Origin of the sequence: Clostridium sp. CM027, assembly GCF_024730565.1 — a bacterium.
Classification (GTDB): domain Bacteria; phylum Bacillota; class Clostridia; order Clostridiales; family Clostridiaceae; genus Clostridium_AD; species Clostridium_AD estertheticum_B.
This window is the reverse complement of sequence record NZ_CP077725.1, coordinates 1-461373: the sequence shown is the minus strand read 5'-3', so window position 1 is coordinate 461373 and position 461373 is coordinate 1. Positions and strand designations below refer to the sequence as shown.

Sequence of the window (461373 nt, the reverse complement as noted above, 5' to 3'; positions counted from 1 at the left end):
AAGTTGTTTAAAATAATTGTAATGATTTTTTCTTTCCCAATTTTCCATGTCTATAAACTTCACCTGTATACCACTCCCCCTAAAAATTTTCCTAACCTAAACTTAGTCTTATTATACAAGTTAGACATATCCGCCGTTATTCTTTAACGGAGGGATAGCTTTGTATAACCATGATCTTTCGGATGCTTCTTATATTACCTACCCTAATCAATTAAGTATTCATCTTGCCATTATAGACACAACCTGCCCAAATAATCTATCTCTTTAATAATTCTTACATTTGGTTATGAGGAACTATTTTTGTATTACGTTCTAACCTTTTTATTAAAATTACGCCTACTATACCGGGTATTATTTGAACTATACAAAGGCTAATGGCTAATGCGAAATATGGTATATGTAATAGATATGAAAGCCATATAGGTACTAATAAGCCTGGAATAAATACTATTGGAACAACAATCAGCCACTTATTTAAATTAAATCTTTTGATAAGATATATTAATGTTGTTGTTATGATCCCCACCATTGTTCCACCTATCATATCGAATACTCCTAATCCACCCATTAATGTATTGCTTAATAAATTTGCAGCTCCCATAGGAACTATTAAGAATGGATATATATACCCTAAAGCATATAAACTTGTTGCCATCCTTATTTGATAAGGTCCGAATGAAAACCCTTGTGTTAAATACATTATTACTATATACATCGCCATGACTAAGGCTGCTATAGTTAATTCCTTAGTTTTTATAATAAACACTCCTCGCTAAACTGTAACTTCAATTTTACCTTTTATTAAATATTATATTATTCAGCACCTTTCATACGCCACCAAATTCCCTCGTCTGTTTCCTTATATTTTTCCATTCCACATTTTTGCAAAACTCTGTGTGAAGCAATATTGTCTTTTTCTGTTTCTGCAATGATAATAGAAACATCATGTTGACTAATAGCCCACTCACAAATAGCTTGTGCTGCCTCAGTCATATACCCATTATTTTGATAAGTACTATTGATACCATATCCTATTTCAACCTCACCATTTTCATCTGGACATTTCATAAAACAAGCACTACCAATAGCCTTATTTTCTGATTTTAAAATAATCTGCCAATTTGTATACCAAAAATACCTATCTCTATTTTTTACAGCTTCTTGATATAATCCCTCCATTGCTTCTTGCGTATGTCCATCTAAACATTCATTTGAAGCACTTAACTTTAACTCCTTCTCCATTTTATCAATTCCATCAAGCAATAATTTAAACTGATTAAGTGTCAAAGGTATAATTTTTAAACGTTCTGTACTTAACTCCATTTAATTTTCTCCTTTTCTTTCTATATGAATAAAATATTCTATTAATAAATATATTAGCTTCGTTATAAATAAACATTGTGATGCAGTTAAAAAAATTGCGTATTTATTATTCTGCGAACTGCTTTTGCTCTTCAATGTGAATTTCTATTTCATCATTGTTTAATTTACAATTGTTTGGCGAAAAGCCCACTCCTTTAGGTATGGGAATTTCAGATATCATAATACATACCTACTTTCTTCAGATTTATTTACAACTATTCATGTCACCATGTACACACGCTACACATTTCTCATAATCCCACTTATGTTTTCTAAATCTACTGAATTGCAACATACAAATAGCAATGTGCTTTGCCATCTTTCGTATATTCACTTGGAACAGTGCTCTCAAAATCTGCTGTAAAGGTTCTATGTATATCGCCCGATTTATGCTCAGACCATACCTTTTCCCACGCCTTTCTCGTACAAACACTTATTTCTCCGTTTTCATCTTTTTCATCATATTTTTTATAAAAGCCTTTACTTACTTCTGCACCCATCTTTTGAAAAAAGTCCGCTGTTACAGCCATTATCGTTAGGTTCAAAACCTTTGTCCACTTTATTTTCCCTTGACATATTGTGCCCCCTTTTTATTTATAGTATAGATTCTATAGTAGTAACTAATTTATACACCTTCGACCTAACTCTATAGAAATTATAGCATATTATACATATTTCTACATTCCTATAATAGTAAATATTTTCATTTTTTAATACCGGATTATTCAATTTCCAAATTCAATAGTTATGTTGCCTTATATCTTATCTTCCTCAACATTTAGTATTCAAAAAGTAGCAGACCCTTAGAGCAACTTCTCTTAAAATATTCTATTTAACACAATATATTATTAGCCAAAAAACTAAATTGTCTAAGCCATTTCTATGTGGTGTAGTATAGATAATCCGACAAAACCAACGTTAAGGAATTATATGGATAAAAGAGACCATAAACGACCATTTTAGATACTCTCAAATAAAATAAAACTAGAGTGTTTTTTACTCTAGTTAGTTAACACTATAAAAAAAGTATGAATTAACTATAATTACGGATTATACTTATTAACTTTATTGTTGTTTCTTATTTTTGTTCGCTATTTTCGCATCTATTGCTGCTCCACTAGCAACCCCTATAGCAATACCAATAGCCAGATTATTAATTAATAATCCAAATACAACACCGAGACTAATCCCAATAGCAAGGTAAGACCCATTTTTAGAGTTCTTTTTGTTTTCATTGATGTTTTTTCTATCGTTACTCTTTTTTAAATCAGCCATAATGAACTCCTCCTCATAAAATATAAATTAACCTTACTTCGCATAACTCTACAAATTCGACGTATCGCCGTTATTCTTTTTCCCTACACTCATCAATTAAGTGTTCATTTTTCCAGCTTCACATTATTGCTCATAATCTTATAGTTCAACTGTGGTTCCCGTACTAAAATATTGCAACCGTTCTCCCAGTTTCTCTTTCAATACCTTATAAGCAGGATTACCAGTACAATGACCAGTATATATATGCTTTACATTCAAATCAAATAGTCGTTTTCCTAATGCTCTAACCTCTTCCGGTTTTCCACTCATAGACTTGGTGCCTATAATCCCCATTAAATGAAAACCACCGATTATAGCCAGAACTTCCTTTCCGTTGAACGTTTCCATTACCTCTTCAATAATGTTATCAACGCCCCCGTGACAGCAACTATTTAGAATAACTAAACCGTTCTCTACTTCAAACACCAAACTTTGTTCATGCTGAAAATCATCGGTAACAAATCCTTTTTCTGTTTTTCGATACATATGTGCTTTCTTCCCCCGTGCTGCTAGCCCAATCGTTTTATGAGAAATTAACCATACACCTTCATCAATTTCATAATCTCCATCTACAAAGACAAATCGGTCACTATATGTATCTAAAATGCCTCGTGGAATACCATTATATATTTTAATCAATCCTAGTTTGGCATAATACAGTTCCCTTGCTGCGCTTTGGAGATATACTTTTGCTTTACTGTTTTCAGAAAAAAATCCAACATATCCACCAGAGTGGTCATAATGACAATGTGATAACGCAGCAGTATCAATATTTTTTAAATCTATGCCTAGTTTATTGGCATTATTCTGGAACTTATTTGATGCACCAGTATCTAAAAGATACTGTTTTCCATTGTATTCGATATGAACAGCAAGTCCATGTTCCCCACTCAAATTACCAGTAGCTTTATTTTCAATAAGTGCCGTTAGTTTCATTACACACCTCCATATACACTTAATAAAGTAAACCCATATCATTAGGTATGGGTTTACTTGTGACTACTTAGAAGCATATTGCGACCTAATTCTGCCTATTATTTACAATTTCTATAGCTGCTTTACCTGTTATATGTTCGATTTTGATTTCAAGTAAACATACTCTATTCCATTCACTTTCAATTTCTCGCTGTCCTTCTTCAATATAGTCAGGTGAATACTTTTCAACTAAACTTTCAATGGCATATCTCCTCTCGTCATCTTCTGTAAGAATCCTTGCTCTACCAAAAACAGACACACTACGAAAATGGGTAGTAAAAGTTTTTTGTATTACTTCGTCTTTTTCTATGACACAAAATGTCACCTTATCATTCCTTTTTATGCTGTCAATCTTATGCCCTTCTTTTGCACCATGAAAAAAGAGTTTTCCGTCTTTATAAGCATAACTTACGGGAACGGTATATGGGTAATCATCATCGCCTGTTACACCTAAAACTCCAGATGTGCACTCTTGTAGAATTTCAATTGTTTCTTCTTTGGACAATAACTGCTTTTTTCTTCTCATTTCTCTGAACATAATTACACCCCTCTATAATTCTTTCATTATTATTAAGCCCTTGTTTTTATTACGTTTCCTCAATAAATATTATCATTAATTCATAAATTTTCATAGCACCGCAATATTTTATAAATTTATCATAAAATATATATTTAATCATATCATAATTATTAAAGCTAATAGACTGTATTTTGCTTGAACCTGATATTGAAATACTCCTATTAACCTCTTTTCAAATGTAATGACTAACAAAACTTATTAGAAATATAACCGTCCTATGATATATATCGACTTAAAAAATTAAAAAACAAGGTTATTTTAGAAATTGTATTGCTATATTTTTGTAAGATGTAACTGTGAAAGCAAAAACCCTACGTAAATGTATACGGGGTACGGCAACGATTCGTGCAAAAAACAGCCACAAGACAGCATTTTCGATGAACTATAAATCAAAAATGGAACTACTATTTTGTGGCTGTTATGACGTACTATAAGAAGAATATGACACATGGTTTAATAGAAATAATACTTATCTTCCATAGTGAATTAAATATTTTTTTCCTTAATGGCTTTCGATATTTTTTCTATCAACAATTTAAGTTCTCGTGATTGGTAGTGAGTATTTGCATTGCTAATAATATAATAGAATTTTTCTTGATATTACTTGATTTATAGTCGTTTTTTGTTCCTGTTGGTGTGAATAAGAGAAATGTTGGCTCTACCCCTTATAGCGTTCTTTTAACCTTTGAAGAATCATAGATATATTTGGTTCATAAGCTTTCAGAGTAGTATTAACTTCTTTCCATGAAAAAACTCCATGACTTATATTTATTCTATATCAATCCTGGAAGTTTACATAAACTTTGAAACAGACTCACTTGCAAATCTATAATAATCTCCAACTCCGCATTTGGCTTTATACTTTTATATTTATATAAATAACTTTGATTCACTCAATTTTCTACTATTGAATCGAGCTCATCAACTCAAAGAAATATTTTGCATCTTGAGTTTTATAAAGATTGTACCAAGAATCTAAGGTTTGTGGTGAAAACACCTCTAGAATTTTCAATATGTGCAAAGTAAATTCAAGAGGAGCTATTCCAGAGGCAGTAATCAAACTTCTATCAGTTACTGCGTATTCTTGCTTATAATATTTTTCTCCTGCATAGCTTGGACAGACCATTTTAAGATATCCCAGGTCATTGCTTGTATGGGCTCGCTTATTTAATACTCCTTCCATAGCAAGTCCTATTGTAGCACCACAAATTGCCCCTACAACAATACCTTTCTCTAAACATTCTTCAGCCATTCTTATAATGGGAGCATGAATTGCTTCTGTCCATGTATTCCCACCAGGTAGAATCAAAGCAACTGTCTCTTCAATACTACACTCCTTAAGTTCAATTTCTGGCAATATTTCTAGACCTCCCATTGTAGTAATAGGGTTCTTGTTAATTCCTACAGTTACTATTTTTAGAGGCATTAATCCCTTTTTGTAGTACCTTCCCGAATTGATTTCAGTACTTAAATAACCTATTTCCCAGTCTGCCATTGTATCAAATACATAAAGATATACTTTGTTTTTCATTTTCTATTCCTCCACTTTCATTTCATTAGTACTATTTATCACAGGATGGTTTCAAGCTCCATCTTAATCAATTATATATTATCTTTACTGACAAATTCAGTCAGTGGAGATAATAGTCCAGCAAATCTTTAAGAATTGATGCCATAGCAGCTTTAAAACTATTTGGTTCAAGCACCTTTATTGATTTACCATATGGAAGTAGAATATGAGGAACATAGGTATGGATTGAGTATTCATCCATTAAAAAATTCGCTCTGCATTCAGTTCGTTCTATCAGATGATATCCTAAAAACCAATGTGCACAAAGGTCATTCAATGCTTCTGACTTGCCCTCAATTACTAAAGTGCAAAGTCCTACTTTACTTTCTATATTCGATAATAAGCTTTCTGTAAAAAACTCACGTGCCGAAAAAGCTTCAGGACGCTTAAACGTATTTTTAGTGCTTATAATATTTATTATTCTATCTACCCTAAAGCTGCGAATTTCATTCCTAAGATGGCAAAATGCAATAGCGTACCATTTATTGTTCCAGTAAAGCATCCCATAGGGGTCAACAACCCTATGCTTGGGATGCCCTTCATAACCTGTACAGTATTCAATTTCCATAGAGCATTCATTTGCAACAGCTTGCTCGAGTTCCATTAATATAGGTTTGACAGCTGGATCGCAAATACGGCTCACTACTTCAAATCCAACTAAATGACGATTGAGAACTTTTTCTTGTTCTTGATTCGAAAACATCTTTAACTTTGATGTTGCACTATTTAATGATTCCATAAAAGGATATCCTGATTCCATTGCAAAAACAGCAGCATGCAAAAGTGATTTTTTCTCTTCAAGATCAAAAAACAGGGGTGCTCGGATAAAATTGTTAAGCAAACTATATCCGCCGTTATGACCAGGCTCCGATATTATTGGCACTCCACTAACGCACAGTGCATCCATATAACGATAAACTGATCGTATGTTTATTTCTAACCTTTCGGATATTTGCTTTGCAGTTATTTTTGTACCTGAATTCAGCATCCATAAAATTGCTAGCATATTGTCATTTTTTGGCATAACGCACCCCCTAATCTGGTTAACTATTAAATTTTATTGTTTAGGAATATAATATCATTAAATATTGTTTTTAAAAATTTATAACATTTTTTATTATTAAATCAACTGTGACGCATTTTTTAACAAGTTTGACATAACTCTTTAACTGAGAAATGTCTTCAGATATCGTTGATACCCAGTACACATATAAAGTGTTACACATTTTTTCGACTGCCCATTATTAGCCTAATGGGTATTTGAGTAATAAGAAATAATTTAATTACTTTACTGTAAAACTCTACAATTAGCATTTCTATTTTAAAAAAATCCAAATTTTTTCTTTTTATAGAATGGTTCAATATTATTTGCGTACTACTTCCAAACTCAGAATCATAGGGTACCAAGTCAATAAAAATACCTTTTAAGTGACTCATTGCAACATTACTTATTCCATCAAATATTTCTCTCCTATAACCCATAAAATCTACTACTAAATAACTCTGTTCACTTTCCTTTACCATTAGTTGCAAATAGGCTGCCTGTACATTTTTTTGCTTCTTCAAATATTCAATTAGATTATTACACCTTCAAAATGATCCATTTCATGTTGAACTATTTGTGCTGTAAACCCATTAAACACTTGCTTTTGCTTGTTAAAATTTCTATCAAGATACTCCACCTCTATCATTTCATATCTCTTCATTTTTCTAAAGCCAATTAAAGATAAACAACTTTCTTCTGTTTCATAAAGCTTTTCTTTTTTTAATATAACTGGATTTATCATAGGCACAATAAGGTTGTCTACAGTAAATACCAATATACGCTTTTTTGCTCCAATCATATTACCAGCCAATCCAACACAATGCTCTAAGTTTGCACTTAATGTATCTATTAAATCATCAATTACTACTATATCATTTTTAGTTGCCTCTTCTGATTTTTGTCCTAAAAACAATATATCTTTTACAATTGGTTTTATCATAATTTATACCTCTTTTTCAGTTATATTTTTTATAAAAAATAAGATATGATTTTAAAATATATCGTATAACCTAAGCATATTAAATAAATTTGCTTGACTATATCCTTTCCCATAATTAGCTATAAGTTCTTCACTTAATACACATCCTTAACTCAAAAAAATTATAACATAAACCAATGACACTTTTAATATCATTGGCTTATTTCTTAAGAACATAAGCACGAATGGTAATAGATCCAATCTTAGAGATATACCTTACTATCTTCTACTCTGTACCCGATAAATCGCATAGTTGTTCAGCGCAATTCTGGTTAGATCCTTGTGTTGAATCTGTTGAAGAAGGTGTGGTATTTTAAATATCCCTATGTTCCAAAGTTTTGATTTTCGATCCTCTAGGTAGAGCCCTCATAACCACCTTTTCCCATGGGGTTCCTATTACTTGGTCCATGACAGCTATTGCTCCACGGTCATCCTTAGTTCTAATTAATCTGCCACAACCTTGTTTTAACTTCAATCCCATTTCAGGGTAATCAACGGTTATAAGTGGATTCATCCCCTCTTCTTCTGCTTCTTTGCGCCTCATTTCAATCAAAGGGTCTAAGGAAGGAAAGGGAAGCTGCCAAACTACAACGAGAGATAAAGACTCCCCGGGCACATCAATTCCCTCCCAAAAAGTAGAACCTACTAATACAGATGTAACTTCCGCACGAAACTTTTGGACAAGATGTCCTCGCTCACCTTTATCCTCCCATAAAACTTCAAAAGGTAACTCATAGCCACTAATTTCATTTCTTATTTTCCTGACTTCCTTCAAAGAGTTAACAAGTATCAGCGCTCTTCCTCCATTTTCTTTCAGCAAACATAGTAATTGTTTGATTTTGCGTGAAAACTTGGCACTGGAAGTAGCCTCAAAGGATGGCTGATGTAAATAAACCACCACCTGTTCCTCAATATCAAAGGGACTTCCAACCGTTGATATTGCTGGATCTTTTAAGCCAAGAGTCCTCATAAGGTAACCAAAATCCCCCTTATCACTTAAAGTTCCTGAAGTAAACACCACAGGCAATTTTTTCAAAAATAAGTGTTTATCTAGCATATTGCTCAAATTCCGCGGAACTACCCAAAAGCTGCCGTCTGCCCTATCTACCCAAGTAATAACCTCTCTACCTTTATTCCTACCAAACCTAGCTAAGGCTGTAATTGATAGTTCTATTTGAATTTCAAAGGTATGTAACGTGCTTTCCGGTAGCGCGTCTATGTATAGCTCTTCCTCAATTTGTATATCTAAAAGCAACCGATCTAGTGCCTTATGAAAAGTATCAGCTGCTTTCAGAAGTATATCATCGGTGCGAACCCCCAGACGCTCTGATTGCTCATCATCTATTACGTTTTGATTAAGTTTTTCGAAAAAGTTAGAATTGGCCTGGTCCAAGGCAATTGCACTTACAACCAGTGAAGTTCTTGCTCCCTGGATTTCCTCTATCGAAAGGATAATATTATCAATATCCTCTTTATGAATTTGTCTTCCAGCACCCATGGCTGCCGGCAGTATGACTTTATGCCCTTCATCAAAAATCACCAGCGAGTAATCTGGAAGCATAGGCATTTTACCGTCTGCAATTCTTTCATCCCTTGTCCAGAGGTCCTGAAAAAAGATATTATGATCAGCGATAATTAAATCCTTGGAAGATCTGTAATGTTCCCTTACCTTAACAAGCTTACAAAAGCCTCTTCTGGGACAGGCATCACAGGGCATAGTCTCATCCCATCCAATCTGTCTCCATACACTATCGGATATATGCGGCATTTCTGAGCGTTCACCTTTTGTAGTCCTGGCTAACCATTGATTAATCTCATCAGAGGCTGTCGCATCGCCAAACATTCCCCCTATTCCACTAACTCTCTCATCACAAACATACTGACGAGGATCCTTTGCCATTGGCGCATCTATTTCTAATCCCAGTATTCGGGAAAGTGTTTGAATATCTCCCTTTGGCCCTGCCAGCTGTTCCTGAAGTGCTGTTGAGGCACATGCAATTACTACAGGTTTTCCGCTAAAACCAGCGTAGGCAATTGCAGTGAGTAAGTAGGCGAATGTCTTTCCGGTACCGACCTCAGCCTCAGCCAGATGAACTTTTTTATTACAAACTGCATCAGCAAGCTGAAAAGCAGTATATATTTGCTCATCACGTATCTCATATCCGTGTTCCGGAAGAATATCGTAAAAAACATCGCCAATCCAATCCATCAACTTACTTGGAAACTCTTTTTTTGTTTTATAATCAAAGGTGGGTCCTATTTTCTTATACAAAATTTTATCCTGGTTAATTAAATCTGAACATAATTATACATTTGACTTAATTAACCAGTTCACCTCCTTATTTTTAATATTATATCCACCGTATACATTTTGGTCTCGATAATAGTTTCAAGCTTTTTAGACCATATCTTTTTAATATCTCACCATTTGTTCGTGTCATGTTAAATTGATTTTTACTTGGGTATAATGCTGTAATATATCCAATATACTCGGTTCCATTTTTCTTGGTATACTTTACATAATCTCTATGCTTAAATCCTTTTACAATTAGCTCTGCGTCACCCTTAGATTTTTTACGTAAAGGTGATATTTGCCAGTCTTTGATATCAATATTATTTTTTTTGATATCTACGTTACATATAACTAAAGCATCATTTGAGTGTGTTTTTTCTATATCCCAATCATTTCTATGGTTTGCAGTATCGCCACCCGTAGTTAAATATAATGGGGCTATTTTTTTAAGTTCAGTCTGTAAGTTTTTTTTACCTTGCATAACATGCAATGCATCACTAAGATTTAATTTTCTACCTTTTATTATAGCTAAATATTGATCTATTAACTCGATTTCTCTGCCAAAGGTTTTTGTGTGACAGGACTTGCATAATGTTACAACATTATGTATGCTGTCGGCTCCTTTAGCACGTCTTGGTTTAATGTGGTGTTCTTGTAAATTTTCTTTAGAACCACAATCAACACAAGTAAAGTTATCTCTCATGAGTGCCGCTATCCTAATGTTATTATCCAGTCTATTAGATTTTTGATATTGCCATTTGTATAGACTTCTACCTTCAGTTAGAACTCGTATGTCTATTAACACATTTTCTAAATATATCGAATCTATCTTAATCCATTTGGTTATTTTGTTTACAACTCGTAAAATGGATTGTTTCTTTTGCATTATCGTTGGAGCAAGTCTACCTTTTCTTTTAGATGATTGCCTATTATTAAATCTCTTTTCTCTATACCTTTTATGATATCTATGATATGTCCTATACCCTTTTCTTATAGCCATTTTTTTAGAAACGTCATCTCTAAGTTCTATAGTCCCCTTGAAAATTGGTTTTACTTTGTTATTACAATCTTGAATTATTCCTAGCCCAACATGTTTACTCCCATCGTCAATTCCAAGATAGGTTTTAGTTTTATTATTGTTATTCTCCTTAACTATTTTAAACAATTGTATTACCATCGGAAATTTATTAAGCATTTTGGCTTTTTTATTTCTAATAAGGTAATAAGCTTTATTTTTGTTGCATGGGCTTAGTCTGTTGCCAGCTAAGTCCAGTACAAATGAATATTCGACCATTTCTAGTCAACCTCCTTACGGGAAATTTTTCTTCTTGCCAATGTAAAATGATGGTGCACTGAATTTCGGTGTGTCTAATCGTAATTAAGCCGTAGCAAAACCTTCGATTATTTCCCTCCTCATTATCGTAGAGCATCAGACTGAAGTACATCTAAAGGTACGTCTTTAACCTGTCATTTCACGTAGTTCATCGTGCTACGATCTTTTCAGATGCTACACTCACTTAAGCTTGAAAGCAACGTTCACTGCATGAACAACTAAATATGTTCACTTTTGTTTAAAATTGTTTAGATTTTTTTAAGCAGTTTAGTAGCTCCTGTTAACCTATGGAATACCATAGAAAATATTATGCGAAAATTTACTGTCAGTTATGTACATGCACATAGTTTTTCTTTATATACTAAACATAAACACCCTTACATTCTAAACTTTTTCAATAAGTATTATAACATTAACAATGGAGAAAAAATTACATCTTTTAATGATTCTAATTTATATCACATAAAATCTAGTCACTTTCCTGGATATATACTTACTTTCACCTCAAAGTCGATCCTAATACCAGATAGTAAATTTAATCGCACCATAATTACATTCATTATTTGACTTTACTGTTATAATATTCTTAGAAGCTAAATATTTTATAAATTATAATTTTAGGGGGTATTTTTTATGAATAAACCAGTAATATCGGAACATTTTAAGAAAAGGATGCCATCAGCCGTAAGAATTGGACAAATGAAATTTAATGAGCGTAAAGCTAAACCTGAGTTGGTCAACGTAGCGATTGGAAACGTTTCCCTACCAACAAATCCTGCTATGCAGAAAAGAATGTTTGCATTGGATTCACCTGAAAGCCCATTTGCAAAGGGTACTGTAAGATATTCAGGTACTGCCGGTGTAGCCGAGGCTCAGGATGCATTTAAAAACATTCTCAATTGCCAAGGGTTTGATACTAGCAAATTATTTGTTCAGGTAACCGATGGTGGATCCACTGGTATTGAGATGTTATTACTTGGTGTTTGCGGAGCTTCCGGCACTGATGATAAACCTCTTATGATGATTGACCCAGCCTATACAAATTATATTTCTTTTGCAGAAAGAATTGGCCGTAAAACTGTTACAGTAAAGCGTCATTTAGACGATGATGGCAAGTTCAGCCTTCCAGAACTAGACAAAATTGAAGAATCTATTAAAAAGAATAATCCCGGAGCACTTCTTGTAATCCCTTACGACAATCCTACAGGGCAGCTCTACGACTATGCAACTCTTAAAGAACTTGCTAAAATATGCGTAAAATATAATATGTGGATGATTAGCGATGAAGCTTATCGTGAACTATATTATGTCAACAGTGACCTCATAAGTATCTGGGGAATCACTGATGCAGATGTACCTGGCATAGAGGGCAGAAGAATAAGTCTCGATACCGCATCAAAGATATGGAGTGCCTGTGGTTTAAGAATAGGGGCTTTAATCACTGATAATGAAGAGTTCCATACTCAATCAGTAGCTGAATATACTGCTAACCTTTGCGCCAATGTAATAGGTCAGTATATCTTCGGAGCACTAGCTCATGAAAGCAAAGAACAGCTTGATGAATGGTGTATAGGACTCCGTGAGTATTACAAAAAACTCTTGTTTAAATTCTATAGTTGTATGAAGAAACTGGACCCAGGTCTTATTGTTTCTAGCCCTGATGCAGCTATATACTCAGTAGTTGACGTTAGAAATGTTGTAAAACCAGGATTTGATTCAATCGAATTTGTTATGTATTGTGCCCAAGAAGGCTCAGTGGATTTCCACGGAGTGGAAACAACTCTTCTGGTAGCACCTATGAAAGGTTTCTATGACATTAAACCAGGCGAATCTAATCCAGGAAGCACTCAGATGCGTATCGCATTCGTAGAAACTCCAGAAAACATGGCAAAAGTTCCTGAGTTATTCGTTAAGCTTCTAAGAAAATATGAGGGTATACGTTAATCATACTTAAATTATACACCAAAAGAAAAAAGAGCCATCTCGCAATAGAAATTACTTTCTATTTTGAGATGGCCCTTTTTATCTATTTTCCTTATATCAGTTTTAAATAGATAATTCCCCTATTTTCATAGCACTTTCCAAGCTTTTAGCAGATGCTATAAACCCTGCTTTGTGACAAAAAATAGCATCATCTATTTTAAGTATAGAATTTATTTCCTCACTTGATTTTCCTCTAATCGATTCTAATAAATCTTTTCTTGCTTCAAAAGTATCAACGGCTTTCTTTACAGTTTGAATCTTATACTCTGCATTATTATCATTTGGAGAAATAACAAACAATATTTCATTATTTATATCTATTTTAAGTAACTGTTTAAGCCAAGGGCAACCGGTTTTTAAAACCATTATTTCGTTAGTCTTTCTATTTTGAAAGGCTTCATCTACTATTACCCTTGCTTTTATAACAGAAACTTGTCTGCTTATTATTCTTTTTATAACCTCAGTAGCATACCGGACGGCTTCTTCGAATGCCTCCTCTTTTGAATCATCAGAATCCCATGCAGGATTAAAACTTTGGATTATATCACTTATTGTAGTTACATTAATTTCTGATTTTATATCTATTCCATTATCTGTAGCATCAATACCCTGAACTAAATTTTTATCAACACAATCAAAAATGGATCTTATGTCCTCTTCATCAAATTCAGAATTAAACTTTTGTATTACTCTTGACCCAAACTCTCTCCAAACCAAACCACAAGCAGCATATGGAACATCGTTTTCTCTTATTTCTTTGTCTAATTGGTGATGGTCGAACTCTCCAAAGCCTATGTCATATACAAAATCTAAAGTTCTAAGTATATTCTCATCTCTTGTTCTTGTTACCTTTATATCCCCTAGTAGTAGACTAAGTATAGCTGTAGCCATAACATCGTCTGCATGAAATTTTCCATTATGTGTTCCTAAAGTTTTAATATTCTTTTCATTAATCATTATTTACCTCTTTTATATTTATTATAATTTACTCATATCCGCAATATATTCTACAATTTCATCATCACTGCTAAAATCATCTTTATTAATCCAAGTTACTCTTGGATCTTTTCTAAACCAGGTAAGCTGCCTTTTAGCATAATTCCTACTTCCTTGTTTAATCATTTCTATAGCTTCATTTAAAGATATTTCACCATTTAAATAGTATAGCACTTCTTTATATCCTATACCCTTCATTGACTGCATATCTGAATTGTAGCCCATATCTTTTAATTTTATAACTTCATCTATTAAATTATTTTCAAACATTATATCTACGCGTTGGTTAATTCTATTATACAATTTTTGTCTATCCATGTTTAGTACAAAATAATGTACATTATAAGGAATATCCAAAATATTTTGCTCTGATTTAAACTCACTCATGGGTTTACCACTTACTTTGTACACTTCTAAAGCTCTAATAACCCTTTTTAAATCATTAGGATATAGTTTATTGTAAGATTCCTCATCAATATCTTTAAGTAAGCTATGTACATATTCGTTTCCTTTTTCATCTGAAAGTTTTGTAAGATACTCTCTATACTCTTCATCTTTGTTGGTACGCGCAAAGCTATAGTTGTATATTAACGAATTTATGTAAAACCCAGTTCCACCAACTAGCATTGGGAGTTTATTTTTATTACTTATATCTTCAATAGCACTTTCAGCTCTTTCTTTAAACTCAGACACACTAAACTCTTCACTAGGCTCTATTATATCTATTAGATGATGAGGAACTCCCCTCATCTCCTCGAATGAAATCTTAGCAGAACCAACATCCATACATTTGTATATTTGCATTGAATCTGCTGATATGATCTCTCCCTTTAGCTTTTGCGCAAGTTTTATAGAGATTTCTGTTTTACCTACAGCTGTAGGGCCTGCTAAAATAAATAAATCTTTCATGTTTCCACCTTTTTTCTATTGTATTCTTTTAAATCTTTTTTCAAGTTCATTAAGTGTAACTTTTATTATTGTAGGTCTTCCATGGGGACAAGTAAAAGGTTCATCAATATATCTTAAATCATCAATTAATTTGTTCATTTCAAGCTCCGTTAGCTGATTATTTGCTTTTACAGCTGCTTTACATGCCATAGATGCTATACGATTATATTTAACTTCTACAGTTTTACCACTGCCCATGTTTTTTAAATTATCTAATATTTCATTAAAGAGATTTTTAATATCCGGTTTACCAAGTATTATTGGAACTTCCCTAATACTTATTGTGTTTTCACCAAATTCAATAATGTCAAAACCAGAATTTTTAAACACTGCTTCATTTTCAATATAATAAGTGTAATCATCTTGATTAAGCTCTATTACTATTGACGTAAGTAAAATTTGGGATAGCACCTCGGAATTTGTAATTTCTTTTTTATATTTTTCAAATAATACTTTTTCATGAGCTGCATGTTGGTCAATTAGGTAAAGCTCATTATATACCTCACCTAAAATATAGGTTTTATTGAATTGTCCTATAATTCGAAGCTCTGGAAACTTTGAAATTTTAGAAACTTCATTTGGTGATGTGATTTCACCCGTCTCATAATTAATTATATTACTATCTTTAACATTCTCACTTACCCGCGCGATTTGTAACTCATTAGTAGCTTCACTACCATAATTACTTGTAACTTTTAGATCACTCACATTTGTATAAGATGATTCTTTAAAATTATCCGTTTCATTGTTTAATGTTTTATAATTAAAATCTATTGGGATTTGAACACTCTTTTCTAGTTCTTCCCTATCCTTTTCATCTATTACCGTCCTGTTAAAATCATAAATTTCTTTTCTTAAGGTGTTTTCTTCAATTTCTTTCTCACTGCTATTTGCTTTATCGCCTTCTGGTATATCAAAATTGCCTCTTAAACTATCAGCAATTGCTGTATGCACTGCGTCAAAAACAATTTTAAATACAGCTTTATCCTCCTGAAATTTAATTTCAGTTTTTTGTGGATGAACATTTATATCTATATACTCAGGGAAAATATCTAAAAATATAACAAAGAAAGGAAATTTATGAACAGTCAAAAAAGATTTAAATGCATTTTCGACGGCCGCTGTAATTAGACCACTTTTAATATACCTTTTATTAACAAAAATACTTTGTCTATTTCGGCTTCCACGACTTATCTGTGCATTACCGATATATCCATGAACAGACATTATATCGTTATACCTTTCAAAACTAGTAATATTATCTACAACTTCTTTACCATATATATATCTAATAGTATCACAAAGATTTGTAGAACTATATGTAGACAAAACCTTTTTACTATTGTTTAGTAGTTTAAAAGAAATCTCATTGTTAGCTAATGCAAGCCTGCCTATAATATCTGATATTAAAGCCGATTCTCTTTGAGGCGTTTTTAAAAATTTTTGCCTTGCAGGAACATTAAAAAACAGATCCTTAACTTCTATTGTTGTACCAACATTACATCCTACTTCTTTAACGTAGAGTATATCTCCTGATGACTGAGATATCTCTTTGCCAAATGAGGATTCTTCAGTTCTACTATTTAATGTAGTACGGGATACAGACGCAATACTCGGTAATGCCTCTCCTCTAAACCCTAACGTATGTATTTTATAAATATCTTCAACATATTTTATTTTACTAGTAGCATGAGGCAAAAAAGCCTTTTCTATATCATCTATATGTATTCCAGTGCCATCGTCAGTTATCTTTATGGTTTTTTGACCACCATCAACGATTTCTATGCTAATATTTTTAGCACCAGCATCTATACTGTTTTCCACGAGCTCCTTGACTACAGACGACGGCCGCTCTACAACCTCACCTGCAGCAATTTTATTGGAAGTTTCAACTTCTAACATATTAATTCTCATGACAACTCACATCCTTAGCTATTTTTATAGCCCCCGCCTATCACTATAGCAACTTAGCCCTATTAACTAGATCGTATAGCTTATTAAACCCATCCATAGGTGTTAGATTAAGGATATTTATATTTTTAATTTCCTTTAACATATTATCCTTTTCTATGTCTGTAAAATTAATTTGAGTAATTTCATCGTTTTCTATCTTCGGTACATAAGTTACAGCCGCTTCTTTCGCCACAATATTTTCAATATCTTTTTTATTATTAGCTTTATTAGGTCGTTTAATTTCCGAAAATTCATTGCTTCTTAAGTCAATTTCCGTAGTATTGTTAAGATTCTCTAGTGACGCTAGAATTTCATTTGCCCTATTTATTACATCCTCTGGTAGACCTGCAAGCTTTGCAACCTCTATTCCATAGGATTCATCAGCTCCACCGGGAACAATTTTCCGAAGGAATACAATTTCATTTTCAATCTTTTTTACAGCTACAGAATAATTTTTAACACCCTTAATCATACCTTCAAGTTTTGTTAACTCGTGATAATGGGTAGCAAACAAAGTTTTACTCCTTAAATTAGAATTCTTACAAATATACTCAATTACTGACCAGGCAATACTTAGTCCATCATAAGTACTAGTACCACGTCCTACCTCATCAAGTAAAACTAAACTTTTATTGGTTGCATTTTCTAATATATTGGATACTTCCCACATCTCAACCATAAAGGTACTTTTACCCGCAGCAAGATCGTCTGAAGCTCCTATTCTCGTAAATATCTTATCACATATGGATATATCTGCATCTATGCAGGGAACAAAACTTCCTATTTGAGCCATAATAGTTATTAATGCGACTTGACGCATATAGGTGGATTTACCCGCCATATTGGGTCCAGTTATTAGTAGTAATTGATTATCCACAGCATCCATGCATGTATCATTTTCAATGAAAGTATTTGTAGGCATCATTTTTTCAACTACAGGATGTCTCCCACCTTTTATATTAAAAATACCCTTAGTATTTATTTTAGGTTTGGTATAATTATTTTCAAGGGCAATTGTAGCTAGGGCACTTAAACAATCAATTTCTGATATTAACTTTGCAGTATTTTTCATTCTTTCTATGTGTTTTTCAATTTCTTCTCGAATACCTGTAAATACCTCATATTCGATATTGACTAATTTTTCTTGTGCTCCTAAAATTTTCTCTTCCATTTCCTTAAGTTCAGGAGTAATGTATCTCTCCGCGTTAGACAAGGTTTGTTTTCTTATGTACCTTCCCTCCGGAATTGACCCAATATTTAATTTGGTTACTTCAATAAAATAACCAAACACTCTGTTATACCCTACTTTTAATGACTTTATTCCAGTTATTCTTTTTTCATCATTTTCTAATGTAGCAATCCATTCTTTGCCATGGGCCTTAGCTTGCCTTAGCTCATCTATTTCACTATTAAAGCCTTCCTTAATAATATTTCCCTCTTTAATAGAAATAGATGGATTTACAATAATAGAATTATCTAAAGTATTGTATATATCTTGCAAATCATCTAAGTTTAAATATATTTTTTTCGTTAATTTACTATTAAGTCCTGCTAAAATGGATTTAACCCTTGGTATTTTCCCTATAGAATTTTTAAGAGAAATCAATTCTTTTGCATTAACATTCTTTGAAGAAATTTTCCCTACAAGTCTTTCTATATCATAAATATCCACGAGCACATCTTTTAAATCTTCGTGGAAGGTAGTATTACCTTTTAGTTCTTCTACGGCCTCTAATCTTTCATCTATTAAGCTCTTGCTTATTAAAGGTTGATCTAACCATTTACGGAGCCTTCTAGCTCCCATGGCAGTATTAGTTCTATCTAATACCCAAAGCAAAGAGCCCTTCTTTGTCTTATCTCTTAAAGTTTCCGTGAGTTCTAAGTTTCTCCTAGAATTTGCATCTAAACTTACATAATCTAAAATATCATAATATTCTATAGTATCTATGTGAGAAAGTGATTTTTTTTGTGTATCCATAATATAACTAAGCAATCCTGAAATGCTGCTAATTAAAGTTTGTGTGAATGTATTCTCACAAAAGTTATGAAACTGATTTGTAATTAAACTTTCGTCTTTCAGGGTAAAATACTCATTTGGGTAAGACGAATACAAAACATTAAATCTTTCTTTTATAGCGCGCAGTATCTCCTCAGATATATCCTCTGACACAATAATTTCTTTTGGGTTAAACTTTGAAATTTCATCTAATATAGTAACAATGTTAAATTTAGTATCTGTGCAAGTAAATTCACCAGTTGATACATCACAAAAACACACTCCACAGAAGTTAATTTTTCTGTCAATGTAAATGCTCATAATATAGTTATTTTTAGTTTCTTCTAAAAAACCGGAATCAGTGTAAGTTCCCGGCGTAATTATTTTAATAATATCTCTTTTAACTATGCCCTTTGTAAGTGCTGGATCTTCCACTTGCTCACATATGGCAACCTTATATCCTTTTGCAATTAGCCTTCCTACATAGGTGTTAGCAGCATGGTACGGTATTCCGCACATAGGTGCTCTTTTCTCAAGGCCACAGTCCCGTCCTGTTAGGACTAATTCTAATTCTTTTGATGCAACCTGCGCATCGTCAAAAAACATTTCATAAAAGTCACCTAATCTAAAAAACAATATACAGTCCTTGCACTTTTCTTTTATTTCAAAATATTGTATCATCATTGGAGTTAATGCCATTGTCATACCACCTTGCTTTCATCTGTAAGTAAATAATAATTGTTAATTTTTATATAAGGGACATTCAAGTAAATAACAAGTCAGTATCCTAGTGACTTGTTATTTACTTTCATGCCCCTAATGTGCATTTATTCTCATGCACCTTATATTTCTTCACCTAAAAGTGAAAAAGAGTGTGCCTCAGTTATTTGAACTGATACGAGCTCTCCAATAGCTTTATCGTTTCCCTCGAAGTTCACTAATTTCCCATTTCTAGTTCTTCCACTTAATTTATTTTTATCATTTTTGCTATACCCTTCTACCAATACTTCTACTATTTTACCTACACATTCTTTGTTTCTTTCTGCACAATTTCTGTTAACAACTTCAATTAATCTATTAAATCTTTCATGCTTAACATCATCTGGCACTTGGTCTAGCATTTCATCAGCTGGAGTTCCTTTTCTTTTAGAATAAAGGTACGTAAATGCTAAATTAAATTTCACCTCTTCCATAAGGCTTAGAGTCTCTGCAAAATCTTCATCTGTTTCTCCAGGAAATCCAACGATAATATCTGTACTTATTCCTACATTAGGTATTGTGGTTCTAATATCTTTAACCAAATCCAAATATTCCTGCCTATCGTAATGTCTATTCATTTTATTTAGAAGATTAGATGAACCTGATTGTACTGGTAAATGAACATGTTCACAAATCTTATCCCCCGCAGCAATCACTTGCATTACTTCATTTGATAAATCCTTTGGATGAGATGTCATAAATCTTAATCTCTCTAAATTTTCAATATTGTTAATTCTTCTAAGTAACTGTGCAAAATTTATTTCAGGAGTTAATCCCTTACCGTAGGAGTTAACGTTTTGACCAAGTAAGGTTATCTCTTTGTACCCTTGTGCAACCATAGCTGTTATTTCATTAATAATTTCTTCAGGCTTTCGACTTCGCTCGCGTCCTCTTACATAAGGCACTATACAATAAGTGCAAAAATTGTTGCAACCATACATAATTGTAACAAAACCTTTTAGATTATTTCCCCTATCTATTTTAATTCCCTCTATAATATTTTCTTCTTTATCCCAAATTTCAACGATAGATGATTCTCCGCCTTGTATTCTCTTTAAGTACTCTGGGAATTTATGAGCATTGTGTGTCCCGATAATAATGTCTACAAATGGAAACTTAGTAATTATATGTTTCGCCATGCCGTCTTGTTGCATCATACATCCAATAATCGCAATTATAAGCTTTGGATTATTTTTTTTCATTGTTTTTAAAGCACCTATATTTCCATCAACCTTTTGCTCTGCGTTCTCTCTAACACAACAAGTGTTGAATATAATTATATCAGCAGTTCCCTTATCCAAAGTTCTTTTATATCCCACAGGTATTAGCATACCAGATAATTTTTCAGAGTCCTCCTCATTCATTTGGCATCCCCATGTTTCTATGTAATAATTAAGTGTTTTATTCATTAGTGCATTCTCCTTTATAAAAAAAAGTATTAATACATACCATTATATATAATATGAAAGCTTTTTTAAAGTCATTTTTAATAATTGATTATATAATTAATCTATTCTAAATATATATACGAATCAGATTATACTCTTACTGGTTGATTTTCTATTTTAATATAGAAAAAATTACATATTATGATTCTTTAATTAGCACTTATATTTGCTTTTGATTTCTAGATTAAATTTCTGTTTTTAGGATAACCTACCTAAAAGGAGTGATTTTATATGTATGATGCAAAAAAAGAAGAGACTATAAAAGATACGAGTTTACAATACAATTGCATAGGTGATAGAAGTTATTATTGTATGTGTAACCATAGTAATATGCTAAATATAAAAGCATCCTATGTTCCTGTTGAAATTGTACTAAACCAGTATAACGACATTTCAGAAGGAATATCCACCACTTCCATTAGTGAGAATTCCTTATTATAACAAAAATAAAAATGCTTTCTGATATTGAGGATAAAATATAAAAAGAGATAGAATCCTCTATCACTTTTTATATGCATTCTTAAGCTTTGGTTTTTTTCCAAGTATAAACTTCCTTTTTAATATTAAAACCTAATGAAATATATAATTTTAAAGCGAAAACATTATTAGAATCCACCTTAAGTGAGACTTTAGAAAAATCATTATCCATAGCTATATTAAGCAAATGCCTTAAAAGCACTTTCCCATATCCTTCTTTTCTGTATTTCTCTACTATTCCGAAATTTACTATGATTGCTGCCTTATCTTCAACTATAATTTGACCATATCCAACGGGTATATTATCTAGTTTAATAAATATTGCGCCCTCATTAAAATAATATTCCTGTGCTTCATCATAATAGATATCTTCTACATTTATCGGAATTCTATCATCATTTTTAAATATTTCATTTTGTAATAAACAACGTTCTTTTTCATTTTTGCCCTTTTTTACTATAGAAAAAGTAATATTACTAGGAACAAGGGCATTAAAATATTCTTTACACTCTAGTTCTAGTTCCATAACTCCCTTTAATCTAGTAAACCCTAGCTTATTTAAAATATCTATGTTTATTCCATTATCTTCACATTCATAAGTTATCAAACTATTACTTACCAGTGAACTAATTAAAATTTTATAGCAGTAGACTAAATTATTATCCTCTATTACATTTATTGAATTAATGGAACTATGATATTTAGTATGTTTTTCAAACCATATATAACCTATATAATTATTTTCTTCTAATAATAAGTTTACAGTTTTTCTTAAAAACAATTTTTGAATAATGTTACTATTATCATACTGTTCAAAGAAATCTTTATTCGATAAACTAAAGTTAGTATTAATTTTACTAATTTTTCTAAAACTTTCAATATTTTTCAAAGTTAGACTTATTAATTTATACATTTAACTTTACTCCACTAATATTTATTTTTAAATAAATTTGATTATTTATAAAATTTTAATACATTTATAATTATAAATCTATTATTAATAGTTTTACAATGAATTTTTATAATTTATGAATATTCTTCTAAAAAATTTAAATATTCATTAAAAAATTTCTCTTGAGCTTCATTGTGACATGTTATCTTATTAAGTTTATTCAAATATTTAGTCTCAGACCATTTTTTTTGTTTCATATATCTTTTCTTCGCTAACTTCCAAAACTTATGAGGGAATATTATTAAGGCAAGCATTATCTCTAAATCTTCTTTGCTTAATTTATTAGTAGAATTATATGCTTCAATCAGAACTTTAGCAAAATTAAAATTCCACCCATAAGCTTTTTCGAACATCAATCTCCGAAGAAGCTTTCCTAAATCACTTATTTGTAAATCACTCATAATACTATCAAGGTTAATTATGAAGTACTCTCCATCCTTTTTAATTATGTTGTGATAACGAAAGTTATTATGACATATTATTTTCTTATCATTTGCTATTTTTGATGATTTATAATACTGTGACTTATTTAGAATATTAACGGAAGACATACCTCTATTATAAAAGTTATCAATATTTTCTAGAAAATGAATATCAAATTCATTTTTTATCCTTTTGTTAGTAATTATTCTTTCGAATCTTTTAAAATCATTTAAATCGTTAGTGAAAATTTTCGGCCAATCCTTTAAATTGTTTGGTATATGGATTTTATTATGGTCAATTTTATTTGATACGTTATGAAATTGTGCTAAGAGTTTTGTACAACTCACAGCTTCATCAATATCAGTTAAATCACATTCACAGCCTTCTAACCATTCTGTTAAGTAATATATATTTTTTTTATAGCTTACGGAAAAAGCTCCGTCTTTTGTTCTAAAATATTTAGGTGTATTGGTAAAGTTATTAAGTAGTAGTTCTTCTGTTAAAATACAACCATTTTTAACCTTACTTCTTCCATGCCTCATTTTCTTTAAACAGAAATCACCATTATCTGTTGTAATCTTATATGCACTTCTAACTTTTTCAGCAGTTATTAACTCTAATTTATACTTCCTAACTACATTTATTAATATTTGCATCTTTTTATTAGTAATTATATTTAAGTGCTCAATTGTTCTTGCATTACCTTTCAATTTTCTCTCTCCCATAATAGTGCTATTAAATTATATTAGCTAATTTAATTTAGTATTCAATAATTCGTAAAAATTATAAAAAAACGTGCTTGCATAATTTTATGCTACACGTTTTTTACGAGAAATTTTCTTAAAGAAAATGTTATGCTTCAATAATCTATTATTTCATTTTTAAAATTGCCTCTTTAATAACCCAATCCGGTGTTGAGGCTCCAGCTGTGACCCCTATACTCTTAACATTTTTATCTTTTATAAATTCATCAGTAATACCTAATAAATTTTCTACATGTATTGTATTTTCACAATTTTTCTCACATATTTCATACAGCTTTGTAGTATTGGAACTATTAAAACCACCAATAACAACCATAGCATCAACTTTAATTGAAAGTTCTTCTGCGGATTTTTGGCGTACTTCAGTTGCACTGCATATAGTGTTGAACGCAACTATTTCCTTACAGGTTTTTATTACCTTGGTTAATACATCCTCCCAAGTAGCCTGCCTCTCTGTTGTCTGAGATACCACGCATACTTTATTTGATATATTACCGAGCTCCGTACCACTCTTAAGTATTACTGCAGAATCATTACACCATCCATTAATTCCAATAACTTCGGGATGATTTTTATCTCCAACTATAATTATATGATATCCTAAATCGTAATATTTTTTCACCTTTTTATGAATATTGGTTACATAAGGACATGTTGCATCTATTACATTAAGGCTGGTTTTTTTTAAAATATTTAATGTTTTTTCAGATACTCCATGCGATCTTATAATAATCGTATCATTTTCTTTTAATCTTGAAATATTATCAAGTTCTATAGGAAATATTGAATTTTCTTTCAAAAAATCCACAACATCAGTATTATGAATAAGTGGCCCTAGTGTATAGATTTCATTATTGTATTTTTCTTTCATATTTAAAGCCGTATCTACAGCTCGTTTAACTCCAAAACAAAAACCAGCTGAATCTGCTAGTGTTATTTTTCTCATACTGCCACCTCCATATATAAGGCATTATAAAAAATATTGAATTAACTATTCTTAATTTTCAAATTAATATATTCCACAATTGTTTCAACTACTCCATTAATGCTTAAATCAGAAGAATCGATTTCTATAGCATCTTCCGCTTTTATAAGTGGACTAGTCTCTCTATGTGTATCAACATAATCTCTTTTTATAATATCCTTTAAAATAGTATTGTAATCAACTTCTATATCCTTAGAAATTAATTCTTCGTATCTTCTTTTCGCTCTCTCTTCGCTACTCGCAGTTAAATAAAATTTAAAAGAAGCATCCTTAAGTACAACTGTACCAATATCGCGTCCATCCATAATAACATTAAATTTTTTGGCTATATTTTGTTGTAGCTTAACAAGTATTTCTCTGATTTCAGGAATAGCTGCATATTTTGAAACATTGTTGCTTATAATAGGCATATTTATCATATATGTCAGATCTTCCTTATTAACAAATAGACGTTCTTCTTCAAAATGAATTTCTAAAGATTCCACCATTTTAAGTAAATCATCTACATTATTTTCTGATATGTTTGCATTCATCGCCTTTAAAGTAACTGCTCTATACATTGCTCCCGTGTTAATATACATAAGACCAAATTTTTCACCTATCATTTTAGCTATAGTACTTTTACCTGCACCTGCAGGTCCATCTATGGCAACGGAAATTCCCATACTCTTCACCCCTCGTTTATAAAACTGCTAGTTTTAATAGCATTAATTTGCTACTGGAAGTAGCATTAATTTTCCCCTACATTACTCCCAGCTAAATTCCCTGTTGATAATGCTATTTGAAGGTTATAACCTCCTGTATATGCATCTACATCTATCATTTCACCTGCAAAATAAAGATTATCAATTTTTTTTGATTTCATGGTAGAAGCATCTATCTCTAAAGTATCTACTCCACCACTAGTTATAATTGCTTCTTCTATTGGGCGAAGGCCCTTAATATTAAACGTTAAATTTTGAAGCAAATTTACTACGGTTTTTCTTTCTTCTTTAGTAATAGAATTCACTTTTTTATCTTCATCAATATTAGATAGTTGAATTATCGTATTAATCATTTTTCTAGGAAGTAAATCATCTAATGAATTTTTAAAAGCTTTGTTTGCATATTTCAAGAAATCACTTTGAACTCGCTTATCAAGTTCAACTTCACTTAATGCTGGCTTAAGATTTATCACAGCCTTAAATTTTTCTCCTTCTTTTATAAAACTACTTGCACTTAATACAATAGGTCCTGAAGCACCATAATGGGTAAAAAGCATTTCCCCAAACTCTTTATATAGACTCTTATTCTTACTATTAGTAATTTTTAATTCTACATTTTTTAGAGAGAGACCCTGTAAATCCGAAACCCACGTTTCATCAAATTCTATTGGTACAAGTGATGCTTTAGGTTTAATTATATTGTGTCCTAAAGAACGAGTATAAGATAAACCTTCACCAGATGATCCCGTTTGTGGATATGATAAACCACCGGTACATAATATAAAGTAATCTCCATAAACATAACTTCCATCAGCAAGCTGTACTCCGACAATCTTCTGATTATCCCTAACTAACTTTTTAACTTTTGAGTTTAATTGCACTTTAACATTTTTATTTTTTAATTCCATATTAAACGCTTTTATTATATCCGAAGACTTATCTGACTGCGGAAATACTCTATCTCCTCTTTCAACCTTAAGGTTAACTCCTAATTCTTTAAAAAAATTCATTGTATCTTCATTAGTAAAGGAATATAAAGAACTATATAAAAAATGAGGATTACATGGTATATGTTCAAAAAAATCACCAATATCCTTCGCATTTGTAATATTGCATCTACCTTTCCCAGTTATATAAAGTTTTCTTCCTAATTTTTCATTTTTTTCAATGAGTACCACATCATGTTTTGATGAAGCTGTAACAGCTGCCATCATACCTGCTGGTCCTCCTCCAATAATAACTACTTTTGCCACCTAATCACTCCCTTATAATACTTACAATTATAAATTAATATAATACATTAATTTATTCAACCTCATTTAAAAATAAACACCGTATTTCAAATAAATATATGCATTCTATTATATCACACTCTTTTATATAACTAAAAAATAAAAAAATAAAAAAGGGAATCCCCCTAAAAGGATTCTCTTTGAAATATATACGTAAGAATTAATAATTTCCTTGTGCGTGCATTGCTTCTGCAACTTTAACAAATCCTGCGATGTTAGCTCCTGAAACTAGATTATAACCAAATCCAAATTCTTCTGAAGCATCTTTACAATTTTTGTATATATTAATCATAATTTCATGTAATTTTTCATCAACTTCTTCAGCCGTCCATGATAGTCTCATGCTATTTTGACTCATTTCAAGTGCTGATGTAGCAACTCCGCCTGCATTTGCAGCCTTAGATGGTCCTACATTAACGCCCTTTTCTAAGAAGTAGTCAACTGCTTCGTTAGTACATGGCATGTTAGCACCTTCACAAACAAATTTTATTCCATTTGCGACTATTTGTTTAGCATGCTCTATATTGATATCGTTTTGTGTAGCACACGGTATTACTATATCAACTTTTACATTCCATGGTTTTTCTCCAGCATGGAATTCAACATCATACTTGTCAGCATAGTCCTTAACTCTCGAGCCTTTATTTACCCTTAACATTTCAACTAAGTAATCTATTTTCTCTCCTGTTATTCCATTTGGATCGTATATATATCCGTCTGGACCTGAAAGTGTAACTACTTTACCACCTAAATCAGCAACTTTTGTGCAAACACCCCAAGCAACGTTTCCGAAACCCGAAGTAGCTACTGTTTTACCTTTAAAATCTAGCCCTTCATGTTTAAGCATTTCTTCACAGAAATAAGCTATCCCAAAACCTGTAGCTTGTGGTCTTATTAAACTTCCGCCATACGCTAACCCTTTTCCTGTAATAACTCCATTTTGAAAAGTTCCTTTAATCCTTCTGTATTGTCCATATAAATAGCCAATTTCTCGTCCTCCAACACCAATGTCTCCAGCTGGAACGTCAACATCTGGCCCTATATATCTGTAAAGTTCAGTCATAAAGCTTTGGCAGAATCGCATTATCTCAGCATCTGATTTCCCTTTTGGATCGAAATCAGAACCACCTTTACCTCCACCTATTGGAAGTCCAGTTAATGAATTCTTTAACACTTGTTCAAATCCTAGAAATTTAATGATTCCAATATAAACTGAAGGATGAAATCTTAAACCGCCTTTAAATGGTCCTATACATCCATTAAATTGCACTCTAAAACCACGGTTAACCTGTGTAACGCCTGCATCATCTATCCATGGAACCCTAAACATCATTTGTCTTTCAGGTTCACAGAATCTTTCTAAAAGGTTTGCTTCAATATACTCTGGATGTTTTTCTAAAACTGGTCCTAAAGATCCTAAAACTTCTTCAACTGTTTGTAAAAATTCAGGTTCATTAGGATTTCTCTTTTTAACATTTTCTAATACTTGCTCTATATATTCTTTTACTTCCATAATTTATTTCCTCCTTAAATTAATGTTTTATTTGAATTTAATATATATATGTATGTATATATATATTAGATTGCTACTACTTTGCACATAATTTATAGTATGCACTATTTCTTCCTCATTTAAAGAATTATAATTATATTTTAAAATAAAAAGCAAATATTTATATCCACTTATCTCATACTAATCATCCTAATCTTTATCTTTATAAGAATAAACTTGATATTCTTCCCATACGGTCTCCAAATTAGAAAATGTCCTTGAAATTTTTTCTTTTTCTCTTAATCCCACAGCAATAATTAATGCGTTTATTACACTGAGTGGCGCTACTAAAGAATCAACAAATGAAGCCATATTACTTTGAGCTATTAATGTATAGTCGGCTTTAGCAGCTAGTGGAGATAATAAACCATCTGTAATTGCTACAACATTAGCATTTCTACTTTTAGCAAAAGCCAAAGCTTCAACTGTTCTTGTTGCGTACCTTGGAAACCCTATTCCAATTACTACGTCTTTTTCATTAACATTAAGCATCTGCTCAAATATATCGCTGACACCATATGCTACAACCTTAACATTATCTAAAATAAGATTTAAATAAAAACCCAAAAATTCTGCTAATGCAGATGAACTTCTAAGCCCGATTATGTATATTCTTTCAGCCTTAAATAGTGAATTTACTATCTCCTCAAAAGTTTTATAATTAATCTTCTCCAGAGTAGCTCTAATATTTTCCATATCAGCTTTTAATACACCTTTTAATGCATTTTCTTGCGTAATGAAGTCGTTAGACAACTCAATTCTTTGAACGGTAGTTAGTTTGTTTTTAATTAATTCTTGAAGAGCTTTCTGTAGTTTTGGATAACCAGTGAAATCTAACTCATTAGCAAATCTTACAACAGTAGATTCACTTACTCCTACACTAGTACCTAATTTGGCTGCGGTCATAAATGCTGCCTTATCATAGTGTTTTAAAATATATTCTGCTATTAATTTTTGCCCCTTGCTTAACCGTGGAAACTTGATTTGAATAGACCTCATTAAATCTTGTTTGCTGTTTTCCATAACTAACTCAATCCTTTCTATGTTAATTCCAACCAAATAAAATGAAAAACTCCTTCATGTCCCACATAAAATGCATCATTTAATTATAGATTTTTCAAATATTTTATTTCATCTTCAGTCAAGTTTCTCCATGAACCCTTTTCCATATCGCCTAATAAAATATTGCCCACAGAAACTCTTTTTAATGCAATAACTGGATGTCCTATTGCATCACACATTTTTCTGATTTGGCGATTTTTTCCTTCATGTATAGTAATTGTAACCCTGCAGTTGAATCCAACCCTCTTATTTATTTGAAGATCCGCTTTCGCTGTAATGTATCCTTCAATATCTATCCCATTACAGAACTTAGATATTTCTTCTTCATTTGGACATCCTTCTAGTATTGCTAAATAAACTTTGTTGATTGCTTGTCTTGGGTGAATAACCTTATTATAGATATCTCCATCATTCGTTAATATAATTAAACCGCATGTATCATAGTCTAACCGTCCTATGGGATATATTCTTTCTTTTACCTTCACCAAATCTAGAATAGTTTTTCTTTCTTTTTCGTCCTTTACAGTAGATACTATCCCTTCTGGTTTATTTAGTGCAATGTAAACTTTGTTTTCTTCCATATTGATAATTTTATTATCCACATGTACCCTATCTTTTTCAGGGTCAACTTTATGACCAAGTTCTGTAACCATTAAATCATTTACTTTTACCCTTCCTGCTGTAATTATTTCCTCACATTTTCTTCGTGAAGCAACACCACAGCTCGCCATGAATTTTTGCAATCGTTCTTCCACTATATCACTTCCTAATATTATTTTAGTCACTGTATAAATATATATCTCCTATTAAAAAAATTTCATAAGCTAAATTCCACTTAATAAATGAATATCACTATAAATGTATTTTTCACCAAATATTTCTAACCACATTTCATAATCTATTATGAAATAAAATTGATTTAAAATTAAAATTAATATATATATAAATAAGTCTTCACGGATAATTATATAGTATATTAATAAAAAATCAATTGTTGAAAAATTATTTTTCATTTTAAAACACAAACACCGTTAATAATGCAATATATTTCCAAGAAAATATATTGCATTATTAACAACTTCAATTACTAATAGATTTGACTTGTTTTTATTTTGATGTATCTAATGCTATAATATACACAAAATATATTATTATAAAAGGAGGATATACTATGAACTTTACTAATTACTACATGCCAACAAAAATATTACTAGATGAAGACGTAGTACTAAAAAATAGCAATTTATTTTGTAATTATGGAGAAAAAGCTTTAATTGTTACTGGTAAAACCTCTTCAATCACTAATGGTTCATTAAAAGATGTTACTAATGCGCTGAAAAAAGAGGGAATTAAATATGATGTTTTTAATAATGTAGAAGAAAATCCCTCTTTAGAAACTGTAGAAGCCATTGCAAAACTTGGAATATTACAAAAATCTAATTTCATTATTGGAATCGGAGGGGGATCTCCCATTGATGCCGCAAAGGCAGCCGGTGTGCTCATAAATAACCCAAATGATACAATATGTAATTTATTTGAAAGCCCAAATTTAAAATCTATACCTATAATTGCCGTGCCAACAACAGCTGGAACAGGAACTGAAACAACTCCTTATTCTATAGTTACAGATAATGAACTACAAACAAAGCATGGTATATGTCAAAGAATATTTCCTGAATATGCTCTGCTGGATGTAAAATATCTAATGTTTTTACCAGAAAAAATAACTATTAATACTTCAGTAGACGCTTTATCACATTTAATAGAAGGATATTTGTCAACAAACGCAAGTATATTAAGTGATGCTTTAGCAGAAAAGGGATTAAAATTATTTGGTGAATGTCTAAATATGATAAAAGAAAAGGATTTCACCTACACTATAAGAAAAAAACTAATGGTAGCTTCTACTTTAGCTGGTATGGTTATAGCGCAATCTGGAACATCTCTTCCACATGGAATGGGTTATGCTCTTACATATTTTCATAATATACCTCATGGGAAAGCAAATGGAATACTTTTAAAGTCATATTTAGAATTTTGCGATGATAAAAGTAAAGTTAAAAAGATTTTATATCTATTAACCCTAGAGAATTTAGATGAACTTGGCTATTTTCTAAACTCTATGCTTGGTGATGTAAATAGTGTAACTTATGAAGACGTATGTTCTTATAGTGACAAAATGGCCTTAAACAATAATAAGTTAAAAAATCATCCCACACCTGTAAAGCGAGAAGATATACTAAATATTTATAAGAATAGTTTCAAATTATAAATATTTTAAAAAAAAGCAAATTAACATTTGCTTTTTTTAGGACATTAAAAATAACAAACACACTACGAGTAATATACCAAATATAAATAGTGAGTAAGTTAAACTATTCATGTTATACCCTATTTCTTCTATTTTTGATTTTACATTTATAATTTCTGACTTTTCCTCTGCCATCTCAATTTTGCAATTATTAATATCTTGAGTATTAAATAAATTGATGAATACGCTTCTCATCCTTCTTATAATAGCTTTTCCATAATCGATTTCCCTTTTATTAATTGAATCAATACTTCTCCCTATAAAAGTAACACTGTTAACTACTAAGCGATCAATTATATGAAAAATAAAGCAACTAATAAAAATAATACCTTTTCCTAGAGGCTTATATATATGTTTTTCTAAACTTATCCAATTTAAAGTTGGGTTCACATAATACCAATTAGTACCTTCCCCTTTTTTTAACACTTTTCTTATAAATCCCATATAAATTACGATACCAATTAATATTATTATAAAGGAGCTTTTAATATTATTTAAAGTGTAGAAATCCACGGCTATTGGCTCAGCATTTCCAAATGGCTTTAAAGCTTTATCTAGCACATGTAAGATTACACTTGGATTAAGTCCAATATAAATACTCATTAAACTAAATATAACCATTGGTAAAAGTGTCATTTTAGTTATCTTTGCCTTTACCTTTTCAATATTTTGATTGCTTTTTTCTATAAATACAGCTACAAATATTTTCAGTAAATAGGCTACAGTAAAGCTACTACTTATTATAAACACAATTTCACATGTTTTAAAAAACACCCCCCCATACATATGCTCCGCTTCGATAAGTGCCTCATGCAGCATTGTTTTACTAGTGAATCCATTAAAACCAGGCATCCCTATTACCGATAGAACGCCTATAAAAAACATTATCTTTAATGCATGTTTATTAATTCCAAAGCCACCAATTTTATTTATGCTAACCTCATTTAGCACCAAATATATGGTTCCTGTGCCCATAAATAATAAGGCTTTAAAAATTCCATGATTTATAACATGATACATTGTACCATAAATAGCTATAGTTCTATGCTCTTTCAAAACCCCTATTAATCCTATTCCAACAAGAATATAGCCAATTTGACTCATGCTACTATATGCAAGAATTCTTTTTATGTTTCTCTGCATCATGGCTAGAAAACCACCAATGAACATATTTAGAAGACCTATCACTAGAATAATAATTGAAATCATAAAATCTCCACTCATAATTACTTCAATAGTTAATATAATTCCAAATATACCGGTCTTCGCTAAAACTGCAGATAAAACAATAGTTGCAGGCGTTGGCGCTGCAGGATATGCCTTCGGTAACCATATGTGTAATGGTACCATTCCTGCTTTTACACCAAACCCTATAATAATTAGAGTTACGATAAGATACTTTACATCACCTAACTTGCTTACGCAAGCTCTAAGTTCACTAATATCTAATGTTTGAGTATAATTATACAGCAAAAATAATCCCATAAGCAAAATAAGACCACCAGTTACTGCCATTATAATGTAAGTATTTCCTGCATCATGCGAATAATCATCTTCATCGTTAATTATTAAAGCATATGATGTAAACGACATAATTTCGAAGAAAGTAAACAAATTTAAGAAGTTTTCTGATATGAAAATTCCAATAGTACTCGCTAGAGTTAACATAAAAAACAGATAATATCTATTCCTATTTTTAGGATTTTTTAAATACTGTGTTGAATATATTGTAGTTAAAAACCATATCATAGCTGTAAGCCAGACAAAAACATACCTAAACATATCCAATTTTAAATGAAGGCCTGTACCCATAATATAAGGTATAGATAGCTCTATTGGCTGTACTACAACATATTTATATAATATAGTAGTAACCACAAATACAATGGCAGTCATTACAATATTAAAGATATCTCTATATTTTTCATTTTTCATGCCTATAATGTAGCCTATTAAAGAACTAATAAGTGGGAACAGCAGAATAAACAGTAAATACGTAGTGGATTTCAATATAATACCCTCCTTTCTTAAATTACCTCACTAGCAATTTTCTGAATAAATGAGATAAGCATATTAGGAAATAATCCAAGTAAAACAATTATAATGGTTATCATAACTATGGGTAGTAACATTTTTATTGGTGCTTCCTTAACTATAGTGTTCTCCCCTTTTTTGAAAAAGGCTTCTTTTATAACTGGAAGAAGGTATAAAGCAGTTAATAATGCACTAATAAGCAATATTGCAGGAAAAACCATTTTCCCTTCTGTAAGTCCGCCTTGAGCTAGAAACCACTTACTAACAAAACCATTTGTTGGTGGAATTCCGATAAGTGATATTGCAGCTACACTAAAACACCCCATTGTTATTGGCATCTGTTTGCCAATACCTCTAATCTGACTAATCTCTGTTTTCCCCGTAGTGTACATTATCGCTCCAACACAGAAAAAAAGAACAATCTTAATTACTGCATGATTAATTAAATGAAGCAGACCTCCAACAAATGCATCTTCATTTAAAAGAACCACGCCTAATAATACATATCCTAATTGACTAATGGTTGAGTAAGCTAACCTCTTTTTTAAATTTTCTTGATGTAATGCTAAGAATGAACCCATTAAAATTGAAATTACTATCAGAATACTTAAAAATATATTTATATGGAGCTGCCTAATTATTTCTGTCCCAAAGATAAAATAACTCATCCGTATAATAGCAAAAATTCCCGATTTTACAACAGCGACTGCATGAAGCAGTGCACTAACGGGAGTTGGAGCAACCATTGCTGCAGGTAGCCATGAATGGAATGGCACAAGGGCCGCTTTAACTCCAAAACCTAAAAACATGGAAACGTAACTTACCAAATATAGGTTTTTATTATCATTTGTTAGTGCTGGCAAAATACCATGAGCATCAAATGTTGTATCCTTCGTAATGCTGAATAATAAAATCATTCCAAGCAAAACCAATGTGGCTCCTACAAATGAATATATCAGATATTTTTTCCCGCTTTTTAACGCTTCTTTTGAATCAGTGTGAATTACAAGCGGGAAGGTTGACAATGTAAGAAATTCATAAAAAGCGTAAAGTGTTATAAGATTTCCCGAAAAGGCAATTCCTATGGTTACACCGAGTGTTGCAAGAAAAAAAGTATAAAATTTTCTCTCTTTGCCTTCGTGTTTCATATATTCTATGGCATAGAAAGCAGTGAAAATCCATAAAATTGCAACTAATAAAGAAAACAATATACTTAACTTATCTATTTTAAAATAAATATCTAGAAATTCATTTATTTTGAATAGATGAGTTCTACTTTCTCCAAACACATAAAATATAGTAACTAGAAAAATAAAATTTAATATAACGCCCATACTAACAAAAATATTTCTTTTCTTTTCATCTAATTTTATTGTTGCCATAATTATTGCTAATATAAATGGGAATAAAATTGGTATTATTATTGTGATATTATTCAACTGCGAAGCATCTCCTCTACTTAAGTCCTAGGCTAATTAAATCTATAATACCACTAGATGTTAATCCCACGTAAACCATTGAAATCACTAGAAAAATTACAGGCATCAATTCTTTTACAGGTTTGCTTTTAGATTTATATACTTTATCTTGTAAATTTTCTTCTCCAAAAAATCCATTTATTATGATTGGAAAATAATATACTGCATTTAATAAGCTGCTAAGCAATATAACCGCTACTAAAATTGTATCTCCAGATGCTATAGATGCTAAAGATAAGTGCCACTTGCTTACAAATCCAGGCAATATCGGAATTCCTATCATAGATAGTGCACCCATAGAAAATAATCCTAAGGTTAGTGGCATTTCTCTCCCTATTCCCTTTAAATGTTCTAATGTTTTATGTCCTGTTTGTTCTATCATTCCACCAACTAATAAAAACAAAGCTGATTTAGTTACCGAATGCCCAATAATATGGAATATAGCAATGGAAACTCCTAAATCAGTTCCAAGACCTATACCAAGAAATATATACCCCATTTGTGCCACAGTAGAATATGCTATAACTCTTTTTATATTTTTTTGAAAGATAGCAAAAACTGAGCCCATTATCATTCCTAAACTACCTAATATCAGTATAATATTCAAAACAGAATAATACTTAATTATTTCTATTCCATAAAGTCTATATAATATTTTAATTAAAAGTAAAATAAATGCCTTTAAAACTAAAGAAGATAAAAGTGCACTTGAGGAGGTAGGTGCACTTGAATGGGCATCTGGTAGCCAATTGTGAAGTGGGAACATAGCACTTTTTACTCCAAGACCAACAATAAATAAAACTATAGAAATCAGTACTGCATTTGGATAATTTAAGTGGCTTTTAATTAATATTTCATGAATGTAGTCTATATTCAAATGCCCAGTCATTGAATACAAATAAGCAATTCCCATAAGTACAAGGCCGGATCCGATGCAACTCATAATTAAATATTTCATAGTGGCTTTTATGTTTTCTTTTTTGTCTTTAACAATAATAGTGCCACAAGACGCAAGTGTTCCTACTTCTATAAATACAAAACAGTTAAACAAATCATTAGAATATACTACGCCGAGTAAGGAACCTATTAAAATGTTTATAAGTAAATAATATAAAGCTACCTTTGATTCTTTGATTTCCTTTTCTATACTATAAATTGAATACCAAATTATCATAAGTGAAACAAATGTAAAAACCAAACCCATTATAGCCTCAATTATTCCAATGCGGAATTCAATTCCATAAGGTGCATTAAAATGTCCAATTCTATATAAATATCCTCCCTTGTTAATAACAAAGATTAAATTTATCACTGCTAAAATCATTACTATTGTCATTGATATTAAACTAATACCCTTAACAATCTTTGTGTTTTTAATTAAAGGCATTATAAATGCCGAAATGAACAATATCAATATAATTGTAAGTGGAAAACTCTCGATTAGGCTCATTTTAATCACTCCTCATCTTAATAATTTCATCTAGTTCAATGGTACCGTATCCTTCATACAACCTCACTGTTAGTGCAAGGGCAAATGCTGTTGTACTGACTGCTACAACTATCCCAGTAAGCATAAGCGCAGATGGAACAGGATTGATGTAACCTTGAATTCCTTTATGCGCCCCTATAATAATGGGAGCATCTTTACCTAAAATATATCCTTTTGCAATAAAAAATAAAAAAATTGCTGTATCCATTATATTCATACCAATTATTTTTTTTATTAAATTATTATGCAATAATAATATTGCAAAACCAATTCCAAACAGTATGATTGCGCCAGTCTCATAATAATTATTTATTAATCCTTCCATAATTAAATTTCCCCTCTGTCAAATAAATTGAAAAAAAAGTATATAGTAATCGCTACAATACTTCCTACTAATATGTTAAGTGGCAATAAAAATCCACCACTGAGTATATTGCCTGGTGTTCCTAAACTAGGCTGCGGAAGCCCTAAATGATTTCCACCAGTTATAAAACTATACCCTTTTAATAACCCATAAAACATAATTGCTCCACATAGATAGGTTATTAATCTTGCGTATGGTAATTTTTTATCTGTAAACTTTTTACCATAAATTATTCTATATAAGATGAAACTTGTGCCTATAATTGTTCCACCTGCAAATCCCCCACCTGGGCTTAGATGTCCATAAAAAATTATATAAATCCCAAAAATCTGAATGCAAGGTATTAGCACTTTACTTACTTCTTTTAAAATAGTACTTTTTATAATGATTTCGTAAGTACCTGTATCCTTAGGGTTCCTTTCTTTCTTTAGAAGTAACAAAACTATAATTGAAGCAGTAAACAATACACTTGACTCAACAAAAGTGTCAAAGGCACGGTAATCTAAAATAATACCTGTAACAATGTTCATTGCACCAGTTTCTTTTGTTGTTTTCTCTATATAATAATGTGCAACTTCATTATTGGCGGGATTATCATATTGTCCAAATTTGGGGAGTTCATTAACTCCCAAAAGTAAAATCATAATTAGAGTTGCTGTAATCCCAATAGATAAAAATTTTCTCATTTTCTTACTCCTTTAACTCTTTTTAGTGTAAGTATAAATAAAATTGTAGTAATACCTGCTCCAACTGCGGCTTCAGTTATTGCTAAATCGGGAGCATTTAGCTGTTGCCATAGAATTGTCATGATAAGGCTATAAACCATAAATACTATTATTGCACCAAGCAAACTTTTTATAGTAGAAACGACTACAGCAGAGCCTATTAAGAACATCAGCATTATCAAACTAAATATCTTCATGTTTTTTCACCCCATTTATTTTCGCAAGAGACGCTTGCCGGGTATACTCAGCCTTAGCAATTAAGTGTGTAGCTGTTGGATTCGCAATCCATACAAATACAATAATTAATACAATTTTCAAACTAACCATATTTAATCCATTTAATACTACCAATGCAGATAGGCATAATATAGCCCCTAAGGTATCACATTTAGCCGCGCTATGGGCTCTTGTAAACACATCTGGAAATCTTATAATTCCTAGTGTTCCAACCATGAAAAAGAATAACCCTCCAAAAAGAAAAATAGCAACAATCAACTCTCTCATATATTTCTCCCTTCTGAATTTCCAATAAATTTAGCTATTACAATAGAAGATAAAAAACTAATCAAAGCATATACTATTGCTACATCCACAAAATAAGTTTCATTAAGTAAAAATGAAACTATAAGAATAAGTACAATAGTTTTAGTGCCTATAACATTAATAGCAATAAGCCTATCTGCTGCACTTGGCCCCTTAATCGCTCGCAACATACATAAAAAAATTGTAGCCGCTAAAAATAAAATAGAAAAAATCAATAGTTTACTCATAAATGTCTTCCTCAACTTCTAAAATTATTTTTTCAAAATCTGAATCAATTAGCCCATTTACAAATTCATTTTTCAAACAATGCACAGTAATTTTATCTCTATCCATTGAAATGGTTAAGGTTCCCGGCGTTAATGTTATAGAATTAGTAAAAATTGTTTTAAGAAACCCAGATTTTATTTTTGTGTTAATTGTTACTATCTGTGGCGATATTACTATTCGAGGGCTCAAAACTATTTTTGCCACACTAAAATTGGACACTATTATTTCTTTTATCAATATAATAGTGTAAGATAACCATTTTCCAGTGCTTTTCTTGAAATTTACTCGTCTATTACTACACATCAAATCTTTATTTAAATTTCTAACTAATAAACTTATTATTATACCAATGCAAATAGTTTCAACTTTCACATTTGCTGATAGAATGATCCAAAATAATAAATATACAATTCCAAAATACATTTTAAAAATCCCCCTATAAATTTTCACTTAGTTTCTTTATATATTCAATTAGCAATAAACATGCCAAATTTTCTTTGACAAAAAAATGAAGTTTATAATCCATTGATTTTCAACGGTTTATAAACTTCATTTTTTTATTTTAAATAAAATTTTTGTTTTTCATAAAAGCACCTTATTTAAAATCGTACCAATACGATACACTATATTATTATAGCTAACGATTACATGCACCATTTTGAAACACTTGTGCCACATTGATACGATTTTTATAATTATATTAACTGGTAATGGTTACTCTATTCTACACTAATCATTATTGGTGTAGAAATTCAACTTATTACAGAACCGCAGGTGATTATTTAACTAATCTTATATTTTTCCATCTTTCTATACAATGTGGTTCTCCCTATACCTAATATTCTGGAAGCTGCTGCCATATTATCATTTACATTAATCAATGTTTGCATAATAGCATCTTTTTCAATTTGTTCTAATGTAAGTAGTTGCTTTGCGCCACTTACTTCTCCAACATTTTCTTTTTCATTTATATAACTTGGCAAACTCTTATTTGTAATTACACTATTATTTTCAGCTACATTTAATACAAGTTGCATAACATTTTGTAATTCCCGAACGTTTCCGGGCCAATTATAATTAATCATACTTTTATAAAAGCTTTCACTTATTCCTTTTATATTCTTTTCATTAGATTCACTGAATTTTTCATAAAAATAATCAATAAATATCTTAATATCCTCTTTTCGGTCTCTAATGGAAGCAATATAAATTGGCATAACATTTATCCTATAAAACAAATCACTTCGGAATTTTCCTAGTTCAACTTCTTTTTTTAAATCTTTGTTAGTAGCTGCTATAACCCTAACATTTATTGGTATAACATCATGTCCTCCAACTCTTACTACCATGTGGTCTTCTAAAACCCTAAGTAAACTTATCTGAGCGTCTAAGGGCATATCGCCTATTTCATCAAGAAATATTGTTCCGCCATTTGCGAGCTCAAATTTCCCTGGATGTCCACCTCTTTTAGCTCCAGTAAAAGCCCCCTCTACATACCCAAAGAGTTCACTAGAAACTAGATCACGAGGAATAGCACCACAATTTAAAAATACAAAGGGCCTATCTTTCCTTCTACTAGCATTATGTATAGCTTGTGTAAACATTTCTTTGCCTGTGCCACTCTCGCCTTGTAAAAGTATAGTATCATCAGTCTTAGCCGCAATTGATGCTAATTTAATAGAATGGGTTATACTTTGACTTTTTCCAAATATATCATCAAAGGTATATCTTGCATTAGCTCCAACAATTTTATTAATCATACTTAGAACTGCTTTATTCTCTTTAAAAGTAATTAGCACCCCACCTAAGTCACTAGAGCTAAAAATCTTTATGGGGGTAACGTTAACTATACAAGTTTTATTTCTACCCATTTTTGTAGTAAAATCTATTTCTTCCTCCTGATACTCTTTTCCATTATTCATAACATTTATAATATCCTTACCACTATTAGTATATAAAACATTACTTATGTGAATATTATGTACATCTTTCCCACTATATCCCAAGAGTTTTCTTGCAAACCTATTCATACTAATTATATCACCTTGATTATCTATTCTAATAATGCCCTCGGAAATTGATTCTGTAATTTGGTAAAATTGTTCATTTACTATTCTCAATTTTTTATTGTAATACTCTAACTTCATTTCTTTTTCTATAGCCTTTGCTGCGGCTACTACCATACCTAACGTATGTGGATGTACAAATTCATAATTACCTGTAATACTTAATACCCCTAAAACTTTTCCCTTTTCATTTTTTATAGGACATGCAGATGAAGTCCAATTATGATACTCATGTAAATAATGTTCGCCACCAAGTACTTGTATTGGCTCACCAGTTATTAATGAAAGACCAATTGCATTAGTGCCTATTACTTCTTCTTTTACATTATATCCGTCTTGTAATACCAGAAATTTATTTTGCCGCATTAAGCTATCCTCTCCAATATGATCTAATACATATCCATCTCTATCTGTTAAACGAATCATAAAATCAGAATTTTGTAGTAGATTGTACAGTGTTTGCATAAATGGTTTAGCTGTCTGTAATAGAGGCATAAATTCCTTATACTTATTTTTTAGATCATCCTGCGTAAGTTCAATTGTAAAATCCTTTTTAAATGGATCTATATCATTCAATTTGCTTCGTTCCCAAGACTTTGAGATAATATCTCGAAGTCCATTTTTATTTAAAATACCCTTTGAAACAAATAATTGCCGCTTTTTTATAATATCTTCAGAATTACCAAGCAATCTTTTATTTGGCAAATAAATCCTCCCTCTCATAGCATTTTAATATCATTATATGTCTAATTATATAAAATGGCTATTGAAAATATCAAATAAGCAAAAAAAATCCCCTGAAAAAACAAGGAATTTTTAAGAATCAATTAATTTAACTTAATCATCATTTAAATTGATATGACAGTAACCACCTGGATTTTTTTGTAGATATTTTTGGTGATAATCTTCAGCATCATAAAAACAAGAAAGAGGTTGTATCTCTGTAACTATCGGCTTATCCAATCTACTTTGGACCTCATCCTTTGTTCTTAATATAATGTCTAAATCTTTCTTATCAGTATAATAAATACCACTTCTGTATTGATGACCGATATCAGCTCCTTGTCTATTATAAACAGTAGGATCTATTATTCCCCAAAATTTATTCAATATTTTTTCTAGAGATATCACACCTTCATCATAGCTTATCAAACAGGCTTCTGTATGTCCAGTATTTGCCTTACAAACCTCTTCGTATGTAGGTTCCTTCTTTGTACCATTAGCATATCCAACCTTAGTTTGGGCGATACCATTTATTTTTGACATATAAGCTTCTACACCCCAAAAACATCCTCCCGCTACAACAATGCTTTCCATTAAATCATCCCCTTTTGAATTGCAACCTCTTCATAGAAGATGCAATAACGACCTCAGAAGTATATTTATACTATTTGCTGTTTGTTATCCAAAAATTTAAAATCTTCTGCGACAACTTCTATGCTATATCTTTTATTTCCATCTTTATCTGTGTAGCTATTACTAGATAGTCTACCTGTTATAGCAATTTGACTTCCTTTTTTCAAATATTTACACAGCGTCTCTGCCATTCCATTCCATGCCACAATGTTTATAAAATCAGCTTCAGGTTGTATATCTTTATGTGATACTTTATTAATTGCCAATGTGAATCTAGTATAAAACCCTTTACCCTCATTAAAACTCTTAAGTTCCAGTTCTCTTGTTATTCTTCCAATTATTGATACATTATTCATATAATATCTCTCCTTTTTATTTAGTAACTTTTTAAAATTATTGACAATAAGAAGAGGTTTTATACAAACAAATGTTTGTTATTCTTTTAAATATTAGTGTGCTTATACTTCAACCATTTCCTTTAATGATTTTGATCCTGCTGTGAAAAAGACAAGTGCAAACAGAATTAAGATCCCTAACTTTGGAAGGATATCTATAACACCACTATTTTTTAATGCCACATCACTAAGTGCAGACAGTGCCCAGTTTTGCGGAGTAAAATAAGATATTTTCTTAAATACTGCTGGAAGAAATTCAAGTGGCATAAATGTTCCACTAATAAGACATGTTGGGGTTACTACTAAATTAACAATACCAACAGCCTGAGATTGATTTTTAGCATACCTTGATATTAATAATCCAAGACTTAAAACAACCACTATAAAGATAGTAAATATCAGAAAAACTGCAAGCATTGATTTCCCCCAATATATATGAAAAATATATTTTGTTACTGTTACCATAAGTCCTATTTGAATCCAACATAAGAACAGCATAGCTAAAAGCACAGAGCCTATTATGCTACCATTTTTATTTGGCGTAGAAATACTTCTTCTTAGGGTTTTATTATTTCTAAGTTCAACCATTTCTATGACAATGTATATCATTGAGAACATAAGAAAATTAATTATAAGACTTGTAGATAATGAACCTGATAAAGTACGCGTTCCATCCTTTTTAATCTCTTCTAGCTCCACTTTTACCGGATTATTACTTAAAGACGTATCTATTTTCCTTGAAATTTCACCATAGCTTTTATTTATCACAATATCATTCTGTTTTATAACGGATATAACTTTATTTGAAAGAAGTCTTTGAGTTACAAAATTATTTACCTTTTTAGAAATAATAATATCCATATTACTATCTGACAATTTCATTATGTCTAATTTCTTTAAATTACCACTTTCTAAATTTTCCGTGAAGATTTCAGGTATAACCAAAGTTACTCCTGTCTTATTCTGTTTTATTCTTATTTGCGCCTCTGCAAGGTCTGATTCTTTAATTTTAAAATTTTTATCTGTTTTTAATTCCTCTATAAGTTTATTGCCTAAGCTTCCCTTGTCTTTATTAACTATTGTAATATCAACAGTCTCATTAAATGAATCTTTAGAATCTCTTGTAAAGTATACAATTGCACCTACTACTAAAACCGGTATTAAAATCATTGAAAATATGGGTGTTTTCTGTTTTAACATTCTTTTTAAATGTAAAAATGCCATATGAATAACCTGCATTCTTGTCGCCTCCTTAATCATAACAATAAATTCACTTAAATTTTTTTACTATATCTGAACCTTTTCTCCCTTGTTTAATGTTTTAAATAGATTATTCCCTTCTTTTTTTCTCATGAAAAATGCACCAAAAGCTATTCCTAAAATTCCAACACCTAAGAGTACTATAATATTTACCGTTAGCTCTTTTATGCTTCCTCCAAGCACTACTTTATTATAGCTATCCTGAATCCAGTAATTCGGAGTGATTTTAGCAATTTTCCTCATGATTTCCCCAGTATATTCAAGTGGATAAAAACTTCCACCAAGCATAGCAAATACCATAATTACTGCTGTAAAGCTTGCATTTAAATTTTTCTGGCTTTTATATAGGTTCATTATGAAAGCGCTAATACCTGTTATAGCAAAGGCGTGTAGAATACTAATTAAAATCAGCTTCACATAACTGTCCCCAACGCTTATTCCAATGACCTTGCAAATGCCCATGTATAATGTAATATCCACTAGAGTTATAAAAAATACAAAACATATTTTAGCTACATACAAATTTTTCATACTTAAAGTAGTAGATCTTAATCTTGCAAATGTGCCATCTTCTTTTTCCCTTACCATATTTTGTCCTCCTATTACTGATAGATAAAGACTAATGAATGCTAACATTGAGATTGTAAAAATTTGTTTTCCACTAAGCTTTTTATCTTTAGTTATATTAACTGTATTTATAAATTTTTCACTATTTAAAGTGATTGTCTGAGTTATAACTGCTTCTTTCAACATGTCTATAGAAGTTTTATCATTAACACTCCCGTCTATTGCAGAAAATATATTTACATTATTATTAAGTACTTGCACATAAGAATTTACTATATCAAAAATAATCTGTGATTCAACACCAGAGGAGGAGGCCTTTAAAACCTTTATATTAACAGTTTCACCTTTTTCAACCTTTTCTGAAAAACCCTTTGGTATCACTATGGCAGTCTTAAGCTTTCCTTTTTGAAGATTAGCTTTTACTTCATCTATATCAGGTGTCTGGCTAAGTTCTACAAATTTTTTCATATCATCATTTGTAAGAATATCCTTTAAAGGAGCTGTGTATGAGCTTTTGTCCATATCTATTAAGGCTACATTTACTATAGGAATATGCCTATCTGGATTAAGTTGTTTTTCATACATCATACCGTAAAGAACTCCTAATAAAAGAGGCATAATCAAATATATAAGTACATAGAATTTTATATTTCCTAAAAATACCTTGATGTCTTTTATAAATATCCTAAATATTTTCACTTATCCCACCTCCACATTTTTTAGTCTCTTAAGTTCTTTCCAGTTAAACTTAAAAATACAGTTTCTAAGTTTGGTGAATCAACACTTATATTATTTATTCTTACGGATGAAGACATAAGGATTATAATAATATCCTGAAGATTCCTCTGCGAATTTTCAACAGTGAAAATTAGCAACGGATCACTATATTTTATTCTCTTAACCCCCTCTATCCTCTTCAATTTTAATATGATTTCTTCTTTAAAATTCTCTACAATAATTTCTAATTTCTCTTCATTTGTTACCATTCTCTTAATTTCATCTTTAGTACCACTAGCAACAACCCTGCCTTCATCTATTATTGCAATCCTATTACACAAACTCTCTACTTCTTCCATGTAATGACTTGTATATATAACAGTTGTCCCATATTCACTATTTAAGTTTTTAGTAAACTCCAGTATATGATTTCTTGATTGGGGGTCAATCCCCACTGTTGGTTCATCCATAATGATAATATCTGGATGGTGCATTATTGCCGCTGCAATATTAAGACGTCTTTTCATACCTCCCGAATATTTTTTTACTTTGTCCTTTGATCTTTCAGTAAGTCCTGTAGCTTCAAGAACCTCCTTAATTCTATTTTTAAGCGTGCTTCCCTTTAATCCATACATGCTACCCCAAAATACAAGATTGTCATATGCATTTAAATTCTCATATAGTGCCACTTCCTGAGGTATAAATCCTATGTGTCTTTTAGCTTCTACAGGTTTTTTATTTATGCAATTATCAAAAATTTTTATATCACCTCTATCGGCTTTTAATAATCCACAAATCATTGAAATAAGAGTGGATTTTCCAGCACCATTAGGTCCAACCAATCCAAACAATTCCCCTTTTTCTATATTAAGATTTATACTATCAACAGCTAATTTATCCTCATATCTTTTTGTTACATTGTTTATCTCAATTATTGACAAATTCAACACTCCTTTAAATAATTTGCTTATAATTATATTATATAAATTTCCAGTATCTATAGCAATTGAGTTAAGTAATGACTATAAAAAATTGACCATTACTTAAGTCATGTTCTTAAGTAATGGTCATAAAATTAAAAATCCACTAAAGAATTCTTAAGTGCGAAAATTGCTATTTGAGTTCTATCTCTTAATTCAAGCTTTGAGAGTATTTCTGTAATGTGATTTTTTACTGTTCCCTCTGTAACAAAAAGATTGCTAGCAATTTCTTTGTTTGTAAGCCCTGTTCCTATCCCAATTATAAATTCTACTTGTCTTAACGTTAGCTTATATTTATCCATAATATTACTTAGTGTATTTTTGGAATTGGACTTAGTATTATTTATAATTTTGGCTGCTACCTCAGGGTGCATAACTACATTGCCTCTATACACACTTTTAATGCCATCCATAATAATATCATAGGATGTATCTTTTAGAAGATAGCCACTTGCACCATGCTTCATAGCATCATATATATACTCATCATCTTTAAATGTAGTTAGTATTAGAATTTTTATATCCTTAAACTCACTTTTTATAAGTTTAGTACCCATAACTCCATCGCACAAAGGCATTCTTATATCCATTAGGACTACATCTACTTTTTCATTTCTACATAATTTTAGAGCTTCTTCTCCATTACCACATAACCCCACTACATTTATTTCTAAATTAGAGCTTAAAATAATCTTTAATCCTTCTCTTATAAGTACTTCATCATCTGCAATTGCTATATTAATCTTTTCCAAATTCCTGCCCCCTGTTATTCTATAAAGCTTTCAATTTTTGGTATGGACATACTAATTTCAAAGCCTTTATCACCATGAACATTAACTTCTCCCCCAAGACTTTTAACTCTCTGTTCTATACCCTTTAATCCAAAACCACTTTTAATTTTAAGACAGCCTTTTCCGTCATCTTTTATATGTAAATATAACCTATCTTCTAAAAACTGAAGTGATATAATCACACTAGATGCATTACCATGATTAAGTGAATTATTAAGTGCTTCCTGAACTATTCTATATAAAGTGAAGCTCTGATCTCCATTCAATGTCCATTTTTCATTAGAAACAATAAAACTTACCTTAACTCCACTAAGTTTTTCAAAATTAGAAGTAAGTTCTTGAAGGGCAAAAACCCCTTGATAACTGTCAAAATCTGTTGGTTTAAGCTCTTTTACTGCCCTTCTAACATTTTCAATTCCATTTTTAGTGAAATGGATTAAATTACTCACCATTTTTTCACCTTCATTTTGGTCATTTTTCATTACATAAGGAATTGCTTGAAGCTGAATAAGCAGTGTAGATAAGGTATGACCAACAGAATCATGGATTTCTCTCGATATTCTATTTCTTTCTCTCAAAATAGTTAGTTCTTCCACAGTATTTGAATACTGCTGTAATTTTTCGTAGGTCTCTTTTAAATTTTCCTCTGATATTCGTAGCTTATCATATAAGTGCTGTGCTTCACTTTTCCTCTCGCTTTCTTCTGCAATATATCTTCCCAAGACTCCAAATATAACTACAATTACCGTATTAAAAATCACATTAACTAAAATATAATTCTGCATCTTACCATAAACTGGTTTACTACTTTGAAATACTACCGCTGCATATAAAAATGAAATAACTACGTATGCATATGCTTTAGGAAGCATCAAAGCAGCATCCAAAACTGAAATGAAATAATATATAAAAATAAACCCACCAAAACTATAATAGATTATAGAAATTAATACTAAATCTATAAAAAGAGAAATTATCACTGCATATTTTTTCTTATATAAAAAATACATTCTTATCTGAGTATTCAATATATATAGCAGCATACAAATAATGAATTTAGTCATAATATTCATAGAATATTCACCGGTCATAACAACTGAAAGCGCTACTAAAAAATATACTATATATTTAATTAATTCTAAAAACGGATAGTTATTTTTCTTCAATTTACCACATCCAATTTATATATATATTAATTTTAAAATTATTCACAATAAAATATAGAAGCTCTTATAATTTTAGATTCTTCCTGACTGCTACTATAAACCTTAAGTTCTAAATTGTTTTCTTTCTCTGTTGTAGTTACTAATGCTAAATCACCTTTGTTAAGATTTATTTTTTCCTTTGTTTCTGTAGCTATTTCTACATCACCTTTCACTATATAAAATGCTTCTGTGATTTGATGAGATTTTTCAGCATCATTGATATTATTGTGTAACAATATATCTTTAAACTCCCCTTTATTAACTGAAATTGATTCTAATCTCCCCGTGTAGCCTTGTGCCATCATTAAATTAAAATCTACAACTTTACCAAAACTTGTTGTTTTCCACTCTCCACTAAAGCTATCCTGCTCGAATGCTTTTAACACAGCATTATGATGACCTTCATGGCCAAGAAGTAGTTTTCCTTCAATAATCATAATAATCCTTGATATTCCGGGTAAAGATGTAAATGTAGATTGTTCTACTCCAACCTTTGCAGAACTCAGCCTCCATTTAAAATTACGATTACCATATAGTGAATCATTAGGATAAATATAAAGCTCTGTTGTTGTACCACCAGACCATTCACTTGTTTTATGTTGATTTTTTCTAATTATTTCAATATTGTAAGACATTTATAATTCCCCCCTATTACTTATCATATTTACATTCTATTTTTATATGTATTTTCCTTTTATTTCGAAAGTAGAAGTCATAATTTTTAGTTTGTACTTTAATCTGGGACTTAATTAAAAATATTTAGGATTAACAATTTCTAAATCTGAACTTGATATCGTGTAAACTATCCGATATTATTATATCTTAAGTGATATAATAATAAAGTAAAACAACAGTTAAAGTTATTTGCAGTATGTTTGATATTTCAAAGCCAACTTTATACAAATCAATAGAGGAAATAAGTAAAACTAATAATTTATAAATACTTTGGAGAGATTAAACCTAATAATTCTAATAATATATTCATATCAGTTAATTCAGGATTGTATTTTATCATTCATTAATATAAATTCCAAAATAATATTTATTTGGTAAGGAGTTAAAAATGAAAAAAAAAAATTGAGGTTATTGAATTTTATACCGTTATTGATGGCAGTACCATCAATAACTATTGGAGGGATAGCAATGTACACCACTAAAGTACCAATTGCTATTTTTGTTCAAAACATTTTTTATTTAGTATTAGCTGGAATAATTTCATACTTTATACTATTAAAAAAATCTAAAGTTAAAAATAATGCAAGCACTAATACCACTACTATTATAGTTGCAGTTATTCTTTTATTTCTAACTTTTATTAGTTCAGGAATAGAAGGCGTTCATAGATGGGTATCTGTTGGGCCAATTAAGTTTTACGTTGCAGTTATTGTCCTACCTATTATAATTATAAATCTATGGGAATTGTTACAAATAAGAGATTGGTGGTTTTCAGCTGCTATTACAATAGTTATATCAGTTTTGCTTGCTTTACAACCTGATGCTTCTATGCTAACTGCATTTGCTATTCCAATGATAATGTTGTTATGGAATAAGATTAATAACAATATTTTTCGTTCTTGTATTGTAGTGTTACTTTCTGCGTTGATTATTATTTCATGGGTGTTTTTAGATGGATTACAACCTGTATCTTATGTTGAAAATATAGTTAGTTTGGTAGCGAGTATGGGAATAATATGGCTTAGTTTAGGGGTTATTTCTCTTGTAATATTGCCATTGCCATTTATATTTTTTTCACCAAAAAAATATAAATTGTTATCACTAAGCATTGGTATGTATTTTATAATTATTTTAATTTCTACTCTATTTGGAAATTTTCCAGTTCCATTGATGGGATACGGAGTTTCCCCGATAATAGGATATTTTATATCTATAACTTGGTTCGCAAAATCCAAAATTAATTCATAATATTCTTAACGTTCGGCCCCCCTTTTGGAGTATCAAAATCAAGAAATTTGCGAGCAATACCCCTAGTTATTTAGTACTAACAAGGATTATTAAAGGATATACTTCTGAAGTCGTTAATATGCAGCTCCGCAGGAGATGATTTAATCCAGAAATTTTATATTCATAGTTTATTCAAACAAATTCTTGATATAAAAAATTGCAAATAAAAAACACCATATGGCGTTTTTTATTTGCAACAATCTTTATTAATAATAAAAATAATAGGAATTAAGTATATATTCAGCATTATATCTAACACTTAATTTTTTCAAATAAAGCTTAACCTTTTCTTTATGTTCCATATCTAAAAGGATTTTTTTAAAATGAGTTAGTTCTTTATCCGAAGCAGCATTTTTAACATATCCCCAAACATGCTCTGCAGTACTTACAAAACTTCCATTCTCTACATCAAAATTTATTATTTCATCCGTATACTCATAGAATTCCTCAATACTGCAATTCTCTTTTATCAATTTACTACACTCTTTATAATATTTATAATTTCTTTCCATTAATACATATTTATATTTAGCCCACTGTTTTTCTATAATTCCAGCCTTTGATTTCTTATCCCTGTTGTTAATTATAATATTGCATTTTATAGCCGAAATATCTTTGTCTTTTACCTCTAGCATAATATCAATATTAAATTCTTTAACTTCATCATAGTATTCTAGAAAGGTTTTAACTATTATCGTATTTGAATGAGCCCCTATCTGTTTATGCAAATTTTGCTGACTATAGTGGGCTTTTATATTACCATCTTTTTTCTGCCATGTTTTAGCTACCTTCCTCATTATTTCTTTTATAGGCACCTCTATTTCATGATTACACTGATGGTGAAGGTTATCAAATATTACTGGTATATTAATTTCCTTACTTACTAAAAGTACATCATCAATATTAAATATTTTTCCATCATTTTCAATTACGAGCCTATCCTTTACCGAAGATGATAATCTTTTAAAATTTTCAATAAACCTATTCATAGCAGCACTTTTATCACCATAACCGCCACCAATATGAAGTATTATCTTATTGCTTGAATCCACACCTAATGAATCAAGGAATCTAGCATGGTATTCCAAATCTTTAATTGCTTTTGCTACAATCTCTTCTTTTTCTGCATTGAGTACTGTGTACTGACCTGGATGCATAGACACTCTCATGCCATATTCTTTTATATACTCGCCTATTTCATTTAATTCGTTTTGAAAATGTTTATGCCATGGAATTTCATTAATACTGTGACTTCCTAATGGAACTATATCTGAACTTATTCTAAATAACTTTATGTTATACTTCTCATTATTCTCTAATATTCCTCTTAGATCTATTAAGTTTTGCTCTAATATTTCTAAAAACATTTCTTCCGAAAAGTTTTTGAGCGTTAATCTTCTATTTGTTCTTGCATTTGTTGTAAGTGGTATGCATGCATATCCGATTTTCATATTTACCTCCTATTTTTTCCTCCCATGAGTGTATCCAACAACCTCAAATTCCTTTGAAAGTCCTTTAACAAATTCATTATAATAAGGACATGTTGCTCTAATGCATGTTGATAAATGTATACTGCTTACACCCTGTTTTTTTAATTCCTCTGAGGAATTAAGCATTTCTTTTAATGAATCTGCGTTACATCCGCTACATGGTATTTGCATTACCATGTCTAAACTAGCATCATAATCATTGAATGAGGCTGTCTTATTGTTAAATGCCTTTATACAACCAGAACCTGAGCATTTACTAGAAACTTTAAAACATCTTAATACAGCAATCTTTTTCATATTTATAACCACCTTAATAATTTATATACTATATTATATCTAAATACAAAAGTATAAGATGTGATTTATATAACATATTTAATTAATGTTTTATAACAAAATTGCCTTCCTTATTTAAAACCCCTACTTATTACATGTTTAAACCAACCTTATGCCTTCTTAGAGGTACAAAACCAAGTTAAAGGTATAATTGCATCCTAATGCTTTCGGCTATCCATATAGCCATATTTATCATTATTTTCAATATACGCTAACCCTTTCCGATACTTCAATTTAAAATACATCAATTAAATCTCCAGCATTATTTTTCAGCTTATCTACGGAGTGAATGTACCTATTAGTAGTAGCTAGATTTTTATGTGCAGCAAAATCCCTAACTTTCTCTACTGTAGCCCCTGCTAAAATTGCTAGTGTAATAGCTGTATGCCTGGTAGAATGAACTCGTAAATCTTTATCTATACCTGCATTTTTGCATACTCTTTTTATCATGTAATTTAAAGTGCTTGCATCTAATTTTTCTTTATTATTCCCATTAGTTGAATGTCCAATAAATAAATACTCCTCGCCACTAGATAACTTATTTCTTTTAGTCAACCTAATATATTCATTTATCATAGTAAGAACGTTCCCTTGAATTTTTACTATATCCTCTTTACCGCCTTTTCTTATTACTTTTACTACATCATAACCTGTATGCGTTGTAATATGCTTTATCTTAATATTTATAATCTCAGATTTTCTTAAAGCAGTTGTTAAAGCAAGTACTAATATAGTTTTATTTCTATGTCCTAATATAGTGGATGTATCTATACTATTTAATAAGACTTTACACTCTTCTTTTGTTAAAAACTCAGTTTCCTTATTATTTATCACTGGTTTTTCTTCTTTTAAATTTCCAAAAGGATTATATTTAATTATATGAATGCCTGTAGAATTATCTTGATATTTTAATAACCACTTATAGAGAGCACTCAATGATGATATTTTCCTGTTTATAGTAGCAGAGGACATATTTTTATTCATTAAATTCATTATAAAATTTTGCGAATGTAGTATAGATACCTTTTTAATATCTTCTATAGTTATGTCATAAATAGAACTTACGCAAAAAAAATCTTTTATATCTCGTTCATAGCTTTTAGCAGTATATTTACTTTTTCTAGACTTGATTTCAAGAAAATACCATATAAAATTTTTGTTATCTAAAGTCAAATCTGAATTATAGTTGAATTGTGTAATATTGTTTATCATATGTATTCCCCTTTAATATTTTTTAAATTTCTATACATTTTAAAAAGCTGCAAACAGTAAGTTAGCAGCTTTTTAAAATATACAGGCTATAATTATTCTTCTAAATCATTAATTAAGTTTACTATTTCTTCTAAAGCTAATTTTTCATCATCACCATTAGCTATAACGTTTACAGTTGTATTAGGACCGACTCCTAGAGATAAAATGCCTATTAAACTCTTAATATTAGCTTTTTTGCCCATATATTCTATACCTATATCTGATTTAAAAGACGCGGCTTTTCTTACTAATAATGTAGCTGGTCTAGCATGCAATCCTTTAGAATTACTAACGAGAACTTCCTTTGTTACCAATTAACTTCACCTCGATACTTTATTTATTATTGCATGCGATAATATAAAATATCTTATCTATTAACGCATGCTATTATAATATCATTAAAAATCATGTAAATCAATTTTAAATATTTTCAACAAACCTCGCTATTCTATCAAGTCCAATTTTTATATTTTCCATAGAAGTAGCATAAGACAATCTTATAAAATTATCTACTCCAAATGCTATACCTGGTATAACAGCAACTTTTTCTTTTTCAAGTAAAATATCTGAAAAAGCAATCGAATCTTTTATAACTTTTCCGTCGATTGATTTATTTAAAACATCCCCTATATTCACCATAACATAAAAAGCGCCTTCAGGTTTTATGCAAGATAAATTATTAATGCTATTAATTTTTTCCACCATATAATCTCTTCTTAGCTTAAATTGTCCAATCATTTTAGCTATATCATCTTGATTTCCATTTAAAGCTTCAACTGACGCATATTGCGCAATTGAATTGGGATTTGATGTAGTATGACTTTGAATATTAGACATTAACGATACTATTTCCGTGCTGCCAGCAGCATATCCTATTCTCCATCCTGTCATAGCGTAAGCCTTAGAAAGGCCGTTGATTACGATAGTTCTTCTGTAAGCATCCTCTGAAAGACTTGCTATACTAATATGGTCATTACTACCATACAACAATTTTTCATAAATTTCATCCGATATTATGATTAAGTTATTTATTTTTGCAAAATCAGCAATTTCCATAAGTTCTTCCTTTGAATATACGGTACCTGTAGGATTATTGGGACTATTTAATATTATTGCTTTAGATTTAGGCGTTAATGCTCTATTAAGGCTCGCTATTGTTAATTTAAATTCATTAATTTCTTCTGTTTCTATATAGATAGGTTCTCCATCTGCTAATTTAACCAATTCTGGATAACTTACCCAATATGGAACTCCAATTAAAACTTCATCTCCTGGATTTAAAATAGCTTGAAATACATTAGCTAAGCATTGTTTTGCTCCAGCTGAAACTATAATTTGAGCTGGTGTGTAAGTTAAGTTGTTTTCTCTCTTTAACTTTCCAATTATTGCCTGTTTTAGTTCAATAATACCTGAAGCCGCTGTATATCTTGTCCTGCCTTCTTTAATTGCTTTTATAGCTGCTTCTTGAATGTTTTTGGGTGTATCAAAATCAGGTTCACCAGCACCAAATCCTATGACATCTATGCCCTCAGCCTTCATTTTTTTAGCCTTTGCAGTTATATCTAGTGTTAAAGATGTTGTTATTTGCTTTGCTTTTTTAGATAATACCATTTTTCTTACCCCCAATACTTATATTAATTTAATTCTTATGATACTAATATATCACTTTTTTTTTGTGATGTAAATGAAGCAACCTGATTCCACATTACATATTTTTCCAAATAATATGTAATATGAAATAAAAAAACCCTCTTAGGGTTTAGAAATATTCTAAATCTCAAGAGGATTTAATCTTACATTTAATTATTTAGCATAGTCAATAGCTCGTGTTTCTCTAATTACATTTACTTTAATTTGACCAGGATATTCTAGTTCATTTTCAATCCTTTTAACTAGATTTCTTGCCATTTCAACAGCACCTGCATCATCAATTATTTCTGGTTTAATCATAATTCTAACTTCTCTTCCAGCTTGAATAGCATATGACTTTTCTACACCTTCATAAGAATTTGCAATTTCTTCTAATTTTTCCAATCTTTTAATATAAGCTTCTAAAGTTTCTCTTCTTGCACCTGGTCTTGCCGCTGATATAGCATCTGCCGCTTGAACTAGTATTGCTTCAAGGGATTCTAACTCAACGTCACCGTGATGCGCTGCAATTGCATTTACTACAATAGAGGACTCATGGTGTTTTTTAGCTATTTCTGAACCTATAAGCGCATGTGGACCTTCAACTTCATGATCTACAGCTTTACCTATATCATGAAGTAGACCGCATCTTTTAGCGAGTGTTGGGTCAATTCCAAGTTCAGATGCCATAAGTCCAGCTAAATATGAAACTTCTATAGAATGCTTTAATACATTTTGACCATAACTGGTTCTGTATTTAAGCCTTCCAAGCAGCCTGATAATTTCCGAATGAAGTCCATGCACTCCTGTTTCAAAAGTTGCTTGTTCTCCTTCTTCTTTTATGTCACTATCAACTTCTTTTTTAGCTTTTTCTACCATTTCCTCAATTCTAGCAGGGTGAATTCTTCCATCCACTATTAGTTTCTCAAGTGCTATTCTAGCAACTTCGCGCCTTATAGGATCAAATGCTGAAAGAATTACTGCTTCAGGTGTATCATCTATTATTAAATCTACTCCTGTAAGCGTTTCTAGAGTTCGAATATTTCTACCCTCTCTACCTATTATTCTTCCTTTCATCTCATCATTAGGAAGCGAAACCACATGAACTGTTGTTTCTGCTACATGATCGGCTGCACATCTTTGAATAGCATAAGTAATAATTTCTCTTGCTTTTTTATCAGCTTCTTCTTTTGCCTTAGTTTCAATTTCTTTAATCATAATTGCAGCATCGTGTTTAATTTCTTTTCTAATTTCATCTAATAAAACTTGTTTTGCCTCATCAGATGTCAACCCTGATAATCTTTCTAATTCTCCTCTTTGCTTTGTGTATAAATCTTGTACACTTGCTTCTAGCATTTCACTTTCTTGTTGTTTTTTATTAAGATTTTCTTCTTTTCTCTCCAGCACATCACTTTTTTTATCTAATGATTCTTCTCTTTGGATGTTTCTTCTTTCTAACCTTTGAACTTCATTACGTCTTTCTCTTGATTCTTTTTCTAAATCAGTTCTAAGTCTGTGAACTTCTTCTTTGGCTTCTAAAATAGCCTCTTTCTTTTTTGATTCAGCATCTTTTACACTTTCATCAATAATTTTTTTAGCTTCTTTTTCGGCCTTGAAAATATTTGCTTGAGATATATTTTTTCTAATATAAATTATAACAAAAATACATGCTAAAACAACAACCAAAATAGCACAAACTACTATGAGCATTGTTTGACTTTTAGTATCCATTGATTATCAACACCTCCTTTGCTTATTTCAAATCTATTTAAGAGTAAATATGAAAGCTAGAAAAGGTGCTATATTTAATTGGTAACAATTTAAATATACTAAACCAGTATTTGTATTTATTTTATATTACTTTTCAGTTAATGTCAAGATTTTAACGTTTAAATAAGTCTTTATTCTTACTATTATATAGTAGTTATGATAAACTTTAGCATATTGCATCATAGAATGCATATGCCTGATACCATAATAATATTCCTTAATTATAAGTTAAAGAAAAAAAGCAAGTAAAAACTTGCTTTTATGCTTCTTTTTTACTTGCTTCTTTTTTGCTAACTTCTTTTTTACTAGTCTCTGCGTTCTTGTATAATGGTAGGTTATGTTTTGCTCTAATTTTGTTTTCTATCTCTAACATAACCAAAGGGTTTTCTTTAAAATATTGTTTTGAATTTTCTCTTCCCTGTCCAAGTCGTATATCTCCATATGAGAACCATGCTCCACTTTTTTGTACAATCTCTTCTACAACTCCTATATCTAGAACATCGCCCTCTCGAGATATGCCGTGACCATACATAATATCAAATTCAGTTTTCTTAAATGGAGGAGCTACTTTGTTTTTAACTATTTTTATTCTTGTTCGATTACCCATAAATTCATCGCCTTGTTTAATTGTATCTATTTTTCTAATATCTAGTCTAACAGATGCATAAAATTTCAACGCTCTACCACCAGGGGTTACTTCTGGGTTACCAAACATTACTCCTACTTTTTCTCTTAATTGATTTATAAATACAAGAACACATTGGGATTTATTTATAGAACCCGCAAGTTTTCTTAAAGCTTGCGACATAAGTCTTGCTTGGAGTCCTACATGGGAGTCTCCCATTTCGCCTTCAATTTCAGCTTTAGGCACTAAAGCTGCTACCGAATCCACTACGATAACATCTATAGCCCCAGAGCGAACTAAAGCCTCTGTAATCTCTAACGCCTGTTCACCAGTATCTGGTTGTGATACTATTAAATTTTCTATATCTATTCCTAGTGCTTTAGCATATTCAGGGTCTAAAGCATTCTCTGCATCTATAAATGCAGCTGTACCACCATTTTTTTGAGCTTCTGCAACTATATGAAGTGCAACTGTAGTTTTACCTGAAGATTCTGGTCCAAAAACTTCTATTATTCTTCCTCTAGGTACACCACCTATGCCTAGGCCTATGTCAAGTCCTAAACAACCAGTGGAAATAGCCTCTATATTTAACTTACTATTTTCTCCAAGTTTCATTACAGAGCCTTTTCCGAATTGTTTTTCTATTTGACCCATAGCTACTTCTAGCGCTTTTAATTTTTCATTATTCATAAATTTCCCCTGCGGGTTCACCATCCTTTTTCGACGAACGTTTGTTCTGAATTTAAGTATACACCATTTATTTTATATGGTCAACATACAAAGCAATATCTGCCATTTTCATTTACTAAAGAAATCCTTTTATTTGTATTATTAACAAACTCTAATAATTTAATCACTTATCGACTCTAATTGTACCTTTGTTTTTTACAAAATAGTCAACACCAGATATTATTGTAATAATTACTGCGGCAGCCATGAAAATATTGGTTAACGCATTTAATAACGTATTTGCGTAAGATAAATTTATCAATGCTGTAATTATAGCTACTATTTGAATAACGGTTTTAAGTTTCCCCCATTTACTAGCCGCAATTACTTTTCCCTCTGAAGCAGCTATTGTTCGAAGTCCTGAAACTGCAAATTCTCTAGCAATTATAATCATAGCTACCCAACTAGACACAATCTGAAGCTCCACTAATGAAACAAGTGCAGCAGTTACTAAAAGTTTATCTGCTAGAGGATCCATGAATTTTCCGAAATTAGTTATTTGATTTCTGCTTCTAGCTACATAGCCATCCAACTTATCAGTGAGAGATGCTACTATAAAAACAATTGTCGCCAGTTCTCTTCCATAAGGTATTCCTTTAACCGCCATAAACACTAAAAATATAGGTACTAAAAAAATTCGAATCATTGTAAGTTTATTTGCAAGATTCATAGCACACAACTCCTATTAAATCATATTCTAACGCTTTGGTAACCCTTACTGTTACGAATTCTCCCTTATTATAATCTTTGTCAGATTCAAAGAAAATAGTTCCATCAACTTCTGGTGCCATTTCATAACTTCTACCAAAATAAGTTTTACCATTAAATCCTTCTACTAAAACTTTGTAAATTTTGTCTATTTTTTTACTATTTATCTCTTTTGATATATTTTGTTGCACAATCATTAATTCTTCTTCACGTTTTTCCTTTATTTCTTCTGGAATTTGATTTTTCATCTCTGCAGCTGCAGTACCATCTTCCATTGAGTACTTGAACACTCCCAATTTATCAAATTTAGTTTCATTAATAAACTGTTTCAATTCTTCAAAATTTTCTTCCGTTTCTCCTGGAAATCCAACGATTAATGTAGTTCTAAGGGTTAATCCCTTAATACCCTTCCTCATCTTATTTATGTTTTCTGTTATGATATTTTTTCTTCCTTTCCTTTTCATGGATTTAAGAAGATCATCGCTTATATGTTGAATTGGTATATCTACATATTTGCAAACTTTATCATTTAAAGAAATTTCATTAATAATATCATCCGTCATTTCTTCTGCATAACAGTAAAGTACTCTAATCCATTCAATCCCACTTATTTGAGAAATTTTTCTTATTAATTTATGTAGGTTTTTTTCACCATATAAATCTATCCCGTATCTAGTGGTATCTTGAGCAACTAAAATAATTTCCTTGCAACCATGTTCACTTAAATCCTTAGCCTCTTGTATTATGTTCTCCATTTTTCTGCTTCTATATTTTCCTCTAATATTTGGTATTGCACAATATGCACAAGCATTATCACAGCCCTCGGAAATTCTAATATAAGCAGAGTATGTTTCTGTAGTTAATACTCTTTGTCCTTCATTAATATTATCATCACTATAAGTGCAATGTTGTACTTTAATATTTTTTAAAAGAACCTCTTCTATACTACTTACTAACTTGTCATAATCATTAACACCGAGGATTATATCAAGTTCTGGCATCAATTCAATCAGATCCGACCCATAACGCTGAGTAAGGCAACCCGTCGCAATCAATACTGTGCAATTATATTTCTTTTTGTATTCTGACATTTCTAGAATAGTGTCTATTGATTCTTGTTTTGACGATTCTATGAATCCACAAGTATTCACTAAAATTATATCTGCTAGTTTAGGATCATTTGTCATATCATATTTCCCACTTAAACTGCTTATTACAATCTCACTATCAATTCTATTTTTATCACAGCCTAAATTTATAACTCCAACTTTTAATTTTTCCACCAGTCATCCTCCTTGTTTATCAACCTGAGTAACTCCTATTTACCAAATATCATACTACTTGTTTGACTCTTTATGTAAATAATAGCTAATTATTTTTATCTTCCTACATTTGTACCCATAAATTATTGTAAATGTGATTTGCAAATTAAACAAGGGTATTTACAATTATTCTTACATTTTTTTTTTATTGTTCCTTTAACTCACTATCACTTAATAATATTTCCCTAGGTTTGCTTCCATTTCTACCTGATATAATCCCTCGTTCCTCCATTTGTTCAATAATTCTTGCTGCTCTATTATACCCTATTTTTAGCTTACGTTGCAATAAGGAAGTAGATGCTTGTCCATTTTCAACTACTATTCTTATTGCTTCATTTAATAATTCATCAATATCATCATCAATACTTTTATTATTTGAACTACTCTCTATTTCATCTATTATTTCTTTTTCATAGTTTACTTCTGTCGTCTGATTCTTTATAAAATCAACAACTCGTTCAACTTCTTCTTCTGACACAAAAGCTCCTTGTATTCTAAATGGTTTAGCCTCTCCAACCGGATAAAAAAGCATATCACCTTTCCCAAGTAATTTCTCTGCACCAGAGGAATCCAAAATTGTTCTTGAATCTATTTGACTCGAAACTGCAAAAGATATTCTTGAAGGTATATTGGCTTTTATTACACCCGTAATAACGTCAACTGATGGTCTCTGCGTCGCAATTACTAAATGCATTCCTGCCGCTCTTGCCATTTGCGCAAGTCTTCCAATATATTCCTCTACATCATTAGCACAGACCGTCATTAAATCTGCTAACTCATCAATTATAATAACAATCCACGGCAATTTATTTTCAACAATGCCTTTATTTACTAATTCATTATATCCTTCTATACTTCGCACATTGTTTTCAGCAAAACTCTTGTATCTTCTTGACATTTCGTTTACAGCCCAATTTAAAGCACCTGCAGACTTTTTGGGATCTGTTACAACTGGTATTAATAGATGAGGTACCCCATTATAAATATTTAATTCGACAACTTTAGGGTCAATTAATAATAGCTTAACCTCCTCTGGAGAATACTTATAAAGTATGCTTATTATTAATGAATTTATACAAACACTTTTTCCAGAGCCTGTAGCCCCTGCTACCAGCAAATGTGGCATTTTTGTTAAATCCGAAACAACACAGTTACCGCCTATATCTTTTCCTAAACTAAAGGATAAATTTTTGTTTGAAGCTGAAAATTCATTAGATTCTATTACTTCTCTTAAGTATACTGCGCTTAACTCTTTATTTGGTACTTCAATGCCTACAGCTGCCTTACCAGGTATCGGTGCCTCGATTCTTACCCCGGAAGAAGCTAAATTCAGTGCAATATCATCTGCTAGATTTACAATTTTACTCACCTTAACACCAGCATTTGGTTGAAGTTCAAACCTTGTCACTGAGGGTCCTTTTGTAACTTGAATAACCTTTGCTTCAACTCCAAAGCTACTTAGTGTCTCTTGTAGCTTATTGGCACTATTAAGCAATTCTTTTTTATCGTTTTTATTCATTTTGGAAGTATTATTTTCATTTAATAAATCTACAGTGGGGTATTCATATTTATAGTTTGGCTTTGAATTTACACTATTTAATTGAATTTCTTTCTCCAACTCTTGGTTGATAGAATTATCTATATGCCTTTCTTTTAAAGTACGTGCATTGTCATTCCTAACACCACTAACAGTTTCTTCTTTATTTAATCCTTCCGCATCTGTAGCAATTTCATTTGATTTTATAAAATCGATTATTTTAATTTTATTGCTGCTAATATCTTTAATAAATTTATTTTTTTCTCCATTTGGAACTACTAATTCTTCTTGCTTATCATTATTTTCTATATATAAATCCTTACTATCATTTTTACTCGCAGTCTTTTTAATAATAAATTTATCCTTTAAATAAAAAAAGACATCATTAAGCGATACGTTTAATATTATAATAAAGCATATAACATAAATAGCAATAAAAATTATATAGCTACCCGCAGCTCCAAATAGTGTATGTAATAGTACATCAATTGAATAACTAATAATCCCACCATGTAGTACACTTTCTGAATTGTATATCTTATTTATTCCGAGCAAAAAATCTCCTTTAGTGTAATACTTATTTAAAGATAACATTTGTATAAATAATAGTGTATTTATTATAAAAAGTATTATTCCACAAAACTTCTTACTAAAATTTATCTTACCTTTCTTAACGATTTTGCAAATACCAATAAATACTATAAGGAACGGCGAAAGATATGCACCCACTCCTAATATTGCAAAAAGCACATGATTAATCAGATTACCTATCATACCTGATATGGAATTAGAATTTGAACCCCTAGTTGAGAAGATACTTAATAAAATTAATATGCCTATTGTTATTAAAATAATTCCATAAATTTCACTATTAGCATCTACATTACTTGCAACTTTAGATTTAGTTTTAGTTTTTTTTCTAGCCAAAGTATCACCTCTATCCTTATTATTTCTACAAAGTTTAGAAATCTCCTCTAACTTTCAATAGATTTATAAATCAATTTTAAACTAGTTATATAAAAAAATTATTAGATTATATTTGTCATAGTAACAAATCATTAAAAATAGACATAAATAGGCTATTTTAACCTGTTTATATCTAATTTATTTTTAACCTATCATTTCGTTTAATTTTGATAATGCCTCACTAATGCCACCAACCTCATCTATTAACCCATTATCAACTGCTTGTTTTCCTATAAGTATAGTACCCATATCATTTAAAAGCTCATCAGTTTGAAGCATTAATCTATTTACCGTTTCCTTATCAATCTTAGAGGTTCTAATAATAAATTCTGTTATTCTTTCTTGCATTTTATTGAAGTATTCAAAAGTTTGAGGTACCCCTATTATTAGACCATTCATTCTTATAGGATGAATTATCATAGTTGCAGATGGGGAAATGAATGAGTACTTAGCTGCTGTTGCCAGTGGTATACCTATTGAATGGCCTCCACCTACTACAAGTGATACAGTTGGTTTGCTAAGGCTTCTAATCATCTCTGCTATTGCAAGACCCGCTTCCACATCTCCTCCTACAGTATTTAAAACTATAAGAATACCTTTTACTTTATCATCCCTCTCCATAGCAATTAGCTCTGGAATAACATGTTCATACTTAGTAGTTTTTGTTTGAGGGGACAACATCATGTGTCCTTCTATTTGACCTATAATAGACAAAACCTGAATTTTAGTATCCTGAGTTGGGATGTTAGTTGTTCCCAGTTCTTTAATATTTTCAACCTGTTCATTTACGTTTTTTTCAGTTTTCAACATTTTCATTCCTCCTAATCCATTTTATTTTGTGCATTAAGAGAAACTATATACATTTTTTATCCTAATTTAAATTCCCTGTGTAGAGCGTTAATTGCTTTTTCAACATATCCTGTTTCTACAAGGCACCATATAGTCATATTAGAATCTGCTGTTTGCAGTACTTCAACATTTTCTCTAGTTAACGCCTTAAGTATTCTCGCCATAACGCCAGGCATACCTCTCATTTTTGAACCTATAATTGAAAGTTTACTACAATCCTTCACAAATGAATAGGACATATTAAGGTCTCTTATTAAATCAGCAAATTTAGTAAAGTCTTTTTCATCAATAGTAAATATTTTTTCCTTAGGAAAAATATTTATAAGATCTATACTTATAAGATTCTCAGCTAAAATATCAAATATATCATCATAACTAGAACCTGAATTTTCACATATTTTTATTTGAATTCTATTATTCATATGCGTAATACCTGTAATTATATTTTCATAACCTTCATTTCCCAAATTACTAATTACTGTTCCATCACAATCATTCATAGTATTTTTTATTACTAATGGTATATTATACTTTCTAGATATTTCAACTGCCCTTGGGTGTATAACATTTGCTCCTTGATCTGCAAATTGAAAGATTTCATCATAACTTATTTTTTTTATTAAAGTCGCTTCAGAAACTATTCTTGGATCCGCTGTCATAATCCCATCTACATCAGTGTATATTTGAGTCTGAGAGGCCTTAAGTGCTGCCCCTAGTATTGCAGCAGTAACGTCACTCCCACCTCTCCCAATAGTCGTAACATAGGCATTTTCATCCATGCCTTGAAATCCTGCTACTACTGGGGTTTTCCCTTTTTGTAAAATATCCAATATTTTTTTTGTGTCCACATTAAGTATTGCTGCATTGTTATAATTAGAATCTGTGATTATACCTGCTTGTCCACCAGTTAAAGGCACAGCATCAATTCCACTATTATTTAGTTCGCTACACATTATTACAGTGCTTATAGTTTCACCACAACTCATTAGCAAATCTATTGCTAATGGATTTGCTACTTTGAAATTATCATCTACCAAAGATAGCAATGTGTCTGTAGCGTAAGGCTCACCTTTTCTTCCCATTGCAGATACTACTACCACAGGAAAATATCCTTGAACCTTTGCATTTAAAACTTTGTTTACTACAAGCTTCCGCTTTTCCTCTGTTGAAACAGATGTACCTCCAAACTTTTGCACTAATATCTTCATTTCTGTCCTCCAAAATTATATATGAGATTTTTTTAAAAATTCATTATCAACATCAATTATTATAGTTCTGGAACCAATTTTTTTAACATATTCCCAAGGTACTTCAATAATATCATTATTTTTTAAAAAACTAAATTTAGAGCTTCCTTCATTTATAATTAAAAATTTTAAAAGCCCATTCTCATCAATAACTACATCATTATTACCTAAATTGCTATATTTGTCACCATCATTGATATTGATAATTTCATATCTTTCCATTTCACTATACAGTTTTATATTATCTTCCATATTATCATCTCCTTAACAACTCTCATAAAATACTATGAAATCTGTTAAGGATTTATGCATAATTTCTACATTTTTATAGATAAATTTACTTATCCATAGAAATAATATTACCTTTAAAAACTTTTTTAAGCATCTCTTTTTCTTTTCCTACATATGCAGAATTTATTATACCTTTTTCAAAAGTTTTTTGCATGACAGAATTTACCCTTTCCATGTCTATTTCATTGATTTTTCGCAATACGTCTTCTGGCGTATTAATTTTGTTCATAAACATTACTGATCTCCCATTACTAAACATTCTACTGCTTGTGCTTTCAAGCCCTAGGATATAACTACCCTTTAACTGCTCTTTAGCTTTACTTAACGTTTCATTGTCAATTCCGAGTTTAGCGAATTTACTAACCTCTTCTTTTATTGCATTAATAGCAACTTCCACGTTCATTGGACTGAGTCCCGCATAAACGCTTACAACTCCTGTGTTTTTAAACGTAGATATATAACAGTAGATTGAATAGCACAAACCTAGCTCTTCACGGATTTTTTGGAATAGCCTTGAGGATGCTCCTCCGCCTAATATATTGCTTAGTAAGATTAACGTGTATGTATCATCATTTCCAAGACCTACACCAGGTATTCCAAGACTCACATGGAATTGCTCAATATCTTTTTTTCTGAAATAATGTTGATTTAATATTTCAGGGCTACTATATTTAGTAATATTTTTGTCTTTACAACGCCATTTACCAAAATACTTTTCAACAAGACTTTCTATCATTTTCATGTCAAATTTACCTGAAATAGATATTACTGAGTTTTCGGGTATATAATGCGAGTCAATATAATCTGCTATCATTTTTCTACTAAAAGATTTTACAGTATCAATCGTTCCTAAAATCGGTAACGAAATAGAATCTGCACCCCAGATTGCTTTTGTGTGTAAATCTGCTAAAACATCTTCTGGCGAATCTTCACTCATATTTATTTCTTCAACAATTACGCCTTTTTCCTTCTCAATATCATCTTCTGATAAATTACTATTGAAAATCATATCTGAAAGAATATCTAAGGATAGTTCTAAATGAGTGTCTAATGCTTTTATATAAAAACATGTAGCTTCCCTACCTGTAAAGGCATTTATTTGACCACCAACATCTTCAATCGCTTCAGCAATTTGTTTTGCAGTTCTATCACACGTTCCTTTAAAGAGCATATGCTCAATAAAATGTGATATCCCACTGCTAGTTATATTTTCATTTCTTGACCCATTTTCTACCCATAAGCCTACACTAACCGAATTTACATACTCAATATTTTCCACTACAACTCTTAACCCATTATTTAACTTAAACAAATTATACATATGCGCCTCTCCTTAATGAGAATTTATATTTACTATGTGCATATTAAGGCAATATTATTAAAAAAAATAAAAAGGCATCTAAGCCCTTCTATTATTATTCTTTATCTTTGTTTTCATTTTCATTTTCGCTATCTTTCATAGCATCTCTTCTCGAAAGATTTACTCTTCCTTGATTATCTATTTCCATTACTTTTACTAATATTTCATCACCAACTGAAACTATATCTTCTACTTTATTTACTCTTGTAAAATCAAGTTTAGAAATATGCACTAGGCCTTCTTTATTAGGAAGTATTTCAACAAAAGCTCCAAAAGCAGCAATTTTTGTTACTTTTCCTAAATATATTTCTCCTACTTTAACAGATTTAGTTAGTTCTTCGATAATTTTTACTGCTTTATTGGCACTAACGCTGTCGCTCGACATAATTACAATTTGTCCATCGTCATTAGTATCTATTTTAACGCCGGTTTCTGCTATAATTTTCTTTATAGTTGCTCCGCCTTTACCTATTACGTCCCTAATCTTGTCTGGTGCTACATTTAGCACATACATTCTAGGAGCATAAAGTGACATTTCACTTCTTGGTTGCGGTATACATTCGTTCATTTTTTCTATTATATGAAGTCTAGCTTTTTTTGCATCTATAATTGCAGTTTTAATGCAATAATTAGATAATCCATGAAGCTTTGTATCAACTTGTATAGCTGTAATACCTTTAACAGTTCCAGCTACTTTAAAGTCCATATCTCCAAAGAAATCTTCTATGCCTTGAATATCCGTTAATACTTTTTCTTTAGATAAGTCAGCGTTTGTAATTAGCCCCATTGCGATACCCGCAGCAGGTCTTTTAATAGGAACCCCTGCATCTAATAGTGCTAAAATACTTGCACTTACACTAGCTTGAGATGTTGAACCATTAGAACTTAATACTTCTGACACTACACGAATAGCATATGGGAATTCTTCTATAGATGGTAAAAGTGGTTCTACTGCTTTTTCTGCTAGTGCTCCATGACCAATTTCACGTCTTCCAGGTCCACGCATTGGCTTAGTTTCTCCTACGCTATAGGCTGGAAAATTGTAATGATGCATATATCTTTTAGTATCTTCAGTACTTATTCCATCTAGTATCTGGGCTTCTTTTAATGCTCCGAGTGTTGCAACTCCCATTACTTGAGTAAGTCCTCTTGTAAATAAACCAGTACCATGAGTTCTTGGAAGTATTCCTACTTCACAACTTATTTGTCTAACTTCATCAAAAGCTCTTCCATCTGGTCTTCTATTTTCATTTAACATCATATTTCTAACTATTTCTTTTTGAATATTATAGAAAACTTCACCGATATCTGATTTTTTATCTGCGTATTTTTCATTAAATTCAACACTTATTTTTTCTTTAATTTCGTCCACTTTTTTGTTTCTCTCATCTTTATCCATTATGTACATTGCTGTTTTTGTCATATCAACTGAAAATTCTCTTACTTCACTTTCGAGAGTTTCATCTATTTTATTTAATAAAGGTATAACTTTTTTCTTTCCAAACTTAGCTACAGCTTCTTCTTGGAAAGCTACAATTTTTTTACATGCTTCAAAAGCAAAGTCAATTGCATCTATCATTACATCTTCAGGTATTTCGTCTCCATTTGCTTCTATCATTGTTACATTATCTTTTGTTGCACAAACTGTAAGTTTCATAGAACTAGCACTTCGCTCTTCTACAGTAGGACTCAATATAAATTTACCATTAATTAAACCCACTGAAACAGTTGCAACAGCATCCGTATAAGGTATACTTGATAAACATAATGCCAGTGACGCTCCGTTCATAGCAAGTATCTCAGGTGAATTATCTTGTTCAACTGACATTACTGTACAAACAATTTGGACATCATTTTTATAGCCTTTAGGGAATAATGGTCTTAATGGCCTATCAATACCTCTTGCTGTTAAAATTGCTCTTTCTGATGGTCTTGCTTCCCTCTTTATGAATCCCCCTGGAATTTTACCAACAGCATAAAGTCTTTCTTCATATTCTACACTTAGTGGGAAGAAATCAATACCATCCCTTGGTTTTTCTGATGCATTTGCATTAATTAAAACTACTGTTTCTCCATAACTCATGACTATTGCACAGTTTGATAGCATTCCAACTTTACCATATTCAACTTTAAGATTTCTGCCTGCTACAGTAGTTTCTATAATATGAATCATATATTTGCCTCCCTTCAATTTGCACTAATATTATTAGCTAATTGTATATATTTCCCCTAATCTAAAATAATAGAGCGGCTAAGCCGCTCTGAATTATTTTCTTAGTCCGAGTTCTGCAAGAATTGCACGATATCTTTCGATATCTTGGTTCTTTAAGTAACCGATCATACCTTTTCTTTGTCCAACCATCATTAATAGACCTCTTCTTGAATGGTGATCTTTTTTATGGATTTTCAAATGTTCATTTAACTCTTGAATTCTTTCAGTAAGTAGTGCGATTTGCACTTCTGGAGAACCTGTATCTCCTTCATGTCTTGCATGTTTTAACATTACTTCTTGTTTTTTAGCTTTTTGCATTTTACAACACCTCCGAATATAATCCCCATATTCCAAGTACACCGTTGGTGATTCGGTGAACTTAGCATAAGGTTCAAATCAATTATAACAAACTAAGATTAAATTGTAAATTAATTTTTACATCTTAGCACTTATTTTTCTATTTTTTGATTTATTGCATATTCCTTATCCTTTAAAAGTTGCTTTTTTAATTCATCAATAGAATTAAATTTAACTTCATCTCTTATTCTGTTTATAAAATAAATTTTAACTATTTCATTATAAATTTTTTTATCAAAGTTCAAAATATGCGTTTCTACTGATAGCTTGCCACCTTCTACAGTAGGATTGTAACCTATGTTGGTTATAGCTCTGTAAAAGTTATTATCATACTCCGCTAAAGTATAGTACACCCCTCCCTTAGGAATGATATACTCTTTATTGTAATTTAAATTTACAGTTGGAAACCCAATAGTTCTCCCAAATTGTTTTCCCTTAATTACTTTCCCACTAATAGTGTGTGGTCGTCCTAAAAGCTCATCTGCTTTAGTGATATTACCCTCCGCTATTAGATGGCGTATTTTTGAACTACTTACAATTTCATGGTTAATACTAACGGCTTCACAAACATATAGTTTATATCCTAAAATACTACTATATGTTTTAAGCATTTCTACATCACCTAAATTTTTATATCCAAATCTATAATTAAAACCAACAACTATTCCCTTTGCATTATAAAACTTCACCATATTTTTTATGAACTCTTCCGGAGTTATCTTCATAAAATCTTTATTAAAATTAACTAAGTTAACAATATCAATACCAGTGTTTTTTAACAAATTTATTTTGGTGTCATTATCCATTATCAACTTTGGACAAATTTCCTTGTTAATAACAGACAATGGATGATTTTTAAAGGTACAAATCATACTTTTAGCATTATTTTCTTTTGCTAATACTACTGTTCTATTTACAAGAGACATATGCCCTAAATGGATGCCGTCAAAACTTCCTAAAGCAATGTACGTTGGTTCTTTAAGTTTTGTTTTAAAATTATCTTTTATAACTAACATTTTAATATACTCCTATATAAATGATTTTATTAGCTTAACACTATCATTACTTCTATGTGCAATTCCAACAAAGTCATTATCTTTATTATATATATTATATATTATATCAACTTCAAATTTGCGAGTTAGTGCTCTATCTTTTACTACAACACCATTTAATAAGAATTTAACAAATCTATCTTCTATGGTAATTTTACTATTGTTTTGAAAAATCTTTTCTATAGGCATAACATGTTTGTTTATGTTTTCCTCGTTTAAATCTTCAATATTTATAGCATCTTCAATATGAAATGGCCCTGTAGCAATTCTTTGTAAATTCCACATCATACCACCGCATTTTAATAATTGCCCAATATCATAACATAGACTTCTAATATATGTACCCTTAGAGCATTTAACCCTAAACTTTACGTAAGGTGTTTTAATATCAATAATATCTATATCATAAATTACTAAAGTCCTTGCTTCTCTCTCTATTTCTATTCCAGACCTTGCCAATTCATAAAGTTTTTTCCCATTAACCTTTAGAGCTGAGTACATAGGAGGAATTTGTTTTATTTCACCTATAAATGAATTAATAGCGCGAATAATTTCTTGTTCGGTTGCATTAACTTCACTTTCACTAAGAATCTTACCTTCTCTATCATATGTATCTGTAATAACTCCCAACTTTAATTCAGCTTCATAAATTTTAAAGTCACCCATTATATAGTCAATAGCCTTCGTTGCTTTTCCTATACAAACAGGTAAAACCCCGCTAGCCTCAGGATCTAGAGTGCCAGCGTGGCCTACTTTTTTTACATTGCTGATTTTTCTTATTTTACGTACTACATCAAAAGAAGTAATTCCGGTAGGTTTAAATACATTTAATATACCGTTCATTTCATCAACTCTTTTTCTAAAATTTCTATTAATTTAACTTTAATATCATCAAAATTTGCTTCTGCATAAAAACCTGAAGCTCTAATATGACCTCCACCACTAAAACCTTCTGCAATTTTACTAACATCTACTAAAGACTTAGATCTTAAACTTACTTTAACACCATTCTCAGCTTCTTTTATAAGAATAGTAACTTCAACGGTATCTATTGAATCACCAAAAGTAATAACATCTGATGTATCCGAGGACGCCAAATTGAATTTTCCAAGTACATTTTTAGATATATGCATAATACAGACTTTACCATTGAGTTCTACTGTCATATCACTAATAATTTCTCCATAAAATTTTATCTTTTCAAATTTCTTATTTTCAAAAATTTTTCTATGGATGTTACTGAAATCTATACCTGTATTTATAAGTTCACCAGCGATACCATGAGTTACTGCTGTGGTATTCGAATGTCTAAAGCAGCCTGTATCTGTAATTAAGGAAGTATACAAACATGTAGCTATTCCTTTGTCTAATTCTACATGGAGAAGTCTAAGAACTTCGTATGCAATTTCTCCCACTGCAGAAGATTTTGTATCGACAAAATTTAAATCTCCATATAAATCATTAGATAAATGATGATCTATATTTATTAATTCAAACTTTTTGTTTTGCATACATAAATTAGCATTAATTCTTTTAAAATCACCACAATCTAACACTATTACACATTCCGTATCCTTTAACGGCTGACTTGTTTCACCATTAATTTCATCAGAGCAAGGCAAAAATAAAAAAGTTTGCGGAATAACTTCTTTTGAAATTATATATACTTCCTTGTTTAATTTTCTAAGACCAATAAGCAGCGCTAATGCGCTACCAATTGAATCACCATCTGGTGAAGTATGAAAAGTTATAGCAATTTTTTTGAATAACTTAATTCTGGTAACAATATCATTAATCTTCATTGTTATCTTTTTCGTTGCCATCTTCCTCATTTATATCTTCATCATTCTTAGTTTTTTCTTTTATTTGATTAAAAATGCCTTCTAAATGTATTGCACGTTCTATAGTTTCATCTACCTCTATAATAACCTGAGGAACATGTCTTAACTTAACATGACTCCCTATTTCTTTTCTAATGAGACTAGTTGAACTTTTAAGTGCTTGAAGTGTTTCTTTCTTAGCATTTTTGTCACCAAATATACTAACATAAATTTTTGTATAGCTTAGGTCTTTTGTTGTGTCTACTTTTGTTACACTTACCATAGCACTTAATCTTGGATCCTTTATTTTGTTTTGAATTGTATTGCTTACATCTTTTTTAATTTCTTCATTTATTCTACCATTTCTATAACTAACCATACAATTCACTACTCCTTATACTTATATTAATTTTGGTTTTACTTCTTCCATTATGAATGCTTCAATAATGTCGCCTTCTTTAATATCATTGAATTTTTCTACACTTAATCCACATTCAAATCCAGCAGCGACCTCTTTTGCATCATCTTTAAATCTTTTTAAGGAAGCTAAAGTTGATTCAGTAATTACTATTCCATTTCTAAGTACTCGTACGCTACTGTTTCTCGTGATTTTACCGTTCAATACATAAGACCCTGCTATTGTTCCTACACTTGAAACTTTATATATTTGTCTTATTTCAACTCTACCTAAGACAACTTCTTTATATACAGGATCGAGCATTCCAACCATTGCATCTTTTATATCATCAAGAGCGTCATAAATTATTCTATAGGTTTTAATTTCTACATTTTCTTTCTCACCAATTAAAGAAGCATTATTATCTGGTCTTACATTAAACCCTATAATTATTGCGTTTGAAGCTGCTGCAAGTACAACATCTGTTTCTGTAATAGCGCCAACTCCAGAATGGATAACCCTTACTTTAACATTATCAGTAGATAATTTTTCGAGAGATTGTCTTACAGCTTCTACAGATCCTTGAACATCAGCTTTAACAATTACACCAAGTTCTTTAACAGATCCTTCTTGTATTTGGCTATATAGGTTTTCCATGGAAACTCTATTACTAGATTCAAAATGTTCTTCTCTTAAATTTGTTTTTCTAGTTTCTGCCATATTTCTTGCAGTTTTCTCATCTTTAACTACATTAAATCTATCTCCAGCTGCTGGAACTTCAGATAATCCAAGTATTTCTACTGGTATAGAAGGTCCTGCTGTCTTTATTTTGTTACCCTTATCATCAAACATTGCTCTTATTCTTCCATAAGTTGAACCAACAATTATAGAATCTCCAGCTTTTAGTGTACCATTTTGCACGAGTAAAGTAGCAAGTGGTCCGCGACCTTTGTCAAGTTTAGCTTCTACTACAGTTCCTTTTGCAAGTCTACTAGGGTTTGCTTTTAGCTCTAACATTTCTGCTGTAATCACTACCATTTCAAGCAAAGTATCTATACCCTCTTTAGTATGAGCTGATACTGGAACACAAATTGTGTCTCCGCCCCAATCTTCTGCTACAAGTCCATGTTCTGTTAATTCTTGCTTAACTTTATCAACATTAGCTCCTGGCCTATCTATCTTGTTTATAGCTACTATCATTGGTACCTTAGCCGCTTTACAGTGATTTATAGCTTCTTCAGTTTGTGGCATAATACCATCATCTGCAGCTACAACAAGTATAACTATATCAGTTATTTGGGCACCTCTTGCTCTCATTGCTGTGAAAGCTTCGTGACCAGGTGTATCTAAAAATGTAATTTTTTCACCATTAATATCGACAGTATATGCACCTATATGTTGTGTTATTCCGCCCGCTTCTGTTTCTGTAACTTTAGCTTTCCTAATACAGTCAAGTAGCGATGTCTTGCCGTGATCAACATGACCCATAACTGTAACAACTGCTGGTTTTTTGTCTGTATCTATTTCAACTTCAACATTTCCGAAGTCTTCTTCATCAGCAATTTTTCCTTCTTCTTCATCTTTTAGTACAGCAAGTGCACCATATTTTTCTATTACTTTTTCAGCTGTAGCGAAATCAATTTCTTGATTCATCCCAGCCATAACACCTATAAAAATAAGTTGTTTTATTACTTCTACATAAGGTCTCTTTAACGTATCAGCTAAGTCTTTAACTGTAATAGTACTTTTGATTACTACAACTTCATCATCTATTGCTTCAACCGCATTGTTTCCGCTTCCTAATTCATCTCTACCTTTTCTACCTCTTTTTCTAATAACAACTTTATTAGCATCTTCATTAGCTAAGTTTTCATAGTGTTCCACTGTTTCATTTTTATTATCCTTAAGTCCTGAATTTTCATCACTATAAAGTTCCTTTATTAACTCAGCATCTTCTTCCTCAATCACACTCATATGATTTTTGGCCTTTATACTAAACTCTTCTAATAGTACATTAATTAATTCTTTACTTGACACTTCTAACTCTTTTGCTAATTCATATATTCTGACTTTTGCCAAATCATTCACCCCCGAAATTTAATTTATTCATCATTTTCATTCCATAAGCTTAATAGCTTATTACTCATTTTTTTGTCATTTACGCACAAAACATTGATTTCTGCTCTACCTAAGCACTTGCCTAAAGTCTCATTGGATATTCCTTCTATAAGAGGTATAACCCTTTTGATAGCTAATCTTCTAAATTTATCTTTAGTATTGGTAGCGCTCTCCTCTGACAAAATTATGAGGGTCCCTCTCCCGTGTGATAGTGCATCTTCACATTGATTGTACCCTTCAATAAGTTTGCCTGCCTTTTTAGTTAAACCCAAAAATTGAAAAAATTTATTGTTCATGATTTACCTCATCCTCGTAATTTATCTTATCCCTTAGTTTACCATAAATTTCTTCACTTATTTTTCCACCTAAGTTTCGCTCTAATCTTTTTGTTTTAAAAGATTTTTCAAAGCATTCCATATTCTTACAAACATATGCGCCTCTACCTGGTTTTTTTCCTGTTAAGTCTATAGAAATTTCGCCTTCTTTGCTATGAACTATGCGTAATAATTCTTTTTTGCATTTCATTTCCATACAACCTGTGCACATGCGCTGAGGTATTTTTTTCACTTTCATAAAGCTATCACCTACTCTTCAGTAATGGTTTCAATTACTTTATTTTCATTTTCAATAACTTGAATATCTTCAATATCTTCAATATCTTCCATGTTATATTGGGCTTGTGTTCTACTTTTTATGTCAATTTTCCAACCTGTTAATCTCGCTGCCAATCTAACATTTTGACCTTCTTTTCCAATAGCTAATGATAATTGATTATCTTCCACTATAACTTTTGCAGATTTAGAAACTTCTTCAACTACTACATTCAATACTTTTGCAGGGCTTAGCGCATTTGAAATGTACTCTTCAGATTTCTTACTCCATTTAATAATATCAATTTTTTCATTTCTTAATTCATTAACTATATTTTGAACTCTGATACCTTTTGGCCCAACACAAGCTCCCATAGCATCAACATTCTCATCGTTTGAATATACCGCAATCTTAGTTCTTGATCCTGCTTCTCTTGAAATACTTTTTATTTCAACCACTCCACCAAAAACTTCTGGCACCTCTAATTCAAATAATCGTTTTACAAGACCTGGATGCGTTCTTGATACTCCTACTTGAGCACCTTTAGTAGTATTTTTAACTTCAACAATATATAGTTTCAACTTTTCATTAAAATTATATTCCTCGCCAGGCATTTGTTCATTAGCTCCAAGCACAGCTTCAATTTTACCTAAATCTATAAATACATTTCCTCTATCTTTCCTTATAACACTTCCTGTAATAATATCAAATTCTTTGGTTATAAATTCATTGTAAATTATATTTCTTTCAGCCTCTTTAATTCTTTGAATAACCACTTGTTTTGCAGCTTGTGCAGCTATTCTTCCAAATTTTCTTGGAGTAACTTCAATATCAACAGTATCATCAATTTGATATTTAGGGCTATATTCTTTAGCTCCTTCTAGTGATATTTCATTGGCATCCTCAAATACTTCTTCTACAACTGTTTTTTGACCATAAATATGTATTTCACCTGTTTCTCTATTCATTGACACTTTTACACTTTGGTTACTATTAGATAGAGTAGCAAAATTCTTCTTATATGCTGCAACTAATGCATCCTCAATAGTTTCAAAAAGTAAATCTTCACTGATTCCCTTTTGTTCTACAATTTCTCTCAATGCTTCAATAAATTCCTGATTCATTTTAACTTCCTCCTTACAGCACCGGTTTCAAACTCACAATGGAAATCTTTTCTTTCGGAATAGATATATTATTCCCATCATATTCAATTTCTATTTGCACATCCGAAAATCCTAATAAATTGCCTTCAATTTTTTTTGTTCCCTCATATAGACTATTTAAATTAATTAATACGTTTTGGCCTATATATTTTTTCAGATGATTGTCATCATATAAAATTCTCTCAATTCCTGGAGAGGAGACTTCTAAACAGTAACTATCAGTTATTAGATCTTCTACATCTAATATTTCACTTACAGCTCTACTTGTTTTTTCACAATCTTCTAACGATATCCCATTAGAACTATCTATATAAATCCTCAAGAAATTTTCTCCTGATTCTTTTACATACTCCAAATAATATAATTCGCAATTATTTTTTTCTGCTATTGGTTGAATTATTTTTCTAAGTTTTTGCAACAAGGCATTTTTCATTTTAACACCCTCCTTTTATAAAAATTTTCTACAATTATTACATAATTAATCGTAATATTATAATTAAAACGCAACCATGAGTTGCGTTTCAATAAATAGAGAGTAGGACGAGCCTACTCTCTTGAAATAAAATTACCAACGGTAACTAATATATATTATTCTATCATATAAAATTTGCTATTTCAAGGGTTAATTGCATTTAGCTAAAAAAACGACAACTGATTTGTATCAGGTAGTTCTTTTAAACACCCATGATTATCTAAGGACTCAATAACTGTTTTGGAAACCTTGCAGCGAATTCTCAAATCTTCTTTAGATATAAACTCCCCTTCAGGTCTTTCCAAAACTATGCTTTTAGCGGCATTTTCACCTACACCTTCAAGCCCGCTTAGTGGAGGCCTTATCGCGTCATCTTCAATTGTAAATTTAACTGCCTCAGACTTATAAAGATCTACATTTAATAATTTTATCCCTCTTTTATACATTTCAAAAGATAACTCCAGCGCTGTAAGAAGTCCTTTTTCTTTCATACCTATGTCCTTACCTAGAGCTGTTAGTTCATCCATTTTAGCACTTATAGCACTCTCACCTTTTACAATCAAATTAGCATCAAAGTCATCTGCTCTTATAGTAAAGAAAGTAGCATAGTATTCCTTTGGGTAATAAACCTTATAATATGCTATTCTTACCGCCATCATTACATATGCAACTGCATGTCCTTTAGGAAACATGTACTTTATCTTTTTACATGACCCTATATACCAATCTGGCACGTCATGCTCTCTCATTACTTTCTCATCGTCTTCCGTAAGCCCTTTACCTTTTCGTACCTTCTCCATGATAGTAAAAGCAGTCTTAGGTTCAAGATTTTTCTGCATTAGATAAACCATTATATCATCTCTTGTAGAAATACAATCTTTAAGTGTAGTAAATCCTTCTTTAATATAATATTGTGCATTATTAATCCATACGTCAGTACCATGAGAGAGTCCAGAAATTCTAACCAAGTCTGAAAAAGATTTAGGCTGTGTATCTAAAAGCATTTGTCTAACAAATTTCGTACCAAATTCTGGAACACCGTAACTTCCTACTTCACAGCCCAACTCTTTAATGGTGAGCCCCAGTGCCGCAGGAGATGTAAATAAACTTATTACACTCGGATCTGATAGTGGAATAGTTATAGGGTCGAGTCCAGTTAAATCTTGAAGCATTTTAAGCATTGTAGGATCATCATGTCCAAGAATATCCAGTTTCAATAGCCTTCCACTTATGGAATGATAATCAAAATGAGTTGTAATAATATCTGAATTTGGATCGTCAGCAGGGTGTTGTACTGGGCAAAAATTATGTATATCATTGTCACTTGGAACAACCATTATTCCACCTGGATGTTGCCCTGAGGTTCTCTTAACGCCAGTACACCCTAGCACAAGTCGTTCTATTTCAGCTTGAGGGACCATAACGTTTTTTTCTCCTAAATATTTTTTCACATAACCATAAGCAGTTTTGTCAGCAATTGTTCCAATTGTTCCAGCCTTAAAGGTATGCCCCTTTCCAAACAACACCTCTGTATACCTATGTATATCTGCTTGATTTTCACCTGAGAAATTCAAATCTATATCCGGTTCTTTATCTCCTTCAAACCCTAAAAAAGTTTCAAATGGAATATCATGACCATCTTTTTTATATAGTGCACCACAATTTGGGCACTCTTTATCAGGTAAATCAGCACCCGAACCAATAGATCCATCTAAAAAAAATTCGCTCTTTTTACAATCAGGACATACATAATGAGGTGGAAGCCCATTTACTTCTGTTATATTAGACATATTAGCTGCAAAAGAAGATCCAACTGAGCCTCTCGACCCTACTAAATAACCGTCAGCAATTGATTTTGCTACTAATTTTTCAGCTATTAAGTAAAGTACAGCATATCCATTATTTATAATAGAATTTAATTCCTTCTCCAATCTTTTTTCAACTACCTCTGGTAAGGAATCTCCATATATTGAATGAACTTTATCTGATGTCATCTTGCGGATGTCCTCTTCTGCACCTTCTATTTTAGGGGTATAAGTTCCATCTGGTATTGGTTTTATAACTTCTACCATTTCAGCAATTTTATTAGGATTACCAATTACAACTTCTCTGCATTTTTTTTCACCTAGATATGAAAATTCTTTTAACATTTCATTAGTAGTTTTAAAATATAGTGGCGGTTGATCATCTGCATCTGAAAAACCTTTGCCAGCCATTAAAATTTTTCTAAAAACTTCATCAGAAGCTTCTAAAAAATGTACATCACCTGTAGCAACTACAGGCAAATTATTTTTTTCTCCTATAGCACATATTTTTCTATTAATATCCATTAATTCACTTTCATCTTTTACTGTGCCATTTTTAATCATGAATTTATTATTTAGTAGAGGTTGTATTTCTAAATAATCATAGAACTTCACAATCTTCCTAATATCTTCTTCCGATTTTCCATGTAGAACTTCCTTATACACTTGCCCAGCTTCGCAGGCTGATCCTACTATAAGACCATCTCTATACTTCTCAATTAAGGTTTTAGGAAGCCTAGGTCTTCTATGAAAATGTTCTAAATTGGAAGCTGAAATAAGCTTGTAAAGATTTTTAAGACCTACTTGATTTTTTGCCAAAATAATCACATGATAAGTATTTGCCTTTTTTATATTAAAGTCACCTAAAAACTCTTTGTTTAAAGTATCTAAGTCAAAAATGTTATTTTCTTTAAGTAAACCAAAACAATGTAATAATATTTGCGCTGTGGCTTTAGCATCATCTACAGCTCTATGATGGTTCTCCAGGGTGATGCCCAAATGCTTAGCTACTACATTCAGCTTAAATGTTTTAAGGTCTGGAAGTAAATATTTAGCTAAAGGAATTGTATCCATAATTGCATTTTCAAACTTCAAATTCAACCTCTCTGAATTTTTTTTGATAAAAGATGTATCGAAGTCAGCATTATGGGCTACCACTACGCTACCACGTGCAAACTGTAAAAAATTAGGAAGCACTTCTTCAATAGAAGCAGAGCCTGCAACCATATCATTTGTAATTCCAGTTAGTTCAGTAATTTTATAAGGTATGTCTATCCCCGGATTTACAAATTCATTAAATCTATCTACTATTTTCCCATTTTCAACTTTAACTGCACCAATTTCAGTAATTCTATCATTTTCACTAGAAAGCCCTGTTGTTTCTAAATCAAAAACTACAAAACAATCATCTATATTTTCATTTTTACTATTAATAACAATTGGTACTCCATCGTCTACTAAATAGCCCTCTACACCATATATAACCTTTATTTTATTCTTTTTAGCTGCATCCATAGCTTCTGGAAAAGCTTGTACCACGCCATGGTCAGTTATCGCTACTGCGCAGTGCCCCCATTTAGCCGCTCTTTCTACAAGTTTAGCCGCAGGGCTTATCCCATCCATTGCACTCATTTGTGTATGCAAATGAAGTTCAACTCTTTTCTCCTGCGCAGTATCCATTCTTTCTATTTTCTTAAGTTTAATTATATCCCTAGCCATTACAACAACTTCTTTTGCGTAGGTATCATAACTTGCTTCTCCTCGCACCTTACAGAAAAGTCCCACTTTAATTTCGTCCATTATCTTTTCTACATCTTTAGGCTTTGGAAAACATTTCACTGTAATTGAACTTGAATAATCTGTAATATAGAATGTAATGATTATTCTACCCGTTTTTGTTTCAATTATTTTAATTTTAAAGATATCTCCACAGACACAGACTATTCCTGAAGCTTCATCTATCTCTCCTATCGCTATGGTCTCACTTTTTATATTTCTTCCCATTATAGTGTTTGCATCCGCTGCTTCATCTTTTCTGTAGCCCGGTTTGCTAAATTTATTTGTTTTATCATTATTTTGATTATTACTTTGAGGTTTGTCCTTCTTTTCTATATTAATATTTTTAATAATTTCTTTTATAATAACTTCATTTTCTTTTTCCTTTTTACCAAAATAATCTTCTTTAGAAAGTTTACTGTTATGTTCCAATTTCACTAATGAACTAACTCCAAACATATCATTTATAGTATCTTTTATAAGAATTTCTATGTTCTTATCTCTTAAAATTTTGCACATAAAATCATTTCCACACTGGATTTTTAGAGTGCCGTTTTCAATTATTCTAGAAGATTTAAGTAAACTATCCTTACTTGACGGCTGTGAGGTAGCTATTACATTTACAACATCTACCCAAAACTTATCTTTTATATCTTCTATAGTGGCATTTGACACATCTTTGTAGCAAATTAACTGTATATCCTCAAAACTACCTACTCGTTTTGAAATAATATTTTTGATTAGTAGCTTTTTATTATCATCTATATCCTCTAAAGATTTGATTAACACCCTTAATTTATTGCTTTTTTTAAGGTATTGAACTCTCAATACCTTAATATCAGCTGCTAATGTTTCTTCATTTAAGTTAAAATCATTTTTCAGCATTTCAGCTAAATTTACATTCATTAATATTCCTCCTGATAAGACATTTTAGGCACATGAAATCATCTCCTGGGTCGCTGCAACATCTTCGTAGAAGATGCATTAACGACTTCACAAGGAAATTTATACTCCAACTTAAGTTTTCTATTTGTTAGGGTAAGTAACTCCTACTTATAGAAGTAGGAGACTTTCCTTCTGAAATGTCGTTAAAATAACTTTGAATGTGCCTATAATTTATCTATCTCGCGAATAAGTTCTTCCACTAAATCTTCTTCTTTAACGGTTTTAATTATTTCACCTTTTTTAAATATGAGACCAACTCCGTTACCTCCGGCTATGCCAATATCAGCTTCTCTTGCTTCACCGGGGCCATTAACGATACATCCCATTATTGCAATCTTTATGTTCTTATTGCAACATTCTAATCTTTTTTCTACTTCATTTGCAATTTTAATAAGATTAATTTGAGTTCTACCACATGTTGGGCATGATACAAATTTAATTCCATCATCTATATACCCTAAGGATTTCAGGATTTCTATGCCGACTTTAACCTCGTCTACTACATCCCCCGTTAGTGACACCCTTATAGTATCTCCAATCCCCTCAGCTAAAAGCGCCCCAATACCTATACTTGATTTTATTGTCCCTCTCCATGTAGTTCCAGCCTCAGTAACACCGAGGTGTAGCGGATAATCTACTTTACCTGATAATAATTTGTAACTTTCAATCATCATGACCACATCTGACGATTTTATAGAAATAACTATGTCATAAAAATTAAAACTTTCAAGTATTTTAACATGTCTTAACGCACTTTCAACTAGTGCCTGCGCGCATACATGACCATACTTTTCAAGAATATCTTTTTCTAGTGATCCTGAATTCACACCAATTCTAATGGGAATGCCATTCTCTTTAGCTGCTTCTGCGACTAATTTTATTTTATCGCGGCTTCCAATATTACCTGGATTAATTCTTAATTTGGATATCCCGTTCTCAATAGATTTTAAAGCTAGCCTATAGTCAAAATGAATATCTGCCACAAGTGGTATGTGAATTCTTTTCACTATGTTCTTAACAGCCTCAGCCGCTTGCATATCTGGGACTGCGCATCTTACAATGTCACACCCTACCTTTTCTAGCTGAAGAATTTGATTTACTGTAGCTTCTACATCCCTTGTGTCTGTATTGGTCATCGACTGTACTGCTATCTTTGAATCTCCACCTATATACACATTTCCAACTCTAATCTTCTTCGTTTTGCGCTCCCTCATAGTCTTCATCTCCTAGAATTTTAGCGGACTAACTATATCCTTAATAACTACTAACACCATAAATGCCATTAAAAACATAAATCCAATGTAATTTATAGTTGCAACTTTATTATCATCTAATTTTTTACCTGATATTATTTCAAATAACAACATAAAAATCCATCCTCCATCTAGTGCTGGGAAAGGTATTATATTGAATATTCCTAATTGCACACTCATTAATGCAGTAAAATACATTAAGGTTGTAATTCCAGCTTGTGCCGCTTTTCCAGAAAATCTTATTATGCTTATTGGTCCTCCGACATCATTTGCTGAAACCTTCCCGTGGAATACGTTACCGAAAAATTCAAAAATTTGTTTTACAGTATTACCAATTTGATCAAATCCATAAATCACAGCTTTGCCAGGGTTCATTTTTTTCTCAACCATAGAAGGAGAGACTCCTACAAAAAATAATTTTTCTTTCACGTTCTTAATGGGTTTAAGGGTGATTTTTTCTACTTTTGAATTTCTTACTATTTCAATATCCATACTTTCACCTTTAGAAACAAAAATCTCATTTTGAACTTGATCCCATCTATCTATTTTAGTCTTATTAATCTTAGTAATTTCATCTCCAACTTGTATCCCAGCTTTCATGGCTGGACTATTAGGTACCAACTCCCCAATTATTGGTAATATGTATCCTTTAGACGCACCTACCATAGCAAATAAAACTACTGCCAATATTAAATTCATAATTGCTCCAGCAGAAACTATGCTTAGTTTTTGACCCGGGGTTTTATTTGTGAAAGATCTCGGATCATTACTTTCTCCATCTTCCCCTTCCATTTTAACATATCCTCCAATAGGAAATGCCTTAATCAAATACTCCGTTTCTTTTCCTTTAATTCCAAAGATTTTAGGTCCCATCCCTAAAGAAAATTCACTTACTTTTACTCCATTTAGCTTACATAGAATAAAATGACCTAATTCATGTATTATAATCAGAAGACTAAATGCTAACATAGCCATAATAAAGTATGGTATGTTTGCTATAATATTACTCATAATAATTTTCCTCCCTACTCTTTATCATAATTATTTCTTACATATTCTCTTACCTTTAAGTCAATTTCTAAAATTTCTTCTAAATCTGGATTAATATTATGCTCAAATTTATTCATGCATTTTTCTATAATATCTTCTATTATAAGATACTTAATTTTATAATCCAAAAATAATTCAACAGCTACTTCATTAGCAGCATTCATAATAGCAGGCATATTTCCGCTCATTTCACCTGCTTTATAGGCTAATTTAAGACATTTGAACGTATCCATATCCGGTTTTTCAAAAGTTAAATTACCCATATTATAAAAGTCCAATTTATCGATAACAGCATTATTTCTTTCAGGATAGTTTATAGCATATTGAATAGGAAGTCTCATGTCAGCAGAACTCATTTGTGCTATTACACTTGCATCCATGTATTCTACCATAGAATGTATTATACTTTGAGGATGAACTACCACTTGTATATTTTCGTAATCTACCCCAAATAACCAGTGTGCCTCTATAACCTCTAGGCCTTTATTCATAAGTGTTGAGGAGTCAATAGATATTTTTCTACCCATTTCCCATTTAGGATGTTTAAGCGCCTCTTCCGGTTTTATTTCTATTAATTGTTGCTTATTTTTGCCTCTAAACGGACCACCTGATGCGGTTATTATTATTTTGTTAACAGATTCCGACTTATTACCCTGTAGACATTGAAAAATAGCACCATGTTCTGAATCAACCGGTAAAATATTTACATGATTTTTTTTAGCAGCATCCATTACTAGTCCACCTGCTGCAACTAGTGTCTCTTTATTAGCTAAAGCAATATCCTTACCAGCATTAATTGCTTTCATAGTGGGAACTAAGCCTATCATACCCACAACTGCGGTTACTACAATATTAACTTCAGGTAGTGTACTTATATAATTTAGTCCCTCCAGTCCCTGCAATATTTTTGTTGAATATTTTTTTAGCATGCAATGTTTTTTAAGTTTTAATGAAGCCGCCTCGTCCATCATGGTAACATATTTAGGCTTAAATTCTTCTATGATGGGTATAATCTTCTCATAATTGGTGTTAGCAGAAATTCCCACAATAGTGAAATTTTCAATATCATTTCGAATAACATCTAAAGTTTGAGTTCCTATCGACCCAGTAACTCCTAAAATAGTAATCTTCTTCATGTACTCTCTCCATTCACGTAATTCTGTTATTTATACTTCAAAATCTTGTTTTTTCCTTTAATTTCACACTTATAAATTTACCTGTTTTTTTTAGTAAGCAATTCTTCTACAGCATATAATATAACATATTTATGTTCTAAAATAAAGTAACTAGTAATATTTACAAATATATGGGTAATTATTTCACATATATTATATAGTGCTCCTTTTGATTATATTCATTAATCAACGCAGATATTAATATAAAATATAACCCAATTATTATTTTAAAATTTTACGTAATAATAAAATCATATATTGCCAGTAATGCTAATTTACAACTAATTGTTTATCTGCATTCTGTTCAATATATGATTTTATTAATCACTAAAGTATATTAGATCATCTCCTGCGGAGGTGCACTATTAATTTCTTGTACCTTTAGTATATATGAATTTAAATTACTAATATAAATGTAATATAATAAAATGCTACCACAGACACAAATAGAATACTATCAAACCGATCTAAAACTCCACCATGTCCTGGAATAAGGCTACTGTAATCTTTGGCTCCTACAAATCTTTTTATAGATGACGCAATTAAATCTCCAAGTTGTCCGAAACTGCCACAAAGAACGCCAATTATAGCGTAATGATATAATTGAATAGGTACACCATATTTTGAAATAACATAGCCATAAATTGTACACCCTATAGTGCTGCCTAAAAGGCCTCCTATTGAGCCCTCAATTGTTTTATTAGGGCTAACTTTAGGGCAGAGCTTATGTTTGCCACCTTTACCTAAAAATCTTCCACAATAATAGGCTGACGTATCACAGACCCACGAGCAAATAAATATAATCCAAACTAAATATTGACCGTAGGTTTTATTGTTTATAAACACTATAAAACTAAAAAATACTGCCACATATAAAAATCCGAATATAGTGAGGGCCACATCAACAAAATTATATTTTGTATAAATCACCGGAATACATAATAGTAAAAGAATTGTTACTATTAAAATGTATACATTAAAACTTGCTGAAAAATCCTTGCTCATATTCAAGTAATATACTATACATAAAATATATCCTATAATTCCAATTGGCTTATAGTGTTTTTTTCTAGAAACTTTATAGAACTCATACATTCCAAAAAGCGAAAGTACCATTACACTATATTTTAAGTACTCTCCACCTAAAATTAAAAATATTATTAACGGAGCTAACATCAGTGCTCCTATATATCTATTATTCATAATTTTCTCCTCTATTTAACCTTTCCAAATCTTCTGTCTCTTTTTTGATAATTTAATATTGCACATTTCAATTGCTTCTCATGAAAATCCGGCCAATTAATATCTGAAAACCAAAGTTCTGAGTATGCACTCTGCCATAGTAAAAAATTACTTAATCTTAACTCCCCACTAGGTCTTATTATAAGGTCTGGGTCGGGCATTTCTTTTGTATACAAATACTTTGAAAATAAACCCTCAGTTATTTCATCTTCATATATTTTTTTATTCTTCAAATCTAAACAAATTTCTTTTACAGCATCTACTATTTCGTTTCTTCCTCCATAATTTAAAGCTAGATTTAAAATTAACCCCTTATTATTCTTTGTCCTTTCATAAGCAGAGTTTAATTCCGTTATGCAAATCTGTGGTAATTTTGATATGTTACCAATAGAATTGATAACAACATCATTGGCGTTCAATTCCTCGAACTCATTTTTTAAATATTCTACTAATAATTTCATTAGAGCGTCTACTTCTTGTAAAGGTCTATTCCAATTTTCAGTTGAAAATGCGTATAATGTTAAATATTTAACCCCTAATTTGTTGCACTCTTTTACAATTCTTCTTATTGCTTCTACTCCAGCCTTATGTCCAAGTGCTCTCGGCAAATTACGCTCCTTAGCCCATCTACCATTCCCATCCATTATAATTGCAATATGTTCAGGTATTCTCGACATATCTAACTCAATATTATTACTTGTACTTTTATTTTTTTTAAAAAAAGCGAATAATGTTTTCAATAAAATTCCCTCCTTTTTATTAGTTATATTATAATCTTAAATAGAACCTGCATAACTGCAGGTTCTATTTAAAATTATATATTAAACGGCCATTACTTCTTTTTCTTTAACCTCTATTAATGTATCTATTTCTTTAATAAATTTATCTGTTTCTTTTTGGATGATATCTTCTGATTTTTTAGCTTCATCCTCAGTAATTTCGGTGTTTTTTTTCAAAGCCTTAATTTTATCATTAGCATCTCGCCTAATAGATCTTATAGCTACCTTAGCATCTTCTCCTGTTTTCTTTACAGTTTTAATTAAAACTTTTCTTGTTTCTTCTGTAAGTTCAGGAATAATTAATCTAATTGCTGATCCATCACTTGATGGGTTTAATCCTAAATCGGATTTCAATATAGCTCTTTCTATATCTTTCATAGAAGATTTATCCCATGGCTGGATAAGTAATACTCTAGGTTCCGGTGCTGAAATGTTTGCTATTTGATTTAATGGCATAAGACTTCCATAACATTCAACATGAACCCTATCTAGCATTGTAGCATTTGCTCTCCCTGCTTTCATACCTGAAATCTCATGTTTAAAAACAGCAATAGTTTTATTCATTTTTTCATCAGCAATACTAATAATTTGTTTAATCATAGAATTCCCTCCATTTTATATTGATTCTTTAGTACAATCTGATACTAAAGTACCAATTTCTTCTCCTAAAATTGCTCTTTTTATATTTTCAGGATTATCTAGTCCAAAAACTAATATAGGTATATTATTGTCCATACATAATGATGTAGCCGTAGAATCCATAACTTGTAGACCTCTTTCAAGAACATTAAGATATGTAAGATTATCAAACTTCTTCGCATCATTATATTTATGAGGATCCTTATCGTAAACTCCATCTACTTTTTTAGCAAGCAAAATTACTTCAGCTTCTATTTCTGCCGCCCTAAGTGCCGCTGTTGTATCTGTTGAAAAATATGGATTGCCTGTACCAGCTGCGAATATAACAACCCTACCTTTTTCTAAATGCCTCATAGCTCTTCTTCTTATAAATGGTTCTGCTACCGCCTTCATTTCAATGGCAGTTTGTACTCTAGTATTTACGCCTATATTCTCCAAAGAGTCTTGAAGCGCTAATGCATTAATGCAAGTTGCCATCATTCCCATATAATCCGCAGTAGTCCTGTCCATGCCTTCACCACTTCTACCACGCCATATGTTTCCGCCTCCAACAACTATGCCTATCTCAACACCTAACTCAACCAATTCTTTTATTTGAAGTGCTATCTCATTTGTAATTTCAAAGTCTATTCCAAATCCTTTTTCACCAGCTAAAGCTTCTCCTGAAATCTTTAACATAACTCTTTTATATTTAGCAACCTCCATAAACATTATACCTCCAATTTATAGTATTACTTATTTTAAAAAAGAGAACACGTAGTGTTCTCTTTAATTGTTATTTACCCTGTACTTGTCTTTGAACTTCTTCAGCAAAGTTTTCTTCCTTCTTTTCTATGCCTTCTCCTCTTTCAAATCTCACATATCTTGTTATAGTTATGTCAGCACCAAGTTTTTTAGATTCTTCTTGAAGATATTTTTTAATAGTATAGTCAGCATTTTTAACCCAAACTTGTTCAAGCAAGCAAACTTCTTTATAATACTTATTTACTCTACCCATAACCATTTTTTCAATGATTTTTTCTGGTTTTCCTTCGTTTATTGCTTGTACTCTGTATATTTCTTTTTCTTTTTCTAAAGTTTCACTATCAACACAAGTGTTATCTAAGAATAAAGGACTAGTAGCTGCAATTTGCATTGCAACATCTTTAGCAATCGTAATTAATACATCATCTTGTTTTGCGCAAGCGAGTTCTACTAAAACACCTATTCTTCCGCCACCGTGAATATAGCTTTGAACTATACCATTTTCAATAGAAAACTTTTGAAATCTTCTTACAGACATGTTCTCGCCCAATTTTGCTATTAAAGCTGTTACGGCATCCGTAACAGTAATTGCTTCATCAGCTATGTATTTTTCAGAAACTAATTCATCAATAGTAGTTGAAGTAGTTTGTACTGCTTGCATTGTTATGTTTTTCGCTAAAGTAACAAAATCTTCATTATCAGCTACAAAATCCGTTTCGCAATTAACCTCTACAACAGATCCAACTTTCATGTCATCTGAAATATATGAGTTTACTAATCCTTCTGCAGCTATTCTTCCAGATTTTTTTGCAGCTGCTGCTAAACCTTTTTCTCTTAAAAGTTCAACCGCTTTTTCTATGTCACCCTCTGTTTCACTTAGAGCCCTTTTACAATCCATCATACCGGCTCCAGTTTTTTCTCTTAACTCTTTAACCATACTTGCACTAATCATTATTATTTCCTCCTATTCCTATCTAATTTAAAAGGTAAATGAAAGAATTAACTTTCACCTACCCCCCAACTGTTATATCAATAATTATATTATTAGATAAATATAGTTACTATTATTCAGCTAATTGTTCACCTTGTCTGCCTTCTATAATAGCATCAGCTAATCTTTCAGTTATTAATTTAACTGCTCTTATAGCATCATCATTACCTGGAATTACATAATCAACTTCATCTGGATCACAGTTTGTGTCAACTATTGCAACTACAGGAATTCCAAGAATTTTAGCTTCAGAAATCGCATTCTTTTCTTTTCTTGGATCTACAACAAATAGAGCTCCAATTTTATTTGCATCCATGCTTCTTATTCCGCCTAAATTCTTTTCTAGTTTTTCTCTTTCATTTAGAAGGTGACTAACTTCTTTTTTTGGAAGAACTTCAAATATTCCGTCTTCTTCCATTTTAAATAACTCTTCTAATCTTTGTATTCTTGTTTTAATTGTTTTAAAGTTTGTTAACATTCCACCTAACCATCTATTGTTTACAAAATGCATTCCTGCTCTTACTGATTCAAATTTAATAGCTTCTTGAGCTTGTTTTTTTGTTCCTACAAATAGAACATCCTTACCTTCTTCAGATACAGATTTTATGAAATCATATGCCTCATCTATTTTTCTAACTGTTTTTTGTAAATCGATAATGTATATACCATTTCTTTCTGTAAATATGTATGGTGCCATTTTAGGATTCCATCTTCTAGTTTGATGTCCGAAGTGAACACCTGCCTCTAATAATTGTTTCATTGAAATAACTGCCATTAATAATAACCTCCTTGGTTTTTACCTCCATCACCATCATCTTATTGAAGTCCAAATATCGGAACCCTTCCATAATCAAGCAATGTGTGTATTTTCTTACCTACATAGTATATCACAATGTGATAATGTATTCAATATTTTTTTTAATAAAATTGAAATACTTGTTTCATCTATATTTATATTTTAATAATTAAAAACAATTTAAGGCAGAACAAAATTGCTCTGCCTCAAATTATTTTATTTTTTTAAGCTCGTCAATTAGCTTCTCATTTAATATTTTGATATGAGTACCCTTCATTCCAAGTGATCTTGATTCTATTACTCCTGCACTTTCAAATTTTCTAAGTGCATTAACAATAACAGATCTAGTTATTCCAACTTTGTCTGCTATTCTAGATGCTACTAACAAGCCTTCAATTCCGTCTAATTCATTGAAAATATGTTGTACAGCTTCTAGTTCAGAATAAGATAGTGTTCCAATAGCAAGTTGCACTACTGCTTTTTTCCTTTCTTCTTCTTCTATCAAATCATTTTTAGCTCTCAAAATCTCAAGTCCAACTATAGTAGCACTATATTCAACTAAGACTAAATCATCATCTGTAAACTCTTTATCAAATCTAGCAAGTAAAAGAGTACCTAATCTCTCTCTGTTACCATTTATCGGTACTATGGTGGATAATTTATTTTCTATTGAGCATTCCCTATCATCTTGGAATACACAAATATTTTTATTCGTAAGATTAGCCCTTGTTTCGTTGACATTAAGCAAACTATTATTGTAATTTTCCGGAAATCTCATATTTTTTATAATTTCATCCTTTACGATTTCACATTCAAATCCGCTTGATAAATTATAACCCAATATTTTTCCTTTTCTGCTAATAATATATACATTACATTGCAATACATCGCTTAGCAAATTACAAATATCATCAAAAACTACTGGCTCCGTTCCTGATTTTTGCAATATTTTATTTAGCATTCTTGTTTTAGCTAATAGTGACACAATATTCCTCCTCATTTATGTTATAAAACACAATCTATATTATTTAATCCAATTCATAAATCTATCTTGCTTTAGCATAAGCAAAATTCAAAATATTTCAAATTTTTAGAATCGTTCCTTGTCCACTTAATACTATCACAACATTCATGCTATATCAACAGTGTTTTTTAAATTTCGACATTATATTTATTAAATTCTAGTAAATTTTTGACTTATTGTATAAATTTTACTTTTCCTCACTACTCTCTTCCCTATTTTCTTCGACTTTGTATTCCTTATGTTTACATTCTTTATTAGAACATTCCATATAATCGCCTTTAGTTTTACTATATCTTTTTAACATATATGTACCACACTCAGAACATTTTATTTCGGTAGGCTCAAACCAGCTTACAAAATCACATTCTGGATAATTACTGCATCCAAAAAATCTAGTTCCTTTCTTACTTCTTCTTTCTAAAATTTTCCCGCCACATTTAGGGCATGGAAGTTCTAGTTCTTTAGTAATTGCTTTTGTATTTTTGCATTCTGGGTAACCAGGGCATGCCATGAAATCACCAAATCTTCCATGTTTTATTACCATTAACTTGCCACATTTATCACATTCTACGTCTGTAACTTCATCTTCTATTGTGATTTTAGCTATCTCTTTTTCAGCAATTTCAATATCTTCTTTTAATGGTGTAAAAAATTCACTAACTATATTTTGCCACTTTTCCTGTCCTTGTTCTATATAATCTAAATTATTCTCCATTTGTGCTGTAAATTCAATATCCACTATCTGTTTAAAGTATTCACTTAAAATGTCATTCACAATATTTCCTATTTCTGTAACTTCTAAAATCTTTTGGTCTTTTTCTACATACTTTCTATTTAGAAGAGTTGTAATAATAGGTGCATAAGTACTAGGTCTTCCTATGCCATTTTCTTCTAATGTTTTTACAAGAGATGCCTCAGAAAATTTAGCAGGTGGCTGAGTAAAATGCTGCTTTCCTTCGGTTTTTTCACATTGCAGAATGTCTCCTTCATTCAATTCTGGAATTTTCAAAGTATTTTCTTCTTCATCTGGCTCTTCATCATAAATTTTTCTGAATCCATCGAAGGATACTTTAGACCCCGATGCCTTAAACACATAGTCTCCATTTACTATATCAATAGATATGGTATTTAGTAAACATGATTCCATTTGACTTGCTACATATCTATTCCAAATTAATTTATATAGTTTGTATTGTGGAGCTTTAAGAGTTTTTTTTGCTATCTCTGGCGTTATTTCAACATAAGAAGGTCTAACAGCTTCATGAGCATCTTGTATGTTTTTTTTACTTTTGTATATTCTAGGGGTACTCGGATAGTACTTCTCCCCATATTTACTCTCAATAAATTCTTTCGCATTTATTTGAGCTTCTTCAGCTATTCTAGTAGAATCAGTTCTCATATATGTAATTAATCCCACTGTTCCATGTCCTTCTATCTCCATACCTTCATATAATTGTTGCGCAATAGACATAGTTCTTTTAGTTGCAAAATTAAGTTTTCTATATGCATCTTGCTGCAATGTACTTGTTATGAATGGTGGTAATGGTTTTCTAGTCTTCGATGATTTCTTTATTTTGCTTATAATGAATTCTTTTTCCTTAAGTTCATTAATGACATTATCACTTTCTTCTTTAGAATTCATTTCAACTTTTTCTTTACCCTTAGAAGCTAATTTAACATTTAATTTCTGAGAATCTCCTTCTTTGTACAACTCGCATTCTATAGTCCAATACTCTTTGCTTATAAATTTTTCTATTTCCTTTTGTCTGTCACAGATTATTTTAAGTGTAACTGATTGAACTCGACCTGCACTAAGTCCCCATTTAACTTTTCTCCAAAGTATAGGACTAATTTCATATCCAACCAATCTATCAAGTATACGCCTTGCTTGTTGGGCATCCACAAGCGTCGCATTTATTACCCTTGGCGACTTTATAGCGTTTTTAACCGCTGTTTTGGTTATCTCATTGAATTCTATCCGACACTTATCTTTTTCATCTATTTTTAAGGCTTTTGCTAAATGCCAAGCTATAGCTTCACCCTCCCTATCAGGATCTGTTGCCAAATAAATCTTGTCGCTTTTTTTTGCTTCTTTTCTTAGTTTCGAAAGAAGTTCTCCCTTACCACGGATAGTTATATATTTAGGTTCATAATTATTTTCTATGTCAACCCCCAATTGGCTTTTTGGCAAATCTCTAACATGCCCCATGGACGCCTCAACTACATAACTACTTCCTAAATATTTTTTTATAGTTTTAGCTTTAGCCGGCGACTCAACTATAACAAGTTTTTGTCCCATCTTATCCCCTCCATCAATGTATTCTAATATAGTTAATATATATTTACTTATATTTTGTCATTTACTTTTACATAATAGTTTCCTGATAGACATAATATTTCATTTTTAATCTGCATTTCAAATAATACCTCATATAATTGTTTTATGTCAATGTTAGTTATTCTAATAATATCGTTTATATGTAGTGGACTATCATTTATAATGCTATATATCTTTTTGTTAATTTGACTATTAAAAGACCGCACAGTGGTTTTTTTTTGATTCTTCATCTCTATCCCCATTAAATTAAATATATCATCAGAACAAGTCATAGGGTATGCTCCATCCTTAATTAATTTATTGGTTCCTTTGCTTTCATATGAAAATATAGAGCCTGGCACAGCCATAACATCTTTGCCTTGTTCGAGTGCTAAATTTGCAGTAATTAAAGATCCACTTTTTTCACCAGCCTCTATTACAATAATAATATCACCGAGAGCGCTTATTATTCTATTCCTTTGGGGAAAGTTGTAAGCATGTGGTGGTGTTCCTGGTAAAAACTCTGAAATAACAGCACCTTTTTCAATTATCTCATTGAAAATTTTAAGATTTTCTTTTGGGTATACTATATCTAACCCTGAACCTAAAACTGCACAAGTATAGCCTTCGCCTTCTAAACAACTTTCATGGGCAAAAGTGTCAATGCCCTTAGCCATTCCGCTAATAATGTTAATATTATTAGCACATAAATCCGAGCATATAATTTTAGTAACATCCTTACCATAATTTGAATACTTCCTCGAACCAACTATAGAAATATTGAATCCATCCTCTAATGGCAATATGTTTCCTTTATAAAATAACGCAAATGGTGCATCATCATAATTTTTTAATTTTTTAGGATATTCCTCTTCTAAATAAGTAACTGATTTTATTTCATTAACCTCTAATTTTTTTTTTACATTATCAATTTCACCCTCATTCCAAGCATCTGTAAGTACGTCAATTAAATTATTTTTAAAATATTCTGTTTTTTTATTATGTACACCATAATACCATATTTTTTCTGTATTATGAAAATCATTTATTAATTTCAGTTTATTTTTAGGGGATAATTTAATTAAAGAAAACCATATATCATAGTCATTCATTTTTTTCACTCTACCTCCACTAACTTAAATTTATTTTTTTATATTACCAATTAAATCATCTCCTGCGGAGCTGAAACATCTTCACAGAAGATGCATTGACGACTTCAGAAGGAGATTTACACTCCCACTGAAGTTTTCTCTTTGTTATAGTATGGAACTCCCACTTATAGAAGTGGGAGACTTCCCTTCTGAAATGTCGTTAAACTATCTTTTCATCTATAAATTTTCTATATTGCATAGCTTCAATTATATGTTTATCTAAGATATTCTCACTTTCATCTAAATCTGCAATAGTCCTTGCTACCTTAAGAATTCTAGAATAAGCTCTTGTGCTTAGAGTAAATTTATTATACATTAATTCCATGATTTTACTAGCTTTATTATCTAAATGGCAGTACCTTTTAATTAGCTTTTGGCTCATCTCTGCATTACAGTGAATTTCTTCCGTTCTAAATCTTTTTTCTTGAATATCTCTTGCTACCTCTACTCTTTTTTTAATAACATTAGATTTTTCACTACTTTTCCCACTAGCTATTTTATTATAAGGCAGAGCATTTACTGCTGTAAATATATCAATGCGGTCTAGAAGTGGGCCTGATAGTTTACTCAAATACCTTCTTCTTTCATAATCACTACAACTACATCGCTTCTCATAAGATCCGTAATATCCACAAGGACATGGATTTAAGGCACTTACAAACATAAAGTTTGATGGATATTCTACAGTTCCATTTATTCTTGAAATATTAATTTTTCTATCCTCTAAAGGTTGCCTTAGTATTTCTATTACATTTTTTTTAAATTCTAATATTTCATCTAAAAACAATACTCCTTTATGCGCTAAAGAGATTTCTCCAGGTATTAACTTATTTCCACCACCAACCAAAGCAATTCGTGATATAGTATGATGCGGACTCCTAAAAGGTCTTTGCAGAATAATCCCTCCATTATCACCAAGATTTCCAGAAACACTATAAATTTTAGTAACCTCAAGTGATTCCTCTTGACTTAAAGATGGTAGTATAGTAGGAATTCTCTTAGCCATCATGGATTTACCTGAACCAGGTGGACCATACATAAGTAAATTATGATTTCCTGCAGCTGCTACTTCAATAGCACGTTTTGAGCTTTCTTGTCCCATAACGTCTTCATAATCTAACTCTTCATTTATTAATATTTCTAAATCATTGCACTGCTTATAAGGCAACAAGTCCTTATAAGTTAAAAAACTCACTACTTGATTTAAATTATCTAAAGGAAATATCTTTGCAGATTTAACAAGACTACATTCTTTTGCGTTGTTACTAGGAACAATAAATTTTTCAATTCCGTTTTCTATTCCTTCCATAACCACAGGTAATGAGCCTCTTACTTTTCTTAACTTTCCAGACAAAGATAATTCTCCTATAAAAAGATAATCGTTAATATCATTAACAATAATTTGTTTAGTTGCCAGAAGTATCCCTATAGCTATAGGCAAATCAAATAGAGACCCTTCTTTTTTTAAATCTGCTGGTGCTAAATTTATAGTTATTCTATTTACTGGAAAATCAAACCCTGAGTTTAGTATTGCAGAACGTACTCGCTCTTTTGATTCTTTAACTGCAATATCTGCAAGTCCAACAATGTTTAAAGCAGGCAACCCTCGAGTGATATCAATTTCAACAGTAACTATAACCCCTTTAATTCCTGTAAAAGCAGCAGACATAATTTGTATTGCCATATTATCACCTTAACCTTTATTATTACTTCTATTTCATAATTATTGACAAAATAATTTTCTGTAGACTCATTATTCATATAATTTAGTTCATTAAAGCTTTTTATTTTAAACAAAAAACAAAAAACACAGGCATAATAACTTTACCTGTGCTATAAGTTGGGTTAAATCTGACCTAATACAATGCATCCAAACTTAGATACCATGCTACTTATTCCGTTAATTTTTACATAACCCTCATTTTTTATTTAAGAGTAATACTGATTTTACAGCTTCTCTAATCTCTTCATATGATGTGCATCTGCAAATATTGGATTGAAGCCATTCCTCAATAGTTTCGTCATCTGCATCCGGGTGAATGGTTATAAGTCCATAACAGTTCATTATGAAACCTGGAGTACAATATCCACATTGAAAACTCCATTTATCTATAAAAGCTTTTTGAATTGGCTCTTCTTTTAAGCCCTCAATAGTGGTCACTTTATGTCCAATAGCTTCAACAGCTAGCATAATACATGATTTAACAGGCAATCCATCTAAGAGTACAGTACATGTACCACAATCTCCATTTTCGCACCCAGCCTTTGCTCCAGTTAGTCCCAATTGTTCTCTAAGCACCCTAAGTAGGGTATCCGCAGGCCTAATAACTAACTTTCTCTTTTCGCCATTAATATTGAGTTCTATTTTTGATGTCTCAATATATGATATCATTTCCCTTCACCATCCAGTATTTCCAAAGTATAATCTAGCAAATTTCTTAATACGAACTTCTTATATCCAGAGGAACCTTGCATATTGCCCAATATAGGAGCAGGCAAATGACTTATCGCCTGTTCTATCCTTTTCTCCTTTGAAACATTTTTGTTATTTATATACCCTTCCATTTCTATAGACCTAAATGGAAAAGCACAGACCCCGCTAAATGCCATTTGAATATTATTGTGTTTCCTAAGTGCAGCCATACTAATTAAAGGGTACCCTATCTTTTCTTGTTTGGTCTTCTTTATACATATATTAGGCAAATCGGAATAACTCACATCTGTTGTCAATTGAAAAAGCAATTCTCCTTTTTCCAGTTGAAGACTTTGATTAAAAGCACGATTTATTGGAACTATCCTTTTACCTTTTTCTCCATATATAACTGCATTGCTATCTGCAATTAAATAGCCTAAAATCGCTTCCTTATATATGATTTTACCACAAATATTCCCTCCTACAGTTATCAAATTACGCGATGTATGATCTGCCGGAAAGTTTGCTGTCTTACTCAAGAATGGGATTAATTTATTCTCGGCAATGCGAGCAAGCGTAACTGCAGCTCCTATTACTAGCTGGTCGCCTCTTTTTTCAAATACATTGCACTCAGAAATTCCTTTAGTGTCTATTACTGCCTTTGTAGATATATCATTTCTCCTTGCCATAGTGATTATTTCTGTACCACCCGAATAATATAAAGGCTCCTTACCGCTCTGGCGAAGATTGTGATACAGTTCTACTGCCTCATCTAATGAATCAGGTTTATAATACTCAAAATCCAATGCAATCATTATTGTCCTCCCTCTTTTGCTTTCCATATGAACTCAGGAGTTAACGGCAATTGGTTAAGGGGGACCTTTGCCGCATAAGATAAGCTGTTTGCAAGCGCTGCTGGCATTCCAATTACACCATGTTCTCCAATTCCTCTTGCACCATATGGGGCGTCTATTTGTGGAGTTTCTATAAAGTCTACAAGATACTCTGGAGTTTCTCCAAATCTCGTAATTTCATATGTTCTTAGCTGCTTATTCTGAATAATGCCTTTATCCGTAAACAAAAATGCTTCTCTACTAGCAAAACTCAATCCCTGGTTCATACCACCAGAAATTTGACCTTTTGCAATCGCTGGATTAATAACCTTCCCTGCATCTATAACACAAGCTGCCTTTGTAATTTTGTAGGTATATTCCTTTTTATCAAATTCTACTTCTACAGCTGTTGCACCAACAGTCCACTCTGGACCTGGATTACCTTTGCCAGTTTCAGGATCTAATCCTGTTAGATGTTTTAAAACAAAACTTCCTCTTCCAATAACCTGTCCTCCAACTGAATTTCCATTGGGATAGGTATAGCCAAATGCTATTTTACTTATTTTTATTCCTATTTGGGGATTGTCTTTTAAAAATACTCTTCCCCAACCAACTTCCAGTTCATCGGTGGAACACCTTAAAGGAATAGCTGCTGTTATACATAGTTGATCAATGGCATCCTCAGCTGCTCTAAGTATTGCTCTACCAATCAGCAAAATAGTCCTGCTTGCAGCTGTTTTCCAGTGATCTGGAGATGTCTGAGTATTAACATCCATCACTACATGGATTTGATCTACATCCATTTTCATTTTTTCTGCTAATATCTGTGCCAAAGCTGTTTTAGTTCCCTGCCCCATTTCAACTGCACCACAAATAAGATTAATGCTTCCATCCGGATTAAAGGTAAGAATTGCTCCTCCTCCTGCATTTAAAGCTGTATTTGAATTCTTCCAGAAGAAGCTTATACCTTTAGCCTTCACTTTACCATCCTCGGTTTCAGCTATTCTTCCCTCTTCCCAATGTATTAGTTCAGATAACCTTCCAATACACTTCGGTAAATTTCCCAAATTACTTCTAGTGAGTAAAGTTTGAGTAGGGCTAGTATCCCCTGGTAATATTGCATTTCTTAATCTTAATTCTAAAGGATCCATCCCAATCTTATCCGCTAGTATATCGATTATTCTCTCTATTGGGAATGTAAGCTCCGCATGACCGAAGCCTCTGAAAGCTGCAGCATAAGGATGATTTGTATACATACACAATGAATCACACCATACATTTTCAATATTGTATGGCCCTGTACAGTCTATAGCAGCTGCCCTGCTTATAATTACCGCTCTATCTGAGTATGCACCTCCATCAAATAAATATGTTATCTTTACAGCAGTTAGCCTCCCATATTTTGTGCATCCTAGCTTAACTTTTGCATCAAGACCTATATGAACTGGAGATGTAATCATATCTTCTTCTCTTGTATTTGTAAGTTTAACTTGTCTTCCTCCAACCGCCTTTGAACACAAATAAGCAATGAATTCTAGCTGTACAGCTGTTTTACCTCCATAAGCCCCACCTACTAAAGGTACATTAACAATAACCTTACCAGGGTCAATTTTAAAGAAATCACTTATAAGCTTTTTTATTACAAAGGGTGCCTGAGAAGCAGAGTATATAATAACCCTACCATCCGGTAATATTTCTGCCCGTACACACCTGGTTTCCATAGCAGCATGATCTGAGGGTGGAAAATAAAAGCTAGCTTCGACAGTTACCTCACTTTTATCCAAAGCCTTTCTAATATCACCTTTTCTTATTTTAGTTCTGTTAGCAATATTTGTATTAGCTTCTGGCAGCGTATCATCTATAATTGTATATTGACCAAGATTTTCATGAACCAATGGGGCATCTTTTTTAAGAGCCTCGCCAGGAGAATTCACAACTTGCAAAGGTTTATACTGTATTTTTATAAGCAAAGCCGCTTTTTCAGCCTCGATTTCGCTATCAGCCACCACCACCGCCACGGGTTCACCATTGTATCTTACTTTATCTATTGCAATAGGAGGTCTATCAATAATAGTTGATCCTATAAGCTGCGGAAAGTACTTGCCTGTTATTACCGCCCTAACTCCTGGAGATTTTAATGAATCTGCATATTCAATAGATTTTATTTTTGCATGAGCATGAGGACTTGTTATCATTCTTGCATATAAAAGTCCTGGAATTTGATAATCATTGGTATATTTAGCCATACCTGTTACTTTATCTAAAGACTCTTTTCTAGGCACACTTTTACCTATATTATTTATTTTATGCATAGACTCTCCTTTAAATAATATTCATATACTTTTATAATGTATTTATTATTGTTAATCATTATGAATTTATTTCAGGCTGAGGTGCTCAAATGAATTATCAAAGAAATAGTAGCATATGATCCTGATATCTTATGGATACAGTGTAATTGACTAAAGCAAATTGACATTCAGTTAAGTTTTAATTATTTATATGCTGATATCTCTAAAAGCTTATCTACAGTAACGAAGCTGTATCCCATTTCTTTAAGCTTTGAAATAATTTGTGGCAGTGCCTCGGTAGTGACTTTTTTATCTTCATTACAATGCATTAAGATTATTTCTCCAGGACGTACGTTTTCAACTGCATTTTTAACAATATTATCAACTTCGCGTTGCTCCCAATCTAAGGTATCGGTGGACCAAATTATGTTTTTGTAATTTAATGTTGTTAAAGAATTCTGAACAGCATCATTTGTATCACCATAGGGTACTCTTATTAATGCAGGCGTTTTTCCTATTACCTTATTGATTTCATTTTCAGTTAAAGTTACTTCATTCCTAATTTCAGATGCATTAATAGTGGCGAAGTCTTTATGAGCCCAACTATGATTTGATATTACATTTCCATCTTCATAGGCCTCTTTAATTATGGATTTGCATGCTTCGATTTGTTTACCAATACAGAAAAAAGTGCCTTGAATATTATTCTCGCGTAATACTTTAATAATTTTAGGAGTATTTGTGGGGTCTGGACCATCATCAAATGTAAGTGCTACTACCTTGTTTACATTTTGGCCATTAATATATAAGTCAGAAGGATATTTTTTAGCTAAGTTCACTACATTTTTTCTCCATTTTGTCATTGCTGCATCGGGATAGATTGTAGGTCTACTACTTGTACCTAAAATATCATAAATGACTTGAGCTTTTTTCGTAGTTGTGTCCGAGGAAGTTTGAGGTAGCGTGAGTTCACTGGCAGTAGGTTGAATTATGTTTTCTTTATCTGTAGTCTTATCTACAGAAGATTGCGTCTCTGTTATTTTAATCGGAGCATGTATTTTATAAGTAATAAATACTGAACCTATAAGTAATACTAAGAGGCCAAATACGTTAAATAATTTTTTCATAAAATAATCAAACCTTTCTTAAATTATTAAGTTTTCATAATTTTGCTATTATATAAAATGAGTTAGAGTGCCAGTAATACAATACATAGAATTCTTTATATCCCTCAAAGCATTTACATCCACACCCTCACCTCCCACTCTTTTAACTTCTATAAAAGAATGTAAAACCCTTTAATTACTATAAAAGCAGCAGGCATAATTTGAAAATAAATAAGAGTTATATTATAGAAATATAATATAACTCTTATTTTACTTTTTATATATTATTTAGTCACAAGCATAGTGTACTTGTTGCGTTTAAGAAATATTTGATTTATAGTGGCAAAGGGAAAACAGTGGGGAAAGGTCATTTATGGAATTAATTTCTCGTATTCCTGGCTATCCATGTGGTTCAATACAATTATGACAAAAATACCCTACAAAGTAGAGTCAGTTAACTTTGAGACAATTATGCCTCTTTTTTTAACTGTATCCCTTATAGGGTCCATTTTATACTTGTATAATATGATTCTTATTTTATTTTTTATGTCCTATTTAATAATAAGTACTATCAAAATTTAACTTGTTTATCCATTATTTTTATACTCATAGAAAAACTTTATTTCCCATGTAATCCTTCTTTACTTTAACATATTAAATGTCCTACTTGTCACGGAATAACTCTAAAAGGTTTATATAATGATTGGCTTCTCTAAGGACATGATCTGCCAAAAGCGGAACAATTATTGACTTGATTTTACAATTTAAGAGTCCTTCAGTAGCCTGAGTCTTAAATTCTCTAATCTTAATAGTTTGTCTTAAAGTGTTATCCGTAAGGCCAGATAACTCTAATGAAGATTTATTCACAGCAGATGCTTCTTTTCTTAGTGTTTCAAATTCTTTCCCAAAATTATTTGATATATCGAATAGTTCCACTTCAATAGGATCTAATAACCCTCTAATAAAGTAAGAATGCTCTGACATTATTCTGTTCCAAAAGGTTTCCTGTTCAACTATATCTCTTTGCACATCAATCTCAATACCATTTTGTAATCTTGTTAATAACGTTGCAAAGAATATTGCCTCCCTAAGTATATGATCTATTAACAATGGATAAGCGGTAGTAAATACCTTGCAGGATAAAACATCGCTTTTAAGTTTGGCTTTGAATTTAGCAATCATATTAGTCGCTGCTATAGAATTGTAATTCAGCGCATAAACATGTTCAGTTAACATGGATAGGTTCATATTATTCATTCCAGGTACTAATGAGTTCTCCATAGCAGTTACGCTTGAGTCTATAAAAATTCCAGTAGCAAATTGAGTCGCCCTCTCAGCATCCATTGTATATTTAGTCGAAATTTCATTTGCCTTTAACACTCTAACAGGAATTACTCCGTCAGACAAGGATATTGCATGTGAAAGCAATCTAGTAAATTCATTTTTAAAGGCATCCGCTTGATTGATTAAATTTCTATCCTTTATAACAAATGCTGCCTCCAAAAATATGGAGTGCTCCTTCATTATTCTTAGAAAGAATAGATTTAACTCTAAAGATTGATTTATAAATTTTTGATTTGATATCATAACATACTCCTAAATTATTATTTCATCATTAATAATATATTCAGAATAAATGTATTAAATGATTATAAAAATAATATTTTACAACAACTTTTATTTCAATCATAATACTCTTGATGAAACTGTGACGTCCAAAGGTCTGATGGACAATAAATCACCGAAGGCTTTCACCGTAAAATAACCCCATACTATTATTGTATGGAGTATACTAATTTTATAGATGAAGCTTATTGAATTTTGACGTAGATCTTTCACTCCATATTATCACTTTCTTTGTAGTGATTTAACCTGTTAACGGCTGGGCCTTCTATAATATCGCCTTCAAAAGTAAATCTTGATCCATGACAAGGGCAATCCCAGGATTTTTCCGCACTATTCCATTTCAGTTCACAACCTATGTGCGTACATGTTATATCAACTATATGCAGTTTTCCATTTTTGTCCCTATATGCTCCATACCTTTCTCCATCAATCTCTACCATCTTTCCCTCATCATTTTTTAATTCAATATTATATTGTCCAACTTGAAGTTTTCCCTTTATTAATTGCTTTGCAACATCAAAATTCTCCTTAGCAAAATTCTTAATCCCATCAGTTGAAATATTACGCGATGGATTATATACGTCTTGATAAGGACTTACCTTATTAACTATAATATCCCTTAGTATATTCGCAGCCGCTGTTCCATTTGTCATTCCCCATTCACCATAACCTGTAGCAACATAAATATTTTCTGATGAAGAAGTAAGATTACCTACATATGGCACACCATCTATTGTTATATAGTCTTGAGTCGACCATCTATACAAAAATTTTTCAATACTAAAGTTTTTTTCAGCATACTTTTCTAAATTAACATAATGTTTTATCATATCACCACCATGAGCAGTTTTATGATCTTGGCCCCCGATAATTATCATCTGGACATCCTTATACTTTTGTGAACGAAAATACCAACCTTTCTCCCCTGCATCTACAAATGTACCTTTTGGCAATTCATCCTTTATTTTTGCAGTTATTACATATGACCTTTGTGGTCGAAGCCTTGCAAAATACAGCCCTAACCCATCATAAAAAGGAAAATGTGAAGCTAAAACAACTATTGGAGCTATTACTTTAAAGCCTGTGTCTGTTATTACAGTGTATAAATCATCATGTTCAATATCTACAGCTCTGGTATTTTCATATATGTTACAATCATTGCTAGAAATGTTTTTAGCAATTTCAAGGAGGTATTTTCTAGGGTGAAATTGAGCTTGATTTTCAAAACATAATGCACCCTTTATTGAAAATGGCAAATCCAACTTTTCAACATATTTTGCTTTTATACCTAGCCTTTTAGCAGCTTCTGCTTCTTCCTTAATAGTATCTATATAGTTTTCATCCGTTGTATAGATGTATGCTGGTAGCCTACAAAAATCGCAATCAATATTATATTTTTTTACCATACATTCTATAAAATCTATTGCCCCTTCATTAGCATCTGCATACTGCTTAGCTTTTTCAATTCCCACACTTCTAATTAAATTACTATATATTATATCATGTTGTGAAGTAATATAAGCTGTGGTGTGCCCTGTAGCTCCCTTGGCTATTTTATCTGCTTCAATTAACGCAACTTTGAACCCTTCATTTTTTAAAAGGAGAGCAGTTGTTATGCCTGTAATACCTCCCCCTATTATTGCTATATCAACTTTAACATCTTTTTCTAAAGCTTTATAGTTTGTTTCATTAGTTGAATCAATCCAATAAGATTTTGATTTTAATTGTTTATTAATACATACATAATTTTTTTCATCCATAAAATTACTTCCTCCCTTTAATAATAAAAGAACAATTTTATTTTGTGTTTACAAATTAAAAATATGTACATTAAAAATTATGTCACAAATTTTCAAAAAAAGATTGATAGAAAATATAGAAGTAGTTTGTGCATGTCACGGGTGAATAATATTGTATCTGTATTGATTTAATGTGATGAAAATGGTTAAGAGGAGCATAAGCTCCTCCTAACCATTTTAAAAATATTCAATATTCAAATATAATTTATTATTTGCTGTTTATTACAAAAATGTACTAACTATAAATTTTAATTTTTAATGCTCTCACTCCAGCGATTATATTGCTCTTCCTGGTAGTATAGCATCTAGTATTCCAATGACTATTGAAGCAAATATTGCACCTATCATAGATACTCTCATCCCAGGTACTAGGAATTGCGCTATATATAATATTATAGCCGCTATTACAAACCCTTTTATTCCCTTCCCAAAAGGCGATGCATCGACGCGCATAAGTTTTTCCACTAAATAATCTATTAAAGATATAACTACCGCCGCTAATATAATTGACCGTAGACCCACAAGTACAAAACCTGGTGTTAAAAATGACGTTATAGCTAATATAATTGAAGTTACTACAAATCTTATTATCATACCTGTTAAGCTATTAAAAGCACCTTTTTTCTCTTTATTTTCCATAATTAAATTACCTCCTTATTTAAATTTTTTTATACTTATATGTTTACCAAGAAGCTGAAATTTTATTATGAAAAATAAACAAACATTATTTCACTAACTATTACCATAAAATAAAAATTATAAATTAATAAAAGCTGTTAATAATATAAGTAGTAATTAATAAGAAAGTGTTACCGTGAATGACCATTTAATAACCAGTTACAGCTATCTTACTTCTACCTTCCATTAAAACTACATTTTAAAAATTCTTTTATACTTGATACTCAATTAACTTTATAAAGTGAACACAGAAATCATGCTTACTTATATTTGACAAAAAATATTAATCACCGTATAATTATGCATATTTCCCATTTTAAATATAGCAAATGTTACAACCATTTTAATTATTATGTTATATAAGCCTAAGAACAAAGGAGTATACAAGATGAAAAATCAAATCATTAATGAAATTGAAAATATAAAAGAAGATCTATTGGAAATAAATGATTATATATATAATAACCCAGAATTAGGTTGTGAGGAATTTAAAGCGGTTGAAAAATTAACATCTTTTCTTGAAGAACATTCTTTCAAAGTCGATATTAATATAGCAAACAGGGAAACTGCATTCAAAGCTATATATGACAGTAACCTAAAAGGTCCAACCATTGCATTTTTGTGTGAATATGATTCATTACCAGGAATAGGACATGGCTGTGGTCACGACATGATAGGAACAATTAGTGCCGGAGCAGCTGTTGCTTTAAGCAAAGTAATAAGCCAAGTTGGTGGGAAAATAGAAGTATATGGAACCCCTGCCGAGGAAACATTTGGTGCGAAAGTTGATATGGTTGAACAAGGAGTATTTGACAATGTTGATGTTGCTATGATGATGCATCCGTATGGCAAGACATGTTCAAGTGGATCATCCTTGGCTATGGAAGCACTAGAGTTTGATTTTACAGGAAAGTCAAGCCACTCTGCAAGCACACCTGAAAATGGAATTAACGCACTGGATGCTGTGCTATTAATGTTTAATGGTATAAATGCAATGAGACAACATGTGACCTCAGATGTAAGAATACATGGCATTATCAGCGAAGGTGGTGTAGCTGCCAATATAGTGCCCGATAAGGCTGTTGCAAAATTCTACATAAGAGCCCAGAAAAAGGCCTATCTTAAAGAAGTGATACAAAAGGTGAAAAACATTGCAAATGGAGCCGCACTCATGACTGGGGCGAGTGTAAAAATCAGCTTATATGAGCCCTCTTTTGATGATATGAATACTAATAAAAATTTATCTGATGCATTTAATGAAAACTTGAGAATGTGCGGTATAACAGATATCAACCCACCAGAAAATATCGGCTCACTAGATATGGGAAATGTAAGTTACATTGTACCATCAATACATCCTCTGCTTGGAATAGGAAACCCAAAATTGAACTTACATACCGATGAAATGGCTAAAGCAACAATAACGCATCAGGCCCATAATTCTTTGATTATAGGGGCTACGGCACTCGCTTGTACTGGGTACGATGTTATTACTGATAACAACCTGCTTTCCATGATAAGAAAAGAGTTTGATGACAGTTTAAAGTAATCATTCCTAATAAAAAGCAAGAGCATTAACTTACTGTATAAATATGCACAAAAACATATAATAAATGTATGTCTCATGAAAATAAAAAAAGAACAAAAATTGATATCGTAACAACGAATCAATATATAACTTCATTTTTCCCTATTTAACCCTTTAATTTTTGTGATATTTTGATAATACGATAATAAAGGTATACTCAAGCCATATGCTTTAATTTCGTATTTTCTATTAATTGTCAATCCCCAGTACACATCTTCAGAATGAATTTTAAATTCTAATAAACTATTAGCATCCTCAAATACCTTTATATCGCCATTCTCCATTTGTGCATAAATTAAATACCTATCAATATTATCATGTCTTATTATTCGTTTATTTGCAATGGTTACTGTATAAGTATTTCTAAAAAAATGCGGAAAGAATATACCTACGCCTACCATTACAATAATGATAATTATTATTTTTCCAATCTTAAATTTCGAAAAAAATCTATCCCTAAATTTATAAGAAATGTTTTTTATCATAAAATCTCCTTTATTTTAATAAATTCATTTACTTTAATTGTTACTCCTTTTTCTAGATATTAGAACATAATATATATAAATTTTTTCTAAACTAATTTTGTTTTAATACATAGCATAAATAAATGGATTGAGGTAAACTAGAACATTATCCAATCTACAGACTTTTTGAATTTATAAACATTATATTGATTTTTAATCTATTTTAATTTATTATTAGTATATATAGAAATTTATGGAAGGATGTTTGCAATGAAAACTTTCAATAAAGATATCGGAGCACTTGGTGAAGATATATCAGAAAATTATTTAGAAAATTTAGGATACAGAATATTAGATAAAAATTTTAGATGCAAATGTGGTGAAATTGACCTAATAGCAATAAATAAAGGCTATATTTGCTTTGTCGAGGTGAAAACTAGATATGGAATACATTATGGAACACCCGCTGAATCGGTTACCTCCTCTAAACAGAAGAAGATTTGTAAAACAGCTCAAGTATATATTTCTAGAAAAAATATTATTGACTACAATTTCAGATTTGATGTTGTAGAAGTTATGTTGAATAATGATAATAATAATTTTTTAATTAATCATATTGAGGACGCTTTTCAATTATAATTTTAGATAAAAAATAAAAATAAAAATTAAAATATATTTTAATTTTTATTTTCGTCTAAAATATTTTTCAAAAAACTTTTTCTATGTATTGGAATAGTTCCGTATTTTTTTATTGCAAGCACATGTTCTTCTGTGCCGTAACCAACATTTCTATCAAATCCGTAATTTGGGTATTCATTATGATACTGTGCCATCAGTTCATCTCTATATACTTTTGCAATTATAGAAGCACACGCTATGCTTATACTTAATGCATCTCCCTTTATTACAAACTCATTTAAATCTGAAAAGTTTTTTATTTTATAACCATCTGATAATACTAATTCTGGTTTAATAGTTAGCCCCGCACAGCATTCTATAAATACTTGATTATTGCACCAACCAATGCCTTTTTCATCAATCTCTTTATTGTCAATAGCAATAATTTTATAGGCTAAGGCTCTTTCTTTAATAATATGAGCTAGCTCTTTTCTGCTAGATATTGATAATTTTTTAGAATCGTTAGCTCTTAAGATTAAATCTCTATCCTCGTTTGATTTTAAATCTAATACTACTGCCGCTGCAACTATAGGTCCAGCTAAAGGGCCTCTTCCAACTTCATCTACTCCAGCAACATATTTATAGTCCCCAAAGCTTCTATCAAATTCGTACATTTTTTTTACTCTCTGAATTTCCTTTTCTTTTAGCTCAATCATTCTAGATATTTTAATACCTAATTTTTGAACGGTTTTCCTCTTGTCTTGTAATAGCATATTAGATATGATTTGCTTATCACCATCAGAGAAATCGTTTTCAGCATTCTCTAAACTCAACATATATGTAGATATTTCCTTGTAACTCATGTCTGAAAATTTAATATTAAATTCCATGGTATTGTCTCCTTACTATTTCTTAATAGTGTTATTTAGGCATCTTAAAAAACAAGTATAGCACTAACGTTTTTTTAAGATGCTCTATTTATTTTTTAAAATGCCTACCTGTTTTCAGATAGGAATTGCATATGATTTTTTTATATAAAAATTTAAACTTTATCTAGTCTTTCTAATGATATAGGTCCTAATTTTCCACCTCTAAATTCATCTAAAAGCATAACTGCGACTCTATTATAGTCAATATTACCTCTAGAAATTACTGACCCTCTTTTTTTAGCAATATTATCTAGATTGTCTAAAGGATTCTCCATAATCTCATCAAGTTTATATCTTTCCATTAGCCTTTCTCCATTATTAACTTGTAGTCTTTCTACTAATCTAAGTGCTAATTCCTCTATATCTATGACTTCATCTTTTACAGCACCTGTAAATGCCAAATTAAGTCCAACTGTCTCGTCTTCAAATCTAGGCCATAATACACCTGGAGTATCCATTAATTCTATACCTAAGCTAGTTTTTATCCATTGCTTGCTTTTAGTAACTCCCGGTCTATCACCAGTTTTAGCAATATTATTTTTTCCTAATTTATTTATAAAAGAAGATTTACCAACATTAGGTATACCAACTACCATAACCCTCGTAACTATGTTAACTAATCCTTTTTTTCTTTGTCTATCATGTTTTTCTTTTAATAACTCATCAAGCGTAATCTTTATACTTTTTAGACCTTGACCTGTAATACAATTTACAGCCAATGGCTTTATAGTATCAGTTGTAAGCTTTTTTATCCAGTCTTTGGTTACTTTGTCTTCAGCTAGATCACTTTTGTTTAGTAAAATGACTCTAGGCTTATCTTTACATATCTCATCAATTTGTGGATTGGCGCTTGATTTAACTATCCTTGCATCTCTAATTTCTATTACAGCATCAACAAGTTTTAAACTCTCTCCAATTTGTCTTCTTGTCTTAGCCATATGACCTGGAAACCAATTTATTGTCATTGCCATACTATTTAATCCCTCCCATTTTATTGAATGGATAAAGCCTTATAACCGCTTTTCCTTCCAACAGATTGAGTTTTACAAACCCAACATCACTACTACGACTATCTTTACTGAAATTTCTATTATCTCCGAGGACAAAAATTGAATCTTGTGGCACCAAAACTTCATTATAGTCTTCCATAAAATTTTCATTTTTATAGTGCTCATTAATAATTTCATCATTTATGTACAATATATTGTTGTTAATTTTAACTTTATCTCCAGCAACTGCTATAACTCTTTTTATTATTCTTTGACTTATATCAGCAGGGTACTTTATTACTACAATATCATTTCTCTTAGCCGATGTTATTCTATATGATACTTTTTCAATTATTAATTTATCATTATTTTGCACCGTAGGAACCATAGATTCGCCATTCACTGTAACTATTTGGAATAAGAAATTTATAATAAATACAGCGATTAAAAGTGAAATTGCTATAGATTTTACTACTGCAAAAACTTCTTTTGTCAATATATTCACCTACTTAATAAACTACTTAAATTACTTAATTGAAAACTTATGAAGAATATTTACACCTAAGTTTAATTATCTTTAAAAGTAAAAAGGGACTTTTCAGCCCCAATTTTATTTTCTCATTCTTTCTTTAACTTTTGCAGCCTTACCAACTCTATCTCTTAAGTAGAATAGTTTAGCTCTTCTAACTTTACCTAGTCTTACAATTTCAATTTTCTCGATTACTGGAGCGTTTACTGGGAATGTTTTTTCAACACCAACACCAGATGCTACTCTTCTTACTGTGAAAGTTTCTCTTAAACCGCCGTGTTGTCTTTTAAGAACGGTTCCTTCGAATACTTGGATTCTCTCCTTGTTACCTTCACTAATTTTGATGTGAACCTTAACAGTATCACCTACACTAAATTCTGGTAAGTCAGTTCTGATTTGTTCTAATTCTATTGCTCTTATAATTTCTAACATGTGCATTCCCTCCTAAAATTTTATTGTGACGTTCATGCTTATTATAATATAACAGAGGACCGTCCGTACTAGCACAAACTATATTTTATCATAAAAAAATATATATATCAACATAAAAACACTTTTTATACTTATATATAAGATATTTTTAATTTTAAATAACTCTCCGGAAATTAATTAACCACCTGTAAAAAATAACTAGTCAGTATACTAGTACATTTATACTTATTGCTTTCTTTCAAAAGCCTTACTTAATAGTTTTTTATCTTCCTTCGTAAGATTAAGTTTTTGAAATAAATCTGGTCTTTTTTCTTTAGTTATTAAGAGTGACTGCACTCTTCTCCATTTTCGTATGTTTTCATGGTGTCCTGATGTCAATACCTCTGGAACCTTTTTACCCTCAAAGCATTCTGGTCTTGTATACTGAGGATATTCTAGTACGCCATCATAAAAGGATTCTTCTGTGAAACTCTCCGGGCAAGATAATACCCCTGGAATTAATCTACAAATACTATCGACTATAGGAATACATGCCATTTCTCCGCCTGTCAAAACATAATCACCTAAAGAAATCTCCATATCTATATAGTCATAGGTTCTCTCATCAATACCTTCGTAATGTCCACATACAAATATTAATTCTTTTTCCGTGCTGAGCTTTTTTGCAATATCTTGGGTAAAAGTAATACCCCGTGGCCCCAAAAATATTACCTTTCCACCATTATGCAATTTAACATCATTAATACAGTGAACTAGCGGTTGAGTTTGCATTACCATACCTGCTCCTCCACCATAAGGAGTATCATCTACCTTTTTATGTTTGTTTATTGCATAGTCCCGAATATTACGAGGAGAAATCTCCAGTATATTTTTCTCTATGGCTCTTCCAATGATACTATAATTAAAAATATCAAACATTTCAGGGAATAGAGTTAGAATGTCTATTTTCATTCTTGCCATTCTTTTATTGGCTTAATTATTATTTCGCGTTTATTAATGTCTATACTAACTATAATATCCTTAAGCACTGGAATTAGCACTTCTTTATTTCCCTTAACCCAATATACATCATTACCCGGAGTATGAAGAACATCATATACTTTTCCAAGTTCTTCTCCGCCCTGCTCGAAAACATTGCAATTTAATAAATCAGCCACATAGTAACTATCCTCAGTCAGTTCAACTGCATCTTCTCTTTTAACCATCAAGTACTTATTTCTATACAATTCTGCTTGCTCTATGCTGTCTATACCTTCAATTTTAAGTATTGCGTTAGCTGCTTGAAGTTTGCAACCTTCAATTTTTCTAATTTCACCATCAATATACACACTTTTTAATTTTTTAAATCTTTCAAGACTATCCGTTAGCGAAAAGACTTTAACTTCACCCTTTAAGCCATGTGTCTTGCCTATCTTACCTACGCTCATAAAATCTTCCATTTAAAATCCTCCTTTCAAAATCACTTATATAAATAACTAAAACTCAAAATTTAATTAAAATAAGAGTTAGGCAGAACCTAACTCTTACTTTATTTCAACAACTACTTTTTTATTTTCTTTAACAGCAGCTGCCTTAACAACCGTTCTAATAGCTTTAGCTATTCTACCTTGTTTACCTATAACTTTTCCCATATCCTCATGAGCTACAGATAATTCAAGAAGTACTGCATGCTCATGTGCTACTTCGTTTACTACTACCATTTCTGGTTTATCAACTAAATACTTTGCCAATACTTCAAGTAACTGTTTCATGGAAAACTCCTCCATTCATTACTTACAAACTTTTCTAGTTGACTGCTATTTTGCTAAGTAACCTTTTAACTGTATCAGATGGTTGTGCACCATTTTTCATCCACTTAGTTGCTTTTTCAACATCAATTTTAATAGTAGTTGGCTCTGTTGTTGGGTTATAGTATCCTATTTCTTCTATAAATCTTCCATCTCTAGGAGCTCTTGAATCTGCAACTACTACTCTATAAAATGGAGCATGTTTAGCACCCATTCTTTTTAATCTTATTTTAACTGCCATGTATAATCACCTCCTTAAATTTAATCATTGCTCAAGTAGTTTTATTAAAAAGGCATTTTACCAAACAGACCTTTTTTACCAGGTTTTTGGAATCCTTTTGCTTGCTTCATAAATTTCTTTGCCATTTCAAAATCTTTTAACAGCTTATTTACTTGCTGTACCAATGTGCCTGACCCATTAGCAATTCTCTTTTTTCTAGAAGAAGAACCACTAATTAAACTAGGATGCGTTCTTTCTGATATAGTCATTGATTTTATGATAGCTTCAACTTTTCCCATTTCTTTTTCGCTTTGAGACAAATCTACACCCTGTAATTCTTTTTTATTTACACCTGGCATCATTTCAACCAATTTATTCAATGGTCCAAGCTTTTTCATCTGTTGCATCATTGCTAAAAAATCATTTAGATTGAATTCTTGAGATAGCATTCTGCTTCCAAGTTCTTTTGCTTCATCTTCATTTATAGCTTCCTGAGCTTTTTCTATTAATGAAAGCACATCCCCCATACCAAGTATTCTTGATGCCATTCTATCTGGATAGAAAACTTCCAAATCATTCATTTTTTCGCCAACACCAACGAATTTTATAGATTTACCAGTTATTGCTTTAATTGATAAAGCTGCACCACCTCTTGTATCACCATCTAACTTAGTCAAAATTATTCCAGTTATATCCAGCTGCGAATTAAAACTATCTGCTACATTAACTGCATCCTGACCAGTCATAGAATCTACAACAAGCATTATTTCGCTTGGCTTAACACTTGATTTTATATTTTGAAGTTCCTCCATTAAAGTTTCATCTATATGAAGTCTTCCTGCTGTATCTATTATAACTACATTATTACCATTATCTTTAGCAAAGTCTAATGATGCTTTTGCTATATCTACAGGGCTCACATTCTCTCCCATGGTAAAAACCGGAACATCAATTTGTTTTCCTACTACCTGTAATTGTTTAATTGCAGCTGGCCTATATACATCACAAGCAACCAATAGTGGTTTTTTGTTTTTTCGTTTCAGTGAAAGGGCAAGTTTCCCACCCATTGTGGTTTTACCGGCACCTTGAAGACCAACAAGCATTATAACTGTTATCCCATTTATAGAAAACTCTAACTTACTTTCTGAATTACCCATTAAATCAGTTAACTCATCATTAACAATTTTGATGACCTGTTGCCCTGGTGTTAAGCTTTCTAATACTCCATTACCTAAACACTTTTCGCTAACATTTTTCACAAAATCTTTAACCACTTTATAGTTAACATCTGCTTCAAGCAATGCTAATTTTACTTCTCTCATAGCATTTTTAATATCTTTTTCGGAAAGCTTACCCTTACCTTTTAATTTTTTTATGGTATCCTGTAACTTAGAAGATAACCCTTCAAAAGCCATAATAAACCTCCTAAATGTTTTCAATAATCTGGGTTTTTATATCACATATAATCTTATTTATATTTTCATCTTTTATATTAACTTGTAAGTTATCTAATTTTGATATAATGTCTTTTAAAGTTTCTTTTAGTTCATGATTTTTATTTAATAACTTTAATTTTTCTTCATATACTAAAAGCACATTATCAGATCTTTTAATGGTATCATGAATAGCTTGCCTGCTAGTATTATTTATCTCTGCTATTTCTGATAAAGAGAGGTCATTATTAAAATACATATCCATTATGTTTCTCTGCTTTTCAGTAAGCAATTCACCATAAAAATCTAATAATAAAGAAATTTCAAATCTTTTTTCCATTTCATCACCTTGCTCACAAGTCATATATTATCAGATTTTAAATGCAGTGTCAAGTAGTTTTACTTAACAGGTCAATATTTTTATATGAACCAGTGTCTTAGATCTACATTTTAAAATAAAGCCTCTACGAAATCCTTTGAATTAAACTCTTGTAAATCATCTACACCTTCACCAACGCCTATATATTTAACCGGTATATCAAGTTGATTTTTTATTGATATTACAACGCCACCTTTAGCCGTGCCATCTAATTTAGTTAGTATTATACCATCTATAGGACATATCTTCATAAATTGTTTAGCTTGCTCAACTCCATTTTGTCCTGTTGTACCATCAATTACTAATAAAGTTTCCATATGGGCCTCACTATACTCTCGCTTAATCACCCTATTTATTTTTGCTAATTCATCCATAAGATTCTTTTTATTATGTAGCCTACCTGCCGTATCACAAATTAGAACATCAACTTTCCTTGCTTTGGCTGCTTGAACAGCATCAAAAACCACAGCCGCAGGATCAGACCCCTCTTGATGTTTTATTAATTCCACGCCTGCTCTACTGCTCCAAATCTCTAACTGATCAATTGCTGCCGCTCTGAACGTATCCGCTGCAGCAATGAGAACTTTATATTTCTTGTCTTTTAGCGATGCAGCGATTTTACCAATGGAAGTGGTTTTACCAACACCATTAACCCCAATTATCAAAAGTACCTCCGGTAGATTTGCATGTTGTATTGGGTTTTCATTTTCACCTAATATGTCAATCAAAACTTCTTTTAAACATGGCCAGATTTCTTCTGGTTCTTTTATTTTGTCTTCCTTCACCTTTTTTTTAAGCTTTTCAATGACATGAATAGAAGTCTCTACCCCTATATCTGATGTGATTAATATTTCTTCTAGTTCCTCATATAATTCATCGTCAATTGTAATGGCTAAGTTTAGTACTTCACTGACTTTTTCTGTGATGCTATTTCTTGTTTTTGCTAGTCCGTCTTTTAATTTTCCAAAAAAATTTCCAAACATTTCTACTCCTCCTTGTTTATTTTTTGTAACAAAGTAATTATTATAAATAATTTTACTTATTCAAATGCACAGATACTATTTTTGACACTCCCTTTTCCTCCATGGTAACCCCATATAATACATCTCCAGCTTCCATAGTTCCCTTCCTGTGAGTTATTATAATAAACTGAACATTATCCGAAAATCTCTTTAAAAATTCAGCATACCTAACTACATTCGCATCATCAAGTGCTGCTTCAATTTCATCTAAAATGCAAAAAGGTGTTGGCTTCATCTTTAATATTGCAAATAATAATGCTATTGCGGATAAAACTTTTTCTCCACCAGACATTAAACTTATGTTTTGAAGTTTTTTCCCTGGTGGTTGAACATTAATATCAATTTTGGCAGTAAGTTCGTCGCCTTCTGTAAGTATTAAATCTGCACTTCCACCCTTAAATAATTCCGTGAAGGTTTCATTAAAATTTTGTCTTAATATAATAAAATTTTCTGCAAATATTTGTTTCATTTTTTCAGTCATTTCACCTATTACAGTTAATAATTCGTTTTTCGCTAAAACCAAATCTTCTTTTTGACCATTCATAAAAGTGAATTTATCTTTAACTTCTTTATATTCTTCAATCGCACTAACATTAATTTTACCAAGCATTGATATTGCCGCTTTTAGTGCTATTATTTCCTTTTTAAGCTTATCAATGTCTTCAATTTCATTTTTAAATTGCAATGCTTCCGCATATGTTAATTCAAAGTCATCGTTCAGTTTCTGATAGTAAGTATCCTTTTCCATTTTAACTTTCGCAAGGGCTAATTCACATTTGTGCATTTCTTTTTCGGTTTTTTCTAGCACTTGCGAAACATTTTCTAAATGCTCCACACTTATTTTTATATGCTCTTTAATTTTAATTCTTTTAATTTCATTGTCTTCAAATTTTTTTTCCGTTTTTTCTAGTATACTCATTATTTCTTTTACTTTTACTTCGGCACTTTGAATTGAAAATAAATTTTTGTTTTTATTTTTCATGGATTCTTCTATTTCTCTAGAAAATACAATTATTTTTTCATTATATACCGATATTTCATCATTTAATCTTTGAATTTCAGATCGCTTATTATGTATTGTTTCATCAATTTGAGCTTTTTTTATCTTAGCATCAATAATTGATTCTTTTATATTTTCAATTTCTTGCAATTTATCTTTTAATTTAAAATCAACCTTGTTAAGACTTTGTTGTATTTCATCTTTCGCATGAATAAATTTAGCAACAGATTCATTTTTTTCATCAATTTCTTTATTTCCCTTTTCAAGTTTACCCTCTTCTAATGACTTTTCAGTGTTTAGAGCCATTATATTGTTTTTTAATCTGTTTGTTTCATTAATTATTGAGCTTACTTTAGCTTCCACCTTCGTTACTTCAATATTTTCAAAGTGAACCTTATCCTTTAAATTTAAGTTTTCTTCGTTTAACCCTAAAATTTCAGATTTGCTTTGTTTTATTTTTTCCAAGTAAATAATTGATTCATCTTTTAACACATCTAAATCCTTAGCCAACTCTTTTATTTCTCTTTTTCTACCAATTATGCTTGAAGTCTTTGAATATACGCTTCCACCAGTTAACGAACCGCCAACGTTTATAATTTCTCCTGATAATGTAACGATTTTATATCTAAAATTATTTTTTTTAGATATTTGGAGGGCCGAATTCATATCTTTACATATAATTGTCCTACCTAAAATAAATGCAATAACTTCACTAAATTTCTCATCATAACTTATTAATTCATTTGCCATTCCAACAAATCCAGGATTGTTTTTAGTTTCATTATCAATTGTAAGTCTTTTACCCTTAATAATGTTTAAAGGTAAAAATGTTGCTCTTCCGAGATTGTTTACCTTCAAAAAATCTATTAATAATTTTGCCACGGTTTCATCTTTAGTTATTATATGTGATATAGATCCCCCCAAGGCAATTTCTATAGCTACTTCTAAATTTTTTTCCACCTTTATAATTTCTCCAAGTACAAAACACTCACGAATATTTCCTACTTTACCTTCATTCACGTGTTGCATTAAATTTTTTACCGATTTATTATAACCTTCATGCTTTTTTTCCAAAGTTGTAAGTACATTAAAATTAGCTTCTGTTTTATTAATTTTAAAATTACAATTTTTCATAGTTCTTTCATTAAACGTTAGAATGTTTTGTAATTTATCACTTTCTTTTTTATTATCCCTAACCTTACTTTCATAGCGAACTATTTTATCTTTAAATTCTTCCATTTGACTTTCAAATACTGTTTTTGTATTCGCATTGATTTTTATTGAATTGTCGAAATTTTCAATGTTATTTTTCAAAGTATCAATTCTTTTTTTAGAGATATCCATGTTATTTTTTAAAATTAATAGATTATTGGTAAATTCAATAGTTTTATCAATGCTGCTTTGCTCTTTTTCCTTAAGAGTTTTAGCTTCATCACTTTCAATCGCTATATTTCCCTCAATACCCTTAATTTTTATTTCTTCATATTGAATTTTTTCTACTATTTCCATTTGAGTATTTTTTATAATATTCAAAGAATCTTCTGATACATCCTTATTGCGTTTAAATTTCAATAAATTTTTACGAATAATATCGCTCTCATTTGATGTTTTATCAATTGCTTTTGCTAAATTATCTATTCTTTCATTTAGTATCTTTATTTCAGAGACATTATTTTGGTAAATCAACTTATTGTTGTAATATATTTGTTTTTCTTCTCGGTTTTTATTTTCAAATGTTTCAAATTCACTGTTCCAGTATTCAACATCTTTCTTAAATTGGGTTTTTCCCTTTGTGCTTTGTATTACTTCGCCATCTAATTCAGTACCTTCATCGTGTAATCTTTTAATTTTTTCTTCAACCTTATTAATGGAGTCAATAATTATGCTAACCTCTTTGCTTTTTAATTCTTCAAAAAGTTTTAAAAATTTCTTTGCCTTTTCGCTTTCATTCATTAATGGTTCTAGTCTTTCTTCATAAGTGCTTAAAATATCTTCTATTCTAATCAAATTTTGATCTGTACTATCTAATCTCTTTTCTGCTTCTTCTTTTCTTGTTTTAAACTTAACAATTCCTGCAGCCTCTTCAAACAATTTTCGTCTTTCCTCAGTTTTACCACTTAAAATAGCATCAATTTTACCTTGACCAATAATTGAGTATCCTTCTTTTCCTATACCAGTATCCATAAAAAGCTGTTGAACATCTTTTAATCTACAAGATGTATTGTTTATTAAATATTCGCTTTCTCCTGAACGATATAATCTTCTCGAGATTGTAACATTAGAATAATCAATGTCCAGTCCAGAATCGCTATTATCCAAAATCAAGGAAACTTGCGCCAGGCCAACCGGTTTCCTAAACTGTGTGCCAGCGAATATAATATCCTCCATTTTATCTCCTCTTAAGTTTCGTGCACTTTGTTCTCCGAGGACCCACCTAACAGCATCAGATATATTGCTTTTACCACTTCCATTTGGCCCAACTACTGCCGTAATTCCCTTCGTGAATGTTAACTCTGTTTTATCTGCAAAGGATTTAAATCCTCTTATTTCAATAGATTTTAAGAACATTAAAACACTCTCCTATTTTACCTAAATAGCATTGGCGATATAAATCCTATAATAAAAATTACAACTATACTATAAATAAATACCTTTGTATATTTATCTCTTGTTTTCTTTTTCATAATTCACCTCATATTTTTATTTTTTTCTTTAATATAAATAAAGTATATATTACTACAAATAATTTAACGTAATATATACTTTATTTAACGTGCAAGGATAGACACTATATTCTATACACCAAATTAAAATCCTTCTTTATACTTTGAGGACACATACTCATGTATGGTCATAATAATGCATTTTTCTTCTTTAGATATACTAATACTTCCACGGCTAATGGTAATATCTTGGGATATTTCTATTGAAACTGTTTTTATTTGTTTTTTTATGCCATAAAAAAAACTTTTGCCATTAGCGTAAAGTTTTGAAATGTCTTTTGGATTTATTTTCACTAAAACTTTATTAACGCCCGTGTCACTTTTAAAATTATTCACTATAACATCATATAATAAATCATTATATATACTGCCTTCAACTAATTCTCTAAATGCAGGATGAAATGGTCCTGCAACTAAATCATTGCCTTCTGAGATTTCAACAGTTGGCTGTAATCCTATCCTGATCACATTTATTTGGTTTGCTACCATCATAATGTAAATAATCTTACTTATGTTTACTGCTTCACTTAATGAATAAGGTTTGAATTCTTGCTTTATATACATGCTCTCCATAGGTGTATCTTTAATCACAAGTGCCGGATATATCCGACAAATATCTGGCTTAAGATCAATCGCTCTTTTGGCTGTCTCTATATCTTTATTTATATTATCTCCTGGAAGGCCTATCATTATTTGGTGTCCTAAAACAAAACCATACTGCTTTATAAGTTTTGAAGCATTCACTACATCACTTGCAGTGTGACCTCTTCCAGACTTTAATAACACTTCTTCATCAAGGGATTGTACTCCGAGTTCTATAATATCTACAGAGTATTTTTTTAGATTGCTCAATATTTTATCATTAATATAATCTGGCCTTGTAGATAATCTAATGAATTTTATTTTATTATCATCTTTTAATTTCTTAGCAACAGTTAAAAGTTCTATTTGCTTTTCCATTTTTATAGCTGTGAAAGTTCCTCCAAAAAATGATACCTCAATAATAGCATCATCATTATTTATTGTTTTCAAATATTCATTTACCGTTTGCTCCACATACATTGCATCAACTTTTGTTGATGTTCCTGTTATGCTATTTTGATTACAAAATACACAATCATGTGGGCAACCCTCATGTGGAACGAAAATAGGAATAATGTAATGCAAATTACTCATGTACATCCTCCTGATTCATCATAACCTGTTTTGCTGCATTTTGCTCTGCTTCTTTTTTACTATAACCTTGCCCTGAGCCTTTTACACAATCATTTATTAATAGGCTTACAAAAAATTTTCTCTTGTGTGGTGGCCCTTCAAATTTCACAAGTTCATAGCAAATATTTACTTCCCCATTCTGCTGAAATATTTCCTGAAGCTTAGTCTTATAATCCAAAACTATCTCGTTGCTAATTGCTTTCTCAATGATTTCTTTAAAGTTGTTAAGTATAAATGAATTAGAATATTCTATTCCTTTATCCAAATATACAGCAGCAATTATTGCTTCAACACAATCAGCCAATATTGAAACTCTATTTCTACCACCAGTAATTTCTTCACCTTTGCTCATGTTCATGTACTTTCCAAGTTCCCATACGTTTGCAATATCGCACAGCGAATTTTCGCAAACAATTAGGGACCTAATTTTAGTTAAGTATCCTTCAGGTTTTTCCGTAAAGCGACTGTATAAGTATTCGGATATTACAAGTTGTAATACAGAATCGCCCAAGAACTCAAGCCTTTCATTAAATTCAACCTTCTTTTTCTGATTTGCATAGGAACTGTGGGTTATTGCTGTTTTCAATAACTCTTTATCACTAAAATTCAATTTCAGTTCCTTCTCAAGTTCCTGTAATTTTATATCGTACTTCATAATCATTCCTCCTTTTCGGAAGTTTATTTAAATAATGTTTTCTTCATTCGCAAGATTCTTCAAGTTTATTATTCAATTTACTTAGCCTGACAAATAAAACAATACATTTACTGGTTATCTTAGAAAGATAACTTTTATAGTAAATTCAAAAATAAGTTTGAAAAAGCTAAAGGCCCGCAATACTGCGGGACCTCATGTTACTCTTCTGAGTGAATTTTAATATATTCCACTATATCGCCAACAGTCGCAATTTTCTCAACATCTTCATCCGGAATTTCTATATCGTACTCTTCTTCGAGTGCCATAATTAATTCTACGATATCAAGAGAATCAGCGCCTAAATTATTCATAAAAGATGATTCCATTTTTATTTCTTCTTCATCTATGCTTAATTGCGATGCTATACACGCTCTAATTTTTTCAAACATAATATACTCACCTCCTTACCTTTCTATATTATACCTAACAATTATTACAAGTTCTCATTTATGTTCTTTTCCTGCTGAGATAATTTTTCAATTTCTAATTTTAATTTATCTACAACATTATTTTCATAAAATATTGTAGCTTGTCTAATTGCATTTTTAAAAGCTTTAGAATCTGAACTACCATGAGCTTTTATGCAAATCCCATTTACTCCGAGAAATGCAGCTCCGCCATATTCTTTATAGTCGAAATCCTTTTTAAAGCTTTTAAAAATTGGTTTTAATAGCATTCCTCCAAATTTAGTTCTGAAGGATCCCATTATTCTTGTTTTTAATAAATCAAATACACTAGCAACAACACCTTCATATAGCTTTAAAATTACATTTCCTGTAAACCCATCACAAACTATAACATTGACGTCTCCAGTTGGAATTTCTCTAGCTTCCACATTGCCTACAAAATTTAAATCTGCTTCTTTTAATAGTTTATGAGCTGATTTTGAAAGTTCATTACCCTTTTCTTCTTCAGTTCCTATATTCACAAGACCTACTGATGGATTAGCTATTTTTAAAATGTTTTCAAAATATGTTTTCCCCATAAGTCCAAATTGCACTAAATAATGAGGTTTACATTCTGCATTTGCTCCACAGTCAATTATCATAAAGGGGCCTTTTTTACCTGGCACTATTGGTGCTAGAGCCGGTCTATCTATACCTTTTATTCTTCCTACTATAAGTGTACATCCAGCTAAAAAAGCACCTGTACTTCCAGCTGAAATAATAGCATCTGCCTCTCCATTTTTCACAAGATTCAATGCTTTTACGAGGCTTGAATTCTTTTTGCGTTTAACCGCCATTACAGGATGTTCATTTGTACTAATAACTTCTATAGCATCAACAATTTTTATTTTGTTACAATCATAAGTATACTTCTTTAGTTCTTCGCGAATTAATTGTTCAGGACCAGTTATTACTATATCTATATCATATTCTTTTATAGCTGCGATGCAACCTTCAACCACAGCATTTGGAGAAAAATCTCCACCCATTCCATCTACAACAACTACCATTTTAAACCCTCACTTTAAATGTGCATTATAACAAACAAATAAATACAAATAAATATTTATTTATATTTATTTGTTTGTTTATATTATATACCATAGTGCGCAAATAATTCTAGTATTAATAATACCAGAATACAAATATAATTGTATTTAAAAAATAAAAAGAAAGTCTTTCGACTTTCCTTTTTATTTTTGCTCCATTGAAACAACTTCTCTATTTTTGTAATATCCACAGTTTTTACATACTCTGTGCGAAAGTTTCATATCGTGGCACTGAGGACACTCAACTATTCCTGGTAAACCAAGTTTAAATGTTTGCGCTCTTCGAGAATCTCTTCTACCTTTAGAAAATTTTCTAGCAGGATTTCCCATTGTAACACCTCCTTAATCAGTTAAAAACAGTTCTTTTAGTTTTGCCAACCTTGGATCAACATCGTCAATTGCACATTTACATGCACTATGATTTAGATTGATTCCACAATGATGGCATAACCCTTTGCAATCTTTATTACAAAGTTTTTTTATAGGCAGCATAGAAATGATATTATTTTCCATAATTTCATTTAAATCTAATCTATCATTTTCAATAAAAATAATATCCTCATCTTCACTCTTTAGAGTTTTTGACAATCTTTCATTTAATTCAATATGTATTGAATAAGAAAAAGTCTCAAGACACCTAGAACAAGCAAGTAATAGTTCTGTCTCCATACTTCCAGTTAAATCTATTTCATCATCGATAGATTTTAAAATTAAATGCGTTTTAACTGGTTTAGAAAATTGTACAAATTCATTATCATAGAAAAACTTATCTTTTTCCAAATCTAAATGAAGTTCTTTTCTTTTGTTTTTATTACTAAATAATTCTGAAACGTCTATTACCATATTATCCACTCTGAAAAACTAAATACTATTTAGTTCTAGTTCTTCTCATATAAAGAAAATCTTTATACCTTGTATAAAAAAATATACAGCTCGAGCAAAGCTTCCGCGTCCCTCCTAACTAAATAGTTTTTTACTTACATCAAACACAGTTAATTATATAAACAATACAGTAAAAAGTCAAGAATTATTTATTATAGACATTAGCAATAATTTTATTTTATTAAAGCCTTCGTGTCTCTTGCTATTACTAATTCTTCATTTGTTGGTATAACAAGTATTTTAGTTTTAGAATCTTCTGTACTTATTTCTGCCTCTTTTCCGCGAATCTTATTCTTTGCCTTATCTAAGACTGCTCCCAAGAACTCTAGTCCCTTGCATATATCTTCTCTTGTTTCTGGAGAGTTTTCACCAAGTCCGGCAGTGAATATAATTGCATCTACTCCGCCCATTACTGCAGCATAAGATCCTATAAATTTCTTAACTTTATAGACAAATATATCAAGCGCTAACTGTGCTCTATGATTTCCATCTTTCCATGCAGCATCTTCTATATCTCTAAAGTCACTGCTTACCCCTGATATTCCTAAAACGCCTGATTTTTTATTCATTAAATCATTAGCTTCATCAATTGTTAATTTTAATTCTTGCATTATATATATTATTATAGCTGGGTCTATATTTCCGCATCTAGTTCCCATAGCTATTCCTTCAAGTGGAGTAAATCCCATACTTGTTTCTACTGATTTACCATTTTGCACTGCAGAAATACTTGCTCCATTTCCTAAGTGACAAGTAATTAATTTTAGATCTTTTATGTCTTTACCCATCATTTTTGCAGCTTTATCTGAAACATATTTGTGAGATGTTCCGTGGAATCCATATTTTCTAATACCATGTTTAGTATAAAGGTCATACGGAAGTGGGTATATGTATGCAACTTCTGGCATTGTCTGATGAAACGCGGTATCAAATGTAGCTACCATAGGCGTACTAGACATTAATGCTTTACAAGCATTAATCCCGATTATATTAGCTGGATTATGAAGTGGTGCAAGTTTTGCACATTCTTCTAAGTTCTTCATCACTTCATCATTAATTATAACTGATTCTGCATATTTTTCTCCACCATGAACAATTCTATGTCCCACTGCATCTATTTCTGATAAATCTTTAATAACACCATGATCACAATCTACAAGTGCGCCAATTACTAATCTAATAGCATCTGTATGATCTTTCATAGTCTCTTCAATAATATATTTTTCCCCATTAACCTTTTGCGTTAATTTTGAACCTTCCATTCCTATTCTTTCTATTAATCCGAGTGCTAAACATTCTTCATTTTCCATGTTTATTAATTGATACTTAAGTGATGAACTTCCACAGTTTATGACTAATACTTTCATTAAATTTTCCTCCTAATAATATATATTTAAATTATATGTTTTATATAAGTTTATTTTGAATTTGAGCTTGAACCGCAGTAACTGCAACAACATTAACTATGTCATCCACACTGCATCCTCTTGATAAATCATTTATAGGCTTTGCAAATCCTTGACAAACCGGTCCGATAGCTTTTGCTTTAGCAAATCTTTGCACTAATTTATATCCAATATTTCCAGATTGTATGTCTGGAAATATTAAAACGTTTGCGTTTCCAGCTACAGTACTATTTGGTGCTTTTTGTTTTGCTACACTAGCAACAATCGCTGCATCTAACTGAAGTTCTCCGTCAATTTGTAAATCAGGTCTAGCCTTCTTTGCAATTTCAGTAGCATTTACTACTTTATCAACTAATTCATGCTTTGCACTTCCTCTAGTTGAAAAAGACAACATTGCAACCTTAGGTTCAAAATCGCATAACAATCTTGCATTATCTGCAGTGCTAATAGCTATAGCTGCTAGGTCCTCCGCATTAGGGTTTATATTAACAGCGGAATCTGCAAATAAAAGCAGTCCATCTTCTCCATATTCATCGTGAGGCAATTCCATTATAAAGAAACTTGAAATAATCTTAATTCCTGGTGCAGTTTTAATAATTTGCATTCCAGGCCTAAGTAAATCTCCTGTATAATGTACAGCTCCGGAAACCATTCCATCAGCTTCTCCCATCTTAAGCATCATAGTTCCAAAATACACACAATCTTGCATTGTTTCAGACGCTTTTTCTAGAGTCATTCCTTTATTTTTTCTTATCTCATAAAATTCCTTTGCATAAAAATCAGTTCTTTCAGAAGTTTTTGGGTCTACAATTTCTATACCTTCAATGCTAACTGATAACTTAGCTGCTTTTGCTTGTATTACACTTTTATCTCCTATTAATATTACCTCGGCTAGTGAATTATTTTTGATGATTTCACTAGCTTTTATAGTCCTCTCTTCTTCTCCCTCTGGAAGTACTATTCTTTTTTTATCTGCCTGTGCCAATTTACACATTCTAGCTATAAATGCCATTCTTATTGCCCCTCTCGTTTATTATCAACTTAATATACAATAATAATATACACCCTTTGCCCTATACATTTCAACATAAAACTACAAAATCATTTACATATATTATATTTTAAATATTCTTAATTTTCATCCTTTTTGTCTTTTTTGAAATATATGTACTTTAATTAATTCATTTTATATTATATAATATGTATAAGTTTTAACGACATTTCAGAATATAATTATTGCATTATTTTTAGTGGTTTCTCTTTAGACATAAATTATTAGCTTATATTTATATGAGCTTTCATGAGGTGATTTAATGAATATTTCAGGTATAATTGTTGAATATAATCCATTACATAACGGTCACGTATATCATATTAATAAAACCAAGGAGCTCACAAACTGTGATGCCTTAATTTGTGTTATGAGTGGGAATTTTACTCAACGTGGTATTCCATCAAGTATAGACAAATGGACAAAAACTAAAATGGCATTAAATAACGGAGTAGATTTAGTAATAGAGCTACCAACTATCTACAGCGTATCATCAGCAGATTTTTTTTCCTTTGGCGCTGTAAGTCTTCTAAACAGCCTAGGAGTAGTGGATAATATTTGCTTTGGTAGTGAACATGGAAATATTAATGATTTATATAATATTTCCAATATATTACTTCAAGAACCTATTGAATTTAAATCACTGTTAAAAACTTATTTATCAAAAGGTATCACTTACCCTTTAGCAAGATCTAATGCACTTTATGATTATTTGATGAATTCAAAATTGGACATATCAGACTTATTATTAGATAACTGTTTAAATTCACCTAATAATATACTAGGTATAGAGTATTGCAAAAGCTTAATCAAGTTAAAAAGTTCTATTACACCTTACACATTAAAAAGAGAAGGTGCATCTTATAACAGTGATCTTTTACATAATGAATTTTCAAGCGCGACAGCTATAAGAAAATTTTTGAAAGAAAATGGTTCTTTAATAAAACTTGCAGGTCATATCCCAAGTTCAGTATTAACTGAACTTCAAAACTTATACTCGAAAAATTATGAATTTACATTTGAAGATTCCATGTTCCCGTATATTAAACATAAATCTGCTACATCAAAAAATTCTTTAGTAAATTTACCAGACGTATCTGAGGGTCTTGATAATAGGATTATTAGCTCCTTACAAAATAGTTTAAGTTACTCTAGTGCACTGGCCAATATAAAAAGCAAACGCTACACTTACACTCGCATTAGTAGAATATTATGTCAATATTTTATAGGATTTGATAGCTTTGATACTAAAAAATTAAGATCAATGCCTTGCCCTTATGCTCGAATTTTAGGATTTAACTCAAATGGAAAGTCAATTCTAAAATCTATAAAATCAAACAGTAGCATTCCGCTTTATACTAAAATTCCTAAAAAGTGCAATGACACCATGCAACTAGATACTCAGTCTACAAGGGCTTATAGCATTATAAATAGTAGTATAAGTCATAATAGCGATTATTTGATATCGCCTATAATTATAAAGTAAAAATAAATGCTGCTATCATAAATAGATAGTAGCATTTATTATATTTAAAATTAGTGTTTCCAACACATAAATTTATGAAAATTTAAATATATTTAATACAGTAATACTTAAAAAGGGGTCTAACATTGAAATTACTATTAATTATATTATTAATTTTCATAATATTATTATTATTTGAACTATTTAAAGCTTTGAAGATAAATCTATCAATAACATTAATTTGTTCTCTTTTTATTCTACAAATAATAATAGCTCCTAATATTTGTATCCAGTACACTATCTCTGGTGCAAAATTGTTTTTCAATTCAATTTTTCCTTCTCTTTTTCCATTTTTAGTTGTAATAAATATTATAATAAGCTACGACGGCATTCATATTTATTCTAAATTGTTAGGCAATCTAATTTGTAAACCCTTAAAGCTACCAAAAGAATGTAACTTTGCTCTTTTAGTTAGTTTACTATGTGGTTATCCCCTTGGTGCGAGATACACTTGCGATTTGTACGAAAAAAATATAATTGATTTAAATACCTGTGAACGATTGCTAAATATAGCTTCTAATGCAAGCCCACTTTTTATTATAGGCGCAGTGGGCGCTTCTATGATGTCAAATGCTAAAATTGGTTATATGTTAATACTCTCTAATATTCTCTCTTGCATGTTTATGGGATTTATTATTCCCTCAAAAGATTCTTATTTTAAAATTAAAAATAGAGGTGACAATTTTTCAAGAAACCATCCACCCACCACGAATATTGGCATGATATTGAAAAACAGTATTGAAGATGCCATGAAGAATGCCTTAAATATCGGTGGTTTTATTGTAATATTCTCCGTAATAACAGGATTAATTAAAGACAATGTAATATTTCACATTGCCCTTAATAAGTTTTCTTTAATTATTGGCTGTTCTGGGAATTTTATAGAAGGGTTATTATTAGGAATGTTAGAGATGACTAACGGATGCTATTTAATATCCTCTAGTAATTCAAATCTGTATGTAAAACTTCCAGTTTTGAGTTTTTTAATTGCTTTTAGTGGTTTGTCTATAATTTCTCAAGTTTATAGCTATACCTATAAATATGATGTCTCAATAAAAAAATACATTGCTCGAAAGTTTATTCAAGGCATAATTTCCTCAATTTTAACGCTGATTCTATATTGTATTTTTCTACATACTACATCGGTTTTTACTTTTAATAATGTAAGTATATATAAAGTTAGTAATTTATATTTTTTAATATTAATCATTTTATTTATCCCGATATTACTTATAAATATAGTTAAACTATTTCATACTTCTTAGCTCTTTTACATTATCTCTTATTGAAGTTGTGGTATCCGTAACTTCTCCTTGTAGAGATATTAAAAAATCTTGAACATCGCCCTTAATCTTATGAAGCATTTTCTGACCTTTTAATTCAATCTCTTTATCTAATTGGGATAATATTTCATCCGCATAATCTTTAGCCCCAAGCCTCATAATTTTAGCATCTCTCTGAGCTGATGCTATAATTTCTTCAGCTCGAGTTTGTGCTTCTTTAACTAAGTCTTGCTTTTCAACTCTTCTTCTTATTTTATCAATGGTCTCTTCTTCAAAAATTTCAGCTTGTTTTTTTGAATCAACAAGAATTCTTTCTTTTTCATCACAAATCCACTGAGCCTTTTTAAACTCATCTGGCAAATGACTCATAATTTGATCAATTATATCTAATATTTCTCTTTTATTTACAACCACCTTACCTGTAACAGGTATTTTAGAAGAACTTTCAACAATTTCTTGAAGGTATTCTAAAAGTTTTATAACATCCATATTTCCCCCCTATTTAGAATTAATTTTCCTAATAATATCTGGAATAATTTCCTCAGGTACTAATTCTTCAATACATCCTCCAAGCATTGCAACCTGTTTAACTGAAGAGGAACTTATATAGCTATATTCTGTCTTTGTCATCATGAACACAGTTTCCTTACTTGGATCCAATTTGTTATTCATTGATGCCATTTGAAACTCATATTCAAAATCTAAAACACTTCTGAGTCCCTTCACAATGACACTAGCACCCTCTTGATTCATTAGTTGAACAAGTAAACCACTAAACTTCTTCACGCGTACATTGGGTAAATTTTTAACTACATTTTTTATTTGTTCTATTCTCTCATCTACAGAGAAGAGACATTTTTTCTCAGGGTTAACAAGCACTCCTACGATTAATTCATCATAAACTCTAGACGCCCTCTTAATAATATCCAAATGTCCGTTAGTTATTGGATCAAAACTTCCAGGGCAAATTGCTTTTTTCATCTTATTCCTCCACGTTTTCCTCTGAGGTAGGTAACAATTATAAATTGTTACCCTCATGTATTTTCTTAAGGAACTAATAATTCTTAACTATTAGTTCCTTATATTTGTAAAGCAATACAGTAGTATTACCATATTTTCTTAAATCGGAAAGCTGAATAATAGAATTTCCTTCATATATTTCTTCTGAAGAATCTATTTTACAAACAATCAACCCATCTTCCCTTAAAAGGCTATTTGATGCAATAATCTCAATAGCAGGTGGAATCATGTCTTTAGCATATGGTGGATCTATAAAAATCAAATCAAACACAATCTTTTCATCTGCAAATTGTTGCATGTATTTATATGTGTCACCTTTTAAGCACTTGCATTTATCGTTAAACTTTAAATTATCTACATTCTTTTGTAACATATCAAATGTAGTATCACCCATATCAATTAGATAACATTTCTCAGCTCCCCTACTTGCGGCCTCTAGACCTAAGCTACCAGTACCTGAAAACATATCCACGACTACAGCATTTCGTGTTCTATCCTGGATTATATTAAATATAGCTTCTTTTATTCTATCTAATGTGGGCCTCGTTCCCATCCCTACAGGGGACAACAATTTTCTTCCTCTTGCACTTCCTGAAATAATTCTCATATGTTTATTCCTCCATTTAAGCCAGTTTCGATAATATTTTAACATATATATATAATTTATACAAAGAAATTTTTTCTTTAGTTAAAACAAATGTAGTTAGAACTTTGCTCGATTTTTTCTATTATTGCATCCTTTATTTTAACGTCTTCAACATTCCTACTTTGCATTAACTTTTTTGCTTCACTATTTGCAAGTTTTAAAATATCTATATCTTCAATTAAATCTGATAAAATCAACCCTGATTCACCATGCTGCTTGATGCCAAATAATTCTCCTGCGCCTCTATTTTTTAAATCTTCTTCAGCAATAAAAAAACCGTCATTACTTTTTATAAGTATTTCTAATCTTCTTTTCACTATATTATTTGTAATATTCGCCAGTAGTATACAATATGACTTATGCTTTCCTCTTCCTACTCGTCCCCTAAGTTGATGGAGTTGTGCAAGTCCAAATCTTTCTGAGTTTTCAATTATCATAACTGTAGCGTTTGGTACATTTACTCCAACCTCAATTACTGTAGTTGCAATCAGCGCTTTAATTTCTCCAAGTTTAAATTTATCCATGATTTCATTTTTTTGTTTACTTGGCATTTTACCATATATCATCCCTATTTCTATAGAGTCAAAATATTCTTCTTTTAATTTTTCGTAAAGCTTCTCGACTGAACTTAACTTCATCTCCTCATTTTCTTCCACTAATGGACAAACTATGTAAACTTGCCTCCCCATATTAATCTCGTTTAAAGCAAATTCATACACCTTTTTACTATAGGACATACTTTCATAGCTTGTATCAATTTTCTGCCTGCCTGGAGGCAATTCATCTATAATAGATACGTCTAAATCACCATATAAATATAAAGAGAGTGTCCGGGGAATAGGGGTAGCTGTCATTACAAGAATATCAATGTTTTTACCTTTATTAGAAAATCTATTTCTTTGTGATACTCCAAAACGATGCTGCTCATCAGTAACAATCATTCCTAAGTTTTTAAACTCTACATCATCTTCAATAAGTGCATGAGTTCCAACAATAATATCAATGGTTCCATCTTTTAACTCCTGTTTAATTAATTGTTTATTTTTTGCTGTAACACTTCCGCTTAGTAGTTGTATTTTTAGTGAAAAATTTTTTAATACATTTTGAATTTCTTCATAATGTTGCTTTGCTAAGATTTCAGTTGGTGCCATCATAGATGCCTGATACCCATTTTTCACAACATTAAACATAGTAATTATAGCCACTATAGTTTTACCACTTCCAACATCTCCCTGCACCATTCGATTCATTCCTATATCCTTCTTTTGATCTATTAGAATTTCTCTTACAACTTTACTTTGTGCCTTAGTAAGCTGAAATGGAAGTTGCTCCTTTAAGATTATAAGCTCTGGTGCTATTTTAAATTGAATACCATTATTATGATATTTTATAAACTCTTTTAGCATTAATATTTTTAATGAATAAGTGAATAATTCTTGAAATTTAAGCCTTCTCTTTGATTTATTAAGGAGTTCTAAGCTTTTAGGGCTATGTATATTTCGAGCAGCATTATCTAAAGAACAAAAATCATATTTTTCCACAAGCCATTTAGGCAAATTCTCCGTTATTTCAACATCACATAATACGTCAGATATAATTTTATTAAAAAAATTATTTGTAACATTATTTTTAAGTGGATACTTGGCAATAATGTTATTTGTAGCCATAGACGTATTTTTTACTATCTTAGGATTCATAATTGTGATTTCTTCCCTGAATTTATTAACTTTGCCTGTGATAATATATTTATTTGAAATTTTAAAACTATTTTTTGCATAGGTTTGATTAAACCATTTACCTTTGAATCTATTATCCCCTTGGCAAAAAACTATGGTAGAAAGAGTTTTATTATTTTTTAACCTAACATCTTTTAATATATTTAGCACAGTACACTCTACAATGAGTTTTTCACTTTCCGCGCATTTCAGAATGCTTTTATTCGCAGATACATTCTCATAATCTCGTGGAAAATATAATATCAGATCTAATACGTTAAAAATTCCACACTTATTCAAATTTTCTGCCATTTTAGGTCCAACACCCTTTATATATTTTATATCGCTATGAATATCCACCTATACCACTCCAAAAATAAGATTTTAACGAGATTTTAGAAGGAAAGACTCCCACTTCTATAAGTGGGAGTCGCATACCCTAACAGATAGCAAACTTCAGTGGTGGGAATAACAATTGAGAATTGTTATCTACTCCAGAGGTTTACAAAGGGGTAACTCTCCTTTCGAAGTCGTCAATGCATCTTCTGCGAAGATGTTGCAGCTCCGCAGGAGATGATTTAATATTAGTTTTGTTCGTTACTAATCTTTAAGGTACATTAAATACCTAAGAAAAAAAGCCCTAAGGCTTTTATTCAACTGACGCAATAAAATAATAAAGTGGTTGTTTTCCATTATAATGTTGAATATCTAAATTCGGATATTTGTGTTCTAGGGCAGAAATAAATTCTTCCACTTCGCTTATTATACAATCTTCACCATAGAAAATTGTAATAAGCTCACTATCCTCTGTAACCATACTGTCTATAGTATCTTCGCAAACTTTATAAATATCTGTTCCAACTTCTTTAATTTTTTGCTCAATTAAACCTAGAATGTTTCCTTCTTTTATTAGATTACCATCAGATTCAGTGTCTTTAACTGCATATGTTACAGAAGCTGTTGCAACATTTTTTATTGCTTCTTTTAATATATTTTCATTTTCTTCTACACTAACTTCTGGATTAAACATTGTTACAGCAGTTATTCCTTGTGGGATAGTTTTCGACGGAATAACAATTACATTTTTATCTGACAGTTCGACCGCTTGCAGCGCTGCCATAAGTATATTCTTATTATTAGGTAATACAAATACATTTTCCGCATTAACTTTATTAATACTCTCTAATATATCTTGTGTACTTGGATTCATGGTTTGGCCGCCTTCTATTACAACGTCCACACCTAAATCCTCAAAAATATTCTTAATTCCTTCTCCAAGCGCAACAGATATAAATCCATATTTTTTATTCTCAATAATGTTTTCTTTCACTGGTCCTTCAACTTTCTCATCCGCAATGCCTAATAAATTTCTATGTTGTTCTCTCATATTTTCAATTTTCACCTTAGACAGTTCCCCTAGTGTTACTGCTTTTGAAAGCACTACCCCTGGATCATTTGTGTGTATATGGATTTTAACAAATTCATCTTGCGAAACCACAACCATTGAGTCTCCAAACTTTTCTAAATATCTCTTTAATTCATTAGCATCAACATTTTCAGCGATAACTAACAATTCAGTACAGTATCCAAACTTTATGTCTACAGGCATATCTAAAGCTGCAGGTGTTTTTGTTTGTGATTTTGTACTTTTCTTTTCCGATTTGCTAATTAGAGATTCCATATTATTACTTAGAGCTTCATGCATTCCTTTAAACAATATTAAAAGTCCCATTCCACCTGCATCAACTACTTTTGCTTGTTTTAATGCTGGAAGCATATCTGGAGTTTTATCTAGCATAATTTCACTACACTTGCAAACTTCTTGCATGAGCGCAACTACTTCAGTTGCTCCGCTATTAACTGCACTTTCACCCGCAGCTTTAATAATAGTTAAAATCGTACCTTCAGTGGGTCTCATAACCGCCTTATACGCAAAATGGGCACCTTCTAAAATGCTTTTAGCCAATTCTTCAGAAGTAGCTTCATCTACGCCTTCTAGCCCTTTTGCAATGCCTCTAAATATTTGTGATAATATAACACCTGAATTACCCCTTGCGCCCATCAGCGCGCCCCTAGCTAGTTTTTGAGATATCTCAGCAATAGACTTAGTTGACATACTTTCAATTTCTTGCACTGCGGCTTTAAAAGTCATTGACATATTAGTACCTGTATCTCCATCCGGAACAGGAAATACATTTAACGAATTTACATATTCTTTTTCTTCTTCTAACCTATTAGATGCGTTTATTACCATATTACGAAAATTTTGTCCGTTAATTTTTAAGTATTCCATTGCTACCTCCCTAGACCCTTACACCTTGGACGTTTACGGTTATTGCTGCAACTTTCAGTCCTGTATAATTTTCAACATTATATCTTGTTTTTTGAATTATATTATTTGCTATTACAGATATTTTCGTGCCATATTCAACTATTATAAATAATTCAATAAATAGTTGGTTTTCCTTAGAATTAATTTTAACTCCTTTATTTAAAGCGTCGCTCTTAATCAATTGCCAAAATCCATCCTTGGCATCTTTGAGTGCCATCCCAACAACTCCATAACACTCTGTTGTAGAAATACCAACTATGTTTGCTAACGCTTCCTCTGAATAATATATATTACCATTCTCTCTTGCAATGTTACCTTTCATTTTAATTCCTCCTTATACCGCTATATAGATTATTTTATAGTATAATACTAATTTATTCAACAAAATTAATTTTATAATTGCTTTAGTTACGAATAATTTCTTATTTAACTTGCAAGAGTAGTAATATTCATGTTACAATTATGCGTGTTTCAATTGAGAAGATTTTTTTCTTCGTAGTCAAGGAGGTGTTTTCATTGTCAAGAAAATGCGAAATATGCAATAAAGGTGTAATTTCAGGTAGCCAATATAGTCACTCACACCGTGAATCAAAAAGAAAATGGGCTCCAAATATTCAAAAAGTTAAAGCTATAGTTAGCGGAACGCCTAAATCTATACATGTATGTACTAGATGTCTTCGTTCAGGTAAAGTCCAACGTGCTATATAATTAAAAAATAAAAATGCAGCTTTTAAAGCTGCATTTTTTATTTAAATCCAGCTTTAAAAGCTACATCGCTTATTTAAATCCAGCTTTAAAAGCTGTTTTTTTTAAACCCACCTCTAAAAACTGATTTTTTTTGTAATAACTGAGTTTTTCTATGTTATTTTTTTAAAAAAAATCTAATTATTCGAGATATAAATCTCGGTAACTTAATAGCCATAATTTTCATCTCTCTTACCTCCCAAACATGAAATCCGTAAAATTTCTTCTAACTTTCACTATCTATCTGAACCTCACTAACAATGATGGTTATGATCCATTATAGTAAAGCCATAATAAACAATTCCTCCTCCTACAACAATTATCCACCACCAAAATGGGACTATTACTACTGTTATGATTCCTATGCCTAAACATGCAATGATTACTCCAAGCTGCTTTTCTAAACACTTATAAAACCTTTTCGTAAGTTAATCCCCTCTCAAAGTATTCCAATATTATTATATGAATTACTTTCAATAATATTGCCAAAAATAAAAAATAAAAAAGTATATATTACTATTAATGCATTCACTTCGCTAATAACTACTAATTTTATTTTTAATTAATCTGTTAAAAACATAAACTCGATTTCTACTCAACCATATGTTTTCCTTAACGCATCTTAATTAAAAATAAAATAAGAAGTTCTAAAGCTCGCTTCAATGCATTATACGTAATATATACTTTTTTTGCGCATAAAAATATTTATTAATTGAAGTATTAATCTGATGATAATATTATCATCAGCGTTCCAGATTTAAATTTAAGCTGAACCTGAGGTCCTGCAAACTCATTTGAAATAGTTATACTCTGTCCAATTTTCAAATTGTAATTATTTAAAGGATATTTTGCGCCTTTAATAGTTAATCCTATTATTTCATCGCCATAAGATTGTACCGAGAATATATCGCCTACGGTGCCACTTAATGAAGTCCCGGCATCAATCAACCTAATATTATTGTTTTCATCCTTAATGCATGCACTAACGCCATTTTCTAAGCAACTTTTTAGCATTCCAATATTTCCAAGCAGATGATCAACTCTACTTCCAGTGCACCCCAATAATACTATTTCATTTGGTTTCATTTTCAAAGCCTTTTTAACTGCAATTTCAGTATCAGTAAAATCTTTTTCTGTAGGATAAATATCTATTATAGAATTATTTTTTTTAAAATAATCCAAGGCCTCTTTATCAATAGAATCAAAATCTCCTACAAGTAAGTGAGGATTTATATTATAGTCATATAGGCAATTGGCACCACTATCTGCTCCAATTAAAAATGCATCCTCAGTAATTTCATTCATGAGTAATTGTTGTGATGGTGGATTTCCTCCTGAGATTATTATGACTTTCATGTTAAATACCTAATCTTAATGCTTTTATGTTTTTCTCAATTTCATCATTCTTAAATACTGCCGACCCAGCCACAATAACATTAGCACCACTATTAACAACTTCTTGAATATTACCTACATCAATGCCACCATCTACTTGAATCATAATGTCTTTATTATAAATATCTGCAAGATCTCTAACTTCTTTAATTTTATCCGAGCAGTATTCAATATACTTTTGCCCACCAAATCCAGGGTTTACTGACATAATAAGTACCATATCAAGATTACTCATTAAATGTTTTATGCATTCTACAGGTGTAGCAGGATTTAATGCAACACCCGCTTTAATCCCAAAACTTTTTATGTAATTAATAGTTCTATCAATATGCCTATCGGTTTCATAATGGACAGTTATAATGTCAGCTCCCGAATTTACAAAGTCTTCTACATATCTAGACGGTTCTTCTATCATAAGGTGCACATCAAATGGTAATTTTGTTAGTTTTCTAATGCTCTTAATAACTGGAATACCGAAAGAAATATTAGGTACAAACATACCATCCATTACATCAATATGAATCATATCAGCACCGCACGCTTCTAGCTGCTTAATATGTTCCCCTAGCCTTGAAAAATCCGCTGACAGTATAGATGGTGATATTTTTATCATTTTTTATTCCCCCTAGCAATAATTTCTTCTAATGTCTTTATATAAAATTTATATCTATCCCTGTAAATTTCATTATCTTCTACAGCTTGCTTAACTCTACAGTTAGGTTCTTTATAATGCATGCAATTAGAAAACCTACATTCACATCTATGTTTTTCAAATTCCGGGAAACAATCTTGTAATTGTTCTTTCTCAATGAAATCTAAACTTAAGGCTGAAAATCCTGGAGTATCTAACAAAAATCCTTCTTCATATTCAATAAGTTCACTGTGCCTTGTAGTATGCTTACCCTTTTGCGATTTTTTACTTATATCTCCAGTTTTCATAGCTTCTCTTCCAAGTATACTATTAAGTATAGTTGACTTTCCAACTCCAGACGGTCCACAAAAAACGGTAATGTTATCTTTTATTCTAGTCTTAAGTTCAGAAAGTCCATCACCCTCTTTTGCTTTTAAAAATACTATGTCACATCCTACGCTTTTTAATTCTTTTATAAGGCCCTCATCAACTTGCTCAACTAAATCCAACTTATTTAAACAAAGAACTATCTTTAACTTGTAATGTTCACAAAGCACTAGAAATTTATTGAGCAAATCCATATTTAAGTCAGGTTGTTTAAAGGCAAAAACTACAAAAGCTTGAGTAACATTAGCAACCACTGGACGTATCATCTCAGTCTCTCTTGGAAAAATCTTTTCAATTACACCTTTGCTCTCATCTGTCTCAAGCATTATTTCCACTTTATCACCAATAACAGGGGAAAGCCCAGTATACCTGAACTTCCCTCTTGCCTTACATTCTATGACTTTGTCTTGAACTTTTACAAAATATAGCCCGCCTACACCTTTTATGATTACTCCTTGCATATATCCCTCACCATTTACCTTCTATTTAATATTTTTGAATATATTTCATATATCTTGTAATTACTTATTCTTATTGAGGAGTCGCTGGGGGTGTTTCAGTTGTTGCTGGGGGTGTTTCAGTTGTTGCTGGAGGTGTTTCAGGAGTTACTGGAACTTCCGCAGCCTTAGATGTTAAAGTTATAGTATCCCCAACATTTGCCTTAGTCCCTGGCTCCTTGTCTTGCGACTCAATGATATCTTCATCATTACCAGAAACTACTATGTTTATATTCGATTGTGCAGCTGACTCACGTGCTGCTTTAACAGTTTTCCCCTTAAAGTCTGGAACATCAAATTGTTCTTTTTTAGGTTCTTCATACTTGTAATAATTAACTCCTACAGAATTACCTTCCGTAACTTCCGTATTTGCAGCAATACTTTGATTGAATATTTTACCATCAAGTGACTTATCATGAGTTACCACCGGGTGTCGCTCACCTAATTTTAAATTTGCATTTTGCAATACTCTCTCTGCATCATTTAAAGATACGTCATTTAGATTTGGAACCTTTGTTAATTTAATCTCTACACCCTTACTTATTACTAAATCTACTTTATCGCCTTTTTGAACTAAACTACCCGGATCTGGGTTTTGGCTTATTACTAAACCACTAGCAATGGAATCATTGAATTCAGATGTTACATTTCCTAGCACCAATCCATTTTGTTCAATAATAGCAGTAGCCGAAGCTTTATCAGTCCCCTTGACAGAAGGAATTTTGAAACTTGCAGGCCCTTTACTCACCGTAACTCTTACTTCACCCTTAGCCTTTAATTCTGTTCCCTCATCAGGAAAACATAACAGTACCTCGCCTTCGGGTTTTTCGCTATTTTCTTCTCCAGCCACTACAAAATTCAAGCCTTTTTCTACAACTAATTTTTCTGCCTCTACCTTATCTAAGCCAATAATTTTAGGCACCAATATCTTATCTGCCACATTAACTTGCTTGTCAGTAAGATAGTTCTTTAATGTGACTCCCGCAACACTACCTAAAACAATCAATAAAATTACTGCAACAAAAGCCATTATTATCGTTTTATTTTTTTTGTTATTTTTAGACTTCGGTTTTTTAATTACTTGTTCTTTTTCTACTACTTCTTCTTTTTCTTCTTCATGATCATCTTCTTTTTCATAGTCATCTACATTTACAGCTGCCATAACCCTAGTGTATTCATTTTCCATGCTATTTGTTGCGATAGTATATGAACTATTCTTTTGTATTCTCTGCAGATCTAAAAACATCTCATTCGCAGTTTGATACCTCTTTATAGGTTCTTTTTCTATAGCCTTTAATATTAATTTGTTCAAATTTTCAGGAACATTACCATTTATTTTCTTAGGTGGCACAACTTGTTCCTGTATATGTTTTAATGCTACTGATACAGGACTTTCTGCATCATAAGGCACTTGCCCTGTAGACATCTCATAAAGTACTATTCCAAAAGAATAAATATCTGTTCTACAATCTACAAAACTTGCTTTAGCTTGTTCTGGTGAAAAATAATGAGCTGATCCCATCACTGTGCTGGTATTAGTTATAGTTACAGAACTAGCAGCTTTTGCTATACCGAAATCTGTAACTTTAACCGTTCCATCTTCAGTCACTAAAATATTATGAGGTTTTATATCTCTATGTATAATGTTATTCTTATGAGCACACTCAAGTGCTTTTGCAATTTGCATTCCATAGTCTATTATTTGATCATAATTCATACTACCATTTTCAAGTATAATTTCCTTTAAAGTCTTTCCTTTTATATATTCCATTACAATGTAGTTAATATCTCGCTCTTGTCCAACATCATAAATATTAACTATATTATTTGATGAGAGACTAGCTACGGATGAAGCCTCTTTTTTAAATTTATCCATAAAATCTATATTATTTGAAAATTCTTCTTTTAATATTTTTACAGCAACATAACGATTGAGCAAACGACATTTAGCTTTATAAACTATCGCCATTCCACCCTCTCCAATTTTTTCAAGGAGTTCATATCTACTCCCTAATATGGTTCCTATCATCTCTGCACTCTCCTTCAAATACGATAACCGATATGTTATCGCGTCCACCCTTAGATTTACTTAAATCCACCAACATTTTACAGCTAGAAATATTGTCATTTTCATTTTTAATAATAATATCATACATTTCAGAATAAGTCACATCGTTAGTAAGGCCATCTGTGCATAAAATACATTTGAATATATTGGTCAAATTAACATCAAATAAATCAACTTCTACTAACTCATTTGTTCCAAGTGCCCTTGTAATAATATTTTTATTCGGATGAGTTCTAGCTTTTTCTTCAGTTATAGTACCATTATCTAAAAGCTGTTGTACCAAAGAATGATCTCTTGTAATTTTTAATAATTTTTTGTTATTATCAATAATATAACAACTACTGTCACCTACATTTGCAACAACCATTTCATTTTGTTTTTTAAAGCAGATTGTTATAGTTGTCCCCATCCCTTTAAGCGAATCATTACCACTTGCCATGTCATAAATTTTCTTGTTTGCAGATTTTATTCCTTCAGAAAGCACTTCTTTGAGATCTAAACCATGATGATTCTTCTTTATATATTCTATTATAACCTTAATAGCTAGCTGACTTGCAACTTCTCCTGCATTATGACCACCCATACCATCTGCTATAGCATAAATACCAAAATCAGTATCTTCAAAATAGCCTACCGAGTCTTCATTTGTTTTTCTAACATTTCCAACATCAGATAAAACCCCAAGCATTTTTACACCCCCTCATTTAAGTTTTCACTTTTAATATAGCTTCTCCGAAGTTGACCACAAGCCGCATTAATATCCAGGCCCATTTCGCGCCTTATTGTTGTCTGGATATTATTAGTTTCAAGTACCCTCTTAAACTCAGCAACGTCATCATTTGAAGATCTTTTTAATTCATTCTCTTCTATTTCATTAACTGGAATTAAATTAACATGGCATAACATATCCTTTAACAATACACTTAATTTTTCTGCATCTTGCGTGCTATCATTAAGACCCTTTACAAGAGCATATTCAAAAGTTATGCGTCTATTAGTCTTATTTATATAGTATTTAGATGCATCAATAATTTCTGCAATAGAATACTTATTTGCAATTGGCATACTCTTCATTCTAATCTCATCCGTAGATGCGTGAAGTGAAATAGCCAGTGTCGTTTGCAAGTTAATATCAGCAAACTCTTTAATCTTTGGTACGATACCACAGGTAGAAATAGTTATATGTCTTTGACCAATATTTAACCCATTTTCTGAATTCACAATTTCAAGAAATTTTATTACATTATGAAAATTATCAAATGGCTCCCCACTTCCCATTAATACAACATTAGAAATTCGCTCATTAATTAGATGCTGTGATTTCATTATTTGAGCTAGCATTTCCCCTGGAGTTAGATTTCTAATCATTCCTCCAATGGTAGATGCGCAAAATTTACATCCCATCCTACATCCAACTTGAGTCGATATGCATATAGAGTTCCCATGTTTATATTTCATAACAACGCATTCAATTAAATTACCATCGTTTAAAGCGAAAAGATATTTTCTTGTATCATTTTGTTTTGAAGTATATTCCTCTACGAGCTCAGGTATTCCTATGTAAAAATTATTTTTTAACTTTTCTTTTATACTGAGCGGAATATTATTCATATTTTCGAATTCCCATATTCCCTTATAAATCCAGTCTAATACTTGCTTAGCTCTAAATTCACTTTCCCCATTACTTTTCATCCATTGCTTTAACTCTACTAAATTCATATCTAATATATTTATCATTTTATACACCTACTATGATTTTATAATTTTGGCTATGAAAAATCCATCCATGTATTCATTCGGTAATATAGTAACATACCCTTTATCACTATAGTTTATATTATCAAATTCACCGTAAAATACTGGTTCAATCTTAAATTCTGAATGAGACTCTAGGAACCATTCAATATTGCTTTCATTTTCTTCCTTATTAAGGGTACATGTTGAATATACAAGTACTCCACCTTTTTTTATGTATTTTGAAGCATTCTCCATTATTTTTCTTTGTGTGTGAATTATATTTTCTATGTCTTTTATATGTTTACTCCACTTTATCTCAGGTTTTTTTCTAATAATTCCAAGACCAGAGCAAGGTACATCAATAAGTACCCTATCTGCAGATTGAAGTAAACTTGGATCATAAATTGTAGCGTCCATAACATCACAAGTTGTATTTACAATTCCTATTCTATTTAAATTTTGTTTTATTAATGATAACTTATTTTCATGTAAATCAAATGCAAAAATATGTCCTGTGTTTTTCATAATTTCTGCAATGTGTGTTGTCTTTCCACCTGGTGCACTACAAAGATCTAATACTTCTAGATTTGGCAAAAGGTCCATAGAAAGAGCTGTAAGCATTGCGCTTTCATCCTGGACTGTTATACTTCCTTCATTAAATAAAAGGTTATTCTCTATATTTTTCCCTTTAATAATTCGTATTGCCTCAGAACACGCATAGCCTTTTTCTATATTATACCCATTTTCTATAAGTTTTTCCCATATTTCCTCATAAGTTAATTTCAGAGTATTAACTCTAACTGTAACATCAGGTTTTTGATTTAAGCCACTTAGAATTTTCTCAGCGCTTTCAATCCCATATTGCTTTATAAAGAGTTTAGCTAAAGCCTTAGTGAAGGAATACTCAAAGCATAATCTTTCAATATCATTTTTTTCATTATAATACACCGCGGTGTCGCCCCTTAGATAGTTTCTAAGTACTCCATTAACAAATTGTGCCGCTCCTACATTACTCATCTTTTTTGTTAAGTTTACAGCCTCATTAACCACAGCAAAACTTGGTATTTTATCCAAAAACCTAATTTGATATATTGATATTCTTAATATGTTTAAAACAAAACTATCTACCTTTTCAAAGCCTTTTTTTAAAAAACTGCTCAATATTTTATCTATTGTGTATTTATATTTTAAAGTACCGTAAACTATTTCTGTAACTAACGCTTTATCCTTATCATTTAAATCGGATTTATTAAGTTCCAGACCCAAAACTATATTAGAATAAGCGTTTTCATTTATTACTTTTTCTATAACTACAATTGCTACTAACCTACTATTGTTCATGTTATTACCTCAATTTTCTATTTGATTTTATCTATCGCGACTTAAAAGAACAAGACGTATAAGCTGAGAAACTGCCATAAGTGTTGCCGCCACGTATGTCATAGCAGCTGCACTCAATACTGCTTTAGCTCCTTTTATTTCATCTCCATAAAGTATACTTTTGGATTCTAAAATTGTAAGTGCTCTACTAGATGCATTAAATTCAACTGGCAAGGTAATTAACTGGAATACTACCACTGCTGAAAATAATATAATTCCAATATTCACTAGAGAAGGTACACTTAAAATTATTCCTATTAAAAATAGTAACCAGGATACATTAGAACTAAAATTAACTGCTGGCACTATAGCGTTCCTTATTTTTAAAGGCGCATATTTTTCTTTGTCTTGAAGCGCATGCCCAGTTTCATGAGCCGCAACCCCTATAGCTGCAACTGTTGTCCCATTATAAACCTCCTTGGAGAGCCTCATAACTCGTTTAGAAGGGTCGTAATGGTCAGTAAGCTTTCCACCTACTATTTCCACTGGTATATCAAAAAGCCCTCCATCATCAAGTAGCATTCTAGCTACCTTCTCCCCTGTATATCCATTTGCACTATTCACCTTTGAGTATTTACTAAATGAAGACTTAATTTTAAGTTGTGCTAAGCCTGATATAATTATAGCTGGCAATAATACAACCATAGTATTATCATAAAAAAGCATATTATTCACCCCTTCTTATTTCAAAATCGAACCTTCATTTATCTTATTTCCTATTATATAATCCCTTACTTTTAAAGGCTTCTTACCCGGAAATTGTATCTCTTCAATAAGTAAAACACCACTACCAGTCGCTACCTTTAATCCTTCTTTTGAAACCTCTATAATACTCCCAATCATTTTATTTGATTGTTCGTTTATTACTTTTGACTTATATATTTTCATTACTATATTCTCATAATGAGTATATGCAATTGGCCATGGATTTAATCCTCTTATAAAATTATGAATATTAACATTACTACATTCCCAATTTATCTTTGCCATTTCTTTGCCTAACTTAGAAGCATATGAACTAAATTCATTTTCCTGTTTAACTGGCTCTATTTCGTTACTTACTATACCATTTATTGTTTTAACTAAAAGTTGTGCTCCGCTATTCATAAGAATATCGTGCAATTCTCCCGCAGACATAACACCTGGCAGTTCCATTTCCTCTGTTAAAAGTATATCACCTGTATCAAGACCAACATCCATAAGCATTGTTGTATTTCCACTTTTACTCTCACCATTAATAACACACCAATTTATAGGAGCCGCGCCTCTATATTTGGGTAATAAAGATGCATGTAGATTTATACATCCATATTTAGGAATACTAAGCACTTCCTTTGGAAGGATTTGTCCAAACGCTACTACTACAATAAAATCCGGTTTTAAGTTTTTAATCATTTCTATCATTTCTTCATTATTTCTGAGTCTTAAAGGCTGATATACCGGTATATTATAAGTCACAGCTAACTGTTTAACAGCGGACATTGCTAAATTTTTACCTCTTCCTTTTGGTCTATCAGGCTGAGTAAAAACAGCAGAAACTTCAAATTCATTTATAAGTTGCGAAAGGGATGGCACTGAAAATTCTGGCGTACCCATAAAAATTATCTTCATATTATTTTTCCTCACCCTCTATTGCTTTGTCTATAAATAATATCCCATCTAAATGATCAATTTCATGGCAGAGTGCTCTTGCAAGAAGACCTTCTCCATCTATTATTATCTCTTCTCCATTTTCACTTAATGCCTTCACTTTTACTGTTTCTGGCCTATCTACATTTTTTTGTACTCCTGGTATGCTTAAACAACCTTCATTGTCTATTTGTGAACCTTGTATTTCTACAATCTGTGGGTTAATAATTGCCATAGGTCCATTACCAACATCAATAACTACTATCCTCTTTAAAATGCCAACCTGCGGTGCAGCAAGCCCTACTCCCTTAGACTTATACATAGTTTCTTTCATATCTTTAACTAATAATAGAATCCTAGGGTTAATTTCATCTACCACTCTACTTTTTCTCCTTAATATGTCGTCGCCATAGGTTCTAATCGTTCTTATAGCCATACGAAAACCTCCTTGTCATTAATTATCACCAAAGGTGCTGTTAGATCATGTTACTTGGATTAATATCTATACTAACTCGTATACTAGTATAAACATTCTTAAGCAATTCATAAACCGATTTTTTTATTTCCTCTGCAATTGTTTGTTCAATATTTCCTTTAATTATAATTTGCCATCTATAGAAATTTTTAATTTTTGAAACTCCACAAGGGCATGGACCTAGCAATGTAATTTTATCATTGTTTTTAATCTTATATTTTAAATTTTCACCAACATTTTGTGTACTTTTTATTAACAAATTTTCATCCTCAGAACTCATAGTTATGACTAGAATACTTGTAAAAGGTGGATAGTCCATAACTTTTCTCATCATGATTTCATTTTTATAGAAACTATCATAGTCATTCTCCGCTGCATACTGTATGGTCAAATTGTCAGCATTATATGTTTGGATAACTACCTTGCCTTCTTTCTTACCTCTACCTGCTCTTCCTGAGACTTGAGTAAGTAGTTGAAACGTCCGCTCAAAAGCCCTGAAATCCGGTAAATTCAATGATAAATCCGCAGCTATTACTCCTACTAAAGTAACATTTTTAAAATCTAATCCTTTAGCAACCATCTGAGTTCCAATTAAAATATCTGCCTGTTTATTTTTAAAGGTATTATATATATATTCATAAGAATTTTTTTTCCGAGTTGTGTCAAAATCCATTCTTAGAGTTTTTGCACTTGGAAAAATCCTATTAATTTCTTGCTCAATTTTTTCTGTTCCAACTCCAAAATATTTAACATAACTACTTCCACAATTAGGACATGTTTTACTTATTTTTTCTTTTTCTCCACAATAATGGCAAGTTAGGTATTCACTTGAATTATGGTAGGTTAATGATATATCACATTTTTTGCATTTGAAAACATAACCACATTTCCTACAGGATACGAAGGTCGAAAAACCTCTTCTATTTAAAAACAAAATCACCTGCTCGTTTCTGCTTAGAGATTCAATAATACCCTCATGCAGTGGCTTACTAAATATTGAACGATTGTTATTCATTAACTCTTCGCGCATGTCAACGATTTCTACTTTTGGCATGGCAGCACCATCTGCCCTCTCATTAATAGTAATTAATTCTAATTCCTTTATGGTAGACCTATAATAACTTTCAATAGATGGAGTAGCTGACCCCAATATTAATTTGCAATTTTCTAGTTCACATTTCATATAAGCTATTTCACGAGCATCAAATTTTGGATTACTGTCGGATTTATAACTCGCTTCATGTTCCTCATCTATAACAATTAATCCTAAGTTTTCAAAAGGTAAAAATATAGCTGACCTTGCCCCAATAGCAATTTTAACATTTCCGAGCTTTACTCTCATCCATTCGTCATATCTCTCACCATCTGATAGCCTACTATGAAAAACTGCTATATCACGTCCAAATCTACCTTTGAACCTTTCAACCATTTGTGGGGTTAACGATATTTCTGGTATAAGTATTATAGACTGCTTATTCTCTTTTAACATATAACTAACTAAATTCATGTATATCTCAGTCTTTCCACTACCTGTAACTCCATGTATCAAGAATTTTTTCGCCTTAGAATTTATTATAAAATCAACTGACTGCTGTTGTCTTTCATTTAGTGTTTTTTCTTCATACCTAGAATAGTTTTTTTCGCTATACCTATTAATTATAACCTCTTGCGTGGTTAAGAATCCATGCTTAATCATTGTATTTATTGATGACAGTGATTTATTAAAATTTTTACTGAACTCAGTCTTATTATATTTCATATTATTTAATTGTATTATCTCATAAATATTTTTGTAAGGTTCATTTAAAAATTTGCCTTCTAGTTCCTTGCTCGCAGTTAATACTTGCATCGTCTTATTCTTTATACCTTTTGTTATACCTCTTGGAATAATAACTTTTATGCATTCCAAATATGTACAAAGGTATTTTTTTTTCATAATCTTTACAAGTTCAATATCAGTTATTTTAAGGAGTGGCATTTCATCACATATAGTTGTTATCTCCTTAATATTCTTCACATTCTCACATTGCTTATAAAGTTCCAATACAAAAGCGTCCACTGTCCTGTTTCCTCTACCAAATGGCACTTTAACTCTAAATCCTAAATGGACACTGCCTATTAATCTAATAGGTATTTTATATGTAAAAACCTTATCCACTTGAACCGAATCATTATTCACCACAACTCCAGCATACTGATACACTTAATCACCCTTTTAATTTTATGATTTTATATAACATAAAAAAGCGCATTAGCGCTTTTTATTTATTAAATCAAACAATTCCCTAGCAACTTCTTTTTTTGGCATTTTGTCTATTGTTATTGGACTATTGTCTTTGCTTAAAATAATCACTTTATTATCTTCAGTTCCAAACCCAATATCTGTTCCCGTTATATCATTGGCAATTATGTAATCTAAATTTTTCTTAAGAAGTTTTGATTGCGCATTTTGTAGCAAATCATTACTCTCAGCTGCAAAACCCACTAATACTTGATTCTTCTTAAGCGATCCTAATTCTTTTAAAATATCATTATCACGCACAAATTCTAAGTTTAATCCATTTCCACTTTTCTTAATTTTGCTACTACAGTATGTTTTAGGCTTAAAGTCAGATACAGCTGCTGCTTTTATAACTATATCACTATCGTAAAAATTATCTATTACAGCAGTTCTCATCTCTTCATTAGTATTAACCTTTATGGCATTTATACCAAAAGGTGTTTTTTCACCAGATGGTCCAGATACTAAAGTTACAACCGCCCCTCTATCTCTAGCTTCTCTCGCAATTGCATATCCCATTTTGCCTGTTGACCTATTTGTTATAAATCTTACAGGATCAATAGGCGCAATTGTAGGCCCAGCTGTAACTAAAACTTTAGTGCCTTTCATATCTTTTATAGGATACAACTTGCTCATGATTTCTTCAAAAATATCTTCAGTTTGTGCTAACTTTCCTTCTCCTATGTCCCCACAGGCGAGTCTTCCTGATGTTGGCGCAATAAAATCATATCCAAAAGCCTTAAGCTTTTGAATATTACCTTGCAGTATTGGATTATTGTACATATTGACATTCATTGCTGGAGCAAAAATCACTGGTGCCTTTGTTGCCATAATAGTAGTAGTTAACATATCATCTGCAATCCCATTTGCAACTTTACCAATTATATTGGACGTTGCTGGAATTACAGCAAATAGATCTGCTTTTTTAGCAAGAGATATATGTTGTAGTTCCCATGCTTTAGGCTCATCAAACATATCATGAATGACAATGTTCTGACTCATAGATTGAAAACTTAGAGGGGTTACAAACTCCGACGCCGCTTTAGTCATGATAACATGTACGCAAACATTTTCTTTTCTTAATCTACTAATAACATCTAAAGCCTTATATACTGCTATCCCACCTGTTACACCAATAACTACTGTCTTTTTGTTTTCCATACTATTTTATTCCTTCTTTTGTTGTCATCGCCACAATAGCTCCTTCATAAATTTCATGTATAGATATAGTAACTGGCTTTGTGGAATCTACCTGTACAAGTGGGCTTTGACCTTCTATTATTTGTCTTGCTCTTTTTGATGTTGCTACAACTAACGAATACCTATTATCTACTTTTTCTAATAAATTTACTATTGATGGGTTAATCATTGAATTATTCATTACTAATTTCCTCCTTTAGAAAATCTCCATTCATTCTATCGACTCTACATCTTTCTGCAATTACAATGCTTTGAATTTTTTCACAAGCATTATCTACAGTGTCATTTACAACTGCATAATCATATTTTGATACAAAACTAATTTCTTCATGCGCCGATGTAAATCTAGTAATTAAGGACTCTGGCGTTTCACTGCCCCTATTTGTAATTCTATTTTTCAATTCCTCCATAGACGGTGGAAGAATGAAAATAAATAAACCGCTTGGATAAGCCCTTTTCACCTTAAGTGCGCCTTGAATATCTATTTCTAGTATTACATCCCTACCGCCATCTAATATTTTTAGAACTTCAGATTTAGGAGTACCATAACAATTTCCATAAACCTCTGCGTATTCAAGAAAATCTTCTAATGCGATTTTTTCTAGGAATTTCTCTTTAGTTATGAAATAATAGTTTATTCCTTCTATTTCATCGCTTCTTGGGCTTCTTGTAGTCGCAGAGACCGAAATCCAAAAATTGTTTTTTTCGAGAAGCGCCTTGCATACAGTCCCTTTACCAGCACCAGAAGGGCCTGAAATAACAATTAGCTGTCCTTTACTCCTCATTATTCATCAACCTCGTCTAACCTTTCATCATCTTTAACAGATAACCTATGCGCAACAGTTTCAGGTTGAACAGCTGATAGAATAACATGATCACTATCAGTTATAATAACTGCTCTGGTTCTTCTTCCATAAGTGGCGTCAATTAGCATACCTCTATCTCTCGCTTCCTGAATTATTCTTTTAATTGGAGCCGATTCAGGACTAACTATGGCTACTAATCTGTTTGCTGAAACAATGTTCCCAAAACCTATGTTTATCAATTTTATACTCATCGTGTGCCTCCTGTTTATTCTATGTTTTGTATTTGTTCTCTAATTTTTTCTATTTCGCTTTTCATATTAATTACTGTATTTAAAATTTCTAAATCATTTGCTTTTGATGCTATAGTGTTAGTTTCTCTATTCATTTCTTGAATAATGAAATCAAGCTTTCTGCCAATTGGTTCGTCTAAAATTAAAGTTTCCTTCATTTGCTCTATATGACTATTTAATCTTACAATTTCTTCATCAATTCCAGCTTTGTCAGCAAAAATCGCAACTTCCATGGCAACTCTATTCTCATCAAACCCTACTTCTTTATGCAAAGCATTTAGTTTTTGAACTAGTTTTTCTTTATACTCACAAACAATAAACGGTGCTCTTTCCTTGACTTTTTCAACTAACCCATTGATTAAATCACATTTAATGATAACATCCGCTAATAATTTTTGGCCTTCTCTTTCTCTCATAAAAAGAAGAGCTTCAAGAGCTTTTTTTAGTGATTGTTCAATCTGATCAAAAGTTTCTGAACCCTCTTCTTCCTTTTGTTTAAGAGTTATTACCTCCGGCAATCTAGCTATTGTGTCAACTAGAATGTCGCCATCCAGATTATATTTATCTTTTAATGTTCGAAAGCAGTTTATATAGCTTTCAGCTAATTTTTCATTCAAATAAGCCTCAACATCTTCCTTATCATAATTCCCTTGAGTTACAAAAACATCAAGCTTTCCCCTTTTTACTTTTTCACCAATTATCTTCCGAATTTTATCCTCAAACGCTATTAATACTCTAGGCATTCTTATATTAGTTTCGAAATATCTATGATTGACACTTTTAATCTCTATGGTAAAGCTTTTACCATCTTTTTCACAACTTCCTCTTCCAAACCCAGTCATACTCCTAATCATAACAACGCATCCTTCCAATGTTCATTGTGAATCTTTATAATTATACATAAACTATCACCTAAGTTTCAAGCTAAAATTATAAGTTCTCACTTTATTACGATTTTCATATAAAAAAATACTTTTAAATTCTCACTTAAGTGATTCAATATTAACGAATTCAGAAGGGAATTTATACTTCTACTGAAGTTTTCTCTTTGTTATAGTATGTACCTCCCACTTATATAAGTAGGATATTTCCCTTCTGAAATGTTATCAAATTATAAATCGACTTATTTTAAAAACAGCTCATCCTTATATTAAAATATTTCCTATATAATTTATATTATACCAATAATAATATTAATCACCACATTTTTTTAGAGATTTTAAAGCTTTTTCAATAATAAGCTTATCTTTAGTCAATGCTATACGGAAATAATCGTATCCAAGTTTTCCAAATACATTTCCAGGCGTAACCACAATCCCGTAATTCTCCAATAATTCTTCACAATACTCATTTGTTGTATAATTTTTAGGTGTTTTGCACCACAAATAAAAAGTGCCCTCTGCATCAAAAAAATCAACATTCTTTTGTAGCAAAACACTTTTAGCAACTTCACGTCTTTCATCATATATTTTTCTTGTATTATGAATATAATCACGTTCTAAATTAAGAGCAGCAATAGCAGCCTTTTGAATTGGAATAAATTGACCAGAGTCACAATTGCTTTTTATCTTTAAAAGAGAGTTTATTACCTTAGCATTACCTACAGCATACCCTATTCTATACCCTGTCATATTGTAAGTTTTAGATAAAGTTCCAAACTCTACGCATTTCCTTTTTAAATCATATTGCATAAGACTTATATTTTTTTTATTTACTTGAATTATTTCATTATATGCTGAATCATTGCATAAAACAATATTATTATCATAAGAAAACTTTATAATCCTCTTATAGAACTCAGAACCCGCTACTGCACCTGTTGGATTATTGGGATAATTTATAAAAATAAGCTTACATTTTTTAACAATTTCTTCGGGGATGACCTCAAGATTCATCATATATCCATTGTTTTGTGTTAGGGCTACAGTATATGGCACGCAACCCCAGAGTTTTGAACAAGTACTGTAAACAGGATATGCAGGCTCAGGCACTATTACACAATCCCCTATATCACATACAGCTGGTATTATATTGCTTATACCTTCTTTTGATCCTATAAGAATTATTACTTCATCCAAACTTAGACTTACGCTGTAAACCTGATTATAGTACCTTATAACTGCTTTTTTAAGTTCCATTAACCCATCGTAGGGAGGGTAATTATTATATCTATCATCCTTTAATCCCTCTATTAAGGCATCGGTAATTTTTGAATGAACTGTTAAATCTGGATCCCCTATACTAAGGTCAATAATTTTTTTCCCATTCAGCAAAGCTTCATTTTTTTTATCGTTAATCTTTTTAAAATGATATTCATAAACATTGGATAGTCTATTATTTATTTTCATAATATCACCCTTTATATATTTCTTTTATTATGTTATTCGGGCGGCACTAACCTTGTTACAGTTATTTTACTTATCCGCGTTAAATCACTGTCGAAGTTATTTATTATATTCAAAACTACAATATTAATGACTTCTAAATTTTCGTTAAAAAATATACTAAAGCACGATAAGTTATACTATCATGCTCTAGTATATTCATAATACACATATTATTACTGCTTTACAGATAATTTAACCAGTTACAATTAATTTGATAATAAACAATACTGCTAAGATATAAATTACAACTGAAACCTTCTTCTTTTTACTAGCATCCCTAGTAAATATATTGTTTACTAGGTTTAACACCGCATAAGAAAGAATACCTATAGTTAAACCATCTCCAATACTATAAGTCAAAGGCATTAATGCGATTGTTAGGAAAGCAGGAACTCCCTCTGTAAAATCACTGAAATCTATTTTAACTATATTCTCCATCATAAAGAATCCTACAATTATCAAAGCAGGTGCAGTTGCACATGATGGTATTGCAATGAACAAAGGTGAAAAGAACATTGCTATTAAAAATAATATTCCTGTTACAACGGAAGCGAGTCCAGTCCTAGCACCTTCTGCAACTCCCGCTGAGCTTTCTACAAAAGTGGTTACAGTTGATGTACCAAGAAAAGCTCCCACAGTAGTACCAACGGCATCTACTAGTAACGCACGTCCAGCATTTTTTACCTTACCATCTTTATCAAGCATTCCAACCTTTGAAGCAACTCCTACTAAAGTTCCTACAGTATCAAAAAAGTCAACAAATAAAAACGTTAAGACTATTGTCAAAAATCCCAATATTCTAGTTGTATCAGTTAAGTATGAAAAATCTAGTTTACCTGCAATTGGTTTTATTGATTCAAATTTAAATATACCTTGTGGTGTACCTATTTTATAAGTTGCTGCAGCTTCTGGTAATATTATTGCAAATAACCAAGCCAATACTGTACTTGCAACTATTCCCCATAATATAGCCCCTTTAACTTTCTTTTTAGACAACACCACTATTATAATTACTCCTATTACAGTTATTAATACTGTAGGACTTCTAAAACTACCCATAGAAACCTTTGTTGCTTTATTAGTAACTACAATACCAGCATCTACAAAACCAATAAATGCAATGAAAAGTCCAATACCTGCGGTAACTGCCAATTTTAAAGTTGTTGGTATAGCATTAACTACAGCTTCGCGAACATTAGTTAATGATAATATAATAAAAATAATTCCTTCTACAAAGACAGCTGCTAATGCTACTTGCCACGGAACTTTCATTCCTATTACTACAGTATATGCAAAGAATGCATTTAATCCCATTCCTGGTGCTAAAGCAAAGGGCAAGTTAGCATATAACCCCATAAATATAGTAGCGAAAGCCGCTGTTAAACAAGTTACAGTTACTATAGCGGGTACAGGCATTCCTACACCAGGATTACCTAATGTGTTTGCATTAACCGCAATAATGTATGCCATGGTTAAAAATGTAGTTATCCCTCCAATAACTTCCTTTTTTACGTCACTTCCGTTTTCTTTCAATTTAAAATATTCCATTTAGTTTCCCTCCATGTGTTTGCAATACAAAATAAAACCACTATGGTTATTAATAAACCATAGTGGTTATTTTACTTTTATACAAACATAATAACAAAAATAGGCATGTACGTCAATACCATCACGAATATTTAAGCTTAATTTGTTTTTTAAATTCGGCTTTTGTACCGACCGCTTTCAAATATGCATTTAATTTCTTCTCTCCTAGTTGTACTTGCAAGTGCAAGCATAAGTTTAATTCTAGCTTTTTGGCCTGGCAGGCTATCTCCAAAAATCACACCATCATTTCTAAGTTCTTTTCCACCACCTGGATATCCATAAGAATCTAATACTCGTCCTTTAAAACATCTAGATACCATAACTACTGTCACTCCATTTTCTATAGCTGACTTTACTCCGTCCGCCATTTTAGGTGGAATATTTCCTCTTCCCATAGCTTCAATAACAATCCCTCTTGCCCCTTGCTGCACACAAAAGTCAATTAATTTCGAATCCATCCCAGCACAAGCTTTTATTAAATCTACTCTAGTTTCTATTTTTTCTGTTATAATATGTTCTTTTTTTAAACTTTCCCTATAGAATATTGCTTCATTATTATCTATAATCCCTATTGGTCCAAACTCTGGGCTCTGAAAAGTATTTAAGTGCATTGAATGTGATTTAGTAACCTCTCCAGCACAATTAAGTTCGTCATTTAAACATACTAATACGCCCCTATTACGTGCATCTTCCGAAATAGCGGTACAGATGGAAGCTGATAAATTTGCTGGGCCATCATATCCAAGCTCCGAACTATTTCTCATTGATCCTGTAACAATTACAGGCTTTGGATTATCAATAGTTAGGTGTAACAGATACGCTGTTTCCTCAAGTGAATCTGTACCATGAGTAACTACAACCCCACATATATCGTCTCTACATAAAAAACTTTGTATATATTTAGATAAATCCATCATTAGTTCCGGTGTCACATGAGGTCCCGGTAAATTTGAAAAAGTATGTGATTCTATTTCTGCATAATTTTCAATTCCCGTAACCATAGACATTATTTCTTCTCCACTTAGCGTTGGAACCGCAGCCTTTATTCTTTGGTCAACCGTCATAGAGATTGTTCCTCCATTAAAAATAACCACAACTTTTTTCAATTAAAATTCCTCCTACCCTTATTAAAAACAGATATTTTTTTGTTTATTTTTAAACTGTAAAATAATTATAACCTTAAATAGCTTATCACACAAATATTAGCAAATGAATTTTTCGTGTATTTGCATACTCACCTGCCGGTCTAACAAAAAAATAAGATATGCTTATAGTTATAAGCATATCTTATTAACATCATTTTCATTATACATAATTTATTACTACATAATCGTTTATGGATTTGGTAGCTAGAGAACCATACTATTTACTTTTTAAATATTCAAATAATTTTTTTTCTATTTCATCGGCACAATTATCATCTAAGGTTATATACTGCCTATATCCGTCTAACGCCTTAACTTCAATCTTCCCTACCTCTTGACCAGTAACTTTATCAATATCACGTTCAAACTTCATTATTTTATAACCTTCACTTATAAAATCCTCTATTTTACTTATCATTAAATCACACTCCTTTTCTTTTTATAGTTAAGACTTTAAACTAAAAAAAACTGTAGCTTTTAGTATGAAAATTTATTTTAATTTCTTTTTTCTTTCTTCACACCTTTCTGCTTATCGCTAGCATCTGTTCTTTTAGTCCCAATATTAACTTCTTGACCATTAACTCCACTTTTTTTGCCCTTTTGCATATTACTAACCTCCTTCATATATCTCATATAATCTAATCCACATGTTTTATAATCTAATCAAGGGTTTTTCCATTGAAATTTTCATACAAAGGTGGTTTTTTCTTATCCCCTTTGCTTTTCTTAGGTCTATTGATATCGTCACGTTTAACATCAATATTACTATTTTTACTACCTCCAACATGTTGATGATCAGGCATCGTTAAAACTCCCTTCAAATTTAATTATGTTCCACTTTTAAATAAAGTCTGAAACTTTTACCTCAATAACTTGATTTGTTTTAAAATTCTTTACATTCACTTTATTATTTTCCTCAATATAATATTTATTATACCCAGCATCTTTACTTAGAATTTATTTTCATATATGTTAAAGTTTTAGTTTTACAATCAATTATTTTAGTTTATTTCCACAATTGAATGGTAAAATTTATAATAATCATAGAATTATTCGCAAATGGAATATTAATTTATATGTAGATAATATATATAAATAAGTAATTGATTAATGAGGTGTATTAAATGGGCAATGACTTAAAAAAAATTATACATGAAGAAATTAATAAACCACTTAATAATATTGTTGATGTTTTCACTCCAAAGGTAAAAAAAAACGATTATAAACTAGCTGTTTTTTGGATTATAGTGGGTATTCTAGCTATGTTATTACTTTACTATACTTATAAAATGCTATACATTTATTTTTAAATTACAATCTCAAATTATATTAACAGTAAAATCGTAATAAAAAAGAAAAAAGCAAATATTTCTATTAATGCATCATTTCAGTTCCGCAAGCTGTTTCCTATATAATAAACAAAAACTTGATGAAGTAAGTTTAATGTACTTGTTACATTAAACCTACGTCATCAAGTTTTTATAATTTTTAAGACCTAATCTAAACCTAATTAGCATTACCACTGAGACTATTTTCAATGCGTACTATAACATCATGTGTTTTTTCAAACATAATTCCGTAGGCCATCCATACCGGTGCATAACCTAATGTAATTATCCCACATATTGAATTTTTTTTATTTACATAGTTCCATGGACACTCACCTAAAAACGCCCTAAGCAGTAGTCCGCTAATTAATTCTACTGCAAATATAAGGACCATATATATGCCTCCCCTCACAATAAGCGGAAGATGTTTTATCCTATAATGCACAGGTTCAAGAAATACAGCAAGCCCATATATAGGAAACATCCAGATACAGGTAGTGCCCCTAAGTAATACATCGCCCTTAATCATTGCTCCAAACCCATTCCACAAAATCTCTGCTAAAAGCCCTAAAAATCCGTATATAATAAATCTTTTCCACATGAGAATATTGTGTGTATTACCTTGTAAAATATACTACTAACCCTCTTTTATATAAGTTTTTCATTAAATATATTAGTTAAATTTAGTTTTTCTACTTTCCCCTTAATTTCATCTATATCTAAAGTATAAAGTCCAAGTTCTTGCATTCTCTTAAAATACCCCGCTCCCGCAAAAGTATATCTGTTTCTTCTTCCTTCTTTAGATTTCATTTTTTCATTCGCATAGGCCATTATGTCTCCAACGGCAAGGGACCTTGGCAACATCAAAAGAGGCATTCCTATATAATTTCTTATGGCATTGTGTCCGGCTAAAGCCCCTGTTATCATTGCTTCTGTGTGACCTACAAATAATCCAGACTTCTCGCCTGCACAGAACAAATTATCCAGGCCTATAACCTTCATACTATTTGTCCTTGGAGCTACTGATAGATACCTTATAGAGTTTCCCTTTCCCCCTGCATATGGATCTATATATTTTGCATTTTCAAGTCCTTTAATTTTTCTTAACTTATCTAATGGATAATATGAAGTCATAAGCTTTACATGACCTGTATCTAATAAAATTACATTTTCTGCAAATTCTTTAAGGGCATACTGCTGACATACCTTTAATTTAAGTTTTTCTAAATTTATATCTTCTTCTGGAATCTTCAAAACAACCACTCCTGCTTCATCTAGTTGTTTTACAACGTCATCGGCTAAAGAATCCTTAGCTAGTTTACACGAGCCGCTAAAAGCTCCATATACGTCTTCTTGTCTTTCTCCTTTTAAGTCTTCAACTCCTGCTCTGTAGCTTATGCTTACCCTTGGCCCAAAAGCTGGACATCTTAAAATACACATTGAACATCCATTTCCATATTTTAAGCAGTTACCCATTGGCCCTGTTGAACCTGTAGTTTCTATAAATACATCTGCCTCAACATATTCCCCGTCTGATAGATATATTCCTTTTATTCTATTGCCTTCTTTTTCAACATCTACCACTCTTGTTATCATGTTTAATTCTATATCCATAGCTTTTAAATATTTTACTACTGCTGGTTCGATCTTGTTTACATCGTAAAGCCAGGCATGTTTATGCCCCGGAAAATCAATATTTTTATGTCTAGTGTTTTCATCAGTCAAATGTATTAAATCTCCTGCCCCAAGCGCTATCATTTCTTCTGCCGCAGTATACCTTCCATTATTTCTCATTATACCGCCTACATTGCCAAGTCCTAAGAGCATATCTGTTTTTTCATATAACGCAACCGTAGCTCCTGCTTTTTTTGCTATTATTGCCGCGCTGCAACCAGACCACCCACCACCAATTACGATAACCTTCAAAATATTCTCCTCCCTTCTAATACATATTTAGGTTCTGTCTGCATTTTGCAGAGCCGCCTTAATTTAAGGTCGTTATTTATTCTTGTGCAACAGCCACACACACCTTCTCCACAGCACATTTTGGCATTATTACAACAAGAATATTTAATGTTTTTGTCCATATCTTCTACGACCTTCATCAATTCATAATTTAAAACATCTGCAGCATCACAGTGAACTAAACTAATGTTATTATTACTAATTAAATCATTTAATATATTATTAAATTCATCTGTTACTCTTCCATTCTCTATAGTATTGCACTGTATAACTTTTGAAGCATACTTTTCTAAATACTCACTCACAAAACTATTTTTATAAGGGGAATTATCAAGCACAACTATATTTTCATTATTATTTGCATGCAAATATTTAAGTACTGGTATCATAGGTGCCTGCCCTATACCTCGTGCTACAATTAAGCATATACTATTTTTAACTTTATATATGTTTTTTAGTCCTAAAGTACCATTCCAAAATGGCCCTTTTACAAGCAACTCTTCCCCTAGCTTTAACAAATCTAATGCTTTGGTTTTAGTCCCCTTAAGTTCTATAGCAATAGTTATAGTATTATTTCTGGTATCAGTATCCAATATTGATATTGGCGTATCAAACCTCGTTTCTGTATCTGGTCTTCGTGCAAAAATATAACTTCCCGCATAAACTAATTCACTTACCAATTTATCACTTGCACCTACTGTAAGTATAATAACATTGTCCTCTAATTTATTTTTTTCTAATATTTTACAATGATAATATTTCCTACCCTCTTTAGCTTTAAAATTGTTTGAAACATATTCTTGATATATACATACCCCATTAAAGTTGCAGCAGTCGCAGAAATCTTTACCTGCTAGCTGTGAACATAATATGCAGTCCCCTGTTTCTGCCAGATGGCAAGGACATGGTTGAGACGCCAAACTACGATATTCTTTTAATCAAGTCTATACTTATATACATACAATCACTTAATTTTCATATTAATTACATAATATTCATAAAAACTTTTTACAAAAATCATTGAAATTATTGTTATTTTCCGTTAAAATGGTCATTGAAGAAAGGACTGATTATTTGAAAGCTCTTTTAAAAAAATTATTGCCATTATTACTTATTGGTTCTGTTCCTTTTTCCAATTTATTCTATTGGACATTAAATAATACTCAAAGAGGAGTTTATGATCTAACTACTGATTTAGATAGATCTTTACCACTTATAAAAATTTTTATAATACCTTATATGACTTTGTGGTTTTTCTTAGCATTTTGTTTTATTTATTTATGCTTTAAGAACAGAAAAGTTTATTATAGGATTATGCTTACTTTAGTCCTATGTTATGTTGTTGCTTTTGTCACTTATTACTTTTTTCAAACAACTGTTCCAAGGCCTATTGTTACAGGGGATGATATATTCTCGAAGCTGATTTTATTTACCTATAATTCTGATGGACCATATAATTGTTTTCCAAGCATCCATGTAATTACTGCATACCTAGCTGTTAAAGGGATTAACGCTGCTAATGCTAGAAAACGTATTAAAATTCCAGTTAATATCTTAGGATTTCTCATTATTATATCCACTGAATTTGTTAAACAACACGTAATAATGGATATTTTTTTCGCAATATTCTTATGTAATGTGATATTCACTTCAATCATTTATGTAGAAGAACATTACAACCTTTATAATTCCAAAAAAGTTTATACCTTCACAAAACAAGATATTGAACAATAATACTGCTAAATCAAAAGCTGCTGAATAATTTTCAGCAGCTTTTTAACTTTATATTATAACAATTTTGTCATCTTTTAATTCTATGGATATATTTGATCCTTCACTAAATTTATTCTCAAGATAATGCTCTGCAATTTCATCTTCAATGTATTTTTGAATAGTTCTTCGAAGTGGCCTTGCACCGTATTTATCATCGTATCCTTTTTCTAATATAAAGTCCTTTACATCTTCTGAAACATGCACTGTAATTTTCTTTTCCTTTACCTCTCCTATTACTTCCATCATCATTAAATCTACTATTTTACGTAGCTCTTCCTTTTTAAGAGTGGTAAATACAATAATCTCATCTACTCTATTTAAAAATTCTGGTCTAAATGTTTCTTTTAAAGCGTCCTTTACACGTGATTCTAAGATATCATAATCACCTTGAACAAAACCAATATTACCTGAATTAAACTTAGTACCTGCATTAGACGTCATTATTATTACAGTGTTTTCAAAGGAAACAGTTCTGCCTTGACTATCTGTTAGTATTCCATCTTCAAGAATTTGAAGCAGCATATTAAATACATCCGGATGAGCCTTTTCAATTTCATCTAAAAGAATCACTGAATATGGCTTTCTTCTGACTTTTTCAGTTAATTGTCCACCCTGATCATATCCTATATACCCTGGTGGTGCACCAATTAGCTTCGAAACTGTATGTTTTTCCATGTATTCAGACATATCTATACGAATTAATGACTCCTCACTTCCAAAAAGCTCACAAGATAGTGCTTTAACTAGCTCTGTTTTTCCAACTCCTGTTGGTCCTACAAAAATAAAAGAAGATGGCTTTTTCTTTTTTCTAAATCCGGAACGATTCCGCCTAATTGCTCTAGATAAGCTTATAATAGCTTCATTTTGACCTATAACTCGTTTGTGTAGCCTACCTTCCAAATTTAATAGCTTTTTCGCTTCTTTTTCTGTAATTTTTTTAATTGGAATTCTAGTCCATGACTCAATCACAAAAGCAATATCCTCTAGAGTAATTTGAACATCACTATATTTTTCTTGAGTTTCGTTAATATCTTCTTTTACTTTGCATAGCTTCATCCTATATTCTGCAGCCTTTTCAAAATTTCCGGCAACCTCAGCTTCCTTCTTTCCATTTTGAATTTTTTCTGATTCCTCTTTTAATTCTGCAAGTTCGACAAGACCTTTATTTTTTAAATTAGCTCTAGAACCGGCCTCATCAATAACATCAATGGCTTTATCTGGCAGAAATCTTTCTGTTATGTATCTTTCAGATAAATTTACAACTTCTTCAATTACTTCATCAGATATTTTAACTTTATGGTATTCTTCATAGTAGCCTCTTATTCCTTTTAAAATTTCTATTGTCTCAGCTATACTAGGTTCCTCAACTAGGACTGGCTGAAATCTTCTCGCGAGTGCTGCGTCTTTTTCTATATATTTTCTATATTCCTCCAATGTAGTAACTCCAATAACTTGTATTTCCCCCTTGGCCAAAGCTGGCTTCAAAATATTTGCTGCATTCATTGCACCCCCCTGAACCTCACCAGCACCCATAATATTGTGCACCTCATCAATAACTAATATTATATTTCCATTTTCCTTAGCTTCTTCAATAATTGACTTCATGCGGCTTTCAAATTGCCCTCTAAATTGTGTACCTGCAACCACCGCAGTTAAATCAAGCAGGTAAACTTCCGCATTAAATAATTTTTCTGGAACTTGTTTTTCTACAATTCTTACAGCTAACCCTTCTGCAATAGCTGTTTTACCAACACCTGCTTCTCCAATTAATATTGGATTATTTTTGCTTCTCCTATTTAAAATCTGTACCACTCTATCGATTTCTTTATCCCGTCCAACAACCTTGTCGACGCCATTTTGATTTGCTTTGTTAGTTAGATTTATACCATATGTATCTAAATTCTTTCGCTTCTTTTTAAACCAATTCTTTTTTGATTTATCTTCAGCTGTTTCTTTAATCTTTGATGAGATTTGACCTTCATCCTCTATAAAATCACTATTTTCATCAACAGGTGAAAATAATCCATTAAAAATATTACCAATGGTCTTTTTTTTATCACCATTCTCAATATCCATATTGGGAGCATTTAAATCCTCAAGATCTATATCCTCTAAATTCATATTTTTGAACATATTACCCATTTGTTCATTTAAGTTTTCAATATCCTCTGAGGATAATCCAGCTTGTTGCACTAATTGATCCATAACTGGAATACCCCTTTTTTTAGCACACTCTATGCATAATCCTATAGTTTCGGTTTTTCCATTCTCAATTCTTGATGTTAATATCATTGCAATATTTTTTTTACATATTTCACATAACTTCATATAAATCATCTCCATATTTTATGTTGTATACAATATTATAACAGTATATCATCTTTCAATAGAATTTGTTCGATATATTCTGATTGTTTATTTCTCATTAATAGAATAACTGCTCCTTATTATTTTAACTCTTTTACTTTTCTATTTTATTCTACTATTATACATATATTCCTTTTTATTGTAGTGCTGTTTTTCCTGCAATTTGAAATATCTTAGCTAATCATTAACTTTTCTATTAATTCGTTCATTTCTTGTAACGTAAGCTCTGAAGCTATTATTTTCGCAACAGTCCTTGTATACTGCTCATCCAAGAGTTCTACTTCTTTTTTATTTAATTCTAAAACAATTGTAGAATTAACTTTCATTTATAATCCTCCAAATAAACTATTATATTATAGTATGCATCTTTAACCTTAGTGTTACGTAATCATGTATATACCTATATATATTTAATTATATACATGATTACGTAATATTATTTTTCTAAAATACATATCTTTATTTTGTGAAGAAATTATAGTTTATAGAATATATCATAATTATTTATAATGCTTATATAAGCTTTTATAAATTTTATAAATCAATTATTAAGGAGTAATAAATTGAAAATTGCCGCTATATACTCCAGAAAATCAAAAATCACAGGAAAAGGCGAATCGATAATTAACCAAATTGAATTATGTAAACATGAATGCAATCATTTAGAAATCGAAAAATTTATAATATATGAGGACGAAGGTTTTTCAGGAAAAAATATCAAAAGGCCTCAGTTTCAAAAAATGCTCATTGATGCAAGGGAAAAAAAATTTCATGTACTAATTTGTTATAGACTGGATAGAATTAGTAGGAATATCTCTGATTTTACTACTCTTATAAATGAATTAGATAGTTTACACATTAGCTTTATAAGTGTTAATGAACAGTTTGATACATCAACCCCTATGGGCCGTGCCATGATGTATATTGCATCTGTTTTTGCGCAGCTAGAACGTGAAACTATTGGTGAAAGGGTTCGTGACAATATGTTAGAACTCGCTAAAAGTGGAAGATGGTTAGGAGGTCAAACCCCTTTGGGGTATGAAAGTAGAAAACTATCCTATTTGGATGGTGACTTTAGAGAAAAATCTATGTATACATTATCACCCATAAAAAAGGAATTAGATGTAGTAAAAATTATTTATGATAAATATCTACAGTATAAATCTATTAGCCAGGTTTTTATTTTCATCTTTAAAAAGAATATTAAAACAAAAAACGGCGCTGACTTTAATAAGAAAAGGATTCAACTTATATTAAGAAACCCCCTTTACGTTAGAGCAAATGAAGCTGTTATGAATCACCTTCAGCTTATTGGCATGAATGTAATGGGAAAAGCTAATGATAAACAAGGTATTATAACTTATAATAAGAGTAAAGGTGCTAGGATTAAACGAGATATAACTGAATGGATAGCTGCTATTTCTAAACACGAAGGAATTATTGATGCTTTCAATTGGCTTAAGGTTCAACAAATATTAGATGATAATAAAAACAAGGCACCACGGCTCGGAACCTCTGCAGCAGCATTACTTACCGGAATTTTAAAATGTTCTAAATGTGGTAAAAGTATGATTGTTAAACATGGTCATATTAGTGCAACAACTAATAAAAAAATCCAGTATTATGTTTGTAGTACTAAAGATTATTCAAAAGGCGAGCGATGTAATAATCCTAATGTACGCGTAGATGAACTCGAAAAGGTAGTTATAGATAATTTAAAAAATATCACAATTTCAAGAAATATTTTATTAGAGGAGTTAAATAAAATAAAATGCGAACTATCAAAAACTAATTTGGTACAATCTGAAATAGAGAGTTTATCATCACAAATAAATATAAAACAAGATCAAATAGATATTCTAGTAAATCAATTATCTTTGGACAATGAAATATCCAAATATATAAGGCCTCAAATTTACAAATTAGGAATTGAATTAGAAAAATTAAGTGTTAAATATAAAGACTTAGCCTCTACTTCCTATAAATTTAAAAATAATAATCCGATTGTAGATAAATTTTTAAATTCTTCAAATAGCTTTTCATCAATAATGGATATCTTAGATTTTAATAACAAACGCTTATTAATTAATAATATTGTAAACTCAATATACTGGGATGGCGCTAGAGGCATTGTAAAAATTAAAACACTAAACTGATTATCGCAGTTTAGTGTGGCAAGGACAAAATTCACTTCCTACATCAATGCAATCGTAGGGTTCATAACTCATCATTCTAACCTCCTAAAGTACTATACTATTAAAATATTTGAAATTGTGAAATTTGTTACAACTTAAATTTAATATTCATAATTAATCATTCCCACATATTAGAAAAATCTAAATTATATAAATCATTATTATCAATGAATCACCTTGAAAAATAACCAGAAATTGTATTTGTACACTGTTAAAGTTTTCTAACAAATAAGAGAGAGACTTATATTCTCTCTTATTTGTTAGGTATAATTAAATCTTTAATTTTATCAAATTCTTGTCTAACCTTATTTTTCTTTTTTATAGAATTTTTAGCCACTAAGGCTTCTGTAAATAAGAGTTTATTATTTGCATATACATCTATCCTACCAACCTCTTCCCCTTCATGTATTGGGGCATAAATCTCATTTAGTGGCTTTCTAATTTTAACTTCTATTTTTTGATTGTTTTTTACTGGAATTATAATATCTCTTTTACTTACTATTTCAACATTACCCACTCCGTCTTTTATGCTTAGATGTTCTAAAATGTCATTTTTACTGATTATTTTTTTGTATTCATAATTTTTTTCAACAAACTTACTTATTTTCTCAGTTTCCTTCCATCTAGGTGTACAATTTAGTGTAATTATAATAACATCTCTATTTTGAATTTTAACAGAAGTTACTAAACATTTACCTGCCTTTCCAGTAGATCCTGTTTTTACTCCTGTTGAATTTGGTAAAAGATATAAAATTTTATTTATATTGTGGTAACTTCTAGTAAAGTTATTCTGTTTACCATCCACATCTTTAGATCCTACTATATCATTAAAAAATTTAATTTCTTTTGCCTTTGCAGTAACTAAAGCTAAATCATACGCTGTAGAATAGTGATTTGCACTGTCTAACCCGTGAGGAGACTCAAAGTTGCTATTCAATAATCCAATTTCTAAAGCATACTCATTCATAAGCTTTGAAAACTCATCAACACTTCCACTAATTCCTTCAGCAATTGCAATTGCGGCGTCATTTCCAGATCTCAACAAGAGTCCATACAACAATTCTTTTAAGGTTACTTCCTCGCCTTTTTTTAATCCTATTTCTGAACCGCGTATAGATGCTGCTTTCTCTGATACAATTATTTTCTTGTTTAAATCTCCACATTTTATTGCTACAAGCGCCGTTAGTATTTTTGTAGTACTTGCAATTTCAATTGGTGTATATGCATTTTTTTCATATAAAACAATTTTCGAATCAGCATCTATTGCTATAGCACTTATAGCATTAACATATAAATCCTCTGCAAAAACATTTTCAACAAATGACGAAAATAGAAAAAACAAACTTAAACATAATGATAAATATACTTTAAAATTTTTTCTCATTATTTCACCTCTCTTAAATTTGAATATTATATACACAAGTTGATATTTTTATAAATTATTGGACATAATACCAGTTATTAGATAGATTGGGAGGTTAAGATGTTTAAATGTATAATAGTATTTCTTTTAACTATAATAATTATATTATTTCCAATCCATTTAAAAATAACCCTTAAGTACTCAAACAAAATTTTGGGAATTTACATTTATAATAAGAAATTAAAGGTTAAAAAAGTTTTAAAAAATGGTAATAAAAATGATTTAAAAGGTAGCCTAAAAGAAAATTTCTTTAAGTCTTTAATTTTAAGCGATATAAAATTAATTACCTATAAAATTAAGAAATTAAAATTCAAACCAACATTAACTTTAAATACTAAACTAGAATATGGATTTGATGATGCTGCATTGGTCGCTATTTTATTTGGCTTAATTCATTCAACTTATAGTTTTTTGTATTTAATATTAACAGATTTTGTAAAAGTTAAAAATATTGATCTTAAAGTTAACCCTCATTTTAAAAAAAATGATTTTGTTATGGAAATTTCGAGTATAATTTACGTCAATTTAGCAAAAATTACTTATATAGCATTTATTATGTTAATTTGCCTTATAACCATAAAACATAACAAAATGAATATAAAAAAATATAAAGGAGGAAATATACATGGATAATCATCCAATTGAAAATTTGATGAGGAGCACGATGGAAAGCATAAAAGATATGATAGATGTGAATACCATTGTAGGAGAACCTATCCAATCATTAGATGGGACTACAATTATCCCTATTTCAAGAGTATGTTTTGGTTTTGCATCTGGAGGTAGTGAATTCAATAGTGTTACGTCTTCTGACTCAAGTAATAACTATCCTTTTGGTGGTGGTTCTGGAGCTGGAGTCACTGTTAAGCCCGTTGCATTTTTAGTTGTTAAAAACGATTCAGTAAGACTATTGCCTGTAGATCAGCAAAATACATATGATAAAATCGTTGATACTGTACCACAGGTTATCGATATTATTAAGGGTATGTTTAAAGATAGTTGTGATAAGAATACAGAATGCGAAGATAGCGATAAGTATTCTGAATAACTTCTCTTAATTGTTCAAATTATATATTAAAAATATTAACCCCACCATAATAAGAATTTTCCACTGGAAATTTTATTATAGTGGGGTTAATAAGTGTATACATCAGTTGCCTTCAAAAAATATCTACTCAGTTTGATTGCTATCAATATTTTGTTGTACTTTTTCTTTGTTAATCTCCTCTAAAGAAGGCATTTCATTTAGACTCTGAAAATCAAAATGTTTAAGAAATTCATCCGTGGTTGCATAAATAATTGGTCTTCCCGGAACATTTTTTCGTCCAGTTTCTTTAATTAATTTTTTATCTGACAATGTATAAATTGCTCTATCGCTCTTAACTCCTCTTATCTCCTCGATTTCCACTCTGGTTATGGGTTGCTTGTACGCAATTATTGCTAAAGTTTCAATAGACGCTTGAGATAAAGATTGTCTAATACTTGTCTTTAATAGCTTTTGTACATATTCACTATTGCAAGATTTTGTAACAAATTGGTATTCATCATTAGTTACTATAATTTTAATTCCTCTTTGCTCTTCTTCATATTTTGCTCTTAATTCATTTGTTAATTCTCTTGTGAAACCAATGCTACATTCTAATATATTCGCTATTTCAGTTAGCTTTAATGATTCACCGGCAACAAACAGCAATGATTCTATAATAGAAAAATATATATTTTTAGTAGAAACCTCTTCAATCTCTAATTGTTTAGTGTTAAATTCGTTCATATTCATTTACCCTTTCTAAATATATATCTTTAAAATTACTTTCTTGAATTACTATCACACTTCTAATCTTTATAAGCTCAAGTAATGCTAGAAACGTAACAATAATTTCTAACTTTGATGAATATCCATATATTAACTTTGTAAAATGAATTTTTCCAAAACATTCAAGCTCTCTTTTTAATTCCTCCATTTTATCTTCTATTTTATATTCATCTAATAGGATTTTTTTATTTATAATATTATCAGTATTCATTTTATTTATATATACTTGCATTAAATTATTGTATGAATTGTACAAATCAAGCATTGTAATATTTTTCAAAAAATCCATTTCCTTAGTGTTTTCATTATCCTCTTCAATTATTTCTGGTTTTTTACTAATCATTATACCTGTACCCTGTTCCAACACCTTTAAATTTTCAGCTATAGTTTTATATTTTCTATATTCTATCAATTTATTTAGCAATTCCTTTTCTACATCAATTTCTTCTTCTTCGCTATGATCCTCTTTATTTTTAGGCAACAAATATTTCGATTTAATTTCAATTAAAGTTGCGGCTATAACTATGAATTCTGATGTCACCTCTAAATCCATTTCCTTCATACTTTTAAGACACCCCAAATACTGATTTGTGATTTCAACAATATTGATATCATATATGTTCATCTCATTTTTCTTAATAAGATGTAATAACAAGTCAAATGGGCCTTCAAAATTAGTTACCTTTATACTTAATGGCATGTACACTCTCTCCTAAATAAATAATTTTAAAGAAATATAAGTTTTACTTTGATTTCTTTATATCAAGTCTATTCTAAGTATAATTCATCTTTGGAAAAATAACTAGTCAATTTACTAGCTTGTTTTATTTCATATTACACTTTTCAAGTCCTTTAATATTTGTAATATTCCCAATTAAGTCTGACATTTTAATTCCTAAAGTATATTATTTTATAAAAACTTAGCTTCTAAGCAAATAATTTATTGCCCAGAAGCTATATTTTTATATCTACATAAATCTGTAAACACTACTATAAAGTTTTGTTAAATCGCCTTATCAAATAAGTCTGTAAAGTTATTTTTAATATTATCCCACACTCTAGATTTTTTTATATCCCTATCGCTGTAAATAACAATCTTACCACTTAACTTATTATCGACATATATTTCACAAAATCCAATTGCGACATCCTTTTTATACTCTTTCAAACCTTCCTTCATAACAAATTTTTTAGTTATTTTATTTTTATTACCTTTTTCAAGGGTTATAAGGAAATCTTTATGTGCTTTAGCTATTAGGAACTTATCACCTTTCTTATTTAAAATTACTTTTTCTAATCCTTGATCTTTTGCTATTACTTTTTTCGTCTCAAATTTTGTAAATCCGTAATTCATTAACATGCTAGCATCTCTATTTCTTTTTGTGTAAGTTGGCGCACCCATAATTATTGCAAGCATCCTTACATTGCTTCGTGTTGCAGTCGCAGACATACAATACATTGCCTCATTTGTAAATCCAGTCTTGAGTCCATCACATCCAGCAAAGAATCTAACAAGCTTATTATGATTTACAAGACCTATAGGTGACTTTCTGCCCTCTGAAATAGTTTCCATGTAGGTTCCTGAATATTTTAATATTTTAGGATGTTTTAATAGCGCTCTAGACATAATTGAAATATCATAGGCAGTTGTAAAATGCCCTACTGCACTTAGACCAGTGCAGTTTTTGAAAGCAGTATCTTTCATATTAAGACTTTTTGCTCTTTCATTCATCATATTTACAAAAGCACCTTCACTGCCACCTAGATATTCTGCCATTGCCACTGCTGCATCATTTCCTGATGCAATGGCAATCCCTTTTAAAATTTCTTCCACGGTTCTAATTTCACCAGTTTCAAGAATCATACTACTTCCACCCATTTTTTTCGAGTTTTCACTTACGGTTATCTTATCTTGTAATTTAATCTTACCAGAATCTATGGCCTCCATAGCTAATAACATAGTCATTATTTTAGTTACTGATGCTGGTGCAAATCTCTCATGAGAATTTTTTTCATATATTATTTTGCCAGTGGATGGTTCCATTAGTAGTGCTGACTTTGCTTCTACTACAATTCCTTTATCATCCTTATTTTCTCCTTCTGCCTTAGCTGGCAGACAGAAAAACTGTGTTGTAAAAATCAACGTTAAAATTAAACATAATACGTTCCTAAAGTTCCTTTTCATATGTATCCTCCTCTTATTACTTTTCGCTAGACAAAAATGTCTGCGTTGATTAAAATTCATAACATTATTTTTACCAATTTGCATTAATATTATCACTATTTATTTATAATAAAATAAAAAAATTATTATAGTTAAAAACAAAAATAAAAACCCGCCTTCATAATTAGTGAAAGCGGATTTTTCTATATTCTATTTAAATTCTACATTGTAGTTAAATCATTTATCTTATGCTCTAGGATGAGTATTCTTATAAATTTCAGCAATTTTGCTCTTTTTAACTATAGTTGAGTAAATTTGAGTTGTAGACATACTATTATGACCTAATAGTTCTTGAACTGAGGCTATACCAGCGCCATTTTGCAATAAATGCACAGCAAATGAATGTCTTATTGTATAAGAATTTATAGCTTTTTTAATATTAGTCTTTTTAGCATACTCTTTAATAATTTTCCAATAGCCTTGCCTTGTCATTTTATCCCCTTTTATATTTAAAAAGAGTAAACTTAAATTATTTAAGTTTATAATAGATCTTGTCTTTAAATACTGCGATAGACATCTAACCGCCTGGGTACCAATAGGAATTATTCTTTCATTTTTCTTACCATTATTGCACCTTATGTATAGCAATTCTAAATTAATATCATATGTTGTTAAACTTAAAAGTTCTGAAACCTTTATGCCTGTAGCATACATTAATTCTAGCATTGCTTTATCTCTACATCCTTTAATCGTTGACTCTTCTGGTTGATTTAATAATTCATCTATCTCCTCGATAGATAGAATTTGAGGTATATTTCGTTTAATTTTTGCAATTGAAAAATAGGCTGTTGGGTCATGTTCTGCAAAATCGTTTTTAATAAGATATTTATAGTAATTTCTGATGGAAACTATACTTCTTGCTATGGAACTATTTGCACGACCTTCTTTTCTAAGATACTCAGAATATGCCATTATTGTTATGCAATCAACCGTTTTTATACTTTCATTTTTATATTCTATAAATTCAATAAAACGTTTAACATCTCGAGTGTAAGCTTCAATAGTATTTCTCGTTAGTTTATTGTTTTTTAAATTATCGCTATAGATTTTTAATAAATCATTCATAATGTATCTCCCATATTATAGAGAATATTAATATATACATACATTATACTCTAAAGAATAAATAAAATGTAAGAATATAATTATAAATTAATTTATAATTATTATCAACTAATTTGTAAACTACAACACTATTTTTGTAGATTTTTGTATTATTAATTAAATTTTGAAGCAAGTAATCCACAGCTTTAGGCAAGTAAATTCCAATTACTAGTAAAATCACAAAACATTTTATTGTTAACATTATAAAGTGCAATACATCCTTATGCTTCATTTGCTTACTGCTCCCAAATTATTAATAAGATTTTTAACAAAATGCGGTGCAATATAAGATTCTATAATTATCCCTATAAACAAGAAAATTATTATTACAATGAATATTGCACTATAATATATTATTCTGCTAGATAAACTACTTGTCCATTGTTTATTGAACTTACTCTTAAGTAGCATTATAGAAAATTCCATTGATACTACAGATGCAAAAATAATGCATGGAATATAAATTAAATTCTGAGGTATCACCCCTAGTATTGCTATACCAATGCCATTCTTTCCTAGGCCGCTAATCATAAAGCTAAAGGTAAATCCAACTGTAAATCCTTTCAATAAATCAATAATTATAATTATTGGTATCCCGACAATAGTTAAACCTAAAAACCAAAGAAAAATAATCACAGGCAGATTATTTTTAATCGATTGTAAAAATATTAATTTATAACTAATCCCACTTGTATTTGAAGGATCAATAAAATTCATCAAGTAATTTACTAAATCATTTCGTTCAAAATCCCCCATGTACTTCACACTGTAGATTCCTAAAATTATACCTGTAAATACGCAAAGAATACTTATAATATATAGCCAAAAATTTTCTTGTATATGTTTGTTTATGTTTCCCATTAAAGTATTAGATGACATAATTTTTCCCCCTTTTGTTGATCATTCTGCTTGTTTTTTAGCTATTCATAATATATTGTTAAAATTCACTTACGTTATATGTATGCTAAAATCCCCCTTATATGAATTAAATTATCACCTGCGGTGCTGCAATATTATAACTTAATTCATATTTATGATATCAAAGATGGTTATATGCATATTTAATTTACTTTACTACATAAGTGAATATTTTTTTGCCATGTCCCAGAAATCGCTAGCATTAAAATTTATGATTATAAACATACTATAAAATAAAAGGTAGGTGTTATTAAATTGAAAACTTATAGAAGATACTTATGCGTGTGTGCCTTGGCCTTATCTATTAATACTTTCGATAATAATTTAACATTTGCTATTAAAAATGACAGAATATCTCCGAATAATAAAACAGAAAAATTTCAATATGAATTACTATTTCGTATTCCATCCACTAAAAATTTTCAAGGATTAACATTTTTTGATGGACATTTTTATTGTGGCTTTGATTTAGGAGCTGGAAACGGGAAAATAATTAAATATGATATGTCAGGAAAGAAAATATGTGAAACAGCATCTATGTCTCTAGGCCATTGTGCTGAACTTGGATATAGAACCAAAACAAACAAAATTTATATTGCTAATGGTGGAGGAACTAATTTAACTCATATTTATGTTGTTGATTATACTACAAGTACAATATTAAGTAATTTAAGCTATGAACGTTTGGGAACATCAGCCTTACTTGCTATAGATAATGTCCATGATTATTTAATACTCCATACCATTTCAAGTGGAGCTGATATTGGTAATCCAACATTTACTATTATAAATTTAGCCAACATGAATGTAATAAATACTTTTAATATTGCTACGCAAGGTGTTCCACAAGGCTTAGAAACAGATGGCAAATACATTTATTTATATACAAATAATAAGATTACAATATTAAATTATGAAGGTATAATAATTGCAACTTATCATTTTAATAACCCAGGAGAAAGTGAGGGTTTAACTTTTGCTTTAGAATATGGAAAGTCCTATTTAGCTATGGGATACGCTTCTCCGAATAGAATTTATATAATAAGAAGTATGATTTTCAAAAAATAAACTCATATTTCTATATCAAAATCCCCTATGAAACTATTGGCTAATCTACTACATTTTATGAGTATCAATTATTTCCATAAAAATAAACTTATTCATTTACTTAATAAATGAATAAGTCTATTAGTTTTTGGTTTATAACTCAATATTAACTAAATAATTAACTTCGATAAAAAACAAACCGGTCTGAAACCGTCGTTATATAAGGCTAAGAAACCCTGTTTTGTAATCTTAACTTATCGGCTACCATAGCTATAAATTCACTATTGGTTGGTTTACCTTTAGCATTATGTATGGTATAACCAAATATTTTATTTATTGTTTCAACTTGACCACGTCCCCATGCTACTTCTATAGCATGCCTTATTGCTCTTTCTACCCTACTAGCAGTTGTGTTGAATTTTTTAGCAATAGATGGGTATAATTCCTTCGTCACTGCGGATAGAAGTTCAATATCATTAACTACCATAGTGATTGCTTCTCTTAGATACATGTATCCCTTAATATGAGCTGGAACGCCAATTTCATGAATTATATTTGTAATTTCAGCTTCTAAATCCATTGGTTCGTTATGATTACTTTTTCTAGTTTCAGATGTATCAATAAAAGATATTGATTTTTTGCTGTTATCACTTGAAATTGTATTATTAAACATTTGTCTTATTCTCTTTGTAAAAACTTCCATATCAAATGGTTTTACTACATAATAATCTGCTCCCAATGCAATAGCTCTTTGTGTAATCTTATCTTGCCCAACTGCAGATAATACTATTATTTTTGGTATTGGTTCAAGGTCCATACTACCCAATCTTTCTAGTACCCCAAGACCATCTAAATGTGGCATTATTATGTCTAATACTACCAAATCAGGCTTTCTCTCTTTTATTAACTTAAGAGCTTCTATTCCATCTTTTGCAATACCTGTAACCATAATATCTCTTTGGCTTAATAAATAATCATTTAAAATATTGCAAAATTCTTTATTATCATCTGCAATAAGCACACTAATTCTAGCTTCTTCCATATTATAACTCCCCTTTATAAATAAATTCCCATATCTTAACAAATATTAATTCGACAAAAGAATTACAATTCCTTCTTATATTAAGAAAATTTACAAATAAATAATTATTTATCATTATTTATCATTTTTTATAAAATAAAGGATAGCATCCGCTATCCTTTATTGCTTAATATCTATTTTAACCCCTTTTTTTAAATAATGCTAGTTAATTTGATAAAATACCTGCATCTTTCAACATCCATTCTATATATATTCCATATCCTAAATCAGGTTTATTAATTAAAACATGGGTTACCGCACCAATAATCTTATCATTCTGAATTATTGGACTACCACTCATACCTTGCACTATGCCGCCAGTTTTTTCTAGAAGCCTAGGATCTGTAATTTTAATGACCATACTTTTCGATCCGGATTTATTTTGAGGTAATAGTTTCTGAATTTCTATTTGAAACAATTGTGGTTCACTACCATTTATAGTGGTTAAAATTTGAGCTTTTCCTTCTTTAATTTCATTTCTTAGTCCTATTTTCATAGGTTTACTAAATTTATTATTTATAAGACTTTTAGTTCCTTCTCCAAATATACCACATTCAGTATTTTTGGTTATTTGACCTTTTATTTTGCTTTCATCTATGAAAAGTCCTCTTAACTCTCCTGGAGTTCCTCTTGTTCCTTTTTTTACTGATACAATATTAGATGATATAATCACACCATTATTAACATTCAATATTGTTCCGGCATCAGCATCTGTAATAGGATGACCTAACGCAGCAAATTTTTTAGTTTTATCATCATATAACGTTAATGTTCCTACACCAGCAGTTGAGTCGCGTACCCATAAACCAATTTTTTGTTTTCCATCTTCTGAATCAATAGTTGGTTTAATTTTAACTTGAAAAAATGTTAAATCATTTTTACGTTGTAATTTAAGAGTGAGTTCTGTATTTTTTTCTTTATTTATAAATCTTATTACATCTTCTGCATGATTTATTTCAACATTATTTATACTTATTATACTATCACCTATTTGTACACCTGCATTTGCGGCAGGACTTGGTGTTTTACCATTTATACCTTGAATATCAGATAAAGCTACTACTAAAACACCTTTAGTATTCAATTTAACACCAATTGGTTGTCCTCCTGGATAAACCATTAAATCTGATTTGTCTTTTATAAATGTTGATTCAACTTCTAAGCTATTTTCTAAATTAACTTTTTTCTCATTTTTCTTTTTATTATTTATATCTGGTTTATTAAGAATAATGTCTTTATCGTCTTTTACTTTTACAAGTTTGTTAGAATATAATGTTTCCATTGGTCTATCATATGCTGCAACAATTTTATTTTGGACTTTAAGATACGCACTTAAAGCAATTATTACTACTAAAGGTGTTATAATCCAACATATTATATTTAACCTTTTCTTCATAAGCTTTACCTCCTTTTCTCTTATATTTATAACTTTAAGTTACCCTCGAATTCTCCATATTATGCTATAACATTAATTCAAAAATAGTCAAAGACATAGATTCAAAACTAATTTATACTAAATTAAAAAAATTACCCTCTATTGCAATTATTTTTACATTTTTATTAATTATACAAACTTAGAGGCTTTATACTTTAGGTTAAAAAAAACGAAAAAAATAAAGCCATAAAATTATGACTTTACTTTTCCCTATTAACCTATTTTTATAACTATGCTAACCTAAATAACAAAATTAATATTTTTTTTGTTTCTTTGCCATATTTATCATTTCTTTAGAATTTTCCAAGGTTAATTTAGTAACCTGTGTACCACCAATCATTCTAGCTATTTCTTGTTGCTTTTCTTCATCATTCATTTTTATAACATTGGTATAAGTTTTATTTTTTAAAACATTTTTAGATATTAAATAATTTGTATCTGCCATACTAGCTATTTGGGGCAAATGTGTTACACAAAGGATTTGATGGTTTAATGATATTGAATACATCTTTTCTGCAACACATTGCGCGATTCTACCACTAATACCAGTGTCTATTTCATCAAATATAACAGTAGGTATTTCATCCTTATTAACGAATACAGTTTTGAGTGCAAGCATTATACGTGATAATTCCCCACCAGACACAATATTTTCTAATGGATTTAGTGGTTCTCCAGGATTAGTAGATATACAAAATTGAACTTTATCACAGCCATTTTCATAAAATTCATTTACGAGTTTTACTTCTATGTAGAACTCACTTTTTTCAAGGCCAATATAATTTAATTCATCTTTTATTTTACCTTGGAGTTTTTTTGCTGTATCAGATCTAATTTCATGAATCTGATCTGCTATAATTTTCATTTCACGCTCAAGAGCTATTTTTTCTTTTTTAAGAACAATGATTATATCACTACTATTAATTAATTCTTCATATTCAATTTGGATTTTTTCTTTATATTCATAAATTTCCTCAATGGTAGGTGCATACTTCTTCTTACAAGTGTTAATCAGGCTTATTCGACTATTCATATACTCTAATTCTTTTTCATCATAATAAATTGTCTCTTTTAAGTTTCTTAAATCCGTAATATTTTCCTCTATATTAAAATAGCTTTCTTCTATAGAGTCTGCAATTAATTTTATTTTTTCCATGTGCTTTTCTATACTTCTTAATTCCCTAATAGCCATAGCTAAATTATAAAAAACCGAAGTATTTTCCTCATCACTGGTATCTAATAATGCATAACTTTTTGATAAATGTTTTTCCAAATTTTCTGCATTGCTAATGATTGCATATTTTTCTAAAAGATCCTGGTCTTCACCAATTTTGAGATTGGCGCTTTTAATTTCTTCTAACTGGTAATTCAAGAAATCGATTCTTTTTTCTCGCTGTCCTTCATTTCCTTCAAGTTTATTAATTCTATTTTTGATTGTAGTCATTCTTACATATTTCTCATTATATCCCACAAGAACCTTATGAATTTTATCAGTTCCAAAGGAATCCACATAAAATATATGATTGACTTTATCTAATAAATTATGATTATCATGTTGACCATGAATATCCAATAAATTTTTACTAATATACTTAACCTTTGAGAGTAGCAATGATTTACCATTAACTTTTGCAATACTTTTCCCAGATTGAAAAGTTTCGCGACTTATAAATACCATGTCCTCATAATCAATATCCATCTCATCTAAAGCATTTTTGTTATTTTTAGTATCAATGCTAAATATTGCCTCAACATAAGTTTTGTTTTCACCTGTCCTGATTAAGTTCTTATTGAATTTACCCCCTAATACATAATTTATAGCATCAATTAAAATTGATTTTCCCGCTCCTGTTTCACCAGAAAGGACATTAAATCCTTTTTCAAAATTAATACTTAACTTTTCAATTAGGGCAAAATTCATAATATTTAATTGTAGGAGCATACTACCTCCTCCTATTCACTAATCATTTTTTTAATTTTTTGGATTATCTCTTTTGTCTCTTCTTCTTTTCTAACTAAAATAAATATAGTATTATCTCCAGCTATAGTACCTACAATACCATTGAACTTTAAAGAATCTAAAGCTTCAGCAGCAGCAGCTCCAGCTCCAGAAATCGTTTTTAATACTATAAAATTATCTACATGGTCAACATAAAGAACTGTTTGAGAAAAAATATTAACCAATTTATTTGATAAAAAGGTATCTGCCGGAGAACTAGTTGCATACTTGTGACTTCCATGTGCATTCATAACCTTAATTAATTTCAATTCCTTTATGTCTCTCGATACAGTTGCTTGAGTAATATCAAATCCATTGTTTTTTAGTTCTTCTGCTAACTGCTCCTGAGTTTCAATCTCATTAGCTTGGATAATCTCAATTACTTTTGCATGACGTGAAATCTTCATTTTTTTCTCCCTCACAATCCATTGTTCTAGAAATTATTTTTTTTCTCAAAATTTCAAAATAATTATAATCATTAAATTTAACCAATCTACACTTCTTATTTGAAACACTTACTAATATTTTCTCATAGTTATTTAGCTTTATTGCCCGTTGTCCATCTAATGTCAAAAATATGCTTTCATGTTCACTTTTTATATTTATAGATATTTCACTTTTACAGTCCAGCACTATAGTTCTCATATATAAAGATAATGGGCAAATAGGAGTTACAGCTATAACATCTAAGTTAGGATAAATTATAGGCCCTCCTGCAGATAATGAATATGCTGTAGACCCTGTTGGCGTAGATATTATAAGCCCATCCCCTGTAAACTCAATGTAAAACTTATTATCTATGTGTAATTCATATTTAACAACTCTCGCTAGTGTTCCCTTTGATACAATTATATCATTTAAAGCAGTATATTCTTCAGTTTTATCTCGATATGGCAAAGTGCAATTAAGCATCATTCTGTCTTCTACATAATAATCATCTTCACTAAATCTTTTCATAGCATTTTCAAACTCTAGTAACTCCACACTAGAAAGAAATCCCAAATTGCCTATATTCACACCTAAAATTGGGATATTAGAGTTGTTTAAATTTCGCGATGTTCTTAAAATAGTTCCATCTCCACCTAAAGCAATAATAATATCTAAATCGTTATATTTTATATTTTCAAGGCCAATGGAATCTTTAAATACAAATATGTTAGTATCATCTATATACTTACTAATAATATTTTTTACATACTTACTTATTTTCCCATCTTCATCCTTAGTTGTATTTATATTAATGCCAATTTTTTTCATATTCCCTCCTTGCCGCCTTCTATATCATATATCAACTATTATTTTTATCCTCGCTTACCCTATTTAAATCTTTATGAGCTTCACTAACTATGTGAGTTATATTATCTTCAATATAATTCACATAGTTCTCTTTAGATTTTGTAAAATAAATTAAATATTCAATATTCCCATTAGGTCCTTTTATCGATGAGTAATTAACATTAATAACCTTTACATCTAGACATCTCAGAAAGTTTAAAACTCTAACTATTACCTTTACATGTTCACTAGGTTTTTTAACCACACCTTTTTTATTTACGATGCCTACCCCTACTTCAAATTGTGGCTTTAATAGTGCTACAACGCTACCATCATTTTTTAATAGGTTAAGTAAATTGGGAATAACTTTTTCCAGGGATATAAATGATACATCAATACTTGCAAAATCGGCAAGTTCTCCTATACTATCTACATTTAAATATCTTATGTTTGTATTTTCCATGGATACTACTCGCACGTCGCCTCTCAATTTATCACCTAACTGATTTGTTCCAACATCTATAGCGTATACCTTGCATGCTCCATGTTGAAGCATGCAATCTGTAAACCCGCCTGTAGATGCGCCTATATCTAGGCAAACTTTATCTTTAAGTTCAATATCGAAAGAATTTATAGCCTTTTGAAGCTTTAATCCACCCCTGCTTACATAAGGAATATCTTCTCCTATGAATTCAATACTAGATGATATATCTACTTTTTTCCCACATTTAGTAGTCATAATACCATCCACAAATATATTTCCGGAAATTATATTTTCCTTTGCTCTTTCTCTTGAAAATAGAACTCCCCTTTTAACTACAAGAACATCTAATCTTTGTTTATCTTCTAACATAAAAAACTCCTTAAGACTCCACTAAAGTGCATTATTTAAACTAACCCTAAAATACTTTCAAAAATTCCATCTACATCTAGTTTATGTAATTTATACAGTATGTCAACTGTTCCGTGAGGAATAAACTCATCTTTAAATCCTAAATTAATGACCCTTGTTTTTGTCGTAAGTGAATTCACATATTCTAGTACTAAAGAACCTAATCCCCCATGCACAAGATTATCCTCTATAGTTACTAAAGAATATTTTTTATTCACTAGCTCTAAAAGTAGTTCTTTATCAATAGGTTTAATAAAACACGCATTAATTACAGTAGCTTCTATTCCCATATTGTTTAATTTTTCTCTAACCAATATAGCATTTTGAACCATTTTACCTGTAGCTATAAAGGCTATTTTTCCTCCGCCTAAAAGGGTTTCCCATTTCCCCCTCTTAAAGTTTTCAATAGGAGACATTTTAACATTGCAATTATCCCCACCCCTTGGGTATCTTATAGCAATTGGGTAATCTTGTTTAACTGCAAAAGTTAACATTGACTTCAATTCACTTATACATTTTGGAGCCATAATTGTCATATTGGGAATATGAGATAAATATGATAAATCAAATACTCCTTGATGTGTTTCTCCATCGGCTCCAACAATGCCCGCTCTATCTATAGCAAAAATAACAGGTAACTTTTGAATGCATACATCATGTACAATTTGGTCATAAGCTCTCTGAAGAAAAGTTGAGTAAACCGCAAAAATAGGTTTTAAACCTTGCGATGCCATTCCTGCTGCCATAGTAACTGCATGTTGCTCCGCAATTCCTACATCAAAAAATCTATTAGGAAACTGTTTTGAAAACATTTCTAGGCCAGTACCCTCAGGCATGGCAGCTGTTATTGCCACTATATTTTTGTTCTCCTTTGCAAGGCTTACAATCTGCTCCCCAAATCCATCAGAGTAACTTTTCTTAGAACTACCACATAGCTCTCCAATTAAGGGGTTAAATGGACCTACGCTATGGTATTTACGTGGCTGGTTTTCAGCAAATTTATAACCCTTGCCCTTTTTAGTTATAACATGAATAATCACTGGTCCGTCTATTTCTTTAGCTAGCTTCAATACCTTGCTTACCTCTTTAATATCATGTCCATCTATAGGTCCTAAATATTTAATACCCATATGCTCAAAGAGCATCCCTGGCACAATAACCTGCTTAATTCCATTTTTAATCTTTTGAATTGAACTAACCATACCGTCTCCTACGCTAGGAATTTTTCTAAGCGTAGAATTTATTTCTTTTTTTATTCTATTATAAGTTGGGTCAATTCTAAATTGGCTTAGGTACTTAGACATGCCTCCAACATTTTTAGAAATAGACATTTGATTATCATTAAGCACAATAATCATTTTAGTTTTCCTAAAGCCTATATCATTTAATGCCTCAAAAGACATACCTCCTGTAAGTGCACCATCACCTATTACCGAAATAACGTTATAATCTTCCTTTTGTAAATCTCTAGCCCTTGCAATGCCCAGCCCTGCAGAAATAGAAGTACTACTATGTCCTGATTCAAATATATCATATTTGCTTTCTTCTTTTTTAGGAAAACCACTTAATCCACCGAAATTTCTAAGTGCATCAAATTTATCTTTTCTTCCTGTAAGAATTTTATGTACATAAGATTGGTGACCCACATCCCATATTAATTTGTCTTTATCCAAATTAAAAACATTGTATAAACTTAATGTTAATTCTACTACACCTAAATTAGAAGCTAAATGTCCTCCAGTTTTAGATACTTTTTCAATTAGAAAACTTCTAATTTCTCCTGCAAAAACATTCAACTCTTGTATAGACATTTTTTTCACTGAATTTATGTCATTAAAATCATCTAAAATTTTACTCATATACATCTATCCTCTTTTATTAATTATATTATCATACCCACATTTATGGAGATATTATATCATATAATAATATTTAATTCAAAAGCTGTTTCGACTTAAAATACAATTTAATGACATTTAAGGTGTAGTTCATTAATCAAAGAATATTAGTAAATTTTCAATATTCCCTTTTTAATAAAAATTCCGTCATTTCTTCTAAATACTTTGTATTCACCTTAAGATTTTTTAATATCTCAAAACACTCTTCGCTTAAATCATTACACTTTTCCTTACATTTTTCCAAACCATACATGGTTATAAAAGTAGTTTTATTATTACACTCGTCGCTTTTTACATTTTTACCTAAAACACTAACATCTCCAATTACATCTAATATATCATCCTTAATTTGAAATGCCAAACCTAATTTGTCACCATACTCTTTTAATTCACTTAACTCTTCTTCACTGGCATTGCCTAAGATAGCACCACATATTATTGCTACTTTAATTAGTTCTCCAGTTTTATTTCTATGCATATACAGAAGTTCTTCCTCTGATATTGCGATGCCTTCACTTAAAATATCACAGATTTGTCCAGCTATCATCCCCTGAGCTCCAGAAGCTTTTGCTATGAAGGCACTTGCCTTAATTTTATTTAAACTTCCATCTAAACATTGATTTAGCATTATAATCATAGCTTCATTTAATAATCCATCTCCTGCGAGTATTGCAATTGCCTCTCCATAAATTTTGTGATTTGTAGGCTTCCCTCTGCGCAAATCATCGTTATCCATACTGGGCAGATCGTCATGAATAAGGGAATATGTATGAATCATTTCAAGGGCCGCTGCAAAAGGTAAAATATCTCTATAATCTTCCTTGTACATATTGTATGTAAGAATCATTAAAATCGGTCTGACTCTTTTCCCACCGACTTTTATACTATAAATCATCGATTCGAAATTTCTATTGTCAATTTCTGGTTTATTATCAAAATAATCATTTATCCAGTGTTCTACTACATCTTTTAGCAATTTTATATTCATTATATCCCTTCTTTTCATGATAGGTTGTAAAAATAATATAGTGTAATCTAATCTTTAACGACCTCCGCAAGAGTCATAAAATCCCTTTCACCTTCAGCTGTTAATATCTTTATTTTACCTTCTGTATCATTTAAAATTTTGTATAAACTGTTGCAGATTTTTATACCTTCTTCATAATTAATCATAGTTTGTTCTAACGTAACTTCATTCCCATTCATCAGGTCTACAATTTCTTCAAGACGAACCATCATATTTTCGTAAGATTCTTTTTTCTTTGCCATTAGAACTCCTCCAAATTTCTTACATTAAATCTACCACTACCGTCCTTTAATGTAATTTTCACCTCTTTTATATTTTTCAAATCACTAATTTCACTAATAACTTCATTTTCATTGTTTTGAAGTACCGCATATCCCTTATTCAATACATTTAAGGGGTTATGAGCATGCAAAAGAGCATTGCACTTGGAAAGTTTCTGCTTTTCTAGTGAAATTTTCGCATTAAACCTGTAACTTAGATTTTCTTTTAAATTATCTATATGGATATATTGATTAACTATAAAATTTAAAGGACTATTTATTTTCAAAGTTTTATTTAATAAATTAACTTTATTATATTCTTTGTTAACCTTAAATTCCACAGATTTTAGTAAGAGTTCTCTAAGTGATTTAATTTCATTATTTAACTCTTTTAAATTTCTCACAGCAATTTCTGCTGCGGACGATGGAGTCGGCGCCCTAAGGTCGCATGCGAAATCTGCTATAGTAAAATCCGTTTCGTGACCAATTCCAGTAATTATAGGTATTTTAGAATTATAGATAGTGACTGCTAAATTTTCTTCATTGAATGCCCATAACTCCTCAATTGAGCCTCCTCCTCTTGCAATAATGATTAAATCAACATTTTTTAGTTCATTAAAATATTTTACACCTTGCGCAACACTCTCGCTAGCATTTACACCTTGAACAATTGTTGGGTATATAAGCATGTTAACCTTTAAGTTACGTCTTGTTGCAACATTAATAATATCTTTAACTGCAGCTCCTGTTGGGGATGTAATTATTCCTATTCTAGTAGGAAATGAAGGTATACTTTTCTTGTGTTCTTTATCAAATAATCCTTTTTTCTCTAATTTCTCTTTTAGATTTTGAAAAGTCAAATATAACTGGCCTTCTCCATCCTGCTCCATGGAGTCACAATAAAGCTGATAAGACCCCTCTTTTTCATAAACAGAAACCCTACCACTGATGATAACATTCATGCCATCTCTAGGTGCAATTTTAAGTTTAAAAGCCTGCGATTTAAACATTACACAATTTATCTTTCCAAATGCATCTTTTAATGAAAAATATATGTGCCCGCTAGAATGCAATTTTACATTAGATAGTTCGCCTTTAACATTTGAGTTTTTTAATATAAAGTCACTGTCTATTATTTTCTTAATATATCCATTAAGATCTGTTACTGTTAATACTTTAATAAACATTATCCCTCCATGCCATGCAAGCATTTTTTATAAGCATTGTCGTAGTCATTAGTCCCGTTCCACCTGGTACTGGTGTAACATAACTTGCATGATTAATAACATCATCAAAAGATACATCCCCAGTTACTTTATTATTCACCATTGTTGTCCCAACATCTATAACAACTGCTCCTTCTTTAATAAAATCACTTGTTACAAAACCTGGTTTACCTATTGCGGCAACTATTATATCTGCTGTTTTGCAAACTTCCTTTAAGTTTGTTGTTTTAGAATGACATATTGTTACTGTTGCATCTTCATTAAGTAGCAATTGTGCTCCTGGTTTTCCAACAATATTACTTCTACCAATAACAACAGCATGTTTCCCTTTAATAACGCATCCAGTACTTTTAATCATTTCAATGACTCCTAAAGCAGTGCAAGGAATAAAACTTTTCTCTCCCTTATAAAATCTGCCCATATTTACATCACTTAATCCATCAATATCCTTTTTATATGAAATTTTAGAAGTGATTTCCTTCTCATTAAACTTTTTCGGTAAAGGCAATTGAATGATTACACCATCCACAGTATTATCTTCATTCAATTTTTCTATAATATCTACAATATCTTTTTGATCAACGTCTTTATCCAAGTGAATACAAGTATAAGATATACCTAATTTATTGCAGAGGTTATTCTGACTTTTTACATATGACGTGCTACCTCCATCGTCACCTACTAATATGGTTTTAATTGATGGCACCCTAAGTCCCTTACTAATACCGCCTTTTATAACTGATTTAATTTCATCTCTGTACTTTTCAACTATCACCTTGCCATTAACTTTAATTCCCATATTATCCTCTCCTTGTTATGTGTTTTTTAAATACTAGTTATTATAATACAGTTCTAACATGCTTTCAAAATTCCTCTTTTATTAAAAAAAATAACTAGTCAAAGATGCCCTAGTTATTTTATTGTTATTTAATTATCTTGCCTTTTTTAAATCATCTTCGCTAAGATACCATTTATAAAAGCTGGGGAACTATCTTCCCCATATTTCTTAGCAAGTTCTATTGCCTCATTTACAGAAACCTTACCTGGTATTTCTTCCTCGAATAATATTTCATATGCACCTACTCTTAAGATAGCTAGATTCATTTTTGATAATCTAGCCAACTTCCACTTAATTAAGTGCTTTTCAATATTTTCATCAATCTCCTTGCTATTTTCATGAATCCCGGCTAGCATCTTGGTAATATACGACATATCAATTTCATTTAAATCAACATCTGTGTTCTCTTTAAAATTTTCAATTATATCCTCATAGTTTTCTTTATTTATTGACATTTCAAAAAGTAATTTCATTGCTATTTCTCTTGACTTTCTTCTATTCATTAGTAATCCTCCTAATTTTCTCATCCTAAATTATACTTTTAATATAAAAATAACAAGCATAGTAATAAACACCCTCTGATTACAGAGGGTGTTTATTACTATGCTTCTATTTCCTCTAGCTTTTCTGTTTTAGATAATACAACATTTTGTACATACACATTTACGGCTGTTACTGTAAGGCCTGTCATAAGCTCTACAGATTTTTTCACATTTATTTGTGCTTTTTCAGTTACTTCCGGAATTTTAATACCATATTCAACTACAACGTGTAAATCAATTACTGCACTACTTTCTCCTACATTGACTTTAACGCCCTTAGATAAATTCTTCTTTCCGCTTAATATTTGAGTTATTCCACCAACGAGACTAGCACTCATACCAACGATTCCCTGTATTTCAGCAACAGCGAGTCCTGCTATTACACTAACCACATCCTCGGATATCTTAACAGTGCCCATTTCTGTTTCATTTAAAATTTTATCTTCCATATTAGTACCCCCTTATTTAGCTTAGGTAAAACATGACAATGCTATATTTATTATATCAGATAAATATAGCATTTACAATTATTATTGTTTGATTTTAACTTCAATTTTTTCTAATTTTGTTTTGTTCATTACAACATCATTAATGCTACGAAGTTCTTCCTCTGAAAGTTGTTTTTTATCACTTTTAACTAATATTTGTACCTTATCATCTACTATACTGCACATTGCTTCTTCAAACCCTAGAGCTTTTAGTGCAAGTTCTATGTCTGATTCATTCTGTGAAGCCATTGATATGTTTAGATATTGCTCAGACGCAGTTGCCTTTTGTGCTTTTGGAGTATTAGTATCATCAATTAAAGCTTTAATCGATTGAAGAGTGCTTACACTTTCTTGATCTCTTGATAATTTTGCTTCTTCAAAATAGGATGAATTACTTTTACTTTCCTTTAGAGATATTGCGCTCTTCTCACTGCTAAAATCACCATCATTTACATATAATGGTCCATTCACCTTTGCCGCAAGATACCCTGCAAACACAATAAGTACTACCAACGCAACAATTATACCAGACTGTTTTTTATTCATAATATTCCCCCCCATCTACCTTTCTTTGAAATTATATGCTACTTATTCATAGGATATACATTAACTTTGTTTTTAGGTAAATTAAATAAATCAATTACCGCCTGCCTAATTCTAAGTTCAGTGACTTTTTCATTAGATCCTTCTGCCACTACGCATACACCAGTAATAATAGGCTTAATTTTTTTCACAATTAATGGTGCATTTTCATTTCCATTATTGGACATAACAACAGCACTTCCGTTATTTTCTTGAGTGATGTTTCTTTTTCCGCCTGTTGTATCATTTTCTTGTGTAAGACTTTTAGAATCATTAACATTTACCGCTGGAACACTCTCCTCTCCACTCTCAAAATAGATCATAAGCTGCACCTTTCCAACTCCTTGAATCCCTTCAAGTGTTGATTTAAGTTTGCTTTCTAATTGTGCTTCATAATCATTTAATTGTAGTGCTTTATTTTCCTTAACAATTTTATCATTTTGTGCATCGCCTGCGACAGCTGAAGTTTGCTTTGGAGATTTAAAAAAACTACTTGCTAAAATTATTACAACTGCCACTAAAATCACTAATACCAAGTTTCCCAATAACTTGTCAGATTTTTTGATTTTATTGTTTTTATTGTTGCCTTGACCACTATTTAATAATTCTGTTTTAATATACTCAGTAAATTTACTAAGCAAATTATCATTGTTCATAGAATCCCCCCCCTCCTTTCTTGTTTTTATATACTGATTAACAATTATAGGTTTTATGAATTTAATTTATAAACAGTAATAGCATCACCAGATATCTTGAATTTACTACTTAGGAGCCTCTTTATTTTGTTTCCTTGTTCGCCTTGCATAATATTTTTTTTAGATGCATTTACACTTTTTGTATTAATTTCTATGTTTTCTATCTTTTTAACCCCTTTTTCCACAATTCCAATTTCAACCGTATTAATCTTAAATATTAGATTTTTACTATCGTAAACAATCTCTATATCAGCATTATACTTATTCTCTGGATATTCCTCTTCTAAGTTTATAATGCATTCATTCTCTAAATTCTTTTTAAAATTTTCCGTTGTATTAAGTATGTTAATATCTTTATACTTTTTAATATCTTTTTCGGTATTACTACCCTCCATGTAAGTTGTTGCTTTATTTGAATAAGAATTAAAATCAAAGTCCTTATCAAAAATCTTCATTATGGGATTTATAATTACCACAATTAACATCAGTCCTAATACAAATTTAGCATATTTTCTCATGCTATTGTCTGGCAAAATCATCTCCACTGCAGTAATAAAAAATATAGCAATGGTAATGTTTGTTACCCAGACTTTTAATCCTTCTATCAAATTATCACCACCTCCTTTATGAATAAATTTATATAGGATAGTAACCACTTTCTAGATTATTAGCTTATTATGCCTTTGCCAGTTGAAGCTACTATTGCAACCATTATGAAAAACATTACACTTACTGATATTACACAGGACATTAAAAGAAGAATAGAATCACCTACTGAATTCATACAATCTACTGTACGGCTGTCACTTATTGGTTCAATTAATGCAGCTGCTACTTTATATAAAAAAGCCATAATTAACAGTTTTATAATAGGGAATAAAACAATTACTATAATAATAACTAATCCTAACCCACTTATAGCATTTTTTAAAAGAAGTGAGTATCCGGCTACTGTTGAAATCGCATCAGATAAACATTTTCCGACTACAGGTATAAAATTATCTACTGCAAACTTTGCTGTTTTTATAGTAACTTGATCTATTGTTTTTGCTGCTATGCTTCTTAAAGTAATTACCGCAATAAATACTGTCATCACTATTCCTTGTGACCAAATAGCAATTTGCTTAAAAAGCTTTGTTAAATTATTTATCTTATAATCACTGGATATATTCTTAACAAATTGAAGTACGAAGCTCATAAATATTATAGGAATGATCATATCTACATAAATTCTAGAACTTAGAGTAGCAAAACCCATTATTATAGGGTCTAGTAAGGTCGCTTCTGCAAATCCTCCCACACTAGCTAGGAGCATCATTAGTACTGGCATAAGTGCCGCCATAAAATCTGTCATATTAAGAATAGTACTTTTAGCAAGTTCTGCTACTATATAAAAGCTTTTAGTTATCATCACGATCATTACACCGTAACACGCAAAATAAGCGATGTTAGATAAACCCTCTTTATTAAAGGCACTTTGAAGATTATTAAGTAACGCGCAAATAACCGCAATAATCATAAGACTACCTATTAACTCCATTGATGCAACTACTTCTTTAAATGTGAATCTAATAACGTAATTAGAGGTTTCTTTAAAACTAAAACCATTTTCACCAGTTTTTATAAATTGTTCTACAAAAGTTCGTGGGTCCATATCATTAAATATTTCATATTTTGTTTTTATGTTAGTAATATAATCATATAAATTGCTTATTTCTTTTTCTTCTTTTTCTCCTAGTTTACCTGGTTGTGTGGCTTGTACACTAATAGGCAAACATATTAAAAATAGTAAAATTATTATTATTTTTTTCATATTATACCTCTGTATTAAAATTAGTAATATTTTTTTCATACTATACCTCTACATTATTTTCAAAATAGATTGCATTACTGCCATCAAAATAGGAATTGCCAAAACTAAAATTAGTATTTTTCCAGAAAATTCCACTTTAGTTGCAATGCTATTCTCACCAGCATCCCTGCAAATTTCACTACAAAAGGAAGCTAAATAGGCAATGCCAAGTATTTTAAAAACTGTGTTTAAATACACAACATCAATATTGGCCTTATTTGCTAATGTTTGCAAAAAACCCATTATTATTGTAAGTTTGTTTATCATAAATAAAAAAATTAATATTCCGGCTGCAATGCTAACTTGAATAGCTAAATCATCCCTTCTACCTTTAAATATAAGTACGATAAATAATGCTGTGAAAGCAAATGCAACAATTTTAATTATTTCCATTATATCCTCCTAAAACTGAAACAAAGTTTTTACAGAATCAAATAGCTTGTTTACTAAATTTATCACCATTATAAGAAGTAGTATTACTCCTGCTAAATTTGCAACTACAGCAATGTCCTCCTTGCCGCCACTTTTTAAAACCTTATCAATAATAATGATCAGAATACCTGTTGCCCCTATTTTGAACAGCAAACTAACATCTAACACTTAAAAACCTCCTCCCTATATTAGTACTATTACCAGCATCGCTCCAAAAGAAAATCCTAAATATCTGTACATTTTTATATTTTTGTTCATAAACTCTTCTGATATTTTAATTTGTTTTTTTAAATTTGCTATAGTCAAAGAAAAAATATTATTTTGCCCTTCAATATCAGATTCCCCTAAGGTTTTTGTTAAATCTAAAATAACATTTATGTCATCAGAGTTTAAATATAATCTGTTTTTCATTAAGTTTACTGCACTATTCGTGGCCTCATATACATTCTCATATTCATTGTCAGATAGTAATTCACTGGTTTTATTAAAAAGTTCCCTTATAGGCTCTTTACTTTTATGTGCTATATTTTTAAAAGCATCCGGCAAAAGAGCATGTACATAAGTTATTTCATTTTGAAGTTGATAAACTGCCCTTTGAACTTCATTTAACTGAAAAACTCTATACTTTAATCTTTCACTGTATATAAATCCTGCCATAGTTGAAGCACATAATATTACAGCACATCCAATTATTTTAATCATATTATGACCTCCATATATCTTTACCTTTAGTAAAATCATAAATACACTCTATTGTTCCAATTCCTTTTTTATTACTAAGAACTATAGCTCTTGAAAATACGTAATTTTCCACAATCTCTTTAAACACTAATCTTTTATACAAATCCTCAATTCCAAAACCATGAATAGTTGTAATTAAACTAATTCCAGAATTTAATGCCATTAAAATGCTCTCCATATCATTTTGGGTGCCAATTTCATCACAAACTATAACATCAGGTGACATGCTTCTAATTGCCATCATAATTCCTTGGCTCTTTGGACAATTATCTAACACATCCGAACGCACTCCCACGTCCATTTGCGGTATTCCTTTAAACGAACCAGCTATTTCTGATCGTTCATCAATTATAGAAACATTTTTACCGTTAAAGTTTTTGTTTTTATCCCCCTTTGATATTTGCCTCGAAATATCTCTAAGTAGGGTTGTTTTACCACATTTAGGAGGAGATATAATAATTGTATTGTGCACTGAATTATTATAAGTAATATAAGGCATCACTTTATCAGCACAACCGATAATTTCTTTACATGCTCTTATGTTTATAGATGAAATGTCTTTAATAGTTTTAATGCTATTGTTTTCAATAACACAAATCCCACATAGTCCAACTCTATGTCCACCTTTTATAGTTATATATCCTTGTCTAATCTCATCTTCAAAAGCATATATTGAGTAATTGCTTATCCTCTGCATTATGTATTTTATATCTTCTGGAGTTGCGATATAATTCCAGATTTCTTCTTTACTGCCAATGTGAATAAACAGAGGCTTGTTTACTTTTATTCTAATTTCTTCAAGTTGCTGCAAATTATCAATCTGTTCCAATTTACTTCTAATAGTCTTAGGTAATATTTCAAATAAATCTTTTGTAGCCAACATTTTTCTCACCCTCTCATATATAATTTGTATTTTACCACCTCGTAAAATATTCCATATAATCGAATTTTTTTAATGACATTCCAGAAGGAAAGTCTCCCACTTCTATAAGTTTGAGTATAAATCACCTTCTGAGGTTCATCAATTCATCTTTTGCGAAGCTGTGCATCACCCAGGAGATGATTTAATGTGATTTAAATTAATTTAATCATCTGAAAAAAATATATGTCTTCCCTCTCAAAAAAAGAACAAAAAAAAAGAACCAAATTGGTTCTTTTTAAATATATAATTTAAACTCTTAGCATGTAGTCGCCATTTCTAGTGTCTATTCTAATAGTTTCACCTTCATTAACGAACATTGGAACTTGAATTATTGCTCCTGTTTCCACAGTAGCGGGTTTTGTTACACTTGAAGATGTGTTACCTCTAACCCCAGGTTCAGTACTAGTTATAACTAGTTCTACAAAGTTTGGAGCTTCTACTGAAAAAGCATCATCTTTATAAAATTTTATTATAGCAAACATATTTTCTTTTAAGTATTTTATGGCATCTTCTACTTTTTCATAATTAAGTGGTATTTGTTCAAATGTTTCTTGATCCATAAAGTAGTATAATCCTTCTGATGCATATAAATATTGCATTTCTTTTCTTTCTATAACTGCTTCTTGTAATTTTGTAGTTGGGTTAAATGTTTTTTCTGTAACCCCTTGATTAATAACGTTTCTTAATTTAGTTCTAACAAATGCAGCTCCCTTACCTGGTTTTACATGTAAAAAATCTATTACGGTGTAAACTTGTCCACCTTCATCAAATGTAGTTCCTTTTCTTATGTCTCCCGCTGATATCATTGTGTATCCCTCCAAAATTCATTAGTAATTCAATTAACCATTTATATTATAACCTTACTCGATAAATTAATACCAATTTCTATAACCACTCTAGATAAAAACATTACAGTGGAACAATGTTATTTTATCAAAACTTAATGACATTTGCAAATATAATTATATATTATTTGAAAATGTTGCATCTTTTTTATAAAAACACCATTTTAAGTCCATATAGCTTCATAAAAACAAACATATCCAATTCTTTTTATAAAAAAATTAGATATGTTTATAACTTACTTATTCTTTTTAAAGTCGATACTTATATTTGTAGTATTAGTATCTTTATTAATACTAATACTCTTAACCCCTAAAAAATTTTCACTTTCATTTAAAGCAGATAAAGAACTTCTCAATAATTTTATATCTCCGTTGTAATTCACTTCAACATTACATTTCTCATTTTCCATCATATTAATAGATTTCATCTCAAAATCTTTGTTTTCTATTAGACATTCCAAAATATCACTGTATCCATATTTCTCTTCATTATTATCATTTTCGTCCTTTGTAACATTTGCTTTTTTTGTAACATTAAATACGACCTGTTTTTTATATGCAATAAATTTATCCTTCACAAACATAAGTTTAAAAGATAACATTGCCATTAACATTAATAATATAGCTAATGTTCCCTTGAATTTTCTAGTTTTACACATTTTTATACCTCTAATATAACTTTAAAGTTAAAAGTCCCTTCCTCTTTATTATTTGGAGTTAAATTTTTTATTGAATACTTATTTTCTATATATCTTATCACATTAACATATTCCTCATAACTCTTAACTTCAATGTCTATTTCCAAACCAGCTTTAGTTATAATAATATTTTTGTAACTAAACTTGTTTTCCCCAAAAAAATCACTGAGCTCTTTATATTTTTCTCTAGTAATTATATCAGTCTCAGCAGCTTCTACCACACTAATATTATTTTTATTTTCTTTAACTTGCTCTTGCTCTATAATTTTTATTTTATTGGAAATATTTAGTATAAGAAATAATAAAAAAATGTTTGCTATTAAAGTTACTATAATACATACTTTTATTTTTTTATTCCTTATTTTATCTTTTTTATCTATGTACCAATTTGGAATGAATGTTCTTTTTACCATACATTTCTACCCTCTTATTACTATATATTTCAGCAATTCTTCTCGATTTAACTCACCTAATATTTGATGATTTAATCCTAAATATTTAAATTCATCAATATTCAATTCCTCAATATTTGCATAATATATCTTCTCACATAGTTTTGCATAGTCATTGTACTTTTCTAAAAATTTGTTCATTACATTTGAAAATTTAAATAATAGTAAGTCCTTAACCCCTATAATATTATTAACCACGATTTCATCATTATGACATATTAAAAAATACAAATTGGAATTATAATAGAAAACTAGAACATAGTTTTCCATATTCATTTGGTTAGAATAATAGTTTTTAAAGCAAAACTGAATTAAGTTTACTTTTTTCAGATTAATATTATTATTAATGCTGTCTTCTAAAATATCTAATCTATTTCCATTTAGGCAAAAAACTAATATTTCCATATTGAATTTGTCTTGTTTAATCAACTTATAGGTATATGCAATATGATCTATGTCCTTATAATAATATCTTAATTCATTTTTAATCATATCATTAATTAGATATTTTTTAACTAAAGGCAATTTTACCAGCTTAATATATACTGTCTCTCCTTCAACAAGAACATATAAATTTTTATCTTTTATATCAATTTTGAAATCTTTTATATTTAGCGTATCCTTATAATATGTATTTTCACAAGCAATCTTTACAGCTTTATTTAATATAGATCTTTTAGAAAATTCTATGCCTGATACTCTTTGCTTTGAAACTTCTAAAATCATATTTTTTCTAAATTTCATTTTTTACCTCCTTTATTTACAAAATAATCAGATTTTATAAATATATTCAGTTTCTATAAATATAATCTGAAATTTTTCATCAATAATTTCTAATTTAAAATAATCATTTCTAGTTGTTCTATATTGGTCAACTGTTTTAATAATTAATTCATTTGTTTTTTTAGAGTAAATCGCCTTAGCTGTATCATACTCTATTATTTTATACTCTGGTATGTCGCCTGTAGAATCATTAAAAACCTTAGTTGTTCCATCTGTTTTCATTTTCTCCTTATTTTCATTAATATAAGTAAAAAATAAAGTCATTAAATATTCTTTGTCTCTTTGATAATTATCCTCTTTTAATATATGTTTTTTATTACTTGCAGAATACTCCACTTCTGACATTTGAATATCAAATATATACATCATGATAGTTAAGCAGATAATCCCTAACAAAATCGTATAAATCAATATAAACCCCTTTTTAGTTTGCATTTTCTATCGCTAAACACCTCTCAATACTTTGCCCGTTGTACCAAACCACTTTAATATAAAGAATTTCCCCGGATTTTATAGCCACAAATTCTTTCACATCATCAATAATTGTATTATTGCCCAAATTACTCGTTTTGTTAGAAGAAACAACAAGTTTCTCATTAAGCAGTTTTATATATTTGGGACTACTTCCTTTGTAATAATTTATCGTAATAATATTTCCAGATGTTTCTACTTCTCTGGCATTCTGATTCACTCCTTTTTCTATTATACATATGGCATCATTCAAGTAATTAAACCCCCTGTTTTGTAATATACTGCTTTTATAGCTTTTCACATAAGATATAAGCAAACTACCTACCACCCCTATCATTAGAAATGCCAATGCCATAACAACTACTATTTCTATAAGTGTAAATCCCTTTTTCTTCATTTATGGTCACCTTTATAGAAACTGCACTGTAATTCTGAAACATTGTTTAGCTTTCCAGAGTATAATGAAAGATTTAGCTTATAAACCTTCTTATCTGGACCTGAAAATGTTAATTCCATATACGGACTCGAAACAGGCCGCTGATTTGAAAACACATTCCTCACATCAGTTTCACTCTTATCAAAACTTAGATTTTCTTTGTTTACAAAAAATTTTTTATCTGTTTTTAACTGTTCTAATTCTTCATATGTCATAGAGTATATAATATTGTTTTTTAAACTTTCCATTAGAAGCACATTATTATTCATAGTTTTAATATCCTTTTTTATATTTAAAGAAGCTATTTCATAGGACATCATGCAAATGAAAACGATGGAGAATACTGCGAGGCTACACAATACCTCCACTAATGTAAATCCCCTTTTACTCAATAATTTTAATATATTCCGTACCTACTCTCACTGTAATTTTATGTTTCACTAAATTATTTTCCTTTAAGGTTATTGTGTACGCCTCCTTAATATAGCCCTCATTATCTATACCCATTTTACTTTGGTCCACATTTACATTATCTAATACTATCTTATTTGATAATGCTAGATTGTTTATCGGCACACCATCAGCATGTAACATCATTTGATTTCCTGGTATATCAAAAGTTATAACGGCACTACAAGAATTTTCTTTGCAATACATTTTTGAATTATTAATAAAACCTACTACAGCATTACAATAATAATCCGCATCTATTTTGTTTCTTATTGTTTTATAATACCTAACAGAAATAGCGCTACATCCACCAATTATACTCATAATCGATATAACTATTATCGTCTCAATTAATGTAAATCCACTCTTTTTCATCATTAAAATTTACCCGCAGAGTCCATAGCATTAAGCATAGGTAGCATAACCGCTAATATAATTGTGCCAATCATAATTCCTAAAAATATTATTAGAATTGGCTCTAATAGTACTGTGGCTTTCTCTACATTTTCCTGAGCATCTTCATAGAATATATCTGCAGCTGTTAAAAACATTTCATCTAAATTCCCCGTTTCTTCGCCTATTTTTATCATAGCCACAAAAAATTGTGGGAATAGGTTCATTGCATCTAATGAATTCGATAAACTTTCTCCTTTTTTTATATCATTAAAAACTGTTTTAAGCTTTAACTTAAAATATCTATCACCAATAACATCATCAATTATTTCAAACGCTTTAAGTAGCCCCACTCCACTGCTTAATAAAATATTAAGCCCTCTAGAAAACCTTGTATAAATAATCCTTTTATGCACCGGACCTACTATAGGACACATAAATTTAAATTTGTCAAAAATAACCTTTCCACTTTCAGTTTTAAGACATTCGATAAAAACAAAAATAAGAATTAAAAAAGTTATTAAAATCCATAATGAATTGCTACGCACAAAATTACTGAATTCTAAAACAAGCCTAGTTATTAGTGGAATATCTGCATCAAGAGAATTTAAGTTTGATATAAATACTGGGATTATCTTTATAATCAAAAACAATGATACAACCATTAATGTTAGAAATACTGTGCAGGGATAAATCATAGAATTAGTAAACTTTTTTAAGAGCTTATACTCTTTTTCATAATACTTAGACAATTCCCCTAGAATTATATCCAGTTTTCCACTCTCTTCACCCAAATAAATCATATTTAACATAAACTCAGGGTATACATTTACAGTCTTCTTCATACTTACAAATAGTGAATTACCTTTTTGTACATTTTCTCTAATGCTAATAAGACTCTTTTTTATGGATTTATGAATCATTTGCTCGTAAAGCAAATTAAGAATATCACATATTGGTATACCCGATTTAATACATATTGAGAATTGCTTGCAAAATATAGATATCATTTTTAAATTAGGTTTACTTGAAATACTAGTTATTTTTTTTATCCGCTTACTTTTTATTAAAAATATTTCTTTTTCACGTAAGCTTAATGCTAGTTCGTAAGTACTGTCGCTTTCTGTACTGCCCTTTATTAAAGTTCCATTTGATGTTTTAGCTGTGTATTTATATCTCATATTATATTTCACCTATCACTTGTCATACTTGACTTGTTATTATTTTCAGCTACATTATTTTAAATTGTAGCTATAAGTAGCATTTACAAATTCTTCTATTGAGGTTACACCATTAATCACTAGCTCTTTACAACTCTCCATAAACGAACTTGACTTTTTTTCATTGCAATATTTCCAAAGCTCATCACTTATTCCACTTTTTGCTATAATAGATTTATGATTACTATCTAATTTTAATAATTCATATATCACAGTTCTCCCTTTATATCCAGTCTCATTGCACTTATTACATCCTAAAGCACTATATGTTTTTTCTCCGCCCTTAAATCCTAAACGCTTAGATTGCTCATAAGTAATCTCATATTCAATTTTACAATAAGGGCATAATTTTCTTACTAATCTCTGAGCTACTACCACGACTAATGAATCTGCAACCAAATATGATGGAATACCCATATCTATCAGCCTAGATATTGAAGTATTTGCATTATTCGTGTGTAGCGTTGATAAAACTAAATGTCCCGTTATTGATGCCCTCACAGCTATTTGTGCTGTTTCTTCATCTCGTATTTCTCCAATCATTATTACATCTGGATCTTGCCTTAATACACTTCTGAGCCCATTTGAGAAAGTAAGACCCGCTTTATTATTTACATTTACTTGATTAATTCTAGGCATATTATATTCTATAGGATCCTCTATAGTAATAATATTTTTGCTTTTACTATTGATTTCATTTAGTAGCGCATATAATGTTGTTGATTTCCCGCTTCCTGTAGGTCCCGCTACCACTATCATTCCATGAGAAAGTTTTAATGTATCCCTTAAGATCATAACTTTATCGGGGCTAAATCCTAATGAGTCCAAATCAATGAATCTTTCCGCTTTGTATAAAACCCTTATAACTAGTTTTTCTCCATACATTGTTGGCAACGAGGACACTCTGAAATCGTAGTCTACTCCATCTATATTTTCAGTTATCTTGCCATCTAACGGGATTAACTTAGTGGCTATATCCATATTTGCCATTATTTTTACCCTTGTGCATAAGGATTTATATACATTACTAGGAATTTGGTTTATTTCATTTAGTATGCCATCTACTCTCATGCGAATTATAGTGAAATTCTTAAAAGGCTCCAGATGAATATCACTAGCTTCTTCATTTACAGCCTGTTTTAGTAAGGATTTTGTTATCCTTATAACAGGTGCGTTTTCAATAGAAAATGTTGAATTACCATCTTCATTTTTTTGCTTGGCTTCTAGCATATATTCTTGTTTCATTTCTTCAACTGCAACATCGACAATTTGTTTTCCATAACAATTTTCGATAGCATCCGAGATTTGGCTAGCTCGGGCAAAGAATATTTTAATCTTTTTATTCGTTATAAATTTTAGTTCATCAAGAACTTTTATTTCGAAGGGATTTGAAAAAGCCACATATACTTCATTGTTCTTATCATAAAAAGGTATTAAACAATATCTTTTTGCTATTTCTTTTGAAACTAGATTAAATGCTTTATTCCTTGTACAAATAGATTCTATATCAACATATGGTATGCTAAAATCATTCTCTACTATTGAAATAAGAGCATTTAAATCTATCTTTATGTCATACAGTATTATTTGTTCTTCACTACAATTTTTCTTAAGTGAAATCTCCTTTACCTCTTTATAACTCTCTGTGGTAATTAGGTTTTTGTCTAATAATAACTTTAGTAAATTTTTTTTCATGTTATTTTACCTTTCCTTAATGTGTAAAATTTATAAAGCGCATCATGTTTGTAATCATTGTCACTTTTGGAAATTATATTCACTTTTTAAAAAACAAATACAATAAAAAAACAACTGCGCTATTAGTAAATAGACAGTTGTATGCAAATTAATTTAGAAAAAATTTTCCGTCGAATGTAATTTCTGCAGGCCCTTCCATTAGAACCTCTTCTTTAACAATCTCTATATTAAGTAATCCACCTGGAACCTGTACCGATACTTTTTTCTCTATATACCCTAATCTATTGGCTGCTACCACTGATGCACAACTACCCGTGCCACAGGCGAGAGTTGGCCCTGCACCTCTTTCCCAAGTTTTAACCTTTATCATGTTTTTAGCTACTATTTCACAAAAGTTTACATTTGTTTTTTCAGGAAATAAACCGTAATTCTCAATTAATTTCCCTTCCTCTACCTTATAATCTTCATGTTTCCCAAAAACAATAGTATGTGGTACACCCATAAGCAATGACGTAATATAGTACTCCTTATTGTTAATCTCTAACTTTTTATTAACTATTTCTCCCTCTTCTAAAGCTGGAATACTTTTAGTGTTAAAATTATATTTTCCCATATTTATAATTACACTTTCAGCAACTCCATCTTTAATGCGTATACTTGCGAGCTTTACACCATCACCAGTTTCAATTTTTATATTCTCGCCTTGCACATATTTTTTTTCCCAAATATATTTGGCAAAGCATCTTATGCCATTACCACACATAGACGCATATGAACCATCAGCATTAATAATTATCATTTGTATATCTGCAATATTACTTTTTCTAACCATTAAAATACCATCAGCACCTATTCCAAAATGCCTATCACAAAGTTTACTAGCTAACTGCTCTAAATTGTCATATTTACCCTCAAAATCTTCAATAACAATAAAATCATTTCCCGTTCCTTGCATTTTTGTAAACTTTATAATTTCCATATAACTCCTCCTCTTTGCTATCCGCATACCATGACTTTTCAATAATTTTCTTTAATGGTATACTATTAATAATAATACATCTTAATAATAGTATATTATATAATATATTATTTACAAAGCATAAATATAAATTTATGCTGATTTAACTACATTTCAGAAGGAAAGGATGATATATATGGCATTAGATGGAATTTATTTATCTAGCCTCGTTGAGGAAATAAAAGATATAATCATAGATTGTAGAGTTGATAAAGTAACCCAACCAGAAAAAGATGAAATTATATTAAGTTTCAAAAAAAATAGAAAAGTCTATAAGTTATTAATAAGTTCAAGTTCCAATTATCCTAGAATTCATTTTACAGACTTTAATAAGCAAAACCCAATACAGGCGCCTAAATTTTGCATGGTTCTAAGAAAATATTTAAATACTGCCACAGTTTTAGATGTAAGACAACTAAATTCAGATAGATTACTAGTTATTGACTTTAAAAGCAGCGATGAATTAGGATTTGATAGTGTATACTCATTAATAGTTGAAATAATGGGCAGGCACAGTAATATTAGCCTAGTTCGTACCCGTGATAATTTAATTATGGATAGCATTAAGCATGTTAGTTCAGACGTCAACAGTTATCGTGTTTTATACACTGGTGTAGAATATATATACCCTCCCGCTTCCACAAAACTAAATCCTTTTAATTTTGAGTATGATGAATTCTATAAATATCTAATAGATAAAAACATACCATTCGCCGAAAAGTTTTTCACTGGTGCTTTTACAGGAATAAGCTCCAACTTATCATCAGAACTTGTTTATAGGTACTACGAGGAAAATATTGTTTTTGATTTAGATCACGCTAAAAACATTTATGATTTCACTATAAGCATCTTTAAAAACATGCATGATAATATTTTTTTAGCGGCCTATGCTATGAATGATAAACTAAAAGATTTCCATTGTATAAAACTTACTTCATTAAAAGATTGTGATTTTGAAGAATTTGAATCACCATCTATGTTAATAGAGACTTTTTATTTTAGAAAAGATAAACATGATAGATTAAATTCTAAAAGCTCAAACCTTCAAAAAATAGTTAATAACAATATTAATCGTTGTGATAAAAAAGTGAAAATACTAAACGCGACCTTAAATGACTGTAAAACTAAGGGCACCTATAAATTACATGGTGAACTCTTAACTGCAAATATACACTCCCTTAAAAAGGGTGACAAAGTTGCTAATCTTTTAAATTATTACAGTGAAGATGGTGAGTACATTAAAATAAAACTTGATGAAAACAAAACTCCATCGCAGAATGTTCAATACTATTATAAAAAATATAATAAATTTAAGATAGCAGAAGAAATGGGCCTAATTCAAATGACTCTCACTGAAAACGAGTTAAAATATCTTCATTCTGTACTCACCAACATACTAAATGTAGAAAATTATAATGGAATTGAAGATATTAAAAATGAATTAATAGAAACTGACTATATTACATTAAAAAAACACAGTAAAGGTAAAAATAAAAAGGCAAAGCCGACCAAACCTATGCACTTCATCTCAAGTGAAGGCATTGATATTTATGTTGGTAGAAATAATATTCAAAATGATTTTTTAACTTTAAAACTTGCCAACAAAAACGATATGTGGCTTCACACAAAGGATATACCTGGTTCTCATGTTATTATTAAAAACATTGGTGATATACCTGAAACCACCCTACTCGAGGCTGGAAACTTATCAGCATTTTATAGTAAATCCCAAAATTCCTCTAGTGTACCTGTTGATTATACCCAGGTGAGAAATGTAAAGAAACCTTCTGGTTCAAAACCTGGTATGGTTATTTACTCAACAAATAAAACTATGTATATAACCCCTATAGAAAGTACTTTAGAAAGAGTTGAATAAATAAATAAAGTATATATTACGCGTATTGCAATACGATTAATGCATTCGCTTCTCTAAGAACTACTAATTTTAGTTGTACTGAAAATCCAACCCCTTATATTGGTAAAACAGAATATATATCGTGGGGTTTTCTGCTTTTCTGACCTGAATATTTTTGTATCATAGTATCCTTTTATTTAAACTAAATTTTTATAAAATAACTTACTTTTAAAAAGGTTCCTATAATGTCCAGTGTAGGAACTTTTTTGAGCTCAGTTTACTATATCGATCTAAAATACTCAACAAAATGCTTTTAATATACCTAGGTTCACTTTCCAAAATAAAAACCGGAACTTCTAATTTAAAGATTGCTTTAGCTATTACCATATTTAGAAATTGAGTTTTCAGTACAGGACAGTCATGTTTTTCATCTCCCTATTGAGGATTAGTTTGTAACTGTGCTTGTATAGGTAAATTTTCTTTTAGAATAGTAATAACTTTATCGTAATCACTCTTTTTAAAATGAAATGTCTGCTCCATAAACTCACCTGCTAACTTAACCTTTATATCCTTTGAACTAATTACCATAACTTTTTCAATTTCATTCCATGAAATACTCTCTTTACATCTATTCATTGATATGAAGCCTTTTGAGTTAATTCCTTCTTTAATCCACATGCTTACAAACATAAAAATAGCTAGTACCCCTGTTACATAATGAACCCAGGTATTAGCATAAAAATATATAATACCAATGAAAATAATCACACCAAATAATACAGTAATAATTTCTACATACCCTTTTCTTGTTGGCACCATTAATGCTTTCATATCTCTTAACTGTTTTAAAATAATCACAATAAAAAATAATGGAATAATAATATTAATAATACTCATAAAAACTCTCTCCTTCGCAAATAATTTTAGTTGTTAATACTTGATATATTTTTTTATTTAAGTCTAATACCATAAAATAACATTTTATGGTGTGTTTTGTTCCGTATTCAACATTAAATCATCGTTAAATCCAGCATTTTTTTGAAATTATATAACTACTTTTCTGATCCATTCAACGAACTTTAAGTCAAAAGATAAGACAAGTGATATATGTATATATCACTTGTCTTATCTTCATTTAGAAATTCTTCTTTCGCTAATATAAAATTCTCGTGAACCTGACAATAAATGGAGTGCGAACGTCAGAAAATTTTATATTCGCAAAAGATTAGAATTTATTGATTGAATTTCACGTTTTGAGTCTTATTTCAAGGCACGTAGGAGAATTTCCATACGGCTACACTCTTAGTCTTCCTTTTTTTTCCTAGGTATCTCTTTTATATATTGATAATAATAACATAGTAATCTTCCATTATATAATTTCCTATTTTTATCTGCTTTCTTTCCAAAGTCCCTCTGAAACTCACGGTTAGCTGTTATAACAAAGCAAGACCATTCATTTAAGCTTGAATACATTTCTCCAAGATCAACATGCAGTCTTTTTACCTCTTCTGCTTCACCTAATCTTTCTCCATATGGTGGGTTTGTTATTATAACTCCATATTTCTGCCTAGACGCAAAACTTTGCATTGGTATTTTTTGAAATTTTATAAAATCCTTGACTCCTGCTTTCTCTGCATTGTCAATTGCTGTCTTTAATAGTCTTCCATCAATATCAGAAGCTAGTATTTCAACTTCATTAGGACTTACAGTTTTTCTTGCACCTTCCCTAACTTGCGTCCAAATATCACTCTCTATATTAGGCCAAGTTTCACTTACAAATTTTCTATTTATCCCTGGGGCAATATTTTTAGCTATAAGAGCTGCTTCTATTGCAATTGTTCCCGAACCACAAAGCGGGTCAGCTAAAACTCTTGAGCTATCCCATTTACTTATTAACACAAGGGCTGCAGCTAAAGTTTCTTTTAGTGGTGCGTCACCAGCATATTCTCTATATCCTCTCTTATGTAATCCCGCACCCGAAGTATCTACTGATAAAGTTACTACGTCTCTTAAGATTGCAACCTCTATCTTATACTCAGGTCCTTCTTCTGAAAACCACTCTTTATCATATTTTTTCTTCATAGACTCAACTACCGCTTTTTTTACTATGCCTTGACAATCTGGCACACTGTGGAGTTGTGATTTTACAGATTTGCCTACGATATGCATATTGCCGTCTTCTGGTATTAGATTACCCCAATCGACTGCGAGTGTTCCTTGAAATAAGTCTTCAAAAGACAATGCCTTAAATTCAGCCATCTTTATAAAAAGTCTTTCTGCTGTTCTTAGCCAAGTATTGCATATAGCAATATCCATTTCATCCCCTTCAAAGGTTACCCTTCCATTTTCAACCTTTAAATCTTCGTATCCAAGTGCCTTTAGTTCCTTTGCTGTAACCGCTTCTATTCCAAAAGTAGTAGTGGCAATTAAAGTATACATCATATATTATCTCTCCCATTTCTTCTTACGTTATTTCTCGTATCTCTCTTATATTATAATATCTCTATTTGTTAGTATTGTCTAGAATTTTTAAATTAAGCACATTGAAATAAAAGTGCCTGAACTACTCTGGCACTTTTGTTTGAAAACCTTATTAGTTATCTCCTGACTTACTATTTTCAGGTAAAACTAAGTTCAATATTATACCCACTAAAGTTGCTAAAGCCACTCCTGCAATTTCTACCTCTGCCCCTGCTAATGGAACCTTAATACCGCCTCCGCCAATACCTAAAACTATTATCACTGAAGCAATAATCAGATTTCTCTTTTTACTAAAATCAACTTTATCTTCTACAAAAATTCTAAAACCAGAGGATGCAATTATTCCAAATAACATTACACTAACTCCCCCAATTACAGGTAGTGGAATATTTCCTATTACCGCAGATACTGGTCCTATGAATGATAATATAATTGCGATGATAGCGGCTCCTCCAATTACCCAAACACTATAAACCTTTGTGATTGCCATAACTCCTATGTTTTCACCATAAGTCGTATTAGGAGGACCACCTACAAACCCAGCAAATATGGTAGCAACACCGTCTCCAAGGATTGATCTATGAAGCCCCGGATCTTTTGCGAAGTCTTTTCCGCAAACATTACTTGTAACATATACATGACCGATATGTTCAGCGAGTGTTACGAAAGACACTGGGGCAATAAGCATAATAGCATTTATGTTAAAGGAAGGCATAACAAAACTTGGTAATGTAATAAATTTTGCAGACCATATTTCCTTTAAAACTTCACTCGGAATTACTCCTAAAAATACAGAAAGTGTATATCCTACTACCATTGCAATCAAAATTGGTACTACCCCGAAAAATCCTTTAAAATACATAGTACCCATTATTGCTATGACAAGTGTTGCCATTGATATAAATACCCATGTACCTCTAGATACACCTTCAAGTGCTGGGGTTGTAAATGATGCATTAAGACCCGACCAATCTATTGCTACGCTAGCTAAGCTAAGTCCTATTACAATTACAACGGAACCTACCACAACTGGGGGCAGTACTCTATCTAGCCATTTGGTTCCTGCAAGTTTAATAATTAAAGCTACAATTACATATACAAACCCTGCTGCAATAATGCCCGACAACATAGAACTTTGTCCATATAACTTTGTTGCAACTGACATCGGTCCTATAAATGCAAAAGATGATCCTACATATGCTGGAAGCCTAGCTTTTGTACATAAAATATACAATAGTGTTCCCACACCACTGCAAAATAGCGCAATTGATGGGCTAAGACCTGTTAACATTGGTACAAGTATAGTCGCACCCACCATAGCAAATAAGTGTTGGCAACTTAATGGGATAGTCTTTATTAAAGGTAATTTTTCATCAACATCTACAAAATTTTTCATTTAGTTCCCCTTTTAGTCTCGCTAGACTATATTAAACGATTATTTATCTTCTTCGAAGCTATTTATCTTCTTCGAAGCTATTTATCTTCTTCGAAGCTATTTATCTTCTTCGAAGCTACAGTTCAAATATGCTTACTGAATCTTTCCCATCAATTTCTAAAAGTTCAACAGAAATAATTTCTTTACCTGAAGTAGGTATATTTTTTCCTACATAATCTGCCCTAATAGGTAGTTCTCTATGTCCTCTATCTACTAAAACAGCTAATTGTATCATTTGAGGTCTACCTTTATCTATTATGGCATCAATAGCAGCTCTTGCAGTTCTTCCAGTATACAGAACATCATCTACTAAAATGATTTTTTTACCTATTACATCTATTTCCAAGTCTACATTATTTAATACTGGCTGATTGTCTATTGATGTAAGATCGTCTCTATATAAAGTAATGTCGACACTGCTTACTGGAATTTTAATTTCCTCAAACTGTTCTATTAAAAGGGCAATTCTTTCTGCAATTGGTACTCCTCGTCTTTTAATTCCTACAAGCATAATGTTTTCTGTTCCTTTGTTTTTTTCAATAATTTCATGTGCTACTCTTGTCAATGTTCTTTTTATGGCTTTTTCATCTAACAGCACTGATTTAAATTCCATAACCTAGCCTCCTACTTAATAGTATTATTTCTTTTAATGAGCTTAATATAAAAAAGCCTTCACCAAAAGGTAAAGGCATACTATACTTAAATAATAGTATTACTATCTTTATCCTTATGATCTCTCTGGAACATTTAAAGGGATAAATATTATATTAATAACACAATACACCTGACATGTGGTATTGTATTTCCACCATAATATCACATGTTATGCGCTATTTCAACTATTTTTCAACTTAGTAATCAGTTTTTCAAAATAACTTGGAAGGGGTGAAATAAATTCCATGTATTCATTAGTACTTGGGTGTATAAATCCAAGTTTTTTCGCATGAAGAGCTTGCCCTTTTAAATTAAAGCTCTGCTTTTTATAACCATATATCAAATCGCCAACTAAAGGATGTCCTATCCTTGCCATATGTACTCTTATTTGATGCGTTCGCCCTGTCTCTAAGTTACATTCTACTAATGTATTACTATCAAATCTTTCTATTACTTTAAAATGGGTAACAGCCTTCTTACCACTTTCAACTACTGCCATTTTTATCCTATCTTTAGGGTGTCTTCCGATCGGTTCATCTATTGTGCCTACATCACTTTTAATTATACCTTCTACAAGAGCTAAATAACTTCTTGTCATTGAATGATCTTTAAGTTGTGCGGCAAGAGAATTATGGGCGTTATCATTTTTAGCTACCACTAATGCTCCAGATGTGTCCTTATCAATCCTATGAACTATCCCTGGTCTAAGCACACCATTGATGCCTGATAGATCTGTGCAATGATTTAAGAGTGCATTAACCAAGGTACCACTATAATTGCCTGGTGCAGGGTGAACAACCATATCCTGTGGTTTATTAATCACAATTACGTCACTATCTTCATATAAAACGTCCAAGTGTATTTCTTCGGCTTTTACGTCTAACTCTACGGGATCTGGAATACCTAATGTAATTAATTCATCTAGTTTTAATTTATAATTACTTTTTCTGCATTTTTCATTAACAGCCGCATTTTCACCTTCAATTATTCCTTGAATATACGCTCTAGATTTATTTTCAAACTTACTAGAAACAAAAACATCTAATCTTGTACCAACTGAACTTTCATCAACTTTAAACTCATATCTGTCCATTTATACCTCTTCCTTTACTATAGAAATTGCCAAAATCGCGGTTCCCACAACTACTAACATATCAGCTATGTTAAATGTTGGGAAGTAATATACCTCTTTATAATGAATTAAAATAAAGTCTACTACATATTTATAAAATACCCTATCATATAAATTTCCTAGTGCTCCACTTATAATAAAAGCAAAGCTTATCCTTAAAAATTTCGATTTTGGCTTGTACTTAATAATATAATATATCATACCTGATATAATAAGTAACGTGACTAAAGCTAACAATATCAATTTATTTTGCAAAATCCCAAAAGCCGCTCCTCTATTCTCTAAATATTCAAATTTAAAAAAGTCTTTAATTAATACAACTCCATTTTTTTCTCTCAAAGAACTTAGTGCCCAAACTTTGGCTAATCTGTCCAATATAAGCCCTAAGAAAATAATTAATGCCTCCATACCCTTCCTCCTATTTAATATAAAAAAGAAAAGTACATATTGCTACAAATGTAGTTTTAAACTAAAATTTCTTTGCAATATATACTTTTTTAGTCTGCCTAAATTAATCTGGTAACTGATTTTTATATTGCTCATTGCTTATTTTCTCTATAGGTTCAACATAACCGTCGTCGTCATCATCATAAAACTCAGATATATTTTCTAATTTATTAAAACGTTCTACTGTTTGGTAAGTATCTTCAGCATCAATACCTACTTCACCGCTATTACTGTATCTAAAGGGTATCCCAAGTACATCTTCCTCAACGCATCTATTGTTTTGTTCTGCTGGCTTGTTATTATCTATGGATTTTTGACATAACACACAGTTTTCTGCGTATGGTGTAAATTCTAACCGTTCGTCACTTATATCGGTGCCACAACTCTTGCATTTACCATAGGTATGATTTTCAATGCTTTTTAAAGCATCTTCAATTTTTTTGATAGTTGACATCTCATTTCCCTTAAGTGCGAGCCCCTTTTCCTTATCAAATAATTCAGATGCAGTATCAGATGGGTGATTGTCATAAAAAGACAACTCAGTTGCCATCTCACTGTTAGAATCTATAACACCATTTTGTTTCATTTGATTAATAATATCAAGGACCCGCACCTGTTCACTTATTAATTTTTCTTTAAAATATTGTATTTTATTCTTTTCCATGATAACAACTCCTCTAGTTTTAATATAGTCGTAATATTAAACAAATAAAACTTCTATATGCTTATGTTTTCTCATGGAAAGAATTTTATTACACTTATTTAATAATAATTAATTTTTTTTAAATAAGTTTCAACATATTATTTAAAATGTTTGTAGAATTCTCCACAGCAATATCTTTAAATTCATCATACTCCATATGAGCCCCATTACTTGCATTGTCCGATATCGATCTAATAACAATAAATGGAATCTCATTTAAAAAGCACACCTGAGCAATACTTGCTCCTTCCATTTCACAAGCCAAACATTCAAATTCAGAATTAAGCCAATTTATTTTAGAAGCTTCTGCAATAAATTGATCTCCTGATACAATTCTTCCAGTAAAATACTTATGTCCTTTTATATCCTTACATGCTTCTTTCGCATATTGAATTAGTGTCTTATCACATTTGAAATCAAAAGTATCTAATCTTGGAATCTGTCCCTTTTTTTCACCGAATGCAGACACATCCATATCATGTTGTACTAAATTTTCACCTATTACAACATCCCCCGGATATATATTATCGACAGTCCCACCTGCAATACCAACATTTATAATATAATCCACATTAAAATCATCAATTAATATTTGAGTACACACCGCAGCATTTACTTTGCCAATACCACTAGTAACTATAACTACATTTTTACTATGTATAACACCAAGCCTAAATTCCATTCCGGCCTTCACATCTTTTCTTTTAAAATCCATATCCCTAACTAAAAATTCAACTTCTTCTTTCATTGCTCCGATAATACCTATATTCATTTTTCTATTCCTCCTTAAAATATCTAGTGTAGTACACGCTACACTCATTCGATTTAGCAGTTTTGTTACATAAAAAATCTCACCCAGTGAGTGAGATTTCTATGTTTTACCCTTTTGCAAAAAAGGTTTTTATTTCTTCTATATCATTGCTATTAAACTCTTTTTCGTCAATGTTTTTGAGTGTTACATCAGAATATTTTAACGAAACATCTGTTTCACTATCGCTTATATTATCATTATTTTCATAAACTTCATTACCCAAATTGTAATTTCTAAAATAGTCATTTTCTAAGCCTTCAAACATCTCAAATTGACAATTCATAAAATTTCTAAATTTCGTTCTAAACTTTGCAAATTCTTGCTTAGTTATTTCATATTCATCATTTATCTTAAGTACATCATTATGAGCCTTATCTATCAATCTTTGAGAAGAGTCATTTGCATTTTTAATAACCAATTCCGCTTCCTTTTGAGCGCAAAACTTTGCTTGTTCTGCTGCATTTTGAGCTAATACTAATGTATTTTGAATTGTAGATTCTATTTTAACATGATGCTCTAATTTTTCTTCTAAAAAGTTCTTTTTTTCTTTTAAAGTTGAATTCTCTTTATACATAATTTCATATTCTTCAGATACCTTATCTAAAAATTCATCGACTTCATCAGCATTATATCCCCTTAAGCCTTTTTTAAACTCTTTATTGTTAATATCCATAGATGTTATTCTCATCTTGCTCCCCCTCAACTAAATATATTGCTTTATTGCAACTTTTAAACGATCCTTTTGAGTGACTCCTCTAATATCTGCAATTTTTAGCTTTCCATATCCCCTAATTGTTAAAGTATCATTGCTTTTGATAACCTTATCTTTTTTTAAACACTGAAAGTAATTCACTAATATTTTACCTGAAGATATTAGTGCAACTGAATTATTTCTTGAAATATTACATATAGCTGAAACCATACTATCAAGGCGAAGTGACGTAGATATAATGATTTTTTCTTGGAATTTTCTCTCTGGAAGGCCCTGTAATTTATAATCATATTCACTAACTTCACATGGACAATTTCCTATATTATTCAAACTATTAATTATGTAATTACTAATGTCACTAGTAACTGGTGCATAACATATTGCATCTTGAATTATTAAGTCACCTAGTTTTTCTCGATTAATTCCTAGAGACATTATTGCACCTAAATAATCCTTATGCTCTAATTTGTTAAATTTGGATTTGTTGATTATTTTCAATAAATCTATAGGATATTCTTCAGGTTCTCCGCCAACTGAAAATGATAACATTCTCCTGTCAGCCTCTTTAAATATACCATTAGTGAATGCTTTTGTTTTATACTTTTCGCATATAGCGGAAGTTTGATTCCATATAGCTGGAGTTATAAAATCATTAGTAAATATGATTTTATTTGTCTTTTCAGCTATTTGCATTTTATTAAATATATTAGAAATTAAATTTTTATCATCACAATCTATACTATTAAGAAATTCCTTTTTTCCCATTTAAATCCTACCTTACTAAATTATTCACAGTATAATATACACAATTTTTCTTAAAATCATCAAAATAATAAGTGCAATTATTGGTGAAAAATCTACCATTGTATTACTAAAATATTTCTCTTGAACTTTTCTACCTGGCTCTAATAGAGGTCCTGTGATTTTATGTAATAATTCTATATATTGGTTTGACCTCCCCCTATAAACCCAAGACAAACCCACTTCTATGATAATTGCATACTCTAACACATTAAAAATCATTCCAATTAATCTATACAAGTTTTATAACCTCCTGAACTTCTCAAATGGTAACAACAATTATTCATTGCTCCCCTTAAAATGTTTTCATTTTATTTATTCCAATTAAAAATTCCTTTTGAGCTTAGTTCATTTTTCAATGCATTATCAACTTCTACATTAGAAGGAGACATTATATACACTCCTTTTTCTACTTGCTGAAGCTCACCACTTAAAGCGTAGCATACTCCTCCAACAAAATCTAATAATCTTTGACCAGTTTTAGCTTCTAATCCATTAGTGTTAACTACTACGATTTTTCTAGCTTTTAAATTATCGCTTATGGTAGTTGCTTCATCAAAATCATCTGGTTTTATGATAACTACTTTTGTAGATGTCGAGGTATGAATATTTACTACCTTACTTTGCTTTTTGTTTGCATTCATCAATGATTCAATATCCACATTTTCCTCTTCATTCTCCATTTCTTGAACTTCATCCTCTTCTTCCTCTGCCATACCTAAAAACCCCATAACCTTATTCATTACTTTACTTGACATTTTTATACCTCCAGTTTCTTGTAATCTCGTTTACCAAATATTTTCTCCCCAAGTCTTATCATATTAGCGCCTTGTTCTAACGCAATTTGAAAATCTTTACTCATACCTAATGATAGGATTTCCATGGAAACATTTTTATATTTAAAAGCTTTTAAATCATCAAATATAGTTTTCATCTGGGTAAAGTATCCTCTAGAACTTTCATCGTTACCGATAGGAATTGTAGCCATTAGTCCTTTAATTTTCACATTTTTACATTCTTCACACACTTTTATTATAGAACTTACTTCTTCAACAGCTATACCTGTCTTTGCAGCTTCTTTTCCTATATTAATCTGAATTAAAACCCTGGCAATTTCATTTTTAGAAGCATAACGCTTTTCAATTTCTTGCAATAAATGTACGCTATCTAAAGAATGAATAAGATAAACTTTTCCAACTATATATTTCACCTTATTTGTCTGTAAATGTCCTATAAAGTGCCATCTAGCATCAATGTCTAAGCTATCATATTTTCCAATTAATTCTTGTACTTTATTCTCTCCAAAATCTCTAGCCCCAGATGTGTATGCTTCTTTTATTTCATCAATTTGTCTAGTCTTAGAAACGCATATTAGTGTTACATTTTCTGGAATCTCGCTTTTTATTTTGTTATAAGCTTCCCCAATAGTCAACTATCCGTCCCCTCCTTAATAATCTTTCTGACATAAAACAATTATTAATTGTCATCTCCTATTTCTACTTATTTCTTCATTAAACATAAAATTCCTTCATTTTTTTATAAATTAATATTATTTTTAATTATACCAATTTATTTTTTTGTGGGATTCATATAATTATATTTAAAATAGCCCGTATATGCCGCTATTTCTACATTATCCGTCTTAAGAATATTAACTTTAACATTTCTAGTCTTCAATAATGTCATATAGGTTTGGTCTAGCGTTAAATAATTATACAACACATCTTTATTCCCTATGGCATTGATATAAAATGGGCTTACTATCTTAACCCCATGTAAATTGATATAAGGCCCACCGCAAAATCCATAATTATCATAAATAATCCTTTCTCCATTAACAGAAATTGCTTCTGCCCCTGCATTTTTGAGGTCATTTATCACTTGAATAACATCATTATCATGAATTAACTGATTACTATTAACATAATTATCAGCATCATCTAATATAATTTCAATTCCAGGACCTTCAACATCAGTCTTCCCTAAGAATATATTATTATTACTAACTTCATCTTGAATAACTTTAGTAATTTCAGCTTTTTTTTCATCGCTACTATCATATTTTTCGAGCTTTGAATAAGTTTTATAATATTCTTCTTTTAAATTGCTTAATTCAGAATACAATTTAGTTCTCTCATTGTAGGCTACATCATACTGTTTTACATCTAAAACAGTATTTTTCCCCTCAAATCCGATATTCATAGCAATAAGAAGTCCTAGGATTATTGAAGCAATAAAAACAAAAACGGTAGCTTCATTATTTTTCATTTAATCACCTCATTAATGAGATTTTGTTTTATCTATTAAAAGCCGCCTAATAATCGCAAAATTTTCAAATATTCTTCCGCCAAATACTATAACTGCAGCTAAATAAATTGGAATTCCTAATTTATCGCCTAGATAGACCATCGCTACAGCTAACACTGCATTTCCAAAAAACCCTGATATAAAAATATCGGCTCTAAAATTATGTGAAATTGAACCTCTTAATGCACCAAAAACTGAATCTAAACACGCAAAAATTGCTACAGAAATATACGGAGAAAATCCAACTGGAATATCAACATTCCACACAACTCCTAATATAATTCCTATTAATAACCCTACGAAAGCAACCATTTAATCACCTCTACTTCTTTTCTACTGGTCTTGCATACTCGAATTTATATACTTTGTTATATTTAGAAATCACAACTTTATCTACTGTATTAGTAGTTACATCACACGCACTACTCAAGAATTGTGAGATTGTTCCTGGGAATTTTATAGCGCCTTCTAATCTAGTTTTATCTCCAATTGCTTTAATAGTGACCCTTTTACTATAAGAAATCCTTTCATCATTTATAATAATTGCATTTCCAGCATTTCTTATTCCACTCCGGGTAGTTAACCTAATATCATTAATAGAAATCGCTTCAGCACCTACTGAATTTAACTCATTTACTATATGAGCTAAATCCACATCGTTTATCGCCTGCTGATTTTCAGTGTTACTACCAAAAATGTCACTCTTAGGATCTATATAAACTATAATACCTTGACCTTCTACTTCGATTTGTCCAGTAAGAATTCTTGTTTCTTCCAATTCTTTATATAGTAACTCACTTTTTTCATTATCTCCCATGTTCGTCTTTTCATATTTTGCCGTTTTAGCATCTAAATCATCTATCTTTTTCTGCATAACTTCTTTGCTTATTTTAAGTTGCTCGTTTTCAGTTATAATTTCTGGTGTATTCTTATTGGTATCTACTACTGCTGCTGAATTTTGTTTTCCTATCATTTTAAATTGGTAAGAGATCATAAATCCTAATAATACACATACTATACCAATAGATATTTGGGATCTAAACTTCTTCATAGACTTCCTCCTTGCTACTCTCCGGGGGAGATAAATATTGTTATTTTTTAACCTTTTGTTCTATAAAAACAACTGGATTGCTTTTTGAACTAACATCTACATATCCCTTTGCACTCTTATATTGAGGTTGTGTAATAATATTTATCGACTTATTAAATTTGTTTTTCAAGTCTTCGCTTGTACCAAATTTAATACACATTTCCCCAGCATAAACCTTGATATCCAATACATTGCTTACATCTACCATTGTTATAATATTATTGCCTTTATTCTTTCTATAATCATTAATAATATTTGTTATTTCCACTGCAATATTTATTTTCCTATCATCTTTTGGCGCAATTAAATTGCCCACTTCACACTTTTCAAAATCGAATCCAATTAAATTCACTAAGTTCATATCTTTAACGTTCGACCTTTTTTCAAGCAAAATACCTTTGTTATCTAGAATATAATAAGCGTTGTTTAATTTACCATAAAACACAGCTACTCTTTCCTCTATTTCTATTACAATCTTATTAGGAAGGTCTTTCCTAACTTTTACACCTACTATATACGGATTTTTCATGATTTGTTGCTTGCTATCGTTGAAACTTTCAGAAAAAATATTACCCCCTAAGTGAATACTCGCAGTATCATTGATTTCGACTTTAGAAGCATTCATATTTCCTACAATTTCAATAGTTTTAACGTTAAAATAAGGTAATTTAATACATAATGTAATTAATGTAGATATCATAATTATTACTAGTAACATTAAATACTTTACTTTTTTTTTGCTTTTTCTTCTATGTAATAATTTTTCTTTATTTTTTATAATATAATTTCCTCTTTTAAGATTATTACTCTTTTTTGTCATTCACTTCCTCGCATTCAATAATATATATTTTTTTACAAATTAGCTTATTAAAATACAACACACTAAATTTGTAGATTATACCGAATAACCAAGTTTATTTACATAAATGTGGTCTAAAATTTGTCTCTATTATATAATAACACTTAACTTAATTATTTACATCTCAATTTCAATGTATTTATCAGTATTTAAAAAAAATTAATATTTTGCAATATTAAGCATAGAAAAAGGCATGCACATATGCATGCCTTTTATTCTAATTTTTATTTACAGTTTGCCTTGACACATTTAAAAGTATTCCCATTGCAAACATATTGAAAAGCAGAGCTGAACCTCCATAACTTATAAAAGGCAGCGGCACACCTGTTACTGGCATTGACCCAGTAACTACTGCTATATTAATAATTGCTTGAACAGCTATAACAGATGTAATCCCTATAGCTAAAATAGTACCATACATATCTTTCGCTGTAACTGCTATTTTAATACCACGCCATACAAAAATAATGAATAATAAAATTATAAAACCGCATCCGATTAGCCCTAATTCTTCTCCAATTATTGCGAAAATAAAATCCGTATGTGGTTCCGGTATATATAAACATTTTTGCCTTGATTGTCCAATTCCTGAACCAGTAATCCCTCCTGACCCAAGTGCAAGCAATGATTGAACTAATTGATACCCATTACCTTGACTATCGGCAAAAGGGTCTCTAAAATTCATAACCCTAAGCAATCTATATGGTTCAAGAATTGCTAAAGCACCAACCGCAGCTACCAGCGATGATCCTATAGCAAAAATATGTTGAAATCTTGCCCCTACTGCAAATAGAATGATCATAGTAACTATCATTATAACAGCTGCAATGCTCAAGTTTTTCCCTATCAAAATTAAACCTGCATAAAAGCCCGAAACTAATAGGTATGGAAGTACCCCTTTAACGAATTCTTTGACTTTTTCACCTTTTAAATCTAAGCTTTTAGCCATATATAATACTATAGCATATTTTGCAATTTCGGATGGTTGAAAATTTGCAAATCCCAATGGAATCCATCTTTTAGCTCCATTAATGGCTGGAAAAGCAAATACAGCAAGTAACAATGCTAAAGTAAATAACATAATAATTCCAGTATATTTTTTTATAATATGATAATCACTTTTAACAGCTATAACCATAAAAACACAGCCAATGCATGCCCATATAAATTGCTTTTTAAAAAACAATTCTGGATCGTTAGATTTAAAAGCCGCATAATATGAGCTAGAACTATAAACCATTACCACTCCGATTGCCACAAGAAGCATTATGGTTGCAAATAATACAAAATCTATTTGCCCCATTTTAACCTTGTATTTTTTCATACTATATCCTCCTTACGTCACTAATAGGAAAAGGATAGAAATCCAATTAAACAAAAAATCACTGTTACAATGGAGAATACTGCAACAACCTTAGTTTCGTGCCATCCACTTAATTCAAAATGGTGATGAATTGGAGACATTTTAAATACTCTCTTACCTGTAGCCTTAAATACTGAAACTTGAATAATAACAGATAGAGTCTCTATAACATATACGCCACCTACAATTGCAACTAAAAAAGGTGATTTTAGTATCATACCAACTGCAGCTACTGCGCCACCAAGTGCAAGTGCTCCCATATCTCCCATAAAAATTTGTGCTTTATAAGAATTGTATTTTAAGAACCCTAATAATGCACCCGCAAGCGCAGCACAGAATATCGCAAGAGTCGTATGAAACATCATATTACTAACCAATGCAAAGAATGTCATAACTACTATTGTAACTGAGGTAGCTAGACCATCTAATCCATCTGTTAAATTAACTGCGTTTGTGGTTGCTGCAAAATATACAATAATAAAAGGCACATACCAAACACCCAATTTTATAACTCTATCAGAAAATGGTAACATTATATCCGTTCCTATTTTAAGTGAAGAGTAATAACCAATTAAACCTGATACTACAACCAAAAGTAACATCTTTTGTTTAGATGTAAGTCCTTCATTTTGTTTACGTATTATTTTTAACAAATCATCAATAAGTCCTATTAATCCAAATGCTATAAAACAATACACTGCAATCCTAGCTTCAGCGCTTGTATGTCTAACAAGGATTAACATTGTAATTATTGTAGAAATCATAAATATTATGCCACCCATAGTAGGTGTCCCTGCTTTTTTCAGATGACTTTTAGGTCCTTCTGCTCTTATATTTTGACCAAATTTAAGCTTATGTAACATAGGGATTATTAATGGCCCTAGTATAATTGATAGGAAAAATGCAATTAAAACCGAATAAATAATTAAGCTCATTTTTCTATCACCTCTTTAGCATTTATATTCGTATGTGAATCTAGATTCACAAACGAATGTAAATTCGTTAGTTTGCTAACTATGCTCTCAAATTTCATATATCTTGAAGCTTTAACTAAAACAACATCATTTTGATTGATCATTCCATCCAAAAAGGAAACTACCTCATTATAGGTTTGAAAACTTCTATATTTATCTATATCGTTAAATCCTTCTTTATATGCTTCGTTAAACTCACCTAAAGTAATTAATAAATCAATATTTTTACGTTTTGCATATTCTCCGACTTGTTTATGTGCCTGCGTGGCACTATTTCCGAGTTCCCTCATAGTACCAAGAATCGCAATTTTATAATTCCCACTAATATTGCAAAGCACATCAATTGCGGCCATCATTGAATCTGGGCTAGCATTATAGCAGTCATTAATTATAGTAAACTTTTTACCTTTTGTTATATCTAAACGCATAGACGTAGCTTCTAACTTTTTAAACCCTTGAGCAATTTCATTATAACTCATGTCCATTGCCCTTGCACAAGCTACTGCTAGCATTGAATTTAGTATATTATGCCGTCCTGGTATATTCACCTCAATAATATTATCTATTAAATTTTTCTTGTCCATTATGCGAAATGTTATTTTATTTTCTTCTACATTTAAATCGCATGCTTTTAAATCAGCTTCAGAATCAATTCCTGTTCTTATAAGTCTATAATTTGCCGTGTTCACATCTTCTAATAAATCATTATCTGAATTTACAATTAAAATACTGTCTTTACTAAAAAAATCTGTTATCTCCATTTTAGCTTTTAATATATTTTCTCTAGTTTTAAGATTTTCAATGTGAGACATTCCAATGTTAGTAATAATAGCAATACTCGGTTTTGAAGTCTCACATAAGTTATGAATTTCTCCAAAATCACTCATACCCATTTCGAGGACTGCAACATCATAACTTTTATCTAACTTAAATATCATCATAGGTAACCCTATTTCATTATTAAAATTGCCCAAAGTTTTAAAAACTTTGAATTTTGCGCCAAGAACTGCTGCAACCAAATCCTTTGTGGACGTTTTGCCTGTAGATCCGGTAATTCCTACTACTTTTAAATCTAGCTTATTTATATAAAATTTTGCAAGATTAAGTAGTGCTTTTCTAGTATCCACCACCTTAATTACAGCTGTTTTCTTATTAAGCAGCGCTTTATCAAACTTCATTTCATCAATTATGCAAATTGAAGCTCCTTTTTTGCTAGCCTCAACGATAAAATCATTAGCATTAAAATTTTCACCCTTTAATGCGATAAAAATATCCGTCTCTTTTATAGTTCTTGTATCTATGCAAACATTATTATATAATGTTTTCTCGCCTTGATGCAAGGCGCTTTCACCTTTAACTACTATTTTACCCCCAGTTGCCTCTAATATCTCGTCAAAACTAATATATTCCATCTAAAATAGCTCCTTTATTATCTCTGAGACAACTTCTCGCTCATCAAAATGTATAGTTTTTTCTTTCAAAACTTGATAGTCTTCATGCCCTTTTCCTGCGATAACAATTATATCACCGCATCTTGCAATTTCAATTGCTCGTTTTATAGCCGCGCGCCTATTCTCTATAATTTCGAAATTATGTTTTTCAATACCGGATGCTACATCATTAATTATTTGCATAGGATCTTCAGTTCTTGGATTATCTGAAGTTATTAATGAAAAATCGCTTAGCTGAGTTCCAATTTTGCCCATTATAGCTCTTTTGGCTTTATCTCTATCTCCACCACAACCAAAAACGCTTATAAGTTTACCCTTTGTAAATTCCCTGACAGTTTTTAGTATATTTTCTAATGCATCTGGCGTATGTGCATAATCTAAAATTATTTCAAATCCCAACTTATGGTTATTGTAAGCAAGTTCACAACGCCCAGGCACTTGAATCTTTTGTAGAGCTAGTTTAATTTTAGCTAGGTCCACTCCCTGATTTAAGCAAACTGCTATAGACCCAAGCGCATTATATATATTGTAATTTCCTGGTATACTCAATTCTATTTCAAAAGAGTTTCCTTTGTACTCTAATGTAAATTCACTTCCCCTTGAATGCATTTTTATATCACTTGCCATAATATCTGCATTGCCATTTAATCCATAGCTTAATTTGCTACTTTTAATTAAACTATAGACTTTTGCTCCATATATATCATCAATGTTAATTACAGCGCTTTTACTTAACTCAAATAACTTTAATTTTGCATTAAAATAATTTTCAAAGGTTTTATGGAAATCTAAATGATCCTGAGTTAAATTTGTAAAAATACTTTCGCAAAACTCTATTCCATATACTCTATCTAAACTTAAAGAGTGCGAAGACACCTCCATAACACAATAATCCACACCCGACTCCACCATTTCCTTGAAAAGTTCATGTAATTCAAGTGATTCAGGAGTAGTCCTCTCTGTATGAATTTTCTTTTCTCCAATATAATTTGCTATAGTTCCAATAAGTCCAACTTTGTACCCTTGCTGTTCCAAAATAGCTTTAATCATAAAAGCTGAAGTTGTTTTTCCATTAGTACCTGTAACTCCTATCATTTTCATGTTACGACTTGGATTTTCATAGTAATTAGCTGCACTTATGGCCAATGCTTTTCTGCTATCTTCTACTCTAATCACCACACAGTTTAAATGCTCTTCTATATTTTTCTGGCACACAACAGCAACTGCTCCATTGTTAATTGCATTTTGTATATATTTATGACCATCAAGATTATACCCTTCTACAGCGAAAAACACATCCCCTTCTTTAATTTTTCTTGAATCATATTGAATTCCCTTTATATCAATATCAATGTTACCCTGGATTAAATTGAAATTAATATTCTCCATAATTTTTTCAAAATTCATATTACCACTCCTTTAAATCATCACATAAAATATGCTTAACAAAAAAAATATCTATTCCCCTTTTACATGGCAAATCCGACAGCTCAGAATTGCTGAGTCCTGTCGGTTTTATTTTCATGTGCCTATCACCTAATTATACACTATATTTAATGACATTTCAGAAGTAAAATCACGCTTTTCTAAAAGTAGGTGTTACATACTATAATAAAGTAAAATATTCAGTGGGATATAAATTTACTTCTGAAGTCATTAATATTACAGCATCGAAGATGATGCTTTAACTAATCAGCCGTAATATCTAAATGAATTGTTATCGTAGTTCCTTTTTTCACTTCTTTGCATTCTATGCTTTGCTCTGCGACTATTCCATTACCAACGAATTTAGCTTTTAGTCCAAGACTTCCTAGAAGTGCAGTAGTTTTTTCCGGGCTACTTCCTATTATATTTGGAACCATGACCATATTATTATCTTTTTTTAATTCACCAGTGTGTAAAATAATTTCAGTTCCTTCCTTAACCGTATATCCAGGTTTCGGAGTCATATCAGTAATAACTTCTCCATCTGAACTTAATTTTACCTTTAAATTATTATCTTTCAATGACTTTTCTGCCTCCGACTTCTTAAGGCCCCTTACTTCAGGCACAATAACATCCTTTAATAAGCTTTTTGAAGTTTCCTCCTTTGAAGCATCAGATTTAAATGATAAATAATTAAAAACATCATTAAAAACTTGCTTTCCAACTACTGTTGCAATCTGACCACCATAATACCAAGAGGGGTCTGGTTCATCAATATTAATTAATAAGGTTATCTGAGGATCATTTGCAGGCGCCATTCCTGCAAATGATGATACATATTTTCCTGGTGCATAGCCAGCTCCTGTAGTATTAATTTTTTGAGCTGTCCCTGTCTTTCCGGCAATATGGTATCCTGCAATAAATGCCTTTTTACCACCACCATTTTCTACAACCTGCTCAAGGTAAGATCGAAGCTGCTTTGCAACTCCTTCATCCATTATTTTTCTTTCATTATAATTTGAATATTTTTGCAGAACTTTTTTATTATTTAAATCATCATAATTTACTATCTCTTTCATAACATGAGGCGTTATAAGTTTTCCCCCATTTGCAATAGCGTTAAAGCCCTTCATATACTGTATACAAGATAAGGTATTCCCTTGCCCAAAGGATGTTACTGCTACATCAAGAGCAGTCATATCTTTAGCTTTTCTAATTATTCCGAGTGCTTCTCCATTTAAATCAATACCAGTTTTTTTACCAAATCCAAATAATTCAATGTATTTATTTAGTTTTTCTGGACCAAGTCTTCTACCAAGTTCCATAAATCCAACATTACAAGAGTTTTTTAATATATCCACAAAATTTTGAGATCCATGCCCTGTGGTTTTCCAACACTTTACTGCTTTACCTAAAACTACAGTGCTACCAGTACAGTTAAATTTATCATCTTCCTTAACTAGCCCTTCTTCCATAGCCCCTGTAGCCGTAAACACTTTAAAAATAGACCCCGGCTCGAACGTATCACTTACTGCTCTATTTCTCCATGCCTTTTGATTTTCATCAAAATTTTTAGTAAGGTCCCAAGGGTCATTAGGATTATAATCTGGTTTATTAACCATCCCCAATATTTCTCCATTTTTAGGATTCATTGCAATTATACTAACTGCTTTCGCTTTATTGTCAATCATAGCCTGCGAAGCTGCTTTCTCACAAAAATATTGAATCATCTCATCAATAGTAAGTACTACATCTTTACCCTCTATAGGCTTTGTATAATCTGAGATTGTATAAGGCAATTCTTCACTTTTTCTATCGGTTTCTGAAATTTTTATTCCAGGTATACCTGATAGATATTTATTGTAATACAATTCAACACCTGTAAGTCCATTGCCATCAGAATTCGTATGCCCTACAACATTTGCTAAGAAATTCCCATTGGGATAATATCTTTTTGTATCTCCAGTAATAACAATTCCTCGAAGCTTTTGATTTTTCGAAAAATCATTAATTTTATCAGCTGTAGCTTTATCTATTCTTCTCTTTAAAATCGCTGCTCCAATAGGTTTCCCCTTTGAATTAGTCTTAGTCAAAACAGGTAAAACTTCACTAGATTCCATTCCAAGTATTTTAGCGATTTCTGGTGCAATATCGTTCATACTTAGCTTGTTTTTTTTAGTAGTTTCACGTAGCGAATTAAGATCTAAATCCACTCTAAATACATTTGCACTTATAGCTAAATCTTCTCCATTTCTGTCTAAGATCCTTCCCCTCTTTGGTGCAATCCGAACGTCACTTGTCCACTGCAAAATTGCTTTTTCTTTATATTCCTTCCCTTTAGCTATCATTACGTAGCTCAACCTACTAATTAATAGAAAAAGCAAAAGAAAAAGCATGAAAAAGACAACCAACATTCTACGCTTAACTACTACCTTGTCTCTATACTCTCCTTTTGCCAATTTATGTCCTCCTTGCTAATTCTTCAAAGCAAACAGTAATTAAAAAATAATATTTTTAATTTTATCTATTACGTCGTTACTTGTTTTCGCTTCTAACTCTTCTTTTGTTTCTAAATTGTTTTTACTCAAATTTAAGTATTGTATGTCACTAACCTTTGGGTTAACCATATGAAGTTTTGTCGTCGCTGTTTTCTCAACGTAACTTATATTTCTAAACTTCATTAGTTCTACATCATACGCGTCATTTTCTTTACTGACCATTTCTATTTCAGCTTTAACTTTAGAAGTCGCATCTTGATAATTATAAATCATACAATATCTAGCAATGGTTATCATTCCAATAACAAACCCTAAACTAATATTTAAAAGAACTCTTTTTTTCTTTTTCATTTCCTTCAGATTTTTACTGCTTTGTGTCTGTTTTCGTGATTTTTCTAAATCTTCATATTTTCGTTTTTTTAATGGCTCATATGGTGCTAAAACTGTATTTCCATCCATTATAAACTTATTTTTTTCTATTATCACTTTATTCACCCCATCCACAATTTAGAACTAATTTTTTTGCGCCACTCTTAGTTTTGCACTTCTACTTCTTGAGTTTATTTCTATCTCTGTCTCTGTTGCCCTTATAGGTTTTCTACTTATAAGTTTCACGATTGGTGTTTTACCACACACACACATAGGTAACTCTTTTGGACATTTGCATGGATCTTCTAAACTTTTAAATTTAACTTTAACAATTCTATCTTCAAGTGACTGGAATGTAATTATCGCCATTCTCCCACCGCGATGTAGTCTAGCTATTCCATCCTCAATTGCTTTATCTAATATTTTTAATTCCCCATTAACTTCGATTCTTATTCCTTGGAATGTTCTTTTAGCTGGATGGCCTCCATCTCTCTTAAACTTTGCGGGAATCGCTGCATCTATAACATTCACTAGTTCCAAAGTAGTATTGATTGGTTTATCTTTTCTTCTATCTACTATGAAATTAGCAATTCTTTTCGAAAATTTTTCTTCGCCATAATTTCTTAAAACCTCTGCTATCTGTGGCTCTTCGTAGTTATTTACCACATCATATGCTGTTATACCTTTGCTTCTATCCATTCTCATATCAAGATTCGCATCCCTCATGTAGCTAAACCCACGTTCCGCATTGTCTAATTGATATGACGACACCCCTAAATCCATAAAAATCCCATCTACTTTTTCTATTTTAAGTTTGTCAAGTATTGCTCCAATGTTATAAAAATTATCATGTACATATGTAACATTGTTATATTCTTTGATTTTTTCCTTTGCAGCTTTTAATGCATCTTCATCTTGGTCAATTCCAATTAACCGTCCTTTAGGTGACAGTCTTTTTAAGATTTCTAAGGAGTGCCCTGCACCTCCTAATGTACAATCAACATAAATTCCATCCTCTTTAATATCTAGCGCATCAATACACTCATTTAATAAAACTGATACATGTTTAAATTCCATTTTTAATCTCCTTTTATATGCCTAATTCATTCATTTTTTCTGCTATTTCATCAAAATTAATATCTGATTCATTATATTTATCCCATTTATCCTTAGACCATATTTCTATTCTAGTTGATACTCCTATGCTTACTATTTCCTTTTGAAGGCCTGCATATTCGCATAAATTCTGTGGTATTAAAGCTCTGCCTTGCTTATCTACTGTTATTTCATTAGCACCTGAGAAGAAAAACCGTACAAATGCCCTGGCATCTTTACTCGTCAATGGAAGTTTCTTTAATTTTTCCTCCATTATATTCCACTCAAGCGTTGTATATATGTATAAGCATCCATCTAGGCCCTTAGTCAATATAAATTCACTGCCTAATCCCTCTCGAAATTTGGTGGGAATAATCATTCTGTTTTTACTATCAATGGCATGTTGATATTCACCAATAAACATTTTATCCCCTACCTTATGAACTTACTCCACTTCGAACCACTTTAAACCATTTTAAACCACTAACAAGTATAATTCTATAGAAAAATGAAAATTCCTTCTTGTTTTATTGTTTTATTTTTATTTTTTAAAAACAATTAAACTTTTTTATGATTTTATTTGAATTTATTAACTTAAAATACATAATTATCAGACTACGCATTTCAAATTAAACAATTGTGCTAATTTACTTTCTTGAAATGCATTACGATGTAGGGTATAATTTATAAGAAATTAATAATATTAAATGCAAGAAAGGAATGTACATATATATGAAGCTAGGAATTGTAGGTTTACCAAATGTAGGAAAAAGCACACTGTTTAATGCAATAACAAAAGCAGGTGCAGAATCTGCTAATTACCCATTTTGTACTATAGAACCAAATATAGGTGTTGTAAGTGTACCTGACAAAAGATTGGATGTACTACAAACTATTTATAATAGTAAAAAAATAATTCGTACTGCAATTGAATTTTATGATATAGCAGGCCTTGTAAAAGGAGCAAGCAAAGGAGAAGGTTTAGGTAATAAATTTTTATCTCACATCCGAGAAGTAGAGTCTATTGTTCATGTGGTAAGATGTTTTAATGATGACAACATCATACATGTAGACGGTAATATCGATCCTACACGTGATATAGATACTATTAATTTAGAACTTATTTTTTCTGATCTTGATGTATTAGAAAGAAGAATGGAAAAGTCAGTAAAACTTGTTCGTTCTGGTGACAAAACAGCAAAAATGGAATATGCTCTTATGGAAAGAATAAAGGAACACCTTGAAGCAAATCTTCCAGTAAGAACATTAGAGTTTAACGAAGAAGAAGCCGCTTTTGTAAGTATTCTTTTCTTAATTACTGCAAAACCAGTATTATATGCTGCAAATATAAGCGAAGATGATTTAATGTCTGGTAACACAGAAAATGATATGGTAAAAAAAGTTAAAGAATTTGCTGCGAATGAGAATTCAGAAGTAATTGTAGTTTGCGCCAGACTTGAAGAAGAATTATCCACTTTGGATGATGATGAAAAAATGGAACTTCTAAAGGAATATGGTCTTACTGAGACGGGCCTTGATAAACTTATCCACTCAAGTTATAAACTACTCGGTTTAATGAGCTTTTTAACTGCAGGACCTCAAGAAATAAGAGCATGGACTATAAACATTGGAACTAAAGCCCCTGCTGCCGCTGGGAAAATCCATTCGGATATAGAAAGAGGTTTTATAAGAGCAGAAATAGTTTCCTTTGATAAATTAGTTGAATGTGGCTCCGAAGCTGCTGCTAAAGAAAAAGGACTGTATAGACTTGAAGGAAAAGAGTATATTATGCAAGATGGCGATGTAGTTAACTTTAGATTTAACGTGTAGCAAAGCAAGCAGGACAATTTAGTCCTGCTTATTTAATATCTATTATTAAATAATAACCTAGGAAGCTTCATCTCCCGCGGAGCTGTTCATCATTTTTTGCTATATTTTTTTAATTCTTTGTTAATAGCTATCATTACAGCATCAAAGCTAATATCAGGATTTCCCATTAGCACTCCAATTGCATCCTCTATAGATGTCATCGTATATATATGAAAGTTTCCATTTTTAATTTCGCTTTCAACTTCTTCATTTAAAACCAAGTCTACTGCATTTGACAAAGGTATCATTACACCTTTATCCTTTATTGAGTCAATTGCTTTGCATGCTGCAAAGAAACCTTCTATTTTATCGTTTACTCCTCCTATAGGTTGGACCTCACCAAATTGATTTACCGAACCAGTGATTGCAATGCTCTGTTTTATAGGTATCTTACTTAGCGCTGAGAGCATACACATTATTTCTGCAACCGATGCACTATCACCATCTATTTTTCCATAGATTTGTTCAAAGCTTAGGTGAAAATCTACCGGTAATTTAGTAAATCCGCCATTAATAGTACTTATATATCCCTTTAAAATATTAATAGATTTACTATGGATACTTCCACTTAGATTGCTCTCCTTTTGGACATCTATAATATTACCTTCTCCCTTATAGCAGCAACAGGTAATCTTTATTGGCTTACCAAAACTAAAATATCCTGTATCCATTACCGATAATCCATTCACTTGTCCAATTCTACTATTTATAACATCAATAAGCATCTTTTTTTCAGTATAATTGTCTAAAATTTCCTTTTCCATGATGTCTTTTTTATAGCCTACCTCAATTATATCTCCTTCACTAATCTCTTTTTTATTTTCTCCTATAACCTTATTGTTAGCTAAGATTAGTAGCTTATTTATTTCATATTTGTCATAGTATATCTTTTCTCTACTCTGTGCTTTCCGTGATAAAATCTTTGCTACTTCTCTTATAGCTCCTTTTGTAAGAAACTTATAATTGTTTTCGCAACAAGTTTTATTTATCTCAAATACAAGAGATTTCTTTAAATCATTGTCTATATTCTGCACTGGATTACATTCTGCTTTTATAGTGAAAATTTTTCTAAAGTCTTCATCATAGTTATAAAGCAAGTCATAAGTCTCATAGTTTCCAATAAGAATTATCTTTTCCTTAACTGGTATAGGTTCTGGGTTAAATGCATTTAAAGATCCAATCTCATAAGAGTTTCTGTTATAAGCCGAATCTACCTCCTCTGTTAATAATGTTTTTTTCAAATTATGATAAGCCGCAGCATCCTTTAGTAAATCATTTGCTCTAATTATCAAACACCCTTCATTTGCTTTTAGTATACTACCGCTTTTTATAAATTCTATACCTGTAGAATAAACCCCTTTGTGATTTTCATACTCTATATTTCCAAGTAAGTTTGTCAAATTAGGATCTTGTTCAAATATTACTGGACGAATTTGATTTTCACTATTATCTACCATTACATTTATAGCATATTTGTATATAATTTCATTTATCTTTTCCTCGTCATCATCATAACTTAAAGAATAATTATCTATAAGTCTTTTTTCAATATCATTGCATACTATATCAAAATAATTTTGTACAGATTCATCTTCCATAAACAAATTTTTATATTCTTCTTTTAAATCATTCATTTCATTTTTATAGTACACTTCCATTAGTTGTTTTATTTTCTCTAAGTCTTCTCCTTCAGAATCTTTTAGTTCCTCTAATGTTTCGCGAGCATTCTCTTTTAACATAGTTGCCGTGTATAAAATATTATCTTTTTCCCCTTTATCCAATGTTTCATATTCATTTTCAGACATTTCCTTTTCATCACTTAAAGGAATGAATGTGAATCCGCTATTAGTGGATTTTATATCAAAACCTTTCTCTTTTGCTGTATCTATTAGCTTACCAATTAATTTATTTCTTTTCTTTTGAATATTTTCCTGAATGTCTTCAATTTCCTTATTTGCAGAATTGTTATAAAACTGAAATGTGCACCCTAAATATTCATTCTGCATTTCTTCAAATGTCTCTTTTAGCTTATTAGCCCCTCCATTACTTACAAAAATAGGTTTAGGAGATTTTTCATCTTCATATAGTACATAACAAATGTCTTTTGGTTTGCTCTTATTTTCGAAACTTTTATTTACATATTTCATAATCTCTTTAATGGTTTCTTTTGAAAAGTCATCTATTAAATAAATATTAAAACCCTCTTTATCTATACTCATGGCAGTTTTAATATTTTCTATTACATCATAATATTGAGGCATAGTATATAATTCTTCTTTTGTACTCATATCTTCAATGTCAAATTCATATATAATATCTTTTGGAGTTAATTCTCTATTCATATTCCTCCTCCTTTCAATTCTTTATTATATTAATATTCTCAAATCACCAATTTAGGAACAAATATTATCATTAAGAAATAATAATATTTTCTAAATTTAGCGTATATATTTTTTTTCTTATAGAATTTTAATAATAAATATTAATAGTAGCCATTTTTTTAATACTTGAGTTAAATTACAACATACGATATAATAAGCTTATTGACTTTTTATATTTTTTATAATTTTTGTTGTGAAGGAGTAATACTGATGGGATTTAAAGACAAAATTACTAATAGTTATACACAGGCTTATTTAAAGAGATATGGCGATAGACTTACTCAAGCACAAGGTCGAGTTCTATCAGTCAAAGTAGCAGAAAAAAATTATCTAAGAATATTTTATAAACTAACTGTAACCATCTTAGTAAAGGCCGAAGGAAGTAAATCTATTTCTAAGTGCATATTCAAAAAGCACCGTTGGTTCAAAAAAGTTAACTTTATATCTGTGCTTCAAGGTCATTCTGTTATAATTCAAGGAATGAAGGGTAAAAAAGGTAAAGAACACAGCGAGCAGATTCAAATTGCAAACATTAGAAATATGACTACCAAAAAGGACCTGGTTCCAATGCAGGGGAATGCTCCAAAAGTTCAAAGAATAAGATCTGACAGACGTTTTAAATAATGAAAGCTATATGACTATGTCATATAGCTTTCATTATTTGAAATCGCATCAATACCTCACTGTGATATATCACTGCCAAGTGGCACTTAATGCTTATGCATTAAATACAAGTACAAACTATTTATAAAGGAAATAATACCCGAGAAAAATAAAATAATTAACCATTGCCCTAAATTAAGTGGGATGGTATGAAATACATTCTGTAAGAATGGAATATACACTATGCTAATCAGCATAATTATGGATATACCTACAGCCCCAATTAGGTACAAATTTGTAAAGGGATTAATTTCAAATAAAGATTGTTTTTCTGATCTACATTCAAACACATGTATGAGTTGAGATAAAACTAATGTTCCAAGAGCCAATGTTCTACATGCCTTAATATTCATACCATAATATTTACCACCGATAAACGCCATTATTGTACAAACACCAATTAGGCACCCGCGAATGACAATTTTTTCTGTAAGCCCTCTTGAAAATACACTTTCATTCTTTCCTCTAGGTTTTTCAAACATGATATCACTATCAGCTGGATCCACGCCCAAAGCAATAGCGGGAAGTCCATCTGTGACTAAATTTACAAATAAAATTTGTATTGGAAGTAGAGGATTTTCTAAGTAGAATAACGAAGCCAAAAACATGGTAAGCACTTCCCCTAAATTACAGGATAGTAAGTACCTGATAAATTTCCTTATATTGTCATATATTACACGTCCCTCTTCAACTGCTGCAACAATAGTTGCAAAATTATCATCTAAAAGAATCATAGAGGCCGCCTCTTTAGTTACATCCGTTCCAGATATTCCCATAGCTATCCCAATATCTGCTTCTTTTATAGCTGGGGCATCATTTACACCATCTCCAGTCATGGCCACAATATAATTTTTATGTTTAAAAGCTTTTACAATTCTTAGCTTGTGTTTTGGACTTACCCTTGCGAATATTTTTAAATTATCAATATTCTTATCTAGTTCCTTATCACTTAATTTATCTAGCTCATCTCCAGTTATAACCTCCTCCGAATATTTACATATATCTAAATCTTTTCCGATAGCATAAGCTGTATTTTTGTGGTCCCCTGTTATCATTACAGGCTTTATACCTGCAATCTTGCACTTTATAACTGCATCTTTTACTTCTTTTCTTGGGGGATCAATTATACCTGCTACGCCGATAAAGATTAAATTAGTTTCCAAATTATCATTTTTCATGATACCAGACACCTTATATGCACAAGCAATGCACCTTAATGCCTTATAGGACATTGACTCTACAGCCCTTATTAGATGATTCTTATAATTCGGAAGCATCGGCTGCACCAATCCGTCTAGCAATATATAATTGCATTTTTCTATAACCCTTTCTGGAGCACCCTTTACATAGCAAATTTCTTTATCATTTTCTTTAACAATGACAGACATAATTTTCCTTGTTGAGTTAAATGGTATTTCATATAAACGTCTTGATTTATTCAAAAATCCCTGTAATTCCTTAGAATTTTCAAAAAAAGCTTTAATTAAAGCAGTTTCTGTAGGATCACCAAACAAGCATTTTTCAAATTTTTTTGCGTTAAAATCGTAATTACAATCATTGCAGTATGTAAATGCTTTTTTCATAACTAAATTCAATGGAATTTCACCTTTATCAACATCGTAAACCTGTCCATCAAAATACAATGATTTTACCGTCATATTATTTTCAGTTAGAGTTCCCGTTTTATCTGTACATATTACAGAAGTACAACCTAAAGTTTCAACTGCTGGTAATTTTCTAACTAAAGCTTTCCTTTTAAGCATTCTAGATACACCTAGTGCTAATGCAACCGTAACTATAGCAGTTAACCCCTCTGGTATTGCAGCTACTGCAAGGCTTACTCCCAATAAGAACATTGCATATTTATCTTGTCCACGCGAGATGCCCATAAAAGTTACAACTACGCAAATTATTATACAAAGCATAACTAATATTTTCCCAAGATATGCTAGTCTCTCTTTAAGTGGAGACTTCTCCTCTTCAATACTATGAAGCATATCTGCTATTTTCCCCATTTCTGTATTCATACCTGTTGTTATAACTTTTGCTTTAGCTTTTCCTGTAAGAAGTATTGTTCCCATATAAATGTTATTATCCTTAGAACTGGCGCTTTTGTTTACTCCAGCAGATTCTCCAGTAAGTAAAGATTCATCTAGCATTACATTATTTTCCTCAGTCAAAATGCAATCAGCCGGAACTCTATCTCCACTTTCTAAAATCACTAAATCACCTGGCACTAAATATATTGCATTTATTACCAATACTCCACCATTTCTAATCACTTTAGCCGTTGGCGCTGCTAGCTTACTTAGTGCCTCCAGTGATTTCTCAGTTCGAAACTCTTGAATAAACCCTAGTATTCCATTCATTATAACTATAATAAATATAGTTATTGCATCCGCTTTTTCTCCCATAAGTCCTGAAAGCACTGTTGCTACAATTAATATCCAAGTAATAAAATCATTGAATTGTGAAAAGAATATTTTAAGCGCGGATATCTTTTTTTTATTTTCTAATTTGTTTAATCCATATTTTTTTAATCTACCTTCAGCCTCCTCTATGGTAAGACCCATTGATAATTTCTTACTATCACGTACAGATCCTCTTGGCTTATTATCATCCTTTGTATTATTATTTGGCACTTGTTCGTTAATCACTTTCTTACCCTCCTTATACTTGTCTAAGATAGATAACATTTGCTAACCAATGCCGCTCCCATAAGTCACTATATTTTCTATTCATACTAATATATGTATTTATTCACTTACATATGAACAGAATATAGTGTATTATTTAATTAACATTGGTTTTTTCTTTACAATATAAGAGTTTGATTATAAAATAATATTAGCAACGATTGCTAATTAAAAATGACAATGAGTATAACAACTAATAATTGTTATATTCTCAAGAACAATACAAGGAGGCCCATACGTGAAAAACATTATTTATATTACTGGCCATAGAAATCCAGATACTGATTCTATTTGCTCTGCTATTGCTTATGCAGAGTTTAAAAATAAAATGGGGAAAATACCTGCAATTCCTATAAGACTCGGTGAAGTTAATAGCGAAACGGAATTTATTCTTAACTACTTTAATGTAGATCAGCCTGAGCTTATAACTACGGTTAAAACGCAAATTTCTGATTTAGATATAGACGTTGTAGCTCCAATTTCACCAGATATTTCTCTTAAAATGGCCTGGTCCATTATGAAAAAAAATGGCACTAAAACTCTACCCGTTATCGACGAACATGATCAATTAGCTGGTGTGGCATCAGTTTCGAATCTTGCTGCAAGCTATTTAGATGTTTGGGACAATACTATTCTTGCCAAAAGCAATACAACTCTTGATAATATTTTAGATACTCTATCAGCTAAATGCGTGTGCAAACCAAAAGATGCATTTGAAATAACTGGAAAAATTATTGTAGCTGCTATGCATCCAGAAAGCACAAAATCTGTAATTGAGGCTGATGATGTTGCCATATGTGGAGATAGAGAAGATACCCAGCTCTTAATAATTAATTGTAATGCTTCGCTTTTAATAATTACAGGAAACCATTCTCCAACAGATGAAGTTATTGAACTTGCAAAAACTAATAACTGTACAATAATAGTAACCCCTTTTGATACTTTTACAGCTTCTAGACTAATAACTCAAAGTATCCCCATCGATTATGTTATGAGCAAAAAAAATATTGTAAGCTTTAATACAGAAGATTTTATTGATGAAATAAAGCATATTATGATTGAGACTAGATACAGAAGTTATCCTGTTACTGATGAAAATAATAAAGTCATTGGAAGTATATCTAGATACCATTTAATATCAGAAAACAGAAAAAAAATCATACTTGTAGACCATAATGAAAAAGCCCAATCTGTATTAGGAATAGAAGATGCTGAAATACTAGAAATAATTGATCATCATAGAATTGCAGATGTGCAAACTGGCATGCCTATATATTTTAGAAATGAACCTGTAGGTAGCACTTCAACAATCGTAGCATCCATATTCTTTGATAATGGGATTAGGCCTTCAAAAAGCACTGCTGGTCTTCTATGTGCAGCAATAATTTCTGATACATTACTACTAAAATCTCCCACCTCTACACTAGTCGATGAACTTATTTTAAATAAATTAGCTCAAATTGCTAATTTAAATGTGGAAGAGTTTGCAAAAAAAATGTTTAAAGCCGGTACATCACTTGAGGGTAAAACCGCTCAAGAAATTTTTTACCAAGACTTTAAGACCTTTACCCTTAATACTTTTAAAATAGGAGTATCACAAGTTGGTACAATGTATATTGAAGGCTTTGACCCACTGAAAGATAGCATGATAGATTTAATGAATAAAAAAGCCAAAGAAGGTGGCTATGACTTGATTTTACTAATGCTAACTGATATATTAAATGGCGGTTCAGTATTAATAGCTACAGGGGAACATAAGGACATTATTTCAAAAGCCTTTGATGTTACTCTAACTAATAGCGGTGTATATATTCCTGGTATAGTTTCAAGAAAAAAACAAGTTATACCCCCTATTACAGCTGCCCTAAGTAAAATAAACAAATAAAAACAAAGCATATATTATTTATAATATATGCTTTGTTTTTATTTATATATATTATAATTCTAAAAATTCCCCTATAAAAATTGTAGAACTAAGAATACAGTAAAAACTATAAAACATATAGAATAACTTATACTTAAATAATCCTTAATGCATGCATCATCAACCTTGTCACTATAACCACCATAACTTTTCAGATAGTGCATGTCATTACCATTATAATGAAAATAAAAATTAACAGATTCTATATACGCGGCTAAAATATCAACATTTAGAATAGGTTTATTCCAAATATTATTAGCGTAATCTCCTTTAAAATCTATCTTTACTTTTTGGTTTCTAAAAACATAAATTATATATAAAAATATTTCTGCGATTATTGCTGGGATTATCGTAGCACATGTCAGCAATATACCTAGTATGTTCAATTCCTTGTCAAGGCTTATAATATAGAGTAAAGTAAATACAATAGCTGCGCCATTTCCTAGTATTAGAATATAAAATAAAGGCGCAATAAATCCGCATATAAGTGATCTAGATATAGTAGATATTGTGTCGTAAAAATGCTTTCTTTCAGTATTATTTAAACTTTTCCGCTCTGTATTACTTATATCTATTACCATAAACGCTGTTATAGCATTAAATACTTGATTGCTTTTTATAAAAGTAACGCCTGCCAGAAAAGTAATCCCACTATATATAGCTATTACTCCACATAAATATAAAAACTGCAGCATATATATACTCTTAATTTTTTCCTTCAACTTTACATTAATAAAACCAAACAACCCTTGCCTATCTACTCTCCATAGCAATATACTAATTAAACATCCAATTGTATATCCCATTCCCATTTTCATCCCTCCTATGATTATATGATAGTGTTAACACTATTTTTGTTTATCTATTTTAAACCCTGTTTTTTTCATAAGTTAGTTACCACTATCGATTATATTATTATGTACTTACTAATAATATATGAAGGGTTTGCTTTAATTAAAACCATTTTTTAATTATTTCTGGCAAGCAAAAATAAGACATACTATTAGAAGTACATCTTATACAAAAATAAATTTATTTGACCCGAAGGTTATTAGCCATTTGCCGGATTTGCTCAGCAGTTTTTAAAGTAGTAGATCTAAGTTAAAGCTCTCTTTGAGTTACAACACCATGTGAATCCACACTAAAATTGTCTTTTCTCATACTCTTAACTTCACCTTTAGTTTCTGCAAGTTCACGCTTCAAATTTTCCTGATCAACTGATATAACATCAGTTTTATGCTCTAAAGATCTCAATATTTGAGGAATAACCCCCAAATCTAATGGACATCAATAGCTATTTTATAGCGGCTAAAGCTTTAAAATCTAGTCGTGCAGCTGAATCTAATAAATAAGATGATATTTTTGCACCCTCTATTCTAAGTTCATTTAAATCACTAATTATTTCATTAGCAGTTCCTATGCCTATACCATGTCCAAAATAAATCCCATTACCTAGGTCTATAACATTTTCTCCTTGCCATTCAGGCCTTACTGGATCTACATCGGGGTTATTAAAGTATCTTCTATCCCCTGGGAAATAATCACTTTGCTTCTCTAAATAACCTGCACTCTCAAGCATTTTATCCATATAATGCCAATTCATTAATTGTATTTCTGGAAACAATTCATTGAAAAGTTTCTCAGAAAATATATTAAGCAATGCTTGATAATAAATAATGATTATTGCAGTGGCACATTCAGTACCATATTTTGAACTATTTATAGAAATATCCTCAATGGCTGCACTGGGAGTTATTCCCTTTTTTAATATAAACCCCCCTTCATCAGTACGATCCCAATAATCAAGATTACACATTGATTTACGAAAGGTTTTAAAGGACATATCACCTTCATTGAGTTTTTTAGCAGCAATAACAATATTATTTCGTAATTTTAACTCGAACTGTAATTGATCTAATGAATCATATTCATACTTTTCTTTACTTAAACCCATCTTTCTAATGATATCTTTCTCAATATTATTTGGTTTATATTCATTTATAAAAGTATCAGATTTATAAGTATTGTTGGAAATTATTATCATTTACTAACCTCCCTATATTCCTTATATTAAGAACAATAATTATAGATTACTAATCTCTTAAGCTAGCTTTTGCAATGCGTACTTGTTTATTTATGGAATGGTTAATCCATGATTTCCATAAATATATGCTTTCATGATGAATTCTAAGTGAGAATCTCGATAACAATAGCTTGTTGTTTTCATCTAAGTTGTTAAAATAACCTAATAAGTTCTTTTCTTTTGCAGTGTATGGTATGAGTGGTTTTTTAGTATAAAGTGATACCCGTCTGCACAGATATTTTGCATCTAAAACTACGATATAGGGTATTGGTTTACTGGTTCTTTGAAAACTTTCCCCAGTAAAATATAAAAACGGATAATTCTCTTTAAGCCAGTAAAAAAAAGCTTTATGTTGTTTACTACCTTCTCCCACATTCATATCTATGGAAGGTACAAAGTCTAGAAGTTTGCGTGCCAATTTAACATCGTTTACGTCATCTGAATCTAAATAATTTGCAATTAACATTAAGCTACAGGGCTCTCTTGCTTGGAAGAAAGCCCAAATTAGATCATGAGTAAAAAGACCTTCTCTATTTCTAAAAAAAATCATGTCTACTATAGTATGTAAAATCGTTTTATCCTTGTGGGTTTTTATTAAAAGTCTGGCAGTAAGATCTAAAAATTCATCATGCTGATTGCTTAACCCATGCTGAGCTATTCCTTTTTCAAACATATCTTTCAAATCAGAGTGAGAAATTTCTTTATGATTAGAATGTAGATATTCTATTTTTGAAGAAATTGAGGTGTTTACGCTATCTAAATACATATAATCTCCACCTTCATATTTTATTTTTGATTTTTATATAAATAAATGGCTACATCATATAGTATTATCAATGTAGCAATTATGTTAAAAGTATTATATTAAAATGATCAAAAAATATAAATAGATGGATTTATTTTTTAGAAATCACTACTATCCCAGCAGACTGTTGTACCCTTGATTGACTCATTACCATTGATAGTACACTTATATCCGTTAAAACGCCTCCCGTTAACTGTTCCTAAAATCTTAATTGTTGTATCTCGGCAATAGCCTAAGTCGTTCTATTGTGAATAAACTTTACAAATTTCTGTTTATCTTCTGTTAATTCATCATCAAATTTCTTCATTATTGAATTTATTATTTGATTTTTTGATGAATCAAAAGAAAATTCATCCACATTTTTTATTGGAAGTACATTTGGAGAGGTTCCGGAAATAAACAAACCCGTCAATGATTCAAGGTCCCTTTCATGGATGTTTTTTTCTTCAAACACGATATTTAACTTTTCGCAGGTTTTTATAACAAATTGTCTTGTAATGCCAGGTAATACATTTGCAACCTTTGATGTTACGACTGTTGAGCCTTCGACCATAAAAATATTAGATTTACTGCCCTCCGTAATAAATCCCTCATCATCCACTAAAATTGCTTCATATACGTCTTTACTATTTATTTGCTCATTTACTTTGTCTCTAAAAACACTATTAATAACTTTAGCATTTGGGTTACTTCGCTCTCCATGATAAGTAATAGTTTTTACGCCTTCCACGTACTGCTCTTTTGAAGGGTAAGAATGTGGCAAAAAATATAATAAAACCTTTTCATTAAAGTCATTTTTATTATTGCATTTCTCGTCGCTTGGGCTATAATTTATAACTAATTTTATATTTCCAACCTGAGCTTTATTCTTATATATTAGTTTAAGAATTTCATTTATAATTTCATCCCTAGTAATAGTTAAATTGTATTTCATAATTTTTGCGGAATCGTAAAGACGATCTAAGTGTTCCATAAGAAAAATGGGGATTCCGTCACTTATCCTTATAACTTCATATAATGATTTCCCTTTACTTCTATGGTAATTTTCAAATTCCTCACATTTTTTAATTTCCCCTCCGAATAAAAAATATGCATTTATACACTTATCCATATAAACCCCTCCTTGTTTTTTTGAAAGATAGATTAACTAATTGTATCTTATAATAATTAATATCAACCCATCACGAGTAATACTAATTTAAAGTAACCTCTATAAATATCCTACTACTTCCATTTTAAAATTTCAATCTTATCCTGTGTTTTTTTGAAGTTTATTAAATAAGGATGTCCCACTAAATTAAAAAGAGGTAAATCTGATAGAGAATCAGAAAACATATAGGAGTTTTCAAAATCAATTTCGATATTTTCTATCTTCAAGATTTCTTTTAGTCTCTTTACTTTTTCTTCCCCTTTGCAATTTTCTCCTGAAATTTTATTTCTATGTAAGCCATTCTCCTTAACGAACCTCGTCCCTATTACTTTATCCACTTCCTTTATATTATAGAATTCATTTAAATAGAATTCAGCAGATGCAGAAATTAAATAAATTTTGTATCCCTGTATCTTCATTTTTTTTATGGTATCTATAGCATCTTTATATAATATTTTGCTTAAACGTGTTTCATAAAATTCTTTGACTATCTTTTTCATTTCATTTTCTTCTATGCCATCAATAAATCTTATAAAGGTTTTTTTAGCTTTTGAAGCATCATATATCTTAAAAACGTAAAATATAGATGAAAATATACTTTTAGGCAGATATCTTATGAATTTAGGGTTCTTTTTTATCATAAAAAAATAGAATTCTACTAAAGTCTCGCGTTTTGTTAAAGTGTAATCCACATCAAAAATAGCTAATTTTTCTTTCATTATTTATCCTCCTTTAATCCTCTCCTGGGCCGCCGCAATATTACTTTTAAAGCAACAATATTAACATTATTACCATAAGATCGCTATTAATTCTTTTAAAAAAACTTAAAAAGAGCCGATGCATTTGCAACGACTCTTTTTAAGAATTACTTTTCGCTTTTAATCAATTCTTCATAATATGCAGTTACTTCTGCGAATTCTTCATCTTCAGGGATAACTAACTCACCTGTTTCTTCATCTCCAATTACTTTGAAAAGATATATTGAATCATCCTCAGGATTTTGAACTAGCGCAAATTCATTATCTTTATAAGTAAATCCATCTACTATTTCACAAGGAACTATGTTCCCATTTTCATCTTCTAAATCTACTGTTAAAGCTTCGCCCTCGCCACAACCACATCCACAACCTTCATTCTCGTCATGTTCGTGACCACCGCATCCACAGCCTTCATTCTCGTCATGTTCATGACCACCGCATCCACAACCTTTATTTTCTTGGTCCTGTTCGTGATCACCGCATCCGCATCCGCATGATGTTTTTTTATCTTCATTCATAATGTAGTACCTCCTACTTTGAGTATAGTTTAATTCTACCCTAAATGATAAAATAATAAAAGGGTTTTTTGAATTCTTTTTATTATTTTATTTAAAAGTAAAAGGAAGATGAAATTTAATCCATCTTCCTTTTACTTTATAATTTTAAATACTATTTTTCACTAGCAAGTTTTTTGTATCCTGCTAATCTTTCCTTAGCATCATTTTCTGTTTTAACAAATAATTCTTCTGCTACTTCTGGGAATGTTTTTGCTAGTGAAGAATATCTTACTTCACCCATTAAGTATTCTCTAAATGAAGTAGTTGGTTCTTTAGAGTCTAATATAAATGGATTCTTTCCTGCTTCTTTTAAAGTTGGATTAAATCTATACATAGCCCAGTATCCAGATTCAACAGCTCTCTTAGTTTCAAGTTGTGTACAACCCATTCCAACCTTAAGACCGTGATTGATACATGGAGCATAAGCAATTATAAGTGATGGTCCTTTATAAGCTTCTGCTTCTTTTATAGCTTTTAGTGTTTGAGCTTTATCAGCACCCATAGCTATTTGAGCAACATAAACGTATCCGTAAGTCATTGCCATCATACCTAAATCTTTTTTCTTAGTTCTCTTACCAGTTGCTGCAAACTTCGCAACAGCAGCAGTTGGAGTAGATTTTGATGATTGACCTCCTGTATTTGAATATACTTCTGTATCAAATACAAATATATTTACATCTTCACCAGATGCTAATACATGATCAACTCCACCAAATCCTATATCATAAGCCCAGCCATCTCCACCAAATATCCATTGAGATTTTTTAACTAAATGATCTCTCTTACTGAATATTTCTTTTAATGCTTCATTATTGTCTTTTTCAGCGTTTAATAATGGTAGCATTTTAGATGTTGCAGCTTTTGAACCCTCAGCATCTTCCTTATTTTCAATCCATTCATTAAGAACTGATTTTAATTCATCACTTGTTTTCATTGTTAATGCTTCTTTAGCTGACATTTCAACTTTATTTCTTAATTGGCTAGTTCCAAGGAACATTCCAAATCCAAATTCAGCATTATCTTCAAATAATGAGTTAGCCCAAGCTGGTCCCTTACCACATTTATTAACTGTGTATGGTGAAGCTGGTGAACTTCCTCCCCAAATTGAAGAACATCCTGTAGCGTTCGCAATGAGCATTCTATCTCCAAATAATTGAGTAATAAGTTTAGCATATGGTGTTTCTCCACATCCAGCACAAGCTCCGCTGAATTCCATTAATGGTTGCTCAAATTGGCTTCCCTTAACATTTGATGTTCCCATTGGATTTTCTTTCTTAGGTAAATTTATATTGAATTTCCAATTTGGCATTTTATCTACTTGAGACGCATATGGCTTCATGATTAAAGCTTTTTCTTTTGCAGGGCATACTTCTGCACAGTTACCACAGCCGCTACAATCTTCATTACTTATACCTATTGAAAAATGTAGACCTTCAAAACCCTTACCTACACCTTTTTTACTTTCATAAGTCTTTGGAGCATTTTTAAGTTCTTCATCATTTGTTAAGAAAGGTCTTATTACAGCATGTGGACATACATACGCACATTGATTACATTGTATACATTTATCTACTTGCCATTCTGGTACATTAACAGCAATTCCTCTCTTCTCAAATGCAGCTGTTCCTGGCATTAGTGTTCCATCTTCTATTCCAACAAATGCACTAACTGGTAAAGAGTCTCCTTCTTGTCTGTTCATTACATCAGCAATATTTTTAACGAAATCTGGTCTAGCTTCTTCTGTTTCATTATTATCTTTAACAGTTTTCCAGCTCTCTGGAACATTAATTTTAACAACTGATTGAACACCTTTATCAATTGCTGCATTATTCATGTTAATAACTTTTTCGCCTTTTTTACCGTAAGATGTAATAACAGCTGCTTTAAGATACTTAACTGCATCTTCTACAGGGATAATGTCTGCAAGTTCAAAGAAAGCAGATTGCATTATCATGTTAACTCTTCCGCCAAGACCTATCTCTCCAGCTATTCCAACTGCATCAATAGTATTGAAGTTGATATTGTGATTAGCAATATATCTCTTCATTGAAGCTGGTAAATGTATTTCTAAATCTTCCATATTCCATATGCAATTTAATAGGAATGTTCCACCATCTTTAATTCCTTTTAAAACATCATATTTAGTTACATAAGCTTGATTACCACAAGCAACATAGTTTGCAGAACTAATTAAATATGTTGATTTTATAGCTTTCTTACCAAATCTTAAGTGAGAAATTGTTACTCCACCTGATTTTTTAGAATCATATGCAAAGTACGCTTGAGCAAACATATCTGTATGGTTTCCTATGATTTTTATTGCACTTTTGTTAGCTCCGACAGTACCATCTGATCCAAGGCCCCAGAATTTACATTCTTTAGTTCCTTCAGGTGTTGTTGTTATAGCTTCTCCAATTGTAAGTGATTTGTTAGTAACATCATCAACTATTCCTATAGTAAAGTTATTTACTGGAGACTCCGCTTTTAAAGCATCATATACAGCAACAATTTGAGCTGGAGTAGTATCTTTTGAACCGAGTCCATATCTTCCACCAACTATAACTGGTCTGTTTTCTTTATCAAAATAAGCACTTCTAACATCTTGGAATAATGGTTCTCCAATTGATCCTGGCTCTTTTGTTCTATCAAGTACTGATATTTTCTTAACTGTTTTAGGTATGTATTTAAAGAAATGATCTAATGAGAATGGTCTGAAAAGATGTACTTTAAGCACTCCAACCTTTTCTCCTTTTGCATTTAAATAATCTATAGTTTCTTCAATTGTTTCACAAACTGATCCCATTGCTATTATTATTCTATCTGCATCAGGTGCACCATAGTAATTAAATAAATGGTAGTCAGTTCCGATTAATGAATTTATTTTTCCCATACATGTTTCAACTTTTTCTGGAAGAACATCATAGAATGTGTTTGAAGCTTCTCTTCCTTGGAAATAAACGTCTGGATTTTGTGCTGTTCCACGAGTTACAGGATGTTCTGGATTCATTGCACTATTTCTAAATGCTTCTAGTGATTCTTTGTTTAACAAACTTCCTAGAGTTTCATAATCCCATGCCTCAATTTTTTGTATTTCATGGGAAGTTCTAAATCCATCAAAGAAGTTCACAAAAGGAATTTTCCCTTCGATAGCTGTTAAATGAGCAACTGGTGAAAGATCCATTACTTCTTGTACACTATTAGATGCAAGTAAAGCAAATCCAGTTTGTCTTGTAGCCATTACGTCTTGATGATCTCCAAAAATATTAAGTGCGTGAGTAGTTAATGCTCTAGCAGCTACATGGAATACTCCAGGTAAAAGTTCTCCTGCTATTTTATACATATTTGGGATCATTAATAATAATCCTTGAGAGCAAGTAAAAGTTGAAGTTAATGCTCCTGTTTGAAGTGAACCATGAACTGCTCCTGCAGCTCCCGCTTCTGATTGCATTTCCATCATTTTAACTTTTTGACCAAATACATTCTTTGTTCCTTTAGCTGCTAATTCATCACAATACTCTGCCATTGTTGAAGATGGTGTTATTGGGTAAATTGCTGCCACATCAGTATATGCATAGGCAACGTGTGCTGCTGCTGTATTCCCGTCCATAGTTTTCATTTTTCTCATTTAATAGGCCTTCTTTCTTAAATAATTTTATCAGAATTACAAATAAGCGTATTGTATTAAAAATAACTCTACACCTAAAATAATAACTTTCTAACAGGTTTTGTGCAAAACTAGCTAACACTCCTAAGCATTAGCTAGCCATGATAGGCTTTTATAATCTACATAATTTGCAAACTACCTCATTATTACATATTTCTGTAATAAAAAGTTACTTAGCTAACATTCTACCCATTTCTTCTGCTTTAACTAATTGTTCATTAGTAGGAGCTTCATTAACAGTTAAGCTTTGTATAACATTAAATTCATATTCTTTCATTAGACTTACCCATTTGTTCATAAATTCTCCATTATCCCATCCATAAGATCCAAATAAAGCTGTGACTTTATTATTAATTGGGATTAATTTAAACTTATCAATAAAAGGTTGCATCTCTAGTTGATCAATTCTATTATTATCCATTGATGGACTTCCAAACGCAACTGCATCTGCTCTAGTTACATCTTCAACTGTAGCTTCACTAGCTAATTTAACTAGAACCTCAGCCCCTGCATCTTTTGCACCTTTAGCAATGTGATTAGCTAAAACTTCAACGTTTCCACCATTGCTCAAATAAATTATTGTTAATTTTTTCATTACTATCACCCCATACTTTCATATTATTAGATAGTTTATATTACCCCTTAATTATACATCAAAATGAAAAATATTCAAGTTTTTTTGTTATAATTGGTGTATTCTTCTTTATTTTTTTCATACAATAATAAAACAACTGACTTCCACTAGCATCCTACTGTACGTTTACATATTAGAATATATCAATTTTAGCCATTAATTGTTATTTTTTTATCAATACTATAAGGTCTTACTCGTTATTCTAGCTTATATTTTTCTCCACTCTTAACAATTACAGACTCGTATCCTTTTAAATCTAATAATTCTTTAAAACTTTTTTGAGAATTTTCGTCACCATGTACAAGAAAAACCTGTTTAGGTTTTCCCTCAATATTTTTTATCCAATTAATTAAACCATTTCTATCTGCATGGCCAGAAAGGCTTTGCAAATTATATATTGACGCTGCAACCGAAATATCTTTCCCAAAAATTTTTACCATTTTATTCCCTTCTAAAATTTCACGACCCAAAGTACCCTCAGCTTGATATCCTACAAATACTATTGAGCTTTCGCTTCTCCATAAATTATGCTTTAAATGATGTTTTATTCTACCTGCATCACACATTCCGCTTGTAGATATTATTACTATCCCCCTTTGCATTTTATTTAATTCCATAGATTCTTCTGAGGAATGAGTAAATTTTAACCCCTCAAAATCCAGTATGTTAGTATCATGTTTTTCTAATTCCTTTGCCTCATCATCAAAAATTTCTCTGTTATTTTCAAATATTTTTGTCGCTTTTTCCGCAAGAGGACTATCCACATATACGTAGCAGTTTTTAACCAGCCCCTCTTCAATATACTTATTCAATGCATATAGAACCTCTTGGGTTCTACCTACTGCAAAAGATGGGATTATAACATTTCCTCCTCTATCGAAAGTTTTTTTTACTATATCTGATAATTCTTTCATTACATTTTCGAAATTATTATGCACTTTATCTCCATAGGTTGTTTCCATAATTACATAGTCTGCAGCGCCAATAAATGTAGGATCATTTATAAGCGGTATGTTAAAATTACCCAAGTCACCACTATAAACAAGTTTAATATTTGAGCCTTCTTTCTCTTCCATTTGAAGCTCTATAATAGCTGACCCCAATAGATGCCCTGCATCCTTAAAGATAACTGTTAATCCATCGAAAGGTTTTATTTCTGCGTTATATGAATAACTTTTAAAGAGTTTTAAACATTCTTCTGCAATTTTGGAAGAATACAATGTTTCTTTAGGTTGTAACCCTCTTTCTTTGAGTTTTCTATTTTTCCACGCTACTTCCATCTCCTGAATATGACCACTATCTGTTAGCATCACCTGACATAATTCCATTGTAGCTTTTGTGCAAATTATTTCGCCTTTAAATCCCTTCCTATATAGTAAAGGAATTCTACCACTATGGTCTATGTGAGCATGAGATAATATAACTAAATCTATATCTTTCGGGTTAAATTGAAACTTTTCATTTTTTCCATGGTCTCCGTCTCTTCCTTGGTATAATCCACAATCCAATAAAATAGTTTTATTTCGCACTTTTATCAAATGACATGACCCTGTAACGCATTCTGCTGCTCCTAAACATTGAAGTTCCATCTTTTTTCTCCTTTATTTTACATTGTAAAAATATTTTATATTTATATAATAAGCAAAAACATATTCTTATAATTACAGTTTGCACTCTTTTTTGTTTTTTATATAAAAAATGTTGCTTTTTAAATAATATTTATGATTTTATTAAATAAAAAAAGATGAAGAAATTTTACTTTCTTCATCTTTTCCTATATTTTTCTATTAATTCTACTATTAAATCAATGCTTTTTTCAGTGTTGCTAGAATTCATTTTTTCAATATATTTATACCTACCATTATACAGTTCTTTAATTTTCATTTCTAAATTTTCAGGCGTTAACTCCTCGTCTTGAATAACCATACTATAACCGCTTTTTTCAAAAGATTTTGCATTAAGTATTTGATCGCCACGGCTAGCCTTAGCTGATAATGGAATTAATAAATTAGGTTTTCTAAGTGCTAAGAGTTCAAAAATGACATTTGCTCCTGCTCTAGAGACTACAATATCTGCACTAGCTAATAAATGAGGCAATTCATCCGTCGTGTATTCAAACTGCTTATAACCATTTTTACTTTGGAGTGATTTTTCAAAATTACCACTTCCACAGATATGAATAATATTATACTCCAAAATTAATTTTTCAAGCATTGACCTCACAACTTCATTTATAACTTTAGAGCCTAAACTACCACCAATAATCATTAATGTTGGCTTTTTATTTTTAAATCCACATATTTCATTCCCTTTTATTTTACTTCCTTCAAACAATTCGTATCTTATAGGATTACCAGTTATTACCCCTTTCCCATTTTTTATTTCATTTAATGCTTCTGGAAAAGTTACACATACTTTTGTGCAGTAAGGAGCTACTAATTTATTAGCAAGTCCTGGTGTAATATCACATTCATGAGCAATTACAGGTACTTTATTAAAAAATGCAGCAAGCACTACAGGTACGGAAACAAATCCGCCTTTAGAGAAAACAATATCCGGTTTTTGTGTTTTTATTATTTTTTTTGCTTCAAATATACCCTTAATTACTTTTAAAGGATCTGTAAAGTTTTTCACATCAAAATATCTTCGGAGTTTCCCGCTAGATATAGGATAATACTTTATATTTTCACTCTCTATTATCTTTCTTTCAATACCTTCTTTTGTACCAATATATTCAACTTCATAACCTAGCATTTTAAGTTTTGGTATAAGTGCAAGATTTGGTGTTACATGTCCTGCTGAACCGCCACCGGTCATTATTATTTTGTGTTTTTCCACTTTAACACCCCTTCTAAAAAACATACTTTATGCAGTATGTACTAAATCATTATATACCAATTAGACTAAAAAGTTTAGTATTTATTAAAAATCATCTTATCCATAATTTCCTAAAGGGTTTATAATTTTCAAAATCACCCTTCAATTCACTAATATAAAAATAGAATATAGGGATAAACTACTATCATAAAGTAATTACAAAAAAAAAGGAGGGAATTTATTATGGCAAACAGAAATTTGGTACCACAAGCAAAAGCAGGTTTAAACAAATTTAAAATGGAAGCTGCTCAGGAAGTTGGTGTTAATCTAACAGAAGGTTACAACGGAGATCTTACTTCTAGACAAAATGGATCTGTTGGCGGACAAATGGTTAAAAAGATGGTAGAACAATACGAAAAGAACTTATAATAAGAAACACTATGTCAGTAAAAAAATAAAATATAGAAGGAGTGATTTATAAATGTCAAACAAAACATTAGTACCACAGGCTAAAGCAGGTTTAAACAAATTTAAAATGGAAGCTGCTCAAGAAGTTGGAGTTAATTTAACAGAGGGTTACAACGGAGATCTTACTTCTAGACAAAATGGATCTGTTGGTGGACAAATGGTTAAAAAAATGGTAGAACAATACGAAAAAAACTTATAATTTAAAATTCTAAATTGTTAAGAGGTATATGCTAGTTATATGCCTCTTAACTTTGCTATTTTGACCTAAGTTGTATAAATATATGTACTCTTTATTTAAATACATTGAAGTAAAATCCAACTTAATTACATGTAATTATATGCATGTTATTAAAATATTTCATATGCTAACAGGTATTAATTTAAAATGTTGTACTTACCTTATTTCCCTTAAGTATTCTATTATATTTTATAAATTTCTGCACAAGATACTATCATAACAAAAATAAAATATAAAAGGAGTGATTAACAAATGTCAAACAGAAAGTTAGTACCTGAAGCTAAAGCTGGATTAAATTCATTTAAAATGGAAACTGCAAAAGAGTTAGGAGTAAATTTTACTGATTATAATGGAAACTTAACTTCTAGAGAATGCGGTTCTGTTGGTGGAGAGATGGTAAAAAAAATGGTAGAGCAATATGAGAAAAATTTATAATTTAAAAATAATATGATAAAAGTACATAGACCAAGGTCTATGTACCTTTATTTAACGAAGGCTTCAGCTCTGCCGGAGATAACATCTCTGAAAGAGATGATAGCTCATTAGGCGATTAGCTTGAAAAAGATGCAGCTCCGTAGGAAATAATTTAACTAAGTTTAAATTCTAAGATTTTTAATTGAATAGATTTATACCCGTTATATTCATTAATTTGAGGTGAAAAAATTAAATCTATTTTCATTCCTTTTGGGCTCTTAAGATAGTTCATATATTCTTCTCCATATTTATCTTTTAGCATTTCTATAAATTCTTCCACTCTATTAAAACATATTCCATTAATTGTTTTATTTACACCGGGCATTACGCATTTTATTTTTAATGTATTTGCATTTTTACCTAATATATCTATTTTTAAAACAGGAATATTTTTTTCTGCAAGTAATGGGGTTGAATTTCCTTTACCAAAAGGCTCTAAAATTTCTAATTCATGAATCATCTCATAATTTATTTTGTTTAATGGCATTCGCTGGTCTATTCGTACCTTAGGTACAATATCATCATTGGTTAACTTGCAAAGAGAATTTAATTTCCACCTTAATTTTTCTATATTTTCTTCTTTTATAGATAAACCCGCAGCCATTGGATGACCCCCGAATTTTTCAAGTAACTCTCCGCAATTTATTAATTCCTCAAATAAATTGTATTCATCAATAGATCTTGCTGAACCTTTTGGGTTCTCTTTTCCTTTAGTTAAAATTATTGTTGGTACATTGAAAGTTTCCCTAACACGGCCTGCTACAATTCCTGCGATGCTCTCATGAATAGTATCTTTATAAATTACTAACACTTTGTCATTTTTAAAAGTGGAGTGATGTATAAGTTCTATTACCTCTTCCACATTTTCGGTTGTCATCTCTTGTCTTTTTTTATTTAGTTCAAATAATGTTTTAGCTAGTTCTTTTGCTCTAGTCTCTTCTTCGCAGAGAAGTAATTCTACTGAAATCGCTGCCGATTCTAACCTTCCAGTAGCATTTATACATGGTCCTATTTGAAACCCAACATGATAACATTTTATCTCTTTATCATTAATGCTTAAAATTTCCTTTAAACATTTTAGCCCAAGATTTTTTGTATTTGTTAACATAACTAAAGCATTTTTAGCAATTATTCTATTTTCAGAAATTAAATCTACCACATCACAAATAGTACCTATTCCTGCTATTTCTATAAATTCCTTTACATATTCCTTATTAATTCCAAGTTTTATATATAGTGCTTGTACAAATTTAAAAGCAATACCTGCACCACACAATTGTTTAAATGGGTAATTACATTCCTTTTGCTTTGGATTAATAACAGCATCTGCTGGTGGAACCTTGAAAGTTCGAATGCCCTTATCATCTTCTTCAAATGATAATTCATGGTGATCAGTTATTATGACAATCATTCCTAGTTCCTTTGCCAATTTAACCTGCTCAGTAGCTGCGATTCCATTATCGCAAGTTATAATCACTTCAAAACCTTGCTCATTTAGTTTTCTTATCCTATCAATATTTATTCCATAACCTTCATGTTCCCTATCCGGAACATAGTATTCTACATTTGCGCCACAATATTTTAATGCCTTATACATTATAACAGTACTAGTAACACCATCCGCATCATAATCACCATATACTACAATTTTTTCATTGTTTTCAATTGCTAATTTAATTAAATCTGTAGCTTTCCCCATATCTTTCATTAAAAATGGGTCATACAAATCCTCTATACTTGCTCTCATAAATTTTTTTATGTCTATTTCATTATTAACCCCCCTGTTAATTAGAATCTTAGCTATAACCTCACTTACACCTGAACTTTTAGCTATTGAACTAATGTCTTTAGAAGTATTCCTTATCAACCACTTTTTTCCCATATTTATTTCCCACTTTCCTTCTGAAATGTAGTTAAAACCTGTATAGTAGCATTCACTAAAACTTTGTTAATTACTCTCACTATTTCTTCATCCACAATGTTTCTCATACCATCAAATTCCGAGAAAATTTGTGAACTGTCTCCATACATAATTTCATATACACATAAATTTACACTAGTTTGAATAGATTTTTCAAGGGCTATCATTCTTCTTAATTTGTAACTTTTGCATAGCTTTAAAATACACTGCTTATCAAAAAAATTCCTAAGATCTTTAACTTTTTCAATTTCATCATTAATAATTCCTATGGTCTTTTTAACATTTTCACATGAAGTTCCAAGGGTTATTGTGAAAAGTTTTATTCCTGTTTCATTTTTTATTTTGCTACTTATATCATATACAAGCCCTCTTTTAGTCCTAATTTCATCATACAAAATACTGCTTGTACCTTCGCCAAAAGCTAAGCTAAATAGCTTTAAAGCACTAATTTCTCTCTGGTTTAAATCATGTATTGGAAAACAATATTGGATTTTTGCACCTTGCAAGTCATCTCTATATTGAAAATAGGTGCCTGGCTTATTAATTTCATATAGACACCCTTTATCCCTTTCCAAATGGTCATTCCCACTAGATAATTTAGGATTTAAATTACCCATATACTTCTCCACTATCTCTGAAACCTTTTTAATGCCCATGGAAGATATTACACTTACTACGCAATTATCCGAGGTGTAATGCCTCTCATAAAAATCTTTGATTTGCTTAATGGTTATAGCACGGATGCTTACCTCTGTACCTATAATTAAATTCTTTATTCTTCGCTTTTCAAACCCATTATAGAGCATGGAATCTTCGCAAAACTGGTACGAATCATCTTTCCATTCTTTTAGTTCAGCGCTGATCACTTCTATTTCTTCTTTGAACCCATGCACTTTAAATGAAGGATTCAAAAGAATATCAGAGTAAATTTCAAACCCCTTTTCAAAATCTTCATCTAATGTGGTTCCGTAATATACTGCGTAGGGATAATTAGTCATCGCATTACAAAACCCAAAGGTTTCATCACATAATTTGTTTATTTCATATTCCGTGCGAGAAGCCGTCCCCTTAAAAAGCATATGCTCTACCACGTGAGCAATTCCTAAATATTCACTTTTCTCTTGATTTGCCCCTGCATTAAACCCTATTGTAAATGAAGTTAAATTATTTTCCGCTTTCTTGTACAATAACTTTATTCCATTTTCAAATATTACTTTTTCCATACATCCACTTTCCTTCTTTTATTTGTTTTTAAAATATTTTCCTTTTATTTTGTTTTCTTTTGTTGTACACTAATGTGTATGAGTGCATCATAATATTCTTTTCATAAAAAGGGTGGTGACTAATTTCTTAACATATTTTATTTAAGAATAAAGTTCTATGAATAATAAAAATAAAACACTGCAGTCCTTATCTCAATTTATAAATTATACTTTAGTTGGTGCTACTAACATTATAATAGAAATTATAATACTAAATATTCTTTCATTTACCACAGGCATAACGCATGGAAAAATATTGTTTGTTTTTAACATAATCGCATTCTCAGTTTATTCAATTTCTAGTTATAAATTAAATAAGAAGTTCACCTTTAAAGAAACTCCGCAGCAAAAAGGCTACCTTCAATATGCATCTGTACTATTTTTTAGTATGATTTTAAACAGCTCTATGTTAGTGCTATTAACAAGTAGGAATCCTTTAATTTCTCTTCTGCATTACCATAGCAATATAATACACTTAAACCACTTGTGGTTTAACATATGTATCCTAATAGATTCTACCATTATAGGCCTACTTGGTTTTTTAATTAACAAGTTTTTTGTTTTTAATAAAAAGAAGACATGCTAAAATTAACTTTTATTGCATGTCTTATTTATATTTTTTCAGATGCCTAAGATAACCTCCTCTACATAATCATCTATGAGAGCACTGGTTAAGTTTTTACCTCTACCTGCTCTATTTTGAACGTTTATATCCTCAAGTCTTATAATCTTTTTTTCCCCTTTAAATGAATTGACTGTTAAGCTTAAATTCTCGTCAAGCGTCACAACTATTTCATTACAGCCATCTACCTTTTCCGTTACTGAATTTACCAAATCTACAAATATAACTTCATCATCATCTTTTAAGCTTATGCCTGTTACCCCAGATGCAACTTTCCCCATAAAACTAATGTTATTTACGTTAAATCTTATACACATTGCCTTTTTTGTCACCATTAACACATCTTTATCTACATTATCTAAGTTAATTTTTACAAAGATTAATTTATCTTCTTCTGTTTTAAGTTTGCACACCAACGTAGAGAAGAAATCCCCATCTAATTCACAAATTTTAGTTCGTTTTGTAAATCCTTTCTTTGTAAAAAGATATATACTTCTTTCTTCGTTGAAATCATCAACAGACATAATCCCTATTATTTTATCATCAATATTGAAATTATCCAGCAAAGTATTAATACATATGCCTTTCTTATTAATATTCTGAACCATATAACTCGGTAGTTTATGTACTAATCCTTTTTCCGTAAATATAAGCAATGTAGCCGATGATTTGGTATAAGTGCTTAATGGAGTATTAGTTTTTTTACTAGATATTTTTATTGCACCTTTTGCATTTATACTAAAATTAAATTCTTTATAATCATAACCCTCTGTAAATTCTAATTTTACCACAACGTCTCCTTGCGTTAAATTAAATAACTGAGTACCCAATATATTTCTAGGAACATCTTCAAGTATAGGTTCTTCTACACAAAATTCCAGGCCTTCTTTAGTTACTATCTTTATAAACCTTTCTTGTCTTTCCACAGGGATTAACTTAACTTCAAGAAGCTTTTCATTTTCTCTTAGTTTTAAAGCTAATAATTTAGTATAACTCGTAATGAATTTATCTAACTCTGTTTTCTTTATGTTTCCTTTGTTAGTAAAGAACATAAATTCCTTATTAGCTGATAAGTTTCCCAATAAGAAACAAGAAACCACCTTTTCTTTTGTTAAATCTATCCCGCGAATAAGGGTATCAATTCTTTCGCCCTTTTCCTTCCACTTATATTCCGGCACTAAATCTCCTCTTAGTTGATACATATTGCCTAGATCAGTAAAGATAATTAATGTATCTTTAGTATTGGTCTGTAGTAAATATGTATTAAAATCTCCCTCTCTATAGTCTATATCTTCTATGTTAATATTTGATCTATTATAGGATTTCATAGGCACTCGCTTTATATAACCCTCGTTAGATAAAGTTATCATAACATCCTCTACTACTAGTATATCTTCTACTTCTATTTTAGCTTGGCTATCATCCTCAATAATTTCCGTTCTTCTCGGATCATTATATTTTTCTTTAATTTCTGAGATTTCTGCTTTTATTACTTTAAGAAGTTCATTCTCATTTTCAAGAATTTTTTTATACCCCTTAATTAGTATTTCTAATTTTTTGTATTCCTTTAAAAATATCTTTATTTCAAGTCCTGTTAGCTTATATAACATCAGTTCAAGTATTGCTTCGGTTTGAAGCGCCGTAAAATTAAACTTATCTATCAGGTTCTGTCCAGCATCTTTTTTAGATTTTGAGCTTCTAATTGTTGCAATTATTTCATCCATTACATCTACAGCCTTAATAAATCCTTCTACAATATGGAATCTACTTTCTGCAACTTCTAGTTCTCTTTGGGTTCTTTTAGTAACAACATCCTTTTGGTGATTTAAGTAGTGCATTAATATGGTTTTAAGCCCCATAGTTTGGGGTTTGCCATTGGCCAAAGCTACCATGTTAAAAGATATATTGCACTGAAGTTCTGTTTTCATCATTAAATATTTAAGTACCTTGGTGGCAGTTTCCTTATTTGTTGACTTTTTAAATTCAATTACTGACCTAAGTCCGCTTCTATCAGATTCATCTCTAATGTCTACAATAGACTCTAAAGATTTTAAATGTTTTTTATCTGCTGTCATATCAGAAATAGATTGAAGTAATTTCGCCTTGTTTTTTCTATATGGAAACTCCGTAATAACTATGCCAAGTCGTCCACTTTCTAAAGCTTCAATTTTCATTTTGGAACGTAACGTTACCTTGCCTTCCCCAGTCTCATAGGCAGATTCCATAGCATTTTTGCCAATTATTACTCCTCCTGTTGGTAAATCGGGACCTTTAATATACTGCATAAGCTCTTTTGTTGTAATCTCCTTATTATCCGCATAAGCGAGTAACCCATCAATTACCTCTCCTAAATTGTGAGGTGGTATATTTGTTGCTATTCCTACTGCTATACCAAAAGTTCCATTTACTAATAGATTTGGATATCTTGATGGAAGTACCGATGGTTCCTTCTCTGTATCGGAATAATTATCTACCATATCCACAACGCCTTTATCAATATCTCTTATCATCTCAAGAGCAATAGGAGAAAGCCTTGCCTCCGTATAACGCATTGCAGCTGCATTGTCCCCATCTTGACTTCCCCAATTCCCATGGCCATCTATCAATGGTTTTCTTGTGGCAAAAGATTGAGCTAGTATTACCATGGCACCATAAACAGAGCTATCTCCATGCGGATGGTATTTACCAAGAATATCTCCAACTATTCTTGCTGATTTATAATAAGGCTTATCTGGAAATGCCTTTAGCATATATGCTCCATAAAGAATCCTCCTATGCACTGGTTTTAAACCATCGCGTACATCTGGCAGTGCTCTTTCTCTTGCAACTTCCACGGCATATGGAAGATAGTTATCCGGCATAGCTTCTTCAATTGGAATCATTACTATATTATTATCTCTAGGTACATCAATTTTTTTTGCCATTTAGCAAATCCCCCCGTTAAAACTCAGCATATTTATACATATAATTTTTTCTAGGTGCAACAACATCGCCCATTAGAAGTGAAACCATCTTCTCAGCCTTTGCTGCATCCTCTATAGTAACCTGTTGAAGCGTCCTTGTAGCTGGGTTTAGTGTAGTTTCCCAAAGTTGATCTGGATTCATTTCTCCAAGACCTTTATATCTTTGGATAAAAGCGCCTTTCCCAATTTCTTTTTTCGTCTCAGCTAATTGCTCATCACTATATGCATACTTAGCCACTTCGCCATTTTTCGTGTTCCTATAAACCTTATAAAGTGGAGGCATTCCCATATAAAGATGACCTTTTGCAATTAGTGGCCTCATATACCTATAAATAAACGTCATCCATAATGTTCTAATATGATAGCCATCAACATCTGCATCACTTAAAATAATTATTTTATCATATTTTAAATCTTTTTCATGGTAATTATCTAAAACTCCTGTTCCAATGGCAGTGTTGAATATTTTTAACTCTTCGCTAGCTAGTACATTTTCTAGCTTTTGCTTTTCTGTATTCATAATTTTACCTTTTGATGGCATTATAGATTGAAACCTTCTATCTCTAGCTTGCTTGGCACTTCCACCAGCTGAATCTCCTTCAACTACTATAAATTCTGTAACATTTGAATCTTTTATTGTACATACTGCAATCTTCCCTGCAAGAGGAGCTGCTCCCTTACCTACTTTTTTTCTTTCCGCTTCATTAATCTTTTTTATTTTATCCCGCCTAGATGCGGCAGACAGTGCATTATTTATTATGTTAGTAGCCATTTCTTTATTGTCTTCTATCCATTCTAAAATTTTAACATAACACAATTCATTCATCATGCTGTATGCCTCATTATTTCCTAGTTTGCTTTTAGTTTGGCCTTCAAAGATTGGGTTACTTATTTTAATTCTAACTATTGCTGTCATGCCTTCTCTCAAATCGTCACCTTCAAATTCCTTATCTTTCTCTTTTAAAAGATTAAGCTTTTTAGCTCCTTCTTTAAAAGCCCTTGTCATCCCTGTTTTAAATCCAGTTTCATGAGTTCCAGATTCTGTAGTTGGTATGTTATTGACATAGCTCGCAATGTATTCTGTAGTAGAATCAGTAAATTGAATACATATTTCTCCATACAATTGCATCCCATTTATCTCCTTTTCACCTTGAAAGAATATAGGGTCCTTGTGAAGAAGCGTTTTGCTTTCATTTAAATAATCAATAAAATCTAGAAGACCCCTGTCAGAGTAATATTCCTTTATGATGTTTCCGTCTTTTCTCTTATCTTTAAACACTAATGTAATTCCTTTATTTTGGAACGCCAATTCTTGTAATCTTTCATCAATAAAATCGTAACTGAATTCCAAAGTAGTAAATACATTTTTATCCGGCATAAAAGTAATCTTACTGCCTGTTTTTTTTGTTTCTCCTATGATTTCAAGCTTACCTACCGGTGTACCTGGCATAAGTCTTTTTAACTCAGCATCATAAGCATATTCAAATCTTTGAGTAAAAATTTTCCCCTTTTGTTTTATTTCAACTAGTAACCATTCTGATAATGCATTTACAACTGCTGCTCCAACACCATGAAGTCCACCAGAAGTTTTATAATTTTTATTATTAAACTTTCCGCCAGTATGAAGCTCAGTAAATACCATTTCTACACCAGATTTATTTTTTATAGGATGTATTCCTGTTGGAATACCCCTACCATTATCAACAATAGTGACACTTTTATCTTTATTTAATATAATTTCAGCTCTATCGCCGTAGCCATTAGCTATCTCATCTATAGAATTATCTAAAATTTCCCATATACAATGATGTAGACCTTTGCTGCCTGTAGACCCTATGTACATACCAGGTCTTATTCTCACAGGCTCCAGCTTTTCTAGAGAAGTTAAGTCTGTTACATCATATGTTTGAATTTCTTCTTTATCAAAACTCATAAAAATCCTCCAATAAAATTTTATCATACATTTGTTATTTTATATGTTTATTAGCAAAAGGTAAAGGGATTTATATAAAAAATCAGAACATTAGTTTCTGTTTTCAGAGGAGTTTTTATTCTTTTATATGGTTTTTACCCAATTTTATATAAAAATATTGACCGGCAGAATAAGCTTTTTCTACTGGTCAATACAGTAATTCGCTCTAATTTTAATCACCAATATGCTCAATCTATTTTTTTATTAGTTGGTGGCAATAATGCCGCAGCTAATCTTATTAAATATTTTACGCTTTCATCATCTACATCACTATGAAAATTCAGTAAATTAATTCCTTCTTTTACAATTTTAAGAGCCTCTTCTTCTTTAAGGGTATTTTTGCTGTTTTTATAGTTAGTTTCTACATATTGCACTGCTTTTGAAACAATTCTAATAATCTTCTTAGCATTTTCAGGTGTAGATTCTTCAGCTGTTAAAGAATCAAGTATTATATAAGCAAGACCAAAATAGTCATCCTTAATATTTACACCTTTTTCTTTTAACAAATAAGCTAAATATCCAAGTCCCATTACTAAAAGCACTATTAGTACATATTGTGTAATTATCTCTACCATCACGTACCCTCCTTATTTGAGTTTATACTACTTTAATATGCCATTCAAATAAAAAAGGGTACATGTTTTAATTGAATTACAGAAATAATTGTGCTCATATTAAATATATTATTTTTCAATCTAATTATTTATAGTAATAATTTTTAATTTCCTCTCCTTAATTGGTAAAATTTTTTTATATATTATTTCAGCTATTTCTTTATGAATTTCTTTTGATACATGTATTCCATCAGCTAAAAAATATTCTTCCATATTTATGGTCTTTGGTATAATATTTGCTAAACCTATGGATATAATACTTTTTTCATTTCCATACTTAATTAATAAATTCCGCAGCTCTACTAACTGCTTATTAACCTTTGTATAATCCATATCCTCAAACATTAATTTTATTAAAATATCTTTTTTAACCGGTAATGGTATTAGTATTATCGGAACTATATTATTTGTTTCAGACATTTCTACCATGCTTTTTATATTTTTAAAAATAGTATCAATACCTACTTCTGAAAATATATCATTTGTTCCTCCCATAATTAAAACCCTTGATGGATTGTAATTAACAACATCTTTTCTGAACCTTTCTTTCATTTCGTACGTTGTGTCTCCCGGTATCCCTTTATTAATAATTTTTTCTTTTATTCTTTTAGCTATAAGGCTAACCCAATTTTCTGATTTATTAACTCCATAGCCAAAGGTTAAACTATCTCCAATACATACTATACTCACTTAATTCTCTCCTCGTTACTAATGCGTTTTTAAGGTCTACAATTAAAAGTGCTACATATATCCTAAATTAAATCATTTGCACATAATGGGGATAATTATTTTTCTATTGCCATATCATAAATCCCCCATTTATCATTTCCATACGTGAAGACCCCTTCATTATACTTTTCATCTACAATGCCTGTTGCTTTGTAGCAATAATGAGCAGATAGATTGTTATCAAATACACCCAAAGTAACTCTCTTTACCTTTAATATGTCAAAAGCATATCTTATGGCTAAAGATACCATCTCTTTTCCATACCCCTTTCCTCTAATCTGTGAATCTACAATAATAAATCCTAAATGGATGCTTTCATTTTGATAGTCTGCCATACGCATTAAAAAATGACCTACAGGTGTTCCTTCTTTATTAAGAGCACTCATTATCCACGCATTATCATCCTTTTCATAATTATGATAATACTGATTCAATTGCTCTTTAGTTAATGGATATGTGAATTTATCTGCACACCATTGTGCGAAAGTTAACTCATCGTTAAACCAATTTAAAATATATTGCGAATCGCTTAATTTATATGGTCTTAATCGAATCATATTCCCCCCCTAATATATAAGTAATTTTTTTTACAAGTTTTAATAACTCCATTTATTAGCTTATATTAATTCGTAGATTACTGATTGATGTACTCATTATTGAAAATTTATTTCTAATTTTTGAAAGGTGACAGCTATCTTTCAGATAATCTTTATGCCTAATACTACACTTTTAAAACAACTTCCACGAATAAATTATAACATTTTATACAATAATTAACTACTGACTAATACGGATTTTCGGCGTATTTATTCCGAGTTTTTATCTGGCTCCGCCCCTGAAAAAAGCAAAAAAAATAGAACTAAGGAACATCACTCCTTAGTTCTATCTTAGCCCTTGATATATATGGCTACACAACTTTTACTATATCTACAATAGTCTCTATATGAGGAGTGTGTGGGAACATATCCATTAGTATTACCTTTTGCACCTTATATCCTCTGTTGATCATTTCCTTAAGATCAACTACTAGACTTTTAGGATTACAAGAAACATAAACTATGTGCCTGGCATCAAATTTTATTACATAATCTAATGCTGTAGGATGTACTCCAGCTCTTGGAGGGTCTAGAATAATGCTATCTGGTTTATCTTTTACCTCTTTAATAACCTTCGCTATATCCCCTGCTATAAACTCACAATTGTCTAATTTATTAATTTTTGCATTTTCATTTGCAGCGTCAACTGCTTCTTCTATTAATTCAATTCCCAAAACTTTTTTTGCTTTAGCTGCAACAATTTGTCCTATAGTTCCCGTTCCACAATATAAATCAAAAACTACCTTTGATTCTGATTCGCCTAAAAAATCTCTAACTAAGCTATAAAGCTTTTCTGCTCCTTTTGTATTAGTTTGAAAGAAAGCAAAAGGATTAATTTTGAACTTAAGATCTAATAATTCTTCCATAATATATTCTCTTCCATATAATGTTTCAGTTTTATCTGCTTGAACTATATCTGATAATGAGTCATTAAATGTATGTATTATTCCTGTAATGACTCCCTCACATTTTAATTCCTTAAGCATATTAGTTATTTCACTAAAATCAAAATCTACTTGAGATGTAGTTACTATGTTTACTAATATTTCACCAGTGTTTTGGGCCTTTCGAATAACTAAGTTTCTTAAATATCCCTCACGCTCCATTACATTATAGTGTGTAAATTTTAACCCTTTAAAATAGTTTAATACTAATTTCAGAATTTCTCTAAAATCCACATCTACTATTCTACAATCATCAACAGTAACTATACTAAAGCTTCTTCCTTTGGTATGCATTCCTAGAGTTAATTCTTCACCCTTTCGAAAGTCACCAAATGTAAATTCCATCTTATTTCTATATTCGAACTGTTCAGGACTCTTTTCTATACCTAGAAACTCAAAATCTTTTATTTCTGCTTGTTCAAACAACTTTAATACCTGTTGCTTTTTAAATTCTAATTGTTTTTCATAAGAAAGAAATTGATGGCTACATCCTCCACATAAATCTGTAATCTTGCAAAGAGGCTCAATTTTGTAGTCTACATCTTCAAGTATTTTTACAAGCTTTGCTTCTACTACATCTTGTTTCTTTTTTGCTACTTTAGCAATTACCTTTTGCCCTGGCAATGTATTTTTTATCAAAACTTTTTCACCTTCGTAAAATGCTATGCCCTGTGCTGGAAATTCTAAGTTTTCTATATAAAATTCATACTCTTTTCTTTTTTGCATATTGTTTTCTCAAACTCCTATCTTTTTGTAATAATTAGTCCAGATACTTTGTTACCAAATGTAGCAGACGTTTTTCCACTTTCCATAATGCTCATGTATAGTACCATAACAACCATAAAGATTATAAATGACATTTGGAACTTTTGAGCTACAGCATATCCTGCTAATTTAATCACCGCATCTATCACAAATACTCCTACTGTTGATATTGCCCCTATAACTATCAAATCTATAAGGCTAGCTGTAAAAGCATCTACAAAAGTAGGTTTAATAGCTTTGACCTCATTTGAATTTCCACATCTAATACCCTGTTTGTTACTATCCGCTTCAATTGTTTTTTCATTTTGTTCTACCATTTTAAATCCTCCCCATATTATATTATTTTCATAAAGTTTATTTTGTTAATTTCGCATTAGAGAAATATTTATAATTTTTTAATCCCATCTATATATAATACGTATATATTACATATAAATCAATAGGCTATTAAGGAGTATTCAAATAAATTACAAATTAGTATGCTACTCTATTTTGATTATTACTTGACTTAAATCATCACTGTACTCCTTTACAACATCTTAGAAATCATATATATTAATAGTAGGACTTTATATTCATTCTTAAATAATAAAACTTAGGTAGGTGCCATATGATTACTAAAATTATTCTTCTATGCATAGCTGGTTTTTTAGCATCCTTTGTAGATTCCATAGCAGGGGGTGGTGGTTTAATAAGCGTCCCTGCCTTTATGCTTGCAGGTCTGCCTCCTCACATGGTGCTTGGCACTAACAAATTCAGTGCCACTGCTGGTTCTTTTACTAGTTCTCTCGGATTTATAAAATCAGGCAAGGCTGATTTTAAGCTTTTAAAATATCTTATTCCCTTTACATTCATAGGTGCAATGTTAGGTGTTAGAACGGTACTAAATATAGACCAAAAATTTCTAAATGGATTGGTATTAATTCTCATCTTATTTATCGGAATTTATACTCTTTTTTCTAAATCTTTAGGACTTGAAGATAAATTTCAAGGGCTTACTAAAAAAAATGTTATATACGGTATAATCCTTGCTCTCTCTCTAGGTTTTTATGATGGTTTTTTCGGTCCTGGAACTGGTTCCTTTTTAGTATTTGGATTTATAAGTATCTTCGGGTTTAACTTTGTAGTATCTTCCGCTAATGCCCGCATTTTAAACTTTATAAGCAATATTACAGCCCTAATTTTGTTTGCCATAAGTGGTAAAATAAATTACATGATAGGAGTACCTGTTGCAATATCTATGATTTTAGGGGCTAAAGTGGGTACAAGCGTTGCGTTAAATAAGGGTTCAAAACTTATAAAACCTATATTTGTAACCATGTCTTTAGCTGTTGCCGTGAAAATGCTTATAAGCATTTTTTAATAGTCTTACATAATGAAAAGGTAGATGATTTATAAATCATCTACCTTTTTTGTTATTTTAATATCCCAATATCCATTCTATAGTACATTCCATCAAACTGAATTTTCTTCATATCATCATAAGCTATTTCCCTTGCTTTTTTAAGTGTTTGCCCAAGACCTGTTATTCCCAAAACCCTACCACCAGCTGTCCTCATAATACCATCATCGCATGTGGCACCTGCTAGAAATAGCTTGCCTTCTAATTTACTACGCTCACTTATTTCAAATCCTGTATCGTATTTTCCCGGGTAACCCTTCGATGCCGCAATTAGGCAGCAAGAATATCCTTCATTCCATTCTAATCTAAAGTTTTTAAGTTCACCATCTATAGCGCTAATCACAAGCTCTGTAAAATCACTTTTCATAAGTGGAAGAACCGCTTGCGTCTCTGGGTCTCCAAACCTTACATTATATTCAAGCAAATATACACCCTTTTTCGTTATCATTATACCAAAAAATATTATGCCTGTATAATCCATTTTTTCCTCTTGAATTCCTTTAAGAGTAGGCTTTAATATATTTTCACAAAATTCATCTAATACCTCTTTATCACAATATGGATTTGGTGCTATAGCTCCCATCCCTCCTGTATTAGGTCCATTATCATCGTCAAATATTTGTTTATGATCTTTTGAAGATACAAAAGGAATTATAACTTTTCCATCTGTTATGGAGAGTATCGACGATTCTACGCCTTCTAAAAACTCTTCAATTATAATTTTCTTTCCGCTACCTTTAAATATATCTAACACCATAAAATCATTTATGCTTTTCTCCGCCTCAGTAAAGTCATTACATATAATAACTCCTTTACCTGCTGCCAAGCCATCTGCTTTAATTACTATAGGATATTCACAGTTTTTCAAATACCCTATAGCTTCATTCTCATTTTCAAAAACTTCATATACAGCTGTTTTTATACCATATTTTTTCATAAACTCTTTAGAATAAGCTTTACTTCCTTCAAGCCTTGCCGCTTTTTCACTAGGTCCTAATATCTTAAGTCCTTTTTGTTTAAACTTATCTACTATACCTTGTACCAGCCATTCCTCTGATCCAACTATTGTGATATCTATCTTATTTTTTATAGTGAATGCTAAAAGCTCATCTATTTGCCTAATATTAATATTCTCACACTTATTTTCTCTGCATGTGCCACCATTACCAGGAGCACAATACACCTTCTCGACAATGGAATTCTCTGCAACCTTTGATACTAAAGCATGCTCGCGTCCTCCAGAACCAATAACTAATACCTTCATAAATCAGCCTCCTAATGTTTGAAATGTCGAGTGCCCGTAAACACCATGGAAATTCCATTTTCATTACATGCATCTATTGATTTTTGATCATTTATAGATCCACCTGGTTGTATAATTGCTTTTATGCTGTATTTTGCAGCTAGCTCCACAACGTCTCCAAATGGGAAATATGCATCTGATGCCATTATTGTAGCATCTACTGCCCTTTCTAATGATTGCTCTGCTGCCCATATTCTATTTACCTGACCTGCACCAATCCCCTTAGTCACCCCATCTTTAACCACTACAATAGCATTTGATTTAACATACTTAACTACTTTCATGGCAAATATCAAATCTTTCATTTCATCATTTGTTGGGCCCTTCTTTGTAACTACTTTTATATCATCTATTAATTTATCATCTGAACTTTGTACCAATATTCCACCATCGACGTTAACAATATTTTTTGTGCCAACTGCTTTACTTAAACATTTTATGACTCTTAAATTTTTCTTACCTTTTAAAACTAGTAATGCTTCCTCATCAAACTCTGGTGCAATAATAACCTCTAAAAATATTTTTATAAGTTCTTCTGCAGTTTCTTTATCTATCTTTTTGTTAAAAGCAACAATGCCCCCAAAAATAGACATTGGATCACATTCATATGCCTTTTTATATGTATCAAGTACGCTGCTACCAGTAGCTACGCCGCAAGGGGTATTGTGTTTTAACGCGCAACAAGCAATTTCATCAAATTCGCATACTACCTTCCAAGCAATATCCATGTCCTTTATATTGTTATAAGATAATTCCTTGCCATTTAATTGATTAAAATCCTTCATTGCTCCGTTTCCTGCAGCCGATATATAATAAGCTGCGCTTTGATGAGGATTTTCACCATATCTTAAATCCATTTGTTTTTTATAAGAAACAGCCAAATAATCTGGATATGAATCCTCACCCAGTAAAAAATTGCTTATTGCTGCATCGTAAGCTGATGTTAAATTGAACACTTTGCCTGCTAGATATTTTCTAGTTTTTAAATCCACTTCTTCTTTAGCATCCATTTTCTTTATAATATTTTGATAATCTGTTGTGTCACTTAGTACAATAACATCTTTGAAATTTTTAGCTGCTGCCCTTAGCATAGTTGGTCCACCGATATCAATAAATTCAACTTTCTCTTGAAAATTTATCTCTTCGCATACTTTATCAAAGAAAGGATAAAGATTAACTACTACCATATCAATAGGTTTTATTCCTTTAGCTTTTATAGTTGCCATATGTTCTTCATTATCTCTCACTGCTAGTATTCCACTATGAATAACTGGATGTAATGTTTTAACTCTCCCACCTAATATCTCTTCAAATCCTGTAACATCAGATATTTCCGAAACTTTTATGCCATTTTCTTTTAAGTAATTAAAAGTTCCACCTGTAGATATAATCTCTACTCCATTTTTTTGAAGGGATGTAGCAAGTTCTAAAATATTCTCTTTATCAAAAACACTTATAAGCGCTGTTTTAATCATTATTACTCCACCTTTCCAATAGCTAATACTTTTCTTCCTTTAATTTCTATTTCATTCTCACTTATTAATTTAATGGCTTCTGGTAGTGCTTTATGTTCCTCATTTAAAACCCTTAGCTTCAAATCTTTTGCTGAATCTTGACTATAAACATCTACAACCTTTTGAATTATAATTGGTCCTGAGTCTGTACCTTCGTCTACGAAGTGGACAGTACATCCTGAAACTTTAACACCGTATTCTATAGCTTTTTCATGAACTTTCATACCGTACATTCCCTCCCCACAAAAAGATGGAATAAGCGCTGGGTGAATATTAATAATTTTATTTTTAAATACACAAAGAAGTTCCCCTTGAAGTATAGATAAAAACCCAGCAAGCACTATTAGATCTACTTTTCCGTCGACAATTCTTAATATTTCATCTGAAACCCCAGTACCTAACTGTTTTCTATCTAATATATATGTCTTTATATTTTTAGATTTTGATCTTTCTATGCCATATGCATCTTTTTTATCACTAATTACTGCTTCTATAGAGCAGTTTAAGTATCCACTTTCTATATTATCTATTATTGCTTGAAGATTGCTTCCGCTCCCTGATATCAGTACAGCTATTTTAAGCAAACTCCTGCACCCCCAGCTTCAACGTGCCCAATTTTATATGCTCTATCCCCTAAATCATTAATTGTCTTTATAATCTTTAAAGTATCCTTATCTTCAACGCATAATACATATCCTATTCCCATATTATATGTATTAAACATATGTTTCTGCGTTACCCCGAGAGACATAAGATGCCTAAAAATATCTGGAGTATTAAAACTATTTTTATCTACCACTGCTGTGAATTTTTCACTAAACATTCTAGGTATGTTTTCATAAAAACCACCACCTGTTATATGTGCCATTCCCTTTATATCAAATTTTTCTAAAAGACTTAATATAGTTTTCACATAAATTTTTGTTGGAGTCAAAAGTGTCTTTCCAATCTTTTCACCATTAAAATCAATATCTAAATCTGGTATTAATTTTCTAACTAATGAATACCCATTGCTATGAAGACCTGTTGACTCAATACCTATAAGTGAATACCCATCTTTGATTGCAGATCCGTCAATAATTTTGTGTTTATCCACTATGCCAACAGTAAATCCCGCCATATCATATTCCCCATCTCTATAGAACCCTGGCATTTCCGCAGTTTCACCACCTATAAGTGCACATCCTGATTGAATACATCCATCAGATACACCTTTTACCAGTTGTGATGATACTTTAGAATCTAATTTACCACAAGCTATATAGTCTAAAAAGAAAAGTGGTTTTGCACCATGGCAAAGGACATCATTTACACACATAGCAACACAATCAATTCCTACAGTGTCATATTTATTCATTCTAAATGCAATATCAAGTTTTGTACCTACTCCATCAGTGCCTGAAACTAAAATAGGATTTTTATAACCCTCGCCTATTTCGAACATACCAGCAAAACTTCCTAAATGATTTAAAACACCTTTTGTAAATGTGGCTGCCGCATATTCTTTTATAAGCTTTACTGATTTGTATCCTTCTTCAATATTAACACCTGCATCTTTATAAGTTATCATGAATATCCCCTACCTTTCTAATCTTTCTTTTTCATTTTCATATGGAGCTGATACTGGATATGTACCATTAAAGCACCCTAAACAAAATTCAGTATGACCAAGAGATTTTAATAATCCATCTATGCTTAGATATCCTAAACTATCTGCACCTATTTCTTGTCTAATTTCATCTACGGAAGTATTCGCCCCAATTAAATCTTTTCTATAAGGTGTATCTATTCCAAAATAACATGGATATTTCACTACTGGTGAGCAGACCCTAAAATGAACTTCTTTCGCTCCAGCTTTTTTTAATATTTCAACTAATCTTTTACTTGTGGTTCCGCGAACTATTGAATCATCTATTAGAATAACTCTTTTACCTTCTACATTTATTTTTAATGCGTTTAGTTTTACAGACACTGCCCTTTCCCGAATTTCTTGAGTGGGACTTATAAAGGTTCTACCTACATATCTGTTTTTTATAAGACCCATTCCAAAAGGTATTCCAGATATTTTAGAATATCCTATTGCTGCGGCCATACCTGAATCTGGAACCCCTATAACCATATCGGCATCGACTGGTGATTCTTTAAATAGCTGTTCTCCAGCTGCCACTCTTGAAGTGTACACGTTAATCCCATCAATAGTACTGTCTGGTCTTGCAAAATATATATATTCAAATGAACAAGTTGCATTTTTAATTTTTTCCGCAAAATTAATTGATGTAAGTCCATTTTTATCTATTATTACTATCTCACCAGGCTTTACATCTCTTAAAAAGTCTGCACCTACTGCATCAAGTGCACAACTTTCCGATGCAAGAATATAATTATTACCTATTGTCCCGATGCAAAGAGGCCTAATACCATTTTGATCTCTAACTCCTATTAACTTTTCCTTTGTAAGCATTACTATTGCATAAGACCCTTTAATAGCCTGTATTGCATCCACTACGGCCTTTTCAATTCCTTTTTTTGCGCCTCTAGCAATTAGATTTAATATAACTTCTGAATCTATGGATGTTTGAAACATATATCCACAATCCTCTAGTAATTCTCTTATGACATCTTCATTTACTAAATTACCATTATGCGCTATAGCTATGTCACCAAGACTAAATTTACTTAAAAGTGGCTGTGCATTTTTTACTTCACTGCCTCCTGTCGTTGAATATCTAACATGCCCTATGGCAGCATGACCCTTCATTAGTTTAATCTTTTCATCATTAAAAACATCACACACAAGGCCCATAGCCTTTTCACAAGTGAGGGTAGTTCCATTCGAATATACTATCCCAGCACTTTCTTCTCCCCTATGCTGCAAAGCATAAAGTCCATAATAAGTTAAAGATGCAACATCTAAGTCTTTATCCGGTGAAAAAACCCCAAAAACACCACATTCCTCTTTAAACTTATCTTCATCTTTTAGCTTATTTTCATCATTAATGGATATTTGGTTTAATTCTACAACTTTATTCAAAGAAATCCCTCCCCACTATTTCTTGTATATATCTTATTTATTATTTATTCTACTTAATATTTCCTCGTAAGCTTCTGTAACATTACCCAAATCTCTTCTAAATCTATCTTTATCCAATTTTTCTCCAGTTTTAACATCCCAAAATCTACAAGTATCTGGTGATATCTCATCTGCCAAAATTATTTCTCCATTAAATCTCCCAAACTCTAATTTGAAATCTATTAAATTAATATCTTTTTCAAAGAAAATTTCCTTTAGAATATCATTTATTTTTGAAGCCATTTTATATATTTCTAATAATTCGTCAAAAGTCGAAAGGCCCATTGCTACTGCATGATAATCGTTTATAAGTGGATCACCTAATTCATCATTTTTATAACTTAACTCGAGGACTGTTGTTTTTAGCTTAGTTCCTTCCTCTATTCCATATCGTTTTGCCATGCTACCAGCGGCAACATTTCTTACGATTACTTCTAGAGGCACTATTTCAACCTTTTTACAAAGTTGTTCTCTATCGCTTATTTTTTTAATAAGGTGAGTTTTTATACCTTTTTTCTCTAATAACTCAAATAACATAGTAGTTATGCTATTATTTAAAATTCCCTTTTTCTCAATTTGAGCTTTTTTAATTCCATTAAATGCTGTTGCATCATCTTTATAATATACTCTGACCTCATCCTTATTATCTGTGCTAAACATTTTTTTTGCTTTTCCTTCATATAACAATACTGAATTTTCCACTAACAATCACTCCTCAAATTTTAATTTATAAACCGCATTCCTTAACTTTCATTTTAAAATTCTATATCTTCTTCATTCTCTGCTATAAATTTTTCTTTCATTTCTTCTCTATATTTAATTAATTTATTTTTAAGTTCAATATACTTAAGGGATAAAATTTGAACTGCAAGCATTCCAGCATTATAGCTGTTATTGATGCCCACAGTAGCAACCGGAATTGCTTTTGGCATTTGAACAATTGAAAGTAGTGAGTCTATACCACCAAGAGCCGCTTTAATGGGCACTCCAATCACCGGCATTACTGTATGTGATGCAATTACACCTGGAAGATGCGCTGCAAGTCCTGCCCCTGCTATGATACATTCTACCCCATTATATTCCATTTCATTTATTACTTCCTTTAATTTTTCTGGTACTCTGTGAGCTGAGAGAATATGTACTTCATAATCTACATCAAATTCCTTAAGTGCTATCGCTGCATTTTTCATTATATCCTTATCTGATTTACTTCCAAAAATAACTCCTACCTTCATTTTATTACCTCCCCAATGTAATTAAATAACAACTTTTATAATTTCATCTTAACAGTTTTTTTTCGTTAAGTCAATGCATTAATGCTATTTTTATTATTATCGTTCGTGTTTCTTCTACATATATGTACGTTTAATTACTATCATTAATAAATTGTTCGCATTTTTAAGTTAAACTAGTTTTTTATATCCGAATTCCAAAAAAATAAAAAAGAAGCAGCAAGGGCACAATTTGTACCCTTACTGCTTCTTATCTTTTATTTAAAATAATTTACTCCTGCCTCAAATATCTTTTGATCCTTCTCACCAATAATATTTTTTAAAGTGTTAACGCCTACTCTTTCAGAGTGACCCATTTTACCGAAAACCCTTCCATCCAAACTAGTGATTCCTTCAATAGCATGCATTGAACCATTAGGATTAAAGTTTATATCATAACTTGGCATTCCGTCGAAGTCTACATATTGAGTGGCTACTTGACCACTTGCGAATAATTTTTTAATTACTTCTTCATTTGCTACAAACCTACCTTCTCCATGTGATACTGGAATTGAATGCACATCTCCAACTTTTAAATTACTAAGCCAAGGAGACAGGGTTGAAACCACTTTAGTTTGCACTGTGCAAGATACATGTCTACCAATTTCATTATACGTTAAGGTTGGGCTGTTTTGTGTTATATCCGTTATTTCACCAAAGGGCAGTAACCCAAGTTTTATTAAGGCTTGAAAGCCATTGCATATTCCGAGCATTAACCCATCTCTATTTTTTAATAACTGATGTATGCTTTCGCGTATTATAGGATTTCTAAAGAATGTAGCAATAAATTTACCAGACCCATCTGGCTCATCACCAGCACTGAATCCACCTGGAAGCATAACAATTTGAGAGCTTTTTATTTTTTCTGCTATAGCTTTTATAGATTCTTCAATATGCCTTGATGATAGATTCTTTATTACCATAATTTCCACTTCAGCTCCAGCCCTTTCAAAGGCTCTCATAGAATCATATTCACAATTAGTACCCGGAAACACAGGAATTATAACTCTAGGCTTTGCTATTTTAATTGCAGGAGCCGATTTAAATTTTGGATTTTCAACACTTGCATAAATTTTATCATTTCTGATATTTAATTTACTAGTATTTACTTTCGTGCTAAATACACTTTCTAAAGGTCCTTCCCAATTACTTAACGCTTCTTCTAGACTAATAGTTTCCCCTAAGACTTTGATAAATGGTTCTACCTGAGTATGCCCAAGTATCTTAATATTTAAATTCTCTTTAATTAACTCTGAAAGCGTGCATTTATCTATTTCCATTACAATGCTGCCATAATCCTCTTTAAATATGCTTTCCACCTGAATATCTTCTTTAAATTCAAATCCTATTTTATTACCAAAGCACATTTTTGATATAGCTTCTGACAGACCTCCCATCCCTACTGCATAGGTTGATAACACCTTGCCACTATCTATTAACTTCTTTACCAATTTATAGTTTTGACGAAGCTCGCCAAAATCAGGTAATCCATCTTCACAAGTATTTGCATAAACTAAAACAACCTGACTATCTCCATTTTTAAACTCTGGAGATATAACCTTATCTGTATTTATAACATCGACAGCAAAGGATATAAGCGTTGGCGGTACATTCATATCATTAAAGGTACCTGACATACTATCTTTTCCACCAATAGCCGCTATGCTGAATTGTTTTTGTACATGTAATGCCCCTAAAAGTGATGAAAATGGTTTACCCCACTTATACGGTTCTTTTGACAATTTTTCAAAATACTCTTGAAATGTTAGTTTAATATTTTCATAATTAGCCCCACTAGCCACTACCTTTGTTACAGAATCTATTACTGCATAAGCAGCTCCATGGAATGGACTCCATTTTGATAATTTAGGATTGTACCCATAGGACATTATTGTACCAGTGGTTGTATCTCCGCGAAGTACAGGTAATTTTGCTACCATGGACTGAATTGGTGTTTTCTGAAATTTTCCACCAAAAGGCATTAACACCGTTCCTGCTCCTATTGTGCTATCAAACCTCCCAGCTAATCCTTTTTGACTACAAACATTTAAGTCTGATAGATTAGAATTCCATAAATCTTTTATTGATTTTAAATTACCTTCGCTCCATTTTAAATCTTTTGAAAAGTAGTATTCATTCTCTTTAGGTGCTGCTACTTTTACATTAATACGCTGATTAACTCCATTTGTGTCTAAGAAACTTCTACTCACATCAACAATAGTTTTTCCCTTCCATACCATTTTAAGCCTATTATCATCAGTTATTTTCGCCACCACTACAGCCTCTAAATTTTCTTCTTCTGCTAGCTTTATAAATACGACAGCATCTTCGCGCCTAACAACAACAGCCATACGTTCTTGGGATTCTGATATAGCAAGCTCCGTACCATCTAAGCCCTCGTATTTTTTAGTGACTTTGTCTAAATTTATTATAAGTGAATCTGCGAGTTCCCCTATAGCTACGGATACTCCGCCTGCACCAAAATCATTACATCTTTTTATAAGCGTCGTAACCTTTGGATTTCTAAATAATCTTTGAATCTTTCTTTCTGTAGGCGCATTACCCTTTTGAACTTCTGATCCTGAAGTTAGTATTGAGCTCTCGCTATGCTGCTTAGATGAACCCGTAGCTCCTCCGCATCCATCACGTCCTGTTTTGCCACCAAGAAGTATAACAACATCAGATGCCATTGGTTTTTCACGGACTACGTTCTTATAAGGTGCAGCTCCAATAACTGCCCCTACTTCCATTCTTTTAGCCACAAAGTCTTCATCATAAACTTCAGAAACGAGTCCTGTAGCAAGTCCTATCTGATTTCCATAAGAACTAAATCCATGAGCAGCTTCAAGGGTTATTTTTCTTTGAGGAAGTTTGCCTTTTATTGTATCTGAAATTTTCGTCCTTGGATCACCGCAGCCAGTAACACGCATTGCCTGATACACATAGCTTCTACCTGATAATGGGTCTCTTATTGATCCACCGAGACAAGTAGCTGCACCACCAAAAGGTTCTATCTCAGTAGGGTGGTTGTGGGTTTCATTTTTAAACATTACTAGCCACTTTTCCTTCTCTCCTTCAATGTCTGCTTTCACAATTATACTGCAGGCGTTTATTTCGTCTGAAACATCAAGGTCCTTTAATTTCCCTTGTTTCCTTAAATCTTTCATGGAAATAACAGCCATATCCATAAGTGTTACGTCCCTATTTGATTTATCATAAACAAACTCTCTAGTATTTAAATATTCCGCGTAAGCCATCTTAATTGGTTTAGAATATTTACCATCTTCTATGTAAACATCCTCAATTACAGTATTAAAAGTTGTGTGCCTACAGTGATCTGACCAATACGTATCTATAACTTTTATCTCCGTTATAGATGGGTCTCTCTTTTCCGTTTCTTTAAAATAATCTCTACAATATCTCAAATCCTCAAAGCTCATAGCAAGTCCATTACTTTTTAAGAACTCTTTTAAATCCGTATCATTCATCTCAATAAAAGATTCTACTGTTTTTACTTGTTCTGGCTCATTAAACCTTTGCTGTAAATCATTCTGTTTATCAAACCCTGTTTCTCTAGAGTCTACGGCATTTATGCAATACTCTTTAATTTTATTTAGTTCGTCATTAGTAATATTTCCCTTTAACACTATAACTCTTGCACTTTTAACTATATGTTTATCCTCTTGAGTTAAAATTTGTATACATTGAGCAGCTGAATCTGCCCTCTGATCATATTGTCCAGGCAAAAATTCAATAGCAAATACAGTATCGTACTTTTGAATATCTAACTCTTCATCATAAACCTGATCTACTGTAGGTTCTGAAAATATTGTATTCCTTGACATTAGGTACTGCTCCTTGGTTATTCCCATAACATCATATCTATTAACTAGTCTAAGCCCATCCAAGTTCGATATACCTAAATTTATTTTTATATCTCTTAGTTTTTTTTCACCTTCAACATTATAGTTCGCTTTTTTCTCTACATATAACCTATATATCTTATCTTTCATGATTAATACCTCCAAAATTTATATTTATACGAATATTAAACAATGATTTTCTTTTATAATTCGTTATAATCACATTATAATATACTTCATCTAATTATAAAAGCATATTTTAGAATAAAGTGGTTTTTAATTTTTCTATAATATTATTAAATTACGAAATTTAATAATATTATAGTAATTATGAAATTTCTTATCTTAATGTAGTTCCATACTTCATTGTTTTAATACTAACAAAAAAACAGGATGGCATAAATCTGCCATCCTGTTTTTTTCTAAAAAGAAAATTATAAAATTAGTTTTTCTTTTCAAAATCATTTTCGTAATTTTTCAAAGTCTTTTTAACTAAAGCTCCAAGACCTAATAATGCAATTAAATTCGGTATAACCATTAATCCATTAAAAGTATCAGCGAGTTCCCAAACTAGATCAACCTTTAGAGCTGCTCCTAATACTATAAATACAAGAACCAATCCTCTATATGTCGTTAACGCTTTTTTTCCAAATAAGTATTTAACATTTGCCTCTCCAAAAAAATACCAAGCTACTATGGTAGAAAAAGCAAAGAAAAATAACGCTATAGCTACAAATGGACCTCCAAGACTTCCCATACCATTCGAAAAAGCTTTTTGAGTTAACGCTATACCAGTAGTTTTTCCATCTAATGCTCCTGTAGTTAATATAACAAGTGCAGTTAATGTTAAAATTATAAAGGTATCAATAAATACACATACTATTGCAACGAGTCCCTGCTCAGTTGGATGATTAACTTTTGCAACTGCGTGTGCATGTGGTGTTGACCCCATTCCAGCTTCATTAGAAAATAAACCTCTTGCAATGCCGTATCTCATAGCTTCTTTTACGCCAACTCCTATTAAACCGCCAGTAGCCGCTTTAGGGTTAAAAGCTCCTACAAATATCATTTTAAATGCTGGTCCTAAATTAGCAAAATTCACTATAATGATTCCTAAACTACCCAGTATGTAAAATATAGCCATAAACGGAACTACTTTTTCAGTAAAGGCTGCAATTCGGCCTACTCCTCCAATAAAAATCATACCCGCTAATGCTGCAACTATCACACCAATGATTATACGAATATTGGTATTTGGGCTTATTGCTGCACTTATTGAGTTAGATTGTACCATATTCCCTATAAATCCTAATGCAATTATTATAGTTACTGAGAAAAATGCTGCCAACTTTTTACTCCCAAGGCCTTTACTAATATAGTAAGCAGGTCCTCCCGTCACCTCACCGTCAACTGTCTGTTTATACTTTTGACCAAGCACTGCTTCCGCAAAAATAGTTGCCATGCCAAAGAAAGCACTTAGCCACATCCAGAATATAGCACCCGGTCCTCCTGATGCTATAGCAGTTGCGGCTCCTGCTAAATTTCCTGTTCCTACTTGAGCCGCTATTGAAGTTGTCATGGCTTGAAAGGATGACATTCCATCTTTTCCTGCTTTATTGCCGAATTTAGCTCCTCCAAAAGTCTTTTTAAATGCATCTTTAAATTTTCTTACTTGAACAAATTTTAACGTCATTGTAAAGTAAATTCCAGTACCACATAACAAAAATATTAGTACATACCCCCACAAAACACCGTTAATACCTTTAATAATTGATAAAAAATCCATAAACACACGCTCCTTCTAGTTATTAAAATTTTTTCAGATAAAAAATTTCTTGTGTAAAGAATATATTTATACCAATTAATACTCTGTGAGACCATTATTTTTTAAAGCACACAAAAAATAGAGATCAAAATAAAATGACCTCTTGAAAATAACCCTGTCCTTTTACCTGAGAGTTTCACTAATGCACTATTAAATTTCATACAAATAATATGTAATTAAATAATGTTTAGCTTTCTCCTTCGGTGCTTATATAAGTCTCTCCAGAGGTTCGTCCGATATCAGTACTTCTCCAAAAATGGATACCTGAAAGTTTAACTTCTTCGGTGGATGTTATACATCTCTCTCCAAATATCTTCATCCGAAATTATTAATTTGTAATACTTCGCATGACTATAACATATTTTGAATTTTTAGTCAATAAAAAAAACACTCACTGTAAAGTGAGTGTTTTTTGGTACGACTAAGCCTATAAGCCGAGTCCTGTATTAGACAATCATCTATCTAGGCCCATTGTTACCAATAGGCTCAAGCGATACACCCGAGAACGAGACGGGCAGCCTCATAATGTTCTCCTATTCGATCTTGCTCCAGGTGGGGTTTACATAGCCGCAAAGTCGCCATTGCGCTGGTGAGCTCTTACCTCGCCTTTCCATCCTTGCTAGTACATTCAAAAATTTAGAAAAACTAAACTTTTGAATGCCTTTAGCGGTATATCTCTGTTGCACTTTCCTTAAAGTCACCTTCACTGGGTGTTATCCAGCACCCTGCCCTATGGAGCTCGGACTTTCCTCTCCTAATTATCGCACGCAATAATTAGCAGCGATTGTCTGGCTTACTCGTAAAACCAATGATATCATACTATTAAAATAAAAGCAAATAGTATTTTATTATTACTTAACTTTATATGGATCATGTGTATTTTTAGAAATTATAACCTCATTGTCATATCCATTTTCTATCAGTTGCTTTTTGAACTTTTCTGCAAATATTATGAGTGGTGTCCACTCAGTTGCAAAATGCCCAGCATCAATCAGCGCTATGTTTTCTTCTAATAAATCACTAACATGATGGTATTTAGTATCTCCTGTAATAATGCAATCTGCACCCAATTTTATGCTCTCCTCAAAAAAGTCTTCTCCACTGCCATTTATAATCGCAATGGTTTTTATTACTTTATTATGGTCGCCTGCATACCTAATATACTCAGTATTTAAAAGTTCTTTAACCTTTTCACATAAGGGCATTAATAAAATTGGGGTATCCAGAATCACTAGCCTTCCAATACCATTATCACCATTATTATACCCTTGAATTGTTGAATTCTCTATTACCTTATAATTAGTAAACCCTAAAATTTCTGTGACAATATCATTAAGTCCGCCTTTAACTGAATCTAAATTTGTATGACTAGCATATACATTTATACCATTCACAATTAGCTCAATAATTTTTTTTCCTACTAAAGTGTCTGTGGTAATAGTTTTGGGTTTAACAAAAAGAAGAGGATGATGAGTCAATATAAAATTGCACCCCTTATTCTTTGCCTCGCGAATTACGTCCATTGTACAATCTAATGCAATTAAAATTTTTGTAACCTGCGCATCTTTATCCCCAACCATTAATCCTACATTATCATAATCCTCTTTTAGTATATGTGGAGCAACCTGCTGCATAATATGCTCAATAGTACTTACTTTTAAAAGCATTTCAAAAACTCCTTAAGCCGTATTATAACAAGATAAAGTTGTTGTTTTCTATTTTTAGATAAAATTGTATCTTCATTTAAAGTATCATATATTTTTGAATATTTTTGCAACTTATATTCTATAAATTTTTGCATTACTAATTGTTTTTTATCTAATAATATTTTACTTATCTCGTAATATATACTGTCTACTTCTACTGGTTTAGTATTATACCTTGCCTTGATAATTTCATAAAACCTACCATCATCATTGCAAATTTCTTCATCAAGGATATCATACCCAGCGACATATAAATATTCTCTCAAAACCTCAGCATTTTGAACTGGCTGAAGTATCATATAATTAAATTGTTTAACAACATCTAAGTCAGCTTCTAAAATGTCTCTTATTAAATTGCCACCCATTCCTGCAATAATAGCTACCTGGACTTCTCCCTTTTCAACTGTAGATAGTCCACTTCCCAGTCTACAAATAATTTGACCACGCATATTATTGTGAATAATATTATTTTTGGCCTTCTCAACAGGCCCTTTATTTATATCAGAAGCAATAGCTTTTTTTATTACACCATTTTTCACTAAATTAATAGGAACATACCCATGATCCGTGCCTACGTCGATAACACTATCACATTCTTCTATCATACTTGCAATCCATTTTAATCTTATACTAAGCTCCATATCTCTCATCCTTATCTAAAATTTATTAATATTTTAAACTGCAATATTAAAAATATCATTGCCACAATTAGTGCCATATAAATATATTTATATGCTGATTTCCTATCATGTTTTGCGCAAAAATAACTTGCATAATACATACAAAAAAGCAACGCCATATTTAATACCCCGTAAATCATCTGAGTAAATGCAAATTGTTTGCCTGTCCCCATTTGTATTGGATTAAAATTCGCATCAAAGTTTAAGGGCATAATATTAGGTATATTACGTTTCAAATATAATATAAGTGGATTTAAGGTTAATATTATTATTATTATACTTACACCCATTAAAGGTAAAATGAAGTGCTTGTCTTTATGAAGATTATAGCTATTATTTACTTTATATTTCCACTCTACCACATGTATATCATGATGTATTAAAGTTTCCTCAAATTTTTTATAATCTAGAGGCGAAACTGCATAATTCATGTTTTTAGTTTTTATGTAAAAAACATTTTTATTATTTGTAACAAACATTCTACACATTCCTATTTTTTCAATTACAAATCTACCCATTGCAAAATTATTAGTAGCTATACCATTAAGCTTAACCCCCTCAATTGTACCAGTTGAGATAGTGTATCCTCCAATTTCATTTAATGGTATAATTATTTTTTTTAATGATCCAACAGCATAAATTTTAATATTTTCGTCATCAATAGTACATTTAAGTGATGCATAAAGCAAGATGTAATATCCTTGATATATATTACAAGACACTAATAAGACCTTTAATAAACTAACTACGATGTATGAATTAGTAAACCTGAGCACTATTAATATTAATATATTATATAATGCAGTCGTGAGCAAAATAAACCCTAAACCGCGTCCCCTCTTTGATATGTACTTTCCCATTTAATCACCTTCTAAAGCATATTATAGCATATTTAAACCGACCTTGTAAATATTCATACATGATTCTACATGGAGTAGAAAAAACACCTTAAATAAGGTGTTTTCTTAAGTATACTGTTCTAATCTAAGTAATCTTTTAGTTTTTTACTTCTACTTGGGTGCCTTAATTTACGTAAAGCCTTTGCTTCAATTTGTCTAATTCTTTCACGAGTTACATTAAACTCTTTTCCAACTTCCTCGAGGGTCCTTGCCCTTCCATCATCTAGTCCAAATCTTAATCTTAAAACCTTTTCTTCTCTAGGAGTCAAAGTATCTAAAACGTTGATTAATTGCTCTTTTAACATTGTAAATGCAGCAGCTTCTGCTGGTGCAAGAGCATCATCATCAGGAATAAAATCGCCTAAATGACTATCTTCTTCTTCACCTATAGGAGTCTCTAGCGATACTGGCTCTTGTGCAATTTTCATAATTTCTCTAACTTTTGCTACAGGCATTTCCATTTTTTCAGCAACTTCATCCGGTTGGGGTTCACGTCCAAGTTCTTGTAGCAATTGCCTTGAAACTCTAATAAGCTTATTTATAGTTTCAACCATATGTACAGGTATCCTTATAGTTCTTGCTTGGTCGGCTATTGCTCTAGTTATTGCCTGTCTAATCCACCATGTAGCATAAGTACTAAATTTAAAGCCTTTTCTATAATCATATTTTTCTACGGCTTTTATTAGTCCTAAATTACCTTCTTGAATAAGATCTAAAAATAACATTCCGCGACCAACATATCTTTTAGCTATACTTACCACGAGTCTTAAATTAGCCTCTGCTAGTTTTTTCTTAGCAGCTAGATCTCCTTCTTCATTTCTTTTAGCAAGATCAATTTCCTCACTTGATGATAATAAAGCAACTTTTCCAATTTCTTTTAAATACATCCTAACAGGGTCGTCTATAGATACGCCTTCGGGTATGCTAACATCCAGTTCTTCAGTTTCTGGTTCAGTTTCAGCTTGAGCTCCAGTCGCAGGTGCAGCAGCTTGATGCATATCACCAATAACCTCTATCTCCATTGATTCTAAAACTTCATAAACCTTTTCTATTTGTTCTGGACTTAAATCTATCTCATAAAGTTCTTCCATTATTTCTTTATAAGTTAAAGATCCTTTTTTCTTCCCTTTTTCCATAAGTTTTTTGACTATAGTCATTTTCGAACTTTTATCCTTCATCATATTACCTCCTTTCAAATTACTATAATTGTTTTAGATCTTTTTGCATTACTATAAGTTTTTGGGCTAATTGTATAGATTCTTCTAGCAAACCTTTTGATTCATATTGTTTGATTTTATTCATAATTTCTTTTTTCGACTCCTCTAACTTGAATTTTTTAAGTTCTTTAATGCAGTCATTTATAAGTTTTTTATGATCCTCTTCATCTCCTGAAAATTCAATTTCCATAGTATTTATCCACTCTTTTGTACATTCTATATCATTACATATAAATTCAATTTTTTTAGTTTTTTCATCTTTTGTTAAGTTTTTATATTTAACAATTAATGTATATATACTTTTATGACTTTGAAGTACCAATTGTTCTAGGTCCAAGTTTTCTGTGATATAATTACAATTTTCTTCATTTATAAACATAAATTTCAACAAATTTCTTTCAGCCTTAATATAAGCTGGCTCTAAGTATAATTTTTGTCCAAAATCTTGTTGCATATTCATTTTTTTGGTTTTTTTTGCATTTTTGTTGATTTCGTCACTTAGTAGGTCATATATTGCCTGTTCTTTGATGCCTGTTTCCTCAGAAACCTTTTTTATATAAACATCTTTTTCGACAGGATCTAAATCTGCAATAATTTCAGTAACCTTTTTCACATATTGTATTATCATTTCACTATTCGAAAAATTTATTCCGTCACCTGCTCTTTTAATCCTATAATATATTAAGGGGAGAGCATCATCCACTAATTTCTGAAAAGCCTGCTTTCCGTTGTTTTTTATATATTCATCAGGATCCTTATCCTTTGGAACTATCAGCACCCTTAAATCAAAACCTTCAGTCCTTAATATCTCAAGGCCCCTTAATGTTGCTGCTTGGCCTGCTACATCAGCATCATATGAAATAATAACTTTGTCTACATGTTTTTTCAATAATTTTGCTTGATTAATAGTAAGTGCCGTCCCCAGGGACGCAACGGCATTTGAAAACCCATATTGATGAAGTGAAATACAATCCATATATCCCTCTACAATTATTATTGTTCGAGACCTATTATTTTTTATTACAAAATTCAATCCATAAAGATGTAGCCCCTTATGAAATAATGGTGTCTCAGGTGAATTTAAATATTTAGGTTTTGAATCATCTAAAACCCTTCCTCCAAATCCGATGACGCTGCCTTTATAATCAAACACAGGAAACATTATTCTATTTCTAAACCTATCATAATAGGAATTTTTAGGACTTTTAATAATTAATCCTATACTAAGTAAATCTAATTCGGAGTAGCCTTTCCTTTTCAGGTATAATAACAATCCATCCCATTTATCAAACGAAAACCCTAAACCAAATTTTTTCATAGTAACTTCCGTAATTCCTCGGTTTAAGAAATATGTTTCAGCCTTCTTGTCCTTTCTTAAATTGTCATAAAAATACCTAGCCGCTGCTACATTAATATTGTACATTTTTTTATACATGTCTTTTTGAACATTATTTTCCTCATTGTCCATTTCTATACTAATGTTAGCTCTCTCGGCGAGTACCCTTGCTGCTTCAGGAAAATTTACATTCCTATCCTTCATAATATAACTAATTACATTCCCAGCTTCACCACATCCAAAGCATTTATAAATTTGCTTTTCCTCAGACACTGTGAAAGAAGGACTCTTCTCATTATGAAAAGGACAAAGACCAATATAATTTCGCCCCGCTTTCTTAAGTTTAACCCTTTCAGATATTACATCCACAATATCATTTTGTTCCTTAATTTTTCGGATAACATCTTCAGCAATCAATAGATTATTACCACCTTACTTATATAAGTTCACAATATAATTTTATTCGACAAAAAAGTGTATTATCCTTCTTTAAAATCATTTTTTTTAAAAAAAATTATGTTTGCTTATACTATATTCTTTATAAAACACAAATTTCCTTCAATATTTGTATTTTTTATTTTTTATTTATAAATTTTATATTAATATGTTTTCCAAACCCAATATTTGTTTCTATCATATTTTAATAAATAACAACCCTAGGCACATATAAATCATTAAAAAGCATTAAACAATAGTCATCACTCATACCAGAAATATAATCTGCTACTCCTATATGTAGACCTTCATACTTAACTATGCTTTTATAAAAGTCCGGCATAGCCAGTGGATTATTATAGTAATGTTTAAATACATGCGTTACCACAAATTGTGATTTTTGTCTTTCTGCCTTTAAGATTTCACCTTTGTATATATTTTCAAACATAAAATTTCTTAATTCACCCAATGCACTTCCAACACCTTCACTAAGTGATACACCTATATCCCCTATATCTAAGTTATTTATGGTGTTATAAATACAGTCTTTAACTAAAGTATCTATTCGCTTGCCATGATTTGCCCCTAATACTTCAATAGCACCTGGAGGTAGCATTGCTTCAGTTAACAATCCTGCTCTTATAGAATCGTCTATATCATGATTTACGTATGCAATCTTGTCACTATACCTAACAACCTGACCTTCAAGTGTTGAAGCCTTTCCAATTTTAGAAGAAAACCCACTATGATTGAGAATTCCATCTAGCACTTCCGCGCTCAAATTAAGACCAGCACCTAATTTTTCAATTTTTGTTAAAACTCTAATACTATTTTCATTGTGCCTAAATCCTTGTGGCAAAATATCATTAAACACCTCTTCACCATTATGAGCAAAAGGTACGTGCCCTATATCGTGACCCATTGCTATAGCTTCTATTAAATCTTCATTTAAGCCTATGCCTCTCCCTATAGTTTTAGCTATCTGTGCAACTTCTAAGGTATGTGTTAATCTTGTTCTATAGTGATCACTACTAGTCTTTATGTATACTTGAGTTTTATGCTTCAATCTTCTAAATGATTTACTATGTATTATCCTATCTCTATCCACCATATAACAGGTTCTTACCTCATCCTTATCCTCTAATACTTTCCTTCCTTTTGAGTTTAGAGATAACGCCCCATATCGTATAATGCTATTACCTTCATTAGTTTCTATTTTTTTGCGAATATCCATGGTTTTCCTCCTAAATTTAGGCATCTTCTAAAAACGGTTGATAAGTATGCATATTATTTTTTAAAGACGCTTTAGTTAGTATTCTACGAATCAAATTAATTTCCCTTTTTTAATGTTAAATGTATAATATTAAAGTTTTATTAATATCCTAATAATGTAATAATTTTTTAGGAGTGTTAAGATGCCATCTACGGCTAAAAACTTTAATAACATAAATTTATTGTCTGCCGAAAATGTAAAAAGACACATTCTGCCTCAATATAACTTAACTAATGCTGATATCACGCAAATCAAATTTAAAGATACAGATAAACAAAGGGCTGTATATAAAGTGCAAGACTTTGGTAAATGCTATTGTTTAAAAAAAGTTTATTATTCTATAAACGATTTATTATTTGTATACTCAGCTATAGAATGGTTATACAGAAATAATATCCATGTACCTCGCATACTTCCTACAAACACAAATAACAGATTTGTAAACTATAATAATATGTTATTTATACTCACCCCCTGGATTAATGGTATAAAATGTGATTATGATAATATTAATCATATTCTATTATGTAGTACCAACCTTGCAAATATGCATAAAGTCAGCATTAACTTTATGCCTATATATGGAAGTTCCATAAAAGAGGACTTTAGCCCTTTGAGCCCTTCCATATATAAACACTATGAAGGCCTTCTTAATTCCTCTAATTTGGCTTATAAATATAATGATGCCTTTTCAAATCTATATCTTAATCATTTTGAAACAAGTAGTAAGCTAGCTAAATATTCTGCAAACATTGCTTATGATATCAACCCCAATAATCTTACAAAATCATTATGCCACCTTGACTATGTTAATAAAAATATTATATTTGATACTAATAATGAAATATGGGTAATTGATTTTGATAAATGTAGAAATGACTTTTGCGCCCATGATATTTCCTATTGTTTAAGGCGCCTACTGAAAAGAGATAGTACAAAATGGGATTTAGAGCTAGCAATAAATTTTTTAGAATTATATGATAAAATCCTACCTTTAACCTTGGATGATTACAAATATATTTTTGTTTATTTGGCTTTCCCCCAAAGATATTGGAAAATATCAAGAGATTATTATGGTAATATTAACAAATGTAATAAAAAAGCCTTCTTACGCCTGCTAGATAACGCAACTAACAATAATGAATATCAATTAGATTTTGTTGAAAAGTTTAAAACGTATATTAAAAATAAATTTAAAATAACATAATAAATTTGATATTTTAATTCTGTTAAAAGTAAAAAGCCACTGCTTTGCAGTGGCTTTTTACTTTTAATTGATTAATTACATTTAAATATTATTTTTTTCTCGGATTATTTATTTCAGCCTGAGCCGCTGCAAGTCTTGCAACCGGAACCCTAAATGGTGAACATGATACATAATCAAGTCCTACATTATGACAGAATTCAACAGAAGATGGATCTCCACCATGTTCTCCACATATCCCAAGTTTTATACCTGGATTAGCCTCTCGTCCAAGATCAGCTGCCATTTTGACGAGTTTGCCTACTCCTGTTTGATCTAATTTTTGGAATGGATCAAATTCATAAACTTTCTTTTCATAGTAATGTTTTAAGAAGTTTCCAGCATCATCTCTTGAAAATCCAAAAGTCATTTGCGTTAAGTCATTTGTTCCAAATGAGAAGAAATCTGCTTCTTTTGCTATTAAATCAGCTGTAAGTGCGGCTCTTGGTATTTCAATCATTGTACCAACCATGTATTTTAAATCAATGCCTAACTCAGCTATGATTTGATCAGCTACCCTTACTACTATATCTTTAACATATTTTAATTCTCTAACTTCCCCAACTAAAGGAATCATTATTTCTGGAACAATATTGTATCCTTTTCTAGTTTTAACATCTATAGCTGCTTCAATAACCGATCTAGTTTGCATCTCAGCTATCTCAGGATATGATACTGCAAGTCTGCATCCTCTATGTCCCATCATTGGGTTAACTTCATGCAATGATTCAACAGTAGCTTTTAACTCTGCAAAAGTTATTCCCATGTCTCTTGCTAATTCTTTTATATCTTCATCAGCATGCGGTAAAAATTCATGTAGCGGTGGATCTAAAAATCTGATTGTAGTTGGTCTTTCTTCAACTTCTTCATAGATTCCTATAAAGTCCTCTCTTTGCATTGGTAATAATTTTTGTAATGCTAATCTTCTTGAATCTTCATCTTTAGCAACAATCATTTCTCTTATAACCATTATTCTATCGGCATCAAAGAACATATGCTCTGTTCTACATAGTCCTATACCCTCAGCTCCATATTTAACTGCTTGAGCAGCATCCCTTGGAGTGTCGGCATTAGTTCTAACTTTTAATCTTCTTATTTCATCAGCCCAGCCCATAAATATTTCAAAATAACCATTTATTTCAGGCTCAACCGTTTTAATTGTTCCAGCGTATACATTTCCTGTACTTCCATCCATTGAAATAAAGTCGCCTTCATTATATATCGTTTGTCCAATTTGGAAACTCTTAGCTTCTTCATTAACTTTTAAGTCTGAGCATCCAGCAACACAACAAGTCCCCATTCCTCTTGCAACAACCGCAGCGTGCGATGTCATTCCACCTCTCACTGTTAAGATACCTTCTGCAGCAACCATACCTTCGATGTCTTCTGGTGAGGTCTCAAGCCTTACAAGGATAACTTTATTTCCAGCTTCATGTTTAATTTTTGCATCTTCAGCCGTAAAGTAAACTTTTCCACAGGCAGCTCCAGGAGATGCTGGTAAGCCTTTAGCTATTACTATAGCTTTCTTTAATTCTTTTGCATCAAAGTTAGGGTGGAGTAATGTATCTAGTTGTTTTGGCTCAACCTTCATTATAGCTTCTTTCTTTGATAACATTCCTTCTTCAACGAGTTCTACCGCAATTTTTAATGCGGCTTGCACCGTTCTCTTACCGTTTCTTGTTTGTAAAAAGTATAATTTTCCATCTTCTATTGTAAACTCCATATCTTGCATATCTTTGTGGTGAGTTTCGAGGGTCTTAACAATTCCCATGAATTCTTCATATACTTTTGGCATATCTTTTTCAAGTTGTGATATATCTTGTGGTGTTCTTATCCCTGCAACAACGTCTTCCCCTTGTGCATTCATTAAGTACTCAGCATATATTCTTTTTTCTCCTGTAGATGGATTTCTTGAGAAAGCAACACCCGTTCCTGATGTTTCTCCTTTGTTACCAAATACCATTTCTTGAACGCTTACCGCAGTTCCCCAATTTCCTGGAATATCATTTAATCTTCTATATACATTTGCACGAGGATTATCCCATGATCTAAATACTGCCGAAACAGCCTCTATTAACTGACTTTTAGGATCACTTGGAAATTCTTCACGTTTATATTCTTTGTAGAATTCTTTAAATTGTTTAACTAATTCTTTTAGGTCACTCGCATCTAATTCTGTATCAAATTTTACGCCTTTTTCTTCTTTCATTTTATCCATCATGTTTTCAAAGTTTCTTTTTTCAATATTCATAACAACATCAGCAAACATTTGGATAAACCTTCTGTAAGAGTCATAAGCAAATCTTGGATTATTCGTTAATTTTGCCATAACTTCTACTGTATCATCATTTAATCCAAGATTTAAGATCGTATCCATCATACCAGGCATCGATGCTCTTGCCCCAGATCTAACTGATACAAGTAATGGATTTTCTAAACTTCCAAACTTCTTTCCTGTAATGTTTTCAAGTTCAGCCATTTTAGCATGAATTTCATGAATAATCTCGGATGCGATCAATTGACCATCTTCATAGTATTTATTACAAGCTTCTGTAGTTACTGTGAATCCCTGTGGAACTGGAATCCCAAGACTTGTCATATCTGCAAGATTTGCACCTTTCCCACCTAAAAGGTTTTTCATTGACATATTACCTTCACTAAATAAGTATACATATTTTCTGTTTTCCATTTTAACCCAACTCCTTCTAAATTATATATGATAATTAGTATATAAATATACCATTAACTACAATTAACACCATATTAACGAGATTTCGGAAGGAAAGTCTCCTTATGAATTCGTTAATGTTACAGCTTCGCAGAAGATTATTTAACCTTACTCAGGCTTTCTAAAATGGTATATATTTGAAATAAAACGTTTCCACAAAATGATGTTATACTAAATTTTTAACATACCCTTCCTAACATTATACCACGTTTTTACAATCAAATGTATCATGATTTAATCACTTTTTGTTTAAGATATAGTTAGATTTTCACTTATATAAAGCCAGCAACTAATAAGTTGCTGGCTTTATATAAGTGAAAATAGCATTGATCAAAGTTTTAAAATATAGAAAAGAGAATACATTAGTTACTCTTTTCTTCTTCTTTTTTCTGCTCATCAAATTTAACAGTATATTGATATACATTTTCATTATTGCTATCTTTGATATCTTTGCTACCTTTGCTAAGACTGTCTTTTGTTTCATTAATTTTTTCTATTACATCTTCACTTATATCACTCACTTTGCCTTTTACTTCTTCAACTGTGTTTTTAATAATAGTATTAATAAACTCCACAGAACCGTCCTCTTTAGTTATCTCAATATTAACCTTTGTGATTACTGCTGTTAATAATCCTATGCCAATTAAAGAGGGCATATATAATCCAACGAGACCTGCTGCAATACCAGCATTAACAGGTATATCTATAATCACAGTTTCATCTTTTTTTATTTTTATTCTTGTTACAGTTCCTTTTCGTGCTGTATTTTTTATCCAAGTTACAAATTCATCCTTAGTCGTGTACATTTCTTTCATATTAAATTTTTCAGTTTTTTTTTGTTTTGCTTCGATATAAATCAAAGCATTAACTACATCACCATCACATTCTTCTAATGCTTCCTTAGCATCAGTGTACGTAACTCCTGTTCGTTCTTTAACAATATCAATCTTCTCTAGTGTAATTTCTGCCATTAAAATATTCCTCCTTATAATTTGTCCAGTTGTAAATAACAATTATTCATTGTTATTCACCCACTTATAAAAGTGGGCGACTTTCCTTTTGAAATGTCATTAAGTAATTAAACATTTCTAAGCTCTTCGGCTTACGTGTATAATTTTGGGAAATAATAAAGGATAAAATTTTATACAACTCGAGCTTGGATGTTTTTGAAACAATAATTCTATTAATTTTATCCATACCAAAATTGTTTAAGAATTTTAATGTATTATATGTAGGATTTGAAATATATATACTATTTAATTTTTCACACTCTTTACAAATTGGACCATAAGATATTAAATCAATGTTATTAGACATGGTTATTTTTTTTCTACATTTAACGCAGTAGTTAAAATTTAATGCATAACCTGTTGCCTTTAGAATTCTTATTTCAAAAGTTCTGGCTAGGACTTCTATATCCATAACGTCATTTTTTATGAAATAAAAGGCAGTAACTAAATTTATAAAAAGTTCTTTATTAACCTCTTCATTCTCCATTGTTATATCAATTAATTCATTAAAATACGAGGCATAAGTAATTGTATCTAGGTCCCTTAATAATTGCTGAAAAGAATCTATAATTGTAATTTCATTTATTGTATATAAATTTTTCCCTTTAAAAAGCACAAATTCTCCATAGCAGCAAGGTAAGGTCGATGATATATATCTGCTTTTATTTTTTCTGGCTCCCTTTGCTATGGCTGTTATTTTTCCAAATTCTTCAGTAAAAAGCCAAACTAACTTGTCAGTCTCTTTAAACTCTTGTGTCTTTATAACAATGGCCCTAGTTTTTAAAATTGACAGAAAATCATCCCCTATTTATATCCTAACTCTTTCAAAATACTCGAAGTATCTCTCCATTCCTTCTTTACCTTTACCCATAATCTCAGATGTATGTTTTCTCCTAATAATTTCATTATATCTTGTCTTGCATAAGTAGAAATTTGTTTTAAGGTTTTTCCACCTTTTCCAATTATTATTCCCTTATGAGAATCTTTTTCGCAAAGCAAGTTAACTTCAATATTGTAGATCTCTTTTTTATCTCTTTTCATAGAAATAATTTCTACTGCTATTCCATGAGGCACTTCTTGCGATAATAATTTCAAAGCTTTTTCTCTTATAATTTCAGTAATAATGAATCTTTCTTGCTGATCTGTAATCATATCTTCTGGGTAATATAAAGGTCCCTCTGGAATGTGCTCTTCTACAAGTTTAGTAACTATATCAATATTTTTACCTTTTATAGCTGCAATTGGTATTATTTCTTTAAAATTAAAATACTCAGAATAACCTTGAATAGTTTTAGCTACCCTCTCTTGAGTATTCTCATCAATCTTATTAACTAATAAAAACACGGGTATCTTAGTATCTTTAAATTGTTCAAGAATATGCATATCACCTTTATCAATTTCATCTCCTGGCGTAGTTATAAATAATATAACATCTACTTCACTAGCAGATTGCTTTGCTACTTTAACCATATATTCTCCTAGTTTATGTCTAGGTTTATGCATTCCTGGAGTATCTACAAATATTATTTGAGATTCTTTAGTAGTTAAAATGGTTTGTATGTTATTTCTTGTAGTTTGGGGTCTATTAGACACAATTGATAATTTCTCCCCCATAATATAATTTATTAATGTAGATTTTCCTACATTAGGTCGTCCTATAATAGTTACGTATCCCGATTTAAACATATATCCTCCTTTTGATTATCTTTAGTAAATAGTATTTATTAATTATTTGTTATCTTACTTTAATAAATCTTCTTTAGTAAAAGCACCTGGTAAAATTTCATCCATAGTCTTAATTATATAATTTTCTTCATTTTTTACTAATATAATATCAATATCATTTGTGGCAAATTCTACTATAACTTGTCTGCAAATACCACATGGATAGGTATTAGTTGACATATCTCCAACTATAGCAATAGCCTTGATTTTTTTATGCCCCTCAGATACAGCTTTGAAAATTGCTGTCCTTTCGGCACAATTAGTAGCTCCATAGGAAGCATTCTCAATATTGCATCCAGTATATATTGACCCATCTTCAGTAACAACTGCTGCGCCTACCTTGAATTTCGAATATGGCACATATGCATTTGCTCTAGCATCTATTGCTATTCTAGCTAACTTTTTATAATCCATTAGTACACTCCTATTCAAATAATTTGACAGTTATTCTTCACATATACACGAAAAATCACGTATACCAATTATATCACTAAATATTAGTATTTCAATAATATTATAATTATATTTCGGATATTAGTCATTAGACATAAAAAAATTAATTATCCTAAAATTTTAAATAGTAGCAATGTTAATAAAGTCCCAAAAACACCACCAAAAACCACTTCCAAGATAGAATGAATTTCTGAATCAACCCTACTTTGTGCAACAATTACAGCTAGCAAGTATGATAACACCATAATTAAAGGTTCATTCGTTAATAATGTTATGGCTGTAGCTACTGAAAAAGCTATGGTACTGTGACCGCTAGGCATTCCTCCTCTGAGTGGTGTTCCTTCTCCATAAATTGCCTTAACTATTACTGTAGCAATGCAAATTATAACCAGCATAAAAAAGATCATGTCAGGGTCAGATTTTTTAAGTTTTAACATAACTGTCATGTTAAAAGGAGTTATTCTATCCCAAAATATCACATAACCAACTAAGACTGAATTTATAGCGGTTACTAGTACTGCGCCAGCAGCGACATTTTTAGCAATTTTGGCTAGTGGATGATAAAAATTTGTTGTAGCATCTATGGCACATTCTACTGCCGTATTTATCATTTCAGCAACTATGACCATTGTTATAGTCATGGTAATAATTAAAAGTTCAATCTTTGACAAATCATAAAAAAAAGTGGCAGTAAGCACTACTATTGTAGTTAACATATGTATCTTCATATTTCTTTGCGTGCGAATGGAATATATGATTCCTTCAATAGCATAATTAAAACTATCAACTAATTTCTTAACCTTCATCCTTAACCACCTTTAAAAATATTCTCATGCAGTAAGACACATGAAACTAACCATAAGTGTATCCTACCTAGATATTTTAAAATTGTTCAATATTTCTTCTTCTCTTTTTCTCATAATATCTTTTGGGTCTTCCTCCATGTGGTCATAACCTAACAGATGTAAAATTGAATGCACTGTAAGATACGCACATTCGCGAGTAAATGAATGACGGAACTCTTCACTTTGCTGCTTCGCTTTTTCCAGGGATAATGCAACATCCCCAATTACTAGCCTTTCATCATATAAATCACTTTGGTCAAATTCATAATTTACATACACATCTTTAAACACCTTATTTTCTGGATAATGTAACATAGGGAAAGATAGCACATCTGTAATTTTATCTATTCCCCTATGCTCTAGGTTTATTTTTCTGATTTCTTCGTTGTCAATAAAGATAACACTTACCTCATTATCTATAAAAAGTTTTTCTTCTTTAAGCGTATACTCAATGACATTTTTTATAACAGTTTCAAGTTCACTCGAAACTTCAATCTTATTTTGCCTATTATCAATAAAAATCATACTTATTTTTACTCCTTTATTCTAGCCTCATTTTTTTATCTTCATGTTCCTTATCTTTTTGCCATTTGTCCATTGGATACTCTATTCTCTCATGGTATATTCCAGAAAGCGCTTTTAAAAATGCCTTTCTTATCTTTTCTAAATCTTTTAAAGTTAAATCGCAATTATTTAGTTGTCCATCATTAAGTCTGCTTTTTATTAGCTTATTAACCATTTCCTCAACTTTACCTTTTGTAGGATTTGGAATTGATCTTACAGCTGCTTCCACTATATCTGACAACATTATAATTGCCGCTTCCTTGCTTTCAGGACTCGGTCCCTGGTATCTAAAATCTTCTTCTTTAACTTCATCTGGATTGTCACTAGAATTTTTCATAGTTATATAAAAATAATTAACTAAAGTCGTCCCATGATGCTGCCTAATGATATCTTGAATTACTTTAGGTATTTTAAATTCTTTTGCAAGCTCTAACCCATCCTTTACATGAGAAATAATTATAAGTGTACTTAAATTTGCAGTTATTCTCTCATGTGGATTATCATTTCCTAATTGATTTTCTTTGAAAAAATATGGTCTCTTTATCTTCCCAATATCATGATAATATGCAGCAGCCCTTGCAAGAACAGGATTCGCTCCAACAGCTTCTGCTGCAACCTCTGACAAGTTAGCTACAAGCACAGAATGATGATAACTTCCTGGAGCCTCCAAAAGTAGCCGCTTTAGTAGTGGGTGATTAGGGTTTGATAGTTCCAAAAGTTTCACTGTAGTCACTATATCAAAAAAGCTTTCAAAAAACGGCAAAAATCCTATAGTAAGTACTCCAGATATAAGACTTGCGAGATACACTAGTCCTGCCTTTTTTAAAACATCAATTATACTATTGCTTAGCAAAAATCCCATAGATAGATACACCATAAGGTTTATTATTGCAATATATATAGCTGAATATAATATATCGTTTCTTTGTTGCATTTTCTTTAATATCATAACCCCAACAATAGAATTTAGCACAGCTAATATTGTTATTTCAAAATTAAAATTAACTGCAACACTAATTAGAATGCAATTAAGAATATTTAGAGCTATTGATACTTCATCATCAATTAAAATGGTCATAAGCATTGGCACGCAGGCTAATGGAATTACAAACAAAGAAATTATACCTAATGTTCTAGCCAGTAGTATAGCTATGATGCTAAGAAGATTAATCATAACTAATTTTTTTGTATCATTAAAAATTGCCGTATGATACTTATATAAATAAAACCATTGAAGTAATATTACTAGACATACAAGCGCTGCTACACTTGTATATAATGACCATTCAAAATTACTAGTATTATCTAGAAGCCCTAAGGATTCTAAAAGTGCCTTTTGCTCAGAGGTTATTGGTTCCCCCTCTTTTACAATGATCTGTTCCTTCTTAATCATAACAGGTTTAACACTTTTCCTTGCTTCTTCTATTAACACATCTGTACTTTTTTTATCATAAATTGAATTAGGACGAACCTCTACATTTGCGATAGACATCCCTATTGTTCTTATTTCCTTAGGAAAATTTGAGTTATTAATAAGTGTAGCAATAATCCCCTTTGCCAATATAATTTCCTCGGGTTTATTTTCATTTATTGTGGTTATATCATAAAGGGTTGTTATCGTATCTTTAAGAAATATTTCTAATTCCTTGGCTTTTTTAATTTCTAAATTTACTAAAGTCTGATAATTCTCATCGGTAAAATTAGGAATTGGGTTGCTCTTTTTGAGTGAATCTATTTTTTCCTCTCCCGATAATGTTTTTTTAGATGCGTCTACGCTATTATTCTCGGGTGATTTACTAGTGTTTAACTGGGACACTGCTGAAAATAATTTACCGATATTTTCTATAGCCTTGTCATTTACTGAAACTTTAATTGTTTTTTTTCCTACGCTCTCTACAGCTTTTGTTCTATTGATTTCTGTGGCTCCTTCATTTTCAACTTCCCTAGGAGCTTTTATATCTACTTTTGCAATACTTCCCACATTTATTGTATACTTTTTTGGAACTAAAGCTGTTACTAAAATTGAATACATTATAATCGCCGTAACTATAAAAATCAAATATGATTTTGCTTTATTAAGCTTCATAAGTTCCCTTATATTTTTCATATCCCATCCCCACCTTTTCTTCTCGAGTAAACTATAAAAACATATTTTCTTTCTTAAATGTTTAATGTTTTTTGAGATGCACTATTTTTTTTCGGGTATACTCACTTTTTCGGGTGTTATTTCTCCTTCTGAAGCAATATTTTCTTCAGCAACTACCACCACTCTTATTAGATACTTATCTTTCTCCTTTTTTACATCTTTAATTTTATCTATTATTTTTACACTTTTGTCTAAATTTTTTAAAATATTAGAATACATCCCCTCTACTACCTTACCCTCATCCGCAGGTATATTTTTTTCTTCAATTTCATAGTAGATTTCTTTTTTTATAAACTTACTGTTATTTTCTATTTTATCATAATTACTATATGGAATTATGTTATTTTTTAGATAAATTTTTTTATTTGCAAATTTAATATATAAATTGCTTATACTGTTTCCTGTTTTAACCTTTGATATATTGTTTAATGGGACTTCTTTAATCTCCTCGTAAAAAGTTTTTGCTATAACTTCCCCCTTCGCATGTACAGGATAAACATTTTCCTCCTTGCCCTGCTCTCCTTTAACTAACAGCTCCCCCTTTTGTATCATTTTCCCGGCTTCTACAACGGCTGTACCTTCCGTAGTGTATACTCTAACTACCATACCATGTTTGCTTGCTACTAAATTACAGGGTGTTTGGTTACTAATTATAATAGGCGGTGATTGTCTTTCTATTACATCAACCTTTAGCTTAACACCGTCAATCCTTGCTTTTACCCACATTATTTCATCATTACTTCTTGTGATTTTATTTTCAATATCATAAACATCTATATTTTTCTTTTTAAGTCCTGGTCTTATCCCAAAACCTTTAATTTGTTGACGCAATTCATATGGGCTTATATAATTTTCCGTATTGATTTCTATATTCCATACAAATGTAGATAAATAATATATTACGCTCCCAAACAAGATTACTCCGAGTAGAAGTGCAGATCGACTTCTTAACTTTATTAAAAAAAATGCTGCTCCGCTCCTTACTATAATTTTAACTCTAGTGTCTGTTCGTTTTGCCACTTTACTAATCTCTCCATAGTCGCTTAATCTCACTTCTAAAACTACAGTTGTTATATTTATTTTTTTTATGTTCTTAACTTGAATACCATTTCTCCACAATAAATTTATAAACTTTTCTGGCATTAATGATTGTATTTCCATTGTGATATTACCTTTTTTATATTTTTTAAAATTATTCATGACTTTCATACACAACCGACTTAAAGTTGCCACTCAAAGTTATTGTGTTTCCCCCTATAAATAGTATTTTAAAATTTTTACCGTATATCGAAATCGGACCCACATTGGAATTTATTTTTATTTCTTCTTCTTCAAAGATTACTACACCCTTATGGTTTTCTATATTTATTTCACTGTTAGCTAAAATAGTTATTTTCGGTAAATCTAACAGGATATCTCTTGGCAATTCTAACTTACTTGCTATAATTTCTTTCGTTTTATAAAATTTATTATCCATACACTCACCTCATAAAATACTTCATATTAAATTTATGAAAAAAAAGTCTAACAAATTACAGTTTTTAAATTTTATAATTTTTTTCAATAAAAAAAAGACTCAGCAATCGCTGAGTCTTTCATTTATTCAAATACTATTTTACTATTTTACTATTTCACTAATAAGCTTACCATCTGCATTACTTATAACTTTAAGCAATAAGGCAAACATAATTTTTTCAATGTATTTTATGCCATTATCCACCAATTACACAACTGCCTTTTTGAATAGCTCTATAATTTCTAATCTAGTTAACTGCTGAGGAAGGCACTCTAACATTGCCTGTTTCCATTTTAAAAATTTTATTTAAATTTTCTCTTTCTTGCAGCTTCTGATTTCAACTTTTTCTTAACGCTTGGTTTTTCATAGTGTTCTCTTTTTCTTACTTCTCCGAGCACTCCACTTCTTGCGCACTTCTTCTTAAACCTTCTTAAAGCATTCTCAATTGTCTCGTCTGCTCCAACCTTAATTTCTGACATCATTATCCCTCCCTCCGCTAGCTCAATTCAATTTAAAAGCAGCTAATGCGGGGCCTAAATAGCACATTTTTTATTATACAACACACTTTTACATTATGTCAACATTTTCATTGCTGTTTTGTTATATATAAAATACTTTTAAAAATTCAACATTTTGTAAAGTAAATTAGAATACCGCCTCATTATTTGTTTGAATAAACCTTATATGCTAACCAGGTGGCCACTTAAGCATTCTTCCACCCAACAGATGAAAATGTATATGTTGAACGGTTTGTCCCCCTTGTTCTCCACAATTAGTTATAATTCTATATCCACTATCAGCAATTCCTAGAATTTTTACAATTTTCTTTGCGACAATAAATATATGACCTATTATTTCTGATTCCTCTTGTTTTAAGCAATTTAAGTCAGCAATATGCTGCTTTGGAATAATTATAACATGTACTGGTGCCTCAGGGCTTATGTCCTTAAATCCTATAACTTTTTCATCCTCATAAACCATTTCACAAGGGATTTGCTTTTTTACTATTTTACAAAAAATACAATCTTCCTCTTCCACATAATCACCTCCTTGCATAACCTTAGTTATATTATAGTATTCAACATAATTTTTTTTTCTCCTGCTACATATATTTATTGCTCAAAATTTTTATAATTCTTGCACTTCCTATCATTGCTTCTGATTCATACTAATTTACCGTACATCCTAAGGTAGCGATTGCAACTTTCATTACACCTTCCCTCCCAAGTCTCCCAGTTCATACATTATAAGGCTTAAACATGTAAAGCCTGCAGTCTCAGTTCTAAGTATTCTCGGTCCCAAAGTAACGATCCTTGCTCCTATTTCTTTAAGTTTTAATATTTCACTTTCTTCAAATCCACCCTCTGGCCCTATTATAATAGCAACTTTATTAATATGTATTTTCTCCATATTTTCTACTAATTTTTTTATACCATAACCTTCTTCATTTTCATAGGGAACCACTACTAAATCCATGTACTTTAGTTCTTGTAATAAGTTGTCAAACCCTATAGGAACATTTATTTGAGGCACCAGACTTCTCTTGCACTGCTTGCAGGCTTCTAGTGCTATCCTATTCCATCTATCCACCTTTTTAAACTCCTTAAGATCAGTTTTAACTACTACTCTCTCTGTAATTATAGGTGTTATTGCTTTAACCCCAAGTTCCGTATTTTTTTGAACTATTAAATCCATTTTTGTTGATTTAGGCATACCTTGAAATAAGTGTACTTCAATAGGACTTTCATTATTTATAGAATTTTCTTCTAATAAATTTATATTTACTGCCTTTTTATCTATAAAGGTTATTTCACCTACATATTCTTTACCTTCACAGTTATTAACACTTACCTTATCCCCGATTTGAAGCCTTAATACCTTATATATATGTTTTACATCCTCACCATCAATAACAGCATTGTTTCCATCTATACTATCTTTTGATACAAAAAATTTATGCATTATTTATTCTCCTTAAGCCTTGGTACATTCAAATAAATATACTGGTCTATTTTCATGCACCTTATTTTGCTATAACTTTGCAACTATGCAAACCCATTCACCCTCTATATTTATTTCTTCAATTTTAAAGCCACACTCAGTTAACTTATTTATTACATCATCTTTTTTACTTAAAATTATCCCTGAAGATATAAAATATCCACCTTCTACAATAAACGCCTTAACTTGCTGCGTCAAAAATATAATTATATCAGCCATTATATTAGCTATAACTATATTCGCTTTTCCTTTAACAACTTCCATTAAGTCTCCGTATAATATTTCAATATTACCTATATCATTGTAGCTAACATTTTGTTTTGCAGAGTCTACTGCTACTGGATCTAAATCAACTCCTATGACTTTCTTAGCCCCAAGCTTAGCCGCAGCAATAGCTAATATCCCAGAACCTGTTCCTATATCAAAAACTGTTGAGTTAGCGTCCACGCGCCTCTCAAGTGCCTTTATACACATTCTAGTAGTCTCATGAGATCCTGTTCCAAAAGCCATACCTGGATCTAGTTCCACAATTATTTCATCAGTTTTTTTATTGTATTCTTCCCATATAGGCTTTATAACTATCTTTTCCCCTACCTTTATTGGCTTATAATACTTTTTCCAGTTATTTTCCCAGTCTTCTTCATTTACTTTTTCTGCCGTTACAGATCCAACACCTTTGTCTAATCCACACTTTGGCAAATTATTTACCCCTGCTTTAATATCTTCTAAGTGCTTTTCAAATTTTTCATCCTTTTTATAGTATCCCTTAATTACAACACCACTCTTTGTATCTATAATAGTTTCATCAAAATAGTCCCAATCTGTAGTATGATCCCGTCTAAAAATCAAATCTAAAGGATCTAAAATAGAGACCCCTTCGACTCCCGTATTGTATAGCATTGCAGATACAGCTTCAACAGCCTCACTACTTGTTATTATAGTTACTTCAATCCAATCTTTATTCATTATTAATCTCCTTATTTATAATAAAAAACTCCGTTTTACAAAACGGAGTTTTTTATTATTATTTGCCAAATATTTTATCTACAATAGACTTTTTATTTTCTTCAAAAAAATCTACATTCTCGCCACTAGCTTCCATAAACAATTTTAAAGCTTCCTTTTGCTTATCATTTATAGCTTTTGGAATATCAACAATAACCTTTACGTATTGATCGCCTCTTCCATGTCCGTTTACTCTAGGTATTCCCTTACCCTTAAGTCTAAATACAGTCCCAGATTGTGTTCCTCCTGGTACTTTGTATTTAACGTCTCCATCAACGGTTGGCACTTTAATTTCAGTTCCCATAGCTGCATACCCAAAGCTTATATGAGATTCTATATGAATATCAGTTCCATTCCTCTTAAAACTTTTATGAGGAGCTACTCTAATATTTATATATAAATCTCCTGATGGGCCGCCCTTTTCACCCTGTTCCCCTTGACCTCTTAGAGGCATAACATTTCCAGTATCAACTCCACCCGGAACATCAATTTTAATTTTTTTATTTTTTCTCTGTTTCCCAGAACCATGACAAGTTTTACATGGCTCAGAGATCATTTGACCCTTGCCACCACACTTATCACAAGTGCTCATGCTAGCAAAACTTCCAAAGGCAGTGTTTCTCTGTACTTTTATCTGCCCAGCTCCCCCACATTTATCACATGTTTTAGGCGAAGTACCGGCTTTAGCACCACTACCACTGCAATCCCCACATTTTTCATTTCTTGTAATGGATATCTCTTTTTCTACCCCAAAAACAGCCTCTTCAAAATGCAGGTTTAGATTATATTCTAAATCTGCACCTTTTTTAGGTCCATTCTGATTTCTTGAAGAGAATCCTCCACCTCCAAATATGTCGCCAAATATATCTCCAAAACCACCAAATCCTGAAAAATCAGAGCTACCCTCAAAGCCTGCTCCATTTGCATCAGCTGTACCATATTGATCATATCTTGATCTTTTCTCTGAATCAGATAAAACTTGGTATGCTTCATTCATTTCTTTGAATTTGTCTTCCGCCGCTTTATTATCTGGATTTCTATCTGGATGATACTTTAATGCACCCTTTTTAAAAGCTTTCTTAACTTCTTCCTCACTGGCACCTCTTTCTATGCCAAGAGTTTCATAATAATCTTTTTTTGACATCTAGCTTTTCACCACCTAAAATATATATACTTCTATATTATAAACTAATCTCTAATATAAAGTAATCCTTAAAATAATTTAACCATCACTATTATATAGTTTTTCTATGCATATTGCTAATATTTCTTTACATAACTCATCTCCTGCGGAGCTGTGTACATTAAATCATATCCTGCGGAGCTGCATATCAATGACTTCATAGGGATATTTTTACTCCCACTTAAGTTTTATTCTTGTTAAGGTATTTAACTCCCACTTATATAAGTGGGAGTCTTTCCTCCTGAAATGTCATTAAAATAAGGGAAGGGTAGTTACCCATCCCTTATTTTAAATTGATTTTACTAATTATTTATCTTCTTTTTTTTCATCTTCTTCTACTTTAAAGTCAGCATCCACTACATTGTCATCTTTATGATCATTTCCATCTGCGTTAGTTTCGCCTGGGTTTGCTCCTTGCTCTTTTTCTGCTTCTGCTTGATATATTTTTGTAGTTACTGCATAGAAAGCCTCAGTTAATTCTTCAGTAGATTTCTTAATAGCTTCTATATCTTCTCCGTCTTTAACTTTTTTAAGAGCTTCTAATTTAGCATCAATATCTTTTTTATCATCTTCTGTTACTTTTTCTCCAAGCTCAGTTAAGCTTTTTTCAGTTTGGTATACTAACTGTTCTGCATTGTTCTTAACTTCAATTTCTTCTTTTCTAGTTTTGTCTTCTTCTGCAAATTTTTCTGCTTCTTTTACTGCTTTATCAATTTCATCATCACTTAAATTAGTTGATGCTGTAATTGTTATCTTAGCTTCTTTTCCTGTTCCTTTATCTTTAGCTGATACATTGACTATACCGTTAGCATCTATATCAAAAGTAACCTCTATTTGTGGAATTCCTCTTGGTGCTGCAGCAATTCCCGAAAGAGTAACTCTTCCTAAAGTCTTGTTACCTGCAGCCATTTGTCTCTCACCTTGAACAATGTTAATTTCAACTGATGTTTGACCATCTGCAGCTGTTGAGAATACTTGACTCTTTTTAGCTGGGATTGTAGTATTTCTTTCAATTAAAGGAGTAGCTATTCCACCTAGAGTTTCAATTCCTAGTGTTAATGGAGTTACGTCAAGAAGTAAAACATCTTTAACTTCCCCACTTAATACTCCTGCTTGAACTGCTGCACCGAGTGCTACACATTCATCTGGATTTACTCCCTTTGAAGGATCTTTTCCAGTAAAGTTTTTAACTGCTTCTTGAACTGCTGGTGTTCTTGTTGAACCACCTACAAGTACAATTTTATCTATTTCATTAAGTGATAACCCTGCATCTGCAAGTGCTTTTTTCATTGGTTCTATTGTAGCATTTACTAAATCGTGAGTTAACTCATTAAACTTAGCTCTTGTTAAATTTATATCTATATGCTTTGGACCTGTTGCATCTGCAGTAATAAATGGTAGATTAACATTTGTTTGCATTGATGATGATAATTCAATTTTAGCTTTTTCAGCAGCTTCTTTTAATCTTTGAAGTGCCATTTTATCATTTCTTAAATCTATTCCATTATCCGCTTTAAAAGTGTCGGCTATGTGATTCATAACCTTTTCGTCAAAGTCATCTCCACCAAGTTTAGTGTTACCATTAGTTGATTTTACTTCGAATAAACCATCACCAAGTTCTAATATAGATACATCAAATGTACCGCCACCTAAATCATATACTAATATTTTTTGGTTAACATCCATTTTATCTAAACCATAAGCTAGAGCTGCCGCTGTTGGCTCATTTATTATTCTTTTAACTTCAAGTCCAGCTATTTTTCCTGCGTCTTTTGTTGCTTGTCTTTGGCTATCATTGAAATAAGCAGGTACAGTTATTACAGCTTCTGTAACTGTTTCTCCTAAATAAGCCTCAGCATCAGCTTTTATTTTTTGTAAAATATACGCCGAAATTTCTTGTGGTGTATGTGATTTTCCATCAATATCTACTTTATGATTGGAACCCATTTCTCTTTTAATTGACATTATTGTTTTGTCTGGGTTTGTAATTGCTTGCCTCTTTGCTACTTGACCTACTAATCTTTCTCCATTAGCTTGGAATGAAACTACAGATGGTGTAGTTCTTGCACCCTCTGAATTAGAAATTACTACGGGTTCTCCACCCTCCATAACTGCTACACATGAGTTTGTTGTACCTAAATCTATTCCTATAATTTTTCCCATTATTATTTCCTCCTCATATTCCTTTTAGACCATAACAATTATAATTGTTATAATTCTTATATTTTATTATAATATTTTTTTATAATATTTTTTTTATAATCCAAATCTTTAATTTGCAACTTTAACCATACTATGCCTTAATACCTTGTTATCTTTTTTATAACCTTTTTGGAATACTTCTACTATTTCATTAGTTCCATATTGTTCATCTTCAACATGCATTACTGCATTATGAAGATTTGGGTCAAATTCACCTTCTGAGACTAATTCTTCTACCCCTAATTTAGTAAAGGCATCATTAAATTGTCTTACCGTCATCTCCACACCGACTCTTAGATCTTCCCCAGTTCCTTCAACAGAAAGTGCTCTTTCTAAGTTATCAAGTACTGGCAAAACCTCTTTTAAAACATCGGCGCAAGCATCTGTGTATATACCATGTTTCTCTTTTACTGTTCTTTTTCTAAAGTTCTCATATTCAGCAGATGTCCTTAAATATTTGTCTTTAAAATCATCTAGCTCACTCTGTAATTTAATGTTTTCTTCTTCTAATTTTTTCTTATTTTTTTTCATATCTTTTTCACTTTCTAAAAGTTCTTCAACTTCTTCTACTATTTCAGCTTCTTCTGCAGTTTCCTCTATAGAACCCTCTGTCTCTTCCATAGTGCTTTGACTTTCGCCAGCTTCATCAACTGAGCTTGAAGCCCCATTATTAGGTATTGATGTGTTTTCTTCTTTTAAATCTTCTTTTAAAATTTCCTGATTATTTGTATTCACTAAATCATCCCTCCATTTCTGGCTCAAAGTAAATCTTTTAATTTTAAAATTTATCTATGATCATCATAAATTTGAGCTATATTATCATTTAATTCTTTAACTATCCCAGTTAGTACAGATATAACTTTTCCATAAGGTATTCTTGTTGGTCCTATAACGCCAATAGATCCGAGCGGTATTCCGGACGCGCTATAAACAGCTGTTATAATGCTGCATTCGCGAGCACATTCAACAAAATTTTCTTCACCAATTTTAATTGTAATATTACCTGTAATGTCCCCTACTCCTAGTAAACTATTTATACTCTCTTTATTGTCTACTAAAACTAAGAACTCACGAGCTTTAGTAATATTGTTATATTCTGGGTAGTTAAATATATTTGCAGCACCCTGAATATATACTTCTGAAGTCTCAACACCAGACAAACTATCATATAGAGCTGGAATAATTCCATCAAAAATTTCTTGATAAAATGCTAAATCTCTTTTTAAATTATTAATAACTTCTAAATTTATTTGCTCAATTGTAAGCTTTCTCAATCTAAAATTAAGCATATTGTTAAGTTTTGCAATGCTATCACTACCAATAGGTTTTCTAATCTTAATAACATTATTTTTGATGATACCACTGTCTGTAATAATTACAAACAAAATACTCTCAGCATCTAGATTCATTAGCTGAATATATTTTATACAGCTCTTTTGAACAGATGGTGCCTTAACTATAGATGTAAGATTTGTAAGAAGAGAAAGCATTTGTGTTGCTTGCTTAACGATTTTATCAACCTCATATAAAGCAGCATTAATAAGGTGATTTTTGATCATATATTCTTCCTCATTGGATAATTTCGTAAGTTCCATAAGTCTATCAACATATAATCTATAACCCTTATCTGATGGTTTTCTACCAGATGATGTATGCAACTGTTCTATATATCCCAGCTCTTCGAGGTCTGACATTTCATTTCTTATAGTAGCTGGACTAATACCTAAATCGTACTTTTTAGCTATGGTTCTGGATCCAACAGGCTCACCATTATTTATATAATCTGTAATTATAGCCTGAAGTATTTTAATTTTTCTTTCATCCATTTCCATAATATCACCTCTTTTATTAGCACTCACTACAGTTGAGTGCTAACGAGTATGTATTAAAAATATCATTTGCTAATGTATTTGTCAATAACCTTAATTTTTTAATTTAGCCACTATATGTTGATTATATCGATTTAAATTAAGTATACTACGCTTTCCTTTGATTTTCGTGGTGCTATAATATTAATATCTTTAGACAAAAATTTATGGCAATGCATTTATAGAAGAAATTCTGCCATAATCACATTCGATATTTCAATACCTTCATAAGTTAAAAAAATATTGTTATCATTTTCCTCCATGAATCCATTACTTACATATTTATTTATTACTTCCCTATAAACACTATCTATATCTTTGTCAAATCTTTTCCTAAATTCACTTTTGCTTATGCCTACATTCTTTCTAAGACCCATAAACATAAACTCTTCCATATCATCTTTAAATGAATTCTTTATTTTTTCCACTATTGCACAACAATCAACATTTATTTTCTTAATATATTTTTCTATATTTTCTTCATTTCTATACCTAAACCCATCCCTATATGAATGAGAGGAAGCGCCGCATCCTATATATTCGCCCATTTCCCAATATACTAAATTGTGTCTACATGACTTATTGATTTTTGCAAAATTTGAAATTTCATATTGTATATACCCTTTTCCTCTTAAATATTCTATTGTCTGTGCGTACATAGTTCGTTCTATTTCCTCATCCGGAAGCTTTAATGTGCCTTCTTCAAGCCCTTTATAAAAAGCCGTTCCCTCTTCCACTATTAGACTATAGCAAGATAAGTGTTCTGGATTAAGGTTAGTTACATTCTCTAAAGTCTCTATCCACTGCTTAAGCGTTTGAGACGGAAGTCCAAACATTAAATCTACATTGATATTATCAAAACCTAGATTTCTAGCCATTTGAAAGCTTTGTTTAAAATCTTCAATAGTATGGATTCTACCCAGCTTTTTAAGCAAAGAATCTTGAAAGGCTTGAAGTCCAATGCTGATCCTATTTACTCCTATTTTTTTTAAAAAGTTTAATATTTCCCCTGTAAATGTTCCGGGGTTTCCTTCCACTGTAAACTCTAAATCGTCACACATATCCAATCTATCAATACTTTTCCCTATCATTTCCCAGCCCGCTAAAGATAAATAGGTGGGAGTTCCCCCACCTATAAATATAGTTTTTATTTTTTTATCTCTTATACTATTTATTTCTTTTGCTAGAGCTGCGGCATAATCAAGCATACACTCCTCTTTACCAGCAAATGACGGAAAATCACAATATAAACACTTCTGCTTGCAAAAAGGAATATGTATATACAACGCAACATTCTTCATAGTTTAAGCCTCACTTTATTCCTAATCTACTTTAAGTATAGCCATAAATGCTTCTTGTGGAACTTCTACACTTCCCACTTGTCTCATTCTCTTTTTACCTTCTTTTTGTTTCGATAATAATTTTTTCTTTCTTGAGATATCTCCACCATAACATTTAGCTAAAACATCTTTTCTAAGTGCCTTTACAGTTTCTCTTGCTATTATCTTTGAGTTTATAGATGCTTGTATTGGTATCTCAAACATTTGTCTTGGTATAAGCTCTTTTAGTTTTTCAGCCATAATTCTTCCTCTATGGTAAGCTCTTTCCTCCGGAACAATCATAGACAGCGCATCTACTTTATCTCCTTTAAGTAAAATATCTAGTTTTACGAGCTGAGTCGTGGTATAACCCTTAAATTCATAATCAAAAGATGCATATCCTTTTGTTCTTGATTTTAAGGCATCGAAAAAGTCGTATACTATTTCATTAAGAGGCATGTCATAATTGAGCACTACTCTAGTGGTTTCTATATATTTCATATCAATATATACGCCTCTTTTTTCTTGACACAACTCCATAACTGATCCTAAATATTCTGATGGTGTTATGATAGACGCTTTAACTACTGGCTCTTCCATATAACTAATTTCCGTTGGTTCTGGAAGATTTGTAGGATTTGTTATTTCTATTAATTCTCCATTAGTTTTCATTACTTTATATATAACTGATGGGGCTGTCGTAATGATTTCTATATTAAATTCTCTTTCTATTCTTTCTTGTATTATCTCCATATGAAGAAGGCCTAAGAATCCACATCTAAATCCAAATCCTAAAGCGATAGATGTCTCGGGTTCAAATCCTAGCGCTGCATCATTTAACTGGAGCCTTTCTAGTGCCTCTTTTAATTCTCCATATCTAGCACCATCTACCGGATAAATACCACTAAACACCATAGGCACTGCTGGTTTATATCCCTTAAGCGGCTTAGACGCTGGTCTAGACGCTTCTGTTATTGTATCCCCAACTCGTGCATCCCTAACATTTTTTATAGATGCTGTTATATATCCAACATCCCCAGCACTTAGCTGCGGTACGGTCAGATAATTTGGAACAAATACTCCAACTTCTACTACATCGTATATTTTATTAGTATTCATCAGTTTAATCTTTGTTCCTGCTTTAACAATTCCATCTTTGATTCTTACATAACATACAACACCTTTATAACTATCATATGAAGAATCAAAAATTAAAGCTTTGAGTGGTGCTTCTTCATCTCCACTAGGAGGTGAAATCTTTTTTACTACAGCTTCTAGAACATCTTCTACATTAAGCCCAGTTTTCGCAGAGATTAGAGGAGCATCCTGAGCTTCAATACCTATTACGTCCTCAATTTCCTGAATTATCTCGCTTGGCCTTGCACTAGGAAGATCTATTTTGTTAATAACTGGTGCAATATCTAGGTTGTTGTCCAGAGCAAGATAGCAATTTGCTAAAGTCTGAGCTTGAATCCCTTGTGATGCATCTACTACAAGCACTGCACCTTCACAAGCAGCTAAGCTCCTTGAAACCTCATAGTTAAAATCTACATGTCCCGGAGTATCTATAAGATTGAATATGTATTCTTCTCCATTCTCCCTTTTGTAAACGAGCCTTGCTGGTTGAGATTTAATAGTAATACCTCTTTCTCTTTCGAGGTCCATATTATCAAGTACTTGTTCTTCCATTTCCCTTTTAGTTAAAGTGCCTGTCTTTTCTAATAATCTATCTGCAAGAGTAGACTTGCCGTGATCAATATGTGCAACTATCGAAAAGTTTCTTATGTATTTTTGTCTATTACTCGGCATTAATTTGTACCCCCGTTATTCTATATGAATCAAATCATTTGCTTTAGCTTAACATAAACATACTTATCCTAAAGCATATTAGTTTTATAAATTAAATTATATCATAAATATCTCTAGTTTTGTAAGCGTATTATGATTCTACATTATACTTTATTTCGCTTAATATATGTATTTTTATATTATTTTGAAAAAATACCATTGTATGTACTAATGCATTTTTTTTTCATGTTATCAAATATTTTATTATTCACATAAAAACCATAGTCCTTAGTCTCTATTCTAAAATCGACAGGTTTTAATTTAAAGCCTATTGTAAATTTCGACTTATTTCTCACAAGTTCTGTCTTATTAATATTAACTTTGATGAATCCATAAGTTAAAACAGAAAAAGAAATAAAAATCACAAGAAAATATTTAATTCTACCCTTTTTAAGCATAAAAAGTGCCTCCTTACAATTGCCCTAAATAGATAATAATTATTAATTATTATCTTCTCCTTAGTAAGGATGCACTTTTTAAAATAAATTATTCATTTTTTCCCATTTAATTGTTCTGCCATTATTCTTGATAAATACTTACCAGTATTTTTTACTTCAGAAACAGTATTCCGATCTGCGCCTACTTCAATAAGCAACGCATTATCACTTTTATTTTGACTATAAAAACCAATTCCATAATGATAAGCAAAAATTGGGTCACCTTTTATAAGATTTGGGTATAATTTATTTGATATTCCTATCATGGAATTTATTAATTTCTTTTGTTTTGCGTATCTAGGGTTTTTATCTGTCACTACGAACATAAATTTAGCTACATTTTGCCCATTTATTTTAGTAGTTACTGCATTCTTATTCTGCACACTATCTCTATGTAAATCTATAATTAAATCGAATTTTTCATATTCCTTTAAATACCTGTCTAAAGTAACTCCAGATTTTTTGTAGGCACTATTATAATCTCCTTTATCATGCACAGTTTTATCATGTATAACTGCAATTCCATATTTTTTTTCTAGTTCATCTTTAATTACATCTCCTACAGTGCAAACATTTCTTGTTTGATCTATACTATTTTCAATAGTAGATTTATCATTATCTGATGTGCGATAAGCTTCACAGGTATGCGAATGATATATTAGCACTCTAGGCTTTGCATTATTTAAAGCTTTTTTCAAAGCAGGATTATCAAGGGGTGCTACCAGATTAGAATCTTTATCTTTAGCTTCCGCTTCCGACTTACTTACCTGTTTATCTTCTAATTTAAAGGGATTAGGACTAAATTTTGAATTGCTTACATCAGAGCTAGCGTCATTATTATCCAAAAATGCAACTTCTTTCACTATTATAGATATAGGATTTAAGATATCTACTCCTAACAATGATAATGCTGAAAGTTTCACGCTATTTTCACTGTTAGTATACTGCTGCTCTGTGTTTGAGGACTTAATTACTGCTAATGTATTATTAATAACATTAACATAAAAGTAATTTCTATATTTCCCTTCATTATCCGCCTTGGCACTTTTAGGTAAAATCAGGCTTAATAAAAAAATAATGAGTAATATGAAAACACAAAAAAATATTCTAACATTACTATTTTTTTTAATAGCATATTTTGAAAAATTCGTTTTTTTACTTAGCATATTCTTATATTTACCTTTAATTTCTATACCTTTGTAACTCATCTTTATCCCCCCCGCTTATACAATATATATGAGGGAATATATGAAGTTATTACTAGTTCAAATACTTATTTATGTCCTCTAAGTCTAATGCTGGTTGTAGCGCTATATTAATACCATTTGCAATAATTTTAGAAACTGAATTTATAACCATATCAATTTCTTTTGGTGTAACTACAAGGTTACCAACATATGGATTTAATATTTCAGCAATCATCTTTTGTTTTTCTACCTTATCAATTGACTTAAGCATATTGTAAAATTCTTTGCCTTCATTTGCGGATTTAATCATTTCATCAAGTACTAAATCAATGGTATCATTCGCTAGTGTTGCCGCATCAACTACTGTTGGAATCCCAATAGCAATAACTGGCACGCCTAAGGTTTTTTCACTTATTTCCATCCTCCGATTCCCAATTCCAGCTCCTGGAGAAATTCCAGTAGTCCCTATTTGTATAGTTCTGTTGACCCTATCCATTTTTCTAGAAGCCAATGCATCAATGCAAATAACTAAATTAGGTTTGATTTTCTCCACTATGCCGCGGATTATTTCACCAGTTTCCATACCAGTTATTCCTAGTACTCCAGGGGATATGGCACATACTGGCCTTATACCTTCATCTATAGAGTCGGGTACTAATTGTTTTAAATGCCTAGTCACCATTATTTTTGAAATAACTTTTGGTCCTACAGCATCAGGAGTAACGTTCCAATTACCGAGTCCAACCACGAGCGCTGTCATACTATCCTCTAATTTTATTAGCGGAGCGAGCACCTCTCCCATTACAACGCTTACTCTGTCCATAGCATCACCATCATAGTGAACAAATTCAGGAATATCAATAGTTATATATGTACCTTTTGGTTTTCCCATCATTTCTTCGCCAATATCACTTACTATTTTTACATTAGTAATTTTAATATCGCCCTTGCTATACTCTTCTACATCAACACCTGGCATCTCACCATTGTTTTCTGCTTTGTATATTTCTTTAGCTTCAACAGCTAAATCCGTTCTTACACTTATCATAATTTCACCTCAACTATATTTTTAATATTAGCTTTTCCTAATAGCCCTTTCCTATCCCTTCAAAATTTTTTTTTAGGCTTTTCACTTATTTAAAATGCGCCTTATATTAAAAATTATATATATAGATTAAATTACACTTGAAGTGATTAAATTTTAATGCTATAATATCAGTTGAATAATTAAAAAGATTCGTACGCAGTTTTACCCAAGACTGCTGACATGTTATTAAATACGAGGGTGGTGAAATTAAATGGCAAATATTCAATCAGCAAAAAAAAGAATTAGAGTTACTGCAGTTAAAACACAAAGAAACACAATGATTAAATCTGCTTTAAAAACTAAGGTAAAGAAATTTGAGACAGCTGTCGTTACTGGCAATGTTGAAGAAGCTAAAGTTACATATGCAAGCGTGGTTAAAGCTTTAGATATGGCTGTAACAAAAGGAATACTTCACATAAACAAAGCGGCAAGAAGAAAATCTAGACTAGCAGCTAAGTTAAACGCTTTAAGTTTAACAGCATAATAAAAAACCGGTGATTTACACCGGTTTTTTGTTTTTTTGTATAAGATATTTAAAGTAATAACAACTCAAAAGTAGACACGCTTAGAAATGATATTAAATCGTCATCTACGAAGCTATAATGTTACATAACAGTTTTTATCATAAAAACTTCAATATTAAGCTTATCATCAGTAGACGCACTTTTTAAGATTTTTTCTGTATCGACACATAGTTCAATATTTCTCTTTAGTGCCTTTATTGTAAACTTCATACTCTGCGAGATCATTTTTTCACAAATATACGGATGAAGCTTTAATTCGCTCGCCAAAATTTCTTTTGTTTTCCCGCTATCAATGCCTAATTTAAGATTAAATAAAAGATTGAATTGTCGTCCTAGCATAAATAAGATAAGTGGTATCTTCTCTCCTTTGTATATAAGTTCATTTAAAACGTCTAGAGCTTTCTTAATATTTTTCTGAGACAAATAATCAACTAAATTAAAAATATCATTTTCACTCTTTTGAGGCATCATCTCCAAAATATCTTCTTTAGTAATTTCTCTTCCCTGCGTAAATGAAACTAATTTCTCTATTTCATTTAATATTATATCCATGTTATTGTCTACCTGGCTACAGAATAAAGTAAGTTCTGATCTCCCAATTTTCGTTCCAGCGTTTTCAAATAAATTCTTGCACTTTTTTTGAAGCGATTCCCCCCTTAATTTATCAACTTTTATGACACATGATTTTTTATCTAGTTTTTTTATTTTATTGCTTGGTTTTTCTCTGTCACTTAAAAACACATAATATATGACTAAAATGCAATGTGGTGAAGGATTTTTCAAATATTCGCCTAGCATAGCGAAATTTTTGCTTTTTATATCTCCCGAATTTTTACTTCCACCACTATCATCTAAAAATGAAGCCCTGTATACAACCACAACCTTTTTATCACTCATAAACGGCATGGTTTCACAAGCATCTATAATTGTCTCAAAATCAATTTTGCTACCATCAAATTTCGAGTAATTCAAATCCATGAAATCCTTACTTAATACATTATCGGTTATAAATTCAACATGATTTTTTATTAGTTTTTCATCCGATCCGCAAAATATATAACAATTATCTAGTTCATGTTTCTTGATTTTTTTCTCAAGCTCTGTAAAGTTAATCAAAATATTTCCTCCAACCCCTGTGAAAATTTTAATGTTCTGTTTCCTATAATTACATATTTATTTATTATTGTACCTGGTAATGTGTATGTTTCATCCTTTTTTAGCTTTACAATACATTTAAATGGTATAATTTCTTCACCGATATTATTAGATAATGCACTATCATTAAATACCGCCCTATCGGGTTCTACATTTGTGTTTTTCACAAAACACACTTGTGCTTCTAATTTATTACCATTACTAATTAGCCTAATTGCATATCTCTGTGAAAGTCTGATAGTTGAATCTCCCGTGTAACCCTTAAAAACTTTATCTACCTTCACAGGCACTTTTAAATCCTTCACATTAATATTGCCTGTGGTCACCGCAATTGTAGTTTTTTTATATTGTAATAAAACTATATCATTCTTATTTATATTTATATAGCTAATCTCGGGAAAAACCTTATAATTTTGAAAAGCAAAAATAAAAACAATGCAAATTGGAACATACTTAAATTGCCCATAACCTTTTTTAATTCCAACATAGCACAGATATAGTCCAAATACAACTAAACTCTCTAAATAAGAGAAGTATATTATTTCTGGTAATAATATACCTAGCATTTTTTGAATAAATTCTATAATCATTAAAACAGTATATAGTCCGTAGTTTACTAAATTGAACAATTGATAAATTGGGCTAAGTACTAAACCCATATTCCCCAGCACCACAACTATCGTATAGAATGGCAATAACAATAAGTTACTAAAAAGGAATCCTAAACTAAAAGTTTTAAGGGCTCCAATTGCATAAGGCATAGAAAATATTTGGGAACTTAGACTTAAACTAAAAGATTCGTTTAAAGCAGATGGTAATTTGTATAGCACCTTTTTCATTTTCTTATTATATACTATAATTCCCAGAACACAAAGGAATGAGAGCATAAAGCCTATATCAAGAATATAAAAAGGTCTAATTATTAATAGTATAATTGCCGCTAGGCTAAGAGAAGATAAGCTATCATATTTTTTATAAACCATACTTGATATTTTCAATATAAAAATCATTATAAATGCTCTTATTGTAGAGGCTTGACCTCCCGTAAATATCATATATCCAAAAGAAAATAATAAAGCTATTTTATAACCCATAATAATTTCTAAAGCTTTATATACTATTGACATGTGTAGTCCTGATACACTTATAACATGACTGATACCTAATTTTTTAAAATCTTCTTTTTGCGTTTTTTCTATGTATCCACTGTCTCCAAAACATACTGCCATAACTAAAGCAGATTTTTCTTTTCCTAATACTTCTGAAAATTTTTCATATAAGCCTCTTCTAAAACTTTCAATTTTCGATATTAAATCTTCATTACAAATCTTATAATTTTTAACTGTATATGTTCCAACGATGCCTCTTTCATACACTGCCAATTTTCGAAAATTACCATTTATCCAAAAACTTCTTCCCTGCGTTAACTCAAAGATATCGCCTTCCAAAACAATTTTTTTATTATCATATTTCGCAGTGCAATAATATGTACTTTTTTCTGAAATCCTCACTTTTAACTTTTGCTTACTTGGCAGATTAGTATTAAAATAAGAATAATAATTTATAGTTCCAATAATAAAAAAGCAAACTACTATATAAAAAAACTTTTTATCTATAGTAAAAAACATTATAGCTAAAAAGGATGCAGCTATAACTGCACCTAAAATAGGATTATTTATTAAAATCAAACAAGTAAGGCATCCCATCAATATTGTTATTGCATAATACACTAAAGGTCTAACCATAATAAACTATTCTACTTGAAAATTTATCTATTAAAAAGAACATATAAATTTGTTCCATATTTTTTTGTTTCCTTATAATGTAAGCATTATTAAAAATATACTTTCAAGCATTTTCACACCTCCACAACCTTTATTTTGTCCAATAAATATTCATACTAATCAGCTTGTTCTTATTTATTTGAATAGATTAGTATAGTATAAATATACTTTTTAATAGTAAATAGAAGACTTTAGAATAAATATCTAAAGTCTCCTTAATTTTAAATGCTTAATTTAGTTTTTTTATACTAACATTCAAAACCCTTATAACAATTTTAGAAATCGCATCTATTACGGTTTCTTCTATGATGTCTCTTATTGCAATTTATTACAACAGTATTGCAACAACAATCATCTCTGTCACAATCATTCCTGCCACAATCATCAGCTAGTAATAATAATATTATCCACCAACAACACATATATATTCCCCCCCTCTCCGAAGGCAAATATTTTTGTTTAAAATCATTTTTCCTAAGTTTCTGCCATTAATGCTTCTTTTGTTGTTATATAATATTATGCTTACTACAAAAAGGTTCCACTTAAATCATCTTCGAAGCTGAAATGTCATTAACGATAAAAAAATAACAGAATTTTTCATCTGTTATTTCAACAATTACTTCACCTTATTAATTTGTTATTTTTAGACTCTCCAATTTGAATTTCTCCATCTGAATAAATATACATTCCTTGCCCTTCTCTTTCATCATTTTGCCACTGCCCAATATATTTTTCTCCCTGGGCCCAAGTATGAATTCCTTCTCCATGCCTAAGTCCATTCTTTAAGTCACCTACATATGTGTCTCCATCTGGCCATGTACAAATACCTTGACCACATTTTTCACCATTTTCCCAAAATCCTATGTATTTTTCACCATCAGGCCATGTATATATTCCATATCCATGTTTTTCATCATTACTCCACTCTCCTATATATTTTTCTCCACCTGAAAAAGCCAGTGTACCTTGGCCATGCATTTGATCATTTTTCCAAAGGCCTACATATTTACTTCCATCGCTATAACTAAAAGTGCCCTCGCCATGTTTCTTACCATCAACTCTTCCTCCTTCATAGGTTCCCCCATGAATATGTTGTGTTTTTGCAATTATAACATTATTTATTCTAATTTTATTTAAATTAGCTTTACTTAATTTTATGTTTTTCATATTCAAATCGCTCCTTTACTTATGTACTTATAATAATGCATATGCATTATCTTCTATATACTATACCATATTCTTTTTAAAATTATGCAATAATTTTCTACAAAACAAAACCTATAGGAATTAATTCCTATAGGTAATTTTTCTTAGATAATATTATCTTTGAAATCCTCTATTGTTTTGTTGTTTTTTAGCTCTTCTACAATCAGGACATCTTTGTGGTTCATTTTCGAATCCTTTTTCTTTATAAAATTCCTGTTCACCCTCAGTGAATACGAATTCTTGTGAACAATCTTTACATACTATAGTCTTATCAGCCATTTAAACATTTCTCCTTTTTAATTATATTAAGATTTAAGATCTGATTTACTTTATATGCCTAAAAAGGTAATGTTTTAATCATATCAAATATCTTGTTGTTGTTGATTTTGCAATCCCAACTCATTAAGAATAACATATATTTTGTTAATATGCAATGTTTTTTTAACACTTTTTAAAATACTAAATATTTATTGACTAGCATTTCGAGCTATTGTTAAATTAATTGTTCCCTTAACAAAATCGATAGCTTGCAGTTTACTATGCCCCTTATGTTTTATTTCCTGCTCTTCTTTTATTGCTATTGCTTTATATGGATATTCTTTCTCATTGTTTTCTACAACTTCTATTACGTAACCCCTATATTCTTCCATACTCCACCTCTTATTATTTATTTAAAATTTTGTTCATAATTATATATTTCACATATATTATTTGAAACTAAACAGTAATTTTTTTAAAACTTCCTTAACATTAACATTTGTTCGTAAAATTTAAATCTAGTTATAATTTTTCTTTTTTATCCTCCTATTCTAATGTCATTATAACACATTTTGAATAATTTGAATATTCTTTTATTAATATTATTATTCAACTTCTAACGACATTCACCTTCGCAGAAGATTATCTAATCCTCCTTTCTATGTTTCTTTTTTACTACTTTAAGTCTAAAAAAGTCTTCTCTTTCTTTTTCTTCTAAAACTTCTGTAACAAATTTGACCATTTCCTTAAATTTAGGGATTTGTATATTTTGAAGTGCATTTGCTCTCTTTTGAGTTTTTTTTATTTCCATGGCTAATCTGTAGACAGCATTTTCTACTTCTGCCAGCTCATAGGTTAAATATTTCACGTTATTAAACTCTTTCATAGACTCATCAATAGCCGCACTGCTTCTATAAAATCCATACTTTGGTTCTATTTCTTTTCTTTCAAAAATAATTTTAGGAACTTCTACACCCATAACACTTTTAAATAAAATTTTATAGTCTTTAGCTTCGCCTATGGTCATAGCTACGTCTTCTATTTCTATTATTCCTGAATTTATATTTGCAGATTCTAGCGCTTTATATGCCTTTGAAAAAGTTATATTTACCTCATCTTGAAGTTCGCGCGCCTTAGATACATAAGACATCATTTCTCTTATAAGTACATTTCTCTTTTTATCTAATAGTTCAAAGCCTTTTTCAGAAAAGTCCAAGGAATTTTTAGCAGCCATTAATGTAGATTTAGTTGGTGCAAATGTTTCCATATTACTCCACCACTATTTTATAATATTTTTCTAAAATCTTAGGTGAAACCCTATCCAACTCATTACTCGGCAATATGCTAAGAACTTCCCAAGCTAAATCTAAAGTTTCTGTCATATCTCTATTTTCATCATACTCCTGTTTTAAAAACTTTTCTTCAAATGCTCTACCAAAATCCATATATATCTTATCTATTTCTGAAAGCTCATCTTCTCCTATAACTTGAGCTAGTGCTATTACATCCTGAACCCTAGAGTAGGCTGCAAATATTTGATTTGATACATCTCCATGATCTTCCCTTGTAAAGCCTTCGCCAATGCCATCTTTCATAAGTCTCGACAGGGAAGGAAGGATGTTTACTGGCGGATAAAAGCCTCTTTGCTCTATTCCGCGACTTAAAACAATTTGCCCTTCGGTTATGAACCCTGTAAGATCTGGTACTGGATGCGTTATGTCATCATTAGGCATAGTTAATATAGGTATTTGTGTTATACTACCCTTTCTCCCTTTCATCATTCCAGCCCTCTCATACAGTGACGCTAGATCCGAATATAAATATCCTGGATAACCTTTTCTACTTGGAACTTCTTCTTTTAAGGAAGAAAGTTCTCTTAACGCTTCACAATAATTAGTCATATCTGTAAGTATTACAAGTACATGCATGTCCTCTTCAAATGCTAAGTATTCTGCAGCAGTCAATGCACATCTTGGAGTTATTATTCTCTCAACAATAGGATCGTCTGCTAGATTTGTAAACATAACCACCTTTTCAAGCACACCCGCTTCTTCAAAACTTTTCTTAAAGAAGTTAGAATCATCATACTTTATGCCCATAGCTCCAAATACTATACAAAATTTTTCATCAACCTCATCAGAAATTTTTGCTTGCCTTACAATTTGTGCTGCCAGTTCATTATGCGCCATACCATTTCCAGAAAATATAGGAAGCTTTTGCCCTCTTATTAATGTAGCAAGACAGTCTATAGATGATATTCCTGTTTGTATATAGTTTCTAGGGTATTTTCTAGCTACAGGATTCATAGGCCTTCCATTTATATCGTATTTTTTTGAAGAATAAACTTCGCCACCATTATCTCTTGGATCGCCTATCCCGTTAAATTCTCTTCCCAATATATCCTTTGTAAGAGCTATTTTAAAAGATTCCCCTCTGAAATGAACTGATGTATTGTTGACAGACATACCAGTTGTGGTTTCAAAAACTTGTATTATAGCCTTGTCTTTATAAATTTGAACAACCTTCCCTTTTTTGTTATACTTTCCATCCACCACTATATCAACAATTTCATCATATGCTACATCTTCAACACTGGAAAGTATAATTAAAGGCCCTTGAATTTTATTTAACATTAAATATTCTTTTTTCATATTGGACCTCCCTGCTGGTCTCTATAATGTAGATAATAATCATTATCTATATTTTTCTATAATTCCATCAAAATAATTCACTAATTCACTTTCTAAATCATCTATTATCGAAAGCTCATCATTGGGTACATTGTATTTCATTTTATAAAGCTTTTCCATTAATTCTTTGTTTATTATAACAGAAATTGGTATTCCAAATTTCACAGCCCTGCTTGCATTATCATAAAACGATTCTATAACTTTAAGCATTTTATATTGTTTGTTTAAAGGTGCATAAGTATCTACAGTATTATAGGCATTTTGTTGCAAAAATGATATTTTAAGGCATTTCGAAACCTCTATAATCAACCTTTGCGCGTCCGGCAGCACATCTTCACCTACCAATTTAACTATCTCCAGAAGCTTATTTTCTTCATATAAAAGTTTAAGCATCTTTGCTCTTAAGTCCATTACGTCTCCCGCCACGTTTTCCTCATACCACTCCTTTAAAAGTGATAAATAGCCACTATAACTAGCTAACCAGTTTATTGCTGGATAGTGCCTTGCATAAGCTAATTTTTTATCAAGTCCTAAAAAAACAGAAACGAATCTTTTAGTATTTTGAGTAACAGGTTCTGAGAAATCTCCTCCCGCAGGCGACACTGCCCCAATTACAGTAACAGAACCCTCTGTATTATTTAAGTTTTCTACATAACCCGCTCTTTCATAAAACTCTGCAATTCTTGATGGGAGATAGGCTGGATAACCTTCCTCAGCAGGCATCTCTTCAAGTCTTCCAGAGATTTCACGTAAGGCTTCTGCCCATCTCGAAGTAGAATCCGCCATTATAGCAACGTGATATCCCATATCCCTAAAATATTCCGCTATAGTTATTCCTGTATAAATACTTGCTTCTCTTGCAGCTACGGGCATGTTTGATGTATTAGCTATAAGCACAGTCCTATTCATAAGTGGTAAATCCGTTCTAGGATCTATAAGTTTCGGGAACTCTTCTAGAACTTCTGTCATTTCATTTCCTCTTTCTCCGCAACCAATGTACACTATAATATCTGCATCAGACCACTTTGCAAGCTGATGTTGGGTTATAGTCTTTCCAGTACCGAACCCCCCAGGGATAGCGCAAGTTCCTCCTTTAGCCAAAGGGAAGAATATATCTATTATTCTTTGGCCCGTGATAAGTGGTTTAAAAATAGTTTTTTTATCTTTTACCGGTCTTGGCGTTCTGCAAGGCCAATATTGATAAAGTTTAAGTTCATAATTTTCCGCGCCTTGCTTTAATTTTGCTACTGTGGTTTCTATATTGTATTTTCCATTTTCGCATGCCCAGGTTACAGTTCCAAAAACCCCTGGAGGAACCATTATCTTATGCATAATGGATGCAGTTTCTTGAACGTTTGCGTATATTTGTCCTTCTTTTAATTCATCTCCAAGCTTTACGATAATGTCTACATCCCAAAGTTTTTCTTCATCAAGAGAAATGAGCCCTATACCCTCTGGTAAAAATCCATAAGACATTTCATTTATCTTTTCTAGTGGCCTCTCAATTCCATCAAATATATTTCCGAGTATTCCTGGCCCTAATTTAAGAGAAAGAGGACTCCCAGTAGAAATTACAGGTTCACCTATCTTAAGACCGCTAGTTTCTTCATAAACCTGAATAGTTGCAAAGTCTTCTTCTATTATTATTATTTCACCTATAAGCTTCCTCGCGCCTACCATAACCATTTCTCTCATTTTGAAGCCCTTCATGTGTTCAGCTTTTATAACTGGACCATTTACTCCGATTATGTTTCCTACCATGTTATTCCTCCCCTTTTTAGGCCAGCATTTCCATAACTCTAACACCAATTGTTTCTTTACTATCTTGTAATGCAGCATATATACTATTATTTATAATAAATGTTCCTTCAAAATCTTTTAGTATATGTCCACCTATAAAGTCTTCTTCTGAAATTTTCACTTCAAAATTATGATCACAATACTCCTTTAGTATAAGTCCAATTTCACTTTGAAATTTTTCGTAATCCCTTTTTAGTACTATAATATAGTAGTTTCCTTTATCCATCGCATTTAAAGTCTTTTTAAGGTTACTTATGAAATACGGTTTATATTCCTCACAACTAACAAATTGTACAAGCTTTACCCGAACATTTTCTAGAGCATCACTAATCAACTTATCCTTAAGGAACAACACTTCTCTTTGTTTATTAAGCCTTTCTTTTGCTACTATTCCATTTGCTTTAATATTAGTTTTTTTTGTAACTTCCCTTTGGATGCTCCGTCTAAGCTCTTCTATCTTTTCTTTTTCTATATTGATTTTTTTTTCAGCCTCAAAACTGAATGTTTCTAATTTTTCTTCTTTTTCTTTATTTACCTTGTCATATATTATCTTAGAAAATAAATTTATCTTATCTTCAATTGTGGTCATAACTAACCCTCCTGCGAATTCTTATGCTCCTATTATACTTGTATAATTATTATATCTTAATCCCTATAGCCTCTTTAACGTATCTTAATATAGAGTCACTACCACGATTCCAGCCGTGCCTATCTGGAATTTCCACCAAAAGGGGTCTTTCTCTTGATAATTTTATGACGCTTACCTCGTCTGGTATTAAAAGAGCAATTTTCTCTGTTATTATTATTATTCCTATTCCCTGATTTTTTTTTAATTCTTTTATTTTTTCTAATATTTTTTCTTTTTCATGAAGAACAATGCCTTCTATTCCTGCCATTTTCATCCCTACAAAAGTATCCACATTATCACTTATTAAATAACTTGTCATAATCCTCTCTCCTAAAAAATTATAATTTCGAAAGTATCATTATTGATATAATAAGTCCGTATATAGCAATACCTTCTCCAAGGCCAACAAAGATAAGCGTTTTTCCTAGTATCTTAGGATCTTCTGATACCGCACCTAATGCTGAAGAACCAACTGCCCCTACAGCATAGCCTGCGCCAATAGTTGCAAGTCCTGTGGAAAGCCCAGCTGCTAAATACCCAAGTCCAGCAGCCGGGTTCACTGCAACTGTTCCCGCTGCGCGTGCTACGCTTGGAATATTCACGATCAAAGCTCCCATCATAACTGGTATAAATACACCTAAATTTATTTTTAGCGCTTTTTTTACCTTTTTCCTCCCCAAAACATCTATTTTACTTTGAGAAACGACTCCATACGTAATAGTAACTATAACAACACAAAATGTTAACATTAATAAAATAGTCATAATTCTTATTCCTCCTTCTAATATCTAGTGCATTAACTTCCATTAACTTTTCACACAGAATACATATTTATATATATGTTACTTAATTTCAATCTGCACAGGTTCAAAAGCAATCCCTGCCCCTTCATAATACTTACTGAATAATTCATAATACTCAAGTCTTAACCCTTGTATAAATACGATTAACCCTTCAAGGCATATAATTATTACATTTCCAATTATTAATATTAGCACTGAAGCAAATCCACTCTTAGTCATAGAAGCCATAGCAGAAAATGCAACAAACAAACCCACATGATTTAATGCAAATGCACCTACTCTTATGAATGAAAGTGTATTAGAAAACATAGATAACAATGTTTCTATTACCTCAAAACCTGATTCTATAAAATAATCCTTAGTTCCAGATTCAAATAATATTTTTTTACCTTTAATAATATTCGCAAGCGGCTCCTTTAGTAATATCAGTAATAAAAAGAAAAGAAAATATATCATCCAAATAGCTTTCGGTAATAATGGCTTTTTATAGATTATAGATACTATTAGTATTAAAGCTCCAATATAGAACATAAAACCTGCTAGTCCTTCTTTTCCAAAAAGTCCACGTTCTATATCTTTCCTTCTTAAACTATTAGTAATCCCTAATATAAAGCCTAAAATTAAGAAACCACATCCAAATATTATAGCTCCAATTAACATATCGTTAATATCTTCCATCGGTCTAATTAGCAATGCATTAATTACTCTTTCAGAACCAAATACACTCCCATATAGAAATCCAAATATTATAGAACTTACCCCCAGGGTTTCAAAAATCCCGCCTATATTACTTCTACCTGACTTACTTTTCAGCATAACTCCTGCTAAAAGCAATACTAATCCTTGTCCTGCATCACCAAACATAGCACCAAACATTAGAGTATAAGTTATTGCCAAAAACCTAGTAGGATCGATTTCATCATAGCTAGGAACACCATACATGAAAAGCAAACTCTCAAATGGTTTAAACAATTTGTTGTTTATAAGCATTGTTGGTGGAGTTATAGCTTTATTAGTTCTCTCATTAGGCTCTTTTTTAATAATCAATATTCTATCATCAAAACTCAAAAGTAACTTATCAATGCTCTCCATAAAACTTTTAGGTATCCAACCAGAAAGATAAAAAAATTCATTTGTGCACGCCGCACTCTTTTTAATTTCTCCAGACTTTTGCTCCAATTCATAACTATTTTCTATATTTTTTATAGTTTTGTAATTTTCCTTTAGAAAATCACTAAGTTCCATTTTAATTTTCGTTGTAGATTCTTGCACTTGATATATTTCCGCACGAACAACCACCGCCACGTCCCTTGGAATGCCTATGTAATGATTAGGCACTAGAATTCTTTCGCAATTTGCCGATTTAAAAATTCTTTCCGTTTCTGTTAGCAAAAGCATTGGAGTAAATGCTATAAATGTAACAAAATCTTTTTCCTTATAGACAGTTTCTATTACTGATGGAATATTTTCATAATTGGCTTTTAGTTTAACCATGTTTTGCTCTGGCACTTTATATAAATCCATTTGGAAATTTTTCATATCAGTAATCTCTTCCATAGGAATAGATACATCATTTAAAAATCCTAAGGCCTCATATGTGTTTTTAAGGTATTGCTCCTTTTGTTTTAAATCCTCAAATTCTTTGTTTAAACCCATATATTTATCATATACTTCCGCTAGCTTATTCTCTATGGTATCAAAATCAAAAATCATCTCTTTAATATATTCGCAACTTATATCAACAGTATTTTGAGCCTTTGCAAGCTTTTCAACATGTTTTAAACTTATATTATATTCTTTATCATATAAGTAAGGTCTTATATAGTTTACATCCATTAAAGCCTCTATATTGCCCTCTGAAGTTTTTAATACAAAATCTGACGAGTTTATTTCTTGCAAAGCACTTACTGGCTGCATGCAGCCTTCTAGTGCTAATAATTTAGTTAATTTATCAAAATCGGACATTTCACCTACTAAATTAACCATATGCATTTTTTCTATAGACACAAAATCACCTCCTGCTTTTTTCTGGGGTAGATAAGCATTTATAATGTGACAGAAACATAATTTATACCTTCATTCATATCCATATCGTATCTTTTTTGTTCTACTATAGATATAATATCTTTTATTTCAATCCTATAAAACGCAAGATAACTCATAGCCATGCTAATATTTGTTTTATTCTCTCTAAGATTTTTTTTGAAATATTTTTTTTGAAATTCACGTTGTCGTTTTTCAATGGAATTAAAATCATCTTTTTCATATATCTTTGCATATGGTGTTTTTTCTATTATATTATAAAATTCTTCCATATTATTTATATAACAAAGCTTTCTAATATTTTCCTTTGAAAGCTTATACCCATTATATATGGTGTAGTTAAACAGCTCCTCAGAAGGTATATTGTAAAAAATCTTTCCTCTATATATCCATCCTAAATTTAAAAGATCTGCTTCCAATCCTAATATACTGTGTACCACTTCTTTATTCTCATTGTCCAAATGCTTGAGTTCGCGTCGTACAGACATAAAATAAACAAAATCAAGTTCTGTTTCAATTCTAAACAAACCTTTTTCACTGATGCCCCTAGCTAAATTTTTTAGACTTTTATAATATATGCTCCCTTTTAGTCCATCTATTACCTCTTCTGTATTTTTTAAGGCTAATAAATAATCATAATTTATTGTATTTAAAGAACTTCTTGCAATTAGCTTGTTTTCTATTTCGTCGCAACGTAGGCCTAAATATTTGCCTCTAATAATTATTTTTAAATCTTCTATTTCCCATCTTACAAAAAAAACTTTTATAAGCTTCCTGTATTCACCATCAAAATAATTTATAAATTTGCTATAAATACTTGTATAGTATCTATTTAAAATAATCTCTAAATTACCCCTATGTATTTTCTCTAAGTTGTATTCTCCTAAAAGCTCCCCATAGCTCGTATCCTCTTTTAATACTTTAACAGTACTTTTAAAATCTTTACACTTTAGTAATTTCAAATATTGATCTCCGCTTATCATCTTTCCCATCATTGCCTTTACTTTAGAATTAATAGCACTAAACTTAACAATACTTCCCATATATTCCCACCCCTATGATAGCGTTAAATACTTCATCTACTATTTTTAATTTATTGTTTTGATATTTTTTATTAATATTTTTTAATACTTTTTCTTTTTCTTTTCTTATGATTTCAGCTTTAAACTCCGCCTCCATCATCTTTTCATTACTTATAGTATTCTTAATGTTTTTAGATTCTTCTTGAAAGCTAACCTTCATATCCTTTATTATATTTTCAAATTCATCTTGTTTTTCTTTTAACATTTCATCAATGCCCTTCCTATAGCTTTCAGCATCTTTGTCTATACTCATTATTTTATTAGTTATAAATTCCAAAACATCACCCCCAATATTTATAAATAATACTTATTTTTATATTTTCTCATAATTTGGAATGTTGACTATATTCTCATTATATTACCTTTAATGCATAATGTCGAAAGCGATTTTGGGCATAATATAAGCCTTCGATAAGGGATCTGAGCTTTATTACAATATATACCATACAAAGCTAACGCTACCTATGTTTATCTCTTGCCCCCTACATAAAAACCATGACAGTTTCTTAGATAATTTTTCTTTATATTACCTAATGTATGTAGTATACTTATATATTATGGCTAAATACGCTAATGAAGGAGGATATTTATGAAAGATAACATAAAAGAAATTGAAGATAGCATATTAAACTATCTGTATGAAAATAGAACCGCATCCCCACAAAGCATCGCAAAAATAAAACTTGCGCTTAATCTAGGTAATGGTAAAGGTGATATTAGGGTTTTGAAATCTTCTCTTGAATCTTTAATGAAAAAAAGGCTTATAACTAAACAAGCGGTTAGAGGAAATTATAAAATTGAACTTACCGGAATAGAATTTATTGAAGAGAATTTTAAAAAAGAGTTATAAACTCTTTTTTTTATGGAATACAATATAAAAAGCGGCTCAGATAGCATAAAACTATGTATCTAAGCCGCAATATGTCTATTTAATTATGAAACATGTGTAAATTGAATTCATTCGTCGTATTAGCACTACAACATAGTTTTAACTCGGCAGGCACACTATCACCTACCCCCATGTATGTTATTAATTTTAGCATATTTCACCGATATATTCAATATCAATGTGCATAATCTTGTCGAATTGTTTAATCCTACACTCCATGCTTTAAATCTCCCTCGTTCATCTGTATATTGTATCCTTAGTTCATATAAATATACAAATATCCCATATAAACTTTATTAGTTTAACGACATTTCAGCGACCCAGGAGATGATTTAATTACTTTATGTCTATCTTATCTATAAATTTGCTTAAGGTCTTTTCTCCAATACCGCCCACTTTTGTTATCTCTTCTACAGACTTAAATCCTCCATTTTGCTGCCTATATTCGATTATAACATCAGCTTTAGCATCCCCTATTCCTGTAAGAGTCTTTAGTTCTTCTTTGCTAGCAGTGTTTATGTTAATAATAGCGCCCTTTTCAGTGCTACCCGAGTTTGAAGTCGCAGAATCGTTAGAATTGCTCTTTAGAGTAGTATTCAGGGGCGTTTGTGTTTTGTTTACCTCACCCTTTTTACAAATCACAATACAATCTTCATCATTTAGTTTTGCAGAAAGATTTGTCGCATCAAGGTCTGCATCACTAGTTCCCCCACCTGCTAGTTTTATAAGATCGGTAACTCTACTTCCTTTTTTTATATCATAAACACCAGGATCTTTTACAGCACCTTTTATATCCACTTTTATATTACTATCTTCTACTTTTGCATTACTACCTTCTACTTTTGCATTACTACCTTCTACTTTTGCATTACTACCTTCTACTTTTGCATTACTACCTTCTACTTTATTTGATCCAGCTGCAATAACGCCCTCTGCATCTTTTTTTTCTGAAGTTTTATCAGTTTCTACAAATATATCCTTATAATCCGAAGCATTAACATTTCCTTTTGGACTTGACAATTTGTAGCCAGCAATTATAAATGCAATACTTATGCATAAAATAACTATAGAACCAATTATTTTCTCTTTATTTTTCATAATATCTCCTCGTTAACCTCCTAGAGCACAGGACACTTGCTAATTATTTTGCCATCCTATATAAAATTATTGACAAGTTTACGTAAATACTATCGCTAAGAAAGATTTTTTTTGATATACTATAAATGTTGAAAAACTTGGAGGTAACCTATGAAAAAATTAATCACAATAGCACTTGCATCATTTTTTTTATTTTTTAATACGGCCCCAACAGTTAAAGCACTATTAAAACCGCCAGTGGTGTCTGCTGATAGTGTGGTTTTAATGGATGCCACTACTGGTAAACTACTTTATGAGAAAAATAAAGATTCTGCTTACCCACCAGCTTCTACCACAAAGATAATGACTATACTTCTCGTCTTAGAAAACTCTAATTTAAACGATGTGGTAACTGTAAGTAAAAACGCAGAGATGACTGATGGTTCAAAAATATATCTCCTTAAAGACGAAAAAGTTTCTGTAAAAGAATTGTTATACGGATTAATATTAGCCTCTGCTAATGACTGTGCCGTAGCTTTAGCAGAACATATAAGTGGTTCCACAGGAAAATTTGCAAAGCTTATGAATGAAAAGGCAGAATCTCTAGGTTGTAAAAACACTAATTTTGTCAATCCAAATGGGCTATATGACGTAAATCATAAAACTTCAGCCTATGATTTATCCCTAATTATGCAAGAGCTAACTAAGCATCCCGAGTACAATATGATTTCAACAACGCCTTCATATAAAATGGCAGCAACAAATAAATCCAAGGAAAACCGTCCTCTTTGGAATGAGAATAGACTAATACAAAAGAATGACCCACACTACTATAAAGGCTGTGAAGGTGGAAAAACAGGATATACTATCCAATCACAGCATTCCTTTATTGCCGTAGCTAGTAGAAATGGTCAAAAGCTTATAGTATCTCTTGTACATGACTCTGAAAAGACATTTTTTCCAGACAGTAAAAAATTATTGGATTATGGCTTTGATAATTTTGAACTCTATAAACAATTTAATAAGAATGATAAAGTATCAAATTTAACTTTAGATGACGGTACGAATGTTCCGCTACTTGCTTCAACTGATCTTTATATTGTTAAATCTAAAAATCCAACTTTAACTCCAACTATTAAAACTGAGGAAAAAAAAATAGGCCTTTCGCCAATTAAGAAAGGTGTTCTAATAAGTAATGCTACAATTACTTATGGTAAAGATTCTTATTCTTTAGATTTGACTAGTGGAATAGATTATGCTAAAAAGCACGTTCAAACCCCTTCACTCTCAACAAACACAATAAATGCACTAAAATATCTTGCACTTGCTTTAGCACTATTGTTATTTGTTATAATATCAAAAAAAAGGAAAATAGGAAAAAGGAGAAACATAATAGAGTATATTCCCAGACACTTTAAATAGTAAAACATAACATATAAAAAAGCACCAAGTATAAACTAGATTAATAGTTTATACTTGGTGCTTTTTTATATGTCACTTTCAGTTTTAAGTTTACTTACCAAATTCGCTATATCATCTGGAAGTTTTGATTTAAGTATAAGCTTCTCACCAGTTCTTGGATGCGGAATAATTAATTTATAAGCGTGAAGTGCCTGCCTATCAATATAGTGGCTTTCGCACTCTCCATAAAGGCTATCTCCATAAAGTGGATGACCGATATGACTTAAATGAACACGAATTTGATGTGTTCTACCAGTTTCCAAAGTTACTTTTAACAAATCACCATTTTCAAAAGAATCAATAACTTCATAATGAGTTATACTTCTTTGTCCATCTGCCCAAACTTCTCTCCTTGCACTTTCTTCATCGGGGTTTCCAATAGGCAAATCAATAGTACCTGTCTTATTTTCCATATTGCCATGTACAACAGCCATATAACTCTTCTCGAAAGTTTTGCTATGCATGTCGCTTTCCTGCATATCTCTTACCTGCAAATCACTGCTATGCATATCTCTAGCTAATGCCATATGTGAAAATTGATTTTTTGCAATTATTATAAGACCTGAAGTATCCCTGTCTAATCTACTTACGAGTCTAACAATGCATTTTTCATCTCTTTCCTTAAAATAATACAAAACTCCATTGGCAAGAGTACCACTGGGATAACCCCGAGTTGGGTGAACTACTATTCCCGGGCTCTTATTTACAACAATAAGGTCTATATCATCATATACCACGTCTATATCCATCTTCTCAGGCTCAATATTTTGATGTTCGTCTTTTTTCATATCAATTTCTATTTTATCCTCTGAATTTATTCTAAGATTCAACTTAGCTACTTGATTGTTTACCCTTATTTTCCCACTAAGCCCTGAGCTTTTTATAAATCTGCCAGATAAATTTTCTGTGTACTTTAAATAATCTCTTATCTTTACGTCAACGATGTTTGCTCCAACTACATATGTTAATTTATCATTACTCAATGGCAATTACTCCCATTTCAACTATTGCATCCTTAAGAAACTTTCCTACCTGAACGCAATCTCTAGCCATTAACTTTGTGCTAATAATATATTTTCCCATTTTTTCTTCCCCTCATAATTAAATAGTATTGGTAAGTTAAATCATCTCCTTGGTGGCTGAAATCTTCTTTGAAAATTATTAATGCATTAATTTATGATCTTTACCTAAGAAAACTATTATATCGAATTTTTCATCACTGGAGGATAAAAATTCAATATTGTCTATTTTAAAATCTTTTTCTAAATCATTTTTCATGTCTTTATTACCATTATATACTAAAATTTTGGTTTTACTAGTAGATTTACCATTTCCTGTTACCGCTTTATTATAGCCGTTTTCTACAAGATATGTTGAAAAGTCACTAGCGAGTCCTGGTGTTTTAGTCCCATTAATCACCTTTATTTTAAGTTTTGACTTATCAATATTCTGTACCTGGCTGCCCTCTAATTTTGAAATAATCTCTTTATTTTGAGCTTTATTATATACTACATATGATACACCATGTACGCTCTTTAAATCGCCCTTAATGGTATCCATGGAGAGCTTATCACTACCAATGGTTGCAAATATGTATCCATATTTAAGTATATCATTAGCATCCATATTAGTTTCTACAGAACTTTTTATTGCTGATAAAATGCTTGGAATCTTAATTACTGTAATAGGACTTTTTACTTTCTTCATAACTTTAGAAATAAACATATGCTGATTTTCTATTCTTCCTAAGTCACCATTTTCAAAACCACTACCATCGGAATTTTTTCTCCACCTAAAAAATTCCTCAGCTTTTTTACCATCCAAATGAACATTCGTCCCCTTTTCAAAATGAATGCTTAAATCTTGATCAGGATCTTTATAATCCATTTTCCTTGTTATGTCAATATTTACTCCACCAATAGCATCAATTAGTTTATTAAATCCTTTATAGTCAATTTTGCCATAGTAGTCAATTTGAACACCTAATAACTTTTGTACAGCAGCAACTGCATAATCCACGCCACCAATAGCATGGGCAGCATTAATTTTTTGATTTTTACCATTTATCGTAACTAAAGTATCTCTGGGGATAGAAACCAAATTAACTTTTTTATCATTTGCATTATAATGTGCTAATATCATTGTGTCTGTCCTCTTTGGATCGTCAGCATTTGTAGCACCTGGAGTACCCACATCTACGCCCATAACCAGTATATTGCAAGATTTCCCATCTTTCTTAATCTTTTCTATATCATCCTTATTTAATTCCGATGCTAATCCTTTTTGGGTTAAATCTAATGCACTATTATTAAAGCTATTTAAGTAGAAATAAAGATAACCAAAAATTAACACAAGCACTGTCACCACTAAAGTACTGATAACAATTGCAAATCTTTTATAATTTACTATTTTTCTCTTTTTTTTATTATCACTCATACTCTCACCTACTATATTTACTTAATAAATAATTTCTTGCTTCTATTGTATCCGTATGCAATAATCCCTTTTGACCTATAACATATTTTATAGTATTGTCAAAAGATTTTATGACTGCTGCATCTAAATCAATATTACTTAAGCTTCTTAGTTCTTCTACCCCATCAAATTTTCTTAATGGCTCAATATAATCTGCAATATAAATTATTTTCTCTAAAAGGCTCATGCTTTTTCTACCAGTAGTGTGATAACGAATAGCATTTAAAATATCCTCGTCGTAAATCCCCATTACTTCTCTAGCTAGTATACTTCCAACTAATCCGTGCAAAATTGGTGGGTTCTTTAGGTATATTTCATCTAATTGTATTTCATGTTCTATAGCCAGTTTTATAAGCTCCTCATCAGTCTTATTCTTAACACAATCATGTATTAAGCCTGCAATTCGTGCTTTTTCTACATTTTCTCCATAAATAACTGCTAGCGTTACTGCAGTTTCACTAACGTTTAAACTATGTCTTAATCTACTTTCTTTTAAACTTAATTTCAAATAATGGAGCATTTCTTTCTCATTCCACATTTAAATCCCCCTATTTATATAACTGAAGATTATCAATTATTACCTCTACACCCTTAGGAAGAAGATAATCAACATTTCTACCTTTTTTTATACCACCTCTAATGTTCGTTGAAGATATGTCTATAATTGGCATATTAAGAAAAATCACTTTACCATTGAACTTTTGTTCTACATGATTTTTCTGCTTTAACAATTCTTCCACTGTAAATCCTGCTCTACCATAAACCACCAACTTACAACTTTTGAGTATTCTATCTACATTTTTCCAATTATCTAAATCCATTAGGCTGTCTCCACCAATTAAAAAATACCACTCTATATTAGTTTGCGATTCACTAAAAAGTTCAAGTGTTTCATAAGTATAGCTATTCTCTTTTTTATTAATTTCATAATCGCTTATTTCAAAGTGGCTTTCGTGCTCTATTGCCTTTTTAACTAAATCATATCTAATTTGAGCATCTGTTATTTTTTTATTAATTTTATTCGGTGGATTCCCTGCTGGCATAAATAAAATCTTGTCTAAATGTAAATTGTATAATGCTTCATAGGCAATATGAACATGCCCTATGTGAATTGGATCAAAGGTTCCTCCAAAAATAGCCTTTTTCACTGTAACACCTTCTTTATAGTATAATAAGGTACCTTCTGTAAAATAATAACACATTTTCTAATTTATATAAAGGAAAAAGCATGTAAAATTACATGCTTTTATGGTAATTCAATTTTAGGCTTTTTTAATGACCTTTTGTACAATACGCATTTACTACCAATACTTTGTATTCCTTCAGCATTTATAGCCGTGCAAATTATATCTGATGCTTCTCTAGCAGTTATTCCACTATTGTTTAAAATTTTAATTTTAACAAGCTCTCTAGATTCTAATATGTCTTCTATCTGTTTTAAAAAATTTTCTTCTATTCCAGCTTTTCCAACCTGAAATACAGGTTGTAATGGATTTGCAAGAGTTCTCAAATAACTTCTTTGTTTACTTGTAATCATAATATCCTCCTAGTTACATTCTTATAAGATAAGAATTATCGCTCATTATCTTTTATAATAAGAATTCAAATTCAAACTTTTGTAGTCTTACTAAATCACCGTCTTGAATTCCTTTTGCAACTAATGCGTCAAATACTCCCTTATTCTTTAACACTTTGTGGAAATATTTAAGAGAATCCGGTTCATTTATATTAACAGCACTTAACAATCTTTCAACAAAACTTCCTTCAACAACAAAAGTTCCTTCTTCATCAACCTCAACAGTGTAGGTGAATCTCTTTTCTTCTATTATGAATTTATCTTCATCATTTATTATTAGTTCCGTAACTGGGATAGTAGTTAACATTCTAGCCGCTTCTTTCATAAGTGCATCCACACCTTGATTTGTAGCTGCAGATATTTTAAATATCTTACTATCATCATATCCCAGTTCATTTAATTTCTTCTTAAAGTTTTCAAATACTTCATCATCAAACAGCAAATCACTCTTATTAGCGGCTATTATCTGAGGTCTATCCCATAACTTAACGCTGTATTTTCTAAGTTCTTCATTTATTTTTACAAAGTCTTCTACAGCATCTCTACCTTCAATTCCTGAAATGTCAACCACATGAATAAGCATTCTAGTTCTTTCAATATGTCTTAAAAAACCTATTCCAAGACCTACTCCTTCAGCTGCACCTTCAATTATTCCTGGTATATCAGCAATAACAAAATTCTGTGCACCCTTAACACTTACTACTCCTAAATTCGGTTTTAAAGTTGTAAAGTGATAATTAGCAATTTTAGGTCTTGCTTTTGATACTACTGAAAGCAATGTTGACTTGCCTACATTTGGAAAACCTAATAATCCAACATCAGCTAAGCTCTTAAGTTCAAGCTTAATCCATCTTTCTTCTCCTGGCATTCCTGGTTCAGCAAAGTTTGGCGCTTGCCTTGTAGGTGTACAAAATTTAACATTACCTTTTCCGCCTTGTCCAGCTTTGCAAACTCTATAACTATCACCATCATGAGCTAAATCATACATTATTTTTTCTGTTTCCATGTCACGCACAATAGTCCCCATTGGAACTTTAACATACAGATCCTCTCCAGCTTTTCCATAACACTTAGAACCAGAACCGTTTACTCCATTTTTTGCTACGAATTTTCTTGCATATGAAAAATCTAATAGGGTAGTCATACTAGGATCAACTACTAATATTACGTCTCCACCGTCTCCACCGTCTCCACCATCTGGTCCACCCAGTGGTATATATTTCTCTGTTCTAAACGAAACGGCTCCACTGCCACCATTTCCTGATTTAACAAAAATCCTGGCTGTATCAATAAACATATATTTCACCTTACCTTAGCTCATTTTCTATTTTGTTTAATTTTAATTTATTAGCCCAGCGCCGCAGGTGATAACATCACTTATGGTACTGAATATTAATCTATAAGCTATATTATTATCAAAAACACATTTATAAATTCTTAAATCATCTATTTCTGTTTCTATTTGTTGCCATTCATCCATCCAACTCATTTCGTCAGACATAGCTTCATTATTAGTAATCAGTAAACTTTCACCTAATTCATCTTCGAATATATAAATATATACAAATTTCTGATTAGTAACTTCTAGTTCCATAAATATAGTGTTAAGTAAATCGCCTTTTTTATTATATCCAATTTCAAAAATTTTACTTTTAAAATTGCTAATTTCGATGTTTATTTCTACTTTTACTTCATTTTGCCATAGTTTTTTAATATTATTCTCAAGGCATAGTGAAAATCCATTATCTTGTAATCTATAAATTTCACTGATAATTTCATTTTCCTTGGATAACCTATCTATGTATTTCAAAGCATCTTTCGGTCGCCTCGTTTGCAAATATCCAGATATAACTTGCAGATCATTCATAAAATCATGTCTTTGTTTTCTAATTAAGTTTATAAAACTTTCTAAATCACTCATTACTATCCTCCAAAAGAGAATTTTAAAAAAGCACCCTTTAAGGGTGCCTTAAATTATTCAGCAATACACGTTTCTACATCAACAGGATAAACACTTGCTTTTTTCTTCATTTTGCCCATTCTTTCGAATTTTACAACTCCATCAATTTTAGCAAAAAGAGTGTCATCTCCACCTATTCCAACATTGTTTCCTGGATGGATTTTTGTTCCTCTTTGTCTTACTAAAATATTGCCTGAAAGAACAAATTGTCCATCTGCACGTTTAGTCCCAAGTCTCTTAGATTCACTATCTCTACCGTTTCTTGAGCTACCTACTCCTTTTTTATGAGCAAATAACTGAAGGTTCATAACTAACATTGTACTACACCTCCTCTGTTTCTACTTTTATATATTCACCATAAGTAATTTCTATACTTTTAAGTCCAAGTATCATTGTTTCAAGTAAAACTTGACATCTTTCGATATCTTTTAGGGTTTGATCTTTTAAATCTAAATTCAAAAATCCATCCTCTATATCATACTTCACCTTAATTTTTAGAACTTTCTCAATCCCAATAATTGTAGTTTGAGAAATTGCTGAAATAGCAGCACAAATTAAATCTACATCTAATTCTGCTTCTTTAGGCTGAGCATGACCTTTTATTTTAAAAGAAACTATTTTACCTTTTCTTCGAACAAATTCAACTTTAACCATAACTAAGCTTCTATCTTCTCGATTTGAATTTTAGTATATGCTTGTCTGTGTCCTTGTTTCTTTCTGTAATCTAACTTTCTCTTAAATTTGAAAACTATAATTTTCTTAGCTTTTCCTTGTGCTAATACTTTAGCAACAACTTTAGCTCCTTCTACTACAGGTTTTCCAACTATTAAGCCTTCTTCCTTGCCTACTGCAAGAATTTCATTTAATTCAATGGTTGTTTCAACTTCAGCATCCAATTTTTCAACGAATAAAACGTCTCCTTCTTGAACTCTATATTGCTTTCCACCAGTAACTAAAACTGCGTACATAAAATACACCTCCTTGATCCAGTCTCGCCATCCCAGGTACATACCTTTATGTAAAATAAGCAAGTATGTTTATAACCTTACGTGTGCGGTCTACAAATGACATTCTAACATATATCCAAATGTTTGTAAAGTGTATTTACCCATATATCTTCTGTGTTTGCAAATTTCTTATTTGATTTGCGAAAATTAGCGATTCTACTTTGAATTTTTCTAAATGGGGAATAAAATTCACATAAATTTTATTATCTAACGCTCCTATTTGACGTGCAAATTCTAAAACATCCTCCATAATATCCTTTTTGTAAATTCCGTCAATTTCAATATATATATCTTTAATGCCCTGTTCCTTATGTATCTTAAAAATTTCATTTTTAATTAAAAATTGAATATAGGCTAGCTTAACCCTGCTACTCTTCCCACCGCAATGCTTGCAAGGTTCCTCAATAAACTCGTATATAGACTTTCCGCGCCTCCGTCTTGCAATTTGAACCAAATTTAGCTCAGTAAATGGATAAATTACAGTCTTGTTTTTATCATCCGCAAATCCTGCTTCTAAAACGTCTAATATAATTTTTCTCACTTCTAAATCCTCAATATCAATAAAATCTATTATAATGATTCCGCTTAGATTTCGAAGTCTAATTTGTCTTGCAATTTCTGTCGCCGCCTCAATATTGGTGCTTTGTGCAGTTTTTCGAAGTGATCGACTCTTTGTATTCTTCCCAGAATTAATATCAATTACATACATTGCCTCAGTTTTATCAATTACAATATTTCCTCCACATTTTAGTGGAATCCTATGATTGCGAAGACTGAGTATTTCTTTTTCTATTCCGTAATAATCCAGTAACATTCTGCTTTCACTATGAAATTCAACTTTTACATTGATGTCCGATCGTTTTTCTGTAAATTTCTTCGTATACTGAAAATCACTTTCATTATTCAATACTATTTTAAAAGTGTTTTTATCTAAAATATCACGTAGAGTTCTGTTTAAAGCTCCAGCATCACTAAATAGCAAAATAGGATTTCTTGAATACTTCGCTCTGTTTATAACGGCCTTATATATTTCATATAATTCACGAACTTCATCGTTTAGGGTATCAATGTCTACATCAAAGGCATTAGTCCTAATCATTACCCCTATATCCTCTGGCTTGTTAAGTTGATTTGCCACCATAGTTTCAAAAGTTCTATTATTTATTTTTTTAGAAAAGCTTATGTCTTTATTCATATTTACAAGCACGCAGTAAATACCTGCAATGCCGAAAGCACTAGTAACTTTAGCTCCCTTTTTATCGATCTCTTCTTTTAAGACTTCAACTATAATCTCATCGCCTTTTTTTATCTTGGTATTCTTAAACTTTTCATCAAGATACATATAGCAGTCTTTGCCCTTCCCAATATCTATAAAAGCACATTTAATTGCTGGAACAATATTTTTTACGACTCCCTGATATATTTCTCCTGGAATAGGGCCACTATCCTCTTCTTCTATGAAGCATTCCTTTAATTTGTTATTTTCCTTTATAGCTATTCTTAAAAATTCTTCTTGCCTTTCAATATATATTTCTTTCACTTTAATCCACTCCTATTTTACTAATTTTTGAAAAGCTCGCTAAGAGTGACTAATTTATCATCTTTATATGCATACATTTCTTCCCGCTCTATATCAACAAAAGCTTCTTTATTAATAGACTCTATATTTTCCTTCAAATAGTCTGCTAATAACCGAGCTGATAAATTAGCACGACTTCCACAAGCAATAAGTGCTGAAATACAAATTACTGAGCTATCTACTTCATATTCAAATTTATGCACTAATGGTTTTATATTAATCATTTTTTCTCCGCTTTTACTCATCTTAACGATGTTCCATTCGCCTGCACTACAAATACTCTGCAATGTTTTTAGTGCATCCTCTCCACCCGTGCATTTTAGTTTAATTGTATATTTAGCAGCATCAATAATCGCCATAGCTTGAGCTTTCTTTTTTCCCTCAACTGGAATAACTTTTACCACATCTAAAATTTCAATTCCACGTGGCGTATTTTCATTCATTTTATCCATAATATATTTTTCTTCTAACTCACTGTTTAACACTACATCCATGTATTCCCCCTCAGAATGTACCCCTACAGACAATGGTTGTGCAATAGATACCGCCATGTGAGGATTAAAGCCTTTTGAATATTCTATTGGAAGAACTGACCTTTTAATAATTTTTTGGAGGGTTCTCATTAAATCTAAATGAGCAACAAATTTAATTTCACTGCCTTTAGTATACTTAATTAAATAACGCACCGTTGAAACACGTCCCTTCTTTAAAATTAACATTAACGCCGCATTCCGTGCAGCCTAACATGCAATTTTGAGTTAATTCTACTTTTTTTGCTTTTTCATTTTCGAGTATTAGATACTCTTTATTAACACCAATATCTATAAAATCCCAAGGAAGTATTTCATCATAACTTCTTTCGCGATAAGCATAAAATTCTCCTAAAACGCCACATTCATCCATTGCTTCTTTCCATATTTCAAAATTAAAATACTCAGACCAACCATCAAATTTCGCACCCTTTTCAAATGCCTTAATTATAACATCACAAATTCTTCTGTCTCCTCTAGCAATTACCGCTTCTAGAAACGAAACTACAGATTCATGATAATTATAAATAACCGCCTTACTTGTTATAGCATACTTAACTGCTTTTATTTTTTCAACTACCGCATCCATTGTTGCTTGCGGCGCCCATTGGAATGGAGTAAATGGTTTTGGTACAAATATAGCGGAACTTGAAGTAACCCTTAATCCTCTTTTTCGTGTTTCCTTAGGGATTTTAAAGTATTCTGCTACAACTTTATCCGAAAGCTCTGCAATGCCTCGTACATCATCCATAGTTTCATAAGGAAGCCCAACCATGAAATAAAGCTTTATAGTTGACCACCCTGAAGCAAAAACGCTGCTGGCAGCTTCTAATATTTGTTCCTCTGTAACTCCCTTATTTATAATGTCGCGCATTCTTTGGGTTCCAGCTTCCGGTGCAAAAGTTATACCAGTTTTTTTAACCTTTTGTATTTCCTTAATTAAATCTACAGAGAAAGAATTTATCCTAATTGAAGGCAGAGATACACTCACGTGGTCTTCCTTATGTTTTTCAATTAGCGTCGTTATAAGGTTTCGTATATCTGAATAATCACATATGCTTAAAGAACTTAAAGATATTTCTCTATACCCTGTGCTCTTTAATAATTTATCTGCAGCATCGATAATGTTAGCTGTACTCTTTTCTCTAACTGGTCTATATATCATGCCCGCTTGGCAAAATCTACATCCATTAGTGCATCCCCTAAATGTCTCGAGTATTACCCTATCATGTACTATTTCAGTATACGGAACTACGATTTTATCTGGAAAAGCAACTTCATTAAGATCTGTTACGAATCTTTTCTTAACGATTTTAGGAACATCATCATATTTAGGCTTAAATTCCTTGATAGTGTTATCTTCATTATAGGACACCTCATATAAGGAAGGCACATATATTCCTCTTATCTTAGATATTTCTCTTAGGAATTCTTTTTTACGACCTTTGTACTTTTTGTAAATATCTAACACATCATTCATTATTTCTTCGCCTTCGCCAATCTCAAAGAAATCCACTATATCGTGAAGAGGTTCAGGATTATAAGCACATGGTCCCCCAGCCATAACTATGGGTTCATCTTCACCTCTCTCTGAAGCTCTTATAGTAATACCCGACATATCTAACATGTTGAGTATATTAGTGTAGCTCATCTCATATTGCAGAGTAAACCCTAAAATATCAAATTCCTTTAAAGAATCTTTGCTCTCAAGAGCATACAAAGAAATATTATTTTCTCTCATTTGTTTTTCCATATCTGGCCAAGGAGCAAACGCTCTTTCGCAATAAGTGTCGCTTCTTTCGTTTAATACATGATAAAGTATTCTACTACCTAAATGTGACATTCCCACTTCATACACATCAGGAAAGCAAAAAGCAAATCTTATATCAATTTTTTCTAAATCTTTATAACAACAATTAAGTTCTCCACCTATGTATCTAGCAGGCTTTTCGACCTTAAATAAGATATCATCTGAAATTTTATTCATAGAAATCACTCCTCGTTTTTTCTCTAGGCTAGATAATAGTTATCCTTTGTATCTGCCATAGACACATTACATTATTTTATTCTAACACATGAGCGTTAAATCTCAAAATGAAAAATATCTTAAAGTAAAACACCCAACCTTTAATAGGCTTTGTTTTACTTTAAGATATCTTATTATACATTATTTTTTAATTTTTTAATGTCAATGTACTCACTTAGGCTTATATTACCATAGGCTTTTATTGCCTCAATTATTTCTTCTTCATACAACGTATCTAGCAATGTCATATTTTCATCTAGTATTGTAAACAAATTGTACTTATTCTTATCAATTATTCCTAGTACCGATAATAAATTTTTTTCACAAAAAACAGATATACTTTTATTCTCTACATATCCTCTCTTTATAAATCTATGTTTCTTCCTAATAATATAACCCATAATCAAATATACTATCCTTTCCTTTTCTTTAATCGAAGATATTAAAATAAATATAGAAATTAAGCCTAAATTAAAGTTGCTTTTATTTGCTGCTACACTTACAAAATATATAAACATGAAAATACTTCCAAGAATCATACTAACCCTAATAGAAATTTCATTTGCCCTTCTATATATAGTCTTAATATTAAGTATATCCCTAAGCACCCTTCCTCCATCCAGTGGAAAGGCTGGTATAAGATTAAAAATGCCTAAAGCTAAATTGCTTTTATAAATTAAATGCAAATAAGGTCTATTAAATAATATAAATAAAATATAAAAAATAACTGCTAATAATAAGTTTAATAAGGGACCCGATAAAGAAATTATTAAATCCTCTTTAGCACTTGCTTCATCTAAATCTTTCACCTTAAGTACGGCTCCTACAGGAAGAATTTCGATATCAAAGCCTGAAAATCCTAAAATTCTAGCAGTTAAATAATGCATCATCTCATGGATGAATACAAAAGCAAAAGCTATTACTAATTCTCCTTTAAATCCTAATATTATTAACAAAATAATATACGGTATAAATAACTTACTTATTCTTATCAATTAATCCCCCAAAGCAATTGCTGAACTGTCATTAAATCATCTCCTGCGGAGCTGCAATATTAACGACTTCAGAAGGAGATCTATATTCCCACTAAAGTTTCTTTTTTGCTATAGTATGGACCTCCTACTTATAGAAGCGGCCGGCTTCCCTTCTGAACTGTCATTAAACCATCAAAAATTAATATCTTTACTATTTATTCCATCCCCACTTGAAATTTTGCTTTTAACCTTCTCTATGAAATTCACTGTAACAGATTCTACATCTTTAAATTTAACGCCCTTCGCTTTATCTATTAATGTACCATAATCATACTCTTTGTTTATTGCTTGCTTAGAATAATTATAAACATATTGAGTTTTAGGTGTAACTACTACTTTTAAGCATAATACAAAAATAAACAATACTAGTACACCAATCAATTCCCTGGTTAATCTTTTTATATAAAAATTAGGCATTCCACTTTGTTTGTTATTTTCACTATGAAAACTATTTGCGCTTCTATGCCTTTTTGCCAAATTATTATAATAGCTTTGATACTGCGTATTATAATTACCCATTTTATCCCCCTCTAACAATCTTTTACTATTTATATATATTTAATTTCTACCATTTATATTACATATTATAAGAAAAAAGTATATATTATATCATCTTAAACAAAATAAGCACTGCAAACTATGCAGCGCTTACTCGATTATGTTGTTCTATTTACGATTTTTTAAACTTCTCATTAAAACTTCAGCTGTACCTAAATTTGTGGCAAGTGGAACACAATGTACATCACATAATCTAAGAAGTGCTGAAATATCTGGTTCATGAGGTTGAGGGGTTAGTGGATCCCTTAAAAAAATTATCATATCCAATTCTTCTTGTGCAAGCTTTGCACCTATTTGCTGGTCACCGCCAAGTGGTCCTGATAAAAACCTAGTAACATCAAGTCCCACTTGTTCACTTATTAATTTTCCTGTTGTCCCTGTTCCGTATAAATCATGTTTTTCTAAAACATCCTTGTACCTTGTTGCAAAGTCAATCATATCAGCCTTTTTTTTATCATGGGCTACTAGTGCTATTCTCATATCTATTCCCCCTCATGATTTATTGAATATTATCAAAAATTTATTTTTTTCCTTCTCATACCTACATTAAGCACTAATCCTAATGATATAAAAGTTGTTAAAAGTGAGCTCCCACCATAACTCATAAATGGTAGAGTTATTCCTGTAATAGGCATAAGTCCCATTGTCATTCCCATATTTTGCATTATTGAAAATAATAAATTCGAAATAAATCCCACACACAACACAGTGCCAAAAATATCTTTCGATTCTTTTGCAATTTTTACTAACCTGCATATAAGTAGTCCATATAATAATAATAATACTAATGCACCAATAAGTCCCCATTCTTCTGCTAAGACGGCAAAAATAAAATCCGTCTGATTTTCTGGAACAGAGCTAAACTGCACTCCTTTTCCAAACCCTCTTCCTAGTATTCCTCCCGAGCCTATAGCGAGTCTTGCTTGAATAAGCTGATGACCATACCCTTGTGCAAATTGCTCAGGATGCAAGAATGAAGTGAGTCTTCCTTTCCAATAAGTTTTCATAATTGGAGAATTCCATACACCTACAACTATAAGCAATATTGAAGTCATTCCTCCAATTATCACTTTGTAATTTAGTCCAATACAATAAAATATCCCTAGTACTATAAAAAAGCTTACCATAGTCATTCCCATATCCGGTTGAATAATAATTAATAACATTGGCACTGCCACATAAAATGCTAACTCCAACAAATTTTTAGGATCATTAATTCGCCCTTCCATTTCATCTAATTTCTTAGCCAGCATTATTATCATGCCAATCTTAGCAAATTCTGAAGGTTGCAGGGTGCCTATGCCTATATTTATCCAAGATCTTGCACCATTTACAACAGTTCCAAAAACATCACCATATATTAACAATGCAACGCCTGCCCAATATATTATAACGGCATAATTTTCTATTAACATATAATCAAAGACCAAAAGAACATACATCACAGCAATACTTACTATCAACCATATAATTTGCATTTTAACTAACTTAGTTCCATAATTCTTCACTGTAGCACTATAAATATTTATGCATCCAAAAATCACAATAGAAATTGCTACTATAATCACACTATAATCCAATTCTCTTAACAGTTTTTTATTAAGTCTTAGGTTTTGTAAAATTTTCATGGTTTAACCTACCTCCATCTCAAATATGATTATATCATATTAATAAAAAAAAGCTATGCATAAGTTGTTAATTATACAAAGCCTTTGCTAACTTATCTCTTTATTTTTTTAATAGGTATATTTGCAATTAGTGCTGGTGAATTTCCTTCATATTCTTCCGTTGTTGTTAATCTAACCTCAATTTCCCCCGTTTCTATTTCGGCGTATTTTGAAATTACCTTTAGTATGTCGGCCTTAATCATTTCTAGAAAATTAGGTGAAAAGTCCGCTCTATCATGTATTAAAATCAGCTTTAATCTATCACTTGCAATATCCTTTGAAAAAATTTTATTAGAAAACATTTTAAATAAATTCATTAATGCCCTACCCCCTATATCCCTTTAAATATTCTTTTTAGAGAAGCAAAGAATCCTGTCCCACTACATGATGATCCATCTAGTGAAGCATATGATACTTCCTCTCCCATTATTCGCCTTGCTATGTTTTTAAAAGCTAGACCCGCCAAAGACTTTTCATCAAGAACGATTGGTTCCCCTTTGTTTGTTGAAATAGTAACCTTCCTATCATCTGGAACGACGCCTATTAATTTAATGGCCAAACATTCTATAATATCATCTACAGATAACATATCCCCATTTTTTGTCATTTCATAGTTCATTCTGTTTATTATAACCTCATGTCTATCTATACCCTTAGAATCTAATTTTCCTATTACCCTATCTGCATCTCTAACTGAAGTAAGTTCAGGATTAACCACTATAATAGCTCTATCAGCTCCTACTATAGCATTTTCAAAGCCTTGCTCAATACCTGCAGGACAGTCTATAATAACGTAATCAAAGTTTTCTTTTAATTCCTTTACTACTAAAAGCATATCCTTTATATCAATGTCATTCTTGTCTCTTGTTTGAGCTGTTGGTAACAAATATAAATTGTTAAACCTTTTATCTTTTATTAGGGCTTGCTTTAACCTGCATTTTTTTTCAATAACATCTACTAATGTAAATACTACTCTATTCTCAAGTCCCATTAAAACATCTAGGTTTCGAAGTCCTGTATCTCCATCAATAACTACTACTTTTTTGTCCATAGATGCGATAGCTGTTCCAATATTTGCTGTGGTAGTTGTCTTACCTACCCCACCCTTACCCGAAGTTATAACTATAGATTCTCCCATGTGCATTACCTCCATTATATATATTTATTTGCTAAATACGGTTCCACAATGATATTGCCATTTTTAATTTTTGCCACCTCCGGATATAGAGGCTTTACTTCATCCTCAGGGGACCTCGTTACTATGCTTCCTATCTGAAGTATTTGAGGTTGCAACTTAACTGCCGCAATTATAGCTTTTTCATTACCATTAGTACCCGCATGTACAACCCCTCTTAAAGTACCAATAACAATTATATTTCCTGCTGCATATATTTCAGCTCCTGGGTTAACATCACCAACTATAACTACATTACCAGGATAATTTATACTTTGTCCGCTTCTTATAGTTTTCCTCAAAAACTTAGTTTTCCCCTCATAAATTCCAGTAAACACTTTTCCTACGGAATCTTCTTGCTCCTGAAAAATACAATCACTAATTAAAAATTCATCAAATAATATTTCCTTTAATTTTATACTTTCCCTTTCATTTATGTATTTAAGTTCAGTAGTAATTTTCAAAGTGCTACCTTTGTAAAATTTCCTCCCTTGTGATAGCTTATCAATTAAAGACTCTAGCATGTCATCAAAATCACTGAAATGATTCATATTTATAACTACATTTAATCCCTCTTTATTTCCCTTAATGATTATTTTATCTGTAACCATAATTTTAACCTCCTAGTTCTCATCTGGTGTACGTAACTTTTAAATAAATAATCGTTTTGCTCCATAATTGAACTTAAGCTATTATTTCAACATATTAACAGTAAATTCCTGCTTAATTTCAATATAAATATATTTTTTTATTTTTTCACCATGCTTTTACAATTAAATAAACTCTAACAAACAAATTTGTCAGAGTTTATTTAAAGTTCTAATTTATTTATAATTTAGATTTTTTTACTAATCGTGACCATTTCCATTAGTAGTATTATTTAAATCTATATTACTAGTTCCCTTATCTGGATCAACCATAAATTTATATTTAGGATCTTTTTTAAGTAATTCTGCTTTAAAATATTGCTCATAAACTGCTTTAGCAACTGGAGTAACATAACCACCATGACCTCCATCAAAAACCACTGCGCAAACAGCTATTTCAGGTTTGTCATAGGGAGCAAACCCAATATAATATCCGAAGGAAGTCCTTCCGAGAGCTGTTTGAGTAACCTCATTAAAAGTAGCGGAACCTGTCTTCCCTCCATTTTGTATAGGAAAATCTTTAAATACCCCATATGCTGTACCTTGAGGATCACTAGTAACTTCTAACATACCCTCTTTAATTATATTAGTTGTATTCTCACTTATACCAGTTTTTTCTAAAACTACAGGCTTAGTTTGCTTAATTACATTTCCATCCGCATCTAAAGTTTTATCAACCAAATGCAGTTCATATCTATTTCCTCCATTTACCAGGGTAGATACATAATTTGCTAACTGCAGTGGGGTAAAAGAATCAAACCCCTGACCTATAGCTGCATAGTATGCATTAGCTGCAGTATTAATTTCAGTATTACAATCACTTATTTCTGAATTTATAGTTTCAGACATTGCTTTGATATCTTTATCTGTATAATTATTACCTTTTAATGCTGAGGAACCTTCAATGAGCTCCTTTATCATATTTGAATTAATAGAATCTACCTTGTCTTTTTTCATTTTTTCCTTAATTATAGCAAGATACTTACGTTTGTTTTCATTTTCTTTTTTTATTTCATCTATTTCTTTAGTAGTGCCACTTTCAGCTTTTGGTTCAATATCAAGAGGTTTAAATTTTACTCCTCCATTATTTATTCCGCTTTGTAAAAGTTTCACTAGATTACTTATATGAATATTAGCTAATATTTCTTTACTAGATTCATAATTATATACCTGTCCAAAGTTTTCTGGAATCTCTATACCTGTAGCAGGTTTTTTATTACTGTTCGGATCTATTCCAAGACCAAATTTCCATGCATATTTTGCTAGTAAGTCTAATCCAGCTTTGTTTTCACCAGCCTTTTCAAAAAGTTTATCAGCCACATCATAAAAGTAAAAATTACAAGATTCTCTCATTGCCTTTTGAATATTTACCATTCCATGCCCATAACCATGCTCGTTATATATCCAACATGCAGCTGTAACGCTTTCATAACGGTGATTGTATGGTCCATTATCATTTACTTGACTATCCTTGGTTATAACGCCTTCATCTAGCCCAGCAATAGCTGTCACTGGTTTAAATGTGGAACCAGGTGGTATTAGAGATTTAGTTGCATAATTGAAAGTTGCTTTGGGGAAAATATCATTATTATCCTTCCTAATTGTAGTATTCCCTTTTACACTTTTATCTATCGGGAACATATAATCAAGTACTATTTTCTCTCTTTCTTCTTTGGATTTTGACATATCACTATCGGTTAGTACCCCTTTAATATCTGCAAGCCCTCTTTTTTTAATATAATCTAGTCCAATTTTCTCTGTGACTGGGCCTAACAACTCATCATATTGAGCACTAGTTAACCCTTGCCTAAACATATTAGGATCATACCCAGGTCTACTTGCAAGTGCTAATATCTTGCCCGTCTTAACTTCAATTACCACCGCCGCGCCTCTGGTTGCATTTGTTGTATCAACAGCTTGAGATATGTCCTTCCCTTTTTTTTGTAGATGGAGCATCACAGCATCTAAAGATTTCTCTGCAGCATATTGCATATTTTTATCTATATTAAGCTGCACTGTTTGTCCAGGATAAGTTGCAATCTCACCTAAAGTATTAACTTTACGCCCTTGTTTATTAACTGTTATACTTTCTTGTCCTTTAGTTCCCTTTAAAACATCTTCAAAAGCTGATTCAATTCCTGACGTACCTATAGAATCCGTACTTATATCATAACCTTTTTCTTCATACTTAGATGAATCCCAAGGATTTATCTTAGAAATATAACCTAGGAAAGCTGAACCTAGATCCTTATTAGGATAGACTCTAACAGGCTGAGTCATAACACTAATACCAGGAATTTCAGGTTGCATTTGTTCAAAAATAAATGCAACGTCCTTAGATAAATCGTTAGCGATAACTACTGGCTTATATCCAGAAAGGCTCTGAATTTTTATATTGTCCTTAACTACCATATACCGTCTGAGCTCTTCTTTGCTTTTAGAATCCTTGATTTCGTCCAGCTTATAATCCACTATTAGTTGATTATACACTTCTTCTGGCGTAATCTTTAAAAGTTCTTCATCAACTTTTTTAAGTTGATCAGCGGTTAAATCATCTTTCTTTTTACCCTTATAGAGTTTTTTAATAACTGTCTCATCAAACCCTCTATCTTTTTTAAATCTAAGTTCCATCCAATCTTGTGATGTTTTATCTGAGGTTTTAAATTCAAAACTATACTCTACATCTTTTTTATCCTCACTAGTCTTTACTTTAAGTGCAAACTCATCTACCTGAGTTTGCTTGTTATCATCAAGAATTTTAAATACCTTATCAATAGTTGGCAAGAATTTTTCTTCACTCTCTTTTGTTTTAGTAAATGTCACTATATAACTTTGCTTGCTTGTAGCGAGTTTCGCACCATTTCTATCTATTATCTCACCTCTTGGTGCTACTTTAGATATTATCTTATGATTTTGTTGATTTGCTGTTTCCATATACACCCGGCCATTGATTACCTGTATATTCACTAATTTGAAAATAATAACTGAGAAAATCGAAATCATAATTACAATTAAAGCATTAAATCTAGAAAATTTATTGTTATTTTTATTTTTCTTTCTCACTTTTGCACCAACCTTTTAAAAATCATATAAATGTACTGCATCAAAATTTCCACTCTTTCTTCATATATTCTTTTTGTGAAAGTTTATACACGAATCTATACATAAAAATAGAAACTATTAGATTATATATTCCATGATATAATACTACCCCCATATGCGTATATTGCTTTATCAAAAACAATATAGAAAATACTATTAACCCTTTTACTAAACTTAACACAAAAGTTGAAACTATTGGCAAAAATGGTTTTTCAACAAATATATTTTTACCTATGTTTGCAGCTATAGCGCACATAAGCATATTACTTAACATATTGATTCCAAATCCATTTAAGAAATAGATGTCCTGCAGTGCGCCGGTAAAAACTCCAATTATTACTGCGTCTTTTGGCGAACTAACAATCGAATAACACAGTGCAAAAGTAAATATTAAACTTGGATATGTACCGTTTATTTTGAGTAAAGGCATCAACGTATTATCTAATATTAGGAATAGAATACATAACCATACTACTGTTAATATTCTCTTCATACTACAACTCCTAATATATTATTTCACCATCTTTTATATGTTTTGGTACCACAATAAAAACTTCTTCAATTTTTGAAAAGTCAACATATGGCTCGATTATAGCACTTTTCATTACTTCACCTTTATCCTCATGAACACTTAGCACTTTTCCAATTCTAATTTTAGCTGGATATTTGCCAGCGAGACCAGATGTTACTATTATATCGTCTTTTTTTATACTTGAATCTACAGATAGATGCTGTATTTCGGCTAGTAATTTATTGTTTTCATCTTTATATCCTTTAACCATACCATTATTATCTCTTGTCCTTTGAACAAGACCTGCCACTGCAATATTTTCATTAGATAAACATTGAACGGTGGCCCAATCATCAGCAACAGATGTAACCTGACCTACGAGCCCGTCTCCAGTCATGGCTATCATATTTTTTTTTATGCCTTTATTTGTGCCTTTATTTATTATAAAGCCATCTGAAAAACTATTTCCACTTAATCCTCTTATTTCAGCACCTACATAGTTGTATTCATCTCTTTGCGTTGAAAAATTAAGCATTTTTCTTAACCTCTCATTCTCTTTTATTGCAGTATCATATTCTAATGCTTTAACTTGTAACTCGCTATTAGTTTTTAGAAGTTTTTCATTTTGCGCTTTAATATTTGACAAGTTTGTTATAAATTTAAAAGAACCCTTTATTTTATGAAACCCACCATAAAATATACCCTGCACTGAATTTATCGTTACACCCACACCATTCTCCACGAAAGATATTTTTTCTCGATTTGCACTATATCCTATTAAAGATAAAAATGTAACTGACAGTATTATAATAACTACTGCCAGTTTATTTTTTAAAAATCCCATATTTATCTTCTTTTACTCATGACGTCTATATTAACGAGAGCTTTTCCTGCTCCTATGGCAACACAATCAAGTGGATTTTCAGCTATGTGTACAGGCATATGCGTTTCGTGATTTATAAGTGTATCTATTCCTTTTAATAACGCTCCGCCTCCAGTTAACATAATTCCTTTTTCCATAATATCTGACGCAAGCTCTGGTGGGGTTTTTTCAAGGGTTGTTATTATTGCCTCAATTATTGCTTGAACTGGCTCACTAAGTGCTTCTCTTACTTCCTTTTGCGTTACTTCGATCACTTTGGGTAATCCAGTTATCAAATCTCTTCCTGTTATTTCCATACTCATATCATCATCTTCTAGCTCGTATACTGATCCAAGCTCTGTTTTAATATTTTCCGCAGTTCTCTCACCTATCATAAGGCTGTACTGTTTTTTAACAAAGGCTATTATTGATTGATCTAACTTGTCCCCTGCCACTCTTAGCGACTTGCTTGTTACAATTCCACCTAATGAAATTATTGCCACTTCCGTAGTTCCGCCCCCAATATCCACTATCATACTTCCGGTTGGTTCATTTACAGGAAGTCCAGCTCCAATTGCTGCAGCCATCGGTTCTTCCATTAAATATGCTTCTCTTGCACCTGCTCTTTTAGTTGCTTCCTCAATTGCTCTCTTTTCAACCTCAGTTACACCAGACGGAAATCCGACTACAATTCTTGGACTTGTAAGACCTTTTGAACTAATTTTATTTATAAAGTGTCTAAGCATTTTTTCAGTAATCTCAAAATCTGCAATTACTCCATCCTGCATAGGTCTAATGGCAACAATGTTACCGGGTGTTCTACCTATCATCTGTTTAGCTTCTTCACCAACGGCTAATACCTTATTAGTATTTACATTTATAGCTACAACAGAAGGTTCTCTTAGTACAATTCCTTTCCCCTTCAAGTAAATTAATGTATTTGCTGTTCCTAAATCTATTCCCATATCTCGAGTTGTTCCAAATATTCCCATTATAATTTCTCCCTTCGTATCTAAAGTATTCCTTTTTCTTTTAAACTCGTATAAGTTCCATTCCCAATAATTATATGATCAAGCACTTCTATCCCTAGTAATTTACCACATTCTTGAAGTCTTATAGTAATGTTTACATCTTCCTTGCTAGGAGTTGGATCTCCAGACGGATGATTGTGACAAATAACCACGGAAGCACTACATTTTTTAATAGCTTCGTAAAAAACTTCTCTTGGATGAACTATCGAAGTGTTTAAATTACCAATTGAGATATCCTTTATACTTATAATGACATTCTTTGTGTTTAGCATAACTAATTTAAGATATTCTTTTTTTAAATATCTCATTTCCTCCATAAGATATTCTGCAACATCTTTTGGGGAAGTAATTTTGTACTCTTCTCCTGATTTAAAACTTCTAAATCTTTTTGAAATTTCTGTAAGTGCTAAAAGTTGTGTTGCTTTAGCATTTCCAACACCCTTTAAATTCATAAATTCTTCTGCACTTGAACTTAGAAGTCCATTTAGTCCGCCACACTCAGAAATTATTCTATCACAAAGACTTATAATATTTTCATTTTTTGATCCTATTCTAAGTATTATAGCTAATAGCTCATTGTTGGATAAAGTTTCAGCACCGTATCTTAACAATTTTTCCCTTGGCCTTTCATTTTGAGGCAAATCCATGATTTTGCACGTCATACCCATAAACAACTCCTTTATAGATTGACCCCCATCTCCCTTAACATAAAATATAATTTATTTACCGGTAGCCCCACCACACTATAGTAACAGCCCTTTATTTCTTCAACAAATAGAGATGCTGCTCCTTGTATTCCATAAGCTCCAGCCTTATCAAGTGACTCGCCCTTTTCTATGTAATTGTTTATTTCTATTGAAGACAATTTTGAAAATTTTACTTCCGTACAAACATACTCAGTACTAATCTCTTGAGTTTCGGTGTTTATTACTGCAATCCCTGTATATACCTCATGTGTATTATCACTTAAATCACTAATCATTTGAAAAGCTCGCTTGTTATTTTTAGGTTTACCAAGCACTTTGCCTTTGAAATAAACAATAGTATCACACCCTATTATAACAGCTGGTTTTTTAACGCTACTACAAACAGCTACAGCCTTTCCTTTTGCTAAGGCCATAACGTAGTCTCCACAATTCGCAGAAAATAATACGTCACTCTCTTCAAAGTCACTTACTATTACCTTGAAATTGCTAGTTATTTTTTTTAAAAGTTCCACCCTACGCAAAGATGCAGAAGCTAGAATAATATCCACTACATCACTCCTAATATTTTCTATATAATATTATTGCCAAAACAATGCCTATAATAGACATTATATTAATATTAAAATTTATACCGAAAGTTACTGCTAATACTTTAAAATCTATAAGCATAGGAGTATTCATTCCTATGGTGTATGTACTCTTTAAAAATTTGAGTGCGCTTACGTTATCTCCTAATAGTTCACCTATAAAACTTCCAGAAATAGCTCCAATCAGTATAAAAAAAATAAAATACGGATTTCTTCCTTCTGCACTTTTCAAATCGTACCCCCCACTTTACTTATATCCTATACATTTTAACATTTAATAAATTCATACACAAGTGTATAAATTTAATATTCAAAAAAAGTTTATAATTGTAATTTATTAAGTTGCAAAAATATCCACTAGCATTTAGATAAAAAAATACAAATAGATTCAAATAATCTATTTGTATTTTTAATGATTTAATTCCACATCATTCTACTTCTTTAATATTTTCTTTATATATTTATAGATGTAGATATACCCCTCCTCTGTTTTTTCCTTTTTTAATTCCGCTGGCATTGCAGTTAAATATGATTTCATTTCAGTCATGGTACTATAATTTTTACTTTTTTCTTCCGCACCCTTTAAAGAACCTATCCACTTTTTTAATTCTACAGTTTTAATTGATTTAGTATCTTTTTCTGAAAGTTTATTTAATATTTTAAGATCAGCACTTATCATTTCATTGGTTTGTGCACTTGTTGAATCCTTTCCGCTCAATTGAAAATTAATTTTAGTATACATTATTTTTTTTGCATCAAGTTGTTTAATAATATTACCAATCCCATCTTTAGGATAAACACCAACCAAGACTTTATATAATTTATCTTCTTCAAGAATAAATGGTGTACTAAACTCCATTAAACTTTTTTTCAAAATTAAAGCATTTTCCTTCGCGCTAAAAACGCCACATTGTATTGCTACATAATCTTTAATATTAGTTTGAGGAATCTCTTTAGAAACATCTACGCTCTCTTTGTTCACTTTACTATCTTGATTTACTTTACTGTCTTTTACTACATCCGTTTTAGTAGTTTTATCACCTGTACCCGTTTTAACGTTATTATTAGGTATTAGCTTGGACAACATTGTGCCCAAGGCAATGGCTGCTATCAAAGTTAATGTAATTACAATCATAAAATTATTATTTTTCCTAGGCGTCTTATAATTATATCTAGTATATCTCACTTTATCATCCCCTAATTTAATAAATCTTTAAACATCTTTTAAAAAATAACTAGTAACTTGTAGTCTATTTTTTTAGATGCCTTATTTAAAATACTATTATTTTAAAATTGATTTTAGAATAAAAAAAAATATATATATATTAAATTGTTTTTTTTAGAATTATTATATCCTTGTCTTCGCTATTTATCTTAAAAAAATTGCTTGTTACCCTACTTTCTTCAAAGTTATTGCGTTTCCAAAATTCCACCATTGCATTATTATTAGATGAAACAAAAGTATAGAAATCACACATTCCATAATTTTCATGTAAATGCTTTGAAAACTCATTAATAATTATGTTTGATATATCAGCATCATATAGTCTAATTTCTATTAAATAACACATAATCCATACTTCATTTGGATTTTTAAATTCTATTCTACCTTTTATAATACCTATAAGTTCACTACCATGTAACACTTTAAGAAAGTATTCCCCTTCACTCACATAACACTCTAAATATCTTTCATAAAATTCCTTAATATCATAATTTAACCTTGCCTCTATATTAAAATCTTGCTGTTTATTAGTCCAATTTTTAATTTTTAAAATATCCCCTTTTTCTACATTCATAATGCTAACATCATCAAATTTAATATCTATATTAAACATAATTACACCTCTTCAATTTACTCCTCTTTAACATTTTATGCCTCTTTAATAATTAAATTCTACGTTACTTTTAAATCCCCTTCAAAAAAAATTATATTAGCACTTCTATATTTTTATTTTTTTGTCAAATCATTACAAATCAAATAACCCTATAAGTTTTTATAGGGTTCTAGATGAATTTTGTTTTTCTTTATGTTAAATGATTACTATTTTTTATTCATCTCTGTACATAAGTGTTACTCTAACGATTCTTCTAACTATTTCTTTTGCTTCTAAATATGGTATCCCACACCTATTTAACCTCCTAAATATGGCAGGGTTATACCTCTCAATTCTTCTTACAATGGACTCAACATCATTGTATTGGGGATTAGGTCTATCAAATGGGGATCTATCTTGATAATTATCCAATTGTCTTAAATCTTCATCCCCCTGCTCAAAACCTTTCATAGATACATCTCCATACGTCATACCCATTGGATTGGACCCATTCATGAACATGTCTTCATTAAATTGGTTCATTCCCATAATCGAATTAATCCCCATATTTGGATTTACATCCTGCATATCTCCCATTTGCATTCCCATGTTTGGGTTCATACCCACATTTGGGTTCATGCCCATATTCGGCATCATATTCATTTGCCCATATCCATACATCATAGGTTCTAGTGGAACCATTTCATATTCTTCCTTCATGTCTATATCTTCAATATTTCTGTCCTCTAGTTTCATAACCGCCCTCCCTATTTATAACTTAATACATTAACAATTTATGCTAGAGGCCGTGTTTTGATACTAATTTTATGACAATATGCAAAAAAAAATAAAGAGGATGTAATTACACCCTCTTTATAGCGCTCACTTTTTATAGCGCCTCTACTTTAATCCTCTTACAGGCTTTCTCATGTTACTATCACCATTTATAGTAACTGGATTATTTTCTTTATTTTTGAGTGGTTTCTCCTGTTTTTCATTAGAATTATTGTTTTTGTTTTTCATAAATAACACCTCTTTCAGATGTTAGTTTTTCCATATTTCTTAAAAAAATTCACTTTTCATAGGTTTTTATCTTACCAATTAAATCATCACCCGCGGTACTGCAATATTAACAACTTCTGAAGGAAAGTCGTTAAAAAAAAGAGGTATTTCTACCTCTTTTTTAAAGTAATATAATTTTTTGGTGCGACAGACGGGACTTGAACCCGTATGGTCTCCCACACGTCCCTTAAACGTGCGCGTCTGCCATTCCGCCACTATCGCAAATATTGTTTATTTAATATAAAGGATCAAATCTTATAGTCATATGTATTTTAAAACTTGTAACTACAAGATTGATTATATATTATTCTAGTATAAATTGTCAATAGTTTTTTCTGTTTTTATTTGATTTCATCACCATATAATTTAAAATAAATATTATAATTTGTTTTTACCTTTTTAACATATTTATCTGTTTCCCCGAAAGGTATTACATTTAATGTTTTTCCATCGCTAGAGTATTCTTTATCATCAAGCCATTTTTGTACATTTCCACGTCCACCATTGTAAGCTGCCAACACCAAGTCTATATTTCCATTAAATTCAGTGTTTAAATTATTAATATACCAACATCCCATAGCAATATTAATTTCACTTTCATATAATTTTTCCACATCAAAATCTTTTAATTTCATATTTTCTGCAATCCACAATGCAGTATCAGGCATTATCTGCATAAGCCCATAGGCACCTTTTGGAGAAACAGCGTTTCCATCAAAATTACTTTCTGCCCTAATTACAGCTGCAACCAAACAAGGATCCACATTATACCTTTGCGAATACTTAACTATTTGATTTCCATATTTTATAGGGTAAAAGCTTTTAAAAATGCTTTTAATGTTAATCACTATAATAACCAAAAAAATTAAGATTAAGATTTTTATAATTTTTTTAAATTTCATCACTTCACTCCTAACCTTTCTAACTTCCTAATAATCAAATCTAGTTGTAATTTTGTATTTTCAATACTCCCGCCATTATCAATAACAAAATCTGCAAATTTTTTCTTTTCATCTATTGGCATTTGAGCTCTTATTCTATCCCATGTTTCGTCTATTTTTAAAGCATCTCGATTCATAACCCTTTGTACTTGAATGTCACTACTCACCCACACTAAAATAGTTACATCCATACTAGTATGAAAATTGTTTTCTATTAAAGTAGGTGCATCTAAAAAGCAAAATTGCAAATTGCCTTCTTCGTACATTTTTATTCTGTCTTGTATTTCTTTTTTTATAAACGGCATCATTATACTTTCAAGCTTTTTTCTGCGATTATCACCCTTAAATATATAGTTTCCAAACTCTTTCCTATTAAGATTACCTTCACTGTCAAAAAACTCATACCCGAATTCCCCTTTAATTCTACTTATCATCTCAGGATATATTATAAAAACCTCTCTAGCTACAATGTCTGCATCAACAACCGGAAGACCCTTCTCTATTAGCATATTAGTTATTGTGCTCTTTCCACTACCGATTCCACCTGTTATCCCAACCCTTAGCGTTTTCAACTATTTTGCCTCATACCAAGTTTCTCCAATGCTTATTTCTACTTCTAGTGGAACTGAAAGTTTAACTACATTTTCCATCTGTTCCTTAACCAAATACTCAACTTGCTTAAGCTCATCCTTATATACATTTAGTATTAATTCATCGTGTACTTGGAGAATTAAAGTGCTCTTTAATCCCTCCTGCTTTAATTTATCAAACACATTTATCATAGCAAGTTTAATAATATCTGCTGCACTTCCTTGTATCGGTGTATTCATAGCAAGCCTTTTACCAAAGGACTTCACAATTTTGTTTGTTGAATTTATTTCATAGATAAATCTTCTTCTATTCATTATTGTAGTAACACTATTATTTTTCTCAGCTTCAACCACTATATCCTCCATGTATTTTTTAACATTTGGATATCTTTCAAAATATGTTTCTATGTATGCTTTAGCTTCTTTTCTAGATATATTTAAGTCTTTTGCTAAGCTAAATTCTCCAATGCCATATACTATTCCAAAGTTTACAGCTTTTGCATTACTTCTCATAAGCGCCGTAACTTCTCCTATCGGTACATTAAATACCTCTGAAGCAGTTTTAGTATGAATATCACAATGTTTAATGAAAGCCTCAATTAAATTTTCATCCCCTGCTATATGAGCTAATACTCTAAGCTCTATCTGTGAATAATCCGCAGATAAAATAACACACTGATCATTGTGTGGTATGAATACTTTTCTTATAGCTCTACCCATTTCATGTCTTATAGGGATATTTTGCAAATTAGGTTCAGTACTTGATAGTCTTCCTGTTGTTGTAACTGTTTGTGTAAAGTTTGAATGTATTCTACAATCTGTATCAATTACTGCTTGTAGCCCCTCTATATAAGTAGAAAAAATCTTTGTTAACTGTCTATACCTTGTAATTTCTGTGATAATGGGATGCTTATCTGCTAGCGCCTCTAAAACCTCAGCATTAGTTGAATATCCTGTTTTTGTTTTCTTTATAACAGGTAAATCTAACTTTTCAAATAATATCTTGCCTAGTTGCTTTGGAGATTTAATATTAAATTCTTCTCCAGATAAAACAAAAATAGTGCTTTCCATTTCTTTTATATCTTGAGCGAATTTTATGCCAAGTTCCTCTAATCTATCCTTGTCTATTGTAAATCCTTCTGCCTCCATATATGATATAGCTTCTGTTAATGGTTGCTCCACATCATATAGCAGTTCTTCCATTTTGTACTCTTCAATCTTCTTTTCTAAGATTTCATAAAGCTCTTTTAGTAATGCTACTTTATTAATCTCTCTTTCATGACCCTCGCCTATAATACAGATTCTAAGAATTTTATCTATAAGAGTTTCCAGGCTATACTCCTTTTTAGCTGAATCGAGCAAATAAGCCCCAAGTTCTGTATCAAATTTTACCCCTTGTAACTTAATGCCTTTTTTATTAAGTGCAGTGTAAGCATTCTTTACGCCGTGACTTACCTTTTTAATATCATTACTCTCAAGTATAGTTTTCAAATAACTTATAGATTTTTCTTCATCTTCATTAAATAAATCAGTAACCATAATCAAATAGTTTTTTCCCTTATAATTAAAATATATGTTATTTACGCTAATTTTAGAAAACACACTAGAATCTGCAATATCAAAAGTTATATAAATAGTCTCTTTAATTTCACTAATAACTTCCAGAAGCTTCGACAATTTATCTATTACCGTAAAATCCGCAGAAAATGTTTCTTCGATTGAATCCTCATCATCTGGTATTTTCCCTATTAAAGATTTAAATTGTAATTTGTAGAATAAATCTTTTACAGCCCGTACATCATATTTTTCTTTTGATTTAATTGAACTTAATTCCATTTCCATAGGCACACATGTAATAATAGTAGCTAATTTTTTACTGAAAATAGCCTGTTCACTATAAGCAGTTAAATTTTCCACAAGTTTTTTACCACTAATCTTATCAATATTCATAAGAAGGTTTTCTATACTCTTATACTCTTTAATTAGCTTATAAGCAGTTTTTTCACCAATTCCTGGTACACCTGGAATATTATCAGAAGCGTCCCCCATTAGCCCTTTTACATCTATAAATTCTGTAGGAGTTACTCCAAACTCTTCTATTATTCGATTTCTATCATATATTTCCTTTTGTGACATTCCCTTTTTGTTTATTACAACTTTAACATTATCTGTGGCAAGCTGGAGTGCATCTCTGTCTCCTGTTATTATAAAAACTTCAAGTCCTTGTTTTTCTGCAAATACAGATAATGTTCCTATTAAATCATCTGCTTCAAAGCCATCTAATTCAAAAATATCTATAGCCATTTTCTCTAAAAGTTCCCTAACTAGAGAAAACTGATCGCGGAGCTCATCAGGCATTTTTTTTCTACCTGCCTTATAATCTTTATATTCTTCATGACGAAAAGTAGGCGCCTTCCTATCAAATGTTGTAACAATATAATCTGGCTCAAACTCTTCCTTCATCTTTAAAAGCATATTTGTAAAACCATAAACTGCATTAGTGTATATGCCATCCGAATTTGTTAGGGCTGGTAATGCATAAAAAGCTCTATACATAAGACTATGGCCATCTAAAATTAATAGTCTTTCCTTAGACATTGTAAATCCCTTCTTTCTAGTATGTTTATATATTGTGCTATATTCTACATTATAATATACTTCGTCAATAAAAACATCAACGATTTAAATAAAATGAAGGCAGATACAAATGTACCTGCCGCCAAAATTATTTTTTCTTATCGATAACAGTTACGTCGCAGGTCGCCTTATACCCTCCATCTAGTGAAGTAACCGTCACTTTAGCCTTTCCGGTAGATATTCCAATTACTGAAATACTCTTTCCATTTTTCTCAATAATTTTTATTATCGAACTGTCACATTTCCAAATTACATCCTTAATATCTGAATTTCCCGGTCCAACTAAAGCTGTTAATTTTTCATTTTTGCCTACTTTTATAATTATATCCTTTTTATTTATTCTAACTTTATTAACCGGCTTACTTACAACAGCAACAGTACATTCGTCCTTGTAATTCCCGTCATCGGTTGTAGCACTTATTTTAGCTAACCCAATTTTATGTCCTGTAACCTTTCCATTATTATCAACTGACGCCACTAAAGTATCACTTGATTTCCACGATACTTTTTTATTTGTTGCATTGCCAGGTAGTAATGTTGCCTCTAAGGTTTCACTCATCTTAGGGCCAATGCTAAAATAAGCTTTTTCAAGTGATATTCCAGTCACCGGAACCTCTTGCTTTATTGATGATGATAATATATTCCAATTTCTTGCTGAAGATGGTGTTATAGTCTTATTATCTTTAACATATTTCATCATTAAACTTCTAACCTGACCATCATCACCTAGAGCCTTAGCTGAATTATAAGTAACTAAAGATGTATCAACGCTACTTATTCCAGCAGCAGCCATGAATCCTCCGCCGCCGTTGTATCTATAGTTGTTTATTGCAACTGTAAATACATCTGAATCCTTAATCACTCTTCCATTAAACTTTAAGTTCTTAATTCTGTTTCCAGATATCATTTTTTTAGTAACTGAATCAATTGCTCCTGCTGGCTCTGTTAAGTCGATGTCATAACTTGCTCCGTACAATTGATCCAAGTTATAATCTGCAATATTAAGATCTGCGTCCTTAACTATTGGATCTGTTGAACCTGATGTTCGTTTGTAGTATCTTACTGTATATTCAATCCAATCTTTTATTTGTTTTCCATTCATCTTCACTCCATAAAGAAAATTCTCGTATACATATACGCCCATAATATCTTTAATAGTAATATCACCCTTTGGAATATATGATGATAAACTTAGTGGAGCTGCTATTGAGAGTTGTGTTCCAGCTGCACCAGCTTGAACTTTGTTTATTAACTCCATTATTTCAGTTGGTTCAGTAATTTGCTTATTGCCTTTATATTCTCCCTTAGATTGTCCAAGTATTGTTGAAGTATATTCTAAAGTTTTAGCTTGATATGGTGCAATTAAAGCTGTTATATCATGATCTTCAGCGATAGTGTCCATAGCTACATTTTTAGTAGTTAATCCTGTAACAATTCCTGCAGCATTAACCGCTATATCAATTTGTGAAACGTTTTGTGCCCATTTACCTGGTTCTAATATTGGAACCACTTTGCCTTCTGGATTTTTTAAATTGATGTCATTTAAAGTACTATGCGCATGTCCTGCAACTATAGCATCTATCCCACTTACTTGAGTAGCCAATGCCTTAGCTTGATTTTCCGGAATAATATCTGCTACTCCTTCTTCTCCAGTATGTGCAGCTACTATTATTACATCTGCTCCATCTGCCTTTACTACTGGAACCCATTTTTTAGCTTCGTCTACTAAATCATTAAAATGTAATCCATCATAATGAGCTGGATCCTCCCAACTAGATATAGTTTTTGTTGTAAGTCCAAGTACCGCTACGCTAATTGTTTTGCCATTAACTACAAAAGACTTCATAGTATATGGTTTAACAAAATTTTTATTATCAGCTTTGTAAGTATTAGCAGATAACACGTCGATACCTTGATCCTTCGCATCATCCTTAATTCTATTTAATACTTCAAGTCCATAGTTAAATTCGTGATTCCCTAGAGTCCAGCTGTCATATCCCATTGCTCCCATAACTGCTGACATTGGATAAGTTGTGGTTTTATCTATCATATTATAGTAATAAGCAAGTGGAGTTCCTTGAATAGTGTCTCCATTATCTATTAACATAACATTTGGATTAGTTGCTCTTAAGCCCTTAACATAAGTTGAAACCTTTGCGAGTCCCTGTCCTTTTGAAGGCGCTGCATTTGTTCCATAATCAAAGTTTAGAACATTTCCGTGTACATCTGAAGTTGCTACTACTGAGATAGTTGCTTCAGTATCTACATCTTTCATTTGATTGTCTATTCTATTTTTCATTACAACTGTCATCTTGCCCTTATCTCTAACATCAGCATTTAAAGCGTCTCTTACATTTTCATGCGAATCTACTAAACTAGCTACTATCTCAGGTGCTAAGAATCCTGTAAATGTGTCCCCTCCAGTAGCAACAAAATCTGGTGCATTTACTTTTAGTGTGTCTGTATCCTTAACAACTGTGCCATTGCTTTCTCTTATCATGCTAAGGACCCTTTGACCTGGTATTTCTGGTGTTGTGACTGTCCCATTTGCATCTACTACAGCTGGTTTATACGACGGTTTTGAAGAATCATATACAAATTTAACTCCAGAAATTTGTATTCCTTTGCCATCATTTTGAACAGCTTGTTCAAAAATGAATTTTAGCTGTGCCCCCGTCATGATTGTAGTACAAATCGTATTATCAAATGGCATTATATTAAATATTGTTCCAACAGTTATATCGCCTGATGGAATTGGACTTAATCTAATCCCTCCGTTATTCACCATTCCCACCTCTGCTGGTGATTTTGAATAGTTCTTTACAACATCTGCCATCCAATTTCCAAGTTGAGATTCTCCATAAGGTGAGTCAACTTGGCTCTTAGTTAAAGCATTGTCATTAGTTCCAATTACTTCATTAAATATTGGAAGTAATGACGTACTTGCATCATCAACAATTTTCTTACAATCTGGGTCTGTTGCTGATGTAGTTGTCACTGTAAGTCCTTTCCAGTTTGAACCTTTAGGTGAGAAACCTACTATTTTGTTTGTAGAGTCTACAGTAATCTTTAAATTTATAAAACCTTTACCAGTAGCCGCTGCTATTAATGTAGGTACGTCCAACCCATCTGCATCTTTGTTTACAACATCACCAATACTATGTGTATGTCCACCAAATACCGCATCTACGCCATGTAATTTATTAACCATAGTATTAAGCGATGAACCACCATCATGTACATCTGCTAGTACTATATCAGCTAGATTTCCATCTCTGATTTCCTTTGCAACTATATTAATTTCTGTAGCTGGGTCCCTAAAATCAAAAGGATCTACTAAAGCTGGCATAATTATACCTGGAGCTTCCTTAAGTATTGCTCCTATTACTGCTATTTTAACACCATCCTTAGTAATTATCTTATAAGGCTGATATGGTCTATTGCTTGTCCCTTTTTTATACATATTAGCACAAACAATGTTGTAATTTGCACCAATCATAGTTTCAGTATTAATTATATCAAGTCCCCAATCAAACTCATGATTGCCTAAAGCTGTAACTTCCATTCCCATATTTGATAACACCTTTTGAACTGGAACTCCTCTTAGTACATTAGAGGTGGGTGTTCCTTGATATAGATCTCCTCCACCAATGATAAGTGTTCTTCCAGGATTTGCAGTTTTCACGTCTTTAACTACTTTTGCTAATGCAGCTCCTACAGGTTTTGTATTAGTTGAATCCAAAAGTTGTCCATGAAAATCTGTAATTTCTACTATATCAAATGTTTTATTTGTAGCATTAACTGGAGCTACTGATGGAGACGTTACTTGTCCAATTCCTAGAGTAAATGCATTTGGTTCCAAGCTCTTTCTGGCAACGGTTACATTTGTCGATGTATCAATTCCAGCCGCCTCTACAATTTTAGTTCCAATAACACCGTTAAAATTAAATAATATTAATGCTAACGATAGTATCCAGCTAAGTATTCTTTTCTGTTTCTTTCTAAGCAATGAAATCCCTCCTTATTTTGTTATTCCTCCTTTTAGACTTTTAAATAAAATCTAAAAATTAATGTTTAATATATACAACTTACTTTTGATTTTAGCATTATGTGGCTATTAATTCAATATATTACTTCTATTATAAATAGTTTTATTTATGTAATTTTATTTCAACACATTAATACTTAACATAAAACCTTTATCTATTAAGATATAAAATTTATTAATAAAAATATACTATAACTATTGCATTAATTATAAATATATGTTAGAATTCATATTGTCAGACATGCCGAAGTGGTGGAACTGGCAGACGCGCTGGACTCAAAATCCAGAGGTAGCAATACCGTGCGGGTTCGATTCCCGCCTTCGGCACCATAAGGCTTTCAAGTATTTCTTGAAAGTCTTTTTTTATGCCTAAAATGGCAAAAAGGTGACACAAAACTTTTATTGTTTTTTAATATAAACGTTGCCTATTAACATATCTTTTAATTTTTAATAGTCTTTTATATTTAAAATAAATTTCTTTCAAAGAAATAAAAACTGTATTGGAATTTCCCAATACAGTTTTTATTTTTTATTTCTGATATTTTATTCTTTCTGTTTCATAAAGATTATTGCCTTTGGTGTCTATTATAACCACAGCCGGAAAATCCACTACCGTCAGTTTACGAACGGCTTCTGGACCCAAATCTTCAAAAGCAATAATTTCGCATTCTTTTATTGTATTAGCAATAAGAGCTCCAGCTCCTCCTATTGCAGCAAAATAAATTGCGCCATTTTTCTGCATTGAATCTACTACAGTTTGACTTCTAAGCCCTTTCCCAATCATTCCAGTAAGACCTAGTTGAAGCAATGGAACAGTCAAATCATCCATTCTATAACTAGTAGTTGGACCAGCAGAACCTATTACATTTCCAGGTTTAGTTGGAGCAGGTCCCACATAGTATATAATGGCATCTTTAGGATCAAAAGGTAACTCATCCCCATTATTAATTGCGTCTACTAGTCTCTGATGAGCTGCATCTCTACCTGTATACATGGTTCCTGATATTAAAACACTATCTCCCGATTTTAAATCCTTCAACTTCTCCTGTGTTAAAGGAGTAGATATATGTTTGATTTCCATCTTTTCCCCTCCCTATATAATTGTTACTGCATGTCTTGCCACATGACAGTTAATATTTACTGCCACAGGTAATCCAGCAATATGTGTTGCAAAAGCTTCCACATTTACAGCAAGGGCTGTGGTATTTCCCCCTAGTCCTTGAGGTCCTATGCCTAGTGCATTAATTTGTTCTAGTAAAGTTAATTCAATTTCTTTTAAATGCTCTGTTTCATTATGGCTACCAATATCTCTTGTTAAGGCCTTCTTGGCAAGATACATTGCCTTATCAGATGTGCCACCAATTCCAACACCTACAACAATAGGTGGACATGGATTTGGACCTGCAAGTGAAACGGCTTCTACAACAAAATCAAGTACACCTGCTAAACCATCTGATGGTTTAAGCATTTTTAATCTACTCATATTCTCACTGCCAAAACCTTTTGGGGCTATAGTTACTTTGACTTTATCCCCTGGTACAATATCATAATATATCACAGCCGGAGTATTATCCCCTGTATTTTTTCGTTTTAAAGGATCTTCTACAACAGATTTTCTTAAAAATCCCTCTTTATATCCACGTCGTACACCTTCGTTAATGGCATCTGTAATATTTCCGCCGATTAACTGAACTTCTTGACCTACTTCTACAAATACTACAGCCATACCTGTATCCTGACAAATTGGTACTTGATCAGTTTTTGCAATTTCAGCATTTTTCAACAAATTGGCTATAATATCTCTTCCTACCGGAGATGTTTCTTCCTTTTGGAATTTATGAAAGGCATCTAATACGTCTTCTCCCACATAAAAATTAGTCTTTATACTCATATCTTTTAAAGCATTTTCAATTTCTTTTACATCTACTTTACGCATGAATCCACAACTCCTTCCAAATATTTTTCTTGTAAAAGCTGTTCAAAAATTTTGAACAGCTTTTATTATTATTATTATATTCTAGCTACTCCAGATTTTCTAGCAGCTTCCATAACAGCTTCAGCTACGGCTTTTGCAACTCTTGGATCAAATGGTAGTGGAATAACATAGTCTTCATTTAAATCTTCATCACTCACAAGCTCCGCTAAAGCATTTGCTGCGGCAATCTTCATCTCATTATTGATATCACTTGCTCTAACATCTAATGTACCTCTAAATATTCCTGGGAATGCTAATAGGTTGTTTATTTGATTTGGAAAATCTGATCTTCCAGTACCAACAACTCTTGCACCGGCTTCTTTTGCTAAAGATGGTAAAATTTCAGGTACTGGATTAGCCATAGCAAATAGTATAGAATCTTTCGCCATAGTCTTTACCATATCTTGGCTTACTTGGTTAGCATCCGATACTCCTATGAACACGTCCGCTCCAACAATAACTTCCTTTAATGTACCACGTACTTTTTCTTTATTTGTAATCGTTGCCATCAAAGTTTTTTCTCCACCTAAATTTTCTCTTCCTTCATAGATGGCACCTTTTCTATCACAAAGAATAACATTTTTTGCTCCCATACTCATTAATAATTTTGCACAAGCAATACCTGCAGCTCCTGAACCGTTTACTACAACTTTAACATCCTGCATATTCTTCTTTACTAATTTTAGAGCATTAATTACACCAGAAGCAACAACAATAGCTGTTCCATGTTGATCATCGTGGAAAATTGGGATATCACATACTTCTTTTAGTTTCCTTTCGATTTCAAAACATCTAGGTCCACTTATATCCTCTAAATTAATACCACCAAAACTACCTTGAAGTAAACTAACCGTTCTTACAATTTCATCAACATCTTTAGTTTTTAGACATAAAGGAAAAGCATCAACATCTCCAAATGCTTTGAATAGTACACATTTACCTTCCATTACTGGCATTGCAGCCTCTGGTCCTATATCACCTAAACCTAAAACGGCAGTACCATCTGTTATAACGCCTACAAGGTTCCATCTTCTTGTAAGCTCATATGATAAATCTATATTTTTTGAAATTTCAAGACAAGGCTCTGCAACCCCCGGTGTATAAGCTATTGAAAGATCTTCCTTAGTTTTTACTGGCACTGCAGAAATCACCTCAATTTTACCTCTCCATTGTCTATGTAATTTCATTGCTTCTTCTTTAATATTCATATTTTTCATTCTCCTTTTTTGTTTTATTCTTTATTATGACAATAACTATTTTAATATTTCCTACCGACATAACCCAATATAATTTTATGAAGAATTCAACATGCTAATTATGTATTTTACTGTTCATATCACCACCTTTAAATCTACTACGTCAATTGATTTTATAAATATTAACTCTATTTTTGTTACGAAAAATAAATACTCTTATTCATAGTAAAAATCAAACTAAATAATATTATTTATCATTTTCTCTTCCATGGGTATAATGGGGCAGTAGTACAGGAGAAATCTTGTCTGTATTCACACCGTTTTCCTCAAGGCTTTTGTGGTATTCTTTAACATGGTCAAGGCTCAGTTCTTTTACTTTAACCACTTTGCACTTTTCACCTGCATGGAACCCTGTCCTACGTCCGAAAACAATAATATCTAATAGTGAATTACCCATCAATCTGTTTCTACCGTGTATCCCTCCTGAAGCTTCTCCTGCCACATAAAGGTTTTCTACCTTGGTTTGACCGTTTTCATCAATTAAAAGTCCTCCGTTTTGGTAATGAAGGGTAGGATATACGAGAATTGGCTCTTTTCTCATATCAATACCAAATTTTTGATACATCCTCAGCATGGCAGGAAGTCTTTTCTCAATCGTTCCTTCCCCATTGATGATTTCGATTAAAGGAGTATCCAACCATACACCCTTTACCCCTAAAGGTGTCTCAATACCATTATTTCTTACATGACATTCTCTAATGATTGCAGATGTTTCCACATCTCTTGTTTCAAGATGATAAGTAAATTGCTCACCATGGATATTTAGAGGTGTTGCCCCTAAACTACGGACCTTCTCCGTAACAAGTGCCCCAAAAATTTGAGAAGGGTATGCTACCCCAGTAGGGTGATACTGCACAGCATCTGCGAAGACAAGTTCTGCTCCGGCTCTGTATCCCAAAACAAGTCCATCCGCTGTTGCACCATAATGATTTGATGTTGGAAAACCCTGATAGTGAAGTCTTCCAGCACCTCCCGTGGTTATAATAACTGTTTTAGCCCTTGCGATTAAATATTCCTCTGTTTCAAGATTGAATAATACGGCTCCAGCAGCTTTACCATCCTTGTCTAATAGGATCTCCACAGCAGGTGAAAATTCCACCACTTCAATCCCTTTGTTAATCACTTCATCCCTAAGCACACGCATGATCTCAGCTCCCGAATAGTCGGCAGCGGCGTGCATCCTCTTTCTCGAGGTTCCACCTCCGTGGGTAGTAACCATTGTGCCATCCTCTTCTTTATCAAACATTACCCCAAGGTCATTTAACCATTTGATTGCTCCCGGAGCATCCTTTACAAGGGCATTAACAAGTTCTTTTTTGTTAGTAAAGTGTCCGCCACCCATTACATCCATGTAGTGTTTCGCAGGAGAATCTTCTGGCTTATCAGCAGCCTGGATCCCCCCTTCGGCCATCATCGTATTAGCGTCACCGAAACGTAATTTTGTGGTAATCAATACATTGGCGCCTTTTTTGTGAGCCTCTAGGGCTGCCGATGCTCCAGCTCCTCCCCCACCTATTATCAACACATCCACGTCATAGTTTACTTTAGTTAAATCCATGTCCAGATCTTGAAGTCTACTTTTAGCTTCAATAATATCCGCCAACTCTAGGGGAACCTTTGATCCTTTGTTTGGCCCTAAACTTAGATTTTTGAATTCATTATCTCTATAATCAGGATAATTTTCCTTTAATATATCTTCTTTTTCTTGGGGACTCATTCTCGGAAACTGAACTCCCAATCTTTGGGAACGGGTGGCCTCTACCTTCTTTATTAGCCCCCTCATTTCTGCTGTATACATTTAAATACCTCCCTGGTAAAACTATATTTTTATGTAATTCTAAGCTAATTTTTACGTTTCAATATCCCTTGTATTGTATAATCCCTTTAATTCATCAACATTTTTAGCCATTAGTTCTCTCAATGAATCATCATGCATGCCTTCTTTAATATGTTGTACCCTCTCTGTCAAATGTTCTGTTTCATGGGCAATGTATTTACCTGTAAGCCGGCGTGCAATCACCCCTACTTGGTAATGAGTTATATTGGCAGGACACCTAGAAGCACAGATTCCGCACATAACACAGTCGAAAGATTCATGGGCACATTTCTCAATGTCTCCTCTTTGGGCATAGGCAATATACTGCATAACATTAAGGTCCTGGGGGCATCCCTTCGTACAAGAGTTACATCCAATGCAGCTGTATATTTCAGGATAAAGCTTCATCATTGTATCAGCCGTCGGCTCTAATTCATTCATATCATATAATTTTTTGTCTCCAGGAAAGAATGGCAATTGAGTAAGATACATACCATCTTCAACCTTGGTTTGACATGCTAAACATACCTTTAATTCTTTCTTACCTTTAATTCTATATATCGTGGCACAGGCACCGCAAAAGCCCGACCTACATCCACATCCTCTAACTAATTGATACCCTGCATATTCCATTGAATCCATGATTGTAAGGCTTGAAGGTACAGAGTACTTTTTATTTAATATATATATTTCCACCATTTCTTTATTGGACATTTTATATGCCTCCTTTGTTTATACCTAATATCTAATGGGTTAAACTGTTTTAGTGTTTACATTAATATTCATCGGGAAGTTGATCTATTTCATCGCATCTAAATACAGGACCATCTTTACACACATATTTATCTCCGATGTTACAACGTCCGCATTTCCCTACGCCACATTTCATCTTTAATTCCAATGTGGTGTATACCTGATCCTTCTTAAATCCCATTTCTTCAAGCGTTTGAAGAACAAATTTAATCATAATAGGCGGTCCACATACCAAAGCCACTTTATTTGTGCTAAATCCAATCTCTTTAATATAACTGGGAACAAATCCTACATGTCCTTCCCATCCCTCGACTTCTCGATCAACCGTCAAATAAACGTCTGTATTAGACCTTGATGGCCAATTTTCAAAGATGTCTTTTGTCTGGACAAGATCTCCAGGCGTTCTTGCTCCATATAAAATATCTACCTTTCCATAATCGTCTCGATTATCCATTACATAGTTTATAACGGAACGAATGGGTGCTAGTCCTATACCCCCACCGATGAAAAGAAGATCTTTTCCTTTTAGCTCATCCTCTACCGGGAAATTATTTCCATATGGTCCTCTAATACCTATTTCACTCCCAACTTCCAAACCATGTAGATATTCTGTAACTACTCCACATCTTTTTACACTAAACTCCATATAACCCTTTTCTGTTGGAGAAGAAGTGATTGAGAAAATCGCTTCTCCAAGTGGAGGAACCGAAATCATCGCACATTGACCTGGCATATGTTCAAATGATTTTCCACCACCAGGTTTTGTAACCCTAAATGTAGTTACATCGTGTGTTTCTTCCCTAATGTCCACTATTTCAGCTAGTTCTGGCATTAAAGGATTTACATGTTTATGTTCATGTACATTACAATTGCAGCTCATTTTGTCCACCACCTAACTTTTTAATTACTTTAACAATATCCAAATGAACTGGACATTTTTCTATGCACCTTCCACATCCAACGCAAGCGTATACACCATTTTGTTTATTTGGATAATAAACAAGCTTATGCATAAACCGCTGTCTGAACCTTTCCTTTTGCGTTTTTCTGATATTTCCATGAGCCATCAGGGTAAAGTCCGAAAACATACATGAATCCCAGCAACGGAATCTTTCTCCAGATGTATCACCCTTAAAGTCACCAATATCGTAACAATGACAAGTAGGACATACATAAGTACATGAACCACAACCTAAACAACGTTCACTAAGTTCTCCCCAAATTTTAGATTCAAATAACTCCTTAAGCTCTCCCGTTATTTTTTTAGGGTCTATATTTGCTAAAGGAAGATTTTTAACTTTCACTTTTGTAGCCTCTTTCAATGCCTTTAATTCACTTATATCCTGCTCCGTTGCATCTTCTAAAATGTCCTTTAATTTCTCCGTTAAGTTTTCACCTTTTGATGTTTGTGGATTCCAAAGTATGCTATCTCCCATATCCCATGTGTTAACATCTACTTCTTTAGAAGCTGTCTGTGGTTCTATTCCAAATGAACTACAAAAGCAAGTTTCCTCTGGATCAAAACAGGCCATAGAAACGATGGTTCCTTTTTCTCGTCTTTCCTCGTATAAAGCATCTACAGGATCAACGAGGAATACATTGTCAAGTAGCTTAAAGCTCGCTGCATCACAATGTCTCACACCAAATAGTACATAGTCCTCTTTCTTTCCTCCTACATTTTCTAGTTCAAGTTTCTTTCCATCTCTTTTAAACTTTAAGTAGGTTTCACTTTGGGGGAAAATAAAACTTTTTGGTGAAATATTAGTTTTCAGTTTTTCTACATTCACCGTATCTCCTTGTTTCCACAGGTTGAAGTTTACATCTCCATCCACTTCAATAGGCAAAAACAATTCATAGGATTTATCAATCATACTAAAAAGCTGCGAAAACTGATTCTTTAATATTTTCTTCATCATTTTTTCCCACCTCCATGCGATGTAAAGGAATCACTATCATCCAGTTTATACATTCCGATTGGGGCTTGTTTAGATGGATCTACCCCTGCATCATATTCACCGTAAAGTTCATTTATATCTTTCATAATTTTACTATTTAATAGGTGAAGTGGGATATTTGCTGGACATACTCTGCTACATTCTCCACAGTCCACACAACGACCACCAACGTGATAAGCCCTAATAATATGATAAAACTGCTCTTCACTATCTAATTTTGCTTTACCTGATACGTCTGCCTTATCATTGTCAAAAATACATTTTACACAATTACATGCAGGACATATATTACGACAAGCATTACATCTTATGCATTTTGAAAATTGAGCAGCCCAAAAATCAGATCGCTGCTTATCTGTTAGGGATTCAAGTTTTTCCACATCTTTAAATCGTTCTAGTGGATCCACTTCTCTCCCTACAAAGTCCGACATCAACTGGTCATATACTACAGGATTCGGCTGTCTACATTTAATGCATTTGTCATATTCAAATTCACTTGCTGAAACCTTCTTTTCACCATCATTTTTCACAAATATAATTTCATCCCCAGATCTTTTCACGCTTAGAATGCCTTTATTTAACCCTCCTTTTTTTACTTTTTCTGGATCAATCATACCAGAGCAACTTACTCCATAGACCACAACCTTCGCGCGGTCTATTCTGTTATCATTTATCAGTTGGTTAAATCCAAGAGAATCGCATCCTTTTAAAAATATACCTACTTTTTTATTGTCCTTTAATTCCTTAAGTAAATATTTACTTAGGTTATTAACACAGAAGCAGTCCCATATTAAAGAATCTACTTTACCCGCTTCTGTAATAAATACGGGATAGGAATCATCAAAGGTATCTCCCTTTTCCCATCCTATAATTTTTTCTACTTCCCCATTTTCTAGGGCAAGTTTTGCGGTCGCTCTTATTTTTTCAGTTATCTTATCCATCTTTCATCCCTCAACTTTCTATTAGGACCAAGTTTATGAACTTTCTCTAATACATCATTCATAACGCTTGAAAATTTTTGTCCCTCTGCTGCTGAAATCCAATCCACTCTAAAACGTTCTTTTTCTATTCCCATAAATACAAGTAAATTTGTCAAAACTGAAAAACGTCGTCTTGTATGATAGTTTCCACTTGTATAATGACAATCCCCTGGATGACAACCGGCAATTACTACGCCGTCAGCTCCATGTTGGAATGCTCTGAGTATGAAGTTTTCACTTACTCTGCATGAGCATGGAACCCGAATAATTTTAACATTGGCAGGATATGCTAATCTGCTTGTTCCTGCTAAATCTGCTCCTGCATAACTACACCAGTTACAACAAAAGGCTACAATTAAGGGTTCAAATTTATTTTCATCTATTCCCTCGATTTTTTCGGCTTCTATCGACATATGGCATCCACCTCCGCTAAAATCTGTTTATTTGTAAATCCTTTAAGATCAATGGCACCAGGGCGACAAGCTACTGTGCATCCACCACAACCTTGGCAAAGTGCTTCATTTACCTTTGCAACTATTTTTGTAATTGTTTTCCCGTTCTCTTTAACTTCAATTGTACTTGATGAAATTGCATCATATGGACATATTTTAGTACACGCAAGGCATCCACTACAAATTGATTCATCTACTTCTGAAACACAAGGATTGTTAACCAATTTATCCTTACTTAATACCCCAATTACCTTTGCTGCTGCAGCACTAGCTTGTGCCACCGTTTCTGGGATATCTTTTGGTCCTTGGCATGCTCCCGCTAAATATATTCCTGCAGAATGAGTTTCCACTGGACGAAGTTTTGGATGAGCCTCTGTAAAGAAATTATTTGTATCTGTACTTATACCTAATATCCTTTTAATTGTAGTTGCATCGTCTTTGGCCTTAGTCGCCGCTGCGAGCACTACTAAATCTGCATCAATTTGAACTGTTTCTCCAGTCGAAGCATCAATAGCATTAACTTGAAGATTCTCTCCATTTGGAAAAACTTTACCAACCATACCTTTAATATAATGAACACCATATTCTTCAACAGCTCTTCGCTGGAACTCTTCAAAGTTTTTCCCTGGTGTACGAACATCAATATAAAAAACATAGGCTTCCATATCGGGATAATGATCCTTGAGTAACATTGCATGTTTTGCTGTATACATACAACAAATTTTAGAACAATAAGGTTTACCCCTAGAAGATTTGTCCCTTGATCCCACACATTGTATAAACACTACTTTTTTAGGCACTCTATGATTCGATGGACACACAAGATGGCCTGCTGTTGGCCCTGCAGCATTTGTTAATCTCTCAAATTCAAGAGATGTAATTACATCAGGGTGCTCACCATACTGATATTCTCCAAATTTATCTAAACCTATAAGATCATAACCTGTGCATACCACTATAGCCCCATATTGTTTTGTCATTTTAGTATCTTCCTGAGAAAAATCAATGGCACCCGCTGTACATACTTTTTCGCAAAGTCCACATTTCCCTGTTTTAAACTTGATACACTGTTCTCTATCTATAACAGGTACGTTTGGCACAGCCTGAGCAAAAGGCATATAAATAGCTCCTCTGTTATTTAAGCCTTCATTAAATTCATTTTTAGCTTTTTTTGAAGGACATTTTTCAGCACAAACGCCACAACCAGTACACTTGTCCATATCTACACTTCGTGTTTTTTGGTTAATGGTTGCTTCAAAGTTTCCCACATATCCCTTAACTGACTCTAGCTCACTGTAGGTGTATATGTTTATATTTGGATGAGACGCCGCATCTACCATTTTCGGTGTTAAAATACAGGCAGAACAATCCAATGTAGGGAATGTTTTATCTAGCTGAGACATTTTCCCACCAATGCTTGGTGACTTCTCAATGATATCCACTTGATAACCAGCCTCAGCAATATCAAGAGCCGTTTGGATTCCTGCAATTCCTCCACCAATAATAAGTGCCCTTTTCGTTACATCTATTTCACCTGGTACAAGTTCGCTATTTAATGTTGCTTTAGCCACTGCAGCCCTAACAAGGGCTATGGCCTTCGGGGTTGCTATCTCTTTATCTTTATGAATCCAAGAACAATGTTCGCGAATATTTGCAACTTCTAATAAATAAGGATTTAATCCCGCTGCCTTTGCCGCTTTTCGAAATGTTGCCTCATGCATTCTAGGAGAACATGATGCTACCACAACTCGATCTAATTTTTGCTCTTTTATCGCATTCTTAATCAAATTCTGGCCTACTTCGGAACACATATATTGATAGTCTTTAGCATATACAACTCCAGGCATTTTTTCAGCTTCTTTTATAACTTTATCAATGTCCACGGTAGCTGCTATATTGCTTCCACACCAACAAACAAAAACTCCAATTTTCTGCAATTTGATTCCTCCTTTAAAATAACAGTATCATTATTTTTTTGTAAAAATTATTTATTATACTTTCTAAATGCACTTACAATTGCCTGCTGGGGCATTTTATCATCTATTTTTCCAAAGACCTCTTCAGCTTTTATTCTGTTTTCTCCTGTACGTCTAAGGATTATAAGCCTAACTGCCTCTAAAACGTTTGCAATATCTATATTCCTAGGACAACGCTGGGAACATGTAAAACATGAAGCACAAGACCAAATGGTTTTACTCTCTGTAACCTTGTCTAATTCTCCTGTCTGAAGTAATCTTATGACCTGATGAGGCAGGATATCCATACCTTCACTTGCAGGACAACTTGCTGAACATTTCCCACATTGGATGCAATCTTGTATCCTCTGCCCACTAATTTGAGAAATTTGATCTAACTCTTTTAATTTTTTGTCAGAATATATTTTCACTCTTTTCATTGCACTATCCCCTCCTATCTTATTTGACACCTAACGCTTCTGCTAAAAGCTCCGTGAAATAGCTGATAGATAGTTTATTTTTGGCCCCATCATTACTAATTTCTAGATTATATTTACAAAGTGGGCATGCAGTAACAATTTCTTCTACATCATTTTTTACAGCTGATTGAATTATAGTATTTGTCATCTTATTTACAAGATCCTTTTGATCTAAACAAAGATACCCTCCACAACACTCCGTTCTATAAGGATATATTACAGGAGTTGCACCAATGGCTTTTATAAAATCTTCTATAATAGAAGGGTTTTCTGGATCATCAAAATTCATTGTTCCACTGGGACGAAGTAGCAAGCATCCATAATATGCACCAATTTTACGGTTAGTAAGAGGATTTGTTACTTTTTTAGCGAGTTCATCAAATCCTATTTCATCCCTGAGCACCTCAAGATAGTGAAGGACTTCCGTCTCTCCCGCGTATGCTTCTGTTAGCTCCAAGTAATTGTTAACCTTTGTTCTTATGTCATCTTTGGTCCTCATATCTTCATTGACCCTTTTAATCACGTGATGGCATGCTGCACATAAAGTAACTAGTTTTTCACCTTTGTCCCGTGCTCCTGCTAGGCTTCTTACTGAGGATAATTTAGTAGCTATTTCATCAGTGGCCATGGGATATACAGCACCACAACACTGCCACTCCTTTTGCTCTTCTAACTCAAACCCCAAAACGTTTGCAGCATCCAGTGCAAACTTTTCTAATTCCTGAGCTTTCGTCTTTAACGTACAACCTGGATAATAACTATACTTCATATTTATTCATCTAGACTTTAAACAAACGAACAAGTCTAGATTTACACCTCCCTTCGACTTTGTTAATATTTCAACACTTATTAATAGAATAATATGGCATTTATCTTTTTAACATTTATGATTTTAAAAAAACAGTGGTGTTTATTTAATTTATTGATAAAGCTATAACAAATGTTATTCTAAATTAAAAAAACCATTAAACTATGATATAATGGTCTAAGCTTATAAAAGAGTGGAATATACGTTGTGAATTTAAAACGATTACAGTATTTTATCCCTTTAATCATGTTAATATTTTTACATTTATTAAAAAGAAGTACTGCTTTTCTCTTTTTAACATTTATGTTATTTTATTTAAATCCTTGTTAAAACTATAACACACGTTGTTATAAATTAAAACTATCATTTAACTATGATATAATAGTTAAAACTTATAATTAGGGGGATATGTTATGGAATTAAGACAGTTAGAGTATTTTCAAATGGTATGTCAATTAAATAATATTACACAAGCTGCCAAAAAACTTTATGTAACTCAGCCTTCTATTACCAATTCTATCAAAAATCTAGAAAAGGAACTGTCCATTGTGCTCTTTGACCGCTCTAAAAAACAGCTTTCCCTCACAGACGAAGGCAAAATCTTCTTAAAAAGAGTAGATGATATTTTAAGACAAGTAACCAATGCCGTTGCAGAAATGAAGGATTGCCAGGATCTTAAAAATGTGATCCTGACAATAGGTATCCCTCCACTGATCAGTACTTTTATATTTCCAAAAGTATTTATTGACTTCCAAAAATCACATCCAAATATTAAACTCAATATTTCGGAATATGGGTCCCTTACAACAAAACAAATGGTAGAAAATGGAGACCTTGATTTAGGTCTGATTATCATCGATTCCTCCGATAAGTCCCTAGCTTCCCTTCCCATTTTAAATAGTGAGCTCTTCGTTTGCTTAAAAAAGGAACACCCTTTAAGCAAACAACCAACCATTACATTTAAAGATATTAAGAACGAACCTATTATCCTACTAAAAGAAGGCTTCTACATCAGACAAAAGATATTAGAATCTTTTAATGAATGCAATATTCAGCCTAATGTTATTTTATCATCCACCCAATTAGAAACCATCAAGGGCCTTATTACCAATGGGGTTGGCATTTCTTTTTTACTAAAGGAAATTGTTGAAGATAATGAAAATATAACAAAAGTTCCATTTAGTACTGCTATTCCCATAAAAATTGCTCTCGTTTGGAAAAAAGATCGTTATCTATCCAACGCTTCAAAGGCATTTATTGATTTCTTAATTACAAACCCCATAACCCCTCTTAAGAGTTAATATTAACTACGAATAATTTTATAATATAATTAATTACATAATTTAAGATGATAGTGAACTACACCCCCTTTAGATGCACTAAAAATGAATATGCTCTGATCAATGTAAATGAAGAGTATATTATTGAGTATAAGTGGAATCGCCTTAAACCAACTGTCGGAAAATTGGACAGTATAATAAAACCTCGATCCTATAAGAAATAATAAGATGTTATATGGAACAAAAATGAAAAAACCACCTGGCTTCAGGTGGTTCTTTCATTTTTGTTTTGATTTCTTAAAGCCTTTAGATAATTATATATATATGAGTTCTTTTGAAATCAATATATTTAACGAACCCTTTTTAATCTTTTTCGTCACCATATAAATATTAAAATATCCAAACATTACTATTTTGTGTACTAAAAGATAATTAATCAACATATTTTATTTAAAGGAGGTTAACTTATCTCCTAGGGAGCTGAACTGTCGTTAAATCATCTCCTGCGGAGCTGCATTTACGACTTCAGAAGGCGATTTATACTCCCACTGAAGTTTTATTTTTACTATAGTATGGAACTCTCACTTATAGAAATGGGAGACTTCCCTTCTGAACTGTCGTTAAAGGATGTGGTTATTTGAGTATTAATAAAAGCAAATGTATTTTACTCGTAATTTGTGTGTTTTTTTCTTTAAGTTTCTTCGGCTGTAGATACAATTTTGATAAAAGCATTTTTATAAAAAGTAAACCAAACAATTTTTACTATACCAAGTTATTAATGAAAGATTTATCTCTAGAAAAGCCTACTGAGCATTATGCTCTATATATGAATTTTTATAAGAAGAAAGATTTTTCCAATGAGGATTTATCTTCATTCACCAAGTTTTTTAATTCATTAAATAATGATAGTTTCATAGATAAGCCAGCGAACTTACCAGATAAACCAATATATAAGATATTTTTAACCTTCAGCAAAAATAAATATATGATAAATGTCTATAACGAAAAATTCATTTCCATATATCCCTGGGATGGCTCCTACAAAATGGATTACATTGATACAAGTAAAATGTACAAAGCCTATAATCTTTATGGATTATGCAAATACCTTATACCTAAATAAGGTATTTGTTTTTTTATCCGGTTATTCCTTTAAGGATGCCTTGATTTCAATTATAGATTTATTTAAAATTGGATGCATAACATAAGGTGCTATATCACACAGTGGCTCTAAAACAAACATTCTTTCCTGCATTCTTGGATGAGGCAATATTATTTCATCTAAAGAACTAATAATATCATCATACAGTAGTACATCCAAATCTACTGTTCTAGGACCCCATCTTATAACTCTCTCCCTTTTTAATTCTTTTTCTATAGATAGCAGGAATCTTACAAGCTCTAATGGATTTAAAAGTGTTTTTATTTCAATAGCACAATTTAAGAAATCATCTTGCTCTAGATATCCTACTGGCTTAGTTTCATAAAATTTTGATGTTTTTGTTATTTGGGTATGATAAGAATTGTTTATAAGCTCTAATGATTCTTTCACATTTTTCTCTTTGTCCCCCATATTTCCACCTATACCAATATACGCTGTATGCCATTTTCTATCTATTTCTACCGCTGCATATTGAAGTGGTTTTCCAATAGGCGCCCAAGGTTTTTTTATTTTAACCTTTACTCTTTGAACTAAATCATATTTTAAGAGTATAAATTCAGCTAATTTTTCTGTAGCTTTCTCTATTAAATCATAACTTTCCTTATTAAATTCTTCCTCAACCAATTGACAAAGCTCACCATAATGAACCGTCCTAGTTAAATCATCAGTGATGCCTGCCTCTCTTAAACTAAGGAAAAGCTCCAATGAAATTAAAAAACGTTGTCCTAAGGTTTTTTCTTCCTTAAAGACACCATGGTGTCCGTAAACCTCTAAATCTTTTATATACATTTTGTCCATAGTATTGTCTCCTTTATAAATAAGGGTGTTTTCTTAGCTTCTACATATAGCATCTGTCATAACGCAAACCCTTTTATTCTCTAATACATCGTGTACCCTTATAAATTCGCAGCCCTTCATTATTCCAATAGTTGTAGTTGCAAGTGTTCCCTCAAGCCTATCACTTGCAGGTAAGTCTAGTGCAAACCCTATCATGGATTTTCTTGAGGTTCCTAGAAGTACAGGATACCCTAAACTATTTAGCTTTTCCAGGCTATTCATAGTTTTTAAATTATCTTCATAACTTTTTGCAAAACCAATGCCTGGATCCAAAATAATATTTTCTTTTTTAACTCCTGCTTTTAGTGCAATTTGGATACTTTCTTCCAAATCATTAATTATATCACAAACTAAGTTAGTATAATTTTTATTATCTCTATTGTGCATTAAACAACAAGGCACATTATACTTAGCAGCAACGCTTGCAATATATGCGTCCTTCTTAAACCCCCATACATCATTAATCATTGCTGCCCCTACCTTTACTGCAAGCTCTGCAACTCTGCCTTTATATGTGTCCACAGAAATTGGGACGCTTATTTCCTTCTTTAAAGCCTCTATAATAGGTACTACCCTTTTAATTTCTTCTTCTTCACTTACGGGGTCATGTCCAGGTCTTGTGGATTCGCCACCAATATCAATAATATCTGCCCCGTCAGCAACCATTTTTTTCGCATGATTTATTGCTGAGCTAATATCCCTAAATTTTCCGCCATCAGAAAAGGAATCAGGAGTTACATTTAAAATCCCCATTATGTAAGTTCTTTTTCCTATTTCAAAATTTCGGTTTCCTATTTCCATAAACTTCCTCCTCATAATCTCATTCACTCTCAACTGTATTCCTAGTATGTTACCTTCAAATTCCTCTTCTCTACTGGCCATTTACAGCCATCAATAGCTTCGCAATTAAAACAATTTCTTGAAAGCTTGTCACACTTATATAATACATCACTTAAACTATTTAAATTTTCAGTATTGCTTCTATGTTTTCCTATAGCCTCTAGAATCTCATCTATTTCCTTAGCACTATATTTGCACTGCTTTAATATGTTTTTAGCAATTTCCCGACTAGCAATATCATGAGGTGTCCCATTTTCATATTCTTCTCCCCGACCTATATCATGCAAAAGTGCAGTTGTATAAATTATGTGTTTTGGTATATTCAAATGCTTTTCTAAACTCATTATGTACATAAGTCGTGCCACGTCTAAAAAATGCTGCATATCATGCAGGCAAAAGTCTCTATGTTCTTCGAAGTTTTCTATCTTCCTTAAATTATACACAAAGCTATAGTTTTCTATAATAAGATTTATTTTATCATTCATTAAATTATTATCTATAATTTCCACCGTTGCCAAAAATCTATATAAATCTATAAATATTGTTTAATTCCCTGTTCAACGTGTCCGATTTTGCAATCTTTTCAGATATGCTACTTTGGTTTATATAACACTCCAAGGGCTTAAATTCCCATACAACGCATGGTACATATTAGTAGTATCGTTTAAGTGATTAATTATCATCTGCGATGCTATTAAACTACTAATTCATATCTACTTAGATTGATACTTGCATTATAATCTCTATCTATAACACAGCCACATTCCTCGCAGATATATGTTCTAACTGATAATGAAAGTTTTGGCTTTATATGACCACACTCACTACAGGCTTTTGATAAATGTCTATTTTTCATCATTCCTTTTATATTAAGTGTTTCCATAACAACTCTTGAAGGCTTGGTTTTCACTATCGTATTCGTTGCTTGGTGATTATGATTACTTCTTATATTAGTTATTTTTCTATGAAGTAATTTAATCTGCTTTTCGATTTTTATAACATTACTTGTTTTGACAAACTTACTCCATTCTTTATTTTTTAGGTATTTGCAAGATACCCTACGTTGTAATCTACGTAGCCTTTTTTCATGTTTTTTACACTTTTTGTTTTGTTAATATTTTTAAATGTCATTCCATTGGAGCATATAGCAAGGTCTTTTATTCCGACATCTATCCCAATGCTCTCACTTGTTAATGCTACTATTGGTTGTTCTTTATCAATTCCAACTGATATAGAGTAGTGCCTTATTCCTTATGATTTTCTACATATCTATCATAATACCTTTTTATTTCAGATACAACTGTGCTTTCATTCACAACTTTATCTTCGATCTTATTCACCTTCATTATACCCATAATACTATTAGTTATAAAAACACCCTCAGCTTTCATTAATTCTTCTAATGTAAACTCGCCTTCTTGTACAATAAATCCTATAGGCAACAAATTTCGAATAATAAAATCTCGTACTATACCCGGTAATAACCCACATTTAATCTTTGGTGTAAATATAATTCCATTCTTGATGAAAAATATATTGCTTACAGCTCCCTCACTTATAAATCCCTCTGTGTTTAGAAATAGTGCTTCATTGTACCCTTTATCTATAATTTTATCTCGTTCAATTATGTTTTCAATGTAGTTGAAGGATTTCACATATGTTAAATTTGAATGCGCATTTCGCCTAACCTCACTTAATCCTAATGCAAACCCTTCATCATAATCACTTTGTTTATAGGCCATTTCTCTTTTAGTAATTATAGTGTTTTTCTCAGATACCATAATTTTGAGCACGCAGTTTTTACAATTGAGTTTTTGAGTAGCAGCATAAATTTCTGTTTCAGTAATTTTTTTATTTACATTTAGTGTGTTAAGCCCTCTATTTAACCTTTCTATATGCTCAGCTAGAAATAATGGTTTTTCTTTAACTAATATAGTCTCAAATGCTCCCCTTCCAAATGAAAACCCACTATCTAAGGATATCTTATCCACACTTAATTCACCATTTACAAATATCATAATACCCCCTTAGGTTCCACCCATGTGACACGTGGCAAATTCTATAATTTAGTTTACAACTTTATTCACCAGCCTATAAGACTCGCATTAACGCTTTTGCTTTATCTAAGGTCTCATCATATTCACATTCTTCATTGGAATCCCACGTTATTCCACCACCTACACCAAAATAGGCTTTATTGTCTTTTATTAAGATCGTTCTAATAATTATATTCAAATCTACATTTCCGTCAAACCCTAAATATCCAAGCGCGCCCGTATATATGTTTCTACGCACAGGCTCTAATTCCTCAATAATTTCCATGGAGCGTATTTTAGGTGCTCCTGTTATGGACCCTCCTGGAAAACAAGCTTTAATGCATTCTAGTGAGCTTACCGGCTCTTTTAATTCACCTACTACTGTAGATACTAAATGAAATACTGTACTGTACTCCTCTAATTTAAAAAGTTCCGTTACTTTAACTGAACTCGGCTTACAGACTTTACTTAAATCATTTCGCTCTAAATCCACCACCATTAGAAGTTCAGACTTATCTTTTTCGCTATTTATAAGTATGTTTTTATTTTTAAGATCTTCCCCTGCATCCATCCCTCTTGGCATAGTTCCTTTTATAGGTCTAGTTTCTACCATTCTATTTCTAATCCGCAAAAATCTTTCTGGAGAAGAACATATTATATTAAAATTTTCAAAATTCATAAATGCAGCAAAAGGAGCTGGATTTATATTTCTTAGATCTTTATATATTTCATATGCGCTTTTACGAGTGTTACAACTAAATCTTTGAGTTAAATTCGTGATATATATATCTCCACTTTTTATATAAGCTCTTACCTTTGATACAGTATTTATATAATTGTTCTTTTCAAAGTCCGACGTAAATTTATTCTTTATAACTCCTACTTTTTCATATACAATTTTATTGCCCTTTTGTATACGCTGCCTAATACCTTCAATACTGTCTTTCTGAGATTTAAGTATTCCTAGTGCAGATATATAAACACTTTTCTTAAAATTATCTAAAATAATAATGTTATCATAAAAATTATAATAGCAGTGAGGTATATCTACATCATCCTTTGCTATATTGGGTAGCTCTTCAACTTCCCTAGCCAGGTCGTAGGAAAAGTATCCTATACCGCCAGATACAAAAGGCAGCCCAGTATTATTTTCTATAGCGTATTCTTCAATAATTTTATTTAACTCTTCAAATGTATCCCCTTCATATACTTCTTTTCCCTTATAGCAGGTACCATTTTTACTTTTAAATGTTAAAAAACAGTTAGTTCCTATAAAAGAATATCTTCCTAACGTTTCTTCGTCTCTAGCACTATCTAATAATATAGTGTTTAAATCTTCTTTAAATAATGAATATATACCAAACCCATCAAGGTTAGTATTAACTTGTTCAATTATCAGTTTCATTTCTTCTCCTTAGTTTTCAACAAATTTATCTTGAATTCTAACTTCATTAATAAAATTTTTAAGAATTTCATGTCCATATTCCGTAAGCTCTGCTTCAGGGTGAAATTGTACCCCTTCAATGTGATATTGCTTATGTCTTATACCCATTATAACACCATCCTCTGTTTCACTAGTTATTTCTAATACCTCTGGCAAGGATTCTCTCTCTATTATTAAGGAATGGTATCTCGTAACCTTCATTGGACTCACAATATTTTTAAACACATATTTTCCACTATGCTTTATTTCAAATACTTTCCCATGCACTGGTTCATTTCCCTTAATAATTTTAGCACCAAACACCTTACCAATAATCTGATGCCCTAAACATATTCCCAAAATAGGTATGCTGCCTTTAAAGTTTTCTACTATTTCCATGCAAATCCCCGCATATTCAGGAGATTTTGGACCAGGTGAAATGATTATTCCTTCGGGTTTAATTTTCTCAATATCCGCAAAGGAAATTTTATCGTTTCTATATACTAATATTTCCTCACCTAGCTCTTCAAAGTATCTAACTAGGTTGTATACAAATGAATCATAATTGTCTATCATCAAAAACATAAACTATCTCCTATTCTCTTATAATTACTTATATTATATCAAATAGTTTGCGTAAAATCATTAGGATTAAAATCAACTTTCATTTTCTGTTATTATATTTTAGCTCGCAGTTAAAACTGAAAGCTTTCACTTGCTATTATTTTATAAATAATTTAAATACTACCTCTTCCTTTTCTTTAAAACCTTTTATAATTCCTTCATGAAGCTTTACAATATCCTTTACAATAGACAACCCTAAACCACTACCCTCCTCATGCCTAGACTTGTCCTTTTTATATAATCTTTCAAAAAAACTATCCACTTCTGCTTCTGAAACTGTCTCTCTAGGAACATTACTCACGCAAAAAACTCCATAGCTTATGCTATTTAGTTCTTCTTTGAAAATTTTAATTTTCACTACAGTATTTATTTTAGAGTATTTTAAAGCATTACTTATGATATTATTAACTGCCCTACCAATCAAATCAGGATCACCATTTATGTAAACAGGCTCCTTTGATAGCTCCACTTCTAGTTTTAATGAGTTCTCATCAAATCCACTTGCTTCATCCTCGAATATCTGTCTTCCCAATTCATTTAGCTCTAAGTTTTCAAAATTTAATATTATATCCTTTGATGTTAGTTTTGAATATTGAAAAAAGTCCTCCAGCATAGTTCTAAGATATACACCCTTACGTTCTATGATGCTTATATACTTACTTAGCTCTTCCTTAGAATTGTATTTGTCCTTCTTAAGAATATCAATATATCCAAGTATTGTTGTCAGAGGAGTTCGTAAATCATGTGAAATATTGGTGAGAAATTCGCTTCTTTTTCTATCTTCTTTTTCAAGTTCAGATGCCATAAAGTTAATACCTTCTGCAAGCTCTCTTAATTCGTTGTTATAGTGAATGGGTACTCTGTGAGATAAGTTCCCTTTGGCTATAATTTGCACTGAGAATTTCATTTTTGAAATATAGGATACCCTCCCCCAAACTAATATAAAAAAGATTATTACAAATCCTATTAAGGCCCAGAGCATCATCATGCTGTCACCATTTCCATATCCAAGGTAAACGTAATATAAGAAATATCCATCCTTTAAATATTCACAGCCAGATACTCTGAAATCCTTTTTATATTTGCTTGGCACAGAATATTCTCTTTTGCCATCTTTTAGCTCATTCTTGTCTATGACTTGTACTCCTTTACTATTTTGAACTATAACATTACCCCTCTGATCTACTATATAGAAACTGTACCCTTGATTATATGAATATTTATCATTTATAAGTTGCTTTAGCGCTATATTATTACTAAGATTACTGTTTTTCAATTCCTTCTCTAAGTTCGGTATACACTTATCATAAATATTATTTATTCTAAGTGTAGGATTTTTATTATAAATTCCCACTCCTTTATCTTTTATCATTGCGGAACTCAAAAATGAAATCACAAAAGCAATTAATGCTATAATAACTAACTCACCCTTAAGCTTAACAATCCTTTTCAACTTTATACCCCATTCCCCAAATAGTTTTTATATACTTACCCACTTTAACCTTATCACCTAATTTATCCCTAAGGTTTCTCATGTGTACAATAACGCTGTTATCATTTTCTAAAAATGTATCCTTCCATATTTGCTCATACAGCACTTTGGTTGAATATACTCGTCCCTTATTTGAAGCTAAGGTGCTTAAAATCTCAAATTCCTTAGGGGTTAACATGATTTCTTCCCCAAATCTTTGTACTGTATGTTCTAAAAGATTTATTTCTAAGTCCTTTATTTTTAAAATACTATCTATAGCCACATTACTATCTGATGTTCTTTTTAATATTGAAAGAACTCTTAATGATAATTCTGTAAAGTCAAAGGGCTTAACTACATAGTCATCGCATCCCTTAGTAAATCCCTTTATTTTGTCCATTTGTTCACCTTTAGCAGTTAACAGAATTACAGGGGTATCACAAAACTCCCTCATCTTGGCTAACATTTTATAACCATCCATTTTAGGCATCATAATATCTAATAATATCAGTGAAAAGGCCTTATTTTTACTAATTATTAAACCTTCCTCTCCATCACAGGCGTAATCAATTTCATAACCTTCTCTAGAAAAATAATTACCTAACATTTCTCTTATGTCTAAATCATCATCCACAATTAATATATTTTTCTGCATTTTACCACCTATCTTTAAGTTTTTTCTTAATTATACCATTTTAGTTCTCTCTTAAAAACTCATAAGAATTATATTTTATCATAGTGATAAACGGATAGATGAATGTAGCAACAGTGAGAGTTAGGCTACAAAGTAATAATACAATCAAGTCCCATAAAGAATATACTGCATTAATTCCTAGTAGCTTAAAAAACAACTTTGAAACCGAAACATAGAAGCCATAAGACAGAACACATGACACTATGATAAGTATGCTTCCTTTAAAGATGTAAACTTTTGATATAAACCCTTTTCCTAGGCCTAAAGCTCTTATTACCGTTTCTTCTTTTCTTTCTTCTAGAAACGTAATGTTCAAAAGATTAATATTAAAAATTAATGATGCAAACACTACCATAAAAGAAAGTGCTTTAAATATATTAAGAAATTTCCCTATATATGTTGACATAGCGCTACCTAGAATATCAATTGATATAACAGGACTGTCCCCTAGTTTATCCATCCATTTAGTGCCGTCAGCCTTAATGTAAAATTTAGAATCATTGCTATATCCACGATAAGGCAGTAGAATGCACATACTATCTATAATCGAATTATCATAAACGCCCTTTATTTTTATATTTACTGTTTTATCTTTATAAGATATGTGAAGTATATCTCCAACCTTCAACTTATTTTTCTTTTGGTACTCAGAAGTAATCAAGCACCCGTCTTCTCCGTCAAAAAGTTTTTTACCTTCCACCATTTTAAACTCCAGCTTGTAATCTTCCTTTTTTATTTCTATAAAGGCAATTAATTTTAGTTTAATATTATTGTTTAGGACTTTACCTGTTGAATTATAATTTTTAATATACCCTTCAACCCCATTTTCTTTTGTAAGAACATTTTCCAGATTTAGGTTTTCTTTAGAAGGCAAAATATAGTTATATGGCAGCGCTGTAGCTAAAGATTTATTCATGCTATTTTTAACATTGTTGTTTAGATTTAATGTGATCATAATAAATACTAGAGTAATAGAAAAACTTACAGTAAGCAAAATAAATGTTAAAAAGTTTTTCTTCATATTTTTAAAGGAATACATTAATAATTGACTTCTGTAATGAATGGAAGAAAAAATCTTCATCAATACTGCGCTTGCAATCAAAAATATTAAAATGATACATATTATACCTAATGAGGTTGCAAAATTTACAGAACTTCCTATATAAACCGAGTATACGAATAGCATTACAGGTATTAATAATATGAGGTAGATAAATATACGCTTTTTTACTATCCCATTCTTTTCTTCATTTTCTCTTAGAAGCCATAAACCTTTAAAATCATCTATTATTAATAAAGGTATATTTGAAAACATCTCGAAGAATAGTGTATTTATAATAATTCCTTTTGAAAATATCCGCAATTCTTCTATAAAACTTATACTTTGAGGAATATAATTCATTTTTAATATGAAATTGGATATTAAAATAGTGGTTAAAACAGATAAGATTACGGGCAATAAAACTATAATAGATAATTCCATTCTTAGAGCATTTTTTATATCCTTATTTTTAAGGGATAAAAGCTTCATAATAGATATATCTCTTTTTCGTCTTATTATGAGCATTATTGAGGTCGTTATTATTACTATTGAAGATAGTATATACCCCATAGTGGTCAATATTCCAAAAGAAGCAAATTGTACATCTGTCTCACTTTTAAGCGTTCGCTCTTTATCCTTTATTGAACTATACATATATCCATCTTCCTTAGACTTTATACGCTGTTTCAACTCTTCTCCATCAGTATTTCCACCGATATAAATTAAATTACCCTCACTTCCACTGACACTTTCACTTATTTTTCCGTAACCAATTATTGTTTCATCATTAGTTACCCCTTTAGGAATTGTTTCTATTTCTTTAACCGTATAGGCTTTTGTTCCCCCATCAGTTTTTATATTAATTTCATCTCCGATTTTAACAGCAAGATTCTTTGCCATAGATGAATCCAAAATTATTTCATCCTTTTTAATGTTCTGCTCACCTAATATCAAATTAGCGTAAAATTTACTGCTTTTACTGTTTTGAAAAAAGGCAGGAGTAGTTTTTTTATAAGTAACCTTATAACTCTCTTTTTTTAATATACTTATTTCTTCATTAAAATCTTTAGATTCATAAAATGACTTTATAAATAAATCCCCACCGTTAGCCTCCTTTATACTTTTCTTATTGTATTCATTTATATTTGCGGAAATAATAGGAGCAGTAATGGATAACGTTGTAGTAAGCAATATAGAGATCATGGTGAATAATAAAATCAGCTTTTCCTTTCTCAAATTTTGCAAATTGTATATTTTAAAAATCTTAAGCCAGTTCATTCAAAACACCATCCTCAAGGAAAAATTTTCTATCTCCCAAAGAGCCTATTCTTTCATCATGCGTTACTATAGCAAGGCAGCAACCACTTTCCGCTTTAACCCTCATTAAAAGTTCAATAACCCTTTTACCATTTTCAGAATCTAGAGCACCTGTAGGTTCATCACATAGTATGAATCTAGGACTGTTAACAAGTGCTCTCACTACAGCTACTCTTTGGGCTTCTCCACCAGAAAGTGAGGTTGCTTTAGCATTTTTCTTATCTAACAAGCCTACCTTTTTTAATAAAGCTTCACATTTTTCTATTTTCTCTTTTTTACCTTCTTTGCTATCCATAGCTAACAATAAATTTTCTAAAGGTGTCAAACCCGTTATTAAATTAGAATTTTGAAAAATAAGTCCGATATTTTTACGTCTTAATACCTCTATTTCTTTTTCTTTCTTACCACTGATAATCTTATTGTCAAAAAAGACTTCACCAGTACTTGAAGCTTCAAGCATTGACAAAATATATAGAAGTGTAGACTTTCCACCTCCTGAAGGACCCATTATAGTAATAAAATCCCCTTCCTCGATTGCCATGTCTATGTTTTTCAGAACCTCCTGCTCCATATTTTCGCGTTTATATTTTTTATTCACAGCTTTTAATTGAATCATATAAGTACCCTCCAAATTTTTATAATTGTAATCAAGTCACATTTACAATTATAAAATATGAAATGTATGAAATATATGTCTTAAAAATAAGTAAATTATAAAGATTAGTTATACGAGTAACTATCTCGCAGGCTACCACCTATACAATTGCAAATAAAAAGAGCCTAACATTTAATAAATATTCAATAATAATTATTATTTATTATAATTCCCTTTTAATATTCACCAATATTGGTTAAAATGGTATTAGGCACATAAAAATAAATAGGCTACAATAGACTCGTATATTGTCTTGTTATTTATTTTTATATCCCTTATGCTAAACTTTAAATTTGAGGTGATTATATGTACAATCGAGGTGATTTCCATCTTCATACAAATGCGTCTGATGGAAAACTAAGTCCTAAAGAACTAATTCATGAAGCGTCTTTAAATGGTTTGGATATTATTGCAATAACAGATCATGACACAACTTTAAATGTTGAGGAAGGAATCAGAGAAGGTCTAATTGAAAATATAAGGGTAATACCTGGAATAGAACTATCTACTATTTATAATAACGAAAGCATTCACATATTGGGTTATTTTAAAGATGATAAATATAAAGATGTTGCTTTTCAAAATTTCTTAAAAGACATAGATGATTTCAGAATATTAAGAGCTAAAAAAATAGTGGAAAATTTAGATACGTTTTTTAAAATAAAACTAGACTATCAAAAAGTTTTAGATGAAGCTAAAGGAGTAATAGCTAGGCCCCATATAGCTAAAGCAATAATTGATGCTGGTTATAAATATGATTGGAAATATATATTTGATAATTTCCTTTCAAACAGTAGCCCTGCATATGTACACATTAAGAGAATTTCAACAGCCGATGGCATAACCATATTAAAAAAAGTTAATGCATTAGTTGTACTTGCACACCCTGTTCTAATTAAAAAATCAACCATAGATGAAATGCTAAGCTTAGATTTTGATGGTATTGAAGCAGTTTACCCAATAAATACAAAAAAGCAAAAATCACTATTAAAGTCAAAAGCTAAAGAATATGGCAAGTTAATTACTGCAGGTTCAGATTTTCATGGAATTACAACCTCAGATACCAGTCATGGCGTCGTTGGTTCAGTTTCCTTAAGCCATAATGAACTAGCTACCTTTGTAAATGCCTTAGAATCATAAAAGAAAAAAAGTATATATTACTATTAATGCAATGCATTAATAGTAATATATACTTTTTTTACACATAAAAATATTTGTTATTTATTTTGATACCCTATTATGCAGTTATGCTAATATGTATATAAGAAGGATGGCAGGTAAAGTAATAATAAATCTCAATATTACCTACCAAAAAGTCTTTTAGCCGGTAGGCTGCAGATGTGGTAGATATGCTTTGAATTTAATATTCGCAAAACAAATATCTATCGTCTAAAGAAGAGCTCTTGCGCAACTGTGGAACAAAATCGTAAACTAAAGAAAAAAAGCATATATTACGTAAGCTGCATTTGAACAAGCATTAGCAATTTTTTGCTAATGTTATGAAATATACGTTAAGAAAAGTACATGTTTGAGCGATAGTGAGTTTGTACTTTTTAGTGTCTTTCATAATATTAGCTTAGAATTACTCAGCGAAGTGAAAAGCAGTTGTAATAATATACACTTTCTTTTCTATATTTCTATTAAGAAAGCTTCATAAGCTCTAAAAGCTTCATATATGTCTGCTTTGCTTGCAATTTCCCATGGCGCATGCATATTATGAAGAGCAACCCCTGAATCTATAACCTGCATACCAAACCCGGCTAGTATATAAGCTATTGTACCGCCGCCGCCTTGGTCCACTTTTCCAAGCTCTGATGTTTGCCATGAAATATTATGTTTTTCCATTATGGTTCTAAGCTGCGCAATAAATTCTGGATTTGCATCGTTGCATCCTCCTTTTCCGCGAGCCCCAGTATACTTGTTTAAAACTATACCTTTTCCAAAATATGCAGAATTACGTTTTTCCATAACCGAAGGAAAGTTTGGATCATATGCTGCACTTACGTCTGATGATAACATTTTTGAATTTGCTAATGCCCTTCTTACTTTTAAATCACTATATTCTCCCATTAAATTAACAACCTCAGCTACTGTGTTTTCAAAGAATTTTGATTGCATTCCTGTTGCACCAATACTTCCAACTTCCTCTTTGTCCACAAGTAAAACAATACAAGTTTTGTCTGTTTCCTTAATGTTCATTAATGCTTCATAAGAAGTGTACGCACACACTCTATCATCTTGTCCATAAGCCATAATCATACTGCTATCTAGTCCATAGTTTCTAGCGCGTCCTGCAGGTACTACTTCTAATTCTGATGATACGAAATCTTCTTCATCTATATCATATTTATCATTTAAAAGTTTTAATATATTTAACTTAACTCTATTTTTTGCATCCTTATCTTCTACTGGTATACTTCCCATAAATACGTTTAAATCTTCACCTTCGATACCTTTGTCTAAAGTCTTTTTCAATTGATCTGCTGATAAGTGAATTAGAAGATCTGAAATTCCAACTACTGGTTCTTTTTCATCTTCTCCTATTACTACATTTATTACTGTACCATCCTTTTTAACAATAACACCATGAATAGCTAAAGGTAACGTAACCCATTGGTACTTCTTAATTCCACCATAGTAATGTGTTTTAGCTAATGCTAGATCTGAATCCTCATATAATGGATTTTGTTTTAAATCGAGTCTTGGTGAGTCCACGTGAGCACCTAAAATTTTAAAACCCTTTTCAATAGGCTCAGACCCAATTAAAAACAATGCTAAGGTTTTTCCCATACTGCTAGCGTAAACCTTATCACCAGCTTTTAATTTAGTGCCTTCACTTATATAAGTATCAATATTTTTGTAACCGTTTTTTTTAGCTAGTGTAACAAACTCTGTAACGCATTCTCTTTCAGTTTTGCATTTTGACATGAAGTCTATATAATTGTCAGATAATGCAAATACCTTTTTAAAATCACTTTTTGTGTATTTATCCCAAGCTACTTCATATTCTTTTTCTAAACTTTTAATTTCAGACATGTTTATTCCCTCCCTATTATAAATGCTTCCTGCACTTACTATTCTACTAAATATTTCCTAAAATTACAAACATTTAAAGTTACAAAAAAAACATTATACTCTATGTTAATTCCATTTTTTTATTTCTTAAGAGTTGCAGTTACTTCCTCTATTCTCATATTTATGGTTTCAACAGGAGTTATCTTAGAATTTAAACTGTATCTATAATTAGCTGCAGCTGCTTCAATAATTACTGCTATATTCCTACCTGGCCTAATTGGCAATGTTATTTTTCTTACAGGCACATTTAGAATATCCATAAATTCATTATCTATACCAAGCCTATCATATTCTTCACTCTCATTCCACTGAGTAAGTGATATCAACAAACTAATAGTCTTAGTGTTTAGAACCGAACTCATACCATATATTGCTGGAATATCTATTATCCCCATACCTCTGACCTCCAGCATTCCTGAGGTTATGTATGGGCAACTTCCAAGTAATACACCATCAATTTCTTTAATGTCAACTGCATCGTCTGCGATCAGCCTGTGACCCCTTTTTATAAGTTCTAACGCACATTCACTCTTGCCTATCCCACTTTCTCCACTTAATAACATGCCTATACCATAAACATCTACTAGAACACCGTGAAGTCTAGTTTCTGGAGCTAACTTAGTATCTACGTAATTTGTAAATTTACTAATAAATCTTGTAGAAATTAATTTTGTTCGTAAAACCCATCGTCCATTTCCCCTTGCTGCCTCCATAAGTTCCTTATGAGGTTGCATCTGCCTAGTGACTATAACGCAAGGTATATCTAATTTAAAGTATTTATTCAATCGTTTCTTCCTAAGGTCTTCTTCCATACAATCTAGAAAACTCCATTCTGCCATACCTATTAATTGAACTCGATTATTATCGAAATACTGGTAAAAGCCTGCAATTTGAAGCCCCGGTCTATTAATATCACTAACATTAATTAAGTTACCCTTTTCTCCTTCTACTAAAACCTCTAACTTAAAATGCTCTATTAATTCCTCTATAGTAACATCCATTAAAACTCCCCCATTTTTACTGATTTTAAAATTTATTGTTTTTAATAAAGATATTATACTTTTTTAATTGTATCTAATTGTGCTCTAAAATTTCTTTTAACATTGTCAATGTACTTTTGCCTTAACTCTTGTTGTTCTAATTTCTCTTCCTCTGTAAGTTGACTTTCTTTGCTTTTATTATAAAGGTAATTTATTCTGTTAGTTAATTCATCAATATTCATAATATCACTCCTAGACTATTTTTAACTTTTCTATTATACCAAAATATTTTATTCATAAATAGTATAAATGAAACATATTCTGATTTTATAATTATAACACAAGAAAATTAAGACTTTTTTCGTCATTTACATATTATTCCATGTAAGTTTTTTCAACATCTGCATAGATTTTTTTGTTATATTTTACCATTATATAGATGTTTTATTTAACAAATTATAGTATATTTTGTATTTTTTTATATTTTATTGGCTAACTAAAAATTTAACATAGATTGCATAATATGTTATTATATATTTATTCCACAAAAACAAAATAAAGCGAAGAGGTGTTGATGTATGGATATTAAATTAAAAATTATAAAGGAAGAATTAGAATCATTAAGAACAATATTACATTTTTTACTAAATTGTAAAGAGCCTACAGATAAAATAGTTGTATCATGCAGTCAGCAATTAGATGAAGTTATAATTAAATATCAGAAATTTCAAGCCATTTCGGAAAAAGTGGCTTGATAAATCCACACATGATTTTAGATATCCAACTCAATTAAAATATCATCAATTTCAATATTTACATCTGCACCATAAAAAACTACCGCGAATTCATTAAATTCATATGCATCTTCTGATATATCACAACCAATGAATTCATATTCAATTTCCATTTCCTCAGCGCATTCTTCCATTATATCTTCCACATTATCTGCTGAAATATCACTTAAATAAGGCAAGAAAAACTCTTCATACCAATCTTCTTCATTTTGTTTAAAATCTCCTTCTTCATTTGCATAAGATGTAGCAGCTTCAATTTCTACTTCATCATAATAATATTTAAATTTCAGTGCTATAGTGTCCTTTTTATATTGAATTTCAACTATGTCACTTAGGCCATTCTTATTTAGAAAATTTATTATATTTTGCTTATTCAAATATACCCCTCCATAAATCATTTGTGAATTATTTACTGCGATTTAATTCTTGTCTGGATATTATTGCGAAACTTTTTTTTACAATAATATTTAGTATCCTGGTCATTATATTCTTTGCATTTGAAATATTTTTAATTCTTTATAAAAAAAAAGAAAAATTTCACTAACCAAGTGAGATTTTCTTTTATTTACTATAATAAACGTTGTAGCCTAAGTATCCCTAGTAACTTATTAATTCAAGAGTTGTAAATACTCCTCCACAAATTTATCAGCTTGCTCAAATTCCTTGCTGTCTGGGACGAATTTAAATTTAAGTCCTTCCTCGACTACTTTAAATTTTAAAGATTTTAGTCTTTGTGTAAGCATCGGAACTCCTTCACCACTCCATCCATATGATCCGAAAGCTGCTGCGACTTTACCTCTATTTGTTATTGGACACACAAGAGACAGAACATCCCAAGCAGGCTTTACAGCATCTTGATTGATAGTTGGAGAACCAATCATAATACCTGAGGCTTCTTCAATTAATGATACAATCTCACTTAAATTCATAGATGTTATTTCATGAACTTCAGCCTTTATTCCCTTTTCATTAATTTTATTAGCTATATATTTTGCCATAGCCTCAGTATTATGATAAGCGGATATGTATAATATTTGAATGTTTTTTTCTTTTATCTCGTAAGTTTTAGCCCACTTTCTATAAAGGTCTACATACATTTTAATATCCTCTACATGTATAGGACCATGGCTTGGCGCTACCATATCTAATTCTAAATCTTTGATTTTATCTAATCCCATATTAACAAATTTTTTAAATGGTCCCATTATAACGTCAAAATAATATTTCATTTCGTCGAAATAATCACCTGAGCAAGCATCCGTTATACAATTAACTGGTGAATAATGACAACCCATTACGTCACAAGTAAACAATACTTTTTCTTCCTTAGCATATGTAAACATTGTATCAGGCCAATGTAAATTTGGTGCTGAAATAAATTGTAATGTGTTTTTACCTAAGCAAATCTCTCCTACTGCTGGCCTGCTATTAAATTCCTTGTTAGTAATTTCTTTTAGATACGTTATAGCAGGTTTTGAAGCTAGAACAACAGCCTCTGGATAAACTTCTAAGAGCTTACCTAAAGAACCACTATGGTCGAGTTCTGTATGTTGAACAATTATGTAATCAACTTTTCTTTCTCCAATAACACCTTTTATTTTATCTAAAAACCCTTCAAAGAAACCATTTTTAACACAATCTATTATAGCAACTTTTTCATCATCTATTAAATATGAATTATATGTAGTTCCTTTCTTTGTTTCCATTATAATATCAAATACCTCGAGCTTAGGATCGTTTACCCCAACCCAATAAATATTGTCTTTTAACTTTGTTGTTTCCATTCTCAAAGTCCTCCTTTAGTTCTCTTAGTGTCTAACAATTATTAATTGTTAGACATCCTATAAACCTATATGATTTTAATCATCTTACATATAATATATTTTACCACATTTATCAAATCCATTCAACTAATAATGATTATTAGTTAACCTATCTTTTATATACATGAAAATGCATATACTTTATAGTTTGTCACTTAAATATTAAAATATTCTATTATTCACCCTGAAAAATAAAATATTTTTTAATAATAAGGATACTGAGCCATATACTTTAATAGCACGAACTTTAAGGAGGGCTCTATGAATATTTTAATAACTGGCGCAAAAGGTAATATTGGAACTTATCTTTGTAATATCTTGTCTAAATCACATACTATATATGGATTAGATAAAACTGAACTTAACATAACTGATAAAATAACTACCGAGAAAACTCTGTATGAATTAAAGCCTGACGCTGTAATTCATACTGCGGGCATGACAAATAAATATATTTGTGAATACCATGAATCTTTAGCCTATGATGTAAACACTGTAGGAACTTTAAACATTGCTAATTGTTGTAATTCGCTTAGTATCCCCCTAGTATACCTATCTAGCACAGATGTATACGGAGATACTAATACAACACCCTACAGTGAAGTTGATGAATGTACCCCAATAAACGCCTATAGCAAAAGTAAATTAGGTGGAGAAGAATTAATACAAACCATTTGTGAAAAATATTTTATTGTCCGCACCTCAAATATATTTGGTGGCAATGATTGTTTTGTGAGAAAGCTCATAAATGGCAAACATACAGCAATTTATCTATTTTCGGACCCCACCCTTTCCGTAACTTATATTGAAGATTTAACTATAGTCCTTCAGAGACTATTAGAAACTGATAAATATGGGATATATAACTATACCAATGAAGGTTGTTTATCAAAGTCAATGCTAATAAATAGTATTATAGAATTTAGTAATCTCGATGTTCCGTTAGTTGTGAATTCAGATAAGCTTTTATCCAATCTCATTAAAGAACCTAAATATACCTGTGTAAATAATTCGCATATAAAACATTCTCTTGGCATTGAAATTGCTCCTTGGGATGATAGACTTAAAGATTACATTAATAAACACCTTAAATTGTAAAAAAGAGCATGCCTTATGATTTTAATAATCTCAGGCATGCTCTTGTACAAAATTATTCTGTTGTTACTTCGTACATTTCCTCAGCTCTAGACATATATAATACTCCATCTAGATGGTCAATTTCATGACATAAGGCCCTTGCCAGTAATCCTGAAGCTTCATAAGTTACTGGTTTCCCCTTAATATTAATTCCTACAACTGTAACGTTTGTAGGTCTAAATACTTCACCTTCATATCCTAAGTAGCTTAAACAGCCCTCATAATCCTTTTCATTTCCTGACTGAGCTGTTATTTTAGGATTTATAATTATTATTGGATTTTCTTCTTCTTCTCCTAAATCAATTAAGATAACCCTTTTTAAAATTCCTATTTGAGGAGCCGCAAGTCCTATTCCATTACCCTCATAAAGCGTATCCATCATATCGTCAATTGTGTTTAATATCTTCCTATCTATTTTTCCTACCTTCTCACAAATCATATTAAGACGCTCGTCTCCATATTGTAAAATTTCCCTAACTGCCATATGCATTCTCCTTTTCTTTATACTAATTGCGTTTCACAGCAATAACTTTTAAATGTATACATATATTCTATTCTAAATATATGTATACATCAACTAAAATCTCTGCAAAAAAAATTAAGGCATCACTAAAGACACCTTAATTCCACCTTATTTATGTGCTAATTCTTTTTGCATCTGCTAGCTCTTGAGCTTTCTCCATCATACTTTTAACCTTCATAAGTCTAGTTAAAGCTCCACGCTCATTTTCCTCAAGCTTCATTCTTATATACTTTATAGTTTCATTGAGTTGAGGTATAGTCATGTATTCAAGTGCATTAACCGTTCTTCTAGTTTTTTCAATCTCATCTGCCATGAGCTGACAAGATTTTTCTACTTCTGCAAGTTCTAAAAGCTCCGGCAAGGCTAAATATAACTTTTCTATAGCTCCATCAAGATCTGCCGAAGTGCTGGCAAATCCATATGGATATATACTGCCAGGATCATCTTCTAATTCTCTTTTAAACTTCATTATCGGAACATTAACACTCATAAGATTTTTTGTCTCAACTTCTACAGAAATTTTTTCTTTTGGTTGCGCTATTGCTTCCTCTAGAAATTCTGATGACATTAATGCACTTGCCATAACAAAATCCTTAAAAGAGTTCTGTAATTCTTCTTCAACTTTCGCTCGTAGTTTATTATTATGTTTTATAAGATCAATGAATCTTCTCATAAGCTCATCTTGCTTATCCTTTAATAATTTATGACCACGAGTAGCTGTACCTAATCTTTTTTTTAGTTTAGTAAGCTCCATTCTAGTTGGATTAACATTGAGCCTCGCCACGTTTACTCACCCTCTTTTTTTGGTAAGTATTTTTCTACATATTCATCTCTAATTCTCTTAAGTTCATTTCTTGGGAGAATAGATAGAAGCTCCCATCCTAAATTTATTGTTTCATCAATAGTCCTATTAGTTTCAAATCCTTGGGAAACATATCGTTTTTCAAAAGCATCTGCAAATATTGCATATTTTTTGTCTGCATCAGATAATGCTGACTCTCCTAATATAACTGCAAGCTCTTTTGCTTGCTTACCTTGAGCATATGCAGCAAATAGTTGATTCATCGTATCAGCATGATCTTCGCGCGTTTTGCCTTTGCCTATACCTTTATCTTTAAGTCTTGATAACGACGGTAGAACATCTACTGGTGGCATAATGCCTTTTTTATAAAGTTCTCGGCTTAAAATAATCTGACCTTCAGTTATATATCCCGTTAAGTCAGGAATTGGATGAGTTATATCATCTTCCGGCATTGTAAGTATAGGAATTTGAGTTATTGAACCTTCAAGTCCTTTAATCCTACCTGCTCTTTCATATAGCGTCGAAAGATCAGTATAAAGATATCCTGGATATCCACGTCTACCTGGAACTTCTTTTCTTGCAGCTGAAACTTCACGCAGAGCCTCACAGTAATTTGTAAGATCAGTCATAATTACAAGTACGTGAAATCCTTTTTCGTAAGCAAGATATTCAGCTGTAGTTAGTGCCATTCTAGGCGTAGCTATTCTCTCAATAGCTGGGTCATTTGCAAGATTCATAAATAATACAGTTCTGTCTATTGCACCAGTTTTTGTAAAATCATCTACGAAAAACTGTGCTTCTTGAAAAGTTATTCCTATAGCTGCAAATACAACAACAAATTTCGTATCTGAATTTAATACCTTTGCTTGCCTTGCTATTTGAGCCGCAAGTTGCGCATGTGGGAGACCCGAACCAGAAAACACTGGTAATTTTTGTCCACGAACTAAAGTATTAAGTCCATCAATAGCTGAAATACCTGTTTGAATAAACTCTGACGGATAGTCTCTTGCCACAGGGTTCAATGCCTCTCCATTTATATCGAGTCTCTTGTCAGGAATAATTTTAGGTCCACCGTCTTTAGGCCTACCAAGTCCATCAAAGACCCTTCCAAGCATATCTTCTGAAACTCCAAGTTCTAGTGGTCTTCCTAAAAATTTAGCCTTACTACCTTTTAAGTTAATTCCAGCAGAACTTTCAAATAACTGAACCATTGCTTTATCTTCATTTATTTCAAGTACTTTTCCGCTACGAATTTCACCGTTCTGTAGTTCTATTTCCACTAGTTCATCGTACCGAACGCCTTGAACTTTTTCTACAACCATAAGTGGCCCTACAACTTCTGTTATAGTTTTGTATTCTTTAATCATTTACAGCTCCTCCTTCCGTTATTAATTCTTCAATATCATTAGATAGGGCCGTAAATATATCATCAATTTTTGACATATCAGTTTCTGCAATATATTTTGCTCTTGCTATTTTATCACGCGCAGGAATCTCTAATATCTTTTTCAAATAAATCCCTGAACTCAATGCTTTTTCACCCTCAACATGGAAATCTAAAACTAATTTCAACATTTTATATTGTTTGTTAAGTGACGTAAAAGTATCAACCTCATGGAATGCATTCTGTTGTAAATAATCTTCTCTAATTGATTTTGCAACTTCTAGTTTTAACCTGTCCTTTTCAGAAAGAGCATCTACACCTACAAGTCTTACTATTTCATCAAGTTTTGCTTCTTCTTGCAAAATGGTCATAGCTTTAACCCTAAGCTCAGTCCAATCGGCAGCAACGTTCTCATCCATCCAATTAGCTAGCTGATCCAAATATAGTGAATAAGAATCCAACCAATTTATTGATGGAAAATGTCTTCTATAAGCAAGTTGCGCGTCTAGTCCCCAAAACACTTTGACTATTCTAAGCGTTGCTTGAGTAACTGGCTCTGATAAATCTCCACCAGGAGGTGATACTGCGCCAATAACTGTAATTGCGCCTATTCTTTTGTCGTCTCCAATGCAAACTACCTTTCCAGATCTTTCATAAAAATCTGCTACACGTGAGCCTAGATATGCTGGATACCCCTCATCACCTGGCATTTCCTCAAGTCTTCCTGACATTTCGCGTAGAGCCTCTGCCCATCTTGACGTAGAATCTGCCATTAATGCTACAGCAAATCCCATGTCCCTAAAATACTCTGCAATAGTTATACCTGTATATACAGAAGCTTCCCTAGCTGCAACTGGCATATTAGAAGTATTTGCAATGAGCACCGTTCTTTTCATTAGTGATTCACCTGTTTTGGGATCTTTAAGTTCTGGAAACTCATTCAAAACATCTGTCATTTCATTGCCACGTTCACCGCAACCTATGTAAACAACTATTTCTGCATCTGCCCATTTTGCAAATTGATGTTGAACTACAGTTTTTCCACTACCAAAAGGACCCGGAACACATGCCGTACCACCTTTAGTTACTGGAAAGAAAGTATCTATTACTCTTTGACCTGTAACTAGTGGTTCTATTGGATTTAATTTATCAGCATAAGGTCTTCCACGTCTTACTGGCCACTTTTGCATTAACGTAATTTGCTTAATTCCGCCATCTGTTTGCACCTCTGCTACTACATCTTCTACAGTATATTCTCCTGCAGTTATAGACGTTATAGTACCCTCTATTCCTTTAGGCACCATTATTGTTTGAGTTATAACAGTAGTTTCCGCAACTGTTCCTATAGCTACGCCATATGAAACAATATCTCCAACGGACGCCGTAGGAACAAAGTCCCATTTTCTTTCTCTATCTAGTGGCGAAACATTTACACCTTTTGTTAAGTAATTACCAGCTATAGCTCTTATTTTATCAAGCGGTCTTTGAATACCATCAAACATTGATTCTATAAGTCCTGGTCCAAGTTCAACACTTAGTGGTTCACCGGTAGTAACTACTGGATCTCCTGGTCCGAGGCCTGATGTTTCTTCATATACTTGAATAGAGGCTCTATCTCCTCTCATTTCAATAATTTCGCCAATAAGACCCTTATCTCCAACCTTAACTACGTCATATATATTAGCTTCGTCCATATCTTTTGCAACAACTAATGGACCTGAAACTTTTACAATTTTACCGATTTTCAAGTTATCTCCCTACCTTTCTATAAAATATTTACGCCCACTGCTTTTTCTACATTATCGCGAATTCTTTGCATTCCTATATTTAGTGAGCCTTGATTACTTGGTATTAATATAATGGCAGGAATCATCTGTCTGTTATATCTTGCTATAGTTTCATCTAAGTGCTGAGCTATCTGCTCAGTTACAAATATAACTGCATAATTACTTGACGCCATTTTATCTATAGCTTTTTTAGCTTCTTCTACTTCAATAACCGGATATACGTCAATTCCAAGAGCTTTGAAAGCAAGTATTGAATCTTTATCTCCAACTACTCCTACTTTATGCATAAACTTCACGCATCCTTTCTCTTATGATCGTCGTATCAACATTATTTAATTTCCCAACCGTAATTATTCTTATTATCTTTATTTCTGTTTCCTTTGCTGCGATATACGCAAATATTGGCTCAGGTCCAAAAGTAACATACTTAGCGGCCCTTAGCTTCTCCATAATATAGTTTTCTGATAATTTTTCTAAACTAGAAAGTTTACCAGTTTTAATATATTCTTCTAGTCCAATTCTTACAACTTCTCCATATTTTGATGAAGAAAATTTAGTTGCCATATTTTCAATTGGATCACTAAAAGCTGTTAATAGAACATCACTAGATATATCTCCACCAATCAATATAACTTCTTTAAAAAAGTTAACATCCTTTTGTTGTTTTTTTAATCTAATTATTGACTTAATATTAGAAAAATCTATACTTTTCTTAACATATTCAATTATAAAATCAATTTTTGTTTCTTCTGCCCTAGCTAACATATCTACATACATATACCTATCCAATATAATATCTATCTTTTGAGGATCATTAAGTTCTTTGTATACTTTTTCCACCTCAATTATAGCTTCCCTCATATTAGGGTCTAATTTCTTATATTCCATAGTTGTCATGTAAAATTTTAATTCCTCTATATTTACTGTACCTGCTGGAATTAGCATATGAGAAAAGTCCTTATCTAAAGTTCTTCCTTTTAACAACACTTTTATATTATGATAATCATATTTCAAACTCATAATATCTACTATAGAAGGATATGGAGAAACTTCATACATAAGGGAGTATACTCTATTTAGCTCATCCTTAAGTAATATATTGTAGTCCTCTGCTCTTTTTACATTTCCCATCAAACTTGCATATTCGGTTTCCTTCAAAATTTTAAGTACTTCATCCGCCGAGGAGCTGTCAATCATTCTCTCAATCTTTACTTTACTCAGGAGTCTTTTTTCTAATACTCTTAGCCTAGCCACAGCTTGTGTAAAATCCATATTATTCATATATGGCTATCCTCCTTGTTTTGATCCGGAGTGGATACCAATTATAAATAGGTATCCACTCCTTAAATTTTATTTACATTTATTTAAATAATGCGTTAACAATTTCAGGTTCTAGTTCATCCCTTAAGGAGTTAACTAGACTTTCAAAAGTATTATTAATCTCTATACCATTTTTAAGTACTACAAATCCACTTTTTATATCTCGATTATCGGAACTTAATTTTAATTCACCTATTTTTCCATTAGTTTTTAGTGAAATATTAATTCCAGATAAATATTCATCGCTTACAATACTTTTATATTTCCCAGGAAGTATTATTTCTTCATCCCCTGCTATTGGCATTGATAAAAGATATTTTTTTATAAGTTCCAAATAATCATTATCATTTATCGCCATAAGTTTTTCTAGCGCACTCTCAAATACCTTATCAATCATTTTTTGCATAGCCCCTAGCTTTTCATTTCGTGCTTTTAGCTGAGAATTTGATACAATTCTCTTACTCACCATAATAGCTTCAACCTTAGTTTTTTCTATCATTTGTTTTTTTACTAGTTCTGCTTCTTTTGTTTTCTTTTCTATTAATAAAATTTCATTGTTTTTAGCTTCTTTCAAAATAGTTTCTGCTTTAATTTTAGCATCTTCTATTATCTTGGCAGCTAATTTATCTAAATTTGACATATTCTCACTTCCTCTAGCTCATCACTTTTTAAATTAGAGTGTCTTACTTACGAGTATTATTGAAACAACGAATGCTAAAATGGCATATGTTTCAACCATTGCTGCAAGTATGATAGCTTTTGTGCTATGATCTGGTTGTTTAGCTACTATTGCAATACCGGCAGCAGCTGCCCTAGCTTGATATAATGCTGAAAAATACCCTACGAAAGCTATTGGTAAACAAGCCATCAAATAATAAAATCCAACATCTAAAGTCATACCCGAAGTTAATTTAAGCAATACCATAAGTCCTATAACGAAACCATAAAGTCCTTGAGTACCTGGTAATAATTGAAGAATAAGGGCTTTACCAAATTTTTCAGGTTCTTCTGTTGTAAGTCCTGCAGCTGCCTCACCAACCATACCTACTCCTTTTGCTGATCCTATACCTGGTAAAATTACCGCTAAAGCCATTCCTAATGCAGCGAAGATAAATCCACCGTTTTTACTCATAAATTCCATGAACGTCATAATTAATTCCTCCTTAAATTTGCTTTCCTTTTATTACGTTAATATATTGATTCTTTGATTTAAACACCTTAAATGCTTTTCCTCCGCCTTCATAAAACTTGCTAAAGTACTCTACATACTGAAGCCTAGCACTGTGAACAAAAGCTGATAATGAACTTAATAATAGATTAAATGTTTGTGCAAACACGAATATAAATATACCTATAATAATATTAAATGGTGTTGGCATCATTTTAATAAGCATATTAAAAGCAGATGCTATAAATCCTCCTGCAAGTCCAAGAGCCATGATTCTTGAGTAGGAAACTAAGTCACCTATATAACTAGATATACCATATAAACCATAAAGACCTCCACCAAGTTTTGCACCAATGCCTTTGTTTTGTCTTCCTTGAGTTAATACTAGTGCAACCATTCCAACTATCATAACCCATTTACCTATATTAACTACAGCAGGACTTAATCCTATTTGTGCTCCACCTAATAATAAAAATGCTCCAGTTAATGCAGCGTACCATGTCACTACATCATAAATAGCATCCATTGGCTTTCCATCGCGAATTAACATATAACCTTTAACTCCAAGGCCAAAATAGATTTGGATTGCACCTATTACTATTGATATAATCAGTAATAACATTATATCTTCTCCAGGATTTATTAAACTGTGAGTTGATATAAATGGAATTATATCCCCGAAGAAACCTCCGTAAACAACGCCTGCTAGTGCAGTTGGTATACTTAGTAGTAAGAAGAATTTAGCAAATTTTTTCTGTCCTTCTTCTAAATTAAATTTTTTCAATGCAATTGCACAAGCTATGAACATTACTAACCCGTACCCAAGATCAGCGAGCATCATCCCAAAGAATACCATGTAAAAGGGTGCCATTACGGGTGTTGGATCTATCTCTGAATATTTAGGTAAACTATACATTGATACTATTAGTTCAAATGGTTCTACAACTGCACTATTCTTTAAAAGTATAGGCACCCTATCATCTTCCTTGACAGCTTTTTCAATTTCTAAATAGAACTCTTCCTTAGTTGTAGACTTTATCAAATTTTCTAAATCTTTTGCTGATTCTGTTGGTACCCATCCCTCTATGGCAACGGTGTTCTCTGTTTTTAAGAAATTTTTACAAGCTGAAGCTTTTATATGTTTATTTGATAAATATTCATATACTATTTTAAAATCCTCTAAATACTGGCAATCATTTTTTATTTCAGCATTTATTTTTTCTTCTTCTTTAGATATCTCATCTAATCTTTTGTTAAACTCGCGTACAATTTCTGCTGAAATTCCATCATATTTTAAATTAGTAGTATTAAAGCTATAATGTTTAAGTATTTCACTAGCTTTATCTTCATACTCTTTATACACTAGTGCTATTACATTAATTGCATTTTTTCCGTCACTAATAACTTCTAAGTAAGAACACGGAATTTTACTTTCAAACTCTTCTCTAAAAGCATCTTTAAAAGCTTTTGGCAAAGACCCCATTAAGAATATTGAAGAATTTAATGATTTTAAATCCTTAAAAGAGGCATCTAAGGATATCCATGGAGTTAATGACCCTATTTCAGAATTAATTTTGGCTTTTTCACTCTTCATTTGAATCAAATTATTATCTCGATCCTTTAACTTTTGATAGTTTTCTTTATAGTTTGATTTTTTCGCTAAAGTTTCTAACTCCTCATAATCCAAAGAACTTTTACCTTTGATTAAAGATTTTAGAGCACCCTCTTTTTCTGAGTGCTTCATTAATAGATCTAGGGCAAACTTTACTTTTGCTTGCTCTCCTTCTAAATGAGAAACTTTTTCATTTTCCGAGTCTTTTACAAGAGATTGCAAATCTTCTTCTGCACTTTCTTGTAGGTTTACAAATTGAATATTTTCAAATTTGTGAAAGTTATCAAGCAACGCTTCTTTTTGTGATTCAAAGGCAAACAATGTAAATTTGCTCATTTTAACTATTGCCATTATTTTTCACTATCCTCTCAACCACCATGTTAACCGACCTATCAAACCTTTGTTTATCTAAATTTAGTATATTCGTGACCTCTATCTTACCTGTATCAAAAATTGGTTCAGACTTACTTTTACCTTCTTCTTTAGCATTTTTAATGATTTTTTTAGTTTCTTCTCTTGCATCATCCAAAACCTTTTTGTACTGATCTTCGGCGTAAATTTCAGATTTTTTTAATATATCCTTACTATCCGAAATTGCCTTACTTACAATATCTGCTGCTTTTTTTTCCGCTTCTTTTATACTTTTTATTGCTTCTAATGCCAAAATATCACCACCTTTTACTAATAACTAGCCATAATGAGTATATATAAATTATTAATAATTTATATAATAGTAAATACTTAGTATAGTATTTACCTTTATTCTATTTTATATAATATTGAATACATCTTAATTATACTAATTTTTATTGAAAGTTTCAACTTTTTTTTAACATTAACAATATTCGTAATATTAACTTATTCCAATGTGACAAATGTCATTTTTAATAATTTATCATTTTTTCCGTTTTATAACTTTTATCATATTCTAATCTAGGATAGAAGTTATATCCTTTATGTTATCCTCATCATTAATATCATAAACTAAATAATGATCTTCTTTGCGTACAGTATTATTATCTATATAATCTAAAATATCAATCATAAATTTTTCAATATGAATATTAGATGTATTGTTTATATCATTGTTATGTAGCAACTTATCCTTAATCGATCTTTCTACTTTCTTACCTAAATCTCTGATTAGAAAATCTGGAAGCCACTTCTTTTTGTTATATTTAAGGTAGTCATATTTAACAATTTCTTTTAAAACGAAATCTTCTTCTTCAAGTTTCTCCTCATTAAATTCAATAAATATCTTGTAATAATCTACTGAGGAAATGTTTCTACTTAAATATCCCTTTTCATAGAAAAACACTCCCAGTTCGTAATAAAATTCAAATGGTGTATTAAATTTTTTCACAAAATATTTTAGAATAGTACTAAACTTTTGTGAATTGTAATATTTGTCCACAATTTTTTCTACCCTTTTTAAGCTTACTAATTCCTCATAACTTATATCCCTTGTCTTTAGAATTTCATATGGTGGATAAGGTGCATAGACCATTCCCCAAAGAGTTGCTTCACTCCTCATATCCGAACCTTTAAGTAATTTTAAAAATCCTAATTGTATTACTTCTGGATGAATGCTATAAACATCATTAAAAGATTTTTTAAATGATTCATAATTTTCTCCTGGGAGGCCCGCTATTAAATCTAAATGTTGTTTAATATTTTTTATTTTTTCTAATTCCTCCACCATTTCCTTTATATCATTAAAGTTTACAAATCTATTTATATTGTTAAGAACTAAGGGATTTGTTGTTTGTACACCCACTTCAAATTGAAATCTACCCTTTGGTGCCTTAGCTAAAATGTCTAATTCCTGTTTGTTTAGAAGATCTGCTGAGATTTCAAAGTGGAAAGTTATTTCAGTATCCATCTTTATTAGAAATTCCCAAATTTCTACCGCAAATCTCGAATTGCAATTAAATGTTCTATCAACAAACTTTATTAATTTTACCTTCTTGTCCACGAGAAATTTCAATTCTCTCTTTACTCTTTCAGTATTTAAAAATCTAACTCCATGAGTAGTCGAGGAGAGACAATATTTACAATTAAAAGGGCATCCTCTTGATGCTTCATAATAAACTATTTTATTGGTAAGTTCTTCTTCATTATATGGGAAAATAACTTGCTCCATATCCATTAATGTTCTCTTACCACCATAGTTAATTTTACTATCACATCCTATATTTTCATAATATTTATAATATAGCCCTAGAATATTTTGAATGTTACCACTATTCTCATCATTGATTTCAGAATCATCCTTTGAATTAATTCTCCATTTAATAAATTCTTTATACGTTACCTCTCCTTCCCCTTCTATTACATAATCCCCTACGTTTTCCTCAAGAAACTCTTTACAATTAAAGCTAACCTCTGGTCCTCCATAAAGGATTTCAATCTCACTATTTACAAGCTTTATAAGAGATGATACAGCCTTAACGTACTCAATGTTCCATATGTAGCAAGAGAATGCTACAAGGTCTGGCTTGCTACTCAAAATTTCCTCTACAATTCTTTCGATTTGATCATTAATAGAAAACTCCATAATTTTGCATTCGTAATTTAAATCCTCTGTATATGTTTTTAAATATCTTACTGCCAAGTTACTGTGAATATATTTTGCATTAATTCCTACTAGTGTTACTTTCATCTTTTGATTTCCCTTTCTTTTTGCATATCATATAATAAACATTATCTGAATTTTTCAAAGTTAATATTTCAAAATAAGGTTGTAAAATTTTGATTGTATTCTCTTTGGAACTATCTTTAAATATATTTAAGTCTATTAAATGTATTTGTTTTGTATTTTTATCAGGTGACACAATCTTTATTTTAGAATTAAAGATTTTAGCAAATCCCTTATCTACATCCCATATATATAGTAATCCATCTTCTTTCAGAAATTTATATATATCTTGTATTAATTTACTTTTGCTTTTTGTAAATTTTATATCACTCAAAGTAAAAAACAGTGCACAGAGATCATACTCACCTTCTTCTATTCCAGTCTTCTCACCTTTCCCCTCTATATAATCTAAGCTACTACTATCATCAACATATTGTTTGTATATATTATATATAATTCCATGATTAGAAAAACCTATATCTAATATATTTCCTTTGAAAATTTCTTTTTCTAAATTTATAAAAACCTCCTTTTTCAATTGTTACTCCCCCTTTGTTAAATATATTTCATATATTTTTACCTATTTTTACCTATTTTTATCTTATTCTTCAAAAATAAAATAATTCCTCTAAAATAAAGGAATTATTTATTAATTTCATTATAAAAATTAATCATTAAACCTGCAGTAGTCTTTTGTGCCCGTTGCACTATAAGTGTAGATATTTTCTTGTACCTATCTTCCTTGTTTTTTATGTTTGCATTAGCAATATAAGTTTCATTCGCAAATAATGCATTTTTTTTTATATAGTCTTCTATATTCTCCTGTTTTATTACTTCATTAAAAATAGGAAATGAATAATCACTCATTAATCTACTTATAATCCAAAGTTCAAAATTTCTGTGGCTTTTAAGTAGCTTATTGTTCACATGTTGAGGCACCGTAGCATCTTGAATTAAATGACAGGCTGCTCCAAAATAAAACAGGGCTTGCCTTGTGTCCCCTTCTTTAATAAATCTTAATGCACATTTATAATATTTTTCGAATTCGGTTAATGCATTTGAAAATCCATAAAGGCCAGTACCCTTAATGTGATGATAAAAATGGTTTGAGCTTTTAAAATCTTGATCTGCCCAAGTAACCCCCTTATTTAGTTCTTTTATGTGTCCCTTGTAAAAACTAGAAATTTCACTATATTCCTTATTTTTTAAAATTTCTATAGCTTGAATATTTATAAATTTATGAACAATGCAATGAGTTTTCATGACCCTTTTTTTAATTGGATTTATTGTTATCATTAAGCCTTTTAAAGTTTTTCCATAAGTAACTTCCATTCTTTTCTTCAACCTGTTCACCTCTCACTTTAGTATACAATAAATATGATCTGAAAACATACCTGAATATTTTTTAATAATTAACAACAATGTATATTGACTATATTCTAATTCTTTTTGCTTAAACTAACAAGTAGGCTAATTATTAAAGTTAGCACAATTGTTAATAAATAGTAACTTAATCTCCTCCCTTCTATCCCTATATCATTCTTTATATTTTTTTTGATTTTAATTAAATATCCACTTTTAGAGTCTAACACTATTAAATCATCAAAAAACTTCATACTAGATATATAAGTTTCATCCCCAAATCTTACTTTTTCTTTAAGCGCACTACTTTTATTTAAACTATATATACTATTATCATTCTTTTCATAGAAATATATACAGTCTATGCTACCTATTATACCTTTTTTATCAATTGCTAACCCGGCTAAACTATTTACTTCTTTATGTTGATAAATTGGTGCGGGAGGATTTGTTGTAGGGTGCTGGTCTAAAATAAATGGTATGTCCCCGTTAAGTAAGCCTTTAAATTTAGGTGAACTTATTGGATCTCCTCCAGTATAATCTGGGAAACCATACCATGATTTTTTTTTAATTTTGTATATATAATCACTATCTCCCTTTACAGGCCTTAATCCCCTGTCCTCCATTCCACCAACAGCAACTAATATTTTGCCCTCACTATTAAAATCTATAGCCTTCATATTTCTTATACCCCAAGCAAAGTTTCCCTGTGCTCCAGTTTTTAAATTATAAACTATTATAGATGAATTTCCAATCATATGTTCTGTTATTATTTGCCCCTTTACGTTCCTAGTTTTATATGGAACAAATGCTCCGGTCTTTTTCTTATCAAAATTAATTCCTTTTATAGTTATACTTTTAGGCGAAACATCATGATTTTGAGGGTAATCATCTAACCATTGATTATCCGGTCCAACTACCCCAGAATTTGTTGCAGCTCCTATTGTAACAAATAGATATTCTCCATTAATTCTAACTAAACTGTCATTATAGTCTCCATAATTAGGCATATTCTTGATAATTTCTTTATTTGCCTTTGTTACTAAATCATATGAGTAGACTTTTGTTCCGGATGCATAATACAATACTTTATTATTATAATCTAAACTAGTTATGCTCAGCTTCTTATTTGTAAATATATTGTATGACCTGCCTACTTTATCTATGTACTGTACTTTGTCTTTGAAAGCTACATAGTAGTTTCCTTCACTATCTTTCGTAAAATCTACTGCCTTACTTAATCCTTTAAATAGTATCTGTGATTTTATAACTTCATCTTTAACCGTAACCCTATATTCTTTAAACGAACCTTTCATTGAAAATAGTGCAAAAGCCATTGCAGCTAAAATAACTATAAATCCAATGGTCTTCTTCATACTTACCCCCTAAATTATAAATACTCTAATTTATATATATTTATATAAATTAGAGTATATGTGTTAATAATTTCTAGCAATTTGTATATGGCTTCTTTCAACCTCCGCCAAGGCAACAAATACCTCTTTAACAATCAAATTATTTATTTCCTTTGCATGTTTTTCATAAAACTTTGTAGCATGAACTTCTCTATTTTCTGCGAGTTTCATTAAGCTTGTATCGTTTTTATATTTACTGTAATCTATATCCACGAGTTTTGGAAGTTCTTTGAACCCACCTAGTTTTTGATGCACAATAGCATGTATTTTTTCAATTTTTGAAAGTGCTTTAAAAATTTCTTTAACATGGTTGTTACTCGCAAGCTTTGCCGCCGACATATAAAACTCTGAATTAAATATTTCAAGTTTCATGGCATGATCTAATACTACTAAAGTATTGGGATCCAAACTTTGCGCACAAACCTTGTAGGCCTCACCAACAGATTTTAAATACTTATAAGTTACGCCACAAAACGGGCAATATTTAATATGCTCTCTTTCATTCACTTCTAATAAACCATCATTATTTATATTGAAATTATTTATATTTATCTCCATACCACATATCAAACATTTCATATCGCTCTATTTCCTCCGCACTTTTATTTGGAGTAAATAATAATATTATTTATTATTCTCCTTAAGACACTACTAAAATTATTCTAACATAAAAAGCTCCTCCCTAGAAGGTTTTTACAATTTTTTTATAAAATCATAAACTACACTGGTATCATAATTAATAAACTTTTTATTTTAATTACATTTCAGATGGAAGGACTCCCACTTCTATAAATGGGAGTCCCATACTATAACAAATAGAAAACTTCAGTAGGAGTATAAGTCTCCTTCTGAAGTCATTAATATTGCAGCTCCCCAGGAGATGATTTAATTACATTTCAACATCTCAGATGATGATTTACAGAATATAATTATTAAATTTCACATACTAATTATAAATAACTGTTATCTCCCCAGGTAGAAGAACAAGGAGGATCCTTTTATGATTAAAGATAATTTCTATAGAGACTCAATAATACTCACCGTATCAAATTTAACTGCTGGTATATTAAGGTTTATGTTTTCGATTTTACTTTCAAAAAAATTAGGTGCAGAAGGTATGGGATTATATAGCCTTGTAATGCCTATTTATGATTTATTCACTTGCCTTATTTGCGGTGGAATGGTAACAGCTATTTCAAAAGAAGCTTCATCCTATTACGAATTAAAGGATTACGGTAGTTTAAACAAATCTATACATACTGCCTTAGTTTTTGATTTTGCATTTTCTATATTAATAGCAGCTTTAGTATTTATTTTTTCACCTTTTATTAGTACATATATAATAAAAGATCAAAGAACATTATACTCCCTTTGGGTTATTTGCCCGGCTTTAATCTTTGTTGCTCTTTCATCTATATATAAGGGTTATTTCTACGGTATTTCCAATGTTAAAGTACCTGCAATCATAGATATTGTTGAAAAGACCGTAAGAATGGGCATAATACTTGGAATTATAAATTTTTTCGCATTAAAAAATGTAACTACTACCGTAACTGCTACATATATCGCCTTATCCATTGGGGAACTTATAAGTTTTATTCTACTCTTTATCTTCTATGAAAAAAGTAAAACCAAATTTAAGAATTACAATAAAAAAACTGAAGGAAGGGCCCAACTTTTATTTAATGTCCTTGTTGTTTCATTCCCATTATGTTTAAATGGCTTTTTAAACACTGTAATTTCCGCGCTATCAACATTGATTGTCCCTGGGCGACTAGTTTCTGCAGGCATAGAGTATACGCAGAGTTTATCCTTAATAGGTAAATTTTCAGGTATGGCTATGAGCATTGTGTTCTTTCCTTTTATTATTGTAATATCCATGTCAACCATCTTAACTCCAGATATTTCTAAAAGTATTAGTAAAAATGATTATAACGGTTTGGAGCGTAGAGTCCGCGAAGTTATAAAAGTTTCGTTTTTACTAGGACTTTCAACTATGATAATATGTTTATGTACTGGAGACTCCCTTGGAAAATTATTTTTCGACAGATATGACTTAGGTGTTTACATACGGCTTGCTTCCTTAAGTGCGCCATTCATGTATATGTCTGGTTCAACCTTTGGAATTTTAAACGGACTTGGCAAACAAAAATCTCTTTTAATAAATTCTATAGTAACCTCTATTCTTGAACTTGTTTTACTATATGTATTATTAGGTATCCCAAAATTAAACATTCTAGGTTACGGCATAGCTCTCATTATAAGCTCTATTATAAGCTTTATATTAAATATTATTGCAATTAAAAAAAGCTGCTATATACAGTTTTCAGTAGGCGAAATTTTAACTGATGTCTGTCTTAGCACACTCTTATACTTTGTATTAAAAATTTTAAATACTACGTTGCCAAATTCTATCTTTGTTACTAAAAACATAATAATTATTGCTACTGGCTTCTCCCTTTTACTATTTTCTATCCTGCTTACAAAAAAAAGAAAATAATCAGATATTTTTTTGTGAATTGGAGAGATGAATAAAAAAAAGTATATATTACGTATAAAATGCATTAATAGTAATATATACTTTTTTTATTTAATTCTTTGTAAAATATACTTAGGTATAAGTTTCTTAATCTTTCTTGGAAATACATCCAAATCATCTTTAGTTATTCCACCTATAATCACTAATGCGAAGAAATAAGTTAATATAGCTAAGCATATAGTAAATAATATAGAAACAGCATTAGCAAAATATCCTTGTTTAATATGACTGAATATAAAATTTAAGATAGTATACATGAACCCTGCAACTACAGCCATAACCCCTGATGCTATTATGGGTTTTATTGCATGACTAGCTAGTTTAATTCTAATCCCTAGCGCTTTGTTCATAGTATTATAGTTCAACATCAAAATTATTGCAAAACTTACTCCGTTGGCCATAACAGCCCCTAATACATTAAGTGTTGGAATTGCTACAAAAATATAATTAGTAATTATTTTTCCTATCAATCCCAGAACTGCATAAATTGTAACTAAGTAAAGTTTTCCAAGCCCCTGAAGAATTGAAGTTTGAATACTAACCACAGCCATAAGTATTATTACCACTGATCCATATGTAAGTAATCTTGAAACGTCAGACCCATATTGGATTAAATATACTATGGGTTTAGCTAAAACTGCAAGTCCAACTGCGGAAGGTACTGCCACCAAAAAACACAGCCTAAAAGCATAATCAATTTTACTTCTTACAGCTTTTTTGTCCTTAAGTGCCATTAAGCCGGATATAGAAGGCAGAATAGTCATGGCTAGAGCTGTAATAATAGCTATAGGCACATTTATTAATGTCGTATATTTACTTAACACACCCCATAAAATACTAACCTGCACTTTATCCATTCCAGAAGATAACATTCTTGATTTAACTACCCCTAAATCAATCAATAATCCTGATTGTTGTATTCCTAAACATATTGTCATTGGCACGGCAACACCCAATAGCTTTTTTATTATTTTTTTAGTAGTTAATCTCTTTATATTTAACTTATTATACCCTTTTGGAACTATAAAAATTCTATTTTTTTTATAAGCATAAATCATATATATTACCGCAACCAGTGCTCCTACAGTTGTTCCAATAGTTCCGCCTGCCGCTCCTTCTGCTAGCCCATATTTTATAAAACACGCTGCAAAAACTAAACTAAATATAGTATTTGCAATTTGTTCTAATACTTGTGATACAGCAGTGGGGGTCATATTCCCTCTCCCTTGAAAATAACCTCTATAAGCTGATAATACAGATGATAATAGAATAGTTGGAGCGAGTGCCATGATTGCTAATTTTGCAGTATCACTCTCGGTTGCATTAGCTATAGGTACTACGAAAATAAGCATTAAAAGTGACATAACTATCCCTAATATCAAAAGCGAAAATCTAGCTATTTTAAAAGTCTTTACAGCATCCTTATAATTACCTACCGCTATGAGCTCTGATACTATCTTAGAAATAGCCACAGGAATACCAGCATTTGTTAATATATATACATATGTAAATATACTGTATGCTGAATAATATACCCCTAACCCATCCTCTCCTAGTATTTTCCCTAAAAAAGGTATATAAAGTAGTGATAAAACCTTAACCATAAAACCTGCCGCAGATAATATGGCAAAACCTTTTGTTGTAGATTGTTTATTTGAATTTGCTTGTTCACTCATTAAATCATCTCCTGGGTCGTTAAATCATCACCTGCGGTGCTGCAACATCTTCACAGAAGATGCATTGACGACTTCAGAAGGAGATTTATACTCCCCCTGAAGTTTTCTATTTGTTAGGGCAAGTAACGCCTACTTATAGTAGGTAACTCTCACTTATAGAAGTGGGAGACTTTCCTTCTGAAATGTCGTTAAACTCATCCTCTAAAATTTAAATACATCCTTTTTAATCTTTTTTAATATTGGTGGTAAACTCTCTGCAATAGTTTTATTCTCCATATAAGATAAATCATCCGGGCAATTCTTAAACATTGCCTTATACGCATATAAATATTGGTAATCTAAACCATATTTGTTGTTAAAGAAACTATTCATTTTTTTATCTCCATATTTTGAATCACCAACAATAGAATTACCCAAATGGCTTAAATGCGCTCTAAGTTGATGGCTTCTTCCTGTTAAAAGATTAATATCTATTAAAGAAAATGTACCACAACTTTGCAACGTTTTAACTTCCATTGCTATTTTTTTTGTATCTGGCATCTCGGTGTCAAATACCTGTGATATATTTGCATCCTCATTTTTATATATATATCCCTCGTAAACCCCATCTTTAATTCTGTTTCTTACTAAAGCCATATAATATTTTTCAACATTTCTTTCTCTTACCATTTCATTTAAAAGTTTAAGAGATTTAAAGTTCTTACCAAACATAACTATACCTGAAGTATTTCTATCTAATCTATTACAAGGTGCTGGTTTAAATGTTATTTCATTTTCTGGCTGATAATCTCCCTTATCATATAAATAAGAAAGCACATAATCTATTAAAGTAGCTTCGCCATCTTTTTTATCAGAATGAACTAAAACTCCCGGCCATTTTTCAACCATTAATATATTAGCATCCTCAAATGTAATTTTTAAATTGTTTTCAATTCTTTTAAACTCTTCTTTTTTAAACTCACTTGTAATATATTTTGTTTCAACAATATCGCCTTGTACTAAAGAATGTTTTTCCTTGATTTTGTTACCATTAACCCTAATATCACCTTTTCTAAAAGCTTTATATATTTTACTTAACGGCACATCACCAAGTACTTTTCTCATGAATTTATCCGTTCTTTGTCCCGCTTCATTCGCTCCAATTTCTATCCTCATATAATCCTCCTATTTCTTTTATCTCTTGTTATCTATTGACGAATTCTATATATAATCTAATTTATTTTATAAAAAATCACCCTTTTATTTTGTAATAAATTATAATACATTTAAAAAAATCACATCAAATATCAATTATATACTAATATGTGTTATGAATTCAATAAAAATTCATAAGCTAATGTACATTGCATAGCTACACCTATTGATATACAACTCTCATCTATATCAAATAAACTACCATGAGCCGGGTTTACTATACCTTTTTCTTTATTACCACTTCCTAAAAAATAAAATAGTGCTGGCCTTTCCATAGAGAAATAAGCAAAACTTTCCACACCCATAGTAGGCTGATCTAATTTATAAACATTACTCTCAGAAATAACTTGACTTGCTTTACTTTCAAACATCTCTGCAAGCTTATCATTATTATAAAGACAAGGATAGCTTTCCTCAATACTAATTTCACATTCCCCTCTCATAGCGGTAACGATGCCTTCCACTACCTGAACTAATCTGGTCTTTATATATTCTCTATGTTCACTCTTCATAGTTCTAATAATTCCCGATATTGTAACCTCTTCGGGTATAATATTTTGAGCTGTACCTCCATGAATTGATCCTATAGTAATTACTGCAGGATCTGTAGGTGGAATTTCGCGGCTTACAATGTTTTGAAGTGAAATAATAACATTGCTAGCTATTACAATGGGATCAACCGTCATATGTGGGCTTGCACCATGTCCTCCTTTACCTACTACTTTTATAGTAAATGGATTCGATGCTGCATAAGCTACGCCTCTTTTTAAACCAACGGTTCCAGCCTCTAAAAATTCTTCTACATGAAGCCCAATAATAGCATCCACATTAGGATTTTCTAGTACTCCTTCTTTAATCATTAAAGGTGAACCACCAGTTGTTTCTTCTGCTGGCTCAAATAAAAGTTTAACATTTCCTGGAATTTTATCCTTCATGCTATTTAATATCTTAGCTGCACCCAAAAGTATAGTGGTATGAGCATCATGTCCACAAGCATGCATTTTACCATTAATTTTAGAGGAGTAATCACATATTTTCTTATCTTGCAATGGAAGTGCATCCATATCTGCCCTTAAAGCAATAGTTTTTTCACCTTTGCCTCTAATAATAGCACAGATTCCCGTTTGTGCTACCTCATAAAACTCAATGCCTTCCTTTAATAAAAAATCTTTTACCTTCTGGGAGGTTTTAAATAAATCAAACCCTAATTCAGGGTTTTCATGAAAGCCTCTTCTTATGTCTATTAATTCACTTTCAATATTTTTTGCCATATCTAAAAAATTCACTATATACACCCCTTTACGCTATTTTTCCCAATATATTTCAATTACATTCCTATTATTCCCATCACTGTAAATTAAATTATTAAGCTCATATTCATAGAATATGAGCTTAATAAAATTATATTGTAACATTCAATAAAACTACTGTAATAACTTAATTACACCGGAACTTTCTGATACATAAGGTAATTTTTTTATAATAGTATAAATGTATTTTGGTTTTGATTTATCATCTTTTAAAGCCTGTTCCAATGATAATTCATTATAGTACAATAGCTTGCACCAAAAATCCACGAAGTCATCTCTTGTAATAAAAATTATATTACCTCTCTCTTTAACTGTAAATCCACAGTTAAATCTCTCCACAATTTCTATATCTGAGTGCTTTCCATTTGACAAAATTAACCTTACATCATCCCACATTTGCTTAAAGGCAACCATTAAATACCCTCCTTAATACACAATTCATTTTTCAGTATACCATATTTACATACTTTGTCAATTGTTGTTATGTATTGCATTACATTTGCTATACTTTTGAAATTAAAGAGTTATTATACAATACATTGACGTCAAATTTTCTTATAATTTCTCCCTCAAACTTAATCTCTAACTCTTTACTAGTAATTGCAATTACGACTCCACTCCCAAAACTTTTATGCATCACCGCATCGCCTTCTTTAAAAGGTAAATCCGAATCGCTTGATCCTAAAATATTGCACTCTCTAATAAATCGTGAGGTTTCTTTCGCTTTTCCTTTTACATTTTTACTAATGCATAGCCAAACATTGTTTATAGCTCTTGTAATTCCAACATAAAATAGTCTTCTTTCTTCCTCTAGGTTATTATCTATACTATTTACATGGGGGATATTTTCCTCATTGCAATTTATTAAGTATACATTTTCAAACTCCATACCTTTAACACCGTGAATTGTACTAAGTATTACTGCATCCTCATCTATATTTTTCTTATGCTTACTAATTTCCTCTTTAACCTGGTCCACATGGGCTAGAAAAGTTATTATAGAGTTATATCCTTCTGCTGATTGTCTAAACTCGTCAATAACATCCTCCATCTCACCTAAATCTATCTTAAATTTAGTGCAATACCCTTTAATATAATCATGATATCCTATACTTAAGACTAAATTATCTATAGCGTTTTCTAATGAAATTTTATTTAAAAAATGTATATCCTTTTTTAACTTATCTAGCATCTTCATTTGAAATACCGGTATTTCTTCAATATCTTTTAGCATTTCAAAACAGTCTTCTTTTACGGGATTTCTTTTTAATTTATCTAAATTTAGTTTACTTATATATCTAAAGGGCTTATTAATTATTCTGACAAAACTCTCTCTATCACTTTTATCAATACTTAATTTAAAATATGCAATTATATCTTTACAAATGAAATGTTGAAAAAAGTCATACTCCTTGTCTAAAAGCTTAAAAGGTATTCTTTTTTTGATAAAGACATCTATTAGACTTCTGCACTCTACGTTTGTTCTGTACAATATGGCATTATCTCTATAATTTTTTTCATTATTTTCCTTATATTTTTGAATAATACAGCTAATTTCCTCTGCCTGTGAGTTCTCATTTACATTGTTAAGTACTGCAACGATGCCATCATACTGCTTAAATGCTGTTATATCCTTTTCATTTCTCAAGTCGTTATTTTTTATAATGTTCATGGATATTTCTACTATATTCTTTGGACATCTATAGTTAGTAGACAAGGGTAATTTCCCTCCACCTACAAAATGCTCTGAAAACTTAACCATGCACTCAGGATTCGACCCTCTAAAACCATAAATACATTGGTCCTCGTCTCCTACTGCAAAAATAGAATTTTCTTCATTTAAAAGCTTTAGTATCTCAACTTGCATAGAATCACAATCTTGAAATTCATCTACTAAAATATGTTTAAATAAACTTCTATACCCCTTAAGTATTGTGTAATTTTTTATAAACAGATCTCTGCACCCTATTTGAAGATCATCAAAATCAAATAAGTTTTTTTCTTTTCTATACTGCTCATAAATGTTATAGGCCGCTATAAAGATTCCTTTATCAATACTTGGAGAGAAATTTTCCATTAGCTTTCCACTTGTTTTGAATACTGAAATATTATTTATAACTTCCTTTACTTTTTCATCACCTACCTCATCCAAATATGACATAAGTACATTTTTTATGAGTTTATATACCTCTAGTGTATCTACTATGTTTATCTGTCCGTAATAGTTCTTAAGAATCTTATAAAACAAACCATGAAATGTTCCAAAAAACGGAACCCTCTCCTTTCCATTAATAGCAACATATCTACTTTTCATATTAATAGCCGCAGCTCTTGTAAAAGTAATGACAATAATGTTTTTTGGTTTAACATTTTTCTCATTTATTAAATGAACAATCCTATTAACAATAACTACTGTTTTACCACTACCCGGTCCTGCTGTTACTAATAAATTTCTGTTAACAGAATAAACAGCATCCTTTTGCTCTTTACTTAATTTCGAATTTATTTTCTTGCTTACTATTTTATTATCCATATTATGTTTTGTCTCCACTTTCATCCACCTACTTTAAATTGCTCATATATTATGCTTATACCCAATTTACTATTTTAATAATCTTATCTAAACATTAATATATAATTATGTTATAATTTCATTATATACTTTTATTAAATTTCAAAGGGGAAAAATTATGAAACACTCAAAAGATTTTAATGTGAGGAACGAAAGAAACCTAACAATGCTGGTAGACTTTTACGAATTAACTATGGCAAACGGTTATTTAGATAATAATGTTCAAGATAAAATTGCCTACTTTGATATGTTTTTTAGACGAATACCTGACGGTGGTGGATATTGTATTATGGCCGGGGTACAACAATTACTTGAATATCTTTCTAATTTGAAATTTTCAAATGATGATATATCCTATCTAAAAAGCAAAAATGATTTTTCAGATGATTTTATAGATTATTTAAAGGATTTTAAATTTTCTTGTGATGTCTGGGCGGTGCCAGAAGGTTATCCTGTTTTTCCTGGTGAACCCTTGGTTATAGTTAAAGGACCTATTATACAAGCTCAATTTGTTGAGACAATGATACTACTCACAATAAATCATCAAACTTTAATAGCTACAAAAGCGAGTAGAATATGTAGAGCCGCAAAGGGTAGACCTGTTATGGAATTTGGTTCTAGGCGTGCTCAAGGCTATGATGGCGCTATATATGGAGCACGTGCCGCCGTTATTGGTGGTTGTGTTGGTACTGCTTGCACTATCGCTGAAGAAATGTTTGATATCCCAGCCATTGGAACTATGGCTCATAGTTGGGTACAGCTTTTTGATACTGAATATGATGCCTTTAAATCTTGGACTATAACCTACCCCGATAACTGTGTACTTCTTATAGATACTTATAACGTACTACGCTCTGGGATTCTAAATGCCATAAAAGTATTTAATGATGTACTTAAACCTATGGGTAAAAGACCTAAAGGAATACGAATTGATAGTGGTGATATTACCTATCTAACTAAAAAAGTTAGAGTAATTTTAGATGAAGCTGGATACTCAGATGTAAAGATTACGGTTTCTAACTCACTGGATGAATATATTATAAGCGGTGTTTTGGAAAATGGGGCACAAATTGATAACTTTGGTGTTGGTGAGAGACTTATTACTGCAAGATCGGAACCAGTGTTTGGCGGTGTTTATAAACTCGTTGCAGTTGAGAATGATGGAGAAATAATACCAAAAATTAAGATTAGTGAGAATGCAGAAAAAATCATCAATCCTGCTTTTAAAAAATTATATAGAATTTTCGATAAAACATCACACAAGGCCATTGCAGATTTTATTACCTTACATGATGAGAAAATCGATGAAAGTAGACCACTTGAAATATTTAATCCAGTTTATACCTGGAAAAAGAAAAATCTTAAACATTACTATGTAAAAGAACTTATGGTTAAACTATTTGAAAATGGACAGCAGATTTATGAATCTCCGTCTGTTATGGAAATAAAAGCATTTTCTGAACAAGAAGTATCTAAGTTATGGACAGAAGTTTTAAGATTTGATAATCCTCATGCATATTATGTGGATCTTTCTTGGAATTTATGGAACCTAAAGCAAGGTCTATTAACTCATTATTCTGAAACCCTCGAGGAGTAACAGAAATATATTTGTTATCCCCAAGAGTTATACTAGGAGGACTTATGGCACAACCTTTAAAAATCAAGCTTTCAAAAATTGCTCTTGATAATCTTATGGAAATGATTAAACTTGACGATGCTTATGATAGTGTGCGATTTGTATACGTCAGCGGTTGTTGCAAAACTGCAAAAGTTGATATTTACTTAGATAATTTTAAAACTGGAGACATAAAAAATAATATTGATAATTTACCAATATTATATGATGAAACTCTTTTAGAAAACATAAATGAACTCACAGTAGCCTATAAAGATTCTAGATTTTGGATTAAGACATTATTGCCGAAAGATGCCAAGAGCCATTGTTCTAGTGCTGGCAAACAATCCTGTAATGGTTGCGGTGGACATTGTGGTTCTCATTAACCACATGTAATATGTGATTAATATGGAAATACTTAAAAAGGCTAGCCAATATTATTGGTTAGCCTTTTAGTTAAAATTATACATTTATTGATAGACCATCTGTTTTTGAAAACAAATCAACAGTTCCCTTATACTGATCTTGGTATGTAAGCTTTTGAAGGCTCGCAAGCTCCGGAAACCATAACGCAATCTCATGTTCTGCACTTTCAATGCTATCAGAGGCGTGAACTAAATTTTTAGTTTTATCCAAAGTGAATTTCCCTCTTATACTGCCAAGTTCCGCTTTTACAGGATCCTTATCTCCATTGATTTTACGCACTACATCAACAGCTTTTTCACCCATTAAAATAATTGCACATATTTTACCTTCAGTAATATAATTTATTAACGCATCAAAAAATTTCTTTCCTGCGTGTTCACTATAATGTTTTTTAGCAATGTCCTTTGTAGCAGTAATCATTTTGAGCGACACAATTTCTAATGATTTCTCTTCATATTGATTAAGAATTTTCCCAATAAGTCCTCGTTTAACTCCATCTGGTTTAATTAAAACCAAAGTTCTTTCCATTTAAATTCACTCCCCCGCATTGTATATTTATAAACTAAATTATATCCTATTATTAGATATTATACACAAACTTTCATTAATATTCCTACTAGTATTCTTTGTATAGTAATCTAAGTGGTGAAGTTTTATCATCACTAAATAAATCATAATCAGAAATATTTTTAATATCAAATGGTTTATAATTTCTCAATTCATCAAACGGGCATTTCCCTCCATTATCTACCCATTTATGTAATGCACACTCCTTAAAGCAGTCTACTTCTTCTTCTATAGTTGTCAGAAAATCACACTGTAACATTTCATCACCTCGTCCCATATTTTGTTATTTAAGTAACATCATTACTCTCATAACATTATAAGACATTCTAGTGATAATTTGAAGTGCTTTTTTAAATTTTACATATAAATATATAGACAAAAATATACAAATTATCTTCCCTTCTGAGATGTCATTAAATCATCACCTGCGGTGCTGAAATATCGTTAAAAACCGAAGTCCTCACCAATTACAACTACAGTAATATCAGTTCTCATAGGCTTTCTTTTAATTACAGAATAGATCCTACAGATTCTAGTATCTGTTTTGCAGTCATTGCAAACTCCCGTCTTAGTACAAGGATTGGGCATATTTAGTCTCATATTATTCTTTGGTGCCGCAATTTGTTCTATTCGTTCAAAAGCTGAAGCTTCATTTTTACAAATTTTATTAACCCCTACTACAACAATGACTTTTTTAGGTCCAAAGCTCATTGCTGCCACTCTATTTCCTGCCCCATCAACGTTAACAAGCTCTCCATCTAAAGTTACAGCATTAGAACTACATAAATAAACATCACTAAGGAGCTCACCCCTCATAGTCTCCACTTTTTCGTAAGGTGTTAAAGTTGGATCACCATGATCTAACACAACTCCTCCCATGGCCTTTACCTTTTCTTGTATACCAAGTTCACTTATAGTCATTGATCCTCCAAAACCTACTCTGTCACCCTTGTGTACATTACTCATTATAAATTCTGAGGCTTCCTCACCTTTTTTTAAATAAACTGCTGAAAAACCATTTTTTTTAAGAACCTCTACTACTTTTGACCCAATAGTCTCTTTATGCCATGTATGAATTTCTTTCATTTCTTTCCCTCCTTTTTTAAGGAGGATTATATCATTGTATATAAAATATATCAATGATATAATTGTATATACCAAAGGTTTTTTAATCAAGTACTCACTTATAAGTTACTTAGTATACTAAGAACTGTTACCACTCGAACTAACACTAGGAGGTATTATGAGCGATAAAATTATGAAAATAAATAATAAAGAATATAGTTGTGCCATAGAGTTAACACTAGATATAATAGGTGGTAAGTGGAAGCCAATTATTCTTTGGAAATTAGCCCAAAACGGTGTATTAAGATTTAGCGAATTGAAACGCTCCATGGGTGGAATAACACAAAAAATGTTAACACAACAGCTTAGAGAATTAGAATCATATGAAATGGTTCATAGAAAAGTTTATGCAGAAGTTCCTCCTAAGGTAGAATACTCTTTAACAAAACAAGGCAAAAGTGTAATGCCTATATTAGACGTTATGTGTAAGTGGGGAACTGATTATTATGAAGGCATCGTCTCTGACAACAAAGAATAGTGATTTTTAAAGGGTGGACTTTTCCACTCTTTTTTTGATATGTTCAAATTAAGTATGCTAATCATCAGCTAACTAAACATATTTTTTAACTTTTAGGGCATATTAATTGCTAAAAGGAGTGATTTTTTTGAATGTAACCAGTACTTCATTATCATATATGTTTTTTGCAATTTCTATAGTATCATTTATATTTTTCTTGTATTACAAATTTCTAGTAATTAACACAGGTGATAAAAGTAAAAGACGAGATAAAATCATTGGATCAATGAAAGACCCTGAGCATTGGAGACACGGAAATAATATCATGGCTTTTATTTCTCTATTTTGGGCCTTAATATCGCAAAGTGCGTTTATTTATCTAAAATTTTTCTATAAATCAGGATTAGTTTCAATTATATATGTTTTTATCTATTTGGTTCTTATCTCACTAAGTGTTTTATTATTCATTAAGAAAAACAAAGTCGCACGCAGTAAATAATATAACTACAAAACAGTAATAATCTATTTCTTATTACTGTTTTGTAAAATTTCAATAAAACTTTTAATAATCTGCCCTGTAAAACCCCATATCTTATAGTTATTATATTCATAAAAATGCTCATCTAGATACCCTTTTCTAAACTTATAGTCTTTTCCTCCATTTATTAAATGAAAAGGAAAACCCTCTTGGTTTATGGGACCTATCTCCATTCTATAAAGCAGTGGTTCATTTTCCAAAAAGAATTTTAGTGGAACTTTAAAAACGTGATCTACTTCATCCTCATTAGGATTTATTTCACCATATTTTAGTTTGCCTACAAAAGCATATAGCAAGTTACCATAAGGGCTTATATAATAATCCATATCCCCTATAATTTCAATTTGATCGATTTTCAAATTTAATTCTTCCATAGTTTCTCTTATAGAAGTTTCCCTTGGATTTTCATCTAGTTCCACCTTTCCACCTGGAAGACAAACATCACCTGGCTGGCTTCTTAATTTGTGTGCACGCACTTCAAATACAATAGATAATCCCTCTGCATCCTCCGTAAGTAATATCATAACTGCACTTTCTTTAAATTCTCCAATAACCTTAGAATCTCTATTTTTAAATATTTTTTCTAGCTTATTTACCATACCTATTACCTCCTGATTCAACCTACTTATATACTATACCAAGATACTCAAATAATAAACCAAACCTTTCATTATTTTGGTTCTCACATATCAAACATAAATATATTGTATTAACTTCATCCTAAATACATCTTCATTAATCAATGTACCTTGTTCTTAATATCTTAAAATGATATACTTGCTTTATAATTATCAATAGATAAAGATAAAATTCAATACAAATGGAGAGATGAAAATTGAAAAGAAAAAATCGGCTTTTATTATTTACACTAGTGTTTACTTTAATATTTTCTACAACTGTTTTAGCTGCTGTTAACCCACCAGAATTAATTGGTAAAGCTGCCATTTCTGTAGATATGGATACTAACGAAATTATTTACACCAAAAACATTGATAATAAGATGTACCCAGCAAGTATTACAAAGCTTATTACAGCTTTACTACTAGCTGAAAATAAAAAATCAACAGATAATTTAAATTATACAAAAACTGCAAAAGAACAACCATCTTACTCTTATAATCTAAATGTACAGCCTGTAGCAATTGGAGATACAATGTCCGCTGACAACGTAATGGATGGACTTCTTCTTTATTCGGGAAATGATATAGCCTATATGATTGCCGATAACGTTGGTCAAAATCCAACTAATTTTGCTAAAATGATGAATGACAAGGCTACGAATCTAGGAATGAAAGGCTCTCATTTTATCACACCTAATGGTTTGGATGATAAAAATGATCAACATTATACAACTGCTTATGACCTAACTCTTTTAGGTAGAGCTGCTTATAAAAATGATTGGGTAAAAAAGTCTATGGGTAAAAAAACAAGTATAATAAAATCTGCTAATGGGGTCGAAGCTACTGTTCAGAATAGAAATAAACTTCTTGGCATAGAAGGCAACATAGGTGGTAAAACTGGCTATACAGAAAAGGCTGGAAGATGCTTAGTTTCTATATATGAACGTAACGGTCGCCATATCATAGGCGTTGTTATGAATTCTGAGAATGATGCAAAAGATACAAAGGTATTTGAAGATATGAAAAAACTAATTGACTTTAGTTATGACGCTAAAAAAGAAGTGCTTAATAAAAAAGCTACTGAAATCAAAACAATTTCTGTACCCTATAAGGTTATTCCATTCATAGGACCAGAAAAAACAATTGATGTGCCATTAGAGTCAAAGGAAGATGTGACTTTTTATAAAAATGATGTCGCACCACAAACTTCCTCTAAAGTTTCCCTCACGAATGCATGGAAACTTAATAAAAAGACTTCTGTTGGGACATTACTTTTCAAACAAAAAGATGCTGAAAAAAGCTATAAATTATATCCAATGATTTCAAAATCTGCTCTTATTAAAGATAATATAATTATCTATGCTGCAGCTGCCATTGTACTAATCGTAGTTTTAGCATTAATTGTATTATTAATTTCTTCTATCAACCGACGTAAAAATCGTCATAGTAGAGGAATGAGATTCAAATAGGTATTTGCGAGTTTAAGGACTATATTAATTCAAAAATTAATATAGTCCTTTTTTAGGCTTTTCAAATATTTTTTTTGCGAGTATATTGACATTTATATCGTAATATACTAATATAAGAATATTAATATATTATAAGTTGTTATATTTTTCATTACATATAATGTATAAAACAAATCTAAGATAAAATTTATTGATTTTTAAAAGGAGATTTTTTATGAATGCGAATTTTGAACAATATACAGAAATTGCTGATTTATTAAAAGCTATTGCTCACCCTGCACGAATATGTATTATTAGAGGACTTATGAACAAAGGACGCTGCAATGTTAGCTATATGCAGAACTGTTTAAACCTTCCTCAATCCACCGTCTCTCAGCATCTTCAAAAACTAAAATCTTTTGGAATTATCAAAGGTGAAAGAAATGGTCTACAAATTAATTATAAAATTTGTAATGAAACCATCATAAACGTTATAAATGCGATATTTCCTGATGAACATTAGTTGTCTTTTCAAAAAATTAGCGCTATGCGCTTTTTCTAATAGTAGGTTATAATAATTACCCCTACATAATTTCATAAGTATTTATAGTTATAACTTTATAATTCCCTTTAAAACTACTACAAACAATGTTGTAAATCATCCAAGAAAATACTGCTCCAAGAGTCATCAAGTCTCCTATTCTCAAATATAAAATATAGTGTTACTCCAAAGAGACCACCCAAGGCAAATTTAAACTTCTCCTCTTTTAAAACTTTTTCCTTATGGAATTTCACTTTTAATGTTATAAATAAAATTATTGCAGCTAACATAAATCTATAAAATGCCGATAATGTTGGCTCTACCTCTTCTGATATAACCTTTATGCTTAAATATGATAAGCTCCACATAAACATTAAGATAGTTGCCAATATCTAGTTACTCTAATATATTATTATTATAAAGCACATTTTAAAAATAACAATTCAGTATCCTAGTATGTCTATATCCCTATATATTTTCATGTGCATAATATATTAAAATACGATTTATGCAATTTAGGTGTTGTTAATATTTCATTTTTGCAGTATTATATTATAGTATTCAAGTTTCAACCGTCACTTATGAAATGTTTTTTTATATTAATTTCATTTCGTTAAAACGCAAAAATTATCTACTCACATATGGAGGTGCCAATTTGAAAAAAGAATTTTCTTTAAGTAACGATAAAGTAATGATAAATTTCACTGCAAAATACTGTAATAGTCCTGAAACCCTATTAGAAAGTGCTGGCTTTCGACGGGTTTTCAACGCATATCTCAAAAAAATAAAAAAGAAAAAATCGAATATATATAAATATTTAATCCAAAATGCACACACAGACAATGAGAATTTAGATGTCTTCATTGTACATTTATTTAAACTCTTATCTGTATTAAATGTACATGAGATTACAAATTTAAACACTAAATATAGTTCCCTTATAAGTAGCAAGGATACTTTTATTGATTTTATAGAAGATTTCTATGGCTTTTGGAGAAAACTTGAAAGATACACTGTAATTCACAACAATAAAATCAATGATGGCCTTGAGAAAACAAGCTTTGTTGAAGCTAACAATAATTTTTCAATGCTTATACTTAATTTATACAGAAAAATTGAAGAGAATGTTGTTGGATATAAACCTAAGGTTTACAGGCAACTGCCCGCAGGTGGCAATGCTGGTCTAATTGTTAATAATGCATATTGGCCAATGCCTTCTGGATATGAGCTATTAAAAGACGTTCCATTTATTGATTCAATAATATTAGATTTACCTTATATAAGCTACCCTAAAAAGAATACTCGTAATGGAATTTTTAATGAATGCTTTGAAAACCCATTGAAAAATTGTACTATAAGCACAGACCATTGGTTTTGTTATCCAGCTAAAGTAGGCACTTTACTTGCATTCATTTATATTCACAGAGATTTTATGGCCCATGCAATAACGCTATGTAACCTCTTTGAAATGGCAAGTGAAAGCGAATATAGGGGCATTAAGCCAGATATAGTTTTTGTTTTTGGTGGTAAAGATTCTTCTAATATTAAAAATTCCTCTTCTAAAGGCAGCACAGTATTTTATGATGATGTAGCAAATAATATCATGCTTGGCTATATAAGTTATGGCGATGAAATTGATTATTTCGGATATGTAAAAAAGATGACCTTAACACTTCATAACTTAATAATGATTAAACGCGGTTCTCTGCCAATTCATGGCGCAATGGTAAACATTATTATGAATAATGGTAACAGCGCAAATATTGTTATCATGGGTGATAGCGGTGCGGGTAAGTCTGAATGCTTAGAAGCCTTTAGAAGTTTAAGTGAAGATTATATCAGTGACATGACCATAGTCTTTGATGACATGGGCGTTCTTACTCTAAACGAAGGTGCTAAACCATTAGCCTTTGGAACTGAAATTGGTGCTTTCGTAAGACTCGATGATTTAGATGCAGGTTATGCCTTTAAAGAAATTGATAGAAGCATATTTATGAATCCTGATAAAATTAATGCAAGACTTGTTATGCCAGTAGCAAGCTATAAAGATATTATTAAGGGTTATCCCATAGATTTATTTCTCTATGCAAATAATTATGAAGAAGTAACCTGTGATATTGAAGAAATTAATTTCTTTACGAATCCTGCGGACGCTATTGATGTTTGCAAAAGAGGGTCAAGGATGGCAAAAGGTACTACTACTGAATTAGGTCTTGTAACCTCTTATTTTGCAAACCCTTTTGGTCCTGTTCAAAAACAAGAACTAGTAGATGTACTTCTAGTGAACTATTTTGACGAATTCTTCAAAACAGGGGTAAAAGTTGGACAAATCAGAACTTCCTTGGGTGTAAAAGGACAAGAAAAAGATGGTCCTAAAAAGGCAGCTAAAAAACTATTTGAATTAATTATAAAATAAGAGTGCAATCCGTATGAAGTTTCTCCTGCGTGACTCCAAATAAGAGCTTGAAAAGTGAAGTTCCATACTATTGTGCATCTCCATATTCAAAGATGGAGCTCTTGCGCGACCATGGAAGAGAACGGTCTGGCGGCTAACAATGATAGGTGGGACAGACCCGCGACCTATCGGAAAAGGCCACTGAAATATGTATAAATATTTCAGTGGCCTTTTCATTATTGCTTAAATTCTTTTTCAATAACATCGGTTAATTTTTTACATGGGATAACCTTTAATTTCTTAAATTTAACCCCTGCTTTTAAACAATTTTGAGGTATATAAGCCTTTTTAAACCCCATCCTGTCTACTTCTTTTAGTCTTTGCTCTAAAGATGGGACTTTTTTTAATTCACCAGTAAGACCCAGTTCTCCAATAAATACTGTATCTGTAGCTATCCCATGATTAAGCGTAGAAGATGCGATGCTCATAACTACAGCAAGATTCACCGATGTTTCAGTTAATTTAAGACCCCCTGTTGCTTTTATAATAACATTCTTATCATAAAGCCCTATCCCTCCCCTTTCTTCAAGAATAGAAATAAGGGTTCCCAGTTGCTCCTTCCTTGAAAAACACTCACTTAACCTACTCGGGTAAGGAGTAAAAGATTTAGATACAAGACTTTCTATTTCTATAACAATGGGTCTTGTTCCATCCTTTATAACAGCTAAGGCACTTCCTGGAACCAACTCATCTCTTTTGGTCATAAAAAACTCAGAAGGATCAGTAATCTCTTCCATTCCTATGTCCGAAAGCCTAAACATACCACTCTCTTCCGTATTTCCGAAACGGTTCTTCTTACTTACCAAGTGTTTTAGCTCTTCTCCATCTTCTCCTTCAATATATAATACAGTGTCTACTAAATGCTCTAATATGCGCGGTCCTGCCATCTCGTCTGCCTTTGTCATTTGCCCAACCAGAAAAACAGCTCTTGGCCTCTCTGGATTTTTTGCTTTATCCTTTAAAGCTGTGGCGCATTCAATTACTTGAGTAGGAGAACCAGCCCTCGAACTTGAATATTCCTCCAAAGTGAATGTTTGAATACTGTCAAGTATTATTAAATCAGCATCAACAGTTTCTATATGTTGTAATATTTCATCTAACTTTGTATCTGAAACAACCCAAAAATTATCAGCTATCTCTTTTATTGTTCTGTCAGCTCTATTTTTAATTTGGCTATTACTTTCCTCTCCAGACGCATATAAAACCTTATATCCTTTTAATGACAGTGAATTTGCGAGTTGTAGCAAAAGTGTAGACTTTCCCGCCCCTGGGGGCGCAGATATAATAGTCACACTATCTCTAACTATTCCTCCACCCATAACCCTATCAAACTCTGAAACTCCAGTAATTATTCTATCACTGTTCGCCTGTACAACCGCCTTTAGTTTTGTAGGTTTAGTTGTTGTTCCCATACTATTTAAAGTATTTGATTTAGCAGAGCCCGCCTTAACCACTTTCTCTTCATATGAATTCCATGCACCGCAATCATTACATTTACCCATCCATTTTGGAGCATGTGACCCACACTCTTTACAAACATAGATTATTTTATCTTTTGCCAATTAGAGCCATCTCCCTTTAATTATAATATCAGTGAAATTCAGAAAAAAGATAAGCAGAAGATATATTTTACGTTCTGCTTATCTTTTCTATTATTCCACCTTAGCTTTTGAATTTTTGTAAAACCCACTTACCATATCAAAATTGTTTTTAAGCCTTTGTCCATTATTCAGTTTAAGTACCCTATCATTATTTTTAATAATATAATTTTCAAGCTTTTCCATGTACAAATCTCCAGCTATTTCTTTTTGAGTAACCATGGTTAATCCTTTTTCCCAACTAGCTGTTAACTCTGGATTTAAAAGCGTGGGGATAGAATTTTTCACCACATCATAGATAATTTCTCCAAGTAGAGTAGGCATAACTACTTGTGTTTTATTATTAGATTTAATGTATTCTATTTTTTCAAGCTTCGTTAAAATCCCTGAACGAGTGGCACTTGTACCAATACCTGACCCTTTTATATGTTCTCTTAGTTCTTCATCTTCAATTAGCTTACCTGCATTTTCCATAGCTATAATAATTGAACCTGTGGTAAACCTTTTAGGGGGAGAAGTTTTACCTTCTTTTACAACTAAATCTTCAATTTCTACACTTTGACCTTTTTTTAATGTACTCAAAAATTTCATATTTGTGCTTTCACTATCATTGCTATCCCTATCCGGTTTTAAAACCTCCAAATATCCAAGTTCAACGCACACCTTGTCTGAGGTGAAAAATCTTTCTTTGTCAATCTTTGTTATAACAGAGACCTTACTATACACAGCAGGCGGATAAAAAATCGCCAAAAACCGTCGTAACACTAAGTCATAAATTTTCTTTTGTATATCCTTTAATGATGAATAGTTTTGAAGCCCTTCACCTGTTGGAATAATAGCATAATGATCTGTTACCTTGCTATCATCAACATATTTTGTTTTAGCTATATTACTATACCATTTTTTCCCTAAAATAGTCTGAGCTATATTATTTATCTCAGCATTTCCATTTAACTTCGTTAATTTTTTTATATTCTCATCTATTTCTTTTGCTATCGCTGTAGTCAATACCCTAGCATCCGTTCTTGGATATGTAAGCATTTTCTTCTCATATAATGCTTGAATGTGACTAAGCGTTTGCTCTGGATTTATTTTAAATTTCTTAGAACACTCATTTTGTATTTCTGCTAAATTAAAAAGCAGCGGAGCATTTTTGTTTTCTTTTTTCTTAGTAATATTTTCAACGAAAACTTTACCATCTATACTTGAATCCCTTAGTTCTCCCATCAACTTTTCCGCCGTTTCCTTGGTTTTGAACCCACCCTCATTATAAAGCATAGGTGAATCAAAATACTTAGAACCTTCTACGGCTTTCCATTCTCCCTCATAATTACAACCTTCATCTACCTTAAAACTGACCATAATCTTATAAAAAGGAGTAACAACAAACTCGCGAACTTCTCTTTCCCTTTGAACTACCATTCCAAGCACACAAGACATTACTCGTCCCACAGCAATAACTATATAATTTTTTCCAAGATAATTGCTTACAGTTTTTCCATATACTAAACTTAAAAGCCTTGAGAAATTAATTCCCATTAGATAATCCTCTTTTGCTCTTAAATAGGCCGCTTCAGATAAATTATCATATTCACTCAAATCCTTTGCTTCTTTAACTCCTCGAATAATCTCAGCTTCCGTTTGTGAATCTATCCACACTCTTCGTTTTTGCTTATTAGGAGTCCCCGCCATTTCATCTACTAATCTATATATGTACTCCCCTTCTCGCCCCGAATCTGTACAAACATAAATTCTATCAATATCTTCACGTATTAGTTGGCTTTTAACTATATTAAATTGTTTTTTCACTCCATCTATAACTTCATATTTATACTTTTTAGGTAAAAATGGCAAAGTATCTAAAGACCACTTTTTAAGTTTTGCATCATATTTTTCTGGGTAACTCATAGTAACAAGATGTCCCACGCACCATGTAACAACAGCTTTATCAGACTCTATATATCCATCAAACTTTCTACCATTTATTTTTAAGACTTTGGCAAATTCCGCAGCAACACTTGGTTTCTCTGTAATAAATAACGCCTTACTAATAATTACCACTTCACTTTCCATTAAATCATCTCCTGCGGAGCTGAAGTATTAACAAACTCTATAATACATGCTCTAATAATTGTATTAAGCAATCTATTATACCATTTTTTACGCACCTATTTCAAAGGAAATGCACTTATAGTTCTTTTAGATATTTTTTCAAATCTCCCCCTGTGCTTTTTTCAAACTTACCCTTGTCTAATTTGAAATATTGTGCCTGCTTCTCTAGATCATTTATTAACTCTACTAAAGTTGCATGACAGGTAAGTACAAAAATCTGATGAGTTTTTGAAAGCTGTACTAATGCCTTAACTGTATTTTTCGTATGTGCAATATCAAAGTTAACAAAGGAATCGTCTAAAATCACTGGTAAACTTGGCTTAATTTCTTTTATTCTGCTTATACGAACTGCCAAAAATAATTGTTCTTTTGTGCCCCTGCTTAACTCTCTTGAACTCTCCTTAACACTCTCATCTCGTAATACAGTTTTAAAGTCTCCCTGCATTAAATCTTCCATAGGCACAATATCTTTGTATTCCCCAGAGGTTATTTCACTTAGAATATCACTAGCTCCTTTTAATAACTTATCCTTAGTACTTTCTAAAAACTTTTCTCTGATTTTTTCGAGTAATAAAGCTGCTGTATTATAAACAGCATATTTTTCTGCAAGGGGCCGCAAGTGGCCTCTTGCCTGTCTAATTTCTTTATCGTATTGCACTAACATCTCATCAGAATTTAAGGCTAGGAGTTCATCTTTTAAAGTTTGTTTTTCATTCTTTAAAATATCCAATTGCCCTATCAATTCTTTAATTTCAGCATTTAATCCCTCATATTCATAAGTGAGTTCATCTATATTGATATACTCCCTATATAAATTTTCAAGGATTTTTAATAGATTTGCATCATCACTGGGCGCAGCTTCTACTTTCCCATCATATAATATTTTTTTTATACGCTGGCTTTTTACCGATTGCAATAACTTCTCCTGAATAATTTTTAATTCGTTCTGCATATTTAAATATTTTATATACTTTTCTCCCTGACTTATATACTTTTCTATATTTAATATTATATCCTCTAAGTAATTGCTTCCAAGGAGCCCCAATATTTCATGCTCTACCATGTTTAATTTTAAGTAACTTTCATGGGCTTTTTCCACCAGTATCAAATGCTTATATAACTCCTCTAACTTTAGCAGTATGTCGCTACAAATATTTTCAATATTATCTAAATTTATTTCCTCTGGATTTTTAGTATTAAACTCAGTAAATTTTTTAAGCACCTCACCAATACTACTTAAAGATTCATTAAGGGTATTAAAGTGACTGCTTAGTTTTTTCTTTAATAAATAGTACTCCGATATTTCATCCTTTAAATAAGACACGGTTTTAAAATAATCCTTGATACCTTCTACTGAGACTCTTCCATCAAGCTTTAGAATGTCCCTATACTCGTCCATTATGTTGTTTAGTTCTCTTAAATCCTCATCTAAGCTTATTATTTCCTGGGAATTATTACTGATATCACCTGATCTATTCTCTATCTGAGTTTTAATTTCTATATTTCTATTTATAATTAGTTTGCTATTTGAGTAATTTATAAACAAATATAGGGCTGATCCTATTGCCCCAATTATTATTAGTGAACACCCAAGCAATTTATCTATAAAAAATAATGCCAAGCCTAAAATCATAAAAGATATTGTAAGATAAAAATACTTTTTCATATAAGTTGCAGAATCGCAGGTTACTATTTGTTTTTCTAAGATCTCCCTTTGGATTTTGAGGTCTCCACTTCTTTTATCACAAAGTGCTCTATCGTATTCTGCCTTTTTAAATTTTTCAATATTCTGTATTAAAATGCACTGTTGCACCTCATCACAATTAATCTCTGAAATACCTTTAAAACTAGACCAGTTATCATTTGATTTTTTAATTTTATTCATTAATAACTGTGTTTTCTCATAATACTCATTTTTTTCACTTAGTAGGTTCTTGTTCATTTCCTTAATGCCTGATATTCCATTATAAAAATCACTAATTAAATCCTTGCTACCTAAAAGCAATTCTTTCATAGGTTTCTCTGTGATTATTTCTCTTTGAAATCCATTGTTGTCATTATTGTACTGTTCTAACTCTTTAATATATTGAGTTTTTAGGGTCTTTGCTTTTTCTATATTATATTCCTTTATATCACTATGACTAAAAAAATATGTTTGAAGCTCACCCTCAATATTTTTTCTGTCTTGGTTAAGCTCGTAATTGTGCCTTAAAATGTCTAATTTAATTATATTATTATTGCTAATCTCAAGCTGCTTCTCCTTTGAAATTATGGTAGCCTGAAGATGGGACAAGCTATTTTTCTTTTCAGCAAAAGTATCTAACATGGATATGGATTTTTTCCTTCCCTCTACGCCTTTTTTAATATTCTCCGTGAAGGGCTTAAACATTTTAGTTGATGGATTTCCACGAGTTCCACCGATTGTATTAGCTTTTTCCCTTAACTCTTTAGCAACTCCAGGAATTTTTGCAATATGCTTAAAACCTGCACCCAGTAGCATAGACTGTAGGTTACTATCTTCCTTGCCAGAGCTTTTATTGAGTTCATCAAGACTTATGGTAAAGAGTTCTCTGTAGGCTGATTTATCTATATTATATAACCCTTTATTAGCTTTATTGTCTGTAGCATTATTATAAACTATCTCCGGATTACTAAATCCTTTTAAAAGTACATTTACGCCATTTCCATCATCTAATAATAAATCACATCGTACATTGTATTGGAATTTAGCTGGGGGTATACCGCTATTCTTTGAAAACCCAAAGGGGATATTTCTAAGTACCTGCATTAAGGTAGTTTTACCAGATCTATTTGCACCACCAATAACTATTATGCCGCTACCCAAGTCTTCCAGTTTTTCACCTTGAAACACGCCAAAATCTCTAATATCTAGCTGTGTTATTTTCAAATTCTCACCACCCCTACATTATTTCTAAAGCTTCTGCCAATTTTTCAATAAGCAATTCTCTAGCTTGTGATATAATATCCTGCATAATCTCTTCATCAAAATCAAATTTATCTTCATCTATATTTTCTGTATAAATTTGTTTTTTCCAAATGGATCCCCAATTTTTTGCAAGTTGGTTTTTATGCTCAGGGTCCTCAGTATATAAGCTAATTATTTCATCTAAATCCTTAAAAATAGAGTTTTGCATTTTTAGACTTTCAAAATCCTGCATAAGTGGTTTGGTTCTAAATATTATGGAATCTATCCACAGAAAATATTTTTGGGCGACCAGTTCTTCATTTATATCCTCTATAAACTGCTTATAATCATCTTCCGTCATGTTATTTATATCACCGTGCATATCTGTTCTTCCTTTTATTATAAGCTTCACAATATAGCCTTTAAATTCATCCAATAGATCTTCGTTTAAAGGCGTACTTTCCTTAGAATATGTATCTTCATTTAAAGGAACAATCTCGCTATAAATTTCAGGAAGACTATATGTTAAACTACTTATCTTATCGTAAATTACTCGAAGTAAATCACTATAATTTTCTATTTCATTCTCATCACCTATTATTACTTCTACCCTTTTATACATAACTGTTGCTACAGGTATGAATTCCATATGGGCAATTTCTTTCTTGCATGCTGTAACTAAGAAAACTCCCCCTACTCCCTGTTCTCCCATATCACGCCCTTGAGGAATCCCTGGGAAAGCTATAATAGGTTTCATAGTGCTTAAAATACTTAGTTTATGAATATGACCCAGAGCCCAATAATCTATATTAGGCACCACCTTAAGTTCCTCCAAAGTGCAAGGAACATAATTTTTATTATCCCCTTCTAAAGCAGTATGTAGCATTGCAATATTAAAAACATCATTATCCATTAAATAGTTTTCATATATTTTTTCTCTTTCGGATCGATGCTTATAAGATTTCCCAATAATTTTTGCTATAACTTTCCCTTCTTTGTATACCACAAAACTCTCTGCTTTATCAGCGCTTAATATATGAACATTTTGTGGCATAGCAAATAATTCCTGTGCATCATTTATAGCATCGTGATTACCGTAAATAGCATATACCCTTATATCTTTTTCATTTAGTCTTTCGCATTGATTAATAAAAAAACTATTTCCTCTTACTGATCTTAAATAGCTATCATAAACGTCTCCACAAAGTAATATAAAATCTACCTTGTATGAAATAGCTTTATTACATATCCTTTCAAAGGCATCATAGACAGCGTCTTTACACAAGCCTTGAATTTCCTCCTGTGGTTTCCCATTTATATTAAGAAAGGAACCTAAATGCAAGTCTGCAGCATGAATAAATCGAAATGTTCCACTCATTACTTTACCACCCCCTAATATAGATTTTACCATAAAAACCAAAAGTAATATTACTACTACTCCATTAAGATTTTATTATTCCCTACAATATAAAAAATTTTAAGTTATAATAGTATCTATAAATATTTTAGGGAGGTTATTAAAATGAAATTTATAGATTTAAGAAGTGATACAGTAACGCAGCCTACACAAAATATGAGACAAGCTATGTTCACAGCTGAAGTTGGAGATGATGTTTATGGAGATGATCCAACTGTAAATACACTAGAAGAGTATGCTGCTAAACTTGTTGGCAAAGAAGCTGCGCTATTTGTACCAAGTGGTACAATGGGTAATCAACTAGCACTTTTTACTCATTGCACTAGGGGTAATGAAGTAATTCTTGGTGATGATTGCCATATAGTAATGCATGAAGTTGCCGGTGCATCAATAATTGCTGGGGTTCAGCTTAGAACTCTAATGAGCAATAAGGGTGAATTAGATCCTAAAGAAATTGAATCTAAAATCAGAAAAGAGGAAGAAGACATTCATTATCCTAGTACAGGCCTTATATGCATAGAAAATGCTCATTCCTTCGGTACAGTAATACCTCTAAGTACAATGAAAAAAATTTACACCTTGGCAAAAGGGCATGAAGTACCTGTTCACTTAGATGGAGCAAGGCTTTTTAATGCTTCTGCTTACTTAGATGTGGATGCAAAAGAAATTACTAAGTATTGTGATTCTGTTATGTTTTGCCTATCCAAAGCTCTTTGTGCACCTATAGGTTCTATGCTTGCGGGCAGTAAAATTTTTATTGATAAGGCAAGAAAGAAAAGAAAAGTTTTAGGTGGAGGTTTAAGGCAATCCGGTATTCTAGCTGCAGCAGGCCTTGTAGCACTTTGTGAGATGATTCCACAACTTAAAATAGATCATAAAAATGCTATAGTTCTAGGCGAAGAATTGTCAAAAATCCCTGGCATAGTAGTCAATAAGGAATATATCCATATTAATATGGTATTCTTTAATATGAGGAGTACTGGATTTAGTAGCGATAAATTAGTAGAGAAATTCTACAATAGAGGAATAAAAATTAATGGAGAAGAAGATGGATTAATGCGTTTTGTTACTCACAATTGGGTTTCTGATAAAGATGTTGAATTTGTTATATCCTCTCTGAAAGAAATTCTTACTCTTGGCTAATTTTTATAATTTTTTTATTATGCCTTATAGTATAATAAATAAAAAAAAGCATACAATAATCTTAGTAGATGATTTATTATGGTTGAGTCTAGAGTGCTCGTAGGCTGGAAATGGCTTTAGAGTATTCGGCCAAAGGTGTATGCGAGATCTGCTAAGGTTTTGTATATGCTGGAGGGAAGATTATTATGGGTTCTTAACAGCTGGATATGTGCCTAACCGTATATATATGGTTCTCCCGGATGTGTAATATTCGAGCTAAGATGATATAGGTTGCCGCAGGTTTTATTAACTTATAACTAGGGGTTATTCTTAATCGAGAGATTGTTTTTGGCTCCCAAGGTGTTCTATATTGTCGAGCAAAGATGTATATATGTGCTGTAATGCTTGTATGTTGTTGAAAGATTACAAATAGGTGTGTAGGTATGTATATGGGTTGTAGCGAAGACTGTTCTAAGTTGTCAAATAATCCCTAGGGTTAAAAGGCAAGTTATTAGGTACATGAAAATAAATAACAAGTCAAATAGGCTAGCATATTGACTTGTTATTTGTTTAAATGTATTTATAATAAACTTGCCTTTTTGTTTTTCAGTAATCTATAAATCTGAAACCTTGTGGGTATTATTTTTTTATCATTTCTTTATTTTCACTCATAGGTTTACTAACATCATAATGGCCTTTGATAGTATCTACCTTTTTCCCGTCAACAAGAAATTGAACCTTTGTTATTCCTAATTCCTTATCTAAAACCAATGTGTTTATTATTGAAAATAAAGCCATTCCCTCACCTGCAGAGCCACCCTGCATTTTCTCACTTAAGTTACCTTTAAAATCAACATAAGCTATATGTTCTTTAATCTGCACATCTAGTACTTGTGCTCTAACAGGCAATGTTGCATACAATTTTCCTGCTCCTTCGCTCTTTGCACTAGGTCCTTTTACTAATTCCTCTACGATAGATTTAGCTGTAGGCTTTGTTATATTTCTTTTCTCTCCTACTAAGTACATAGCTTGATCATCACTAAAATACAGCAGCACTTCACTACTTTTCACTTCTTCTTTAGGTTCTGATTTAGTTTCTTCTTTAGGTATTTCCTTAGTTTCTACTTTAGTAACTGCTTTTGGCTCCTCTTTTTTTACCTCAGATTTCCCACAAGCGACCAATGTAAATATTACCACACTACATAATATTACTGAAAGAATCCTCTTCATTTTTGTCACCTTCCTATTTACATCTCATGTAGCACATGCTACACGTATTGATTTTGATATTATATTAATCGTTGACAAAATATAAAAACATCTTAATTTCGTTAGCAATTATTTCTAATTATATCATAAATTATGATGTTATGTGACAATTTTTTTTAAAAATTAAGTTTCTCTAATTGTACATACCATTTAGTATATGCATTTCCATATCCATCTCTATAAGTGCCTTTTGAATCCTTCACCATAACTATTGCTCTTTTATTTATTTTATAAATGAACCCACTATATTTTTTACCTGCATTCACAAAACTCACCTTTTGTCCTATTATTAAACCGTATTTTTGTGAAATTACCTCCTTTTGACTTGGCAATTGGTGATACACATCCGTATGGGCAAATAAGTTATTAACCATAGTTTTAAACCTAAGTTTTTTGCAACTAGATTCTTTATAAATATGTAGTTCAATTAAATGGCATAATTCATGTTCTAATACTATTTGGAATGCCTCTAAGGAATCTTTTGTATTTATACCAGATACTATTTTGTCTCTGTCTACCTTATAATACTGAAAAAAGAATTTTATTCCCATCCTGATTTCATAACTTTCTTCTGCTTCCTGCAATAGTTTTATCTTTCTACTATACATAGTTTTTCCTGCAGCAGAAGTCATCCTAGTGGATAATGAAAAAATTAAGCTCCCTTTGAATCTTTTACTAAAGTAATCATAAAAAAATTCTTCATCATACAAATAGAATAAAATTTTCAAATCCTCATTTGACATGCATTGTATATTTCCATTTTTTACATTAATAGATCTTACTATAAATTTCTTTCTTATGCTATTTCTTTTTTCAATTATTTCTGACCTGCCATACTCTAAATCTTTTATATTTTCATTTATCATTGCCTTACTTCCTTATTCTTAGGTTGATTCATAAAAATAAGTAGTCAGTATATCCTGACTACTTATTTATTTCCATGTGCCTAATACTTAAAAACTCTAGTGAATTTTAAACAGTTTTTAAAATAGCGGTGTCAATTATAAAATTAAGTGTGTCTTTAGGCTCATTAGAACTTTCCCTTAACCTATTAATAAATTCATCTTGCATTTCAATTACATCAACATTCTGCAATTCAAATTTTTCTTTGATTTCATTAATTTTCTTATCAATATTTTCTTTGTGAAAAGATAGTGCTATATTCTTTTTAATAGCCAATTTAAAAACTAACAATAAATTTAGGTATTCTTCTTTGTTTATTTCTAAATCATTCTTTCCTAATGCTCCATTTAAAAATTCTATAGATTTATTTAATTGATTAGTATACTTCTTAGTGTCTTCACTGCCTATGATAAATGCTAATATAGCTTTTACAGTGTATTTTATATTTTTTTCTAATTTATCTTCCACATTAATACCAAAAGCTCCGCTGGCAAATTGGTTCGACGCCAAAATCCTTAATAACTCATTTCTTTGAAAATTAGAATATTTATCATTGCCTTCTTTTAGTTTTAATAAATCTTTATAATAAAATGCTGTTGATTCAGAGTCTTCATCTAAACTTTCACAGGAAATCCCTAATTTTTTCGTTGTTTTAACGGGTAAAATCTCTCTTATTCTTATTCCTATTATTGGATCTTCCATCTCTTCATAAAGAATAAAAGAAGTTTCTTTGCAAATTATACCAACCTTTTTAGAAATTTCAACAATTTTATTGCTCATTGCATCACGAAGTTCCCCTCGTTCATACTTGACTCTGTGTTGAAGAGATTCTATACGTTTTTTGTACCACATTTTTTCAATTAAATTCACATTTTCTTCTAGTTCAAGTTCATTAAGCATAATTATTCTTTGAATTCTATTGTTACCAACTTTTCCTTTTAAAGTTACAACACCGCCAACTTCTCCTTTAATTTTAGCAAAAATTGAAAATGGTTCTTTATCATACATATATTCAATAGTTCTTGGGAATGTTGTTTCCACATTCATTTTACCCCAATCAATTTCAATGTCAGTAATTTGAGGATTTTTGATTCTATTAAATTGTCTAAGCACCTTATCTTCAATTCTCTCATCTGAGGAAATAACTTCTGCAGCACCATAGCTAATACGAGCTAATTTATTTATGAAATAACTGTTTACTGAAGTATCTATTCCAAAAGTAAATATTCGGCTTTCTTTAATGTTCTCTTCCACAAAATTCAATATTTCTTTTTCATTTTCAACCACATCATCTGTAAATAAGAATATTATATTTTCTTCTTTTTCACTTTTCCCAAGTAGTGCATATTTTATTGCATCAAAAATTGCTGCATCTTTTTCTGTTGTAAGTTCTTCAATCCACTTGCTAGCACTGCTTAAATTTTCTTCGTTAAACTCAACCCTCATCTCTTTAGAGAAGTAATTAAGCTTATCTCCAAACGCTGCAATATTAAAGGTATCTCCTAGTGTTAAATTTCTTAAACATAGTTGAAGCGCATTTTTACCTTCTATTAACTTATCTTCATCCATTGATATATCCAACAGCAATATATAATTTTCTCCAGTCGGTTTTTGTTCTATTTCAATCTCTGGTATAAACCTTAAATATAAAATCCCCTTATCATCTCTCGGATAATCATATATCATTCCTGTAGTTTCTAATTTTTCTTGCTCTTCTAGTACTATTTCTAAATCTTGATCCATTTTTTGATTTTTTCCATCTAACGTTACTTTATATAAATTATTTTCTTCATATTCAACCTTGAGTTTATGCGAAGAACATTTAAATTTTAATTTTGTTAAGGATTCAACTAATAGGCTTAAAGTGAACTTATAATTTTCATTGGTGCTACTATCTTTATTAGATAGTAAATTATTATTAGTAGAAAGATTTATTGGAGTTATTATAGTTGGAATAATTAATTTTAAGTTTCTATTTTCATAACTAAGTTCTTCTATATAAGACACTTTAATTTTCACAACTTCATTAGGAATTATCTTGCCAATAAATATTCTAACTATATTATCTTTAAATTCTTCCAGCATAAAAGTGTTATTATCTTTTCCCTTAAGATTTTCGTATAGTTTATTTGCTTCTTCCTTATCTTGTATTAATCCCTTTATAGTCCTACCGCCAAGCACTGCTTCAAAACCAGATATTATAGCTCCATCTGGAATTGGGAAAGTATAAATTGCTTCTACATTATTGCTTCCTTTATTCTCATATACATGGTCAATAGTATACTCCGCAAATTCCCCACATAAATTTCCTCTTATATTAACTTCTTTTAAAATTATATTATTTTTCAATTCTTTTTTATGTTTATTTTTATTAATCGACATTGTATCCCTCCTGATTTTAATACCAAAAACTTCACAGAATTTTTAAAATATTATATATATATTTTATCATTAATTTCAAAATTAGTCTTCGAATTTTTGCAACAATTTTATTATTAAACGAAACTTCTAATAGTTCTATAGATTTTCGTCTTTTTTTTTAACATCACCTGTTACGCTATAATACTGGCTTGTTATTTGTTTTTATGTGCATTATAATAAATAGGTATGTGCTATAAGAACATACTATTAATTTAAGTTCTATTGAAAGGGGAGATTCTCTAATGAAAAATTGTATCGTAGCGCAATCAGGAGGTCCAACTTCCGTAATAAATGCTAGTGCTATAGGATTACTAGACGCAAATATAAATTCTCACTATTATGATAATGTTTATGCTGGTATATATGGAATACAAGGTATTTTAGACAACCACATTGTAAACCTATCCACCATTAACTATGATGATGTTAAAGGATTAAAATACACGCCTTCCTCTGGTCTTGGTTCTTGCAGATATAAATTAAAACCATTTGAAAAAAGCACCGAGGAATACATAAAACTCTTTGAAATATTAGAAGAATATGAAATAAAAACATTCTTCTATATCGGGGGGAATGATTCACAAGATACTGTTCATAAATTTAGCGTTTACGCAACTGAGCATAATAAGGATATAAAATTTATTGGCATTCCTAAAACAATAGATAATGATCTACCAATTATGGATCATACCCCAGGCTTTGGAAGCGCAGCTAAACTAATTGCCACTCAAGTTCTTGAAAACTTCCTAGATGCCAGTGTTTATCCTGCAAAAGGGGTTTTCATACTTGAAACTATGGGACGTGATACTGGGTGGCTCGCTGCTAGTGCTTGCCTTGCAACTATTAACGGTAAACCTGCCGCGGATTTTATATATCTACCAGAAGTAGCTTTTGATGTAGAGAAATTTTTGAAAGATGTCAGTAAAAAACTTACTGAAAAAAATCATGTTTTCGTAGTAGTATCTGAGGGCATCCGAACTAAAGAAGGTAAATTCTTAGGTGAAATGGGAGCAACATGCCTCGATAAATTTGGTCATGTTCAATTAGGTGGTGTTTGTGCCTACCTTAAGGATTTAATTTTAACTACGAGTACCGCTGAAAAAGTTAGAGTTTTAGAACTTTCTACAACTCAACGTTGTTCAATGCACTGTGCATCTCAAACAGATATTGATGAAGCATATGAAGTAGGAAAAGCCGCTGCTATTTATTCTATAGATGGAATAAGCGGAAATATGATAGGTATAAGAAGACTTTCAAACGATCCTTACACCTCTGCAACTTTTGCGCTCGATACTGTACATGTTGCAAATAACATAAAATACTTCCCTTTGGAATGGATAAATTCGGAAGGTAATAATGTTACGCGCGACGCATACGAATACACCTTGCCATTAATAATGGGGGAACCAAAAATATCAATAGAAAATGGTCTTCCTAAATATACATTTTTAGAAGAATCCTTTAAATTTTAAAACAAAACCGTAACAAGGTTAGTTTAATATTTCCTAAAGGTAATAAAAAAGGTAGATATTTTTGCTGTTGCAGAAATATCTACCTTTTTAGCTTTTAACTATCCTATGATAACGGGTTCTCATTACCATATTTAAAATAAATTAATGAATTTAAAAATCTCTGGTATTTATTAATTTCAGAACTAACTTCGCGTCCTCTAAATATTACTATTGAAATAACTTCCCATAAAAATACCCAGCCGCCTATGTTAAATCCTTGTTGCAATGTTTCTAAGATTATGTTTTCACCAACTATTGTACCTAAAAAAATAGACATTGCTAGTAAACTAAATGATGAAACTAAATATTTGAATAACCTACTATAATTCCCCTTTAAAACTCTAATTTCTTGATGCAAATAAAAGGAATAATAAGTTTTAATACCTGCAATTAACAATTCTTCTCTGGTTACATCTTTTCCCTCTTTAGGTAAGTAGAAACATATATCTACTCCATGTTTAGCCGGAATATCTTCAAAACAGTTTTCAAGAAAAAGTGCTAAATCCGGATCCATATCTCTTTTTCTAAAAGGAGCACGATCCCATTCATTAAATATGTCAGTGTATTTATCTATAGCTACCTGTATAACATAATTTCCTGTACTAGTATTTTTCTCGTAAATTTTTTGAAGATAATCACTTTTTTTAGCTTTCATGGGTTTTTCCTTTCCTCTATTATTCATGTTCTGCAAAATGTTTTGCATATTATCAACCTTCCATAACCGATTCAGTTATGACTTATTATACAACTTTTATTCACAAGAGCCAAAGGTCGCCATTCTAGGTAGTTTAGCGATTACCTAAACTATTCGAGTAATCCTCTAGTTTTCATTAAAGTCCTTATGTTTAGACTGTCATTTGCAAATATTTGAAATTTTACAGTTAATTATAAAATTAAATTCAAGTACCAGTTTAAAATTTTATCACCCCAAATTATCATTAAAAAAGCGGCTATTATAATAGATGGACCAAATGGCATTTCTGCTCTACCATTCTTTTTCTTGAATCTCATTAAATAAACACCAATGATTCCCCCAATTATAAAAGAAAAGAACATCATCGCAATGGTTAGTTTAAACCCTAAAAACAAACCACAAAGCCCGCAAATCTCTGCATCTCCCCAACCCATACCCTCTGTCCCAAGAATAAGTTTTGACAATAATATAATAAAGGTAATTGTACCTGCTCCGAGTATCCCTCCATAAATGTAGGTAACTATTGATTGTCCCATGTAGATATTCACTCCTAGTAAAACAATACCCATAGCAACAGCCAACCATGTTGTAGTGGTATATACTTCCATAGTATCATAATCTATCATAGCTATAACTATTAAAAAAGGTATAAGTATTAAATACCGTGCTAGATAAATACTGGCTCCATATTGAAAATAAGTTAATAAAAAAAATATAGCTGTTGTAATTTCTACCAGTGCATATCTGCTAGATATCCTCTCTCCGCAATTTCTACATTTGCCCCTTAAAAAAATCCAACTGAATACTGGTATAAGATCATAAGGTTTAATATCACTGCCACAAGAAGTACAGTGCGATGCTGGGTATGCTATATTTTCTCCTTTTGGAATTCTATATATACATACATTTAAAAAACTTCCTATTAATAATCCTAAGATAAAAATAATTATTCCGAAAATACTTTCCATAGGTAGAACCTCCTTGAATTTGCTTTTATATTTAAATACAAAGAAGCATTTATATTAATCTATTTTAATATAAGTTTTTAACTCTATTGTATTTATTTTCATTATTACTTTAACATATATAAGCAAATAATAACATTCAAAATATAAATTAATGATAATTAAATCCACAAAATGAGATGTTTTAGGAGGATTACTTTAATATAAAGTTTTTTCAAATATTAATGCAACGTAATCTTGTGAATGTCTAATAATTCAAAGTCCAAAGTCATTAAAACTTTGGACAAATAAATAAGACTACAGATATGCTTATTATTTTGCGGGAGGATAAACTCCCTTTTGTTTAGGATACAACTGGGCGCCGCCAACTGTAACAAAAACATTGTCATTACCATCGATTTCAACAAAAAACTCACCATCAGTAACTGCCTTAACATCAGGCTCTACTTGAAGATAATCCGTTATTTCTTTGCCTAAATGACTTGGTTTAAAGTAAGTTGCTTTTGTTATGCCATCCTTAGCAATAAGAGTATTTGTGGCATCACCAATAACCTTTGCGCTAGCTACATCAACTTTTGCTTTAGCATCCTTTTGTACCCCACTAAACTTAGGCACCGCAATCGCCGCTAAAATCCCAATAATTGAAATTACAATTATTAGTTCAATTAGGGTAAATCCTTTTTTCTTTTTAACATTTTTCATCATTCTTTGTTTCCCCTTTTGTTATCTTTTTATTTTAACTCCTTTTGAGAGCTAATAACTTTTAATTGAGTTGAGTTTTACATGTGAGACCCGTTTTATAGGACTCTGTATTTCTTCCATAAATAAGTAGCCAATTTATAGAAGAACTATAAACTGACTACCATGGTTATATTTACAATGTTATCCTTATTTATTATTTATATACATATTTGCATGCATCAGTTTCTGCTCACATTAGTTAAGTAAAAGAAATCTAGATGCTATTAAAAAAATAGGAACGCTATGGACTGCTATTTCAACCCATGGCTTTCCTACACTACATCAAATCCATATTTTTTATCAACTATTTTACTATTAAAGTCATACCTTATTAGCTTAAAAGACATATACAAGTCCCCTGAAGCTCCTAGTAAATTAATCAGGAATATTATACCTCCCAGCCAAATAGGTAGCAATAATGTTATAATGGACAGTACTGTTAAAGGTGCCATAAGGATGATTAGAAATTTAGTGCGATCTATAGGTAGCTCAGATATTTCCTGGGTATATGCATAAATGCCTTTGAATCCATACCTAACTTTACCACCAAAAGCTAAAAATGCTAATCCATGTATACTCTCATGGACAATTGATATAGGAATCATAAGAAGCAACACATATATGTAAAAATTAATGATTAAGTTTGACGTTGGGTAAAAAATAAAAGGTTTTAGAAAGAAATTATCTAGTATGTTATTTGCGCTACTCCCCAGGAGCTTTACGGTTATAAATGTTATTAAAATGCATATTACATGCGTTTTCCACGTAATTTTAAAAGACATGCCATCACCTCTTTTGAAAGTGTTGACATGTCTTTAAAATGTTAAACTATTTTTATTATTTATTACTTTAATTATTTGCATAATATATAGTTGGTGTACTGGCACTAGGTAACACAACCGTACTTATGTTATCAAGTACAACTTCATATGTTACACTATAATTTTGTCCGTTAGCATTATTTGTTACTTTATACTTTAGCATCCCCTTATCCGTAGCAGTCAAAAAAGATAAATCTGTTAGCATATCACCTATGGTTATTTCACTAACTAAAGTTTCATCACTATTTTTCCTTACTTGCTTTACTAAGTGATTACCTGTGTATGCTAATACATAATAATTAACATTCACATTTTGTTCTTTAACAATTGTTTTGTCACTATTTATTATTTTAGCACTTCTAATATCTTTTTTAATATAATCTCCAACTAGTCTAACAACTTGTTGATTATTCATTTGTATATTAATTTTTTTGAAATATCTATTTCCAAAATCTCCAATAGAAAAAATTAAAGCTATAGCCATTATCATTATTGGAATTGTTACAACCAATTCCAATAGTGTAAATCCCTTTTTATGAAAGCCCTTATTTTGATTCATTTAATATTACTCTCCTCTAAGCACTTCATCCAACGGAACAAAGGTAGATAGCGTTGTTTGGTTGTCGCCACTTTTATCAAAAGTAAACACCGTACCTTTAATGCTTCCAGGTGTTAGTATCATTATGCCCTCAGAATTTTTCAACGTCATTGGAATCATCTTGCTTGTTTGAACTACACCTGTAGTCGAATTACCTTTTATTGCATTCCCAATTATATTTTCAGCAGAAGAAACATTTATAGTCCTATTACCATTAACATGAATGTTTTTTAAGCTACCTGTAATAACTGGTAAAAATGCAACTAATACTATTGAAATTATTGCAAGCGAAGCGATTTCTTCTACTAATGTAACCCCGCTTTGTTTTGAAACAGTTTTCATAAACTCACTTCCTAAAAATAATTTTTTTTTATTTCCAATAGGAGATTTTGTATCTATCTGAATTAACAGATAAAGGTGGCAGGTCGCTAGGTAACTTTATTACAAATCCGCTATTAGTGACGGTAACTGTATTTCCAATAACAGCGCCTGTAATCTTTCCACTATTTAAAGTAATATCTGCATTAGGTGCATATAAAATTTGTGAACCTAAAAAGCTTCCACCATCAAAAAGAATGGATGTTCCTATGGAGGTCAAATTTCCTATAATCGCACCTGATCCAGTTAATATAATCTCCCCTGTGCCCCATGTAACAGAACCATAAATATGAGTTTCAGCATCCATAGTAAATGGAGTAGTATTGTTACAATAAAATTGTAATTTGTTTTTATCTCCATTTGATTTTCCATCGCTGTTAACATATCCTTTTAGGTTAGTACAATAGTCCACATATAGATTAACTTTATTACCTCCAGTAATTACAATTTTACCTTGTTTCATGTTTAAATTTTTTATTCTTATATTTCTATCCCCTGTACTTGTATTAATAGTTAGAGTAGTGTCATCTAATATTTCAATTTTTTCATAACATCCATCAGTGCTAATATTTACGCTACTAGCACCATTAATCGTAATATTACCCATATTTGCAAGACCATTTGGGAATCTTGGCATAACTGGCGTTGGGTAATTTCCAACAACAGTGTTAGGTGAATTCTCTACGGGTACAAGTTTAATCCAATTTCCTTGCTTTTTAACTACTGCACCTTCTAATTCACCATTGTTCCCAGTATTAGGAATTATAATTTTATGACCGCTCGTAATTACATCCTTATAATACTTAATTGAATTAGCAGCTATAGAGTTGGTCCCAATATCTCCATCCACACTACCGCCATTAAGAATAATACTACTATTAGCAAAAATAGCTGTAGTAATGATTGTAGGTGATATAGTATTTTTAAGAACAACTGTAACTGTATCTGTAATATATTTTGGACTTCCACCGGAGTCTTTACCATTATTAACTTTACCTGTTGATTTAATTAGTAATTTTCCATTTGTTATAGCCGGTATTGTTATGTTGAAATTACCATTACCAAAAATAGTATTATCAGAATGGAGTGGAAGTTGAGATACCAATGTACTCACATCCTTACTGTTCATAGATTCTATATATTTAGCCGCGGCTTCCGCCCCCGCTCTTGCTATATAATATGCTTGTGTCTTTTTTTCTTGATTTCTTGCATTGTTAGCTTCCCAAACTACACTAGTTCCTAAAGCCGAACACAAGATAAGTAAAACACCAACTATAGCAATTACCAGTAATAAAGAAGATCCCTTATGCCTTTGTAACTTTATATTTCTGCTCCTAGACACTAATATCAAGCCCCTTAATTAAACAAATTACTTTTCCCAACATTATCATCCTTAAAATCATAGCTTGGTTTGTTTTTAATAGTACCTTCAGTAGAATAGTAGTTCAAAACAATAGTTGCTTGTGTCCCCTTGCTTTCTCCCTGTGTTGAAGACATACTTATATCAACTATCTCAGCCAATCTACTATCCCCTTCTATGTCACTAATGAAACTTAAAACAGATGAATAATCACCGTTAATTATAACTGTTACTGGCACAAACATTAATTTATGATTTGTACTGTCAATAGAACTATCTACTTCATTGGCATTTGCAGTGATGTTTGCAGAATTATTCACACTATTTTTGGAAGAATAATTTACACTTTGCCCAAAGGCAACAGAAATTAGTTTAATTTTATTCTTAGCGGCAAAAGTATTTATGCTATAAGATATCTCAGGATTTCTTTCATTTTCAGGAAGCACCTTTACTGATTCATTATATATATTTTTAATATCTTCTAGCTTTTCAGTATTACTTATATTTGAACCATTAAATTTTTCAATCGAATCACATTCTATCTTTTTATCGCTTATGCTTTGATTTACAATCTTTATTTTTTGACTTATTGGTTTTAGAAAAAGATTGTAATATGGATACAAGATTACTAAAATGGTTCCTACTATAACCAGAAGTTTCTCTCTCTTACTAAAACTGCTCAATAAAATCACCTCAAAATTCTAAATATTTCTATTCACTTATCTCTATAGTAAATGTATACCCTTTTGTCTTAATATCAGAGTTATTTATGTTACCAATTTTAGCTATTGGATACTCAACTGACATTTGAAGATTTGCAGCAAAAGTGCTAATTGAAGCATAATTTGTTGAAGCTCCACCTATCATTATTGTTCCCTTTGAATAATTAATATCTGTAAGTGATACATCAACCGGAATATATTTTTCAAGATTTTTAATTTTGTTTGTGACACTTACCTTTTGCTTTATTAATAAATCTACTTCATTATTATATAAGTTATAGTTTTTAATATCTGACAAAATCTTTTTGTTTTCTTGAACGACTTCGTAATTGTCAGCAATTTCAGTTTTAAAATCCGATTCATCTGAAATAAGCTTATTCAAATAAAGCTTCGGGACATATACAATTGTAAAGAGTATTGCAAGAACTATAATTCCCATGGAAATATAGTTCTTGGCTTTTAATTTCCTCTCTCTTTTAACCTTTAGTTCGTAGGGTATTAAATTTAATTCAGACATGAGTTACTCCTTTCTAAGTAAAAGGCCTAGGGTGCCAATAAAATGTTTTATATTGCATTCAGTAGGAATTATTGTCTTCACTCCAATACTCTTAGCATCATCTAAAATATATACAGAGCAGTTAAAATAATTACTAACGTATTCACTTAAACCATTAATTACACAACCTCCGCCAATTAAATATATACTATCCAAATTACCCTTAGTTTTACCTATTGTAAAGAAAGTGACTATTTTTTCTAAAGATAATAAAACATTATTAAAAAGTGCTTTTATTCTGCCTTCAAGTTCATTATCATCTTTATTTTCTATAAAATTAATATTTTTTTCTAAATATTCAAATGCACTAATGTGCTCAATGTTTTCTTTTTTAATAATTTCCTTGAGTATATTATTTACACCAAATGGAATTTCTCTTTCAATAAAAAGTTTTCCTTTATCTAATATTATTATATTGGTATTGTTACTACCAATATCTATAACTCCAATATTCTCTGATGAAGTACTCTTTTTTGAAGCATCTTTAAACACTCTTCGTGCACAGTTAGAAGAAATATCTATTGCTACAATCTCTAAATTTAACATTTGAGAAATTTTAACTAATTGGTTGATTTTTTCTTTAGGTACAGCCGAAACTAAAAGTCTTAATGCTTTTTTTTCTGAGGTATCTATTTTCTCTATAATTTCATAATCGATAGTGTATTCGCTTATATCTCTTGGGAGATACTGATTCATTTCCCATTCAAGTGAAGTTTTTATTCCTCTATCATCCATTATTGGCATTTCTGTATGTCTTGATATAACCTCTTGTCCATGGATAGTAAAGGCAATCTCCTTTGTTCTAATGTTGTTCTTCTTTAAAAACACTCCAAGTGAATCCTTGATTTCTTCAAGATTCACTATTTTATCATCTTTAATGCTACCCTCTGAGGTTTTTATAGTTTCAAATAACTTAACTTGTTTTTTATTACCTATCATTATTTTCATACTGGTAGAACCTAAGTCTAGAGCAATTCTATCCTTTTCAAACACTTAATTCACCTCATGTTTAGTAATAAAATTTCATTCAATAATAAGCTTAACCAAAGCATTGAATCACCTTGATTAAGCTAAAAACCTTAAATTATTAGTTAGATGTTACCATTCCATTACTATCAAGAATTATATGATCTTTGCCAGCAGCTGCAATCACCTTTAATTGTGCTAATGTTGTGACCTCAGAAAATTCACTAGGTTTTACCTCTATAACTTTTCCAGTTCCAGTTCCTATAATTGCATCTAATCCAAGTTTAAAAGTACCTGTATCTGCAATTTGTGCAGTTTCATGATCAGCATTGTAGGCTGCTGCTGCATTCACTATAATTTTAGCATCCGATATAGCCTTAGCTTTCTTAGCACTGTCGGAATAGCCTGTAATTTTTGGCACCAAAATAGCACCTAGTATAGCAAGTATTGCTATAACTGCAATAAGCTCGATAAGTGTAAATCCTTTTTTCTTCTTTTTAATAATCGTTTCAATCATTTTATAATTCCTCCCTTTTCATATAATATTTATATTCATCAAAGTATTAGCTTTGATAATTATCAAATTTAGACCCTTTAGACCCCTACTGCATCATACATGCCAAAGATAGGTAGTATTATTGATACCACTATAAATCCGACTACCATTGCTAATCCTATTATTATAAGGGGTTCTATTAAAGCAGTCATTTGTGCTGTAGCGCTCGCTACCTCATCATCATAAAAATCAGCCGTTTTCTTTAAGACCTCATCCATATTACCAGATTCTTCACCTATTTTAATCATTTGAGTAAGCATCAGTGGAAAGATTTCCCTAGTTGACAAAGCATCACCAAGACCTATCCCTTTTTTAACTTCTTCTTTAATAGAAAAAAGTATATCACTAATTGTTCTACTATTAAGGACCTTCGCGCAGGTTTCTAAACTTTCAATCATTGGTACTCCACTAGATAAAAGTATTCCAAATGTTCTAGCAAATCTAGCTGTTACAATCTTCAAATATAGCTTCCCAAATATAGGCATTTTCATAGTATATCTATCATTTCTCAATTTTCTCTTACCCTTATTGCCCAAAATTTTAAACAATAGAAAAGTAAATAACATAATTAAAGTTACAGCTATTATATTTTCTCTAAAAAAATTACTGATGCCCATAACAATTTTAGTAGGAAGTGGAATTTTTCCTCCTGCGTCTATAATCATATTTGTAAATGTAGGCACCACAAAGATTACAATCCCAGTTACAACAATAAATGAAAAAATAACAATAACCTTTGGATATGTTATGGCCTGCTTTATTTTTTGCTGTAGTTTATGCTCATTCTCATAATACTTAGCTAATGTTCCCAAAATTGTGTCCAAATTCCCGCTAGTTTCTCCAACCTCAACCATATTTACTAGCATATCTGGAATATCTTTGTGTTCTCTAAGGGATATTGAAAAAGTTTTGCCCTTTTGTATCTCTTCGCTCACAACATATAAAACTTTTTTAAGCTTTGGATTTTCTGTCTGTTCTTTAACTATATCTACAGCCTTAACTATACTGATTCCCGCAGAAACTATAACTGAAAACTGTCTGCAAAATATTGATATATCCTTTGTACTAACCATTTTAAGAGAGCTTAAATCTACATTTAAGGATTTCTTATATTCTTTTATTCTAACAGGATAATAGCTTTTCTCTCTAAGCATCATACTTACAGCTCTTTCATTTGAGGCCTCCATTTTACCTTTTAATGAAACACCTTGAACGTTTTTTGCCTCATATACGAAAACCGGCACTCGTACACCCCCTTTATAGTTAGCACGACTGCTAACTATCCTTTGAAAAAGCTATTTTTATTAATTCATCTATTGTAGTTTCACCACTATAAACCAGCTCCTCACAGGACTTTTTAAGGGTTTTCATTCCATTTCTAATGCTTATATCTTTAATTTGATCTATGCTTTTGTTAAGTAGAATGCTTTCCCTTATTTCTCTAGTAATTTCCATAATCTCATAGACACCTGTTCTGCCCGAAAACCCACTGTTATTACAGTAGGTACAACCCTCGCCTTTATAAAGCTTTAGCGTCTCTTGCTCTTCTAATCCTAATATTGTTTTTTCATAACTACTAGCTTCGAAAGAAGTTTTACAGTGCTTACATATCCTCCGCACAAGTCTTTGTGAAATAACTCCACTTACCGAAGTTGCCACTAGGTATGGTTCTATTCCCATGTCCGAAAGTCTTACTACTGCTGAGGCCGCATCGTTGGTATGAATAGTGCTTAAAACCAAATGTCCTGTAATAGCGGACCTAATCGCTATTTCTGCTGTTTCACTATCTCTGATTTCACCTATCATTATTATATCTGGATCTTGTCTTAAAATAGATCTAAGGCCTGACGCAAAGGTTAGTCCCGCCTTAATATTCACATTAACTTGATTTATATCATCTATTAAGTATTCTACTGGGTCTTCTACAGTTATAATATTAGTATTTTCCTTATTCAAATCACTTAAAATACTATATAACGTGGTAGACTTACCACTTCCTGTAGGCCCCGTTACTAAAATAATACCGTAAGGGCTTTTAATTATACCCTCTACCTTTTCTAAGTCATCTTTACTTAATCCTAGTTGCTTCTTAGATTTAAGAAAGTTTTCTCTGTCAAGCACTCTAATAACCACTTTCTCTCCATAAACCGTAGGAAGAATAGATACGCGAAGATCGTAATCTTTTTTCTCTATATTCATTAGTATTCTTCCATCTTGAGGAAGTCTTTTCTCTGCTATATTCATGTTACCAAGTATTTTTATTCTTGTTACCAATGCAGCTAAGGTTTCCTTGGGAGACTTCAATACTTCATGAAGCTCACCATCGATTCTATATCTAACCCTAACATACTCATCAAAGGGTTCTATGTGAATGTCACTAGCCCTGCTTTTTACTGCATTTTTAACTAGAGAATCTACAAGCCTTACCGCAGGAGCATTCTTAATGTTTTCAAGACTATCAGATTCCTCCACGCTAAGTCCCTTTATATCACTTTGAGTTTGAGATTTTACTAGTTCATTTGCTGCCTTTTGAACATATTGCGACGAGTAATATCTATCTATAGACTTTTTAATGGCTGTTTGAGTTGTAATTAAAGGTTCTACCTCGTAACCTGATGATATGCCCACATCATCGATTGCAAACACATTTAATGGGTCTGCCATAGCAACTTTGATTTTATTGTCTTCTATATCTATAGGAATCAAATTGTATCTAAGAGCTAGACTTTCAGATATACATTTAACTGCTTCCATATTTACAACAGTTCTTTCTAAATCTACTCTCATAATTCCTAGTTGTATTTCAAGTACATCTATTATTACATCTTCCGTTAAAATATTGTCCTCTATAAGTTGTTCTCCAAGTCTTTTCCCAGATATTCTTTGTTTTTTCAAAACTGATTTCAACTGTTCTTCAGTTATTTTCTTGGTTTGAACAAGTATATATCCTAATTTCTGTTTATTTTGAAGACTCATATTTCCCCACTCCTAATCATGTTTTCACTGTTATTAAATTTCTCATTAATAGCTTCATAACACATTATATAATATTTAGTACGCTAAATTTAAATACCCCTCTGACAGTATATGTACTCATATCAAAAATATTTACGGATTTTTTATTTTTTTTAAATCCAATCACAATACCCGCCATCAGTGCACCCCTTATTTTGCAAATTATATGCATAGTTTTTTATGAATATTCAACATAATTATAAAGAAAACGTTAATTTTGTGGGATAAATAAATATCCCTATATCTCCTTTTCATAAATATACTTTATTAATTAATATGTTCATCATTTAGAAATGGGTTTAAAAAAAATCTTACAATAATATTAATTATTATTGTAAGATTTTTATTTCCGCTATTATTCGACAATAAGCTTTATAAATGCATGCTTATTATAGTCAAACAATCCTCTAGTAGTAATTTTAACTTCAGGTATTACTGGAAGTGCCATAAAAGATAAGCTTACAAAAGGGTCATATTCCTCTCGTACTCCAAAGCCTCTGGCAATTCTACTAAGCCTATTTAGGTGCTCTGACACCATATATGGGGACTCAAAGGTCATTAGCCCCGCAATTGGCAAGCTTAGCTGAGCAATAACTTTCCCCTCAGACACCATAGCTATACCTCCACCAATCGAAACAAGAGTATTAACTGCCACCTCCATGTCCTTATCATTATCTCCAACGACTATAAGGTTGTGAGAATCATGGACTATAGTTTGTGCTATGGAGCAATGTTTTAATCCTAATCCTTCTATAAATCCAACAAAATGCTTACCTGTATTATGATGTCTTTCAATTACTGCTATTTTTAAAACATCTCTTTCTGCCACTCTCTTTATATAACCAAGTTCACTTTCTGTTTTCCTCTGTACCAATTTAGTTCGCAAGGAATTCGGAATTAATTTTATCACATTTACAGCTTTAGCATTACTTTTAACTTTGAAAATTTCACTATCTATAAAATCCATATGCATGGACGATTTTATTTTTAAGTCTACATGTTTTGTGCCCGGTAATTCTTTATACTCTTTACCATTTTTTATAACTTTCATTATATTTACGCCCTTTAAGTCTTCAAATAGCACTAAATCTGCTTTATATCCTGGTGCTATAGCTCCTCTATCCAACAAACCATAACATTTAGCTGCATTAAATGAGGCCATTATAAACGCATTTATAGGATTAATTCCCTGCTTTATAGAAATTCTAATACAGTTATCTATGGAGCCACTCTCTAGTAAATCGTCTACATGTCTATCATCCGTGCAAAATAAAAATCTTCCGAAGTTATTCTTGGTAACAGCGGGAAGAATTTCCTTTAAATTTCTTGCAGCTGATCCTTCTCGCAGCATTACGTACATTCCCCTACTAACTTTTAGTAAGGCTTCTTTGGCATTTTCGCTTTCATGATCTGTTCTTACACCGCAGCTTAAGTATGCATTTAACTCCCTAGGCGATATATTAGGACAGTGACCATCTATATGTTTGTGCTTTGCTATATCTATTTTTTTTAATATATTTTCATCCTTATTTGTAACTGCGGTCACATCCATTACTTCACCGAGACCTAAAACTAGCTTATTATTGATTAATTTATCAAAATTATTAGCATTAAGAACGAATCCACTATCCTCAAAGTTTGTTGCCGGAACACAAGAAGGTAGCATAAAAAAAACATCTATAGGTGCTTTTTTACTATTATTTATCATAAAGTTAATACCGTTCATTCCTTCTACATTAGCTATTTCATGTGGATCTGCTATTATTGTAGTTACACCTTTTTTAATTATCACCTCCGCAAACTGCTTGGGCATAATCATGGAGGATTCTATGTGTACATGCGAATCAATGAATCCCGGCGAAACATATAAATCTGAGCAATCAATTTCAGCGGTTCCATCGTATTCACCAATTCCTATAATAGTATCGCCTAGTATAGCAATATCCCCTCTATCTATATTTTCAGTAAACACATTTATAAAATTCGCATTCTTTAGCACTAAATCTGCTTTAACCCTTCCCATCGCTGCATCAATGTTTCTCCGAGTCTGCTCCATATGCTTCCCTCCTCTAATAATTTTAAAACACCCTTCTATTAAATTATTATGGAAATGCTTACAGTATTCCTCATTACTAAGTTAATCTAAAATTTTTTAGCAAATAAAAAAACACAGCTATTGATGTGCTATGCTTTCCTCAGTTTTTAACTGTATTTTATTGTACCAATCAACATATATATAAAATAAACTAACAACATCTTGTTGATTATATAATAATATTTTTTCTTTTTTTTCTTTAGGCATTCTATTTATATACTCAGCATCTTTTACTATTTTACCAAAGGTTTTAGCTAAATTAGAGCCACTAATTACCTCACTTTCGCGATCAATCTCAAATATCTTTTCTAGAGCTTTAAGCCCAATACATGTTCCTTCAGCTTTTTCATAACATTTCTGCAAATCTACTTCGCCAAAATACCCTTCTAGTATAAAATCTATTTTATGAGCTTTTAACAAATAGTTTATAACTGTAAAATCATTATTCCCTGAAAATGTAACGATGAATTTTTTATTATACTTCATCTTCATTTCTTCAAAATAATTTTTAGCTAAAGATAATATTTCTATAGCATCTTTTTTATTTTCCGCCATATATTGGGTAACCTTTAACTCATTTGAAATTTCATCATAATAGCAGCACCCAAAAACTCCTATACATATGGGCTTTTTATAAATGTAATGTTCTAAATCAAAAAACAATGCATCTTTAAAGAGTTGCTTATTTCCGTCTATAGTAAGGGCCCCTTCCACTGAAATTTCCCCTACCTTAATACTACTAAGTTTTGTAATCACAATATCACTCTTTTCTACTAAGTTTTCTAAAAAGCAAAACCGTAAATTTGCACATGTCTAATTTAAACCTCTGCTCTATTTATATGTTATCACATTTCCACTATTTTATAAAATCATTTTTAAAATTTAATGATTTTTCTTGTTACTTCATATTGACACTAATAGATAAACATGTTAAAATTACAATTGAGAATTGTTTTCATTAAGGAGTGATTATTATAAGTATTTACGATTTAAAGCCAGGAGATAAAGCGCTCATTGACTCCGTTTGCGGGGATGATAAATTTGCTAAAAGATTACTCGCATTAGGCTTCATAGAAGGTACTGAAGTTAAATTAGTAGCTACCGCACCTCTAGGGGATCCTATAATTATAAATTTACGCGGTTTCAATTTAGCCATTAGAAAAAATGACGCTAAAAATATATCTATAAAAATTGCATAATTATTATAGCGAGATATAATAAGGAGGATTTGAATGATTACTGCTGCTTTACTAGGTAATCCTAATGTTGGCAAAACAACTCTATTTAATGCACTTACAGGTTCTAACCAATATGTAGGTAATTGGGCTGGAGTGACCGTAGAAAAAAAAGAAGGCTTTATAGCTAATAAAATTAAAATTGTTGACTTGCCTGGTATTTATGCCATGGACACTTATTCAAACGAAGAAAAAGTTTCCAAGGAATTTTTGCAAAGCAGTAACGTAGATGTAATTGTAAATATTGTTGATGCATCGAGCCTTGATAGAAATTTATACCTTACAACTCAATTAAAACAATTTAACAAACCGATAATTTTAGTATTAAACATGATAGACGTAGCAATATCTAAGGGAATAGACATTAATTTAAAACTTTTAGAACAAAAACTAGGGGTAAAAATAATACCTATAGTAGCTTCAAAAGGTAAAGGTATTTCTGATGTTCGCGATTGCCTCCTCAAAAAGGATTATATTACCACTTCTACAAACAGTCTAAAATTTAAAGATGAAAAAGAAACTTATGATTACATTGAATGTTTATTAAAATCAATTACTAATAAAAACACTGATAATAAAGCTTCTATTACAGAAAAAATAGATAAAATTGTGCTTAATAGAATACTTGCTTATCCGCTATTTTTCGGAAGTTTATTTTTAATTTTTATGTTTACATTTACCTGGGTTGGACAACCTTTAGCTGATCTTCTAGATAGTTTGCTTAATGATTTTTTCGTTCCATTTTTACGTATTGTACTTGCGAGTAACAGCGCTTGGTTTTCTTCTCTACTAATTGATGGTATCGTAGGCGGAGTTGGTTCCGTAATAGTATTTTTACCTGTTATATTGACATTATTCTTAGGTATTTCATTTTTAGAAGACAGTGGATACATGGCAAGAGCTGCTTTTATAATGGATAAGTTAATGAGAAAAATGGGCTTATCAGGTAAAGCTTTTATTCCTTTAATTGTTGGTTTCGGTTGCTCTGTTCCAGCTATAATGTCTGCTAGAACTCTAGAGAGTGATAAAGACAGAAAATTAACAGCACTTTTAGTTCCTCTTATGTCCTGCAATGCCAGGCTTCCAGTTTATGCATTGTTTGCATCAATATTTTTTCCTGGAAGAGAAACCTTCATGGTATTTTCATTATACTTACTAGGTATTGGTTTAGCCTTTGGAATTGGCCTACTATTTAAAAATACTTTATTCAAAAAGGATGAAGAACCTTTTATTATAGAATTACCTGTATATAAATTACCAGAACCAAAAAGCTTATTAATACACACTTGGCAAAAAGGTAAAGGCTTCTTAAAGAAAGCCGGCACTATAATTTTCTCAATTTCCGTAATAATATGGTTTTTATCAAATTTCAATACTACAGGTATGGTTGATATAAACATTAGCTTTTTAGCTTCAATAGGAAAATTTATAAATCCAGTATTTATACCACTTGGATTTGCTTCATGGCAAAATTCGGTAGCACTTTTAACTGGTCTTATGGCTAAGGAAGTAGTTGTAGGTACAATGGGTGTTATATATGGAGGTAATTTAAAACATATTTTAGCTAATTATTTTACGCCACTATCGGCTTATAGTTTCTTAGTTTTCGTATTATTATATACTCCCTGTGTATCGGTAATCGCAACTATGAAAAAGGAATATGGAAATAAAATGGCAATTTTTTCTTTAACATATCAATTGCTATTAGCTTGGATAGTTTCTTTTATAATATTTAATGTAGGTAGTGTTATAATTGGATAATAAAAAATTTATAGCATAAAATATATAGTATAAAATATAAAGAGGTGATGCTAGCGTGGAATTTATTATTGTTGGTGTGATTATAGTTGTAGCTGGATATATCTTGTATTCTAATATAAAAAAGCAAGCAAGTGGTGATTGTGGTTGTGGAAATGGCTGTAAAGGCTGTAGCCATAGCTGTGAGCTAAAGCCCCCCAATAAAATTCAATAAAAAAAGCAGTGGTATAGTACATTTTTGTACTATACCACTGTTTTTTTTAATCTTAACTCTGCACTATTTTGCTAATATAGATAACCTGGTACTCACCATTTTTAGTGGTTCATTAGTGGTTCTATTACTTTTCAAAAAAGCTATTTGTTTTTTAGCTAATTTTTCTTTTCTCTTAAGATCCAAATCATTTTCAATAATATCAACTACATTGAAAATTTTAGGCAAATTCACAACATCCTCATAATTATGAAGCATAAGAATTTCCTTAGACTTTTCATCATGTTTTACTAGGTATTCATTATATAGTTCAACCCACATAGCCCCATTTATTTCATCTTTTCTGTTAATACCAGTGAACTGCTCTACACTTTTTAAACTGCAATTTTTAATTCCCATTTTTTTATGAAAAGGTCTTATAATCCTAAATAAATCTATATGTTCCCTTGGCATTCTAAACCCAAGATTATATCTGTACATCTTTCTAATTATGAAGGGCTCATCAAAGGCTGTTCCATTATAAGAACACCATCTTTTAAAATTACCCATCGCTTTCTTAAGTTCTTTCAAAAGACTCTCCTCGTCGCTTGGCGCCTCCGCAAAATATTGAACGATTTCAAATTCATCTTTGTTTAAGTAATACCCTAAAGATATCAATACTATTTTATCATATTCCATATCGAACCCTGTAGCTTCAATATCTAAATACGCAATAGTGTCCATCTTATATTTGGTGAAAATTTCGTTAGGCAAAATAACCTTAATTTTGTATTTTTTGATAAACATAGTTCCCCCTAATCTATAAAAAAAGAAAAGTATCTATTACAACAAATGTGTTTTTTATTTGCTAAATAATTCTAAACAAGTTTTACATTTTTCTATAATCTAATAATACATTAAAAACAGCGTTATTGCAAATAATTGCAATAACGCAAATCCAAAGGAATACCGAGTATATGCTACATTCTGTCTACAACTTCTATCCCTATAAGGTTTAACGCGTTCTTGATTACTTGGCAAGTAGATTCTACCATTTTAATTTTTGCTTTTTTATTCGATTCATCTTCTAAATTTGATATATTGTGCTGATTATAAAATTTATTAAATGCCTTTGCTACCTCAATAACATATCTTGTAACCATAGATGGTTCTAATTTATCAATAGCAGCCATAATTGCACTTTGGAAACCTTCTAACTGCTTAACAAGTTCAAATTCTTCTTTAGAATTTAATTTATTATAATCAGGTTCTACATTAGTTCTAACTTCATTAGTTTCAGGTTTATTGCTATTTTCTCCAACTTTTCTTAATATGCTTTTTGCTCTTGCATAAGTATATTGCACATAAGGACCTGTTTCCCCATCAAAGCTAAGCATTTCTTCCCAATTGAAGACAATATCTCTTTCTCTATGATTTTTTAAATAAGTGAATACAATAGCACCTATTCCTACTTTTTTAGCTACATCTTCTTTGTTTTCAAGCTCTGGATTTTTTTCATTTATTACTTCAAGAGTTTTAACCACTGCTTGATCTAATAATTCATCTAAGAAAATAACATCGCCTTTTCTTGTAGATAATTTTTTATCTGCAAATCTTACTGTGCCAAAAGGTACATGCACACAATCATCTGCCCACTCATTGCCCATAAGCTTTAAAGTAGTAAATACTTGTTTAAAATGAAGAGCTTGATCTTTTCCAACTACATAAATATTTTTATGAAAATCATAAGTCTTCTTTCTGTAAGTTGCTGCAGCTAAATCACGAGTAGCATAAATTGTAGCACCGTCTGATTTTTTAATTATGCAAGGTGGTATATTGTATTCATCGAGCATTACAACTTTAGCTCCATTACTGTCTACAAGTAGGCCCTTTGAATCTATGTCTTTTATTATGTCATCCATTTTATCACAGTAAAAACTTTCCCCAGCATAAGAATCAAATTCAACATTTAAAGTTTTGTAAAGTTTCTTAAACTCTACTAGGCTTAAGTCTCTAAATTTAGTCCAAAGCTTAACTTCATCAACGCAACCGTCTTCTAATTTCCTAAAATACATTTTTGCTTCATCATTAAGTGTTGGGTCAATATCAGCCTCTTCATGGAATTTCACATAAATTCTTAATAATTCATTAATAGGCTCTTTTTCTAATGCATCTTCGTCTACCCAGTTTTTATAGGCGTAAATAAGCTTACCAAATTGTGTTCCCCAATCCCCAAGATGATTAATTCCAGTACAATTATATCCTTCAAAAGAAAGTATCTTATATAAAGAGTTACCTATAACTGTAGTGAATAAATGTCCTACGTGAAATGGCTTTGCTATATTAGGTGATGAATACTCTACTATCATATTCTTACCTTCACCTATTTTAGATGAACCATAGCTTTCTCCCTCTTCTAATATTTTTTCTATAGTATTTTTAATAAATACTCCTTTGTCTAGAAAGAAATTTAAGTAAGGACCAAAGCACTCTATTTTTTCAAAACCCTCATTTTCAATTTTTCCTTTTAGGTCATTAGCTATCATATTAGGCGCTTTTTTCATAGTTTTTGCTAATTGAAAACACGGAAAAGCAAACTCTCCCATTTCAGGTCTTGGGGGTATTTCAATTAACTTCTCTATTGTTTCTATATCGAGCTCCACCAATTGTTTAATTCTTTCTGCAACTATTTTTTTATAATCCATAAAAATTCCCTCCTGTATTGCTCTGCGGTAGATAACAATTGTTATCCCTCCTGCGCTGCATTTCACTTGATACACTTATTAATTGTAATCCTAATTTCAAAATCCATATATATTGTAATATAACAAAAACCCATCTCTAAATAAAGAGACGGGTTATACTTCCGCTGTACCACTCTAGTTGACTATAAAGTCCACTCAATGTGTTAACGCTACTCGCGGCTTACCCTATAAGAGTCAAAAATACTTTTAACTAGTTCAGGCAGCTTCTCCAAGGTTCTCTTCCTAAAATTAATTTAATACTAATTTTGTTAAATAGTTGCCCACTTAACTTCCTATACCTTACAAGGCTTACACTCTACCCTTGCTCGCTTTAAGATTAATAAGAAAGTACTGTCCTTTTCATGGAATTTAATGATTATATAATTATATAATTACTCAATAATAGCTTAAATTATATCACTACAGTACATATTTGTCAATTTTTTTACAATTTGTTTTGCATAT

Annotated in this window: 439 protein-coding genes, 2 tRNA genes, 1 other RNA gene, 3 pseudogenes and 1 riboswitch (1 of these 446 only partly in view); of the genes and pseudogenes, 47 read left to right on the top strand and 398 right to left on the bottom strand. The window is 31.2% G+C overall.

Features of this window, described 5'->3' with window-relative positions; all coding sequences use genetic code 11:
* The 13 genes and pseudogenes from KTC92_RS02225 to iscB form a co-directional block, all read right to left on the bottom strand.
* Positions 1-63, bottom strand: the 5' portion of a protein-coding gene (locus KTC92_RS02225) for a chloramphenicol acetyltransferase (RefSeq protein ID WP_220285859.1). 573 nt of this gene lie to the left of the window's left edge; 63 of the gene's 636 nt are visible here — the first part of the coding sequence; it begins with the start codon at positions 61-63; its stop codon lies beyond the left edge, outside the window.
* Between the two features lie 211 nt (positions 64-274).
* Positions 275-766: a QueT transporter family protein gene (locus KTC92_RS02220; protein WP_258280660.1), complete on the bottom strand. Its 492-nt coding sequence runs from the start codon at positions 764-766 to the stop codon at positions 275-277.
* 47 nt (positions 767-813) lie between these two features.
* Positions 814-1323, bottom strand: coding sequence for a GNAT family N-acetyltransferase (locus KTC92_RS02215; protein ID WP_220285860.1), 510 nt, complete (start codon positions 1321-1323; stop codon positions 814-816).
* Between the two features lie 317 nt (positions 1324-1640).
* Positions 1641-1904: pseudogene (locus KTC92_RS02210) on the bottom strand (AraC family transcriptional regulator); the annotation flags it as partial.
* A 523-nt stretch (positions 1905-2427) separates the two neighbouring features.
* Positions 2428-2637: a hypothetical protein gene (locus KTC92_RS02205; RefSeq protein WP_220285861.1), complete on the bottom strand. Its 210-nt coding sequence runs from the start codon at positions 2635-2637 to the stop codon at positions 2428-2430.
* A 138-nt stretch (positions 2638-2775) separates the two neighbouring features.
* On the bottom strand, positions 2776-3612 hold the full coding sequence (locus tag KTC92_RS02200; protein ID WP_220285862.1) for an MBL fold metallo-hydrolase: 837 nt from the start codon (positions 3610-3612) through the stop codon (positions 2776-2778).
* Positions 3613-3697: 85 nt separating this feature from the next.
* The gene (locus tag KTC92_RS02195; RefSeq protein ID WP_220285863.1) at positions 3698-4189 is read right to left on the bottom strand and encodes a pyridoxamine 5'-phosphate oxidase family protein; all 492 of its coding nucleotides are present in this window, start codon (positions 4187-4189) and stop codon (positions 3698-3700) included.
* 946 nt (positions 4190-5135) lie between these two features.
* Complete coding sequence (locus KTC92_RS02190) at positions 5136-5762, bottom strand: type 1 glutamine amidotransferase family protein (protein ID WP_164946729.1); 627 nt, start codon at positions 5760-5762, stop codon at positions 5136-5138.
* Positions 5763-5862: 100 nt separating this feature from the next.
* On the bottom strand, positions 5863-6825 hold the full coding sequence (locus KTC92_RS02185; RefSeq protein ID WP_220285864.1) for a YafY family protein: 963 nt from the start codon (positions 6823-6825) through the stop codon (positions 5863-5865).
* 194 nt (positions 6826-7019) lie between these two features.
* Positions 7020-7367 carry an enhanced serine sensitivity protein SseB C-terminal domain-containing protein gene (locus tag KTC92_RS02180; RefSeq protein ID WP_220285865.1) on the bottom strand — a complete coding sequence of 116 codons (348 nt, stop codon included), beginning with the start codon at positions 7365-7367 and terminating at the stop codon, positions 7020-7022.
* Between the two features lie 8 nt (positions 7368-7375).
* Positions 7376-7786: a peptide deformylase gene (locus KTC92_RS02175; RefSeq protein ID WP_220285866.1), complete on the bottom strand. Its 411-nt coding sequence runs from the start codon at positions 7784-7786 to the stop codon at positions 7376-7378.
* Positions 7787-8138: 352 nt separating this feature from the next.
* Positions 8139-10097, bottom strand: a complete 1959-nt coding sequence (locus KTC92_RS02170) for an ATP-dependent DNA helicase (protein ID WP_258280659.1) — start codon at positions 10095-10097, stop codon at positions 8139-8141.
* A 79-nt stretch (positions 10098-10176) separates the two neighbouring features.
* Complete coding sequence (gene iscB / locus KTC92_RS02165; protein ID WP_220285867.1) at positions 10177-11412, bottom strand: RNA-guided endonuclease IscB; 1236 nt, start codon at positions 11410-11412, stop codon at positions 10177-10179.
* Positions 11413-12183: 771 nt separating this feature from the next.
* Here iscB and KTC92_RS02160 point away from each other — a divergent pair.
* Positions 12184-13395, top strand: coding sequence for a pyridoxal phosphate-dependent aminotransferase (locus KTC92_RS02160; RefSeq protein ID WP_258280658.1), 1212 nt, complete (start codon positions 12184-12186; stop codon positions 13393-13395).
* A 102-nt stretch (positions 13396-13497) separates the two neighbouring features.
* Here the strand turns inward: KTC92_RS02160 and KTC92_RS02155 are convergent, their stop codons facing one another.
* From KTC92_RS02155 to miaB, 5 genes are all read right to left on the bottom strand, one after another.
* Positions 13498-14391, bottom strand: a complete 894-nt coding sequence (locus KTC92_RS02155) for an MYG1 family protein (RefSeq protein ID WP_216303037.1) — start codon at positions 14389-14391, stop codon at positions 13498-13500.
* 21 nt (positions 14392-14412) lie between these two features.
* Positions 14413-15339, bottom strand: a complete 927-nt coding sequence (gene miaA / locus KTC92_RS02150; protein WP_220285869.1) for a tRNA (adenosine(37)-N6)-dimethylallyltransferase MiaA — start codon at positions 15337-15339, stop codon at positions 14413-14415.
* Positions 15340-15354: 15 nt separating this feature from the next.
* Entirely contained in the window at positions 15355-17292 is a 1938-nt protein-coding gene (gene mutL / locus KTC92_RS02145) for a DNA mismatch repair endonuclease MutL (protein ID WP_220285870.1), read from the bottom strand.
* Positions 17293-17335: 43 nt separating this feature from the next.
* Positions 17336-20026, bottom strand: coding sequence for a DNA mismatch repair protein MutS (gene mutS, locus KTC92_RS02140; RefSeq protein ID WP_220285871.1), 2691 nt, complete (start codon positions 20024-20026; stop codon positions 17336-17338).
* A 143-nt stretch (positions 20027-20169) separates the two neighbouring features.
* Positions 20170-21495: a tRNA (N6-isopentenyl adenosine(37)-C2)-methylthiotransferase MiaB gene (gene miaB / locus KTC92_RS02135; RefSeq protein WP_216303041.1), complete on the bottom strand. Its 1326-nt coding sequence runs from the start codon at positions 21493-21495 to the stop codon at positions 20170-20172.
* A gap of 270 nt (positions 21496-21765) precedes the next feature.
* On the opposite strand from miaB, the gene KTC92_RS02130 reads away from it, so the two are divergent.
* Complete coding sequence (locus tag KTC92_RS02130; RefSeq protein WP_216303042.1) at positions 21766-21975, top strand: hypothetical protein; 210 nt, start codon at positions 21766-21768, stop codon at positions 21973-21975.
* 79 nt (positions 21976-22054) lie between these two features.
* Here KTC92_RS02130 and KTC92_RS02125 read toward each other — a convergent pair whose 3' ends face one another.
* The 8 genes and pseudogenes from KTC92_RS02125 to KTC92_RS02090 form a co-directional block, all read right to left on the bottom strand.
* Positions 22055-22924 carry a GNAT family N-acetyltransferase gene (locus tag KTC92_RS02125; RefSeq protein ID WP_220285872.1) on the bottom strand — a complete coding sequence of 290 codons (870 nt, stop codon included), beginning with the start codon at positions 22922-22924 and terminating at the stop codon, positions 22055-22057.
* Positions 22925-23037: 113 nt separating this feature from the next.
* Positions 23038-24096 carry a CotS family spore coat protein gene (locus KTC92_RS02120; protein ID WP_258280657.1) on the bottom strand — a complete coding sequence of 353 codons (1059 nt, stop codon included), beginning with the start codon at positions 24094-24096 and terminating at the stop codon, positions 23038-23040.
* A 166-nt stretch (positions 24097-24262) separates the two neighbouring features.
* Positions 24263-25096 (bottom strand): annotated as a pseudogene (locus KTC92_RS02115) (4-hydroxy-3-methylbut-2-enyl diphosphate reductase); the annotation flags it as partial.
* Between the two features lie 41 nt (positions 25097-25137).
* Positions 25138-25800: a (d)CMP kinase gene (gene cmk, locus KTC92_RS02110; RefSeq protein WP_216303046.1), complete on the bottom strand. Its 663-nt coding sequence runs from the start codon at positions 25798-25800 to the stop codon at positions 25138-25140.
* 65 nt (positions 25801-25865) lie between these two features.
* Positions 25866-27053 (bottom strand): NAD(P)/FAD-dependent oxidoreductase, encoded by a 1188-nt coding sequence (locus tag KTC92_RS02105; protein WP_253198179.1) that lies wholly within the window; start codon positions 27051-27053, stop codon positions 25866-25868.
* Positions 27054-27291: 238 nt separating this feature from the next.
* Positions 27292-28644 carry an NADP-specific glutamate dehydrogenase gene (gene gdhA / locus KTC92_RS02100; RefSeq protein ID WP_220285874.1) on the bottom strand — a complete coding sequence of 451 codons (1353 nt, stop codon included), beginning with the start codon at positions 28642-28644 and terminating at the stop codon, positions 27292-27294.
* 189 nt (positions 28645-28833) lie between these two features.
* Entirely contained in the window at positions 28834-29706 is an 873-nt protein-coding gene (locus tag KTC92_RS02095; protein WP_216303110.1) for a MurR/RpiR family transcriptional regulator, read from the bottom strand.
* A gap of 83 nt (positions 29707-29789) precedes the next feature.
* Complete coding sequence (locus KTC92_RS02090; RefSeq protein WP_216303111.1) at positions 29790-30500, bottom strand: pseudouridine synthase; 711 nt, start codon at positions 30498-30500, stop codon at positions 29790-29792.
* 416 nt (positions 30501-30916) lie between these two features.
* Here KTC92_RS02090 and KTC92_RS02085 point away from each other — a divergent pair, with 416 nt between their 5' ends.
* Positions 30917-32017, top strand: coding sequence for an iron-containing alcohol dehydrogenase family protein (locus KTC92_RS02085; RefSeq protein WP_220285875.1), 1101 nt, complete (start codon positions 30917-30919; stop codon positions 32015-32017).
* Positions 32018-32053: 36 nt separating this feature from the next.
* On the opposite strand, the gene KTC92_RS02080 is transcribed toward KTC92_RS02085, so the two are convergent.
* The 18 genes from KTC92_RS02080 to KTC92_RS01995 form a co-directional block, all read right to left on the bottom strand.
* Positions 32054-34066, bottom strand: a complete 2013-nt coding sequence (locus tag KTC92_RS02080) for a complex I subunit 5 family protein (protein ID WP_220285876.1) — start codon at positions 34064-34066, stop codon at positions 32054-32056.
* 17 nt (positions 34067-34083) lie between these two features.
* Entirely contained in the window at positions 34084-35472 is a 1389-nt protein-coding gene (locus KTC92_RS02075; protein WP_258280656.1) for a monovalent cation/H+ antiporter subunit D family protein, read from the bottom strand.
* A gap of 73 nt (positions 35473-35545) precedes the next feature.
* Positions 35546-37018: a complex I subunit 5 family protein gene (locus KTC92_RS02070; RefSeq protein WP_220285877.1), complete on the bottom strand. Its 1473-nt coding sequence runs from the start codon at positions 37016-37018 to the stop codon at positions 35546-35548.
* A 1-nt stretch (position 37019) separates the two neighbouring features.
* Positions 37020-37382: a sodium:proton antiporter gene (locus tag KTC92_RS02065; RefSeq protein ID WP_216303053.1), complete on the bottom strand. Its 363-nt coding sequence runs from the start codon at positions 37380-37382 to the stop codon at positions 37020-37022.
* 2 nt (positions 37383-37384) lie between these two features.
* Positions 37385-38107, bottom strand: a complete 723-nt coding sequence (gene mbhE, locus KTC92_RS02060; protein WP_220285878.1) for a hydrogen gas-evolving membrane-bound hydrogenase subunit E — start codon at positions 38105-38107, stop codon at positions 37385-37387.
* Positions 38104-38343 (bottom strand): hydrogenase subunit MbhD domain-containing protein, encoded by a 240-nt coding sequence (locus tag KTC92_RS02055; protein WP_216303055.1) that lies wholly within the window; start codon positions 38341-38343, stop codon positions 38104-38106. Before KTC92_RS02055 ends, mbhE begins: the two co-directional genes overlap by 4 nt.
* On the bottom strand, positions 38330-38650 hold the full coding sequence (gene mnhG / locus KTC92_RS02050; RefSeq protein WP_216303056.1) for a monovalent cation/H(+) antiporter subunit G: 321 nt from the start codon (positions 38648-38650) through the stop codon (positions 38330-38332). Before mnhG ends, KTC92_RS02055 begins: the two co-directional genes overlap by 14 nt.
* Complete coding sequence (locus KTC92_RS02045; RefSeq protein WP_216303057.1) at positions 38647-38916, bottom strand: monovalent cation/H+ antiporter complex subunit F; 270 nt, start codon at positions 38914-38916, stop codon at positions 38647-38649. The genes mnhG and KTC92_RS02045 overlap by 4 nt, the downstream gene beginning before the upstream one ends.
* A complete protein-coding gene (locus KTC92_RS02040) occupies positions 38909-39379 on the bottom strand; it encodes a Na+/H+ antiporter subunit E (RefSeq protein ID WP_216303058.1) in 471 nt (156 codons plus the stop codon). Before KTC92_RS02040 ends, KTC92_RS02045 begins: the two co-directional genes overlap by 8 nt.
* A 359-nt stretch (positions 39380-39738) precedes the next feature.
* On the bottom strand, positions 39739-41727 hold the full coding sequence (locus KTC92_RS02035; RefSeq protein WP_220285879.1) for a sigma-54-dependent Fis family transcriptional regulator: 1989 nt from the start codon (positions 41725-41727) through the stop codon (positions 39739-39741).
* 132 nt (positions 41728-41859) lie between these two features.
* The gene (gene msrA, locus KTC92_RS02030) at positions 41860-42339 is read right to left on the bottom strand and encodes a peptide-methionine (S)-S-oxide reductase MsrA (protein WP_220285880.1); all 480 of its coding nucleotides are present in this window, start codon (positions 42337-42339) and stop codon (positions 41860-41862) included.
* Positions 42340-42404: 65 nt separating this feature from the next.
* On the bottom strand, positions 42405-42734 hold the full coding sequence (locus KTC92_RS02025; RefSeq protein ID WP_220285881.1) for a single-stranded DNA-binding protein: 330 nt from the start codon (positions 42732-42734) through the stop codon (positions 42405-42407).
* Between the two features lie 102 nt (positions 42735-42836).
* On the bottom strand, positions 42837-44012 hold the full coding sequence (locus tag KTC92_RS02020; RefSeq protein WP_220285882.1) for an ABC transporter permease: 1176 nt from the start codon (positions 44010-44012) through the stop codon (positions 42837-42839).
* Positions 44013-44060: 48 nt separating this feature from the next.
* Positions 44061-45299 carry an ABC transporter permease gene (locus tag KTC92_RS02015; RefSeq protein ID WP_220285883.1) on the bottom strand — a complete coding sequence of 413 codons (1239 nt, stop codon included), beginning with the start codon at positions 45297-45299 and terminating at the stop codon, positions 44061-44063.
* Positions 45300-45319: 20 nt separating this feature from the next.
* Positions 45320-46258 (bottom strand): ABC transporter ATP-binding protein, encoded by a 939-nt coding sequence (locus KTC92_RS02010; RefSeq protein ID WP_216303064.1) that lies wholly within the window; start codon positions 46256-46258, stop codon positions 45320-45322.
* Between the two features lie 134 nt (positions 46259-46392).
* Positions 46393-47049, bottom strand: coding sequence for a response regulator transcription factor (locus KTC92_RS02005; RefSeq protein WP_216303065.1), 657 nt, complete (start codon positions 47047-47049; stop codon positions 46393-46395).
* A 14-nt stretch (positions 47050-47063) separates the two neighbouring features.
* The gene (locus KTC92_RS02000; RefSeq protein WP_216303066.1) at positions 47064-48254 is read right to left on the bottom strand and encodes a sensor histidine kinase; all 1191 of its coding nucleotides are present in this window, start codon (positions 48252-48254) and stop codon (positions 47064-47066) included.
* 38 nt (positions 48255-48292) lie between these two features.
* Positions 48293-48928, bottom strand: a complete 636-nt coding sequence (locus KTC92_RS01995; RefSeq protein WP_220285884.1) for a HutD family protein — start codon at positions 48926-48928, stop codon at positions 48293-48295.
* Positions 48929-49379: 451 nt separating this feature from the next.
* Between KTC92_RS01995 and KTC92_RS01990 the strand changes: the two genes are divergently transcribed.
* Positions 49380-50216 (top strand): cell division protein, encoded by an 837-nt coding sequence (locus tag KTC92_RS01990; protein WP_258280655.1) that lies wholly within the window; start codon positions 49380-49382, stop codon positions 50214-50216.
* A 245-nt stretch (positions 50217-50461) separates the two neighbouring features.
* Here the strand turns inward: KTC92_RS01990 and uvsE are convergent, their stop codons facing one another.
* The 46 genes from uvsE to KTC92_RS01760 form a co-directional block, all read right to left on the bottom strand.
* Positions 50462-51706 carry a UV DNA damage repair endonuclease UvsE gene (gene uvsE / locus KTC92_RS01985; RefSeq protein WP_220285885.1) on the bottom strand — a complete coding sequence of 415 codons (1245 nt, stop codon included), beginning with the start codon at positions 51704-51706 and terminating at the stop codon, positions 50462-50464.
* A gap of 9 nt (positions 51707-51715) precedes the next feature.
* Positions 51716-52042, bottom strand: a complete 327-nt coding sequence (locus KTC92_RS01980; RefSeq protein WP_165412195.1) for a CGGC domain-containing protein — start codon at positions 52040-52042, stop codon at positions 51716-51718.
* A 273-nt stretch (positions 52043-52315) separates the two neighbouring features.
* Positions 52316-53293 carry a tyrosine-type recombinase/integrase gene (locus tag KTC92_RS01975; protein WP_220285886.1) on the bottom strand — a complete coding sequence of 326 codons (978 nt, stop codon included), beginning with the start codon at positions 53291-53293 and terminating at the stop codon, positions 52316-52318.
* A 92-nt stretch (positions 53294-53385) separates the two neighbouring features.
* Positions 53386-53646 carry an HPr family phosphocarrier protein gene (locus KTC92_RS01970; protein ID WP_165412193.1) on the bottom strand — a complete coding sequence of 87 codons (261 nt, stop codon included), beginning with the start codon at positions 53644-53646 and terminating at the stop codon, positions 53386-53388.
* Positions 53647-53752: 106 nt separating this feature from the next.
* Positions 53753-54943 (bottom strand): pyridoxal phosphate-dependent aminotransferase, encoded by a 1191-nt coding sequence (locus KTC92_RS01965; RefSeq protein ID WP_216303071.1) that lies wholly within the window; start codon positions 54941-54943, stop codon positions 53753-53755.
* A gap of 192 nt (positions 54944-55135) precedes the next feature.
* Complete coding sequence (gene rny, locus KTC92_RS01960; RefSeq protein WP_224578977.1) at positions 55136-56692, bottom strand: ribonuclease Y; 1557 nt, start codon at positions 56690-56692, stop codon at positions 55136-55138.
* Positions 56693-56990: 298 nt separating this feature from the next.
* Positions 56991-58046 (bottom strand): recombinase RecA, encoded by a 1056-nt coding sequence (gene recA / locus KTC92_RS01955; RefSeq protein WP_165412191.1) that lies wholly within the window; start codon positions 58044-58046, stop codon positions 56991-56993.
* A gap of 163 nt (positions 58047-58209) precedes the next feature.
* Positions 58210-58755, bottom strand: coding sequence for a CDP-diacylglycerol--glycerol-3-phosphate 3-phosphatidyltransferase (gene pgsA / locus KTC92_RS01950; protein WP_216303072.1), 546 nt, complete (start codon positions 58753-58755; stop codon positions 58210-58212).
* Positions 58739-60076, bottom strand: coding sequence for a 30S ribosomal protein S12 methylthiotransferase RimO (gene rimO, locus KTC92_RS01945; RefSeq protein ID WP_216303073.1), 1338 nt, complete (start codon positions 60074-60076; stop codon positions 58739-58741). The genes pgsA and rimO overlap by 17 nt, the downstream gene beginning before the upstream one ends.
* Positions 60077-60260: 184 nt before the next feature.
* On the bottom strand, positions 60261-62579 hold the full coding sequence (locus KTC92_RS01940; RefSeq protein WP_220285887.1) for a DNA translocase FtsK: 2319 nt from the start codon (positions 62577-62579) through the stop codon (positions 60261-60263).
* A 183-nt stretch (positions 62580-62762) separates the two neighbouring features.
* On the bottom strand, positions 62763-63428 hold the full coding sequence (locus KTC92_RS01935) for an ATP-dependent Clp protease proteolytic subunit (protein ID WP_258280654.1): 666 nt from the start codon (positions 63426-63428) through the stop codon (positions 62763-62765).
* Between the two features lie 56 nt (positions 63429-63484).
* Positions 63485-64675 carry an aspartate kinase gene (dapG, locus tag KTC92_RS01930; RefSeq protein ID WP_216303075.1) on the bottom strand — a complete coding sequence of 397 codons (1191 nt, stop codon included), beginning with the start codon at positions 64673-64675 and terminating at the stop codon, positions 63485-63487.
* 15 nt (positions 64676-64690) lie between these two features.
* Positions 64691-64966, bottom strand: coding sequence for a YlmC/YmxH family sporulation protein (locus tag KTC92_RS01925; RefSeq protein ID WP_165412185.1), 276 nt, complete (start codon positions 64964-64966; stop codon positions 64691-64693).
* An 85-nt stretch (positions 64967-65051) separates the two neighbouring features.
* A complete protein-coding gene (locus tag KTC92_RS01920; RefSeq protein WP_216303076.1) occupies positions 65052-66326 on the bottom strand; it encodes a pitrilysin family protein in 1275 nt (424 codons plus the stop codon).
* Positions 66327-66420: 94 nt separating this feature from the next.
* Positions 66421-68538 carry a polyribonucleotide nucleotidyltransferase gene (locus tag KTC92_RS01915; protein WP_220285889.1) on the bottom strand — a complete coding sequence of 706 codons (2118 nt, stop codon included), beginning with the start codon at positions 68536-68538 and terminating at the stop codon, positions 66421-66423.
* A gap of 93 nt (positions 68539-68631) precedes the next feature.
* Positions 68632-68895 (bottom strand): 30S ribosomal protein S15, encoded by a 264-nt coding sequence (rpsO, locus tag KTC92_RS01910; protein WP_165412182.1) that lies wholly within the window; start codon positions 68893-68895, stop codon positions 68632-68634.
* Positions 68896-69026: 131 nt separating this feature from the next.
* Positions 69027-69950 carry a bifunctional riboflavin kinase/FAD synthetase gene (locus KTC92_RS01905; RefSeq protein WP_220285890.1) on the bottom strand — a complete coding sequence of 308 codons (924 nt, stop codon included), beginning with the start codon at positions 69948-69950 and terminating at the stop codon, positions 69027-69029.
* 12 nt (positions 69951-69962) lie between these two features.
* Positions 69963-70832, bottom strand: a complete 870-nt coding sequence (truB, locus tag KTC92_RS01900) for a tRNA pseudouridine(55) synthase TruB (protein WP_220285891.1) — start codon at positions 70830-70832, stop codon at positions 69963-69965.
* Positions 70829-71791, bottom strand: a complete 963-nt coding sequence (locus tag KTC92_RS01895) for a bifunctional oligoribonuclease/PAP phosphatase NrnA (RefSeq protein WP_220286021.1) — start codon at positions 71789-71791, stop codon at positions 70829-70831. Before KTC92_RS01895 ends, truB begins: the two co-directional genes overlap by 4 nt.
* On the bottom strand, positions 71781-72188 hold the full coding sequence (rbfA, locus tag KTC92_RS01890; protein WP_216303080.1) for a 30S ribosome-binding factor RbfA: 408 nt from the start codon (positions 72186-72188) through the stop codon (positions 71781-71783). Before rbfA ends, KTC92_RS01895 begins: the two co-directional genes overlap by 11 nt.
* Positions 72189-72209: 21 nt before the next feature.
* Complete coding sequence (gene infB, locus KTC92_RS01885; RefSeq protein ID WP_216303082.1) at positions 72210-74285, bottom strand: translation initiation factor IF-2; 2076 nt, start codon at positions 74283-74285, stop codon at positions 72210-72212.
* 23 nt (positions 74286-74308) lie between these two features.
* Positions 74309-74623: a ribosomal L7Ae/L30e/S12e/Gadd45 family protein gene (locus KTC92_RS01880; protein WP_187351404.1), complete on the bottom strand. Its 315-nt coding sequence runs from the start codon at positions 74621-74623 to the stop codon at positions 74309-74311.
* Complete coding sequence (rnpM, locus tag KTC92_RS01875; RefSeq protein ID WP_216303083.1) at positions 74610-74897, bottom strand: RNase P modulator RnpM; 288 nt, start codon at positions 74895-74897, stop codon at positions 74610-74612. Before rnpM ends, KTC92_RS01880 begins: the two co-directional genes overlap by 14 nt.
* 11 nt (positions 74898-74908) lie before the next feature.
* On the bottom strand, positions 74909-76039 hold the full coding sequence (gene nusA / locus KTC92_RS01870) for a transcription termination factor NusA (protein WP_220285892.1): 1131 nt from the start codon (positions 76037-76039) through the stop codon (positions 74909-74911).
* Positions 76040-76052: 13 nt separating this feature from the next.
* Positions 76053-76511: a ribosome maturation factor RimP gene (gene rimP, locus KTC92_RS01865; protein WP_216303085.1), complete on the bottom strand. Its 459-nt coding sequence runs from the start codon at positions 76509-76511 to the stop codon at positions 76053-76055.
* A gap of 203 nt (positions 76512-76714) precedes the next feature.
* The gene (locus tag KTC92_RS01860) at positions 76715-81037 is read right to left on the bottom strand and encodes a PolC-type DNA polymerase III (protein WP_220285893.1); all 4323 of its coding nucleotides are present in this window, start codon (positions 81035-81037) and stop codon (positions 76715-76717) included.
* A gap of 203 nt (positions 81038-81240) precedes the next feature.
* Positions 81241-82290, bottom strand: a complete 1050-nt coding sequence (gene ispG, locus KTC92_RS01855; protein ID WP_216303087.1) for a flavodoxin-dependent (E)-4-hydroxy-3-methylbut-2-enyl-diphosphate synthase — start codon at positions 82288-82290, stop codon at positions 81241-81243.
* Between the two features lie 12 nt (positions 82291-82302).
* Positions 82303-83340 carry an RIP metalloprotease RseP gene (gene rseP / locus KTC92_RS01850; protein ID WP_216303088.1) on the bottom strand — a complete coding sequence of 346 codons (1038 nt, stop codon included), beginning with the start codon at positions 83338-83340 and terminating at the stop codon, positions 82303-82305.
* Between the two features lie 14 nt (positions 83341-83354).
* Positions 83355-84515 carry a 1-deoxy-D-xylulose-5-phosphate reductoisomerase gene (gene dxr, locus KTC92_RS01845; RefSeq protein WP_220285894.1) on the bottom strand — a complete coding sequence of 387 codons (1161 nt, stop codon included), beginning with the start codon at positions 84513-84515 and terminating at the stop codon, positions 83355-83357.
* Between the two features lie 435 nt (positions 84516-84950).
* Positions 84951-85757, bottom strand: a complete 807-nt coding sequence (locus KTC92_RS01840; RefSeq protein ID WP_216303091.1) for a phosphatidate cytidylyltransferase — start codon at positions 85755-85757, stop codon at positions 84951-84953.
* Between the two features lie 11 nt (positions 85758-85768).
* Complete coding sequence (locus tag KTC92_RS01835; RefSeq protein WP_253198183.1) at positions 85769-86473, bottom strand: isoprenyl transferase; 705 nt, start codon at positions 86471-86473, stop codon at positions 85769-85771.
* Positions 86474-86617: 144 nt separating this feature from the next.
* A complete protein-coding gene (gene frr, locus KTC92_RS01830; RefSeq protein WP_216303094.1) occupies positions 86618-87175 on the bottom strand; it encodes a ribosome recycling factor in 558 nt (185 codons plus the stop codon).
* A 15-nt stretch (positions 87176-87190) separates the two neighbouring features.
* Positions 87191-87919 carry a UMP kinase gene (gene pyrH / locus KTC92_RS01825; protein WP_216303097.1) on the bottom strand — a complete coding sequence of 243 codons (729 nt, stop codon included), beginning with the start codon at positions 87917-87919 and terminating at the stop codon, positions 87191-87193.
* 70 nt (positions 87920-87989) lie between these two features.
* Positions 87990-88910 (bottom strand): translation elongation factor Ts, encoded by a 921-nt coding sequence (gene tsf / locus KTC92_RS01820; protein ID WP_220285896.1) that lies wholly within the window; start codon positions 88908-88910, stop codon positions 87990-87992.
* Between the two features lie 112 nt (positions 88911-89022).
* Positions 89023-89724: a 30S ribosomal protein S2 gene (rpsB, locus tag KTC92_RS01815; RefSeq protein ID WP_165412164.1), complete on the bottom strand. Its 702-nt coding sequence runs from the start codon at positions 89722-89724 to the stop codon at positions 89023-89025.
* A 232-nt stretch (positions 89725-89956) separates the two neighbouring features.
* On the bottom strand, positions 89957-90733 hold the full coding sequence (codY, locus tag KTC92_RS01810) for a GTP-sensing pleiotropic transcriptional regulator CodY (protein ID WP_165414693.1): 777 nt from the start codon (positions 90731-90733) through the stop codon (positions 89957-89959).
* Positions 90734-90956: 223 nt separating this feature from the next.
* Entirely contained in the window at positions 90957-93068 is a 2112-nt protein-coding gene (gene topA / locus KTC92_RS01805) for a type I DNA topoisomerase (protein ID WP_216303099.1), read from the bottom strand.
* A gap of 47 nt (positions 93069-93115) precedes the next feature.
* Positions 93116-94198 carry a DNA-processing protein DprA gene (dprA, locus tag KTC92_RS01800; protein ID WP_220286022.1) on the bottom strand — a complete coding sequence of 361 codons (1083 nt, stop codon included), beginning with the start codon at positions 94196-94198 and terminating at the stop codon, positions 93116-93118.
* Between the two features lie 199 nt (positions 94199-94397).
* The gene (locus tag KTC92_RS01795; protein ID WP_220285897.1) at positions 94398-95921 is read right to left on the bottom strand and encodes a YifB family Mg chelatase-like AAA ATPase; all 1524 of its coding nucleotides are present in this window, start codon (positions 95919-95921) and stop codon (positions 94398-94400) included.
* Positions 95922-96155: 234 nt separating this feature from the next.
* The gene (locus KTC92_RS01790; protein ID WP_220285898.1) at positions 96156-96629 is read right to left on the bottom strand and encodes a (2Fe-2S)-binding protein; all 474 of its coding nucleotides are present in this window, start codon (positions 96627-96629) and stop codon (positions 96156-96158) included.
* Positions 96626-97465: a xanthine dehydrogenase family protein subunit M gene (locus tag KTC92_RS01785; protein WP_220285899.1), complete on the bottom strand. Its 840-nt coding sequence runs from the start codon at positions 97463-97465 to the stop codon at positions 96626-96628. Before KTC92_RS01785 ends, KTC92_RS01790 begins: the two co-directional genes overlap by 4 nt.
* The gene (locus KTC92_RS01780; protein WP_220285900.1) at positions 97465-99795 is read right to left on the bottom strand and encodes a xanthine dehydrogenase family protein molybdopterin-binding subunit; all 2331 of its coding nucleotides are present in this window, start codon (positions 99793-99795) and stop codon (positions 97465-97467) included. The genes KTC92_RS01785 and KTC92_RS01780 overlap by 1 nt, the downstream gene beginning before the upstream one ends.
* Before the next feature lie 182 nt (positions 99796-99977).
* On the bottom strand, positions 99978-100901 hold the full coding sequence (locus KTC92_RS01775) for a polysaccharide deacetylase family protein (protein ID WP_220285901.1): 924 nt from the start codon (positions 100899-100901) through the stop codon (positions 99978-99980).
* 642 nt (positions 100902-101543) lie between these two features.
* Entirely contained in the window at positions 101544-102467 is a 924-nt protein-coding gene (locus KTC92_RS01770; protein WP_220285902.1) for a DUF2935 domain-containing protein, read from the bottom strand.
* Between the two features lie 248 nt (positions 102468-102715).
* Positions 102716-104266 carry an FAD-dependent oxidoreductase gene (locus tag KTC92_RS01765; protein ID WP_220285903.1) on the bottom strand — a complete coding sequence of 517 codons (1551 nt, stop codon included), beginning with the start codon at positions 104264-104266 and terminating at the stop codon, positions 102716-102718.
* A gap of 315 nt (positions 104267-104581) precedes the next feature.
* A complete protein-coding gene (locus KTC92_RS01760; RefSeq protein ID WP_165414002.1) occupies positions 104582-104944 on the bottom strand; it encodes a phage holin family protein in 363 nt (120 codons plus the stop codon).
* 427 nt (positions 104945-105371) lie between these two features.
* Here KTC92_RS01760 and KTC92_RS01755 point away from each other — a divergent pair, with 427 nt between their 5' ends.
* Positions 105372-106532, top strand: coding sequence for a M20 family metallopeptidase (locus tag KTC92_RS01755; protein ID WP_216302549.1), 1161 nt, complete (start codon positions 105372-105374; stop codon positions 106530-106532).
* 131 nt (positions 106533-106663) lie between these two features.
* Here KTC92_RS01755 and KTC92_RS01750 read toward each other — a convergent pair whose 3' ends face one another.
* Positions 106664-107056 carry a DUF1523 domain-containing protein gene (locus KTC92_RS01750; protein ID WP_216302548.1) on the bottom strand — a complete coding sequence of 131 codons (393 nt, stop codon included), beginning with the start codon at positions 107054-107056 and terminating at the stop codon, positions 106664-106666.
* Between the two features lie 249 nt (positions 107057-107305).
* Between KTC92_RS01750 and KTC92_RS01745 the strand changes: the two genes are divergently transcribed.
* The gene (locus KTC92_RS01745) at positions 107306-107674 is read left to right on the top strand and encodes a YraN family protein (protein WP_216302547.1); all 369 of its coding nucleotides are present in this window, start codon (positions 107306-107308) and stop codon (positions 107672-107674) included.
* 38 nt (positions 107675-107712) lie between these two features.
* Here KTC92_RS01745 and KTC92_RS01740 read toward each other — a convergent pair whose 3' ends face one another.
* The 21 genes from KTC92_RS01740 to pta form a co-directional block, all read right to left on the bottom strand.
* Entirely contained in the window at positions 107713-108516 is an 804-nt protein-coding gene (locus tag KTC92_RS01740; RefSeq protein ID WP_369811891.1) for a ribonuclease HII, read from the bottom strand.
* A 179-nt stretch (positions 108517-108695) separates the two neighbouring features.
* Positions 108696-109547, bottom strand: coding sequence for a ribosome biogenesis GTPase YlqF (ylqF, locus tag KTC92_RS01735; protein WP_220286023.1), 852 nt, complete (start codon positions 109545-109547; stop codon positions 108696-108698).
* Between the two features lie 7 nt (positions 109548-109554).
* Positions 109555-110067, bottom strand: coding sequence for a signal peptidase I (gene lepB / locus KTC92_RS01730; RefSeq protein ID WP_220285905.1), 513 nt, complete (start codon positions 110065-110067; stop codon positions 109555-109557).
* Positions 110068-110181: 114 nt separating this feature from the next.
* Positions 110182-110532, bottom strand: a complete 351-nt coding sequence (gene rplS / locus KTC92_RS01725; protein WP_165414008.1) for a 50S ribosomal protein L19 — start codon at positions 110530-110532, stop codon at positions 110182-110184.
* Between the two features lie 225 nt (positions 110533-110757).
* Entirely contained in the window at positions 110758-111483 is a 726-nt protein-coding gene (gene trmD, locus KTC92_RS01720; RefSeq protein ID WP_216302545.1) for a tRNA (guanosine(37)-N1)-methyltransferase TrmD, read from the bottom strand.
* The gene (rimM, locus tag KTC92_RS01715) at positions 111480-111971 is read right to left on the bottom strand and encodes a ribosome maturation factor RimM (RefSeq protein ID WP_165414010.1); all 492 of its coding nucleotides are present in this window, start codon (positions 111969-111971) and stop codon (positions 111480-111482) included. The genes trmD and rimM overlap by 4 nt, the downstream gene beginning before the upstream one ends.
* Positions 111972-112055: 84 nt before the next feature.
* On the bottom strand, positions 112056-112283 hold the full coding sequence (locus KTC92_RS01710; RefSeq protein ID WP_165414011.1) for a KH domain-containing protein: 228 nt from the start codon (positions 112281-112283) through the stop codon (positions 112056-112058).
* Between the two features lie 34 nt (positions 112284-112317).
* The gene (gene rpsP / locus KTC92_RS01705) at positions 112318-112560 is read right to left on the bottom strand and encodes a 30S ribosomal protein S16 (RefSeq protein WP_165414012.1); all 243 of its coding nucleotides are present in this window, start codon (positions 112558-112560) and stop codon (positions 112318-112320) included.
* 44 nt (positions 112561-112604) lie between these two features.
* Complete coding sequence (gene ffh, locus KTC92_RS01700; RefSeq protein ID WP_216302544.1) at positions 112605-113954, bottom strand: signal recognition particle protein; 1350 nt, start codon at positions 113952-113954, stop codon at positions 112605-112607.
* Between the two features lie 10 nt (positions 113955-113964).
* Positions 113965-114312: a putative DNA-binding protein gene (locus tag KTC92_RS01695; RefSeq protein WP_216302543.1), complete on the bottom strand. Its 348-nt coding sequence runs from the start codon at positions 114310-114312 to the stop codon at positions 113965-113967.
* A gap of 110 nt (positions 114313-114422) precedes the next feature.
* Positions 114423-115334, bottom strand: a complete 912-nt coding sequence (ftsY, locus tag KTC92_RS01690) for a signal recognition particle-docking protein FtsY (RefSeq protein ID WP_216302542.1) — start codon at positions 115332-115334, stop codon at positions 114423-114425.
* Positions 115335-115386: 52 nt separating this feature from the next.
* Positions 115387-118941 carry a chromosome segregation protein SMC gene (gene smc / locus KTC92_RS01685; RefSeq protein ID WP_220285906.1) on the bottom strand — a complete coding sequence of 1185 codons (3555 nt, stop codon included), beginning with the start codon at positions 118939-118941 and terminating at the stop codon, positions 115387-115389.
* Positions 118942-118958: 17 nt separating this feature from the next.
* The gene (locus KTC92_RS01680; RefSeq protein ID WP_165414017.1) at positions 118959-119057 is read right to left on the bottom strand and encodes a DUF4044 domain-containing protein; all 99 of its coding nucleotides are present in this window, start codon (positions 119055-119057) and stop codon (positions 118959-118961) included.
* Positions 119058-119180: 123 nt separating this feature from the next.
* Entirely contained in the window at positions 119181-120272 is a 1092-nt protein-coding gene (locus KTC92_RS01675) for an elongator complex protein 3 (RefSeq protein WP_216302540.1), read from the bottom strand.
* Entirely contained in the window at positions 120265-120966 is a 702-nt protein-coding gene (gene rnc, locus KTC92_RS01670; RefSeq protein WP_369811881.1) for a ribonuclease III, read from the bottom strand. Before rnc ends, KTC92_RS01675 begins: the two co-directional genes overlap by 8 nt.
* Before the next feature lie 197 nt (positions 120967-121163).
* On the bottom strand, positions 121164-121397 hold the full coding sequence (acpP, locus tag KTC92_RS01665; protein ID WP_304518712.1) for an acyl carrier protein: 234 nt from the start codon (positions 121395-121397) through the stop codon (positions 121164-121166).
* 41 nt (positions 121398-121438) lie between these two features.
* The gene (plsX, locus tag KTC92_RS01660) at positions 121439-122461 is read right to left on the bottom strand and encodes a phosphate acyltransferase PlsX (protein WP_220285907.1); all 1023 of its coding nucleotides are present in this window, start codon (positions 122459-122461) and stop codon (positions 121439-121441) included.
* Between the two features lie 183 nt (positions 122462-122644).
* Complete coding sequence (gene rpmF / locus KTC92_RS01655; protein ID WP_165414022.1) at positions 122645-122830, bottom strand: 50S ribosomal protein L32; 186 nt, start codon at positions 122828-122830, stop codon at positions 122645-122647.
* Positions 122831-122842: 12 nt separating this feature from the next.
* Complete coding sequence (locus KTC92_RS01650) at positions 122843-123343, bottom strand: DUF177 domain-containing protein (RefSeq protein ID WP_165414023.1); 501 nt, start codon at positions 123341-123343, stop codon at positions 122843-122845.
* A gap of 212 nt (positions 123344-123555) precedes the next feature.
* Positions 123556-124749 (bottom strand): acetate/propionate family kinase, encoded by a 1194-nt coding sequence (locus KTC92_RS01645; RefSeq protein WP_165414024.1) that lies wholly within the window; start codon positions 124747-124749, stop codon positions 123556-123558.
* Positions 124750-124789: 40 nt separating this feature from the next.
* Positions 124790-125800: a phosphate acetyltransferase gene (gene pta, locus KTC92_RS01640; protein ID WP_165414025.1), complete on the bottom strand. Its 1011-nt coding sequence runs from the start codon at positions 125798-125800 to the stop codon at positions 124790-124792.
* A gap of 301 nt (positions 125801-126101) precedes the next feature.
* Here pta and KTC92_RS01635 point away from each other — a divergent pair, with 301 nt between their 5' ends.
* Both KTC92_RS01635 and ylbJ read left to right on the top strand, forming a co-directional pair.
* Entirely contained in the window at positions 126102-127325 is a 1224-nt protein-coding gene (locus KTC92_RS01635) for a nucleotidyltransferase (RefSeq protein ID WP_216302536.1), read from the top strand.
* A 125-nt stretch (positions 127326-127450) separates the two neighbouring features.
* Positions 127451-128629 (top strand): sporulation integral membrane protein YlbJ, encoded by a 1179-nt coding sequence (ylbJ, locus tag KTC92_RS01630; protein WP_216302535.1) that lies wholly within the window; start codon positions 127451-127453, stop codon positions 128627-128629.
* On the opposite strand, the gene KTC92_RS01625 is transcribed toward ylbJ, so the two are convergent.
* The 6 genes from KTC92_RS01625 to KTC92_RS01600 form a co-directional block, all read right to left on the bottom strand.
* Entirely contained in the window at positions 128612-129136 is a 525-nt protein-coding gene (locus KTC92_RS01625; protein ID WP_165413702.1) for an ATPase, read from the bottom strand. The two genes, ylbJ and KTC92_RS01625, sit on opposite strands and share 18 nt — an antisense overlap.
* A gap of 9 nt (positions 129137-129145) precedes the next feature.
* Positions 129146-129628 carry a pantetheine-phosphate adenylyltransferase gene (gene coaD / locus KTC92_RS01620; RefSeq protein WP_165413701.1) on the bottom strand — a complete coding sequence of 161 codons (483 nt, stop codon included), beginning with the start codon at positions 129626-129628 and terminating at the stop codon, positions 129146-129148.
* Between the two features lie 73 nt (positions 129629-129701).
* Positions 129702-130274 (bottom strand): 16S rRNA (guanine(966)-N(2))-methyltransferase RsmD, encoded by a 573-nt coding sequence (gene rsmD, locus KTC92_RS01615; RefSeq protein ID WP_216302534.1) that lies wholly within the window; start codon positions 130272-130274, stop codon positions 129702-129704.
* Positions 130275-130351: 77 nt separating this feature from the next.
* Positions 130352-132388 carry an ATP-dependent DNA helicase RecG gene (gene recG / locus KTC92_RS01610; RefSeq protein WP_216302533.1) on the bottom strand — a complete coding sequence of 679 codons (2037 nt, stop codon included), beginning with the start codon at positions 132386-132388 and terminating at the stop codon, positions 130352-130354.
* Positions 132389-132677: 289 nt separating this feature from the next.
* On the bottom strand, positions 132678-134321 hold the full coding sequence (locus tag KTC92_RS01605; protein ID WP_220285908.1) for a DAK2 domain-containing protein: 1644 nt from the start codon (positions 134319-134321) through the stop codon (positions 132678-132680).
* Between the two features lie 10 nt (positions 134322-134331).
* Entirely contained in the window at positions 134332-134682 is a 351-nt protein-coding gene (locus KTC92_RS01600) for an Asp23/Gls24 family envelope stress response protein (protein ID WP_165413697.1), read from the bottom strand.
* 194 nt (positions 134683-134876) lie between these two features.
* Between KTC92_RS01600 and rpmB the strand changes: the two genes are divergently transcribed.
* Complete coding sequence (rpmB, locus tag KTC92_RS01595; RefSeq protein WP_165413696.1) at positions 134877-135068, top strand: 50S ribosomal protein L28; 192 nt, start codon at positions 134877-134879, stop codon at positions 135066-135068.
* A 756-nt stretch (positions 135069-135824) separates the two neighbouring features.
* On the opposite strand, the gene KTC92_RS01590 is transcribed toward rpmB, so the two are convergent.
* The 21 genes from KTC92_RS01590 to KTC92_RS01490 all read right to left on the bottom strand — a co-directional run bounded on the left by KTC92_RS01590 (position 135825) and on the right by KTC92_RS01490 (position 155802).
* Positions 135825-136460, bottom strand: coding sequence for a thiamine diphosphokinase (locus KTC92_RS01590; RefSeq protein ID WP_165413695.1), 636 nt, complete (start codon positions 136458-136460; stop codon positions 135825-135827).
* A 1-nt stretch (position 136461) separates the two neighbouring features.
* Complete coding sequence (gene rpe / locus KTC92_RS01585; RefSeq protein WP_220285909.1) at positions 136462-137112, bottom strand: ribulose-phosphate 3-epimerase; 651 nt, start codon at positions 137110-137112, stop codon at positions 136462-136464.
* Positions 137109-137978, bottom strand: a complete 870-nt coding sequence (gene rsgA, locus KTC92_RS01580; protein WP_165413693.1) for a ribosome small subunit-dependent GTPase A — start codon at positions 137976-137978, stop codon at positions 137109-137111. Before rsgA ends, rpe begins: the two co-directional genes overlap by 4 nt.
* A 70-nt stretch (positions 137979-138048) precedes the next feature.
* Positions 138049-140043, bottom strand: a complete 1995-nt coding sequence (pknB, locus tag KTC92_RS01575; protein ID WP_220285910.1) for a Stk1 family PASTA domain-containing Ser/Thr kinase — start codon at positions 140041-140043, stop codon at positions 138049-138051.
* On the bottom strand, positions 140018-140770 hold the full coding sequence (locus KTC92_RS01570; RefSeq protein ID WP_165413691.1) for a Stp1/IreP family PP2C-type Ser/Thr phosphatase: 753 nt from the start codon (positions 140768-140770) through the stop codon (positions 140018-140020). The genes pknB and KTC92_RS01570 overlap by 26 nt, the downstream gene beginning before the upstream one ends.
* A 2-nt stretch (positions 140771-140772) precedes the next feature.
* Positions 140773-141819 (bottom strand): 23S rRNA (adenine(2503)-C(2))-methyltransferase RlmN, encoded by a 1047-nt coding sequence (gene rlmN, locus KTC92_RS01565; protein WP_165413690.1) that lies wholly within the window; start codon positions 141817-141819, stop codon positions 140773-140775.
* Between the two features lie 12 nt (positions 141820-141831).
* Positions 141832-143160, bottom strand: coding sequence for a 16S rRNA (cytosine(967)-C(5))-methyltransferase RsmB (gene rsmB, locus KTC92_RS01560; protein WP_216302530.1), 1329 nt, complete (start codon positions 143158-143160; stop codon positions 141832-141834).
* A gap of 27 nt (positions 143161-143187) precedes the next feature.
* The gene (locus KTC92_RS01555) at positions 143188-143865 is read right to left on the bottom strand and encodes a zinc metallopeptidase (RefSeq protein ID WP_216302529.1); all 678 of its coding nucleotides are present in this window, start codon (positions 143863-143865) and stop codon (positions 143188-143190) included.
* A 15-nt stretch (positions 143866-143880) separates the two neighbouring features.
* Positions 143881-144810 (bottom strand): methionyl-tRNA formyltransferase, encoded by a 930-nt coding sequence (gene fmt / locus KTC92_RS01550; RefSeq protein ID WP_216302528.1) that lies wholly within the window; start codon positions 144808-144810, stop codon positions 143881-143883.
* A gap of 1 nt (position 144811) precedes the next feature.
* A complete protein-coding gene (def, locus tag KTC92_RS01545; RefSeq protein ID WP_165413686.1) occupies positions 144812-145264 on the bottom strand; it encodes a peptide deformylase in 453 nt (150 codons plus the stop codon).
* 40 nt (positions 145265-145304) lie between these two features.
* Positions 145305-147506 carry a primosomal protein N' gene (priA, locus tag KTC92_RS01540; RefSeq protein WP_216302527.1) on the bottom strand — a complete coding sequence of 734 codons (2202 nt, stop codon included), beginning with the start codon at positions 147504-147506 and terminating at the stop codon, positions 145305-145307.
* Between the two features lie 48 nt (positions 147507-147554).
* Positions 147555-148745, bottom strand: a complete 1191-nt coding sequence (coaBC, locus tag KTC92_RS01535) for a bifunctional phosphopantothenoylcysteine decarboxylase/phosphopantothenate--cysteine ligase CoaBC (protein ID WP_216302526.1) — start codon at positions 148743-148745, stop codon at positions 147555-147557.
* Position 148746: 1 nt separating this feature from the next.
* On the bottom strand, positions 148747-148965 hold the full coding sequence (rpoZ, locus tag KTC92_RS01530) for a DNA-directed RNA polymerase subunit omega (protein ID WP_165413683.1): 219 nt from the start codon (positions 148963-148965) through the stop codon (positions 148747-148749).
* Positions 148958-149569: a guanylate kinase gene (gmk, locus tag KTC92_RS01525; RefSeq protein ID WP_165413682.1), complete on the bottom strand. Its 612-nt coding sequence runs from the start codon at positions 149567-149569 to the stop codon at positions 148958-148960. The genes rpoZ and gmk overlap by 8 nt, the downstream gene beginning before the upstream one ends.
* The gene (remA, locus tag KTC92_RS01520) at positions 149569-149841 is read right to left on the bottom strand and encodes an extracellular matrix/biofilm regulator RemA (RefSeq protein ID WP_165413681.1); all 273 of its coding nucleotides are present in this window, start codon (positions 149839-149841) and stop codon (positions 149569-149571) included. The genes gmk and remA overlap by 1 nt, the downstream gene beginning before the upstream one ends.
* 14 nt (positions 149842-149855) lie before the next feature.
* Positions 149856-150734: a YicC/YloC family endoribonuclease gene (locus KTC92_RS01515; protein ID WP_165413680.1), complete on the bottom strand. Its 879-nt coding sequence runs from the start codon at positions 150732-150734 to the stop codon at positions 149856-149858.
* Between the two features lie 339 nt (positions 150735-151073).
* Positions 151074-152228 (bottom strand): aminotransferase class I/II-fold pyridoxal phosphate-dependent enzyme, encoded by a 1155-nt coding sequence (locus KTC92_RS01510; protein ID WP_216302525.1) that lies wholly within the window; start codon positions 152226-152228, stop codon positions 151074-151076.
* A 231-nt stretch (positions 152229-152459) separates the two neighbouring features.
* Positions 152460-153815: an NCS2 family permease gene (locus KTC92_RS01505; protein WP_220285911.1), complete on the bottom strand. Its 1356-nt coding sequence runs from the start codon at positions 153813-153815 to the stop codon at positions 152460-152462.
* Between the two features lie 149 nt (positions 153816-153964).
* Complete coding sequence (locus KTC92_RS01500; RefSeq protein ID WP_165413678.1) at positions 153965-154960, bottom strand: asparaginase; 996 nt, start codon at positions 154958-154960, stop codon at positions 153965-153967.
* A 256-nt stretch (positions 154961-155216) separates the two neighbouring features.
* Positions 155217-155417, bottom strand: a complete 201-nt coding sequence (locus KTC92_RS01495; protein WP_165413677.1) for a hypothetical protein — start codon at positions 155415-155417, stop codon at positions 155217-155219.
* Between the two features lie 241 nt (positions 155418-155658).
* Positions 155659-155802 (bottom strand): hypothetical protein, encoded by a 144-nt coding sequence (locus KTC92_RS01490; RefSeq protein WP_220285912.1) that lies wholly within the window; start codon positions 155800-155802, stop codon positions 155659-155661.
* Between the two features lie 321 nt (positions 155803-156123).
* Here KTC92_RS01490 and KTC92_RS01485 point away from each other — a divergent pair, with 321 nt between their 5' ends.
* Entirely contained in the window at positions 156124-156309 is a 186-nt protein-coding gene (locus KTC92_RS01485) for a hypothetical protein (RefSeq protein ID WP_220285913.1), read from the top strand.
* A 196-nt stretch (positions 156310-156505) separates the two neighbouring features.
* Here the strand turns inward: KTC92_RS01485 and KTC92_RS01480 are convergent, their stop codons facing one another.
* The 3 genes from KTC92_RS01480 to KTC92_RS01470 are packed head-to-tail and all read right to left on the bottom strand — an operon-like array spanning position 156506 to position 159212.
* Positions 156506-156928, bottom strand: a complete 423-nt coding sequence (locus tag KTC92_RS01480; protein ID WP_220285914.1) for a putative ABC transporter permease — start codon at positions 156926-156928, stop codon at positions 156506-156508.
* A 47-nt stretch (positions 156929-156975) separates the two neighbouring features.
* Positions 156976-158253 carry an FAD-dependent oxidoreductase gene (locus KTC92_RS01475; RefSeq protein WP_220285915.1) on the bottom strand — a complete coding sequence of 426 codons (1278 nt, stop codon included), beginning with the start codon at positions 158251-158253 and terminating at the stop codon, positions 156976-156978.
* Positions 158250-159212 carry a sulfide/dihydroorotate dehydrogenase-like FAD/NAD-binding protein gene (locus tag KTC92_RS01470; RefSeq protein ID WP_216302523.1) on the bottom strand — a complete coding sequence of 321 codons (963 nt, stop codon included), beginning with the start codon at positions 159210-159212 and terminating at the stop codon, positions 158250-158252. The genes KTC92_RS01475 and KTC92_RS01470 overlap by 4 nt, the downstream gene beginning before the upstream one ends.
* A 127-nt stretch (positions 159213-159339) precedes the next feature.
* Here KTC92_RS01470 and KTC92_RS01465 point away from each other — a divergent pair, with 127 nt between their 5' ends.
* Positions 159340-160026, top strand: coding sequence for a phosphatase PAP2 family protein (locus tag KTC92_RS01465; RefSeq protein ID WP_220285916.1), 687 nt, complete (start codon positions 159340-159342; stop codon positions 160024-160026).
* 48 nt (positions 160027-160074) lie between these two features.
* Here the strand turns inward: KTC92_RS01465 and KTC92_RS01460 are convergent, their stop codons facing one another.
* The gene (locus KTC92_RS01460; protein ID WP_165414968.1) at positions 160075-162393 is read right to left on the bottom strand and encodes an ATP-dependent Clp protease ATP-binding subunit; all 2319 of its coding nucleotides are present in this window, start codon (positions 162391-162393) and stop codon (positions 160075-160077) included.
* Positions 162394-162605: 212 nt separating this feature from the next.
* Positions 162606-162758: a hypothetical protein gene (locus KTC92_RS01455; RefSeq protein ID WP_165414967.1), complete on the bottom strand. Its 153-nt coding sequence runs from the start codon at positions 162756-162758 to the stop codon at positions 162606-162608.
* 237 nt (positions 162759-162995) lie between these two features.
* On the opposite strand from KTC92_RS01455, the gene KTC92_RS01450 reads away from it, so the two are divergent.
* Entirely contained in the window at positions 162996-164588 is a 1593-nt protein-coding gene (locus KTC92_RS01450) for a recombinase family protein (protein ID WP_220285917.1), read from the top strand.
* Between the two features lie 292 nt (positions 164589-164880).
* Here KTC92_RS01450 and KTC92_RS01445 read toward each other — a convergent pair whose 3' ends face one another.
* On the bottom strand, positions 164881-166011 hold the full coding sequence (locus tag KTC92_RS01445) for a D-alanyl-D-alanine carboxypeptidase family protein (protein WP_220285918.1): 1131 nt from the start codon (positions 166009-166011) through the stop codon (positions 164881-164883).
* Between the two features lie 99 nt (positions 166012-166110).
* Here KTC92_RS01445 and KTC92_RS01440 point away from each other — a divergent pair, with 99 nt between their 5' ends.
* Together KTC92_RS01440 and ytfJ are read left to right on the top strand one after the other, a co-directional pair.
* Entirely contained in the window at positions 166111-166683 is a 573-nt protein-coding gene (locus KTC92_RS01440) for a DUF2953 domain-containing protein (protein ID WP_220285919.1), read from the top strand.
* Complete coding sequence (ytfJ, locus tag KTC92_RS01435) at positions 166676-167098, top strand: GerW family sporulation protein (RefSeq protein WP_216302519.1); 423 nt, start codon at positions 166676-166678, stop codon at positions 167096-167098. Before KTC92_RS01440 ends, ytfJ begins: the two co-directional genes overlap by 8 nt.
* Before the next feature lie 123 nt (positions 167099-167221).
* Here the strand turns inward: ytfJ and scpB are convergent, their stop codons facing one another.
* The 6 genes from scpB to spoIIM all read right to left on the bottom strand — a co-directional run bounded on the left by scpB (position 167222) and on the right by spoIIM (position 172070).
* Positions 167222-167821 carry an SMC-Scp complex subunit ScpB gene (gene scpB, locus KTC92_RS01430; RefSeq protein ID WP_165412060.1) on the bottom strand — a complete coding sequence of 200 codons (600 nt, stop codon included), beginning with the start codon at positions 167819-167821 and terminating at the stop codon, positions 167222-167224.
* The gene (locus KTC92_RS01425; protein ID WP_216302517.1) at positions 167808-168563 is read right to left on the bottom strand and encodes a segregation/condensation protein A; all 756 of its coding nucleotides are present in this window, start codon (positions 168561-168563) and stop codon (positions 167808-167810) included. Before KTC92_RS01425 ends, scpB begins: the two co-directional genes overlap by 14 nt.
* A gap of 303 nt (positions 168564-168866) precedes the next feature.
* The gene (locus KTC92_RS01420; RefSeq protein WP_216302516.1) at positions 168867-170048 is read right to left on the bottom strand and encodes a D-alanyl-D-alanine carboxypeptidase family protein; all 1182 of its coding nucleotides are present in this window, start codon (positions 170046-170048) and stop codon (positions 168867-168869) included.
* A gap of 225 nt (positions 170049-170273) precedes the next feature.
* Positions 170274-171152 (bottom strand): tyrosine recombinase, encoded by an 879-nt coding sequence (locus KTC92_RS01415; RefSeq protein ID WP_216302515.1) that lies wholly within the window; start codon positions 171150-171152, stop codon positions 170274-170276.
* A gap of 43 nt (positions 171153-171195) precedes the next feature.
* Positions 171196-171423 carry an endonuclease III gene (locus KTC92_RS01410; RefSeq protein ID WP_220285920.1) on the bottom strand — a complete coding sequence of 76 codons (228 nt, stop codon included), beginning with the start codon at positions 171421-171423 and terminating at the stop codon, positions 171196-171198.
* Positions 171420-172070: a stage II sporulation protein M gene (spoIIM, locus tag KTC92_RS01405; protein WP_165412064.1), complete on the bottom strand. Its 651-nt coding sequence runs from the start codon at positions 172068-172070 to the stop codon at positions 171420-171422. The genes KTC92_RS01410 and spoIIM overlap by 4 nt, the downstream gene beginning before the upstream one ends.
* A gap of 294 nt (positions 172071-172364) precedes the next feature.
* Between spoIIM and KTC92_RS01400 the strand changes: the two genes are divergently transcribed.
* Positions 172365-173177, top strand: a complete 813-nt coding sequence (locus KTC92_RS01400) for a hypothetical protein (RefSeq protein WP_220285921.1) — start codon at positions 172365-172367, stop codon at positions 173175-173177.
* A 205-nt stretch (positions 173178-173382) separates the two neighbouring features.
* Here the strand turns inward: KTC92_RS01400 and spo0A are convergent, their stop codons facing one another.
* From spo0A to dapF, 32 genes are all read right to left on the bottom strand, one after another.
* The gene (gene spo0A, locus KTC92_RS01395; RefSeq protein WP_165412066.1) at positions 173383-174198 is read right to left on the bottom strand and encodes a sporulation transcription factor Spo0A; all 816 of its coding nucleotides are present in this window, start codon (positions 174196-174198) and stop codon (positions 173383-173385) included.
* 205 nt (positions 174199-174403) lie between these two features.
* Complete coding sequence (spoIVB, locus tag KTC92_RS01390; protein ID WP_216302514.1) at positions 174404-175633, bottom strand: SpoIVB peptidase; 1230 nt, start codon at positions 175631-175633, stop codon at positions 174404-174406.
* A 292-nt stretch (positions 175634-175925) separates the two neighbouring features.
* Positions 175926-177614, bottom strand: a complete 1689-nt coding sequence (gene recN / locus KTC92_RS01385) for a DNA repair protein RecN (RefSeq protein WP_220285922.1) — start codon at positions 177612-177614, stop codon at positions 175926-175928.
* 11 nt (positions 177615-177625) lie between these two features.
* Complete coding sequence (locus KTC92_RS01380) at positions 177626-178078, bottom strand: arginine repressor (RefSeq protein ID WP_165412069.1); 453 nt, start codon at positions 178076-178078, stop codon at positions 177626-177628.
* Positions 178047-178928, bottom strand: a complete 882-nt coding sequence (locus KTC92_RS01375) for an NAD(+)/NADH kinase (protein WP_165412070.1) — start codon at positions 178926-178928, stop codon at positions 178047-178049. Before KTC92_RS01375 ends, KTC92_RS01380 begins: the two co-directional genes overlap by 32 nt.
* A gap of 31 nt (positions 178929-178959) precedes the next feature.
* Positions 178960-179799, bottom strand: a complete 840-nt coding sequence (locus KTC92_RS01370; RefSeq protein WP_216302512.1) for a TlyA family RNA methyltransferase — start codon at positions 179797-179799, stop codon at positions 178960-178962.
* A 35-nt stretch (positions 179800-179834) separates the two neighbouring features.
* Positions 179835-181697 carry a 1-deoxy-D-xylulose-5-phosphate synthase gene (dxs, locus tag KTC92_RS01365; protein WP_216302511.1) on the bottom strand — a complete coding sequence of 621 codons (1863 nt, stop codon included), beginning with the start codon at positions 181695-181697 and terminating at the stop codon, positions 179835-179837.
* 157 nt (positions 181698-181854) lie between these two features.
* Positions 181855-182727, bottom strand: a complete 873-nt coding sequence (locus tag KTC92_RS01360) for a polyprenyl synthetase family protein (RefSeq protein WP_216302557.1) — start codon at positions 182725-182727, stop codon at positions 181855-181857.
* 44 nt (positions 182728-182771) lie between these two features.
* Positions 182772-183005: an exodeoxyribonuclease VII small subunit gene (locus KTC92_RS01355; RefSeq protein WP_165412074.1), complete on the bottom strand. Its 234-nt coding sequence runs from the start codon at positions 183003-183005 to the stop codon at positions 182772-182774.
* Positions 183005-184210, bottom strand: a complete 1206-nt coding sequence (gene xseA, locus KTC92_RS01350; protein WP_220285923.1) for an exodeoxyribonuclease VII large subunit — start codon at positions 184208-184210, stop codon at positions 183005-183007. Before xseA ends, KTC92_RS01355 begins: the two co-directional genes overlap by 1 nt.
* Positions 184200-185048 carry a bifunctional 5,10-methylenetetrahydrofolate dehydrogenase/5,10-methenyltetrahydrofolate cyclohydrolase gene (locus tag KTC92_RS01345; RefSeq protein ID WP_216302508.1) on the bottom strand — a complete coding sequence of 283 codons (849 nt, stop codon included), beginning with the start codon at positions 185046-185048 and terminating at the stop codon, positions 184200-184202. The genes xseA and KTC92_RS01345 overlap by 11 nt, the downstream gene beginning before the upstream one ends.
* Positions 185049-185194: 146 nt before the next feature.
* Positions 185195-185590 carry a transcription antitermination factor NusB gene (gene nusB / locus KTC92_RS01340; protein WP_216302507.1) on the bottom strand — a complete coding sequence of 132 codons (396 nt, stop codon included), beginning with the start codon at positions 185588-185590 and terminating at the stop codon, positions 185195-185197.
* Between the two features lie 98 nt (positions 185591-185688).
* Positions 185689-186078, bottom strand: a complete 390-nt coding sequence (locus tag KTC92_RS01335; protein WP_165412078.1) for an Asp23/Gls24 family envelope stress response protein — start codon at positions 186076-186078, stop codon at positions 185689-185691.
* 81 nt (positions 186079-186159) lie between these two features.
* Positions 186160-186663: a SpoIIIAH-like family protein gene (locus KTC92_RS01330; RefSeq protein ID WP_216302506.1), complete on the bottom strand. Its 504-nt coding sequence runs from the start codon at positions 186661-186663 to the stop codon at positions 186160-186162.
* A 38-nt stretch (positions 186664-186701) separates the two neighbouring features.
* Complete coding sequence (gene spoIIIAG, locus KTC92_RS01325) at positions 186702-187355, bottom strand: stage III sporulation protein AG (protein ID WP_216302505.1); 654 nt, start codon at positions 187353-187355, stop codon at positions 186702-186704.
* 53 nt (positions 187356-187408) lie between these two features.
* Positions 187409-188002, bottom strand: a complete 594-nt coding sequence (spoIIIAF, locus tag KTC92_RS01320) for a stage III sporulation protein AF (protein WP_216302504.1) — start codon at positions 188000-188002, stop codon at positions 187409-187411.
* A 59-nt stretch (positions 188003-188061) separates the two neighbouring features.
* Positions 188062-189207: a stage III sporulation protein AE gene (gene spoIIIAE, locus KTC92_RS01315; protein ID WP_216302503.1), complete on the bottom strand. Its 1146-nt coding sequence runs from the start codon at positions 189205-189207 to the stop codon at positions 188062-188064.
* A 48-nt stretch (positions 189208-189255) separates the two neighbouring features.
* On the bottom strand, positions 189256-189639 hold the full coding sequence (gene spoIIIAD, locus KTC92_RS01310) for a stage III sporulation protein AD (protein ID WP_165412082.1): 384 nt from the start codon (positions 189637-189639) through the stop codon (positions 189256-189258).
* A gap of 9 nt (positions 189640-189648) precedes the next feature.
* On the bottom strand, positions 189649-189846 hold the full coding sequence (gene spoIIIAC / locus KTC92_RS01305; protein WP_216302501.1) for a stage III sporulation protein AC: 198 nt from the start codon (positions 189844-189846) through the stop codon (positions 189649-189651).
* 15 nt (positions 189847-189861) lie between these two features.
* Complete coding sequence (spoIIIAB, locus tag KTC92_RS01300; protein WP_216302500.1) at positions 189862-190380, bottom strand: stage III sporulation protein SpoIIIAB; 519 nt, start codon at positions 190378-190380, stop codon at positions 189862-189864.
* Between the two features lies 1 nt (position 190381).
* Complete coding sequence (gene spoIIIAA, locus KTC92_RS01295; protein ID WP_216302556.1) at positions 190382-191299, bottom strand: stage III sporulation protein AA; 918 nt, start codon at positions 191297-191299, stop codon at positions 190382-190384.
* Between the two features lie 290 nt (positions 191300-191589).
* The gene (efp, locus tag KTC92_RS01290) at positions 191590-192147 is read right to left on the bottom strand and encodes an elongation factor P (protein ID WP_165412085.1); all 558 of its coding nucleotides are present in this window, start codon (positions 192145-192147) and stop codon (positions 191590-191592) included.
* A 275-nt stretch (positions 192148-192422) separates the two neighbouring features.
* The gene (locus tag KTC92_RS01285) at positions 192423-192845 is read right to left on the bottom strand and encodes a hypothetical protein (protein WP_220285924.1); all 423 of its coding nucleotides are present in this window, start codon (positions 192843-192845) and stop codon (positions 192423-192425) included.
* A gap of 2 nt (positions 192846-192847) precedes the next feature.
* Positions 192848-193297: a hypothetical protein gene (locus tag KTC92_RS01280; RefSeq protein ID WP_216302498.1), complete on the bottom strand. Its 450-nt coding sequence runs from the start codon at positions 193295-193297 to the stop codon at positions 192848-192850.
* 6 nt (positions 193298-193303) lie between these two features.
* Positions 193304-194080 (bottom strand): hypothetical protein, encoded by a 777-nt coding sequence (locus tag KTC92_RS01275; protein ID WP_220285925.1) that lies wholly within the window; start codon positions 194078-194080, stop codon positions 193304-193306.
* Positions 194081-194107: 27 nt separating this feature from the next.
* Positions 194108-194554: a hypothetical protein gene (locus KTC92_RS01270; protein WP_216302496.1), complete on the bottom strand. Its 447-nt coding sequence runs from the start codon at positions 194552-194554 to the stop codon at positions 194108-194110.
* Entirely contained in the window at positions 194544-194987 is a 444-nt protein-coding gene (locus KTC92_RS01265; protein WP_216302495.1) for a type II secretion system protein, read from the bottom strand. The genes KTC92_RS01270 and KTC92_RS01265 overlap by 11 nt, the downstream gene beginning before the upstream one ends.
* Entirely contained in the window at positions 194984-195418 is a 435-nt protein-coding gene (locus KTC92_RS01260; protein WP_220285927.1) for a prepilin-type N-terminal cleavage/methylation domain-containing protein, read from the bottom strand. The genes KTC92_RS01265 and KTC92_RS01260 overlap by 4 nt, the downstream gene beginning before the upstream one ends.
* Complete coding sequence (locus tag KTC92_RS01255) at positions 195411-195854, bottom strand: prepilin-type N-terminal cleavage/methylation domain-containing protein (protein ID WP_216302493.1); 444 nt, start codon at positions 195852-195854, stop codon at positions 195411-195413. The genes KTC92_RS01260 and KTC92_RS01255 overlap by 8 nt, the downstream gene beginning before the upstream one ends.
* Positions 195854-197050 (bottom strand): type II secretion system F family protein, encoded by a 1197-nt coding sequence (locus KTC92_RS01250; protein ID WP_216302492.1) that lies wholly within the window; start codon positions 197048-197050, stop codon positions 195854-195856. Before KTC92_RS01250 ends, KTC92_RS01255 begins: the two co-directional genes overlap by 1 nt.
* Before the next feature lie 54 nt (positions 197051-197104).
* Complete coding sequence (locus tag KTC92_RS01245) at positions 197105-198784, bottom strand: GspE/PulE family protein (RefSeq protein WP_216302491.1); 1680 nt, start codon at positions 198782-198784, stop codon at positions 197105-197107.
* A 148-nt stretch (positions 198785-198932) separates the two neighbouring features.
* The gene (dapF, locus tag KTC92_RS01240; RefSeq protein ID WP_220286024.1) at positions 198933-199754 is read right to left on the bottom strand and encodes a diaminopimelate epimerase; all 822 of its coding nucleotides are present in this window, start codon (positions 199752-199754) and stop codon (positions 198933-198935) included.
* 184 nt (positions 199755-199938) lie between these two features.
* On the opposite strand from dapF, the gene KTC92_RS01235 reads away from it, so the two are divergent.
* Complete coding sequence (locus KTC92_RS01235) at positions 199939-201678, top strand: NFACT family protein (protein ID WP_220285928.1); 1740 nt, start codon at positions 199939-199941, stop codon at positions 201676-201678.
* A 414-nt stretch (positions 201679-202092) separates the two neighbouring features.
* Here the strand turns inward: KTC92_RS01235 and KTC92_RS01230 are convergent, their stop codons facing one another.
* The 25 genes from KTC92_RS01230 to mraZ form a co-directional block, all read right to left on the bottom strand.
* Positions 202093-202554 (bottom strand): hypothetical protein, encoded by a 462-nt coding sequence (locus KTC92_RS01230; protein ID WP_216302489.1) that lies wholly within the window; start codon positions 202552-202554, stop codon positions 202093-202095.
* Between the two features lie 405 nt (positions 202555-202959).
* Complete coding sequence (locus KTC92_RS01225) at positions 202960-204099, bottom strand: class I SAM-dependent RNA methyltransferase (RefSeq protein WP_216302488.1); 1140 nt, start codon at positions 204097-204099, stop codon at positions 202960-202962.
* A 151-nt stretch (positions 204100-204250) separates the two neighbouring features.
* Positions 204251-205534: a uracil permease gene (uraA, locus tag KTC92_RS01220; RefSeq protein ID WP_220285929.1), complete on the bottom strand. Its 1284-nt coding sequence runs from the start codon at positions 205532-205534 to the stop codon at positions 204251-204253.
* Positions 205535-205649: 115 nt separating this feature from the next.
* The gene (pyrR, locus tag KTC92_RS01215) at positions 205650-206186 is read right to left on the bottom strand and encodes a bifunctional pyr operon transcriptional regulator/uracil phosphoribosyltransferase PyrR (protein WP_220285930.1); all 537 of its coding nucleotides are present in this window, start codon (positions 206184-206186) and stop codon (positions 205650-205652) included.
* Positions 206187-206408: 222 nt separating this feature from the next.
* Entirely contained in the window at positions 206409-207320 is a 912-nt protein-coding gene (locus tag KTC92_RS01210) for an RluA family pseudouridine synthase (RefSeq protein WP_216302485.1), read from the bottom strand.
* The gene (gene lspA, locus KTC92_RS01205) at positions 207321-207767 is read right to left on the bottom strand and encodes a signal peptidase II (RefSeq protein WP_216302484.1); all 447 of its coding nucleotides are present in this window, start codon (positions 207765-207767) and stop codon (positions 207321-207323) included. It lies immediately after the preceding gene.
* A gap of 103 nt (positions 207768-207870) precedes the next feature.
* Complete coding sequence (locus KTC92_RS01200) at positions 207871-208470, bottom strand: TraR/DksA C4-type zinc finger protein (protein ID WP_216302483.1); 600 nt, start codon at positions 208468-208470, stop codon at positions 207871-207873.
* 118 nt (positions 208471-208588) lie between these two features.
* Positions 208589-209281: a 5'-methylthioadenosine/adenosylhomocysteine nucleosidase gene (locus KTC92_RS01195; RefSeq protein ID WP_165412104.1), complete on the bottom strand. Its 693-nt coding sequence runs from the start codon at positions 209279-209281 to the stop codon at positions 208589-208591.
* A gap of 106 nt (positions 209282-209387) precedes the next feature.
* Positions 209388-210008, bottom strand: a complete 621-nt coding sequence (locus KTC92_RS01190; RefSeq protein WP_165412105.1) for a DivIVA domain-containing protein — start codon at positions 210006-210008, stop codon at positions 209388-209390.
* Positions 210009-210023: 15 nt separating this feature from the next.
* A complete protein-coding gene (locus tag KTC92_RS01185) occupies positions 210024-210797 on the bottom strand; it encodes an RNA-binding protein (RefSeq protein WP_220285931.1) in 774 nt (257 codons plus the stop codon).
* 24 nt (positions 210798-210821) lie between these two features.
* Entirely contained in the window at positions 210822-211073 is a 252-nt protein-coding gene (locus tag KTC92_RS01180) for a YggT family protein (RefSeq protein ID WP_258280653.1), read from the bottom strand.
* Between the two features lie 71 nt (positions 211074-211144).
* Positions 211145-211591, bottom strand: a complete 447-nt coding sequence (locus KTC92_RS01175; protein ID WP_165412107.1) for a cell division protein SepF — start codon at positions 211589-211591, stop codon at positions 211145-211147.
* Between the two features lie 2 nt (positions 211592-211593).
* A complete protein-coding gene (locus KTC92_RS01170; RefSeq protein WP_220285932.1) occupies positions 211594-212265 on the bottom strand; it encodes a YggS family pyridoxal phosphate-dependent enzyme in 672 nt (223 codons plus the stop codon).
* 137 nt (positions 212266-212402) lie between these two features.
* A complete protein-coding gene (locus KTC92_RS01165) occupies positions 212403-213101 on the bottom strand; it encodes a DUF881 domain-containing protein (protein ID WP_220285933.1) in 699 nt (232 codons plus the stop codon).
* 12 nt (positions 213102-213113) lie between these two features.
* Positions 213114-213452: a small basic family protein gene (locus KTC92_RS01160; RefSeq protein WP_165412109.1), complete on the bottom strand. Its 339-nt coding sequence runs from the start codon at positions 213450-213452 to the stop codon at positions 213114-213116.
* A gap of 10 nt (positions 213453-213462) precedes the next feature.
* Positions 213463-214191, bottom strand: a complete 729-nt coding sequence (locus KTC92_RS01155) for a DUF881 domain-containing protein (protein WP_216302479.1) — start codon at positions 214189-214191, stop codon at positions 213463-213465.
* Between the two features lie 40 nt (positions 214192-214231).
* The gene (locus tag KTC92_RS01150; protein WP_220285934.1) at positions 214232-215050 is read right to left on the bottom strand and encodes a cell division protein FtsQ/DivIB; all 819 of its coding nucleotides are present in this window, start codon (positions 215048-215050) and stop codon (positions 214232-214234) included.
* Between the two features lie 256 nt (positions 215051-215306).
* A complete protein-coding gene (spoVE, locus tag KTC92_RS01145; RefSeq protein WP_220285935.1) occupies positions 215307-216413 on the bottom strand; it encodes a stage V sporulation protein E in 1107 nt (368 codons plus the stop codon).
* 20 nt (positions 216414-216433) lie between these two features.
* Positions 216434-217387, bottom strand: a complete 954-nt coding sequence (mraY, locus tag KTC92_RS01140; protein ID WP_220285936.1) for a phospho-N-acetylmuramoyl-pentapeptide-transferase — start codon at positions 217385-217387, stop codon at positions 216434-216436.
* Positions 217384-218838: a UDP-N-acetylmuramoyl-tripeptide--D-alanyl-D-alanine ligase gene (gene murF / locus KTC92_RS01135; protein WP_220285937.1), complete on the bottom strand. Its 1455-nt coding sequence runs from the start codon at positions 218836-218838 to the stop codon at positions 217384-217386. The genes mraY and murF overlap by 4 nt, the downstream gene beginning before the upstream one ends.
* A complete protein-coding gene (locus KTC92_RS01130) occupies positions 218839-220284 on the bottom strand; it encodes a UDP-N-acetylmuramoyl-L-alanyl-D-glutamate--2,6-diaminopimelate ligase (RefSeq protein WP_216302475.1) in 1446 nt (481 codons plus the stop codon). It lies immediately after the preceding gene.
* Positions 220285-220565: 281 nt separating this feature from the next.
* Complete coding sequence (locus KTC92_RS01125) at positions 220566-222761, bottom strand: stage V sporulation protein D (RefSeq protein ID WP_220285938.1); 2196 nt, start codon at positions 222759-222761, stop codon at positions 220566-220568.
* 39 nt (positions 222762-222800) lie between these two features.
* Positions 222801-223286 carry a hypothetical protein gene (locus tag KTC92_RS01120; RefSeq protein WP_216302473.1) on the bottom strand — a complete coding sequence of 162 codons (486 nt, stop codon included), beginning with the start codon at positions 223284-223286 and terminating at the stop codon, positions 222801-222803.
* 27 nt (positions 223287-223313) lie between these two features.
* Entirely contained in the window at positions 223314-224246 is a 933-nt protein-coding gene (gene rsmH / locus KTC92_RS01115) for a 16S rRNA (cytosine(1402)-N(4))-methyltransferase RsmH (RefSeq protein WP_165412118.1), read from the bottom strand.
* A 13-nt stretch (positions 224247-224259) separates the two neighbouring features.
* Positions 224260-224688 (bottom strand): division/cell wall cluster transcriptional repressor MraZ, encoded by a 429-nt coding sequence (mraZ, locus tag KTC92_RS01110; RefSeq protein ID WP_165412119.1) that lies wholly within the window; start codon positions 224686-224688, stop codon positions 224260-224262.
* 308 nt (positions 224689-224996) lie between these two features.
* Here mraZ and ychF point away from each other — a divergent pair, with 308 nt between their 5' ends.
* Positions 224997-226094 (top strand): redox-regulated ATPase YchF, encoded by a 1098-nt coding sequence (ychF, locus tag KTC92_RS01105; protein WP_165412120.1) that lies wholly within the window; start codon positions 224997-224999, stop codon positions 226092-226094.
* Positions 226095-226183: 89 nt separating this feature from the next.
* Here the strand turns inward: ychF and KTC92_RS01100 are convergent, their stop codons facing one another.
* Positions 226184-228475: an AAA family ATPase gene (locus tag KTC92_RS01100; RefSeq protein ID WP_220285939.1), complete on the bottom strand. Its 2292-nt coding sequence runs from the start codon at positions 228473-228475 to the stop codon at positions 226184-226186.
* A gap of 249 nt (positions 228476-228724) precedes the next feature.
* Here KTC92_RS01100 and KTC92_RS01095 point away from each other — a divergent pair, with 249 nt between their 5' ends.
* Complete coding sequence (locus tag KTC92_RS01095; RefSeq protein ID WP_216302471.1) at positions 228725-229138, top strand: hypothetical protein; 414 nt, start codon at positions 228725-228727, stop codon at positions 229136-229138.
* Positions 229139-229224: 86 nt separating this feature from the next.
* On the opposite strand, the gene KTC92_RS01090 is transcribed toward KTC92_RS01095, so the two are convergent.
* A complete protein-coding gene (locus tag KTC92_RS01090) occupies positions 229225-231750 on the bottom strand; it encodes a calcium-translocating P-type ATPase, PMCA-type (protein ID WP_220286026.1) in 2526 nt (841 codons plus the stop codon).
* Between the two features lie 361 nt (positions 231751-232111).
* Here KTC92_RS01090 and KTC92_RS01085 point away from each other — a divergent pair, with 361 nt between their 5' ends.
* On the top strand, positions 232112-233758 hold the full coding sequence (locus KTC92_RS01085; RefSeq protein WP_220285940.1) for a putative manganese-dependent inorganic diphosphatase: 1647 nt from the start codon (positions 232112-232114) through the stop codon (positions 233756-233758).
* Between the two features lie 71 nt (positions 233759-233829).
* On the opposite strand, the gene KTC92_RS01080 is transcribed toward KTC92_RS01085, so the two are convergent.
* The 11 genes from KTC92_RS01080 to KTC92_RS01030 form a co-directional block, all read right to left on the bottom strand.
* Positions 233830-234609 carry a hypothetical protein gene (locus tag KTC92_RS01080; RefSeq protein WP_216302469.1) on the bottom strand — a complete coding sequence of 260 codons (780 nt, stop codon included), beginning with the start codon at positions 234607-234609 and terminating at the stop codon, positions 233830-233832.
* Positions 234610-234898: 289 nt separating this feature from the next.
* A complete protein-coding gene (locus KTC92_RS01075) occupies positions 234899-235051 on the bottom strand; it encodes a hypothetical protein (protein ID WP_216302468.1) in 153 nt (50 codons plus the stop codon).
* A 40-nt stretch (positions 235052-235091) separates the two neighbouring features.
* On the bottom strand, positions 235092-235841 hold the full coding sequence (locus KTC92_RS01070) for a protein-glutamine gamma-glutamyltransferase (RefSeq protein WP_220285941.1): 750 nt from the start codon (positions 235839-235841) through the stop codon (positions 235092-235094).
* Positions 235842-235890: 49 nt separating this feature from the next.
* Positions 235891-236646 carry a hypothetical protein gene (locus KTC92_RS01065; protein WP_216302466.1) on the bottom strand — a complete coding sequence of 252 codons (756 nt, stop codon included), beginning with the start codon at positions 236644-236646 and terminating at the stop codon, positions 235891-235893.
* Positions 236647-236917: 271 nt separating this feature from the next.
* Positions 236918-237796 (bottom strand): aminotransferase class IV, encoded by an 879-nt coding sequence (locus KTC92_RS01060; protein ID WP_216302465.1) that lies wholly within the window; start codon positions 237794-237796, stop codon positions 236918-236920.
* 113 nt (positions 237797-237909) lie between these two features.
* Positions 237910-238554, bottom strand: coding sequence for an HAD-IB family hydrolase (locus KTC92_RS01055; RefSeq protein WP_216302464.1), 645 nt, complete (start codon positions 238552-238554; stop codon positions 237910-237912).
* A 146-nt stretch (positions 238555-238700) separates the two neighbouring features.
* Positions 238701-239111: a DUF1292 domain-containing protein gene (locus KTC92_RS01050; RefSeq protein WP_165412130.1), complete on the bottom strand. Its 411-nt coding sequence runs from the start codon at positions 239109-239111 to the stop codon at positions 238701-238703.
* Between the two features lie 151 nt (positions 239112-239262).
* A complete protein-coding gene (nifJ, locus tag KTC92_RS01045) occupies positions 239263-242775 on the bottom strand; it encodes a pyruvate:ferredoxin (flavodoxin) oxidoreductase (protein ID WP_220285942.1) in 3513 nt (1170 codons plus the stop codon).
* A gap of 208 nt (positions 242776-242983) precedes the next feature.
* Positions 242984-243409, bottom strand: a complete 426-nt coding sequence (locus KTC92_RS01040; protein WP_216302462.1) for a flavodoxin — start codon at positions 243407-243409, stop codon at positions 242984-242986.
* Between the two features lie 236 nt (positions 243410-243645).
* The gene (locus KTC92_RS01035) at positions 243646-245037 is read right to left on the bottom strand and encodes an MBL fold metallo-hydrolase RNA specificity domain-containing protein (protein ID WP_216302461.1); all 1392 of its coding nucleotides are present in this window, start codon (positions 245035-245037) and stop codon (positions 243646-243648) included.
* A gap of 175 nt (positions 245038-245212) precedes the next feature.
* Positions 245213-246286, bottom strand: coding sequence for an undecaprenyldiphospho-muramoylpentapeptide beta-N-acetylglucosaminyltransferase (locus KTC92_RS01030; protein WP_220285943.1), 1074 nt, complete (start codon positions 246284-246286; stop codon positions 245213-245215).
* A 222-nt stretch (positions 246287-246508) separates the two neighbouring features.
* Between KTC92_RS01030 and KTC92_RS01025 the strand changes: the two genes are divergently transcribed.
* The 3 genes from KTC92_RS01025 (at position 246509) to KTC92_RS01015 (ending at position 247406) form a co-directional block, all read left to right on the top strand.
* Positions 246509-246694 carry an alpha/beta-type small acid-soluble spore protein gene (locus KTC92_RS01025; protein ID WP_165412135.1) on the top strand — a complete coding sequence of 62 codons (186 nt, stop codon included), beginning with the start codon at positions 246509-246511 and terminating at the stop codon, positions 246692-246694.
* A 52-nt stretch (positions 246695-246746) separates the two neighbouring features.
* Positions 246747-246932: an alpha/beta-type small acid-soluble spore protein gene (locus tag KTC92_RS01020; protein WP_165412136.1), complete on the top strand. Its 186-nt coding sequence runs from the start codon at positions 246747-246749 to the stop codon at positions 246930-246932.
* 291 nt (positions 246933-247223) lie between these two features.
* Entirely contained in the window at positions 247224-247406 is a 183-nt protein-coding gene (locus KTC92_RS01015) for an alpha/beta-type small acid-soluble spore protein (RefSeq protein WP_165412137.1), read from the top strand.
* A gap of 151 nt (positions 247407-247557) precedes the next feature.
* On the opposite strand, the gene recJ is transcribed toward KTC92_RS01015, so the two are convergent.
* Together recJ and KTC92_RS01005 are read right to left on the bottom strand one after the other, a co-directional pair.
* On the bottom strand, positions 247558-249327 hold the full coding sequence (recJ, locus tag KTC92_RS01010; RefSeq protein WP_216303995.1) for a single-stranded-DNA-specific exonuclease RecJ: 1770 nt from the start codon (positions 249325-249327) through the stop codon (positions 247558-247560).
* 2 nt (positions 249328-249329) lie between these two features.
* A complete protein-coding gene (locus KTC92_RS01005; protein WP_216303994.1) occupies positions 249330-250589 on the bottom strand; it encodes a pitrilysin family protein in 1260 nt (419 codons plus the stop codon).
* 157 nt (positions 250590-250746) lie between these two features.
* Here KTC92_RS01005 and KTC92_RS01000 point away from each other — a divergent pair, with 157 nt between their 5' ends.
* On the top strand, positions 250747-251214 hold the full coding sequence (locus KTC92_RS01000; protein ID WP_165412140.1) for a GtrA family protein: 468 nt from the start codon (positions 250747-250749) through the stop codon (positions 251212-251214).
* 35 nt (positions 251215-251249) lie between these two features.
* Here the strand turns inward: KTC92_RS01000 and KTC92_RS00995 are convergent, their stop codons facing one another.
* From KTC92_RS00995 to KTC92_RS00965, 7 genes are all read right to left on the bottom strand, one after another.
* Positions 251250-254174, bottom strand: a complete 2925-nt coding sequence (locus KTC92_RS00995) for a DNA topoisomerase IV subunit A (protein WP_216303993.1) — start codon at positions 254172-254174, stop codon at positions 251250-251252.
* 16 nt (positions 254175-254190) lie between these two features.
* Entirely contained in the window at positions 254191-256146 is a 1956-nt protein-coding gene (locus KTC92_RS00990) for a type IIA DNA topoisomerase subunit B (protein WP_216303992.1), read from the bottom strand.
* A 227-nt stretch (positions 256147-256373) separates the two neighbouring features.
* On the bottom strand, positions 256374-256760 hold the full coding sequence (locus tag KTC92_RS00985; protein WP_216303991.1) for a hypothetical protein: 387 nt from the start codon (positions 256758-256760) through the stop codon (positions 256374-256376).
* A 120-nt stretch (positions 256761-256880) separates the two neighbouring features.
* The gene (locus KTC92_RS00980) at positions 256881-257489 is read right to left on the bottom strand and encodes a GDSL-type esterase/lipase family protein (protein WP_220285944.1); all 609 of its coding nucleotides are present in this window, start codon (positions 257487-257489) and stop codon (positions 256881-256883) included.
* A 95-nt stretch (positions 257490-257584) separates the two neighbouring features.
* The gene (locus KTC92_RS00975) at positions 257585-258085 is read right to left on the bottom strand and encodes a GNAT family N-acetyltransferase (protein WP_216303989.1); all 501 of its coding nucleotides are present in this window, start codon (positions 258083-258085) and stop codon (positions 257585-257587) included.
* Between the two features lie 350 nt (positions 258086-258435).
* Positions 258436-259794 (bottom strand): 23S rRNA (uracil(1939)-C(5))-methyltransferase RlmD, encoded by a 1359-nt coding sequence (rlmD, locus tag KTC92_RS00970; protein WP_216303988.1) that lies wholly within the window; start codon positions 259792-259794, stop codon positions 258436-258438.
* A 17-nt stretch (positions 259795-259811) separates the two neighbouring features.
* Positions 259812-260150, bottom strand: coding sequence for an RDD family protein (locus tag KTC92_RS00965; RefSeq protein WP_220285945.1), 339 nt, complete (start codon positions 260148-260150; stop codon positions 259812-259814).
* A 293-nt stretch (positions 260151-260443) separates the two neighbouring features.
* Between KTC92_RS00965 and KTC92_RS00960 the strand changes: the two genes are divergently transcribed.
* Positions 260444-261196, top strand: coding sequence for a TSUP family transporter (locus KTC92_RS00960; RefSeq protein ID WP_216303986.1), 753 nt, complete (start codon positions 260444-260446; stop codon positions 261194-261196).
* A 52-nt stretch (positions 261197-261248) separates the two neighbouring features.
* On the opposite strand, the gene purD is transcribed toward KTC92_RS00960, so the two are convergent.
* The 16 genes from purD to KTC92_RS00880 all read right to left on the bottom strand — a co-directional run bounded on the left by purD (position 261249) and on the right by KTC92_RS00880 (position 281588).
* Positions 261249-262499 (bottom strand): phosphoribosylamine--glycine ligase, encoded by a 1251-nt coding sequence (purD, locus tag KTC92_RS00955; protein ID WP_220285946.1) that lies wholly within the window; start codon positions 262497-262499, stop codon positions 261249-261251.
* An 11-nt stretch (positions 262500-262510) separates the two neighbouring features.
* Complete coding sequence (gene purH, locus KTC92_RS00950; RefSeq protein ID WP_220285947.1) at positions 262511-264013, bottom strand: bifunctional phosphoribosylaminoimidazolecarboxamide formyltransferase/IMP cyclohydrolase; 1503 nt, start codon at positions 264011-264013, stop codon at positions 262511-262513.
* 2 nt (positions 264014-264015) lie between these two features.
* Positions 264016-264636, bottom strand: coding sequence for a phosphoribosylglycinamide formyltransferase (purN, locus tag KTC92_RS00945; RefSeq protein ID WP_220285948.1), 621 nt, complete (start codon positions 264634-264636; stop codon positions 264016-264018).
* Positions 264624-265622 (bottom strand): phosphoribosylformylglycinamidine cyclo-ligase, encoded by a 999-nt coding sequence (gene purM, locus KTC92_RS00940; protein WP_220285949.1) that lies wholly within the window; start codon positions 265620-265622, stop codon positions 264624-264626. The genes purN and purM overlap by 13 nt, the downstream gene beginning before the upstream one ends.
* Positions 265623-265631: 9 nt before the next feature.
* On the bottom strand, positions 265632-267056 hold the full coding sequence (gene purF, locus KTC92_RS00935; RefSeq protein WP_216303996.1) for an amidophosphoribosyltransferase: 1425 nt from the start codon (positions 267054-267056) through the stop codon (positions 265632-265634).
* A gap of 60 nt (positions 267057-267116) precedes the next feature.
* A complete protein-coding gene (purC, locus tag KTC92_RS00930; RefSeq protein WP_216303981.1) occupies positions 267117-267824 on the bottom strand; it encodes a phosphoribosylaminoimidazolesuccinocarboxamide synthase in 708 nt (235 codons plus the stop codon).
* Positions 267825-267877: 53 nt separating this feature from the next.
* Entirely contained in the window at positions 267878-268357 is a 480-nt protein-coding gene (purE, locus tag KTC92_RS00925) for a 5-(carboxyamino)imidazole ribonucleotide mutase (protein ID WP_216303980.1), read from the bottom strand.
* Positions 268358-268611: 254 nt separating this feature from the next.
* On the bottom strand, positions 268612-272406 hold the full coding sequence (locus KTC92_RS00920) for a phosphoribosylformylglycinamidine synthase (protein ID WP_216303979.1): 3795 nt from the start codon (positions 272404-272406) through the stop codon (positions 268612-268614).
* Between the two features lie 292 nt (positions 272407-272698).
* Entirely contained in the window at positions 272699-274042 is a 1344-nt protein-coding gene (locus KTC92_RS00915) for a sodium:alanine symporter family protein (RefSeq protein ID WP_220285950.1), read from the bottom strand.
* Between the two features lie 144 nt (positions 274043-274186).
* Positions 274187-274316, bottom strand: a riboswitch (glycine riboswitch).
* 179 nt (positions 274317-274495) lie between these two features.
* Positions 274496-274881: RNase P RNA component class A (gene rnpB, locus KTC92_RS00910), an RNA gene on the bottom strand.
* A gap of 51 nt (positions 274882-274932) precedes the next feature.
* Positions 274933-275748, bottom strand: coding sequence for a Nif3-like dinuclear metal center hexameric protein (locus tag KTC92_RS00905; protein ID WP_216303977.1), 816 nt, complete (start codon positions 275746-275748; stop codon positions 274933-274935).
* Positions 275739-276428, bottom strand: a complete 690-nt coding sequence (locus tag KTC92_RS00900) for a class I SAM-dependent methyltransferase (RefSeq protein WP_220285951.1) — start codon at positions 276426-276428, stop codon at positions 275739-275741. The genes KTC92_RS00905 and KTC92_RS00900 overlap by 10 nt, the downstream gene beginning before the upstream one ends.
* 11 nt (positions 276429-276439) lie before the next feature.
* Entirely contained in the window at positions 276440-277327 is an 888-nt protein-coding gene (locus KTC92_RS00895; RefSeq protein WP_220285952.1) for a PH domain-containing protein, read from the bottom strand.
* A gap of 119 nt (positions 277328-277446) precedes the next feature.
* Positions 277447-278544 carry an RNA polymerase sigma factor RpoD gene (gene rpoD / locus KTC92_RS00890; protein WP_165414745.1) on the bottom strand — a complete coding sequence of 366 codons (1098 nt, stop codon included), beginning with the start codon at positions 278542-278544 and terminating at the stop codon, positions 277447-277449.
* A gap of 22 nt (positions 278545-278566) precedes the next feature.
* Positions 278567-280336: a DNA primase gene (gene dnaG, locus KTC92_RS00885; RefSeq protein ID WP_220285953.1), complete on the bottom strand. Its 1770-nt coding sequence runs from the start codon at positions 280334-280336 to the stop codon at positions 278567-278569.
* 223 nt (positions 280337-280559) lie between these two features.
* Positions 280560-281588 carry a deoxyguanosinetriphosphate triphosphohydrolase gene (locus tag KTC92_RS00880; RefSeq protein ID WP_220285954.1) on the bottom strand — a complete coding sequence of 343 codons (1029 nt, stop codon included), beginning with the start codon at positions 281586-281588 and terminating at the stop codon, positions 280560-280562.
* A gap of 181 nt (positions 281589-281769) precedes the next feature.
* Here KTC92_RS00880 and KTC92_RS00875 point away from each other — a divergent pair, with 181 nt between their 5' ends.
* Complete coding sequence (locus KTC92_RS00875) at positions 281770-282834, top strand: CotS family spore coat protein (protein ID WP_220285955.1); 1065 nt, start codon at positions 281770-281772, stop codon at positions 282832-282834.
* Between the two features lie 88 nt (positions 282835-282922).
* Here the strand turns inward: KTC92_RS00875 and ppdK are convergent, their stop codons facing one another.
* The 23 genes from ppdK to gpr all read right to left on the bottom strand — a co-directional run bounded on the left by ppdK (position 282923) and on the right by gpr (position 307955).
* A complete protein-coding gene (gene ppdK / locus KTC92_RS00870) occupies positions 282923-285559 on the bottom strand; it encodes a pyruvate, phosphate dikinase (RefSeq protein ID WP_220285956.1) in 2637 nt (878 codons plus the stop codon).
* 401 nt (positions 285560-285960) lie between these two features.
* Complete coding sequence (locus tag KTC92_RS00865; protein ID WP_216301806.1) at positions 285961-286569, bottom strand: DUF4342 domain-containing protein; 609 nt, start codon at positions 286567-286569, stop codon at positions 285961-285963.
* Positions 286570-286633: 64 nt separating this feature from the next.
* A complete protein-coding gene (gene recO / locus KTC92_RS00860) occupies positions 286634-287416 on the bottom strand; it encodes a DNA repair protein RecO (RefSeq protein ID WP_165414669.1) in 783 nt (260 codons plus the stop codon).
* On the bottom strand, positions 287413-288294 hold the full coding sequence (gene era / locus KTC92_RS00855) for a GTPase Era (RefSeq protein WP_165414665.1): 882 nt from the start codon (positions 288292-288294) through the stop codon (positions 287413-287415). The genes recO and era overlap by 4 nt, the downstream gene beginning before the upstream one ends.
* A gap of 54 nt (positions 288295-288348) precedes the next feature.
* Entirely contained in the window at positions 288349-288747 is a 399-nt protein-coding gene (locus KTC92_RS00850) for a cytidine deaminase (protein WP_216301805.1), read from the bottom strand.
* A gap of 146 nt (positions 288748-288893) precedes the next feature.
* The gene (locus KTC92_RS00845) at positions 288894-289592 is read right to left on the bottom strand and encodes a diacylglycerol kinase (protein WP_165414663.1); all 699 of its coding nucleotides are present in this window, start codon (positions 289590-289592) and stop codon (positions 288894-288896) included.
* A 63-nt stretch (positions 289593-289655) separates the two neighbouring features.
* Entirely contained in the window at positions 289656-290156 is a 501-nt protein-coding gene (ybeY, locus tag KTC92_RS00840) for an rRNA maturation RNase YbeY (protein ID WP_216301804.1), read from the bottom strand.
* Between the two features lie 16 nt (positions 290157-290172).
* Positions 290173-292302, bottom strand: a complete 2130-nt coding sequence (locus KTC92_RS00835; RefSeq protein ID WP_220285957.1) for an HD family phosphohydrolase — start codon at positions 292300-292302, stop codon at positions 290173-290175.
* Between the two features lie 81 nt (positions 292303-292383).
* The gene (gene yqfD, locus KTC92_RS00830) at positions 292384-293541 is read right to left on the bottom strand and encodes a sporulation protein YqfD (RefSeq protein ID WP_253198057.1); all 1158 of its coding nucleotides are present in this window, start codon (positions 293539-293541) and stop codon (positions 292384-292386) included.
* A complete protein-coding gene (gene yqfC / locus KTC92_RS00825) occupies positions 293534-293818 on the bottom strand; it encodes a sporulation protein YqfC (RefSeq protein WP_165414659.1) in 285 nt (94 codons plus the stop codon). Before yqfC ends, yqfD begins: the two co-directional genes overlap by 8 nt.
* Before the next feature lie 341 nt (positions 293819-294159).
* The gene (gene rpsU, locus KTC92_RS00820) at positions 294160-294336 is read right to left on the bottom strand and encodes a 30S ribosomal protein S21 (protein ID WP_165413737.1); all 177 of its coding nucleotides are present in this window, start codon (positions 294334-294336) and stop codon (positions 294160-294162) included.
* A 208-nt stretch (positions 294337-294544) separates the two neighbouring features.
* A complete protein-coding gene (locus KTC92_RS00815) occupies positions 294545-294895 on the bottom strand; it encodes a histidine triad nucleotide-binding protein (RefSeq protein ID WP_258280652.1) in 351 nt (116 codons plus the stop codon).
* Between the two features lie 171 nt (positions 294896-295066).
* On the bottom strand, positions 295067-295819 hold the full coding sequence (locus KTC92_RS00810) for a 16S rRNA (uracil(1498)-N(3))-methyltransferase (protein ID WP_220285958.1): 753 nt from the start codon (positions 295817-295819) through the stop codon (positions 295067-295069).
* A 69-nt stretch (positions 295820-295888) separates the two neighbouring features.
* The gene (gene prmA, locus KTC92_RS00805; protein WP_220285959.1) at positions 295889-296824 is read right to left on the bottom strand and encodes a 50S ribosomal protein L11 methyltransferase; all 936 of its coding nucleotides are present in this window, start codon (positions 296822-296824) and stop codon (positions 295889-295891) included.
* A gap of 58 nt (positions 296825-296882) precedes the next feature.
* A complete protein-coding gene (gene dnaJ / locus KTC92_RS00800; RefSeq protein ID WP_216301798.1) occupies positions 296883-298007 on the bottom strand; it encodes a molecular chaperone DnaJ in 1125 nt (374 codons plus the stop codon).
* A 345-nt stretch (positions 298008-298352) separates the two neighbouring features.
* On the bottom strand, positions 298353-300209 hold the full coding sequence (gene dnaK / locus KTC92_RS00795) for a molecular chaperone DnaK (protein ID WP_216301797.1): 1857 nt from the start codon (positions 300207-300209) through the stop codon (positions 298353-298355).
* Between the two features lie 108 nt (positions 300210-300317).
* Positions 300318-300983: a nucleotide exchange factor GrpE gene (gene grpE, locus KTC92_RS00790; RefSeq protein WP_258280651.1), complete on the bottom strand. Its 666-nt coding sequence runs from the start codon at positions 300981-300983 to the stop codon at positions 300318-300320.
* Positions 300984-301033: 50 nt separating this feature from the next.
* Positions 301034-302080 (bottom strand): heat-inducible transcriptional repressor HrcA, encoded by a 1047-nt coding sequence (hrcA, locus tag KTC92_RS00785; protein ID WP_216301796.1) that lies wholly within the window; start codon positions 302078-302080, stop codon positions 301034-301036.
* Between the two features lie 215 nt (positions 302081-302295).
* Positions 302296-303417 carry a radical SAM family heme chaperone HemW gene (gene hemW / locus KTC92_RS00780; RefSeq protein ID WP_216301795.1) on the bottom strand — a complete coding sequence of 374 codons (1122 nt, stop codon included), beginning with the start codon at positions 303415-303417 and terminating at the stop codon, positions 302296-302298.
* 21 nt (positions 303418-303438) lie between these two features.
* Positions 303439-305244: a translation elongation factor 4 gene (gene lepA / locus KTC92_RS00775; RefSeq protein ID WP_216301794.1), complete on the bottom strand. Its 1806-nt coding sequence runs from the start codon at positions 305242-305244 to the stop codon at positions 303439-303441.
* Between the two features lie 179 nt (positions 305245-305423).
* Positions 305424-305681 carry a hypothetical protein gene (locus KTC92_RS00770; protein ID WP_216301793.1) on the bottom strand — a complete coding sequence of 86 codons (258 nt, stop codon included), beginning with the start codon at positions 305679-305681 and terminating at the stop codon, positions 305424-305426.
* Between the two features lie 92 nt (positions 305682-305773).
* Complete coding sequence (locus KTC92_RS00765) at positions 305774-306928, bottom strand: stage II sporulation protein P (RefSeq protein WP_220285960.1); 1155 nt, start codon at positions 306926-306928, stop codon at positions 305774-305776.
* 52 nt (positions 306929-306980) lie between these two features.
* A complete protein-coding gene (gene gpr / locus KTC92_RS00760; RefSeq protein ID WP_216301791.1) occupies positions 306981-307955 on the bottom strand; it encodes a GPR endopeptidase in 975 nt (324 codons plus the stop codon).
* A 250-nt stretch (positions 307956-308205) separates the two neighbouring features.
* Here gpr and rpsT point away from each other — a divergent pair, with 250 nt between their 5' ends.
* Positions 308206-308478, top strand: coding sequence for a 30S ribosomal protein S20 (gene rpsT / locus KTC92_RS00755; protein WP_165413726.1), 273 nt, complete (start codon positions 308206-308208; stop codon positions 308476-308478).
* Between the two features lie 121 nt (positions 308479-308599).
* On the opposite strand, the gene holA is transcribed toward rpsT, so the two are convergent.
* The 15 genes from holA to KTC92_RS00680 form a co-directional block, all read right to left on the bottom strand.
* Positions 308600-309634 carry a DNA polymerase III subunit delta gene (gene holA / locus KTC92_RS00750; protein WP_220285961.1) on the bottom strand — a complete coding sequence of 345 codons (1035 nt, stop codon included), beginning with the start codon at positions 309632-309634 and terminating at the stop codon, positions 308600-308602.
* Positions 309631-311361: a ComEC/Rec2 family competence protein gene (locus KTC92_RS00745; protein WP_216301789.1), complete on the bottom strand. Its 1731-nt coding sequence runs from the start codon at positions 311359-311361 to the stop codon at positions 309631-309633. Before KTC92_RS00745 ends, holA begins: the two co-directional genes overlap by 4 nt.
* A gap of 371 nt (positions 311362-311732) precedes the next feature.
* The gene (locus KTC92_RS00740) at positions 311733-311879 is read right to left on the bottom strand and encodes a hypothetical protein (protein WP_165413723.1); all 147 of its coding nucleotides are present in this window, start codon (positions 311877-311879) and stop codon (positions 311733-311735) included.
* Positions 311880-312078: 199 nt separating this feature from the next.
* Positions 312079-312624 (bottom strand): MORN repeat-containing protein, encoded by a 546-nt coding sequence (locus KTC92_RS00735; protein WP_165413722.1) that lies wholly within the window; start codon positions 312622-312624, stop codon positions 312079-312081.
* A gap of 153 nt (positions 312625-312777) precedes the next feature.
* Positions 312778-312942, bottom strand: a complete 165-nt coding sequence (locus KTC92_RS00730; RefSeq protein ID WP_165413721.1) for a zinc-ribbon domain-containing protein — start codon at positions 312940-312942, stop codon at positions 312778-312780.
* Positions 312943-313130: 188 nt separating this feature from the next.
* Positions 313131-313313: a hypothetical protein gene (locus tag KTC92_RS00725; RefSeq protein WP_165413720.1), complete on the bottom strand. Its 183-nt coding sequence runs from the start codon at positions 313311-313313 to the stop codon at positions 313131-313133.
* Positions 313314-313567: 254 nt separating this feature from the next.
* A complete protein-coding gene (locus KTC92_RS00720) occupies positions 313568-314188 on the bottom strand; it encodes a V-type ATP synthase subunit D (protein WP_165413719.1) in 621 nt (206 codons plus the stop codon).
* 1 nt (position 314189) lies between these two features.
* Positions 314190-315572: a V-type ATP synthase subunit B gene (locus KTC92_RS00715; RefSeq protein WP_165413718.1), complete on the bottom strand. Its 1383-nt coding sequence runs from the start codon at positions 315570-315572 to the stop codon at positions 314190-314192.
* Positions 315573-315614: 42 nt separating this feature from the next.
* Positions 315615-317372, bottom strand: coding sequence for a V-type ATP synthase subunit A (locus tag KTC92_RS00710; protein WP_216301788.1), 1758 nt, complete (start codon positions 317370-317372; stop codon positions 315615-315617).
* 16 nt (positions 317373-317388) lie between these two features.
* Positions 317389-318000 carry a V-type ATP synthase subunit E gene (locus KTC92_RS00705; protein WP_216301787.1) on the bottom strand — a complete coding sequence of 204 codons (612 nt, stop codon included), beginning with the start codon at positions 317998-318000 and terminating at the stop codon, positions 317389-317391.
* A 49-nt stretch (positions 318001-318049) separates the two neighbouring features.
* Positions 318050-318358 (bottom strand): V-type ATP synthase subunit F, encoded by a 309-nt coding sequence (locus KTC92_RS00700; protein WP_216301786.1) that lies wholly within the window; start codon positions 318356-318358, stop codon positions 318050-318052.
* A 19-nt stretch (positions 318359-318377) separates the two neighbouring features.
* Entirely contained in the window at positions 318378-318803 is a 426-nt protein-coding gene (locus tag KTC92_RS00695; RefSeq protein WP_216301785.1) for an ATP synthase subunit C, read from the bottom strand.
* A gap of 78 nt (positions 318804-318881) precedes the next feature.
* A complete protein-coding gene (locus KTC92_RS00690) occupies positions 318882-320849 on the bottom strand; it encodes a V-type ATP synthase subunit I (RefSeq protein ID WP_220285962.1) in 1968 nt (655 codons plus the stop codon).
* A 38-nt stretch (positions 320850-320887) separates the two neighbouring features.
* Complete coding sequence (locus tag KTC92_RS00685; RefSeq protein WP_216301783.1) at positions 320888-321928, bottom strand: V-type ATPase subunit; 1041 nt, start codon at positions 321926-321928, stop codon at positions 320888-320890.
* Complete coding sequence (locus KTC92_RS00680) at positions 321912-322244, bottom strand: hypothetical protein (RefSeq protein ID WP_216301782.1); 333 nt, start codon at positions 322242-322244, stop codon at positions 321912-321914. The genes KTC92_RS00685 and KTC92_RS00680 overlap by 17 nt, the downstream gene beginning before the upstream one ends.
* Before the next feature lie 312 nt (positions 322245-322556).
* Between KTC92_RS00680 and KTC92_RS00675 the strand changes: the two genes are divergently transcribed.
* On the top strand, positions 322557-322817 hold the full coding sequence (locus KTC92_RS00675) for a hypothetical protein (RefSeq protein WP_220285963.1): 261 nt from the start codon (positions 322557-322559) through the stop codon (positions 322815-322817).
* Between the two features lie 375 nt (positions 322818-323192).
* Here KTC92_RS00675 and KTC92_RS00670 read toward each other — a convergent pair whose 3' ends face one another.
* Positions 323193-323954, bottom strand: a complete 762-nt coding sequence (locus KTC92_RS00670; protein ID WP_220285964.1) for a helix-hairpin-helix domain-containing protein — start codon at positions 323952-323954, stop codon at positions 323193-323195.
* Between the two features lie 150 nt (positions 323955-324104).
* On the opposite strand from KTC92_RS00670, the gene KTC92_RS00665 reads away from it, so the two are divergent.
* Positions 324105-325355 (top strand): D-alanyl-D-alanine carboxypeptidase family protein, encoded by a 1251-nt coding sequence (locus KTC92_RS00665; protein WP_220285965.1) that lies wholly within the window; start codon positions 324105-324107, stop codon positions 325353-325355.
* 65 nt (positions 325356-325420) lie between these two features.
* Here the strand turns inward: KTC92_RS00665 and KTC92_RS00660 are convergent, their stop codons facing one another.
* From KTC92_RS00660 to KTC92_RS00485, 36 genes are all read right to left on the bottom strand, one after another.
* Complete coding sequence (locus KTC92_RS00660) at positions 325421-326377, bottom strand: RluA family pseudouridine synthase (protein ID WP_165413707.1); 957 nt, start codon at positions 326375-326377, stop codon at positions 325421-325423.
* Between the two features lie 178 nt (positions 326378-326555).
* Complete coding sequence (locus KTC92_RS00655; protein WP_258280650.1) at positions 326556-327830, bottom strand: LCP family protein; 1275 nt, start codon at positions 327828-327830, stop codon at positions 326556-326558.
* Positions 327831-327834: 4 nt separating this feature from the next.
* On the bottom strand, positions 327835-328407 hold the full coding sequence (yqeK, locus tag KTC92_RS00650) for a bis(5'-nucleosyl)-tetraphosphatase (symmetrical) YqeK (protein WP_165412896.1): 573 nt from the start codon (positions 328405-328407) through the stop codon (positions 327835-327837).
* Positions 328408-328417: 10 nt separating this feature from the next.
* The gene (gene nadD, locus KTC92_RS00645; RefSeq protein ID WP_216301778.1) at positions 328418-329071 is read right to left on the bottom strand and encodes a nicotinate-nucleotide adenylyltransferase; all 654 of its coding nucleotides are present in this window, start codon (positions 329069-329071) and stop codon (positions 328418-328420) included.
* 44 nt (positions 329072-329115) lie between these two features.
* Positions 329116-329406: a YhbY family RNA-binding protein gene (locus KTC92_RS00640; protein WP_165412894.1), complete on the bottom strand. Its 291-nt coding sequence runs from the start codon at positions 329404-329406 to the stop codon at positions 329116-329118.
* A 52-nt stretch (positions 329407-329458) separates the two neighbouring features.
* Positions 329459-330742 carry a GTPase ObgE gene (gene obgE, locus KTC92_RS00635; protein ID WP_165412893.1) on the bottom strand — a complete coding sequence of 428 codons (1284 nt, stop codon included), beginning with the start codon at positions 330740-330742 and terminating at the stop codon, positions 329459-329461.
* A 42-nt stretch (positions 330743-330784) separates the two neighbouring features.
* Complete coding sequence (locus tag KTC92_RS00630) at positions 330785-331366, bottom strand: Spo0B domain-containing protein (RefSeq protein WP_216301777.1); 582 nt, start codon at positions 331364-331366, stop codon at positions 330785-330787.
* A 53-nt stretch (positions 331367-331419) separates the two neighbouring features.
* Positions 331420-331722: a 50S ribosomal protein L27 gene (gene rpmA / locus KTC92_RS00625; protein ID WP_165412891.1), complete on the bottom strand. Its 303-nt coding sequence runs from the start codon at positions 331720-331722 to the stop codon at positions 331420-331422.
* Positions 331723-331726: 4 nt separating this feature from the next.
* Complete coding sequence (locus tag KTC92_RS00620; protein WP_216301776.1) at positions 331727-332059, bottom strand: ribosomal-processing cysteine protease Prp; 333 nt, start codon at positions 332057-332059, stop codon at positions 331727-331729.
* A 2-nt stretch (positions 332060-332061) separates the two neighbouring features.
* Positions 332062-332373: a 50S ribosomal protein L21 gene (rplU, locus tag KTC92_RS00615; protein ID WP_165412889.1), complete on the bottom strand. Its 312-nt coding sequence runs from the start codon at positions 332371-332373 to the stop codon at positions 332062-332064.
* A gap of 136 nt (positions 332374-332509) precedes the next feature.
* Entirely contained in the window at positions 332510-333952 is a 1443-nt protein-coding gene (locus KTC92_RS00610) for an Rne/Rng family ribonuclease (RefSeq protein ID WP_220285966.1), read from the bottom strand.
* Positions 333953-333972: 20 nt separating this feature from the next.
* Positions 333973-334710, bottom strand: coding sequence for a TIGR03936 family radical SAM-associated protein (locus KTC92_RS00605; protein ID WP_187351421.1), 738 nt, complete (start codon positions 334708-334710; stop codon positions 333973-333975).
* Positions 334661-336508 carry a TIGR03960 family B12-binding radical SAM protein gene (locus KTC92_RS00600; RefSeq protein ID WP_165412886.1) on the bottom strand — a complete coding sequence of 616 codons (1848 nt, stop codon included), beginning with the start codon at positions 336506-336508 and terminating at the stop codon, positions 334661-334663. The genes KTC92_RS00605 and KTC92_RS00600 overlap by 50 nt, the downstream gene beginning before the upstream one ends.
* A gap of 173 nt (positions 336509-336681) precedes the next feature.
* Positions 336682-337542 (bottom strand): M50 family metallopeptidase, encoded by an 861-nt coding sequence (locus KTC92_RS00595; protein WP_220285967.1) that lies wholly within the window; start codon positions 337540-337542, stop codon positions 336682-336684.
* Positions 337543-337713: 171 nt separating this feature from the next.
* Positions 337714-338100, bottom strand: coding sequence for a hypothetical protein (locus tag KTC92_RS00590; protein WP_220285968.1), 387 nt, complete (start codon positions 338098-338100; stop codon positions 337714-337716).
* 147 nt (positions 338101-338247) lie between these two features.
* A complete protein-coding gene (locus tag KTC92_RS00585) occupies positions 338248-338619 on the bottom strand; it encodes a methylglyoxal synthase (protein WP_165412883.1) in 372 nt (123 codons plus the stop codon).
* A gap of 32 nt (positions 338620-338651) precedes the next feature.
* Positions 338652-339761 (bottom strand): rod shape-determining protein RodA, encoded by a 1110-nt coding sequence (rodA, locus tag KTC92_RS00580; protein ID WP_369811907.1) that lies wholly within the window; start codon positions 339759-339761, stop codon positions 338652-338654.
* Positions 339762-339859: 98 nt separating this feature from the next.
* The gene (gene minE / locus KTC92_RS00575) at positions 339860-340123 is read right to left on the bottom strand and encodes a cell division topological specificity factor MinE (RefSeq protein WP_165412881.1); all 264 of its coding nucleotides are present in this window, start codon (positions 340121-340123) and stop codon (positions 339860-339862) included.
* 14 nt (positions 340124-340137) lie between these two features.
* Positions 340138-340944: a septum site-determining protein MinD gene (minD, locus tag KTC92_RS00570; RefSeq protein ID WP_165412880.1), complete on the bottom strand. Its 807-nt coding sequence runs from the start codon at positions 340942-340944 to the stop codon at positions 340138-340140.
* Between the two features lie 14 nt (positions 340945-340958).
* The gene (gene minC / locus KTC92_RS00565) at positions 340959-341591 is read right to left on the bottom strand and encodes a septum site-determining protein MinC (protein ID WP_216301769.1); all 633 of its coding nucleotides are present in this window, start codon (positions 341589-341591) and stop codon (positions 340959-340961) included.
* 237 nt (positions 341592-341828) lie between these two features.
* Positions 341829-344690: a penicillin-binding transpeptidase domain-containing protein gene (locus tag KTC92_RS00560; protein WP_258280649.1), complete on the bottom strand. Its 2862-nt coding sequence runs from the start codon at positions 344688-344690 to the stop codon at positions 341829-341831.
* A gap of 40 nt (positions 344691-344730) precedes the next feature.
* A complete protein-coding gene (mreD, locus tag KTC92_RS00555) occupies positions 344731-345222 on the bottom strand; it encodes a rod shape-determining protein MreD (RefSeq protein ID WP_220285969.1) in 492 nt (163 codons plus the stop codon).
* Positions 345223-345232: 10 nt separating this feature from the next.
* Positions 345233-346084 (bottom strand): rod shape-determining protein MreC, encoded by an 852-nt coding sequence (mreC, locus tag KTC92_RS00550; protein ID WP_216301768.1) that lies wholly within the window; start codon positions 346082-346084, stop codon positions 345233-345235.
* Positions 346085-346086: 2 nt separating this feature from the next.
* Entirely contained in the window at positions 346087-347094 is a 1008-nt protein-coding gene (locus tag KTC92_RS00545) for a rod shape-determining protein (protein WP_216301767.1), read from the bottom strand.
* Between the two features lie 20 nt (positions 347095-347114).
* The gene (gene radC / locus KTC92_RS00540) at positions 347115-347801 is read right to left on the bottom strand and encodes a DNA repair protein RadC (protein WP_220285970.1); all 687 of its coding nucleotides are present in this window, start codon (positions 347799-347801) and stop codon (positions 347115-347117) included.
* Between the two features lie 11 nt (positions 347802-347812).
* Positions 347813-348388 carry a Maf-like protein gene (locus KTC92_RS00535; RefSeq protein ID WP_220285971.1) on the bottom strand — a complete coding sequence of 192 codons (576 nt, stop codon included), beginning with the start codon at positions 348386-348388 and terminating at the stop codon, positions 347813-347815.
* Between the two features lie 10 nt (positions 348389-348398).
* The gene (locus tag KTC92_RS00530; RefSeq protein ID WP_165412872.1) at positions 348399-348659 is read right to left on the bottom strand and encodes a DUF4321 domain-containing protein; all 261 of its coding nucleotides are present in this window, start codon (positions 348657-348659) and stop codon (positions 348399-348401) included.
* 201 nt (positions 348660-348860) lie between these two features.
* Complete coding sequence (locus KTC92_RS00525; protein ID WP_216301765.1) at positions 348861-349613, bottom strand: SPOR domain-containing protein; 753 nt, start codon at positions 349611-349613, stop codon at positions 348861-348863.
* A 139-nt stretch (positions 349614-349752) separates the two neighbouring features.
* Complete coding sequence (locus tag KTC92_RS00520) at positions 349753-350265, bottom strand: GNAT family N-acetyltransferase (RefSeq protein ID WP_216301764.1); 513 nt, start codon at positions 350263-350265, stop codon at positions 349753-349755.
* Between the two features lie 213 nt (positions 350266-350478).
* Positions 350479-351000, bottom strand: a complete 522-nt coding sequence (locus KTC92_RS00515) for a hypothetical protein (protein WP_165412869.1) — start codon at positions 350998-351000, stop codon at positions 350479-350481.
* A gap of 144 nt (positions 351001-351144) precedes the next feature.
* The gene (locus KTC92_RS00510) at positions 351145-351267 is read right to left on the bottom strand and encodes a hypothetical protein (RefSeq protein WP_258280648.1); all 123 of its coding nucleotides are present in this window, start codon (positions 351265-351267) and stop codon (positions 351145-351147) included.
* 179 nt (positions 351268-351446) lie between these two features.
* A tRNA-Leu gene (locus tag KTC92_RS00505) sits at positions 351447-351528 on the bottom strand.
* Between the two features lie 119 nt (positions 351529-351647).
* The gene (locus tag KTC92_RS00500) at positions 351648-352208 is read right to left on the bottom strand and encodes a lytic transglycosylase domain-containing protein (RefSeq protein ID WP_220285972.1); all 561 of its coding nucleotides are present in this window, start codon (positions 352206-352208) and stop codon (positions 351648-351650) included.
* Positions 352208-352819 (bottom strand): dephospho-CoA kinase, encoded by a 612-nt coding sequence (coaE, locus tag KTC92_RS00495; protein WP_220285973.1) that lies wholly within the window; start codon positions 352817-352819, stop codon positions 352208-352210. Before coaE ends, KTC92_RS00500 begins: the two co-directional genes overlap by 1 nt.
* Positions 352820-355435 (bottom strand): DNA polymerase I, encoded by a 2616-nt coding sequence (polA, locus tag KTC92_RS00490; protein WP_220285974.1) that lies wholly within the window; start codon positions 355433-355435, stop codon positions 352820-352822. It abuts the gene before it with no gap.
* Positions 355436-355562: 127 nt separating this feature from the next.
* The gene (locus KTC92_RS00485; protein ID WP_220285975.1) at positions 355563-359483 is read right to left on the bottom strand and encodes a 5'-nucleotidase C-terminal domain-containing protein; all 3921 of its coding nucleotides are present in this window, start codon (positions 359481-359483) and stop codon (positions 355563-355565) included.
* A gap of 282 nt (positions 359484-359765) precedes the next feature.
* On the opposite strand from KTC92_RS00485, the gene KTC92_RS00480 reads away from it, so the two are divergent.
* A tRNA-Leu gene (locus tag KTC92_RS00480) sits at positions 359766-359852 on the top strand.
* Between the two features lie 199 nt (positions 359853-360051).
* Here the strand turns inward: KTC92_RS00480 and KTC92_RS00475 are convergent.
* The 12 genes from KTC92_RS00475 to KTC92_RS00420 form a co-directional block, all read right to left on the bottom strand.
* Positions 360052-360603 carry a Fe-S-containing hydro-lyase gene (locus KTC92_RS00475; protein WP_220285976.1) on the bottom strand — a complete coding sequence of 184 codons (552 nt, stop codon included), beginning with the start codon at positions 360601-360603 and terminating at the stop codon, positions 360052-360054.
* 12 nt (positions 360604-360615) lie between these two features.
* A complete protein-coding gene (locus KTC92_RS00470) occupies positions 360616-361458 on the bottom strand; it encodes a fumarate hydratase (RefSeq protein ID WP_220285977.1) in 843 nt (280 codons plus the stop codon).
* A 74-nt stretch (positions 361459-361532) separates the two neighbouring features.
* Positions 361533-362705 carry an NADP-dependent malic enzyme gene (locus tag KTC92_RS00465; RefSeq protein WP_220285978.1) on the bottom strand — a complete coding sequence of 391 codons (1173 nt, stop codon included), beginning with the start codon at positions 362703-362705 and terminating at the stop codon, positions 361533-361535.
* A 235-nt stretch (positions 362706-362940) separates the two neighbouring features.
* The gene (locus tag KTC92_RS00460; protein ID WP_220285979.1) at positions 362941-364551 is read right to left on the bottom strand and encodes an FAD-dependent oxidoreductase; all 1611 of its coding nucleotides are present in this window, start codon (positions 364549-364551) and stop codon (positions 362941-362943) included.
* 51 nt (positions 364552-364602) lie between these two features.
* Complete coding sequence (locus KTC92_RS00455) at positions 364603-365283, bottom strand: 4Fe-4S dicluster domain-containing protein (protein WP_216301756.1); 681 nt, start codon at positions 365281-365283, stop codon at positions 364603-364605.
* A 61-nt stretch (positions 365284-365344) separates the two neighbouring features.
* Positions 365345-366202 (bottom strand): FAD/NAD(P)-binding protein, encoded by an 858-nt coding sequence (locus KTC92_RS00450; RefSeq protein WP_220285980.1) that lies wholly within the window; start codon positions 366200-366202, stop codon positions 365345-365347.
* Positions 366186-367238, bottom strand: coding sequence for a 4Fe-4S dicluster domain-containing protein (locus tag KTC92_RS00445; protein ID WP_253198054.1), 1053 nt, complete (start codon positions 367236-367238; stop codon positions 366186-366188). Before KTC92_RS00445 ends, KTC92_RS00450 begins: the two co-directional genes overlap by 17 nt.
* The gene (locus KTC92_RS00440; RefSeq protein WP_220285981.1) at positions 367235-368218 is read right to left on the bottom strand and encodes a 4Fe-4S dicluster domain-containing protein; all 984 of its coding nucleotides are present in this window, start codon (positions 368216-368218) and stop codon (positions 367235-367237) included. Before KTC92_RS00440 ends, KTC92_RS00445 begins: the two co-directional genes overlap by 4 nt.
* Complete coding sequence (locus KTC92_RS00435; protein ID WP_165412857.1) at positions 368206-368670, bottom strand: hydrogenase iron-sulfur subunit; 465 nt, start codon at positions 368668-368670, stop codon at positions 368206-368208. The genes KTC92_RS00440 and KTC92_RS00435 overlap by 13 nt, the downstream gene beginning before the upstream one ends.
* Positions 368661-370646, bottom strand: coding sequence for a CoB--CoM heterodisulfide reductase iron-sulfur subunit A family protein (locus tag KTC92_RS00430; protein ID WP_220285982.1), 1986 nt, complete (start codon positions 370644-370646; stop codon positions 368661-368663). The genes KTC92_RS00435 and KTC92_RS00430 overlap by 10 nt, the downstream gene beginning before the upstream one ends.
* A 47-nt stretch (positions 370647-370693) precedes the next feature.
* The gene (locus KTC92_RS00425; protein ID WP_216301752.1) at positions 370694-371104 is read right to left on the bottom strand and encodes a 4Fe-4S dicluster domain-containing protein; all 411 of its coding nucleotides are present in this window, start codon (positions 371102-371104) and stop codon (positions 370694-370696) included.
* Between the two features lie 19 nt (positions 371105-371123).
* On the bottom strand, positions 371124-371912 hold the full coding sequence (locus tag KTC92_RS00420; protein ID WP_216301751.1) for a CoB--CoM heterodisulfide reductase iron-sulfur subunit B family protein: 789 nt from the start codon (positions 371910-371912) through the stop codon (positions 371124-371126).
* Between the two features lie 452 nt (positions 371913-372364).
* On the opposite strand from KTC92_RS00420, the gene KTC92_RS00415 reads away from it, so the two are divergent.
* Together KTC92_RS00415 and KTC92_RS00410 are read left to right on the top strand one after the other, a co-directional pair.
* Positions 372365-373252 carry a LysR family transcriptional regulator gene (locus KTC92_RS00415; protein WP_165412853.1) on the top strand — a complete coding sequence of 296 codons (888 nt, stop codon included), beginning with the start codon at positions 372365-372367 and terminating at the stop codon, positions 373250-373252.
* A gap of 616 nt (positions 373253-373868) precedes the next feature.
* Positions 373869-374354 (top strand): DUF4883 family protein, encoded by a 486-nt coding sequence (locus tag KTC92_RS00410; protein ID WP_258280647.1) that lies wholly within the window; start codon positions 373869-373871, stop codon positions 374352-374354.
* A 21-nt stretch (positions 374355-374375) separates the two neighbouring features.
* Here KTC92_RS00410 and folK read toward each other — a convergent pair whose 3' ends face one another.
* From folK to KTC92_RS00355, 11 genes and pseudogenes are all read right to left on the bottom strand, one after another.
* The gene (folK, locus tag KTC92_RS00405; protein WP_220285984.1) at positions 374376-375191 is read right to left on the bottom strand and encodes a 2-amino-4-hydroxy-6-hydroxymethyldihydropteridine diphosphokinase; all 816 of its coding nucleotides are present in this window, start codon (positions 375189-375191) and stop codon (positions 374376-374378) included.
* A 33-nt stretch (positions 375192-375224) separates the two neighbouring features.
* On the bottom strand, positions 375225-376031 hold the full coding sequence (gene folP, locus KTC92_RS00400) for a dihydropteroate synthase (RefSeq protein WP_220285985.1): 807 nt from the start codon (positions 376029-376031) through the stop codon (positions 375225-375227).
* A 41-nt stretch (positions 376032-376072) separates the two neighbouring features.
* Positions 376073-376579, bottom strand: a complete 507-nt coding sequence (locus tag KTC92_RS00395) for an HD domain-containing protein (protein ID WP_258280787.1) — start codon at positions 376577-376579, stop codon at positions 376073-376075.
* A gap of 185 nt (positions 376580-376764) precedes the next feature.
* Positions 376765-377315 (bottom strand): annotated as a pseudogene (locus tag KTC92_RS00390) (RNA-guided endonuclease InsQ/TnpB family protein); the annotation flags it as partial.
* Entirely contained in the window at positions 377315-378088 is a 774-nt protein-coding gene (locus KTC92_RS00385; RefSeq protein ID WP_216301748.1) for an aminotransferase class IV, read from the bottom strand. The pseudogene KTC92_RS00390 and the gene KTC92_RS00385, both read right to left, overlap by 1 nt.
* Before the next feature lie 73 nt (positions 378089-378161).
* Positions 378162-379511, bottom strand: a complete 1350-nt coding sequence (gene pabB / locus KTC92_RS00380) for an aminodeoxychorismate synthase component I (protein WP_220285986.1) — start codon at positions 379509-379511, stop codon at positions 378162-378164.
* A gap of 9 nt (positions 379512-379520) precedes the next feature.
* A complete protein-coding gene (locus KTC92_RS00375; RefSeq protein WP_220285987.1) occupies positions 379521-380114 on the bottom strand; it encodes an aminodeoxychorismate/anthranilate synthase component II in 594 nt (197 codons plus the stop codon).
* Between the two features lie 136 nt (positions 380115-380250).
* On the bottom strand, positions 380251-381606 hold the full coding sequence (locus KTC92_RS00370; protein WP_220285988.1) for a HAMP domain-containing sensor histidine kinase: 1356 nt from the start codon (positions 381604-381606) through the stop codon (positions 380251-380253).
* A complete protein-coding gene (locus KTC92_RS00365; RefSeq protein ID WP_220285989.1) occupies positions 381590-382279 on the bottom strand; it encodes a response regulator transcription factor in 690 nt (229 codons plus the stop codon). Before KTC92_RS00365 ends, KTC92_RS00370 begins: the two co-directional genes overlap by 17 nt.
* Positions 382280-382319: 40 nt before the next feature.
* On the bottom strand, positions 382320-384638 hold the full coding sequence (locus KTC92_RS00360; protein WP_220285990.1) for an ABC transporter permease: 2319 nt from the start codon (positions 384636-384638) through the stop codon (positions 382320-382322).
* Entirely contained in the window at positions 384625-385293 is a 669-nt protein-coding gene (locus tag KTC92_RS00355; RefSeq protein ID WP_220285991.1) for an ABC transporter ATP-binding protein, read from the bottom strand. The genes KTC92_RS00360 and KTC92_RS00355 overlap by 14 nt, the downstream gene beginning before the upstream one ends.
* Before the next feature lie 345 nt (positions 385294-385638).
* Between KTC92_RS00355 and KTC92_RS00350 the strand changes: the two genes are divergently transcribed.
* A complete protein-coding gene (locus tag KTC92_RS00350) occupies positions 385639-386472 on the top strand; it encodes a PHP domain-containing protein (RefSeq protein ID WP_216301737.1) in 834 nt (277 codons plus the stop codon).
* 489 nt (positions 386473-386961) lie between these two features.
* Here KTC92_RS00350 and KTC92_RS00345 read toward each other — a convergent pair whose 3' ends face one another.
* From KTC92_RS00345 to KTC92_RS00335, 3 genes are all read right to left on the bottom strand, one after another.
* Positions 386962-388368 carry an aminopeptidase gene (locus KTC92_RS00345; protein WP_216301736.1) on the bottom strand — a complete coding sequence of 469 codons (1407 nt, stop codon included), beginning with the start codon at positions 388366-388368 and terminating at the stop codon, positions 386962-386964.
* A 119-nt stretch (positions 388369-388487) separates the two neighbouring features.
* Positions 388488-389408: an HPr(Ser) kinase/phosphatase gene (hprK, locus tag KTC92_RS00340; RefSeq protein ID WP_165411867.1), complete on the bottom strand. Its 921-nt coding sequence runs from the start codon at positions 389406-389408 to the stop codon at positions 388488-388490.
* A gap of 53 nt (positions 389409-389461) precedes the next feature.
* Positions 389462-389629: a DUF896 domain-containing protein gene (locus KTC92_RS00335; RefSeq protein ID WP_216301735.1), complete on the bottom strand. Its 168-nt coding sequence runs from the start codon at positions 389627-389629 to the stop codon at positions 389462-389464.
* A 336-nt stretch (positions 389630-389965) separates the two neighbouring features.
* Here KTC92_RS00335 and KTC92_RS00330 point away from each other — a divergent pair, with 336 nt between their 5' ends.
* Entirely contained in the window at positions 389966-390142 is a 177-nt protein-coding gene (locus KTC92_RS00330; RefSeq protein WP_216301734.1) for an aspartyl-phosphate phosphatase Spo0E family protein, read from the top strand.
* Between the two features lie 17 nt (positions 390143-390159).
* Here KTC92_RS00330 and KTC92_RS00325 read toward each other — a convergent pair whose 3' ends face one another.
* Positions 390160-390558, bottom strand: coding sequence for a hypothetical protein (locus KTC92_RS00325; RefSeq protein WP_216301733.1), 399 nt, complete (start codon positions 390556-390558; stop codon positions 390160-390162).
* 231 nt (positions 390559-390789) lie between these two features.
* Positions 390790-391965, bottom strand: a complete 1176-nt coding sequence (locus KTC92_RS00320) for an FprA family A-type flavoprotein (RefSeq protein WP_216301732.1) — start codon at positions 391963-391965, stop codon at positions 390790-390792.
* A gap of 300 nt (positions 391966-392265) precedes the next feature.
* Here KTC92_RS00320 and KTC92_RS00315 point away from each other — a divergent pair, with 300 nt between their 5' ends.
* On the top strand, positions 392266-393102 hold the full coding sequence (locus KTC92_RS00315) for an NAD(P)-dependent oxidoreductase (RefSeq protein ID WP_216301731.1): 837 nt from the start codon (positions 392266-392268) through the stop codon (positions 393100-393102).
* 52 nt (positions 393103-393154) lie between these two features.
* On the opposite strand, the gene def (KTC92_RS00310) is transcribed toward KTC92_RS00315, so the two are convergent.
* From def (KTC92_RS00310) to KTC92_RS00240, 15 genes are all read right to left on the bottom strand, one after another.
* Positions 393155-393625, bottom strand: a complete 471-nt coding sequence (gene def, locus KTC92_RS00310; RefSeq protein ID WP_220285992.1) for a peptide deformylase — start codon at positions 393623-393625, stop codon at positions 393155-393157.
* Between the two features lie 151 nt (positions 393626-393776).
* On the bottom strand, positions 393777-394448 hold the full coding sequence (locus KTC92_RS00305) for a V-type ATP synthase subunit D (protein ID WP_165411874.1): 672 nt from the start codon (positions 394446-394448) through the stop codon (positions 393777-393779).
* A 2-nt stretch (positions 394449-394450) separates the two neighbouring features.
* Positions 394451-395833: a V-type ATP synthase subunit B gene (locus KTC92_RS00300; protein ID WP_165411875.1), complete on the bottom strand. Its 1383-nt coding sequence runs from the start codon at positions 395831-395833 to the stop codon at positions 394451-394453.
* The gene (locus tag KTC92_RS00295; protein ID WP_165411876.1) at positions 395826-397598 is read right to left on the bottom strand and encodes a V-type ATP synthase subunit A; all 1773 of its coding nucleotides are present in this window, start codon (positions 397596-397598) and stop codon (positions 395826-395828) included. Before KTC92_RS00295 ends, KTC92_RS00300 begins: the two co-directional genes overlap by 8 nt.
* Before the next feature lie 17 nt (positions 397599-397615).
* Entirely contained in the window at positions 397616-397924 is a 309-nt protein-coding gene (locus KTC92_RS00290) for a V-type ATP synthase subunit F (protein ID WP_165411877.1), read from the bottom strand.
* Positions 397917-398918, bottom strand: coding sequence for a V-type ATP synthase subunit C (locus tag KTC92_RS00285; protein WP_216301727.1), 1002 nt, complete (start codon positions 398916-398918; stop codon positions 397917-397919). Before KTC92_RS00285 ends, KTC92_RS00290 begins: the two co-directional genes overlap by 8 nt.
* Before the next feature lie 79 nt (positions 398919-398997).
* The gene (locus tag KTC92_RS00280) at positions 398998-399597 is read right to left on the bottom strand and encodes a V-type ATP synthase subunit E (RefSeq protein ID WP_216301726.1); all 600 of its coding nucleotides are present in this window, start codon (positions 399595-399597) and stop codon (positions 398998-399000) included.
* Between the two features lie 33 nt (positions 399598-399630).
* A complete protein-coding gene (locus KTC92_RS00275; protein ID WP_216301725.1) occupies positions 399631-400107 on the bottom strand; it encodes a V-type ATP synthase subunit K in 477 nt (158 codons plus the stop codon).
* Between the two features lie 13 nt (positions 400108-400120).
* Positions 400121-402088, bottom strand: coding sequence for a V-type ATP synthase subunit I (locus KTC92_RS00270; RefSeq protein ID WP_216301724.1), 1968 nt, complete (start codon positions 402086-402088; stop codon positions 400121-400123).
* A complete protein-coding gene (locus KTC92_RS00265; protein WP_165411882.1) occupies positions 402075-402401 on the bottom strand; it encodes an ATPase in 327 nt (108 codons plus the stop codon). The genes KTC92_RS00270 and KTC92_RS00265 overlap by 14 nt, the downstream gene beginning before the upstream one ends.
* Positions 402402-402665: 264 nt before the next feature.
* On the bottom strand, positions 402666-404399 hold the full coding sequence (locus tag KTC92_RS00260) for a B12-binding domain-containing radical SAM protein (protein ID WP_220285993.1): 1734 nt from the start codon (positions 404397-404399) through the stop codon (positions 402666-402668).
* On the bottom strand, positions 404374-404913 hold the full coding sequence (locus KTC92_RS00255; RefSeq protein WP_165411954.1) for a class I SAM-dependent methyltransferase: 540 nt from the start codon (positions 404911-404913) through the stop codon (positions 404374-404376). The genes KTC92_RS00260 and KTC92_RS00255 overlap by 26 nt, the downstream gene beginning before the upstream one ends.
* A gap of 104 nt (positions 404914-405017) precedes the next feature.
* Positions 405018-405719, bottom strand: a complete 702-nt coding sequence (locus KTC92_RS00250) for a zinc dependent phospholipase C family protein (protein ID WP_216301722.1) — start codon at positions 405717-405719, stop codon at positions 405018-405020.
* Between the two features lie 95 nt (positions 405720-405814).
* On the bottom strand, positions 405815-407113 hold the full coding sequence (locus KTC92_RS00245) for a hypothetical protein (protein WP_220285994.1): 1299 nt from the start codon (positions 407111-407113) through the stop codon (positions 405815-405817).
* A gap of 63 nt (positions 407114-407176) precedes the next feature.
* The gene (locus tag KTC92_RS00240; protein ID WP_216301720.1) at positions 407177-407731 is read right to left on the bottom strand and encodes a ferritin family protein; all 555 of its coding nucleotides are present in this window, start codon (positions 407729-407731) and stop codon (positions 407177-407179) included.
* A 421-nt stretch (positions 407732-408152) separates the two neighbouring features.
* Here KTC92_RS00240 and spoVB point away from each other — a divergent pair, with 421 nt between their 5' ends.
* Positions 408153-409652, top strand: a complete 1500-nt coding sequence (spoVB, locus tag KTC92_RS00235) for a stage V sporulation protein B (protein ID WP_220285995.1) — start codon at positions 408153-408155, stop codon at positions 409650-409652.
* An 86-nt stretch (positions 409653-409738) separates the two neighbouring features.
* On the opposite strand, the gene KTC92_RS00230 is transcribed toward spoVB, so the two are convergent.
* The 5 genes from KTC92_RS00230 to KTC92_RS00210 form a co-directional block, all read right to left on the bottom strand.
* Complete coding sequence (locus KTC92_RS00230) at positions 409739-411367, bottom strand: polysaccharide biosynthesis protein (RefSeq protein ID WP_216301718.1); 1629 nt, start codon at positions 411365-411367, stop codon at positions 409739-409741.
* A gap of 201 nt (positions 411368-411568) precedes the next feature.
* Positions 411569-412522, bottom strand: coding sequence for an RluA family pseudouridine synthase (locus KTC92_RS00225; RefSeq protein WP_216301717.1), 954 nt, complete (start codon positions 412520-412522; stop codon positions 411569-411571).
* Positions 412523-412674: 152 nt separating this feature from the next.
* On the bottom strand, positions 412675-413832 hold the full coding sequence (locus KTC92_RS00220) for a M20 family metallopeptidase (protein ID WP_253198063.1): 1158 nt from the start codon (positions 413830-413832) through the stop codon (positions 412675-412677).
* 153 nt (positions 413833-413985) lie between these two features.
* Positions 413986-414285 carry a hypothetical protein gene (locus KTC92_RS00215; RefSeq protein WP_165411963.1) on the bottom strand — a complete coding sequence of 100 codons (300 nt, stop codon included), beginning with the start codon at positions 414283-414285 and terminating at the stop codon, positions 413986-413988.
* A gap of 88 nt (positions 414286-414373) precedes the next feature.
* On the bottom strand, positions 414374-416404 hold the full coding sequence (locus tag KTC92_RS00210) for an ATP-dependent helicase (RefSeq protein ID WP_220286030.1): 2031 nt from the start codon (positions 416402-416404) through the stop codon (positions 414374-414376).
* A 157-nt stretch (positions 416405-416561) separates the two neighbouring features.
* Between KTC92_RS00210 and KTC92_RS00205 the strand changes: the two genes are divergently transcribed.
* Positions 416562-418040, top strand: a complete 1479-nt coding sequence (locus KTC92_RS00205; RefSeq protein WP_165411964.1) for a nicotinate phosphoribosyltransferase — start codon at positions 416562-416564, stop codon at positions 418038-418040.
* Between the two features lie 44 nt (positions 418041-418084).
* On the top strand, positions 418085-418444 hold the full coding sequence (locus KTC92_RS00200) for a hypothetical protein (protein ID WP_165411965.1): 360 nt from the start codon (positions 418085-418087) through the stop codon (positions 418442-418444).
* A gap of 76 nt (positions 418445-418520) precedes the next feature.
* On the opposite strand, the gene ndk is transcribed toward KTC92_RS00200, so the two are convergent.
* From ndk to KTC92_RS00185, 3 genes are all read right to left on the bottom strand, one after another.
* Positions 418521-419012, bottom strand: coding sequence for a nucleoside-diphosphate kinase (ndk, locus tag KTC92_RS00195; RefSeq protein ID WP_216301715.1), 492 nt, complete (start codon positions 419010-419012; stop codon positions 418521-418523).
* 88 nt (positions 419013-419100) lie between these two features.
* Positions 419101-419310, bottom strand: coding sequence for a hypothetical protein (locus tag KTC92_RS00190; protein ID WP_165411967.1), 210 nt, complete (start codon positions 419308-419310; stop codon positions 419101-419103).
* A gap of 185 nt (positions 419311-419495) precedes the next feature.
* Positions 419496-420137, bottom strand: coding sequence for a lactate utilization protein (locus KTC92_RS00185; protein ID WP_220285996.1), 642 nt, complete (start codon positions 420135-420137; stop codon positions 419496-419498).
* 157 nt (positions 420138-420294) lie between these two features.
* On the opposite strand from KTC92_RS00185, the gene KTC92_RS00180 reads away from it, so the two are divergent.
* Positions 420295-420654, top strand: coding sequence for a helix-turn-helix domain-containing protein (locus KTC92_RS00180; protein ID WP_165411969.1), 360 nt, complete (start codon positions 420295-420297; stop codon positions 420652-420654).
* A gap of 127 nt (positions 420655-420781) precedes the next feature.
* The gene (locus KTC92_RS00175) at positions 420782-421132 is read left to right on the top strand and encodes a hypothetical protein (RefSeq protein ID WP_216301713.1); all 351 of its coding nucleotides are present in this window, start codon (positions 420782-420784) and stop codon (positions 421130-421132) included.
* A gap of 23 nt (positions 421133-421155) precedes the next feature.
* Here KTC92_RS00175 and KTC92_RS00170 read toward each other — a convergent pair whose 3' ends face one another.
* Positions 421156-421770 (bottom strand): CoA pyrophosphatase, encoded by a 615-nt coding sequence (locus tag KTC92_RS00170; RefSeq protein WP_216301712.1) that lies wholly within the window; start codon positions 421768-421770, stop codon positions 421156-421158.
* A gap of 236 nt (positions 421771-422006) precedes the next feature.
* Here KTC92_RS00170 and KTC92_RS00165 point away from each other — a divergent pair, with 236 nt between their 5' ends.
* Positions 422007-423260 (top strand): D-alanyl-D-alanine carboxypeptidase family protein, encoded by a 1254-nt coding sequence (locus tag KTC92_RS00165; RefSeq protein ID WP_216301711.1) that lies wholly within the window; start codon positions 422007-422009, stop codon positions 423258-423260.
* Between the two features lie 214 nt (positions 423261-423474).
* Positions 423475-423762: a helix-turn-helix transcriptional regulator gene (locus KTC92_RS00160; protein ID WP_165411973.1), complete on the top strand. Its 288-nt coding sequence runs from the start codon at positions 423475-423477 to the stop codon at positions 423760-423762.
* 116 nt (positions 423763-423878) lie between these two features.
* Here KTC92_RS00160 and KTC92_RS00155 read toward each other — a convergent pair whose 3' ends face one another.
* On the bottom strand, positions 423879-424169 hold the full coding sequence (locus KTC92_RS00155) for an EamA family transporter (protein WP_220320154.1): 291 nt from the start codon (positions 424167-424169) through the stop codon (positions 423879-423881).
* 266 nt (positions 424170-424435) lie between these two features.
* Here KTC92_RS00155 and KTC92_RS00150 point away from each other — a divergent pair, with 266 nt between their 5' ends.
* Positions 424436-426196 (top strand): phosphoenolpyruvate carboxykinase, encoded by a 1761-nt coding sequence (locus KTC92_RS00150; protein ID WP_220285997.1) that lies wholly within the window; start codon positions 424436-424438, stop codon positions 426194-426196.
* A 215-nt stretch (positions 426197-426411) separates the two neighbouring features.
* On the opposite strand, the gene radA is transcribed toward KTC92_RS00150, so the two are convergent.
* The 4 genes from radA to KTC92_RS00130 form a co-directional block, all read right to left on the bottom strand.
* The gene (radA, locus tag KTC92_RS00145) at positions 426412-427797 is read right to left on the bottom strand and encodes a DNA repair protein RadA (protein ID WP_220285998.1); all 1386 of its coding nucleotides are present in this window, start codon (positions 427795-427797) and stop codon (positions 426412-426414) included.
* 90 nt (positions 427798-427887) lie between these two features.
* Positions 427888-429885 (bottom strand): DNA topoisomerase, encoded by a 1998-nt coding sequence (locus KTC92_RS00140; protein ID WP_216301812.1) that lies wholly within the window; start codon positions 429883-429885, stop codon positions 427888-427890.
* A 136-nt stretch (positions 429886-430021) separates the two neighbouring features.
* Positions 430022-432853 carry an AAA family ATPase gene (locus KTC92_RS00135; protein WP_220285999.1) on the bottom strand — a complete coding sequence of 944 codons (2832 nt, stop codon included), beginning with the start codon at positions 432851-432853 and terminating at the stop codon, positions 430022-430024.
* A 13-nt stretch (positions 432854-432866) separates the two neighbouring features.
* On the bottom strand, positions 432867-434249 hold the full coding sequence (locus tag KTC92_RS00130; RefSeq protein WP_220286000.1) for a DNA repair exonuclease: 1383 nt from the start codon (positions 434247-434249) through the stop codon (positions 432867-432869).
* A 144-nt stretch (positions 434250-434393) separates the two neighbouring features.
* On the opposite strand from KTC92_RS00130, the gene ltaE reads away from it, so the two are divergent.
* A complete protein-coding gene (gene ltaE / locus KTC92_RS00125) occupies positions 434394-435431 on the top strand; it encodes a low-specificity L-threonine aldolase (protein ID WP_220286001.1) in 1038 nt (345 codons plus the stop codon).
* Positions 435432-436049: 618 nt separating this feature from the next.
* Here the strand turns inward: ltaE and KTC92_RS00120 are convergent.
* From KTC92_RS00120 to KTC92_RS00110, 3 genes are all read right to left on the bottom strand, one after another.
* Positions 436050-436640: a GerMN domain-containing protein gene (locus tag KTC92_RS00120; protein WP_220286002.1), complete on the bottom strand. Its 591-nt coding sequence runs from the start codon at positions 436638-436640 to the stop codon at positions 436050-436052.
* Positions 436641-436795: 155 nt separating this feature from the next.
* Positions 436796-437545 (bottom strand): hypothetical protein, encoded by a 750-nt coding sequence (locus KTC92_RS00115; RefSeq protein ID WP_216301704.1) that lies wholly within the window; start codon positions 437543-437545, stop codon positions 436796-436798.
* A 106-nt stretch (positions 437546-437651) separates the two neighbouring features.
* Positions 437652-439964: a VIT and VWA domain-containing protein gene (locus KTC92_RS00110; RefSeq protein ID WP_220286003.1), complete on the bottom strand. Its 2313-nt coding sequence runs from the start codon at positions 439962-439964 to the stop codon at positions 437652-437654.
* 281 nt (positions 439965-440245) lie between these two features.
* Between KTC92_RS00110 and KTC92_RS00105 the strand changes: the two genes are divergently transcribed.
* Positions 440246-441475: a 6-phosphofructokinase gene (locus tag KTC92_RS00105; RefSeq protein WP_216301702.1), complete on the top strand. Its 1230-nt coding sequence runs from the start codon at positions 440246-440248 to the stop codon at positions 441473-441475.
* A gap of 103 nt (positions 441476-441578) precedes the next feature.
* Here the strand turns inward: KTC92_RS00105 and KTC92_RS00100 are convergent, their stop codons facing one another.
* The 15 genes from KTC92_RS00100 to KTC92_RS00030 all read right to left on the bottom strand — a co-directional run bounded on the left by KTC92_RS00100 (position 441579) and on the right by KTC92_RS00030 (position 455737).
* Positions 441579-442217 (bottom strand): hypothetical protein, encoded by a 639-nt coding sequence (locus KTC92_RS00100; RefSeq protein ID WP_165411984.1) that lies wholly within the window; start codon positions 442215-442217, stop codon positions 441579-441581.
* Between the two features lie 182 nt (positions 442218-442399).
* Entirely contained in the window at positions 442400-443176 is a 777-nt protein-coding gene (locus tag KTC92_RS00095) for an A24 family peptidase (protein ID WP_216301701.1), read from the bottom strand.
* A gap of 309 nt (positions 443177-443485) precedes the next feature.
* Positions 443486-443878: a prepilin-type N-terminal cleavage/methylation domain-containing protein gene (locus KTC92_RS18575; protein ID WP_290441233.1), complete on the bottom strand. Its 393-nt coding sequence runs from the start codon at positions 443876-443878 to the stop codon at positions 443486-443488.
* A 308-nt stretch (positions 443879-444186) separates the two neighbouring features.
* Positions 444187-444519 carry a DUF3267 domain-containing protein gene (locus KTC92_RS00085; RefSeq protein WP_216301700.1) on the bottom strand — a complete coding sequence of 111 codons (333 nt, stop codon included), beginning with the start codon at positions 444517-444519 and terminating at the stop codon, positions 444187-444189.
* Between the two features lie 244 nt (positions 444520-444763).
* Entirely contained in the window at positions 444764-445294 is a 531-nt protein-coding gene (locus KTC92_RS00080; RefSeq protein ID WP_220286005.1) for a type II secretion system protein J, read from the bottom strand.
* Between the two features lie 6 nt (positions 445295-445300).
* Positions 445301-445675 carry a type II secretion system protein gene (locus KTC92_RS00075; RefSeq protein WP_220286006.1) on the bottom strand — a complete coding sequence of 125 codons (375 nt, stop codon included), beginning with the start codon at positions 445673-445675 and terminating at the stop codon, positions 445301-445303.
* A 28-nt stretch (positions 445676-445703) separates the two neighbouring features.
* Entirely contained in the window at positions 445704-447053 is a 1350-nt protein-coding gene (locus KTC92_RS00070; protein WP_220286007.1) for a hypothetical protein, read from the bottom strand.
* Positions 447054-447067: 14 nt separating this feature from the next.
* Positions 447068-447754: a hypothetical protein gene (locus KTC92_RS00065; RefSeq protein ID WP_220286008.1), complete on the bottom strand. Its 687-nt coding sequence runs from the start codon at positions 447752-447754 to the stop codon at positions 447068-447070.
* A gap of 28 nt (positions 447755-447782) precedes the next feature.
* Positions 447783-448310, bottom strand: a complete 528-nt coding sequence (locus KTC92_RS00060) for a PilN domain-containing protein (RefSeq protein WP_220286009.1) — start codon at positions 448308-448310, stop codon at positions 447783-447785.
* A gap of 3 nt (positions 448311-448313) precedes the next feature.
* Complete coding sequence (gene pilM / locus KTC92_RS00055) at positions 448314-449342, bottom strand: type IV pilus assembly protein PilM (protein WP_216301694.1); 1029 nt, start codon at positions 449340-449342, stop codon at positions 448314-448316.
* A gap of 94 nt (positions 449343-449436) precedes the next feature.
* Positions 449437-449832 carry a type II secretion system protein gene (locus KTC92_RS00050; RefSeq protein WP_220286010.1) on the bottom strand — a complete coding sequence of 132 codons (396 nt, stop codon included), beginning with the start codon at positions 449830-449832 and terminating at the stop codon, positions 449437-449439.
* A gap of 77 nt (positions 449833-449909) precedes the next feature.
* A complete protein-coding gene (locus tag KTC92_RS00045; protein WP_220286011.1) occupies positions 449910-451115 on the bottom strand; it encodes a type II secretion system F family protein in 1206 nt (401 codons plus the stop codon).
* A 31-nt stretch (positions 451116-451146) separates the two neighbouring features.
* On the bottom strand, positions 451147-452847 hold the full coding sequence (locus KTC92_RS00040) for a GspE/PulE family protein (RefSeq protein WP_220286012.1): 1701 nt from the start codon (positions 452845-452847) through the stop codon (positions 451147-451149).
* A gap of 394 nt (positions 452848-453241) precedes the next feature.
* Entirely contained in the window at positions 453242-454942 is a 1701-nt protein-coding gene (ade, locus tag KTC92_RS00035; protein ID WP_220286013.1) for an adenine deaminase, read from the bottom strand.
* Positions 454943-455059: 117 nt separating this feature from the next.
* Positions 455060-455737 carry a ribonuclease H-like domain-containing protein gene (locus KTC92_RS00030; RefSeq protein ID WP_216301689.1) on the bottom strand — a complete coding sequence of 226 codons (678 nt, stop codon included), beginning with the start codon at positions 455735-455737 and terminating at the stop codon, positions 455060-455062.
* A 218-nt stretch (positions 455738-455955) separates the two neighbouring features.
* Between KTC92_RS00030 and KTC92_RS00025 the strand changes: the two genes are divergently transcribed.
* Genes KTC92_RS00025 through KTC92_RS00015 form a run of 3 tightly spaced genes read left to right on the top strand, consistent with a single transcriptional unit; the run spans position 455956 to position 458188 of the window.
* Complete coding sequence (locus KTC92_RS00025) at positions 455956-456180, top strand: ferrous iron transport protein A (RefSeq protein ID WP_165414912.1); 225 nt, start codon at positions 455956-455958, stop codon at positions 456178-456180.
* Positions 456181-456213: 33 nt separating this feature from the next.
* Entirely contained in the window at positions 456214-457977 is a 1764-nt protein-coding gene (feoB, locus tag KTC92_RS00020; protein WP_216301688.1) for a ferrous iron transport protein B, read from the top strand.
* 55 nt (positions 457978-458032) lie between these two features.
* Positions 458033-458188 (top strand): FeoB-associated Cys-rich membrane protein, encoded by a 156-nt coding sequence (locus tag KTC92_RS00015; protein WP_220286014.1) that lies wholly within the window; start codon positions 458033-458035, stop codon positions 458186-458188.
* Between the two features lie 63 nt (positions 458189-458251).
* On the opposite strand, the gene KTC92_RS00010 is transcribed toward KTC92_RS00015, so the two are convergent.
* Positions 458252-458971, bottom strand: coding sequence for a ribonuclease H-like domain-containing protein (locus KTC92_RS00010; protein ID WP_216301687.1), 720 nt, complete (start codon positions 458969-458971; stop codon positions 458252-458254).
* Between the two features lie 173 nt (positions 458972-459144).
* Entirely contained in the window at positions 459145-460869 is a 1725-nt protein-coding gene (gene argS, locus KTC92_RS00005; RefSeq protein WP_216301686.1) for an arginine--tRNA ligase, read from the bottom strand.
* Positions 460870-461373: the final 504 nt, after the last annotated feature.

Excerpts from the sequence above, each read along its gene's own strand:
- KTC92_RS01710 (WP_165414011.1), bottom strand. The coding sequence starts at position 112,283 with ATGAAACAGTTACTTGAAGTATTGGCAAAGTATTTAGTTGATAAACCA.
- KTC92_RS01245 (WP_216302491.1), bottom strand. The coding sequence starts at position 198,784 with ATGAAAAAAAATTTACTAAAGTTATTATTAGACAAAAACCTAATTACC.
- KTC92_RS00360 (WP_220285990.1), bottom strand. The coding sequence starts at position 384,638 with ATGAACTGGCTTAAGATTTTTAAAATATACAATTTGCAAAATTTGAGA.
- rny (WP_224578977.1), bottom strand. The coding sequence starts at position 56,692 with ATGGATACTAAAAGTCAAACAATGCTCATAGTAGTTTGTGCTATTTTG.
- KTC92_RS01750 (WP_216302548.1), bottom strand. The coding sequence starts at position 107,056 with ATGATAAAAAACATTTCTTATAAATTTAGGGATAGATTTTTTTCGAAA.
- KTC92_RS01335 (WP_165412078.1), bottom strand. The coding sequence starts at position 186,078 with ATGGAAGATAAAATTTTAAATGAAACAGAAATGGGCACTGTTAAGATA.
- KTC92_RS00905 (WP_216303977.1), bottom strand. The coding sequence starts at position 275,748 with ATGCTTTTAAAAGTAAGTACTATTGAGCATATTATGCAGCAGGTTGCT.
- KTC92_RS00920 (WP_216303979.1), bottom strand. The coding sequence starts at position 272,406 with ATGAAAGATAAGATATATAGGTTATATGTAGAGAAAAAAGCGAACTAT.
- KTC92_RS01015 (WP_165412137.1), top strand. The coding sequence starts at position 247,224 with ATGTCAAACAGAAAGTTAGTACCTGAAGCTAAAGCTGGATTAAATTCA.
- KTC92_RS01840 (WP_216303091.1), bottom strand. The coding sequence starts at position 85,757 with ATGAATAATAGATATATAGGAGCACTGATGTTAGCTCCGTTAATAATA.
- KTC92_RS00960 (WP_216303986.1), top strand. The coding sequence starts at position 260,444 with ATGATTACTAAAATTATTCTTCTATGCATAGCTGGTTTTTTAGCATCC.
- purM (WP_220285949.1), bottom strand. The coding sequence starts at position 265,622 with ATGATAACTTATAAAGATGCAGGTGTTAATATTGAAGAAGGATACAAA.
- KTC92_RS01515 (WP_165413680.1), bottom strand. The coding sequence starts at position 150,734 with ATGATTAGGAGTATGACTGGGTTTGGAAGAGGAAGTTGTGAAAAAGAT.
- KTC92_RS01425 (WP_216302517.1), bottom strand. The coding sequence starts at position 168,563 with ATGCCATTAAGTATAAAGGTAACTAATTTTGAAGGCCCATTTGACTTG.
- KTC92_RS00420 (WP_216301751.1), bottom strand. The coding sequence starts at position 371,912 with ATGAAGTATAGTTATTATCCAGGTTGTACGTTAAAGACGAAAGCTCAG.
- lspA (WP_216302484.1), bottom strand. The coding sequence starts at position 207,767 with ATGGAGGCATTAATTATTTTCTTAGGGCTTATATTGGACAGATTAGCC.
- KTC92_RS00500 (WP_220285972.1), bottom strand. The coding sequence starts at position 352,208 with ATGAAATTTAAAAAAATTATAAAAATCTTAATCTTAATTTTTTTGGTT.
- KTC92_RS00230 (WP_216301718.1), bottom strand. The coding sequence starts at position 411,367 with ATGAGTGAACAAGCAAATTCAAATAAACAATCTACAACAAAAGGTTTT.
- KTC92_RS01980 (WP_165412195.1), bottom strand. The coding sequence starts at position 52,042 with ATGAAAAAGATTGCTGTATTAAGATGTTTTAAAGTTTCTAGTAAATGC.
- KTC92_RS00275 (WP_216301725.1), bottom strand. The coding sequence starts at position 400,107 with ATGACGTTCATGGAATTTATGAGTAAAAACGGTGGATTTATCTTCGCT.
- KTC92_RS02055 (WP_216303055.1), bottom strand. The coding sequence starts at position 38,343 with ATGAAGATATTTAGTTTGATAATGCTGATGTTCTTAATAGGCTCTGCT.
- KTC92_RS00665 (WP_220285965.1), top strand. The coding sequence starts at position 324,105 with ATGAAAAAATTAATCACAATAGCACTTGCATCATTTTTTTTATTTTTT.
- dprA (WP_220286022.1), bottom strand. The coding sequence starts at position 94,198 with ATGAATGACTATGATATATGGTTTTCTTTAATTAAATTATCCCCTAAA.
- topA (WP_216303099.1), bottom strand. The coding sequence starts at position 93,068 with ATGGGACAAAAACTTGTTATAGTTGAGTCGCCGGCTAAAGCTAAAACT.
- KTC92_RS01285 (WP_220285924.1), bottom strand. The coding sequence starts at position 192,845 with ATGTGTAAAACTAGAAAATTCAAGGGAACATTAGCTATATTATTAATG.
- murF (WP_220285937.1), bottom strand. The coding sequence starts at position 218,838 with ATGGAATATATTAGTTTTGACGAGATATTAGAGGCAACTGGGGGTAAA.
- KTC92_RS01740 (WP_369811891.1), bottom strand. The coding sequence starts at position 108,516 with ATGAGTTACAAGGAAATATCTACATATATGTTGAGTTTAGAGAATGCT.
- KTC92_RS01250 (WP_216302492.1), bottom strand. The coding sequence starts at position 197,050 with ATGAGATATAAATACACAGCTAAAACATCAAATGGAACTTTAATAAAG.
- KTC92_RS00585 (WP_165412883.1), bottom strand. The coding sequence starts at position 338,619 with ATGAGAATAGCACTAGTAGCCCATGATAAAAAAAAGGCTGATATGATT.
- dapG (WP_216303075.1), bottom strand. The coding sequence starts at position 64,675 with ATGAAGATATTAGTGCAAAAGTTTGGAGGTACATCTGTTTCAACAGAG.
- rpe (WP_220285909.1), bottom strand. The coding sequence starts at position 137,112 with ATGATAAAAATATCACCATCTATACTGTCAGCGGATTTTTCAAGGCTA.
- KTC92_RS01505 (WP_220285911.1), bottom strand. The coding sequence starts at position 153,815 with ATGGAATATTTTAAATTGAAAGAAAACGGAAGTGACGTAAAAAAGGAA.
- KTC92_RS00280 (WP_216301726.1), bottom strand. The coding sequence starts at position 399,597 with ATGTCAAATTTAGATAAATTAGCTGCCAAGATAATAGAAGATGCTAAA.
- KTC92_RS00120 (WP_220286002.1), bottom strand. The coding sequence starts at position 436,640 with ATGAAGAGGATTCTTTCAGTAATATTATGTAGTGTGGTAATATTTACA.
- KTC92_RS01920 (WP_216303076.1), bottom strand. The coding sequence starts at position 66,326 with ATGTATAATTTGTTTAAGTTAAATAATGGGTTAAGAGTTGTAGTGGAA.
- KTC92_RS00300 (WP_165411875.1), bottom strand. The coding sequence starts at position 395,833 with ATGATTAAAGAATACAAAACTATAACAGAAGTTGTAGGGCCACTTATG.
- radC (WP_220285970.1), bottom strand. The coding sequence starts at position 347,801 with ATGGGTATGACGTGCAAAATCATGGATTTGCCTCAAAATGAAAGGCCA.
- coaD (WP_165413701.1), bottom strand. The coding sequence starts at position 129,628 with ATGAAAAAAGCAATTTGCCCTGGAAGTTTTGATCCAATAACTAACGGA.
- KTC92_RS00710 (WP_216301788.1), bottom strand. The coding sequence starts at position 317,372 with ATGGTAGGAAACATAATCGGAGTAAATGGTCCAGTTATAAAAGCTGAA.
- KTC92_RS00715 (WP_165413718.1), bottom strand. The coding sequence starts at position 315,572 with ATGAAAAAAGAATATTTAATGTTAAATAAAATTCAAGGGCCTTTAATT.
- rpsU (WP_165413737.1), bottom strand. The coding sequence starts at position 294,336 with ATGTCAGAAATTAAGGTTGGAGCAGACGAGACAATTGAGAATGCTTTA.
- KTC92_RS01165 (WP_220285933.1), bottom strand. The coding sequence starts at position 213,101 with ATGAAAAATAATGAAGCTACCGTTTTTGTTTTTATTGCTTCAATAATC.
- KTC92_RS01765 (WP_220285903.1), bottom strand. The coding sequence starts at position 104,266 with ATGGATGAAAAAAATTATGTATGTATTAATAAACAATTAAAATCAAAA.
- KTC92_RS01415 (WP_216302515.1), bottom strand. The coding sequence starts at position 171,152 with ATGAATGATTTATTAAAAATCTATAGCGATAATTTAAAAAACAATAAA.
- KTC92_RS00605 (WP_187351421.1), bottom strand. The coding sequence starts at position 334,710 with ATGTTAATTTTAAAGAAGGGACGTGTTTCAACGGTGCGTTATTTAATT.
- mreC (WP_216301768.1), bottom strand. The coding sequence starts at position 346,084 with ATGGGATTTTTAAAAAATAAACTGGCAGTAGTTATTATAATACTGTCA.
- ade (WP_220286013.1), bottom strand. The coding sequence starts at position 454,942 with ATGGAGCAGACTCGGAGAAACATTGATGCAGCGATGGGAAGGGTTAAA.
- ftsY (WP_216302542.1), bottom strand. The coding sequence starts at position 115,334 with ATGTTTGGAAATTTTTTTGGAAAATTAAAAGACGGACTAGCAAAAACA.
- rimP (WP_216303085.1), bottom strand. The coding sequence starts at position 76,511 with ATGAAAAATGCCTTGTTGCAAAAACTTAGAAAAATAATTCAACCAATA.
- KTC92_RS00220 (WP_253198063.1), bottom strand. The coding sequence starts at position 413,832 with ATGGCAAAAAATATTGAAAGTGAATTAATAGACATAAGAAGAGGCTTT.
- KTC92_RS01210 (WP_216302485.1), bottom strand. The coding sequence starts at position 207,320 with ATGGACAGATATGAGTTTAAAGTTGATGAAAGTTCAGTTGGTACAAGA.
- KTC92_RS01270 (WP_216302496.1), bottom strand. The coding sequence starts at position 194,554 with ATGCAAACTAAAAAGGGGTTTATATTGATTTATACGATTTTGTTAGGG.
- ispG (WP_216303087.1), bottom strand. The coding sequence starts at position 82,290 with ATGAGGGAGCGCAAAACGAAGAAGATTAGAGTTGGAAATGTGTATATA.
- KTC92_RS01455 (WP_165414967.1), bottom strand. The coding sequence starts at position 162,758 with ATGAAAGTTAATTCTACAATTGTTTTAGAATTAAATAAAAAAGAAGTA.
- folK (WP_220285984.1), bottom strand. The coding sequence starts at position 375,191 with ATGGACAAAATGTATATAAAAGATTTAGAGGTTTACGGACACCATGGT.
- KTC92_RS00590 (WP_220285968.1), bottom strand. The coding sequence starts at position 338,100 with ATGGGTAATTATAATACGCAGTATCAAAGCTATTATAATAATTTGGCA.
- KTC92_RS02070 (WP_220285877.1), bottom strand. The coding sequence starts at position 37,018 with ATGAGCCTAATCGAGAGTTTTCCACTTACAATTATATTGATATTGTTC.
- mbhE (WP_220285878.1), bottom strand. The coding sequence starts at position 38,107 with ATGAGAAAATTTTTATCTATTGGGATTACAGCAACTCTAATTATGATT.
- rpmF (WP_165414022.1), bottom strand. The coding sequence starts at position 122,830 with ATGGGAAATCCTGCTAGAAAATTTTCTAAAGGTAGAAGAGATTCTCGA.
- KTC92_RS00765 (WP_220285960.1), bottom strand. The coding sequence starts at position 306,928 with ATGAGTTACAAAGGTATAGAAATTAAAGGTAAATATAAGAATATGCTA.
- KTC92_RS00845 (WP_165414663.1), bottom strand. The coding sequence starts at position 289,592 with ATGAAGGTTAAGAAATTAGTTGATAGTTTTAATTATGCTATTGAAGGA.
- KTC92_RS01785 (WP_220285899.1), bottom strand. The coding sequence starts at position 97,465 with ATGATTGCATTGGATTTTGAGTATTATAAACCTGATTCATTAGATGAG.
- KTC92_RS00810 (WP_220285958.1), bottom strand. The coding sequence starts at position 295,819 with ATGCATAAATTTTTTGTATCAAAAGATAGTATAGATGGAAACAATGCT.
- fmt (WP_216302528.1), bottom strand. The coding sequence starts at position 144,810 with ATGAAGATAATTTTTATGGGTACGCCAGAATTTTCAGTGCCATCCCTT.
- KTC92_RS02095 (WP_216303110.1), bottom strand. The coding sequence starts at position 29,706 with ATGGAAAACAGCAAACAAGATTTAATGAGGTCTATTCAAATCAAGTTT.
- KTC92_RS01070 (WP_220285941.1), bottom strand. The coding sequence starts at position 235,841 with ATGATAATAATTTCCAACAATACTTATAAATCTGATACTTTTATAAAT.
- recN (WP_220285922.1), bottom strand. The coding sequence starts at position 177,614 with ATGCTCCTACAATTAAATATTATGAATTTTGCCCTAATTGAAAAGTTA.
- KTC92_RS01195 (WP_165412104.1), bottom strand. The coding sequence starts at position 209,281 with ATGAATATAGGTATTATCGGAGCAATGAAAGAAGAAGTTGAATTTTTA.
- KTC92_RS01150 (WP_220285934.1), bottom strand. The coding sequence starts at position 215,050 with ATGACAAAAAAGAGTAATAATCTTAAAAGAGGAAATTATATTATAAAA.
- nusA (WP_220285892.1), bottom strand. The coding sequence starts at position 76,039 with ATGAATCAGGAATTTATTGAAGCATTGAGAGAAATTGTAGAACAAAAG.
- KTC92_RS01025 (WP_165412135.1), top strand. The coding sequence starts at position 246,509 with ATGGCAAACAGAAATTTGGTACCACAAGCAAAAGCAGGTTTAAACAAA.
- KTC92_RS00995 (WP_216303993.1), bottom strand. The coding sequence starts at position 254,174 with ATGGCAAAAAAAATTGATGTACCTAGAGATAATAATATAGTAATGATT.
- rplU (WP_165412889.1), bottom strand. The coding sequence starts at position 332,373 with ATGTACGCAGTTTTAGTTACTGGTGGAAAGCAATATAGAGTTCAAGAA.
- KTC92_RS01635 (WP_216302536.1), top strand. The coding sequence starts at position 126,102 with ATGAATATTTCAGGTATAATTGTTGAATATAATCCATTACATAACGGT.
- miaA (WP_220285869.1), bottom strand. The coding sequence starts at position 15,339 with ATGAAAGATTTATTTATTTTAGCAGGCCCTACAGCTGTAGGTAAAACA.
- KTC92_RS02105 (WP_253198179.1), bottom strand. The coding sequence starts at position 27,053 with ATGATGGCAGCTGTTACAGCTTCATCAAAACATGATGTGGTACTCATT.
- KTC92_RS00600 (WP_165412886.1), bottom strand. The coding sequence starts at position 336,508 with ATGAATAAAATTTCAGATGATATCTTATTTAAGGTCGAAAAGCCTGCT.
- gmk (WP_165413682.1), bottom strand. The coding sequence starts at position 149,569 with ATGAGGAGTAAAGGACAGCTAATTGTTATTTCAGGCCCTTCTGGTGCT.
- KTC92_RS00465 (WP_220285978.1), bottom strand. The coding sequence starts at position 362,705 with ATGAATATTAAAGAAGAAGCAATGAAATTACATAGACAATGGAGAGGT.
- KTC92_RS00100 (WP_165411984.1), bottom strand. The coding sequence starts at position 442,217 with ATGCAAAACATTTTGCAGAACATGAATAATAGAGGAAAGGAAAAACCC.
- ffh (WP_216302544.1), bottom strand. The coding sequence starts at position 113,954 with ATGGCTTTTGAAGGGTTATCTTCTAAGTTACAGGATACCATAAAAAAA.
- KTC92_RS02185 (WP_220285864.1), bottom strand. The coding sequence starts at position 6,825 with ATGCCAAAAAATGACAATATGCTAGCAATTTTATGGATGCTGAATTCA.
- KTC92_RS01020 (WP_165412136.1), top strand. The coding sequence starts at position 246,747 with ATGTCAAACAAAACATTAGTACCACAGGCTAAAGCAGGTTTAAACAAA.
- msrA (WP_220285880.1), bottom strand. The coding sequence starts at position 42,339 with ATGGAAAGCATTGTTGTAGCGGGAGGATGTTTTTGGGGTGTAGAAGCT.
- KTC92_RS01775 (WP_220285901.1), bottom strand. The coding sequence starts at position 100,901 with ATGAAAAAATTATTTAACGTATTTGGCCTCTTAGTATTACTTATAGGT.
- rpoD (WP_165414745.1), bottom strand. The coding sequence starts at position 278,544 with ATGAAGGATAAAAGTTCGAAAATGACTATAGTCAAAAAACTTATGGAA.
- KTC92_RS00675 (WP_220285963.1), top strand. The coding sequence starts at position 322,557 with ATGAAAGATAACATAAAAGAAATTGAAGATAGCATATTAAACTATCTG.
- KTC92_RS01175 (WP_165412107.1), bottom strand. The coding sequence starts at position 211,591 with ATGTCAAGTAAAGTAATGAATAAGGTTATGGGGTTTTTAGGTATGGCA.
- KTC92_RS00270 (WP_216301724.1), bottom strand. The coding sequence starts at position 402,088 with ATGGCAATAGTTAAAATGAGCAAATTTACATTGTTTGCCTTTGAATCA.
- rnpM (WP_216303083.1), bottom strand. The coding sequence starts at position 74,897 with ATGAAAGTGAAAAAAATACCTCAGCGCATGTGCACAGGTTGTATGGAA.
- KTC92_RS00685 (WP_216301783.1), bottom strand. The coding sequence starts at position 321,928 with ATGGGAAGTATTGTTAAGTTTAGTGCTATTAATTCTAAAGTAAAGGCA.
- KTC92_RS00095 (WP_216301701.1), bottom strand. The coding sequence starts at position 443,176 with ATGGAAAGTATTTTCGGAATAATTATTTTTATCTTAGGATTATTAATA.
- purH (WP_220285947.1), bottom strand. The coding sequence starts at position 264,013 with ATGATTAAAACAGCGCTTATAAGTGTTTTTGATAAAGAGAATATTTTA.
- KTC92_RS01380 (WP_165412069.1), bottom strand. The coding sequence starts at position 178,078 with ATGAAGATTTCACGTCATGCAAAAGTAATTGAGATTATCCAAGCTAAT.
- KTC92_RS01330 (WP_216302506.1), bottom strand. The coding sequence starts at position 186,663 with ATGAATAAAAAACAGTCTGGTATAATTGTTGCGTTGGTAGTACTTATT.
- yqeK (WP_165412896.1), bottom strand. The coding sequence starts at position 328,407 with ATGTGGAATGAGAAAGAAATGCTCCATTATTTGAAATTAAGTTTAAAA.
- trmD (WP_216302545.1), bottom strand. The coding sequence starts at position 111,483 with ATGAAAATAGACATTCTAACTCTATTCCCTGAAATGTTTGATATTTTT.
- KTC92_RS01225 (WP_216302488.1), bottom strand. The coding sequence starts at position 204,099 with ATGATGTATACTTTAATTGCCACTACTACTTTTGGAATAGAAGCGGTT.
- KTC92_RS01490 (WP_220285912.1), bottom strand. The coding sequence starts at position 155,802 with ATGCCTGATCATCAACATGTTGGAGGTAGTAAAAATAGTAATATTGAT.
- KTC92_RS00670 (WP_220285964.1), bottom strand. The coding sequence starts at position 323,954 with ATGAAAAATAAAGAGAAAATAATTGGTTCTATAGTTATTTTATGCATA.
- spoVB (WP_220285995.1), top strand. The coding sequence starts at position 408,153 with ATGATTAAAGATAATTTCTATAGAGACTCAATAATACTCACCGTATCA.
- KTC92_RS02205 (WP_220285861.1), bottom strand. The coding sequence starts at position 2,637 with ATGGCTGATTTAAAAAAGAGTAACGATAGAAAAAACATCAATGAAAAC.
- KTC92_RS01235 (WP_220285928.1), top strand. The coding sequence starts at position 199,939 with ATGGCATTAGATGGAATTTATTTATCTAGCCTCGTTGAGGAAATAAAA.
- KTC92_RS01925 (WP_165412185.1), bottom strand. The coding sequence starts at position 64,966 with ATGGAAGATAATATAAAACTGTATAGTGAAATGGAAAGATATGAAATT.
- KTC92_RS01935 (WP_258280654.1), bottom strand. The coding sequence starts at position 63,428 with ATGTTGAAAACTGAAAAAAACGTAAATGAACAGGTTGAAAATATTAAA.
- KTC92_RS01745 (WP_216302547.1), top strand. The coding sequence starts at position 107,306 with ATGAAAACTTTCAATAAAGATATCGGAGCACTTGGTGAAGATATATCA.
- KTC92_RS01790 (WP_220285898.1), bottom strand. The coding sequence starts at position 96,629 with ATGATATCATATATTGAGACATCAAAAATAGAACTCAATATTAATGGC.
- KTC92_RS00210 (WP_220286030.1), bottom strand. The coding sequence starts at position 416,404 with ATGGATAATAAAATAGTAAGCAAGAAAATAAATTCGAAATTAAGTAAA.
- spoIIIAD (WP_165412082.1), bottom strand. The coding sequence starts at position 189,639 with ATGGAAATAATTAAAATTGTTGCATTTGCTTTCACAGCATTATTTATC.
- KTC92_RS01055 (WP_216302464.1), bottom strand. The coding sequence starts at position 238,554 with ATGAAAGAAAAATTAGCTATTTTTGATGTGGATTACACTTTAACAAAA.
- KTC92_RS00985 (WP_216303991.1), bottom strand. The coding sequence starts at position 256,760 with ATGGTAGAGATAATTACACAATATGTACTAATAGTGCTTTTAGTAATG.
- KTC92_RS02085 (WP_220285875.1), top strand. The coding sequence starts at position 30,917 with ATGAACTTTACTAATTACTACATGCCAACAAAAATATTACTAGATGAA.
- rseP (WP_216303088.1), bottom strand. The coding sequence starts at position 83,340 with ATGAGTAATATTATAGCAAACATACCATACTTTATTATGGCTATGTTA.
- KTC92_RS01230 (WP_216302489.1), bottom strand. The coding sequence starts at position 202,554 with ATGAGTATTATTAATATTATTATTCCATTATTTTTTATTGTGATTATT.
- KTC92_RS02200 (WP_220285862.1), bottom strand. The coding sequence starts at position 3,612 with ATGAAACTAACGGCACTTATTGAAAATAAAGCTACTGGTAATTTGAGT.
- KTC92_RS02175 (WP_220285866.1), bottom strand. The coding sequence starts at position 7,786 with ATGATAAAACCAATTGTAAAAGATATATTGTTTTTAGGACAAAAATCA.
- KTC92_RS00915 (WP_220285950.1), bottom strand. The coding sequence starts at position 274,042 with ATGGATTTTTTATCAATTATTAAAGGTATTAACGGTGTTTTGTGGGGG.
- KTC92_RS00425 (WP_216301752.1), bottom strand. The coding sequence starts at position 371,104 with ATGAAAAGAGTGAAAATATATTCTGACAAAAAATTAAAAGAGTTAGAT.
- rsmB (WP_216302530.1), bottom strand. The coding sequence starts at position 143,160 with ATGAACAATAGTAGGTTAGTAGCAATTGTAGTTATAGAAAAAGTAATA.
- KTC92_RS00290 (WP_165411877.1), bottom strand. The coding sequence starts at position 397,924 with ATGCATAAAGTAGGAGTAGTTGGAGATAAAGATTCAATACTTGCTTTC.
- KTC92_RS00880 (WP_220285954.1), bottom strand. The coding sequence starts at position 281,588 with ATGGATATTCGCAAAAAAATAGAAACTAATGAAGGTAATAGCATTATA.
- purE (WP_216303980.1), bottom strand. The coding sequence starts at position 268,357 with ATGAAGGTAGGAGTTATTTTTGGAAGTAAATCAGATAAGGATATAATG.
- KTC92_RS01370 (WP_216302512.1), bottom strand. The coding sequence starts at position 179,799 with ATGTTAGAAGATAAACAAAGATTAGATGTTCTTGTAGTTAAAAGGGGA.
- KTC92_RS00245 (WP_220285994.1), bottom strand. The coding sequence starts at position 407,113 with ATGAAGAAGACCATTGGATTTATAGTTATTTTAGCTGCAATGGCTTTT.
- tsf (WP_220285896.1), bottom strand. The coding sequence starts at position 88,910 with ATGATTAGTGCAAGTATGGTTAAAGAGTTAAGAGAAAAAACTGGAGCC.
- KTC92_RS00510 (WP_258280648.1), bottom strand. The coding sequence starts at position 351,267 with ATGAAAAACAAAAACAATAATTCTAATGAAAAACAGGAGAAACCACTC.
- KTC92_RS01650 (WP_165414023.1), bottom strand. The coding sequence starts at position 123,343 with ATGGTAATAGACGTTTCAGAATTATTTAGTAATAAAAACAAAAGAAAA.
- polA (WP_220285974.1), bottom strand. The coding sequence starts at position 355,435 with ATGTCTAAGGAAAGACTATTAATTTTAGATGGCCATAGTCTTATGTAT.
- KTC92_RS00415 (WP_165412853.1), top strand. The coding sequence starts at position 372,365 with ATGGAATTAAGACAGTTAGAGTATTTTCAAATGGTATGTCAATTAAAT.
- uvsE (WP_220285885.1), bottom strand. The coding sequence starts at position 51,706 with ATGAAAATCGGATATGCATGCATACCACTTACAACAAATGCAAGAACA.
- KTC92_RS00990 (WP_216303992.1), bottom strand. The coding sequence starts at position 256,146 with ATGAGTTTTGATAAAGAAGAAATTCAAACATATGATGTAACAGACTTA.
- rpsB (WP_165412164.1), bottom strand. The coding sequence starts at position 89,724 with ATGGCAGTTATTTCAATGAAACAATTATTAGAGGCAGGTGTTCACTTC.
- feoB (WP_216301688.1), top strand. The coding sequence starts at position 456,214 with ATGATTACTGCTGCTTTACTAGGTAATCCTAATGTTGGCAAAACAACT.
- KTC92_RS01570 (WP_165413691.1), bottom strand. The coding sequence starts at position 140,770 with ATGCTTGGGGTTTTATCTGATGTTGGAAATGTTAGAAAAACAAATGAA.
- rnc (WP_369811881.1), bottom strand. The coding sequence starts at position 120,966 with ATGAAGTACGATATAAAATTACAGGAACTTGAGAAGGAACTGAAATTG.
- KTC92_RS01000 (WP_165412140.1), top strand. The coding sequence starts at position 250,747 with ATGAATAATAAAAATAAAACACTGCAGTCCTTATCTCAATTTATAAAT.
- KTC92_RS00320 (WP_216301732.1), bottom strand. The coding sequence starts at position 391,965 with ATGGAAACAACAAAGTTAAAAGACAATATTTATTGGGTTGGGGTAAAC.
- KTC92_RS00975 (WP_216303989.1), bottom strand. The coding sequence starts at position 258,085 with ATGATTCGATTAAGACCATATAAATTAAGCGATTCGCAATATATTTTA.
- nadD (WP_216301778.1), bottom strand. The coding sequence starts at position 329,071 with ATGTGTTATTATTTTACAGAAGGTACCTTATTATACTATAAAGAAGGT.
- spoIIIAE (WP_216302503.1), bottom strand. The coding sequence starts at position 189,207 with ATGAAAAAAATAATAATAATTTTACTATTTTTAATATGTTTGCCTATT.
- rsgA (WP_165413693.1), bottom strand. The coding sequence starts at position 137,978 with ATGCAAGGAGTAATCATAAAAGGTGTAGGCGGGCTATATTTTGTAAAA.
- KTC92_RS01915 (WP_220285889.1), bottom strand. The coding sequence starts at position 68,538 with ATGATTCATATTATAGAAACTACTGTAGCAGGCAGAAATCTTAAAGTT.
- KTC92_RS01965 (WP_216303071.1), bottom strand. The coding sequence starts at position 54,943 with ATGGTATTATCTAAAAAAGCAAAGCAAATAACAACATCTTTAACACTA.
- KTC92_RS01695 (WP_216302543.1), bottom strand. The coding sequence starts at position 114,312 with ATGGAAAAAAGATTTGAAATTTCTTTATTATTAGATTTTTATGGTGAA.
- KTC92_RS01760 (WP_165414002.1), bottom strand. The coding sequence starts at position 104,944 with ATGGAAAATAAAGAGAAAAAAGGTGCTTTTAATAGCTTAACAGGTATG.
- rpsT (WP_165413726.1), top strand. The coding sequence starts at position 308,206 with ATGGCAAATATTCAATCAGCAAAAAAAAGAATTAGAGTTACTGCAGTT.
- prmA (WP_220285959.1), bottom strand. The coding sequence starts at position 296,824 with ATGAATAAAGATTGGATTGAAGTAACTATAATAACAAGTAGTGAGGCT.
- KTC92_RS00040 (WP_220286012.1), bottom strand. The coding sequence starts at position 452,847 with ATGAGTCTTCAAAATAAACAGAAATTAGGATATATACTTGTTCAAACC.
- KTC92_RS00895 (WP_220285952.1), bottom strand. The coding sequence starts at position 277,327 with ATGGGAAAGTACATATCAAAGAGGGGACGCGGTTTAGGGTTTATTTTG.
- era (WP_165414665.1), bottom strand. The coding sequence starts at position 288,294 with ATGTTTAAATCGGGATACGTAACTATTATAGGACGACCTAATGTAGGA.
- KTC92_RS00365 (WP_220285989.1), bottom strand. The coding sequence starts at position 382,279 with ATGCAGAAAAATATATTAATTGTGGATGATGATTTAGACATAAGAGAA.
- KTC92_RS01040 (WP_216302462.1), bottom strand. The coding sequence starts at position 243,409 with ATGAAAAAATTAACAATAATTTATTTGAGCAATGGTGGAAACGTTGAA.
- KTC92_RS01555 (WP_216302529.1), bottom strand. The coding sequence starts at position 143,865 with ATGCTTTTTTATGATAATACTATGGTTGTATTATTGCCAGCTATAATT.
- KTC92_RS02215 (WP_220285860.1), bottom strand. The coding sequence starts at position 1,323 with ATGGAGTTAAGTACAGAACGTTTAAAAATTATACCTTTGACACTTAAT.
- KTC92_RS00475 (WP_220285976.1), bottom strand. The coding sequence starts at position 360,603 with ATGGAAATCAAACATATATCTACTCCTTTAACACAGGAGAAGTTGAAG.
- KTC92_RS00520 (WP_216301764.1), bottom strand. The coding sequence starts at position 350,265 with ATGTTTAATATAGATATTAAATTTGATGATGTTAGCATTATGAATGTA.
- lepA (WP_216301794.1), bottom strand. The coding sequence starts at position 305,244 with ATGCCGAGTAATAGACAAAAATACATAAGAAACTTTTCGATAGTTGCA.
- def (WP_220285992.1), bottom strand. The coding sequence starts at position 393,625 with ATGGCAGTTAGGGAAATTTTACAATATGGAGACGAGCGTCTTAATATG.
- hprK (WP_165411867.1), bottom strand. The coding sequence starts at position 389,408 with ATGGATGTTACTATAGAGGAATTAATAGAGCATTTTAAGTTAGAGGTT.
- KTC92_RS01190 (WP_165412105.1), bottom strand. The coding sequence starts at position 210,008 with ATGAGAATAACATCTATGGATATTAACAATAAAGAGTTTAAAAAAGGC.
- KTC92_RS01895 (WP_220286021.1), bottom strand. The coding sequence starts at position 71,791 with ATGAAGATTAATGATATTGTTACCAGAATTAAGTTATTCAAAAAAATT.
- efp (WP_165412085.1), bottom strand. The coding sequence starts at position 192,147 with ATGATATCAGCGGGAGACATAAGAAAAGGAACTACATTTGATGAAGGT.
- plsX (WP_220285907.1), bottom strand. The coding sequence starts at position 122,461 with ATGGTAGTTGTTGTAGATGGAATGGGTGGAGATTTTTCTCCAAATGCT.
- mreD (WP_220285969.1), bottom strand. The coding sequence starts at position 345,222 with ATGAAGAGAATATTAACAGTAGTATGGTTATGTATTCTATTCCTAATA.
- KTC92_RS00455 (WP_216301756.1), bottom strand. The coding sequence starts at position 365,283 with ATGTCCAATAAAGAAATGGTGGAAATATATATATTAAATAAAAAGTAC.
- KTC92_RS01995 (WP_220285884.1), bottom strand. The coding sequence starts at position 48,928 with ATGTCTTACAATATTGAAATAATTAGAAAAAATCAACATAAAACAAGT.
- KTC92_RS01600 (WP_165413697.1), bottom strand. The coding sequence starts at position 134,682 with ATGAAAGGTAACATTGCAAGAGAGAATGGTAATATATATTATTCAGAG.
- KTC92_RS01420 (WP_216302516.1), bottom strand. The coding sequence starts at position 170,048 with ATGAAAAGGAACTTTAGGAACGTATTATGTTTAATTTTAACGTTGATT.
- mutS (WP_220285871.1), bottom strand. The coding sequence starts at position 20,026 with ATGGCATTAACTCCAATGATGATACAATATTTTGAAATAAAAGAAAAG.
- rlmN (WP_165413690.1), bottom strand. The coding sequence starts at position 141,819 with ATGATAAATATATTAGATATGAATTTAGTAGAGTTAAAGCAATGGATG.
- KTC92_RS00470 (WP_220285977.1), bottom strand. The coding sequence starts at position 361,458 with ATGCGTAAAGTAGATGTAAAAGAAATTGAAAATGCTTTAAAAGATATG.
- spo0A (WP_165412066.1), bottom strand. The coding sequence starts at position 174,198 with ATGGAAGAAGCTAGAATTAGTGTGCTTATTGCAGATGATAATAAAGAA.
- KTC92_RS02065 (WP_216303053.1), bottom strand. The coding sequence starts at position 37,382 with ATGGAAGGATTAATAAATAATTATTATGAGACTGGCGCAATCATACTG.
- rimM (WP_165414010.1), bottom strand. The coding sequence starts at position 111,971 with ATGGAAGATTTTATGAGCGTAGGTAAGATAGGCAAGACACATGGCTTA.
- pabB (WP_220285986.1), bottom strand. The coding sequence starts at position 379,511 with ATGAAACTGATAATTGAACAAGTTAATACTAACCTTGATGGGTTTGGT.
- dnaK (WP_216301797.1), bottom strand. The coding sequence starts at position 300,209 with ATGGGAAAAATTATAGGAATAGATTTAGGTACAACAAACTCATGTGTA.
- KTC92_RS00180 (WP_165411969.1), top strand. The coding sequence starts at position 420,295 with ATGAGCGATAAAATTATGAAAATAAATAATAAAGAATATAGTTGTGCC.
- yqfD (WP_253198057.1), bottom strand. The coding sequence starts at position 293,541 with ATGAATAATTTTAAAAAATATAAAAAAGGTAATATCACAATGGAAATA.
- ybeY (WP_216301804.1), bottom strand. The coding sequence starts at position 290,156 with ATGATTTTTATTGATAATAGGCAAAATAAGATTGAAGTTTCGAGTGAA.
- KTC92_RS01755 (WP_216302549.1), top strand. The coding sequence starts at position 105,372 with ATGAAAAATCAAATCATTAATGAAATTGAAAATATAAAAGAAGATCTA.
- KTC92_RS00460 (WP_220285979.1), bottom strand. The coding sequence starts at position 364,551 with ATGTATACAGCAGAAATGAGGGGGCTAATAAAGAAGGTAGAGGCCACC.
- KTC92_RS01065 (WP_216302466.1), bottom strand. The coding sequence starts at position 236,646 with ATGTATTTAGATAGCGTAAACACCTCAATTTCTTCAAAAATAGAATAT.
- KTC92_RS01130 (WP_216302475.1), bottom strand. The coding sequence starts at position 220,284 with ATGAATTTTGAAAAAATTATGGAGAATATTAATTTCAATTTAATCCAG.
- KTC92_RS00900 (WP_220285951.1), bottom strand. The coding sequence starts at position 276,428 with ATGGAGCTTAGTATAAGATTAAAATGGATTGCAAGTATGATAGAAGAA.
- KTC92_RS01265 (WP_216302495.1), bottom strand. The coding sequence starts at position 194,987 with ATGAAGAAAAAGGGATTTACACTTATAGAAATAGTAGTTGTTATGGCA.
- cmk (WP_216303046.1), bottom strand. The coding sequence starts at position 25,800 with ATGGGAATTTCCGTTGCCATAGATGGACCTGCAGGTGCAGGTAAAAGT.
- KTC92_RS00735 (WP_165413722.1), bottom strand. The coding sequence starts at position 312,624 with ATGAAAAACATAAAATTAAGTAAAGCTAATTTAAATAAAATTAGAATA.
- KTC92_RS01510 (WP_216302525.1), bottom strand. The coding sequence starts at position 152,228 with ATGAAAATAAATAATAGACTATCCAATGTTTATGAATATCATTTTAAA.
- KTC92_RS02025 (WP_220285881.1), bottom strand. The coding sequence starts at position 42,734 with ATGAATAATGTATCAATAATTGGAAGAATAACAAGAGAACTGGAACTT.
- recA (WP_165412191.1), bottom strand. The coding sequence starts at position 58,046 with ATGAATAATGAAAAATTAAAAGCGCTAGAAGTAGCTATGGGTCAAATA.
- KTC92_RS01770 (WP_220285902.1), bottom strand. The coding sequence starts at position 102,467 with ATGATATCAAATCAAAAATTTATAAATCAATCTTTAGAGTTAAATCTA.
- KTC92_RS01645 (WP_165414024.1), bottom strand. The coding sequence starts at position 124,749 with ATGAAAGTATTAGTCATAAACTGTGGAAGTTCATCACTTAAGTATCAA.
- KTC92_RS01355 (WP_165412074.1), bottom strand. The coding sequence starts at position 183,005 with ATGGCAAAGAAAAAAGAATCTTACGAAAATATGATGGTTCGTCTTGAA.
- KTC92_RS00630 (WP_216301777.1), bottom strand. The coding sequence starts at position 331,366 with ATGAGTGATTTAGAAAGTTTTATAAACTTAATTAGAAAACAAAGACAT.
- ppdK (WP_220285956.1), bottom strand. The coding sequence starts at position 285,559 with ATGGAAAACAGAAAATATGTATACTTATTTAGTGAAGGTAATATGTCA.
- rsmD (WP_216302534.1), bottom strand. The coding sequence starts at position 130,274 with ATGAGAATTATTTCAGGAAGTGCAAGAGGAAGAAAATTGTTGTCCCCT.
- hrcA (WP_216301796.1), bottom strand. The coding sequence starts at position 302,080 with ATGGAAATGGATGAAAGAAAAATTAAAATACTTCAGGCTATAATTACA.
- KTC92_RS00190 (WP_165411967.1), bottom strand. The coding sequence starts at position 419,310 with ATGTTACAGTGTGATTTTCTGACAACTATAGAAGAAGAAGTAGACTGC.
- KTC92_RS01060 (WP_216302465.1), bottom strand. The coding sequence starts at position 237,796 with ATGGATAAGTGTATAAATGCATATTTTTTATTCGGAGGGGAAATTAAA.
- KTC92_RS00450 (WP_220285980.1), bottom strand. The coding sequence starts at position 366,202 with ATGAGCTGCAATTGTAATGTACATGAACATAAACATGTAAATCCTTTA.
- scpB (WP_165412060.1), bottom strand. The coding sequence starts at position 167,821 with ATGAACGAATTTAACACTAAACAATTAGAGATTGAAGAGGTTTCTACT.
- KTC92_RS00240 (WP_216301720.1), bottom strand. The coding sequence starts at position 407,731 with ATGAAATGTTTGATATGTGGTATGGAGATAAATATAAATAATTTCAAT.
- KTC92_RS01860 (WP_220285893.1), bottom strand. The coding sequence starts at position 81,037 with ATGAATGTAAATTTAGCTGAAATGCTGAAAAATGATTTTAACTTAAAT.
- KTC92_RS00445 (WP_253198054.1), bottom strand. The coding sequence starts at position 367,238 with ATGATGAAGAAAATATTAAAGAATCAGTTTTCGCAGCTTTTTAGTATG.
- KTC92_RS00170 (WP_216301712.1), bottom strand. The coding sequence starts at position 421,770 with ATGGTAAATAAGCTAGAAAAAATATTTAAAAATAGAGATTCTAAGGTT.
- KTC92_RS00620 (WP_216301776.1), bottom strand. The coding sequence starts at position 332,059 with ATGGTTAAAGTTGAATTTGTTCGAAGAAAAGGTAAAATAGTTTCTTTT.
- KTC92_RS00050 (WP_220286010.1), bottom strand. The coding sequence starts at position 449,832 with ATGATTGAAACGATTATTAAAAAGAAGAAAAAAGGATTTACACTTATC.
- KTC92_RS00770 (WP_216301793.1), bottom strand. The coding sequence starts at position 305,681 with ATGCTTAAAAAGGGTAGAATTAAATATTTTCTTGTGATTTTTATTTCT.
- KTC92_RS00185 (WP_220285996.1), bottom strand. The coding sequence starts at position 420,137 with ATGAAAGAAATTCATACATGGCATAAAGAGACTATTGGGTCAAAAGTA.
- KTC92_RS01680 (WP_165414017.1), bottom strand. The coding sequence starts at position 119,057 with ATGAAAAAGAAAACAAGAGATAAATATACAAAGGTATTTATTTATAGT.
- spoVE (WP_220285935.1), bottom strand. The coding sequence starts at position 216,413 with ATGAAAAAATACAAGGTTAAAATGGGGCAAATAGATTTTGTATTATTT.
- KTC92_RS00260 (WP_220285993.1), bottom strand. The coding sequence starts at position 404,399 with ATGAAAGTAACACTAGTAGGAATTAATGCAAAATATATTCACAGTAAC.
- KTC92_RS00835 (WP_220285957.1), bottom strand. The coding sequence starts at position 292,302 with ATGAAAAATATAAGGGAACTTATGAAGCTTAATAAAGCAAAATCATAT.
- KTC92_RS01625 (WP_165413702.1), bottom strand. The coding sequence starts at position 129,136 with ATGGATGTTATAAAACTTTTAGAATACCTTCAAGAAATTGTTGAAAGT.
- KTC92_RS02155 (WP_216303037.1), bottom strand. The coding sequence starts at position 14,391 with ATGATTAATGAAAAGAATATTAAAACTTTAGGAACACATAATGGAAAA.
- purD (WP_220285946.1), bottom strand. The coding sequence starts at position 262,499 with ATGAAGGTATTAGTTATTGGTTCTGGAGGACGCGAGCATGCTTTAGTA.
- gdhA (WP_220285874.1), bottom strand. The coding sequence starts at position 28,644 with ATGGAAGTAAAAGAATATATAGAGCAAGTATTAGAAAATGTTAAAAAG.
- nusB (WP_216302507.1), bottom strand. The coding sequence starts at position 185,590 with ATGAATAGAAGAAAGTCAAGAGAAATAGCAATGAAATTACTTTTTGAA.
- KTC92_RS01160 (WP_165412109.1), bottom strand. The coding sequence starts at position 213,452 with ATGGTTGCTTTCGTAGGGTTATTAATAGGAATTATATTAGGAGTTGTG.
- KTC92_RS00350 (WP_216301737.1), top strand. The coding sequence starts at position 385,639 with ATGTACAATCGAGGTGATTTCCATCTTCATACAAATGCGTCTGATGGA.
- KTC92_RS01255 (WP_216302493.1), bottom strand. The coding sequence starts at position 195,854 with ATGATGAAAAAGAGTGGATTTACATTAATTGAGACGATAATAGTTATA.
- KTC92_RS00330 (WP_216301734.1), top strand. The coding sequence starts at position 389,966 with ATGGATATTAAATTAAAAATTATAAAGGAAGAATTAGAATCATTAAGA.
- rpmA (WP_165412891.1), bottom strand. The coding sequence starts at position 331,722 with ATGTTAGTTATGAACCTTCAGTTATTTGCTCATAAAAAAGGAGTAGGT.
- pknB (WP_220285910.1), bottom strand. The coding sequence starts at position 140,043 with ATGATAGGAACCATATTAGGGAGTAGATATGAACTCCTTGAAAAAATT.
- KTC92_RS01485 (WP_220285913.1), top strand. The coding sequence starts at position 156,124 with ATGGGCAATGACTTAAAAAAAATTATACATGAAGAAATTAATAAACCA.
- rbfA (WP_216303080.1), bottom strand. The coding sequence starts at position 72,188 with ATGGTTAGTTATAGAAATGGTAGAATAAATGAAGAAATTAAAAAAGAT.
- KTC92_RS01835 (WP_253198183.1), bottom strand. The coding sequence starts at position 86,473 with ATGTCGAGAATACCTGAACATATTGCAATTATAATGGATGGGAATGGT.
- remA (WP_165413681.1), bottom strand. The coding sequence starts at position 149,841 with ATGAGTATAAAATTGATAAACATAGGTTTTGGGAACATTGTTTCAGCA.
- dnaJ (WP_216301798.1), bottom strand. The coding sequence starts at position 298,007 with ATGTCAAAAAAAGATTATTATGAAACTCTTGGCATAGAAAGAGGTGCC.
- KTC92_RS01100 (WP_220285939.1), bottom strand. The coding sequence starts at position 228,475 with ATGAATAGAGAATTAACTCCAAAAGATATTATATATGAATTTGACATT.
- dxr (WP_220285894.1), bottom strand. The coding sequence starts at position 84,515 with ATGAAGAAGATTACTATTTTAGGAGTTACTGGGTCGATAGGAACTCAA.
- KTC92_RS00435 (WP_165412857.1), bottom strand. The coding sequence starts at position 368,670 with ATGTCGATAGAAGCCGAAAAAATCGAGGGAATAGATGAAAATAAATTT.
- KTC92_RS00730 (WP_165413721.1), bottom strand. The coding sequence starts at position 312,942 with ATGGCTGATAAGACTATAGTATGTAAAGATTGTTCACAAGAATTCGTA.
- KTC92_RS00115 (WP_216301704.1), bottom strand. The coding sequence starts at position 437,545 with ATGATAAATGAAAATATAAAAGATTTAGAGTATGGCAGGTCAGAAATA.
- smc (WP_220285906.1), bottom strand. The coding sequence starts at position 118,941 with ATGTTCTTAAAATCTATTGAAATAAGAGGATTTAAATCCTTTGCAGAT.
- spoIVB (WP_216302514.1), bottom strand. The coding sequence starts at position 175,633 with ATGAAGAAAAGGTTAAATATAATATGTTGGATTATAACACCTTTAGTA.
- KTC92_RS02125 (WP_220285872.1), bottom strand. The coding sequence starts at position 22,924 with ATGTATAAATTAATAAGTCTAACTTTGAAAAATATTGAAAGTTTTAGA.
- KTC92_RS00545 (WP_216301767.1), bottom strand. The coding sequence starts at position 347,094 with ATGGGAATATTTGGAACAACTCGAGATATGGGAATAGATTTAGGAACA.
- minE (WP_165412881.1), bottom strand. The coding sequence starts at position 340,123 with ATGAATTTATTTAAAATGTTTTCTAATAAAATTTTTTCAAAGGATATT.
- KTC92_RS02195 (WP_220285863.1), bottom strand. The coding sequence starts at position 4,189 with ATGTTCAGAGAAATGAGAAGAAAAAAGCAGTTATTGTCCAAAGAAGAA.
- KTC92_RS00740 (WP_165413723.1), bottom strand. The coding sequence starts at position 311,879 with ATGTGTTGTTGGTGGATAATATTATTATTACTAGCTGATGATTGTGGC.
- mutL (WP_220285870.1), bottom strand. The coding sequence starts at position 17,292 with ATGAGAATTAATATGTTAGAAGTTGAAACTTCCAATAAAATTGCTGCA.
- KTC92_RS00850 (WP_216301805.1), bottom strand. The coding sequence starts at position 288,747 with ATGGATTATAAAAAGTTAGCTAGAATAGCAATAGATGCTAGAGCAAAT.
- KTC92_RS00110 (WP_220286003.1), bottom strand. The coding sequence starts at position 439,964 with ATGTCGATTAATAAAAATAAACATAAAAAAGAATTGAAAAATAATATA.
- KTC92_RS00335 (WP_216301735.1), bottom strand. The coding sequence starts at position 389,629 with ATGAATATTGATGAATTAACTAACAGAATAAATTACCTTTATAATAAA.
- dxs (WP_216302511.1), bottom strand. The coding sequence starts at position 181,697 with ATGAGTAAAATTTTAGATGATTTTAATGACATAAATTCAGTGAAAAAA.
- KTC92_RS00875 (WP_220285955.1), top strand. The coding sequence starts at position 281,770 with ATGCCATCTACGGCTAAAAACTTTAATAACATAAATTTATTGTCTGCC.
- KTC92_RS00720 (WP_165413719.1), bottom strand. The coding sequence starts at position 314,188 with ATGGAAACATTTGCACCAACTAAATCTACATTAATGGCTGCTAAAAAT.
- KTC92_RS01035 (WP_216302461.1), bottom strand. The coding sequence starts at position 245,037 with ATGGAACTTCAATGTTTAGGAGCAGCAGAATGCGTTACAGGGTCATGT.
- ltaE (WP_220286001.1), top strand. The coding sequence starts at position 434,394 with ATGAAATTTATAGATTTAAGAAGTGATACAGTAACGCAGCCTACACAA.
- KTC92_RS01440 (WP_220285919.1), top strand. The coding sequence starts at position 166,111 with ATGTTTAAATGTATAATAGTATTTCTTTTAACTATAATAATTATATTA.
- KTC92_RS02075 (WP_258280656.1), bottom strand. The coding sequence starts at position 35,472 with ATGGCAACAATAAAATTAGATGAAAAGAAAAGAAATATTTTTGTTAGT.
- pyrH (WP_216303097.1), bottom strand. The coding sequence starts at position 87,919 with ATGGAGGTTGCTAAATATAAAAGAGTTATGTTAAAGATTTCAGGAGAA.
- KTC92_RS00285 (WP_216301727.1), bottom strand. The coding sequence starts at position 398,918 with ATGAATAATATGGATTTTACACAAGCTGTGGCTAGGCTAAGAGTATTA.
- KTC92_RS00130 (WP_220286000.1), bottom strand. The coding sequence starts at position 434,249 with ATGAGTGGAACATTTCGATTTATTCATGCTGCAGACTTGCATTTAGGT.
- spoIIM (WP_165412064.1), bottom strand. The coding sequence starts at position 172,070 with ATGTCATCTAATACTTTAATGGGAAACATAAACAAACATATACAAGAA.
- ytfJ (WP_216302519.1), top strand. The coding sequence starts at position 166,676 with ATGGATAATCATCCAATTGAAAATTTGATGAGGAGCACGATGGAAAGC.
- nifJ (WP_220285942.1), bottom strand. The coding sequence starts at position 242,775 with ATGAGAAAAATGAAAACTATGGACGGGAATACAGCAGCAGCACACGTT.
- KTC92_RS00205 (WP_165411964.1), top strand. The coding sequence starts at position 416,562 with ATGAAACACTCAAAAGATTTTAATGTGAGGAACGAAAGAAACCTAACA.
- KTC92_RS01090 (WP_220286026.1), bottom strand. The coding sequence starts at position 231,750 with ATGGGTCTTACCATAGAGGAGGCTGAAGGTAGATTAAAAAAATATGGA.
- KTC92_RS00700 (WP_216301786.1), bottom strand. The coding sequence starts at position 318,358 with ATGACAAGTTATTTAATAAGTGATAATGTGGATACTTTTGTAGGGATG.
- KTC92_RS01155 (WP_216302479.1), bottom strand. The coding sequence starts at position 214,191 with ATGAAGAAGTTTAGATCCCAAATATCTATTGGTATAGTATGTGTATTA.
- folP (WP_220285985.1), bottom strand. The coding sequence starts at position 376,031 with ATGGAAATAGGAAACCGAAATTTTGAAATAGGAAAAAGAACTTACATA.
- KTC92_RS01975 (WP_220285886.1), bottom strand. The coding sequence starts at position 53,293 with ATGATAAACAATATTACACAATTCAACTATAATTCAGATTTGACTTTA.
- KTC92_RS00515 (WP_165412869.1), bottom strand. The coding sequence starts at position 351,000 with ATGAAACTAGAGGACAGAAATATTGAAGATATAGACATGAAGGAAGAA.
- KTC92_RS01050 (WP_165412130.1), bottom strand. The coding sequence starts at position 239,111 with ATGAATGAAGATAAAAAAACATCATGCGGATGCGGATGCGGTGATCAC.
- rlmD (WP_216303988.1), bottom strand. The coding sequence starts at position 259,794 with ATGCAAAAAAGAAAAGAGTATGAATTTTATATAGAAAACTTAGAATTT.
- KTC92_RS00725 (WP_165413720.1), bottom strand. The coding sequence starts at position 313,313 with ATGGAAGAATATAGGGGTTACGTAATAGAAGTTGTAGAAAACAATGAG.
- minD (WP_165412880.1), bottom strand. The coding sequence starts at position 340,944 with ATGGGAGAATCTATAGTTATAACTTCGGGTAAGGGTGGGGTAGGTAAG.
- yqfC (WP_165414659.1), bottom strand. The coding sequence starts at position 293,818 with ATGGATAATAAATTTTATAAAACGAAAGAAATTATAGCAAGTAAGTTA.
- minC (WP_216301769.1), bottom strand. The coding sequence starts at position 341,591 with ATGGTTACAGATAAAATAATCATTAAGGGAAATAAAGAGGGATTAAAT.
- ychF (WP_165412120.1), top strand. The coding sequence starts at position 224,997 with ATGAAGCTAGGAATTGTAGGTTTACCAAATGTAGGAAAAAGCACACTG.
- mraY (WP_220285936.1), bottom strand. The coding sequence starts at position 217,387 with ATGAGCTTAATTATTTATTCGGTTTTAATTGCATTTTTCCTATCAATT.
- KTC92_RS00315 (WP_216301731.1), top strand. The coding sequence starts at position 392,266 with ATGAATATTTTAATAACTGGCGCAAAAGGTAATATTGGAACTTATCTT.
- truB (WP_220285891.1), bottom strand. The coding sequence starts at position 70,832 with ATGAACGGTATATTAAATGTATTTAAACCTACCGGAATTACTTCTTTT.
- ylqF (WP_220286023.1), bottom strand. The coding sequence starts at position 109,547 with ATGACAATAAATTGGTTTCCAGGTCATATGGCTAAGACAAGAAGACAA.
- def (WP_165413686.1), bottom strand. The coding sequence starts at position 145,264 with ATGGCTATAAGAACGATTAGAACCTATGGCGACGACATATTAAGGAGA.
- KTC92_RS00375 (WP_220285987.1), bottom strand. The coding sequence starts at position 380,114 with ATGTTTTTGATGATAGACAATTATGATTCATTTGTATACAACCTAGTT.
- miaB (WP_216303041.1), bottom strand. The coding sequence starts at position 21,495 with ATGAATAAAACACTTAATTATTACATAGAAACATGGGGATGCCAAATG.
- coaBC (WP_216302526.1), bottom strand. The coding sequence starts at position 148,745 with ATGGAAAACAAAAAGACAGTAGTTATTGGTGTAACAGGTGGGATAGCA.
- KTC92_RS18575 (WP_290441233.1), bottom strand. The coding sequence starts at position 443,878 with ATGATGAAAAATGTTAAAAAGAAAAAAGGATTTACCCTAATTGAACTA.
- KTC92_RS02040 (WP_216303058.1), bottom strand. The coding sequence starts at position 39,379 with ATGTATTTTGGAATTGTATATTTATTATTTTGGATCATTCTATCAGCA.
- KTC92_RS01590 (WP_165413695.1), bottom strand. The coding sequence starts at position 136,460 with ATGAAAGTCATAATAATCTCAGGAGGAAATCCACCATCACAACAATTA.
- KTC92_RS02130 (WP_216303042.1), top strand. The coding sequence starts at position 21,766 with ATGTATGATGCAAAAAAAGAAGAGACTATAAAAGATACGAGTTTACAA.
- KTC92_RS00105 (WP_216301702.1), top strand. The coding sequence starts at position 440,246 with ATGAAAAATTGTATCGTAGCGCAATCAGGAGGTCCAACTTCCGTAATA.
- KTC92_RS00355 (WP_220285991.1), bottom strand. The coding sequence starts at position 385,293 with ATGATTCAATTAAAAGCTGTGAATAAAAAATATAAACGCGAAAATATG.
- KTC92_RS01605 (WP_220285908.1), bottom strand. The coding sequence starts at position 134,321 with ATGGAATACTTAAAAATTAACGGACAAAATTTTCGTAATATGGTAATA.
- rpsP (WP_165414012.1), bottom strand. The coding sequence starts at position 112,560 with ATGGCAGTTAAAATAAGATTAAAAAGAATGGGTGCTAAACATGCTCCA.
- KTC92_RS00075 (WP_220286006.1), bottom strand. The coding sequence starts at position 445,675 with ATGAAAACTGTTTCAAAACAAAGCGGGGTTACATTAGTAGAAGAAATC.
- KTC92_RS00215 (WP_165411963.1), bottom strand. The coding sequence starts at position 414,285 with ATGGTTGCCTTTAAGCAAATGTGGGATGATGTAAGGTTAATTTTGTCA.
- KTC92_RS00345 (WP_216301736.1), bottom strand. The coding sequence starts at position 388,368 with ATGTCTGAAATTAAAAGTTTAGAAAAAGAATATGAAGTAGCTTGGGAT.
- KTC92_RS00080 (WP_220286005.1), bottom strand. The coding sequence starts at position 445,294 with ATGAATCAAAATAAGGGCTTTCATAAAAAGGGATTTACACTATTGGAA.
- spoIIIAB (WP_216302500.1), bottom strand. The coding sequence starts at position 190,380 with ATGATTAAAATAATTGGATGTGCTGTAATATTATGTGCTTCAACTATG.
- obgE (WP_165412893.1), bottom strand. The coding sequence starts at position 330,742 with ATGTTTATTGATACAGCCAGGATTTTTGTTAAATCAGGAAATGGTGGC.
- KTC92_RS00865 (WP_216301806.1), bottom strand. The coding sequence starts at position 286,569 with ATGGCAGAAATTACACTAGAGAAGATTGATATTGTTAAAGAACGAACA.
- rplS (WP_165414008.1), bottom strand. The coding sequence starts at position 110,532 with ATGTTAGAAATTATAAGAGCAATAGAATTAGAACAAATCAGAACTGAC.
- KTC92_RS00640 (WP_165412894.1), bottom strand. The coding sequence starts at position 329,406 with ATGATTACAAGTAAACAAAGAAGTTATTTGAGAACTCTTGCAAATCCA.
- KTC92_RS02190 (WP_164946729.1), bottom strand. The coding sequence starts at position 5,762 with ATGAAAAACAAAGTATATCTTTATGTATTTGATACAATGGCAGACTGG.
- KTC92_RS01345 (WP_216302508.1), bottom strand. The coding sequence starts at position 185,048 with ATGGGAATTAAAGTTAATGGCAAGGTGATAGTTGAAAAGTACAGAGAT.
- KTC92_RS00085 (WP_216301700.1), bottom strand. The coding sequence starts at position 444,519 with ATGATTCCTATATCAATTGTCCATGAGAGTATACATGGATTAGCATTT.
- KTC92_RS01280 (WP_216302498.1), bottom strand. The coding sequence starts at position 193,297 with ATGGTAAAAAGAACATTCATTCCAAATTGGTACATAGATAAAAAAGAT.
- KTC92_RS00965 (WP_220285945.1), bottom strand. The coding sequence starts at position 260,150 with ATGGTAGAACAAAATGAAAAAACAATTGAAGCGGATAGTAACAAACAG.
- uraA (WP_220285929.1), bottom strand. The coding sequence starts at position 205,534 with ATGAAAAATTTTGTAGATGTTGATGAAAAATTACCTTTAATAAAGACT.
- pgsA (WP_216303072.1), bottom strand. The coding sequence starts at position 58,755 with ATGAATCTTGCAAATAAACTTACAATGATTCGAATTTTTTTAGTACCT.
- KTC92_RS00655 (WP_258280650.1), bottom strand. The coding sequence starts at position 327,830 with ATGAGTGATAATAAAAAAAAGAGAAAAATAGTAAATTATAAAAGATTT.
- KTC92_RS01445 (WP_220285918.1), bottom strand. The coding sequence starts at position 166,011 with ATGAGAAAAAATTTTAAAGTATATTTATCATTATGTTTAAGTTTGTTT.
- KTC92_RS00060 (WP_220286009.1), bottom strand. The coding sequence starts at position 448,310 with ATGTCTGAATTAAATTTAATACCCTACGAACTAAAGGTTAAAAGAGAG.
- hemW (WP_216301795.1), bottom strand. The coding sequence starts at position 303,417 with ATGAAGAATGTTGCGTTGTATATACATATTCCTTTTTGCAAGCAGAAG.
- xseA (WP_220285923.1), bottom strand. The coding sequence starts at position 184,210 with ATGTTTATTAAAGTATTAACAGTAACAGATCTTAATGGATATATTAAG.
- frr (WP_216303094.1), bottom strand. The coding sequence starts at position 87,175 with ATGATTAAACAAATTATTAGTATTGCTGATGAAAAAATGAATAAAACT.
- KTC92_RS01080 (WP_216302469.1), bottom strand. The coding sequence starts at position 234,609 with ATGGGAATGGGATATACAATTGGATGTTTAATTAGTATATTGCTATGG.
- KTC92_RS01460 (WP_165414968.1), bottom strand. The coding sequence starts at position 162,393 with ATGAAGTTATGTGAAATATGTAAAAAAAATATTGCAATGATATTAACA.
- mraZ (WP_165412119.1), bottom strand. The coding sequence starts at position 224,688 with ATGTTTATTGGTGAATATCAACATGCCATTGATAGTAAAAACAGAATG.
- KTC92_RS00160 (WP_165411973.1), top strand. The coding sequence starts at position 423,475 with ATGAATGCGAATTTTGAACAATATACAGAAATTGCTGATTTATTAAAA.
- KTC92_RS00385 (WP_216301748.1), bottom strand. The coding sequence starts at position 378,088 with ATGATATTTGTAAATGGTGAATTAAGTGTGGATAAGATATCCTTAGAT.
- KTC92_RS01275 (WP_220285925.1), bottom strand. The coding sequence starts at position 194,080 with ATGAAATTTAGAAAAAATATGATTTTAGAAGTTTCAAAGCAAAGAGTA.
- KTC92_RS01095 (WP_216302471.1), top strand. The coding sequence starts at position 228,725 with ATGGGATTTAAAGACAAAATTACTAATAGTTATACACAGGCTTATTTA.
- KTC92_RS01780 (WP_220285900.1), bottom strand. The coding sequence starts at position 99,795 with ATGCATAAAATAAATAATATAGGTAAAAGTGTGCCTAGAAAAGAGTCT.
- KTC92_RS00225 (WP_216301717.1), bottom strand. The coding sequence starts at position 412,522 with ATGAGGATAGAAATTGGAGCGAATGAAGCGGGACAAAGAACGGATAAA.
- KTC92_RS01905 (WP_220285890.1), bottom strand. The coding sequence starts at position 69,950 with ATGTTAGTTATAAAAGATAATTTTAAAACAAAACTTAAAGAACCAACG.
- mnhG (WP_216303056.1), bottom strand. The coding sequence starts at position 38,650 with ATGAGAGAGTTGATTGTTGCTATTTTTCTTTTTGGAGGGTTATTCTTT.
- KTC92_RS01795 (WP_220285897.1), bottom strand. The coding sequence starts at position 95,921 with ATGGCAATACAAATTATGTCTGCTGCTTTTACAGGAATTAAAGGGGTT.
- rpsO (WP_165412182.1), bottom strand. The coding sequence starts at position 68,895 with ATGCAAAAAGCTAAAAAACAAGAAGTAATGTTAAAACATGCAAGACAT.
- gpr (WP_216301791.1), bottom strand. The coding sequence starts at position 307,955 with ATGATAAGTGTAAGAACGGATTTAGCTGTTGAAGCTAAAGAAATATAC.
- KTC92_RS01185 (WP_220285931.1), bottom strand. The coding sequence starts at position 210,797 with ATGGGAAAAAAGGAATTTCTTAATAGTATAGATTGTGATGATAAAAAT.
- KTC92_RS00200 (WP_165411965.1), top strand. The coding sequence starts at position 418,085 with ATGGCACAACCTTTAAAAATCAAGCTTTCAAAAATTGCTCTTGATAAT.
- KTC92_RS01375 (WP_165412070.1), bottom strand. The coding sequence starts at position 178,928 with ATGAAAAAAATTGGCATTAATATAAATACAACTAAGGATGAAGATGGG.
- pta (WP_165414025.1), bottom strand. The coding sequence starts at position 125,800 with ATGGCATTTATAGCTAGAATGTGTAAATTGGCACAGGCAGATAAAAAA.
- KTC92_RS01675 (WP_216302540.1), bottom strand. The coding sequence starts at position 120,272 with ATGAGTAATTTGCATTACATTATTCCTATTTTCGTTCCACATGAGGGT.
- KTC92_RS01495 (WP_165413677.1), bottom strand. The coding sequence starts at position 155,417 with ATGATAAGTAAAATAGAGGATTTTATAAGTGAAGGTTATAAAATAATG.
- KTC92_RS02045 (WP_216303057.1), bottom strand. The coding sequence starts at position 38,916 with ATGAGTAAACTATTGATTTTTTCTATTTTATTTTTAGCGGCTACAATT.
- KTC92_RS01480 (WP_220285914.1), bottom strand. The coding sequence starts at position 156,928 with ATGTGGAAAAGATTTATTATATACGGATTTTTAGGGCTTTTAGCAGAG.
- argS (WP_216301686.1), bottom strand. The coding sequence starts at position 460,869 with ATGGATTATAAAAAAATAGTTGCAGAAAGAATTAAACAATTGGTGGAG.
- pyrR (WP_220285930.1), bottom strand. The coding sequence starts at position 206,186 with ATGGAATTTAAATCAGTGCTGTTAGATGAAAAAGCCATAAAAAGAACA.
- rsmH (WP_165412118.1), bottom strand. The coding sequence starts at position 224,246 with ATGGAATTTAAACATGTATCAGTTTTATTAAATGAGTGTATTGATGCG.
- KTC92_RS00010 (WP_216301687.1), bottom strand. The coding sequence starts at position 458,971 with ATGTTTATCAAAAAATACAAAATTAAGGTTATTTTGCCTAACGAAATT.
- KTC92_RS00440 (WP_220285981.1), bottom strand. The coding sequence starts at position 368,218 with ATGGATAAGATAACTGAAAAAATAAGAGCGACCGCAAAACTTGCCCTA.
- KTC92_RS01465 (WP_220285916.1), top strand. The coding sequence starts at position 159,340 with ATGGTCATTGAAGAAAGGACTGATTATTTGAAAGCTCTTTTAAAAAAA.
- KTC92_RS00695 (WP_216301785.1), bottom strand. The coding sequence starts at position 318,803 with ATGACTATTTTATTAATGTTAACATTTTGTGTTGTTATAGTTACTATT.
- KTC92_RS01410 (WP_220285920.1), bottom strand. The coding sequence starts at position 171,423 with ATGAAGCATAAGGATGTATTGCACTTTATAATGTTAACAATAAAATGT.
- rpoZ (WP_165413683.1), bottom strand. The coding sequence starts at position 148,965 with ATGAATAATTCAATGATTAACCCATCAATAGTAAATTTATTAGAAAAA.
- KTC92_RS02020 (WP_220285882.1), bottom strand. The coding sequence starts at position 44,012 with ATGCAGGTTATTCATATGGCATTTTTACATTTAAAAAGAATGTTAAAA.
- ndk (WP_216301715.1), bottom strand. The coding sequence starts at position 419,012 with ATGGAAAGAACTTTGGTTTTAATTAAACCAGATGGAGTTAAACGAGGA.
- spoIIIAG (WP_216302505.1), bottom strand. The coding sequence starts at position 187,355 with ATGAACAATGATAATTTGCTTAGTAAATTTACTGAGTATATTAAAACA.
- iscB (WP_220285867.1), bottom strand. The coding sequence starts at position 11,412 with ATGGTCGAATATTCATTTGTACTGGACTTAGCTGGCAACAGACTAAGC.
- KTC92_RS00705 (WP_216301787.1), bottom strand. The coding sequence starts at position 318,000 with ATGACCACAATTGAAGATAAGATAAATTTATTTTCTAAGATAATATAT.
- recJ (WP_216303995.1), bottom strand. The coding sequence starts at position 249,327 with ATGGGAAAAAAGTGGTTGATAAGGAATACTTCTAAAGACATTAGTTCA.
- KTC92_RS01005 (WP_216303994.1), bottom strand. The coding sequence starts at position 250,589 with ATGGAAAAAGTAATATTTGAAAATGGAATAAAGTTATTGTACAAGAAA.
- KTC92_RS01200 (WP_216302483.1), bottom strand. The coding sequence starts at position 208,470 with ATGGAAAAGAATAAAATACAATATTTTAAAGAAAAATTAATAAGTGAA.